The following is a 461,373-nucleotide window of genomic DNA, read 5'->3' as shown; positions in this document are numbered from 1 at the left end:
GGCGCTGCACCGGCTTCTGCCCGTCGCACACATCGGGCAGGGCGCGGCCCTTGACGACGCTCAGGGCGTATTCGAGGTAGGCCCGCTCGGCGTAGTGGGCGAGTGTGAGCTGGTCACCGCCCTGGGGGGCGGACGGGGAGAAATCGAGGGGGGATTGTGGATCCATCGGCACCTGGGCCGCCTGGGCAGCGTGCCGGGATGGCGCCACCGCCCTGCGGCGCTTGCAAGGCGCGCGATGTTATCTGACGTGGTCTGGCAGGCCGCCGATCCAGCTCGACGATCAGGCTGCTGCCGCCTCGGGCCCGCTGGCGGCGCCGCCGCGCGCCGTCCGCTCGGCCAGCAGCTGCTCGCGCAGGGTGAGGATCTCGCGCTCGGAGGCGCCCAGCGCCTGTGCCAGTTCGGCCCGGCTGGCGACCACCTGCTTGCGCAGCGCCTCCACCTCGTCACGGTCGCCCTTGCCGTCCTCGACCAGCTTGCGCCGCGCCCCCTCGGCCTTCGCCAGGTCGTGGTTGACGCGCACCAGCATCGCGCTCAGGTCCTTGATCTGCTTGTCGCGCTCCTCGATGCGCGCACGCAGGCCGTCGGTGTCGGCCTCCTGCGCTTCCAGGGCGCGGTTGGCCTCCAGGCGGGCCGCCTCCAGCGCGGCGATGGTCTCTTCGTGCTCGGCGCTCACCGAATACATCTGCTCGGTGTGACGGAACTCCGCCTCCTGCATCGAGCGCTCGGCGTGCCGGGCCCAGCGCCACAGCCCGACCGCCAGCCCGGCGACGATGCCCAGACCAAAGGCGGCCAGCAGGTAGATCCACAGTTGAGCGAGCAGGAACACGCGGGACTCCGTTCGAGGTCTGGTCAGGTCGGGGTGGGTGGTCGTCAGCCAGCTGGGGTGGTCGCCCGGCGCGTCAATCGGCCTCGGCCTGCACGAAGCGGAAGGCCACGCGCCGGCCGGCCGCCGCCGCCAGCGCATCACCCGCGCCGGCTGTCGCGGGCGTGACCTGACCGACTGTCTCCAGCTGGCCGATGGGCACGCCCTGCAGCAGCAACTCGGCGGCCACGCTCGCAGCGCGCCGGCGGGCAAGCCGCTCGTTGACGGCGGTGTCGCCCCGGCCGTCGGCATGGCCTTCCACGACGACACGCCAGGCCGGGCAGCGCACCGCCACCGAGCCCAGGCGCTTGAGCAGCGGCCGGGCTGGCGCTTCGAGCTGGCTGGATGCGGCGCGGAAATGAATGGCCTCGCCACCCAGCGCCGCGTCGAAGGCCGCAGAGCAGGCGGCGCCCAGGCCCCGGCCCGCCAAAGGATCGGCCGACGCAACCGAAGCGGCCTGCGGCAGACCCGCACTGGTGGGCGGCAGGTCCGCGTAGGTCTGCGCATGCGCCTGGCGGGCGCGCACCCGCACCCGGTTGTCCATCCCCAGGAAGACACCCGGCAGGCCCATGTACGGCGCGAGCAACTCGCGCGCCCGGCGCTCCAGCGCCGCCCGGGCGGGTTCATCGGGTGCATCACCGTGCAGCACGCCGACGCTCTCGCTGATCTTCAGCCGCGCCCAGGGGAACCCGGCATCGGCCAGGGCCTGCGTGGCCCCCACCTGCGCCCGCGCACGCAGTTCGGCCGGTCGGGCCGCACCGAAGCTCGCTGCATACCAGCCCAACGCCAACCACGCCGCCGCTGACAGCAACGCGCCCCAAACCCCTACCCGCACCAACGGGCCCATATGCCGACCTTCCTCCTGCCAAACCCGCGAAAACAGTGCCGGATGCACCAATATGTAAAAGAATGTACTCAATCCGGCAGATCTGTCCATCGCCCGATCCGGCAATTCAGTCCGGATGCGCAGGAGTTCTCGCATTGTCGGGCCGCAGCCGAAGTCGGCACCGCAGGGCAGCCCCCGCGACCCGATGGGGCCGTCGGTCCGGCGCCCCACGTCCCCGGGGGGCGCAAAGGCGGGGCAGGCCCCGCCGGGACGCGGGTCAGACGTCCACTTCGACGCTGTCGCCGTGCAGCTCCATCAGCTCGCGGCGCGCGGCGGCCTCGCCCTTGCCCATCAGCTTGCCCATCGACAGCGCGGTGGCCGCCAGGTCGAGTGCGCCGTAGTCCACCCGCAGCAGGCGGCGGGTGTCGGGGTTGAGCGTGGTGTCCCAGAGCTGCTCGGCGCTCATCTCGCCCAGGCCCTTGAAGCGGCTGATGCTCCAGCTGCCTTCACGCGCGCCTTCCTTGCGCAGCTTGTCGAGGATGGCCTGCAGTTCGCCGTCGTCCAGCGCATAGAACTTGGCCGCCGGCTTCTTGCCGCGGGCTGGCGCATCGACGCGGAACAGCGGCGGTTTGGCGACGTACACATGCCCGGCCTCGATCAGGCGTGGGAAATGGCGGAAGAACAGCGTCAGCAGCAGCACCTGGATGTGCGAGCCGTCCACGTCGGCGTCGGACAGGATGCAGACCTTGCCATAGCGCACACCGGACAGGTCCGCCGCGTCCTCCGGCCCGTGCGGGTCGACGCCGACCGCCACCGAGATGTCGTGGATCTCGGCGTTGGCGAACAGCCGGTCGCGCTCCACCTCCCAGGCGTTGAGCACCTTGCCGCGCAGCGGCAGCACCGCCTGGGTCTCCTTGTTGCGGCCCATCTTGGCGCTGCCACCGGCCGAGTCGCCCTCGACCAGGAAGACTTCATTCAGCGCGAGATCACGGCTCTCGCAGTCGGTCAGCTTGCCCGGCAGCACCGCCACGCCCGAGCCGCGCTTCTTCTCGACCTTCTGGCTGGCGCGCTGGCGGCTCTGCGCCTGGCGGATCACCAGCTCGGCAAGCTTGCGGCCGTACTCCACGTGCTGGTTCAGCCACAGCTCCAGGGCGGGGCGCACATAGGCGGTGACGAGCCGCAGCGCGTCACGGCTGTTCAGGCGCTCCTTGGTCTGGCCCTGGAACTGCGGGTCCAGCACCTTGGCCGAGAGCACGAAGCTGGCGCGCGAGAACACGTCCTCGGGCATCAGCTTGACACCCTTGGGCAGCAGCGCATGCAGCTCGATGAAGCCCTTGACCGCGGCGAACAGGCCGTCCTTCAGACCGGCCTCGTGCGTACCGCCGGCCACGGTGGGAATCAGGTTGACGTAGCTCTCGCGCAGCGGCGCGCCGTCCTCGGTGAAGGCCACGCACCAGCTCGCGCCCTCGCCCTCGGCAAAGTTCTCGGTCTCGCCGCTGCCGGCGTACTGCTCGCCCTCGAAGAGCGGGATCAGCGGCTCGCCGTTCAGGCTCTGGCTCAGGTAGTCGCGCAGGCCGCCCTTGTAGGCCCAGGTCATCACCTCGCCGGTCTTCTCGGTCTTGAGCGTGACGGTCACGCCCGGCATCAGCACCGCCTTGCTGCGCAGCAGATGCACCAGCTCGTGGCGCGGCAGCTCGTTGCTGTCGAAGTACTTCGCGTCCGGCCAGACCCGCACCGCCGTGCCCTGGCGGCGCTCGCCCGGCGTGGCGGGGCGCACCACCAGCGGCTCGATCACGTCGCCGCCGGAGAAGGCCAGGACGGCGGACTGCTTCTCGCGCCAGACCTGCACCTGCAGCCGGGTGGCCAGCGCGTTGGTCACGCTTACGCCGACGCCGTGCAGGCCGCCCGAGAAGCTGTAGGCGCCGCCCGAGCCCTTGTCGAACTTGCCGCCGGCATGCAGCCGGGTGAACACGATCTCCACCACCGGCACCTGCTCCTCGGGGTGCAGGCCGAAGGGGATGCCGCGGCCATCGTCTTCCACGCCCACCGAGCCATCGGCGTACAGCGTGACCTGGATGCGCCGGCAAAAACCCGCCAGCGCCTCGTCGGCGGCGTTGTCGATCACCTCCTGCACGATGTGCAGCGGGTTGTCGGTGCGGGTGTACATGCCCGGGCGCTGCTTGACGGGCTCCAGGCCCTTGAGCACGCGGATCGAGCCCTCGGCGTAGTTGGATGCCGCGGACGAAGAGGCTGACGAAAGCGAAGGGGACGGATGGGGCAGGGAGGTCGACATGGCGGCGGATTCTAGGCAGCCTGCCGCGGCCGCTTCGCGAGGGCGTCGCGGACGCCTGGCGGGCTACCGCACCGGTCAAACCGTTGCAATTTCACAACCAATGACCGGTCACCCTGCAAGCAGGCGCTTGCCAGAGCCGCACGCGGTGCGAGATGTGTCACCGAAGGACACACATGGCGCGCGGGAACGCCAGGCACCGACACAGGCCGGTGCTAGCCTTCGCGCCGTTCTGTCTGCCTCGTGCAAGGAAGTTGCCATGAAGACCACCGCCCCCTCCCTGCGCCTGCTCGGCGCCGCCGCCCTGCTCGTCCCCGTCCTGACCGCCCAGGCGGCCGATCTCAACAAGATCAATACGCTGACTCAGACCGACTTCCGTCTGCTCAGTGAAGACCTGGGCGCAGCGCTGTCCTACAAGGGCCTGGTGCCGGCCGAGTCGCTGGGCATCACCGGCTTCGACATCGGTGTCGCCGCCACCGGCACCTCGCTGCAGCACCGCGACATCCTGGCCAAGGCGGCCAACGGCTCGACCGTGCCGAAGACGCTGCCGGTGACCACCGTGCGCGTCGTCAAGGGCCTGCCCTTCAACATCGACATTGGCGCCGCCGTCGGCACCGTGCCGGGCACCGACCTGCGCGTCTCGGGCGCCGAGCTGCGCTGGGCCATCCTGCCCGGCAGCACCCTGATGCCGGCCATCGCCCTGCGCGGCGGCGTCAGCTACGCCAGCGGCGTCGACCAGCTCAAGCTGCGCACCACCAGCCTGGACCTGTCGATCTCCAAGGGCTTCCTGATGTTCACCCCGTACGCCGGCGTGGGCATCGTGAAGGTCGCCTCGCAGGCCAAGACGGTGGACGGTCAGGTGCCGACCGCCACCCAGAAGGAAAGCTTCGACGAGAGCAAGGTCTTCGCTGGCGTGAACCTGAACCTCGGCCTGGTCAACATCGCCGTCGAGGGCGACAAGACCGGTGACGCGTCCAGCTACGGGCTGAAGCTCGGCTTCCGCTTCTGACCTGACCGCAGGGCCTGCGCCCGAGCATCCCGAAGGGCCGGCCTTGCCGGCCCTTGTCATTTCCGGAACCGGGTGCGCCCTGGCGCAATGCTCTAAAGTGCCGGCCCATGTCTTCTTCCGCACTCCCCGCGACGGCGTCGCCGGCCCCCCTGTCCCTGCGCCAGGTGCTGCTGTGCAGCGCCCTGATCGTCACCGTCTCGATGGGCATCCGCCATGGCTTCGGCCTGTGGCTGCAGCCGGTGACGATGGAACGCGGCTGGACACGCGAGACCTTTGCCTTCGCGATGGCGCTTCAGAACCTGGCCTGGGGCCTGGCTGGCCCCTTCGCCGGCATGCTGGCCGACCGCTGGGGCGCCACCCGGGTGCTGCAGGCCGGAGGGCTGCTCTACGCGGCGGGCCTGGCGTGGATGGCCACCGCAGCCACCGGATTGGGCTTTGCCGCCAGCGCGGGGGTGCTGATCGGCGTCGCCCAGGCCGGCTGCACCTACGCGGTGGTCTATGGCGTGATTGGCCGCAACGCACCGGCCGAGCGACGCTCCTGGGCGATGGGCGTGGCCGCGGCGGCCGGCTCCTTTGGCCAGTTCCTGATGGTGCCGGTGGAGAACTGGCTGATCGGCCACCTCGGCTGGCAGCCCTCGCTGTTCGCGCTGGCCCTCCTGGCACTGGCGATCCTGCCGCTGTCGCTGTGGCTGCGTGAGCCGAAGACGGCCGCTGCGCACGGCGGCATGCACGCGCAGGGCATCGGAGCGGCGCTGCGCGAGGCCTTCGGCTACCGCAGCTTCCTGCTCATCACCGCCGGCTACTTTGTCTGCGGCTTCCAGGTGGTGTTCATCGGCGTGCACATGCCCAGCTACCTGAAGGACCACGGCCAGGCGCCCGAAGTGGCCACTGCGGCGCTGGCGCTGATCGGCCTGTTCAATGTCTTCGGCACCTATGCCGCCGGCGTGCTGGGCCAGCGCATCGCCAAGCGCCACCTGCTCGCGGCGATCTACCTGCTGCGCTCGGTGGTGATCATCGTCTTCCTGGCCGCGCCGCTGACGCCCTGGTCGGTCTACCTCTTCTCGGCGGTGATGGGCCTGCTCTGGCTGTCCACCGTGCCACCGACCAATGCGGTGATCGCGCAGATCTTCGGCGTGCGCCACCTCTCGATGCTGGGCGGCTTCGTCTTCCTGAGCCACCAGATCGGCTCCTTCCTCGGCGTCTGGCTGGGTGGCGTGCTCTACGACCGCAGCGGCAGCTACGACATCGTCTGGTGGATCTCGATCGCGCTGGGCGTCTTCGCCGCCCTGGTGAACCTGCCGGTGCGCGAGGGGGCCATCGCCCGACCGCCCGCGCTGGGCCAACCGGCCTGACCCGCCATGGCCGAAACGGCGCCCCGCTCGCGCCTGCCCTGGCGACTCTGGATCTTGCGACTGCTGGTGGTCGCGGTGCTGTTGCTGGTGTTCCTCGCCTACCTGCTGCCCGAGATGGTGGTGGACCTCGGCAATCGCCTCTGGAGCTGCTTCTGACCTCGCCCATCCCGGCTCAAGCCCCTGCCACGGCCGCGCCCCCTTCCCCCCCTTCCGACTGGATCACCCGATTCACGCACCTGCTGACGCCCGGCGCAACCGTGCTCGACCTGGCCTGCGGCAGCGGCCGGCACCTGCGCTGGCTGGCCGCGCAGGGCTGCCGGGTGACGGGCGTGGACCGCGATGCAGTGGCCATCGCGCCGCTGCACGAACTGGCAGAAATCGTCATCGCCGACCTGGAGGGCGCCGACTGGCCGCTGGCCGGACGCCGCTTCGACGCCGTCGTGGTGACGAACTACCTCTGGCGCCCTCGCCTGGCCGACGCAATGGACGCAGTCGCCCCGGGTGGGCTGCTGCTGTACGAAACCTTTGGCGCCCAACAGGGCGAGGTCGGGCGGCCATCGCGCGCCGAGTTCCTGCTCCAGCCCGGCGAGCTGCTGGCAGCGCTACCAGCGTCCAACTGGCGCGTCGTGGCCTACGAGGACGGCTGGCTCGACGCACCACGCCGACACGTGCAACGCGTGGCCGCATTGCGAAACGCCGGAGCAGTCCCTGCACTGGCCCCACCGCTGGGCGCCGCCGACACCGCCCCCAGCCCCCAGCACCCGGGTCACGTGGGCCCGGCCGAAGGGGCCGGGAGCCACAGTTAGAATTGAACGATTACAAGGACAGCATCCATGAATCCCATTGTTGGCAGCATCGTCGCGCTCGTCACGCCGATGAACGAGGACGGCAGCGTCGATTACCCGGCCCTGCGCCGACTGATCGACTGGCACATCGCCGAAGGCACCGCCTGCATCGGCGTGGTCGGCACCACAGGCGAATCGCCTACCGTGTCGGTCGAGGAGCACTGCGAGATCATCCGCGCGGCGGTCGAGCAGGTTGCCGGACGTGTACCGGTGATGGCCGGTGCCGGTGGCAACTCCACCCGCGAGGCGATCGAGCTGTCGAAGTACGCCAAGGAAGTCGGCGCCGACTGCACGCTCAGCGTGGTGCCTTACTACAACAAGCCTTCCCAGGAAGGCATGTACCAGCACTTCAAGGCCATCGCCGAAGCCGTTGACATCCCGGTGATGCTCTACAACGTGCCCGGCCGCACTGTGGCGGACATGCTGCCCGAGACCTCGCTGCGCCTGGCCCAGGTGCCGGGCGTGATCGGCATCAAGGAGGCGACGGGCAACATCGAGCGCGCCGCCTGGCTGATCAAGCACGCGCCCAAGGGCTTCTCGGTCTACTCGGGTGACGACGGCACCGCCATCGCCCTGATGCTGCTGGGTGGCCAGGGCAACGTGAGCGTCACCGCCAACATCGCCCCGCGCGCCATGGCCGATCTCTGCCGCGCCGCCGTGGCCGGTGACGCGAAGACGGCGCGCGAGATCCACTTCAAGCTCGCTTCACTGAACAAGCTGCTGTTTGCCGAGCCGAACCCCGTACCCGTCAAGTGGGCGATGCAGCGCCTGGGCCTGTGCGGCGGGGCGCTGCGCCTGCCCATGGTGCCGATGACCGACGCCCTCGTGCCCGGCCTTGAAGCCGCGATGCGCGAGGCCGGCCTGCTCTGACCCACACCCGCCGGCGCCGTGGCGCCGGCCCCCTCACCCTGCGGGCGATACCGTGTCGTCCCGCTCCACGCACCGCAGCCGCCCACGCGGCGGGCATCGCACCGGAGTCCCCATCAACGTGACGCGTCGCTCCCACGCCCGTGGCCGTATTTCCCTGGCCTGTGCCACCGCCTGCCGCTGGTCGGCCTTGAGTCTCGCGGGCAGTGCATTGCTGGCCTGCTCCTCCGTGTCGGACGGGCTCTCCCCCGCCAAGGTCGATTACCGCAGCACCGCCACCGTCAAGGCGCCCACGCTGGACGTCCCGCCTGACCTGACCCAGCTGGCCAGCGACCCGCGCTATGCCCCGCCGTCGGGCGCCCCGGTCAGTGCCACGGCCATGCAGGCGGCACCGCCCGGACTGGCCCCAGCGGTGGCGCCCGCGGCTCCCGTCGCTGGCGAGTTGCGCATCGAGCGCAGTGGAAACGCCCGCTGGCTGGTGACCCGCCAGACACCGGAACAGCTGTGGCCGCTGCTGCGTGAGTTCTGGCAGCAAAACGGTTTCGTCCTCGTCACCGATCGGCCCGAACTGGGTGTGATGGAGACCGACTGGGCAGAGAACCGCGCCAAGCTGCCGCAGAACTTTGTCACCCGCACCGTGGGCCGGGTCTTCGAGAACGCCTTCGACACGGGGGAGCGTGATCGCTACCGCACGCGCATCGAGCGCGCCCCAGGAGGTGGCAGCGAGGTCTATGTCAGCCACCGCGGCGCTACCGAGGAGATCGTCGGCGACCAGAAAGACCGCTCACGCTGGGTCATGCGCCCGAGCGAGCCGGACCTGGAAGCCGAGATGCTGGCGCGCCTGATGCTCAAGCTTGGCCCGCGTGAAGAAGCCCGGCCGACTGCCCAGGTGGCGGCCAGCACGGCTCAGGCCGTGGCCAACGTGCCGGCCGCGGCGCCTCGCGCCCGCGTGCTGGACGGCCGCAGTGCGGCGACCCTGCAGATCGACGATGGCTTCGAACGCACCTGGCGGCGCGTGGGCATGGCGCTGGACCGAGGCGGCTTCACGCTGGAAGACCGTGACCGCAACCAGGGCCTGTACTTCGTGCGCTACGTGGACCCGAAGCTCGCCGGCAAAGAAGAGCCGAACGTCTTCCAACGCCTGTTCGGCGCCAAGAAGGAAGACCTCGGTGGCAAGCGCTATCGGCTGAAGATCAGCACGACCGGTGGCACCAGTCTGCTGGAAGTCCTGAACGCGGACGGCCAACCGCTGGCCGACGACAGCGCGCGCTCCATCGTGCAATTGCTGCTGCCCGAACTGCGCTGACTGCCGCTGGCAAACCCTGAAGGCCGTCGTCGCATTGGCAGCAACGGCCTTCAAACGGCAAGCGGACCTGGAGGGCGCTGTATCGACGCAATCGATCGCAGGCCCCCCACATCCTCACCGTTTACCGTTCGGATCAACGAACGAAAAAAAGCCGCCTTAGTCAGGCGGCTTCTTAAATTTGGAGCGGGAGACGAGTCTCGAACTCGCGACCTCAACCTTGGCAAGGTTGCGCTCTACCAACTGAGCTACTCCCGCATTCAACGAATCACAACAACACCAAATCCATCAACACAACCGAAACCCCATCAGACCTGGAGGCGCGAGGCGGAGTCGAACCGCCCTGGGCGGATTTGCAATCCGCTGCATAACCGCTTTGCTATCGCGCCGCGAAATACCAGACTGCAAGCCGACGAGAAAGAAGCTTCACCAACCTCATTCCCAGGTCAACCTGGAGCGGGAGACGAGTCTCGAACTCGCGACCTCAACCTTGGCAAGGTTGCGCTCTACCAACTGAGCTACTCCCGCTTGGGATTCGATGCGTTTTCACTTGATTCAGTGTCTTGCGCGTCGAGAAAGAGATTATAGAACAAATTCTTTGAAGACCGCAAGCCCCTTTGCAGAATTTTTGGGGATGGCGAATCCTCAACTCACCTTCACAGCATCAATGCTTCGTGGCATCCGTGGCCGGAGCGGGCACCGCATCCGCAGCGATCGGCTCGACTACCACCTTCGCCTCTTCCTCGGGCAGCGGCGTCGGCTTGCCGGCCAGCGCGATCTCCAGCACCTTGTCGATCCAGCGCACAGGCACGATCTCGAGGTGATTCTTGACGTTTTCGGGGATGTCCTGCAGATCCTTGGCGTTCTCCTCCGGGATCAGCACTGTCTTGATGCCACCCCGGTGGGCGGCCAACAGCTTCTCTTTCAGGCCACCGATCTCCGTCACTTCACCGCGAAGCGTGATCTCGCCGGTCATCGCCACATCGGCACGCACCGGGATGCCAGTCAGTGCTGATACGAGGGCCGTTGTCATTGCCGCACCGGCACTCGGACCATCCTTCGGCGTTGCACCGTCCGGCACGTGGATGTGGATGTCGCGTTTCTCGAACAGCTCGTCCTTGATGCCCAGGCGCGCTGCACGGCTGCGTACCACGGTGCGCGCAGCCTCGACCGACTCCTTCATCACGTCGCCCAGCGAGCCGGTGCGGATGATGTGGCCCTTGCCAGGCATCACCGCCGCCTCGATCGTCAGCAGGTCACCGCCCACTTCAGTCCAGGCCAGCCCGTTGATCTGACCGACCTGGTCCTGCTTCTCGGCCTCGCCATAGCTGTACTTGCGCACGCCGAGATAGTCGTTGAGGTTCTCGGCCGTCACGACCACCTTCGCGTCGTACTTCTTCAGCGACAGGCCCTTGACCACCTTGCGGCAGATCTTGGAGATCTCACGCTCCAGCGAACGAACCCCCGCCTCGCGGGTGTAGTAGCGGATGATTCCGCGGATAGCGTCTTCCGCCACATCCAGTTCGTCGTCACTGACGCCGTTGTTCTTGCGCTGCTTCGGCAGCAGGTAACGCTGGGCGATCGAGACCTTTTCGTCCTCTGTGTAGCCAGAAAGACGGATCACCTCCATGCGGTCCAGCAGCGCCGGCGGGATGTTCAGCGAGTTGGAGGTCGCGATGAACATCACATCCGACAGGTCGAAGTCGACCTCGACGTAGTGGTCCGAAAAGGTGTGGTTCTGCTCGGGGTCAAGCACCTCCAGCAGCGCCGAAGACGGATCGCCACGGAAGTCCATGCCCAGCTTGTCGATCTCGTCGAGCAGGAACAGCGGGTTGCGCACACCGACCTTGCTCAGGCTCTGCAGCACCTTGCCTGGCATTGAGCCGATGTAGGTGCGGCGGTGCCCGCGGATCTCGGCCTCGTCACGCACGCCGCCCAGCGCCATGCGTACGAACTTGCGTCCGGTCGCGCGCGCCACGCTCTGGCCCAGCGAGGTTTTGCCCACGCCCGGAGGACCGACCAGGCAGAGGATCGGTGCCTTGACCTTGTCCACGCGCTGCTGCACCGCGAGGTATTCGAGGATGCGTTCCTTGACCTTCTCCAGGCCGTAGTGGTCCTCGTTGAGCACGTCCTCGGCCAGCGGCAGGTCGTGCTTGACCTTGCTCTTCTTGGCCCAGGGCAGGTTGATCAGGGTGTCGATGTAGTTGCGCACCACCGTTGCTTCGGCGGACATCGGCGACATCAGCTTGAGCTTCTTCAGCTCGGCCTCGGCCTTCTTGCGCGCCTCTTTCGACATCTTGGCGGCGACGATCTTCTTCTCGAGCTCTTCGAGGTCGGCACCTTCTTCGCCCTCGCCCAGCTCCTTCTGGATCGCCTTGACCTGCTCGTTCAGGTAGTACTCGCGCTGGCTCTTCTCCATCTGGCGCTTGACGCGGCCACGGATGCGCTTCTCCACCTGCAGGATGTCGACCTCGTGCTCCAGCAGCTCCAGCAGCTTCTCCAGGCGCCCCGACACCGGCACCAAATCAAGGATGGCCTGCTTGGCTTCGAGCTTGAGCGGCAGATGCGCCGCGATCGTGTCAGCCAGTCGGCCGGCGTCATCAATGCCGCCGATCGAGGTCAGGATCTCGGGCGGGATCTTCTTGTTGAGCTTGACGTACTGGTCGAACTGCTGGGTCACCGCGCGGCGCAGGGCCTCGATCTCGGGCGAGCCCTGGTCTGGCACCGGCACCGGCACCACGACGGTGGTGAAGTACTCGCCACTGTCATCGATGCTCTGCGTATTGGCGCGTTGCAGGCCCTCGACCAGTACCTTCACGGTGCCGTCGGGAAGCTTGAGCATCTGCAGGATCGACGAGACACAACCGGTCTCGAACATGTCGTCCGGCATGGGCTCGTCCTTGCCGGCCGCCTTCTGGGCCACCAGCATGATCTGGCGCCCCGCCTCCATCGCGGCCTCGAGCGCCTTGATGGACTTGGGCCGGCCGACAAAGAGCGGGATGACCATGTGGGGGAACACCACCACGTCGCGCAGCGGGAGCAACGGCAGCGTGATGGGCTCAGGGGGAAGAATGGGATGACCGGACATCAGAACCTCTCTTTCAGCGCTCCATCTGGGAGCGCAGCGCCGGATTGCAAGGGCACGTCATGGGGCACACGACGTGCCCAGCGGACGGGCTCCGCCGGGAAGGCGGCCACAGTACCAAGGCAGGGTGGCCGCCGGTGTAGGGATCAGGCGCTGGCCTTGGCCTGCTCGCGGTAGACCAGCAGCGGCTTGTGGTTCTCTTCGATGGTGTGCTCGTCGATCACGACCTTGGCCACGCCGTCCAGCGTCGGCAGATCGAACATCGTGTCCATCAAGGCCTGCTCCACGATCGAGCGCAGGCCGCGCGCGCCCGTCTTGCGCTTGAGCGCCTTCTCGGCAATCGCACGCAGGGCGGACTGGCGGATCTCCAGGTCCACACCGTCCATCGAGAACAGCCGCTGGTACTGCTTGACCAGCGCATTCTTGGGCTCGGTGAGGATCTGCACCAGCGCGTCCTCGGTCAACTCGCCCAGGGTCGCAATGACCGGCAGGCGACCGACCAGCTCCGGGATCAGGCCGAACTTGATCAGGTCCTCGGGCTCGATCTGCTTGAACACCTCGGAGATGCTGCGCTCCTGCTTGCTCTTGACGCTGGCGCCAAAGCCGATGCCAGACTTCTCGGAACGGTTGGCAATCACCTTCTCCAGTCCATCGAAAGCACCACCGCAGATGAACAGGATGTTGGTCGTGTCGATCTGCAGGAAATCCTGGTTCGGGTGCTTGCGCCCGCCCTGGGGCGGCACGCTGGCCAAGGTGCCCTCGACGAGCTTGAGCAGCGCCTGCTGCACACCTTCGCCGGAAACGTCGCGGGTGATCGACGGGTTGTCGGCCTTGCGCGAGATCTTGTCGATCTCGTCGATGTAGACGATGCCCCGCTGCGCCCGCTCGACCTCGTAGTTGCAGTTCTGCAGCAGCTTCTGGATGATGTTCTCGACGTCCTCGCCCACGTAGCCAGCTTCGGTCAGCGTGGTGGCATCGGCGATCACGAAGGGCACGTTCAGCAGACGCGCCAATGTCTGGGCGAGCAGCGTCTTGCCCGAGCCGGTTGGCCCGATCAGCAGGATGTTGCTCTTGGACAGCTCGACGTCATCGCCCTTGGGCTTGTCGCCCATGTGCTTGAGCCGCTTGTAGTGGTTGTACACCGCCACCGCCAGCGTGCGCTTGGCAGGGTCCTGCCCGATCACGTACTGGTCAAGAATGCCCTTGATCTCACTGGGCACCGGCAGGTCGGCCCGCCCGCCCTTGACGCCAGTTTCGGTGGCAGGCACCTCGTCGCGGATGATGTCGTTGCACAGCTCGATGCACTCATCGCAGATGAACACCGACGGCCCGGCGATCAGCTTCTTGACCTCGTGCTGGCTCTTGCCGCAAAACGAGCAGTACAGAATCTTCTCGCCGGAGGAACCTTTTTTCTCGGGCATGGGATGCGGCCTTGAGGAATCGAAAAAGATGATAAGTCAAAAAAAACGGGCCGCCACGCCGGCCAGCGACCCGGTGTCAGCCTCGCTTGGCCAGCACCTGATCGATCAGTCCGTAAGTCTGCGACTCATCGGCCGACATGAAGTAGTCACGTTCGGTGTCGTTCTGGATCTTTTCCAGGGACTGCCCGGTGCGCTCGGCCAGGATCCGGTTCAACTGCTCGCGGGTCTTGAGGATCTCGCGGGCGTGGATCTCGATGTCGGTCGCCTGACCCTGTGCTCCACCCAACGGCTGGTGGATCATGATCTTGGAGTTCGGCAGCGAGAAGCGCTTGCCCTTGGCGCCCGCCGCCAGCAGGAAGGCGCCCATGGAGGCAGCCAGACCCATGCACAGCGTCGAGACCTGCGGCTTGATGAACTGCATGGTGTCGTAGATCGACATCCCGGCGCTCACGCTGCCGCCCGGCGAGTTGATGTACAGCGAGATGTCCTTGTCGGGGTTCTCGCTCTCCAGGAACAGCAGTTGCGCCACCACGAGGTTGGCCGACTGGTCATTCACCGGACCGACCAGGAAAATCACCCGCTCGCGCAGCAGGCGCGAGTAGATGTCGTAGGCGCGCTCACCGCGGCCCGATTGTTCGATGACGATGGGCACCATGCCCAGGTTGTTGGTGTCGAGTGCGCTCATGGATTCCCTTGCGACGGCCGCAGCCGCTCAACCAACGGCTGCAGGTGCAGCGCACCATGCCGGCCGGTCCGAAATTCGGGCCCGATTATGTGCCTTGCCAGCACCCCATGCGGGCAGTGGGAGACGACCCGAATGTGACAAGGGGCGCTCGAAAGCGCCCCCGTGCAAACTGCCCACCCTCCAGGATGGGCCGGATGGGAGGAATCAGGCCCCCATCAGCTCGTCGAAAGCCAGCGCCTTGTCCACGACCTTGGCGCGGCCGAGCACGAATTCGGCCACATTGGCCTCGATCACCACCGCCTCGACCTCGGCCAGGCGCTGCTGGTCGCCGAAGTACCAGCGCACCACGTCCTCGGGCTTCTCGTAGCTCTGGGCCAGCTCGTCGACATGCGCCTTGATCTGCTCGACCGTGGCGCTCAGGTTGTTGGCACGCACCACCTCGGCCACCGTCAGGCCCAGGCGCACGCGGCGCTCGGCCTGGGGCTGGAAGACCTCGGTGGGGATCGGGGCCTTGTCGGCGTCCTTGATGCCACGCTGCTTCAGGTCCTCGCGCGCACCGGCGACCAAGCGCTCCAGCTCGTTATCGACCAGCGCCTTGGGCAGGTCGAAGCTGGTGGCCTTCTCCAGCGCGGCCATCACGGCCTGCTTGTTACGAGCGGCCACGCGGAACTTGACCTCGCGCTCCAGATTCTTCTTGATGTCGGCACGCAGGCCCTCGACCGTCGCATCGGCAATGCCCAGGGACTGCGCGAACTCGGCATCGACCGCCGGCAGCTGCTGCGCCTCGATCTTCGTCAGCGTGACCAGGAAGTCGGCTTCCTTGCCCGCCACGTCCTTGCCGTGGTAGTCCTCGGGGAAGGCCAGCGGGAAGGTCTTGGACTCGCCCGCCTTCATGCCGCGCACGGCCTTCTCGAACTGCTCCAGCATCCGGCCTTCGCCCAGGATGAACTGGAAACCTTCGGCCTTGCCGCCCGCGAAGGGCTCGCCGTCGATCTTGCCTTCGAAGTCGATCGTCACGCGGTCGTCGTCGGTGGCCACTTCATCAGCGGCACGGTCGGCAAAGCTGCGGCGCTGCTTGCGCAGGATGTCCAGGGTGCGGTCGATCGCAGCGTCGGTCACCTCGCTGGTGACGCGCTCGACCTCGACCTCGGCCAGGTCACCAACCACCACCTCGGGGTAGACCTCGAACACCGCGTCAAAGGCCACCTCGCCCTCGGCTGCGCCTTCCTTCTCGCTGATGCGCGGCATGCCGGCCACGCGCAGCTCGGCCTCGTTGGCCGCCTGGGTGAAGGCCTGGCCGACCTTGTCGTTGACGACCTCGTACTGCACCGAGTAGCCGTATCGCTGCGTGACCACGCCCATCGGCACCTTGCCGGGACGGAAGCCGTCGGCCTTGACCGTGCGGGCGAGGCGCTTGAGGCGGTTTTCGACCTCCTTGCGGATGTCTTCGGCCGACAGGGTCAGCGTGATGCGGCGCTCGAGTTTCTCGAGGGTCTCCACAGTAACAGCCATTTGCTCAGACTCTTTCGTGTTTGCTGGTTGCCTGGTGCGCGGGGCCGGACTCGAACCGGCACGCCCGTGAAGGCGTCAGGACCTAAACCTGGTGCGTCTACCAATTTCGCCACCCGCGCGGTGATCTGCAATGCCGGCGGCGCAAGCCGGCTGCAAAACGGCGAGGGGAGTCAGCGAGAACTCCCCTCGGGCGATCCTTGAATCTGCGATTCTAGCCCGCGGCGAGCCGGCCGCCCGCACCCGGCTCGCGCCGCACCCGGAACCAGGCGGCATACATCGCCGGCAGCGCCAGCAAGGTGAGCGCCGTGGCGACGATCAGCCCACCCATGATGGCCACCGCCATCGGCCCCCAGAACACGCTGCGCGACAGCGGGATCATCGCCAGCACGGCGGCCGCGGCCGTCAGCACGATGGGGCGGAAGCGCCGCACCGCCGACTCGACGATCGCCTCCCAGGTGGGCACGCCGGCCATGCGGTCCTGCTCGATCTGGTCGATCAGGATCACCGAATTGCGCATGATCATGCCCATCAGCGCGATCACCCCGAGCAGCGCGACGAAACCAAACGGCCGGTTCAGCAGCAGCAGCGCGGCGGCGACCCCGGCGATGCCCATCGGGCCGGTCAGGAAGACCAACATGGCGCGCGAAAAGCTCTGCAGCTGCAGCATCAGCAGCGTGAAGATGAGGAACAGCATGATCGGCACGCCCGCGGCGATCGAGCCCTGGCCCTTGCTGCTCTCGGCCACCGCGCCGGCCACGGTGATGGTGTAGCCCGGCGGCATGCGCTTGATCAGCTCCTGCATCGCCGGCCAGGACTGTGCGCTCACCGTGGCGCCCTGCATGCCCTCGGCCACGTCGCCCTGCACCGTGACGGCGAACTGGCGGCTCTCGCGCCACAGCACGCCCGGCTCCCAGCCGTGGCTGATGCGGGCGATCTGCGTGAGCGGCACGGGCCGGCCGCTGGCGGTGGGCACGTAGGCCGAGCCGAGGTCGGTGATCGCCGCGCGGTCGCTGGGCGGCTGGCGCAGCACGATGTCCACCAGCTTGTCGCCTTCGCGGTACTGGCCGATGGTGGTGCCCGTCAGCAGCATGCGCGTGGCCTGGGCGATGCCCTGGCTGGTCACGCCCAGCGAACGCGCCTTGTCCTGGTCGATCTCCAGCTTGAGCGCCTTGACCGATTCGTTCCAGTTGTCGTTCACCCCCCGCATGTTCGGGTTGCGCCGCAGCAGCTCCTTGGCCAGGTCGGCCCAGTGACGCACCTGCGCCGCATCCGGCCCCATGACGCGGAACTGCACCGGGTAGGCCACCGGCGGCCCGCTGGCCAGCAGCTTGACGCGCGCGCGCACCTCGGGGAACTGTTCGGCCAGCACGTGCGGCAGGCGCTGGCGCAGTGCATCGCGGTCCTTGAGGCTCTTGGTCATCACGATGAACTGGCTGACGTTCGACTGGGCGAAGACCTGGTCCAGCGGCAGGTAGAAGCGTGGCACGCCGCTGCCCACCCAGGCGGTGGCCGAGGTCACGGCCGGCTCGCGCATCAGCGTGGCCTCCAGGCGCGTCGCGACCGCCTCGCTCTCCGCCAGGGTCGAGCCCTCCGCCAGCCACAGCTCGACCAGCAGCTCGGGCCGGTTCGAGTCCGGGAAGAACTGCTGCTGTACCTTCCCCATGCCCGCCAGGCCGAGGACGAAGGTGGCGATCGTCAGCCCGATGGTGATCCAGCGGTGCTGCACGCACCAGTTCACCAGACGGCGAAAGCGCGCGTAGAACGGCGTGTCGAACAGCTCGTGCGGGTGACCGCCGTCGGCATGGGGCTTCACCCGCAGGAAGCGCGCGCCCAGCGCCGGCACGAAGTAGACCGAGACCAGCCACGAGATCACCAGCGCCGCGGTGGTCACCGCGAAGATCGCAAAGGTGTACTCGCCCACCGACGACTTGGCCATGCCGATGGGCAGGAAGCCGGCCGCGGTGATCAGCGTGCCGGTGAGCATCGGCATCGAGGTGGCGTCGTAGGCGTAGGTAGCGGCGTAGAGCTTGTCGTGCCCCTCCTCCAGCTTGCGCACCATCATCTCGACGGCAATGATCGCGTCGTCCACCAGCAGGCCCAGCGCGATGATCAGCGAGCCCAGCGAGATCTTGTGCAGCCCGACGCCCCAGTAGTACATCGTCACGAAGGTGATCGCCAGCACCAGCGGGATGGTGATGCCCACCACCACGCCGGGCCACACGTCGATGCGCAGCGGGCGGGTGTGCAGGCCCAGGCTGATGAAGCTCACGCCCAGCACCACCACCACCGCCTCGATCAGCACCTGGATGAACTCGTTCACCGAGGTCGACACCGAGGTCGGTTGATCCTGGATCTGCTGCAGCTCGATGCCCACCGGCAGGTCCGCGCGCAGCGCCCCCACCTCCTGGCGCAGGGCCTTGCCCATCTCGATGATGTCGCCCCCCTTGGCCATCGACACCCCCAGCGCCAGCACCTGGCGGCCCTGGTGGCGCACCTTGACGGTGGGCGGATCGATGGTGCCACGCCGGATCTGCGCGATGTCGGCCAGGCGCAGCTGGCTGGCCACGCCGGTGGCCGGGTTGACCGCGCGGATCGGCATGCGACCCAGCTCGTCGACCGAGTTGAACTGGCCGCCCACGCGCAGCTGCAGGTTCTGCGAGCCCGCATCCAATGCGCCAGCGCCTTCGACCGCGTTCTGCGCACCCAGCTGCGCCACCACCTGGTTCAGGTCCAGGCCGAGCTGCGCCAGCCGCTTGCCGGGGATCTCGATGAAGATCTTCTCGGCCTGCGCACCGAAGATCTCCACCTTGGCCACGTCCTTGACCCGCAGCAGGCGCGTGCGTACCTGGTCGCCGAACTCGCGCAGCTCCTCCTGGCTGAAGCCGTCGGCCGAGAGCGCGTAGATCGAGCCGTAGACGTCGCCGAACTCGTCGTTGAAGAAGGGGCCCAGCACGCCCTGCGGCAGCGTCGGGCGGATGTCGCCGATCTTCTTGCGCACCTGGTACCAGACCTGCGACACCTCCTTGGGCGGCGAACTGTCCTTGATCTGGAAGATCGTCACCGACTCGCCCGGCTTGGTGTAGCTGCGGATGACGTCGGTGTAGGGCACGTCCTGCAGCGTCTTCTCGATCTTGTCGGTGACCTGCTCGGCCATCTGCTGTGCCGTCGCGCCCGGCCAGGCGGCCTGTACCACCATGGCGCGGAAAGTGAAGGGCGGGTCCTCGTCCTGCCCGAGCTGGAAGTACGCGGCGATGCCGAGCACCATCAGCACGATCATCAGGTAGCGCGTCAGCGCCGGGTGCTCCAGCGCCCAGCGGGAGATGTTGAAGCCGCTGCGGTGCGGCCGGTCGTGGGTGTGCAGTTTCATGCCGCCGGTCCCGTGTCCACTGTCACCGCGCGCTCAGCGCGATGCGGCCAGGCTGGCCGGCAGGGCCACCGGCGCCGCGGCCTTCGGCTCGACGTAGCGGCGCACCTTCTGCCCCTGCGTGAGCGCATGCGCCCCGGCGGTGACCACCTCGGCCCCGGCCGCCAGCCCGGCGCTCACGATCACCTGGCGCGCATCGGCCCCGGCGACCTGCACGGCTCGGGTGTCCACCGTCATGGCCTGCGGGTCCAGCACCCAGACCACGCTGCGCCCGCCCTGCTCCAGCACCGCCGCCAGCGGCAGGCGCACCACGCCTTCGCGGGCCGCACCGGGCACGCGCACCGTGGCGGTCTGCCCGAGGCGGACCTCGCCGTGGCCCCCATCGACCTTCGCCGCATCGGCTTTCACCAGATCGGCCTTCACCAGGAAGGTCCGGGTCGTCGGATCGGCGGCGGCGGCCACCTCGCGCACCGTGGCCGCCAGCGGCGTCGCTGCCCCCGCGTCACCGCCCCAGAGCTGCACCTGCAGCGCCCCGGCCTTGCCGCGCAGCGCACGCAGCGCCGGCAGGCGGTCCTCCGGCACGCTGAACACCACGTCACGCGGCCCGTCTTGCGCCAGCCGCAGCACCGGCGTGCCGGCGGCCAGCACGGCGCCCGGCTCGGCCTCCACCGAGGTGATGACACCGGCCGCATCGGCCAGCAGCCGGGTGTACGCCGCCTGGTTGCCCTGCGCCGAGGACTGCGCGCGCGCCTGCTCCAGCGTGGCCTGGGCGGCCTTGAGCGCCGTCTCGCGCCGATCGACCTCCGCCACGCCGACGAACTGCTGCGCCTGCAGCTCGCGGGCGCGCTTCAGGTCCACCGCCGCCTGGTCCAGGTTCGCCTGGGCCGCGCGCAGCGCAGCCTGGGCGGCGTCCTGCGCCAGCTGCAGGTCGGCCCCATCCAGCTGGGCCAGCAGCTGGCCGGGCTTGACCACCTCGCCCAGCTCGACCGGCCGCTTCACCAGCTTGCCGCCGACCCGGAAGCCCAGGCGCGACTCGGTGCGTGCGCGCACCTCGGCTGCGTACTCGTTCAACGCGGTGGCGGAACCGGTGCCGATCGTCATCGTGCGCACCGCGCGCACCGGCTCGGCCGGTGCCTCGCTGCGGCTGCAGGCCGTGAGGACAGCGGCGACCAGCAGGGTCGGCAGGAACAGGACGGGAATGCGCATGGTGCGTGGCGCCTTGGCTGGGAAAAAATCAAACGGGGGGATGGATGCCCGCGACTGGGGTCGGCCGCTGCAATTGGCAGCGTCATCCGCTACTGACTGACTGGTCAGTAATGTACGGGTCGGCCTTTGCCCTTGTCAACGCAGGTCAGGTGCCCACCAACCGCCCGCATAATCGCGCCCGCCGACATCATGAGCGTCCAACACTACGAGAATTTCCCGGTCGCCTCCTGGCTGTGCCCGCCGGCCCTGCGTCCGGCGGTGAAGGCGATTTACTGGTTCGCCCGCACCGCCGACGACCTGGCCGACGAGGGCCACGCGAGCGCCCTGGAGCGCATCGCCGCGCTGGAGGCCTACCGCTACGACCTGCAGTCGGTGGCGCGCGGCCACGCGCCGTCGCCACGCTGGCAGGGCGTGTTCGAGCCGCTGACGGGGGTCTTCCGCCGCCACCACCTGCCGCTGCCGCTGATGGAGGACCTGCTCGACGCCTTCGAGCAGGACCTGCGCCAGCACCGCTACCACGACCGCGCCACCCTGCTGGGCTACTGCCGTCGCTCTGCCAACCCGATCGGCCGGCTGCTGCTGCACCTGTACGGCGTGCGCGACAGCCTGGCGCTGGAGCGCTCGGACGCCATCTGCAGCGCGCTGCAGCTGATCAACTTCTGGCAGGACCTCAGCGTCGACCTGCCGCGCGACCGCCTCTACCTCCCGCTGGAGGACTGCGCCCGCTACGGCCTGGGCGTCGACCAGCTCATGAACCGCCAGGACACCGGCGCCACCCGCGCCCTGATTGCCGAACAGGTGGCCTGGGCCCGCCAGCTGATGGGCGAAGGCGCCCCGCTGGTGCACCAGCTGCCCGGCCGGGCCGGCTGGGAGCTGCGCCTGGTGGTGCAAGGGGGCTTGCGCATCCTCGACAAGATCGAGGCGATGGACCACGCCACGCTGCGCCAGCGCCCCCGCCTGCGCGCCTGGGACGTGCCGGTGATGCTCTGGCGCGCGCTGCGCATGTGAGCGCCCGAAGGCCGGCGGCAGGCGGCAGGTGCCCGATCCGCTGCGACAATGCGCGCCACATGACCCCGCAGCAATACGTCCAGGACAAGGCGGCAAAGAGCGGCTCCAGCTTCTACTACGCCTTTCTCTTCCTGCCGCCGCCCCGGCGCGCCGCGATCACGGCCTTCTACGCCTTCTGCCGCGAGGTGGATGACGTGGTCGACGAGGTCAGCGACCCCAGCGTGGCCGCCAACAAGCTCGCCTGGTGGCGCGCCGAGGTGCAGCGCGCCTTTGCCGGCTCGCCCCAGCACCCGGCCATGCAGGCGCTGATGCCGCACACCGCGGACTACGGCATCACCGCGGCCCACCTGCTCGCGGTGATCGAGGGCTGCGAGATGGACCTGCAGCAAAGCCGCTACCTCGACTACATCGGCCTGCAGCGCTACTGCCACCTGGTGGCCGGCGTGGTCGGCGAGGTGGCGGCCAACATCTTCGGCCGCACGCAGGACGCCACCGTGCAATACGCGCACCGCATGGGCCTGGCCTTCCAGCTCACCAACATCATCCGCGACGTCGGCGACGACGCCCGGCGCGCTCGCATCTACCTGCCGATCAGCGAGCTGCAGCGCTTTGACGTCAAGGCGCACGAGATCCTCAACCGCGTCTACAGCGAGCGCTTCACCGCGCTGATGCGCTTCCAGATCGAGCGCGCCCACCAGACCTACGACGAGGCCCTGGCCCTGCTGCCCGAGGCCGACCGGCGCGCCCAGAAGCCCGGCCTGATGATGGCCAACATCTACCGCACCCTGCTGCGCGAGATCGAGGCCGGCGGCTGCCAGGTGCTGCACCAGCGCATCTCGCTGACGCCGCTGCGCAAGCTCTGGATCGCGATGATGACGAACTGGCGCGGCCGGTGAGCGGCGGCCTGCGGTCGGCTCCCCATGAGCCGCTGCCGATGACCTGCTGCCCATGAACCCGCGCCGCATCGCCGTCGTCGGCGCCGGCTGGGCCGGCCTGGCCGCCGCGGTGCAAGCCAGCGCCGCGGGGCACGCCGTCACCCTCTTCGAGATGGCCACGCAGGCCGGCGGGCGGGCCCGCAGCCTGGCCGCCCGGGAAGGCGGCCCCGATGGCAGCCGGCTGGACAACGGCCAGCACCTCCTGATCGGCGCCTACACCGCCACGCTGGCGCTGATGCGTCAGGTTGGCGCCGACCCGGACGCGCTGCTGCTGCGCCTGCCGCTGACCCTGGTCGATGCCGACGGCCGCGGCCTGCGCATGCCAGCGGGCGCGCCCATCCCCGCCTTCGCCCGCGCCGTCTGGGCCCTGCGCCACTGGCGGCTGGCCGAACGGCTGGCGCTGAGCCGTGCCGCACTCGGCTGGATGCTGCAGCGCTTTCGCTGCGCCGATACACCGACCGTCGCGGAGTTGACCGCTGCGCTGCCAGCGCGGGTGCGTGCCGAGCTGATCGACCCGCTCTGCGTGGCCGCGCTGAACACTCCGGCCGACGCGGCCAGCGCGCGCGTCTTCCTGCGCGTGCTGCATGACGCGCTGTTCGCCGGCCCGGGTTCCAGCGACCTGCTGATCCCGCGCCGCCCGCTGGCCGAGCTGCTGCCCGAGCCGGCGCTGGCCTGGCTCGCCGGCCGGGGTGCGCGGCTGCGCATCGGCCAGCGCGTGCAGGCGCTGGATCGGCTCGCCAACGGCGGCCCCGGCCGCTGGGCCGTGAACGGTGACGTCCGCGATGCCTTCGATGCCGTCGTGCTGGCCTGCAGCGCCACCGAGGCGGCGCGGCTCACCACCGGCATCGCGCCGGGCTGGTCACGCCAGGCTGGCGGCTTTGGCTATGAGCCGATCCTGACCGGCTACGTCCAGGCCCCGGGGGCCCGCCTCGCCGCGCCGATGGTGGCGCTGGCCGAGGGCCCCGCGGCGCCAGCCCAGTTCGCCTTCGACCATGGCCAGCTCGGCGGGCTGCCGGGGCGCTTCGCCTTCGTGGTCAGCGGAGCCGCGCCCTGGGTGGCCCGCGGTGGAGGGGCCACCGCCGCCGCGCTGCTCACCCAGGCCCGCGCGACCCTGCACCGGCCCGGCGACCCGGCCCTGGACGTGACACTGGAGCAGGTGATCACCGAGAAGCGCGCCACCTTCCGCTGCGTACCGGGGCTGCAGCGCCCGCCGGCAGGGATCGAACCGGGGCTGGTGGCGGCGGGCGACTATGTCGACGGGCCCTACCCGGCCACGATCGAGGGCGCGGTACGGGCCGGCCTGGCCGCCGCCTCGGCCGTGACCACCCAGGCCGCCGCCCTGTCAGACCGGGGCGTGCGGCCCGGCTAGCCAGGCCTCGATCTGCGGCATCGGCGCGGGCCGGTGGAAGTAGTAGCCCTGGTAGAAGTCGCAGCCGTGCTGGCGCAGGATGGCCAGCTGCTCCGCCGTCTCGACGCCCTCGGCCAGCACCTCCAGCTTGAACACACGCGCCATCGCAATGACGGTGGCGGCGATCTCGCGGTCGTTGGCGTCGTCGGCCAGCCCGCGCACGAAGCTCTGGTCGATCTTCAGCTTGTCGATCGGGAAGCGCTTCAGGTAGGCCAGCGAGGAGTAACCGGTGCCGAAGTCGTCGATCGCCAGGCGCACGCCCAGCGCCTTGAGCGCGTGCAGCGTGGCAATGGCCTGCTCGGCGTGGTCCATGAACATGCTCTCGGTGAGCTCCAGCTCCAGGCACTCGGGCGGCAGCCCGGTGTCGGCCAGCACCTGACCCACCAGCTCGACCAGGTTGCCGCTCTGGAACTGGCGCACCGACAGGTTCACCGCCATCACGCGCTTGGGCATGCCCGCGTCCAGCCAGGCTCGCCCCTGCGCACAGGCGGTGCGCAGCACCCACTCGCCCAGTGGCACGATCAGCCCGGTGTCCTCGGCGATGGGGATGAAGCGCCCGGGCAGCACCAGCGCCTCGCCCGGTGGCTGCCAGCGCACCAGGGCCTCGACGCCGGCGGGCTCGCCGCTGTAGGCATCGATGAGCGGCTGGTAGTGCAGCAGGAACTCTCCGGCCACCAGAGCTCGGCGCAGGCGGGTCTCCAGCGCCAGGCGCTCACTCGCAGCAGCACTGAGGGTGTGGTTGTGGAATCGATAGGTATTGCGCCCGCTCTGCTTGGCCAGGTACATCGCCATGTCGGAGTGCTGGATGAGCTCGGTCACGCTGTGCGCATCGGCCGGGTACAGGCTGATGCCGATGCTCACGCCCATGAACAGCTCGTGCCCGCTGGGCAGGACGAAGGCGGTGGCCAGCTCGTCGATGAGCGCCTGGGCCACGGCCGCGGCCCGGTCCGGCGAGGGCACTTCGTCGAGCACCAGCAGGAACTCGTCGCCGCCCAGCCGGGCCAGGGTGTCCTCCTCGCGCACCCGCGTCGACAAGCGCTGGGCCAGCATGGCCAGCAGCTCGTCGCCAACCGGGTGACCAAGGCTGTCATTGATGTTCTTGAAGCGGTCCAGGTCCAGGTAGAGCACCGCCACCTGGTGGCCGTGGCGATCGGCACGGTCAAGCACATGCTGCAGGCGCGACTGCATCAGCAGCCGGTTGGGCAGCGAAGTGAGCGGGTCGTGGTGCGCCAAGTGCTCCAGCTGCTCCTCGGAGCGGCGGATCTGGCTGATGTCGGTGAACACGCCCACGTAGTTGCGCGGCAGGCCGTTCTCGTCGGGCACCGCGCCGATGGACAGCCACTCGGGGTAGATCTCGCCACTCTTGCGGCGGTTCCAGACCTCGCCCTGCCAGTGGCCGGTTTCGGCCACGCTCGCCCACATCGCCTGGTAGAAGGCCTCGTCGTGGCGGCCGGATCTCAGCAGGCTCGGGTTGCGACCGATGGCCTCTTCCTCCGGGTAGCCGGTGATCTCGCTGAAGGCGCGGTTGACGGCCACGATGCGCGGCGTCAGGTCGGTGATCACCACGCCGTCGCGGGTCGCCTCGAAGAAGGCGGCCGCCTGCTGCAGGGCCTCGGCCGCACGCAGCTTCTGCACGGCCAGGGCCGCAAATCGGCTGAACTCGGTGACGGCTTCCAGCTCGTCCGGGCGCGGCTCGCGCGGCGAGCCGTGGTAGACGCCGAAGGTACCCAGCACCCGGCCCGCCTCGTCCTTGAAGGGCACGGACCAGCAGGCCCGCACACCGGCGCGCTGGCATACCGCCACGTACGGGGTCCAGTAGGGGTGCTGCTCGACATCGGTGACGAGGAACGGCTCGCCGCGGAATGCCGCCGTGCCACATGAGCCCTGCCCCTCGGCCACCTTCAGGCCCTCGACGGCGGCGTTGTAGAAGGGCGGCAGACTCGGCGCCGCTCCCACCCGCAAGCAGCCAGCCCGCTCGTCGAGCAGCAGGATGGACACGCGCAGGTCGGCATGCAGCGCCTCGAGGCGGCGGGCCACGTCGTCGAGGATCCCCGCCAGCGGACGATTCGCCACGATCTGGTCCAGCACCGCATGGCGCGCCCGGCGCACCTCCAGGCCGCGCCGCTCGGCGCTGATGTCCAGCCAGGCGCCCACCACCTCCTGCGGCAGGCCCTGTGCATCGCGGGTCAGGTGCAGTTCATCGCGGATCCAGAGCGTGCGCCCGGTGCCATCGATGAACCGGTACTCGTGCGTCAGCCGCCCGTCGGCCAGCAACCGGTCCAGGTTGCCAAAGGCAGCGTTGCGGTCGTCCGGGTGCAGGTGCCGCGCCCACCAGTCGGGCTGCATGACCTCTTCGGGCGTGAAAGCCAGCAGGCGGTGGATGTTGTCGCTCACCCAGACCGGCCGGGGCTGTCGTCCCTCGAAGCTCAGGTGGTACAGGATGGTCGGGCTCGCCAGCAGCAGGTGCGACAGGCGCCGGCTGGTGGCCTCCAGGCGGGTGCGCTCGCGGGCCAGTTCCATGCGCTGCTGCACGCGGTCCAACGTAGGTGCGATCTCGAACAGCCAGCCTTCGTGCTTGGTCAGGTAGTCGTCCACCCCCAGGCGCAGGGCGGAGGCCGCCACCTCCTCGCCACCGTGGCCGGTCACGAGCACGATGGGCAGGTCCAGGCCACGGTCCTCGCGCAGGGCCTTGGCCAGTTCCAGGCCATCCATGCCGGGCAGGCGATAGTCCACCAGCAGCAGGTCGTAGGCACAGGGCTCGCCGGCCTGCCGGGGCAGGCAGGCCAGGGCGTCGTCGGCGCTGGGCACGGTGTCCACCCGGATGTGCGGCGCGTGCTGGGCCAGGTGGCGGCACACCAGGTCGGTGTCGAAGGTGTTGTGGTCCACCTGCAGCACCCGCAGCATGCGGCTGCCCCGCTCGACCCCGGCGCGAAAGCGCACCAGCGCGGCCTCCAGCGCCCGCGGCAGGCGCTCCAGGTAGTCGCCCCGTTTGACCAGGTAGTCGTCGGCGCCGGCCTTGAGGGCCGTGATCGCCGCCTCCTGGTCACCCGAGCCGGTCAGGATCACCACCGCAATGGGCAGCCGGCGGTCGCGCACCCGCGCCAGCAGCTCCAGGCCGCTGCCGTCGGGCAGCGCGAGGTCGGTCAGCAGCAGGTCATAGCGGCCAGGTTCGTCCAGGCGCAGCAGGCCGTCGGCCAGGCAGGTGGCGAGGTCCAGTTCGACATCGGGCGCCGAGCGCGCCAACATGCGCCGCGCCAGATCGGCATCGACGGTCGAGTCCTCGATGTAGAGCACGCGCATCGGCCCAGGCATCTGCATCTGTATCGACGTCACCGGGGCCTCTCGTTGGTCACGCACCAGTAGAGCTTGATCTGCTGCGCCACGTTCATGAAGCTGTCGAAATCCACCGGCTTGACGATGTAGGAGTTGGCGCCGAGGTCGTAGGCGGTGTTGATGTCACGGTCCTCGCGCGAGGTGGTCAGCACCACCACCGGGATGCGGTTGAGGTCGGGGTGGGCCTTGAGTGCGCCCAGCACGGTCAGCCCGTCCACGCGCGGCAGGTTCAAGTCGAGCAGGATCACCGCCGGCCGCGGTTCACCCGCCTCCCAGCGGGGGATCCAGGCCATGGCCTCCTCGCCGTCGCGCGCCACGAGCATCGGGTTGGCCAGGCGGTTGCGCGCGAAGGCGCGCAGCGTCAGGTCGACATCAACGGGGCTGTCCTCGACCAGCAGGATCGGTGGGGTGGCGTTGCTCATGGGCTGGCTTGGCAGGTTCAGGTCGGCGCAGAGGCCTCGGCAGGCACCTGCAGGTGGAAGGTGGCACCCTGGCCCGGTGCACTCTCGGCCCACACCCGCCCACCCATGCGCTCAAGGGCCTTCTTCACCAGCGCCAGGCCGATGCCGGTGCCCGGGTAGTCCTCCAGGCGGTGCAGCCGCTGGAAGATCTCGAAGATGCGGTCGTGGTACTTCATGTCAAAGCCGATGCCATTGTCGCGGACGGTGAGGGTGACCTGCCCCTGCGCCACGCTGGCAGTGATGGCAATGCGCGGCGCGGCCGCCCGGGCGCTGAACTTGATCGCGTTCTCCAGCAGGTTGCGCAGCGCCAGGGCCAGCCCATCGGCATCGCCCTGCACACTCAACGCGGCCGGGAGGTCCAGCTCGACCTGGACGTTGCGCGCAGCCAGCTCCGCCTCGCGTTCGGCCAGCAGGCGGCGCAGCAGGGCGCCCAGGTCCAGCACGTCGCTGTGCAGCTTGCGGCGCTCCATGCGCGAGTAGGTCAGCAGGTCATCGATCAACTCGCCCATGCGCGCCACGCCGGAGCGGATGTTGGCGACGAACAGCTGCCCCTCCTCGCCCAGCCGCTGCGCGTGGTCTTCCTGCAGGAAGCGGCTGTAGCCCTCGACGCCGCGCAGTGGCGCCTTCAGGTCATGCGAGACCGAGTAGACGAAGCTCTCCAGCGACTGGTTCAGCGCCTCCAGCTGCGCCGTGCGCTCGGCCACCCGCGCCTCCAGCGTGGCGTTCAGGCGCTGCAGGCCCTCCTCGGCCGCCTTGCGTGCCGAGACGTCCTCGGTGAACAGCACGATGCCGCCGATCTGGCCATCATCGAAACGCCAGGGGTGCACCTCCCAGCGCAACCAGTGCACCGTGCCGTTGGAGCGCACAAAGCGATCCTCGGTCTTGCTCACCACCTCCCCGGCCAGCGCCCGGCGATGCACCTCGCGCACCTCTTCAGTGAGCTCGGGAAAGACCTCGTAGTGGCTGCGCCCGACCAGGTTCTGCGCACCCAGGCTGTAGTCATCCAGCCAGCGCCGGCTGACCGCCACGTAGTGCATCTCGCGGTCGAACATGGCCAGCGCCGCCGGGGCATGTTCGACGAACAGCGCCAGCCGGCCCTCGCTCTCGCGCAGCGCGCGCAGGGCCGACTCCGCCCGGTTGCGCGCCAGGTTGGCATCCTGCATCTGGTTGAGCGCGGCGATGCGGGCACGGGTCTGCTGCTCCAGCGCCTGCGCCTGGGCCATGGCCAGGGCCTGCTCGGCATGCCGGCGCTCGCTCAGGTCCAGTGCGTAGACCACTCGCCGGGTCGGCTCCCCGCGCTCGTCGCGCAGCACGGTGAAATCCAGCAGCACTGGAAAGCGCCGGCCATCGCGGGTGACGTGCTCGGACTCCAGCACGCCGTGACCCTGCTGGTCCAGCTCCCGCAGCTGCACCAGCACCTGGGGCAGCAATTCGGGCGGAAAGACCGTGGCCACCGACTCGCCGACCAGATCCTCCGGACGCCAGCCCCGATCCCGCGCAAATGCCGGATTGACCGCCACGAAGCGGTTGCTGCGGGCATCCCCGATGGCCAGGCCGAACTGGGCGCGATCGAAGGACTCGGCCCACAGACGCAGCCGCTCCTCGATCTCGCGGCGTTCGGTCACATCCGTCAGCGTCACAAGCACCGAACCGCCCAGGACCGTGCCGTCAAACTGGATGTTGCGCTCACGCCCATCCCGGCAGGTGACGCGGTACTCGCTCGTCTCGACCGGGGTGCCGGTGACACGCGCCCGGCCGACCTTATCGACCCATGCAGCGGAGACCTCGTCACGGTAGGCCGGATCCGGGTAGGCCTGCGGCCACCACTGTGCCAGGCTCGTCAGCTCACCGGGCTGATAGCCGAACAGCGCCAGGAAGCGCCGGTTCAGCGCCAGCACGCTCCCGTCGTCGCTGATCAGCCCCATCGCCTGCGGCGCGTCGTCGAAGAGCTGTTGCACGCGGGCCTCGCTGCGCCGCAACGCCTCGTTGGCGGCCGCCGTATGGTGCAGGTGGGCCCGGTCGCGGGCGCGCAGCCGGTGCAGGACGCCGCTGAGCACGCTCACCAGCAGGCCGTTGCTGATCAGCAGACTCCACTGGAACAGATCGACGCCATCGGGGATCCGCAGGCTGCCGGTCGGCTCGAGGACGTAGTAGTTGGTCAACAGCGCCGCCGCCACGGTGGCAAGCAGGCCCGGGCCGAGCCCGCCGACCAGGGCGGCCACCGCAATCGGCAGCGTGAACAGCACGAGCATCGGTTGGTTGCCGACCACGTTGTCCAACGCGAGCCGCAGCATCAACATGGCCCCCACCAACGCCAGGGCGACCCCGTAGGCCAGCCAGCGCGGCAGGCGCGCCGGTTCGCGGGCCGCCACCAGGTCCGCCTGGCCCGCGTCGATGGGGTCGGCCGGCACGGCCTGCAGCGCGGCATGGAACGCCAGCGCACTCACCAGGACGAAGAACACCCCCTTCGCCGTCGACACCCAGGCGACCGATTCGAGATCGCCGAACAGGCCCAGCAGCCGGTCGGAAAGGAAGATCCATGCCAGCGCGAACACCGCGTAAGCCAGCGTGACCCGCACGATGTAGCGCTGGCGCACGCCCTGCGGGCGGCGGGTGGGCGCCGTCATGGCCGCACGCCCCCACCTGCGCCTTGATCCTCCAGGAACGACAGGTTGTATTCGGGCCCGCGGCCCAGTTCACTGTTCAGCTGGTTGATGCGGCGCTTGAGCTCGACCATCTGCAACTCCCGTCCGACCGAGGCGCGGTTGAAGCGCTCCAGCTCCTCGTTGCGCCGGTGCACCTCCAGGGTCTGGCGGTGCACTTCGATCTCGGCGTTCTTGCGCTCCGTGATGTCCTGCAGGATGCCGGCCAGGCGCAGCGGCACGCCGTCCTCGCCCCCGCTGCACCGGCCCGCCGCCAAGATCCAGCGCAGCGCCCCGTCGGCACGGTGGATGCGGCACTCGAAATCCCAGTTGCTGCGCTGGGCGACTGCGGCCTGGAAGCTCTCGGCCACATGGGCGCGGTCATCGGGATGGACATGCTGCAGGAACACGTCGCCGTTCCACTGCGGCAGGGGCTGCTCGTAACCGAAGATCCGCTCGACCAGCGCCGAGTGGTGGGCCGTGCGCGCCTGGACATCGACCTCCCAGGTGCCGATCCGGCTGGTCTCGAGGGCAAACCGCACCCGCTGTTCGCGCTCGCGCAGCGCCGCCTCGGCCTGCCGGGCCTGGGTGACATCGTTGCCCACCGAGAGGATGCCCGTCACGCGGCCCTGCTCGTCGAGCAGCGCCCGGTTGGTCCAGGTCATCCACAGACGGCGGCCGTCGCGGCGGATATTCTCGTTGATGGTGCTCTCGAAACGACCCGGATGCGCAGCAATGTCCGCGACCAGCCCGCTCAGGTCGACCCCGGTGGAGTCGCGCTCGGGCACGATCATCCCGATGGGCTGGCCAACAAACTCCTCGGCGCTCCAACCAAACAGCCCCTGCGCAAACTGGTTGGCAAAGAGAATGCGACCGTCGGGCGCCCAGTGGAAGATCGCGCTGTTCACACTCTGGACCAGCTCGCGGTAGCGCCGGTCGCTGTCGGCCTGCGCCACCTCGGCCTGCCAGCGCGCGCTGAAGTCCTCGATGACGCTGATGAAGTAGTCCGGTGCGCCGTCGGGCTGGCACACGAGGTTGATCGTCAGGCGCAGCCAGCCGGTGCTGCCGTCCTTGCGCAGGAAGCGCCGGTCTCGCGTGAGGGTTGGCACGTTGCCGCTGAACATGCGCTCCCGGAACGCCTGGTCCTGCGCCACTTCATCCGGGTGGGTGATGGCCCCCGGGCCCAGCGCGAGCAGTTCCTCGCGTGAATAGCCCAGGATCTCGCAGAAACGGTCGTTGACCTGGCGCCAACGCCCATCCATCCCCAGCTCGGCAATGCCCACCGGCGCGCGCTCGAAGATGGCCTCCGCGCGCGCCGCGCGATGGTGTTGAGCCCGCCGCGCCCGTTCGAACAGGCGGGCAAACAGCAGCCCCGTCGCGATGAAGACGACGACCGACAGCGCCGAAGAAAGTGCGGGGCGCTGGCCCGACAGGCCCGGCGCAATGAACACGGACCACGCCAACACCGCCCCCACCCCGGTCCCGACCACCCCGCCACGCCAGCCCCCCAGCCAGGCGCTGCCCAGCGCCGCCGGAAAGAACAGGAACCAGGCGTAGGGCTGGATGAAGGCATCCCACAGCAGCCACTGGAGCGCACAGGCCAGCAGCGGCAACGCGAGGGCCAGCAACAGACGGGAACTCAGCCACATGCTCGGATGGATCTCGGGATCGGATCTGGCGATTCTGCATGCCCTGTCCACCGCCGGTGACGTCAAACCGCCCCGGGCTGAGGGCCTCTCGCCGGAGCGAGGGCATTTCTGGGCGGCTTCGTACCGGCTCATCGAGCGATCGATCCGCCCGGCGTCGTTCAAGAATTCGCGCGCGATGGACACCACCTTGATGACGCAGATCGCCGCCCGTGTGGTGGCGTGGCACAACCGACACCCGCTGGCGCGGCGCATCACGCTGGCGCAGGTGCGCAGCATCGGCGTGGTGTCCCTGCCCTTCGCCCGCCGCAGCGACGCCGCCGAGGCGCCCCCGCCCGGCCAGGACGCTGCCCCCGCAGGCCGGCTGGCGGCGCTGCGTGCACGCCTGCCGCGCCTGCCCGCGGCGCTGAAGTGGCTCCGGCGCCGCCCCGCCCCCGCCCAGACGCCGGCCGATGGCCTGCGGGCCGTGTTCGACGAGGATTTCATCGGCTCGCTGCCCGATGGCGAGGCGCGCCGCTGGGCCGACCAGCACGCGCGCCTCCACCGCCCCGGCGAGGACGACTGGCCGCAGCGCGACGTGCCCGTCGACGCCCGCTGGGCGGACCTGGTCCCCAGCCCCGCGACGGCCTCCGTCACGGCAGACCTGGCCGACCTGATCGTCGACCTGTCGGACCGCATCGACGCGGCTACCTCCGATGAGGCGCGTGCCGAGCCGAGGCGGGGTCCGGGTGCGGATCCGCACCCGGATTCACCTGCGGAGCTCCCCCCTTCCGAGCTTCGCTACGCCCTGACCGCCGCCGTGGAAGTGGACGGGGCCCGGCACCGCCTGCTGCTGGACAGCGCGCCCAAGTCCGCCGTGCTGGGCCGCCGCGCGTTCAGCCCGATGCGCATCGCGCTGCTCAGTGTCCTGCTCACGGGGCTGTGCGCAACGGCCCTGCTGCTGCCGCGCCTGGCACGCCACCCGGGCGGCTCGGCGGGGGCCACCGCCCATGCGGCAGCGGCATCCGCGGCGGGGTCGGCTGCGGGTGCGGCCAACGGACCGGCCACCGGAGCCGCCAGCGGCGCGCACGGCGCGGGGCAGGCTGTGGCAGCAGCCGCATCGGCCGCAGCATCCGGCGCCGCCCCGGCCATCGCCACCGCTGCGTCCGACGCCCAAGCGCCGGCCACCCAGGCCGCAGCCCACACCGGCCATACCCCCGACGGCCACGCCGCATCGGCACCCGCCCTTGCGGCCCCCCTGACAGATCAGGTCGCGGGCGCCGCGCCCGCCTCTGCAGTGCAGGGCGGCAGGCCCACCGCCCACGCCGGCACCAAACCACCGTTGCAGGCCCCCGCCGATGCTGCGCTGCCGCCCACGCCCGGCCCCGTCTTCGCGCTGGTCAGCCGCAGTTCGGCCTCGCGCGCCGAGCCGCTGGTGGCACTCGAACGGATGCAGCAGGCCGCCGTGCCGCTGGCGGACAAGCTGCCTGGCACCCGCACCGAGCTGGTCGAGAACGGTGGGCGCTGGAGCGCCATCTGGTGGCCCTTCCGCAGCCGCGAGGACGCCACCCAGGCGCGCTGGGCACTGGCGCTCAAGGGCGTGACGGTCGAAGTGGTCGAGTTCTGACGCGGCGGCGCAGCCGCCCCGCCCCGCCTACACTGGCGGGTTGCGCACCCCGCGCGCGTCTGCCCCCGCCGCCATGTTCCGCCACCAACTCGAACTGCTCTCCCCCGCCCGCAGCGCCGACATCGGCATCGAGGCGGTCAACCACGGTGCGGACGCGGTCTACATCGGCGGGCCGGACTTCGGCGCCCGCGCCAACGCCGGCAACGCGGTGGCCGACATCGCCCGGCTGGTGGCGCATGCGCACCGCTTCCACAGCCGCATCTTCGTCACGCTCAACACCATCCTGCGCGACGACGAGCTGGAGCCGGCGCGCAAGCTGATCTGGCAGCTCTACGATGCCGGCGTGGATGCGCTGATCGTGCAGGACATGGGCCTGCTGGAGCTCGACCTGCCGCCCATCCAACTGCACGCCAGCACGCAGACCGACATCCGCACGCCGGAAAAGGCGCGCTTCCTGCAGGACGTGGGCTTCTCGCAGATGGTGCTGGCGCGCGAACTCACGCTGCCGCAGATCCGCGCCATCGCCGACCAGGTGCAGGGCGCGACGCTGGAGTTCTTCGTGCACGGCGCGCTCTGCGTGGCCTACTCGGGCCAGTGCTACATCAGCCATGCCCACACGGGGCGCAGCGCCAACCGCGGCGACTGCTCGCAGGCCTGCCGCCTGCCGTACACGGTGAGCGACAGCCTCGGACGCATCGTCGCGCACGAGCAGCACGTGCTCTCGCTGAAGGACAACAACCAGAGCGCCAACCTGGCCGCGCTGGTGGATGCGGGCATCCGCAGCTTCAAGATCGAAGGCCGCTACAAGGACATGGGCTACGTCAAAAACCTGACTGCCCACTACCGCGGGCTGCTCGATGACCTGCTGGAGCAGCGCCCCGAGCTGGCGCGCGCCTCGGCGGGGCGCTGCAGCTACACCTTCACGCCCGACCCGGACCGCAACTTCAACCGCGGCAGCACCGACTACTTCGTCAACGGCCGACTGGACGACATCGGCGCCTTCGACAGCCCCAAACACGCCGGCCTGCCGCTGGGCTGGGTGACGAAGGTGACGCCCGAGCACTTCGAGGTGGTGCTCGACGAGGGCGTGGCCGAGCTCAACAACAACGACGCGCTGACCTACTACGACCTGCAGAAGGAGCTGGTGGGCCTGCCGATCAACACCGCCACGCTCATCGACGCCGGCCGGCGGCTCTGGCGCGTCGTGCCCAAGGAGGCGATGGCCAGCTACAAGGACCTGCGGCGCGACACCTACCTGCACCGCAACCGCGACATGGCCTGGGACCGCCTGCTCGACAAGAAGAGCGCCGACCGGCGCGTGGGCCTCTGGCTGCAGCTGAGCGATGCTGCCGACAGCGCGGACGGCCTGGCGCTCACCGCCACCGATGAGGCGGGCGTCGAGGTCACCGCCACGGTGCCCTGCGCCCACGAAGCCCCCAAGGACCGTGCTCGCGCCGAGGCCACCCTGCGCGAGCACCTGGGCAAGCTCGGCGGCACGGTCTACGCGTTGGAGGACCTGTCGATCACCACCGCACAGCCCTGGTTCGTGCCGGCGAGCACCTTGAACGCCCTGCGCCGCGGGGCCATCGACGCGCTGGACGCCGCCCGGCTGGCCGCCCACGAGCGTCCGGCCCGCGCCGCCCCGGTCGAGCCGCCCGTGCTCTACCCCGATGACAGCCTGAGCTACCTCGCCAACGTCTACAACCAGAAGGCGCGCGACTTCTACGCCCGCCACGGCGTCAAGGTGATCGCGGCCGCCTACGAAAGCCATGAGGCGCTGGGCGAGGTCAGCCTGATGATCACCAAGCACTGCGTGCGCTACAGCCTCAGCCTGTGCCCCAAGCAGGCCAAGGGCGTGACCGGCGTGCAGGGCACCGTCAAGGCCGAGCCGCTGACACTGGTGAACGGCAGCGAAAAGCTCACCCTGCGCTTCGACTGCAAGCCCTGCGAGATGCACGTGGTCGGCCGGATGAAGAAATCCGTGCTGAACCAGAGCCAGCGCGAGGAGCAGGCCCGGCTGGCCGCCGGGGTGCCGATGCAGTTCTACCGCACCCGGCCGGTGCCGCGCGCCGCATGACCCGTTTTCAAGCCAACTTCCTGCTGACCGTCGTCGCGCTGATCTGGGGCTCGGCCTTCGTGGCGCAGAGCACTGCAATGGCGCACGTCGGACCGATGACCTTCACTGGCGCGCGGTTCCTGATCGGTGCGCTGATCATCGCGCCCTTTGCCTGGCGCGAATGGCGTTTTCTGCGCGCGCGGCAGTTGGCGCCCAACCGGGGCGATGCCGCGCAGATCGCCGGCCTGGGCGCCCTGCTCTGGCTGGGCGCGGCGATGCAGCAGATCGGCATCATCGGCACCACGGTGACCAACGCTGGCTTCCTGACCGCGCTGTACGTGCCGCTGGTGCCGCTGCTGGCCTGGTGGTGGCTGGGCCGGCAGCCACACGCTTCGGTCTGGCCGGCGTCGATCGGCTGCCTGGTCGGCACCTGGATGCTCTCCGGCGCCGGCCAGGTCCAATTGCAGACCGGCGACCTGTGGGTGATCGCCTCGGCGCTGCCCTGGGCGGTGCATGTGCTCTTCGTCGGTCGGGTGGCGGACCGCATGGCGGCGCCCTTCCTGGTCGCCTGCGGCCAGTTCCTGGTCTGTGGCGGGGTGTCGGCAGCTTGGGCGGGCGCCGCCGAGCCGCTCGCGGCCGGTGCGCTGTGGGCCGCAGCGCGCGACATCGCCTACACCGGCATCGTGTCGGTGGGCATCGGCTTCACGGCCCAGGTGATCGGCCAGCGCAACACCGCGGCAGCGGACGCGGCCATCATCCTGTCGTCCGAAACGGTGTTCGCCGCGCTGTTCGGCTACCTGCTGATGGGCGACCGGCTGACGAGCGCCGGCTGGGCAGGCTGCACGCTGATCCTGGCCTGCATCCTGGCGGTGCAGTTGCTGCCGATGTGGCGCGAACGGGGGCGCGCAGCGGCCTGAGCCGCTGCCGCCTCAGTGCAGGATCCGGCCGAGGAAGGCGCGGATGCGCTCGTTGTCCTGCGCGCCGAAGAACTGCGCCGGCGGCGCGTCGGCGGCGATGCGGCCCTGGTCGATGAAGAGCACGCGGTCGGCCACCTCGCGGGCAAAGCCCATCTCGTGCGTGACCACCAGCATGGTCATGCCGCTGGCGGCCAGGCCCTTCATCACGTCGAGCACCTCCTTGACCATCTCGGGGTCGAGGGCCGAGGTGGGCTCATCGAAGAGCATCACCTTGGGCTGCATCGCCAGGCTGCGGGCGATCGCCACGCGCTGCTGCTGACCGCCGGAGAGCTGGAAGGGGTGCTTGTGCATGTGCGCGGCCAGCCCCACGCGATCGATCAGCTCCTTGGCCCGCGTCTCGGCCGCTGCCCGGTCGAGCTTGCGCACCCGGCGCGGCGCCAGGGCCACGTTCTCCAGCACGGTCAGGTGCGGAAAGAGGTTGAACTGCTGGAACACCATGCCCACTTCGGCGCGCAGGCGCTCCAGCTGCCTGGCGTCGTCGCTGACCTCGATGCCGTCCACCACGATGCGGCCCGAGTCATGCGTCTCCAGCCGGTTGAGCATGCGCAGCAGCGTGCTCTTGCCCGAGCCCGAGGCGCCGAGGATCACGGTCACCTCGCCGGCGTTGAACTGCGTGCTGACGTCGCGCAGGACATGGTGGCTGCCGAAGTGCTTGTTGACGCCCTCGACGGTGATGAAACCGGCCGGGGCCGCGTTGATGGTGCTCATCCGAGCTTGCCCTCCACGTCGAAGCGGCGTTCCACCGCGTCGGAAATCTGCGTCATCACCGTCGTCAGCAGCAGGTAGATCACCGCGGTGGCGATGAACACTGGCACCGCCTGGAAGGTGCTGCTCTTGACCTGCGAGCCGGCGTTGGTCAGCTCCACCACGCCGATGGTGAAGGCCAGCGACGAGTCCTTCAGCAGCGCGACGATGTTGTTGACCAGCGGCGGCAGCGAGATCTTGAAGGCCTGCGGAAAGGTGATGTCGATGAAGGTGTGCCACTTCGACAGACCCAGCGCCTTGGCGGCCTCGATCTGCCCCTTGGGCACCGCGAGCAGGCCGGAGCGGATCGCCTCGGCGTTGTAGGCGCCAACGTTGAGCGCCAGCGCCACGCAGGCCGCGCTGAACTCACCCAGGCTGAGGGCAGGGTGGATCTCCGGCAGCGCGAAGTACACCGCCAGCACCTGCACCAGCAGGGGCGTGCCGCGCATCACCCAGATGTACAGCCCGGCCAGCCAGCGCAGCGGCGGCAGGCGCGAGGTCTTGCCCAGCGCGGCCAGCAGCCCCAGCACCACGCCGGCCAGCCCGGCCACGACGGTGAGCTCCACCGTCACGCGGGTGCCCTGGGCAAACAGCTCGGCATGGTTGCCGATGGGCGCCGGCGCCCAGGACAGCGGGATCGCGATCAGCCAGAGGATGAGCAGCAGGCCCACCGTGGCGGTGAACATGGTGGCGCTGCTCTTGCGCTGGCGCGACCAGCCGGCAGGCCACAGGGAGAGGAATCGGTCCACGGCGCAGGGCCTCATTCGTCTGGGCTGGGAAGCCTGCCTTCGGGGGGCGGGCGCAAAGGATCGGTACCCGGAATCAGGCCGCCTGCGCTTCACAGCGGGGCGGCCCGGGTCAGCCAGATCGGCAGCGCGCGGCTGCCGTCAGTTCGACATCACTTGCAGCGGATGTCCTCGCCGAACCACTTGGTGGAGATCTTGGCGTAGGTGCCGTCGGCCATGATCGCGGCCAGGCCCTTGTTGAACTCGCCCGCCAGGCTGCTGTTGCCCTTGGCGACGGCGGCGGCGATGCGCTCGATGAAGAGGAAGTCACCCATCTTCATGCCGGCATCCGGGCCGCTCTTGAGCGCCTTCAGGGCAACGAACTTGTCGGTCACCCAGGCGTCCACCCGCCCGCTGGCCAGGGCGGAGCGCGCATCGGTGTCCTGCGGGAAGTTCTTGATCTCCTTGACCGCGGAGACCTTCTTGACGTTTTCCTGGTAGCTGGTGCCGGTCTGCACCGCGATCACCTTGCCACCCAGGTCCTTGGCGGTCTTGATGGCCGGGTTCTTGGCGATGATCACGCCGCCCGAGCAGTAGTGCGGCTCGGTGAAAGTCACCGCCTTGGCGCGCTCGTCGGTGATGCCGTGCGAGGCGATCACCAGGTCCCAGCGGTCCTGGCCCAGGCCGGTCAGCAGCGCGTCGAAGCTCAGCGCCTTCCACTCGGGCTTCACACCCAGCTTGGCGGCCACCGCCTCGGCCACCTCGACCTCGAAGCCGGTCAGCTTGGCGCCTTCGTAGTGGTTGAAGGGCGCGAACTGGCCTTCGGTGGCAATGACGATCTTGCCGCTCTTCTTGATGGCATCAAACGGCCGGGCCTGCACACCGGCGGCCACGCCAACCAGTGCAAGGGTGGCCACCAGGCCACGAACGAGGGACTTCAGGGGCATCATGAAACGCGGTCCTTTCCTCTTCCTAGCGGAAGCAGATGATTCGGTCGTGACATTTTGTCCGATCCGCCATGCATTCCGATTCGATCCGCAACAAGACTTCGCGCGATCTACCGCGAGATCAGCCGCGCGAACTCAGCGAACCCCCGCCTCGGACACGCCCCGGTTGGCCAGCTCGTCGGCCTTTTCGTTGCCGGGATCCCCGGCATGGCCCTTGACCCAGCGCCAGTCGATTTTGTGCAGCTGCGCCAGCGCATCGATGCGCTGCCAGAGCTCGACGTTCTTGACCGGCTTGCCATCGGCGGTCTTCCAGCCGCGCTTCTTCCAGCCGTGGATCCAGCTGGTGATGCCGTCCTTGACGTAAGAGCTGTCGGTGTAGATCACCACCTCGCAGCTGCGCTTGAGGCTCGCCAGCGCCTCGATGACGGCCGTCATCTCCATGCGGTTGTTGGTGGTGTGGCGCTCGCCGCCCCAGAGCTCCTTGGCGTGCTCGCCGCTGCGCAGCCACACCCCCCAGCCGCCCGGACCCGGGTTGCCCTTGCAGGCGCCATCGGTGTAGACGATCACCTGCGGGCGCTGGATCGGCAGGGGCGGGCGGGAGGAGGCAGGGGAAGCAGAGGAAGCAGCAGGGGTGGTCATCGGCAAGGCGCCTGGGCGAGAGCGGAGCGGACTGCGATTGTCAGGGCTGGCGGCACCCGGTTCCCCTCCCCGGCACCTGCCAAGCGCGCCAGACACCGCAGACAGTCCGCTGACAGACTTCTCCAAGCCCTCTCGGGGCAACTCAGGGCACCACAGAACGCTTCAGGGTGCCTCGTCGCCCACCAGGTAGTCGGCCTTGCCCAGGTCCACCCCGGCGTGGCGCAGCAGCGCGTAGGCCGTGGTGACATGAAAGAACACGTTGGGCAGCGCCCAGTGCTTGAGGTAGGCCTCGCCCTTCATCGTGCGCGTGGTGCCGTCGCGGCCCACCGGAAAGGTGATGTCGCGCTCCTCGCTGCCATCGATCGCCCCGTCGGGCACCGAAGCCAGCCAGTCCAGCGTGCTGGCAATGCGCGCCTTGAGCTGGTCCAGCGTGGTCTCGTTGTCCTCGTGCCGCGGCGCCTGCAGCCCGCCCAGCCGGGCCGCGCCGTACTTGGCCGCATCGCAGGCGATGCGCACCTGCGAGGCAAACGGGAGCATGTCAGGGGCCAGGCGCATCGCGACAAACACGTCGGGATCGAATCCCCGCCGGCGCGCGTTGTCGCTCGCCTTGACCAGGCAGTGGTATAGGTTGGATAGCGCCGTTCGGAAGATCGGCAGGCTGGCACTGGTCATCGTGATCGGCATGCGACCTCCTGAAAAACCCAACGGGTTGGCAGTGCAGTGGTGGGGTCACTGCGACACGACTGGTGCTCCGAGCGGGAGTTGAACCCGCAAGCCTTGCGGCGACGGATTTTAAGTCCGTTGCGTATACCGATTCCGCCATCGGAGCCAGCCAGAAATCATAGCCGAGGGGATGGCCGAAGGCCCGCCGATCCCGCTGCGGGCAGACCGAAGGGGGATCAACCTGGCTGGTGGGCCAGCAGCCGCAGCAGCAGCTCGACGCGGGCCTGCGACGGCGTGAGCGAGCCTGCATCGGCCAGCACCGAGGCACCGCCGGGCACGATGCAGCCACTGCCCTGTCGCAGCGCACGCAGGACCAGCACCCCCCGTTGCTGGGCCCGCAGCAGCTCGGCCAGCAGCGCCTGGTGGATGCTGCCGTTGCCAGTGCAGGCCACCACCAGCCCTTGCACACCGGCATCAAGCAGCAGCTCGACGATGCGCCCGTCGGCCCCGGCGTGGCTGGTGACAATCTGAACCTCGGGCCAGATGTCGGCGGCCAGCACCTGCAGGCCCAGCGCAGCCGGTCCGCCGGCCGCCGGCCAGGTCCGCAGCCGCCGCAGCGCGCCCTGCTCGATGTGCGCCAGCGGCCCGGCATCCCCGGCGTCGAAGGCATCCAGCCGGTACGGGTGCACCTTGCGAACTTCGGCGGCGGCCCAGACGCGCCCCGACATCGCCAGGAGCACGCCGCCCAGACCGGCCGAGGCGCCCTGCACTCCCACGGTGATGGCGTCCAACAGGTTCTGTGGCCCGTCGGGCATCAGCGCATCGGCCGGGCGCATCGCCGCCGTCAGCACGAGCGGCTTGTCCGGTGCCAGCACGCGGTGCAGCAGGTAGGCCGTTTCCTCCAGGGTGTCGGTGCCGTGCGTCACGACGACCCCCACCACATCCGGGCGCGCCAGGTGCCACGCGGCACGCTCGGCAAGGCGCCGCCACACCGCGTGGCTCATGTCCTTGCTGTCGATCTGCGCCACCTGCTCGGCTTCGAGCGCCAGGCTGGCCGATCGCTCGACACCCAGGGGCGGCCCCAGAGAGCCGAGCAGCTCCTCGATACCGCGCTGGGCCGCGGTGTAGCCCACGTGGTCCCCGGGCCGGGCCGAGGTGCCGGCGATGGTGCCGCCGGTGCCCAGCACCACCACCCGCCGCGGCAACCCGCTTGCGCTTGCGTCACCGCCGGTCAACGCCGCTGTCCTGGAAGTCATGCTTGTCATTCTTGTGGAACTGGACAAAAATACAGTCACTGGATGCAATCACAGACCGGCCCTACAGCAGCGATGCTGCGCCGTTCAGTCATCCTGCCATGCCACGACCGGTGTCGCGGACAAAGCTTTCACCCATTGCGCAACGGGCGCATGCGAGGTTCCGTGGAAAACAGCCCCAAGCTCACGGCCAGGCAGCAGCAGATCCTGGAACTGATCGAGAGCACCATCGAGCGCTCCGGCGTGCCGCCCACCCGGGCGGAGATCGCCGCCGAGCTGGGCTTTCGCTCCGCCAACGCCGCCGAGGAGCACCTGCAGGCGCTGGCACGCAAGGGCGTGATCGAGCTGGTGGGCGGCATCTCGCGCGGCATCCGGCTGCGCGCCGAGACGCTGCGCTCGATCGACGCTTCGCGCCGCGCCGGCCACGGCCACCAGTTCAGCCTGCCGCTGCCCTCGCTCGCCCAGCTCACCCTGCCACTGGTCGGGCGGGTGGCCGCCGGCAGCCCGATCCTGGCGCAGGAGCATGTTGACCGGAGCTATGTCGTCGAGGCGCACCTCTTCCCGCGCAAGCCCGATTACCTGCTGAAGGTGCGCGGCATGAGCATGCGCGATGCGGGCATCCTCGACGGCGACCTGCTGGCGGTCCAGCGCGCCAGCGATGCCAAGAACGGCCAGGTCGTCGTGGCCCGCCTGGGCGATGACGTGACAGTCAAGCGCTTTCGCCGCGGCAAGGGCGGCATCGAGCTGATCCCCGAGAACCCGGACTTCGAGATCATCCACGTCGGCCCCGAGACGGTGGGCTTCCAGGTCGAGGGCATTGCGGTCGGGCTCATCCGCAACACCATGCTGATGTGACCGGCGGGGGGCCGCGGCATTCGAACCGCCCGCGGACCCGTTCCAGGCTTCCACACAAGAGGAGACAGGCATGCGTGTACTGCGCAAGGCCTCGGGCAAGGCTGCCTGTGCCGCCAACTGCGCGCGGCTGGAGCAGATTCCCAACATCGGCCCGGCCATGGCCGCCGACCTGCGCCGCCTGGGTATCGGGCTGCCACAGGAACTGGCCCAGCAGGACGCCCACCAGCTGTACACGCGGCTGTGCGACGCCACCGGGCAGCGCCAGGACCCCTGCGTGCTCGACACCTTCATGGCCGCGATCGACTTCCTGCGGGGCGCCGAGTCCCGCCCGTGGTGGCGCTACACCGAAGCGCGCAAAGCCCACCCGGCGACACCCCCCGCACTTGCGTGGTTCAGCCCGCGCCGGACGGGCCGATGAATCCGTCATCCCGCTGACGCTCAGCGACTCACGGATGGAGCACCACGATGACCGACTCCCTGGCCACCCGCCTGACCCGCCAACTGGGCACGCGCCTGATCCATCGGCTGCGCCGCTTCGGTGTGGACGAGGCCGCGGCGGGCCCGGGTGCTGCACCGCCAGCGCAGCCTGCGTCGTCGGCACGATTGGCCGAGGCGGAGCCCGGCACGGCACGGGCGGCCGCCACCCTCCGTCCGGCGCTCCTGCGTCCCGCGGCCGCGCGGCCGATACCGGTGAGCGCGGCCGTCGTGCGCCGCAATGGCCGGCCACCGCAGGGCGGCGCACGCTGCACCGTCGATCCCTGCGACGGCCAGCGCACCCTGATCAGCGGGCGCATGAGCGACGTCTGCGAAGCGCTCGACCTGCTGATCGCACGCCAGGCCCTGCAGGGCCGCGCACCGGCCGCCGGCCTGCCCGCGGCCTGACCACCGACACCTGCGCCCCGTCCCGCCAGCGCCCAGGCTGCGGCACGGTGACAATCGCGGCATGTCCCTGCACCGCATTCCCGCCACCCAGGCCGCGGCCGACCTGTCCGCCTTCGACGCCATCATCGACGCCCGCTCGCCCGGGGAGTTCGCCGAGGATCACCTGCCCGGCGCAGTGAACTGGCCGGTGCTGGACGATGAGGAGCGCCGCATCGTCGGCACGCTCTACAAGCAGGTCAACGCCTTCGAGGCGCGCAAGGTGGGCGCCGCCCTCGTGGCCCGCAACGTCGCCCGGCACATCGACGACTGGGTGCGCCCGCTGCCACGCGAATGGCGCCCGCTGGTCTACTGCTGGCGCGGTGGGGACCGCTCCGGCACGCTGGCCTGGTTCCTCGAACGCATCGGCTTTCGCACCCACCTGGTCGAAGGCGGCTTCAAGGCCTTCCGCACCGGGGTGCGCGAGGACCTGCTGCAGTGGCCCGCGCGCTTCGACTGGCGCGTCGTCTGCGGCAAGACCGGCTGCGGCAAGACCCGCCTGCTGCACGCCCTGGCCGCCGAGGGCGCCCAGGTGCTCGACCTGGAGGAGCTGGCCGCCCACCGCGGCTCGGTCCTCGGCGAGCTGCCCAACCAGCCCCAGCCCAGCCAGAAGGCGCTGGACACGCGCATCTGGGACCGGCTGCGCCGCTTGGACCCCGCGCGGCCCGTCTTCGTGGAAAGCGAGAGCCTGCGCATCGGCCGCCTGTGGGTCCCCGCCGCGCTGATCGAGCGCATGCGCAAGCACGGCCACTGCCTGATGCTGCAACTGCCCGACGACGCACGCGTGCAGCTGCTGCTGGAGGACTACGCCTTCCTGCGCGACGACCCCGAGCGGCTCTGCACCCTGCTGGAGAACCTGATCGAGCTGCGCGGGCGTGAGCAGGTGCAGGCGTGGCAGGCCGCCGCCCGTGCCGGCGCGGTGGCACAGGTCTTCGCCGAACTGATGCAGCGCCACTACGACCCGGGCTACGAGCGGTCGCTGCACCAGCACTTCAGCGGCCTGGCCCAGGCCGGAACGCTGGCGCTGCCGGACGCCTCCCCTGCCAGCCTCCAGGCGGCCGCCCGCTCGCTGCTGGCCTACTGACCCCTGACAGGGGTGACGCTCACCCGCCGCAGAGCGCGCGCGGGTCGTCCGCCACCGCCGTTTCGCCCTCCAGGTGGCGCGTGCAGGCCAGCAGCCGGACGGCATGGGGCGCATGGGCGGCGAACACGGTCAGGCTGGTGTTGCCCAGGTGCGTCGGCATCGGTGCACCGGCGCGATCCAGGTGGCGCGCCAGCAGGTCCCAGATCACCAGGCCGTGGCTGACGACCACCAGCGGCCCGGCCCCGGCCAGGGCGGCATGCCCTTGCAGGATCTGCACGAAGCCCGCATCCACCCGGGCGCGGAATGCCGCGCCAGACTCACCGCCCGGCGGCGGCGCCTCGCTGCGCAGCACATCGGCCGGCAGGTCGTCGTAGGCGCGGCCGCGCCACTCGCCAAAGTGCCGCTCACGCAGCAGCTCGCTGGGCTGGACGGTCAGCCTGCAGGCCGACGCGATCGCCTCGGCAGTGCGCGCGGCGCGCGGCTGGTCGCTGCTGAGCACGGCGGCGGGCCGCAGCGCAGCCAGCCGGCGTGCCAGCGCCTCGGCCTGGACCAGGCCCCGCGGCGACAGGGGTGTGTCGGGCGGCTGCAGCACACGCGCTGCGTTGAGGGCGGTCTCGCCGTGGCGGATCAGGAAGATGGTCATGGGCGGGCGCCGGCGACGAGGCGCGGTTGACGTGGGCCAAGGGAGTTCGACAGGGCTCGACGGGGTCCGGCCGCCGGCACCGGGCCTGCGTACCATCGCCCCATGCCCACCGAACCCCTTCGAGCCGACATCGCGATTGTCGGTGCCGGCATCGCCGGTGCGAGCCTGGCCTGGCGCCTCGCCGCCCACCCGCGACGCCCGCGCGTGCTGCTGCTGGAGCGCGAGGAGCAGCCCGGCTACCACAGCACCGGCCGCTCGGCAGCCATGTTCATGGCCTCGTACGGCCCGCCCGGCGTGCGGGCGCTGACCCGCGCCAGCGAGGCCTTCTACGCCGCGCCGCCCGCCGAGCTGGCCATGGGCCGGTTGATGACGCCGCGCGGCGTGATCTACCTCGCCGCGCCTGAGCAGCTCGCAGCGCTGCAGGCGCTGCGCGCCGAGCTGGCCGCGACCTGCCCGGGCCTGCGCGAGCTGGGCGCCGCGGAGATCCTCGCGCGCGTGCCCAGCCTGCGCCCCGAACGCGTCGCCGCCGGCCTGCTCGACCCGGACTCACAGGATCTGGACGTGCACGCGCTGCACCAGGGCTTCCTGCGCGGCCTGCATGCGGCCGGCGGCGCGCTCCGGCGCCAGGCCGAGCTGATCGAGGTGACCCGCCATGCCGAACGCGCCTGGACCCTGCGGCTGGCCGACGGCCAGCGGGTGGAGGCCGGCTGCATCGTCAACGCCGCCGGCGCCTGGGCCGACGACGTGGCCCGGCTGTGCGGGGCACCGTCCGTGGGCCTGCAGCCACGCCGGCGCAGCGCCTTCACCTTCGACGCGCCGCCGGGCGTGGACGTGAGCCGCTGGCCGCTGCTGGTGGATGTGGACGAGCGGTGGTACCTCAAGCCCGACGCCGGCCGGCTGCTGGGCTCGCCCGCCAATGCCGACGACTGCGCTGCCCACGACGTGCGCCCCGAGGAGCTGGACATCGCGCTGGGCATCGACGCCATCGAGCGCGCCACCACCCTGCGGATCCGCCGCCCGGCCGCCACCTGGGCCGGCCTGCGCACCTTCGCCCCCGATGGCGAGCTGGTGATTGGCTGGGACAGCGCCTGCCCCGGCCTGTTCTGGTGCGCCGGCCAGGGCGGCTACGGCATCCAGAGCGCGGCCGCGGCGAGCGAACTGGCGGCCTCCCTGCTGATGGGCGACCCGCTGCCGGCCGCGCTGGCTGCCGAAGGCGTGCAGGCAGCCACCTGCGTCCCACGCCGGGCCCAGCCCTGAACTGTCGCCAACGACACAACTTGCTGCCGACGTGACCGGCTGCTACCCCGCGATGGCGGGATGGCAGCCGCCTTGCGCCGCACCGGCAGGCATCCACACGCCGGCACAGCGCCCGGCGCGCTGGTCAGCGCGCAGTGCCACATCACATCCGCACCGCATCTGCGTCACATCTGCGCGACATCGGATCATGTAGCCGAACGCACGATGGCCGTAAATGTGACTTAAATCACGCGCGTATCATCCAATTACGTGCGTTTTTCATTTGCAGCGAAAGGACGACGTCCGAAACGGAAATCTCAGTCGATACAATAAATGTGAAGATTTCCCATCTAATTGTTTCCTGATGTGCGTTGCCCTGTCGTGATGCCATCGCCATCCATGTCCCGGAGGGAGTGTTCAGATGAGTTCAACCGGCCGAGCCGCCAGCCGATCGCCAGCGCAAGGCAAGGAAGACAGTCCGGTGTTCCCATCGCGCCTGGAACGCGGCGCGCTGTACGCCATCGGCCTGGAGACCGCCGCCGCCCGGGGCGCGCTCTGGGTCGCGCCGATCCGCGCGGCCCTGGCCGAAGGCCGGCCCTGCGTGCTGATCACGCCGCTCAGCCCGGACCAGGGCACCTTTGCCACGGTGCTGCGCCAGGGTGGTGCGCCAACCGAGCTGTCGGCGGCCTTCGAGCAGCAGCGCCTGAAGCTGTTCACGGCCAACGCGGACCACGACACCCACCTCTTCCGCCGCGGCGCGGCAGGCTACGTGCAGGAGCTCGATCACTTCGGCATCGAGGACGGTGCGCTGATCGTCATTGACCAGTCGGACGACCTGTTCACCCCGCACGACCACCAGGCGGTGGTCCAGCAAGCCCGCATCTACGGGGAATGGGCCCGGCAGCGCGGCCACACGATGCTGCTGCTGTTCCTGCGCAGCAGCGCCAGCCGGCCGATCCTGGACGGCAACCAGGCCGCCCTGCAGCACTTCTGCGGCGTCGCCCGGGTGCAGCCCGAGGCCAACGGCCTGCTCATGCAGATGGATTTCTGGCACACGCCGGCCGGCGATCAAGTCGGGCGCAGCCTGTCGTTCGGCGCCGATACGAGCACCCATGCCCTGCCCCCCCAGGCCGCCGGCCCCGCCACCCCTGCCGATCTGCCGGCCCGAGGCCAGGCCCCAGCCACCGCCGAGGAAGGTCGCGAAGGTCGCAGCAGTCCGCGCGCACCGCGGGGCCGGCAGCGGGTGTGGTACGTCGGCCCGGCCGAGGCCGGGCTCGATGCGCTCGCCACGCAGGTCCAGTGGCTGCGTGCGCGCAGCATCAATGAGTTGCTGACCCGGGTGGCCAGCCAGAAGAAGGGCGCCAACGCGCTGGTGGCGCTGGGCGAATCGACCGACTTCGGCCTGTTCGTGCAGCAGATGCAGGACCTGCGCGCCCTGCTGGGGCCCCACGCCCGCATCGTGGTGCGCGAGTCGCGCTACCGCGTGCGCGAGCACCTGCAGCGCAAGCTGCTGCTGCGCGCCGGCGTGGACAACGTGCTGGCGGCCGTGGCGCCGCCGAGCACCTGGGCCGCCCTGCTCACAGGCGAGCGCGTGGCACCGCCCGAGGTCATCACCGTGCCGGCCAGCCTGGCGCTGGAGGACTGGCAGCCCATGCTCGTGGAACCGCCGGCCAGTGGCTGGCTGGCCAACGGGCTGTTCCTGCAGCAGGCCGATGCGGCGCTGCAGCGCAACCGCGCGCTGGAGGTGCCCTCGACCCTGGCCGAAGTCGAGGTCCGACGAGAGAGCGACGTGGACTGGGACGCCGCCGCGGCCTGCGCGGCCCGGCGGGGCGACCTGGCCACCCGCACGGCGGACACGCTGGTCTTCCTGCTGCAGGGCTGCCGGGAGCGCGACGCGGTGCAGGTCGTGAACCGCTGGCTGAGCAACCAGGGTCTGCAGCAGGGCGTCAAGCGCACCAGCCTGTTCGCCGACGAGGCGATCGCCGAGCGCCTGGACGACCTGCGCCAGGACCTGAGTGACGTCCCCGCCAGCGCACAGACGGGCAACGCGCACAACGTCGTGACGATGCCGGGCAGCCAGCGGTCGGTGCACTCGCGGGTGCTGATCGGGCCGCTGCTGGCCTCCCTGCTGGCCCTGGCACTGCTGCCCGCACCGGCGCCCGCACTGGCCCAGACGGGGGCAGGAACAGGGACGACGGCGGCCAAGGCCGGCCGGAAGGCGCGCACGCCCCTCGCCGCCCGCACGTCCTTGCCCGAGGCTGGGGCACAGCTGGCCAGCAGCGACACCGTCCCGGCGGCTGCGGCCACCACGACCGCACCGGCTTCCCCGGCGCCCCCCGCACCGGCGGACTCCGCCACCCAGGCCTACGAAGAGGCCCGCTACGCCGAGGCGGCCCGGCTGGGGCTGGCCGAGATCCAGCAGCGCCCCGGCGACCACGACCTGCGCCTGCGCCTGGCCAACAGCCTGGCCTGGACGGGCGACTACCCCCGCGCGATCGAGCACTATGGGGCGCTGGCTGGCACGCCGCTGGCACGTGAGGGCCGGCTCGGCATCGCCCACGTGCGGCTGTGGAGTGGCCGTCCCGAGCTGGCGGATCCGCTGTTTCGCAGCGTGCTGGCGCAGGAGCCTGGCCATGTGGAGGCCCGTGCCGGCCTGGCTGCGGCCGGCCGTCACCTGCGACCGCGCAGCACAGTGCAGCTTGGCCACGTCGGCGACTCCAGCGAGGCACGCCGCAGCAGCCTGACGCTGTCGCACCGCTGGTGGCACCCGGACCTGGCCCAGGTCTTCGAGCTGACGGCCGAGGGCCGGCACGAAACCGATGCGCCGGGGCAGGTCAGCCTGAACCCGCGCGAACTCGGCCTGCGCTACGAGCACCGCGGCCTGTCGTGGGCGCCGCAGCTGCAGCTCACCGCGCAGCAGCAGCCGCAGACGCGGCTGTTCGGCGAGGCCGGCGTGCGCCTGCTCGACGGCGGCCTCAGCCTGCGCGCCGGCCGGGTGAACTGGGGCCAGCTGGCCTTCAGCCCGCGCGCCCTGCAGGACGGTCTGACCGCCCGCATGGTCGAACTCGGCGCCCAGGCCGACCACCGCAGCGGCCAGTGGCAGGGCCAGTGGACCCGCTACGCCGTCTCGGACGGCAATCGCATCGACGATGCCAGCCTGCGCGTGACGCCGGCCTGGCAGCCCCTGCCCGCGAGCCTGGGCCTGAAGGCCTTCGCCGGCCTGTCGGCCCGCCGGGCCGAGCGCGCCGAGGCGCGCTACTGGTCCCCGGCCGATGGCCACTACACCGCCAACCTCGGCCTGGCCTGGGGCCGCTGGGAGGCGCAGTGGGAGCTGCAGGGCGAGCTCAAGCGCAGCCAGCGCCTGGGTGGCGAGGGCGCCAACGGCTGGGCCCTGTCTGCGGGCGGCAAGCGCTGGCTGAGCGCGGACTGGGCGCTGCGGGCCGAGGCCTCGCACGAGACCACCCGGCGCGGCCAGTCCAGCTACCGGGCGACGAGCGTGCTGGCCGCGCTCGAAAAGCTCTGGTGAACCGCGGATGAACGCGGGGAGAACGGCGGGCATGAGCCTGAGGACGCATCTGGCCACGCTGCTGGCCTGGCTGCGCCGGCGCCGGCCCGGCCAGGGCAAGGTGGTGGTGCTGCTCACCCTGCTGCTGGTGCTGCTGCCGCTGACGCTGCTGCTGCCGCTGCTCAACGAGCGCGCGGTGCTGACCTGGCACGTGATGAGCACGCTCGACGGCGTCGAGTTCGGCCACAGCGGCCCGGCGCTGACGTTGCTGAGCCTCTATGTGGCGCTGCTGATGCTGCGCTACGTCGCCTTCCTGACCGCCTCGGGCGTCGACACCGCCCTGCGCCCCGGCGAGGAGGACGAAGCGCCGCGCGCCGCCGCGATGGCCGAGGCCGGGCGGCCGCTGCCCTTCATCTCCATCGTGGTGCCCGCCTACAACGAGGGCCCGGTGATCCGCCAGTCGGTGCGTTCGCTGCTGGAGCTGGACTACCCTTGCTACGAGGTGCTGGTGATCGACGACGGTTCGTCGGACGACACCTACCTGCGCGCCCAGGAGGCGGCACGCGAGTCTTCGCGGGTGCGGGTGATCCGCAAGCCCAACGGCGGCAAGTCCTCCGCGCTCAACGTGGGCCTGGCACAGGCGCGTGGCTCGCTGGTGCTGAACATGGACGCCGACAGCCGCATCAGCCCGAACGCACTGCGCGCCTGCGTGCCGCACTTCGACGACCCCACGGTGGGCGCCGTGGCCGGCAACGTCAAGGTGGCCAACCGGGAGAACCTCGCCACCCGGCTGCAGGCCATCGAGTACATCCAGGGCCTGGCGCTGGAGCGGCGTGCGCAGAGTTCCGTGCGGGCGGTCAGCGTGATCGGCGGGCCGCTGGGCGTCTTCCGTCGCGAGGCGCTGATCGAGGCCGGTGGCTACGACAGCGACACCTTCGCCGAAGACCGCGACCTGACCCTCAAGATGCTGGCCGCCGGCTGGGCCGTGACCTACGAGCCCACCGCCCAGGCCTGGGCCGAGTCGCCCAGCCGCTGGCTGGACCTGGTCAACCAGCGCTACCGCTGGACCCGCGGCACCGTGCAGTGCGTGCTCAAGCACCGCCACCTGCTCACCCGGCTGCGCCAGCACCCGGTGGCGAGCCTGTCGCTCTGGTACATGGCGGCCGATTCACTGGTGGTGCCGGTGCTCAGCCTGTTCATGCTGGCCTTCTTCACGCACGCGACGCTGGCCTTCGGCAGCTTCGAGTACCTCTTCCTGTGGTGGCTGCTCGCCGCGCTGTTCGACGTGGCCGTCACCACCTACTGCCTCGTGCTCGACGAGGAGGACCCCCGCCTGCTGCCCGGCGTGCTGCTCTACCGCTTCTACGCCATCTTCTCGGACATCACCAAGCTCATCGCCACCCTTGAAGAACTGCTGCGCCTCGACATGACCTGGGGCAAGCTCACCAGAGAAGGAAAGATCTAGATGGAACTCGACCCGATCGTGCTGCTCGCCTACATGAGCGTGGCCATCAACCTGCTGACGCTGGCCGCCGCGGTGGTGGCCTACAGCATCTTCCGCGCCCGGCGCGAGCGCCAGCGGGCCCGGCGTGCCCAGGGCACGGCCACCGCGGCCACGCCGGAGCCCTTCGTGCCGGTCTTCCTGCGCCCCTACCTGCCCTCGGCCTCGGGCACGCCCTTCGCGGCGCTGGCGGCCCCCGGCCCGGCGGACGGCGCCCTGCGCGGATGAGGCTCGCGGCCTTCCTGCTGCCGCTCACCCTGCGGGGCTGCGCGCTGTTGGTCGCGGCGCTGGCACTGCTGTTGCCGGTTCAGGCGCGCGCCGAGGGCCAGGTGGCGCTCTACGCCTCACCCAGCACGCGCGCCTACCTGCCCGGCGTAGGCGGCAGCCACGACGCCCTGCTGGGCCCCTGGCGCCGCCTGCTGCAGGGGCGCGGGCATGTCTTCCGGGAACTGCACAGCCCGGAGGAGCTGGCCGCGCTAAAACCGCAGGACGTGCTGGTCCTGCCCTCGACGGTGGCGCTCAGTGCGGCCGAGCGGGGAGCGCTGCTGCGCTTTCGCGACATCGGCGGGCAGCTGCTGACCACCTGGTCCACCGGCGCGCGCGATGTCGGCGGGCAGTGGATGGGTCACGGCTTCCTGCGCGAATTGACCGGGGTGGACGTCACCGGCGAGATCGAGCCGACCTCGAACCGGCGCTTCCTGATCCCCTACGGCGACACCCCCGTCAACCGCGAGGTGCCCGCCGGGCGGCGGATCTGGCTGGGCGAGCTGGCCGAGCGGCCCCTGGCGCTCAAGGGCGGGGTCGAGGCCGCCGCCTACCTGGACTGGGCCCGCACCGTGCTGCAGCCGAATTCGCACAGCTCGGCGATCGTCTACGACGAGGGTGGTGCCCGGCCGGGGCGGCGCGTCGTGTTCGGCTACGCGGAAACGGCCTGGAGCTTCCAGCCCGGTGACTTCGAGGCGTTGGCCGACCAGGCGCTGCGCTGGCTGCTGCGCCGGCCCAGCGTGCACCTGGCGGCCTGGCCCAACGGCACCCGCGCGGCCCAGCTCATCGAGATGGACACCGAGGAGGGGTTTGCCAACGCGATCCACTTCGCCGAACTGCTCGAACAGATCCAGGCCAGCGGCACCTTCTACTGCCTGACCAGCGAGGTGCGCAAGCAGGCCGACCTGGTGAAGCGCCTGGCGCGCCACCACGAGATCGGTTTCCACGGCGAGGTGCACTACGGCTTCAAGGACCTGCCACGCGACAAGCAGCAGCGCCGCCTCAAGCGCATGCTCGACGAGATGCGCGGTGCCCTGGGCGCCAAGGGCGACTGGGTGGCCGGCGTGGGCCGGGGCTTCCGCGCCCCGACCGAGTCCTACGACGAGACCACCGAGGCCCTGTTGATGGCGCTGGGGCTGCAGCACCACACCGCCGATCCGAGCCGCAGTGCCGACCGGCTGCCCGTTTTCGCCGGCTCGCCGGATCCGGCCCGGGCGTTGGTCGTGCTGCCGCGCGGCCAGCTCGATGACCTGAACTACATGGACCTGAAGCTCACGCCGGCGCAGGTGGGCGCTGCGCTGGTGGGCGAGTACGAGTTCAACCTGCGCCTGGGCGGGCTGGGGCTGCTGAGCGTGCACAGCCAGAACTTTGCCGACACCGATCAGCTGCTCAACCGGCCCACCCACAGCACCCTGATGACCCAGGCGGTGGAGATCCTGACCCGGCACATCGGCCCTCGCCATCAGCAGGCCTGGATCGCCACCGGCGGAGCCATCGCCGACTGGTGGCGCCAGCGCCAACGGGCCCGCCTGGACGCGCGCATGCCCGACGCCAACACCCTGGAGCTGCAGGTCAGCGTCAGCGGCAACGCCCCGGTGAGCGGCCTGACCCTGCTGGTGGGCCACCGCAGCGCCAACCAGGCACCCCGCCTGCAGGCCAGCGCCCCGCCGGGCGGCACCGGCGCGGCGCAACTGCGGCGCATCGACCGATTCAGCTCGGCGCTGGTGTTCCCGGCGCTGCCGCCGGGCCGGCACAGCCTGCGGCTCAGCTTCCCCTGAAGCGGCGCTGCAGCAGCGCGTCGAACGCGCCGTCGTCGTAGCCCACCGGGAACACTGCGGCGCCACCCAGGCCCTCATCGCGCACGAAGTCCAGCTTGGCGGCCAGGCTGGTCTCGTCCTCGAACCAGCCCTGGCGCCAGTGACCGCCATCGTCGCGGTAGACGTAGTAGGGGGAGCCGCTGGCCGCGTCGCGCCGCAGGCCGTGCCGCTGCACCTCGGCGCGGGCATTGACGCGGATCTGCGGCAGCAGGCGCTCGTCCACCGCGCCGTAGCTGATCTGGCGGCCCTGGCCGAGCGTCGCCGCCCCGGGCGTGGCCGACTCGGTGGCCCACTCGTAGCCGTAGAAGGGCAGCCCGAACAGCAGCTTGTGCCGCGGCCAGCCCAGCGCCAGGTAGTGCCGCAGGGCGCGTTCCCAGGTGAGGGTGTAGGGCCCGCGCAGCGGTGCCACCGGGCCGGCACGCCGGCTGTCGGCATGGTGGGCGTCGTAGCCCTGCACGACGACGTGGTCGATCAGTGCCTGCACCGGGCGTTCATACAGGTCGACCGCCGCCCCCATCACACCGAAGACGGACAGCGATTTCGCCCTGGGGTGGGCGCCCGATGCCCCGCCGCGCTGGCCATGCAGGCCCGCGGCCAGCGCGGTGCAGAACGCCATGTAGCCGCGCCGCGCCGCCGCCGTCAGCGGCGTGTAGATCTCGACGTCCAGGTTCACCCCGTCCGCCGGGGACGACAGCGCCAGGACCTGCGCCAGCAGGTGTTCACGCCGCTCCGCGCTGCCAAACACCCGCTCGAAGCGCTCGGCCTGGGCCAGGAAGAGGGTGACGTCGAGGCGGCCACCGCCGGCACGCAGCGCCGCGCCCAGCGGCTGCCAGCGCACCGGCCAGCCCTGGGTGTCGAGCAGCTGGCCGTCGTCACCGATCTCGATCTCGAAGACGGACAGGCGGTCGTACAGGCCGATGCGCCGCCGCCGCCAGTCCTCGCGCATCCACCAGGGGTAGTAGCCCCAGAGCTGCAGGTCGACCCCGGCATGTGCCGGCGCGTGGCGCCGGGGGGTCGCCGCCGCGCCGGAAGACCAGCACCAGCCGCCGGACAGCGGCCACAGCCCGCAGCCGCGCTGCAGCCAGCGGCGGCGGTCGAGACGTGGACCGGCCGCGTCGGCCGTCACGGCAGGCGGGACCAGCCCAGGAGGGCGGTCGGGCTTCGGAGGGACATGGTGCGGGCGGCGTCAGGCTTCAGGTGATCGGCCGTCAGACACCTTGGCACCCAGCCGGCTCGGTTACCAATTTTATCGATACCGGCACCAGCCCGGCGGCGGGTCCTGCCCACCCGCACCGCCCGGGCTCATCCATCCGGGCTCATCCACCCGGACGCATCAATCCGGGCCCCTCCGCCCGACCACATCACCCCGCGGTGGCGGCCCCCAGGGGCCGGGCCACCTGCAACGCCTCACGCAGCACCTCGCGGTCGCCGATGTGGTTGGCCAGCGTCAGCACCAGCTTGGCGTTCATCAGCTGGGCCTGCTCGTCGCTGAGGCCGCGCTGGGCGTCGATCAGCTCCTCGTAGAAGCCGTCCGGGTCGGACAGGTTGGGGGTGTGGATCATCGGCATGTGGGGTTCTCCTCGTTCATGGGCAGGATCGATGCCGGCGTTGATGCCTGCATCAGGGCAGCAACGGTCATCACTGCGCCAGGCAGCGCCGCAGCGCCGCCTGCACCTTGGCCGCGTCAAAACTGCGCCAGCGTGCGGCCACGTGCTGGTCGGGCCGGATCAGGTAGACGCTGCCGGGCTGGGCGTCGTAGCGCTCGGTGGCCACGCCCGTGGCGTCCTGCAGCCCGCCCGGGCCGACGCGCAGCACGCGCGCCGTCACCGCCCCCGCGTTGACCGCCTCGGCAGCCACGCCGCCATCGCCCCAGACCAGCAGCACGAAGTCCCCCGCCCCACGGCTCGCCTCGGCCAGCGCGTCGAGCAGCCACACGGGCTGGCCGTCGCGCTGCAGCGGCGCATCGGCACAGTTGGTGCCCGGCTTCATGCGCCCGGCAAACTCGCTCTCGTCGGCGGTGTTGAGCGAGGAGCTCAGGTAGGGCGTCGGCGTGGACAGCCGGCCGCTGTTGACCAGCGGGCGGGCAAAGGCCTCGCTGCGCGCCAGCTCCAGCACCGCGTCGCGCATGCGCAGGCTGGCCGCGCTCTTGGGCGTGATGAAGTCGGTCGAGCGCGTCGAGTTGCGCAGGTTGTCGTCGGCGGCGTAGGCGCGCTCCTCGTGGTAGCTGTCCACCAGCGCGGGCGGTGCGGCGCCGTCGAGCACCAGCTTGAGCTTCCAGATCAGGTTGTCGATGTCCTGCACGCCGGTGTTGGCACCGCGCGCGCCGAAGGGCGAGACCTGGTGCGCCGCGTCGCCGGCAAAGATCACCCGGCCGTAGCGGAAGTTGTCCACGCGGCGGCAGGCGAACTGGTAGACCGACACCCACTCCAGCTCGAACTTGGCCTCGGGGCCGAGCATGGCCTGGATGCGCGGGATGACCTTCTCGGGCCGCTTCTCCTCCTCGGGGTCGCTGTCCCAGCCGAGCTGGAAGTCGATGCGCCAGACGTTGTCAGCCTGTTTGTGCAGCAGCACGCTGGTGGGCATGCGCTGGCCGTCCGGGCGCACGGCGCCGCGGTGAAAGGGCGGGTCGAACCAGAACCAGCGCTCGGTCGGGAAGCTGGCGTCCATCACCACGTCGGCGATCAGGAAACGGTCCTGGAAGAACTGGCCGGTGAACTGGCCATCGACCATGCGGCGCGTGTCGCTGTTGGCACCGTCGCAGGCGATCACCCAGTCGGCCTGCAGCTGGAACACGCCGTCGGGGGTCTCCACCGTCAGCGTGGCCACGTCGCCGGCCTGCGCCAGGCTCAGCAGCTTGTGCTTCCAGCGCAGGTCCACCAGCGGGCTGCGGCCACAGGCGGCCACCATGGCTTCCTCCACGTGGTACTGCTGGAGGTTGATCATCGCCGGCATCTTGTGGTGCGGCTCGGGCAGCAGGTCGAACTGGTAGACCTGCTCCTCGCGGTGGAATACGCGACCCACCTTCCAGCTCACGCCACGCTCGACGAAGCCTTCGCCCAGGCCGTGGCGGTCCCAGATCTCCAGCGGCCGCTTGGCGTAGCAGACGGCGCGCGAGCCGATGCTGACGGTGTTGTTGTCGTCCAGCACCACGGCCGGCAGGCCGCGGGCGGCACATTCCAACGCGGCGGTCAGGCCGATCGGGCCGGCACCGATGATCACCACCGGGTGGCGGGCGACGCGGCCTTCTTTCTGCTCCGCGCTCTGGCGGTAGTCGAACTGGGGGTAGGTATAGGTCTTGAGCACAGGGTCTCCTCGCAGGACTTCAGTCTGGCGCCGGGTCGGGCGCAACAGTGGGCGCATCAAAGGGCGCATGACCGGGCGGTGGCAGCGGCGGGGCCGCTTCGGCTCACTGCGTGAACTCTTTTTCGTGCATCCAGGCGGCGTGCTTGGGGGCGCGGCGCGTCTTGGACCACTCTTCCAGCATCTCCCACTTCACGTCGTCGAGCTTCTTGTACATCTCGGGCGTGCCGGTGTCGGCGGCCAGTTCCAGGCGGTGGCCGTTGGGGTCGAAGAAGTAGATCGACTTGAAGATGGTGTGGTCGGTCACGCCCACCACGGCGATGCCGCTGGCCTCCAGCCGGGCCTTGGTCTCTTCCAGTTCCTGCACGCTACCGACCTTGAAGGCGATGTGCTGGACCCAGTCCGGGGTGTTGGGGTCGCGGCCCATGGCCGGGGAGTTGGGCAGCTCGAAGAAGGCCAGCACGTTGCCGTTGCCCGCATCCATGAACAGGTGCATGTAGGGGTCGGGCGCGTGGGTGGAGGGAACCTGGTCCTCGGCGATCGCGAGCACGAACTCCATGCCTAGGTGCTTGCGGTACCACTCGACGGTTTCCTTGGCGTCGCGGCAGCGGTAGGCAACGTGGTGGATGCGCTGGATGTTCATGGGGCGGTCTCCTCGGTCAACGGGTGCGGGTGGCTCGGTTGCGCCGGCACGGTAGACCAGCGACTGGCCCATATAGTAACGCTTGTGACTAATAACGCAAGTGCTTTGTGATCCCGCGTTCGGCACTCGGGTATCGCGCCGAACCGCCTGTTTGTCATTCAAATGCTTGATCCGGCGCAGGTCCGGATGCGTTACACGCCCCAAGCCAGTTCATATCGTTTGTTACCATTCACGCCACCGACATGCGACTCCCTGCACAGCCATGACCCTCAAGCTGCAGTCCTTCTTTCCCTACCAGCTGGCGGTGCTGGCGGACACCGTGAGCCGCGCGATGGCACAGGTCTACGCCGAGCGCTTCGAGCTCAGCCGCGACGAGTGGCGCGTGGTGGCGGCGCTGTACGAGAACGGTGCGATGAAGACGGCCGACGTGATCGCGCACACCACGCTGGACAAGATGCAGGTCAGCCGCGCGGTGACCCGGCTGGAGCAGGACGGCCTGATCCAACGCAGCGAGGATCCCGGCGACCGGCGCAACCGGGTGATCGAGTTGCTGCCGCCCGGCACGGCGCTGGTGCGCAAGGTCGTGCCGCTGGTGGAAGCTCGGGTGGCCTTCCTGCTCGACGCGCTGGATCCGGCCGAGCGGTCCAGCCTGGACGCCGTCATCGCCAAGGTCGGCGAACGCGCGCAGCAACTGATCCGGCAGGGCTGAAACCACACAGGCCGCCCCCCTGTCCCGCCGGGCCAACGCCCCCCTGGATCGGTCGAAACCGGGTCACCTGGGGGGGCAAGCCTGGTCGAATGGGTCAAAATGAGAAAATCGCGCGGTTGCGTCATCGCGCAGCAATCGGCCCATGCGGCCCACGATCGACAAGGCCACACCGGTCCAGCCGGCCGCCCCAACCCGCACGGTACACCTGCCGGCCCGGGAGCGGGGCGCCGGCGGGCCGGCCATGTAGCAGGCCGAAGGAAGGACAGGAGGCGTGGCGATGGACAAGGAGGCCAGGCATTCGCTGGGCGTGTCGGCATGGATCGTCGCGGTGCTGGCCGGCATGGTCATCGGCGTGGTGATGGTGCTGGCCCCGCCGGCGTGGGTGGTTCCTGATCGCTCTGCCGATGCGCCGCAGCGCCTGCGGGTGGCCTACAGCATCGAACTGCCCTACGCCGGCGTCGGGCTGGAAGGGCGGGTGTTCGGCGAATCGCCCGACGTCCTGCGCGCCGTGCTCACCCGCGCCGGCCCGCCCGAGCCGGAGTGGGTGCACCTGGAATTCGGCCAGCTCATCCACGAGCTGCGCATGGGCCGCATCGACCTGATCGCCGCCGGCCTGTTCGCCGCGCCCGAGCGGGCCATGCTGATCACCTTCTCCCGGCCCACCGCCCGCGTGCAAATGGGCCTGCTGGTGACCGCCTTCAACCCGATGGGGCTGCATCGCCTGGAAGACCTGCGCGACCGGCCCCAGGCCTGGCTGGCGGTCATCCGCGGCAGCGTGGAGGCGTCCCTGGCCGGCGCGGCCGGGATCGACGACTCGCGCCTGCTGAAGGTGCCCGATGTGCAATCGGGCATTGCCGCAGTGCGCTCCAACCGAGCGGCGGGCTTCGCGCTGTCGGCACCATCGCTGCGCTGGGCGATGCGGGTCAGCGGCGCCCCGGGCGGCGAGCTGGCCGACCCCTTCCAGGCGCCCGCGATGGCGGGGGCGGCTGGCCTGCCCGCGTATGCAATGCGCCTGGGCGACGAGCGGCTGCCGCGCCTGGACGCGGCGCTGGCAGGCTTCCTGGGCAGCCCCGCCCACCAGAGGCTGGCGCAGGCCTACGGCTTCCAGCCGGACGAGCTGCCGATCGCCCCAGCGCGGCCCCCCGCGCCCACCGCGCAGGAGGGTCGCCCGTGAAGAACTGGCCCGCTGCCCGCCAGCGGCAATACGCGGCCACCGCCCTGTTCGCGCTGGTCTGCCTGGGGCTGATCGCCTGGGGCCACCTGAGCTGGACCGCCACGCTGGACGCCACCGTCGGACCGCGCCAGGCCATCGCGACGGCACAGCAGAGCGTGCAGCGCGCCCAGCTCTATGCCGAACGGCTGCGTGCCGGCGACAGCACCGTCAGTGCGGCCATGGTCAGCGCCGATCTGGCCACCGCCCTGTACCAGGCCCGCCTGCTGGCCGAGGACGCCCCGGCCGTGGCCGACATCGAGCTGCCGGCGCAGCTCACGCAGGCGCGCCGCGAGGCCGCCACGCGTTACCTGAGCGCGCTGCAGGCCCTGCGCAACAGCGTGCAGAGCCGCCTGGATGAGCGCCCCACCGCGCCAGCGCTGGCGCTGCGCGCCGACCAGGGCGAGCTGATGTCCGCGGCCATGGACGTCGAACTGGCCGTGCACGCCGAACACGGCGAGCGCCTGCGCGCCCAGGCCCGACGCACCACCTTCACGCTGCTGCTGGTGGGCGGCCTGGCCGCCGCGCTGATGTGGCAGATGCACCGCAGCCAGCAGCAGCGCGAGCGGGCGGTGGCCCAACTGGCCGCCAACGAGCGCCGGCTGAGCGCGCTCACCACGGCGATCCCGGAAGTCTCCTTCCTGATCGACGCCGAGGGGCGCTACCAGGGCGCCTGGGGGCCGCCCGAGAAGTTTGCCGCCCCCAGCGACAGCCTGCTGGGGCGGTCGGTGGCGGAGCACCTGCCGCCGGAGCTGGCCGAGCGCGTGATGGCCACCATCCGCCGGGCGCTGGAGACCCGCCAGCCGGCCCAGATGGAGCTGGAACTCGACACGCCTGCCGGCCGGCGCCACTTCGAGGGCCGCGCAGCCGCCCTGCCCGACCAGGACCAGGTGGTCTGGGTGAGCTGGGACATCACCGAGCGCAAGCTGGCCGAGCGGCGCGTGCAGGTGCTTTCGCGCCTGTACAGCTTCCTCAGCCAGGTCAATCAGGCCATCGTCCAGACCCACAGCGAGCCCGACCTGTTCACGCGCATCTGTGCCATGGCGATCACGCAGGGGAACTTCCGCGCCGCCTGGGTACTGAGCTTCGACGGCACCGCCGAGACGCCGGAGTCTCCGGCGCGCACGCTCGCGCAGGCCGCGGCCTCAGCCCCGGGGGGTGCCAGCCCGGCACCTGAACCGCCCGCCGTCGCGGCACGGTCGGCCTGGCAGGCCATCGCCCACGGGCAGCCCCACTGGGCGCAGGACACCTGGAACACCCCGGACGGGCAGGCCTTCGACCTGGTGGCCCTGCCGCTGCGCTGCGACACGCGCTGCGACGCCGCCCTGGTGCTCGCGCACACCCACCTGGACCCCGCCGACGCGGACGAGCAGCAGCTGTTCGAGGAGGTGGCCGCGGACATCGCCTTTGCCCGCGCACAGTACGCCCGCGAGGCCGCGCTGCGCGACTCCCAGGAGCGCATGAAGTTGCACGCCGCGGCGCTGGAGAGCACCCAGGACGGCGTGATGGTCACCGACCTGACGTCCACCATCGTCTCCGTCAACCGCGCCTTCACCGAGATCACCGGCTACAGCGAGGAGGAGGTGATCGGCCAGCGCCCCCAACTGCTGCAGTCCGGCCGGCAGGACAGCGCGTTCTACGAGCAGATGTGGCAAACGCTGGCCGCGCAGGGCCACTGGCAGGGCGAGATGTGGAACCACCGCAAGGATGGCAAGCTCTACGCCCAGTGGATCTCCATCGCCACGGTCAGGGATGGGCAGGGGCGGCCCAGCCACTACGTCGCGGTGTTCACCGACACCACCTCGCACAAGCTGACCGAGGAGCGCCTGCAGCACATGGCGCACTACGACCCGCTGACCCAGCTGCCCAACCGGCCGATGGTGCTGTCGCGCCTGGAGCATGCGCTGGCCGCCGCCCAGCGGCTGGAAACGCAGGTGGCGGTGCTGTTCATCGACCTGGACAACTTCAAGACCGTCAACGACAGCCTCGGCCACGACGCCGGCGACCACCTGCTGATGGCCGTGTCCGCCCGGCTCTCCCAGCGCACCCGACGCGAAGATACGCTGGGCCGCCTCGGCGGGGACGAGTTCGTGCTGGTGATGGAGCACCTGCGCGACCAGCAGGACGCCGGCCACGTCGCCCAGGACCTCCTCCACCTGCTGGACGAGCCCTTCCGCATCGGCGACACCTCGGTGTACGTCCAGGCCAGCATCGGCATCAGCCTCTACCCGAACGATGGCCACAGCGTGGGCGAGCTGGTGCGCGACGCCGACGCCGCGATGTACCAGGCCAAGCGCGCCGGGCGCAACACCTACCGCTACTACACCGGGTCGATGACCGAGGCGGCGCAGTACCGCCTCGCGCTGGACAACCGCCTGCGCCGCGCCCTGGAGCGCAATGAGTTCCAGCTCTGGTACCAGCCCCTGTACCGCCTGAGCGACCAGCGGCTGGTCGGCCTGGAGGCGCTGGTGCGCCTGGACCAGCCCGACCTGCCGCCCGTCGGGCCGGCCATCTTCATCCCGATGCTGGAGGAAACCGGCCAGATCATCGCGCTGGGCGACTGGGTGACGCGCGAGGCCTGCCGCCAGGGCCGCGCCTGGCTGGATGCGGGGCTGGACTTCGGCCGCATCGCGATCAACCTCTCGCCGGTCGAAGCGCGCCGCGGCGGCACCGACGAGCGCCTGCGCGCCGCCCTGGCCGCCTCCGGGCTGCCCCCCGACCGGCTGGAGCTGGAGATCACCGAGTCCGGCCTGATGGAACAGGGCGAACACGCCGAGGGCTTCCTGCGCTCGCTGCAGGCCCAGGGCGTGCAGCTGGCCATCGACGACTTCGGCACGGGCTACTCGTCGCTCGCCTACCTGAAGCGCTTCCCGGTGGGCAAGCTCAAGATCGACCGCAGCTTCATCAACGACCTGCCCGGCGATGCCAACGACGCCCAGCTGGTGAGCACCATGGTGACGCTGGGGCGCAGCCTGGGCATCTCGGTGCTGGCAGAGGGGGTGGAGTCCAGCGAGCAACTGGCCTTCCTCACCGCCCTGGGCTGCGAGGCGGCGCAGGGCTACCTCTTCAGCCCCCCCCGCCCGGCGGCCGAAGCAGCCGCCTGGCTGCCGCGCTGCGACGCCCCCCTGCCCGCCTGAACCCGGCCGGTCCCCCAGCCATTCACCCAGCCGTCCCCCGGCCGGCCCTGTTGACCCTGTGACAGCGCCGGCCGTCTCGCCTTCCTAGAATGCCGGGGTGAACAGCCCTGCCCGCGCGACTCGCCCCCCGTCCCCTGCACCCGGCCTCAACGCCGACCTGCACTGCCACTCCACGGTGTCGGACGGCACGCTCAGCCCGGAGCAGCTGGCAGCACGCGCGCAGGGCAACGGCGTGCAGCTGTGGTCGCTGACCGACCACGATGAGATCGGCGGCCAGCCGCGCGCCCGTGCCGCCGCCAATGCCTTGGGGTTGGACTACCTCACCGGCACCGAGATCTCGGTGACCTTTGCCGGCGAGACGGTGCACATCGTCGGCCTGGGCTTCGATGCCGACGACGCCCAGCTCGCCGCCGGCCTGACCGCCACGCGCGGCGGGCGCGAGCAGCGCGCCCGCGAGATGGCCGCCGACCTGGCGCGGGTGGGCATCCCCGGCGCCTACGAGGGCGCGCTGAAGTACGTCGGCAACCCGGAGCTGATCTCGCGCACCCACTTTGCGCGCTTCCTGGTCGAGACACGGGTCTGCGGCGACACCGGCGAGGTGTTCCGCCGCTTCCTCACCGAGGGCCGGCCCGGCTTCGTGCCGCACCGCTGGGCCCGCCTGGGCGACGCCGTGCGCTGGATCACCGAGGCCGGCGGCACGGCCGTGGTGGCCCACCCGGGCCGCTACCGCTTCTCGCCCACCGAGGAGTACGCCCTGTTCACCGAGTTCCAGGCCCACGGCGGCGAGGGGGTGGAGGTGGTGACCGGCAGCCACTCGGTCGCGGAGTACGCCAAGTACGCCGACCTGGCCCGCGAGCTGGGCCTGGTCGCCTCGCGCGGCAGCGATTTCCACTCGCCCGGCGAGAGCCGCATCGACCTGGGTGGCCTGCCGCCCCTGCCCGCCGGCCTCACGCCGGTGTGGGAGCGGCTGGGCGGGCGCATCCAGCGCGCGATGGCAGAACCAGTGCCCATACCGCCGGCCGCACCCGTGCCGCGCTGAACCGGCCAGGCGTTGCGTCGGCGCCGATCCTGAGCCTGGCGGCCATGCCGATCGACCCGACAGGGGCCCACGCTGGCCGGCTCGGGTGGACAATCCGGCCATGGCCCAGTACTTCGAAGTCCATCCCGTCAACCCGCAACCGCGCCTGCTCAAGCACGCCGCGGCCATCATTGATGCGGGGGGTGTCGCTGCGATCCCGACCGATTCGAGCTACGCCCTGGTCTGCCACCTCGACGACAAGGCCGCAGCCGACCAGCTGCGCCGCATCCGGGGCGTGGACGAGAAGCACCACCTGACGCTGCTGTGCCGTGACCTCTCAGAGCTCGCCAGCTACGCGCGCGTGGACAACCGCCAATACCGCCTGCTCAAGAGCGCCACCCCGGGGCCGTACACCTTCATCCTGGAAGCCACCAAGGAGGTGCCGCGGCGCGTGTCGCACCCCTCTCGACGCACCATCGGCCTGCGCGTGCCCGACCACCGCGTCACCCAGGATCTGCTGGAGTTGCTCGGCCAGCCGCTGCTGGGCACCACCCTGATCCCGCCCGGCGAGACCGAGCCGCTCAACGAGGCCAACGCCATCCTGGAGCACTACGACCGGCTGGTGCAGGCCATCGTCGATGCGGGCGCCTGCCCGGCGCAGCCCACCACCGTGGTGGACCTCACGGGCAGCGAGCCGGTGCTGGTGCGCGCCGGCCGCGGCGACCCGGCGCTGCTCGGCCTGGGCTGATCCCCGCCGACCCACGGACCGTTCCTGTTCGACCCCGACCATCCAAGATGGCCAAGAAGACCACCCACGTCAGCGAAACCCCCGCCACCCAGTTCCTGCGTGCGCAGGGGGTGAACTTCACCGAGCACCCCTACGACTACGTCGAGCACGGCGGAACCACCGAATCCGCGCGGCAGCTTGGCGTGGACGAGCACGCGGTCGTCAAGACCCTGGTGATGCAGGACCAGGACGCCCGGCCGCTGATCGTGCTGATGCACGGCGACCGCCGGGTCAGCACCAAGAACCTGGCCCGCCAGGCCGGCCTGAAGAAGATCGAGCCCTGCCGGCCCGAGGTGGCGCAGCGCCACAGCGGCTACCAGGTCGGCGGCACCTCGCCGTTCGGCTTCCGCAAGGCGGTGCCGCTGTACGTCGAGGCCAGCATCCTCGACCTGCCGCGCATCTACATCAATGGCGGTCGGCGTGGCTACCTCGTGGGCATCGAGCCCGAGGTGCTCACCCGCGTGCTGCAGGCCCGGCCGGTGCAGGCGGCCGACCCGGCAAGCGCCTGACCGCACATCGCCCCCAACGCTCCCACAAGAACACCTCCCCAAGCCCCCACCATGACCCTGCTCTGGAATGCCCTGGCCCTGCTGGCCGCCTACCTGATCGGCTCGCTCTCCTTCGCCGTCATCGTCAGCCGCTTCATGGGTCTGAACGACCCGCGCAGCTACGGCTCGGGCAACCCCGGTGCCACCAACGTGCTGCGCTCGGGCAACAAGAAGGCCGCCGTCTTCACGCTGCTGTTCGATCTGCTCAAGGGTCTGCTGCCCGTGCTGGCCGTCGTGCTCTGGGGCGAGCGCATCGGGCTGGACCAGACCAGTGCCGCCTGGGTCGGCCTGGCCGCCTTCCTGGGCCATCTCTGGCCGGTGTTCTTCCGCTTCCAGGGCGGCAAGGGCGTGGCCACCGCGGCGGGCGTGCTGCTGGGGCTCAACGTCCTGCTCGGCCTGGCGGTGCTGCTGGTCTGGCTGGCGGTGGCCTACTTCACGCGCTATTCCTCGCTGGCCGCGCTGATCGCTGCGGTGGCCGCGCCGGTCATCGAGGTGATCGGCTGGGGGCCCTCCGGCGCCACGCTGGCGGTGCTGGCGATGAGCGCCCTGCTCGTCTGGCGCCACCAGGCCAACATCGGCAAGCTGCTGGCCGGCAAGGAAAGCAAGCTCGGCCAGAAGGCCGCGCCGGCTGCCGCCGCGCCCGCCCCCGCGCCGCACCACCCCACCGTGCGCTCACATGCCCATGAGAAGAAGGGCCACGGCAAGAAGCGCCACTGAGCCCTGCGATACGCCATGCCCGCCGCACGCCCCAACCCGGCTCCACCGCCGTCACGCCGCCCCGGCTGGCGCGGCTTTGCCTCGCTGGCACTGGTGGTCGTCGTGGCCGCGGCGGTCGCCGAGGGCGCCCGCGCCTGGGTGCATCACCAGCGGGCCGAGGCGCTGCGTGCTGTCGCCCGCCCGGGCGACATCCGCATGCTCTCATCGACCACCTGCATTTTCTGCACCCAGGCGCGCGGCTGGCTGAACCGCCACGCCCTCCCGTTCCAGGAGTGCTTCGTCGACCTTGATGCCGCCTGTGCCGAGGAATACGACCGCCTCGGCCGGCCCGGCACCCCCACGGTGCTGGTGCGTGGCCAAGCCCAGCGCGGCTTCGACGCCGAGCGCATCACCCGCACGCTCGCGGGCACCGCCCCCTCACCAGCCCCCTGATCCGACCGATGCGGCTGAACGCAACCGGGTCGCTGCCCCGGAGCGCCGGGTCAGCGCGCCCGCTCAGTTGCCGTTCTGGCCGTCCGCGAAGCCGGCGTCGTCCTTGAAATGGGCCAGATCGCGCACGTTCTTCTGCACCGCCACCGCACCGAACAGCGCCAGCAGGAAGGACATCGCGTAGAAGCCCTTCTCGCTCGCGGCCAGCGTGGCGTTCCACAGCCCCACGGCCAGCAGCAGCACCGCCAGCGTCAGCGACACCCAGCACAGGCCGAAGTACAGCCCCGTCACCGGGATGCCTTCGAGCCGGTCGCGCACCGACTTCTGCAGCGACACCGCCGAGAACAGGCCGTACATCAGGATGGTGAAGTAGTAGCCCTTCTCGTTGAGCGGCATCGCGGCGTTCCACAGCCCGACCAGGAAGGTAATCGCGCCGACCAGCAGCGCCGCCCAGGACGCACCGACGAAGGCCCCGGTGGGGCGCTGGGGTTGAAGGGAGGCATTCATGGCGGGATCCGTGGTGGTTGAGGCGCACCGCAATGTACCGCGGCCCGCGGACAGTGCCGGACAGTGCGGGACGCAGCGGCATCAGGGCTCGACCGCGCCGGCCAGCTTCGGGTTGGGCCCGTAGGCGTTGTCGCCGGGATCGCTGTCCTTGACCGCGAACCACAGCAGCACCAGGCCGCCCACCAGCGGAACCAGCCCGATCAGCAGCCACCAGCCCGACCTGCCGATGTCATGCAGGCGCCGCACGCCCACGCCGATCGTCGGCAGCAGCGTCCCCAGCGCGAACAGCGCACCGAGCACCCCGCCGCCCTGGGGATCGGCGCCCAGGATGCCGTCCATCAGCGACAGCACGACGCTGATCAGCAGGTAGAACAGGAAGTAGTACCAGTACTCGCTGCGGCAGGCGCGGCCGCTGAAGGTGGCGTACTTCTTCAGGACGGTGATGAACCAGGACATGCGAATCCTCCTCGACCAGACATCGTGCGCCGGGCTGCGGGCGGCGGCGCACCTACCGCCGATGACCTCACTGCGCCGGATCGCGATGCTGCCAGCGGATCGCGTCGACCGCCTTGAGCAGCTCGGGGCTCAGCTCGGTGCCCCAGGCGTTGAGGTCCTCGTCGAGCTGGGCCACGCTGGTCACGCCGATGATGGTGCTGGCCACCGTCCAGCGGCGGTAGCAGAAGGCCAGCGCCAGCTGCGCCGGGGTCAGGCCATGCTCGCGTGCCAGGGCGTTGTAGAGCCGCGCGGCGTCCAGCGCCTCGGCGCGGCCCCAGCGCTGCGCCTTCATGCTGTCGTACAGGGCCATGCGGCCGGGGCGCTGCTCGGGGTCGTTCAGGCCGATGGCGTCGTACTTGCCCGTCAGCAGGCCGAAGCCCAGCGGCGAGTAGGCCAGCAGCGAGACCTGGTGGTGGTGCATCACCTCGTCCAGGCCGTTGTCCACCGCCCGGCTGATCAGGCAGTAGGGGTTCTGCACCGTGGCCACGCGCGGCAGGCCGGCGGACTCGGCCAGGCGGATGAACTCGCCCAGGCCGTAGGGCGTCTCGTTGGACAGGCCCACCGCGCGCACCTTGCCGGCCTGGACCAGGCGCTGCAGGGCTTCGAGCTGCTGCTCGATGGCGCTGCAGGGCTTGAGCTTCTTCGGCTCGAAGTAGATGCTGCCGAAGGCGGGCACGTGGCGCACCGGCCAGTGGATCTGGTAGAGGTCGATGACGTCGGTCTGCAGGCGGCGCAGGCTGTCGTCGCAGGCGCTGAGGATGTCCTGCACGGTCAGGTCCGGGCTGCCGCCGCGGATCCAGTCCATGCCGCGCGCGGGCCCGGCCACCTTGGTGGCCAGCACCAGCTTCTGGCGGGCGCCGGGGCGGGCGGCGAACCAGTTCCCGAGGATGGTCTCGGTGGCGCCATAGGTCTCGCGCTTGGCGGGCACGGCGTACATCTCGGCGGTGTCGATGAAGTTGACGCCGCGCTCCAGCGAGCGGTCGAGGATGGCGTGGGCGGTGGCCTGGTCGACCTGCTCGCCAAAGGTCATCGTGCCCAGGCAGATGGGGGTGACGTGCAGGTCGCTGCGTCCGAGGCGGACAAGTTCCATGGTCGGGTATCTCCGGAGGAAGCAGGGAAGATCGGGGCAGCCGTCGAGTTTGCCGCAAGCCACGCCACGCTGCATGGCACCGGGATGACAGGGCAGTGGCGCCGCCGAGACGCCCCGAGGCCAGCGGGTGCCAGCCAGATCAAGAGCCGCATGCCGCCTGCCCGGATTCGCCGGGGCCGCGTGTAAGCTTGCCGCCGAAGCGGCCGGCCCCCGCCCCTGTTTGCCGCGCTGCCCCGAGGGAGTCCCGATGAAATTGATCCACCTTCGTCTTCTCTTGCTGGCCCTGCTCACGCTCTGGCTGGGCAGCGCCCATGCCCTGGGCGCCGACCCCTGGGCGAACTGGCGCAGCGCCGACAGCACGCACTTCCGCGTGCATTACCGCGGCGAGCAGCGCGCCCAGGCGGAGAACGTCGCGCGCGCGGCCGAGCGGGCCTACGCGCGCATCAGCCCGGCGCTGCAGTGGGTGCCGAGCGGGCGCATCGAGCTGGTGGTGTACAGCGAGTTCGACGTGGCCAACGGCTTCTCCACACCGCTGCCCTACAACCTGGTGGGCGCCTTCCTGGCGCCGCCGGACGGCGAGCTGCTGGACAACAGCCCCTGGCTGGACCTGCTGCTCACGCACGAGCTGGTGCACGCCATCCACCTGGACAAGGTGCGCAGCGCCCCGGGCGTGCTGCGCATGATCTTCGGCCGCGTGGCCTGGTTCTTCCCCAACGTCTTCCAGCCGCCCTGGGCAATGGAAGGGCTGGCGACCTGGTTCGAGGGCGCGCAGGACGGCGGTGTCGCTGCCGCGGCCACGCTGGGGCGCGGCCGGCTCTACGGCCCGAACTACGAGGGCTGGCTGCGTGCCGAGCAGGCCCGCGGCTTCCTCAAGCTCAATGAGCTGAACTCGGACGGCCGCGCCCTGCCGCTGGCCAAGTCCTACCTCTACGGCGGCTACTTCTTTGACTTCCTGGCGCGCCGCTACGGGCGCGCCGCGGTGGGCCAGTTCGTGGAGAACTACAGCGGCAACATCGTGCCGCGCTTCCACTCCAACCCGCGCGAGGCCACCGGCAAGGCGATGGACGAGCTGTGGGACGAGTTCCTGGCCGACCTCGACACCCAGGTCACCCAGCGCGCCAGTGCCCTGCGCGCGCAGCCGGAGGTGCTGGGCCGGGCCCTGGACAAGGTGCACTTCGACATCCCCAGCGTCGCCAGCCTGCCCGACGGGCGCACCCTGGCCGTGCTGGACGACGGCGTGGGCGCGACCGAGCTGGTGCAGTTCGACACCTTCGGGCGCCGCCAGGTGCTGGCCACGCTGGGCGGCATGGCCGCGCGGCTGGACGCCAATGCCCGTGGCGAGCTGCTGATCACCCAGGCCGACCTCTGCAACACGCACTACCTCGGCAGTGACCTGTACCGCTGGGACGCCCAGGGCGGCTCGGTGCAGCGCCTGACCCACTGCGCCCACCTGCGCCGCGCCACCCAGGCGGGCGAGCGCATCCTCGCGCTGCAACTCGATGCCGGCCGCACCCGGCTGGTCAGCCTGGACCGCAACGGCGCCGACCTTCGCCCGGTCTACACCCCGCCCGAGGGCAGCGACCTGGTCGACCTGGCCGCCAGTGCCGACGGCCAGCGCGTGCAGCTGATCGAGCGGCAGGCCGGCGACTGGCGCATCGTCGAACTGGACCTGGCCCCGCCGGGTGCAGCAGCGCGCCGGCTGTTCGAGGGCAACACCCCGATCCACTCGCTGCGCGCGACGGCACAGGGGCTGGAGTTCATCGCTGCGCACGAGGGCGTGACCAACGTCTGGCGCCTGGCCGGCGGGCGCCTGCAGCGCCTCACGCACAGCCACACCGGCGTGGTGGCGCACGGCGGCAGCCTGGCGGACGGCTCGCTGGCCACGGTGGTGATCGCCGCCGACGGCTACCGCCTGCACCGCCAGGAACAGGCCGCCGCGCTGCAGACGCTGGCCCTGGCCGGCGGGCAGGCGCTCAGGCTCGCCAACGCCGGCTGGTCGCCGGCAGTGCCGGCTTCGTCCGCAGCGGCCGCGTCCGCTCCCGTCGCTGCGGCGGCCGCCCCGGCCCCAGCAGCGCCAGCCACGAGCCCCGCGGCAGCCCAGCCGGCCGGCACCGCCAGCGCCCCGGCGCTGGGCGAAGACCGCCGCTACCTGCCGCTGACCTCGATGTATCCGCGCTCCTGGTGGCCGCTGATCACCTCCGACCGCGGCCTGACCGCCTACGGCGCCAGCACCAACGGCTCGGACGCGCTGGGCTGGCACCAGTACGCCCTGGCCTTCCAATGGGAGACCAGCCAGCGCGAGGCCGTCGGTGCGCTGGAATACCTCTGGCTGAACAGCCAGATGCTGTCGCTGCAGCGCACCATCACCCCGCTGGCCTGGCGCGACCGTGGCAGCAGCAAGTACGACACCCTCGCCTACGAGCGCCACACCCAGGCGCAGTGGCTGAGCACGCTGCCGGTGCTGCAGCGGCTGCAGCGGCGCGTGAACCTGGGCATCGGCGCGGCCTTCGACCGCATCGAAGTGATCCAGACCGAGCCCGAGTCGCGCCGCACCGCCCGCAACGACAAGCTGGCCGCCGCGCTGATCGACTACGACAGCCGCGAGTCCAACTGGTGGAGCGAGGGCGCCAACCGCGGCCTGCGCGCCAGCCTGCTGTACGAGACCTACCAGCCCTTCCTGAGCCGCGAGGAGAAGGCGGCCGGCACCGGCTACGACGGCCACGTGATCCGTGCCGACCTGCGCGGCTACGTCCCGCTGGGGCGCAGCGTGCTCGCTCTGCGCCACACCGAGGCGCGCGCCAGCGGCCGCACCCGCCCCTACCAGCTCGGCGGCGCCACCGACCCGCAGCTGCAACTGGGCTACACGCTCAACAGCCGCGACCTCTCGCTGCGCGGCTACAGCGGCGACGACGCGGCGCTGGTCGGCCAGAGCGCGCGGGTCAGCTCAGTCGAGTGGCGCACACCGCTGGCCGACATCGACCGCCACGGCATGGTGCCGCCCTTGGGCATCAACCGCCTTTCCGGTGCGGTGTTCTTCGACATCGGCGGGGCCTGGAACGTCGGCGCCAGCAAGCCGGCCAGCTACTACCGCGGCGTGGGGGTGGAACTGCTGGGCGAGTTGAAGCTGCTCTACGCCCTGGGCCTGAACCTGCGCCTGGGCGTGGCACGCGGGCTGGACGAGCCCAAGGACACCGTCGGCTACCTGAGCTTCGGCCGGGCATTCTGACGCTACGGCAGGCATGAACCATCCCGGCACTGCGCCGCCTTGGCGCGTGCCCCGCTCGCCGCGGCGGCTGATGCTGGCGGTGCTGCTGCTGCACGGCGCGGCGCTCATCGGGCTGCAGTGGGCCAGCCGGCCGGTGCGGTCCACCGCCGTGCCGCCTCAGCGGTTGCTGCTGCGCTGGATCGCGCAGCCGCCGCCATCCCCGCCTGAAGCCGCCAGGGAGCGCGACCCCCGTCCCCGCAGCGAGCGGCCGCCGGAACGCCCACCGCTCGCGCCACCGCCGGTGCGCCGGGAACCGACCCGCCCCGACCTGACCACGCCCCTGCGGCCCCCCCAGGCCCCACAAACCCGACAGGCCATCACCGTGGCGCCGCCGCGGCCATCGGAGCCGGCGGCATCCCACCCGCCACCACTGCGGCTGGAGCTGCCACGGCCCGGCCGCGTGGCGCCGGGTCAAGCCCCCGAAGGGGCCCCCTCGCCGGCCGGCCAGGCCCTCCGCGACCCGCGCAGCAACTCGTCCATCGCTCGGGGAAACCCCGTCGAACGCGCCCTGGACGCCGGCCCGACCGCCGTGGCCGAGGAGGACCGCGGTGACGGCCGACGGCGCTACCGGATCGGGCGCGACTGCGCCGACACGCGCGAGAGCCGTGCCGCCGGGCTCGACCCGTTCTCCGCCAGCACCCGGCCGGTGCCGAGGCTGGCCGAGTCCTGCCGGTAGGCCGCCCCCTCCTGGCGCGGGCTCCAGACGATCCTCACATCGACAGCGAACCCTCGCGGAAGTCCGTCGCGTCGAGCCAGACGTTGACCAGCACCGGCCGGCCCGTGCGGGCCAGTGCACGGGCCCGCGCCAGTGCGGGCGCCACCTCGTCGGGCCGGGTCACGAGGAGGCCCTCGGCGCCGAAGCCCGCCGCCACCTCGTGGTAGGCGGTGCGCGCCAGCACGCAGCCCACGTCGTCATGCAGCATCTTGACCTGCTCGCGGGCGATCTGGGTCCAGCCCGCGTCGTTGCCGACCAGGGCGATCACCGGGATGCCATGGCGCACGAAGCTGTCGATCTCGGTCAGCCCCCAGCCGCAGGCGCCGTCGCCGTAGAGGATCCAGACCTCGCGGCCCGGGCGCGCCAGCGCGGCGCCCAGCGCAAATCCCGCACCCACGCCCAGGGTGCCGAAGGCGCCGGGATCCAGCCAGCTCAGCGGGCCGCGCGGATGCAGCACGTAGGAGGCGGTGGCCACGAAGTCGCCCCCGTCGGCCACCAGCACGGCGTCGTCGCCGGCCTCGCGCTCCAGCGCCCGCAGCAGGGCGACGGGGTTGACCTGCTCGCCCGGCACGGCGGCCTGCTGGTCGATCTGGGCCTCGCGCTCGGCATCGCGCAGGCGCAGCGACTGCAGCCAGCTCGCCCAGCGCGCGGCGCCGCCCGAAACGCTGCTGGCAAGGTCCTGCAGGAAGGCCCCGGCGTCGCCGATGGCGGCCACGTCGGGGCGGCGGTTCAGCCGCGCGTCCCGGGCGCTGCGGTTGGCGGCGATCAGCGTGGCGCTGCGCCGCACATGGCGGCCATAGTCGAGCCGGAAGTCGCAGGGCACGCCGGCCAGCAGCACGCAGTCGGCCTCGCGCAGCGCCTGGCGGCGCTGGTGGCGCAGCTGCAGCGGGTGGTCGCGCCCGAGCAGCCCACGCGCCATGCCCGAGAGGTAGACCGGCACGCCCAGGCGCGCCGCCGCGTCGGCCAGCGCCTGCACCTCGCCAGCGCGCACGACGGCCTGGCTGCCCAGCACCATCAACGGGCGCTCGGCCCGGCCCAGGGCCGCGGCGGCCCGGGCCAGGGCGGCGGCGCTGGCGCGCGGCAGCGGCACGGGGCGGACCTGGGCCGGGGCCAGCACGGCGCTGCCGTCGAACAGGCGCGCCACGTGGCGCTGCAGGTACCAGCGCAGCGCCCGGTCGGGCAGGGAGGTGCCCTTGCCACCGGCGTCCGCGTACCACTGGCGGATCGATGCCTCGTCGTAGAGCAGGTCCACCGGGCACTCGATGAACACCGGGCCGGGCACGCCGCCGGCGGCCAGCTCGAAGGCCTGCTCGACCGCGTGGCCCAGGTCGCGCACACGGCGGACCTTGAAGAAGCGCTTGACGTGCGGCGCCACCAGCGGGCGCTGGTCGATGTCCTGCAGCGCGCCGCGGCCCTGCAGTGCGGTGGGCGCGGCCCCGCCGAGCAGCACGATGGCGGACTGCGCCAGCTGCGCATTCTTGAGCGCGGTGATGGTGTTGCTGATGCCCGGCCCGGCCGTGACCGCCGCCACCCCGGGCACGCCGGTGAGGCGGGCGGTGGCATCGGCGGCGAACACGGCGGTGGCCTCGTCGCGCACGTCGACGATGCGGATGCCGCGCGCCTTGGCCGCCGCCAGGATCGGCGAGATGTGCCCGCCGCAGAGCGTGAACAGGCTGCGCACGCCGTGGGCCTGCAGCGCGGCGGCCACCCGGTCACCGCCGTGCGGCGGGGGGGTCAGCGCAGGGGCGAACGGAGTCGCGCTCACGCCCAGTGCACCTTGGCGCCGGAGGCGTACCAGCGCTCGACGTCGGCGCCCACGGCGGCCTCGATGCGGTGGCGGCGGATCTTCATGGTGGGCGTCAGCAGGCCGTTCTCGATCGACCAGGGCTCGCGCGCCACCACGATCATGTGCAGCTGCTCGTAGTCGGACACGCGGCGGTTGACGTCCTCCAGCAGCTGCGTCAACGCGGCCTGCACCTCCTGGCGCAGGGCCGCGTCGCTCGTGCGTGGACGCAGGTGCTCGGCCAGCATGACCATCGCGTAGGCCGAGGGCTGGCCCACGCCGGAGACCAGCGCCAGCTCGATCATGGGGTGGGCGTTGAGGTGGTTCTCGATCGGGGCGGGCGCCACGTACTTGCCCTTGGCGGTCTTGAACAGCTCCTTGGCGCGGCCGGTGATCTTGAGCAGCCCGTCGGGGCGGCGCTCGCCCAGGTCACCGGTGCGGAAGAAGCCGTCCTCGGTGAAGGCATCGGCATCCAGGTCCGGGCGCTTGTAGTAGCCGGTGAACTGGCCAGGCGACTTGATGAGGATCTCCCCCTCGGGGCTGAGCCTGACCTGCACGCCGGCCATCGGCACGCCCACGTAGCCGGGGGCGTTGAACTCGGCGCTCGAGGAGTGCGAGTAGGAGCTGTCCTCGGTCATGCCGTAGCCCTCGTACAGCGCCAGGCCGATGCGGCGGTACCAGGCGATCAGCTCGGCCGGGATGGGCGCCGAGCCGCTGCCGGCCATCACCACCTCGTCCAGGCCCAGGCCCCGGCGGATCTTGCGGGCAACGAGCCGGCCCAGCAGCGGGATGCGCAGCAGGCGATCGAGCCGGGCCGGCGGCATCTTGGCGAACACGCCCTGCTGGAACTTGAGCCACAGCCGCGGCACCGAGATGAACAGCGTCGGGCGGGCGCGCTGCAGGTCCTGCACGAAGGTGTCGATCGACTCGGCGAAGAACACCTGCGTGCGCCCGTCCACCAGCGTGAAGGCCTCCACCCAGGAGCGCTCGAAGCTGTGCGCCAGCGGCAGGTAGGACAGCATGCGGTTGGGCGCGTCCTGGCCGACGCGCCCGCGCAGGTCCTGGGCGATGCCCTCGCCGGCGCGGGTGATGGCCGCGAAGCTGACCATCACGCCCTTGGGCGTGCCGGTGGAGCCGGAGGTGTACATCAGCATCGCCAGGTCGTCCGGCGCGCGCCGGGGCCGCCCGGGCAGGGGCGGGGTGCGGGCGATGACCTCGTCCCAGCCCTCGAAGTCATTCTCGGGCGCCAGCGGCAGGGCGATGCGCGGCAGGCCCATGGGCACCCCCCCGGCCTGCTGGGGCCAGGCGTCGAGCTTGCCCACGAAGAGCAGGCTGGCCTCGCTGTGCTCCAGCACGAAGCGCACCGTCTCGGCCGTCTCGGTGGGGAAGATGGCCACCGTGGTGTGGCCAGCCATCCAGATCGCCAGCTCGGCGATGATGAAGTGGGCGCAGTTCTTCGACAGGATCGCGATGCGCGAGCCGGGCTCGAACCCCCGTCCCTGCAGGTGGGCGGCCATGCGCCGCGCCTCGTCCATCAACTGGGCCCAGGTGTAGTGCACCACCCGCCCGTCGCCCAGGGGCTGGGTCAGGTAGACGAACTCCGCGTGGGCAGCTTCGTGCGCCAGCGCGTGATCGAGCAGGGATGGGAGCGGCTCGCTCATCGTGCCTCCTTGCCATTGGCTTGTGACGGGGTTCACAAGGTTGCGCCAAGCGGGCGCCCTGCGCCACTGGTGGGAGTCCTAGCCCGCCCGCACCGAGCCACGGGAGGTGCCGATCCGGCGGGCCCGCCGCCAGGCCGGGCTCCACATCAGGAACCGGGCCGGGAAAACCTGGCCCGGGCCTGGGTTGCGCAGCGCGGTACAGTGCAGGGATGGATGGGCTGATCCGAACCCTGTTGGTCTGGTTGCTGGCGCTGGCGATTCCCGCTCAGGCCAGCGCAGCGGCAACCATGGCGTTCTGTGGGCCGAAGCACCATGGTGATGTGGCGGTGGCGGTGGCCGTGGCCGATGCCGTGGCGGTGGCCAAGGCCGACCACACAGCAGCACCTGCCGGCCACGACCATCATGGCGCTGAGGCGGGCATGGCCCATGAACATTCAGGCGCCCACGACGCCCTGACCGCCTCCCCCGGCCCTGGGGAGCACAGCAGTGCAGCACAGGCCAAGGCGGGTTCCGCCGACACGCACAAGTGCAACGTCTGCGGCTCATGCTGCTCGACCGGCGCGCTCATGAGCACCCTGCCGGCCCTGCCTGTCGTCGAGGCCACGGCGGCGACGTTCTCTCCTGTGGCCGCCACGGTCGACCCCTTCTCGGCCGGCGGCCCTGACCGCCCCCCTCGCACCGCCCGCGTGTAGGCGGCGGGACGCTGGCTGCGTGCAAGCACGCGCCTGCCCGCCGCATCAGGTCCGTCGGCGCTGCCCTGCCGACGCCACCCGGCGTTCACACGAGGTTTCCATGCATCCCACGATGCCGCTGCGGCGCCTTCCGCGGACGGTGCCGAGCCTGTTGCTCTCGGCGTTCCTCACAGTCCAGGCACTGACCCAGGCGCTGGCGCAGCCCATGCCCACCGTCCGCCGCCCCGACCCCTTCGATCCGCAGGCCACCGTGCCGGCCCTGCGCTATGAGTCCGCCACGGCGCCCTACCGGCGGCTGGGCGACGAGAAGACCCTGCCATGGCGTGACGCCAATGACGCGGTCGCACGCATCGGCGGCTGGCGGGTCTATGCGCGCGAAGCCCAGCAGGCCGATCCGCCGACGTCGGCACCTCCTGCGTCGGCACGTCCCGCATCGGCACCTCCCTCATCGGCACCTCCCGCGGCGAAGCCGCCCGGACAGGGCGGCCACCTGCACCACCCTCCGCAACACCTCTCGCAGCCATGAGGACCTTCGCCATGCATCCGGACCTCCGGCTTCCCGGCACCGCCCCGCGAGCGCCGCGGCGCGGGCACCTCGCCGCGCTCGTGGCCGGCGCGGTCCTGCTGGGGGGCTGTGCCGGCTTCAGCCCCGACGGAGGCTTCGGCCCTGTCGAGCAGGCTGCTCGGCAGCACCTCGGCAAGGAGCTGCGCTGGGCGCGCAGCGAAGCCGACCTCGACAGCATCGCGCAGCGCGTCTCGGAACTGCTGGCCAGGCCGCTCACGGTGGACGACGCCGTGCAGCTGGCGCTGCTCAACAACCGCGGCCTGCAGGCCCGCTTCCAGGAACTCGGCATCACCGAGGCCGAGATCGTGCAGGCCGCGCGCCTGCCCAACCCGGGATTCAGCTTCGGGCGCTCCAGCCGGGGCGACGAACGGGAAATCGAGCGCAGCCTGCACATCAACCTCGCGCGCCTGCTGGCCATGCCGATGGTCCAGCGCCTGGAGGCGCGGCGCCTGCAGGACGCGCAGGGCCGGGTGGCCCTCGACGTGCTGAGCCTGGCGGCCGATACGCGCAAGGCCTATTTCCAGGCCCTCGCGGCGGAGGAAACCCTGCGCTACATGCGGCAGGTGGCGCAGGCGGCCGATGCCGGTGCCGAGCTGGCGCGCCGCATGGAGCAGGTCGGCAACTTCAACAAGCTGCAGCGGGCGCGCGAACAGGGCTTCCATGCCGACGCGACGCTGCGGCTGGCGCAGGCACAGCAGGCGCAGCGCTCGACCCGTGAGCGCCTGACGCGCCTGCTCGGCCTGTGGGGGCCGCAGACGCAGTTCATGCTGCCGCAGCGCCTGCCCGACCTGCCCCAGGCGCCGCTGGAGTTGCCCGACATCGAACCGGTGGCACTGGCGCAGCGGCTGGACGTGCAGGGGGCGAAGCTCGCCGCCGAGCAGACGGCGCGCCATCTGGGCCTGACGCGCACGACCCGCTTCGTCAACGTGCTGGAACTCGGGCTGCTGCGCAACAGCTCGAACGAGGCCCCCACGCAGCGCGGCTGGGAGATCAGCGTCGAGCTACCGCTGTTCGACTGGGGCGACGCGCGCGTCGCGCGGGCCGAAGCCATCTACATGCAGGCACTGCACCGCGCCGCGCAGACCGCGATCAACGCCCGCTCCGAGGTCCGGGAAGCCTACACCGGCTACCGCTCGGCCTATGACATCGCCCGCCACCACCGCGACGAGATCGTGCCGCTGAGCCAGCGCATCGCCGAGGAGAACCTGCTGCGCTACAACGGCATGCTGATCGGCGTTTTCGAACTGCTGGCCGATGCCCGCACGCAGATCGCCACGGTCAACGCCTCCATCGAGGCGCTGCGCGACTTCTGGATCGCCCAGGCCGACCTCGACATGGCCCTGATCGGCAAGCCCGACCTGGCCGCCGCTGCCGGCCCCGCCGGTACGACCGCGGCGGCACAGCCCGCGGGCCATTGAACACGAGCACTGAACACGAGCACATGAAGGACTCCCCCATGCTTTCCCGACGCAAGATGCTCGGCAGGGCCGGTGCCATGACGGGCGCCATCACCGCGGCCGTGGCGGCGGCCTCCGTCAGCCGGGTGGCCATGGCGGCCCTGCCGGAGCCGGTCCTCCAGACCCGGCCCGACACCATGCCGCCGCTCGTGCCCGGTACCGGGCGGCCCTACAACCCGGTGGTCACGCTCAATGGCTGGACCCTGCCCTGGCGCATGAACAACGGCGTCAAGGAGTTCCACCTCGTCGCCGAACCGGTGGTGCGCGAGATGGCGCCGGGCTTCAAGGCCCACCTCTGGGGCTACAACGGCCAGAGCCCGGGGCCGACGATCGAGGTGGTGGAGGGCGACCGCGTGCGCATCTTCGTCACCAACAAGCTCGGCGAGCTGCACAGCGTGCACTGGCACGGCCAGCGCCTGCCCAACGGCATGGACGGCGTCACCGGCCTGACGCAGCCGGGCATCCCGCCGGGCAAGACCTTCGTCTACGAGTTCGTCGCCCGCCGCCCCGGCACCTTCATGTACCACCCACACGCCGACGAGATGGTGCAGATGGCGATGGGGATGATGGGGCTGTGGATCACCCACCCGAAGGCGAAGCACCCCCTGATCGATGAGGTGGACCGGGACTTCTGTTTCCTGCTCAATGCCTTCGACATCGACCCGGGCGCCTACACGCCCAAGATCATGACGATGCTGGACTTCAACCTCTGGGCCTGGAACAGCCGGATCTTTCCGGGCATCGATCCGCTGGTGGTGCGCAAAAACGACCGGGTGCGCATCCGCGTGGGCAACCTGACGATGACCAACCACCCGATCCACCTGCACGGGCACGAGTTCCTCGTCACGGGCACCGACGGTGGCCCCACGCCCAAGAGCACCCGGATGTACGAGGTCACGACCGACATCGCCGTCGGCCAGATGCGGCAGATCGACTTCCTGGCCGACGAGGAGGGCGACTGGGCCTTCCACTGCCACAAGAGCCACCACACGATGAACGCGATGGGCCACAACGTGCCGACGATGATCGGCGTGGACCACCGCGGCGTGGCCAAGCAGATCACCCGGCTGATCCCCGACTACATGGTGATGGGCGAACGCGGCATGAAGGACATGACTGAGATGGAAATGCCCCTGCCCGACAACACCGCGGCGATGATGACCGGCACCGGGCCGTTCGGCTCGGTGGGCATGGGTGGCATGTTCAGCGTGCTCAAGGTGCGCGCAGACCAGCCGCGCGGCGACTACCGCGACCCGGGCTGGTACCCCCACCCGCCCGGCACCCAGGCCTATGAGTGGACCGGCGCTCTGGCCGAACCGGCCCGTAGCCCCGCGGACGGCGGCGGCGCCATGCCGCCTGCGGCGAAGCCCGCCCGGGAGGTGGAAGTCCAGGCGCGCAAGCCCACCGGTGGCCACGGCGGCCATTGAACCCCCCGCTCACAGCCCCCAAAGGACATCTCATGCACTCGAACAAGCGACAGCTGCTCCTTGTCGTCAGCGCTGCCCTGCTGGGCGCCTCCGGGCTCGCGCGGGCCCATGGCGACAGGATCCACCCCGGCAAGTCCGGCCCGGTCAGGAAGGAACAGAAGGACTGGGGCATCGCCGGGGATGCCCTGGCCGTGAATCGCACGATCCGGGTGCGCATGCTCGACACGATGCGTTTCGAGCCGGATCGGATCCGCGTGCGGCTCGGCGAGACCATCCGGTTCGTCCACCGCAACGTCGGCAAGGTGATGCACGAGTTCGTCATCGGCACACGCAAGGACAACGACGAACATGCCGAGCTGATGCTGAAGTTCCCGGACATGGAGCACGACGAGCCCTACATGGCCCATGTGCCCCCCGGCAGGGGCGCGCAGATCATCTGGACCTTCAACCGCCCGGGTCGCTTCGAGTATGCCTGCCTGATCGCCGGCCACTACCAGGCCGGCATGGTCGGCACGATCCACGTCGTTGCGCCCTGACCCCCATCCACCCATCCATCCACCTTGACCAAGGAGTTCTTCATGAAAGAAGTGTTTGCCGTCTCCCTCCTGTGCTCCGCGCTGCTCGCCGGCCCCGCCGTGGCCCAGCAAAAGGCACAGGATCATTCAGCCCACCACCCAGAGAGCGCGACCCCGGCAGCCACGAACGGCGCCGACCTGACAGACGGCGAGGTTCGCAAGGTCGACAAGGAAGCGGGCAAGGTCACCCTCAAGCATGGTGAGATCAAGAACCTCGAGATGCCGGGCATGACCATGGTCTTCGTCGTCAAGGACAGGACGATGCTCGACAAGGTGAAGGCTGGCGACAAGGTCAAGTTCAAGGTCATCAACGACGCGGGCAAGTTCACCGTGACCGAGATGCAGGTGGTTCAGTAGATCGCGATGGGCCGCGCCCTCGCTCTCATGCTGGCCGCCGCCGTCCATGCCGGTTCAGCCCACGCCGCAACGCACATCGTGGACATCGCCTGGTCACCCGAAGGGCGCTTCTCGCTCCAGGCAGAGATTCCGGCCGGCCAGTTCATCGAGGCCTGCGGCAGCCTGGCGGCCGGAGACCAGATCAGCTGGCGCTTCACCACCACGGCGCCAGTGGAGTTCAACATCCACTACCACGTCGGCAAGGAGGCCGTGTACCCGGCCCGGCAGGCCGAGGTCAGCGCCGGCCGCGACCGGCTGAAGGTCTCAGCGGCGCAGGACCACTGCTGGATGTGGACCAACAAGGGCCCCGCCCCGGTGAGCCTGACGGTCGAGCTGGCGCGCTGAGGGCTGTCGTCCACGGTGGCGCCGTGCCAGCTAGGCCCCCCGGCGACGCGCTCGCCCCGGCTGGAGCCCGGCGGTCCGCCCGGGCGCGTGATGCACGGCGGCGGCCGCTGGCGCGTTCCCCTGCTGTGCCAGCGAGTCGATGATGGGGCAGTCGGGGCGGTCGTCGCCGTGGCAGCAGCGCACGAGGTGCTCAAGCGTCGCCTTCATCGACTGCAGCTCCTTGAGCTTCTCGTCGAGCTCCTCGATGTGGGCCAGCGCCAGCGCGCGCACCTGCCGGCTCGGTCGCTTGCGGTCCTGCCAGAGGCCGAGCAGCTCGCGAATCTGCTCGATGGAAAAGCCCAGGTCACGCGATTGGCGGATGAAGCGCAGCGTGCTGACCTCCTTGTCGGTGTACTGCCGGTAGCCCGACTCGGTACGTGCCGCCGCGGGAAGGAGGCCGACGCTCTCATAGTGGCGGATCATCTTCGCCGAAACGCCCGAGTCCTTGGCGGCTTCCCCGATGTTCATGCCCATCGCCGTGCTCCTCAAACCGTCATGGTTCCACGTCGCTGCTCGCCAGGCGCCGCGGCATGCCCGTCGGCGACGCCTCGCCAGCGGCGCAGCGTCAACGCATTCAGCACCACGCTGACGCTGCTGAAGGCCATCGCAGCACCGGCGATGACGGGATTGAGCAGGCCCAGCGCCGCGAGCGGGATGCCCAGCACGTTGTAGCCGAAGGCCCAGAACAGGCCCTGCTTGATCTTCGAGTAGGTGCGGCGCGACACGTCGAGCGAATCGGCCACGAGCCGCGGGTCGCCACGCATCAGCGTGATGCCGGCGGTCTCGGTCGCCACGTCGGCACCGCCGGCCATCGCGTACGACACCGAGGCGGCGGCCAGGGCCGGGCCGTCGTTGAGGCCGTCACCGACGAAGGCGACCACCTCGCCGGCGTCGCGCAATGCCTTGACCACGGCCGCCTTGTCACCGGGCAGCACCTCGGCACGCACCTCGTCGATGCCCAGTTCCCGGGCAACGGCTTCGGCCGCGCCGCGGTTGTCGCCGGTCAGCATCACGGTCCGGATGCCCAGCTGATGCAGCCGCGACACCGCGGCCAACGCAGCCGGCTTGACCGAGTCGCCGAACGCCAGGAGGCCCAGCAGGCACTGTTGGCCAGCATCCGACCGAACCAGCCACGACACCGTCCGGCCCTGCTGCCCGAGCTGCTGCGCCTCAGCCTGCAACGCGCCGGCATCGAGGCCCAGCTCGCGCAGCAGGCGCGTGCTGCCCAGGGCCAGCGTGTGGCCCCGCACCACCCCCTGCACACCGCGCCCGGGCAGGGCCTGGGCATCGCGCACCTCGGGCACCGTCAGGCGCTCGTGCCGGACCTGCTCCATCACCGCCACGGCCAGCGGATGGCTGCTCGACTTCTGCAGCGCCGCCGCCAGCCCCAGCACCTCGTCGCGCGTCGAGCCCTGCGCGGCGACCACCGCGGCGAGCGATGGCCGGCCCTCGGTGAGCGTGCCGGTCTTGTCGAACGCCACCACGGTGACCGCATGCGCGACCTCCAGCGCCTCGGCGTCCTTGATGAGGATGCCGTGGCGCGCCGCCACACCGGTGCCGGCCATGATGGCCGTCGGCGTGGCCAGGCCGAGCGCGCAGGGGCAGGCGATCACCAGCACCGCCACCGCGTTGATGAGCGAGTGCTCCCAGTCACCGCTGTAGCCCACCCAGCCCAGGAAGGTCAGCAGCGCGATGCCCAGCACGACCGGCACGAACACCGCGCTCACGCGGTCAACGATGCGCTGGATCGGCGCCTTCGCGGCCTGGGCCGACTCGACCATGCGGATGATGCGCGCCAGCGTGGTCTCGGCGCCGATGGCACGGGTGCGCACGACGAGCGCGCCTTCGGCGTTGATGGACCCGCCGGTCACCTTGTCGCCCATGCCCCGGGCCACCGGCAGGCTCTCGCCGGTGATGAGCGATTCGTCGACGTGGCTGCGACCTTCAACGACCTCGCCGTCGACGGCCACGCGGTCGCCGGGACGCACGATGACGAGGTCGCCGACCCGCACCTGTTCCACCGGGATGTCCAGCTCCGCGTCGCCACGGCGCACGCGGGCCGTGGTCGGGCGCAGCGCGTTGAGCGCGCGGATGGCGTCGGCCGTCTGCCCCTTCGCACGCTGCTCCAGCCACTTGCCCAGCAGCACCAGCGTGATGACAGCCGCCGAGGCCTCGAAGTACAGGTGTGGCATGCCATGCCCGGCATGCCTGAACAGCAGGTAGACCGAGAGCCCGTAGGCCGCCGAGGTGCCCAGCGCCACCAGCAGGTCCATGTTGCCGGCCTTGGCGAGCACCGCCTTCCAGCCGGCGCGGTAGAAGCGAGCGCCGAGCCAGAACTGCACCGGAGTCGCCAGCGCCAGCTGCAGCCAGCCGTCGGGCATCCAGATGACGCCGAAGAGCTGCAGCAGCATGGGCAGGACCAGCGGCAGCGTCAGCGCGCCGCTCACCGCGACCGGCCACCAGGCCGGCAGGCCCGCAGCCGGCAGCGCCTTGACGTCCTGAACCTCCTTGGCCACATAGCCGGCCTTCTCGATGGCCCCTTTCAGCGCCGCGGTCGGCACCGTCGCCAGCGCCTGGATGGTCGCCCGCTCGGTCGCCAGGTTGACGCTGGCGCCGCTGACGCCAGGCACCTTGCGCAGCACCTTCTCGACACGAGCCACGCACGAGGCGCAGGTCATGCCTTCGACCTGCAGTGTGGTCTCGGTCGTCACGATGTCGTGGCCGGCAGCAGTGGTGTTCATGGATGCCTCGAGAGTGGGTTCGATGTCCACGCATCGTCAAGGTTCCAACATTGGCAAGGTCAACGGCCCCCGATGATTCTGCCCAGTGCCAGAGTGGATTCCCGGCAAGGTGGCTTGACCTTCCAACAGTGGGAAAGTGGACAGTCAGTGCGTCAACCCCCTCTGGAACAAGCAATGATTGCCTTCGAAGTCAACGACATGACCTGCGGCCACTGCGTCGGTGCCATCACCAAGGCGCTGAAGGCCACCGACCAGAACGCCAAGGTACTGATCGACCAGGCCACACACCAGGTGCAGGTGGAGTCCGCCTCGGCCAGTGCCGCGGCCCTGGCACACGCCATCGAGGACGCCGGCTACACGCCGGTGCCGGTCGAGGCGCCCGACCGCGCTGCCGCCGCGCCTGCGCAGGGCTGCTGTTGCGGGCACCGCCCGTGACGGCCGCGCTGGTGCGCTGATCGTCAGGCCCGCAGCCAGGACCGGGTTCCCTTGGCCACGCGCCATCCGATGATGGAGAAGCGCATGGAGATGGCGCAGTTCATGATGCAGATGATGATGGACCGCATGGGCGCTCCGGCAACCAGGCCCTGAGTGATGGCCATCGCGGCGACGGCACGGCAACCGGCTGTGCGCACGCCCCGGCGAGCGATCGATGCCTACCGAGGCCTCAGCCTGCCGCCTTCCTGGGGTAGGACGCGAAGACCCTGGATTGCCCGTCCGTGCCGATGAGCAGCACGTCATAGGGGTCCTTGCGGCCGGGAACGTCCATGCCCGGTGCCGATGGCGGCATGCCCGGCACCGCCAGGCCGAGGGCCTGGGGCCGGGTCGCCAGCAGTCGCTTGACCTCCGCGGCCGGCACGTGGCCTTCGAGCACGTAGCCGGCAACCGTCGCGGTGTGGCAGCTGCCGTAGCGATCCGGCAGTCCCAGGCGCTTGCGCGCGGCCGTGGTGTCATCGACCTCGGTCACCTTGACCCTGAAGCCGGCGGCGCGCATGTGCTCGACCCAGGCGCCGCAGCAACCGCAGGTCGGACTCTTGAAGACCTGCACCTCGGCCGTGGCCGACGCTGCAAGTGCCGGCCAGGCGGCGGTGGCCGCGAGTGCGCCCGCGCTCAGGAGGAGGGCGTGGCAGAAGTGGCGTCGTTGCATGAATCGCTTCCTCAGGGGGTGGGGGTGGGTGGAACGGAGGTGGCCGGGGCCACGTCGGTCGGCGCCGCATCATCCGCGTTCGCGGCACGCTGCAGCTGCCATTGCTTGACCAGCGCGTACAGCGCCGGGATGACGCCCAGCGTGAGCACGGTGGAGGAGATCATGCCGCCCACCATCGGAGCGGCGATGCGGCTCATCACCTCCGAGCCGGTGCCGCTGCCCCACATGATGGGCAGCAGGCCGGCCATGATGGCCACGACGGTCATCATCTTGGGGCGCACGCGCTCGACCGCGCCTTCCATGACGGCGGCATACAGGTCGGTGGCGCCGGGGACGCGGCCCTCCTGGCGGCAGCGTTGCCGGGCCTCCTGCCAGGCGTGGTCGAGGTAGATCAGCATCACCACACCGGTCTCGGCCGCCACCCCGGCCAGGGCGATGAAGCCCACCGCCACGGCCACCGACAGGTTGTAGTCGAGCCACCACATCAGCCACACGCCCCCCACCAGCGCGAAGGGCACCGACAGCATGACGATCAGCGTCTCGGTCAGACGCCGGAAGTTCAGGTACAGCAGCAGGAAGATCGTCAGCAGGGTCACCGGGATGACGATCTTCATCTTCTCGACCGCGCGCTCCATGTACTCGAACTGGCCGCTCCAGGTGATGTAGTAGCCGGGCGGGAACTTCACCTGCTCGGCCACGACCCGGCGTGCATCGGCGACGTAGGAGCCGATGTCGCGCTCGCGGATGTCAACGAAGATGTACGCCGACAACAGGGCGTTCTCGGTGCGGATGCCTGGTGTGCCGCGCGCCACGACCACCTTGGCCACCTGGCCCAGCGGCACGGTCGTGGTCACCCCGGCCCCACCCATGATCGGCACCAGCACCTCGCGCTCGATCTGCTCGGGGTGGCTGCGCAGCTCGCGCGGATAACGCACGGTGACGCCGAAGCGCTCGCGGCCCTCGACGGTGGTGGTGACCATTTCGCCGCCCAGGGCGGTGCCGACCACGTCGAGCAGCTCACCCACCGTCAGGCCGTAGCGGGCCAGCGCCGCGCGGTCGGGCTCGACGTGGAGGTAGCTGCCGCCGGTCAGGCGCTCGGCGAAGGCCGAGGTGGTGCCAGGCACGGTCTTGACCACCGCCTCGATCTGCTTGGCCAGCTGCTCCATCTCGCCCAGGTCCTTGCCGAAGACCTTGATGCCGATGGGCGTGCGGATGCCGGTGGACAGCATGTCGATGCGCGCCTTGATCGGCATGGTCCAGGCGTTGGACACGCCCGGGAACTGCAGCGCCCGGTCCATCTCGGCGATCAGCTTGTCGGTGGTCATGCCCGGGCGCCATTGATCCTGGGGCTTCAGGTTGATGACGGTCTCGAACATCTCGGTCGGGGCCGGGTCGGTGGCGGTGTTGGCCCGGCCGGCCTTGCCGTACACCGAGGCCACTTCCGGAAAGCTCTTGATGATCTTGTCCTGCGTCTGCAGCACCTCGGCGGCCTTGGTGATGGACATGCCCGGCAGCGAGGCCGGCATGTACAGCAACGTGCCCTCGTTGAGGGTGGGCATGAACTCGCTGCCGAGCCGCGACGCCGGGACGTACGACAGCCCCAAGGTGATCAATGCCAGCGCGAGGGTCAGCTTCTTCCAGCGCATGACGGCTTCGATGATCGGGCGGTAGACCCAGATCAGGAAGCGGTTCACCGGGTTCTTCGCCTCCGGCAGGATCCGGCCGCGGATGAACAGCAGCATCAGCACCGGCACCAGCGTCACCGACAGCAGCGCCGAGCCGGCCATCGCGAAGGTCTTGGTGTAGGCCAGCGGCGAGAACAGCCGGCCCTCCTGGGATTCGAGCGTGAACACCGGCAGGAAGGACACGGTGATGATCAGCAGCGAGAAGAACAGCGCCGGCCCCACCTCCTGGCAGGCCTGGACCATCGCGTCGGCGCGGTCACGCAGGCTGTGGACGGGCCGGCTGCGGTCCAGCCGCTCCAGGTGCTTGTGGGCGTTCTCGATCATCACGATGGCCGCGTCGACCATCGCGCCGATCGCGATCGCGATGCCGCCCAGGCTCATGATGTTGGAGTTCATGCCGAGCAGGCGCATCGCGATGATCGAGATGAGCACGCCCACCGGCAGCATCAGGATGGCCACCAGCGCGGAGCGCACGTGCATCAGGAACACGACGCACACCACGGCCACGATCACGCTCTCTTCGACCAAGGTCCACGAAAGGTTCTTGATCGCGCGGTGGATCAGGTCCGAGCGGTCATAGACCGCCTGGATCGTGACGCCCTCGGGCAGGCCAGCCGAGATCTCGGCCACCTTGGCCTTGAGGTGGTGGATCACCTCCAGCGCGTTCTGCCCGAAGCGTGACATCGCGATGCCTGACACCACCTCGCCCTCGCCGTTCAGCTCGGACAGGCCGCGCCGCTCATCGGGGGCCATCTCCACGCGGGCGATGTCGCGGATCAGGACCGGCGTGCCACCTTCGCTCTTGACCACCAGCTGCTCGATGTCGGCCTTCCCGCGAAGGTAGCCCTTGCCGCGCACCATGTACTCGGTCTCGGCCATCTCGACCACGCGACCGCCGACATCGCGGTTGGAGTCTCGGATCACCTGCGACACCTTCATCAGCGGAATGCCGAAGCTGCGCAGCTTGAGCGGATCAACCGTCACCTGGTAGGTCTGCACGAAGCCGCCCAGCGACGCCACCTCGGCCACGCCCGGGGCCTTGGTCAGCTGGTAGCGCACGTACCAGTCCTGGATGGTGCGCAGCTCGGCCAGCGTCCGGTCCTTGGCCAGCAGGGCGTACTGGTAGACCCAGCCCACGCCGGTGGCGTCCGGCCCGAGCGAGGGCGCCACGCCCTTGGGCAGCCGGCTCGACGCGAAGTTCAGGTACTCCAGCACCCGGCTGCGCGCCCAGTAGATGTCGGTGCCGTCCTCGAAGATGACGTAGACGAAGGAGGCACCGAAGAACGAGAAGCCGCGCACCACCTTCGACTTCGGCACCGCGAGCATGGCGGTGGTGAGCGGATAGGTCACCTGGTCCTCGACCACCTGCGGCGCCTGGCCCGGCACCTCGGTGTAGACGATGACCTGCACGTCCGACAGGTCCGGCAGGGCATCGAGGGGCGTCTTCACCACGGCAACGACGCCGCCGAGGATGACGAACAGGGTGGCGAGCAGGACCAGGAACGGGTTCCGGCCGGACCACAGGATGAGGCTGGACAGCATGGCGCCTCCCGCTCAATGGCTGGAATGTGGCGCAGCGGCTGCGCCCGGCGTCGCCGTGATCGCCGCGATCGCCGTCACCACGTACTCGCCGGGCTGGCGCTCGACGAACTCGAAGCGCACCGCCTGCCCCGGCTTCAGTCCCTTCAGCAGGGCCACGTTCGCCGCCTTGAACTCCATCGTCATCGCCGGCCACTTCAGCGTCGGGACCGGGCCATGGTTGAGGCTGAGCGTGCCGGCCTGCGGGTCAACGCCCTCGACAGTGCCATCGGCCCGGTGGCCGACGGCGGCTGGTGCGGCTGCGGCTGCTGACGCAGGAGCCGGCAACCGGCCGGGCGCAGGGGCCGCCGCCGTGCCCGACGCGGCGGGTAGGGCCCCCGGGGCCGGGCTGCCAGGGCCGGCATGGCTGCCCAGGCCCCCCAAGACCGCCTTCAGGTTGCTCTCGGCGTCGATGAGGAAGTTGGCGGCGACGACGACCTGCTCGCCCGCTCGCACCCCCTTGAGGATCTCGACGTGGTTCTCGCCGCGTGCGCCAATCTCGACCTCCCGCGGCTCGAAGCGGCCTTCCTGGAGCTGGACGAGCACGATGCGCCGGGTGCCGCTGTCGATCAGCGCCGAGTCCGGCACGGTCAGCACCGGCGCCTTGCCACCCACTGACACCTCCACCTGCGCGAACATGGCCGGCTTGAGCTTTTGCGCCGGATTGGCCATCTCGACCCGCACGGGAACGCTGCGCGTCTCAGCCTTCATCGTGGGATAGATGTAGGTGATGCGGCCGTCGAATGCCTCGTTGGGATAGGCCGTGGTCGTGACGCGCGCCTTCGCGCCGCTCCTGATCAGGCCGATGTCCTGTTCCGACAGATCGGCCACAACCCAGACCGACGACAGGTCGGTCACCTGGTACAGCATCTCGCCGGGCATGAAGCGCATGCCCTGCAGCGCCTTCTTCTCCGAGACGATGCCGGAGACGGGCGACGGGAACGAAATCGTGCGCTGCGGCTGGCCGGACTTCATCAGGGCCGTCACCTGCGACGGCGACAGGTCCCAGTTGCGCAGCCGCGCGAGGCTGGAATCGGCGAGCTGCCGCATGCTGGCCTGCGCCTCGGGGCCGGCATCCTTCATCGCCTCGAGCCCCTGCATCGCGATGGCGTACTCGCGCTGGGCGGCGACGAGTTCAGGGCTGTAAGCCTCGAACAGCGGCTGGCCCTTGGCGACGGGCTGGCCGGTCGCGTTGACGTGCAGCCGTTCGACATAGCCTTCGAACTTGGCGGTGACGGCGAACACGCGGCGCTCGTCGGGCTCGATGCGGCCCGCGGCGCGCACCGCCCGGCCAAGCAGTCGCATCGCGGCGGCCTCGGTGCGCACCCCCAGCTTCTGGATCTTCTCCGTGCTGATGCGGACCTGGCCGGGCAGGCCGGTCGCGCCGCCCGCGGCCGACTCGTCCTCGCCCTCGTAGACCGGGATGTAGTCCATCCCCATCGGGTCCTTCTTGGGCGTCGGCGAGGTGTCGGCCAGCCCCATCGGGTTGCGGTAGTAGAGCAGCCGGCGCGGCCCACCCGATGCAGCCGTCGCGGCCGGCACGGGCCCGGCACCGGCCACCGGCGTGCCCGCAGGAGGTTGCTGCGAGCGTGCGCCCAGCCAGTAGCTGCCCGCGCCGACCGCCCCGAGCAGGGCGATCGCGATCAGGGTCGTGGTGGCGGTCTTCACAGGTCTTCTCCCAGGATGCGTTCGATCTCGGCCAGGCGCAGCTGCGCCTCGACCTGCGACTTGAGGATCTCCTGCCGCGCCCTGGCCACCTGCCGCTGGGCGTCGAGCAGCATCGAGAACTCGGCCCGGCCGTTCTCGTAGGCGGCCAGCGTGGCCTGCAGGCCCAGCGCCGACTGCGGCAGCAGCTGGGTCTTCACCAGCGCCTCGGTGCGGCGGGCGGCGTCCAGCCCGGCGAGGTTGGCCGCCAAGTCGCCCAGCAGCTGCTGCGACAGGCTCTCGGCGCGCGAGCGGGCCGCGGCCAGCATGGCGTCGGCCTCGCGCTCCTGACTGCGCCGCGTGTCCTGCTGCAGGGGCAGGTTCATCTCCACCATGACGCCCCAGGTCGTGATGCGCGAGCCCATCTGCGACGGCGCGATGCCCAGGGTGATGTCCGGGTAGCGATTGCGCTGGGTGAGCTCGCGGTTGTTCTGCGCCGCCGCCGCACGGGCCAGCTCGGCCTGGATGAGCGGATTGCGGGCGCGGGCGCGCTCGGCCAGCGACGCGGCGTCCGCGGTCGCCAGCGGCGGGACCGGCCGCAGGTCGGCCGGGTCGGCCAGCGGCGCCTCGCTGTCGCGGGCCAGCAGCGCGTTCAGCCGCACCCTGACCTGCCGCTTCTCACCCTCCAGCGCGATCAGCTCGGCGCGCATGCTGGTCTGCTCCAGCTGGGCGCGCAGCACGTCCGACGGGCCGGCGAGCCCCCCCGCATAGCGGGCCTGCGACACCTGTTCGAGCCGCGCCATCAGGCCGAGCACCTCGGACGCAAGCCGCTCGTTGCCGGCAACGCGATAGTACTCGGCGTAGGTCGCCTTGATGCGCGTGGCCAGCTCGGCCCAGGCGGCATCGCTGCGCGCCTCGGCCTGCCGCGCATCGGCGCTGGCGGCATCGCGCCTCAGTTCACGCTTGCCCCACAGTGGCAGGGGCTGCATCAGCGTGTAGCGGGTTTCACCCACCTTCGATGGCAGGAGGCTGGGCGAGGCGTCTGAGCCGTAGTTGTTGATGTTCATGAGTTCCACGCGCAGCACCGGGTCGGGCAGCGCCGCCGCTGGGCCGATGCGCTGGGCGGCCGCATCGGCCTCCTGGCGCATGGCAGTCAGCTCCGGGTTGCGCGCCCGCGCATGGGCCAGCAGCCCCGGCAGGTCGGCGCCCAGCAAGGGCTCCTGCAGCGGCTGTGGAGGGCTCTCCTGCGCCAGGGCCGGGGCCGGAGCAGCCAGCGCGACGGCGACGAACAGGGTGGAGGAAACGAGCGTACGGATCGTGCTCACGACGATGGACTCCGGGAGCCGGGATGGGATGGGGGCAGCGGTCCGTCGCGCCTTGGGCCGGTCAGGGGCGAACTGGAAGCGGAGGAGCCCCGCGCTCAACCAGGTCGCCACGTCACCACCGGGCGGCGGACGCCAGCAGAACGAGGGCTTGTGCGGGCGAGAGCCGCCGTGGTGGCGGTCTGCCCGTGTCAGGCGCCACAGCGCCAGGCGCTATAGCGCCAGACGCAGGAAGGCGATGGGAATCGGTGGCGCCTGGCCGCCATCCCGGCACGGCACCCACAGCGTCGCCGGCAGCATGGCCGACGCGGGCAGGACAGTCACGGTCGCCGCGGCGATCGCGACGTGCGACTGGACGTCATCCAGCACCGACTTCAGCGGCGCCAGGGACAGCGTGGCATTCTCACAAAAGTCCTGGCAATTCGTCTTCGCCGGGCTGTCCGGGTGCACCGCCCCGTCGACATGGTGCGAAGGCACCGCGATCCCCTCTGCCCCTGCCGGGTCGTGGGACCCCACGCTGTGGTGGGCGTCCAGCAACGCGACCACAGGGCTGCCGGCCGTGGGACCCGGCACGGCCGGGCCCGCCGTCAGACACGCATTCGCAATGCCCACCCCGACGCCGAACCACCAGAGGAGCAGCACGCATGCGGCCCATCGGCGAAGTTGTTGGCGGTGGCGGAACATGAGGGAAACGGTGATGGGCTGTGTTCTGGCGGGCCGAGTGTCGGCTCAATCCCGGCTTCGTAGATTGATTTCCGTCAACGGTCGCTGCCGCGCCCCGCCGGCGCGGCCGGATGCGACGTCCATGCAGGCCTGCGCGTCGCATGTCCCCAGGAGCGAGCGCTTCACCGTCAGCCAGCCGGCAGCGAGCCACCAACGGCCGCGTCCTCGATCGGCCCGCGCCCGCTCCAGCGGTCCAGCGCCAGGTAGATCACCGGGGTGATGTAGAGCGTCACCGCCTGCGAGACGACCAGCCCGCCCACCACCGCCAGGCCCAGCGGCTGGCGCAGCTCGGCGCCGGCACCCAGGCCGAGCGCGATGGGCAACGCGCCCATCAGCGCGGCCAGCGTGGTCATCATGATCGGGCGCAGGCGCAGCAGGCAGGCCTGGCGGATCGCCTCGGCCGGCGCCAGGCCCTGCTCGCGCTGCGCCACCAACGCGAAGTCGATCATCATGATGGCGTTCTTCTTGACGATGCCGATCAGCATCAGGATGCCGATGGTGGCGATCAGCGTCAGGTCCATGCCGAAGGCCCAGATCGTCAGCAGCGCGCCCACCGCCGCCGAGGGCAGGCCGGCCAGGATGGTCAGCGGGTGGATGTAGCTCTCGTAGAGCATGCCCAGCAGCAGGTAGATCACCAGCACCGCGACGCCCAGCAGGATGAGCTGGCCGGACTGCGAGTCCTGGAACACCGCCGCGTCACCGCCGTAGCTGCCGATCACCGTGGCGGGCATCTGCAGCTCGCGCACGTAGCCATCGAGCTTGGCAGTGGCCACGCCCAGCGACACCTCGGGCGCGAGGTTGAAGCTCAGCGTGATGGCCTGCAGCTGACCCTGGTGGTTCACCGCCGTGGGGCCCACGGTACGCTGCACGGTGGCGAAGGCCGACAGGGGCACCAGCTTGCCGTCACGGCCGCGCAGGTGGATGCGCGCGAAGGCGTCCTCGAACTGGCGGTCCGCCTCGGCCGCTTCCAGGATGACCTGGTAGGTGTTGGCCGGGTTGTAGATGGTCGAGACCTGCCGCTCGCCGAAGGCGCTGTAGAGCGCGCTGCGCAGGTCGGCCATCTGCACGCCCAGCAGCGCAGCCCGGTCGCGGTCGATGCTCAGGCTGGCCTGCAGGCCGCGCAGCTGCGAGTCGCTGGTCACGTCGCGGAAGACGCTGTCCTCACGCAGCTTGCCCTGCAGCTTGCCGGCCCAGTCGTTGAGCGCGTCGGCGCTCACGCTCTGCAGCGTGTACTGGTAGCGGCTCTTGCTCTGGCGCCCGCCCAGCTGCAGGTTCTGGATCGGCCGCATGTAGACGGCGATGCCGGGGATGGCGCGCAGCTTCTTGCGCAGGCCCTCGACCACCTGCGGCATCGCCGCGCGCTCCTTGCGGGGCTTCAGGGTGATGAACAGCCGCCCGGAGTTCTGCACCCCGGTGGGCCCGCCCGCGCCGGTGAAGGAGCCGACCATCGCCACGGCCGGGTCGGCCTGGAAGACCGCCGCCACGCGGCCCTGCAGCTGCAACATGGCGGCAAAGGAGATGTCCTCCGACGCCTCGGTGGTCACCTGGATCTGGCCCACGTCCTCCTCGGGGAAGAAGCCCTTGGGCATCTGCATGAACAGCCAGCCGGTGAGCACGAAGCTGCCCAGCGCCAGGCTGCCGATCACCCACCGGTGCGCCAGCGCCCAGTCCAGCGTGCGGCCGTAGAAGGCCTGCAGGGCCGAGAAGCCGCGCTCGAACACACGCCCCAGCGCGGTTTCCTCGTGCGCCTCGTGGTGGCGCAGGAAGCGGCTGCACAGCATCGGCACCAGCGTCAGCGACACCACCGCCGACACCCCGATGGCCAGCCCCACCACCACCGCGAACTCGTGGAACAGCAGCCCGGTGACGCCCGGCATGAAGAAGATCGGGATCAGCACCGCCACCAGCGACACCGAGATCGACAGGATGGTGAAGGCCATCTCGCGCGCACCCTTCACCGCCGCCTCGAAGGGCGGCATGCCGTCCTCGACGTGGCGCACGATGTTCTCCAGCATCACGATGGCGTCGTCCACCACCAGGCCCACTGCCAGCGTGAGGCCCAGCAGCGAGACGTTGTTCAGGCTGCCGCCCACCAGGTACATCAGCGAGAGTGCGCCGATCAGCGAGATCGGCAGCGACAGCGTCGGGATCACCGTGGCCGCGAGCCGGCGCAGGAACAGGAAGATCACCAGCACCACCAGCACCACGGTGAGCGCAAAGGCCAGTTGCACGTCATGCAGTGCCTCGCGGATCGACAACGAGCGGTCGTTGGTGACCCGCATGCTGATGGACGCCGGCATCTGCTGCTCGAAGCGCGGCAGCATGGCCTTGACGCGGTCCACCACCTGCACCGTGTTGGCGTTGGGCTGGCGCTGCACGGCCAGGGTGATCGACGGCTCGCCGTTGAAGGCAGCGCTGTTCTTGATCGTCTCGACGCTGTCCTGCACCTCCGCCACGTCACGCAGGCGCACGGGCGCGCCGTTGCGGCTGGCCACGATCAGGTTGCCGAACTCCCGGGCGGTGGCCAGCTGGCGGTTGGCCTGGATGGTCAGCGTCTGGCGCGGGCCCTCCAGCACGCCCACCGGGGTGTTGGCGTTGGCCGCGGCAATCACGCCCCGCAGGTCGTCCATCGTCAGGTTGCGCTCGGCCAGCGCCTCGGGCCGCACGCGGATGCGCACCGCGTAGCGCTTCTGGCCGAAGATGGACACCTGCGCCACACCATCGATGGTCGACAGCGAGGGGGCGATCAGGTTCTCGGCGAATTCGTTGAGCTCGTAGGGCGCCAGCGAGGGCGACTGCAGCGCCACGAAGAGCACCGGCGCATCGGCCGGGTTGACCTTGCGGTAGGACGGCGGCGTGGTCATCTCCGCCGGCAGGCTGCGCTGGGCACGGAAAAGCGCGGCCTGCACGTCCACCGCGGCGGCGTCGATGTCGCGGCTGGCCTCGAACTCCAGCACCAGCGAGCTCGACCCGAGCGTGTTGCTGGAGCTGATCGTCGCCAGGCCGGCGATGGTGGAGAACTGTTTCTCCAGCGGCAGCGCCACCGAGCTGGCCATCGTCTCCGGGCTGGCACCGGGCAGGTTGGCAAAGACCTGGATGATCGGCGTGTTGTAGCTCGGCAGCGCGGCCACCGGGATCTTGGCCAGCGCCACCAGCCCGGCCAGCACGATGGACAGGTTCAACAGCACCGTCATCACCGGACGGCGGATGAAAAGCTCGGTCCAGTTCATCAGCGCGCTCCGGACGCTGCCGCCGATGCAGCACCGGCAGCATCTGCTGCACCGGAGGCGCCCTTGCCTACCGGCGCCGCCGCGATGCGCACCGCGCCGCCGGGGCGCAGGTTCTGCTTGCCCTCGACCACCACGCGCTCGCCCTCGTCCACCCCCTCGACCGCGACCAGCTCGCCCAGCGGCTGGCGGATCTGCACGCTGCGTGCCTGCACCCGGTCATCGGCACCGACCACGTACACCGTGCGCTCGGCCCCGCGCTGGATGATGGCGGCCTGGGGCAGCACGACGGCGTCCTTGAGCGTGCGCAGCGTCAGCCGCACGCTGACGTACTGGCCCGGCCAGAGTTGCTGCTGCGCATTGGGCACCGTGCCCTTGGCGCGGATGGTGCCGCTGGTGGTGTCCACCGCGTTGTCGACAAAGGTCAGCCGCCCCGCCAGCGACGGTGCCGGCTCGCCACGGCGGCGCTCCCCCCCACTGGTCAGCAGCACGGCCAGCTCGGATGCTGGCACCGGTGCCGTGATACCAGCCGCGGCGAGCAGCCCGCCGAGCTGGGCCTCGGGCACGTTGAAGGACACGCCGATCGGGTCGATCTGGTTGATCGTCAGCAGCGCCGTCCCGCCGGGCTGCACCAGGCTGCCCGGGTTGACGTTGACCAGCCCGGCGCGGCCGGCCTGGGGGGCGCGGATCACGGTGTTGCTCAGCGCCACCTCGGCCGCCTGCAGCGCCGCCTCGTCGGACTTCAGCAGCGCCTGCTGGGCGTCGAACTGCGTCTGCGCGCTGTCCAGCGCACTCTGCGCGATGAAGTTCTGGCCGTGCAGCTCCTGCGCGCGCTTGAACTGGCGCTCCAGGTCGGCCAGCGTGGTGCGGTCGCGCAGCAGCTGGGCGCGGGCCTTCTCGACGTTGGCGCGCTCGTTGCGGTCGTCCAGCGTGAACAGCAGGTCACCGCGCCGCAGCGCCTGACCCTCCTTGACCGCCACCTCGCGCACCGTGCTGCTGAGCTGGGCACGCACCTCGACGCTCTGCAGCGGCACCACCGTGCCCGCCACCTCGACGCGCACCGGCACGTCGCGGCGTTGCACCGTGTACACATTGACCACCTGGGGTGGCGCCGCTGCTGCCGACGCCCCTGCGCCAGGCGCCTTGGCCGCTTCGGCACGGTCGCCAGCACTGCCAGTACTGCCGGCCCCACCCCGAACCGACCACCACCCGACACCGGCCGCAATGAGGAGCAGGGCGAGCACCGGCAACAGGATCTTCTTGGACATGGTGGACTTCTTGTTCGGACAAGGCGAGCGAGAGCGCGCGACGACAGGCAGGCAAACCAGCGCGGCAGGAAAACCGCCGGACCCGGTCAATCTATCATCGCCTGCCAGGTCTGTCCGACCCGGGCTTGCCGGTGTTGACGGCCGTTCGCCCCCCGGCCACGGCAACGCCACGGCCACGCCGCCCCGGAAATGAACAAGCCCGCCAGAGGCGGGCTTGTCGAGGCTGGCGCAGCGCGATCAGGCCGCCGCGCCTTGGCTGCCCCGGTTCACTTGCTGAGCCGGTTCGGGTGCCAGTAGAGGAACTTGGCGTAGATGTCCACGTCCTTGGTCTCGCGGATGAAGATCAGGCCGATCACCAGCGTCATCGCCGCCACCACGATGGGGTACCACAGGCCGTGGTAGATGTCGCCGTTGCTGGCCACCATCGCAAAGGCGATGGTGGGCATCAGGCCGCCGAACCAGCCGTTGCCGATGTGGTACGGCAGGCTCATCGAGGTGTAGCGGATGCGCGTCGGGAAGAGCTCCACCAGCGTGGCGGCGATCGGGCCGTAGACCATCGTCACGTAGATCACCAGCACGGAGAGGATCAGCACGATCTCCAGCTTGTTGAGCTTGGCCGGGTCGGCGCGCTCCGGATAGCCCGCCGCGCGCATCGCCTCGACCACCTGGCGGCGGAAGTCGGCGACCGCCTGCACGCTGGCCGGCTCGAAGCGCCCGCCCTCGGCCGCGATGCGCGCGTTGGGCGCGGCGATCACCTTCTCGCCCACCCGCACCCGTGCGCCTTCACCGGAGGGCAGGGCCTCGTTGCGGTAGCTGGCGGCGTTCTGCGCCAGCGTGCGCTTGGCAATGTCGCAGGCGGAGGTGAAGTCGATCTCGCGGGCGATCGGGCTGCCCTGGAAGGAGCAGGTCACCGGGTCGGCCTGCACCACGATCTGCGCGGTGGCCTGGGCACGCGCCAGGTCCGGGTTGGCCGCAGAAGTCAGTGCCTGGAACAGCGGGAAGTAGGTCAGGCAGGCCAGCGCCAGCCCGGACATGATGATCGGCTTGCGCCCGAACCGGTCCGACAGCGAGCCGAATACCACGAAGAAGGGCGTGCCGATCAGCAGCGCCGCGGCCACCAGCAGGTTGGCGGTGGAGGCCTCCACCTTCAGCACGCTGGTGAGGAAGAACAGCGCGTAGAACTGGCCCGTGTACCAGACCACCGCCTGCCCGGCCACCAGGCCGAACAGCGCCAGCACGATGATGCGCAGGTTCTTCCACTCGCCGAAGCATTCCGACAGCGGTGCCTTGGAGGTCTTGCCCTCCATCTGCATCTTCAGGAAGGCAGGCGACTCGCGCATCGACATGCGGATCCACACGCTCACGCCCAGCAGCACGATGGAGACGATGAAGGGCACGCGCCAGCCCCAGTCGGCAAAGGCCTGCTCGCCCAGCACCTGCCGGGTGCCCAGGATCACCAGCAGGGACAGGAACAGGCCCAGCGTCGCGGTGGTCTGGATCCAGGCGGTGTAGGCACCGCGCCGGCCCTGTGGCGCATGCTCGGCCACGTAGGTGGCGGCCCCGCCGTACTCGCCGCCCAGCGCCAGGCCCTGCAGCAGGCGCAGCACGATCAGGATCGCCGGAGCGGCCACGCCAATCGTCGCGTAGGTAGGCAGGATGCCGACGATGAAGGTCGACGCCCCCATCAGCAGGATCGTCACCATGAAGGTGTACTTGCGCCCGATCATGTCGCCCAGGCGGCCGAATACCAGCGCACCAAAGGGCCGCACCAGGAAGCCCGCCGCGAAGGCCAGCAGCGCAAAGATGAAGGCCGAGGTGGGGTCCAGCCCGGCGAAGAACTGCTGCGCGATGATGGTGGCGAGCGAGCCGTAGAGGTAGAAGTCGTACCACTCGAAAACGGTGCCCAGCGACGAGGCCAGCACGACGCGCCGCTCGGCGGCGGTCATGGGGCCGTCATCGGCGCCGTAGGGGGTGTCCGGGATGCTGGACATGGAGTCTCCTGATATCTGTGGGGATCCGTGGGATCACATCGACGCCATCAGGCGCTTGGGCGAAAACAGGCGGGCCTCGGGCACGGCCTCGGCGGCGCGCAGGCCGCGCTGCAGGATCTGCTCGGCGCCGACACGGCCGAAGGCCTCGGCCAGCGCGTGGTAGGTCACGCGCAGCAGCTCGGCCAGGTCAGCGGCACTGCCGCGCAGCTGCCAGTCGTGCTGCAGCGCCCGCGGCCAGGCCTCGCGGTAGGCGTTGCGCAGGGCCGCCGAGGCGCCCGAGCTGTCCAGCACGCCCAGGGCGTCCTTGCGCACTTCGTCCAGCGCCTCGCGGTGGTAGCGGTGGACCTCGCTGACGATGGACCGCAGCAGCGCGCCAAACACCACGGGTGGCTCCGCATCGATGGCGGGCACGGTGGCCGTTGCCGGTGGGCTGGCCTGCGCCGCTGCCAGTGCGGCGGCGACGGGGTTGATCGCGCTGGGGGATGCCACGGCCGGGGCCACCGCCGGCACCACCATCGGAGCCGCCATCACGGCCGGGGGCACCGGCATGGCGGGGGCAGGCGCCGGAGCGGGGGCTGGAGCGGCGGGCCGTTGCGCCTGCATGGCCGGCCAGGGATCCGCGGGCAGCTGGGCGTCCGGCAGGCGCAGGGCCTTGAAGAAGTCGGCGTACAGGCGCTTGCAGGTGGCCGTGTCGAAGAGGTGCCGCCGCGCCACCGCATCGACGAAGCCGATGATGTCGGACACCGCCTCGCCGCGCATGGTCTCGTGCTGGAACCACAGTTCGTCCAGCAGCGCTGCGGTATCGAGCAGGGGGCCGAGCACGGCCACCGTGGCCCGGCGCCGTTGGGATTGAGCATCGCCGGCCATCGGTCAGACTCCTTGCCCGGCCCGAGCGCAGGGGGCCGGCGCAGAGGCGATCTTGTTCTTGTCGAAAGGATGCATCGTTGGATCCTGGAAGGGCCGCGCAGCGTTGCGCGCCGGGGTTCTGGAGGGAGTTGACAGCCGCGCGACTTGACTGACATCAGATTCATCGCGATCAGCACATCTCCATGAAAGCATTCTGTACTGACGTTGAGCCATCTCATTGTCAGCATTCACCCCCCGGTCCACGGGGTTCGTGGTCACGGTTTTGCGGTCTCTTCCGCAAAGTGTCACGCCCGGCGTGACTGGCGCCGCCGACTTCGGCGTCCAAGCCCGCCCGCCAGCGAGCGTCCGGGAGCGCTGCTAGCATGCGCTGACTTCCGATGTGGCGTGTGGCTCGTCACGCCGCATGCCTCACGCATTTCGCCTGCGCCCAACCCACCGTTGCGATGAAGACCGAACTGTCCGACACCGACACCCGATCCGACGCCGCTACTGCGCTTCCCGACACCGAGGGCGTACCCATGTCGCAGCGCATCCGCGAGCGCATCCAGGCGGCGCAGCGGCGCTTCCACGCCAACGACAACATCGCCGAGTTCATCCATCCGGGCGAGCTGGGGGCCCTGCTCGACGAGGTCGAGGGCAAGATGACCGCGGTGCTCGAAAGCCTGGTGATCGACATCACCAGCGACCACAACACCCAGGAAACCGCCCGTCGGGTGGCCAAGATGTACCTGCAGGAGGTCTTCAGCGGCCGCTACGTACCAGCCCCCGCGGTGACCGAGTTCCCGAACGTGGAGCACCTCAACGAGTTGATGATCGTCGGGCCGATCACCGTGCGCAGCGCCTGCTCGCACCACCTCTGCCCCATCATCGGCAAGCTCTGGATCGGCGTGATGCCCAACGAGCACTCGGCACTGATCGGCCTGTCCAAGTACGCGCGCCTGGCTGAATGGATCATGAGCCGCCCGCAGATCCAGGAAGAGGCCGTCACCCAGGTGGCCGACCTGCTGCTCGACAAGATGCAGCCCGACGGCCTGGCCGTGGTGATGGAGGCGGATCACTTCTGCATGGGCTGGCGCGGCGTGCGCGACATGGATTCGAAGATGATCAACAGCGTGATGCGCGGCTCCTTCCTGAAGAACCCGGACCTGCGCCGCGAGTTCCTGGCGCTGGTCACCTCGCGCAAGGCCTGAGCGAGCGCCTCGAAGGCCCTGAAGGCACCCACCCCGCTCCACCTCACCGGGAGAAACGCATGCTGGTCCGTCTGTTGTACGCAAGCCGAGCCGAGGGCGTGAGCGCCGAGGCGATCGACACCATCCTGGCGCAGTCGCGCGCCAAGAACCCGCTGCTGGGCATCACCGGCATCCTCTGCCACGGCGGGGATTTCTTCATGCAGGTGCTCGAAGGCGGGCGCGAGACCGTCAACGACCTCTACAACCAGATCGTGCGCGACCCGCGCCACGACCACGTGATGCTGCTGCACTACGAGGAGATCACCGAGCGGCGCTTCGCCGGCTGGACGATGGGCCAGGTCAACCTGGGGCGCATCAACCCCTCGATCGTGCTGAAGTACAGCGAGCGGCCAGTGATCGACCCCTTCGCCGCCTCCGGGCGCGTCAGCATGGCGCTGTTGGAAGAACTGATCGCCACCGCGGCGATCATCGGCCGCACGACCTGAGGCAGCGCAAGGCCGGATCGGCCCCGGCCCCTAGAATCTTGCGGCCCTGCAACCCGGCCGCACGATGCTGAAGTCCGCTCCCCCCCCCTTCCCTGCCCCGACCCTGGCCGGCACCGCCCTGGACGACTTGCCCGGCCACTACATCCGCCGGCTGCAGCAAATCGCCGTGGCGCTGTTCATGGAAGAGACCGCTGAGTCGGGCATCACGCCGGTGCAGTTCGCCACCCTCACAGCGGCCCACGAGCAGCCCGGCCTCGACCAGCGCAGCCTGGCGGCGATGATCTGCTTCGACACCTCCACCATCGGTGGCGTGATCGACCGGCTGGAGAAGCGCGGCCTGATGCTGCGCAATGCAGCCCCCCACGACCGGCGGCTGCGCCTGCTCACCGTCACCCCGGCCGGCGAGGCCCTGCTCGCCGAGGTGACCCCGCGCGTGCAGGCCGTGCAGCAGCGCATCCTGGCGCCGCTGCCCCCTGACGAACAGGCGCACTTCCTCCACCTGCTGCGCAGCGTGGTCGATGCCCACGGCGAAACGTCCGACCAGATGCGCGGTGACGGCAGCAACGACGGCTGAGGCAGGCGCGCGACGTGCCCCATCGCGCTGAAGGCACCTCCGCCCCGGCCCTGCGTGGCATCGACTTCAGCAGCCGGCCCACATGCCGCAAGCCCATCGTCATCGCCGTCGGCCGACTGGCTGCCCCGCAGGCAGGCGAGCCGCCCGCGGTCGAATTGCTCGACCTGCGCCGGCTGCCCAGCCTGGACGACTACGCGGCCAGCCTGGCCGAGCCCGGCCCCTGGGTGGCGGGCTGCGACTTCCCCTTCGGCCTGCCACGCGAGCTGGTGCAGCAGCTGGGCTGGCCCGGCGAGTGGCCCGCGCTGATCCACCACTATGCGGCACTGGAGCGCACCACGATCCGCGCCACCTTTGCCGCCTTCTGCGCCGCGCGGCCCGCCGGTGCCAAGTTCGCCCACCGCGCCTGCGACCGACCGGCCGGGTCGTCGCCATCGATGAAGTGGGTCAACCCGCCGGTGGCCTACATGCTGCATGCCGGTGTGCCGCCGCTGCTGGCCACCGGCTGCGACCTGCCCGGGCTGCACGCCGGCGACCCGACGCGGCGCGCGCTGGAGGCCTACCCGGGCCTGCTGGCCCGCGAGCTGATTGGCCGCAGGCCCTACAAGAGCGACGAGCGCGCCCGCCAGACCGACGATCAAAGGCAGGCCCGCGAACGGCTCCTCGATGCGCTGGCCGCCGGGCGGGGCCGGCCCGGCCTGGCGCTGCGGCTCGACCCCGCGCTGCGCGAGGCCCTGCTGGCCGATGCGCGCGGTGACGCGCTGGACGCTGCCCTCTGCCTGATGCAGGTCGCCTGGGCCAGCCGGCAGCCCCGCTGGGGCTGGCCGGCCCAGGTCGACCCGCTCGAAGGCTGGATTCTGACGGCCTGACGGCATTCCGGCTTTCCCACCCGACTCCGTCCCTGCGGCCGGCGGTTACAGACAGGCCGGTCGGCGGCCGATATCGTCTCGCAGCCCGCGCCCCTGGACCGATGTGAACGCCGCCATGCCCAGCCCTTCGACGCCCCACTCCACCCCTTCCACCCCTTCCGCCCCCAGCCCGTTGCGCCACCCCGTGGCCCACGCCAACCCGCCACCGGGCGCACGCCCCGGGACACTGGCGGCCCTGCTTGCCGCCACGCTGGTGCTGCCGGCCTGCCAGATGCTTGGCGGCGAGCCGGCCCCCGCCCTGGCGGCCACGGCGGCACCGGCCCTGGCCCTGTCGGCGCCTGTACCGCCACCCGCGTTGCCCGGCAACTGCGGCCTGGCCGAAACCGCCGCGCAGGCGCTGGCCAAGCTGAACGACTACCGCGCCGCGGGGGCCCGCTGTGGCACCGCCGGCGGCTTCGCGGCGGCCGCGCCGCTGGCCTGGCAGCCCGCCCTGGCCCAGCTGGCGGCGGTGCACAGCCGCGACATGGCCGGCCGCGCCAGCCTGGCCCACAGCAGTGGCGGTCGCAACCTGACGCAACGCCTGGATGCGCTCGGCTACGCCTGGCAGGGAGCGGCCGAGAACGTCGCCGCCGGCCAGCCCCGCCTGGCGCTGGTACTGGCCGACTGGGTGTCCAGCCCGCTGCACTGCGCCAACCTGATGAACGCCAGCTACAGTGAGGCGGGTCTGGCCTGTCAGCGCGCCAGCGACGGCACGCCCTACTGGACGCTGATCCTCGCCAAGCCGCGCTGACCCCGGCGCCGTTCTGCGCCGCATGGATCGCGCGAGGCGCATCGCGTAACCTCGGGCCTCCTCCGCTCCTGCGGCGGCCCGCTGCCGCCAAGGCCGCCATGCTCGCCACCGCGACCGAACTCGACGACCACCTCGCGATGCGCCGCGCCGGGGCCGATCTGCTCTCGCTGGCGCTGATGGATGCGCGCAACCACAGCCTGCAGGTGCACGCGGCCTTTCGGGACGTCGTCCGGGCCGCCCGGGACCAGGCCAGCGAGGATCGCCCGGTGATCGACACCGCCCTGCTGCGTGCCGTCGGCTGCGCCCACCCCGACCTCTGGCTCGGCCGGCTCGGGTGGTTCCAGGAGGCCTGGATCGCCCGCAACGTGCAGCGCCGCCGCGGCCGGGGCTGCGACCCGCTGGCGGCGCGGCTGGCCTCGATCGACCCCGATGCCGACGCGCTCTGGGACCCGCGCCTGGCAGATGCCAGCGGCCGCCCCGGCGCCGACCGCCCCACCGACGAGGCGGTGCGGCGCTACCTGGTCGACACCCTGGAGGTCACGCTCGACCTGCTGCCCTCGCACCCGCAGGACGACGACGATCTCTACTTCTTCCGCCTCGCACTCTTCCACGAGGACGAGCAGGCCGAGCGGCTGCTCGACCTCGCCCATGCGCTGGGCCTGGCCCTGCCGCAGCAGCGCTGGCCGGCCCTGCAGCCGCAGGCCTTTGGCATCCCCCTGCCACAGGGCACGCAGACGCTGGGCTGGGGCGACGACGAGCCGGGCTTCACCTTCGAGGCCGACCGCGGCCGCGCCACCGTGCCGCTGGCGGGCGGCGAGATCGATGCCGCCCCGGTCTCCTGGCAGCAGTACCTGGCGTTCATCCAGGACGGCGGCTACGAGCAGCGCCGCTGGTGGAGCGACGCCGGCTGGCACTGGCGCGAGGCGCTGAACCGCCAGGCCCCCCGCCACGTGCAGTCCACCAGCGGTGCGGTCATCCTGCAACGCGGCGGCCGGCCGATGCGCGTGGCGCTGCAGCAGCCGGTGCTGCAGGTCAGCGCCCACGAGGCCCGGGCCTGGTGCCAGTGGGCCGGCCGGCGCCTGCCCAGCGAGGCCGAGTGGCAGGCCGCCGCTCAGCGCCTGGGCGCCCGCGGCTGGCGCTGGGGCACCTGCTGGGAGTGGACCGCCGACCGCCTGGCCCCCCGGCCCGCGGGCAGCTGGCTCGCCGCCGAGCCCGCCGAACCCGCCGCCGGCCACCCGCAGCACCTGGGCGATGCCTGGGGCCGGCACGTCGTGCTGCGCGGTGGTGCCCTGCACACGCGGCGGCGCCTGGTGCATGCCCGGCGGCGCTGGCATGCGGCGCCGGAAAGCGACCACCTCCTGGTGGGCTTTCGCAGCTGCGGAGTCTGAACGTCAGGTCGGTCAGGGTAGATCAGGCGTGCGCGGCGGCGCGTTTCACCGTACCGTCGGCGCTCCATCGTTGACGACCCTTCCCTCCCCCCCATGGACAACGTCGATCTGCAGGTCCTGCGCCAGGTCCAGCGCTGGCAGGCCGAAGGCCACCGCGTCGTGCTGGGCACCATCACGCGCACCTGGGGCTCGGCGCCGCGGCCGGTGGGCTCGCTGGTGGGGGTGCGTGGCGACGGGCAGATCACCGGCTCGGTCTCGGGCGGCTGCATCGAGGACGACCTGATCGCCCGCGTGCGCGAAGGTGCGCTGGCCGCCAGTCGGCCCTTTTGTGTCCGCTACGGCGTGAACGGCGACGAGGCGGCCCGCTTCGGCCTGCCCTGCGGCGGCACCATCGAGCTGGTGCTGGAGCCGGTGACGCCTGCCACCGGCATCGCCGAGCTGCTCGCCGCACTGGCGCAGGGGCAGCGCGTCACGCGCCGCCTGTCGATGGCCAGCGGCGAGGCCACACTGGAGAGCGCCGGCCGCAACGACGAGCTGAGCTTCGACGGCCAGACCCTCGTGAGCACCCATGGCCCGAGCTGGCGCCTGGTGGTGATCGGCGCCGGCCAGATGACGCAGTACCTGGCCGACATGGCGCGCGCGCTGGACTACCAGGTGATCGTCTGCGACCCGCGGGAAGAGTACGCCGACAGCTTCGCCGTGCCCGGATGCACCCTCGTTCGCACGATGCCCGACGACACGCTCGTCGAGTTGCGCCTCGACGCCCACACCGCCGTGGTCGCCCTCACCCACGACCCCAAGCTCGACGACCTGGCGCTGCTGGAGGCGCTGCGCTCGCCGGCCTTCTACGTCGGCGCGATCGGCTCGCGCGTCAACCAGGCCAAGCGCCGGGCCCGGCTGAGCGAGCACTTCGACCTGACCGAGGCCGAGCTCGACCGCCTGCACGGCCCGGTGGGCATCCGCATCGGCGCACGCACGCCGCCGGAGATCGCGGTGTCCATCCTGGCCGAGCTCACCGCGGTGCGCTACGGCTGGCACGTCCCCGAGCCCTCGCGCGTGGCCGGCACCGCGCCCGAGCCCAGCGCCGGCTGCGTGGTCTGAAAACCACGCCATCAAGTCATCCCGGCACGGCGGCCTGGTCCCTGCTCCCCCGGGAGATCCCCTAGGCGAGCCCCCTGCTCCAGGCCCGTACTGGATCCACATCAAGCCGTGGGGCGCCGGGCTGTCTCACTTCGGTGCAGCCAAGGGGGGCCGACAGGGGCCGCCACCCCGCTCCACCCATGCCCGGGAGGGTAGATCCCGACTGGCGCCGACGCCGTGCCGGCGAGAGGATTCCGCGCAATTCCGCTTCCCCCGCCGCCATGTCCCGCGTCACCCCCCTCCTCGCTCCCGTCCAACCCCGCCCGAGCCTGTGCCAGCTGCCTGTGGCCCTTGGCCGCGCCGGCTGCGGCAGCCTGCTCGCCGGCCTGGCGGCGTTGCCCCTGTGGGCCGGTGCGCAGACCGCGCCGGCCGACAACCTGGAGCCGGTGGTCATCACCGCCTCCACCCGCGCCCAGCGCGTCATCGATGCCCCCTACGCCATCGGCGTGGTCGGCAGCGAATCGCTGCGCGCCGCCGGCCCGATGATCAACCTCTCCGAGGCCATGGCCCAGGTGCCCGGCCTGGTGGTGGCCAACCGCAACAACTACGCGCAGGACCTGCAGATCAGCTCGCGCGGCTTCGGCGCCCGGGCCGGTTTCGGCGTGCGCGGCCTGCGCCTGTACACCGACGGCATCCCGGCAACGATGCCCGACGGCCAGGGCCAGGTCGGCCACTTTGACCTCGCCGGCACGGAACGCATCGAGGTGCTGCGTGGCCCCTTCTCGGCGCTGTACGGCAACAGCTCGGGCGGCGTGATCGCGGTGTTTTCCCAGCCCGTGCGCGAGACCCGGCTGGAAGCCGGCGTGGACCTGGGCAGCCACGGCCTGCACCAGCTGCGCCTGGGCGTGGCCGCCCCCATCGGCGAGGGCTTCGAGATCGCCAGCAGCCTGCAGGCGATGGAGATCGATGGCTTCCGTCCTCAGAGCGAGGCCAGCCGCGGCCTGTTCAACCTGCGCCTGGGCTGGCGCGGCGAGAGCGACCGCGTCACCGTGCTGACCAACCACCAGCGCCAGCGCGCCGACGACCCGCTGGGCCTGTCGCGCGACCAGTTCAACCAGGATCCGGACAGCACCACGCCGCAGGCCGAGAGTTTCGACACCCGCAAGACCATCGACCAGACCCAGCTGGGCGCGAGCTGGGTGCACCGCTTTGCCGACAGCGGCCTGGTGCAGAGCCAGCTGGCCGCCTACGCGGGCCAGCGCACGCCGGTGCAGTACCTGGCGATTGCCGCCGGCACGCAGGCCAACGCCCGCCACGGCGGCGGCATCATCGACTTCACGCGGCGCTATGGCGGGATCGAAGGCCGCCTGCTGTGGCGCTTTGCCGACCAGGTCGATGTGGTCACCGGCGTGAACCTGGAGAAGCAGCGCGACGACCGCCAGGGCTACGAGAACTACACCGGCCCGGCCACCGCACCGGTCTATGGCGCGCAGGGCACGCTGCGCCGCGACGAGATCAACACCGCCGAGACCCGCGAGGCCTTCGTGCAGGCGGACTGGCGCTTCGCCCCCACCTGGCAGGCCAGCCTGGGCCTGCGCAGCGGGCGGCTGTTGGTCGAGGTGGAGGACCACTACATCCGCACCGGCACCACCAACGGCGACGACTCCGGGGAGCGCACCTTCAGCTACACCAACCCGGTGGCCGGCCTGCGCTGGAGCCTGAGCCCGCAGCTCACCCTGCACGCCAGCGCGGCACAGGGCTACGAGTCGCCCACGCTGGGCGAGCTGGCCTACCCGGCCAGCACCACCACCAGCGGCTTCAACACCACCTTGCAGGCGCAGACCAGCCGCCAGTTCGAGTTGGGCGCCAAGTGGCGCAGCGCCGGCCTGGCGCTGGACTTCGCGCTGTTCGACATCCGCACCGACGACGAGATCGGCATCGCCTTCAACCAGGGCGGGCGGGCCTCGTACCAGAACGTGGGCCGCACCCAGCGCTACGGCGCGGAGCTGGCCGGCAGCTGGCGCATCAGCCCGAGCTGGCGCAGCCTGGCCAGCGTCAGCGTGCTGCACGCCACCTACGAGGACAACTTCCTCACCTGCAGCGGCATCCCCTGCACCACGCCCAACACCCCGGTGCCGGCCGGCAACCGCATCGCCGGCACCCAGCGCACGGGGGGCTATGCCGAGGTCGCCTGGACGCCGTTCTGGAGCACCGGCGCAGAAACCGCGCTGGAGTGGCGCGGCCAGGGCCGCACGGCGGTGAACGACAGCAACAGCGACTTCGCCGCCGGCTGGGGCATCGTCAACCTGCGCTATCGCCACCGCTTCGCCCTGTCCACGCAGGACCAGCTGGAGCTGCTGGCGCGCATCGACAACCTGACCGACAAGCGCTACGTCGGCAGCGTGATCGTGGGCGACGCCAACGGCCGCTACTTCGAGCCGGCGATGGGCCGCAACGCCCTCGTCTCGCTGCGCTACCAGCGCAAGTTCTGATCAACCCCTCACCCCCACGCTCTCCCACAAGGGGAGAGGGGGTGAATCCGGTTCCTGCGGCACACCTCGGACGACGAGCATGAATACCACCTCATCGCTGCGCTGGATCTGGCTCCTGGGGTTGGCGCTCGCCGCCCTGGCCGTGCAGGCAGCTCCCCCCGCCAAGCCCGCGCCGGCACCGGCCCAGGCCACCGCGGACCCCTACGAGGGCGACCCCTTCAAGTCCCTGCCCTGGGGCGACATGCGCCGCGAGTACCTGGGCGGCGAGCGGGCGGTGTTCGACGAGCGCGTCACGGTGCGCGGCCCGGCCTTTGCCGAGGACCCGATGAACGTGCCCGTCACCGTCGCGGTGCAGGGGCTGGAGGGCATCGAGCGCATCGTGGTCCTGGTGGACCGCAACCCGATCCGCCGCGTGCTGGAGTACCAGCCGATGGCGGCGCTGCCCGCCGTGTCCTTCCGCTTCAAGCTGGAGCAGGCCAGCCCGGTGCGCGCCGCGGTGCGCACACGCGACGGGCTCTGGCACGTCGGTGGCACCTGGGTCGATTCGGCCGGCGGCGGCTGCACCGTCAGCGGCGCCACGCGCAAGGACGGCAGCTGGACGCAGACGCTCGGCCTGGTCAGCGGCAAGGTCTTCGACGGTGCGCCCGCTTCGAGTGCCGCCGCCACGCCGGTGCCCGGCGCCGCGCGGCTGCGCCTGCGGGTGATGCACCCGATGGACACCGGCCTGGTCGGCGGCATCCCGGCCTTCTACGTCAACAAGCTGAGCGTGCGCGACGAGGCCGACCGCGAGCTGCTGCGCCTGGCCACCTATGAGCCGGTGAGCGAGAACCCGGTGTTCTCCTTCGACTTCCCACAGCGGCCCACGGGCAGCCTGCGCATCGTGGGCACCGACAACAATGGCAACCGCATCGACGCGCGGCTGGACTGAGGAGGCCCCACCGTGCGATCCACCCCCGTTCTGAGCGGCCTGCTGGCCGCTGCCCTCGCGCTGCCGGTCGCACTGGCCCCCGAGGCAGCCCAGGCCGCCGATGCCAGTGCCGCGGCCAGCGCACCCGTGGTCAACGTCGAGCGGCTCGACTACGGCCTGCGCGCCCGCGCCCTGGCCGCCGGCGCCTGGGTGGTCGAGGGCGCCAATGCCGACTTCACGGTGCCCAACGGCTGCAACATCATCAACACCGGCTTCTTCAGCACCGGGGCCGGCGTGGTGGTGGTCAACACCGGGACCTCCCGGAAGTACGGCGAGCAGCTGCGCGCCCTCATCGCCCGCACGACCACCGAGCCGGTGGTGCAGGTCATCCACCTCAACCTGCACCCGGACTACTTCCTGGGCAACCAGGGCTTTGCCGACGTGCCACGCCTGGCCACGCCCGCCACACGCGCCGGCATGGCCCGCGAGGCCGAGGCCTATGCGACCAACCTCTACCGCCTCTGCGGCGACTGGATGAAGGCCACCGAGCCGCTGCTGCCCGAGCGTGACCTCGACGTCCCCGCCGCCGGCCGGCGCTGGCAGGTCGGCAGCCGCGAATTCGAGCTGCACGAACTGCAGGGCCACACCGACTCCGACCTGGTGCTGATCGACCGCGCCAGCGGCGTCGCCTTCGTCGGCGGGCTGGTGTTCACCGACCGCATCCCGACCACGCCGCATGCCCGCATCGGCCCCTGGCTGGCCAGCCTGGAGCGCCTGCCCGCCCTGCTGCAGGCCGCCGGCGTGCGCACCGTGGTGCCCAGCCACGGCCCGGTGCGCGATGACCTGCAGGGCCTGGCGCAGACCCAGCGTTTCCTGCGCTGGGTGGATGGGTCCTTCACCCGCTGGGCGCGTGAGGGCTGGGACATGAACGAGGTGCTCCGCGCCCCGGTGCCGGCCGAGTTCCGCGGCTGGGCCGCGTTCCAGACCGAGTACATCCGCAACGTCGCCCACCTCTACCCGCGCTACGAGCGCGAGGTGCTGACGGCAGGTCGAACGCCAGGCCGCTGACGCATCGGCCCTCGGCCTGTGCCCTGGCGTCGGGTTTGTCACGCTGCCCCGCCCTGCCCGCGTGGATGCGTCTGCGCCCGCCCTGCGAGCGGGTACAAGGCGGGCATGAGCCTGCCCCAGATGCCCCATACGCCCCACGTACGCCACACGCCCCGCCCCCACCTGCTGGCCTTCTTGATCGGCTCGGCCTGCCTGATCGCCAGCTGCGGAGGCGGCGGGGGCGAAACGGCGCCCGCCGAGCAGCTCACCGCCAATGAGCTGGCGGTGGTGATCGCCAACGGCGACGCGCTCAGCGAGTCCATCGGCCTGGCCTACCAGCGCGCCCGCGGCGTGCCCGCCGCCAACGTGATCCGCATCGACCTGCCCACCGGGCAGGCTGCCATCAGCGCCAGCGACTTCAGCGCCGTCAAGGCCCAGCTGGACGCGCGCCTGCCCGGCCACGTGCAGGCCACGCTGCTGACGTGGACACGCCCCTCCCGCGTGCAGGGGAGCTGCGCCATGGGCATCACCAGTGCCTTCGCCTTCGGCTACGACACGGCCTACTGCGGCGGCTGCCGCGCCACCCAGGCCTCGCCCTACTACGCCAGCGGCAGCGGGCGCCCCTGGCGGGACCACCAGATCCGCCCGTCGATGATGCTGGGCGCGGCCACGCTGAGCGCCGCCCAGGCACTGATCGACCGGGGTGTGGCAGCCGACGGCAGCCGGCCGCGCGGCAGTGGCTACCTCGTGCGCACCAGCGATGTCACGCGCAGCGTGCGCTGGGAAGACTTCCAGGCCCTTGCCGCCGCGGGCTCCGGCCTGCCCGGCGTGCCGATGGTCTACCTCGACAACAGCGCCGGCACCGGGAGCAACCTCGTCACCGACCGCAGCGACGTGCTGTTCTACTTCACTGGCCTGGCCACGGTGCCCGGCATCGCCACCAACCGCTACCTGCCCGGCGCCGCGGCCGACCACCTCACCTCCCACGCCGGCCGGCTGCCCGACGCCAATGGCCAGATGCCCGTCACCGCCTGGCTGGACGCCGGTGCCACCGCCAGCTACGGCACGGTCGAGGAGCCCTGCAACCACACCGGCAAGTTCCCGCAGGCCTCCGTGCTGGTGCACCGCTACACCGCGGGCGACACCCTGCTGGAGGCCTACTGGAAGTCGGTGGCCCGGCCCGGCCAGGGCCTGTTCGTCGGCGAGCCGCTGGCGCGGCCCTGGCCGGCACGCTAGAACCCGCCGGGCCGGACGGCCGCCGCCTGTACCGGGGGCGGCAGGCGCAACGGGTGCATTCACGGGGAGAATCCGCGCCAAAGCGAGGTCCCCATGAAGATCGATTTCGATGGCATCCAGGCCCTCGTCGTGATTGCCGAGCTGGGCGGCTTCAACCGGGCGGCCGAGGCCCTGCACATCACCCAGACCGCCCTGACGCGCCGCATCCAGAAGCTGGAGCAGTACCTCGGGCTCAAGCTGCTGAACCGCACCACCCGCCGCGTCGAGCTGACCACGGTGGGACGCGAGTTCCTGCCCCAGGCGCGCAGCATCGTGCAGGACATGACCAGCGCGGTGGAGCGGCTCAAGGACATGTCGCAGCACGCCACCGGGCAGATCGTGCTGGCCTGCATCCCGTCGATGACCACACATGTGCTGCCCGGGCTGATCCGCGAGTACGCCGCACGCTACCCGGCCAACCGCATCCGCCTGCACGATGGCTCGTCCGACGAGGTGCGCCAGTCGGTGCTGGGCGGCAAGGCCGAGCTGGGCATCGCGGTGCAGGGCGAATCCCACCCGGAGCTGCAGGAGGCGGTGCTGTTTGCCGACCCGCTGGTGTTCGTCTGCCGCTCGCCGCACCCGCTGGAGGCCGAGAAGTCGGTGCGCTGGACCGACATGCGTGACAACGACCTGATCGGCGTCAGCAGCTTCATGGCCACGCGCATCTTCATGGACTACCAGCTCGCCAAGCGCGGCATCCGGCTGCAGGGCAACTACGAGGTCCAGCACCACGCCACCGCGATCAACCTGGTGGCCGCCGGTGTCGGCAGCGCGATCCTGCCGGCCAGCACGATCCGCGAGGGCGACCGCCCGGGGCTGCGCAAGATCGCGCTGACCAACCCGGTGGTCAAGCGCAAGGTGGTGCTGCTGCAGCGCCGCGAGGCCGCGCTCTCACCGGCCGCCCAGGCCTTTCGCGATCTCATCCAGCAAGCCCGGTTCGAGGTGTGAGATCGCCCTGTCCCGACGGCCCGCATTGATGCCTGAAGCGCGATAAACAGCGCCTCGATTTCATTTAACGAAACAGTCCCACCCTCCCAGAATCCGCCCGTCTGAACAAAGAGGCGGATTCATGGGCACGGATGTGCTGGTCATCGGCGGCGGCAACGCCGCCCTCTGTGCGGCCCTGATGGCGGCCGAAGCAGGCGCGAGCGTCCTGCTGCTCGAAGCGGCCCCGCGCGAGCTGCGCGGCGGCAACTCGGCCCACACCCGCAACCTGCGCTGCATGCACGACGCGCCGCAGGACGTGCTGGTCGACGCCTACCCCGAGGAGGAGTACTGGCAGGACCTGCTGAAGGTCACCGGCGGGCGCACCAGCGAGCCGCTCGCCCGGCTGGTGATCCGCGCTTCGTCCACCTGCCGCGGCTGGATGCAGCGCCACGGCGTGCGCTTCCAGCCACCGCTGTCGGGCGCCCTGCACGTGGCGCGCACCAACGCCTTCTTCATGGGCGGCGGCAAGGCGCTGGTCAACGCCTACTTCCGCAGCGCCGAGCGCCTGGGCGTGCGCATCCGCTACCAGGCGCCGGTGCAGCGCATCGAGCTGCAGGACGGCCGCTTCGTGGCCGCGTGGGTGGGCGATGAGCGCATCACCGCCAAGGCCTGCGTGCTGGCCGCGGGCGGCTTCGAGTCCAACCGCGAGTGGCTGCGCGAGGCCTGGGGCCGCAACGAGCGCGGCGAGTGGCCGGCCGACAACTTCCTGATCCGCGGCACCCGCTTCAACCAGGGCACGCTGCTGCGCCACCTGATCGAGGAGCACCGGGCCGACGCCATCGGCGACCCGACGCAGGCTCACATGGTGGCCATCGACGCGCGCGCGCCGCTCTACGACGGCGGCATCTGCACCCGCATCGACTGCGTCAGCCTGAGCGTGGTGGTCAACCGCGAGGCCCGGCGCTTCTACGACGAGGGCGAGGACTTCTGGCCCAAGCGCTACGCCATCTGGGGCCGCCTGGTGGCCCAGCAGCCCGGGCAGACCGCCTGGTCGGTGATCGACGCCAAGGCCGTCGGCCGCTTCATGCCGCCCGTGTTCCCCGGCGTGGTGGCGCACAGCCTGCCCGAGCTGGCGCGCCGGCTCGGCCTGGACGAGACCGCCTTCATGCAGACCCTGAACGACTACAACCGCGCCTGCCGCCGCGATCACGCCGGCCACTTCGACCACACCGTGCTCGACGACTGCCGCACCGAGGGCCTCGCCCCGGTGAAGAGCCACTGGGCCCGGCCCATCGACACCGCGCCGTTCTACGGCTACGCGCTGCGCCCGGGGGTGACCTTCACCTACCTCGGCCTGCGCACCGACGAGACCGCCGCCGTGCGCTTTGGCGGCCAGCCCAGCGCCAACCTCTTCGTCGCCGGCGAGATGATGGCCGGCAACGTGCTCGGCCAGGGCTACACCGCCGGGGTGGGCATGTCGATCGGCACCGCCTTCGGGCGCATCGCCGGCACTCGCGCGGCCGCTGCGGCCGCCGCGGCACGGGGTCGAGAGGTGCAGCATGCGCTCGCTTGACCCCTTGATCGAGGAAGCCCGGGCGCTGGCCGACGGGCAACCGGTCTCTTCCCCTTCAGCCCACTCGGCCGAGGGTGAAGTCGCCCGCGTGCTGCAGATCTGCAACGCCTGCCGCTACTGCGAGGGCTTCTGCGCGGTGTTCCCGGCCATGACGCGCCGGCTGGAGTTCCACCGCGCCGATGTGCACTACCTGGCCAACCTCTGCCACAACTGCGGCGCCTGCCTGCACGCCTGCCAGTACGCCCCGCCGCACGAGTTCCAGGTCAACGTGCCCCGGGCGATGGCCGAGGTGCGGGGGCGCACCTACGCCGAGTACGCCTGGCCGGCGCCGCTGGGCCGGCTCTACCAGCGCAACGGGCTGACGCTGTCGGTGGCGCTGGCCGCCGCCCTGGCGCTCTTCCTCATCCTGGCCGTGGCATTGCGTGGCTCGCTGGCGGGCACACCGGCTGGCAGCTTCTACGACATCTTCCCGCACCACCTGCTCGTGGGCCTGTTCGCGCCGGTGTTCGGCTTTGCCGCCCTGGCGCTGGCGATGGGCCTGCGGCGCTTCTGGCGCGACGTGACGCCGGTGACCAGCGGCCAGCCCGTCAGCGCCCCCGCCTCGGCCGAAGCCGCCGGCCACGTGCTGACACTGACCTACCTGGACGGCGGCCACGGCGAGGGCTGCCACAACGAGGACGATGCCTGGACGCTGGCGCGCCGGCGCTTGCACCACCTCACCTTCTACGGCTTCCTGCTCTGCTTTGCCGCCACCGGCGTGGGCACGCTGGCGCACTACCTGCTGGGCTGGGCGGCGCCCTACCCGCTGGCGTCACTGCCCAAGCTGCTGGGCGTGGCCGGCGGGGTGAGCCTGCTCATCGGCACCACCGGGCTGGGCTGGCTCAACCTGCGCCGCCACCCGCTGCACGGCGCCCCGGCGCAGCGGCCGATGGACCGCGGCTTCATCGCCCTGCTCTTCCTCACCTCGGCCAGCGGCCTGGCCCTGTGGCTGGCCGCCGGCAGCGCCGCCCTGCCGCTGTGGCTGTGCCTGCACCTGGGCTGCGTGATGGCGCTGTTCGCCACCCTGCCCTACGGCAAGTTCGCCCACGGCATCTACCGCACGGCCGCGCTGCTGCGCCATGCCGTCGAGAAGCGCCAGCCCAACCCGGTCGGACTCGGCGCCGACTGACTCAACGCCCCGCCATTCACCCGCTCGCCACACATCGGAAACCCTCATGCACCGTCGAACCACCCTGCTCAGCCTGTGCGCCGCTGCTGCCGCCGTGGCGGTCACTGCCCTGCCCTGGCAGGTCCAGGCCCAGGAACTGCCGAAGAAGACCATCAGCATGGTCGTCGGCTTTGCCGCCGGGGGCGCCGCCGACACGGCCGCACGGGTCATCGCCAGGAAGCTGGCGGAGAACACCGGGCTCACGGTCGTGATCGACAACAAGCCCGGCGCTGGCGGCAACATCGCCCACCAGTACACCGCCACCGGGCCAAGCGACGGCTCGGTGCTGCTGTTCGGCTCGGTCGGGCCGCTGGCCATCGCGCCCCACCTGATGAAGCTGCCCTATGACCCGGTGAAGGACCTGGCGCCGATCACCATGGGCGTCAACTTCCCGAACGTGCTGGTGGTGCACGCCGGCCTGAAGATCCGGACCTTCGCCGAGTTCATCGACTTCGCCAAAAAGAACCCCGGCAAGCTCGATTACGCCTCCACCGGCGCCGGCTCGGCCTCGCACCTGGCCGGCGAGCTGATGGACGACATGGCCAAGATCGACACAGTGCACGTGCCCTACAAGGGCGGCGCGCCGGCACTGCAGGACCTGCTGGGTGGACGCGTGGCGGCCTATTACTCGACCTACTCGACCGCCCAGCCCCACATCGACGCCGGCAAGCTGGTCCCCCTGGCCAGCACCGGGCCGAAGCGCCTGCCGCAGCTGCCGAACATCCCGACCATCGCCGAATCGGGCTACCCGGGCTACAGCGCCACCAACTGGTACGCCTTCGTCGCCTCGGCCAAGGTGCCCAAGCCCACGCTGGACCGCTGGAACACCGAGCTGGTCAAGGTGCTGAAGTCGCCGGACGTGGTGGCCGAGCTGAACAAGCACGGCATGCCGCCGATGCCCGGCAGCCGCGAGGACCTGGCCAAGGAAATCGCCCGCGAGTCCGCCATGTGGGGACGTGTGATCCGCGATCGCAAGATCACCATGGAGTGAGCGCCTGAGACGGCCAGAGACCCCAGAACACGACGAGGAGACAAGCCATGCACCGCACCCACTTCCTGACCTGGGGCCTGTCCCGGGGCCTGTTCCGCCTGCTGCTGGCCGCCTGCCTGACCGCCGGCGGCGCGGGCAGCGCCTGGGCCGCCGACATCCGGGTCATCACCTCGGGCGCCTTCACCGAGGCCTACAAGAAGCTCATCCCGCTCTACGAGGCCGCCACCGGCAACACCGTGATCAGCGCCTTCGGGGCCTCGATCGGCAACGCGCCGGACTCCATCCCCAGCCGCCTCGCGCGCGGCGAGGCCTTCGACCTGGTGATCCTCTCCGAGGGCGGGCTGGAGGCGCTGGTGAAGTCCGGCCAGGTGCAGCCCGGCAGCCGCATCGACCTGGCGCGCTCGAAGATCGGCGCCGCCGTGCGCAAGGGCACGCCGCGCCCGGACATCAGCAGCGTCGAGGCGCTCAAGGCCACGCTGCTGAACGCGAAGTCGGTGGCCTACTCGGCCAGCGCCAGCGGCACCTACCTGTCCACCGAACTCTTCCCGAAGCTGGGCGTGGCCGAGCGCCTGAAGGACACCGGCCGGCGCATCCTCAGCGAGCGCGTGGGCGCCGTGGTGGCGCGCGGTGACGCCGAACTCGGCTTCCAGCAGGTCAGCGAGCTGATCTACTTCACCGAGCTGGACTTCATCGGCACCCTGCCCGAGGAGGTGCAGCAGACGCTGTACTTCTCGGCCGGGCTGGTGCGCGGCGCCAAGGAGGAAGAGGCCGCCCGCCAGCTGGCGCGCTTCCTGGCCAGCGCCGCGGTGGCCGAGATCGTGCGGCCCACCGGCCTGGATCCGGTGGGCGCAAAGCGCTGAACCTCCCAGCGCAGGACGCCCGACCGCCCCGCCGCCATGACAGCGCCCGCCACCGGACCGCATCCCCGCAACGCCCGCGAGCTGTTCTGGGCCTTCTCGCACCTGGCCATGCAGGGCTTTGGCGGCGTGCTCGGCGTGGTGCAGCGGGAGCTGGTGGAGCGCCGCGGCTGGATGAGCAACGAGGAGTTCCTGGAGGAGTGGGGCCTCGCCCAGGTGCTGCCCGGCCCCAACGTGTGCAACCTGGCGCTGATGTACGGCTGGCGCCAGCACGGCCCCCGCGGTGCCCTGGCGGCCCTGGCCGGCCTGCTGGCGCTGCCCCTGCTCACGCTGCTGCTGGTGGCCAGCGTCTTCCGCCTGGGCGCGGACCAGCCGCAGGCGGTGGCTGCCCTGCGCGGCATGGGTGCCGTCACGGTGGGCATCCTCGCCGGGGCGGGCATCAAGCTGCTGCTGGCACTGCGCAGCCACCGGCTCGGCCCCCTGGCGGCCATGACGCTGGCCGGGCTCGCCACCCTGGGCATCACCTGGCTGGACCTGCCGCTGCCGGCCATCGTCGCGGGCGTGGGCGGGCTGTCCTGCGCCTGGGTGTACCGCTGCCTGCGGCCCGGTGAAAGGGCCGCGGGATGAGCCCGGCGGACTGGCTGGAGCTGCTGCGGCTGCACCTGACGCTCTCGCCCCTGGCCATCGGCGGCGCGATGACGCTGGCGCCCGAGCTGCACCGCGCCCTGGTGGTGCAGCATGCCTGGCTGAGCGAGGCGCAGTTCCAGGCCTGCCTGACGCTGGCCCAGGCCACGCCCGGCCCCAACGTGCTCTACATCGCCCTGGCCGGCTGGACCGTCGGGCTCCAGGCCACCCCCGGGCCGTTGCTGCAGCAGGCCCTGCTGGCTGTGCTGGGCCTCACGATCGCCCTGGTCGGCGTGCTGCTGCCCAGCTCACTGCTGGCCTGCGCCGCCGGACACTGGCTGCGCCAGCACCCGCAGCACCGCGGCGTGCGGGCCTTCCGCCAGGGCATGGCCCCTGTCGTCGTCGGGGTGATGCTGTCAGCGGCGTGGCTGCTGGCGCGCAGCCTGGATCTTTGTGCGGACCCGAGCCAGCCCGTGCCAGCCGCCATCGCGGTCGTCAGCACCCTGGCCGTGTGGCGCACCCGCATGAACCTGCTGTGGCTGATCGGTGCGGGCGGGTTGATCGGCGCGTTCGGCGCGTTCGGCGCGTTCGGCGCGTTCGGCGGGCTGGGCGGGCTGGGCGGGCTCTGACCGGCCCCTGCCGCCGCCTGCGCCGCCGCCCTGCGCCCGGTCAGTCGTCGCCCTCGTCGACGCCCTCATCGCCCATCGGCTCCGCCATCGCGGCACCCGCCTCGCCCTGTCCGTGCCGCGGCACGCGGAAGTGCCACCAGGGCAGCGCGCGGATCAGCGACAGCACCTCGCCGCTGTGCGAACCCTCGTAGCCAGGCAGGCTGGCCAGCTGCTCCTGCCAGGCGGGCGAGGCCAGCGCCTCGCGCAGCTTGACCACCGCGGGGTGCTCCAAGGCGTCCTTCAGGCAGACCAGGTGGTAGTCCTCGGCCATCAGCGGCACGAAGTCCAGGCCGAAGTGCCGCGCCGCCGCCTCGATGCCCATCCCCACGTCGCCCACCCCGCTGGCGATGCTGGCGGCCACCGCCATGTGGCTGTCCTCGGCGTCGGCGTGGTAGCCCGGCAGGTCACCGGGCGTCAGGCCGGCCTCGCCGAGCAGGTGGTCCAGCAGCAGCCGCGTGCCCGAGCCGGCTTGGCGGTTGATGAAGCGCAGCGGCGGGCCGCCCGCCACCGGCCGTGCCAGGTCGGCCAGCGAGCCAATGCCCAGGGGGTTGCCCTTGCGCAGCATCAGCCCCTGGCGGCGCCGCACGCAGCCGATCAGCTTGTGCCGGCCCGGCTTGAGCAGCGGCTTGAGCGCCGGGCCGAAGACCTGGGCGCTGTCCTCCAGCGGCGGCACGTGGAAGCCCGCCACCAAGCAGCGCCCCTCGGCCAGCGCGCGCAGCGCATCCACGCTGCCGGCAAAGCGCAGCTCGATGTGCAGTCGCTGCTGCTGGCTGGCCAGCTCGCGCAGCAGCGGCAGCGCCAGGTCGTGGCTGGCATAGATGGTCAGCACATGCTGGCTGCCATCCAGCGCCTCGGACAGCACCCGCTCCAGCTCGGCGCGCAGCGCCTCGATGTGCGGCGTCAGGCGCGTGCGGGCGCGCTTCTCGGCCCAGAGCAGGCGGTCGGCAAAGGGCGTGAGCCGCGAGGGCTGGCCCTGCGTCCAGGTGATCAGCGGCTCGCCCAGCACCTCCTCCCAGTGCTTGAGCTGGCCCCAGACGTGGCGGTACGACGCGCCCACCGCCTTGGCCGCATGCTGGATCGAGCCATGCTCGCGCACCGCCGACAGCAGGTCGAACAGCGGGTTGTAGACCTCGGCGCCGCGCTGGCCTTCGGTCTCGAATCGGTACTGGAGGTGGACGCCGCGGGCTTTCATCAGGGAGCAGGCAGGAGTGGACAGGGGCCGGGCCACGGCGGGTTGACGGTGCCGGCCACAGCCGACACGATAGCCTGCCCCCGCGCCCTGCGGATCGCCCGGGGGCTTGGGCCGCTCAATATCCGGCCCGATGCGCCGATACAGGCAAACGAATCACCCACCTGCCTCCTGTCCACCTGCCCCCCCTTGGAGTATGCGCATGCGTCTGCCCACCTTCTTCCGGCGCCTGGCGGCCAGCCTCGCCGGCGCCCTGGCCCTGGCTGCATCCGCCCCGAGCAGCGCACAGGAAGACCCGACGGTCTACCGCTTCTCGCCCGTCAACCAGTACGGCATCAACCTGACGGCGGCCTACTGGAACGCCATCATCAGCTACGTCTCCGAGAAGAGCGGCGTGAAGCTGCAGCTGAAGATCGGCCGCACCTCGGCCGACACCACCGCCTACGTGCTGGCGCAGGAAGTCGACTTCGTGTTCAGCAACCACCTGTTCAGCCCGGAGCGCGAGCAGCTGGGCTGGAAGGTGTTCGGCCGCCGGCTGACACCGCCCGTGCATGGCCAGATCGTCGTGCCGGCGGAGTCGCCCATCACCGAGCTCGCCCAGCTGGCCGGCAAGGAAATCGCCTTCCCGGGCCCCGAGGCCCTGGTGGCCTACAAGTTTCCCGCCGCCCAGCTGATGGCGCGCAAGGTGGACGCCAAGTTCGTCTTCGGCGGCAACATGGACGGCGCGCTGGCGCAGATGTTCAGCGGCAAGGTCGCCGCCGTGGGCGCCAACTCGCAGCTCGCCGAGGGCTACGCGCGCCGCGAGGGCAAGAAGTACCGCGTGCTGTGGTCCTCGCCACCCCTTCATGACCTGGCGCTGATGGCCGCGGCCAAGGTGCCCGACAAGGTGCGCAACGCCGTCGCCCGCGCCTTCATCGGCATGCACGCCGACCCGAAGGGCCGCGAGATCCTCCAGCAGGCCTCCGCCCAGGTCGGCCTGAGCGCCGAGGCCTACTTCATCGCCTCCGACGGCAGCGAGTACGCCGGCTACCGTGAGTTCTACCGCAGCGCGCCCGCCGCGCTGCGCTGAGCCGCACCGCGATGAGGCTGATCCGGCTGCCGCGCTCGCTGTTCGGGCGCGTCTTCGCGCTCTACACCGTCACCCTGGTCGCCTTCGTGGTGGCCGGGCTGGGGCTGTTCTACCGCTACCAGTTCACGGTCGAACTGGAGGAAGCGCAGCTGCGCGGCGAGGCGTTGAGCACGGTGATCGTCCCCACCGTGTCCGACAGCGTGGTGATCGGCGACTACGACACGATCCGCCGCACGCTTGAACGCGCGGTCTACCACTCCGCCTTCGCCTCGGCCAGCTTCATCGACCTGCAGGGCGGCGCGGTGCGCGCCCCACGCGACGATCCACCCCCGGTCACCCCGCCGACCTGGCTGCGCGACCAGGTGGCCGAGCGGCTCTACGACATCAACAACACCATCACCGTGGGCGGGCGCGACTACGGCGTGCTGCGCCTGAGTTTCTCGGCCGAACGCATCGCCGGGCGGCTCTGGGCCCAGACCCGCATCGCGCTCGGGCTGGCGCTGCTGGCCATGATCGGCGGGCTGATCCCGATCCGCTTCGTGCTGGGCCGCTGGCTGGGCAAGCTCAGCCGGGTGCAGGAATTCGACCAGGCGATGCAGAGCGGTGAGGCCACCGCCAGCCTGCTCACCGTCGGCGAGGTGCCGCTGGAGTTCCAGGCCACCTTCGAGGTCCTTGGCCGCGCCGCCGCCACACTGCAGGCCCAGCGGGCCCAGGCTGCCGTGACGCTGGGGGCCATCGCCGACGGCGTGTTCACGCTCGACGCCGACGGTCGCATCGTGCTGGCCAACCCCGCCGCCTGCGCCATGACCGGCCAGGACCTGCTCGCCATGCACGGCCAGCCAGCCGCCCAGGTGCTGCCCGAGGTGCACGCCGGGCTGCCCACGCTCTCACCCTGGGCCGGGCGGCGCGTCACCCTGACCGCGCGCGACGGCCACCCCTTGGTGGTGGACACCACCCTCTCACCCATCGCCAACAGCGACGGCGGCACGGTGGGCTACGTGCTGGCCTGCCGCGACATCAGCGTGCAGCACGACCTGGAGCAGCGCCTGCGTGCCGAACTGCGCAGCCGCGAGGCCGCACTGAACGCCCTGCGCAACGTGCTCGAAGGCCTCACCCACGGCCCGGGCGGCGCGCCGATGCAAGCGCCGGGCGATGCCTCCGGCGACGACCTGGAAGCCATCTCCACGATGATCTCCGAGCTGGTCACCCGCCTGCAGGTGCGTGGCGAGCAGCTCGATGCCATCTTTGCGCTCAGCCCCGACGGCTTCGTCTCCTTCGACGCCGGGCACCGCGTCAACTACGTCAGCCCCGCCTTTGCCGTGCTCACCGGCATCCCCACCGAGCGCGTGCTCGGCGCCAGCGAGCAGGCCGTGGAGGCGCTGCTGCGCGCACAGGCCGACGACGGCCCCCTGCCCTGGGCCGGTTTCGCGGCCATGCGGCTTGCGCTGCGCGAGCGCAGCGGCACCGGGCCCGCGCAGCGCGAGCTGATCGACCTGTCCTGCCCGGGCAAGCGCACGCTCGAAGTCCGGCTGCGCGAGGGCAGCACGGCCGCCATCTCGCAGGTGCTGTCGCTGCGCGACGTGACGCACGAGACCGAGGTGGACCAGATGAAGTCCGAGTTCGTGTCCACCGCGGCGCACGAGCTGCGCACCCCGATGACCAGCATCTTCGGCTTCACCGAACTGATGATGCACACGATGCTGCCCCCGGAGAAACAGCACAGGGCCCTGGCCGCCATCCACCGCCAGACCAAGCTCATGATCGCCATCGTCAACGAGCTGCTGGACCTGGCCCGCATCGAGTCACGGCGCGGCAAGGACTTCGTGCTCGAAACCGTGGAGCTGGGCGAGGTGACCCGCGAGCTGCTGCAGGACTTCAGCCCCCCGGCCGACCGCACGGCGCCGGAACTGACCGATGCCGTCCCGGGTGCCCTCGTGCGCGTGGACCGCGACAAGCTGCGCCAGGCAGCGGGCAACGTGCTTTCCAACGCCTACAAGTACTCCCCGCAGGGGGGCGCCGTGCAGCTGCGCATCGTGCAGGAAGACGCCGCCACGGGCGTCCTGGCGGGCGCACGCGTGGGCATCGAAGTGCGGGACCAGGGCATCGGCATGACGCCCGAGCAACTGGCCCGCGTGGGCGAGCGCTTCTACCGCGCCGACGGGTCCGGCAAAATCCCAGGCACCGGCCTGGGCATGAGCATCGTGCGGGAGATCCTGAGCCTGCTCGGCGGCGAACTCGCCATCACCAGCACGCCTGGGGCCGGTACCTGCGTCACGCTCTGGCTGCCTCGCGCAGCGGCCCAGCAGCACGCCGCCGACAAACAAGCCACCGACCTCACTGCCTGACCCCGCGGCCGGGGTTCATCCGCCGGTGTGCGTGTCTCTTGGGTCATCCAGGCTCGCCGCCTGAGTGACCCGCCCGGCCTGGTCAAAGGTCACCCGGAACACCTTGCGCTGCTGCCCCTCCTGCCAGCGCCAGTCCCAGACCTCCTCCTTCTTCAGGGCGAAGGGCGTCTTCAGCGCCGGCTGGCCCAGCAGGCGGCGCACGGCGGCCTGCTCCATGCCCGGCTGCACCTTGGCGAAGTAGGGCGGCGCCAGCACCTGCCGCAGCGCACTCATCTTGCCGTCCGGCCCGATGGTGATGAAGTAGTTCGCCACCCCCTCCGGCTGGCGCGTGTACTCGAAGGTGCGCGAGCCATCCGCCTCCCGGTGGATGTCCAGCGGCGTGCCGAACTGCTTCATCACATCCAGCTCGCTGGCCACGCCCTCCTCCAGCTTGGCCACGCGCTGCTGGTCGCAGCCGGCGAGGGCGCCCAGCGCCAGGAGTGCGGCCAGCGCCCAGGCGGACACGATCGGGAACGGTCGACGGGAAGAGCGAGTCACAAAGTGCAGGGGGATCATGGCGGGAGTGCGCCCGGAAGGCACGATGGAAAAGGCGGCTTGATCTTACGTTGCGGGCCCCGGCTGCGGGCCGCGGGGCCGCGGTGAGGCTGAAGCGGTTCGCGTGCGGGCCACATGTCGCTGGGGGGCACCTTGTCACTGGCCAGGTGCCAGCGCGACTCATTCCATCAGGCTGCGACCGCAGCCAGGCTCTTGACCGTCCGTGCGAACAAGCGGCAACTGGCTGATCGAGAGCGGGCCGCATCAAGACGGGCGCCCAAGCGACGAGCGGCATCCTGCTTCTGAAACTCATCGATGTCGCGCCCCAACTCTACTGACGGCTTCCGGCAGGCATCGGGGTCTGGAAAGCGCCTCGCGAACCGCTCCACCGCCTTGACATGAGTGGGGTAGGCCCCCCTCAGCGCCACCTCGTCGGCCAGATACCATCCCTCCAGCTCCTGACAGATCAGGCGAACGACAGCCGTTCGCCCTGTGCCTGCGATCAGTTCCAGCAATCGCTTCTTGGTGGAGATGCAGTCCGCACCATCGTTGTCACGCACGATCACGAACCGAGTCCCGGGTTCGCGCCAAGCCTTCAACTTGACCGGGACGCTGCGGTCCAGGTCTGACTTGCCCTCGTGGGGGACCAGCAGGAAGTCCGTCCCTTCCAGCCAGCCCGGGACGATGCGCGGCAACCAAGCCTGGAGAAACACCTTCATCGAGGGTTCCTCCAGCAGGAACACGACGCGCCCACTCATCGGTTCAACCCTTCGAACAGGCCTTGCTTCCACAGGTAGCCCGGCAGATCCCCGGCCTCGACCAGTGCTCGGAGATTCTCGGAATCGCTGGCATGCGTGATGGTGGTGAACCCATTCACTTTGCGCAGGCAATAGATTTCTTCCAGCTTCAGCGCATTCAGGAAATCGGGCGAGTGCGAAGACACAAACACTTGGCCGCCGCGGCGGGCATAGTCCCTGAACTCTTCTGCCAGTTCCGGCAGCAACTCGGGATAGAGCTGATTCTCCGGCTCCTCGATCGCCAGCAATGGGAAGGGCTTGGGGTCGTGAAGCAGCACAAGATAGGCAAACATCTTGATCGTGCCGTCAGAAACAAAGCGCGCAATGAACGGATCCCGAAAGCTGCCGTCCTGGAAGCGCAGCACAAGCCGCCCATCCTCAGTTGGTTTGGCTTCAACCTTGCTCACGCCAGGCACCCTGCGTTCCATGGCCTCCAGTACGGCCCTGAATCTTTCGGGGTGGTACTGGAAGAGGTATTGCGCCACTTGAGCCAGGTTGTCGCCGCGCGTGGACAGGTGCTCGGCGTAGCCTTCCTCGGCCGAAGGTCTTGCCTCTGCAATGTGGAAATCAGAAATCTGCCAGTTCTCGATCAACGCGCGAAACTCGGCCACGACACGAAAGTCCTTGAACTGCCCGAGGCCCTTGATGGCCAGCACGTCATCCTCATCCAACGCGTACTCAGCCCGCGCTTCAGTGGCACCTTCTTCGCCGTACTGCTGCTCGTTGGTGATCGCAGTCCCCTTGCCGCATGAAAAGTCGATGAAATGCCAAGGCTTGCCGCGCTGCCCTCGTCGGAACTTCAGCACCTCGCGCTCGACCGCCACACGGCCATTTGACTCGTCGATGGCCAACTCATAGGTGGCCAAACGTCCGCCCGACTCGCGAAACTTGATCTCAAAGCGCACAGGGCCGGTCTCGCCGCGACTGCGCAGTTCACGCATCCCGCCCCGCCGGGCCACGGCCTTGCCCGCATTGAACGCCAGCGCATCCTTGAGGAAGGAGAACACGTCGAACAAAGTGCTCTTACCTGTGCCATTCGCGCCGACCAGGGCTGCCATGCGCGGTAGGTTGTCCAACTTGGCGAGCCTGAATGCCCGGTAGTTTTGAATCTCGATCGATTCGATCTGCATGGTCTGTTCCTCAGTTGTCGAGCGCGCCTTGCAGCCCCACCGGCCCTGATTCTGCCTCCCCGGCCTCCACACGCCCCACTCTGCCGCCAACCGATGCAAGCCAGCGCCTCTTCGGGTCGGCACTTGGGCCAGTTCCTCCGCGCCACGCATGACGCGGAAGCGCCGCTGGGCATTCGAGTGTGCAAACGGGTCGGCGTCCGGAGCGGGCTTGGGCTTGCCCGCAGTCGCCAAATCGACCAGCGCCTCGGCCCCTTCGCCCGGCAGGTGTTCCGCGAGCGCGAGCAGACTATCCTCGTTGGCCTGCAGCACCGTAGGCACCAAGTCCGTCCCGCACACCGCAGCTCAGCAGCTCCAGCAGCGTCAGGTGGGCAAACAGCACCGGCTTCACCGTCACCGGCACGGGTGCATCCACCATCTGCAGGTCGAAGGCCGCGGTCTTGACCAGCTTCTGTTCGTCGCCTGTCAGCCACGCGAGGCGGTCGGTGCAGGTTCCGCCGCTGCGGAAGTCCGTGGGCGCACCCACCTCAGCCACCGCGCTGCTTCATGTCGCAGGCCGTCTCCACGTCGTGGGCCAGGCAGTCGGCCACGAAGCCGAACGCATCGAACATGCGTGCTCTTGCCCGCCCCGTTCTTGCCGATCACCACCGTGAACGGCGACAGGGGCTCGCCCTGCTGCTGGTGCGACAGCCGCCCGAGCGTCACGTCCCGCAGCGCGCGGTAGTTCTGGACGCGGAAACCTTCGATCAAAGCCATCTCGTCCTCGCGGGGGGCGCTCTCATTGCGGTCTTTCCGTACGGTGCGGCACCCAAAGATAACCCTGAAGCCACAGGTGCGCCTTGATGTCGTTGCCGGTGCACGGCGCCTTGTCGCCCTGCCACGGTTGCCTGGCAAGGTGGGTTGAGCGACTCCGGGGCGTACGCCGATATGGTTCGGTCCACCCGGGGCCGCCGGCTCGGACTGACCACTGCAGCGCGTTCACACCACACGGCGCGGCGCCCCACCACCGGCCCTGTCACGCAGCGCCTCCCACAGCTGCGCCGGGCCGAGCAGGATGTCGCGCAGGCCATCGCGCACGCGCTCGGAGCCCAGCGCCTGGGTGCTCATCGTCTGGTGCGCCTCGAAGGCGTCCATGATGGCGTCGAGCAGCGCGCCCTTCAGGTCCGGCGAGTTGGCAAACTGCTCCTTGCTGTTGCTGGCGGCCTGCTGCACCAGCGTCTCGTTCTCCAGCAACTTGCCCTTGAGCACGCCGTTCACGTAGACGAGCTGGTCGTCGTCGGTCAGTTCGCCCTCGAACAGGCCATTCACCTTCTGGATGATCTCGATCAGGTAGGCCTGCTGCTTCTCCTGTACCGAGCCGCTGCCCACCGCGTCCATTGGCGGCAGCTTGTAGCTGCCGTCCTGGTTCAGGCCACCCAGGCCCATGGGCTGCCTGCCCTGGTTCTTCAGCGTATGGTGGGTCAGCACCACCTTGCTGAGGTCGACCGTGTCGCGCTCCCGGCCGAAGTTCAGCAGCGGGATGAGGCGCTTGTAGAACAGGAAGCGCTTCTCGATGTCCGTATTGCCGTAGTCGAAGATCTGGCTCAGGAAGGCGTACAGCCGCACGTAGGCGCCCAAATCGTTCTTGAACAGCACCAGCGCGTCAAGCGTGTCCTTCGCCACCTTGGTGGCCTTGTCGTCGTCCAGCTCCTCGGCGTTCGATCTGGCTTGCTGCGCGGCCTTGTAGCGCTTGAGCAGGCGGTCGGCCACCGGTGCGATGGCCGCATCGAGTTGCTTCTGCGTGCCCTGCGGGTCCAGGTCGACCTTGGCGACGCGGTCGACCTCGAAGTCGTCGTAGTGGCCGGTGGCGTCGAGCTTGGCGCGCAGGTCGTAGACCAGGTGCGGGTCGGTCGCGACCTCCAACTCGGCCGTCTCGTGGTAGGTCTTGAAGGCCTTGAGGATGTCGCCGGCCTCGTTGACGAAGTCCAGGATGTAGGTCGTGTCCTTGCCGGGGTGGGCGCGGTTCAGGCGCGACAGCGTCTGCACCGCCTGGATGCCGCCCAGCATCTTGTCGACGTACATGCCGCACAGCAGCGGCTGGTCGAAGCCGGTCTGGAACTTGTTCGCGACCAGCAGCAGGTGGTGGTCGGGCTCGTTGAAGGCCTCGCGGATGTCGCGGCCCTTCAGGCCCGGGTTCAGGTCCTTGCTGGACTCGGACACGGGCTGCGGATAGCTCTCGGCGTCGTCCACCTCGCCCGAGAACGCTGTCAGCACGCCCAGCGGGTAGTTGCGCTGGGCGATGTAGGCGCGCATCGCCTTTTGCCAGCGCACCGCCTCCTTGCGGCTGGCCACCACCACCATGGCCTTCGCGCGCCCGGCCAGCAGCGGCTGCACGTTCTCGCGGTAGTGCTCGACGACGACCTGCACCTTCTGGGCGATGTTGTACGGGTGCAGCCGGACCCACTGCATGATGCCCTTCATCGCCGCGCTGCGTTCGACCTGCGTCTCGTCGCTGTAGTCGATTTCCTTGCCGTCGTGTGCCAGCTTGAAGGCCAGCTTGTAGCTCGTGTAGTTCTTCAGCACGTCGAGGATGAAGCCCTCCTCGATGGCCTGGCGCATCGAGTAGACGTGGAAGGGCTTGGGCAGCCCGTCCGCGCCGTCCTCGGGATCTCGGCGCCCGAACAGCTCCAGCGTCTTGGCCTTGGGCGTTGCGGTGAAGGCGATGTAGGTGAGGCCCCCCGAGCCTCCAGCGCCACCCGCGCCGGCCCGCGCCTCCATCTGCGCGGCCAGCAGGGCCTCGGTGTCCACCTCGCCGCCGTCCTGCAGGTCGGCCCACTCCTGGGCCGACAACAGCTGCTTGAGCTTGGCCGCGGCCTCGCCACTCTGCGAGCTGTGCGCCTCGTCGGCAATCACCGCGAAGCGCTTGCCCTCGGTGGCCGCCAGCTCCTGCACGGCAGACAGCGCGAACGGAAAGGTCTGGATGGTGCAGACGATGACCTTCTTGCCGTCCTTCAGCGCCTGGCTCAGCTGGGCACTCTTGCTGCCGTGCTCGCTGGTGATGGTCGCCGCCACGCCGGTGGTGCGCTCGAAGTCGAAGATGGCTTCCTGCAACTGCGCGTCCAGCACGTTGCGGTCCGAGACGACCAGCACGCTGTCGAACACCTTCCGATGTGCCGCGTCGTGCAGGTCAGCCAGGAAGTGCGCCGTCCAGGCGATGGAATTCGTCTTGCCCGAGCCCGCCGAGTGCTGAATCAGGTAGCGCTGGCCGGCGCCTTCCTGGTCCGCGTTCTCGAGCACGTCGGCCACCAGCCGCCGGGTGGCGTCGAGCTGGTGGTAGCGCGGGAAGATGACCGCCTTCAGTCGCTTCTTGTCGTCGCGCTTGCCGATGCAATATCGGTGCAGGATGTCCAGCCAGCTCTCGCGTGCCCAGACCTCTTCCCACAGGTAGGCAGTCGCGAAGCCGTCGGGGTTGGGCGCGTTGCCCGCCCCACCGGCGTTGCCGCGGTTGAAGGGCAGGAAGGTGGTCGCCGGCCCGGCCAGCCGGGTCGTCATCATCACCTCCGACTGGCTCACCGCGAAGTGCACCAGCGCGCCGCCCGGGAAGCCGAGCAGCGGCTCCAGGACGCCTCCCTTTGGGTTGGGGTTGCGGTCGAAGCGGTACTGGTCGACCGCGTCGTGCACGCTCTGCGTGAAATCGGACTTGAGCTCGGCCGTGGCCACCGCGATGCCGTTGACGAACAGCACCAGGTCCAGCTCCTCCTGCGGATTGTTCGGCGAGTGGCAGACCTGCCGCACCACGCGCAGCCGGTTGGCTGCGTAGTGCGCCTGCGTGGCGGGGTTGATGGCCAGCGCCGGCTTGAACTGGGCCAGCATCAGCGGCCCCTTCAGGCCGAGCATTTCCACGCCGCGCCGCAGCACCTCCAGCGTGCCGCGCTCGTTCAGGCTCTTACGCACGCGCTCGGCCAGCACCTTGGGCAGGGCAGCGCCATGTGTCTTGGTCAAGCGCTGGAAGCTCTCGGCCTGGGTGATCTGCACCCATGCCAGAAGGTCGGGAAGGAACAGCCCGTGGGCTCGATCGAACTGCGCCTTGTCGCCCTCGGCATACAGCCAGCCGTGCTCGGCCAGGTGCTGGCAGATTTCCGCCTCGAAATGGTTTTCCGTGTGCAGGCCCATCTCTCCCTCGTGTTGTTGGTCAGTGCGGTGGCGGGTTGGCCACAGATTTCTCAAGTGCCTGGGTCAGGCTGTCTCCGTTGCTGGCTCTTGGGAATGGGTTCGCACGTCGATCTGGCCGGTGACGGCGGCGGCGATGAGGGCGGCGCGGCGTGCTTTGAGGAGTCGGATGGCGCGTTCGGCTTCGATATCGAGGGCGTCGAGCTTGGTTGTTTCGGTATCCAGGAAAGTCACGATCTGACATTGCTCTTCGATGGGGGGCTTCGGAAACCGGTACTTCCGCAGCTGCTCGCCCGTGAGGTGTGCAATCGTCGACTGCCCTTCGCCACTGAAGGCCCCGACCTTGGACGCGAAGCGCAACGTGTAGTACATGAAGCGCGGCACCTCGTCCGCTGTCAGTGCTCGAAGTCTGTGCAGCGCCTTTTGATACCCCAGCGTGCCGCCAGCATCGACTACAACGGCTGCCCGACCGACTTCCCCTCCTTCGCACACCAGGAGGTCACCCTCCCGAACGGTGTAGCGCGTCAACTCGGACGACTCAATGTCCATCTGCGGGAGATCAGCCACGTTAATGGCATCCCACTGCACGTCCACGTTTCGCAGGTACGGCACCAAGTGCTGGCCAGTGATTCGACTGGTGTCAAGCATCTTGCCAAGGGCGGCCTCATATCGAAGATACAACGGCGGCAGCGACCAATGCGCCGGCACCTCCCCCAACCAATCCACCCCGGAAACCTTCATCGGCGCGTTGGGGTTCAGGCCGCGGGTGACCGCATGGGAAATCGTCGCCTGCCGCTTTTCGGCCAGCAGGGCGATGAGCTTCTCCTGCTCGGCGACCAGCGCGTCGATTTTGTTTGTTTCGCGGTCGAGGAACTCCACAATCTGGCGCTGATCGGGGACAGTGGGAACGGGCGCCGACATCTCCAGAATGGTGCTTTGCCCAATGTTGACCATCGAACTGCTCGCACCCGTGGCCGCAACCTCAATGGCACCCCGGGAAATTCCTGTACCCAAGTAATATCCGAGGAACTCCGGGACACAGGCTGCCTCTTCAACCCTCAAACGGTACAGCTTGTCGCAGAGAAGCAGGTTTGCATAGTCGCGGCGAGCCACAGCCGCGCTGCCGACAAGCTCCCGTGTATTGGCACGTGAAATCAGCAGGTCGCCAAGACGAATGCCGAGTTCCGGGATCGGCTCCATTTCTGCCGGAAGCGCTTTGTTCTCGGCCGCATTGAAAACGCCGCCATTCACGCAGCCAACCTTCAAGACGCCCCATTCGTGATCACTCTCAACCGGGAAGCCTTCGCACTGAGGGCTCCAGCCTTGCTCCAGCGAACGAACGACATGCTTGATGCGCGTCACGTTCCAATGCGCCGGCACCTCCCCCAGCCATTCCACCCCGCTGGGTTTGTAGTCCTGATAGCGCGGAAAACTCATTCCGCGACGCCTTGCAACTGGTCAGCCTGCAGCGGCACGGAATCGTCGTAGAGGGTTTCGGGTGCGATGTCGATTTCACCGGGCCAGACGGCGGTGCCATATTCCACCCGTACGCGCGCAAACACGGCCGGCGTGGCGATGCGGTTCCATGGCTTCATCGCGAGCAGCGGGCGCATGTCAAAACGGCGGCGTTCACCGTTCTCGAATTCAAGGTCGAGCTGAAAGTCAGGCTGCGGTACAACGGTCTTCAGATCAAGCAACATGGTTCACCTCATTGCAGCGGCGCGATGCGGAATGGCTCGTCGCCATTGACCGCCAGTTCCCAATCCACCATCAATTCCTCCTGATGGATTTCAATCCAGGCCAGCACCATCTTCAGCTGCTTCACCGGTATGGCACCGTCGAGAACCGCTCCGTCAGCGATGGCAATGGCAGCTTCCTGGCCTTGGTACCGCACATGGATGTGTGGCAGGTGGTGGCGCCGGTTGTCACGAAAGAACATGAGAACCAGGATGCCGTAGAACATGCTGATGGTGGGCATGGCGCGAACTCCTTTGTGCGGATCCCTGTCAGTGTGCGTCAGTCGTGTGCGGGCCCTGGGCCAACGCGCCCAGCATCTTCATGATGCGAGCGGTCACGCCCTTGAGTTCTTCGTCGATGGCGTGCAGGCTGCGCGGCGGCTCGAAGACGTAGAAGTGGCGGTTGAAAGGGATTTCGTAGCCGACCTTGCTCTTCTCGTCGTCTATCCAGGCGTCTGGCGCGTGCGGCAGCACCTCGCGGGCGAAGTAGGCGCCGATGTCCTCGGTGAGCGGCACGTTCTCGGTGTCGCGCAGCGCGCTGTCGGGCTGGGGCTTGCCCTTTTGCTTGCCCTTCAGACCGACGACCACGTTGCCGGCCTCGTCGCCGTCCTTGTGGCGTAAGGGGCGCTCGACCGTGATGGTGGTGTAGCCGAAGTCCTCGTTGCGGAAGATGCGCGCGATGGGCACGCGCTTGAGGCGGCCGCCTTCCGGTGCGGTGGGCGCAGTGTCGGTGTTGGTCACCAGCTCCGGGTCGCCCTGGGCTTGGCCGATGGCGTCGATGACCGTGACCAGCTCCGCCTCGGTGAAATCGCCGAACAGCCGCGTGACGGTGGCGATGTGCTCGTCACTCATCTCTCGGCGCTTGCTGCCCAGGCTCTTGCGCATCTTCTGCCAGAAGCCGCTGGCGTCGATGAGCTGCACGTAGCCGCGGCGATCGTCGGGCTTGCGGTTGGACAGCACCCAGATGTAGGTGCTGATGCCGGTGTTGTAGAACATGTCGGTGGGCAAGCCGACGATGGCCTCGACCAGGTCGTTCTCCAGCACGTAGCGGCGGATTTCACTCTCGCCGCTGCCGGCGCCGCCGGTGAACAGCGGTGAGCCGTTGAGCACGATGCCGAAGCGGCTGCCACCGTCCTTGGCCGGCCGCATCTTGGCCAGCAGGTGCATCAGGAACAGCATGGAGCCATCGCTGACGCGGGGCAGACCAGGGCCGAACCGGCCGTCGAAGCCCTTCTGTTCATGCTCCTGGCGGACCTGCTTCTCGACCTTCTTCCACTCCACGCCGAAGGGCGGGTTGGACAGCATGTAGTCGAACCTGCGGCCGCCGTGGCCGTCGTCGCTGAGTGTGTTGCCGGCAACGATGTTCTCCACCGGCTGGCCCTTGATGAGCATGTCGGCCTTGCAGATCGCGTAGGACTCGTCGTTGAGTTCCTGCCCGTACATCGTCAGCCGCGCCTGCGGGTTGTGCTCCAGCAGGTACTCGCCCGCCACCGACAACATGCCGCCGGTGCCCGCTGTCGGGTCGTAGATGGTGCGCACCACCGCATTGCCGGGGGTCAGCACGTCGTCGTCCTCGATGAACATCAGGTTCACCATCAGCCGGATGACCTCGCGTGGGGTGAAGTGCTCGCCGGCGGTTTCGTTGCTGATTTCTGCGAACTTGCGGATCAACTCCTCGAACACCGCGCCCATGCTGGCGTTGTCGACCACCGAGGGGTGCAGGTCGATATTCGCGAACTTCTCGGTGACGAGGTAGAGCAGGTTCGACTTCGCCAGGCGCTCGACCTGGGCGTGGAAGTCGAAACGCTCGAAGATGTCGCGCGCGGCCGGCGAGAAGGCCTGCACGTAGGCGTAGAGGTTCTGGCGGATGTGGTCCTGGTCGCCCAGCAACTTGCCCAGGTCGAGCGGCGAGGTGTTGAAGAAGCTCTGCCCGGCACGGCGCAGCAGGAAGGGCTCGGGGTTCAGGCCGGCCTGGGTCCTGGCGTCGAACTCGGCCAGCACGGCGGGCTTGGTGGCCTCCAGCACGCAGTCCAGCCGGCGCAGCACGGTGAAGGGCAGGATGACGCGGCCGTACTCGCTCTGCTTGAAGTCGCCCCGAAGCAGGTCGGCGACGGACCAGATGAAGGAGGACAGGGCCTGGTGGTTCAAATCGTCTCCCGGAGGTTCCTGGGCTGCCACAGAGGGCAGCGTGTCGACGGAATTCTCGCAGAGGGGGTTGCGCCGAGACGCCGCCCTGCCGGCCGCCCGCCCCCGCACCTGCGCGCCAGCCGCCGCCGGACAAGCCGGTTTTTGCACCGTGCAGGTCGCGCGGCACGGCGTGCAGGTCGCGCGGCACGGCGTGCAGGTCGCGCGGCACGGCGTGCAGGTCGCTGCCAGCAGGCGTGCAGCGCGCTTGGCGCGGCGTGCAGACCCCTAGCTGCAGCCGTGCAGACCGCTCGGTGCAGCGTGCAGGTCGTTGCCTGCCGCCCTGCAGATCGCCACCTGCAAGCTTGCAGGTTGCCAACTGCAAGCCTGCAGGTCGGCCTCTGAACCCTGCAGATCGGTCCCTGCAGACTGCAGATCGGTCGCTGCAGTCTGCAGCTCACCCGCTGCAAGCGCGCAGGTCGGCGCCCGCAAGCCGTACTGCGGGGGCTGCAGCTTGCCCCTCAGCCCTCGGCCGCACTGCCTGCCAGCGCCGCCAAGCGCAGCTCGACCACCGTGCCGCGCTGGCCGGGGCCGGGCCGGGCCGCCAGGCGGCCGCGGTGGCGGGCGGCCACGCGCTGCACGAACAGCAGGCCCAGGCCGACGCCGCGCACATCGCCGGCCGGCAGGCCCTGGGCCTCTTGTTCGAGCTGGCGGCACTGGGCGGGGGTGAGGCCCGGGCCTTCGTCGGTGACTGCCAGGGTCAGCGTGCCGTCGTCACCCACGCGGGCGGTGAGCGCGACGCTGCCACCCCGGGGGCTGTGCTTGATGGCGTTGGAGGCCAGGTTGCCCAGCGCGCGCCGCACCAGCGCGCGGTCCAGGCGCCAGGGCGGCAGGCCGGGGGTGATGGCCAGGGCCAGCTGCACGGCCGCGTCCAGGGCCTGGGGCTGGCAGTCCGCCAGCACCTCGGCCAGCAGCTCGGCCGGCGCCACCTCCACCAGCTGCAGTGGGCGCGATTCGGCCCGGGCCACGCGCACGAATTCGTCGGCCAGCTGCAGCGCGCGGTTGGCCTGGCGCTGCACCTCGGCCAGCAGCTCGGGCTGGGTCCATTGCAGCTTGCCCTGCAGGTGCAGGTCGGCCATGAGCATGATGGCGTGCACGGGCGAGCGCAGGTCGTGGGAGACGAAGCCCAGCGCCTCCTCGCGCCGGCGCTGCGCCAGGCGGATCGCGCTGATGTCGGCAAAGGTGACCACCCAGCGCTGGCGCCCCAGCAGCTCGACCGACGCGAAGTGCAGCAGGAAGTCGCCCAGCCGCTCCAGGTGGGCCTCGATGGCTGCCGTCTCTTGGGGAGCATCCCGGGCGGGCCAGGCGCCGGCCGCTGCGCCGGGGGAGGCGAACAGGCGGTCCCAGTCGACCGCTCGGGTGGGCTGGAATTCGACCAGCAGCCCCGGCAGGTCCATGCCCTGCATCTGCTCGGCACCGGGCGCCTCGAACAGCAGGGCCGCGGGGGCGTTGGCCAGCAGCACGCGGCCGCGCTCGTCGGTGACCACCATCGCGGTGGGCATGCCGGCCAGCGCGTCGGCCAGGAAGCGCCGGGCGCTGCGCACGGTCTCGGCGGCGCTGTGCAGGCGGGCCAGGCGCGAGGTCATCGGGTCGCCCAGCCAGCGGCGCGGCCCGGCGGCCGGAGCGGCGGCGCGGGCACCGGTGCCCTCCTCGACCAGCAGCTGGAGGATCTCGTCGTCCAAGCGGTCCACCACCCGCTTGAGCTGGCGCCAGCTCCAGAAGGGGTAGGCCAGCGAGGCGGCCACCGCAAAGGGCACGGGGCTCCACCAGAGGCCGGCACCCAGGGCCAGCAGGCTGGCGGTGGCGGCCACCGGCACGGCCGCCAGGGCGCCCACCCAGGCCCAGCGGCTGCCCAGCCGGTCGAAGGCCAGCACGAGCAACAGCGTCAGGGCGGCGGCCAGCAGCGCGCCGGGCCCCGCGTCGACGGCGCGCAGCGTGTCGCCGCTGCGCAGGGTGTAGAGGGTGTTGGCGAGCACCTCGACACCCGGCATCGCGTACTGCTGGCGGTTGACGGGGGTGGCCAGGGTGTCGCCCAGGCCGTTGGCCGTCATGCCCACCAGCACATGGCGGCCGCGCAGCTGCTCGGCAGGCACCGCGCCGGTCAGCACGTCCTCGTAGGACAGGCGCTGCACATGGCCGGGCGGGCCGGCGTAGCGGATCGCAAACCGATCCTGGCGGCTCCAGCCGGCGGTGGGCAGGGTCGAGACGTCCTCCTCCGTCGCCCGGGAGACCGGCAGGCCGGCGGCCACCGTGTCACCACCGGCTTCGAGCAGGGCCAGCGCCATGTGCGGGTAGACCTGGTCGCCCGAGCCGGTGCGCAGGAAGGCGTGGCGCAGCACGCCATCGGCATCCACGGTCGCCTCCGCGGCGCCCAGGCGCACGGCCTCGCGCAGCACCGGCACCGGCAGGAGCGAGCGCCCGGGCAGGCCGGGCCCACCCGCCTGCCAGGCCACCGGCAGCACCACCGGCGCGGCGCGGCGCAGCATGCGCGCCAGCAGCAGGTCCTGCGCCGGATCGGGGTCCGGCTCGCTGAGCACCAGGTCCAGGGCAATCGAGCGCGGCCGGGCCTCGGCCAGGCGCTCCAGCAGGGTGCTGTGCACCACCCGCGGCCAGGGCCAGCGGCCAATCGCCGCCACGCTGGCATCGTCGATCGCGACGATCACGATGTCAGGCGGCGGCGGGCGGCGCCACAGCGAGAGGCCGAGGTCGTACACCACCCGGTCGGCCCGCCAGCTCCAGCCGGTGAGCACCAACAGCGCCGCCAGCAACGCCAGCGGCAGGGCGACCACGACTGAGCGCAGGCGGCGCTTCACCGAGTGACCTGCCTGTCAGGCATCGGTCGCTGGCTCAGTCGGCCACCTGCACCGACTGGCCGTCCGCCTTGACGCAGCCGAGCTGGCCGTCGCGCAGGCAGGTGGGCAGCTGGAACTGCTGCGGCGAGCTGTACGGCCCGACGAAGCCGTCCGGGTCCAGCGCCCGCACCCGCACGAAGAACCGGCCGCCACCGGGCAGCTCGATTTCGAGGGCGGGCGTGCGGGTGCGCCGTTCGAGCAGGACCGGGGCGAAGTCCGGCGCGCGGGCGAACTGCACCTCGAAGGTCTGGCCCGGCAGCCCCTCCCAGGCCAGCCGGATCGACCGGTCCCCCACCTCGGGCGGCGCGGGCGGCTTCGGGATGGCCCGCATCTCGAAGCGCTGGGCCGCCCCGAACGGGCCCTGGTCGGTGGCGCTGCGCTCGCTGGCCAGGCGCCAGAAGTACACGCCCGGCGCCAGGCCGTCCAGGGCCAGGGCCGCCGCCTCGTGGCCGCGCAGGTCGCGCAGCAGTGGCTGGCTGAAGTCCTCGCTCTGGGCCAGCTGCAGCCGGTAGCTGCGCGCCTCGGGGTTGGCGGTCCAGGCCAGCTGCACGCCCTGGCCAGCGATGATGGTGCGCGGCTGCGGCGCACTGGGCAGGGGCGGCTCGGGCCGGGCCTTCAACCGGAACCGGTGCTCGGCGTTCAGGCCCTGCAGGCCCTGGGCGTCTTCGGCCAGCACGCGCATCACATGGTCACCATCGGGCAGGCCGGCGATGCGCAGCTCGGTGCTGTCGCTGCGCACATCGGCCGCCAGGGTGGCAAAGCCGCCCTCGGTGGCCACCTGGGCCCGGTAGGCGACCGCGCCCGCCTGCGGCGCCAGCGTGAAGCGCACCAGCGGCCGCTCCTGCAGCAGCGGCAGCGCGGAGAGATCCGGCGCGGCCAGCAGTGCCACCGGGAGCGCCACCTGGCCGCTGCGGTCGACCACCACGCCCTGGCCGGCCTGCACCCGCTGGCCGGGCTGAGCGGGCTGACCGGGCCGACCAGGCTGCCCCCCCAGCCCGTCGACGGCCACGGCGCCTTCGAGCACCTCGCCGCGGGTGGTGGCTTCCTGCTCGTCGGCCCGCACGCGGAATTCGGTCCCGCGCACGCCCAGCACGCCCTGCGGGGTGCCGACGCGGAAGCCCGGCATGCCCGCGGGCGCCTTCTGGGCCTGCACATCCACCTGGCCACGCTGCAGCGTCACGCCCGACTGCACGACGCCGGCCTTGGTCACCCGATGGGCGGTGTCCACCACCAGCTGGCTGCCGGCACGCAGGTGCAGCAGGGTGCCGTCCGCCAGCCGCACCGTGGCCTGGCCCTCGCCGGTGCGCAGCTCGGCACCGGGGGGCAGGGCCTGGCCGGCCAGCACCGGCTGCTGGCCGGTGCCTTGCACCTCGCCACTGGCAGACAGCACCTGGCCCGGCGCCGGCTGGGTGGCCATCAGCCGCAGGGGAATGGCCAGGGTCTGGCCAGTGGGAATGCGGTTCGCATTGGGCACCCGGTTCACCTTGGCCAGCTCGGGCCAGCGCGCCGGGTCGACGAGGAAGCGCTTGCCCAGGCCGATCAGCGTGTCGCCCGCCGAGGTGGTGTAGGTGAACACCGGGTCGGCCGGCACGGCCCCCTCCCCCGCCCAGGCTGGCAAGGCCGCCAGCACGAGCGCCGCACCCACGGCGAGCGGGATCGACCAGGGGTGGCCGGCCGGTTGGCGGAAGAGGAAGGCTGTCATGGCTTGACCGGATCGGAGCCGGAGGAAAGGCGCAGGTCGATGGACGGATCGGAGCAAGCCGGGCACGCCCATGTCCCTGACCGGCGCGCGGATTCTAGGAGGCCGGGCGCACTCGGCCTATGCACGAGTCGCCGGCGTGGCGGGTCATTTGCCTGCCGGGTATTGCGCCATCAATGCATGGATGGCCGTCTGCGCCCTTTGCGCCAGCTGCGCCTGCCACTCGTGTCCGGCATCTCCAGCAGCGGTGCCGTAGAGAATCACCCGCCGCGTGGCCAGGTCGATCGGGATGTCGTCGGCGTGGCGCGAGAGGATCAACACCGGCTTGGCCAGCGTATGCGCCATGCCCAGCTCGTACATCACGTTGGGGTTGCGCCCGGTGATGTCGGCGATCACGCAATGGGCACCGGCAATGCCGCGCCAGATATCGTCGAGGATGTCGGTGGGCGTGAAGAGATCATCCCCACGCACGGGTTGCAGGTGCGCACTCAGGCAGACTTGCCGCAGCACCTGATGCACGCCGTCTGACTCGGCCAGTCCGAAGGGCATCACGATGAAGCAGGTGGGCTTGGCCGGAACAGGCGTGTCCGGCTGCGGTGGATTCAGGCGTTCCGGACCGAGGAAGAGCACGTCATTGCGCAGCTGCAGGCTCGCACGCTGCAACGCGTCCAGAACCTGCCCGAGCCCCGTGGCCTCCAGGATCCAGACCAGGCGGTGGTGGGCGGCATCACGCCAGCTGCCGGCCCGCAGGTGCTGGCGCATCAGCTGGGTCGCGTAGTTCTCGGTGTAGCTCACGGCCCGGTCGAAACGGTCGGTCAGCCAGACCATCACCACCACCAGGCCGACGACGAACAGCAGGAAGAAGAACGGCTCACCCGAGGAGGGCGTGACCGCCCGGCCTTCGACGCCGCGGCGCAGGACCACGCCGATCACGGCCGACAGCAGGACCGAGCCCAGCGACAGCGATAACAGCAGCGTGGACAGGCCGGAGCGGTGCGAGCCGCCCAGGCTCGATCGGTCGGACGCCCCGACCGCCTGCCCGCGCGGATGCACCACCGCACCAGCCAGCAGCAGGCACAGGCCGAGCATCCAGACCGGATCGGCCGCTGCGAAATCGATGTGTCGCGCCGAGGCCTCGCTCATCATCATGTCGGCCGCGGCCAGCATCGTCAGGCCGAACACCTGGAGCACCATCGCGTAGGACACCCCCAGCAACATGGCCGCCAGGCCCGTGACCACGGCAGCCAGCTCCAGCACCGCCAGGGCCACGTCGAGCCGGCCAGAGAAGGTGGCCAGGCTGTTCTGGTAGAGCTGCAGGTAGAAACCGCCGAACAAGAGCACAAAGCCGCCCATGAGGATGGCGAAGACGGTGACGGTGCGACCGCTGGGCGGCCTGCGCCGGGCCAGCGCCAGCACCAGCAGCCCCCATGTGCAGATCCAGATGAACAGGAAGACGGCGTAGGCGACGTTGGTCAGTTGCAGCCCGTCGTGCTCATTGGCGCGCCAGAGCGACGGATCCTGGCCGTAGCTGACGTCGGACACCAGCAGGAACAGGGTCGCCAGGGCATTGGCCAGCAGGAACTGCCGCATCGGCGGCGCGCTGCGCCATCCGGTCCGGACCAGGACGATGCCGGTCAGTGCGATCACCACGCCGTCATCCCAATAGAAATCCTGGGCGTTGAACACCGTCGAGCCCAGAACGAAGGTGGCCAGCAGATAGGCCACATAGACCGCAACGATCGCAGCCAGGCGATAGGGCACGGGGAAAGTGGTTCCAGTGCTCATGGGTTGTAAGGGTGAGTCAAATCCTGCACTTAACGCAAGCAGAGTTGCTTGGCGACGTTTTCTTCCCCACGTACCGTGGTGACCATTTTCGCCATGAAAAACGGTTCTCGAAGGGTAGTCAGGAAGAAGCGCCATTGCCGCCCCACAAAACAGCCCTCCCCCCGCCACACCACCGCAAGCGTCACACACATCAAGGTAACTGGGTGTTAACTGACGGGGGTACATTGAGCCGGCTCAATCCTGGACAGCGTTCGAAGCCTAACGTGAGGCACAAACAACCCCAGTGAAGGAGAAAGCGATGTCCAGCGTCTTCGAATCCAGGAAAGATCCGGCGAGCAAGGCCGATGTATCCCCCGCGGGCCCTCCAATTCAAACGCCGAAGTCCGAAACCAAGGAGGCATTGGAGCAGATCGTTGACGACAAGTCCTCATCGACAGGCGAGAAGAAGGCGCTGGCAGATTACCTTGAGCGAGTGGGACTGGGCGAATACGTCGCAGCGTTTCGCGCCCATGGCGTCACGTCACTCAAGCTGCTTCGCATGATCGACTCAAGTCCTGCCGAGTCGACCCGAACGGCAATCTGCCAAACAATCGCCAAGGGCTGGAAGGTTGGGGACACCAAACACATGGGCTCCGAACTGGCAGCCAATCTGGTCAAGAGCATCACGGCCGAAGACGTCCAGACATGGATCGACAAGGAACAGGCAGTCGAAAGGTCAGTCAGCCATGCCGATCCCGATGCGGCCGAAAAGGAAGCCAAGCGCAAGCAGCTGAAGCAAGCCATCAGCGAGGTGGAGGACCTGCGCAAAGAATGCGAAAAGAAGAACTTCGCGGACAACGAGGCGGAGAAAAAGAAGGTTGCAGACAGGCTTGAAAAGATCATTGGGGAATTCCGCGCCGAAAAGGCGCTGGATGCCTTTCCCACCGGCGAGGCGCTTGGGAAAGATCTGCACACCTCCCTTGCGGAAGCGGAAAGGGCGCTGACACATGTCAGCAAGCTGACCAATGACGCTGTGAGCATCGAGAAACTCACCGCCGTCGACCTGATTTACGGTCACCAACTCCTGCGCGGGCGTTACATGGATGCCAACGGCACGACCGAAGCGCCAGGGGGCGCCGTGCTCGCAATGCCCAAGCGCTGCGCAGACGCCGACCTGTTCGGACCCAGCTTGGAAAGCCAGGATTTCAGCCGCAGCTATCACAGCGAGTCGGCGATGATGCGCGCCGAGCGGCTGATCGAGACCCATGCGTCGTCGCTCTCCGCTTCTGCGCGCGCGTCCGGTGCGGCCTTCATGGGTAGCGGTATCGGTGCGATGAGCCTCGCAGCTCAATACGCCCAAGCCAAGGACGAGCGCTACGACGCATCCTTCGCCAGCAGCGGCCGCAGTGCGGTGCAGATCCAGACGCGCTACCACTGGTCACCCACGCGGCAGATCGTCTTCGCCACGAACGAGTTCAGGCTCAGCAGCGAGGCATTGGCCAATCTGCGCGTGCTTGTGCGTGCGAGTGCCGCCGAGCGCCGCCCCGGCATCCTCAACTTCATGCGCACCTTCGGCAGCCATGTGTTTGGGCGCGTCACGCTGGGCGGCTGGTACCGCTACACGGCGAAGGCCACCGCGAAAAGCGAGGACCAGAAGAGCAAACTCGAAGAGGCAGTTGCCAATGCCATGGATTGGGGAGTGTCGGTATCGGCCTCCTACGCGGGGTTGGGCGGCGCCGCCTCGGCCGCAGCCGCCTATAACGCTTCGGAAGCCTCCGCGCGAGTCTCCGGAAAAGAACTTCGCGCCACGTTCTCCGAAAATGAAGTGACGATCTCCACCACCATGCTGGGCGGTGTCGATGGATTGCCCCGGGAAGACTGGATCGGCAGCGTGCAGTACCCCTCCCAATGGCGGGTCATCCAACGTGAAGCGCCGGTGCCGATCTGGGTGCTGGTTCGGGATACCGAACCCTTCAGGCTCGGACTCGTCCATGCGGACAGCGAAAGGGAATTGGAGGAGAAGCTCGCAACCCTTTCCAAGGATCTCGACGTCTTGGCAACCGAGTTCGAAGCTGCTTGGGTACAGGACATATTTGCCGAATCCCTGGAGCTAGAAGAGCTGTGCGAGGAGGCCAAGAAGCAAGTAACGGTGGACGCCGTCGAGCGATGCCTGCACGACCTGCTGAAACCAGTCATTGAAACCACAGGTTTGACATGGCACTTGCCAAGTCAAGGGCAAGAACTACCGGAGACCTTTATCCTCAATCCGCCGAGCGCGCTTGTTTATCACAATGAACTGTATGTATGTGCGCCATCCAAGTGGTCTCTATCGCCAAACGCGGACTCGTCCAGATTCCATGGATGGATGATGCTGGCCTTCGATGGAGCACAGTGGCGGACTGCAACGGGCGACAAATACGGCAAGCACACGTTTGGGTCAGAGAGCTACAGTTACAACAAAGTATGTGAGGCCTGGATAAATCCTGTAGTTTTGAATGCCGCACCGATCGAACTGCCGAAGTCAGGCCATCTCTTTGCCTATGGAAATAGGTACGACAAGAAAGAGGAGTTCACGTGTTTTGCGGTTTACCCGCCAAATGTCTGGTACGCACCGAGTGTGGCAGCACTCAAGGAGGAAATCGGGCAGCAAGTACAGGCAACGCGGCCCGCCTTGGTTCGATTCAATGACAGTGTACTGTTCCTGTTTGTCGGATCTGATTCAAGAATATTCCTGAGCAATATCCTTCAAGGAGATGACGTACTACAAACGCAGCACATGAGCAATGGCAAACCGCTTGGTGAGGGATTGCTGTTCAGTACTGACCGTCGCATTGCCGGTTCAGTCTTCAATCGCAAGATCTACTGCGCGTATCGGCAGAATGGATCAGCGCGACTCCTTGTGACCCACAGCGATGATGGCAACACGTGGACGCCCCCGGTACTGCTCCCAGGCGAGGGCTCTTGCGATGGTCCAGGTCTTGTTGAGTATGGTGAAAGGCTCTACTGCGCGTATGCGGGCACAGAGGGCGACAACTCCCTGTACATCGTGTCGACCTCGGACGGCGAGATGTGGACTCACCCGACCCCGATCCCCAAGGCCACCTGCAGCAGCACACCGTCGCTCGCTACCTTCCGCGGTCAATCTGGCGCAGCCAAGCTGTACTGCTTCTACATGAGCCTCACGCCTGACGGAGCTGGCCAACAACAGTTGGCCTACCGGGTGGCCAGCCTGGAGACACTGGCGCAACCCGCCAGCGCTCCCTCAGCCAGCCCGAGCCCTTCATCCCCCGCCGCGCTGCATGAACAGGTCAAAGTACCGGAGAAAGGCGGCACGCTCCCCATCGCTCAGGCCTGAGAAGCAGTAGCTCACGTGTAGCCGGGGCATGCGCATCAGCGCGATGGCGCGTGGAGGGAGGGCGTGCCAACGCAGGCCCAGATGGCCGGCGGCACCGATGGTGACGTCGGCCTCGCCGCTGCGCAGCTGCAGCGGGTGCGCACCCACCGCGCCGCGCAGGGTGGCGAGCCAGTCGGCTTCGGTGACGCCGTGTTCGCGCTCGAACTCGGGGCCGAGGGGCGTTGACCAGGCCATGTGCTGCGCCGATGCTGGCTTCAACCGCCAGCGATGGGCGGCCAGATGGCGAGCACGTCGCCTTCCTTGAGCGCACGGGTGGCGCGCTCGGCGGGCGGGACGTAGACGCCGTTGATGAGCACGAGGTGCACCATCTTCATCGGCAGGCTGAAGGGCTCGATGATCTGGGCAATGGTGGCGCCTTCGGCCACGTCGAGCTGCACTTGGTTGCTGGTGCGGCGCTCGGCCGGCAGGAACTCGGTGAGGCTGGCGTAGAGCTTGAAAGTGATCTGCATGGCGGGGAGTCTCCCACGCCGGGCCCGACGGGAGCCCGGCCCGGCGTCTGGAAGGAACCGTCTCGTCAGCCGGTCAGCCGGCCTTGACGAAGGCGGGCTCGCCCTGCGCCTGGGCGCTGGCGAGGTAGGCCTCCATCAGCAGCGTCGGGTCGTCCATCAGGCGCTCGCGCCAGGGGCCGAGCTTGACCTCGCCTTCGACGAGGCCGCGCATGACGCCGATGTGCTGGGTCCAGCCGATGGAGTTGCAGCCGACCAGCTTCTCGTGGTCGAACTGCAGGCTGAGCAGCTTGCCGGCCGCCTCGTCGAGCAGCTCCACGTGCTGGCCGCCGGGCACGCCGTCCCACTTGCCGAAGCTGGCGGAGATCATGCCGAGGGTGTCGAGCACGTTGATCTGCGTGACGCCCTTGAGCTCGGTGACCTGGCCGACCATGTTGAGCGCGGCCACGCGGGCCTGCTCGGCGGCGTTGGGCTGGATGGCGCTGACGATGGTGCGCCCGCTGACCTTGTCGAAGGCCTCGGCGCAGTCACCGGCGGCATAGATGCCGGGCACGTTGGTCTGCAGGTGCTCGTCGGTCAGCACGCCGACCAGGCAGCGCACGCCGCTGTCGGCCAGGAAGCCGATGTTGGGCCGCACGCCGGTGGCGCTGATGACGAGGTCGGCATCCAGCACCTCGCCGGTGGACAGGCGCACGTGCATCGGCGCGCTGGGGGCGGCCGGTGCCGAAACGGGTGCAGGAGCGGGTGCAGGAGCAGGGACGGGAGCCGGAGCGGGCGACAGGCCGACCGCCTGGGCCAGTTTGCTCAGCAGGCCCTGCGGCGGCGCGGCGGGGGCGTGGGCAGGGGCCTGTGCAGCGGCGGGGGCGGCATGGGCATGCGACGCACCGCGCTCGATGGCCTCCACCCGGGCGCCGGTGTAGACGCTGATCTGCTTGCCCTCGACCCAGCGCTTGATCATGCCGCCGGCGGTGGGGCCCATCATGCGGGGCACCATGCGGTCACCCATCTCGACCACGGAGAGCTTGACGCCGCGCATGGCGAGCGCTTCCATGATGATGCAGCCGATGAAGCCGGCGCCCATCTGGATCACGCGCGCACCCGGCTTGGCCAGTGCCATGATGGCGCGCGCGTCCGCCAGGGTCCAGCAGCTGTGCACGCCCGAGCCGGCAATGCCGGGCACCGGCGGCGTGGCCGGCGACGAACCGGTGGTGATCAGCAGGCGGTCGAAGGCGTGCACGCTGCCGTCCTGCATGGTCACCGTCCTGGCGGCGGCGTCGACCTTGACGGCGCGGTTGCGCTTGAGCTGGATGTTCAGGCGCTCGAAGTGGTCGGGCGTGTGGCGCAGGTGGGTGCCCTCCTCGCCGACCTTGCCGATCAGCAGGTAGGGAATGGCCATGCGCGAGTAAGGCGCCTCGGGCTCGTCCCCGACGAGGTACACCTCGTCGTTCGGCGCGTGCTTGCGGATGGTCTCGGCCGCGATGACGCCGGCCGGGCCGGCGCCGAGGATGATGTGTCGCATCGTGTCGTGTCCTGGAAAAACAGAAGGCGCGGGGTGAGCCGCGCCTTGTCAAGCAGCCACCGCGGAACCGGCTTTGCCGGGCCGCTGGCGGCGCTCCCCTTGAGGGGGGAGCGCCGTCAGGCGCAACGGGGGGTGGGAAGTCAGAGGCCCAGGCGCTCGCGGGTCTCGGGCTTGATCTGACCGTCACCGTCCCAGCCGCGAATGGCGTAGTACTCGGGCAGCATCTTGCCGAGCTCGTTGACCTTGCCCTTGGCCGGGCCGGTCTTGGCTGCCTCTTCCAGCAGACGCTTGGGCAGGCTGTCGTCCTTGGACGTGAAGCCGGCGCGGTTGTTGAAGTCGCGCTCCATGTTCCAGATGCGTTCGCCGATCAGGTTCATGTTCTCCAGCGTGAACTCGTCGCCGCAGGCTGCGGCCACCTGCGGTGCCACGTCGGCCAGGCCCCAGGCGAAGCTCGTGAAGATGCAGACGCCGGCGCTGTCGAAGGCCGCGGTGGCATCTTGAAAGGCCTTCACCAGTTCGGGCTTGCCGTTGCTTTCCAGCGGGTCGGTCTTGACCGGGATGCCCAGCACTTCGGAGGCGATGGTGTAGCCGCGCAGGTGGCAGCCGCCGCGGTTGCTGGTGGCATAGGCCAGGCCGATGCCCTGGATCGCGCGGCCGTCGTAGGCCGGGAATTCCTGGCCCTTGCTGGACATGCTCAGGTCAGGGTGGCCGTACTTGGCGGTCAGGCGCTTGGAACCCTGGCCGATCTCCTTGCCGAAGCCTTCGCCCTTGGCGGTGATCTCGGCGAAGTGCGCCAGTGCTTGCGGGCTGCCGAACTTGGCGTCGATACCGATCTGCTCCTTCGTCAGCACGCCCATTTCGTACAGCTCCATCACCGCGCCCACGGTGGCGCCGAAGCTGATGGGGTCCATGCCGTGTTCATTGCACAGCACGTTGGCGTATTGCAGGGTGTCGAGGTCGTTGACGCCGTTGGCCGCGCCCAGGGCCCAGGCCGCTTCGTATTCCAGGCCGCCGGAAGCGCCCCAGTACTGCGGCTTGGTGGACACCGTGAAGTGGCCCTGGTCGATCTTCTGGATGCGGCCGCAGGCGATGGTGCAGCCGAAGCAGGCCTGGTTGGTCACGAGCGGCTTCTTGCCGTCGGTGGCGCGCGGCGTGGCCATGGCTTCGGCGGAGATGTCCTTCGCGCCTTCGAACTGCACATCGCGGTGGTTGCGCGTGGGCAGCGCACCGACCTCGTTGATCACGTTCATCAGCACCTGGGTGCCATAGGTGGGCAGGCCCTGGCCGGTGACGCCGTTTTCCGCCAGGATCTTCTTCTTCTCGGCCGTGACCTTCATGAATTCCTTGGGGTTGGACAGATTGCCCACGCCCTGGGTGCCGCGCACGATGATGGCCTTCAGCTTCTTGCTGCCCATGACCGCGCCCACGCCGCTGCGGCCAGCGGCGCGGTGCAGGTCGTTCACCACCGCGGCGAACAGCACCTGGTTTTCACCGGCAGCGCCGATGGACGACACGCGGGCCTGCGGGTCCTGGTGCGACTTCTTCAGCGCCTCTTCGGTTTCCCAGACGCTCTTGCCCCAGATGGCGCTGGCGTCCTTCAGCTCGGCACGGTCGTTCTCGATGCTCAGGTACACCGGCTTGGCCGAAGCGCCTTCGAAGATCACCATGTCCCAGCCGGCCATCTTGAGCTCGGCGCCCCAGTAGCCGCCGGAGTTGGAGCAGGCGATGGCGCCGGTCAGCGGGCCCTTGGTGACCACCGTGTAGCGCCCGCCCGTGGAGGCCATGGTGCCGGTCAGCGGGCCGGTGGCCCAGATGATCTTGTTGTCGATCGACAGCGGGTCGACCTTGGGGTCGATTTCCTCGACCAGGTACTTGGTGGCCAGGCCACGCGAGCCGAGGTAGAGCTTGGCCCAGTCCATGCGCAGAGGCTCGGACGTGACGGTGCCAGCGGTGAGGTTGACGCGGAGGATTTTTCCAGCCCAGGACATGTTCGTTCCTCCTTAAGCAGCAGCTTGGTTGCCCAACTTGTCGGCCCAGGCTTGCATCTTGCCCAGTCCGGTCCAGTTGGCGTCGACGAAAGTGATGGCCCCGGTCGGGCAGGCCGTGGCGCAGGCAGGGTCACCGCCGCAGAGGTCGCACTTCTGCACCTTGCCGGTTTCCTGCATGTAGTTGATCGTGCCGAAGGGGCAGCTGATCGTGCAGACCTTGCAGCCCACACAGGTCGACTCGGCCACCACCTTGGCGCCGGTCATCTTGTCCACCGTGATGGCTTCCACCGGGCAGGCGTGCAGGCACCAGGCCTCGTCGCACTGTGTGCAGGTGTAGGGCACCTTGCGCCCGGTCTCATGGAAGTTGAATACCTTGATGCGCGACTTGGCCGGCGCGAACACGCCGTAGTTCTCATAGGAACAAGCCATTTCGCATTGGAGGCACCCGGTGCACTTGTCCGGGTTGATGTGGAGGCTCTTCTGCATGACGCTGGTTCTCCTCGATCGGTTCTTGATCGGTCCTTGATCTGCACCGGCCTCGCCATTGATGCGACGAATCCGGGCATGCCGAAGGGGCATATGCAATCATGTGCATAGCCCAAGCAAGCGAAAACCTAGGTCGAACCCTAGGGGCCTTCCGACGCTGCGGCGCACTGCTCCAGGGTGGGACGGCGGGACAAGAAAGCCGGCACTCAGGCCGGCTCTGCGCGGGGGCAAGGCACGCTCAGCGCGGCGCGTTCGGGAAGAACAGCGGCTCGCCGCCGATCTTGTAGGCCGCGATGCGGGCCTGGCCGGCGGGCGACACCACCCAGTCGGCGAACTGCTGCGCCAGCGCCTGCTTGACGTGCGGGTGCCTGGCCGGGTTCACGACGATGACGCCGTACTGGTTGAACAGGGCGTTGTCCCCCTCGACGAGCACGCGCAGGTCGCCACGGTTCTTGAAGGACAGCCAGGTGCCGCGGTCGGTCAGCACGTAGGCGTTGGTGGAGGAGCCCATGTTCAGCGCCGGGCCCATGCCGCAGCCGCATTCGCGGTAGCCGCTCGGCTTGGCCGCGGCCATGTCCACGCCGGCACGCTTCCAGTAGCGCAGTTCCGCCGCGTGGGTACCGCTCTTGTCGCCACGGGAGATGAACACCGCGCCGCTGGCGGCCACCTTCTGCAGGGCAGCGACGATGTCCCTGCCCGCGGCCTTGGCCGGGTCGGCTGCGGGGCCGCTCCCCGGGCCGACGAGCACGAAGTCGTTGTACATCACCGGCGTGCGCTTGAGGCCCCAGCCCTCGGCGACGAACTTCTCCTCGGCCGCCTGGTCGTGCACGAAGACGATGTCCGCATCGCCACGTCGGCCCATGTCCAGCGCCTGGCCGGTGCCCAGCGCGACCACGCGCACGTCGATGCCGCTGGCCTGCTTGAAGGCCGGCAGCAGGTGGGCGAACAGGCCGGACTGATCGGTGGAGGTGGTGGAGGCCATCACGATGGACTTGTCCTGCGCGGCGGCGGGGACGAGCGCGCCCACCACCATGCCGAGGGCCACACCCAGGCCGATCATCCAGCCACGCCGTGCGGCGATGCAAGTCAATGCCATGGCAACTCTCCTTTGAGGAACAGCGCCGCCTCGGGCGGCAGCTCGTCGTTGAAAAAACGCTCTACCGGCCAGTCCACCACCACCCGGCCGGCTTCGAGGTAGGCCACCCGGCTGGCCAGGCGCTTGACCTGGCCGAGGTTGTGCGTGCTCATCACGATGGTCATGCCCGTGCGGGCAAACTCGTCGATCAGCGCCTCCACCTCGCGCTTGCTGCCCGGGTCCAGGCTGGCGGTCGGCTCGTCGAGGAAGAGGATGTCCGGGCGCAGCATCCAGGCCCGCGCCAGCGCCAGGCGCTGCTGCTGGCCACCCGACAGCGCACGGGCATTGCGCTCGCCCATCGCCTCCAGCCCGACGCGGTGCAGTGCCTCGGCAATGCGCGCGGCGTGCTCGCCACGGGGCACCCCGGCCAGCCACAGCGCCAGGCGCAGGTTGAGGTGCACCGACAGGTGCAGCAGGAAGGGACGCTGGAACAGCATGGCCTGCACCGGCCGGCGGCCCTGCACGGCATGCAGGCGGCGCTCGCCGCTGCCCGGTGCCAGCAGGCCGTGCAGCAGGCGCAGCAGCGTGGTCTTGCCGCAGCCGTTGGCGCCGATCAGCGCCAGGCGGTCGCCTCGGCGCAGCTCCAGGTCGATGTCGCGCAGCGCCATCACGCCACCGAAGCGGACCGTCGCGGCGGCCAGCGAGATCAGGGCCGTGGTCATATCAGGCGCTCGCTCTCCAGGCCTTCGCGCGCCGGCAGCAGGCCGATCGCGCCATTGATGATCCCCACCACGCCCAGCAGCACGATGCCCAGCGCGAGCGCCAGCGGCAGGTCGCCCTTGCTGGTCTCCAGCGCGATCGCGGTGGTCATGACGCGCGTCATGCCGTCGATGTTGCCGCCCACCACCATCACCGCGCCCACCTCGGCGATGGCGCGGCAAAAGGCGGTGAGCAACACCGTCAGCACCGCAAAGCGCTCGTGCAGCAGCACCAGGCCGGCGGCGGTGAGCTCGCCCGCGCCCATCGAGCGCAGCTGGTCGCCGCCCTCGCGCAGGCCGTCCAGCACCACGCGGCGCGTCAGCGCGGCGATCAGCGGCACCACGAGGATGCTCTGCGCCACCACCATCGCGGTGGGCGTGAAGAGGATGCCCCAGGCGCCCAGCGGCCCGGAGCGCGACAGCAGCAGGTAGACCAGCAGCCCCACCACCACCGAAGGCAGCGCCAGCAGCGTATTGACGCCCCAGACCAGCAGCCGGTGGCCGGGAAAGCGCGCCACCGCGAGCCAGGCGCCCAGCCACAGCCCGGCGATGGCGCCCACCAGGCAGGCCGAGAAGCTCACCTGCAGCGACAGGCCGACGATGCGCATCAGCACGGCATCGCCCTGCGCAATCAACTGCGCAGCCAGGGTGATGCTGTCGGTGAAGGCACTCATGGCGGGCTGGAGGAGGGGGAATAGGACCTGTGCAGCCGCGAACCGATCTGCAACGGCGGGGCGCGATTCTGCGGGCAGCATGGCGATCGCGCGATATGTACGTCCGTGCATAGCGGCTCGTGCTGCGGCCCGTCAGCGACCCCCTGGCTATCATCCGCACCATGTCCCAGCCCGGCCCCTCCCCCCTCATCTCCGACGCAGACCTGAGCGTCGACGCCGCACGCGCGGCCATTGCCGCAGCGCTGCGGCCGCTCACCGACACCGAAACGGTCGGCCTGGCCGATGCGCCCGGGCGGGTGCTGGCCGCCGACGTGATCTCGCCGATCGATGTGCCGGCGCACGACAACTCGGCCATGGACGGCTACGCCTTTGCCGCCGCCGACCTGCGCGCCGATGCGCCCACCGTGCTGCGCGTGGCCGCGGGCACCGCCTTTGCGGGCACGCCCCATGCCGGGGTGGTCGGCCGTGGCGAGTGCCTGCGCATCATGACCGGCGCGGTGATGCCCGCCGGGCTGGACACCGTGGTGCCGCAGGAGCTGGCCACGCTGGCTGCGTCGGCCGATGGCGGCCTGCTCACCATCGCGCCCGGCGTGCTCAAGCCCCTTGAGAACCGCCGCCTGCGCGGCGAGGACCTGGCCAGGGGCAGGCCCGCCGTTCAGGCCGGTCGGGTACTCAAGCCGGCCGACGTGGGGCTGATCGCCTCGCTGGGCATCCCGCAGGTGGCGGTGCTGCGGCGCCTGCGCGTGGCGGTGTTCTCCACCGGCGACGAGTTGCGCAACGCCGGCGAGCCGCTCGACCCCGGCTGCATCTACGACAGCAACCGCTACACCCTGCTGAGCGCAGTGCGCCGGCTCGGCATGGAGCCGGTCGACCTCGGCCTGGTGCGCGACGACCCTGCTGCGCTGCAGGCCACGCTGGAGCGTGCCGTGGCCGAGGCCGACGTGGTGCTGACCAGCGGCGGCGTCAGCGTGGGCGACGCCGACTACACCCGCGACCTGCTGGCACGCATGGGCCAGGTGGCCTTCTGGAAGGTGGCGATGCGGCCCGGGCGGCCCTTCGCCTTCGGCGCGCTGCAGGGCCCGGCCGGGAAGACGGCCTGGCTGTTCGCCCTGCCCGGCAACCCGGTGGCCAGCCTGGTGACCTTCTACGCCTTCGCGCGCGAGGGCCTGCTGCGCCTGGCCGGCGCCCAGGCCACGCCCCCGCTGACGCTGCAGGCACGCAGCGCCGCGGCGATCCGCAAGCGCCCCGGGCGCACCGAGTTCCAGCGCGGCGTCCTGCGCCGCGCCGCCGACGGCGGCTGGGAAGTGGCCATCACCGGGGCCCAGGGCGCCGGCATCCTGCGCAGCATGAGCGAGGCCAACGCGCTGGTGGTGCTGGGCCAGGCGCAGGGCTCGGTGGCGGCCGGCGACTGGGTGGAGGTCTGGCCCTTCGACGGGCTGGTCTGAGACCCTGTGACAGCGCAGGCGTCCCTGGCACGCCTGCGCCGTCGCCGCGCTGCAACGGTGTTTGATGGTGGGACAGTGTTCAGGGTGAACCCGCACGATCCGCGGGGTCAAAGCTGCGAAAACAGCCTCTGACCTGGGTCAAACGGGCTGGATTCGACCTGGCACGGTTGTCGCTCAGGAAGATTTCCCGAGAGGCGCCTGCCCGCGCTGTTCTCTGTCACCACCCACGAGGAGACCGTTCATGCAAAAGAAGCTGTTGGGCCTGCTGATCAGCGCAGGCCTGGCGTCGATGGCCGCCCAGGCCGCCGTCACCGACCAGATGATCGAGAACGACGCCAAGTCCACCGGCGATGTGCTGAGCTGGGGCGTCGGCACCCAGGGCCAGCGTTACTCCCCCCTGAAGCAGATCAACACCGCTACCGTCGGCAAGCTGGTGCCGGCCTGGTCGTTCTCCTTCGGCGGCGAGAAGCAGCGCGGCCAGGAATCGCAGCCCGTCATCCACAACGGCAAGATGTTCGTGACGGGTTCGTACTCGCGCATCTACGCCCTGGACGTGAAGACTGGCCAGAAGCTGTGGAAGTACGAGCACCGCCTGCCCGACGGCATCATGCCCTGCTGCGACGTGATCAACCGCGGCGCTGCGCTGTATGACAACCTGGTCATCTTCATGACGCTCGACGCCCAGATCGTCGCGCTGAACCAGGACACCGGCGAGGTGGTCTGGAAGGAGAAGATCGACAACTACGCGGACGGCTACTCGGCCTCGGCTGCCCCGATCATTGCCCAGGGCCTGCTGCTGACCGGCGTGTCCGGCGGCGAATTCGGCGTGGTCGGCCGCGTCGAGGCCCGCAACCCGAAGACCGGCGCGCTGGTCTGGGTGCGCCCCACCGTCGAAGGCCACATGGGCTACAAGTACGACGAGAAGGGCAACAAGACCGAGAACGGCATCTCCGGCACCACCGGCAAGAGCTGGCCTGGCGACCTGTGGAAAACCGGCGGCGCAGCCACCTGGCTGGGCGGCACCTACAACAGCAAGACGGGCCTGGCCTACTTCGGCACCGGCAACCCGTCCCCCTGGAACAGCCACCTGCGCAAGGGTGACAACCTCTTCAGCTGCTCGACCGTCGCCATCGACGTGAAGACCGGCCAGATCAAGTGGCACTACCAGAACACGCCCAACGACGGCTGGGACTTCGACGGCGTGAACGAGTTCGTCACCTATGACGAAGGCGGCAAGATCCTCGGCGGCAAGGCCGACCGCAACGGCTTCTTCTACGTCAACGACGCGGCCACCGGCCAACTGGTCAACGCCTTCCCCTTCGTCAAGAAGGTGACCTGGGCCACCGGCATCGACCTGAAGACCGGCCGCCCGAACTACGTGCCGGAAAACCGTCCTGGTGACCCGACCGCTGGCGCCGACGGCAAGAAGGGCAGCAGCGTGTTCGCCGCACCGTCCTTCCTGGGCGGCAAGAACCAGATGCCGATGGCCTACTCGCCCGACACGAAGCTGTTCTACGTGCCGGCCAACGAATGGGGCATGGAGATCTGGAACGAGCCGATCACCTACAAGAAGGGTGCCGCCTACCTGGGCGCCGGCTTCACCATCAAGACGCTGAACGACGGCCCGATCGGTGCCCTGCGCGCCATCGACCCGAAGACCGGCAAGATCGTCTGGGAAACCACCAACAACGCTCCGCTGTGGGGCGGCGTGCTGACCACCGGCGGCAACCTGGTGTTCTGGGGCACCCCGGAAGGCTACCTGCAGGCCGCCGATGCCAAGACCGGCAAGGTGGTCTGGAAGTTCCAGACCGGCTCCGGCGTCGTGGCTCCCCCGGTGACCTGGGAAGACAAGGGCGAGCAGTACGTCGCCGTCGTCTCCGGCTGGGGCGGTGCGGTTCCCCTGTGGGGCGGCGACGTGGCCAAGAAGGTCAACTACCTGGAGCAGGGTGGCTCCGTGTGGGTGTTCAAGCTGGCCAAGTAAGCTGACCCCTCGGCCAGCGCCGGCCGCCGCCGCGCTGGCCAGACCAGCCCTCCAAGCCCCGCCTCGTGCGGGGCTTTTGCATTTGCGGGGCCTCCGGCTGGCCCGGCGCCCCAGGCCAGCGCGCTGCGGTGGCACGCACCCGGCACGGTCTCGCGCCCGGGTCATTCGCTAGGATGGCGACCCCTCGGCACGGCGCAGCGTTCCTCCTTGCGGGCCCACGGGCCCCACGGCAGGGCACCGGCCCGGCCGCTCCCTGCCCCAAGCCACCCAAGCCACCCCACGCCCCGGCCCCCACCAAATCCACCATGACCCTCGATCGACGCCAGTTCCTCGCCGGTGCGGCGGGTGCGTCGGCCAGCCTGCTGACCGCCTGCGCCACCACCACCCCTGCTGTCCCGCCCGCCACCCCTGCGGCTGCAGCGCCTGCAACCGCACCCCTGCCCTTCCTGGTCGGCAACCCCGGCAACGCGCTGGTCGCCAAGGGCCGCGCGCCGCGCGTGGTCGTCTGCGGCGGCGGCTGGGGCGGGCTGAGCGCGGCCAAGCAGATCCGCCTGCAGGCGCCGCAGGCCGAGGTCATCCTGCTGGAGCGCAACCCGGTGTTCTTCAGCTGCCCGATGAGCAACAAGTGGCTCGTCGACGTGGTGGACACGCAGTTCCTGACCTTCGAGTACCTGGCGGTCAGCGAGCGCCACGGCTACCGCTTCATCCAGAGCGAGATCACCCAGATCGACCGCGCCGCCAAGCGCGTGCACACCAGCCTGGGCTACCTCGACTACGACCTGCTCGTGATGTCGCCCGGCATCCGCTACGGCTATGAGGCCTGGTTCGGCAACGATCGCCGCGCGGCAGAGGCCACGCGGGCACGCTTCCCGGCGGCCTACATCCCCAACGCCGAGCACTTTGCGCTCAAGCGGGCGCTGCAGGGCTTCAAGGGCGGCGAGTGGGTGATGACGCTGCCGCCGCCGCCGCAGCGCTGCCCGCCCAGCCCCTACGAGCGTGCCTGCCTGGTGGCCTGGTGGTTCAAGACCCACAACATCAAGGGCCACATCACCATCCTCGACCACAAGGACGGCGTGCGCCCGATCGGCGTGGGCTTCCGCGAGGCCTTCCGCGACCTCTACGGCGACATCATCACCTACGTGCCCAACGCGCACGTCCAGGAGCTGGACCCGTTTGCCAAGCGCATCAAGACCAAGGCGGGCGACCTGAAGTTCGACCACGGCGTGTTCATGGCGCCGCACCAGGCCGGCGACCTGGCCTGGAAGGCCGGCGCCGTGGGCCTGACGCCCGAGGGCAAGCCCACCGGCTGGGCGGCGGTCGACCCGCTGATGCTCACGCTCAAGAACGACCCGGACGTCTACGTCATCGGCGACGCGGTCGGGCTGGTCTCGCCGCAGTTCCTCTTCTATCCCAAGGCCGGCCACGTGGCGAATGCCCACGGCAAGATCGTCGCGCGCTACATCGCCGAGCGGCTGGCGGGCCGGGCCCCGAAGGCCGACCTGCCGGACAACCTCTGCTACATGCTGGTCAACGGCGAGCCGCGCGAATCGATCGCGGTGCAGTTCGACTACAAGATCAACGCCCAGGGCATCATCGAACAGACCCAGATCGACGACAACGACCGGCGCCCCGAGCTGGTGACCGAGGACTTCCGCTGGTTCGCCCGCATGGTCGAGGACCTGTTCGCGTGAGCCTCCTGGCCCGACGCACCTGGCTGGCCGGCACCGCCGCTGGCCTGCTGGGGCCGGCCGGGCTCGGCGCGCTGGCGGCCGAGCCGCAGCGCCGGCCCTGGCCGATCGTGCAGGAGGCGCCGCCGCTGGTGCTCGACGAGCTGGACGGCGCACCCTGGCGCCTGGCCGACCAGCGCGGCCAGGCGGTGCTGGTCAACTTCTGGGCCAGCTGGTGCGAGCCCTGCCGCAGCGAGATGCCCACGCTGGAGCTGCTGGCCACCCGCCATGAGCGCGAGGGCCTCGTGATCGTGGCGGTCAACTTCAAGGAGGGGGCGGGCACGATCCGGCGCTTCGTCGAGCAGACCGCCTTCTCCCTGCCCGTGCTGCGCGACCCCGACGGCCTGGCCGCCAAGGCCTGGGGCGCGCGCATGTTCCCCACCACCGTCGGCATCGGCCGCGACGGGCGGCCCCGCTGGACCGTGCGCGGCGAGGCCGACTGGCTGGCCGCGCCCACCCGCGCGTGGGTGGCCGAGCTGCTGCGCTGATTCATTTCCTGGAGATCCTCCCCATGTCCCGTCCCCTGTCCCGCCCCATGCCCCACCGCACGCATGACCTGAACCGCCGCCGCCTGCTGCAATCGGGCCTCGCCCTGGGCGCCAGCGCCACCCTGCCCGGCCTGGCGCTGGCCCAGGAACGCCGCTTCGAGCCCCGCCCCGGCGCCTGGCGCCGCTTCGAGCTGGTGACCACCGTGACCGTGCCCGAGGTGAAGGGCACGACCCGCCTGTGGCTGCCGCTGCCGGACGTTGCCAGCGACTACCAGCGCCCGCTCGACCACGTCTGGGGCGGCAACGCCACGCGCGCACGCATCGCGGCCGACCCGCTGCGCGGCGTGCGCATGCTCTACGCCGAGTTCGCCCCCGAGGCCGGCACCCCCTCGCTGACGCTGACCAGCCAGCTGGAAACACGCAGCCGCGCCACCGACTGGTCCGCCCGCAACGCGCCGGCCGAGGATGCCGCCCTGCTGCGCGCCGCCCTGGCCCCCACCGAGCTGCTGCCGCTGGACGGCATCGTGCGCGAGACCGCGCTCACCGCCACGCGCGGCGCCAAGACCGACCTCGACAAGGTGCGCGGCATCTACGACTGGGTGGTCGCCAGCGCCCACCGCGAGCCCAAGACCCGCGGCTGCGGCAGCGGCGACATCAAGGCGATGCTGGAGAGCGGCAACCTCGGCGGCAAGTGCGCCGACCTGAACGCCATCTTCGTCGGCCTGTGCCGTGCGGTCGGCGTGCCCGCGCGCGACGTCTACGGCCTGCGGCTGGCACCCTCGGCCTTCGGCTACAAGGAGCTCGGCGGCAACTCCGCCAGCCTCAAGGGCGCCCAGCACTGCCGCGCCGAGGCCTGGCTCGCCGGCCACGGCTGGGTGGCGATGGACCCGGCCGACGTGCTCAAGGTCATGCGCCAGGAGACGCCCGAGTGGATCCGCGACCCGCGCCACCCCGTCGTCGCCCCGGTGGCCCGTGGCCTGTTCGGCGGCTGGGAGGGCAACTGGGCGGCCTGGAACACCGCCCACGACATCCGCCTGCCCGGCAGCAGCGCCAGGTCCACCCTGCCCTTCCTGATGTACCCGATCGGCGAAAACGCCGAGGGCCGCTTCGACGAACTCTCGCCGGACAGCTTCCGCTACACCATCGCCGCGCGTGAACTGGCGGCCTGACCTGCGCGGGGAGGCGGTGGGGGTCAATCGTCGCCGCGGCGCCCCTTGCGGTCCCGGCCGCCCTCCTTGCCGGGCTCGACGCCGGGGTCCCGGTGGCACTCCATGCAGTTCTCGAAGTTGCGGATCCCCTCCTCCGCGTGCTCGGTCCGGATCTTGGCCTGCGAGTGCTCGTGGCAGTTGTAGCAGGTGTAGCGGCTGAAATCGCTGTTGACGTGGCAGGTCTCGCAGGGCGCCTGGTGATCCCGGTCGAGCACGAAGTACTTGTCGTGGTCAAAGGTCGCCGGCTTCCAGGCCTGGGTCTGGTGGCAGGTGCCGCAGCGGCCCCGGACCTGGCGGTGCAGCCGGTCCTTCGGCCCGTTGTGGCAGCTCTCGCAGCGCTCCAGCACCGGCTTGTCCAGCAGCGCATGCTCGAAGTGCGCCGGCTTCCAGGCCCGGCTGCCGTGGCACTGCCCGCATTCGAGCTTGAGATCGCGGTGCACGGTGTCCTTGGGCGAGGCATGGCAGGAGCTGCACTGGCCCCGTATCGCCTCCTTCAGCAGCACGTGCGAGAAGGGCCGGCGGCTGCGCTGGGTCAGCTTCGGGCCCTGGTGGTCGCTGTGGCAGGCCATGCAGTCCTGCTCGATCAGCTCCTGGTGGAACGACCCCTTGACGGTCCCCGTGGCCGTGCCCGTACCCGTGAGCGTCCCCTTGGCAATCACCACCCCCTTGGTGGTCCGCAGCCCGACATCGGCCACCGCATGGCACTCGATGCACTGGTCTGACGATGCCCCGCGCCAGGCCGCATGGCAGGCAAAGCAGTCCGTCGTCAGCTCCGCGTGCCCCTTGACCAGCGCGCCGGGGCTCACCATCAGGTGCGGGTAGACGAAGGCCAGCGCCACCAGCACCACCAGGTTGAGCCCGATGACGATCCACAGGACGGGCCGTTTCTTCTTCACTTCCACCCCCAGAACAGGAAGATGGCGACGATGTGCGCCGTCGCCAGCACCGTGAACGCCATCGTGATCGGGAAGTGCACCACCCGCCACTGCTTGACCGCATCGAAGGTCAGGCTGTCCCAGTAGAGCCGGTCGGCCAGCTCCTCATCGGTGAGGCCCTGCGCACGCATGCGCTGCCGGGCCTCCTCCAGGCGCCGGCGCGAGCGGTCGAGCAGGAACTTGCCCGTCAGCCCGCTGCCCACGTTGATGAGCATCGCCCACACCGCCAGCCAGCCCAGGATCGCGTTGAAATGCACCCCCGCGTGCACCAGCACCAGCAGCGAGCCCAGCCAGGCCAGCGCCTCATGCCAGCGCAGCAGCCGGGCCGGGTGCCCGCGCTGGATCAGCTTGCGCTTGCGCAGCGAGTAGGCCGTCGAGCCGATGATCAACAGCGTGCCGGGGATGCCCAGCCAGCGGCCGATCCACAGCAGGTTGAGCAGGTGCAGCAGGCCGTCGATGGCCAGCGCCAGCAGGGCCAGGGCCACGAAGCTCGCCAGGAAGGGCAGCACCTCGCGGCGCAGGAGTCGGGCACGCAGCGCCATCAGGCCTCCAGTGCGATCGGTGACGCGGGCCGGCCGACGCACAGCAGGCAATGCCCCGCCGCCACGTCATGGTCGGGCCGGTGTTCATAGCCCACCTGGCCGCTCAGCAGCCGCGTCTCGCAACTGCCACAGCCCCCTGAGCGGCAACCGGAGTCCACCTCGATGCCGTGCCGCTCGGCAAAGTCCAGCAGCGACGCATCGCGGCCATCCCAGCTCAGGGTGCGGCCGGAGCGCTGGAACTTCACCTCGACGGCACCCGCTGCGGCCGGCTCAGGCACCGCCGCCCCCTGCAGCTTGACCGACGCCGGGCCAAAGGCCTCGTAGTGCAGGTCCCCCAGCGGCACGCCCCACTGCGCCAGCGCCGGCACCAGCGTCTGCATCAGCGCGGGCGGGCCGCAGACATAGAACTGATGCCGTCCATGCGGCAGCGTGCGGCGCAGCAGCTCGACATCCACGTGGCCCTGGTGCTGGTAGTCGCGCCCCGCCTGGTCGGCGGCGCCTGGCCGGCTGTAGACGATGTGCAGGTGCAGGGCCGGGTGCGATGCCGCGAGCGCCTCCAGCTGCGCCTTGAACGCATGCTCCTGGCCGTTGCGCAGCCCGTAGTACAGGTACAGCCTGCGCTGCGGCTGCGTGGCGATGCACCAGCCCAGCATGCTCATCATCGGCGTGATGCCGATGCCACCCCCGATCAGCACCGCGGGCACGCCCGGATCCGCGTCGATGAAGAAATGCCCCGAGGGCGCCTTCACCCGCAGGACGTCATCGACCTGCACGCGGTCGTGGAAGTGGTTGGACGACAGCCCGGGCTCGAACTCCGGGTGCTCGGCCGGCGCCGGCACGCGCTTGATCGTCACCCGGTACTGCGCCGGGTCCGGCCGGTCCGACAGCGAATAGCAGCGCGTGACCGTGCGCGCCGCCACGGCCTGCCCCGGGCCCGCCGGCGTGCCCGCCACATCGAGCGAGAAGGTCAGGAACTGCCCCGGCTTGAACGCCGGCAGCGCCGCCCCATCCACCGGCTGCAGGTAGAACGAGCACTGCGACCGCGCCGCATCCTCGTACTCGCGCCGCAGCACGCGAAACGCCCGCCAGCCGCTCCAGGCCGGCAGCTCCCGCGCGGCCCCCGTTGGCGACACGGCCGGCTGCGCCGTTGCCTCCTGCGGTACCGTGAGGCGGCGCCACAGCGTCCAGCCCACACCCGCCACCAGCTGCAGCAGCAGGGCCGCAGAGATCAGGCCGAGAAGCTCCGGCGCCGTCATGGATCCCATCCAGGTCAGGGCACCCCGTGCGGGGTGCATGGAGGGGATTCTTTCGGCGCCAGCGGCAGGAGCCACTGACCTGACTCAACCTCCGGGCCGGCGACACCGGACGTTCAGGAAGCCTTAATGAGCTGCCGGCGGAAGCAGGCGAGGCATCGTGCCACGCTCAATGGCCGCGGTCGCCCAAGCGCAGCTCCAGCAGCTCCCAGCCACCGTCGGGGCGGCCATCGCCCTGGGCGGTTTCCAGGTTCATCGGGTTGGCGCTGCCGATGTAGAGCCGGCCCTCCGACGCGATCATCGTGCGCAGCCCGTAGTTCAGGAAGTTGCCCACGCCGCTGCGGCTCACGGCCACCGCCTTGCGGTCGAGCCGGTCGAAGCGCATCAGGTCGGCCCCGTTGGCCAGGCGGTCATCGACCGGGCCGGCGGGCACGGGAGCGGCGGCGCCGGTCACCGCCGCAGCGGTGTCCAGCAGGCCCGGGTGGTCGGCGAGGAAGCCCTGCACCTCCGGCATCGCGCTCAGCCGGGCGCGCAGGTCCGTCCACTGCGTCGGCGTCAGGCTGGTCAGCCCAGGCAGCAGGCTCTCCAGGCGGCTGCGCAGCAGGTAGCTCCAGTCCATCGTGCCGACGAAGAGCGACTTCTTCGTCGTCGCCATCGTCCAGGTGTAGTTGTTGAACGGGTTGTCAAAGCCCGAGCCGCCCAGCTGCGGCGTGAGGCCGGCGGCGTTGGGCAGCAGCTGCCACTGCTTGGTCACCGCATTGAAGGCCGGCAGGCGCGCGCTGCCGTAGAGCAGCGTCGTGCGGACCGCATCCTGGCTGAACAGAGCCACGGCGCGCTGGGTCAGCAGCGCCGCCACGATCTGCCGGACCGTCCGCTCGGCCGGGTCCAGGCCGGCGTAGTAGGCCGCGTTGGCCGTCAGGTGCGCCGCGGTGGCCACCCCCGGCACATGCATCGTGCCCCACACCAGCTTGCCCTGGTAGGAGGCGATCGCGCCACCGCCATAGGTCAGCGCCACCACCGGGTCAGGTTCGTACTGGCGCACATCCCAGACCTGGGTGAAAGCCCCCGTCGACGCCGGCAGCCCGCCCTTGCGCGGCAGCAGCGCGGAACGGAACACCCCCGCCCACGCCGGGTTCAGCGGGTCCACGTTCGGCCAGGTGGCCACAAAGAGCCGGCCGTCATGCGCCGTCAGCTCCGCGCCCTCGGAGGGCAGCGTGCCCACCTCGACGAACTGGAACGGCGTCGCCACGCTGCCCGTCCAGCGGATCACCGCCCCGCTGCCATTCACGCGCCCGGCCGTGGTGTAGAGCTCGTCGCCCGCCACCGTCCACTTGCGGATGTTGCGGTAGCCCGGCAGCGTGTACGAACCCAGGAAGGCCGAGGTCTTGGCGTTGAACGCAAAGAGGTTCAGCCCCTGCTGGTTGATCGCCGGGCCGGCCAGGATCACCACGCCCCGGTGCGTGCCCGCCGAGCGCAGGCCCAGCGTGGCCGCCAGCCGCTGCCGGCCGGCCACGTCCATCGTCGCCCCCAGGTCGGCCAGGCTGCCGTCCTTGAGCGAGTGGCGGTGGATCCGCGAGGGGCGCCAGTCACCCAGCGCCGCGGGCAGCGCCGGCGCATACATGGCGCGGTAGCCACTGCTGCCGAATTCGCAGGCCCAGGAAGCGGTCTGGTACGGCGTGGTCAACGACAGGTAGGTGCCTTCGACAAGGCAGTTGACGTTCGGCGCCGTGCCGATCCACAGGTGGGTGTCCGTCTTCGCCAGGCCCCAGACGTAGGCCTGGTTCACCTTCGGCACGCGCGGTGCCGTGCAGCCCGGCGCGGCATAGGGCTCGTAGGTCGCCCCCACGCCGCCAAAGCACTCATCCGGCTGGGCCTTGGCCAGCACGCGGGCCTGGTAGGGGTTGGTCTTGTCCAGGTCACCGTCGTGGGCCGCAGCCTGACTCGCCGCCAGCCCCCCGGCCAGACCCACCATCAGGGCCCACGCGCCCTTCGACATCACTCCGCTGCTCATGATCGACATCCATGTGTGCCAGCACCCTGGGGCACAGCCGCCATGGGCACACACGGCCGACCGCGCCGACCCGGCGCCCCCTTTGCTGAAAGGCAGGACGCCGGCATCGGCAGCAGTCTATTTTTCAATTTGTTCACATTTCAGCAATATCAGCACGGACTGATGCAAGCCAAAGGTTGGGTGTGAACAAGGTCACGAATGGTGGCTGGGCGGTGACGGGGCGGCAACGGCTGTCGAGCGGAGAGCGGATGGAGAGGCAGTAGGCGAGACCTGACCCCGAATCCGCCAAATCCACGTTGACTCTGACTTGTGGGCAAAAGACAAGACCGGCCTCCGCCGCTCCATGGCGCGGTTGATCTTGGGACGAAAGGGTCACGGGGCGACGGGGCGAGGCCTGTCCGACAGCTGCCGAATCCACTGCCCGACCAGATCGACGACGACGTGGCTGTGGTCGCGCGCCGCGTCAGTGCTGCCGATGTTCACAACGCAGCGGTCGGGCGCCGCCCATTTCACCAGGCCCTGCTCGCCCTGCAGTGCAAACTGCCGTCGCGCAGCCTTGGGCTTGGCTCCCGTGTGCAAGACCAGTTGAATCTTGCCGGGAGGATGAAGCTTGAAGGTGGCGAAGTGATCGTCCAGGGCAAAGCTCGGCGCGTTCCACTTCACCTCTTCGCGAATGCGCGCGTCCAGTTCGAGAATGGCCTTGCGCAGGAGCTGAATACCCTCCTTGTTCGGGTGTTCCAGCGCAGCAAGCAGCGCATCGACTGCACCAGACCCTGCCGCGAAGTCCTGCGAAGCCTTAGGTCTTGTCATGGGTTGTTCTCGTTTAGCCGTACATTTGCAAACAGCATTCTGAGGTGTTTGAGCCGGGTACACGGCGTCAATCCCAATCAGTCTCCCGGCGTGCCAGGGACCTGCTCACCAGAACGAGAGCATCGTTGGGGTCACACATGGTCGGGGTCAGGTCTTCCATCTTGCCTACCTCCTCTTTCCATCTGGAGATCCTCTCCCCGATCTCAGCAAAAGACAAGACCTGACCCCATTGATGCCCGGTACTGCGCCGGGTCCGGCTGGTCCGACAGCGAATAGCAGCGCGTGACCGTGCGCGCCACTGCGGCCTGCCCCGGCCCCGCCGGCGTACCCGCCACATCGAGCGAGAAGCTCAGGAACTGCCCCGGCTTGAACGCCGGCAGCGCCGCACCACGCGGAACGCCCGCCAGCCGCTCCAGGCCGCATCCAGCCTGGGAAGGGGCGCCGGCACCGCCACCAGGGCCGCGTCAGCCGGGGCAGCCCCCCGCCGCCACAGCGACCAGGCAATGCCCGCCCCCAACTGCAACAGCAGCGCCGCAGAAATCAGGCCAAGAAGTCCCGGTGCCGTCATGCATGCCACCCCGGTCAGGACACCCCTCACACGAAGGGTTGACCTGATTGTTTCGAGGTGAGGTTCAGGCTGGACTGACGGGGGTCAACGTCAGGGCCGGCAACGCAGCCCCTTCAGCAACCCTTAATGGACCGCGGCGCGGGCTGGGGGTTGAACAAGCTGTGAGTTCTTGTCCAAAGGCAATATGCAAGACCTGACCCTCGACCCATGCTTCGACATCACTCCGCTGCTCATGATCTACATCCATGTGTGCCAGCACCCTGGGGCACAGCCGCCATGGGCACACACGGCCGACCGCGCCGACCCGGCGCCCCCCTTTTCTGAAAGGCAGGACGCCGGCATCGGCAGTAGTCTATTTTTCAATTTGTTCACATTTCAGCAACATCAGCACGAACTGATGCAAGCCAAAGGCTGGGTGTGAACAAGGTCACGAATGGTGGCGGGGGCGGGGGCGGTGCGGCAGCGGCTGTCGAGCTAAGAGCTGATGGAAATGCAATAGGTAAGACCTGACCCCTGGTCCATGTTGTAGTGAAATTGAGCTGCGGGCGAGCGAAGCCCGACCGTCAGATCCAATTTCTGGTTGGACAGCTTCTTTCTTTCGTGGTGCAGGCTCGTTCGTGGGGTCGGCGCCGCCGGGCTCGCCTTCGCAGACCGGCAGCGGCGCCTCGCATTCGCCTCCTACCTGGGTTGAATGCGCAGAGCGTCAAACCGCTCTCGCGCCAGCGTCTTTAGGTGCCGATTGACGCCCTGAGCAGCGATGCCTTGCAGCTTCTCTGTCAGCTTGCTCGACGCATCGTGCCCGATGGACTTGATGGTGAGCTTCCTCACCCCGATGTCCTCATCATCGATGAGCTTCTCGAGGATCTCGTTGCTGATCGCGCTGGGGACCCGGGGCGCGACAACTGCGGCTGCGACCCGCACCTCGCGGCGGGGGTAGCTGGCCGCGTCCAGGATCAGCGAATGCGCCTTGGCGGAGCCGATGCGGCTAGCGGCGAACACCGCCCTCGCCGCACGCCACCCGTCCGGATCGTGCAAGAGCCGCTGCAGGTGGGGCAGATCGTCGGCGTCAAGCTCCGAGTACATTGTCTCCGTGGGCTCGATCAGGCCGAGGATCTGCCGCACTTGATCATAGGTCTTCATCTTGGATTCTTCTCAGCTCACTGGAGTCAGGTTGCTGTCGCGCATCTTCTTGTATTCGGACGAGCTCAGGTCCGGCGGCGTGTTGGTCCAGCCGACGTTGGGCCACATGAGATAGTCGCTGTTGGTGGCCGGCGTCGAGCTGACGTGCGAGAGTCCCAGCACGTGGCCGATCTCGTGTGCGGTGAGCCAATCGGCGCCAGCGTCCTGGACGATAGCGCACGCGGGTCTATCGGACGGGTGGGAGGCGCAGCCCACGAAGTTGCCTGAGCCTCCGACGAGCGAGCTGACGAGGTACACGACCAGGTCATTGGCGCCGCAGTTGTTCCGTTGGGAGAACAGGATCCGCTGCTCGTCCGTCAGGCTGCTGCTGGTGCAGGCGCCCACGTCGAGATCGAGCAGGGTCGAGAGCGAGGAGTCGCCGCTCAGGTCCTCGATCGTGCCCATGGTGGTGTTGACCGATCCGTCGATGTAGAGATCATCCAGCGCGGCGAACTGCCGATCGATGTACGCCCGCACGGTGGGCGTCAGGCTGAGGAGCGTCTTGAAATGGACGTGCATACCGTAGGTCCCGGTGGACCACGTCGGCTGCCCGCCCGGACGATAGATGACGACGTTGCCGTCGTCCTGCGCGACGAGGTGGGAACCCGGCTTTCCCCATGTGTTCGACGCCCAGATGGCGTGGCCGTCAGGGTCGTAGATGACGAGGTTCCCGTCGCCTTGCATGATGCAGATATCCGCCAGGCGCCCGCACGTCCCGGACGACCACAACGCCTTCTGCTTTCCTCCCGCGTAGATCTTGTAGAGCACTAGATTGCCATCGCCCTGAAACACGAACAGATAGGCTTGCCCGGCCGACTTGATGGCCTGTCCGGGCGCGAGCGTCTGGCCCGGTTGCATGCTGTCCCCCGTCGCGGTCGGGCCGCTCGGCACAGGGGTCTGCACGGTGTTCGTCGCCCAGACAGCGGCGTTGTTCGGCTGGTAGATGACGACGTTGCCGTCGTCCTGCACGGTGAGGTGGCTGCCCGCGTGGTTGTAGGTGCCGGAGCTCCACATAGGGTGACCGTCCGGGTCGTAGAGGACGAGGTTGCCGTCCCCCTGCATGATGCACACGTCCGCCGTCTTCCCGTTGGTCTTCGAGGACCAGAGCGCCTTGGTGGGGTGCGTCGGATAGCTCTTGTACAGGACGAGGTTGCCGTCCCCCTGGAAGACGAAGCTGTAGCGCCCGTTCGGGGACTTGATCGGATGATCGATGGGCAAGATCTCGCCCGGGTTCATGGTGTCGCCGTGCGCGGGAGGCCCGCTCGGCACGGCAATTTGCACGGTGTTCGTCGCCCAGACAGCGGCGTTGTTTGGCTGGTAGATGACGACGTTGCCGTCGTCCTGCACGGTGAGGTGGCTGCCCGCGTGGTTGTAGGTGCCGGAACTCCACAGCGCATGAGCGTCGGAGTCGTAGATGACCAGATTCCCATCACCTTGCATGATGCAGACGACGGCGCCGCGTCCATTTGTGCCCGATGCCCAGAGCGCCCTCCGAGGGTGGGTGGAATAGATCTTGTAGAGGACGAGGTTGCCGTCGGACTGAAAGACGAACTCGTAGCGACCGTTCGCCGAATGGATGGGCTGGTCCTTGGCCAGCGTCTCTCCGGGCTGCATCTGGCTACCATGGGCGGGGGGGCCGCCCGGCACCGGATTCTGCACGGTATTCGTCGCCCATGCGGGCGAGTTGTTGGCTCGGTAGATGGCTAGGTTACCGTCGTCCTGCATCACGACCCGGCTGCCTGGGTTGCCATAGGTGCCGGCCGCCCAGATGGCGTGACTGCCGGGATCGTAGAGGACGAGGTTGCCGTCCCCCTGCATGATGCACGTGTCCGACGAATGCCCGTTCGTGCCTGACGCCCAAAGCGTGCGCGCGGACGTGCCCGGGTAGGTCTTGTACACGACCAGGTTTCCGTCGCCCTGGAATGCCAGCTGGTAGATTCCATTGTTGGAGACGATCGACTGGCCGTGTTGCAGCGATTCGTTCGCGAGAAGATGGTCTGTTCCTTGAGGCATGAATGCAAGCTCCTTTCGTGGATTCGCACCGAGTGTCCCGGCCGCCAGATCAGGATCTCCTGATGCTTTTCAAGCAGTTGGCGGCGCTCTCGAAGCGCCGACAAGGCATCTCCTGATTGGTCATGAAGCTCAGCATCCACCGGAAAAACGTACCGGCAAAGCCCCGGAAGGACACCGCCTTCCCAGGTGAGCCATGTGTTCCCGTGGCCCCGGACGGCAAGTGGCTGAGCTTCATGACTAATCAGGAGGCATCTTGTGTGAACTGCTGCGGCGGACTACAAAACACTCGACATCATTGAAACCGTTCGGAATCCATGTCCCCACACCAGAGACGTCCGTACCCCCGACTTCAAGCGCACGCTCTCCGAAGGCATTCTTCCTTGCCTAGCCAACGTAATTTGTACATCAAACCCGACGCGTAACGTCATCGGGATCGGCCGGTGCAGCATCCATATTTGACTGCAAGTCATTGATCTGAAATGATTTTCTTCGCCAAGCCATCTAGATTTCAGCGCCCAACTATTTGCAGCATATTGCACTTGCCTGTGGCGCAACCCCCTGCTTCTCGCACATCACGCTATACTCGCCAGTCACCACATTTGCATTAAGTGATTTAAGTCTCCTGTCGCCGGCGGCGCAGGCTCCACCTCCACCAGTCAGAACAGTACCCGCTGGGCATTTCGCAACGGCACAGGTGCTATCGAAGTTTCCGGCATCTTTGCAATCCTCCGAACCCATTGAGCGAATCTGTGTGCACTGGAGTTTGTGGATCTGCATGAGTGGCGGCTTCTGCACTATGCTGGTCGAATCTGATGTTGCCGCAAACGATTGTCCGCAACATACCAGCGCACAAGCCAGAAGAGTTTTATTTCTCACGATAGACTCCTTGACTACTAGACACAACCAATTATTGACGCCACACGGTTACGATGAGGTATCCGGAGTAAGGCGCAATTGTTTCATCATGATTCAAACAAAACAATTTGCATTCTTGGCACGCGGGGTTTGCAGGTCGAGCTTAAAGCCGCTCCAGATTTCACAGGGCAGACAGCGGCAGGCATTCAGCGAACTTCAAAAGACATCAGCCGGGACGACCTGCAGCCCAGTGGATCGGTTCGCGCTGGCAGCCTGAACAGGGCTGTGCCGGCCCAGTCTGCCCCTCAGCGCAACACCCAATGCGGCAGCCCCTGCGCCGCGAGCAGTGCTTCGGCGCCCTCGCCTTGCAGCATGGCCAGGGTGGAGAGGAGGCCGGCTTCGGTGCAGGTGGGGGCGGCCACGGTGACCGAGCGGGGGGCGCCCTGGACGGGCCAGCCGGTGCGGGGGTCGAGGATGTGGCTGTGGCGCACGCCGTCCCGGAGCAGGAAACGGCGGGCGTCGCCGCTGGTGGCCAGGGCGCCGGTCTTGAGGGCGATCAGGCCGGCGGGCGCGGCGGGGTGGGCGGGCTGGGTGGGGTCGGGATCGGCCTGGGGGGTCTGGCCGATCGGCTGTTCGATGCCGACGTACCAGGGCGAGCCGTCGCTGCGGGGGCCGCTGGCGACGAGGTCGCCGCCGAGGTTGATCAGCAGGGGGCGGTCGCGGCTGGTGCGCTGGCCTTCGGCGCGCAGGAGGGTGAGCACGCGGTCGGCGGCGTATTCCTTGCCCAGGCCGCCGAGGTCGAGTTCCATGCCGGGCGGCAGGGTGAGCAGCGGGCGCTGCCAGCCGATGCGCGCCCAGCCGACGCGAGCGGCGACGCGGGCCACGGCGTCAGGCGTCGGCAGGCGGTCGCTGCCGTCAAAGCGCCAGACCTCGCGGAGCACGCCGGAGCTGATGTCGAAGCGCCCGCCGCTGAGCTGGTGGCAGAGCGCGGCCAGGTCGAGCAGGCCGGCGCTCTCCTCGTCCACCTGCACGGGCTGGCCCGGTTGACCCGCGGCAGCACGGTGCCAGCGGGCGAGTTCGCTGTCGCTGCGGTAGCGGCTGTACTTGCGCTCGATGCGGCGCACCTCGTCGCAGGCAATCTGCAGCAGGCGGCGGGCAGCCTCCTCATCGTCGCTGCCCAGGCCCGGCTCCCCTGCCCGCTCCATCAGCAGCTCGCAGGGGCTGGCCATGGCCTCGAAGCTGCCGCGCCACAGGCCGCCCGGCAGCGGCTGCAGCAGCGCGGCGGCCGGCTGCGCCGCCGCCGCCATCAGAACGGTCTTGAGTAACCGACCATCAGCGTGAAGGCCTTCAGGTCCGGCGTCAGGTCGAGGCTGCCCAGCGCGCCGGGGGCGTTGGCGGGCTGGTCGATCTTCTGGCGGTAGGTCTCGACGCGCAGGGTCCACTCGCGCCCCTGGCCGGTCGGCAGGCCGAGCTTGATGCCCAGGGTCTGGCCGGTGAAGGCCGCCAGCCGGGTGTCGGCCGAGGCGTAGGCGGGGGAGCGGCCGGCGGCGCCGCTGACGTACTCGCCGCCCTCGGTGAGCCAGGTGCGGTAGAAGTCCGCCGCGCTCTGGCGGTACCAGCGCAGGTGGGGTTCGAGGTAGGCGCCGCCGCCACTCCCACCATTGCTGCCCAGCTCCCAGCGGTAGCGGCCGTCGAGCGTGTGGGCGCTGACGCCCCAGTCGTCGCGGTAGTAGCGGTAGGAGAGGTCGACCACGTCCTGCGTCAGGTGCCACTTGCTCTGCACGTTGAGGCTGTGGCGGGTGCGGCTGCGCGGGCGGGACTCGTTGATGTAGCGGTCGCCGGTGACCAGGCCGGAGCTGCCGTCGATCACGGAGAGGATCTTGTACGGGTCGCTGTGGTAGCCGCTGCCGCGGCCGAGGTTGTAGCTGACCTGGGTGATCCAGCGCCGCGACATGACCTGGGTGAAGCCGGCCAGCAGGTCGACCACGTAGCGGCTGTCGCTGCCCTTGGAGGTACCGGCAAAGGCCACGCCGCGCTCCACCGGCACGCCGCCCTCGGGGTTGATGCGGTCGAACTCGGTGGACAGGCCCAGGCTGAGGGTGCGGTTCTTGTTGTCGAAGTCGCGCGTCCAGCTGCCCGACAGGCCCACGGAGGCAAAGTCGTGCTCGGCCGAGACGTTGGCGCTGAAGGAGCCGCGCTGGTCGGTGCCCAGCGGCCGCTCGTGGCTGGCAAGCAGGGCGATGCGGGTGTCGCGGAACTCGGTGTTCAGCGGCGTTTTGCCCGCGGCCGTGGTGTAGGTGCCCTTGCCGGAGGGGCTGGTGAAGGTCTGCGCGGTGGGCTGCGCGACGGCGCCGTTGGGCGAGGCGCCGGTGAGGGTGTCCAGCGTCAGGCGCAGGCCGGTGGCGCGGTCGTTGCCGTCGTTGCGGCGCAGCGAGATCACCGGCTCCAGCGCGGTGACGCGGCCGTCGCCCTCGCGGTAGAGCAGCACGGCGGCATCGGCCTGCCAGGTGGCTGCGGTGGAGGCAGCAGTGGCGGCGGTGGCCGCGCTGGGCTTGAGGCCTTCGGCCTGGGCCCCGACGGACCCGACGCCCAGCAGGCCAGTGACGGCCGCGGCCAGGGCCAGGTGCAGGGCGCCGGTGCTGGTGCCGGTGCTGGTGCTGCCGGGCAGGCTGGACGGTTCGGCCGAAGCTGAGAGGCTCAGAGGGGAAGTCGTCATCAGTTGCACCCGCAGCCCCCGCCACCGAAGCTGCGCCCGCCGGTGGCGGCTTCCTTGGAGAAGTAGGTGTGGTCATCGGCCGCGGCTTCGAGCGGCGAGACGGTGAGCTGCATCGACGGCTTGGCGAGCAGGTCACGCTCCCAGGGCTGCACGCCCAGGGTGCCGCAGCCGCCCAGCGCCAGCAGGGCCGGCAGGGCCATCAGGCCAAGGCCCAGCCGGATGCTCGGGACGCGCCGGCGACGGCAGAGAACAGGAAGTGAGGGGCGCATGGGCGTCAGGACAAGGGTGGACACGGGGCGCACCTTAGGCAGCAAGGGTGAAGGCCAGCTTAATCGTCCTGGCTGCGAGGTGACCGGAAATGAAACGCAGTGTGCCACCTCACGAACCGCGCGCTGCGCGGGCGCGCTCCTCCTCCTGCAGGCGCAGCACGCGGCGCAGCACCTTGCCGGTGGTGGTCATGGGTAGGGCGTCGATGAACTCGATCTCCTTGGGGTACTCGTAGGGCGCCAGGCGCTCGCGCACATGGGCCTGCAGGGCATCGACCAGCGCCGCGTCGCCCACCCAGCCCGGCGCCAGCACCACGTAGGCCTTGACGACCGCGCCGCGCTCGGCGTCCGGCTTGGGCACCACGGCGGCGTTGGCCACCGCCGGGTGCTTGACGAGGCAGTTCTCCACCTCGCTGGGGCCGATGCGGTAGCCCGCGGCCTTGAAGAGGTCGTCGGCGCGGCCCTGGTACCAGAGGTAGCCGTCGGCATCCATCACCGCGGTGTCGCCGGTGCGGCACCAGCTGTCGTCCACCGCGCCGGTGTACTTGGCCTGCGTGGCTGCGTCGTTGTGCCAGTAACCGAGGAAGAAGACCGGGTCCGGCTCGCCATGCACGTCACGCCGGTGCACCGCCACCTCGCCGGGCGTGCCGCGCGGGCACTCGCGGCCCTCGTCGTCGATCACCGCCACGCGGTGGCCCGGGTAGCCACGGCCCATGCTGCCCGGCCGCGCGGGCCAGCCCGCCACCGGCCGGCCCTGGACGTCCAGCGCCCGGGCGCAGTTGCCGACCACGTAGTTGATCTCGGTCTGGCCGAACATCTCGTTGACCGGCACGCCCAGCGCGTCGCGGCACCAGGCGAACACCGCGTCGCCCACCGCCTCGCCGGCGCTCATCAACGCGCGCAAGCGCAGCGCGTAGGCAGAGCCAGGCTCCGGGCAGGCCTTCATCATCGCCTTCAGCGCCGTGGGGAAGAGGAAGCTGTGCGTCACCCGGTGGCGCTGCAGCAGCTCGAAGGCACGCTGCGGGCTGAAGCGCCCGGGGCTGCCGACCACGGTGGCGCCAAAGTACAGCGTGGGCAGCAGCACGTCCATCAGCCCGCCGGTCCAGGCCCAGTCGGCCGGGCTCCAGAACACGGGCGCGTCGGGTAGGCCATCGTCGGCGTGCGGCTCGACGTGGGGGAAGCCGTTCTGGCTGCAGACGAAACCGCTCAGGTTGCCCAGCAGCGCCCGGTGCGGGATCAGCGCACCCTTGGGCGGGCCGGTGGTGCCGCTGGTGTAGATCAGCACGGCGGGTTCGTCGGCCGCGGTTTCGACCGGCTTGAACCCACCCGTCTGGCCCGCCAGCGCTTCTGACCATGCCAGACAGGCCAGGCCCTGCTGGAGCGGCGGCACGTCCTCGCCCGGCGGGGACACGACGATCAGCTGCGCCAGCGCGGGCGCCGAGGCCCGCGCAGCCTCGATGGCCGGCAGGGCCGCCGCGGCCACGATGGCCAGCCGCACGCCGCCATCGTGCAGGCGGTAGGCCAGCGCCTCGGGCCCGAACAGCAGGGCCAGCGGCATCGCCACCGCACCGAGCTGGTAGACGGCCACGTGCGCCACCGCCGTCTCGGCGCACTGCGGCAGCACGATGGCGATGCGGTCGCCGCGCTGCACGCCCAGCTGCACCAGCCGCTGCGAGAGCCGGTTGGCGGCGGCCTGCAGGTCGGCATAGCGGTGGCGTTCGGGATCGGCCCCCTCGCGGTCGATCACCAGCGCGATGGCCTCGGGCGTGCGGCGCGCCCAGCGGCCGCAGCAGGCCTCGGCGATGTTGAAGCGCTCGGGCACCTGCCAGCGCAGGCCCTGCATCAGCGTGGCGTGGTTGTCGTCCGTGTCGGGCCGCCCGGGCGGAACGGCGAAGGGGTCACCGGGGAAGTCACAGGCAAAGTCACCGGGGAAGACAGGCAGGTCCATGCCGCCAGCTTAGGCCGGCCCGGCGGGCCTGCCATGCCGGGCTTCCCCGGGGGCGGGCCGCCGCGTCAGGCGATCAAGCTGCTCTCTGAGCAGCTCACCGCGCTGCTCACAGCGCGTCCAGCCAGTCCGCCAGCGCCAGCAGGTGCGGCACCTCCAGGTGGTGCCCGGCGGGGGGCGGCGGCGCGGCGAGCAGGCGGTGCTGACCGCCCAGGCCGCCGCTGTCATCGCGCAGCGGCAGCTCCGCGCGGCGCACCCAGGCGCTGTGCAGGCCGGCCTCGCGGGCACCGTGGATGTCCGCGCGCCAGTCGTCGCCGATGTGCATCACCTCGTCAGGCCGGCAGCCCAGCTGCGCGCAGGCGGCCGCGAAGATGCGCGCATCCGGCTTGGCCACGCCGGTACTGCGCGCGCTCACGCTGCCGGCAAACCAGGGCGCCAGCCCGGTGGGGGCCAGCTCGGCGTTGCCGTTGGAAACGGCCAGCAGCGGGCCGTGTGCGGCCAGGCGGTCCAGCGCCGGGCGCACGTCGTCGAACCAGGTGACCTGCTGGCGCGCGGCCATGAAGGCCTCGAAGGCCGGCTCGGCCAGCGCCGGGTCGTCACCCGCGGCGACGAGGGCGCGGTGGATCGTGATGAGCCGCAGCGTGCTCAGGTCGTGCGCCAGCTCCGGGTGGTCCAGCGCCACCTGTGCGCGCAGGCGCAGCATGCCCGCGTCGCCGCACCCCGCCAGCGTGGCGGGGGCGTGCTCGGCCAGCCAGCCGCGCAGCGCCGCCTCGGCGCGGCGCAGCGTGGGCTCGATCGGCCAGAGCGTGTCGTCCAGATCGAGGGTGAAGGCACGCGGGCGCACGGTAGAGGTGTTCGGCATGGCCCGAAGTGTCGCCGCCCGGGCGGCGCGGCACGCGCAGCATGGACAATCCGGCGCATGGCCTTCGCTTCCCCCTTCGCCCCCGAACCGCCCCACCGCCACGGCGTGCCCGAGCGCACCGGCGTGCTGGTCGTCAACCTGGGTACGCCCGAGTCGCCCACCGCCCCGGCGGTGCGGCACTACCTGGCTGAGTTCCTCGCCGATGCGCGCGTGGTCGAGATCCCGCGGCTGCTGTGGCTGCCCATCCTGCACGGCATCATCCTGCGCACCCGGCCGGCCAAATCGGCCGCCAAGTACGCCAGCATCTGGCTGCCCGAGGGCTCGCCGCTGGCAGTGTGGACGGCCCGCCAGGCCACGCTGCTGCAAGGCTACCTGGGTGAGCGCGGCAGCAGCGTGGTGGTGCGCCACGCCATGCGCTACGGCCAGCCCAGCGTCGCCCACGAGCTCGACGAGCTCAAGCGCGCCGGCTGCACGCGCATCCTGGTGCTGCCGATGTACCCGCAGTACTCCGGCACCACCACCGCCAGCGTGATGGACGCGGTGCACGCCTGGGCGCTGACGCAGCGCAACCTGCCCGAGCTGCGCTACGTGAAGCAGCACCACGACGAGCCGGCCTACATCGACGCGCTGGCCGAGCGGGTGCAGGACACCTGGCAGCGCGAGGGCCGCGGCGAGCACCTGCTGCTGAGCTTCCACGGCGTGCCGCAGCGCACCCTGGAGCTGGGCGACCCCTACCACTGCCAGTGCCTGAAGACCGCGCGCCTGCTGCGCGAGCGGCTCGGGCTGGCGCCGGAGCAGATGAGCGTGAGCTTCCAGAGCCGCTTCGGGCGCGCCAAGTGGCTGGAGCCCTCCACCGACGCCACGCTCAAGGCGCTGGCGAAAAAGGGCGTGAAGCACCTGCAGGTGTTCTGCCCGGGCTTCCCGGCCGACTGCCTGGAGACGCTGGAGGAGATCGCGCTGGAGGGCCGGCAGGTCTTCCTGGCCGAGGGCGGCCAGCGCTACGACCACATCCCCTGCCTGAACGACCACCCGGCCTGGATCCGCGCCATGGTCGCCGTCGTGCAGCGCCACCTGCAGGGCTGGCCGGTGACGCTGGCCGACCAGCCGCGCGCCGCCGACCTGGAAGCGCAGCGCCAGCGGGCGCTGGCGGGTGGGGCGAAGGGCTGAAGCGTTCTCCGAGCCAAGCAAGAAGGGCTCCCGTTTGGGAGCCCTTCTTGCTTGGAACAGCCAGATCAGCCGCCCCGCTGGCGCAGCCGCATCAGGCGCGGCACGATCACCACCAGCAGGCAGATCGCGAAGACCACTGCCGAGATCGGGCGCTCGAAGAACACGCCGATGTGGCCCTCGCCGATGGACATGGCGTTGCGGAACTGGGCTTCGGCCATCGGGCCCAGGATCATGCCGACGATCACCGGGGCGGTCGGGAAGTCGTAGCGGCGCATCATCAGGCCCAGCAGGCCGATGACGTAGAGCAGCACGAGGTCGAAGGCCGACTGGCGCATGCCGTACACGCCCACGGTGGCGAACACCAGGATGCCCGCATACAACCAGTGGCGCGGGATGTGCAGCAGCTTGACCCACAGGCCGACCAGCGGCAGGTTGAGCACCAGCAGCATGACGTTGCCGATGTACAGCGACGCGATCAGCGCCCACACCAGCGGTCCGCTGCTCTGGAACAGCTGCGGCCCGGTGGTGATGCCGTAGTTCTGGAAGGCCGACAGCAGGATGGCCGCGGTCGTGGAGGTGGGGATGCCCAGCGTCAGCAGCGGCACGAGCACGCCCGCGGCGGTGGCGTTGTTGGCCGCCTCGGGACCGGCCACGCCCTCGATGGCGCCGGTGGTGCCGAACTCCTCCTTGTGCTTGGAGAGCTTCTTCTCCATGCCGTAGGAGAGGAAGGTCGGGATCTCGGTGCCGCCCGCGGGCACGGTGCCGAAGGGGAAGCCGATCAGCGTGCCGCGGATCCAGGCGGGCCAGGAGCGCTTCCACTCCAGCTTGGTCATGTAGAGGCTGGACATCTTGTGCTCGCCCTCGACACGGCGGCCTTCGTAGAGGGCGAAGTACATCGCCTCGCCCACCGCGAACAGGCCCACCGCGACCAGCGTGACCTCGATGCGGTCGACCAACTCGGGGATGCCGAAGGTGTAGCGCGCCACGCCGGAGATCTCGTCCATGCCGATCAGGCCGACGGCCAGGCCGATGAACAGCGCGATCATGCCGCGCAGCGCGCTGGCGCCCAGCACCGAGGAGACGGTGACAAAGGCCAGCACCATCAGCGAGAAGTATTCCGGCGGGCCGAACTTGAGCGCCACCTCGGCCAGCCAGGGGGCGAAGAGGGTGAGCAGCACGGTGGCGATGGTGCCGGCCACGAAGGAGCCGATCGCCGAGGTGGCCAGCGCGGCACCGGCGCGGCCGTTCTTGGCCATCAGGTTGCCTTCCAGCGCGGTGACCATCGTGGCCGTTTCGCCGGGGGTGTTGAGCAGGATGGAGGTGGTGGAGCCCCCGTACATCGCGCCGTAGTAGATGCCGGCGAACAGGATCATCGAGGCGGTGGGCTCGACCTGGCCGGTCAGCGGCAGCAGCATCGCCACCGTCAGCGCCGGGCCGATGCCCGGCAGCACGCCCACTGCGGTGCCGATGGTGCAGCCCAGCAGCGCCCAGAGCAGGTTCATGGGGGTGGCCGCCGCAGCGAAGCCACCCATCAGGGAGGACCAGACGTCCATGTCAACTCCTACTTCTTCTGTCGGTCGTCAGATCCAGCCGCCCTTGACCAGCCCCGGCAGCGTCAGCCCCAGCAGCTTGGTGAAGATCCAGAACACCGGCGCGGAGATCACCAGGCCGATGACGAAGTCGGTCGCCACGCTGGCGGCGCTCGGCCGCGCAGCCGCGCCGATGCGAAAGCCGCGCGCCGACAGGGCGAACAGCAGCGCGCAGGAGGGGATGAAGCCGATGCGCTCGATCAGCAGCGCGTTGAGCAGCACACCGGCCGAGACCCAGGCCACCGCCGTCCAGGCGGACGGGAACTCCGGCGCGTCGGCCAGCGGCTCGGCATGGCGGCGTGCGGAGATGATCTGCGCCACCCCCAGGCCCACCAGGGCCAGCGCCACCACCCAGGGCAGGAAACCCGGCCCGGCACCGCCGTAGCCGGCCGCACCGCCGATCTGGGTGGCACCCAGTGCGAGCAGCCCACCCAGGGCGGCCGTGCCCACGCCGATCCAGAAGTGGCCGCGGTTGGCCGGGACGCCGCTGTGTGTGTTGCTGCTCATCGCGCCCACCGGATCAGAGCATGCCCAGCTTGTACATCAGCGCACGCAGCTCGGCGTGGCTGCCGTCGACGAACTTGTCGAAGTCCGGCCCGGTCATCACCACCGGCGTCCAGCTGTTCTTCTCCAGCAGCTCGGTCCAGCTCTTGGACTTGGTGGCCTTGACCACGGCGTCGGTGAGCGCCTTGCGCTGCTCGGGGCTGACGCCCGGGGGCGCGTAGACGCCGCGCCAGTTGCCGATCTCGACGTTGACGCCCTGCTCCTTGAGCGTGGGCACGTTCACGCCCTTCAGGCGCGCCGGCGCGGTGATGGCGATGGCGCGCAGCTTGCCGCTCTGCACGAACTCCTGCAGCTCGCCCCAGCCGCTGGTGCCCACCGTGACGTGGCCGCCCAGGATGGCCGCGGTGGCCTCGCCGCCGCCCTTGAAGGGCACGTAGTTGACCTTGGTGGGGTCGACGCCGACGTCGCGCGCGATCATCGCCACGCTGACGTGGTCCACCGAGCCCTTGGAGCCACCGCCCCACTTGACGCTGGCGGGGTCCTTTTTCATCTGCTCGACCACGTCCTTCATGGTCTTGATCGGCGAGTTGGCCGGCACCACGAAGGCGTTGTACTCGGCCATCAGGCGGGCGATCGGCGTGGCCTGCGTCAGCGTGACCGGCGGCTTGTTCTGCACGATGGCGCCGACCATCACCGCGCCGACGACGATCAGCGCGTTGGGGTCGCCCTTGCTGGCGTTGACGAACTGGGCCAGGCCGATGGTGCCGCCCGCGCCGCCCTTGTTTTCGTAGGTGACGCTGCCGGCCACGCCGGCCTCCTGCATCGCCTTGCCCAGGCCGCGCGCGGCCTGGTCGTAGCCACCGCCGGGGTTGGCCGGGGCCATGATCTTGAAGTTCTCGGCGGCCTGGGCGGCCGTGGCACCGAACAGGGCCAGCGCGATCGGCAGGGCAATCGGCAGGGCGAGGCGCTTGAGGGCGGAACGACGCATCGTCGGGTCTCCTGGGTTGGGGCAAGGGGGAGGAAAAAACGGTGAGCGGATGTTGCCCGCGCCGCCCGCAGCGCCCGTCCGGGGCAACCCGTAGGCGGGCCGCCCAAGCTGTCACTTGGCTGTCAGAGGGGCCCGGGGGGCTGTCAGCTGCCTGTCGGCCCCCTGGCCGGCCCCGCACCTGCCCTGCACCTGCCCCGCAGATCGGCGCGGCGCGGCACACTTGCGCCCCATGAGACTGCTGCTGGTGGAAGACGAGGCGGCGCTGGCCCAGGCGCTGCGCCGCGCACTGGAAAAGCGTGGCTTCGAGGTGGAGCACAGCGCCGATGGCGGCGAGGCGCTGGCCCGCCTGCGCCTGGCGCCGCCCGACGCGGTGCTGCTGGACCTGAGCCTGCCCGGCATGGACGGACTGCAGGTGCTGCACCGGGCGCGCGCCGAGGGCATCGGCGTGCCCATCCTGGTGCTGACCGCCCGCGGCGCGGTGGGTGACCGCGTGCTGGGCCTGAACGCCGGGGCGGACGACTACCTCGCCAAGCCCTTCGACCTCGACGAGCTGGAGGCCCGCGTGCGCGCCCTGCTGCGCCGCAATGCGGGGCGGGAGGAGGAGCCGCTGGCCTGCGGGCCGCTGCGGCTGGACCGGCCCTCCGGCGCCTTCCACCTCGGCAGCGAGATCCTGGAGCTGACGCCGCGCGAGCACGCCCTGCTCAGCGCGCTGATCGCCCGCCCGGGGCACGCGGTGCCCAAGGAGAAGCTGTTCCGCCTGGTGTTTCCGATGGAGGAGCACATCCAGTTCGAGGCCATCGAGGTGGTGGCCTATCGCCTGCGCAAGAAGCTCGCCGGCAGCGGCGTGCAGCTCGTCACCCTGCGCGGGCTGGGCTACCTGCTGCGCGCCGGCTCGCTGGCCGAAGGCAGCGGCGCATGAGGTTGCGCGCCCCCGCGACGCTGCGCTGGCGGCTGCTGGCGGGCATCGTGCTGCCGATCACCGCCTTCGTTGCCTTCGACGCCTGGTCCACCTACCGGCGCGTGCTGGAGTCGATCAACACCGCCTACGACCGCTCGCTGCTGGCCTCGGCCCGCTCGATCGGCGAGCTGCTGCAGCCGGTGGGACAGGAGCTGCGGGTGGAGGTGCCCTACGCAGCGTTGGAGATCTTCGAGGCGGGCAACGAGGGCCGCATGGTCTACCGCGTCAGCGGTGTGCGCGGCGAGTTCCTCTCCGGCTACGCCGACCTGCCGCCCTATAACCGCCAGCCGCCGCAGCGCCCGGCCTACGCCGCGCTGGTGGACTTCTACGACGCCGACTACGGCGGCGAGCGCGTGCGCATGGCCGCGCTCTACCAGCCGGTGGCCGGCCCCGAGCTGCGCGGCGTGGCGCTGGTGCAGGTGGCCGAGACGCTGGAGATCCGCGAGCGGCACGCCCGCGCCCTGCTGGTGGAGACGCTGCTGCGCCATGCGCTGATGGTCGCCGTGGTCGGCGCGGTGGCCGCCGTGGTGGTGGCGCGCGCGCTGCGCCCGGTGAACCAGCTGCGCGACGCTGTGTCCGAGCGCGACGAGCGCGACCTCTCCGCGCTCGTCACCCCCGGCCTGCCCACCGAGCTGCGCCCGGTCACCACGGCGATGAACGACCTGATGGCCCGGCTGGCCGGGCTGATCGCGCACCAGCGGCAGTTCGTGCGCGACGCCTCGCACCAACTGCGCACCCCGCTGGCGGTGCTGAAGACGCAGGTGCAGAACGGGCTGTCGGGCCACGTCGGCGAGCGCGAGACGCTGCAGGCCATGCACGGCACCATCGACCGCGCCATCCGCCTGGCCAACCAGATGCTGGCGCTGGCCAAGGTCGAGCAGGTGCACCAGCAGGACGCACCGCAGACGCTGGACCTCTGCGAGCCGGTGCGCGAGGTGGCGCTGGACCTGGCGCCGCTGATCGCGGACAAGGAACTGGACTTCGAGCTGGAGGCCGACCAGCCGGTGTGGATCGAAGGCCACGCCTGGATGCTGCGCGAGCTGACGCGCAACCTGCTGCACAACGCCATCCGCGCCACGCCCGCGGGGGCGCCGCTGGTGGTCTCGGTGGACAGCGTGGCCTCCAGCAGCGCTGCGCCGCTCGCCCGCCTGCGGGTGCGTGACAGCGGCCCGGGCCTCGACGCGGCCCGGCGTGCGCACCTCTACGAGCCCTTCCACACCGGCACGACCTCTGGCACCACCTCCGGCAGCGGCCTGGGCCTGGCGATCTGCCGGCAGATCTGCGAGCGCCTGGGTGGCGAGATCCAGCTGGTCAACCGCGGCAGCGACACGGCACCGGGGGGCCTGGACGCCATCGTGACCCTGCCTGCGGCGACACCAGCGACGGCGTCCACGACAGCCCCACCGCACGCGACACAATCGACCCCGTGAGCCGACGATCCCCTGCCCCACCGCCCTCGCCTTCCAGCAAGAACGACAGCGACAGCGACGACGACGACGCCCTGCCGGCCGGCAGCCACGCCAGCCTGCGGCTGGACAAGTGGCTCTGGGCGGCGCGTTTCTACAAGACCCGCAGCCTGGCGGCCGAGGAAGTCGGCCGCGGTCGGGTGATGGTCAACGGCCAGCTGGCCAAGCCGGCCCGGGAGGTGCGCCGCGGCGACCGCCTGAGCCTGCGCCAGGGGAATGCACCGGTGCCACGCGAGGTGGTGGTGCAGGGCCTGTCGGCCGCGCGCGGCCCGGCCCCGGTGGCCCGGCTGCTCTACGAGGAAACGCCGGAGAGCCTCGCCGCCCAGGCAAAGTGGGCCGCCGAGCGCCGCCTGCACACGGAGCCGGCGCTGAGCATCGAGCAGGGCCGGCCAACCAAGGCCGCCCGGCGCCAGCTGGCCGATTGGCAGCGCTGGAGCGTGTCGATCGACGACGACGAGGACGACGCCAGCCGCTGAGCAGCGGCGTTGAACGGCAGCGCCCGGCGGCGCCACCGTTCCAGACGGGTCAATCGCCTGAGCGCGGCTTGATCTTGGTGGCGACCAGCACGGAGCCTTCCATGCGGCCTTCGACCTCGATGGTCTCGTTCGTCGTCAGCAGCGAGGACAGCGAGCCCGCTGTCAACGGATACCGGAAGTAGGTGGTGGCCGTCCACTGCACCGTCAGGCTATCGCTGTGGTGCAGCAGCGTCAGTTGTTTCGACTCTGCCTTCAGCGCGGACACCGTGCCGTGCCGCTCGATCACCTTGCCGGTCGGCGCCGCGTCCTTCTCGCAGACGATCGACGTGGCCTGCAGCACCCCACGACTCATCACGCCGCGCACCTCGACGTACAGATCGTCGGCCAACGTGCGTGTCGTGCACTCACCCCAGTCGATCACCCTGGCGTCAGGCACATCCACCCAAGTGTCGCGGACACGGAAGGTCGACATGGTCGTGGTGTTGAGTTGCACGATGCTGCCGTGCAGTTCGGCACCATCGTCGGCGGTGCTGATGTGGATCTCGCTGGCCAGCAGGTTGCCGTCACTGTCGTAGCTGCCTTCCACCCGCACATACTTCCCTTCAGCCAATGATGTGCTGCTGGGCTCGACCTTTGTGGTGGTCTGGAGCTTGACCACGACGTCCTCGATCTGGAACTGGCTGCCACCGACCAGCTTCGCCACGTAGCCGCCCAGGTGGGCCTCGTCATCCGATACCGCGACCGTGGCGCGCTCACCGATGCGCACCCTGCGCGCGGTGAGGACACTGCCGCTCAGGTCGTCCTTCGTCGCGTAAACCACCACCCACTGGTCGACCGCCGGCGCCGTGTTGGCAGGCAACACCGTGGCGGCAGCGGTGTTTACCGTCAGGCTGCCCAGGCTGAATCCACCGGCAGATGCTTCCGTGATCACGCCCGAGGCCCGCAGGCGCCGCAACGCATCCAGACGCTCGACGCGCGTCGCCCACAGCTCGACCGACGTCCCCACGGTCTTGCGCACCGCGTGCACCTCGACGGGATCGCCGGCTGCCACATCGGTCAGGTCGCCCCCCACCGCCGTGCCCGTGGCGGTGTCGAATACCGTGACCGGCCCCGCCGACGCGTCGCTGTTGACCCGCACCGTCTGGCCCAGCACCACCAGGGAGGTGGTGCCCACGCTGTCCACACTGCCGATCAGGCTGGCTTCCACCCGGATGCGGCGGGCCAGGGCGCGGCTGCTGCCGGGCTCGTAGAGTACCTCGACGCGCTGGCCCATCTTGGTTTCGGTCGTCGTCGTCGAGCCATCGGCCTCCTCGACCTCGACCGTGGCATCGCTGTCCTCGTAGGCCACGCCGTCGATGTAGACACTGCCGAAGCCGGTCACCGTGCCGGTGCCCGAGCCCTGCGGCGCCGCGCCGGTGCCGTTGGAGCCCACGCCGCTGCCGCCACAGGCCACCAGTCCGATGGCCATCCCCACAGCCAGCAGGGCAGCCAGCGCAGCGCGGGCCATCCGGCCGGGCCGGGCCGTCACTCTCGAATGCAGTTCAGGGGTCATCTCGATCACTTCAGGCCACCGGGCCAGCCAGCGGCGGGGGAGGAGTCACCGCCTCGGGCGGTTCGGCCTCATGGTAATAGTAGGCACCGAAGCGCATGCGCTCGCGCGGCAGCGCTGCTGCGGTTGCAGCACGGTCGGCGTCGTCGCCGACCAGGCGGGCCGTCGTGGCCTGCACCATGGCCTCGAAGGCCGGGGCCCAGAGGTCGCGCGCCACCTCGGCCAGCGCCTCGGCGGAGGCCGGGCTCAGGCCATAGGCATAGACACTCTGTTCGAGAAAACGTTTCGTCGCGCCACCGCTGATGTTGTGCACGGCGGCGTTGAGGTGGTCGGCCACGTTCACCCCCAGCGTCTGGGCCGCTTCGAGTTCCGCCGTGGGGGCCACGTAGCGGTCGGCCACCAGCCTCACCTCGTCGCCCGCGAGGCTCACCAGCCCCAGGCGCTGCAACTCCTCCAGCAGGGTGCGCGGATGCACGTCGCTGGACACCTCCCGCGCCAGCGCCTCGAAGCTGGGCATGGGGCCGTGCCGCGGCAGGCTCGGGCGCACCACGGGGGGCGACTGACCGTCCCCGGCGCCCACGCGCAGCGCCGGGTCGGTGACCCAGCGGGTGAAGAGCATCGACGCTGGCGTCGGCACCAGCGCCGCCTGCACCTGCGGCAGGGTGGCCAGCACGCGCACGTCCTTGCGGTGCACGCCCGACAGCACGCTGAGCGCCGAGTCGGTCACCTTGGCGCCGCGCCGTTCAAGCTCCTGCCGCGCCTCGTGGATGAAGACCTGCTTGAGCCCCTGCGCCACAGCGCCGTAGTGCACCCCATGGCGCAGCAGCCAGCGCACCAGCGGTGCAAGCACCAGCATCGCTGCGTCCAGGCTGCGCTGGCCGCGGTCATCCGACGGCTGCGTAGCGGGGTTCAATTGAGTCGAGTCCATGTCTTGGTGGGCGCGCCCCGCAGGCGACCTGCCGCCATGGGACGAATTCCCACCATTTTGCCCTGCCCGGCGCCAAAGCGCGAGGCCGCCAAAGTGGAAAAACCAACCACATCGCCACGACAGGGCAACGAAGTCCGCCACCGTGACAAATTTCTCATTCCAGCCCCCTTGAATTCGAGGTCCGAACCGTCATTTCGTGGCGAGGCCGCTGAAATGCGGCGAGGAATCACTCCATGACCGACCCACGACAAGCTGCCAACCCATCCGTCCCGCTCAACGATTCGGCCGAGGCCAACGAGGCCGCCGCTGCGGCCGCCCAGGCGGAACAGGCCGATGCCACGTTGGCCCGCATCGCCGAGCTGGAAGCCAAGAACGTCGAGCTGGCCGACGCCTACCTGCGCGCCAAGGCCGAGGCCGACAACACCCGCCGCCGTGCCGACGAAGAGATCGCCAAGTCGCGCAAGTTTGCGGTGGAATCCTTCGCCGAGGCCATGCTGCCGGTGAAGGACAGCCTGGAGCTGGCGATTGCCACCCACGCCAGCAGCCAGGGCACGCCCGAGCAGCTCATCGAGGGCGTGCACGCCACGCTGCGCCAGCTCGGCCAGGCGCTGGAGCGCAACAAGGTGCTGGAGGTCAACCCGCCCGCCGGCACGAAGTTCGACCCGCACCAGCACCAGGCCATCAGCGTGGTGCCGGCCGAACAGGAGGCCAACACCGTGGTGGCCGTGCTGCAGAAGGGTTACCTGATCGCCGAGCGGGTGCTGCGCCCCGCGCTGGTGACCGTGGCCGCTGCGAAGTGACCCAAAGCAAGCTCCGGACCGACTTTGAGCACAACCTGGCTTGACAGGGCTTGAAAGTCGGACACCGGACCACAACTCGAAGACAACCGTTTCAGCATCCAGGAGCACCCACATGGGCAAGATCATCGGCATCGACCTCGGTACCACCAACAGCTGCGTGGCCATCATGGAAGGCAACAGCACCAAGGTGATCGAGAACAGCGAAGGCGCGCGCACCACGCCTTCGATCATCGCCTACCAGGAAGACGGCGAGATCCTCGTTGGTGCGTCGGCCAAGCGCCAGGCAGTCACCAACCCGAAGAACACCGTCTACGCCGCCAAGCGCCTGATCGGCCGCAAGTTCACCGAGAAGGAAGTGCAGAAGGACATCGACCTGATGCCCTTCAAGATCAGCGCGGCCGACAACGGCGACGCCTGGATCGAGGTGCGCGGCAAGAAGCTGGCCCCCCCGCAGATCAGCGCCGAGGTGCTGCGCAAGATGAAGAAGACCGCCGAGGACTACCTCGGTGAGGAAGTGACCGAGGCCGTGATCACGGTGCCGGCCTACTTCAACGACAGCCAGCGCCAGGCCACCAAGGACGCCGGGCGCATCGCGGGCCTGGACGTCAAGCGCATCATCAACGAGCCCACCGCCGCGGCCCTGGCCTTCGGCCTGGACAAGCACGGCAAGGGCGACCGCAAGATCGCGGTGTTCGACCTCGGTGGCGGCACCTTCGACATCTCGATCATCGAGATCGCCGACGTGGACGGTGAGAAGCAGTTCGAGGTGCTGTCCACCAACGGCGACACCTTCCTGGGCGGCGAGGATTTCGACCAGCGCATCATCGACTACATCGTCACCGAGTTCCGCAAGGAGCAGGGCGTCGACCTGACGAAGGACGTGCTGGCCCTGCAGCGCCTGAAGGAAGCCGCCGAGAAGGCCAAGATCGAGCTGTCCAACAGCACGCAGACCGACGTCAACCTGCCCTACATCACGGCCGATGCCTCGGGCCCGAAGCACCTGAACATCAAGCTCACCCGCGCCAAGCTGGAGTCGCTGGTGGACGAGCTGGTCGAGCGCACGATGGAGCCCTGCCGCATCGCGATCAAGGACGCCGGCATCAAGGTGTCCGACATCGACGACGTGATCCTGGTGGGCGGCCAGAGCCGCATGCCCAAGGTGCAGGACAAGGTCAAGGAGTTCTTCGGCAAGGAGCCGCGCAAGGACGTCAACCCGGATGAGGCCGTGGCCGTGGGCGCCGCGATCCAGGGCCAGGTGCTGGGCGGCGAGCGCAAGGACGTGCTGCTGCTGGACGTCACCCCGCTGAGCCTGGGCATCGAGACCCTGGGCGGCGTGATGACCAAGATGATCAAGAAGAACACCACCATCCCGACCAAGTTCGCGCAGACCTTCTCGACCGCCGACGACAACCAGCCGGCCGTGACGATCAAGGTCTACCAGGGCGAGCGCGAGATGGCCTCGGGCAACAAGAGCCTGGGCGAGTTCAACCTCGAAGGCATCCCGCCCGCACCGCGTGGCGTGCCGCAGATCGAGGTGAGCTTCGACATCGACGCCAACGGCATCCTGCACGTGGGCGCCAAGGACAAGGGCACCGGCAAGGAAAACAAGATCACCATCAAGGCGAATTCGGGCCTGAGCGAGGCCGAGATCGAGAAGATGGTCAAGGACGCAGAGCTGAACGCCGCCGAGGACCACAAGAAGTTCGAGCTGGTGCAGGCTCGCAACCAGGCCGACGCGATGATCCACTCGGTCAAGAAGAGCCTGACCGAGCACGGCGACAAGCTCGATGCTGGCGAGAAGGAGAAGATCGAGGCCGCGATCAAGGACGCCGAGGAAGCCCTGAAGGCCGACGACAAGGCGACCATCGAGGCCAAGACCGAGGCCCTGATGACCGCCAGCCAGAAGCTGGGCGAGAAGGTCTACGCCGACATGCAGGCCCAGCAGGCGGCCGCTGGCGCAGCGGGCGCGGCCGGTGGCGCAGAAGCGCCCAAGGCCGATGCGGGTGGCAAGCCGGCCGACCCGGATGTCGTGGACGCGGAATTCAAGGAAGTCAAGAAGTGATCTGCGGGCGCACCCGGGGCCAGTTCGGCCACGGGTGACACCCGGTTCCACGCCGCGTTCGGGGTGACAGGCACTGCCTGCTGCCCGACGCGGCGGTTTCGCTTCCAAGGATCAGCTTCCACGGACCAGAGAGAGAGCTCATGGCAAAGCGCGATTACTACGAAGTCCTCGGGGTGGGCAAGACCGCCAGCGACGACGAAATCAAGAAGGCCTACCGCAAGCTGGCCATGAAGTTCCACCCTGACCGCAACCAGGGTGACGGGGCCAAGGCGGCCGAGGAGAAATTCAAGGAGGCGAAGGAGGCCTACGAGATGCTCTCCGATGCGCAGAAGCGCCAGGCCTACGACCAGTTCGGCCACGCCGGCGTGGACCCCAACGCCGGTGGCGCGGGCTTCCGCCCGGGCGCGGGCGGCGAGGGCTTTGGCGGCTTCGCGGAGGCCTTCGGCGACATCTTCGGCGACATCTTCGGCGGCCAGGGCGGCGCGGGCGGTGGGCGGCGCGGTGGCGGCCAGCAGGTCTACCGCGGCGCAGACCTGTCCTACGCGATGGAGATCACGCTGGAAGAGGCCGCCCACGGCAAGGAAACGCAGATCCGCATCCCGACCTGGGAGGAATGCGACACCTGCCACGGCAGCGGCGCCAAGCCCGGCACCAGCGCCAAGACCTGCGCCACCTGCCATGGCTCAGGTACGGTGCACCTGCGCCAGGGCTTCTTCAGCATCCAGCAGACCTGCCCGCACTGCCACGGCAGCGGCAAGGTGATCTCCGACCCCTGCACCAGCTGCAACGGCGCGGGCAAGCTCAAGAAGCAGAAGACGCTGGAAGTGAAGATCCCGGCGGGCATCAACGAGGGCCAGCGCATCGCCCTGCGCGGCCACGGCGAGCCGGGCATGCACGGCGGGCCGGCGGGCGACCTGTACGTCGAGATCCGCATCAAGCAGCATGACATCTTCGAGCGCGACGGCGACGACCTGCACTGCACCGTGCCGGTCAGCGTGGTCACCGCGGCGCTGGGCGGCAGCATCCAGATCCCGACGCTGGGCGGCGAGGCGGAGATCGATCTGCCTGAGGGCACACAGCACGGCAAGACCTTCCGCCTGCGCGGCAAGGGCATCAAGGGCATCCGCTCCAACTACCCCGGCGACCTGTACTGCCACATCCAGGTCGAGGTGCCGGTCAAGCTCAGCGAGCACCAGCGCAAGCTGCTCAAGGAGCTGGACGAGTCGCTGAAGAAGGGGGGCGACAAGCACTCGCCCACGGGCAAGAGCTGGACCGACCGGATGAAGGACTTCTTCAAGTGAAGCACCCCACTTGGCCATCCGGTTGGCCCGGGTGACGACAACGGCCACCTCGGTGGCCGTTTCGTTTGTGGTGCAGCCCCGCGGGCTCTGACCGATGCCGCCGCTCGGCGTGCCGGCCAGCGCGAAAGCGCCGCCGACACGGCGGCCATCAAGCCCCCAGAGGAACCGCCGATATCAGGATGGGTTTCCCTGACAGCCGCATTCCCCCTCACCGCCCCGCATGCAACTGCTCGATCCAGAAATCGGCGACTGCCGCGCCCTCGTCATCGATGGCAACCCCACTTCGCGCAGCACCCTCGTGTCGATGCTGCGCGACTGGGGCGTCGGCACGGTGGCCCAGGCCAGCCGGCCCGAGGACGCGCGCAAGATCCTCGAAGAGCGTGTCTTCGACATCGTGCTGTGCGAGCACCATTTCGACCAGTCGATCATGGGCGGCCAGGACCTGCTGGACGACCTGCGGCGTGCCCAGCTACTGCCCTTTGCGACCGTCTTCGTGATGGTCACCGGCGAGGCCTCCTACGGCAAGGTCGCTGAAGCGGCCGAATCGGCGCTGGACAGCTACCTGCTCAAGCCCCACAACGCCGCCGCTCTGGGTGAGCGCCTCACCCAGGCGCGCCGCCGCAAGCGGGTGCTGCGCGACATCTTCGACGCCATCGAGGCCCGCCAATTCGAGCAGGCAGCCATCATGTGCGTGAAGCGCTTCACCGAGCGCGGCGAGTACTGGCTCTACGCCGCGCGCGTCGGCGCCGAGCTGCTGCTGCGCCTGGGGCGGCATGACGCGGCACGGCGCATGTTCGACGCCGTGCGTGAGGCCCGCGCCCTGCCCTGGGCCAAGCTGGGCATCGCGCGCGCGGAGATCGAGGGCGGCGGCACCGAGCAGGCCAAGCGCACACTCGAATCGCTCATCGCCGGCAACCCGGCCTACGCGGACGCCTACGACGTGATGGGGCGCGTGCAGGTGGAGCACGGCGACTTCAAGGCCGCGCTGGAAACCTACCGCAAGGCCTGCGAACTGACCCCGGCGAGCGTCATGCGGCTGCAGAAGCAGGGCATGCTGGCCTTCTACACGGGGGACTTCAAGGAAAGCGAGAAGGCGCTGGACCGCGCGGTGAGCACGGGCATGTCCAGCAAGATGTTCGACCTGGAAACGCTCGTGCTGCTGGCCCTGCTGAAGTTCGACAGCGCCGACGCGCGCGGCATGGTCCGCACCCTCGACAACCTCGCCCACGCCTGCGAGCGCCACCCGGAAAGCCGCCGCATCCAGCGCTTCATGGGCCTGGGCACCATCCTGCGCAGCGTGGCGGACCGGCAGATCGCCCGGGCCATCGTCCAGGTCAAGGGCGTCGCCAGCGAGGTCCGCGACGACGACTACGACTTCGAGGCCGCCTCCAACCTCATCGCGCTGCTGGCCCGCCTGGCGCGCACCGAGGTCCAGCTGCCTGACGCCGAGGTCTGGGTGGGCAACGTGGCGATGCGCTTCTGTGTCTCCAAGGCTGGCACGGACCTGCTCTGTGCCGCCGCCTTCGGTCATGACGTCTACCAGCAGGTGGTGCGCGACGCCCACGCCCGCGTGGGCGCGATGGCCGAGCAGGCCATGACCCACAGCATCAAGGGCTCACCCCTCGTGGCCGTGCAGACCTTGCTGCGCCAGGGCGAGGAAACGCTCAATGCCAAGCTGCTGGAACTCGCCAGCATGGTGCTGCAGCGCCACCGCGAGCGCATCGAGCTCTACGAGCCGATGATGAAGCGCGTCAATGCACTGCAGGAACGCTTCTGCACCAAGGGCACCCGCGTCAGCCTGTCCGAGGTCGGCCGCCAAGCGGGCGCGCTGGCGATGCGCGCCTGATCCGCCCGCCGGGCGAGCGCCACGCGCGCGGCGGGGTCAATCGCCCAGCCAGTCCCGCAGCACCTCGTCGGTGTGCTGCCCGAGCAGCGGCGGGGCCATGCGGTAGGCCACCGGCGAGGCGGACAGCCGGATCGGGTTAGCCACCCCCGGCACCGTCCCCGCCACGGGGTGCGGCAGGTCCACACGCAGGCCACGCGCGATCACCTGCGGGTCGGCGAACACCTCGTCGAGCCGGTTGATCGGCCCGCAGGGCACACCCGCCGCCTCCAGCCGCTCGATCCACTCGCGCGTCGTGCGCATCACCGTGGCCTGGCGCAGCAGCGGGATCAGCACGGCGCGGTTCGCCACGCGGGCCGCGTTGGTGGCAAAGCGATCGTCGCTGGCCCACTCGGCGTGGCCCGCCGACTCGGCCAGCCGGGCGAACTGCGCGTCGTTGCCCACCGCCACGATCATGTCGCCATCGGCGGTCGGGAAGTCCTGGTACGGCACGATGTTCGGGTGGGCATTGCCCATCCGCTTGGGCACCAGCCCGCCGATCAGGTGATTGGCCGTCTGGTTGGCGAGTGCGGCCACCTGCACGTCCAGCAACGCCAGGTCGATGTGCTGGCCCTCGCCGGTCGCGTGGCGGTGTTGCAGCGCGGCCAGCACGCCGATGCTGGCGTACAGCCCGGTCATGATGTCCACCAGCGCCACGCCCACCTTCTGCGGCCCCTGCCCTTCGGGCAGCGGCTCACCCTCGGCCCGCGCGGTCTCGGCCGGCCCGGTCACGCTCATCAGCCCGCCCATGCCCTGGATCAGGAAGTCGTAGCCCGGGCGCTGCGCGTAGGGCCCGTCCTGGCCGAAGCCGGTGATCGAGCAGTAGATCAGCCGCGGGTTGACGGCCTTCAGGCTTTCGAAGTCCAGCCCGTACTGCCTCAGTCCGCCGACCTTGAAGTTCTCCAGCAGCACGTCCGCCTCGGCGGCGAGGCGCCGCACCAGCGCCTGCCCATCGGGCGTGGCGATGTCGATCGCCACCGAGCGCTTGTTGCGGTTGGCGCAGAAGAAATAGGCCGCATCACGCGTGTCGCGGCCCTCGGCGTCCTTCAGCCAGGGAGGGCCCCAGGCACGGGTGTCATCGCCGGCGCCGGGGCGCTCGACCTTGATCACGTCCGCCCCCAGGTCCGCCAGCATCTGCCCCGCCCAGGGCCCGGCCAGCACGCGCGAGAGATCGAGGACCTTGATGCCCTTCAGTGCGCCGGCTTGCATCGCTCAGAACGCAGCGATGCCGGTGATGGCGCGGCCCAGGATCAGCGCGTGCACGTCGTGCGTGCCCTCGTAGGTGTTGACCACCTCCAGGTTGACGAGGTGGCGGGCCACGCCGAACTCGTCGCTGATGCCGTTGCCGCCCAGCATGTCGCGCGCGGTGCGGGCGATGTCCAGGCTCTTGCCGCAGGAGTTGCGCTTCATGATGCTGGTGATCTCCACCGCGGCGCTGCCCTCGTCCTTCATGCGGCCCAGGCGCAGGCAGCCTTGCAGGCCCAGGGTGATCTCGGTGAGCATGTCGGCCAGCTTCTTCTGCACCAGCTGGTTGGCCGCCAGGGGTTTACCGAACTGACGACGGTCCATCGTGTACTGGCGCGCGGTGTGGAAGCAGAACTCGGCCGCACCCAGCGCACCCCAGGCGATGCCGTAGCGCGCGCTGTTCAGGCAGGTGAACGGGCCCTTCAGGCCGCGCACGTCCGGGAAGGCGTTTTCCTCCGGGCAGAACACCTCGTCCATCACGATCTCGCCGGTGATCGAGGCACGCAGGCCCACCTTGCCGTGGATCGCCGGGGCGCTCAGGCCCTTCCAGCCCTTCTCCAGCACGAAGCCGCGGATCGCGCCTTCATCGTCCTTGGCCCAGACCACGAACACGTCGGCGATCGGGCTGTTGGTGATCCACATCTTGGCGCCGCTCAGGCTGTAGCCGCCCGGCACCTTCCTGGCGCGGGTGACCATGCTGCCGGGGTCGGAGCCGTGGTTCGGCTCGGTCAGGCCAAAGCAGCCAATCCACTCGCCGCTGGCCAGCTTGGGCAGGTACTTCTGCTTGGTCGCCTCGCTGCCGAACTCGTTGATCGGCACCATCACCAGCGAGGACTGCACGCTCATCATCGAGCGGTAGCCAGAATCGACGCGCTCCACCTCACGGGCGATCAGGCCGTAGCAGACGTAGTTCAGGCCGGAGCCGCCGTAGGCCTCGGGGATGGTCGGGCCGAGCAGGCCGAGGTCACCCATCTCGCGGAAGATGCCGACGTCGGTGCGCTCATGGCGGAAGGCCTCCAGCACCCGCGGCATCAGCCGGTCCTGGCAGTAGGCGCGGGCGGCATCGCGCACGGCGCGCTCGTCGTCGCTGAGCTGGCTGTCGAGCAGCAGGGCGTCGTCCCAGTGGAAGGAGGCTTTGGAGCTGGCCATCGTGAGGATCCTGAATTCGTGGACGGGATGAACGGGTTGGGACGTGATGCTAAGTGCACGAAGAGCACAGCTCAAGCGCAAAAAACGAACCTATCTGTGCAATCAACGCACTCCATCCTCCGATCCCGCGGTCCACCTCAGCCTGCATCGCACCCGCAAAGCCAGGCCCGGCCCGTCCACCGCGTCAGAACAGGCTGCCCTGCTCGGGTGCCCCCACGGCCTGCGGTGCCCGGGGTGGGCAAAAGCCCGAGGTGTCGAGTACCGGCGTCTCGCGCAGCAGGCCCACCCGCGCGGCGCCCTTCTCCACCCGCTGGCGGATCAGTTGTGCCCACGGGCCCTCGCCCTTCATGCGGTGGCGGAAATCGGCGTCGTAGGCCCGGCCGCCGCGCATCTCGCGCAGGCGCGCCATGACGCGCTCGGCCCGGTCCGGAAAGTGCTGCGCCAGCCAGTGCTGGAACAGGGGGTTCACCTCCCAGGGCAGGCGCACCACCGTCCAGTGCGCGCTGCGGGCACCGGCCTGCGCGGCGGCGGCCAGGATCTGCTCGATCTCCGGCTCGTTGACGAAGGGGATGATCGGTGCCACGTTCACCCCCACCCACACCCCCGCGTCGGCCAGCCGCCGGATCGCCGCCAGCCGGCGCTGCGGCGCAGTAGCACGCGGCTCCAGGATGCGCGACAGCGCGTTGTCCAGCGTGGTCACGCTGATGAACACCAGCACCTGGCGGCGCGCGGCCATCTCGGCCAGCAGGTCCAGGTCGCGCACGATGCCGCCCGACTTGGTGACGATGGACACCGGCTGGCCCGCCTCGTGCAACACCTCCAGCACGCCGCGGGTGAGACGCAGCCGGCGCTCGACCGGCTGGTAGGCGTCGGTGGCCGAGCCCAGGTTGATCGACTGCGGCCGCCAGGAGGGGCGGCGCAGCGCCACGCGCAGGCGCTCGGCGGCGTTGACCTTGGCGACGATCTTCGTCTCGAAGTCCAGCCCCGGCGACAGGTTCAGGTAGCCGTGTGTCGGCCGCGCGTAGCAGTAGATGCAGCCATGCTCGCAGCCGCGGTAGGGGTTGATCGAAAACTCGAAGGGCACGTCCGGCGAATCGTTGTGCGCCAGGATCTCGCCGGCGCGCTCCTCCAGCACCTCGGTGTGCGGCGCCGGCGGCTCGGCCTGCTCCTCCTGCGTCGCCTGCACCACTTGGTCCAGCGCCCCCCAGCCGTCGTCAAAGGCCTCTCGCGCGCGGCGCTCGAAGCGGTGCGCCACCTGCCAGCCGGTGCCGCGCCCGCGCAGGGCCGCGGGTGGCGGTGGCAGCCGCAGATCGCCACCTCCGTCACTGGGGGCGTCGCAAGGAGGATCAGCGCGGGGATCGACGGGTCGGGACATGGTCGGTCGGTTCGGATGGCGGCACTTAATGACTGTTTATTTATACAGTATTTGACACTCACGCAGAACCCGCTCGCCACATCCCGCCCGCCCGCAGGGTCATGCCGGCTCGGCTTCGGTCGAGACGCCCGGGCAGCAGCGGTACTCCTGGGCCTGGCCGAGCAGCTCGATCTGGCGCTCCAGCAGCTTGTTCTGCAGCGCCAGGCGCTCCAGCTCCAGCTCCTCGCGCCGCTCGACCCGCGGCTCGCAGATGCCACACTCGTCCATGCAGCTCTTCACGATCACGCCGGCCGTGGGCAGGCTGGTGGTGCGGCTGTAGTTGACCTCCTTGAGCAGGCTGCGCGACACCACGCCGCCTTCCTGCAGCAGGCCCTGCGCCATCAGCTGGGCGTCGACGAACTGCAGCGCCTTCGCGCGCAGCTCGTCGGGCAGCGGTTCGCCCTCTCCGAGGTTCGCCTGTGCCAGCGCGGCGATGGACACGCTGCCCGCGCCCAGCAGCACCTGGCCACGCGCCGCGCCCGGCAGTGGCGTGATGCCCTGCACCAGCACCTGCTGGTCGGCCGCGATGCTGCGCGAGAGCACCTCGGCGCGCTGGCCGGAGGTGGCCGGCAGCTCCTGCGGGATGGTGGCGAGCTGGCCCACCGCACGGAAGGGGTTGCCCGCCACCGGCGCGGGCGCCACGGGGTCGAGCACGCGCCGCTCGATGGCCAGCAGCTCGAACTTGATGGTCTCCAGCTTGTTGAGCCGGTAGAACATGAAGGTGACGGCGTGGCAGGTGTTCGGGTTGCGGAACTCGCGCGAGGAGGCCTCGAAGTGGTCCTCGGACTCGCCCTCCACGTGGCTGCGGCTGGACACCTCGCCGATCGACACGCTGTGCGCCTTGCGGGTGGCCTCCACCGACTGGTGGTCGCTCATCTCGGCGTGTGCGCGGTGCTCGCGCAGGTAGTCGCGTGCGCTGGAGGCGCTGTGGCTGCCGCGGGCATTGGTGTCCGCGCTGGCCGAGAAGAAGCCCAGCGAGCCGGAGGCGTCGCCGTGGAAGTCCCACTTGCCCTGCTCGCTATAGCGGTCACTGCCGCGGTCGACCGAGTTCTCGTCGGCCATGAAGGCGCGCAGCGCGCGCAGCCGGTACTGCTCCTCGCTGATCTGCTCGCTGCGCCAGCTCAGCTTGGACTCGCTGTCGAAGCTGAAGCGGCTGCGTCGGTCGGTGGTGGCCAGGCGCACCTTCTCGCCGGGCAGCAGCGTGGTGCTGTAGGCGATGTCGCCCAGCGCCAACGGGCCCGGGCAGCGGGTGAAGCGGGTGTGGAAGATCACCTCCACCTTGATGGGCTGCTCCTTCGGGCCACGCACCGGGGTCGGGAAGACCAGCCGGCGGCGCAGGTCGACGACGTCGCAGATGCGGTCGGTCTCCAGCTGCGGGCAGCAGGGCAGGTCGTTGTAGTCGACCAGCTCGCGGCTGGCGGTGGCGGCAGCGGCGGCGGAGGGGGTGTGCAGGGTGGTTTCCATGATGGGCTCCAGGGAGGGTGGCCCGCAGGGGATGCGGGCCGGGTGACGAGGTGAAGACAGGACTCGGGACTGGAAGGCGTCGCGCTGGACGACCCTCGGGTGGTACTCAGTTGGTATTCAGTTGGTACTCAGGCGGTATTCATGCGGTGCTCAGGCAACGCAGCTGCGGCAGGCGCTCCAGGGCGCCGCGGTCGCGCGCATCGATGCCGACCTGGGCGCCAGGCCGCTCGAAGCGGTAGCGCCGCCCGCTGGCCGGGCCGATGACGGTCAGGCCGGTGGCGCCGATGTACTCGAACAGCGCCCGGTCGCGCGGCGCCGCGGCAGGCGGGTGCAGCCAGGCAGTGGGAGCAACGAGGGGGCCGGTGCCAGGGTGGAAGCGTCGGCTGGAGGAGGTGCAGTTGCACATGGGCGTCTCCTGGTGAGGTGGATGAAGGTGAAGGTCAGTGCGTCGGCGCGCCCGGGTGGCGAGGCGGGTCCTCGACCGCGATCGGCCATGGCAGTGCCGCTGCCGGATCCGCGCGCACCGCGGCGATGGGCGCGCCCAGCGGGGCTGGCTCGGTCAGCCGCTGCAGCAGCACCGCCGCGCCCGACAGCGCCAGCCACAGCAGCAGGCCCCCAGGCACGCCGCCCAACGCGCCCCCCAATGAGCCAGCCGGCAGCAGCCAAGCCACCGGCGCAGCCACCCACAGGCTCAGGCAGTAGAAGCAGCCCAGCGCCTGGCCGGCCAGGCCGGTGCCGGCCAGATCGCGCAGCCGGGCGAAGACCCCGCCGGGGCCGGCCTCGGCATGCAGCAAGTGGGTCAGGCGCCAGACCGCCAGCGCCGCGGCGGACCAGGCCAGCGCCAGATCGGCCGCGCCCGGTGGGACGGGGGATGTGTCCATGACGAACTCCTTCGAGGAAAGGACAGTGAGGGGCTCAAACCGCCAAACTCAACCGGGCAGGCTCAGCCCGATCAGGTCCTGCCAGAACACCACCTGCGGGTAGGCGCTGCGGCCGTCGGTGACCCGGTCGTGGGCGCGCAGCGTGAACGCGAAGGCGCAGAAGCCGTGCCCCGGCGGCAGCCAGCTGGTCACCGCCGCACCGGAGCCGCCCGGCTGCAGCGTGGTGGCGACGTAGTCGTCCAGGTCGGCGGTGGGCTCGTCGCGGCTGCCGGTGAAGTCGCAGGGCGTGGCCGGCAGCACCGCCGCGGTATAGGCCTTGGGCGTCACCCCGCCGGCCACGAAGGTGGCCACCGGCACGTTGTTGCCCCGCGTGACGGCCAGGCTCCAGCTGTGCAGGAAGCCCTCCGGGTCCACGGCGCGGTGGCGCACGGTCAGCGGCGCGGCGGGGTGGGTCAGCTCGAACAGCCCGCAGTCGCCCAGCTCGGTCGTCCCCATGCGGATGCCGGCGATGTCGCCCTTGCTGCCGTTGCCCGGCCGCCCGGCGATCGCCGTGCGGTTGTGGATGTAGAGCGTGAACTGGTCGACGCTGCCTGCCACCAACTGCCCGGCCGCGTCATAGGCCTCGATGCGCCACTGCACCGGCCCCGGCTCGTCCCACGGCCGGTAGAGGCTGCTGTCGAGGATGAGCTTGAGGTCGTTCTCGATCCAGTTCAGGTCACGGTCGTGGTTGTCGTAGGTGGGCACGTCCACCGCACTGCCCAGGGCCGGCCCGCCGACCAGCGGCACGCCCGGCACCACCTGGCGCAGGAAGGGCCCCACCGTCTTGCCGCCGGCGATCAGGTCGGGCACGTAGTTCAGCGCATGTGCCTGGTTGACCGCCTGCCAGCGCAGCGCCTCGGGCCGCTTGAAGTACACGGCGTAGCGCAGCGCGGCATCGGAGGCGAAGCAGCCGTACAGCCGCAGCGCACCGCGCCAGCCGGCGCAGTCCACCTGCGGCGCGTTGGCGTTGCGGCAGGTGATGCGTCCCTCGGCGTCAAGCGTGTTGACGTGCCCGGGCGCATCCAGCGCGCTGTGCAGCATCAGGATGTCGCCCACGCGCTGGATCACCCGGTCGCCGCCGCAGCCCTGGCTCGGGTGCACCCGCTCGCGCGGCACACACAGGTCGATGCGCTGCAGGTTGGTGATGTTGTAGTACGGCGCCGACTCCCAGCTCATCGTCAGCCCGGTGCCCAGCACCTGCACGATCACGTCCGGGCGCAGCTGGGTGGCCAGGGCCTCGCCGGCAGCCACGTCGGCGGTTTCCTCGGCCAGGTCGGTCAGCGTCGGGCTGAAGCGGAAGAGGTAGTTGCCCTGCTCGTCGGTGACCGCCAGGCCCAGGTCCTGCCGGGCGCCGCTGCCGGTGTAGGGCGCACCGGCGCGCTCGCTGGCGGTGCGGTCGTACTCCTGGAAGCGCAGCAGCAGGCCGGGTGCCGGCGCCACGCTGCAGCGCAGGCGCAGCGCCGCATCGCGGATGGCGGCAATGCCCTGCAGTTGAGCCGCGTTCAGGCGGCCGGCCCCGGCACGCACCGGGGCAGCGTCGAAGGCCACCTGGCGGGTCGTGGTCTTGAGCGCGGCAACGGCCTGCGCCTCGATGGCATCCAGCGACGCCTGGCTCTGCGCCTTGCCGCTGGCGGCCAGGTGGGTGAGCACGGGTTGCTGCGTAGGTGGCTGCGTGGATGGCGGCGCCGTCGTGAATGCGGAGCGGAACACCATGCCGGTGGCACGCTGCGGCAGCCCGGTCGGGATCACCAGTGGCGTGAGGTCGCGCAGCGCATCGGGCGCCGGGTCGGGCAGCGGCAGGCGCGGGCCACGGATGCGCTCCGGGTAGAGCTGGGTGAGCACCTCGCAGAGCAGCGGGTAGCGCTCGCACAGCGTGGGCAGGTGGAAGGGCGGGTCGATCACCACGAAGTCGGGCCGGCAGGGATTGAACAGGCACAGGCCCTGGTAGCTGCGCACGCGGCCATGCACCACGTAGTCCGACCCGCTGGCCGGCATCGAGGCGGTGATGACCAGGTCGTCGTAGTCGGCATCGCCGCCGTTGCCGTTGCCCCCGTCATCGCTGCGGATGTCGAAGCTCAGCAGCCCGCCAGCGACGCCGGGCGTGCCGATGCGCTGCGCCGAATCGCGCCAGAGGTCGCCCGGCGCCTGGTGCTGCAGCTTGACCGACCACTGCGTGCCGGTGACGAACACCGCCGTGCCAGCCGTGCCGGCGAAGACGCCATTGCCGGTGGCCGCGCCGCTGACGACGAAGCGCTGCGCCCAGGCAGCCGCCTTGCTCTTGAAACGCAGCGTCCAGCTGCCTTGCATCGTGATCGCCATGATGTTCTCCGGTCGGTGTGGCCGCGGGGGGTTGCGGACGGCGCCTCGCAGCCGCTGGGGGCGCTGCCGTCGGGCGGGGCCGCCGGGGGATTTCGCCTGGAGGCCCCGGGGCCGCTGCCTTGGAACGCATTGCAGCGCTGCCCCCTTCCCGTTCCGATGCGCCGCGTCAGCCCCCACAGCCCGTGGGAATGGACGACCACGAGACGATCGGCCCGGACGCCGTGAAGCGCCCAAAAAAAGAAACCCCCGGCTGCGCGAACAGCCGGGGGCATGGCGTGGGGATGGAAGCGTTCGAAACGGCGGGCGTCGGACGCGGGCCGGAGGGCGTCAGCGCCGGGACGAGGGCGGCTTGCCGTGATCGCAGCCGCCGTCATCGCCGCCCTGCGTCGGCCGCGGCGGCTCGGGCGGCTGGTAGCGCTCGTTGAACACCGGGAACTCGGGGATGGCCGCGGCGCGCAGCGACTTGAACTGGGTGCCCTTGTGGTATTCGATCAGGAAGTCCACCCAGTCGGTGGTCTTGACGAAGTCGATGATGTGCGGCTGCACGCGCGGCAGGGTGGGGTCGGGATTGACGTCGAGGTAGAAGGGCGAGCGCCAGTCCCAGTGGCCCTGCAGCAGCGGGTCGGGCAGGAAGATGTTCATCGCCAGCGTCTTCTCGGAGAAGTCCCAGTGCACCCCGGGGGCCAGCCAGGGGGTGTCGCTGTCGCCGTAGCGCTTGATGCCCTGCAGCGCGTGGCGCAGCCGGGCCGCGGCCTCGTGCACGCGGTAGGGGCCGAAGTCCTGGTCCATCAGCGTGCGCGCCAGGCTGTACAGGTCGGTCAGCTCGTCGGGGGTGTCCAGCGCGGGTCCGGCCTCGGTGTCGTACTGCTGCGCCTGCACGATGGCGCGGCGGATGTGCTGCACCACCGCCTGGCGCGAAAGCATGCCGCCGGGCGTGCGCAGCGCCGCCAGCAGCGCATCGGCCAGGTCATCGAGCCGCTCGGTGATCTCGTGCAGGCGCGTGAGCTCGATCACGCAGCCGGCGGTCGGGTGATTTCCCTTGGCGGCCAGCACCGCCCGGTTGCCGTCGGCCAGCCAGTGCCCCACCTGCAGCGCCGAGGCGCTGCCCGCCTGCTGCCACTGCCGGAACACCGCGGGGTAGGCCGCCCCGGCGGTGAAGAAGTTGTAGTTGGGGTAGCCCGTGGCCACCTGCGCATAGGGCGCCACGGTGTGCAGCAGCTCCACGGCCATGTTGAAGCAGTTGTTGAAGTGGATCGCCGCCAGCCGCGGCACCCCGGCGGCCTGGGCCCGGCGCAGCCCCTCGCCCAGCGCCCAGGTGGACAGCGGCATGTGGTTGGCCGGCAGGATCGGCGAGCCCTGCGGCAGGATCGGTGACCCCTGGGGCAGGATGGGCGAGCCCTGCGGCAGGATCGGTGAGCCCTGCGGCAGCGTGGGGGCGCCGCCCTCGCCCGTCAGGCGCCACTCGATCTGCCCGCCGCGTGTCAGGTTGGCGGCGCTGAGCTGGCGGCGGTCGATCTCCGGCAGGAAGCCGGCCCCGTGGCCTTCCAGCGCCAGCACGATGGCCGCCTCCGGGTGGGCGCGGTGGGCATGGCGCAGGAAGCCGGCCAGGGTGTGGACATCGGCCATGTCCTGCTTCCAGCGCGCGGTGATGCGCACCCTGGCCGGGGCGTAGGCATCGATCTCGATGAGCTGGGTGTCGTCGTCCAACCGGTCCAGCAGCGCCACCACGTGGGTGCCGGCCGCCGCCACTTCCGCCAGGTGGCGCAGCAGCGGGTGCTGCGCCAGCGTGGTCGATTCGCCGTCCGGGTAGGTGCTGAGCACCGCGTCGCTGCCAAACGGTGCGTACACCGCCAACACCACCCCGCGGGTGGCGGGATCGCCCGGGCGTGCACCCTGCAAGCCGGGCAGCTGCGCCGTGGTCGTGTTCGTGATCGTCGCCGTGGTTGTCGTCGCGCTCATGATCGGGTTCCTCCAAGGTTGGCAGGGGCACCCAGCCCTGCGCTCACGAGCGCCGCCGGGTGCTCGATACACTAGCCGCGCTTGGTTCGCATGCCAAAGCACGACCGGCAGGCTCCGCGGCCCCCGCCTCAGACGATCACCAGACGATGAGGACCTCCCCATGACCCGCGCCGCTCACAGCTCGTTACCAACTGGCCCGGCCAGCGGACCGGCCCACGCCGGCGCCGGCTCGGCCTGGCCCAGCGCGGCCCTGGTCGAGTCCCTCGTCGACGCTGCCCTGGCGGCGCACCGGGCCGGCGCGCTGGAAGAGCTGCTGCACCGCCGCCCGCGCCTGACCCGCTGGGTGGAGCGCCATTGGCTGCAGCCGCTGCTCGGTGCCGGCGGCGATGCCCTGCGCGGCGACAGCGGGCGCGCCCGGGCGGTGACCTGGCTGCTGCGCTGGGGCCTCGCGCAACTGCGGCCGGACCGCCTGCCTGGGCTCACCGGCATCGACCACGCCAGCTGGCTGGAACGCACCAGCTGGCGTCCGCTGCTGGCGTTGATGTGCCAGCACGGCTTCGAAGCGGTACCCGACTTCCCGCAGCGATACCGGCGCCGCGCCGACGAGCCGGTGGTGGACAACCTCTGCGGCCTGTGGGCGATCGGCCCGAGCACGCTGTACCGCGCCCTCGACAAGGGCCGGCGCCAGCTCGCCGCGGTGCTGCGCGAGCTGCCGTGCCAGGGCGCTGACCGGCTGAGCCTGCGTGCGGTGGTCGACCAGGCCCTGGCCGCGCAGTGGGCACAGCAGCCGGCGCAGGCCCGCCAGGACTGGCACCAGCGCCAGGCCACGCAGGCGCTGGTCGATGGCGACCCGGCCTCGGCCTGGTGGCACCACCTGCAGGCCCACGACGTGGGCGCCTGCCTGCGGGTGCTGCAGCGCGCACGCATCGAGCTGGCCAGCCACCCGGAGACCCCGGCGTTGATCGCTGCGCTGGCGGCCGAGCCGCTGACCACCCGCGAGCGATTCGACCTGTGCCTGGCCCAGGCCGCACTCTGGCGCATCCACGATGCCCCGGAGCGCGAGCGCCAGGCCTACGAACAGGCACTGCGCCTGGCCGACGAGGCCAGCGACGACCTGCTGCTGGGCGCCGCCTACGGTGCGCTGGGCAAGTTCCACGAGGCCCGCGATGCCGACCGCGCCTTTGCCTGCTACCAGGACAGCGCCGACTTCCTGCGCCGCGCCCTGGAAGCCGGCGGCGAGCCGGTCGACACGCGCATCGCCGAGGAAACCCTGCAGACGCTGACCCGGCTGGCCTGGGTGTTCGTGCTGCGCAACGATCCGCGTTCGCGCGCCGTGCTCGACAACGCCCAGGCGCTGCGCGACACCGCCGGCATCGCGCCCGAGGTGCTCGCCGCGCTGGAACAGACCTGGGGCGAGTACTGGCGCCGTGCCGGCGAGATCCGCCGCGCCCTGGAGCACAAGCACCGCGCGTTGAACCTGTACGAGCGCATCGGCGACCAGCAGTCCGTGCTCAAGACCTACGGCAACCTGGCGCTGCTGTACGGCGATGCGAAGGACTTTCCGCGGGCGATCGAGGCCTCGCAGCGGGTGCTGGCGCTGGCCGAGCGCATCGCCGTCGAGCCCGAAACCGTGGCCAGCACCCACCTGAACCTGGGCGCCACCTGGTTCTGGCAGGGGCGCTACGAGCAGGCCATCCAGTCCTACACCCAGGCGCTGCAACTGGCCGAGCGCGCCGGCCTGGCGCTGGTGGTGCGGCGTGCGCACTACAACCTGGCCGAGGCGCATTTCAAGCGCTTCCAGGCCAGCGACGACCCGGCCGACGAGCAGCGCGGCGACACCCACGTGGCCGCGGCGCTGGCCGCCTGGCCGCACGAGAGCGATCCGGCCCACCTGGAAGCCGCTCGCAACCTCAAGGCCGAGATCCTCGGCCCACGCGACGATCTGGCCTACGACCGGCTGCTGCCGCAGGAGTCGGTGGCCCACGCCGAGGAAATCGCCGAGGTGCACCGCCAGCGCGCCTTGCTGGCGGTGCCCGGCGCACCGGCCGAGCAGGTGCACGCCACGCTGCGCATCGCCCGCGCCTACCTGAGCATCGCTGCCAAGGAACGCGAGGCCGCCCAGGCGCTGATCGAGCGCCACGGCCTGGGCGACGCCTTTGCGGCCGACTTCGCCGAGTTGCAGCAGCTCTTCAGCCGGGCCCTGACCCGCGCCCAGCAACTGGCCGACCCCTGGCAGGCCCGTGCCGGCGACATGCTCGACCGCCCCCGCCAGGCCGCGCTGCTGCAGCACCTGCTGGCGCACGGCCACATCCACAAGAGCGCCTACGCACAGCTGTGCAGCGTCGGCCCGGCCACCGCCTCCAAGCACCTGGCCGCGCTGACCGAACGTGGCCTGCTGCGCCAGACCGGCCGGGGCCCGGCCACCCGGTACAGCCTGCCGGAATGAGCAGCCCGGCGGCTTTCCCGCCCGCCCATGCCGCGGCCCGTATCCCACGGGAACCGGACATGAGGGTAAGTCCTAGGCACAAAACCATGAACTAGGTCAGCTTTTGGTCAGAGAGCATTCCTAGACTCGTAACGAAAGATTTTGCAATGGTCCGTACGGGACGATTGCAGACCTTTGGTATTTGCCCACAACCCATTGAGGAGAGAGGCATGACAGACCCTGTCGTCGCACGCATTCAGAAAAATCCGAAGTATCAGGAACTCAAGCAGAAGCGCAATTCATTTGGCTGGTTTCTCGCCATCCTCATGTTGATCGTGTATTACGGCTATATCGCCCTGATCGCATTCAACAAGGGATTCCTGGCCCAGCCGATCGGCGCCGGAGTCACTTCGCTCGGCGTGCCGATCGGCATGGGTGTGATCATTTTCACGATCGTGATCACCGGCATCTACGTGCGTCGTGCCAATAACGAGTACGACGCCCTGACGGCACAAATCCTGGCCGAGGAAACCAAGTGATGAAGCGTAGCTCCCGCATTTCCCTCGCACTGCTCGCCCTGGCGGGCAGCAGCGCGGCGCTGGCCGCAGGTGCAGACCTGGGTCAGACCACCAAGCAGGCCACCAACTGGACTGCGATCGTCATGTTCGGCATTTTCGTGCTCGCCACACTGTGGATCACGAAATGGGCGGCTGCCAAAACCAAGAGTGCGGCCGATTTCTATACCGCCGGCGGCGGCATCACGGGTTTCCAGAACGGTCTGGCGATTGCCGGCGACTACATGTCGGCCGCCTCCTTCCTGGGTATTTCCGCTGCGGTCATGGCCTCTGGCTATGACGGCCTGATCTACTCCATCGGCTTCCTGGTCGGCTGGCCGGTCATCACCTTCCTGATGGCCGAAAAGCTGCGCAACCTCGGCAAGTTCACCTTCGCCGACGTGGCGGGCTACCGCTTCAAGCAGACCCCGATCCGCGCCTTCGCCGCGTCGGGCACGCTGGTCGTGGTGGCGTTCTACCTGATCGCCCAGATGGTCGGTGCCGGCTCGCTGATCAAGCTGCTGTTCGGCCTCGACTACTGGATGGCGGTGGTGATCGTCGGTGCGCTGATGATGGTCTACGTGCTGTTCGGCGGCATGACGGCCACCACCTGGGTGCAGATCATCAAGGCCATCATGCTGCTGTCGGGCGTGACCTTCATGGCCTTCATGGTGCTGTCGCAGTTCGGCTTCTCGCCGGAAGCGCTGTTCGCCAAGGGCGTGCTGGTCAAGGCAGCGATCGCGCAGAACGGCAAGGATGCGGCCATCGCCGCCGCCATGGCCGCGAGCGCGGCAGCGTCTTCGCCTGAAGCCGCCGCCAGCGCCGCAGGTGCCCTGGCCAAGGCCAACGCGATCGATCCGGCCAAGGTGGGCCTGTCCATCATGGGCCCGGGCGGCTTCATCAAGGACCCGATCTCCGCGATCAGCTTCGGCATGGCGCTGATGTTCGGTACCGCCGGCCTCCCGCACATCCTGATGCGCTTCTTCACGGTGCCCAACGCCAAGGAAGCCCGCAAGAGCGTGTTCTGGGCCACCACCTGGATCGGCTACTTCTACATCCTGATCTTCATCATCGGCTTCGGCGCGATCACCCTGGTGCTGACGAACCCCGAGTTCGCCGACACCGCCAAGGGCACGATCAAGGCCGGTGGCGCCAACATGGCGGCGGTGCTGGTGGCCAAGGTGGTCGGTGGCGACATCTTCTTCGGCTTCATCTCGGCAGTGGCCTTCGCGACCATCCTGGCGGTGGTGGCTGGCCTGACCCTGTCGGGCGCCTCGGCGGTGTCGCATGACCTGTACGCCACGGTGTTCAAGAAGGGCAACGCCGACAGCGCCTCCGAGCTGAAGGTCTCGCGCATCACCACCCTGGCGCTGGGTGTGGTCGCGGTGGTCCTGGGCATCGCCTTCGAGAAGCAGAACATCGCCTTCATGGTGGCGCTGGCCTTCGCGATCGCCGCATCGGCCAACTTCCCGGTGCTGTTCCTGTCCATGCTGTGGAAGGGTTGCACCACCAAGGGCGCGGTGATCGGCGGCTTCCTGGGCCTGATCTCGTCGGTGGGCCTGACCATCGTGTCGCCGTCGGTGTGGGAAGCCACGCTGGGCTACCCGAAGGGCTCGGCCTGGTTCCAGTACAGCTCCCCGGCGCTGTTCTCGATGACCATCGGCTTCGTCGGCGTGTGGCTGTTCTCCATCCTGGACAACAGCGCCCAAGCCCAGAAGGAACGTGCCGACTTCGATGCGCAGCAAGTGCGCTCCGAGACCGGCCTGGGTGCCGCTGGCGCCTCCGGCCACTGACCTGCGCGGGCCTTGAGCCCGCCCCCTCGACGGGCGCCACGCGGCGCCCCTCCCACAGCCCGGGCCCCGCCCGGGCTGTTGCATTTGGGGGTGGCATTCGCATCGGCCGCCCACGCGTCCAAAGCGGGAAGTGGACGGTTCCCATGCCGCAGAACCGGCCTTCCCCCCTGTTCAGAGGGGGATATCTTCTCCAAGTCATCCACCCCGAGTAGGCAAGCCACGGCAACCAGGCCGGGTCAAGCCGCCATCGCTACCGAGCGACCGGGATGGACAGCCTCAGGAGACTTCCCTCATGCTGCAGTGGTTCACCCACCTCCGCCTCGCGACCAAGCTGGTCGTGTCCTTTTGTGCCGTACTGGCGCTGAGCCTGCTGATTGGCGGCTTCTCGATCCTGAGGCTGCAGACGATCGAGCGGGACCTGCATGAGATCACCGACAACTGGCTGCCCAGCGTACAGTTGGTGAAGGAGATGGACGCGCAGATCGCCGCCTTCCGCATCGCCGAACTGCAGCACGTGCTGTCCAAGGACGAAGCGAGCATGGCGCAGCGCGAAGCCGAGATGAAGCAGCTCACGGACGACCTCGCCAAGCTGGAAGCCGCCTACGTGCCACTGATAGCCAGCCCCGAAGAGCAGCAGCTGTGGAACACCAACAAGCAGGCCTGGCAGGGCTTCCTGGCTGAACACGGCAAGCTGTTGGACCTGTCGCGCGCCAACCGCACCGAGGAGGCCCATGCCCTCCTGAACGGCGCGTCCCAGAAGCTCTATGCCAATGCGGAGGACGCGCTCGCCCAGTTGGTCAAGCTCAATGAAAAGGGCGCGAAGACCTCCAGTGCCACGGCCGAGGCGACCGTCGACAGCGCCCGTGTGGCCATCATCGCGGCGCTGGCCCTGACCATCGTGATCGGGCTGCTGCTGGCCTGGCGGATCTCGGCGTCGCTCGCCCGGCCGATCCACGAGGCCATGCGGTTCGCCGACAAGGTGGCCTCGGGCGACCTGACCACGCGTGTCGAAGTGCGCTCGCGTGACGAGGTCGGCCAGCTGCTGGAGTCCCTGCAGGGCATGAACGACAACCTGGCGCGCATCGTCACCCAGGTGCGCGGCGCCAGCGACTCGATCGCCACCGGTTCCTCACAGATCGCCTCAGGCAACGCCGATCTGAGCCAGCGCACCGAAGAGCAGGCCGCCAACCTGGAAGAGACCGCTGCCTCGATGGAGCAGCTCAGCGCCACCGTGCGCAACAACGCCGACACGGCCCGCATGGCCGCACAGCTGGCCGCGTCGGCTGCCACGGCAGCCACCCGCGGCGGCAACGTGGTTGGCCAGGTGGTGGACACGATGGATGCGATCAGCAACAGCAGCCGACGCGTGGTGGACATCATCGGCACGATCGACGGCATCGCCTTCCAGACCAACATCCTGGCGTTGAACGCCGCCGTCGAGGCGGCCCGGGCTGGCGAACAGGGCCGCGGCTTCGCGGTGGTGGCCGGCGAGGTGCGCACACTGGCACAGCGCTCGGCCGATGCGGCCAAGGAAATCAAGAGCCTGATCAGCGCCAGCGTCGAGAAGGTCGAGGCCGGCGCCCACCTGGTCACCGAAGCGGGCAGCGCAATGAACGACATCGTCGCCCAGGTCAAGCGTGTCAACGACCTGATCGGCGAGATCAGCTCGGCCACGCAGGAGCAGACCTCCGGCATCGGCCAAGTCAGCGACGCCGTGGCGCAGCTCGACCAGGTCACCCAGCAGAACGCCGCCCTGGTCGAGGAAAGCGCTGCGGCCGCCACCAGCCTGAACCACCAGGCACAGTCGCTGGTGCAGGCGGTGGGCTCGTTCCGGATCCATGCGGGTGCCGCAACGACGCAGGCCGGCCATCGCAGCGCGCCGAGCCTGCCGCCCGCACGCGTGGCAGCGGCGCCGCGCCCCGTGGCGACGACCTCACCGTCCACCCCGTCATCGACCCCGGCCGCGGCCTCCGCGCCTGCCCCGGCGCGCGCCACCCCCGCGCCCTCGCCCGCCCCCGTGGCGGCAGGCAACGACGACTGGGAAACGTTCTGATCCGTCGGCCCGCGCCGCCTCTCCCTCAGGCCGAGCTCAGGCCAGACGGTTCAGGTGGCGCAGTTTGGTGAAGGCCATCGCGGCCATCACCGCGTCGTTGACGGCATCGTGCGCATCTCGCAGCGGCAGGCCCAGGTCGTCCATCAGCGTGGCGAAGCGCAGGTCGATGTTCGTGACGCTCTGCATGTGCGGCGCCAGCCGGCGGTTCTTGTATTCGAAGTACATCGCCGAGATCTCGAACTTCGGCTGCGGCAGGCCCATGCCAAGGATCGGGAAGATCACCTTGTTGAGCATCGCGACGTCGAATTCGAGGTAGTAGCCCACCAGCGGGCGGCTGCCGATGAAGTGCAGCAACTGCTTGATCGCCTCGTCGGGGTCCAGCCCCTGCGCCACGTCCTGCTCACGTAGGCGGTGCACCCGGATGCTGTCGGCCGAGACGCCCTTGCTCGGCTTGACGATCAGCTCCAGCCGCTGGCTGGTCAGGATGCGGTCGCCGACGATGCGCACGGCACCGATCGAGATGATCTCGTCGCGCCCCACGTTCAGGCCGGTGGTCTCGCAGTCCACCGACACCCACTCGTTCTCCGGCGGTGCGTCGAACATGAAGCGAAAGCGCTGGTCGCCCATGTGGTAGAGCATCCACTCGCGCCGCAGTGCCTGCCAGGCAGGCTTCAGACCCCATTTCATGTTGGCCGCCCCCTCACAGCACGTCGAGGCGGTAATGCGTGCGCAGCATCGCCTTGAAGCGCTTGACCACGCCCAGCGCGTCCTTCAACAGGTCGCGGTCCAGGCTGGAGAGCTTGTCGACCCGGATGCCGCCCGGCTGCTTGCCCAGCACGATGGCCTGCAAGCCGGTCTTGAGCTTGAGCGCCATGAAGAAGCGCAGGCACTCGACCAGGTCGGCTCCCATCTGCGCCGGCAGCTTCTCGGCCGTCACCAGCGCCTCGATGCGCGCCGCGGTGCTGGTCTGGCTCAAGCGCGCCTCCAGGGCCAGCGCCCGCACGCCGTGCACCAGCGGGAAGGTGCCGGCCTTCTTCAGGTCCAGCTGGTTGGCTTCATCGCCGCCCAGCGACAGCAGCTTGTTCCACCAGCCCTGCCCCTCCTCGAAGGACTCGATCGCCGCGGCAAAGCGCGCCAGCAGCATGCCGTTGTCGGTGGCCAGCTTGAAGAGCTCCCCGCGGACCTGCTCCAGCAGCGTGGCATCGCCGCACACCGCGTGGGCGTCGAGGAAGATCGCCAGCGCCATCATGTTGTCGCCCGAGGGATGCAGCAGCCAGCCCTTGGCCCGCTGCGCAAAGGCGGTGGCCGGGTGGCGCCATTCGGCGTTCGACACCATGATCTTCCCGGGGCACTCCGGGTAGCCGAAGCTGGCCAGCGCGTCCGAGAAGCGCTGGCAGACCGCGCCGAGGTCGTGCTCGCAGACATAGCCGTCGCGCAGGATCAGGCCGTTGTCCTGGTCGGTCTTGAGGATCTGCTCACCGCGGCCCTCGCTGCCCATCACGAAGAGGCAGGAGTTGGCCACCAGGTCGGGCGGGGCGATCAGCTGCCAGGCGCGCTCGAAGAGCTTGGCGTTGAGTTCCTGCACCAGCCGGGCGATCTGCTCGACCTTGGTGCCGGCACGGTGCAGCATCGTGACCGAGCGGGTGATCTGCTCCGCGGTGGTCTGCAGCGTTGCCAGGTCCTGGGCCTCCAGGATCTGCAACATGATCAGGTAGGAGTGGTTGGACAGGAAGCTCAGCAGGTCCAGCTGCTGCAGGAAGCCGATGATGTGCTCCCCATCCATCACCACCAGGCGGTGGATCTTGTGGCGGATCATCAGCGCCAGCGCCTCGAACAGCGGATCCTTCGGCTTCACCGTGATCAGCTTGAAGGTTGCCAGTTCGCGCACCTTCAACTCGTTGAGCGGCGTGCCGTGCAGCACCGCCCGCTCCAGCCCGGTGATCGTGAACACGCCCTGGCGCGGCGGGTCGGTCTGGTTGTCGCGCACCATCACGTTGGTGGTGCGCTTGTCACGGAACACCCGCACGACGCTGACGATGTCGTCGTCCGCGTCCACCCAGGCGGCCGGGCGGATGAAGACCTCTTCCACACGCGCCATCGTCAGGGACTGCAGCTCGTGCTCGCCCTCACGCTCGGCCAGCGCACTGAGCTTCTTCGACAGGTCGGAGAACAGCAGCGCACCGAAGGTGGCGTTGCTGGCGATCAGCTCGCTGACCGCCTCCTTGGCCAGCTGGTAGGCCACCACCTCCTCGGCCGCCACGAAGCGGCTGGAGGCCTTGCCCGACACGAGCGCCCGGCCGTCGAAGCTGTCGTCCGGCCCGTAGGTGGCCACCAGCTCGTCGCCGTCCCACTGCTGCACGTAGCCCTTGATCAGCACGAACAGGTGTTCGGGATGGGCCCCGGGGGTGAGGATTTCCGCACCCTCGCGGAAGTAGGCGATGTCCAGGCTGTTGCGCACCAGGGTGCGCTCTTCGCTGTTCAGGCAGTCAAAGGGTGAGATCGAGAAGTGAAAAGCGCTCGGCACGTTGGCTCTCAGGTCGGGAGGCGGTCGACACAAGTCGCAGCGACAACTCACGGCGTCCCCCGGGTGGGGGTACGTCCGATTCCATCTGCGGGTTTGTGCGGATTCTCCGCCTCGACCTGACACCAGGCCTTGCGCCTGCGCACACTGTGTCGCCGCGGGCGGTTCAGGGCTTGACAGCGCTGCCCCGCCGCGCCGGCATCAGGCCGTCACAGCACCGAAGCGCCGCTGCGCTTGACGCCCAGCACCGCGCCGGTGGTGTTGGTCTTCATGCAGGTGGTGCTGTTCTGCAACGCGCCGGTGGCCTCTTCCTTGACCTTGAAGTCCAGGCAGAGCCAGGCGGTACCGGCCACGTCGCCCGCGGCCAGGAAGTAGTCCACCGTGGTGCGCTGCTTGACGGTCGTGCGGTCGCGGCTGGTGTAGTCGACCGAGGTGAACCAGTTCGAGCGGGTGCCCACCACTGCCCGTGCCGGCAGGGCATTGACCGGCTCGTGAACGCTGTAGGTGCCCTCGTCATCGATCTGGCCGTGCCAGACCAGCGGCGAGGTCGTGTACAGAAGGGTCGCCTTGCTGTCCCAGACCTTCGCCCCGTTGCGCGACAGGGTGCTCGTCATGTACGACACCCTGACCAGGATGTCGCCCTTGCCGCCGAACTGGACGATGTGATCCTCGGCCGCCGGTGTGATGTGGGTGGCGAAACCGTAGTCCTCCCGGTTGGCGGGGTCCACATAGGCCGAGTAGAGCAGGTCGTTCTCGGTGGTGAACAGCGTCGCCAGCGTCGCCTCGACCGGGTAGGTCACGGGCGGCTCAGTGGTCGTCTCGCTGCTGCTGGTGGTGCTGGCGTTGTCGCCACCGCCACAGCCGGCCAGACCCACGGCCCCCAAGGCCAGCGCGCCCACCGTCAACGCGGCCATCACCTGGCGTCCAAACCCATTGCCTCTTGTGCTCATTTGCGGATCCCGTGGTCGATTCGTGAGAAATTATGCAACTCAATCGAAACCCTATGTAACTTTCGATGCATATTGCACACCCTGTCCGAGTGTGTCGCGGGCCGGAACGGGCCCTGGCGTCGACAGCAAGCGACACCGTCGTTGGCCGGGCGCGCTGGTGGCTCGCCTCCCCTGGGCCGGCGCGGGGCGGTGCGAGCCGGCGCGGGGGGCCCCGATTACCTCTGCACACACCCGCCGCAGGCCAGGCGTCGCCGTGCGCCAGCCGTTTCCCGTTAGGCTTTGCATGATGAAGATGACCCCGAACCTTCTCCGCTCGAACCCCGGCGCACAGGCATGGTCCCTGCGCCAGGCCCTCGCCCTGGTTGCGGCGGGTCTGCTGCTGCACGGCGCCGCCGGGGCCCAGCCGGCCGCACAGCCAGCGGCCCCTGCTGCTGCAGACTCGGCCACCAGCGGCCCCAACCGGAGCATCGTCGGCGGCGTGGCGGATCAGGCCCGTGAAGCCGGGCGCACCATCGGCAGCGAGGCCCGCAAGATCGGCGGCAGCGTGGCGCAGGGTGCGCGCGAGGCCGCATCGGCCGCGTCGGCCGCGGCCAAGCAGGCCTGGGGTGGCGCCAAGGAGGGCGCCCAGCGCGTGGGCTCGGCCGCCAGCGCCGCCGCACGCGAGCTCAAGGGCAGCGGCCCGGCCGCCAGCCAGGCACCGGCACCGGTGGAAAGCCGCTCCACAACCCGCTGAAAAGCCCATCCCACCGGCCTGGCCGCCACCCAAAATGCAAAACGGCCCGGCCGCTTGAAGCGTGCCGGGCCGCTGGGCCGTTGAAACAGCGGGAACTGGATCAGCCGCGCTTGGCCACCAGCGTCAGGATGTCGTAGCTGGCCACCAGCTCGCCGAGCTGGTTGGTGACTTCCACGTCCCAGGCCACCACGCCCTGGCCACGGCCCTGGGCGTCGACCTTCTGGCGGTCGATCTTGCGCTTGGCGGTCAGGCGCGCCTGGATGGTGTCGCCAATGCCCACCGGCTTGACGAAGCGCAGCGTGTCCAGCCCGTAGTTGGCCAGCACCGGCCCCGGTGCTGGACTGACGAACAGCCCCGCCGCCGCCGACAGCACGAAGTAGCCGTGCGCGATGCGCTTGCCGAAGGGCGAGTCCTTGGCCGCCACTTCGTCGAAGTGCATGTAGAAGTAGTCGCCTGAGATGCCACCGAAGGCGACGATGTCCGCCTCGCCCACCGTGCGGCGGTGCGTCAGCAGGCTCTCGCCGATCTGCAGGTCCTCGAAGTGGCGGCGGAAGGGGTGAATCTCGGTCTCGATGCGCTTCGCACCGCGCACGTATTCGCCGGTGACCGCCGCCAGCATCGTCGGCGAGCCCTGGACCGCGCAGCGCTGCAGGTAGTGGTGCACGGCGCGGATGCCGCCCAGCTCCTCGCCCCCGCCCGCGCGGCCCGGGCCACCGTGCTTGAGCAGCGGCAATGGCGAGCCGTGGCCGGTGGACTCGGGCGCGGCCTCGGCATCCAGGATGTGCAGGCGGCCGTGCAGCGCGGCGGCGACCGGGATGACCTTTGCCGCCACCGCCGGATCCTTGGTCACCAGCGTGCCAACCAGGCTGCCCTGCCCCTTCGCGGCCAGCGTCAGCGCTTCGTCCAGGTCCTCGTAGGCCATCAGTGTGCTGACCGGGCCGAAGGCCTCGACCGCGTGCACCGTGTCGTCGCCCAGCGGGTTGCGCGCGCGCAGCAGCATCGGCGCAAGGAAGGCGCCCTCGCCCACCCCCTCGCCCAGCGGCGCGAAGCCGGCGCTGCCGTCGTGCACCACCTCGGCCGCCTCGCGCAGGCGGGCGATCTTTTCGGCCACGTCGGCCACCTGGGCGTGCGAGGCCAGCGCGCCCATGCGCACGCCCTCCACCGCCGGGTCGCCGATCACCGTCTTGGCGAGTCGCGCGCGCAGCGCCTCGGCCACCGCGTCCAGGTGGCGGCGCGGCACGATGGCGCGGCGGATCGCGGTGCACTTCTGGCCGGCCTTGACCGTCATCTCGCGCGCCACCTCCTTGACGAAGAGGTCGAACTCGGCGTCGTCGGGCGTGACCTCCGGCGCCAGGATGGCGCAGTTCAGCGAGTCCGCCTCGGCGTTGAACGGGATGCTGTGGCGCACCACATTCGGGTGCACGCGCAGCTTCGCGGCGGTGTCGGCCGAGCCGGTGAAAGTGACCACGTCACGGCCGTCGAGCCGGTCGAGCAGGTCACCAGTGCCACCGATCACCAACTGCAGCGCGCCGGCGGGCAGGATCCCGCTGGTCTCGATCAGCCGCGCCAGCGCCTCGGTCAGGTAGCTGGTGGCGGTGGCGGGCTTGCCGATGCAGGGCATGCCCGCCAGGAAGCTGGGGGCGAACTTCTCCAGCAGCCCCCAGACGGGGAAGTTGAAGGCGTTGATGTGCACCGCCAGGCCGCCGCGCGGCACCAGGATGTGCGTGCCGCCGAAGCGCCCCGTCTTGCCCAGGTTCAGTGCCGGACCCTCGTGCACCAAGTTGCCGCTGGGCAGCTCGTTGCTGCCGGCGCTGGCGTAGGCGAAGAGCGTGCCGGTACCGCCCTCGATGTCGATCCAGCTGTCCGCACGGGTCGCGCCGGTGTGGGCCGACACGGCGTAGAGCTGCTCCTTGCGCTCGACCAGGTACTTGGCCAGCGCCTTCAGCCGCGCCGCGCGCTGCTGAAAGTCCAGCGCCAGCAGCCCGGGCAGGCCGACCGTGCGGGCGAAGTGCACCGCCTCGCCGAAGTCGATGGCTTCCGCGTGCGTGGCCGCCACCGGCCGGCCGTTCACGGCGCTGCGCAGCGTCTGCGCGGGAGTCGCGCCAAGCCAGCGGCCGGCGATGTGGCTTTGGAGAAGGGTCGTCATGGCGGTGGTGGGTGTGGGGAAATCCCCCCTGCCCCCCTTTTTCAAAGGGGGGAGGAACACGGAGCAAGGGACTGTGTGATTCCCCCTTTTGAAAAAGGGGGGTGAGGGGGGATTTGTTTCTGCCCCCGCAAGGAAACAGAAACAAGAGGGGCAGCCCTTACGGCTGGTACTTCCAGGCCCCACCCTCGATCTTCACCATCACCCGTGCCCGCTGGTCCAGCCCCAGGTGGTCACCGGCGGACATGTTGAAGATGCCGTGCGCGCCGGGCAGCTCCTTGACCTGCTCCAGCGCGTCGCGCAGCGCAGCGCGGAAGGCCGGCGTACCGGGCTGGGCCTTCTTCAGCGCCACCGGCACCGCGGCGGTCATCAGCAGGCCGGCGTCCCAGGCGTGGGCGCCAAAGGTGCTGACGCTGCCCTTGCCGTAGGCGGCCTCGTACTTCTGGACGTAGTTCTGCGCACTCTTCTTCAGCGGGTGGTTGGCCGGCAGCTGGTCGGCCACCAGCACCGGGCCGGCGGGCAGGTAAGTGCCCTCCACGGCCTTGCCGCCCACGCGCAGGAAGTCGTTGTTCGCCACGCCATGGGTCTGGTACATCTTGCCCTTGTAGCCCCGTTCGGACAGCGCGTTGGCCGGCAGCGCCGCCGGCGTGCCGGATCCGGCCACCAGCACCGCGTCCGGCTGCGCGCCGACCAGCTTGAGCACCTGCGCGGTCACGGAGGTGTCGTTGCGCGCGTAGCGCTCGTTGGCGACGATCTGGATGCCCTTGAGCGCCGCGGCCTTGCTGAACTCGCCGTACCAGCCCTCGCCATAGGCGTCGGCAAAGCCGATGAAGCCGACCTTCTTGACGCCGTTGTCGGCCATGTGGCTGACGATGGCCAGCGACATCATGATGTCGTTCTGCGGCGTCTTGAAGACCCAGCGCTTCTTGGCATCCTGCGGCTCGACGATGCGCGCCGACGCAGCCATCGAGATCATCGGCACCTGCGCTTCGGAGACGGCGTCGATCATCGCCAGCGAGTTCGGCGTGGTGGTGGAGCCCAGGATCACGTCGACCTTGTCCTCGGTGATGAGGCGGCGGGTGTTGCCCACCGCCTTGGTGGTGTCCGACGCATCGTCCAGCACGACGTAGTTCACCTTCTGCCCGCCGATGGTGGTGGGCATCAGCGCGATGGTGTTCTTCTCCGGGATGCCCAGCGAGGCGGCCGGGCCGGTGGCCGAGACGGTCACGCCCACGGTGATGTCGGCCAGGGCGGCGCCGCTGGCGGCAATCAGAGCGGCGCCGGCGATCAGGGTGCGGGTCCAGTTGGTAAAGGTCTTGGTCTTCATTGGGTTGTCTCCTTCAGGGGGTCGTCTCAGGGGTCGGAAAGATGGCAGGGGTCGCGGGGGAAAAACTCGGCGTCGGGTGCGGCACGCGGACGGCCTGCAGGCCGCCGAAGAACAGGTCGGCCACCACCGGTGCCATGTCGGCGTGGCTGAGCGCGCCCTCGGGCTTGAGCCAGGTGAACATCCAGTTGATCATCCCGAACAGCAGCATCGTCAGCGGCTTGTGCAGGGTGGCGAAGTCCTCGCCGGGCCGCACGGCGGCCAGCGCACGGGCGAAGGCGGCCACCACGCGACGCTCGCCCTCGCGCACGCGTTCACGGTCGGCCTCGGGCAGGAACTTCTCGTCCTCGGTCAGCACGCGGTGCTGATTCTGCGAGTCGGCGTAGGCCTCGACGAAGCGCAGGATCAGCGCGCGCAGCCGCGGCTCGGGCGGCAGGCCCTCGGCCTCCACGCTGTCGACCAGGCGCTGCAGCCGCTCGATGTGCGCCAGGCAGATCTGCACCAGCAGCGCCTGCTTGTCGCGCACGTAGTGGTACAGCGCCGGCTTGCTGACGCCACAGGCCGCGGCCACCTCGTTCATCGAGGTACCGGTGTAGCTGCGCTGGGCGAACAGCGCCGCCGCCTGCGCGAGGATGGCCTCGCGCTGGTCGTCGTAGCCGGCCGAACGTCCGCGTGCCATGGCGTCGGAATCCCGGTCAGCGGTCGTCGAAGCTGAGCAAGACCCGCTCGGTGAGCGGATGCGCCTGGCAGGTCAGCACGAAGCCGGCCGCCAGGTCCGCTGCTTCGAGCGAGAAGTTGCGGTCCATGCGCACCTGGCCTTCCAGCACGCGGCAGCGGCAGGTGGCGCACACGCCACTCTTGCAGGAATACGGCGCCTCCAGCCCCGCGGCGGCGATCGCGTCGAGGATGCTCGCATCGCCGTTGCGGTAGGGCACTTCGCGCTGCAGGCCGTCGCGCATCACCACGATGGTGGCCTGCGGCGCGTCGCCTGGCTTGGCCTCGTGCTTGAGCGCATCGGTGGCGTTGGGCAGCGGTGCACCGAAGCGCTCGATGTGGATGCGCTCGGCCGGCACACCGGCGGTGCGCAGCGCGGCCTCGGCCTCGTCGTTCATCTGGTAGGGGCCGCAGACGAAGGCGTGGTCGATTGACGCCGCATCGATCAGGCCGCCCAGGAACTCACCAATCTTCTCCCGGTTCATCACGCCGGACTGCAGCGGCACGTCGGTGAACTCGTCGGAGAAGACGTGGTGCAAGGTCAACCGCGTCATGTAGCGGTTCTTCAGGTCCTCCAGCTCCTCCTTGAACATCGTGGAGGCCTGGCGGCGGTTGCCGTAGATCAGCGTGAAGCGGCTGCCGGGCTCACGCGCCAGCACCGTCTTCATGATCGAGAGGATCGGCGTGATGCCGCTGCCGCCCGCCAGCCCCAGGTAGTGGCGGCGGCTGTCGGCCTCGACGGGCACGAAGAAGCGGCCCTGCGGCGGCATCACCTCGATCGTGTCGCCGGCCTTCAGCTCGCGCTGCACCCAGTTGGAGAAGCGCCCACCGGCCACGCGGCGCACGCCCACGCGCAGCGTGGCGTCGTCCACGCCGGCGCAGATCGAGTAGCTGCGGCGCAGCTCCTCGCCGCCCAGCGTCTGGCGCAGCGTCAGGTACTGGCCCTGGGTGTAGGCAAAGGTCTCGCGCAGCTCGCTCGGGCAGTTGAAGGTCACGATCACCGCCTCGTCGGTGTCGGGCTGCACCGAGGCCACACGCAGCGGATGGAAACTCAGGCGGGTCATCTGGAAAGTCCGTTGGCGTCGACCGGTCAGATCGGCTTGAAGTGTTCAAAAGGCTCGCGGCAGGCGCGGCAGCGGTACAGGGCCTTGCAGGCGGTGGAGCCGAAGGCGGAGAGGCGCTCGGTGTCCGGGCTGTCGCATCGCGGGCAGGTCACCGAAGCGGCCCGGGGCATGAAGCGGATCACGGACTCACCACCGCCGTGCACTTCGGCAGGTCCCGGTGGGGCGATGCCGTACTCGCGCAGCTTGCGCCGGCCCTCGGCGCTGATCCAGTCGGTGGTCCAGGCCGGGGCGCGCTGCGTCAGCACCCGCACCGGGCCGGGCACGGCGGCCTCGACCGCGGCGCGCGCCTGCTGCTCGATCAGCTCGGTGGCCGGGCAGCCGGAGTAGGTCGGCGTGAGGACGATTTCCACCGCGCCGTCGGGGGCCAGCCGGGCCTCGCGGGCGATGCCCAGCTCGACCAGCGAGACCACCGGCACCTCCGGATCCATCACCGTGGCGAGCGCAGCCCAGGCCAGCGCGGCGCGGTCGGCATCAGTCTCAGCGGGTGCGGCAGCGATGCGCTGGCTCACCACACGCCCCCGGGATAGGCGCGCTGCAGCGACTGCATCTCGGCCAGCAGGAAGCCCATGTGCTCGCTGTGCACACCCTGACGGCCGGTGCTGCGGAAGGGGGTCGCCTTGGGCGTCGTCAGCCCGGCGGTGGTGAAGACCTGGTTGATCTCCGCGTCCCAGGCCGCACGCAGATCGGCCATGCGCGGGCCGAGGCCGGCTGCCGCCGCAGCGGCGTCGACCGCGTCGGACTCAAACAGCTCGGCCACGTAGGGCCACTGGCGCTGCAGCGCGTCGCGCAGGCGGCGGGCGGATTCCTCGGTGCCGTCGCCCAGGCGGACCACCCAGTCGGCCGAGTGCTGCTGGTGGTAGCGCGCCTCCTTGAGCGACTTGGCGGCGATGGCGGCCAGCTCGGCGTCGGCCGTGCCGCCGGGCGCGCTCAGCGCCTCCCACACCTGCTTGAGCAGCGTGGCCACCAGCAGGTTGCGCAGCACGGTGCCGGCAAAGTCCTCCGCCGGGCCGCTGATGCCGCGGCGCAGCGGCAACTCGACCAGGGTCGGGTTGCGGTAGTCACGCTCCTCGCGCAGGAAGGCGTAGGTGTCCTCGTCGCGCGTCACGCCGGTCAGCCGCTGCTCGACCGTGGCGGCGTGGCTGTAGAGCGCGCGGGACTGGCCGATCAGGTCCAGCGAGAGGTTGGTCAGCGCGATGTCCTCTTCCAGGATCGGCGCGTGGCCGCACCACTCGGCCAGGCGCTGGGCGTGGATCAGGCAGGTGTCGGCCAGGCGCAGCAAGTACTGCAGCTGCGGGTCGGGGCTGACGGTGATGGACGGTGTGGTCATGCTGATCGACCGGTCACATGTGATCGACAGAGTCCGGCAGCTTGTAGAAGCTCGGGTGCCGGTAGACCTTGTCCTCCGCCGGGTCGAAGTACATGTCCTTGTCGCCCGGGTCGCTGGCAACGATGTGCTCGGAGCGCACCACCCAGACGCTGGTGCCTTCCTGGCGGCGGGTGTAGACGTCGCGCGCCAGCTGGACGGCCATGGCCGAGTCGGGGGCGTGCAGGCTGCCGCAGTGCTTGTGGTCCAGGCCGGCCTTGCTGCGCACGAAGACTTCCCAGAGGGGCCATTCGTTGCGGGGCGGTGTGGTGTCGCGGTGGGTGCTGTCGTTGCTCATGGAGATTCGTCTCGTCTTGCGTTTCAGGCGGCGGCCTGCCGGGCGCGCTGCGCCTGTTTTTCAGCATGGGCCAGCGCGGCCTCGCGCACCCAGGCGCCATCGTCCCAGGCCTTCACGCGCATGCCCAGGCGCTCGCGATTGCAGGGGCCTTCGCCGCCCACCACGCGCCAGAACTCGTCCCAGTCGATGCTGCCGAAGTCGAAGTGCTGGCGCTCTTCGTTCCACTTCAGGTCCGGATCGGGCATCGTCACGCCCAGCACCTTGGCCTGCTCGACCGTGGCGTCGACGAACTTCTGCCGCAGGTCGTCGTTGCTGATGCGCTTGATGCCCCAGCGCATGCTCTGCGCGCTGTGGGTGGATTCGCCATCCGGCGGGCCGAACATCATCAGGCTGGGCCACCACCAGCGGTTCACCGCGTCCTGCACCATCGCGCGCTGGGCGTCGGTGCCGTTCTGCATCATCACCAGCAGGCTGTCGTAGCCCTGGCGCTGGTGGAAACTCTCCTCGCGGCAGATGCGGATCATCGCCCGCGCGTAGGGCGCGTAGCTGCAGCGGCACAGCGGCACCTGGTTCATGATGGCCGCGCCGTCCACCAGCCAGCCGATCACGCCCACGTCGGCCCAGGTCAGGGTCGGGTAGTTGAAGATCGAGCTGTACTTGGCCTTGCCGCTGTGCAGCGCGCCGAGCAGCTCGTCGCGGCTGGTGCCCAGCGTCTCGGCGGCGGCGTAGAGGTACAGGCCGTGGCCACCCTCGTCCTGGATCTTGGCCAGCAGGATCGCCTTGCGCTTGAGCGTGGGTGCGCGCGACACCCAGTTGCCCTCGGGCAGCATGCCGACGATCTCCGAGTGCGCGTGCTGGCTGATCTGCCGCACCAGCGTCCGGCGGTAGTCATCGGGCATCCAGTCCTTGGCCTCGATGAAGCCGCCGTCGTCGATGCGCGCGTCGAAGCGCTGTTGCAGGGGCTCTTCCAGCCGCAGCTCCTCGGCAGAGCGCAGCGGCTTCGCGGCCGGAGCGCCCTCCTTGGCCATCACATCCAGGGCTTGCGTGTACATGGTCTTGCTTTCCTCTCGAAGGGTCGCCCGTGCTGTCAGCGGCGGTCGATGACGCGGCGGGCCTTGCCGGTCAGGGTGCGCTCGATCGCCTCGGGCGCGCACACCTCGACCTTGCTGCTGACGCCGCACAGCGTCTTGATGCGGTGTTCCAGCGTGCCGGCGATCTCGGCCAGATCGGCGTGCACGTGCTGGGGCAGCAGCTCGCAGCGCACCTTCAGCTTGTCGAGGTGGCCGTTGCGGGTGACCACCAGCTGGTACTGGCCCGACAGCTGGCCGTGGCCGAGCACGATCTCCTCGATCTGCGTCGGGAAGAGGTTCACGCCGCGGATGATCAGCATGTCGTCGCTGCGGCCGACGATCTTGCCCATGCGGCGCATGCTGCGTGCCGTCGGCGGCAGCAGGCGCGTGAGGTCGCGGGTGCGGTAGCGGATCACCGGCAGCGCCTCCTTGGTCAGCGTGGTGAAGACCAGTTCGCCCTCGCTGCCCTCGGGCAGCACCTCGCCGGTCAGCGGGTCGATGATCTCGGGGTAGAAGTGGTCCTCCCAGATCACCGGGCCGTCCTTGGTCTCGATGCACTCATTGGCCACGCCCGGGCCCATCACCTCGGACAGGCCGTAGATGTCCACCGCATCGATGCCGGCGTCGCGCTCGATCTCGCGGCGCATGGCCTCGGTCCAGGGCTCGGCACCGAAGATGCCGACCTTCAGCGAACAGGCCGCCGGGTCCATCCCCTGCCGCCGCATCTCCTCGATGATCACCTGCATGTAGCTGGGGGTGACCATGATGATGTCCGGCTTGAAGTCGGTGATCAGCTGCACCTGCTTCTCGGTCTGGCCGCCCGACATCGGGATCACGGTGCAACCCAGCCGCTCGGCGCCGTAGTGCGCGCCCAGGCCACCGGTGAACAGGCCGTAGCCATAGGCCACATGCACGATGTCGCCCGGCCGGCCGCCCGCCGCACGGATCGAGCGCGCCACCAGGTCGGCCCAGTGGTCGATGTCGTTGCGGGTGTAGCCCACCACCGTAGGCTTGCCCGTGGTGCCCGACGAGGCATGGACTCGCGCCACCCGCTCGCGCGGCACCGCGAACAGGCCGAAGGGGTAGTTGTCGCGCAGCGTCGCCTTGCTGGTGAAGGGAAACTTGGCCAGGTCCGCCAGCGTCTTCAGGTCGCTGGGGTGCACGCCCTTCTCGTCGAAGGAGCTGCGGTAGTGCGGCACGTTGTCGTAGGCGTGCTGCAGCGACCATTTCAAGCGCTGCAATTGCAGCGCCTGCAGCTCGTCGCGGCTGGCGGTTTCGATGGGCTCCAGGTCTCCGGGCGCGGGGCGCTTGACGGGCATGGGCTTGTCTCCTCGATGCGGTGGATGGTCTGCGCGTCGGGCTGCCGGCTTCGGCCGGTCGGTGCGGGCGCGTGAAAAGTCGATGGCGGCGTCAGCTGGCGCTCTGGGGCGCCACGGTCGGCCGCCCCTTCATGCGGTAGGAGCGGCCGCGGAACACCGCGATGCGCTCACCGCGCTGATTGGTGACGCGGATGTCGTAGACACCGGTGCGGCCGGCCTGATGCACCTCCTCGGCCACCGCGGTGAGCACGTCGCCCTCGCGGGAGGCGGCAAAGAGGTCGACGTCGAAGCCCGAGGCCACCGTCATCTCGTTGTACGAGTTGCAGCTGTAGGCAAAGGCCGTGTCCGCCAGCGTGGCCACCAAGCCGCCGTGGCAGATCGCAAAGCCGTTGACCATGTCGCGGCGCACCGTCATCACCGCCATGGCCCGGCCGGGGCCGATGTCGGTGATCTGGATGCCGAGCGCGCGCACCGCGTGGTCCTGGGCGTACATGCCATCGCGGACGAATTCCGCGGTCTGCTGGGGGGTCATCGTCATGGTGAGTGATGAGATCGGATCAACGATCGGTGAAGGTTGGCACGCGCTTGGCAAAGAAGGCGGTCACCCCCTCCGCATAGTCGCCCGCATGGCCCAGCTCGGACTGCAGCCGACCCTCGTTGACCAGCGCCTCGTCGTAGCCCATGCCTGCGGCGGCGTCGAAGGCGCGGCGGGTCTCGACCAGCGCCCGCGCCGGCATGGCGGCCAGCCGCGCGGCCAGCGCCGCCACCGTGGCGCCCAGTTCAGCGTCGTCGACGCACTGCCAGATCAGACCCCAGGCCGCCGCCTGCTCGGCGCCCAGCTTGTCGCCGAGCATCGCCAGGCCCATGGCCCGTTGGCGGCCGACCAGGCGCGGCAGCCACCAGGTGCCGCCGCAGTCGGGCACCAGCGCGATCTTCGAGAAGGCCTGGATGAAGCTGGCCGAGCGCGCCGCCACCGTCAGGTCGCAGCCCAGCGCGAAGTTGGCGCCCGCCCCGGCCGCCACGCCGTTGACCGCCGCGATCACGGGCACCGGCATCGTCTGCACGCGCAGCGCCAGCGGGCGGTAGCAGGCCTCGATCAGGTCGCCGATGTCCGGCTGCTCGGCGGGCGGCAGCATCTGCCCGTCGACCATCTTCGGCGCGATGGCCGGGTCGCTCAGGTCCTGCCCGGCGCAAAAGCCCCGGCCCGCGCCGGTGATGACCACGCAGCGCACGCTGGCGTCATCGGCCGCCGCGTTCAGCGCTGCCAGCAGCTCGGCGTGCATCGAGGTGGTGAAGCTGTTGAGCGCCTTGGGGCGGTTCAGCGTCAGCGTGCGCACCGCAGCGTCTTGCTGGATCAGGACCTGGGGCTCTGGCTGGCTCATCGTCACACTGTCTCCTGGGTTCAAAACATTCTTGACCGACCGGTAAGTAAATCGTAGCCTCCAACTTGATCCACCGCAATCCGATTGGCCTCGGGATTGACCCTGAGAACCCCTCAGCGCGGAAGACTGATCCAACGCAAAGACATCACGGCCAGAGTTTGCTAAGGCCACCCACCAAGGAGACCCCATGCCCTGCTACGCCATCGACGGCGTGATCCCCGTCGTCGACCCCACGGCCTACGTTCACCCCAGCGCAGTGCTGATCGGCGACGTCATCGTCGGCCCCGGCGCCTACATCGGCCCGCTGGCCAGCCTGCGCGGTGACTTCGGCCGCATCGTCATCGAGGAAGGTGCCAATCTGCAGGACACCTGCGTGATGCACGGCTTCCCGGGCACCGACACCGTCGTCGAGGTCAACGGCCACATCGGCCACGGCGCGGTGCTGCACGGCTGCGTGGTGCGGCGCGACGCGCTGGTGGGCATGAACGCGGTGGTGATGGACGAGGCCGAGATCGGCGAGAAGAGCATCGTCGCCGCCTGCGCCTTCGTGCGCGCAGGACTGAAGATCCCGCCGGCCAAGCTGGTGGCCGGTGTGCCCGCCAAGGTGGTGCGCGACCTAAGCGACGACGAGATCGCCTGGAAGCGCGCCGGCACCGGCACCTACCAGGAGCTGACGCGGCGCAGCCTGGCCTCGCTGGTCGAGGTGGCACCGCTGGCAGCGGTCGAGGCCGACCGCCCACGCATCCCGGCCTCGGACGTCAAGCCGCTGATCGCCGCCAAGCGCGGCGACTGACGCGGCCAGCCGGCACGTCAGCGCGCCGACGCTTCTTCTTCGAGCGCCAGCGCCACCCCGCGGTCCGTCACCCGGATCGCGCCGGGGTGCAGGCCGCGGCTGCGCACCTGCCTGAGCTCGTCGTCGGACACCTTGCGCACCACCGCCCCTTCAAGCAGCTGCTCGGCCAGCCAGCCGCCCCATTGGTTGACCGTGCCCGCCAGCACACGGGGCAGCCCATCGATGGACGCACTGTCGGCCCGCACGCCGGTCAGCACCACGCTCTGCCGGCCGGCGTCGTAGCGCAGCCCGGTGGTGAAGCCCAGGCCGCCGTCCATCTGCCGGCGCAGCACGGTGTCCTGCAGCCCCAGGTCCAGCGCGATGGCGACGCGGTTGTCCGCCGGCAGCAGCTTCAGCCGCGGGCGCGCCAGCTTCAGGTCGAAGATCTGCATCACCCGCTGCTCGGCCGGAAAGCGCGAGGCCAGCGCACTGAGCAACTCCGCCTCGCTGAGGCCAATCTCGCGCGGGTAGAGCGCCGCGCAACCGGCCAGCGGCGCGAGCACGAGCAAGCCAGCCCGGCCGAGCCATTGCCGGCGGCCAACACCTCCGCCTGCAACGGACCTGCTGGGATGGGCGGACTTCGGACTGTCGAACATGAGGGCTCCGGTGGGCAACGGGAGGCGGATTCTTGCATCAGGGACTTAATCTCACATCATTAGGCAATACTCAAGACCTGACCCCGTACCCAGAGACCTAACCCCCAGGACCCTTGACCTCCAGCTCCCCTCTGTATCAAACGACTGGGCGGTCTACGGCCAGTCGAATCCACGGCATTGGAATACGAGACAGAAAAGTAGCGGCATGGCAATGACCAAGAAAGGGATTGCAACACCAACTGCGAGCGCCACCGCTGCCAATGAAGCACGACTCTTAAAACTCTTCGCCCCAAAGGCAGCAAAGACGAGCGCAGCAAGGACGCAGATGCTCATGAAGACCAGCAGTTCATAGCCGGCCAGCGGGGCACCGTTCGAAGTAAATCTGCTGTTGAACAGCACGAACCAAACAGCGACTGCACTGAAGGCAAGGCTGGCTGCGCTAGCGATAAGACGGCTCTGAATTTCCATGGCAAGAAGGGTCACAAGAAGGGTCAGGTCTTGTCTTTTGCCAACATCATCCACCCGAACCGACAGAAGTGTCAAGCGCCGATGCCTTGACCACCCGATCAGCTCACCACTACATTACTGACCAGTCAGTCACTTATTTTCTGCCAGATCGGGGCGGTTCGCCGCAGCGGTACTGGCCTTGCTGCCGTGTCCCCCGTTCTCGACGACCCCACCCCACCCGGCAGCACTGCCGCGCCCGCACACCAACGCCGCAAGGCCGAACGTCCGCAGGAGCTGCTCGATGCGGCGCTGGCGCTGTTCGTCGAGAAGGGCTTCGCTGCCACCCGGGCCGAGGAGGTTGCGCGGCGCGCCGGTGTGTCCAAGGGCACGCTCTATCTCTACTTCGAGAGCAAGGAAGAGCTGCTCAAGGCGGTGATCCGCGAGCGCCTGTCCAGCCGCATCGCCGCCGCGGCCGACTTCGTGGCCAGCCACGAGGGCTCCTGCGCCGACCTGCTGCGCAACGTGCTGACGCTGTGGTGGAGCGATGTGCTGCGCAGCGACGCCTCCGGGGTGTTCAAGCTGGTCATCGCCGAGGTGCGCAACTTCCCGGAGATCGCGGAGTTCTATTTCCGCGAGGTGGTCGACCCGGGGCAGCGGCTGCTGGGCGCGATCATTGAGCGTGGCATCGCCATGGGCGAATTTCGCCCGCTGCCGGTGGAGATGGTGGTGCATTCGCTGGTGCTGCCGATGGTGATGCTGTGCGTGCACAAGCACTCGCTCGGCGTGTGCCACCCCTCCGAGGCCCTCGGCGATCCGCAGCACTTCATCCAGCAGCACATGGAACTGCTGCTGCATGGCCTGACGCTGCCGGGTGGCGACCCAGGCAGCTCGGGCAGCCCCGGCACCGGCACGACTTCCGTTGCACCTGAAAGCCGCCCCACATGACGCGACGCACCGGCCTGCTCCTCTTCGCCGTCCTGGTGGCCTTGCTCGCGGGCGCCTTCGCCTGGCGCCAGGTGCCCTCGCGCCGGGCCGCCACGGTGGCGGCGAGCGCGCCCGCCGCCTCGGCAGGCTCGGCCGCCGCGGTGCTGGAGCTGGCACCGGGCGATCTGGTCGAGGTGCGTGGGCGACCGCTCACGCGCGCGGTCACGTTCACCGGCAGCCTGAAGCCGGTGCAGAGCGCCGTCCTGAAGGCCAAGGTGGCCGGCGAGCTGTTGGCGCTGACGCCGCGCGAGGGCGACAGCGTGCGCGCCGGGGAGCTGGTCGGCCGCATCGACCCCACCGAGTTCGACTGGCGGCTCAAGCAGGCCGAGCAGCAGGTGGCCGCCGCGCGGGCCCAGCGGGACATCACGCTGCGCCAGTTGCAGAACAACCGGGCGCTGGTGGAACAGGGCTTCATCTCGCCCACCGCGCTGGACACCGCGCTGGCCAATGACAACGCCGCGCAGGCCAACCTCGCGGCGGTGCAGGCCGCGGTGGAACTGGCCCGCAAGGCGCAGGCCGATGCCCTGCTGCGTGCCCCGATCAGCGGCCAGGTGGCCCAGCGCCTGGCGCAGCCGGGCGAGCGCGTGGCGGTGGATGCGCGCCTGCTGGAGATCGTCGACCTCTCGCGCCTCGAACTGGAAGCCGCCCTGCCGCCCGACGAGGCCGCCGTGCTGGCACCGGGCGCCAGCGCACGCCTGTGGGTGGAGGGCCGCGCCGAGCCCGTCGCCGCCACCGTGGTCCGGATCAACCCCAGCGCCCAGGCGGGCACGCGCGCCGTGCTGGCCTACCTGGGGCTGCGCGGGGCGCCGGGCCTGCGCGCCGGCCTGTTCGCGCGCGGGGAGATTGCACTCGCCCGCGCCGCGGCAGCCTCCGTGCCCAGCGTGCCGGTGTCGGCGGTGCGGGTGGATGCCTCGCGGCCCTACGTGATCGCCTTCGAGAACGGCCGGGTGCAGCATCGGCGGGTGCTGCTGGGTGCGCGTGGCACGGCCGACGAGCCCGGCGCCACCGAGCCCTACGTCGAGTTGCGCGAGGGCATTGCAGCCGGCACGCCGGTGCTGCGCGGCAGCCTCGGGCTGGTGGCCGATGGGGCGGCAGCCCGGCTGGCGGCGATGGCTGTGCCCAGAGCACTGGCGGCATCGGCCGCGTCACGCTGACCCCGGCAGCACAGCGCCATGTGGTTCACCCGCCTCTCGATCGCCAACCCGGTGCTGGCCACGATGGTCATGGCCGCGCTGCTGGTGCTGGGCCTGTTCTCCTACCAGGGGCTGAAGGTCGACCAGTTCCCGGACATCGAATTCCCGATCGTGGTGGTGTCGGTGGAGTACCCCGGCGCCTCGGCCGAGGTGGTGGAGACCGAGGTCACCCGCAAGGTCGAGGAGGCCGTCAACGCCATCGACGGCATCAACCAGCTCTATTCGCGCAGCTACTCGGGCACCTCGGTGGTGATCGTGCAGTTCGAACTGTCGATCGACGGGCGGCGTGCCGCCGAGGACGTGCGCGAGAAGGTCGCCATCCTGGAAGCGAGCCTGCGCGAGGAGGTCAAGAAGCCCAAGGTGCAGCGCTTCGACCCCGCTTCGCGGCCGATCTGGTCGGTGGCGCTGAGCTCGCCGGATGGCCGCATCGACGCGGTGCAGCTCTCCACCTGGGCCGACCAGGTGCTGCGCAAGCGGCTGGAGAACGTGCGCGGCGTCGGCTCGGTGGCGCTGGTCGGGGCGATCAAGCGCGAGATCAACCTCTACCTCAACCCGGCGGCGATGGAGGCGCTGGGCGTCAGTGCCGAGCAGGTGATGGCCGCCGTGCGAACGGAGAACCAGGAGCTGCCCGCCGGCGCGCTCCGCTCGCTGGAGCGTGAACGCGTCGTCCAGGTGCAGGGCCGCGTCGGGCGGCCGGAGGACTTCGAGCGCCTCGTGGTCGCAAAGCGCAACGGCACGCTGATCCGCCTCGGCGAGGTCGCCCGCGTGGCCGACGGGCCGGAGGAGGCGGAGTCGCTGGCGCTCTACAACGGCCAGCGCACGCTGGCGCTGGACGTGCTGAAGGCGCAGGGCGAGAACACCATCGCGGTGGTGGACAGCCTGAACGCCGCGGTGGCACAGCTGCGCGAGAAGGGCGAGCTGCCTGCCGGCGCCACGCTGGAGCTGGTGCGCGACAACGCGCGGCCGATCCGCGTGGCGGTCACCAACGTGCGCCAGACGCTCTTCGAGGGCGCGTTGCTCACCATCGGCATCGTCTTCCTCTTCCTCAACTCCTGGCGCTCCACCGTCATCACCGGGCTGACGCTGCCGATCGCGCTGATCGGCACCTTCTTCGTGATGCAGCTCTACGGCTTCTCGATCAACATGATCACGCTGATGGCGCTGAGCCTGTGCGTGGGGCTGCTGATCGACGACGCCATTGTGGTGCGCGAGAACATCGTGCGCCACGTCCAGATGGGCAAGGACGCGCGCCGCGCTGCGCTGGACGGCACCGCGGAGATCGGCCTGGCGGTGCTGGCCACCACGCTGTCGATCGTCGCGGTGTTCCTGCCCATCGGCTTCATGGGCGGCATCATCGGGCGTTTCTTCCACCAGTTCGGCATCACCATCGTCGCGGCGGTGCTGATCTCGATGTTCGTCAGCTTCACCCTGGACCCGATGCTCAGCTCGGTCTGGCACGACCCGGCGATACACGCCGATGGGGCGACCTTCGAGCCCAAGACGCTGTACGACCGCACGCTGGGGCGCGTCACCCACGCGGTGGACCGCTTCTCGCACGCGCTGGGGCGGCTGTACGAGCGGGCGCTCGCCTGGTCACTGCGCCACAAGCTGGCCACCGTGGCGATCGCCGGCCTGACCTTCGTGGCGTCGATCGGCCTGCTGCGCGTGCTGGGCAGCGAGTTCGTGCCCAAGGCGGACTTCTCCGAGACGACCATCGCCTTCCACACGCCAGTCGGTTCGTCGCTGGAAGTCACCGAGGCCAAGGTGCGCCAGGTGGATGCCATCGTGCGCGAGCGGCCGGAGGTGCGCTACACGCTCACGACCATCAACACCGGCCAGGCGCAGGGCAAGATCTACGCGGTGATGTACGTGCGGCTGGTGGACCGCAAGGACCGCGCCCTCAATCAGGATCAGCTCACCGGCCCGCTGCGTGAGCGGCTGGCGCGCATCCCGGGCATCACGGTGACGCATGTCGGCCAGCTCGACCCGGTAGGGGGCAACAAGCCGCTGCAGTTTTCCATCCAGGGCAGCAACCTGCAGGAACTCCGCCAGCAGTCCGAGCATCTGCGCAGCCAGCTGCTGGCCATCCCCGGGCTGGTGGACCTGGACAGCAGCGCCAAACCGGACCAACCCACCGTCGCGGTGGACGTGAAACGCGATGCCGCCGCCGACCTGGGCCTGTCGGTGGGCGCGGTCACGAACAGCCTGCGCGCGCTGGTGGCCGGCCAGACGATCGGCAACTGGCGCGCCAGCGACGACCTGAACGTCGACGTGAAGGTGCGCCTGGCCCCCGAAGCGCGCGACGACCCCGCCGACCTGGCCCGGCTCAGCCTGGCGGTGGGCACCGCGGCCGACGGCACGCCCCGGCTGGTGCGCCTGGGCCAAGTGGCCGAGCTGCGCGAGGCCACCACCGCCAACCAGATCAACCGCCGCGACCTGGCGCGCGAGGTGGAATTCACCGCCAACGTGTATGGCCGCTCGCTGGGCGAGGTGTCGGCGGACATCCGCCGCGTGCTGGACCAGCACGCCTTCCCGACCGGCATGCGCTGGCGCTTTGGCGGCTCGACCAAGGACATGGCGGAGAGCTTCGCCTACGCCATTTCGGCGCTGGCGATGGGGGTGATCTTCATCTACATGATCCTGGCGTCGCAGTTCCGCAGCTTCATCCAGCCCATCGCGCTGATGAGCTCGCTGCCGCTCACGCTGATCGGCGTGGTGGTCATGCTGCTGGCCTTCGGCTCGACGATGAACCTGTTCTCCATCATCGGCATCGTGATGCTGATGGGCCTGGTGACGAAGAACGCCATCTTGCTGATCGACTTTGCCATCCGTGCGCGCGCCGGCGAGGTGCACACCGAGGCGCATCCATGCGGTCTGCCCGGCACGCCCGGGCGCCCGCTGGAGCGCGACGAAGCGCTGCTGCTGGCCGCCCGGGTGCGGCTGCGCCCGATCCTGATGACCACGCTGGCGATGATCTTCGGCATGCTGCCGCTGGCGCTGGCGATCTCCGAGGGCTCCGAGCAGCGCGCCCCGATGGGCCAGGCGGTGATCGGCGGCGTGATCACCTCCTCGGTGCTGACGCTGGTGGTGGTGCCCGTGATCTACTGCTGGCTCGATGACCTGTCGCAATGGCTGAGGCGCCGCCGCGGCGCCAGCGCAAGCCCAACGCAGGGTTTGCCCTCCTAGAATGGAGGGTTTGGCAAGCTCTCTGTCCTGCCCGCCCCAGGAAACCAAGGAATCCAAGGAACCGCGATGAACGTCGAACAGGCCCGCTTCAACATGATCGAGCAGCAGATCCGCCCGTGGAACGTGCTGGATCCCGCCGTGCTGTCTCTGCTGGGCGCCGTCAAGCGCGAGGACTTCGTGCCGGTGGCCCACCGCTCGCTGGCCTTCATGGACATCGAGATCCCGCTGGCCGATGGCCAGGTGATGCTCGCCCCGCGCCTGGAGGCCCGCCTGCTGCAGGAACTGGCCCTGCACCGCAACGAGAAGGTGCTGGAGATCGGCACCGGTTCGGGCTTCATGGCCGCGCTGCTGGCGCACAAGTCCCAGCAGGTGCTGAGCTACGAGATCCGCCCGGCCCTGGCCGCGATGGCGCGCGAGAACCTGCGCCACGCCATGGTGATGAACGCCGAGGTGCGCCAGGGTGACGGTATTGCGGGCGATGCCGGCCGCGGCCCGTGGGACGCCATCGTCCTGTCCGGCTCGGTGGCCCAGGTGCCGCAGGCCCTGCTCGACCAGCTCAAGGTGGGCGGCCGTCTGGTCGCCGTCGTCGGCAGCGAACCGATGATGCTGGCCCAGCGCATCACCCGCACGGGCGAACGCGACTTCCGCACCGAGGTGCTGTTCGACACCGTCGCGCCGCGCCTGGATGGCTTCGGCGAGCCCTCCACCTTTTCCTTCTGACCCGGGCCGGGCATGCAGCGACTGTCCGTGCAGGATCTCCCGGCCGAGCTGGCGCGGCTTGCCACCACGGGGCCGGCGCCGCTGCTGCTCGACGTGCGCGAGCCCTGGGAAACGGCGCTCGCCCGCCTGGAACTGCCGCACGCAGCGCTGAAGTGCCTGCCCATGCGGGAGATCCCGTCGCGGCTGGCGGAACTCGATCCGCAGCGGCCCATCCTGTGCCTGTGTCACCACGGCATGCGCAGCCTGCAGGTCGCCATGTTCCTCGAATCGCATGGATACCCCCATGCGTATAACATCGAAGGCGGTATCGACGCTTGGTCGCGCGATGTCGATCCCGCGGTGCCGCGCTACTGAGCGCGCCGCCCGGTCCCCTTTTCCGTCCCTGGTCCTGGAAGGATGCGTTGCACATGAAGCCCCACCAATCGACCCACCGACCCACGAAGGTCGCCCTGACGGCCCTCGCCCTGGCCGTTACCGGGCTGTGCGGCTTGGCCGCGCCCGCCCAGGCGCAGAGCCTCAAGGACCTGTTCGAGGCGGCCCGCGGCTATGACGCCACCTTCCTGGCCGCACGCGCCCAGGCCGAATCCGCCCAGTACAAGGCCGCCCAGGCCGATGCCCTGAACCTGCCCTCGGTCGGCCTGCAGGCCGACCTCAAGCGCAATGGCTACGACACCCCGCTGGGCGGCAACAAGAGCGCCCGCGTGGCCTCGCTGGGCGTGAGCGCCACCCAGCCGCTCTACAACGCCACCAATGGCGCCAACATCGACAAGGCAAGGCGCAGCCTCGACGTGGCCGCTGCCGATCTCCAGGCCGCCGAGCAGGATCTGATCGTGCGCCTCGCCCAGGCCTATTTCGACGTGCTGGCGGCCCAGGACACGCTCGCCACCGCGCAGGCCAACAAGAAGGGCATCAGCGAACAGCTGGCTTCGGCCAAGCGCAACTTCGAGGTCGGCACCGCCACCATCACCGACACCCGCGAAGCGCAGGCCAAGTTCGACCTGTCCACCGCCCAGGTGCTGGCCGCCGAGAACGACCTGCGCAGCAAGCGCGTCGCGCTCGACCAGCTCGTCGGTGGCAGCGGTGTCACGCCCTTCAGCCTGAAGAAGGTGTCGCCACTGCCCATCGCGGCGGGCGGGGGGATGGACGACTGGGTGACCAAGGTCGACAGCTCCCCGACCGTACGCAAGGCCCAGGCCGGTCTGGACATCGCCAAGATGGAGGTGCGCCGTGCTGAAGCCGGGCACCGGCCCACGGTCGACCTGACTGGCAGCCTCGGCATGGCCAACAACCGGGGCTCATACGCCCCGTCGATGGGTGGCGAAGGCACCGCCAATACCAACTCGATCGGCGTGACGTTGAAGATGCCGCTGTACGCCGGTGGCGCGATCCAGAACCAGGTGCGCGAAGCCCTGAAGCTGGAAGACAAGGCCCGCAACGACCTCGAAGGCGCAAGGCGCAGCCTGTCACAGGCGACCCGCCAGGCCTTCCTGGGGGTCGAGTCCGGGCGCTCCCGCGTCGCAGCGCTGGAAGCGGCCGAGTCCTCCAGCAAGCTCGCACTGGAGGCCACGCAGCTGGGCTACAAGGTCGGTGTGCGCGTGAACCTGGACGTGCTCAATGCCCAGACCCAGCTGTTCTCGACCCAGGCCGACCTGGCCAAGGCCCGCTACGACCTGCTGGTGACCAGCCTGAAGCTGCGCCAGGCGGCAGGCACCCTGGGTGCGGCCGACATCGACCCGGTCAACGTGCTGCTGCAGCCCTGATCTGATCGCCCGGGCCAGCAGCTCCCGCCTGGCGCGGGAGCCTTGGCGCGCTCAGTGGCGTGACTGCCAGACCGCGCGCAGCGCCGCCGCCGTGCGCATCGCCGCACCCTGGTGCGCCCGCGAGAAGTGCAGGCAGGCAGCGGCGCGCTCGGCCAGCGCCGTGTCGTCGCCGGCCATCTGCCCGGCCATCGCCACCGCCTCAGCCAGGTCGGCAGCGCGCAGGGCGGCGCCCTGCTCGGCCGCCAGCTCGGCCGCCTGGGCGAAGTTGAAGGTGTGCGGCCCCATCACCAGGGGGCAGCCGCAGGCCGCCGCCTCGATGAGGTTCTGGCCGCCCAGCGGGGCAAAACTGCCGCCCAGCAGCGCCACGTCGGCCAGCGCGTAATACGCCGGCATCTCGCGCAGCGAATCACCCAGCCAGACATCGGCATGCAAAGCGCCAGCGGGTGGCAGGTCGTCCACCCACTGGCTGCGGCGCGACAGCTCCAGGCCGGTCCGCAGGACCAGTTGCGCCACCTCGTCGAAACGCTGCGGGTGCCGCGGCACGATCAGCAGCAGCGGCCAGGCGGTCGTGTCACGCTGGGGCAGCGACAGCAGCCAGCGCCGCCAGGCATCGAGCAGCCACTCGTCCTCGCCTTCGCGCCACACCGCCGCCAGCACCACCCGGCGGGACCGGCTGCCACCCTGGACCAGGGGCAGCGCATCGCGCCAACGCCGCCCGCGCTCCAGCAGGGCCGGGTCGGGCAGCAGGTCGAACTTCAGGTTGCCGCAGACCTGCACCGGCCGGGCGCCGGCCGCGACCAGGCGGTGGGCATCCTCGGGCGTCTGCGCCAACGTGAGCGAGAGGCTGCGCGCCGCCGGCCGCAGCAGCCGGTCGAAGCGCAGCGACTTGGCCAGGCTGCGCTCGGACAGGCGGGCATTGGCCAGCACCACCGGCACGCCCGCATCGGCGGCGGCGTGCAGCAGGTTCGGCCAGACCTCGGTTTCCAGCAGCACCCCGAGCGCCGGCTGGTGCCGGCGCACGAAGCGCCGCGTCGCACCTGGCAGGTCCAGCGGCAGCCAGCGCTGCACATCCCCCTCGCGCAGCAACGCCGCGCCAGTCTCCCGGCCCGTGGCGGTGCCGTGGGTCAACAGCAGCCGCACGTCCGGCCAAGTCAGCCGCAGCGCCTGGATCAGAGGCTCCGCGGCGCGGGTTTCGCCCAGCGAGACCGCATGGATCCACACCGCGCCAGGCCGAGCCGGCGCGCCGAACCCGAAACGCTCGCCCAGCCACCGACCGTAGAGTGGCTCGCGCCGTGCGCGCCAGAGGTAGCGCAGCAGCAGCAGCGGTGTCAGCAGCTGCATCAGCACGCCGTACAGGCGCAGCACCACCGCTTCCCGCCAGCGTGTCATGCCCGCCCCCTCATCTGGCCGAGCCTGCCTGCGGGCCGATCCAGCACCACGCGCACCACCTGGCTGACGCCGTCAATGCGCCGCCGCCTGCACCTGCGCACCAGGCATCACCTCACGCAGCGCCGCCATGAAGTCGCGCTCGATGCGCTCCAGCGCCTCGGGCGTGTGCCCCTCGAAACGCAGCACCAGCACCGGCGTGGTGTTGGAGGCGCGGATCAGGCCGAAGCCATCGGGATAGTCGCCACGCAGGCCATCGATCGTGCCGATCTCGGCGCCCGGGAAACGCGCCCGAGCAATCAGCTGTTCAACGATGGCGTGCTGGTTGCCCTCGGGCACCGCCACGTTCAGCTCCGGGGTGGAATAACTGGTCGGCAGGGCGTTGAGCACCGCGCTCGGGTCGGCCTCGCGCGAGAGGATTTCCAGCAGCCGGCCCGCGGTGTACATCGCATCGTCAAAGCCATACCAGCGCTCGCCGAAGAAGATGTGGCCGCTCATCTCCCCAGCGATCGGCGCGCCGGTTTCCTTGAGCTTGGCCTTGACCAGCGAGTGCCCCGTTTTCCACATCAGCGGCACGCCACCCGCTTCACGGATGCCGGCGGACAGGCGCTGGGAGCACTTGACGTCGAAGATGATGGTGCCGCCCGGATGCCGACCGAGGATGTCGCGTGCGAACAGGAGCATCTGCCGGTCCGGGAAGATGATCTGCCCGTCGCGGGTCACCAGCCCTAGGCGGTCGCCGTCGCCGTCGAAGGCCAGGCCCAGCTCGGCCTCAGTGGCCTTCACGACCTTGATCAGGTCGGCCAGGTTCTCCAGCTTGGAAGGGTCGGGGTGGTGGTTGGGGAAGTCGCCATCAACGCGGCTGTACAGGTCGATCACCTCGCAGCCCAGGGCACGCAGGATGCCCGGCGCCGAGGCGCCCGGGATGCCATTGCCCGAATCGATCACGATCTTCATCGGCCGGCTGAGCCTGCAATCGCCGGTGACGCGCAGGCTGTACTCCGGCAGGACGTCCAATGCCGTGATGCCACCGTCCGCAGCACTCACATAGTCTTCGGCCTCCATGCGCTGGCGCAACCGCTGGATCGCCTCACCATGGATGGCCACGCCGGCCAGCACCATCTTGAAGCCGTTGTAGTCCTTCGGGTTGTGGCTGCCGGTGACCTGGATGCCGCTGCGGCAGCCCTGCTCGCCCCGCGTGGCAGCGACGTAATACAGCATCGGCGTGGTCACGGCGCCCAGGTCGATCACGTCCAGCCCGGTGGACGCCAGGCCGCGCATCAGGGCCTGAACCAGGCCAGGCCCGGAGAGGCGCCCGTCACGGCCGACGGCCACGGCGCGCTCGCCGCAGGCCACGGCCTCGCTGCCAAAGGCACGGCCGAGGTGCTCGGCGAAAACCTCATCGATGGCCTGGCCGACGATGCCGCGGATGTCATAGGCCTTGAAGGCGGACGCTTGAACTTGCATGGTGTATGGGCAACCCTGGGTGGCAAAACCGGCAGCATTGTAGGGAGTCTCGCCCCCGTTTCAGCCTGGCCTCTCAGCCGCCCCACCCAACCCGGTGAAGTTCACGGTGGACGGCAAATCGCGCCAGCCCGCCCCGTCGACCGAGGCGCACCATATGACGCCGCCACATCGTGGCCGGCAGCGATCGCTGCCATGCCAATCCTGGCTGGCAAGGCGCGAAACACGGCCTGACCTGTGCCAGGAGCCTCGCAGGCCGACGGATCGAACCCGGAAAACAAAATGGGCTGCAACGTAAGTTGCAACCCATTTGAAAATTGGCGGAGTGGACGGGACTCGAACCCGCGACCCCCGGCGTGACAGGCCGGTATTCTAACCAACTGAACTACCACTCCACGTTGGTGATGAATCTGCAGCAGCGCTCTTGCACTGCCCGCCAAGTCTCATCCAAACTTGGCGACCCCTAGGGGATTCGAACCCCTGTTACAACCGTGAAAGGGTCGTGTCCTAGGCCTCTAGACGAAGGGGTCAGGAACTTTTCAATGCCGCAACAGACGCTTCGCTGGTGGAGGTAAGCGGGATCGAACCGCTGACCTCTTGCATGCCATGCAAGCGCTCTCCCAGCTGAGCTATACCCCCAAGAGCAGTCGCCGACTTCATCGACACCTGCCGCCTTAGGCGAAACGCCCGTTGCTCAAACTCTCAAACAAAATGGGCTGCAACATCGAAATCGCAGCCCACCATATTGTGGCGGAGTGGACGGGACTCGAACCCGCGACCCCCGGCGTGACAGGCCGGTATTCTAACCAACTGAACTACCACTCCGCGTTGGTGATGAATCTGCAACAGCGCTCTTGCACTGCCCGCCAAGTCTCATCCAAACTTGGCGACCCCTAGGGGATTCGAACCCCTGTTACAACCGTGAAAGGGTCGTGTCCTAGGCCTCTAGACGAAGGGGTCAGGAACTTGTTGACTTGAATGCCGAAACGCTTCGATGGTGGAGGTAAGCGGGATCGAACCGCTGACCTCTTGCATGCCATGCAAGCGCTCTCCCAGCTGAGCTATACCCCCTTGCGGACCACATTCACGACACAAGGCCGCGTCAGCAATCTGCTTGGCGTCGATTTGCTTCGTCGTTCAAGCGAGAAAGAGATTATGGCTTAGCTTCCTGCACTATGCAAGCGTTGCTCGACGATTTTTTTATCGAACAACGCGAGCACCGCGTCCACCGACGGCGTCTGAGCGCGGCCGCACACAAGCAGCCGCACCGGGATCGCCAATTGGGGCATCTTCAGGCCATGGGCCGCGATGGTCTCCTTGATCGCACCCTGGATCGCCGATGCCGTCCATTCGGACAAGGCTGCCAGCTTGGCGCGCAGGGTCGGCAGCGCCGCCTTCACCGCCTCCGTCAGGTGTGTGGCCAGATCCGCCTCGGCCGGCGCCACCGGGGTGAAGTACATGGACAGCCAGTCGGCCAGTTCGACCGTGGTGCTGCAGCGGTCCTTGAACAGGGCGCACATCGCCGCCAGGCGCGGGTCGGCCGCCACTGCGAGTCCCCGCCGAGCGAACTGCTCAGCCACCAGGCCCGCCAGCCGATCGTTGTCACAGAGCTTCATATGCTGGGCGTTCACCCAGCGCAGCTTGGTCTCGTCGAACTGGCCCGCGCTGCGGCCCAGGTGGTCGAGGTCGAACCAGGCAATGAGCTGCTCGCGGCTGAAAATCTCGTCGTCGCCATGGCTCCAGCCCAGCCGTGCGAGGTAGTTCACCACCGCATCGGCCAGGAAGCCCTCGTCGCGATACTGCGTCACCGGCTTGGCGCCGTGGCGCTTGCTCATCTTCTCGCCCTGCTCGTTCAGCACGGTCGGCAGGTGGGCATAGACCGGCGGCTCATGCCCCAGCGCGCGGAAGACGTGGATCTGCCGCGGCGTGTTGTTGACGTGGTCATCGCCACGGATCACGTGCGTGATCGCCATGTCGATGTCGTCGACCACGACGCAGAAGTTGTAGGTTGGCGTGCCATCCGGGCGGGCGATCACCAGGTCGTCCAGCTCGTCGTTGCTGATCTCGATGCGCCCCTTGACCTTGTCCTCCCAGACCACCGAGCCACCCTGCGGCGTCTTGAAGCGCAGCACCGGCTGCACCCCCTCGGGCACCGGCGGCAGCACCTTGCCGGGCTCGGGGCGCCAGGTGCCGTCGTAGCGCGGCTTCTCCTTGTTGGCCATCTGGCGCTCACGCAGGGCGTCCAGCTCGGTGGTGCTCATGTAGCAGCGGTAGACCAGGCCCTGCTCCAGCATCTGCGCCAGCACCGCCTTGTAGCGGTCCATGCGCTGCATCTGGTAGAACGGCCCTTCATCGTGGCCCAGGCCGAGCCACTGCATGCTCTCCAGGATCACATCCACCGCCGCCTGCGAGGAGCGCTCCAGGTCGGTGTCCTCGATGCGCAGCACGAAGGTGCCCCCCTGCGAGCGCGCGAAGGCCCAGGGGTACAGCGCCGAGCGGATGTTGCCCAGGTGGATGAAGCCCGTCGGCGACGGGGCGAAGCGGGTGCGGACGGCGCGCGCAGCGGCGCCGCTCGGAACGGTGGTGCTCATGGGTCGGACAGGGATGTGTCGGTTCGGTGATCAGGACTCACTGGCGTTCGGCAGCGCCAGGCGGCCGCGCTCGGCAGCGTCCTCGTCCTGGGGCTGGGCCAGGCGCTGCGCCTGCATCGCGTCGAAGTCCGCGGCCGACACGTCGCCGGTGATGTAGCGACCGTCGAAGCAGGAGGCCTCGAAGCCCTGCAGCGCCGGGTTCAGCGCAGCCACCGCCCGCTTCATCGCGTCGACGTCCTGGTAGATCAGCGCGTCGCAGCCGATGTAGGCGCGGATCTCCTCCATCGTGCGGCCGTGGGCGATCAGCTCCTCCTTGGTCGGCATGTCGATGCCATAGACGTTCGGGAAGCGCACTGGCGGCGCGGCCGAGGCCATGTAGACCTTGCGCGCCCCCGCTTCACGGGCCATCTGCACGATCTCGCGGCTGGTGGTGCCGCGCACGATCGAGTCATCCACCAGCAGCACATTGCGGCCCTTGAACTCCATGCCGATGGCGTTGAGCTTTTGACGCACGCTCTTCTTGCGCACCGCCTGGCCCGGCATGATGAAGGTGCGCCCAACGTAGCGGTTCTTCACGAAGCCTTCACGGTAGGGCTTGCCCAGCTTCTGCGCCAGTTGCATCGCCGAGGGCCGGCTGGATTCGGGAATGGGGATCACCACATCGATTTCCGACGGCGGCATGGCGTTGATGACGCGCTGCGCCAGCGTCTCGCCCATGTTCAGGCGGGCGTGGTAGACCGACACGCCGTCGATCACCGAGTCCGGCCGCGCCAGGTAGACGAACTCGAACACACAGGGGTTCAGCGCCGGATGGGCGGCACACTGGCGCGCGTGCAGCTCGCCGCGCATGTCGATGAAGACCGCCTCGCCCGGCGCTACATCGCGCACGAGCTGGTGGCCGGTGCCTTCGAGTGCCACCGACTCGCTGGCCACCATCCACTCGGCGCCCTGGGCCCCGCCCATCGCGCCCACGCACAGCGGCCGGATGCCGTAGGGGTCGCGGAAGGCCAGCAGGCCGTAGCCGGCGATCAGCGCGATCACGGCATAGGAGCCCTTGACCCGCCGATGCACCGCCGCCACCGCCTTGAAGACCTCCTCGGGCGTGAGGGGCTGGTCGCGTGCGGCCGTTTCCAGCTCGTGCGCCAGGATGTTGATCAGCACCTCGGTGTCGCTCTCGGTGTTGATGTGGCGCCGGTCGATGTCGAAGAGCTCCTCCTTCAGCGCGTGCGCGTTGGTGAGGTTGCCGTTGTGCACCAGCACGATGCCGAAGGGGGCATTGACGTAGAAGGGCTGCGCCTCTTCCTCGCTGTAGGCGTTGCCGGCGGTCGGGTAGCGGACCTGGCCCAGGCCGATCGTGCCGGGCAGCGCACGCATGTTGCGGGTGCGGAACACGTCGCGCACCATGCCACGCGCCTTGTGCATGAAGAACTTCGTCCCCATGGCCGTGACGATGCCGGCGGCATCCTGGCCGCGGTGCTGCAAGAGCAGCAGCGCGTCATAGATCAGCTGGTTCACGGGCGACGCTGAAATCACCCCCACGATGCCACACATCGCCTACTCCAAAGATTGCCAATGGTTGGGTGCGCTCACCCGGCCCTGACGGCCCAGCGCACCCGCTGCACGGTGCGCCAGCCACCGGCCAGGCCGGTGGCGTCGCACGCTCGATTCATGTTTTCCCGCTGCTCGAAGCAGGCGTTCCCGGCCCCGGCATGACCGGCGCCAACACACCCAGCAGCACCTGTGCCCAGCGCACGCCCGCGGCCGCCTGCCAGGGGGCCGATCGGGCCCAGGGTGTCAGCCCCACCAGCGTCACGGCCACCAGCACGATCACCCCGCCGCGCAGCAGACCGAAGGCCGCACCCAGCGTGCGGTCGATCGGCGCCAGCGGGGTCGCCTGGATGACCTGCTGCACCAGCCAGCTCAGCAGCTTCCAACCCAGCAGCACCGCCACGAAGCACAGCGCAAAGCCCACGCCGCGCTCCAGCAGCGAACCGGGCGTACCGACATGCAGCGCCTGGGCCACGCGGATGCCCCAGGCCTGCGCGCACAGCCAGGCCACCAGCCAGCCCAGCAGCGACAGCACCTCGAAGGCCAGGCCCCTCAGCACGCCGACCAGCACCGAGCCCCCGAGGACCACGAGGATCAGCACGTCGATCCATCCCAGTGCACCGGAGGCCATCTGCCGCGGGCCTCAAGGCGACACCACCGAGGCGCCCAGGCCGTTGGCACGCAGCTTGGCCGCGGCCCGGTCGGCTTCCTCGCGAGAGGCAAAGGGTCCCAGCCGCACGCGGGTGCGCTGGCCCGCCGAGGTCTGCACCGCCTGCTCCTGGGATTTCAGCCCCAGCTTGTCGACGCGCTGGCGCACCGTCTTGACGGTCCCGGGCTCCGCATAGGCGCCCACCTGCACCCACACCCGGGCATCGGCCGGCTTCTTGGTGGCGGCAGTTGCCTTGTCTGGCGCCTTGTCCGGCGCCTCCTTGCGCTCGCTGCGGGCAGGCCTGTCGGCCTTGTCGGCGCGCGCCGTCTTGTCCTCTTTCACCACGACCGGTGGCTTGGCAGGCTTTGCCGCCGCGGCCGATCGGTCCGCAGGTTCACCCCGGGCGACCTTGTCGGCACGCTCGGACTTCTCCGTCCGATCGATCCTGGTGGCCGCCTTGCCGTCGGTCGCTGGCGCCCGGGCCGGGGTTGGCCGCGCAGCGACTGCCGCCGATGCCAACCGTGCTGGCGGCGATGGGGCCAATGCCAGGGCACGGGAAGCGGCTGGCGCCGGTTCGCGCATGGCAGCACTCGAGCTTGGCGAAACGACACGGGGCACCGGCAGAGCCGGCACGGCCGCGGGTGTGGGCAAGGGCAGCAGGGCAGGCGCCGTGGCGCCGGCACTGCCAGGGCGCGGCCCGGCCATCTCGATCGTGGTTGCCGCCGTTTCGCGCGGCGGCATCTGGATCGCCACCTGGTCGGACACCGGGCGCGGGGCACTCTCGAACACCACCGGCAGCAGCAGCACCGCCAGCGCCACCAGCACCGCCGCACCGATCAGCCGCCTGCGCGTACGTGCACGCAGCCCCTCGACGCTCACCGGGTCCTGCACCGGCCCGCCACGCCGGGCCGGCGGCTGCGCGTCAGGAGAACGCCTCAGGAACGACAGGAAACGCATCAGGATCGGCCTGCTGCCGCGCTGCGAAAAAGGGAGGAAGCCGGGTAGAGCAAGCTGCAGTGCCGATGGCCGGCGTCAGCATCAGCCAAGATGAGCGGCCCCCAGACGGGGCAGGCCCTGCTGCAACACATCACCCACGGTGAAGAAGGATCCAAAGACCACGATTCTATCAGCGGGGTCGCAGTGACCCAGGATATGCTGCAGCGCAGCAGAGGGGCTTGCGTGCGTGGACACCGCGGCCTCGGGAACGGCCTGGCCAGCCGCAAGCGCGGCTTGGCGCTGGGCACTGACCAGCTCTGCCAACCGGCCCGCCGAGGCCGCCCGCGCCGTGGGCAGGTCGCACAGTTGCCAGCTGTCCACCAATGGCAGGAGCGGAGCGATCACGCCGGCGAGGTCCTTGTCCGCCATGGCTCCCAACACGACGTGCGTGCGCGGGTAGAAGCCCATCTGATCGAGATTCACCGCCAGCACCGCAGCGGCCTGCGGGTTGTGGGCCACGTCCAGCACCAGCGTCGGCTGGCCAGGCTGCACCTGGAAACGCCCGGGCAGCTGCACCATCGCCAGGCCATTGCGCACCGCCTGGGCCGGCACCGGCAGCCGGTCGCGCAGGGCCTCGAGCGCCGCCAGCACGCCCGAGGCATTGAGCAACTGGTTGGCCCCCCGCAGTGCCGGGTAGCCCAGCGCATTGCGCCGCCGCCCGCGGCCACTCCAGGACCACTGCTGGCGGTCGCCCTCGTGCCGGAAATCGACCCCCGCCTGCCAGACATCGGCACCCACGTCACGCGCATGCGCCTGCAAGCTCGCCGGCGGCTGCGGATCACCGATCACCACCGGCCGACCGGCACGCATGATGCCGGCCTTCTCGCGCCCGATCGCCTCGCGGTCGCCACCGAGGTAGTCCATATGGTCGAGCGCGATGGAGGTGATCACGGCGCAGTCCGTGTCGATCACATTGACCGCGTCGAGCCGACCACCCAGACCGACCTCCAGCACCACCGCGTCCAGCGGCTCGGCCGCCAGGCAGCGCAGGATCGCCAGCGTGGTGAACTCGAAGTAGGTCAGCGCCACGTCACCGCGCGCCGCCTCGACCGCCTCGAAGTGCGGCAGCAGCCGCTCGGCGACCACCACCTCGCCGTTCAGGCGCAGGCGCTCCTCGAAGTGCACCAGGTGCGGCGAGGTGTAGAGGCCGACCCGGTAGCCCGCCTGCAGCAGGATGGCCTCCAGCATCGCGCAGGTGGAGCCCTTGCCGTTGGTGCCGGCAACGGTGAACACAGGGATGTCGAAGTGCAGGCCGAGCCGCTCACGCACCGTGGTGACGCGATCGAGCGTCAGGTCGATGGTGACCGGGTGCAGTCGCTCGCAGTGCGCAAGCCAGTCGGCCAGGCTTCGGTTCATGGTCGGAGCAGAAACGGGGGAAAACGAGGCAGAAAGCTGCCGGTGGGGAGCCGCACACGCGCCGTGCGCTGGGGCCTGTCAACGACGAGGGGCGTCCGAGGACGCCCCTGGCGAAACCGATGCAGCGGGCGTCAGGCCACCGCGTCGGCGCTCTGGCGCTGCAGCATGGCCAGCGCACGGGCGATGGTTTGGCGCAGTTCACGCCGGTCCACGATCATGTCCAGCGCACCCTTTTCCATCAGGAACTCGGAGCGTTGGAAGCCCTCGGGCAGCTTCTCGCGCACGGTGTTCTCGATCACGCGCGGGCCGGCAAAGCCGATCAGTGCCTTCGGCTCGGCGATCACCACGTCACCGACGAAGGCGAAGCCGGCCGACACGCCGCCCATGGTCGGATCGGTCAGCACGCTGATGAAGGGCAGTTTGGCCTTGGACAGGCGGGTCAGCGACGCGTTGGTCTTGGCCATCTGCATCAGCGACAGCAGGCCCTCCTGCATGCGCGCACCGCCGGTGGCGGTGAAGCACACGAAGGGCACCTTCTGCTCCAGCGCCGACTCGACGCCGCGCACGAAGCGCTCACCCACCACCGAGCCCATCGAGCCGCCCATGAAGTCGAACTCGAAGCAGGCCGCCACCACCGGCATGCTCATCACCGAGCCGCCCAGCACGATCAGCGCATCGGTCTCGCCGGTGGCCTCCATGGCCTCCTTGATGCGCTCGGGGTACTTCTTGCTGTCCTTGAACTTCAGCGCGTCGACCGGCACCACTTCCTGGCCGATCTCGTAGCGGCCCTCGGCATCGAGGAAGGCGTCCAGGCGGGCCCGTGCACCGATGCGGTGGTGATGCGAGCACTTCGGGCAGACGTTGAGGTTCTGCTCCAGGTCGGTCTTGTACAGCACCGTCTCGCAGGCCGGGCACTTGACCCACAGGCCCTCGGGCACCGAGCGGCGCTCACTCTGATCGGTCTTCTGCTGGATCTTGGGGGGCAGCAGCTTGTCGAGCCAACTCATGCGCGCAACTCCTTACTTACTTCGTCGAGGCCGGGGCCAGGGTATCCAGGGCCGTGCGGATTTCGCGGATGAAACCGGCTGCCACCGGCACCACCGCCTCGCGCGGTTCCTGTTCAATCAGCTGGATGATACGGGAGCCGATGACTACCGCGTCCGACACACGCGCCACCGCCACCGCGGTGGCCGCATCGCGGATGCCGAAGCCAACACCCACCGGCACGCGCACGTGCTGGCGGATGCGGGGCACCATGCGCGCCACCGCGTCGGTGTCGAGGTGGCCGGCGCCGGTCACACCCTTGAGCGACACGTAGTAAACGTAGCCGGTGGCGATGCGGCCCACCTCGTCCATGCGGGTGTCGGTGGAGGTCGGCGCCAGCAGGAAGATCGGGTCCATCTGCCGCTCCCGCAAGCGCGCCGCAAAGGCCTCGCACTCCTGCGGCGGATAGTCGACGATCAGCACGCCGTCCACACCGGCGGCATGGGCATCGTCGACGAAGCGATCCGGCCCGTAGCGCTCCACCGGGTTGGCGTAGCCCATCAGCACCACCGGGGTGGTGGCATCGGACTCGCGAAAGCGCCGCACCATGGCCAGCACGTCGACAAGCCCGATGCCGCGCTCAAGGGCCCGCTCGCTGGCGCGCTGGATCACCGGGCCGTCGGCCATCGGATCGGAGAAGGGCACACCCAGCTCGATCACGTCGGCCCCGGCCGCGGCCATGCCGTGCATCAACTCGACGGTCACGTCCGCATAGGGGTCGCCGGCCGTGACGTAGGGGATCAGCGCCTTGCGACCTTCGGCGGCCAGGCGGGCAAAGGTGGCGGCAATGCGGTTCGTCGTACTCATTGGGCAGCTCCCGCGTTGCGCACCACTTCGACAGCCTGGGCACCGCTCTTGACGGTCTGCCCGCGGCAGGAGGGCCGGCAGAAGAACTCGGCGCCGGACAGGTCGGCCACGGTGCCGATGTCCTTGTCGCCACGTCCGGACAGGTTGACGAGGATGTGCTGGTCAGGTCGCATGGTCTTGGCCAGCTTCATCGCGTAGGCGACGGCGTGGCTGGACTCCAGGGCCGGGATGATGCCCTCGGTGCGGCACAGGTAGTGGAAGGCCGCGAGCGCCTCGTCGTCGGTGATGCCGACGTACTCGGCCCGGCCGATGTCCTTCAGGTAGGCATGCTCGGGGCCGACGCCGGGGTAGTCCAGCCCGGCCGATACCGAGTGCGTCTCGGTGATCTGGCCGTTGGCATCCTGCAGCACGTAGGTGCGGTTGCCGTGCAGCACGCCGGGCGCGCCGCGCTGCAGCGAAGCCGAGTGCTTGCCGCTGTCCATGCCGTGACCGGCCGCCTCGACGCCGATCAACCGCGTGCCCTCGTGCGGGATGTAGGGGTAGAAGATGCCCATCGCGTTGCTGCCGCCGCCCACGCAGGCGACCACCGCGTCGGGTTGCCGATCGTCACGACCATCGGCGCGGCCGATCATCCCCGGCATCTGCACCAGGCATTCATCGCCGATGACGCGCTGGAAGTCGCGCACCATCGCGGGGTACGGGTGCGGGCCGGCCACTGTGCCGATGATGTAGAAGGTGTTCTCGACGTTGGTGACCCAGTCGCGCATGGCCTCGTTCAGCGCGTCCTTGAGCGTTTTGCTGCCGGACTCCACCGGCACCACCCGGGCGCCCAGCAGGTCCATGCGGTAGACGTTCGGCGACTGGCGCTTGACATCCTCGCTGCCCATGTAGACCACGCACTCCAGGCCGTAGCGCGCGCAGATGGTGGCGGTGGCCACGCCGTGCTGGCCGGCACCGGTTTCGGCGATCACGCGCGGCTTGCCCATGCGCCGGGCCAGCAGCGCCTGGCCGATCACGTTGTTGATCTTGTGCGCGCCGGTGTGGTTGAGGTCTTCGCGCTTGAGGTAGATCTGCGCGCCGCCCATCTCGCGGCTGGTGCGTGCGGCGTGGTAGACCGGGCTGGGCCGGCCGACGAAGTGGGCCAGCTCGCGGCGGTATTCGGCCTGGAAGTCGGCATCGTGGCGGTAGTGCTCATAGGCCTCGCGCAACTCATCGAGGGCGTGGCTGAGCGTTTCGGCAACGAAGCTGCCGCCGTAGATCCCGAAGTGCCCACGGGCATCGGGTTGCTGATAGTCGAACATGGAGGAATCCTGTCGCAGGCCACCCGGCCTCCGCCCGTACACGATCACACGGGGGACGAAGCCGGTCGGCAGATACTCAGTAGGCGCTGTCGAGGTCGGCCAGGCGGGCATCGGCCTCGCGCACCGCATCGCAGAACTGGCGCATCAGCACCACGTCCTTGACCCCCTTGGCAGCCTCGACGCCCGAACTGACGTCAACGGCCCAGGGGCGCAGGCGCAGCACCCCATCGGTCACGTTGGCAGCATTCAACCCACCAGACAAAACGACCGGACAGGGAACGCTGGGGGGGACGAGCGACCAATCGAAGACCTTTCCTGCACCGCCGTACGCCTCGACATGGGCATCGAGCAACATCGCCCGGGCGTGCGGCAGCCCGGCGTACTGGCGTGCGAAGTTTAACAAATCGAAACCCGGCGCCATCCGCGCCGCCCGCAGGTAGGGGCGCGCGGCCTGCTCGCACTGCGCGGGGGTCTCGTCCCCGTGAAACTGCAGCAGCAGGTTGGGGATCGCCGCACAGGCCGCAGCGACGTCGTCCAGCGCGGCGTTGACGAACAACCCCACCGGCGTCACGAAGGGCGGCAGACGCGAGGCCAGCTGCGCCGCCCGCTCGACGCCCACATGCCGAGGACTGGGCGGGTAGAAGACAAAACCGATCGCGTCGGCACCGGCTTCGACGGCCGCGTCCAGATCGGCCTCGCGGGTCAGGCCGCAGATCTTGATGCGCGTGCGTGCGTGAACAGCAATCATGGGAAGGTAGCAGCAGAATCCCCGGCAGTGACGGAGCCGGGCAACCAATCGTGCGCCGCTGCCCCGTCCGGCAGGCCGTGGCAAGCATCGTAGCGTGGGCCGAGAAAGTACAGGCCGTCCGGTGCAAAGGTGGGCGCAGCAACATCGCGGTCGCGCGCAGTCAGCACCTCGCGCATCCAACCGGGCTCGCGAGCGCCGCTGCCCACCGCAACGAGACAGCCCATCAGATTGCGCACCATGTGGTGCAGGAAAGCGCTGGCCTCGAAGTCGAAGCGCCAGAAGGCCCCGTGCCGCTCGATGCGGATCTCGTGCATCTGCTTGACCGGGCTGCGCGCCTGGCAGTCGGCGGAGCGAAAGGAGGAAAAGTCGTGCTCGCCGATGAGGTGCGCGGCCGCCTCGCGCATGCCTGAGGCCTCCAGGGGCCGGAACACCCAGCCGACGAAGCCCGATTCCAGCGCTGGCCGCACCGGCGACTCGCGCAGCACGTAGGCATAGCGGCGCGCACGCGCAGAAAAGCGGGCGTGGAACCCATCATCGACACGCCGGCACCACTGCACCCCGACATCCTGCGGGAGGAAGCGGTTGGTGCCCCGCACCCAGGAAAAATCCGCCCGGTCGAGCGATGTGTCCAGGTGCACCACCTGGTTGATCCCGTGCACGCCGGTATCGGTGCGCCCGGCGCAGGTCACACGCACCGGCATCGCCGCAAACTGCGCCAGTGCCTCTTCCAGGACCTGTTGGACCGAGGCCACGCCCGCCTGGCTCTGCCAGCCGTGATAGGCCGTGCCGCGGTAGGTGATGCCCAAGGCAAGACGCACGTCGAGTCGACTCCAGTGGTTTGAAGCACAAAGACAAAGGGCGCGAGGGACACCGCCTTGGCGGCTCGCCCATCGCGCCCTGAAGGGGTTGGCGAGATCAGTTCAGGCTGTTGAGCATCGCCTGGGCCCTGGCCTTCAGCGCGCCGTCGGCCTTCTCGATCACTTCCTGCAGCAGGTCACGCGCGCCCTCGTGGTCGCCGATCTGGTGGAACTCCTCCGCCAGTTCGATCTTGCGGGCCAGCGGGTCGCCGTCGTCATCGTCCAGCCCCATCTCCAGCGAAGCACCCATGTCCAGCGGCGTCGCAGCCACCGTCGGGGCCGGCGCGTCGAGGTCGAGCGACAGGTCCGAGAGGTCCAGGCGTGGAGCAGGCGAGGGGGCAACGGGCAGATCCTGCAGTTCAAACTCCAGGCTGCGGCTGCTGCCGGAGTTCGACGTACCGGTCGGCGGCACGCTCGGGGAGAACGGCGGCACACTGGGCGAGAACACCGGGGGCACGCTCGGTGAGAAGGCCGCGGGCATGCTGCTGTGGTAGCCACTCATGCGCGCCGTGGGCGCCTCATCCATGTCGCCCGGCACGGAAATGTCCAGATCGACCACGGCGGTGCTTCCTGAGGGGATGTCGCCATCCAGGTTCAGGTCAGGCACGCTGTGCTCGAAGCGCGAAGGCGACGGCACCACGGACTGCGGCATGGTGCTGGCGCCGAGCATCTCACCGCCGCCGGCTTCTGCCGTCGAACCGGCACTGGGCTGCCCACCCGGCTCGTAGAGCGGGTTCTCGGGGTCGATCGAGCGGCCGAGCTCCTGGGCCCGCTGCCAGTCGTCTCCCTGCCCACCCGTCAGCCCATAGAGCTCACCGGCGAGCAACTCGTAGCCCTTGATGTCGCGGCGCTTGGCGTAGACCTCCAGCAGCTTGGTGCGGATGGCCAGACGCTCCGGATTGGTGCGCATGGCCTCCTTCAGGATCTCCTCGGCCTGCAGGTCCCGACCATAGGCCAGGTAGACATCCGCTTCGGCGACGGGGTCGACGTCACCGATGGCGTCGATCTGGCTGAGCGAATAGCTCATCGACGATGGCGCACCGGACGCGTCGCGCGTGTCGATGCGCTGACCACCGCTGGCGCCGAAGAAGGAGTCTGGCTGCAGCCGGCTTTCCAGGAACGACGTGACTCCGGCCTCGTCCTTGTTCTTGTTGCGGAAGCGGTAGAAGCCAAACCCGGCCAGCAGCGCCGCCAGCAGGCCCGCCCCTGGCAACAGCAGCGGGTTCTCCATCAGGGAGTCGACCAGCGACGGTTCCTCGGCCTGGATCGGCGGCACGACGACCGGCGACCTGGACGCAGCCACGGCGGGCTTCGACGCGGCTGCGACCAGCGGGGCACTGGCGGCCACGATCGGCATCGCCGCGCTGGCCGAAGCAGAGGCTGCCGATGCAGCCGCCATCACCATCGGAGCGGCGCTGGCCGCCACTGCAGGCGACGACACGGGTGCAAGTGCAGGTGCAGGCTTTGCGGCCACTGCGGCAGACGAGGCTGCAGAGGCCACACCCGTCGCAGCCGGTGCGGCAATCGTCGGCAGCAACGGTGCCTTGGCGCCCGCCACCGCGTTGCTGGCAGCCGCGCCGGCCGCCTTGGCAGCCGATGCGGGCGAGGCAGCAGCGGACGCCGCCTGGAGCTTCTTCAAGTCTTCCAGGTTGCGAGCCAACTCACCCACACGGTGGGCTGCGTCCTTCTGGGCGCGATCCTTGGCGATCTTGTCCTCGGAGGTCAGCGCCCCCGCCGACGAAGCGGCCTTGCCCTTGTCCAGTTGCAACCGGTCCGGCGTTGGCGCGGCCGCCTGCTTGCGGTCCTGCACTTCGGCCTGCACCTTGCCTGCCGACTTGCGGGCCGGTTCGGCCTCGTGGGTCTGCGCGGGCACCGCCCCCGCCAGACGCTGGCGGTAGGCGTTGAAGTCGGCGCTCTGCACCTGGATCACGCGGCGCGCCTCGCTCGCGTCGATGGCGGCAGCCTGCTCGCTCGACGGCACGCTGAGCACCACGCCCGCCTTCAGGCGGTTCATGTTGCTGCCGGAGAAGGCATGGGCATTGCCCCGGAACAGGCCGACCAGCATCTGCTCCAGCGACACGCCCGAACCCACGTTGCGCCCAGCAATGCCACCCAGCGTGTCGCCCGGCTTGACGCGGTATTCAAGCTGCTCGCCGTCGGACGCCTTTGACGCTGCGCGGACAGGCGCAGCCGCCTTCGGTTCTGCGGCAACCCGGGCCGGCGCTGGCGGCGCCACGGGCACCGGGGCAGGCTCGGCCGCCACGGCAGGCGGTGCTGCAGGCACAGGCGCCGTCGCGACAGGAGGCGCCGCCACCGCCACCGGCGTGGCCGGGGCGGGCACGGCCGCGGGCGCACGGGCCACGGCAGGCGGATCGAACAGCAGGGTGTACTCGCGCAGCAGGCGGCCGCTCGACCACGACAGCTCAAGGATCACGTCGACGAAGGGCTCCTGTACGGCGCGATCGCTGACGATGCGCAGGAAGGCACTGCCATCGGCCCTCCGCTGCACCACCACCGTGGTGGCCGGCAGCACCGGGTTGTAGTCGACCCCGGCGATGCGGTAGGCGTCCGGCGGCGCGATGCGCACGCGCAGGTTGGCCGCCTCATCCGGCGTCAGGCTGGTGACGTCGATCTCCGCCTTGAGCGACTCGCCCAATGCCGACTGCACCGTCAGGCGACCGAGGCTGAGCGCCCATGCCGATGGCGCGGCACACAGGGCCGCGGTGACGGCGGCCACGGCCGCCACTTCTTTCAGAGCCATGCGCCCCGTGCGCTTCGTCTGGATTTTCAAGGCGTCTCCCACGCTGCAGGAGCCGGAATAGATCCGGCGGCCCGCGTCAGTCAGGTCGGGCGAAGAGGATACAGAATATCTGAAAAGACAATAACATCAATAAGATACAAAGACAAGCTCATGCAGTCTCTGATGTTCCTGCCAAATCGACCCGGTGTGCGCAAGCGGACGGCGGTCGTTGCCCGAGGACAACGAGCCGCCGCCGCGCTCGGGCGGCTGTCTTATTGGCCGAGCAGGATACGCAGCATGCGGCGCAGCGGCTCGGCGGCGCCCCATAGCAACTGGTCGCCGATGGTGAACGCGCCGAGGTATTCCGGCCCCATCGCCATCTTGCGCAGGCGACCCACCGGAATCGTCAACGTACCGGTGACAGCCACGGGCGTCAGGTCACGGATCGTGGCTTCGCGGGTATTGGGCACCACCTTCACCCAGGCGTTGTCGGCCGCAATCATCGCCTCGATATCGGCGAGGGGCACGTCCTTGCGCAGTTTGAAGGTCAGGGCCTGGCTGTGGCAGCGCATGGCGCCGATGCGCACGCAGAAACCATCCACCGGCACGGCCGGCGCCGCAAAACCTTCGCCCTGACCGAGGATCTTGTTGGTCTCGGCCATGCCCTTCCACTCTTCGCGTGACACGCCGTTGCCCAGATCCTTGTCGATCCAGGGAATCAGCGAACCGCCCAGCGGGACGCCGAAATTCGCGGTTTCCGCTTCGCCCAACGAACGCTGCTTCGCGATGATCTTGCGGTCGATTTCCAGGATGGCGCTCTTCGGGTCATCCAGCAGCGCCTTGACTTCGGCATTGAGCGTGCCGAACTGGGTCAGCAATTCGCGCATGTGCTGGGCACCACCGCCGGACGCAGCCTGGTAGGTCTGCGTGCTCATCCACTCGACCAGGCCAGCCTTGTACAGCGCCCCCACGCCCATCAGCATGCAGCTGACGGTGCAGTTGCCGCCCACCCAGTTCCTGCCGCCCTTGGCCAGCGCATCCTTGATGACCGGCATGTTGACCGGGTCGAGGATGATGACCGCATCGTCCTTCATCCGCAGCGTCGAGGCGGCATCGATCCAGTGGCCGCTCCAGCCCGCCGCACGCAGTTTCGGGAACACCTCGGTGGTGTAGTCGCCACCCTGCGCGGTGATGATGACTTCGCAGCGCTTGAGCGCGTCGATGTCGAACGCGTCCTGCAGCTGGGTTTCGTTCTTCGCCATCGACGGCGCAGCGCCGCCGGCATTGCTGGTCGAGAAGAACAGCGGCTCGAAGTGGGCGAAATCACCTTCGGACACCATGCGGTCCATCAGGACCGAGCCCACCATGCCGCGCCAACCAACCAGGCCAACGAGGGGGTTCTTGGACAATGCCATTTTCAGATCACCTTTACTCAACAAGACTCCGGACCCTGGTTCTCCCGGCTCGTTCGCCGGGTCCAGAGGGGGTAGGGGCGAAACGATCCGAGAGCGTCAGCTCTTGATAATGGTTTTGCCAATGGTCTTGCCGGTCAGGGCAGCAACAACTGCATCGCCCATCTCGCGGGTGCCCACCTTGGTCGTGCCCTCGCTCCAGATGTCGCCGGTGCGCAGACCGGCCGACAGCACCGCCTTCACCGCGGATTCGATCCGGTCGGCGGCTTCGGGCTGGTTGAGGGAGTAGCGGAGCATCATGGCAGCGGACAGGATTGTAGCCAGCGGGTTTGCAATACCCTGACCGGCGATGTCCGGTGCGCTGCCATGGCTGGGTTCGTACAGGCCCTGGTTGGCAGCGTTCAGCGACGCGGAAGGCAGCATGCCGATCGAGCCGGTGAGCATCGCCGCCTCGTCGGACAGGATGTCGCCGAACATGTTGCCGGTCACCACCACGTCGAACTTCTTGGGCGCCTTGACCAGTTGCATCGCGGCGTTGTCGACGTACATGTGGTCGAGTTCCACGTCGGGGTACTGGGCGTGCACCTCGATGACCACGTCCTTCCAGAACTGGAAGGTTTCCAGCACGTTGGCCTTGTCGACGCTGGTGACCTTCTTGCCGCGCTTGCGCGCTGCCTGGAAGGCCACGTGGGCGATGCGCTCGATTTCCGGGCGGCTGTAACGCATCGTGTCGAAGGCCTCCTCGGCCCCCGGGAAATGCCCGTCGACGGCCACGCGCCGGCCACGCGGCTGGCCGAAATAGATGTCGCCGGTGAGCTCGCGGATGATGAGAATGTCCAGCCCTGCCACCAATTCGGGCTTCAAGCTCGATGCATGGGTCAACTGCTCGTAGCAGATCGCAGGCCGGAAATTCGCAAACAACCCCAGGTGCTTGCGCAATCCCAGAATCGCCTGCTCCGGGCGCAGCGAGCGCTCCAATTTGTCGAATTTCCAATCGCCCACGGCGCCGAACAGGATGGCATCGGCCTCGCGAGCGAGTTTCAGCGTGGACTCGGGCAGCGGATGGCCGTGCGCCTCGTAGGCCGCACCACCCACCAGGGCGGTTTCGGTTTCAAAGGACAGGTCCAGCACCTGCAGCACCTTGACGGCTTCGGCGACGATCTCGGTGCCGATGCCGTCGCCCGGAAGGATGGCGATTTTCATGACGATGAATGAAAGTATCGAAATGGGGTGGAGCGACCAAGTCGCTCAGAGCGTGCGCTGACCCAGCCAGGGCATGCGCACCAGCCGCTCGGCCTCGAACGCCCGGATCTTGTCGGCGTGGCGCAGCGTCAGGCCGATGTCGTCAAAGCCGTTGACCAGGCAGTACTTGCGGAAGGCCTGCACATCGAAGGGGATCGCCTGGCCGTCGGGGGTGAGCACCACCTGCTGGGGCAGGTCGATGGTCAACTGGTAGCCGACATGGGCGAAGACCTCGTCGAACAGCCGTGCCACCACGTTCTCCGGCAGCACGATCGGCAACAGGCCGTTCTTGAAGCAGTTGTTGAAGAAGATGTCGGCGAAGCTTGGCGCGATGATGGCGCGAAAGCCGTACTGATCCAGCGCCCAGGGCGCGTGCTCGCGGCTGGATCCGCAGCCGAAGTTCTCGCGCGCCAGCAGGATCGAGGCCCCCTGGTAGCGCGGCTGGTTCAGCACGAAGTCGGGATTGGGCTTGCGAACCGCAGGATCCTGGCCGGGTTCGCCCGGATCGAGGTAGCGCCACTCATCGAACAGGTTCGGCCCGAAGCCGGTGCGCTGGATCGACTTCAGGAACTGCTTGGGGATGATCGCGTCGGTGTCGACGTTGGCGCGATCCATCGGGGCCACGAGCCCCTTGTGCACGGTGAAGGCTTGCATGTTGGACTCCGGGCGGCTCAGGCGATGCGACGCACGTCGACGAAGTGGCCGTTCATCGCTGCGGCCGCAGCCATCGCGGGGCTGACCAGGTGAGTGCGCCCACCGGCACCCTGGCGGCCTTCGAAGTTGCGGTTGCTGGTCGAGGCGCAGCGTTCGCCCGGCTCCAGCCGGTCGGCGTTCATCGCCAGGCACATCGAGCAGCCGGGCTCGCGCCACTCGAAGCCAGCGGCCTTGAAGACCTCGTGCAGACCCTCGGCCTCGGCCTGGGCCTTCACCAGGCCGGAGCCCGGCACGACCAGCGCCTGCTTCACATTGGCGGCCACGCGCCCTCCAATGCGTCGCACCACAGCGGCCGCTTCGCGGATGTCCTCGATGCGGCTGTTGGTACACGAGCCGATGAAAACCTTGTCGATCAGGATGTCGGCGATCGCCTTGTTCGGCTGCAGGCCCATGTAGGTCAAAGCACGCTCGATCGCACCGCGCTTGACGTCGTCGCGCTCCTTGTCGGGATCCGGCACACGCGCATCGATGCCGAGCACCATCTCGGGCGAGGTGCCCCAGGTGACCTGTGGCGGGATCTGGCTGGCATCGAGTTCGACCACCGCGTCGAAATGCGCGCCGGCGTCGCTATGAAGGGTGCGCCAGTGGACCGTTGCCTGGTCCCACTCGACGCCGGTCGGCGCAAAGGGCCGGCCTTTGACGTAGGCCAGTGTGGTGTCGTCCACCGCCACCAGGCCGGCACGGGCGCCCGCCTCGATGGCCATGTTGCACACCGTCATGCGGCCTTCCATGCTCAGCGCGCGGATGGCACTGCCACCGAACTCGATCGTGTAGCCGGTGCCACCGGCGGTGCCGATGCGGCCGATGATCGCCAGCACGATGTCCTTGGCGCCGCAGCCGCGGGGCAACTGCCCCTCGACCTTGACGAGCATGTTCTTTGCCTTCTTGGCCAGCAGGGTCTGCGTGGCCATGACGTGCTCCACCTCACTGGTGCCGATGCCGTGCGCCAACGCCCCGAAGGCCCCGTGCGTGCTGGTGTGGCTGTCGCCGCAGACCACGGTCATGCCAGGCAGCGTCGCACCCTGCTCGGGGCCGATCACGTGCACGATGCCCTGCCGCCGGTCCATGAAGGGGAAATAGGCCGCCGCACCGAAGGCCGCGATGTTGGCGTCCAGCGTGGTGATCTGCTGGCGCGAGATCGGGTCGGCAATGCCGTCATAGCCACGCTCCCAGCCAGTGGTGGGCGTGTTGTGGTCGGCGGTCGCCACAATCGAACTGACACGCCACAGCTTGCGGCCAGCCAGACGCAGCCCCTCGAAGGCCTGCGGGCTGGTCACCTCGTGCACCAGGTGGCGGTCGATGTAGAGGACGGCGGTTCCGTCCTCTTCGGTGTGGACGACATGGTCATCCCACAGCTTGTCGTAGAGCGTGCGTGCGGTCATGGCAGCCTTTGCGTCGATGACGACAGAAATGACAAAGCCCTCATGACCCGGAAAGGACCGGAATCAGAGGGCTTGCATGCTTTACAGCGTCGGGCCTTGGCGGAGACGGAGGGATTCGAACCCTCGATGCGCTTTTGGCGCATACTCCCTTAGCAGGGGAGCACCTTCGGCCACTCGGTCACGTCTCCGCAGAAGAAAAATTATAGCGTGAATTCGCGTCGATCAGGCAGATGCCTGATCAAGATCGAAGGCCTTGTGCAACGCACGAACGGCCAGTTCCATGTACTTTTCATCGATCACGACCGAGGTCTTGATCTCGCTGGTGGTGATCATCTGGATGTTGATGCCCTCTTCGCTCAGGCAACGGAACATCTTGCTGGCCACGCCAACGTGCGAGCGCATGCCGATGCCGACAATCGACACCTTGCAGATCTTGGGGTCACCCGCCACATCGGCGGCACCCAGCGCCGGCACGACCTGCGAGCGCAGCAGATCGAGCGTGCGCTGGTAGTCGTTGCGGTGCACGGTGAACGAGAAGTCGGTGCGACCGCCGTGCGAGACGTTCTGCAGGATCACGTCCACATCGATGTTGGCCTCGGCCACGGGGCCCAGGATCTGGAAGGCGATGCCCGGCTTGTCGGGCACGCCCACCACGGTCACCTTTGCTTCGTCGCGGTTGAAGGCGATGCCCGAGACAACGGCTTGTTCCATCTTTTCGTCTTCCTCGAAAGTGATCAGGGTGCCCGAGTTGGCTTCTTCCTCGATGTCGATATCCCACGCGGTGAAGCTCGACAGCACCCGCAGCGGCACACGGTACTTGCCGGCGAACTCCACCGAGCGGATCTGCAGGACCTTGGAGCCCAGGCTGGCCATCTCCAGCATCTCTTCAAAGCTGATGGTCTCCAGCCGCTTGGCTTCCGGGACGATGCGCGGATCGGTGGTGTAGACGCCGTCGACGTCGGTATAGATCAGGCACTCGTCGGCCTTCATCGCCGCGGCCACCGCCACCGCCGAGGTGTCCGAACCACCACGACCCAGGGTGGTGATGTGCCCCTCGTCGTCGATGCCCTGGAAGCCGGTGATGATGACCACCCGGCCAGCGGCCAGGTCGGCGCGCACGCGGGCGTCGTCGATGCTCTGGATGCGCGCCTTGGTATAGGACGAATCGGTGCGCACCGGCACCTGCCAGCCCGAATAGCTGACCGCCTCCATGCCCTCGGACTGCAGCGCCAGCGCCAGCAGGCCCACCGACACCTGCTCGCCCGTGCTGGCGATCATGTCGAGCTCACGCAGCATCGCCGGCGTCTGCACGGCAGGCGACAGGTCCTTGGCCAGCCCGAGCAGGCGGTTGGTTTCACCGCTCATCGCGGAGGGCACCACCACCATCTGGTGGCCCGCACGTGCCCATTTGGCAACGCGCTTGGCGACGTTGCGGATGCGCTCGGTAGAGCCCATCGACGTGCCGCCGTATTTGTGAACGATCAGAGCCATGACTGTGGCAATCCGTGTGGCATCTCGAGGAAGGCACCGCAGACAGCATTGGGCCTTGCGGTACAAAAGCTTTTGATTCTAGCTAATCGGCAGCACATCCCGACCAAACCGCCCATGCGCCCGCATCAGGAAGCGGGCTCGGGGCGCCACGTGAGGCCCACCCGGAGCCCACCATCCACCGCCTCGGGGGCGGCGCCGCCTTCACAGTCACCCACCGCCCGGGCATCCAGCCCCAGCCCCGGCACATAGAGCAGCTGCCCCCGGGCGTCATAGACCAGCGGCCCGTCACGCGCCCAGGCGGGCACCCCTGCCAACTGGAACTGCTTCTTCAGCGCCCGGGGCGGTGTGCCCGCGGCACGCTGGAACTGCTCGCCACCCAGGCGCGGCCTCAGCTCGACCCACCCCAGCGTCGACAGCGGCACCCCGCCGCACGCCACCACATCGACCTGCAAGCCGCCCGACCAGGCGGGCGCGGGAAACCACCCTGCCCCATCGATGCGCAGTCTCAATGGCGCGGCGACGGAATCCGGCACAGCGCCCCGCCCCAGCGCCGCCCCTTGCAAGCGCAACTGCAACTCACCACGGCGGCAACGCAGCTGCCAGCCGGTAACGACCTGCCATGTGCCCGGACGATCCTCGCTCAACTGCGCAGACAGCCGCTCCAGCAGCGCCGCCGTCGCGGGATGGCCGCTGCCTTCGTGCAGCCACAGCCGCAGGACGTTGCGCAAGCGAGGCTCACCCAGTGCGCGCAGCGCGCCGATGTCGAGGCCGCCGCCGGGTCGCGCAACGGTCTGGAGATCGGCACGCGCCAGCGCATCAAGGCAGGCCGCCGCGTCCTGCGCATGGCGGGCCGCCCGGCCCAGCACCTTGGCCGCCTGCGGGAACGCCACCGACAACGCCGGCCACACCTCCAGGCGCAGCCGGTTGCGGGCAAACACCGGGCTGGCGTTGCTCTCGTCCTCGACATGGCCCAGGCGGTACCGCTGCACGTAGGCCTCGACCGCCTCGCGCGGCAGCGCCAGCCAGGGTCGACACCAGAGGATGCCACCGCGCTCGATCTGCGCCGGCATCGCGGCCAGCCCGGCGGCGCCCGCGCCACGCAGGGCTTGCAGCAGGAAGGTTTCCGCCTGGTCCTGCGCATGGTGGGCCAACAGGACCAGCCGGCAACCGACGGCATGCGCCATGTCGGCCAGCGCCGCGTAGCGGGCCTCACGGGCGATCGCCTCGATGCTGGCGCCCGGCGGCGGCGCCAGCCCGAGCCGGCTCGCCTGGAAGTGGATGGGCGCCCCGCGCCGCGACCAGCGCCGACACTGCGCACGACAACGCGATTCCCAGGCGTCTGCATTCGGGCTCAGGCCATGGTGCACATGCAGCGCATGCACCTCCACCCCCTGCGCGCCGGCCAGCCGCCACACCGCGTGCAGCAGTGCGGTCGAGTCCCGCCCACCGCTGAATGCCACCGCCACGCGGGGCGGCAGTGCTTCCCCACCGAACGAAGGCAATGATCCGGCCATCACACCACCTCGAAACCTGCCGCAGAAATGCAAACGGCGCCCTGCCGGCGCCGCCTTGAATCTGCGTGCAGAAACTGCCGACCGCCGGTCAGGCCTTGGTGTCCGTGAATCGGCCGTAGCGGCGCAGCCGCTCGTAGCGCTGGTTCACCAGCTCGCGCGGCTTGAGATCGGCCACCTGGCGCAGCGCATCGTTCAGGCCACGTTTCAGGAAGGCGGCCATCTGCTTCGGATCGCGATGCGCACCCCCCACCGGTTCGCTGATGATCTTGTCGACCAGGCCCAGCGCCTTGAGGCGGTGTGCCGTGATGCCCAGGGCCTCGGCCGCCTCGGCGGCACGGTCGGCGGTCTTCCACAGGATCGACGCACAGCCCTCCGGTGAGATCACCGAGTACACCGCGTGCTGCAGCATCAGCATCTGGTCGCCGACGCTGATGGCGAGCGCTCCGCCGGAGCCCCCCTCGCCGATGATGGTGGCGATGATCGGCACCTCCAGCTGGGCCATCTCGAAGATGTTGCGGCCGATCGCCTCGGACTGGCCGCGCTCCTCGGCACCGATACCCGGATAGGCTCCGGGCGTGTCGACGAAGGTGAACACCGGCAGGCCGAACTTCTCGGCCACCTTCATCAGCCGCAACGCCTTGCGGTAGCCCTCGGGGCGCGCCATGCCGAAGTTGCGTGCCGCGCGCTCCTTGGTGTCGCGGCCCTTCTGGTGCCCCAGCACCATGCAGGCCTGGCCGTTGAAGCGTGCCAGCCCGCCAACGATCGACTGGTCGTCCGCGAAGGCACGGTCGCCGTGCAACTCCTGGAAGTCCGTGAAGATCTCGTTGATGTAGTCCAGCGTGTAGGGGCGCTGGGGGTGGCGCGCGATCTGCGTCACCTGCCAGGGGTTCAGCCGGCCGTAGATGTCCTTGGCTAGCTGCTGGCTCTTCTTCGAGAGGCGGTCGATCTCGTCGGAGATGTCGACAGCCGATTCGTTCTGCACATAGCGCAGTTCGTCGATCTTGGTTTCCAGCTCGGCGATCGGCTGTTCGAACTCGAGGAAGTGGCGTTTGCTCATGCTTGATGACCTTGCACGCACAGGGGCGCAACCGGGCGGAGTGTACTAGTACTCGACCGGCAAGGGGTCGAGGCTGCGCCACATGTACCAGGTGGCCACTGAGCGGTACGGCGCCCACGCGTCGCCCAGCTCGCGGACCTCGGCCCGCGAGACCGGCTCACCGCTGAAGTAGTTCAGGCTGATGCCCTTGACCAGGCCGAGGTCATCGAGCGGCAGCACGTTGGGCCGCATCAGGTGGAAGATCAGGAACATCTCGGCCGTCCAGCGGCCGATGCCACGGATCGCCACCAGCTCCTCAATGATCGCCTCGTCGCCCATTGCCGACCAGTCGGTCTCGTGCACCGAGCCCTCGGCGAAATGCTTGGCCAGGTCGCGCAGGTACTCGGCCTTGCGCGCAGACAGGCCGGCACCGCGCAGCGTCTCGGTGGTCAAGGCCAGCACCTGCAGCGGCGCCACGGGCGGCGCCGCTGCTGGCAGCAACAGGACGAACCGATCCCAGACCGACTGGGCGGCCTTCACCGAGATCTGCTGCCCGACGATGGAACGCGCCAGCGTCGTGAAGGCGTCACCCCGGCTCTGCAGCCGGGCTTCGCCAAAGCGCGGGATGAGCTTGTTCAGGACCCGGTCTCGGCGCGTCAGGTGCCGGCAGGCCTCGTCCCAGTAGTCGGGCGTGACGAAACCGGCCGGTTCCTGGCCCGGCGTTTCAACCGCCGCTGCCACCGTAGACGCGCCCGACTTCAGGCCCGTACCCACGTGGTCCCCTGCGGCGAGTCCTTCAGCACGATGCCCTGCCCGGCCAGCTCATCGCGGAGGCGGTCGGCCAGCGCAAAGTCACGCGCCTTCTTGGCTTGCGCACGCGCCTCGATGCTCGCCAGGATCGCCGCCTCGTCCAGCCCGCCCTGCTGCGCCGCAGCGCCCCCTTGCAGGTACTGCCGCGGCGGCTGCTGCAGCACGCCCAGCACCGCGCCGAGCGAGCGCAGCAGCGTGGCAGCGGCCGCGCTGCGGCTGCGGTTCACCTCGGCCGCCAGGTCGAACAGGACCGCCACCGCGATGGCGGTGTTGAAGTCGTCATCCATCGCCGCCTTGAAGCGGGCAGCCTGCGGCTCGGCCCAATCGATCGCATGGATCGCATCGATCGGCGCCGCCTCGCCAGGCACCGACTCCAGTGCGGTGTAGAGCCGCCGCAGGCCGTTGCGGGCGTCGTCCAGCCCGGCATCGCTGTAGTTGAACGGGCTGCGGTAGTGCACACGCAGGATGAAGAAGCGCACCGTCTCGCCGTCGTAGTGCTGCAGCACGTCGCGGATGGTGAAGAAGTTGCCCAGCGACTTGGACATCTTCTCGTTGTCCACGTTCAGGAAGCCGTTGTGCATCCAGTAGCGCGCCAGCGGCCGCCCGGTCGCCCCCTCGCTCTGGGCGATCTCGTTCTCGTGGTGCGGAAACTGCAAGTCCAGGCCGCCGCCGTGGATGTCGAAGGTCTCGCCCAGCAGCGCGCAGCTCATCGCCGAGCACTCGATGTGCCAGCCCGGGCGCCCCGGCCCGTAGGCAGACGGGTACTTCACGTCCTCGGGCTCCTCGGCCTTGGCGGACTTCCAAAGCACGAAATCGAGCGGATCGTCCTTGCCGTCGGCCACCGCCACGCGCTCGCCGGCGCGCAACTGGTCGATCGACTTGCCCGAGAGCTTGCCGTAGCCCGCAAAGCGCCGCACCGCGTAGTTCACATCGCCGCTGCCGCTGCGGTAGGCCAAGCCACGCTGCTCCAACCGGCCGATGATGTCCAGCATCTGCGACAGGTAGTCGGTGGCGCGCGGCTCGTGCGTCGGCGCTTCGATGCCCAGCGCGCCCAGGTCCTGGTGCATCGCGGCGATCATCTCCTCGGTGAGCACCCGGATGGTGATGCCGCGCTCCACCGCGCGGCGGATGATCTTGTCGTCGATGTCGGTGATGTTGCGCACGAAGGTGACGCGATAGCCGCTGGCGCGCAGCCAGCGCGCCGCCACGTCGAAGGCCACCACGTTGCGGGCATGGCCGACGTGGCAGAGGTCGTACACCGTCATGCCGCAGACGTACATGCGCACATGGCCGGGTTCGATCGGAGCAAAGGGCTCCAGGGCGCGCGTCAGGCTGTTGTGGATCTGCAGGGACATCGGGGAGAGAGCGGGAGGAGGCAACTGTCGTGCCGGCCCTGGGGAGCCCGGGCGGCTGTTGTGGCGGGACCGGCGGACGGCCGAGCGTGACGCACCGTCAGGGGCTAGCCCCTACAATCGAATCAGTATACGGCCGGCCGGGTGCAGCACAGCAGGGGGCTGCCCCCCTGCCCGGCATCGTCGGGACGCACCGAGCCCGGGGGACCGTTGCCCGATGCCTGCATGACCTTCTTCCCTGCTTCCCGCCACCGTGCCGTCCCGCGACGGGCCTCCCGGTCACGGCCGCCCTGGGGTTTCATCACGGGCATCGTCTTTGGCTTGTGGGCCACAGTCTGCGCTGCGGCGCCGGACATGCTCGCTGCGCAGGCGCCGGCCGCGTCGCCTTCGGTGGCGAAGGCTGGGCAGGTGGATCTGCCGCCAGCGGTCCGGTTCGAACAGGCGCTGCGCTGGGCGCAGGAAGGCCGCGAACGTGAGGCCCAGGCCCTGCTCGAAGCGCTGGTGCGGGAGCATCCGCAGCGTCCCGAGCCACGCATCAACCTGGCCGTGCTGCTGGCACGGCAGGGCCAGCTGACCAAGGCCCGCCAGCAACTCGACACCGCCCTGCGCAGCCAGAGCGCGGCCGCCCACGCCTACGATCAACTCCTGACCCTGCATGCCCACATGGCCCGAGATGCCTACGCCCGCGCCGCGCTCGCCACAGCCGCCTCCGGCGCGAGTGGCATCGCCCTCGCGCCGCTGACCCGCTGGGAGGGCTCGACCACTGCGGCGAGCGGACCGGCAGCGGTCTCCGGGGTGCCGGCACCCGCCACGCCGCCACAGCCGGACGCCACCACGGCGGCCACACAGGCCGCAACCGGACCGTCGGTGCCGGCGTCTGGCAGCCCGGGCAGCCCAGGCAGCGCGGACAACCCGGGCAGCGGGAGCCGCATGGTCATTGGCGCCCTGTTGCTGGCCTTGCTGCTTCTGCTGGGGGCCGGCACGGCCTGGGCGGCACGCCAGCGCAGCCGTGCGGCTGCAGCGTCCGACAACCCGCCCACCCAGCCTGCCGCCGCGCTGGCCGGCGAGGTGGCGCCCGAGGAGCGCCTGATCGGGATCTACCGGCTGATCGGGGAGGCCCGCCTGCCCGAGGCACTGGCTGCCGCCGAGGCGCTCACACACGACGAGCCCCAGTTCCAGCTCGGCCAGCTCGTGCGCGGCGACCTGCTGCTGGCCCTGGACGGGCGGCTGGCCGAGGTGGCCCAGCCGGGCGCCACCACCGGGGTGGCCGCGCCGGCCAATGCCACCGCGCTGCGCGAGGAGGCCCGGCGGCGCCTGCAGGCGCTGCGCGACGAGCCGCCGCCCGGCCTGGTGCCGCGCCAGCTGATCCAGCTGCCCAGCTCGGTGCAGCATGCCGTGGCGATCGACGCCTCGCGCTCGCGCCTGCACATCTTCGAGAACCGCGATGGCCGCCTGCAGCGCCGCTCCTCCCACTACGTCGCGCTGGGCAGCCAGGGCGTCGGCAAGCGTGAAGAGGGCGACCAGCGCACACCGCTGGGCGTCTATCACATCACCAGCCGGCTGGACGGGCACCAGCTCGGCGACTTCTACGGCCCCGGCGCCCTGCCACTGAACTACCCCAACGAACATGATCGGCGCCAGGGCCGCACCGGCGCCAACATCTGGCTACACGGCACGCCGTCGGCGCAGTACGCCCGTGCGCCCCGTTCGACCAACGGCTGCGTCGTGCTGGCCAACGACGACATGCGCCGCCTGCTGCGCGAGCTCAAGCCGCGCCACACCCCGGTGGTCATCGCCCAGCAGCTGGAGTGGCTATCACCCCAGGCGCTGCAGGCCGAGCGCCAGGCCGCCCGCACCCTGGTCGACACCTGGCGCCAGGCCCGCGCGCAGGCCGACCTGCGCCGCCTGGGCGCGCTGTATGCCCGGCACTTCGACAACGGCGAGGCGGGCGTGGACGGCTGGCGCCAGCGCCTGGGCGCGGAGCTGATGCGCTTCGGCCCGCGCGAGCGCGAAGTCATCGACCTGACCGTGCTGGGCTGGAACGAGAAGGGCGAGCACCTGATCGTCGACTTCACCGAGGTGACGCCCGGCAGCGGCCTGCGGCCCCAGCGCCGCCGCCAGTACTGGGCGCGCGAGAGTGGACAATGGAAGATCTTTTCGGAAGGAGTGTTCGAATGAATCCAGCCTGGATGCGGCGTACCGTGCTCACGCTCTGCGCCGGCGCGCTGCTCAGTGGTGCGGCTTGGGCCCAGCAGAAGGTGCGCCTGGCCACCTCGATGGGCGACATCGTCGTCGAGCTCGATGCGGCCAAGGCCCCCAAGACGGTGGCCAACTTCGTCGAGTACGTGAAGGCCGGCCACTACGACGGCACCGTGTTCCACCGCGTCATCCCCGGTTTCATGATCCAGGGCGGCGGCATGGACGCAGCGATGGTGGAGAAGCCCACGCGCACACCGATCGCGCTGGAGAACCGCGGCGGCCTGTCCAACCTGCGCGGCAGCATCGCCATGGCGCGCACGGCCAATCCCGACTCGGCCACGGCCCAGTTCTTCATCAACGTCGTCGACAATCAGCGGTTGGACAGTTACGGCGGCGGCTATGCCGTGTTCGGCAAGGTCGTCACCGGCATGGACGTGGTCGACAAGATCAAGACCGTTCCCACTGGCAACCGGGGTCCGCACCAGAACGTGCCGACCGAGCCCGTGACCATCAAGAAAGCCTCCCTGGAGAAATGACATGGCAGCCCCTCAAGTTGATCTGCACACCAACCTCGGCGTGATCCGCATCGAACTCGACGACGAGCGCGCCCCCCTGTCGGCCGCCAATTTCATCGAGTACGTCAAGAGCGGCCACTACGACGGCACCGTGTTCCACCGCGTCATCCCTGGTTTCATGATCCAGGGCGGCGGCATGGAGCCGGGCATGAAGCAGAAGCCCACCCGCGGCGAGATCAAGAACGAGGCCAACAACGGCCTGAAGAACGACAAGTACACCCTGGCGATGGCGCGCACCAATGCACCGCATTCGGCCACGGCGCAGTTCTTCATCAACGCCACCAACAACGAGTTCCTGAACTTCAAGTCCGAGTCGCCCTCGGGCTGGGGCTATGCCGTGTTTGGCAAGGTCGTCTCGGGCGCCGAAGTGGTCGACCAGATCGAGAAGGTGCGCACCGGCCGTCGCGGCTTCCATGACGACGTCCCGGTCGAGGACGTGGTCATCGAACGCGCCGTCATGGTGGAGTGAGGTGAGTTGCGACGGGGCCCACCCATGACGGCAACGCCCCGATGGGCCCTGCGCCCCGGGGCCAACGGCTCCAACGGCCCCGAACTGACGCTGCCCGACACCTGGCGCAGCGTCGACCTCGTCTCCGACCTGCACCTGGGCCCGCTCCTGCCGAGCACGACGCAGGCCTTCCTCGCCTACCTGCAGCGCACGCGCGCCGATGCCGTGCTGCTGCTGGGCGACATCTTCGAGGTCTGGATCGGCGACGACGCCCTGGACGAGGCCGGCAGCTTCGAGGTCCGCCTGCGCGATGCGCTGCGCGAAGCGTCCAAGCGCCTCTCGCTCGCCTTCCTGCCTGGCAACCGCGACTTCCTGGTCGGCGAGCGTTTTGCCGCCGAATCCGGCTGCCTGCTGCTGCCCGACCCGACGCTCCTGCGCGGCTGGGGCCGGCGCGTGCTGCTGATGCACGGCGACGCACTCTGCTTCGACGATGCCGGGTACCAGGCCTTCCGCAGCGAGGTGCGCAGCCCGGCGTGGCAGGCCGCCTTCCTGGCACGGCCGCTCGCGCAGCGCCAGGCGATCGCCGCGCAGATGCGCACCGCCAGCGAAGCACGCAAGCGCGACGCCGGCCCCGAAGGCTATGGCGACCTCGACCAGGCCGCGATGCTCGCGGCGCTGGACCTTGCCGCAGCCACCGAGCTCGTGCACGGCCACACCCACCGGCCCGCCACGGAGCAGCTCGCCCCGGGCCGCCAGCGCTGGGTACTGTCCGACTGGGACCTGGAACCCGCCGCCACCGCCCCGCGCGCGGACCTGATCCGCTTCAGCGCGAGCGGGCTGCAGCGTCTGTCGCCCGCCGGGGCCTGACCTCCGGCAGCTCGCAAACATCGCAATGGGCCTGCTCGATTGGTGGCGACAGCGCCGGCAGGCGCAGGCCCTGGAGCGCCGTGCCATCCCGGACGAGCTCTGGCTGGACACGCTGCGCGACTACCCCTTCCTGAAGCACCGCCCGCTGGCCGACCTGCAGCAGCTGCGCGAGCTGACCGCCCTCTTCCTCGACCGCAAGGAATTCGCCGCAGCCCGCGGCCTGCAGCTCAGCGACGCAATGGCGGTGGCCATTGCTGCGCAGGCCTGCGTGCCGGTGCTGCACCTCGGGCTGGCGTGCTACGACGGCTTCGTCGGCATCGTGGTCCACCCCGACGAGGTCACGGTCGACCGCGCGTGGACCGACGAGGACGGTGTCGTCCACGAGGCCCAGGAGGTGCTGGCCGGCGAAGCGATGCCCGGTGGGCCGGTGATGCTGTCCTGGCACGACGTGACGCTCGGCGGCGGTGCCGGACACGACGGCTACAACGTCGTGATCCACGAGTTCATGCACGTCATCGACCTGCTCGATGGCCAGGCCAATGGCGTACCGCCGCAGCCCACGGCCGCCGCAGCCCGGCACTGGCATGGCGTGCTCAGCCAGGCCCACGAGGCGCTGTGCGACGCGGTCGAGCGCGACCAGGCCACCTTTCTCGATCCCTACGCAACGCACGGCCTGGAGGAGTTCTTCCCGGTCGCGGCCGAGGCCTTCTTCACCTCGCCGCTGGGGCTGAAGCAGTACCACCCCGAGGTGTACGCCCTCTTCGCCGACTACTTCCGCCAAGACCCGGCCCGTCACGCACGGTGAAACGGGGCTGCATCCGCGCTCCGGAAATGACAAAGGGCCCGCAGGCCCCTTGTCCGGTTCGTCAAGAACGCTTCACACCGTCGCCGATTCGGCCTTGGGCTTGTCGCTCTTGTTGCGCGGCTCGATGTCGAGCTGCACCTGGCCTTCGCCATCGATGTCCACCGTCAGCCGGCCGCCGTCGATCAGGCGGCCGAACAGCAGTTCGTCGGCCAGCGCTCGGCGGATGGTGTCCTGGATCAGGCGCTGCATCGGGCGCGCGCCCATCAGCGGATCGAACCCCTTCTTGCCCAGGTGCTTGCGCAGCGCGTCGGTGAAGGTGACCTCGACCTTCTTCTCGGTGAGCTGGCTTTCCAGCTGCAGCAGGAACTTGTCGACCACACGCAGGATGATCTCCTCGTCCAGCGCACGGAAGCTGACGATGGCGTCCAGCCGGTTGCGGAACTCGGGCGTGAACATGCGCTTGAGGTCGGCCATCTCGTCGCCCTGCTCGCGCTGCGTCGTGAAGCCGATGGTGGCCTTCTGCATGGTCTCGGCACCCGCGTTGGTCGTCATCACGATGATGACGTTGCGGAAGTCGGCCTTGCGCCCGTTGTTGTCCGTCAGCGTGCCGTGGTCCATCACCTGCAGCAGCACGTTGAAGACGTCCGGGTGCGCCTTCTCGATCTCGTCGAGCAGCAGCACGCAGTGCGGCTTCTTGGTCACCGCCTCGGTGAGCAGCCCGCCCTGGTCGAAACCGACATAGCCCGGGGGCGCACCGATCAGCCGGCTGACCGCGTGGCGCTCCATGTACTCCGACATGTCGAAGCGGATCAGGTCGATGCCCAGGATGTAGGCCAGTTGCTTGGCCACTTCCGTCTTGCCCACGCCGGTGGGGCCGCTGAACAGGAAGGCGCCGATCGGCTTCTCGGGCTTGCCCAGGCCGGAACGCGCCATCTTGATCGCGCTGGACAGCGCGTCGATGGCGGGATCCTGGCCGAACACCACGCTCTTGAGGTCGCGATCCAGGCTCTTGAGCTTGCTGCGATCGTCGCTGGACACGCTGGCCGGCGGGATGCGCGCGATCTTCGCGACGATGTCCTCGACCTCGTTGCGGGTGATCTTCTTCTTCTGCTTGCTCTTGGGCAGCACGCGCTGGGCCGCACCAGCCTCGTCGATCACGTCGATCGCCTTGTCGGGCAGGTGGCGATCGTTGATGAACTTGGCCGACAGCTCGGCGGCAGCCTGCAGCGAGCCGAGATCGTACTTGACGCCGTGGTGCTCCTCGAAGCGCGACTTCAGCCCCTTCAGGATCTCCACCGTCTGCTCCACCGACGGCTCCACCACGTCCACCTTCTGGAAGCGCCGCGACAGCGCCGCATCCTTCTCGAAGATGCCGCGGTACTCGGTGAAGGTGGTTGCGCCGATGCACTTGATCTGGCCCGAACTCAGCGCCGGCTTGAGCAGGTTGCTCGCGTCCAGCGTGCCGCCCGAGGCGGCGCCCGCGCCGATCAGCGTGTGGATCTCGTCGATGAAGAGCACCGCATGCGGGTGCTCCTTGAGCTGCTTGAGCACGCCCTTCAGGCGCTGCTCGAAGTCGCCGCGGTACTTGGTGCCCGCCAGCAGCGCGCCCATGTCCAGCGCGTACACCGTGGCGTCGGCCAGCACCTCGGGCACGTCGCCCTCGGTGATGCGCCAAGCCAGGCCCTCGGCGATCGCGGTCTTGCCCACGCCGGCCTCACCGACCAGCAGCGGGTTGTTCTTGCGGCGGCGGCACAGCACCTGGATCACGCGCTCGACCTCGTGCTCGCGCCCGATCAGCGGGTCGATGCGGCCATCGCGCGCCTGTTGGTTCAGGTTCTGCGTGTACTGGTCCAACGGCGAACCCTTGCTCTCGCCCTCTTCCTTCTCTCCCTCGCCGGAAGAGGATTCGTTGGGCTTGGTCGGCTCGGGCGGCTCGCTCTTCTTGATACCGTGGGCGATGAAGTTCACCACATCGAGGCGCGTCACCCCCTGCTGGTGCAGGTAGTACACCGCGTGCGAATCCTTCTCGCCGAAGATCGCCACCAGCACGTTGGCGCCGGTGACTTCCTTCTTGCCGTTGCCGGTGGACTGCACATGCATGATGGCGCGCTGGATCACGCGCTGGAAACCCAGCGTGGGCTGCGTGTCCACCTCATCGCTGCCGCCCACCGTGGGCGTGTTTTCCTTGATGAACTGCGCCAGGCTCTTGCGCAGGTCATCGATGTTGGCGGCGCAGGCCTTCAGGACCTCCGAGGCCGACGGGTTGTCCAGCAGTGCCAGCAACAGGTGCTCGACCGTGATGAACTCGTGCCGCTGCTGGCGCGCCTCGACGAACGCCATGTGCAGACTGACTTCCAACTCTTGCGCGATCATGCGACCTCCATAATGCACTGCAGCGGGTGCCCCGCCCTGCGTGCGGCTGCCAGAACCATTTCCACTTTCGTTGCCGCGACATCGCGCGTGAACACACCGCACACGCCCCGCCCCTCGTGGTGAATCTTCAGCATGATCTGCGTGGCCGCTTCCAGGTCGTGCCTGAAGAAGTGCTGCAGCACCATGACGACAAATTCCATCGGGGTGTAATCGTCGTTGAGCAGGACAACTTGATACACCGGAGGTGGTTCCACCCGTTGCAGTTGACGCTCCGCGACGACCGAGCCCTGCCCGTCGTCCGGGACGACAGGCTGCTTCGGTGTTTCGGGAGGAAGACTTGCCATGGACACATTCTATAGAGCACGGTATCGGCGCGCTGCGGACACGGACGTTGTCGACAACCGACTCAGGATCCGCGCCATGTTGTGCCGCAGCACGTTCGTTTGTAATGATTTTGCAATTTCTTGACAGCCTGAAATGCCCTCAAGAAAATTCTGACAAATTTGTCCAGACGAGCGAGGGGTACAACGTGGCGATTGGCGTGGTGAAGTGGTTCAACGATGTGAAGGGCTTCGGATTCATCGAGCCCGAGGGCGGCGGCGAGGATGTGTTCGCCCATTTCTCAGCCATCCAGATGGAAGGCTTCCGCACCCTCAAGCAGGGCTCCACAGTGAGCTTCGAGCTGGTGGACGGGCCCAAGGGCAAGCTGGCGCAGAACATCTGCCAGGCCGAGGTGCAACCCAGCGCCGCCTGACCGGCACGCACGCGGCAGCCCGCGTGCGGCAGCGACAGCCATCCACGGTGGCAGGGGCCCGCAGACGCGGGCCTTTTTCGTTGCAGCCCGGCCGCTTGTACCAAGCTTGTACCAGGGAACCAGCCGGTGAATTTTCCAGTGAGCAGCCCCCGCAGCTCGGTGTATCTGTTACCCGCCGGACAGCGCTCCCGCGCCTTGCCCGTCCCCGAAAGCTCCCCTCCAATGCCACCCATTCCCACGCTGCCCCCCATGGACCCCGAGGCCGCGCGCCAGGCCCTGTCCGACCTCGGCGCCCAGGCCGTCGAGTGCGTGCTGGGCGACTTCACCTCGGTTGCACGCGGCAAGCGGGTGCACCGGGACGACTTCCTGGCGCTGGGCGGCTGCCGCCTGCCCTCCGTCGTGCTGGGGCTGACGCTGACCGGTGGCGAGCCCGAGCCGGTCTTCGGCCCGATGCTGCCGCGCCAGTACAGCGACCTGACGCTGCAACCCGACCTGGCCACGCTGGCGCCCCGCCCGGGCCGCCCGGCTGAGGCCAGCGTGCTCTGCGAGCCAGGGGGACGCTGGTGGTCCGAGCACCACGCCCGGGAAGTGGACGCCAGTGAGCTCTGCCCGCGCAGTGCCCTGCGCCGCGTACTGGCACGCTTCGAGGCCGAAGGGCTCACCGCCCGGGTGGCGCCGGAACTGGAGTTCTTCCTGCTGCAGCGCGATGAAGCCGGCGGGCGCATCACGCTCGACAGCGCCCGTGCCCACCCTGGCGCGATGGCACGCGAGTCGGCCTGCGAGGCCTACTCGCTGGAGCGCGCCAGCCACTTCGACGCCTACTTCGACGCGCTCTACGCCGCCTGCGCCACCATGGGCATCCCGCTGAGCGGGCACGCCCACGAAGCCGCGCTATCGCAGTTCGAGGTCAACTTCCACCCGGGCCCACCGTTGGCTCAGGCCGATGCGGTGCACCGCTTCAAGCGCCTGGCACGCGAGATCGCCGCACAGCATGGCTTCCTGGCCAGCTTCGCGCCCAAGCCCTTCCTCGACCAGCCGGGCACCGGCATGCACTGGCACTTCAGCGTGCAGCGCCACGACGCCGCCTGGCCGCACCTGTTCGCCGAGCCGGACGGTGCCGACAGCGCCGAGCTCGGCCACTTCGTCGCCGGCCTGCAGGACCAAGCCCCGGCAGCGATGGCCTTCCTCGCACCGCACGACATGGCCTACGACCGCATCACCCGCAGCGACGCCTCGCCCTCGCACGCGAGCTGGGGCGGGGAAGACCGCTCACTGGCGTTCCGCATACCCACTTCCGGTCCAGCTTCACGCCGCATCGAGAACCGCCTGCCCGGCGGCGACGCCAACCCCTACCTGACCGTGGCCGTCACGCTCGGCCTCGGCCTGGCCGGCCTGCAGGCTGCCAAGGCGCCGCTGCCCACGTGCAACGAGCGCCATGCGCTGGCACGCAGCCTGCCGGACGCGCTCAACGCCCTGGACGCCAGCAGCACGCTGCGCGACCTGCTTGGCGCCCCGCTGATCGACCTCTACGTCGCCATCAAGCGCCACGAGCAGGCCGAGCGGGCCGCCCTCGATGACCCGCGCCAGCACTGGGACCTGCGCCACTTGATCGAGCTGGCCTGACGCAGCAGCAGCGCGCTCAGCCCCTCAGGATCTTCCCCGGGTTCATCAGCCCCGCCGGGTCGAAGGCCTGCTTGACGCGCCGCATCATCTCCAGGTCCAGCGCAGGCTTGAAGCGCTCCAGCCTCTCGACGTGCATGCGGCCAATGCCGTGTTCGGCGCTGATGCTGCCGCCCAGCTCGACGCTGGCCTCGTGCACGATCAGGTTCACCTGCGCGGCAGCGGCCTCGCACTGCGCTGGCTTCGGATGCGCCTCGCGCGACAGCACCGCGATGACGTGGATGTTGCCGTCGCCGATGTGGCCGGCGTGGCAGACCGTGGCGCCGAGCACCTCCAGCTCGATGCGCGCGGTGACCCGGTCGATGAAGCGCGGCAGCTTCGACACCGGCACCGAGGTGTCGTTCGAGACGGTGAAGCCGGCACGCCGGTTCGCCTCGGAGATGTGGTGGCGCAGCGCCCAGATGCGCTCGGCCTTGGCGAGGTCGGTGGCCACCACCGCGTCGCGGATGAGGCCACGCTCGAAGGCGGCAGCCAGCGCTGCTTCCAGCTCGGCCACCAGCGCGGCCACCTCCTGCGTGCTGCCCGGCAGCAGCACCGCCAGTGCCGCGCCCTGGTAGCGGGCGCGCCAGTCCTGCTGGTAGGCAGCGGTGCTGGCCTCGCCAGTGAGCACGCGCGCCGGGCCGACGATGGCGGCCAGTTCAGCCAAGGTGTCGGTGAGCCGCGCGTCCGGCTCACTCACGCTTGAGCCCCCCGATCGACTTGATCAGCGCGCCCATCTTGTCCAGGTCGGACTTCCCCAGCGCGGCCAGCACTTTGGGCGTCGAGCCCACCGGCGTGGCACTCAGCTCCTTCAGCTTGGCCTGCACCTCGGGCAGCGCGACCACGGCGACCAGCTCGCGGCTGAGCGTGTCCACCACCGGCCGCGGCACGCCGGCCGGGCCGAAGATCGCGTTCCAGGTGTAGGTCTCGTAGCGGGGCAGCCCCGCCTCCGCCATCGTGGGGATGTCGGGGAAGGACGGCAGGTGGGCGATGTCCAGCCCGGCCATGGCCTTGAACAGCTCGCCCGACAGGTGCGGCGGCGTGCCAATGCCCGACGAGCCGTAGCTGAACTTGCCGGGCTGCGACTTGATCAGCGCGATCAGCTCGCGCAGGTTCTGCGCCTTGACGGCGTTGCCCACCAGCAGCACGTTGGGCACCTTGGCGAGCAGCGAAATCGGGCTGAAGTCGCGCTGCGGGTCGTAGAGTGACTGGGTGGCAGAAAGCGGGTTGATCACGTGCGTGGCGATGGTGCCCATCAGCAGCACGCTGCCGTCCGCCGCGGTCTGGGCCTGAGCGAACACGCCGGCGTCGGCAGCCCCGCGCCGAGAGCGGCGCCCCAGGCCAGCAGGTGGCGGCGGGAAAGCCTGGGGCGGTTGCCCCTTGGCGCCTTGTCAAACCCCGCAGCGTGAGCGTGGCTGTGCTGTAATGATTGCGCGGCCCAGCTGCAATCGCCCGGATCAGACACCGGGGCCCTCTCTTCCGTCCCACGTGCGCCCCCGGTGCACACAGCCGGAGTTGCCGATGAGCGCCACTGCGGTCTTCCCTTGCGACGTGACGCCGGCCAGCGCACCGGTTCCGCAGGCTCTGCATGATCGCTACTGCGCCGTGCGGGCCGAGTCGCTGGCACGGGCGGCGCCTCTGTCGGTCGAGGATCAGGGCGTGCAGTCCATGCCCGACGCCAGCCCGACCAAGTGGCACCTCGCGCACAGCACCTGGTTCTTCGAGGCGCTCGTGCTGCTGCCGCACCTGGGCGGCTACCGCTGCTTCGACGAGCGCCTGCTGCCGCTGTTCAACAGCTACTACGAGACCCTGGGCAGCCGGCACCCGCGACCGCAGCGCGGCCTGCTCACCCGGCCCGCGCTGGCCGAGGTGATGGCCTACCGCGCCCATGTCGATGCAGCCATGCTGGCGCTGCTGGCCCGGCCGCTGCCGGCCGAGCTGGCTGACCTGGTGGTGCTGGGCCTGCACCACGAGCAGCAGCACCAGGAGCTGGTGCTCACCGACATCCTGCATGCCTTCGCCTGCAACCCGCTGGCGCCGGCCTACCGCCCACCGGCGGGCCCGGTCGATACCGGCCTGGCAGGCCGGGCCGAGTGGCTGGCGCACCCGGGGGGACAGGTGGAGATCGGCCACGCCGGGCCGGGCTTCGCCTTCGACAACGAGGGGCCGCGCCATGCGGTGCTGCTGCAGCCCTTTGCGATCGCCGACCGCCTGGTGCGCTGTGCCGACTTCGCCGACTTCGTGGCCGACGGCGGCTATCGCCAGCCGCTGCTCTGGCTCTCGGACGGGTGGGCGCTGGTGCAGGGCCAGGGCTGGCAGGCGCCGGCCTATTGGCGCCGCTCGGCAGACGACCCCGACGGCCGGAGCGTGGACGGCTGGCAGGTCTTCGGCCTGGACGGGCTGCGGCCGCTGGACCCAGGCGCTGCGGTGCAGCAGCTCAGCTTCCACGAAGCCTGCGCCTACGCGCAATGGGCCGGGGCGCGCCTGCCCACCGAGTTCGAGTGGGAGGCGGCCTGCGGCGGACCGGGGCTGCCCGCTGTGCCCGGTCGGCCCGATTTGCCTGGTCCGCCCACGTTGGCTGGCCTGCAGGAAGCCTTCGGCGTGGCCTGGCAATGGACGCGCTCCGCCTACGACCCCTACCCCCGCTACCGCGCCGCCGCCGGCGCACTGGGCGAGTACAACGGCAAGTTCATGGTCGGCCAACTGGTGCTGCGCGGCTCCAGCCTGGCCACGCCGCCCGGGCATGCCCGGGCCACCTACCGCAACTTCTTTCCTCCCGCGGCGCGCTGGCAGTTCAGCGGTCTGCGCCTGGCAAAGGATCTGCCGTGACGCCGCGCCCTGACTCGGAAGTCGCCCACGGGATGACCGACCCCGGCCTCGACGCCGTGATCGGCTCCGAATCCACCCTGCCCGTTGCGCAGGCCAGCCGTTTCGCCCGGGAACTGCGCGCGGCGCTGGCATCGAGGCCGCGGCGCCTCTCGCCCAAGTGGTTCTACGACGCGGAAGGCTCGGCGCTGTTCGAGCGCATCTGCACGCTGCCCGAGTACTACCCCACGCGCACGGAGCGCGCCATCCTGGCTCGCCATGCGGGCGAGATCGCCGCGCTCATCGGAGCGCGCGCGGAGATCGTCGAGTTCGGTGCCGGATCCTGCGACAAGGTCAGGCTGCTGCTCGATGCACTGGACATGCCTTGCGCCTACATCCCGGTCGACATCTCGGCCCAGCATCTGGACGCGAGTGCACAGCGCCTGCGGCAGCACTACCCCTGCCTGGAGGTGTTGCCGCAGGCGGCGGACTACACCCAGCGCCTGCACTTGCCGGCACCCTGCCCGGGCGCGGGCCGGCGGGTGGGCTTCTTCCCCGGTTCGACGATCGGCAACTTCGATCCGCCCGATGCGCTGCGCTTCCTGATCCTGGCGGCCCGGGCGCTGCGCGGCGGCGCCCTGCTGCTCGGGGCCGACCGGGTGAAATCACCTGCGCTGCTGCACGCCGCCTACAACGACGCCGCTGGCGTGACCGCAGCGTTCAACCGCCATGTACTGCGGCGCGCGCAGCGTGAGCTGGGCGCGCAAGTCGACCCCGACGGCTTCGACCATGCCGCCTTCTACAACGCACCACTGCAGCGCATCGAGATGCACCTGCTCAGCTGCGGCCGCCAGACCATCGGCCTGGGCGGGGAGGAGTTCGTGTTCGAGGAAGGCGAGACCCTGCACACCGAGAACTCCTACAAGTACACCCCTGAGGGCCTGCGTGCACTGGTCCGCCAGGCTGGCTGGCGGCCCGGGCCGATGTGGACCGATCCCGAACGCCTTTTCAGCCTGCACTGGCTGGAAGCACCGGCCTGAGCCAGGCTGGGACTAGGCCGATGGGAGGTCCTCGTGCAGGCAGAGGTAGTTGCCCTCGGGGTCCTTGAACCATGCGGCCTTCTCCGAGCCCAGCACGCAGACGTGGTTGACCGTCTTCAGGTCCGGGAAGTCATAGTCCTCGAACACCACGCCCGCACGCTCCAGCTGCGCGATGCTGGCCCCGATGTCGGCCACGCGAAAGCTGATCGCCGTGTGGTCGGCCCGGGTGCCCTCGGGCTTCGGGAACAGGGCGAGCGTGCTGCCGCCCACGGCGTAGACGAACTTTCCGTCGGGCCGAAATCCGCCGGGTTGCAGGCCCAGGCTCCCCTCGTAGAACCGGCGCGCACGCGCCATGTCCTTGACGGGCAGCATCGTGGTGACGGTGGCAGCGGACAACATGGGACGTCCTTTCGCTCACTCCGACCCGTGCACAGGCACTTGGCACCTGCCAAGCCCGCCGGCCGGCATTTCAAGATTTCAAGGCACTTCAGCTTACGCCGGTCGAAACCGCCTCTCCGGCCAGGGGCATTGCCTGCTGCGCCGACCCGGGCGACAGGTTCACATCAGCCATGTCGCCGAGCCCGCGCCACCGTGGCCCGGGCCTGCAGCACCACGGGCAGGTCGACCATGCGGCCGTCGAGCTGCACGGCCGCGCCCTGGGCCCAGGCCAGCTCCTCCACGCTGGGGGCCAGGGCGGCGTGGATGCCGGCCACCTGGCGCGGGTGGATGCAGAGCTTGGCGCCAAAGCCGAAGTGCAGCGCGCGCCGGGTGTCGCTGCGCAGGCGGGCCTCGTCATCGATGGCCACCGTCACGCCGTCCACGGCCGGGGCCAGGCGGTTCAGCCGCGTCTGGATGGCCACCGCGAAGCGCAGCGGATCCAACTCGCGCTCGTCCTCCGAGCTGCGGATGCCGGTGTCGGCCATGAAGTCGATGTGGCCCAGCACCAGCCGGCACACGCCGGGTGCCGCCGCGATGGCCGGCAGCGCCTGGTAGCCGGCGGCGCTCTCGATCAGGGGCAGCAGCGGCACGCTGGGCAGCCGCCGGTGGACCGCCTCGACCTGCCCAGCTGACTCGGCCTTGGCCAGCATCACGCCACCCAGCGCCGTGGCGGGCTGCTCGCCCAGCCAGGCCAGGTCCGCCACGCCCGCCTCGCTGGCCAGCGTGTGGATGCGCAGCACCACCGGCACGCCCCGCACGCCCGACACGCCCGCGGCGGCCAGCTGCGGCAGGGCCTGCGCGATGGCGGCGCGGGCCGCGGCCTTCTCGCCGGGCGGCACGGCGTCCTCCAGGTCAAGCACGATGGCATCGGCACCGCTGGCAAGGGCCTTGGCGAAACGTTCGGGGCGGTGGCCCGGCACGAACAGCAGGGTGCGGGCCTGGGCCAGCGCAGACGAGGAGGCAGGAGGCGTCATGGTGAACGGACGGCGGCTGTCAGCCGCGCAGATGGGCCAGCAGCAGCGTGCGCAGCAGCGGCAGCCGGCCGGTGAAGAAGTGGTCGGCGTCGGGCAGCACCGTCACCGGGTGGGAGGTCGGCCGGGCCCTGCTGCGCCAGCGCATGGGCGACGCGGGCCTGGACGAAGGCGCCGAAGGAGAAGCCGACCAGCACCAGCCGCTGCGCCGAGGCATCGGCGCGCAGTGCGTGGCACAGCGCCAGCAGGTCATCGGCCTCGCCCAGCCCATCGGCATGCCCCCCCCGCGCTGGCGCCGACGCTGCGGGAGAGGTCGGGCATATCAGCTCGTCCGGTTCAGATCGCCCCGTCGCGGCGCAGGGCGCCGATCGCTGAGTCGTTCCAGCCCAGTTCGGCCAGGATGGCATCGCTGTGCTGGCCCAGCGCGGGCACGGCATCCATGCGCGGGTCCCAGGCGTCCACCCGGCCGGGTGGCAGCAGGGCGGGCAACGGGCCGGCGGGGCTGCCGACCTCGGCCCAGCGCCCGCGGGCCTGCAGCTGCGGGTGGGCCCAGACGTCGTGCATGTCGTTGATGTGCGCGTTGGCGATCTGGGCCTGGTCCAGCCGGTCGATCAGCTGCTCGGCCGTCAGCGCGCCGAACACCTCGCCGATCACCTCGCGCAGCGCCTGGCGGTTGGCCACCCGGCGGGAGTTGGAGGCGAAGCGCTCGTCGCTGGCCAGCTCCGGGCGCTGCAGCACGCCGCTGCAGAAGGCCAGCCACTCGCGCTCGTTCTGCAGGCCGAGCATCACGTGCTTGCCGTCCCCAGCCGGGAAGGGCCCGTAGGGGAAGATGGTGGCGTGCGCCGCCCCGGCGCGCGGCGGCGGCGCGGCGCCGTCGAAGGCGTAGTACAGCGGGAAGTTCATCCACTCGACCATGCTCTCCAGCATCGACACGTCGATGTGGCTGCCCTGCCCGGTCCGGCCGCGCTGGATCAGCGCGGCCAGGATGTTCGAGTAGGCGTACATGCCCGCGGCGATGTCGGCGATCGAGCAGCCCGCCTTGGCCGGGTCATCAGGCGTGCCGGTGATCGACAGAAAGCCCGACTCGCTCTGGATCAGCAGGTCGTAGGCCTTCTTGTCGCGGTAGGGCCCGGGGTTGGCAGGGTCATCGCCATAGCCCGAGATGTCGCAGACGATCAGCCGCGGGTGCCGGGCGTGCAGCGCCTCGAAGGACAGGCCCAGCCGTGCGGCCGCGCCCGGCGCCAGGTTCTGCACCAGCACGTCGGCGCGCTCCAGCAGGGCATCCAGCACCAACCGCGCCTGGGCGTGCTTGACGTCCAGCGTCAGGCTCTCCTTGGAGCGGTTGGTCCAGACGAAGTGCGAGGCCAGGCCCTTGACCCGCTCGTCGTAGGCGCGGGCGAAGTCGCCGCTGCCCGGGCGCTCAATCTTGATGACCCGCGCGCCCAGGTCGGCCAGCTGGCGGGTGCAGAACGGCGCGGCGATCGCGTGTTCCAAGGTCACAACGGTGATCCCGTCGAGCGGTCGCGTCATGGCCCTGCTCCCGTTCAATAGGACCTCGGCAATCCCAGCACGTGCTCTGCGACGTAGCTGAAGATCATGTTGGTCGAGATCGGCGCCACCTGGTACAGCCGGGTCTCGCGGAACTTGCGCTCGATGTCGTATTCGCAGGCGAAGCCGAAGCCGCCGTGCGTCTGCAGGCAGACGTTGGCGGCCTCCCAGCTGGCCTTGGCGGCCAGGTGCTTGGCCATGTTGGCCTGCGCGCCCGCGTTCTGGTGTGCGTCGATCTTCCTGCAGGCCTCCCAGCGCATCAGGTTGGCGGCCTCCAGCTCGATGTAGGCCTCGGCGATGGGGAACTGCACGCCCTGGTTCTGTCCGATCTTGCGGCTGAAGACCACGCGCTCGTTGGCGTACTTCACCGCCCGGTCGATGAACCAGTAGCCGTCGCCGATGCACTCGGCGGCGATCAGCGTGCGCTCGGCGTTCAGGCCGTCGAGCAGCGTCTTGAAGCCCTTGCCCTCGGGGCCGAGCAGGTTCTCCTCCGGGATCTCGAGGTGGTCGAAGAAGAGCTCGTTGGTCTCGTGGTTGACCATGTTCAGGATCGGCCGCACGGTGAGGCCGTGGCCTACCGCCTGTTTCAGGTCGATCAGGAAGCAGCTCAGCCCCTCGGACTTCTTCTGGACGTCCGCCAGCGGCGTGGTGCGCGCCAGCAGGATCATCATGTCGCTGTGCTGCACGCGGGAGATCCAGACCTTCTGGCCGTTGATGACCCAGCGCCCGTCCTTCCGTACCGCCTGGGTCTTGAGCTTGGTGGTGTCGCTGCCGGTGGTCGGCTCGGTCACGCCCATGGCCTGGATGCGCAGCTCGCCCGCGGCGATCTTCGGCAGGTACTGGCGCTTCTGCGCCTCGCTGCCGCTGCGCACGATGGCGTTCATCACGTACATCTGGCCGTGGCAGGCGCCGGAGTTGCCGCCTGAGCGGTTGATCTCTTCCATGATGACCGAGGCCTCGGCCATGCTCAGGCCCGAGCCGCCGTAGTCCTGCGGGATCAGCGCGGCCATCCAGCCGGCCTTCGTCAGCGCATCGACGAATTCCTCGGGGTAGCCGCGCTGCTCGTCGATCCGGCGGAAGTACTCGTCCGGATACTGGGCACAGAGGTCGCGCACCGCGTCGCGGATCTCCTGGTAGGCGTCGGGTTCGTGCTGCATGGAGTTCCCATGGATGGGGTCAGGTCTTGAGTTTTGACAAGGCCATTCAAGCCATTCAGGCCAGCGTCGCCGTGGCCTGCATCGCCAGCTGGCCCTCGGGCGTGCGGGCCCAGAGCGAGACGTGTTGCGCGTCGTCGGGGCGGCCGCATACCTCGAAGGGCGCGATGTCGAAGATCGGCTGCATCGCCTTGAAGGCGAAGTGCGTGACGCGCGCCTGCGGCCGCTCGCGGCGCAGCAGATCGAGCAGCAACGTGGCGATCAGCGGGCCGTGCACGATCAGGCCGGGGTAGCCCTCCACCTCGGTGACGTACTTGCGGTCGTAGTGGATGCGGTGGCCGTTGAAGGTCAGCGCCGAGTAGCGGAACAGCAGCACGTCGTCGGGCACGATGCGGCGCGTCCAGGCGGCATCCGCGGGCGCCGGCACGCCCGGCGGCGGGGCCTCGCCGGGCTGGGCCAGGTCGCGGTAGACGATGTCGTGGAACTCCAGGATCGCCGGTGTGCCGTCGGCGCTGACCTCGTGGCGCACCTTCACGAAGACCAGTGGCCCGCTGCGGCCTTCCTTCAGGCGCACGTCGGCGATGGTCGAGGTGCGCGAGATCGCCTGGCCGACGTGGATCGGCGCCAGGAACTCCAGCTGGCTGCCGGCCCACATGCGCCGCGGCAGCGGCACCGGCGGCAGGAAGCCGCCGCGCTTCGGGTGGCCGTCCGGCCCGATCTCGGACTGGCGGTGCACCGGCAGGAAGTACAGCCAGTGCCACAGCGGTGGCAGCGCGTCAGCCGGGCCGACCGGCGCATCGTCGCGGTCCAGCGTGGCGGTCAGGGCCTGGATCGGCACGGCGGTGACGAGGTCATCCAGCGTCGTCGAGCGGCCGATCCAGCTGCGAAGGTGGTCGATGTCGAGAGGGACGGTGTCGAGGGTCATGGGATTCTCCTGGCGGGATTGTGGGGAGGTCATTGCTAGCTGTGAAATACTTGTTCGAGCTACTTTGTATACCCAAACCATATAGCCAACCATGGAACTGCGCCAGCTCCGCTACTTCATCGGCGTCAGCGAGGCGGGCAGCCTGCTGAAGGCCTCCACGCGGCTGCACGTGGCGCAGCCTGCGCTGGGCCAGCAGATCGCGGCGCTGGAGGCGGAGGTGGGCGCGGCGCTGTTCGAGCGCTCCAGCCGCGGCATGGCGCTGACCGAGGCCGGCCGCACCTTCCTGGACCACGCGCGGGTGGTGCTGGCCGACGTGGAGCGCGCCCGCCAGGCGGTGCGGCAGTCGACCGAGCTGCCCAGCGGCGAGGTGGTGATCGGCCTGCCCACCACCACCGCGCTGGCCGCCACCGTGCCGATCGTGCAGGCCTGCCGCACGCGCCTGCCGCAGGTGCGGCTGAAGGTGATCGAGGCCTACAGCGGCTTCCTGCGCGAGTGGCTGCAGGCCGGGCGGCTGGACTGGGCCATCCTCTTCGGCAGCCAGCCGGACGCCACGCTGGTCAAGCGCCCCCTGCTGGAAGAACGCCTGGCGCTGATCACCCCACCCGGCGGCGAGCCGCTGCCCGGCACCTTGCCGCTGGCGCGCGTGGCCGACTGGCCGCTGGTGCTGCCGGGGCGCGAACACGGCCTGCGCCGCATCATCGACGAGGCCTGTGCGCCGCTGGGCGTGCGGCTGCAGGTGGTGGCGGAGATCGACTCGCTGCCCAGCGTCAAGAAGGCGGTGGAGTGCGGCATCGGCAGCACCATCCTGCCCATGGTGTCGGTGGCCGAGGAAGTGGCCGCACAGCGCCTGCAGGCCGCCACCATCGAGGACGCCGGCATGCTGCGCCGCGTCGTGCTGGCCACCAGCGTCACCCGCCCGACCACGCTGGCCTGTCACGCGGTGATGGCCCTGGCCACCGAGCTGATCCACCAGCGGGTGGAGTCCGGGGTGTGGCCGGGCCGGTGGATCGGGCAGGATGGCGGGATCTGAACGGAGCGCCCCATGATCGATCACCTCGACCACCTCGTCCTCACCACCGCGCGGCCGCAGGCCTGCATCGACTTCTACACCCGCGTGCTGGGCATGGCGCTGGAAACCTTCGTCGGCGGCACGCCGCCGGTCGAACGCCAGGCACTGACCTTCGGCCAGCAAAAGATCAACCTGCACGTGCAGGGCGCCGAGTTCGAGCCCAAGGCGCACCTGCCGGTGCCCGGCGCGCTGGACCTGTGCTTCATCGCCGCGATCCCGCTGGACGCGGTGATCGCGCGGCTGGCTGCGGCCAACTGGCCGATCGTCGAAGGCCCGGTGCTGCGCACCGGCGCGACCGGGAAGATCCGCTCGGTCTATGTACGCGATCCGGATTTCAACCTGATCGAGCTGTCCGAGCTCGCCTGAGGCCAACCGAGGCGAGGACGATGCCGGGCCGACGACCGTCAGACCCGGCCCAGCCAGCGCCCCACCACCGGCGCCGCGAGTGGTGACCTCGACCTTGCCGATCCAGCGCGCGGGGTAGGCGCCGTCCACCTCCGGGTCCGTTCCATGCGCACACGCTGGCGGAAGGCGGCCAGGTCGGCGTCGGCAAAGTGGCGGTCGAACTCGGTCAGCCCGGCACGGCCATGCAGCGCGATCAGGCCCAGCACCGTGCCCATCGAGAACTTGGACTGGTGCACCGTGTGCGGCGCCACCACCGGGCCGAGCACGTCGATGGCGCCCTGGTGCACCCGGGCGGTGACGGCCTCGGTGTCGCCCGCGGTGAGGCCCTCCTCCCGAATCAGCCGCTGCAGCGCATCGGCCGCCGGGTGGGTGTGGCGGCAGGAGGCGCGGAACTTGAAGGAGGTCTCGGCCAGCGCCCAGCGGCAGCCCAGGCCGTCGGTGAGGCGGCTCGGTTCGGCGTCGGTCGACATGCCGGCGGCCAGCCCCTGCGGGCCTTCCAGGATGCGCTGCGCGCCGGTGAAGCCCTCGGCCGCCAGGTACGCGGCCAGCAGGCCGTTGCAGGCAGCTTGGGCGGTGTGCAGCTGCTTGGAGTCGGCCGCATCGCGCAGGAACTCCCACAGGCCCGCGGTGGTGGTGCCGGCCGAGCCCAGCGCGTGGGTCATCTGCGCCGCATCCAGCCGCAGCAGCCGGCCCACCGCGGCGGCCGCGGCCAGCGTGCCCGCCGTGCTCGACTCGCTGCTGGCGCGCATCTCCCAGGACCAATACGCCGCGCTGATCCGCGCGCTGCGCCGCGCCCGGCGCGACGAGCTCTGGGGCCTGCTCGACCGCCCTCTCCAGCCCGGCAGCTCTGGCCGCTGCATGCGCCGGCTGGTGCACTGCGCCACGCTGGGCGAGGCGCTGCGCGAGGGCTTTGCGTACTACCACCTGCTGATCGACGACTTCGTGCCCCGCCTGGCCGTGCAGGGCGGCCAGGCGCAGCTGCGCTTCGTGCCGCGCCGCGCGCCCGATGGCCGGCTCGACTACGCCATCAAGGCCTTCATGCTGCTGAGCTTTGGCGCCGCCTCCTGGCTGGTGGCCCGGCGCATCCCGCTGCAGGGCGTGGACTACACCAGCGGCCACGGCACCGCCGACAGCTCGCGCGTCTACCAGGTGCCCGTGCGCGGCGGCCAGAGCAGCGTCGGCCTGAGCTTCGAGGCGCACTGGCTGGAGTTGCCGGTGGTGCAGTCCCCGCAGAGCCTGCGCGAGTTCCTGGCCGGCGCGCCCGCCAACCTGATCGTCAAGTACCGCGACAGCAGCAACCTCACCGACCGCATCCGCCGCCTGCTGCGCAAGAGCCTGGGCGGCGACATGCCCTCACTGGAAGACGTGGGCGCCAGCCTGGCCGTCACCCCCCAGACCCTGCGCCGCCGCCTGCGCGAGGAGGGCCGCGGCTTCCAGCAACTCAAGGACGAAACCCGCCGCGACGCCGCCATCGACTACCTGCTGCACACCCCCTGGCCCCTGCCCGACATCGCCGAACGCGTGGGCTTCTCCGAAGCCAGCACCTTTCACCGGGCGTTCAAGCAGTGGACGGGGGTGGCGCCTGGGGAGTATCGGTTGGAGCATCGGGTGGAGTGAGGGGGGCGCGTTTGCGAGGGATGTCTGGTCTCGGCCAGGTGCCGTCATTCACGAATGACCGGTTTACCGCAAGGCGCGCAGTCCGATTCAAATGCTCGGCTCAATAGCCATGGAACAGGAAAATCCGCCGCCTTGCATTGCCCCATGCCCTTGTGGGCGTGGAAGGCGCATTAGAGAATACTGCGGGCGCTTGGTATAGCTTTCCGTTGTAGTGGAGGCTCGTTCACTCGCCCTTGTAGAAATAGGGGATCAAGAACGACCAGAGGAGCACAGCAAGCGATCCGATGTATGGAATCTGAACGTGATAGCTGGCGAAGGGGCCACCAAGGTTGTAGAGCCAGATGACGAAAGCTACCGCCGACACAAAGACCGGAAAACGCTGTGGCCCTTGCCCGTTCTCCGGGTCTGCAGTACCGAAAGTTCGAACAACAATAACCAGCACCAAGCAGATTGCCGCCCAGATGGCTTCGGACAATCGTTCACCTTTGGGAATGAACCCGGCACCGATCGTGTAGACGCCCAGAACCTCAGCGGGAATCATCTTTAGCAGCCGACCAAGGTACTGTCTGAACTCGTCGCCTGGCTGAGGGTTGCCGTCTCCGGCACGGAAAACCAATGGCTTCTGAATGCGAAATGGAGCTGTCATTGTGTTGCCTATGTTGGCTGCTTATGCACGCAGGCGCAGGTCCGAATAAGCTTCCCAAAGCGCATATGCCAGTGCGCCGATGTTCTGCTTCTCGTAGACCACGCGTTGGATCGATTGATGGAGTGCTTCGAGCACGCTTGCCCCTCCAGCCAGATATCTATAGAAGTATTGCGCCACATCAGCCGCAAGCCCATCCGAAACTTGGCAGGTCGTTGCCACGAAGCCGGAGGCCACTCGAGGAAACAGCGCGAACACAAAGTTATAGGACTTACGCAAACGTTTAAATCAAACTAGATTATTTAATATATCGGCGCCGATTTCGTGGTATTTGTGATAATATATTCACCATGAAACCCACGAGCCGAGACTACTGCCAATTTCTGATATCCACACAAATCAACTACACGCAGACCTATTTTGCGGATCACCATCAGAGGTTTTCTCATGACGCCATAAATCGCTACTTGCAGGCTGCCAATATCAGCCCGGCCGATGTCTGGAATCTGGCCCGACGAAACATCGAATTTGACGACGATGCCTGCCTGGTTTTCGATGACAGCGTTCTGGACAAGAACCACTCGCACAAAATCGAGCTGGTGCGCAAACAGTACAGCGGCAACGCCCACGGCCTGATCAAGGGCATTGGGGTGGTCAACTGCCTGTACGTGAACATCAAGACCGGCCACTACTGGATCATCGACTGGCGCATCTATGCGCCTGACGAAGACGGCAAGTCCAAGCTGGATCATGTCCAGGAGATGTTCGACAATGCCATGGCGCACAAGAAGCTGCCCTTTCGCACCGTGCTGATGGACTCCTGGTACGCCACCATGGATCTGATGAAGCACATCCACCGGGCGGGCAAGCACTTCTACTGCCCGCTCAAGAGCAATCGCAAGGTTGACGACAGCCAAGGCCAGCAGCCCTACAAGGCGGTCAGTACGCTGCAGTGGAGTGCCCAAGAACATGTGCATGGCAAACACGTCAAACTGTTCAAGTTTCCCAGTGACATCAAGCTGAAACTGTTCCGGGTTGTGGTTGATACCAATCGCACGGACTGGGTTGTGACAAACGACCTATCTCAAGATTCGACGGACGATACGCATGAGATGTGTGCCGTGCGCTGGAAGATTGAGCAGTACCACAGGGAGATCAAGCAGGTTCTTGGCATCGAAAAATGTCAGTGCAGAATGGCCCGGTCACAGAAGAATCACATCGCCTGCGCGATATTGGCCTGGGTCCACCTCTGCGAGACGGCCAAAGCGCTGAAGACAAACATCTACAGCCTGAAGAAGGGAATCCTCTCGGAATTCCTCAAGAAGGAACTTCGGTCACCAACCATTCGCATGGCACCCATCTGACATATTGAGTCGAAATGGCGAATCATTGCGCTAGCTGAAGTGACCCTGCGTAAGTCCTAAGTTATCTCGGTCACCGGCGGCGATAGCACCGCCACCGCATGCATTCAGGAATACGAACGGCGGGTATTCCAATCGAACGTCGTCAAGGTCTTCGACGTAGATCTTGTCTTTCCTCCCGCACGTGAGGTATTTGAGACCTGTCTCGTCTTGACCGAGGTGGCACGAGCAGTGCACCAGGTGCGGCGTACTGTCATTGTCGACCCACCCCTTTACTACTTCCTTCTTTGTGGGTGGGGAGTTGACAGAACCTTTCAACTGCGCCCAATTGTCCATTTCGCGCTTGACTGTGTGTAGCCTTGTGTCGATCGAATGCAGAATCCGAGGCGATTCACTGGCTTCGCACAACTCTTGGATTGAGTGAGGCAGTCGCGCGCGGCGTCGGTAGAGCTTGTTCAGCGGGAAATGAACTCCGATGAACCCATCGACTACCGAAGAGTAGTCGCGCCAATTTTCCACGTTGTCTGGATCAGCGAAGTAATAGAGACCAAACGGGATCGTCAATACGTCGATCACTGTGATTTCGAGGATCGGCGGAGCGACCGAATTGTGTTTTGCGACAACATCGCGCCACCATCTCTTGGCTCCGTCAACCTCAAAGCCTCGAAGAAAAGACTTGTAGGCTCTGTGTCCCTCCCGCGCAAGAGCCTCCAGAGTGTCGGCACCAGGACTGCGCTGATAGGCCTCCAAGCGGTGGGCAAGACTGTGCTGAAAGGCCTCCATATCAGCAACTCGATAGCGGGCTACGTCGTCCTGGCTGTAGCCACCTGGTCCGGCGAGTTGAATCAGAACGAGCTCGTCGCCAACCTTTTGGAATCGCAAGTAGATCGTGCGCCTGTAGGTCCAGTTGCTAGACATCTTCACTCCCTTCCCCAATTAGTGTTGCGTGAAAGACCTCTCCGGTTGGCCCGTCGACGGCAATCGAGCAGTAGCGCTTGTGCTGCTCAACCTTGGCGAGCGAGACATATCCTTCAATGGTTGAGGCTCGGCCATCCCTATTCGGGACTAGTTGGAAAGTGATTCGCTTCGAATGGTCGACTGGATCCTTCAAACTCGAATTCGATAGTCTTGTCTCGGTACCGACGCGTGGGGCAGAAATGGACAGCGTAAGCTCCATCGGAATTGGCTTCTTGTTCATCGTGGGCCATCGAACGTCGGGCAACTTCCCTTGCAGCGATGCATTGAGTGCGAAGTGGACTTGGCCAGCGCTCTGATCTGCAGTCCGCACTTCAAAGTCGATTCGCGGTTTGGCGAGCAATCGCCAAGCATTCAGGAACCGAGCACCACCGGGCGCGTAGGCGGATAGAGCCGCTACGAGCTGTGCATGTGACTCGCCCGCCGTGCTCAGAACGAATTCAATGATGGCCATCTCGGCGTTGTCGCCAACCCGAAAGCCATTTCGCATGATGCGCGTGTAGCCTCCCGGGCGATGCAGGAAGTACGGCCCCCATACGCGTGTCGCGATAGCCGTCGCATGATTGTCATGAAGCTGGCTTCGAACCATCCTGTACTCGTGGTCGCGGGTGGCGTAGTCCACTGCGGAAGCGCATCGCCGACTCTGAGTGACGATCTTTTCAATGAACGGACGAAGCACCTTCGCTCGCTTAACCGTCGTTTCAATCCGCCCATGAGTCAGGAGTGAGATCGCAAGGTTGCGAAGTACAGCTCTGGCATGGTCGGACGGACCAGCTAGGCGCAGTCGAGATTTTCGATGTCTCATACGCTACTCCAAGACGCCGGGACGAGACCCGTGTCCGTGTCTGGCCACTCTTCGACGAGGTGCGCGTCTAAGGTCTCTCGATCGATTGAGCTGGCGCCAGCAAGGGACTCCAGCAGGATGATCTGAAAGCGCCCCCCCATCTGGTCGCACGCATCCTTGAGAGTGAACAGTGCCCGACTCATTGGAGACCCTTCCGAGTCATCGCTTGTGCCCCCGTTTGAAGGAAATGCTTGCGACATCTCATCGATGAACAGAAAGCGACCAACGCCAAGGCCACCTTGTCGATCAATTGCTTCGTGCAGCGCCAGCAGCAGCGCAATCGCATAGCCCGCGTAGTTTCGGACCCCGCCCATGTTTGCGAGGTACATCGTCTTGCCGTTACGCAAATTGAACTTCAGGTTCAGACTACGTTCCTCCAAGACGATTTCTTCGTCGGCGTAGTCCAACTGCATGTGCAGGGCATAGCGCTGAATCGCAGCCGACAAGCCGATGTAGTCAGCAGCGCCGCTCCTCTCAAGATCCTTGACCCTGGAGTTGATCGACGACCACGTGAACTTGAGCTCAGTAAGTCGCTCCAGGAGAACCTCTGTCGGCCCTATCAATTCACGCATCGCGCCAAGCACGTAGATCCTTGCGACGTACAGAGCCTGATCACGGGCTGGATCCGAGTCAGCAGCATCTACATTCGCCACAGCGATCGCCTGCGATGTCGTCGCTGATTCCAGTGGCGCGGAGGCGCTCGACTGCGCCTCGATGAGGCTAATGAGTGCTTCGTTCTCTTTGAGGGCGATCTTCAATTGGAAGATCGCCGAGTGAACAAACTTGCTCGGCGGCCGCATGTCGCTTTCGCCCCTCTTGGGCACGAGGTCAAGGCGTTGAGCACTCTCGTGGACTCTCAAGACTGCATCACGCAATGGCTCGAAGGCTCTGCTTGCCTGGTGTCCCCGATCCTCCGCCTGCGCTAGTGCAGTGTTCCATTCTGTTTCCCACTTAACCGGGAGTTGGCGCGAATGACCTTCTGCAAGATGTCGCGAGCGCTCTTGGTCCAGATGAACGGCTTGGGACTGGTGTTGTGATGCGCGACGTACGCCTTGATCGCCGCCTCCAGCTCGCCCACGCTGGTAAACACGCCGCGCCGCAGGCGTTCGGTGGTGATGTCGCGGAAGAAGCGCTCCACCATGTTCAGCCAAGACGCCGAGGTCGGCGTGAAGTGCATGTGGAACCTGGGGTGCTTGGCCAGCCACGCCTGCACCGCCGCGTGCTTGTGGGTGGCATAGTTGTCGGCAATCAGGTGCAGGGTCTTGCCCTTGGGCGTCTCGCGGTCGATCTGGCGCAGGAACTTCAACCACTCGGCGTGCGTGTGCCGCTGCTGGCACTGGCCAATGACCGTGCCGTCAAGCACGTTGAGCGCAGCGAACAGCGTGGTCGTGCCGTGGCGCTTGTAGTCGTGCGTCATCGTCTGCGCACGACCCTTCTTCATCGGCAGGCCCGGCTGCGTGCGGTCCAGTGCCTGCACCTGGCTCTTCTCGTCGCAGCACAGCACCAGGGCGTGCTCGGGCGGGGACATGTACAGCCCCACGATGTCTTCGAGCTTCTCGACGAACTTCGGGTCGCGCGAGACCTTGAAGCCACGCACCAGGTGCGGCTTGAGCCCATTGGCCTGCCAGTGACGCATCACCGTGCTGGGGCTGACCTGCAGCACCGCAGCCATCTTGCGCGTGCTCCAGTGCGTGGCGGCCTCGGGCTGGCTTTGCGTGGTCAGCTCCACCAGCTTGGCCACGTCCACCTTGACCGGCGGTGCCCCGCGCGGCAGGTCCCGCTCGATGCCCGCCAGTCCGGACTTGATGTAGCGCTGGCGCCAGCGACCCGCCGTGATCCGGTCGATGCCCAGCTCCTGGGCGATCTGCAGGTTCTGCAGGCCTTGCGCGGCCAGCAAAACAATGCGCGCACGCTCGGCCAGTCGAACGCTGGTCGCCTTCGAATGCGCCAGCCGGATCAACTCAGCCTCCTCCTCTTGACTCAACTCGATCGCAGGGGCAACTCGCACTTCCTGGCTCCAACTCTGTCCGTAGTAGACCATTGGAGTCGTGTTGTTCAATTAAGTTGCTTCAACAATCAAACACTACACTAGTGCTGAGCGATTCGCTGAGAGCTCGGCTGGCCGATCCTCTTGAGTAAGACGAGGCAGCGCCGCTCTGATCTTGTGGATCGATGACGTCTTCCGCTCATCGAATAGAACGGCCGACGGGTTGGAGAGCAGATACTGCGCACGGATGTTGAGCGCTGTAACGTCCCTGCATGAGACCCGACCCCACCCCTTCTTCTTCGGGATCTGGAACGCCGTCAATCGACTATTCAGGAAGGCCTTGAGCGCCTTGACGTCACAGTTGCTGCTCGGCGAGTCCGGTGGCTCAAGCTCCGGGCCTTCGATCACGAAGGCCTCGGTCTCAGATGCGAAGTCGGGATTGGGCCGCGCAAGCAGCATCTGATTCGTATTGCCAACAAACCTTGCACCAAACCAAGAGGCGTGTGCGCGCGTTGCACCCACGGGCACGCGAAGCGCCGAACTCCCTAGGCAGAAGTCTAGGATCGACCACACGCTCGACTTACCGGTGCTAGGCGCGCCCGCGATCAGATTGATCTTTCCAGGGGTAAACCGGAGGCGGCGCAGGCGGTGCACGGGGTCGCGAGGCCAGATGATGAGCTCTAGCAACTGCATCAACGCGCCTCTGAACGGTGCGGCCGCATGTTTGGCGACTCGATTTCCATGTGCCCTCCCCCTGTGGCTAGGCGTATTTCCCGCTCTGTTTTGTTGAACAATTGAACGTGTACCGCGCCGGAGTTCAACCACATGTTCGTGGGGTGTTCGATGCGGAAGCCGTACAAAGTTGCGCTCGAGCCACTGTGAATCGCCCCGGGTTCTGCGGAAGCCCGTTGGCGTGAGTGAATGACCGCTCCCGGGTAGGCTACCACAGCGGGGTGAGCGTCGGCTCCGGGTCGATAGCTGTTGGGTCCCATGTGATCATTGGCCCCGTCGCAGCTGGCCTCTGCTTCGAGCCAGAGAGGCCATGCGCGATGTGTTGAGCAACGTTGCAGTGAAGCCTGTGTCATGACCGACATCCATCCCCAAGCCCGTACGACGCCTCGGGTACGAGCAGAGATCCAGGCGTCCAAGGAAAGTCCTGCGGCACTGGCGCGCAGGTACAACATCTCCGAGCCGACCGCGGCGAAGTGGCAGGGCCGTGACAGCGTGGAGGATCGCAGTCACCGACCCCACAAGCTCAGCACCACGCTCACGCCTGCGCAGGAGGTCATCGTCGTCGAGCTGCGCCGCCTGCTGCTGCTGCCCCTGGACGATCTGCTGGTCATCACCCGGGAATTCGTCAACGCCGAAGCATCTCGCTCGGCGCTGGACCGCTGCCTGCGCCGCCATGGCGTGAACAACCTGCGCGAGTTGCAGGCCGCCCTCAGCGGGGAACCCGCCGAGGCGACCCAGCCCAAGCGCTTCAAGGACTACGAACCCGGCTTCGTGCACGTGGACATCAAGTACCTGCCGCAGATGCCCGACGAGGCGGCGCGGCGCTACCTGTACGTGGGCATCGACCGGGCCACGCGCTGGGTGTTCGTGCGCATCTACCCCGACATGGAAACCACCAGCGCGGTGGACTTCGTCAAGCGCCTGCACGAGGCCGCCCCGATGCGCATCGTCAAGCTGCTCACCGACAACGGTGCGTGTTTCACTGACCGTTTCCAGCGCAAGGCACGCACACCCAGCGGCAAGCACCACTTCGATGTGCGTTGCCGCGCGCTGGGCATCGAACATCGCCTGTGCCCGCCACGCCACCCTCAGACCAACGGGCTCGTCGAGCGTTTCAACGGTCGTATCACCGACGTCATCGCCCAGACTCGTTTCCACAGCGCCGCCGAGTTGGAGCAGACCCTGCTCAACTATGTCAAGGTCTACAACTGCCGAATCCCTCAGCGCGCCCTGGGCCATCTCACGCCACTCGACTCCCTCAAGACCTGGCGGTCCAAGAACCCTCAGCTCTTCAAGAAGCGCCCGAAGGATGTCCCGGGTCTTGACAGATAGCCGCCTCAGGCAACCTGCAGGCCCAGCGACTGTCGCTCCAGCCCGGCGCGCAACTCAGCGCCGCAGATCACCAGCACCTTCACGCCCCACGTCTTCCATCGGCTCGCGCCCCTTGGACAGGAAGTGCGGGCTGAACATCGCCAGCAGTTCCCCCAGGTCAGCCAGCGTGCGCGGCTGCGCAGGCCGCAGCACCAGCGTGTTGCCGACGCGATCGATCTCGACCTCCTGCACGTCGTCGGCAAAGGCCAGCTCGCGCGGGATGCGCACGGCCAGCGAGTGGCCACTCTTGAAGATGCGGGTGCGCATGGGCGATTCCTGGGTTCAACGCCTGAACAGGCCATACTTTCTCGCACTATGGCCCCTGACGCATCCCCCTCTCCCACCCTCATCCCCACCACCGCCCGCCCCCTGCGCGTCGGCCTGGTCGGCTGGGGCGCCTCCAGCCAGGTGTTCCACGCGCCGCTGATCACCACGACGCCGGGGCTGGAGCTGGTGGGCGTGGTGTGCCGGCGTCCGGAAGTGGGGCTGGCGGCGCGCTCGGTGCTCGGGGAGGCGGTGCAGGTGCACGCCGAGCCGCAGGCGCTGTTCGAGCGGGGCGATGTCGACCTGGTCGTCATACCGACGCCCAACGACAGCCACCACCCGCTGGCGCTGGCGGCGCTGCGCGCGGGCAAGGCGGTGGTGGTGGACAAGCCCTTCACGCTGGACGCCGCGCAGGCGCGGGAGCTGATCGACGAAGCCGAGCGGCGCCAGTGCCTGCTCAGCGTGTTCCACAACCGCCGCTGGGACGGTGACCTGCTCACCGCGCGGGCGCTGCTGCGCAGCGGGCGGCTGGGGCGCCTCGTGCACGCCAGCCTGCACTTCGACCGCTACCGGCCGGTGGTGCCCGCGCGCTGGCGGGAGGCGGGCGGGCCCGGCAGCGGCCTGTGGATGGACCTGGGGCCGCACCTGCTGGACCAAGCGCTGCAGCTCTTCGGTGCGCCGGTGGCGATCGCCGCCGATCTGGCCTGCATGCGCGACGGCGCGGTGGCCGACGACGGCTTCCACGCCCGCCTGCGCTGGGCCGATGGCCTGCGGGCCGACCTGCATGCCAGCACGCTGGCCGCCGTGCCCGGGCCGCGCTTTGCGCTGCACGGCACGCTGGGCAGCTGGGTGAAGCAGGGCCTGGACCGCCAGGAGGACGACCTGAAAGCCGGCCAGCGCCCTGACCCGGCCCGGCCGGCGGACTGGGGCCAGGACCCCAGCGCCGGCCGGCTGGTGACGGCGGCCGATCCCCAGGCCCCCAGCCCGGCCACGGTGGAGCAGCCCTGGCCCAACGAGCCGGGCCGCTACCCGGCCTACTACGCCGGCATCCGCGACGCCCTGCTCGGCCTCGCCCCCAACCCGGTGCCGGCCACCGAGGCGCTGGCGGTGATGCAGCTGCTGGACCTGGGGCGGCTCAGCGCGGCCGAGCGGCGGGAGCTGCCGTGTGATGGGATCGGGCTGCAGGGCCCGGCGGGCATGGGGATGGTGCCTCCGAACCGCCGCTGAAGGCGCGGCGCAGGCTACGCGCCGCCCGTCTTCGGTGCCCCCTGCGCCGCCTTCGACACCGCCTCCCAGGCCCGCCAGGTCGCCAGGCGCTGCTCGTAGTCGCGGGTGGCCACGACCAGCGGGCCGTCGCCGAAGAAGATGCGCAGCGGCGGCTCGGCCGCATCGACCACCGCGAGGATGGCCGCGCGGGTGGCCAACGGGTCGCCGCGGCTGGCTTTGCGGGCCTCGCGCACCTTGGCGGCGGCGGCACGCGAGCCCTCGTAGGCCGGCAGCGGCGCGGCGTGGCGGGAGGACACGTCGCCCCAGTCGGTGGAGTAGCTGCCCGGCTCGACCAGCGTGACCTTGATGCCCAGCGGCGCCACCTCCAGCGCCAGCGCCTGGCTCAGCCCCTCCAGCCCCCACTTGGAGGCGTGGTAGATGCCGATGCCGCCGAAGGCCGAGATGCCGCCGATGGACGACACCTGGATCAGGTGGCCGCTGCCCTGCGCGCGCAGATGCGGCAGCGCCGCCTGGGTGACCCAGAGCGCGCCGAACAAGTTGGTCTCGATCTGCGCGCGCGCCTCGGCCTCGCTCAGCTCCTCGACCATGCCGAACTGGCCGTAGCCGGCGTTGTTGACGACCACGTCCAGCCGGCCAAAGCGGGCCACGGTGGCGTTGATGGCCTCGAAGCAGGCGGCACGGTCGGTGACGTCCAGCCGCAGCGGCAGGACACGGTCGCCAAACTGCGCGACGAAATCGCTCAGCGCGTCGGTGTTCCGGGCGGTGGCGGCGACCGAGTCACCGCGCTCCAGGGCGGCCAGGGCCCACTCGCGGCCGAAGCCGCGGGAGGCGCCGGTGATGAACCAGACTTTGGACATGGGGACCTTTCTTGAAGAGAGTCATGAGAACCGTGGAGCTTCCTGAGGGGGAGGGAGGACATGCGGCGAACAAGCGGGGCTCGGTGGCTGCTGCTCGCGCAGCGGAGCCGGCTGTCAAGGCAACCCGTTGCGTCCCTTGCCGAAGGCCGTGCGCAACTCCCTGGTGCTGAGCACATAGTCCGGCTCGCCGCCCAGCCGAGCCACCGCCAGGTCGATGAAGGCCCGTGCCCGCGCGGTCAGCGAGGCGCGGCTGCCGTAGTAGACGAAGTAGCTGTAGGCATCGGCCACGTGGTCGACCAGCAGGGGCACGAGCGCGCCGCTGCGGATGTGCGGCCCCGCTGTCACGCCGGCCAGCTGGCCCAGCACGTGGCCGGCGAGCACGGCGTTGAGCTCCAGGATCTCGTCGTTGGTACAGAGCGCCGGCGCCACCGTCTGCTCCACCTCCGCGCCGTCGACCTTGAAGCGCCAGGGCACGACCTTGCCGGTGCCGCTGTGGCGAAAACCGCTGCAGCGGTGGGCCTGCAGCGCGGCGATGCTCTCGGGCACGCCGTGGCGGCGCAGATAGGCCGGCGCGGCGCAGGTGATGAGCTGCACCGGGAACAGGCGCCGGGCGATCACGCCCTCCTGCGGCGATGGGCCAAGCCGAAAGCCCACCTCCACGCGGTCTTCCAGCTGCACCTCGGGCACGATGCCCGGGTGCGCGTTGCAGAACTCGTCGAGCAGGCGCCACAGCACGCCCTGGAAGGTGGAGCGAGGCCCGACGATGCGCAGCGGCCCGCTGATGGCCTCGCGCGCCTGGCGCACTGCCCGCAGCGCGCGCTGCAGCCCTAGCAGCGAAGGCTGGGCCTCTTCCAGGAAGCGCCGGCCCTCGTCGGTCAGCGCCATCACCCGCGTGGTGCGGTGGAACAGGCGCACGTCCAGGTGCTGCTCCAGTTGCGCCAGCGCCTGGCTGGCCGCCTGCGGGGTGATGCCCAGCGCGCCCGCGGTCCGGCGCAGGCTGCCCAGCTCGGCGGCCTTGACGAAGACGGTGATGGCGCGCAACTCGTTGATGGCGATGGCGCATTCTGCCGGGGCGGATTGTCCGCAGTAGCTTGCCTATCCATCAAGCAATCCGGCGCTAGCGGCATGCGAATGTCTTCCCTAGAGTGGGCTCAGGCGAGGCGCCCATGTCTCGTTCCCGCACTGCCCGACTGGACCAACCCCATGCCCGCCCACCACCGCCCCGCGTCGTCCGACCCTCACTCAACTGCCCTGCCGCGCCGCCAGTGGCTGGCCGCAGCCGCCACGCTGGGCATCGCACCCTGGCTGCTGTCGGCCTGCGCCAGCCAAGCCCCCGCGGGTTCGGCCCCGGCCGCGACGCCTGCCACGGATGCCAACCCAGCCCGGCGCCGCCTCGGCCCGCTGGAGGTCTTCCCAGTCGGGCTGGGCTGCCAGTGGCGGCCCTCGGCCGCGCCTGGCATCCTCATCGACTCCTACAGCAGCCGCTTCGACCGGCCGGCCGCCATCGCGCTGATCCGCCGCGCGGTGGAGCGCGGTGTGACGCTGATCGACACGGCCGAGGCCTACGGCCCCTTCCTGTCCGAGGACATCGTGGGCGAAGCCCTGCAAGGCGGCCGGCGCGAGCGGGTGACGCTGGCCACCAAGTTCGGCTTCGACATCGACCCCGCCACCGGCCAGCGCCTGCCCGGCGGCCTGAACAGCCGGCCCGCCCACATCCGCGAGGTGGTGCAAGCCCAGCTCCGGCGCCTGCGCACCGACCACATCGACCTGCTCTACCAGCACCGCGTCGACCCGCAGGTGCCCATCGAGGACGTGGCCGGCGCCGTCAAGGACCTGATCGCGCAGGGCAAGGTGCGCCAGTTCGGCCTGTCCGAGCCCGGCGTGCAGGCCATCCGCCGCGCCCATGCGGTGCAGCCGCTGGCGGCCATCCAGAACGAATACAACCTGTACTGGCGTGGCCCCGAGGCGCAGGTGCTGCCGCTGTGCGAGGAGCTGGGCATCGGCTTCGTCTGCTGGAGCCCGCTGGCCATGGGTGTGCTCACCGGCAGCGTGCCGGCCACGCGCCGCTTCGACACCGCGCCCGACCTGGACTTCCGCGCCCTGGTGCCGCGCTACGCGCCTGATGCCCTGGCCGCCAACATGGCCCTGGTCGACCTGGTGCGCACCTGGGCCCGGCGCAAGAACGCCACGCCCGCGCAACTCTCGCTGGCCTGGCTGATGGCCCAGAAGCCCTTCATCGTGCCCATCCCCGGCACGACCAACGTGGCGCACATGGAAGAGAACCTGGGCGCCGCCACGCTGCGCTTCAGTGCCGACGAACTGCGCAAGCTGAACACCGCGGTGGCGGCGATTCCCGTGCGTGGGGCGCGGCTGCCGGAGATGGTGATGCGGATGTCGGGGGTGGAGGCGCCGGTGCGGCGCTGACCCCCGAACGCCGCCATCCTGACGAGAACGGTGCATCCCAGGTCGGTGAACAGGCTGGCTGGGCACAAAGGCTCCGCGCGTGCCCTTCCCCTCCTACCGGAAAGGCCATGTCGATCCGGTTTACTGTCGTTCGTCGATGGGATACGAGGCGCCCTCAGACAGAACGCGCCGACCGGTCGACCCCAACGGAGTGAAGACATGACCTACATCGATGGTTTCGTGATCGCGGTACCCACCGCCAACAAGCAGAAGTTCATTGAGCACGCGCGCCACTTCGACTCGCTGTTCATCGAGCTGGGCGCCCTTCGTGTGATCGAGGGTTGGGGCGACGACGTCCCCGACGGCAAGGTCACCGACTTCCGCCGTGCAGTCCAGGCCACGGCCGAGGAGACAGTGGCCTTCTCGTGGGTCGAATGGCCGGACAAGGCCACACGTGACGCCGGCATGAAGAAGATGATGGAAGACCCGCGCATGGATCCGTCCACACCCGGCAACCCGCCCATGCCCTTCGACGGCAAGCGCATGATCTTCGGCGGCTTCGAACCGGTGGTCGAAGTGAAGGCTTGAGCGGTCGGGGCGACGCCGCCCCTGGACGTGCCACGCGTCACGAGGCGCCGCAGGCGGCGCAGTTCTCCGGCGGCGCGGGGCTGGACTACATGGCGCAGTACGGCATCCGGGCGGACACCTTCGGGCGCATCTCGGTCGAGGTACGCCTGCACCCCGCGCGCAACCCGCTGGCGGTGTTCCGCCAGACGTTGACGCTCGAGGAGGTGATGGCCAGCCCGCCCGTCTTCGGCCCGCTGACGCGATTCCAGTGCTGCCCGAGTCCGCCCAGCAGGGAGGAGTGAAACAGCATCACCCAGACGATGGCGATGCTGCGCAGCAGGTTCAGCCCGGGCAGTCGATCGGCGCGGTTCATGAGGCACCCGATGCGGATCGCCGTCGATGGCTCGTGGCCCGAGCGGTGGCCGAGGGCGATTCACCGGGCCCCACCGTCGCCGCCCGACAGATGCCATGCCATCGTGGATCTGCGATCCATGCGGTGACAGGGCGGCGGGGCCGTGCGCCTCAGGTCAGCGAGGTATCCACCTCCCGCCGCTCCAGCGCCAGGTACTCGGCGCTGCGCATCTCGTTCAGACGCGAGACGGTGCGGGGGAATTCGTGGGCCAGCGGGCCTTCAGTGTAGAGCTCCTCGGCCGGGACGGCCGCGGAGACAATGAGCTTGACGCGGCGGTCGTAGAACACGTCCACCAGCCAAGTGAAGCGGCGCGCCTCGGAAGCGAGCTTGGGCGGCATCTGTGGAACGCTGGAGAGCAGCACGGTCTCGAACTGGGTGGCGATTTCCAGGTAGTCGTTCTGCGAGCGGGGGCCGCCGCAAAGCTCCTTGAAATCGAACCAGACCGTGCTGCCGGCCTTGCGGCGCGCCCGGATCTCGCGGTGCTCGATGCGCATCAGCGGCTCTTCGTCCTGCACCGCAGCCAGCTCCTCGAAGGCGCGCTGCATCGCGGCGTCGGCCTGCGCGCCGAGCGGACAGTGGTAGAGCTCGACCTGCTCCAGCGTGCGGCGGCGGTAGTCGGTTCCGTTGTCGACGTTGGCGACTTCCAGCTTGGCCTTGAGCAGCTCGATGGCCGGCAGGATCCGGTCGCGGTGCAGGCCGTTGGGGTAGAGACCGTCGGGGTGGAAGTTGGAGGTGGTGACGATGGAGACGCGGTTGGCAAACAGCGCATCCAGCAACCGGTGCAGGATCATCGCGTCGGTCACGTCGGCCACGTGGAATTCGTCGAAGCAGATCAGCCGGTAGCGGCGGGCGATGCGCTTGCCGAGCTCATCCAGTGGGTTGGCCATGCCCTTGAGCTCCTGCAGCTCACGGTGCACCTCGCGCATGAACTCGTGGAAGTGCAGGCGGGTCTTGCGCTGCAGCGGCACGGCCTGGAAGAAGCAGTCCATCAGGAAGCTCTTGCCGCGCCCCACCCCGCCGAACATGTACACGCCACGCGGGATCGGCGGGCGCACCAGCGCCTTGGTCAGCGCGTTGCTGCGGCGCGCCTTGTAGGCGGCCCATTCGTCCTGGCAGCGCTGCAGCATGGCCACCGCGCGCAGCTGGGCCGGGTCGGCGGTGAAGCCTTTTTCGGCCAGGATCTGGTGATAGAGCTCGGTGACGGATGGCATGACCAGAGTGCAGAGGGCAGAAGACAGTCCTGTCTGCCGAAGGATACGAACGAAAAGGGGCGACTCGCGCCGCCCCTGGGGAAGTTCCTGAGCGTCGACGCCGACGATCAGAAATTCAACGTGCGCTTGTCCACGGCCAACGCGGCTTCCTTGGTGCTTTCGCTCAGGGAGGGGTGCGCGTGGCAGATGCGGGCGATGTCCTCGGCGCTGGCCTTGAAGGCCATGGCGACGCAGGCTTCGGCCACCAGCTCGCTGGCGGACGGGCCGATGATGTGCACGCCCAGGATCTCGTCGGTCTTGGCATCGGCCAGGAACTTGACGAAGCCGGTGGTGTCGCCCAGTGCCCGCGCGCGGCCGTTGGCCAGGAAGGGGAACTGGCCGGCCTTGTAGGCCACGCCGTCGGCCTTGAGCTGCTGCTCGGTGCGGCCCACCCAGGCGATCTCGGGCGAGGTGTAGATCACGTAGGGCACCAGCGCCAGGTCCACGTGACCATGCTGGCCAGCGATGCGCTCGGCCACCGCCACGCCTTCTTCCTCGGCCTTGTGCGCCAGCATCGGGCCGCGCACCACGTCACCCACCGCCCAGACGCCGGGCAGGTTGGTGCGGCACTCGTCGTCGACGACGATGGCGCCGCGCTCGTCGAGCTTCAGGCCGACGGCCTCGGGGTTCAGGCCGATGGTGTTGGCGGTGCGGCCGATCGAGACGATCAGCTTGTCCACCGCCAGCTTCTGCTCGCCGCCCTTGGCGTCGGTGTAGCTGACGACCACGCCGTCACCCGACGCGTCCACGCCAGCGATCTTGACGCCGAACTCGAACTTCAGGCCCTGCTTGGTGAAGACCTTGAGCGCCTCCTTGGCCACGCCTTCGTCGGCGGCCATCAGGAAGGCGGGCATGGCTTCCAGCACGGTGACTTCCGCACCCAGGCGGCGCCAGACCGAGCCCATCTCCAGGCCGATCACGCCGGAGCCGATCACACCCAGCTTGGTGGGCACGGCGCCGATGCGCAGGGCGCCGTCGTTGGACAGCACCTTCTCTTCGTCGAAGGCCACGCCCGGCAGCGCGCGGGCATTGGAGCCGGTGGCGATGATGACCTGCTTGGCCGTCAGCGTCTCGTTGGCAGCGCCAGTGACGTTGATCTCGTAGCCACCTTCGACGGCCTTGGCGAAGCTGCCGCGGCCGTGGAAGAAGCTGACCTTGTTCTTCTTGAACAGGTAGAGGATGCCGTCGTTGTTCTGCTTCACGACGCCGTTCTTGCGGGCGACCATCTTCGCCACGTCCATCTGCAGGTTGTCCAGCGAGATGCCGTGCTCGCCGAAGTGCTTGGCGGCGTGCTCGTAGTGCTCGGAGGATTGCAGCAGCGCCTTGGAGGGGATGCAGCCGACGTTGGTGCAGGTGCCGCCGGGCGCGGGGCCGCCCTTGTCGTTCTTCCACTCGTCGACGCAGGCGACGTTGAAGCCGAGTTGCGCGGCACGGATCGCGCCGATGTAGCCGCCGGGGCCGCCGCCGATGACGACGACGTCGAATTGCTTGGACATGGTGTTTCCTGGGATCTTGGAAGAACGCCCCCGGGGCGGGGGCGTTCGTCAGGGGCTGGTGCCGGAGGGCAGGCTCAGCCGGTTCAGATGTTGAACAGCAAACGCGCGGGATCTTCCAGCGCTTCCTTCATCGCCACCAGGCCCAGCACGGCTTCGCGGCCGTCGATGATGCGGTGGTCGTAGGACATCGCGAGGTAGTTGATCGGGCGCACCACGACCTGGCCGTTCTCGACCATCGCGCGGTCCTTGGTGGCGTGCACGCCCAGGATCGCGGACTGCGGCGGGTTGATGATCGGGGTCGAGAGCATCGAGCCGAAGGTGCCGCCGTTGGAGATGGAGAAAGTACCGCCGGTGAGGTCTTCCAGGCCCAGCTTGCCGTCCTTGGCCTTCTGGCCGAACTCGGCGATCTTCTTCTCGATGTCGGCAAAGGACATCTGGTCGGCGTTGCGCAGGATGGGCACCACCAGGCCACGCGGCGAGCCCACCGCGATGCCGATGTCGAAGTAGCCGTGGTAGACGATGTCGTTGCCGTCCACCGAGGCATTCAGGATCGGGAACTTCTTCAGGGCATGCACAGCCGCCTTGACGAAGAAGCTCATGAAGCCGATCTTGACGCCGTGCTCCTTCTCGAACTTGTCCTGGAAGCGCTTGCGCATGTCCATCACCGGGGCCATGTTCACCTCGTTGAAGGTGGTCAGGATGGCGTTGGTGGACTGCGACTGCACCAGGCGCTCGGCGATGCGGGCACGCAGGCGCGACATCGGCACGCGCTGCTCGGGGCGGTCGCTCAGCTTCTGCACGACCGGAGCCGCCACGGCGGGCAGAGGCTTGGCAACCGCTGCGTTCACCGGTGCGGCGACCGGCGCGGCCACGGCAGCGGCAGGCTTGGCACCTGCGGCCAGGGCGTCGCCCTTGGTGACGCGGCCATCCTTGCCGGAGCCGGCCACGTCGGAGGCCTGCAGACCCTTCTCGGCCAGGATCTTGGCAGCGGCGGGCATGGCCACGTCGCCCTTGGAGCCACCGGTGGCCGCCGGTGCGGCAGCGGCCGCCGCGGGAGCGGCAGCAGCCGGGGCGGCGGCGGGCACGGCGGCAGCGCCAGCCTTGCCTTCGGTGTCGATGCGGGCGATCACCTGGTCGCTGACCACGGTGCCGCCGTCAGCGACGACGTGCTCGGCCATCACGCCGGCAGCCGGCGCGGGCACTTCGAGGACAACCTTGTCGGTCTCGATCTCGATCAGGATCTCGTCCATCGCCACGGCTTCGCCGGGCTTCTTCTTCCACTGCAGCAGGGTCGCTTCGGCGACCGATTCGGACAGCTGGGGGACCTTGACTTCTACGATAGCCATGTTGCTTCTCTTGTCTGTTCAGTGCGTCGGTTGGTCGACGCGCCGCGCGTAGCGGCCGCCCACGGGTTCATCCTGGACAAGCCGCACGAGAGCCGGGCCGACGGCGCGCAGCGAGCGCCGGCCCAACCTGGGCGCATCACTTGCTCAGGACAAATCCCTTGAGCTTGCCGTAGGCCTGGTCCAGCAGCGCCTTCTGCTGCTCCTGGTGCAGGTGCGCGTAACCCACCGCCGGCGAGGCCGACGACGGACGGCCGGCGTAACCGAGCTTCTGGCCTTCGACCATGTTCTCGTGGATGTAGTGCTGCACGAAGAACCAGGAACCCTGGTTCTGCGGCTCGTCCTGGCACCACACGATCTCGGTCGCGTTGGGGTACTTCTTCAGCTCGGCGGCGAAGGCCTTGTGCGGGAAGGGATAGAGCTGCTCGACGCGAATCACGGCCACGTCGTTGGACTTCTTCTCCTCGCGCTTCTTGACCAGGTCGTAGTAGACCTTGCCCGAGCAGGCGATCACGCGCTTGACCTTGGCGGCGTCGATCTCCGCCTTCTGCTCGCCGATCACGGTGCGGAACTCGCCCTTGGTGAAGTCGGTCACCGGAGAGGTCGCGTCCTTGTTGCGCAGCAGGGACTTGGGCGTGAAGATCACCAGCGGCTTGCGCAGCGGGCGCACCATCTGGCGGCGCAGCACATGGAAGATCTGGCTGGCCGAGGTCGGCTGCACAATCTGCATGTTGGTGTCGGCGGCCAGCTGCATGAAGCGCTCCAGGCGGGCCGAGCTGTGCTCGGGGCCCTGGCCTTCGTAGCCGTGCGGCAGCATCAGCGTCAGGCCGTTGACGCGGCCCCACTTCACTTCACCCGAAGCGATGAACTGGTCGATCACGACCTGCGCGCCGTTGGCGAAGTCACCGAACTGGGCTTCCCAGATGGTCAGCGTGTTCGGCTCGGCCGAGGCGTAGCCGTACTCGAAGCCCAGCACCGCCTCTTCGGACAGGATGGAGTCGATGACGGTGAACTGCGCCTGGCCGTCGGCCACGTGCTGCAGCGGGATGTAGGTGCCCTCGTCCCACTTCTCGCGCTTCTGGTCATGGATGACCGCATGGCGGTGCGTGAAGGTGCCGCGGCCGCAGTCCTCGCCGGACAGGCGCACCGGGTAACCGGCCGCCACCAGCGAGGCGAAGGCCATGTGCTCGCCCATGCCCCAATCGACGTTGATCTCGCCACGGCCCATCGCAGCGCGATCGTCGTAGACCTTCTTGACCAGCGGGTGCGGATTGACGCTGGCGGGGATCGTGGTCATGTGCTCGGCCAGGCGCTTCCACTCGGTGAGCGGGATTGCGGTGTCGGCGGAGTCGGTCCACTTCTTGCCGAGGAAGGGCTGCCAGTCGACCGCGAACTTGCTCTTGAAGTTGCTCAGCACCGGGTCGACGGTGTGGCGGCCGGCGTCCATGGCGGCACGGAAGGCCTTGACCATGTCGTCACCCAGCGTCTCGCCCATGCCCTGGGCGGACAGCCGGTCGGCGTAGAGCCTGCGCGTGCCAGGGTGCGCGCCGATCTTCTTGTACATCAGCGGCTGGGTCAGCGCGGGGGTGTCCTGCTCGTTGTGGCCCAGCTTGCGGAAGCAGATGATGTCGACCACGACATCCTTCTGGAAGGTCAGGCGGAATTCCAGCGCCAGCTGGGTGGCCAGCACGACGGCCTCCGGGTCGTCGCCGTTCACGTGCAGCACCGGCGACTCGATCATCTTGACGATGTCGGTGCAGTACAGCGTGGAGCGCAGGTCGCGCGGGTCGGAGGTGGTGAAGCCGATCTGGTTGTTGATGATCAGGTGCACCGTGCCGCCGGTGGAGTACCCGCGGGTCTCCGACAGCATCAGCGTTTCCTGGTTCACGCCCTGGCCGCCGAAGGCCGAGTCGCCGTGCACCAGCACCGGCAGCACCTGCAGGCCCTTGGTGTCGCCACGGCGGTCCATGCGCGCACGCACCGAGCCTTCGACCACCGGGTTGACGATTTCCAGGTGCGAGGGGTTGAACGCCAGGCTCAGGTGGACCGGGCCGCCCGCAGTGGCGATGTCGGAGCTGAAGCCCTGGTGGTACTTCACGTCACCGGCAGGCAGGTCTTCCGGCGCGGTGTGGTCGAACTCGGCAAACAGGTCCGCGGGCATCTTGCCCAGGGTGTTGACCAGCACGTTCAGGCGGCCACGGTGGGCCATGCCGATGACGATTTCCTGCACGCCCTTCTCGCCGGCGCGCTGGACCAGCTCGTCCATCGCGGCGATGAAGCTCTCGCCGCCTTCGAGCGAGAAGCGCTTCTGGCCGACGTACTTGGTATGCAGGAAGCGTTCCAGGCCCTCGGCAGCCGTCAGGCGGTCGAGGATGTGCTTCTTCTGTTCGGCGTTGAAGCTCGGCTTGGAGCGGATGCTTTCGAGTTTCTGCTGCCACCAGCGCTTTTGCGTCTGGTCGGTGATGTGCATGAACTCGGCGCCGATCGTGCTGCAGTAGGTCTCCCGCAGCGCCTGCACGATCTCGCGCAGGGTCATGTTCTCGGCCTTGGTGAAGTAGGTGTTCGCCGCCGAGAAGGTGATGTCCATGTCCGACTCGGACAGGTCGTAGAACGCCGGTTCGAGTTCGGGGATCTTGGGACGTTCGGTGCGCTTGAGCGGATCGAGGTCGGCCCAGCGCTGACCGACGTTGCGGTAGGCCGCGATCAGGGACTGAACGTGGACCTGCTTGCGTGCGACCGCCAGATCGGCCGAACTGGCCTTGTTGGCAAAGGCGTTGGCCTTGGCACGCTGCGCAAAGGACTCGATGACCGGCGCGTGCGCGACGTCGCGGGAATCGCTCCCATCGACGGCGGGAACGTTCTGCAGCGCATCGAAGTAGTCGCGCCAGTTGTCGGGCACGGAGCCCGGGTTGTCGAGGTACGCCTCGTACATCTCTTCGACATAAGGCGCATTGCCGCCGAAGAGGTGCGAGTTCGACCTGTGTTGCTGCATCATCTTTCGCTCACCTTGCGTCCCGGTATCCAGGACTCCGATGGGTTGAACAACCTTCCGCGACACGGCTGGACCGGCTAGCGGATTGCGACCCGGCTTGACTGTTGCCAGAGAAGGGGACGGGAAGGACCTACAGAATCAAGACCATGAATTTAGCATTGCCAGGCTTTCACAGGCCTGTCACCGGTCTTTGGCGCGCCGCAAAGGCGACCTGGGAGAAACCCGCAGCAGCGCCAGCCTCGGCGGCGGAAATCCCGCCAAGGAGCCTCAGCGCTGGGCAAACGGGGCGGCCAGCGGCTCGCCGATGAAGACCCCCTGCTGCGGCCACTTCACGCTCTTCCAGTAGGCCTCCAGCACCGTGCTGCCCTGCAGGTAGTGCAGCAGCGCGAGCTGGGGGTGGGGAAACTTCTGCGTGTGGTTGCAGGGCTCGCTGACGCTGCCATAGCTGGCGGTGGCGCCTGCATCGATCCAGGCCAGCGCGCTGGTCTGGCCGCTGCCTCCGCCCAGTTGCCCACCAAAGGAGGTCAGGTGGTCGGCCATGGCGCCCGGCGCCCAGTTCAGGCGATCCAGGCCCGCGAGCGTGGGCAGGCCGGTCTGCACCAGCAACAGGCGGTCCTCGCCCGCCGGCAGGTCCCCTTGCTGTACATGGGTGGCCACTGCGACACCGCGCAGCAGGCTTGGCGGCGGGTACTGGGGCAGCCGGACGCTGCGCGCCGCGTCGCGCGTGACCATGTAATACGCATGCACAGGCGGCGAGCCGCGCAGGCCTAGGCTGCCGTCGGCCGCCATGCCACGCTCGATCAGCGCGTGGGCCGCGTCCACGCTGCCGGCGGCCAGCAACATCGACGGACGCAGGCCCAGGTCCCGCCAGGGCGCACCGCTGGGTGAGTTGAAGTAGCGCGATCCCGTGGCCTTGGCACAGGTGTTCGAGCACAGCCCGGGCTCCAACCCCAGCGACACCGCGGCGGTGATGGACTGGCACTCCACCGCGTAGGGCTGCGCCCACACCAGCGCCAGGCCCTGGACGTCGTCGCCGAAGTGCGCCTCGATGGCCGCGCGCAACTGCGCGCCATCCCCTGCAGACAGGCTCGCCTGGCGCGGCAGCTTCACGCGCAGCACATGCCCGGGCGGGATCTGGCGCCGCTGGACGTAGCGCTCACCCACCTCGACCGAATACGGATCGTCCTGGTTGATCACCACGCCCAAGGTCTTCGAGGTGATGCGCCCGATCGCCCGGGGCACCCTCGTCCACCGCAACACCAGGGGTGCTGCCGAGGCCGCTGCAGCGGAGGCCGCAGGTGCCCGCTCCGTGGCGGGCGGCTCGGTGGCCTCGCCCGCATGAGCGGCCTGCCAGGCCGGCAGCAGCCCACTCGCCAGCGCAGCCAGAGCCGCCAGAGCCACCCGCCCCACCGGCCGGCACAGATATCCACACAGCCAGCTCGACCATCTTCTTTTCGCCATGCGAAAATCCATCATCGACTCAACATCCCCGACATGACGAAAAAGGAAGGCAGCACCCCGACCATCCAGGTCCTGGAGCGCATGTTCACCCTGCTGGATGTGCTGGCGGCACACCAGGACCCGGTGTCCCTGAAGCAGATCAGCGAGCATACCGGCCTGCACCCCTCGACTGCGCACCGGATCCTGAATGACTTGGCGGTGGGCCGCTTCGTGGATCGCCCCGAGGCGGGCAGCTACCGGCTGGGCATGCGCCTGCTGGAGCTGGGCAACCTGGTGAAGGCGCGGCTGGATGTGCGTGACGCCGCGCTCGGGCCGATGCGCGAGCTGCACAAGCTCACCCACCAGCCGGTGAACCTGTCGGTACGGCAGGGCGACGAGATCGTCTACATCGAGCGCACCTACTCCGAGCGCTCAGGCATGCAGGTCGTGCGCGCCGTGGGTGGCCGCGCACCACTGCACCTGACGTCGGTGGGCAAGCTCTTCCTGGCGCACGACGACCCGCAGCGCGTGCGCGCCTACGCCACCCGCACCGGCCTGGCCGGGCACACCCGCAACAGCATCACCGACCCGGCCTTGCTGGATCGCGAACTGGCCCGGGTGCGCCAGACCGACATCGCACGCGACAACGAGGAATTGGAACTCGGCGTGCGCTGCATGGCCGCCGCCATCTACGACGACCAGTCGCGCCTCATCGCCGGCCTGTCCATCTCCGCTCCCGCGGATCGCCTCGAAGAAGGCTGGATGGACCGCCTGCGCGAAACCGCCCGGCAGATCTCCGCCTCACTCGGCTACCGGGCGGAGTAACCCACCCGCTCGGTCAACACCCGTCTTTTCTTTTGCAAGCAGCGACCGCGGATCCGGTTCCGCCGGTCCGGTGGTTGCGCCCCCTTGAGGGGGAGCGGCGTGAGCCGCTGCGGGGGTGGGTCAACTCAAGCGCTGGTGCCGTTCACCACGCGCTGCAGCGCAGACTGCTCGATGATGCGGATGTCGCGCTGCTTCACCTCCAGGATGCCTTCCTCCTGGAATTTCGAGAAGGTTCGGCTGACCGTCTCCAGCTTCAGGCCGAGGTAGCTGCCGATCTCCTCGCGGGTCATGCGCAGCACCAGCGCCGAGGCGGAGAAGCCGCGCGCCTGCAGGCGCTGCGTCAGGTTCAGCAGGAAGGCCGCCAGGCGCTCCTCCGCGCGCATGCTGCCCAGCAGCAGCATCACGCCGTGGTCGCGCACGATCTCGCGGCTCATGATCTTGTGGAACTGGTGCTGCAGCAGCGTGAACTCGCGCGAGAGCGACTCCAGCTGGCCGTAGGGGATCATGCAGACCTGCGAGTCCTCCAGCGCCACGGCGTCACAGGAATGCCGGTCGGTGCTGATGCCATCCAGGCCGATCAACTCACCCGCCATCTGGAAGCCAGTGACCTGCTCGCGGCCGTCGGAGGCCGACACCACGGTCTTGAAGAAGCCGGTGCGCACCGCATAGAGCGCGGCAAAGGGGTCGCCGGCATGGAAGATACTTTCGCCCCGCTTCACGCTGCGCCGCGTGCTGACCATGTCATCGAGCGACAACATCTCGTCGTCTGTCAGCCCCACAGGCAGACACAGTTCGCGGAGGTTGCAGGCGGAACAGGCAACCTTCAGGGCTTCGAGCCGTGACGGCGGTGCGGTTTCTTGCGTCATGTCAGAGATTATCGCACCGAGGCTCGTGCGTAACGCACGCAGCGGACCCCGCGAGGCGGGACCGAGACAGATCAAATCGGGGTCTACCCCGACCCGTCGGCACGATGGTAGATTGAGTTATGTCAATATGGACGCCAGCCATCGGGGCACAGTGCACGAATGGAAGAAATGACCACGGTTGATATGGTGGAGGGCCAGAGTGCGCTCTCACGCCAAGAGGGCATGCCCGTACTCAGCGAAGACCTGCTGCGCCGCATGGACGTGCCCGGGCCGCGCTACACCTCCTACCCCACGGCGGACCGCTTCGTCGAGGCCTTCGGGCCCGACCAGTACGTGCAGGCGCTGACGCAGCGCGCCACCGGCGGCGTGGCTGGCGCGGGCGGCCCGCTGTCGCTCTACCTCCACATCCCCTTTTGCGAGTCGGTCTGCTACTACTGCGCCTGCAACAAGATCGTCACCCGTGACCACGGCCGCGCCGAGGCCTACCTGGCGGCGCTGACGCACGAGCTTGATCTGGTCACCAACGTGATCGGCCGCGAGCAGCCGGTGTCGCAATTGCACTTCGGCGGCGGCACGCCGACCTTCCTCAGCGACGCGGAGCTCTCCGGCCTGATGGCCACCCTGCGCAGCCGGGTGCAGTTGCTGCCCAAGGGCGAGTACTCGATCGAGATCGACCCGCGCACCGTCACGCACGACCGGCTGGCCCACCTCGCCGAACTGGGGTTCAACCGGTTGTCCTTCGGCGTACAGGACTTCGATGCTGACGTTCAGAAGGCCGTGCACCGCATCCAGCCGGCCGAGCAGGTGCATGCGCTGATGGCCTCGGCACGCTCACTGGGCTTCGACTCGATCAACGTCGACCTCATCTACGGCCTGCCAAAACAGACCCCCGAGAGCTTCCAGCGCACGGTGAGCGAAGTGGCTCGGCTGCGCCCGGACCGCATCGCCTTGTACGGCTACGCCCACCTGCCAGCACGCTTCAAGCCGCAGCGGCGCATCCCGATCGAGATCCTGCCCACCGGCGGCGACCGCATCGGCATGCTGTCGCAGGCCATCGCCGGCTTCATCGCCCACGGCTACCAGTACATCGGGATGGACCACTTCGCACTGCCGGAGGATCCGCTCGCGCAGGCCAAGCGCCAGGGCCGCCTGCACCGCAACTTCCAGGGCTACAGCACGCAGCCGGACTGCGATCTGGTGGCGCTGGGCGTGTCGGCGATCAGCCGGGTCGGCCCGACCTACAGCCAGAACGCCAAGACCCTGGACGACTACTACGACGCGCTGCGCCGTGGCGGCCTGCCGGTGGTGCGCGGCCTCGCGCTCAGCCGCGATGACCTGGTGCGCCGCGCGGTGATCATGTCCATCATGTGCCACGGCCGCCTGAGCTACGAGTCGGTGGCGCTGGCGCACCTGATCGACGTGCGCAGCTACTTCGCCGCCGAGATCGAGTCGCTGCAGGAGCACGCCGACGCCGGCCTGCTGAAGCTCGACCAGGACGGCTTCGAGCTGACCTCGCTGGGCTGGTACTTCGTGCGCTACATCGCGATGGTGTTCGACAAGTACGTGCGCGTGGACCGCGCCCGCGAGCGCTTCTCCCGCGTGATCTGAGTTGACCCGATGAGTGCTGCCCTGGTGGTCACGGCCGCCCTGATGGGGGTGGCCGGGGTGCCGCACTGTGCCGGCATGTGCGGCGCCGGCTGTGCCGCTGCCGCCCGGCTGTGCCACCCCGCCAGGCCATCGCGCGCCGTGGCGGGGCTGCTGGTCGGCCGGCTGGTCGCCTACATGGTGGCCGGGATGCTCGCTGCCACGGTGGTGACCGGGCTGCAGACGCTGTCGGAGGGCACCGGTTGGCTGCGCCCCGTCTGGGTCGGCCTGCAGGCCTTCCTGCTGCTGCTGGGGCTGTGGTTGATGCTGCGCGGTCGCCTGCCGCCGAGCATCGAGGCCTGGGCCGAGCAGGTCGGGCGCGGGCGGCGGCCGCAGGACAGCGACCTGCCCCGCAAGGTGCACCTGCCCGGCGAGCTGAAGGCCACGGCGATCGGCCTGCTCTGGCCCGTGCTGCCCTGCGGCCTGCTGCATGCCGCGCTGCTGGTGGCCGCGGTGGCCTCCGGGCCGCTCGACGGCGCACTGGTGATGCTGGCCTTCGGTGCCACGAGCACGCTGGGCCTGCTGCTCGGCCCGGCGATCTGGCTGCGCTGGCTGCCCGCCGCCCTGCGCCGGCACGCCACCGACGCGCAGGGCAACCGCCTGGCCGTGCGACTCGCCGGCGCGATGATCAGCGGCTTTGCCGGCTGGGGACTGGCGCACGCGGTGATCGAGCCGATCGCCGCGTGGTGTGCCTGACCCCTCCCCTAGAATCTTTGGCGCTCGCCCGAGCGATCCCGCTCCACAGAACCCAAGATCAAGTACCCAGGACCCGGCCCATGTATCAACACATCCAGGTGCCCGCGGACGGCCAGAAGATCACCGTCAACGCGGATGGCTCGCTCAACGTGCCGAACCACCCCATCATCCCCTTCATCGAAGGAGACGGCACCGGCGTGGACATCACCCCGGTGATGATCAAGGTGGTCGACGCCGCGGTGGCCAAGACCTACGGCGGCGAGCGCCAGATCCGCTGGATGGAGATCTACGCCGGCGAGAAGGCCACCCGCGTGTACGGGCCGGACGTCTGGCTGCCTGACGAGACCGTGCAGGCGATCCGCGAGTACGTCGTCTCCATCAAGGGCCCGCTGACCACGCCGGTGGGCGGCGGCATCCGCTCGCTGAACGTGGCCCTGCGCCAGGAGCTCGACCTCTACGTCTGCCTGCGCCCGGTGCGCTACTTCAAGGGCGTGCCCTCGCCACTGAAGGAGCCGGAGAAGACCGACATGGTCGTCTTCCGCGAGAACTCGGAAGACATCTACGCCGGCATCGAGTGGGAGGCCGGCGGCGAGCAGGTCCAGAAGGTGATCCGCTTCCTGACCGAGGAGATGGGCATCCGCAAGATCCGCTTCCCGGAAACCTCGGCGCTGGGCGTCAAGCCAGTGTCGCGCGAAGGCACCGAGCGCCTGATGCGCAAGGCCATCCAGTACGCCATCGACAACGACCGGCCCAGCGTGACCATCGTCCACAAGGGCAACATCATGAAGTTCACCGAGGGTGGCTTCCGTGACTGGGCCTACGCGCTGGCGCAGCGCGAATTCGCGGCTGAGCCGATCGACGGCGGCCCGTGGTGCCGGGTCATCAACCCGAAGACCGGGCGCGAGATCGTCATCAAGGACTCGATCACCGACGCCTTCCTGCAGCAGGTGCTGATGCGCCCGGCCGAATACTCGGTCATCGCGACGCTGAACCTCAACGGCGACTACATCTCCGACGCGGTGGCCGCCCAGGTCGGCGGCATCGGCATTGCGCCGGGGGCGAACCTGTCCGACTCGGTGGCCTGCTTCGAGGCCACCCACGGCACCGCGCCGCGCTACGCTGGCAAGAACTACGTCAACCCCGGCTCCGAGATCCTGTCGGCCGAGATGATGCTGCGCCACATGGGCTGGACCGAGGCGGCCGACCTGATCATCCGCGCGATGGAGGCCGCCGTCGAAAGCAAGAAGGTGACCTACGACTTCGCCCGCCTGATGGAGGGCGCCACGCAGGTGTCCTGCTCCGGGTTCGGGCAGGTCATGATCGACCAGATGTGAGCTGAGCGAAGCCCCGGGCGGCACAGCACCGGCGCGGTGCCTGTGCCCGGGCCCGATCAGTGAATCAACCCGGCCGCTTTCGGAATGCGCCCGGGCCCAGCACGTCCACCTGGGCACCGAGGTCCGCCCTGCCCTCGGCCATGCCGATGAAGAACAGACCGCCGGGCCGCAGCCGGTCCAGCACCCGAGCGATCACCTCGCGGCGGGTGCGGGCGTCGAAGTAGATCAGCACGTTGCGCAGGAAGATCGCGTCGAAGGGCCCGAGCGGCTCGATCTCCTCGCAGAGGTTGAGCTGGCCGAAGCGCACCCGCTCGCGCAGCTCCGGGCGCACCTGCACCAGCCCCTCGCTGTCCCCCTCGCCGCGCAGGCAGTGACGCCGCAGCAGCGGCTGCGGCACATGGCGCAGCCGCTCGGCCGGGTAGATCGCGGCCTGCGCGGCGCGCAGCACCCGGTCGCTGATGTCGGTCCCCAGCACCGACCAGCCGGCGGCCAGCCGCTCCTGCGCCTGCAGGTCGGCCAGCACCATCGCGATGCTGTAGGCCTCATCGCCGCAAGAGGCGGCCGCACTCCAGACCTCCACCGGCGCCGCCCCGGGACGCCGCCGCGCCGACCCCAGCTGTTCCTTCAGGATCTCGAAGTGCTTCGGCTCGCGGAAAAAGTAGGTCTCATTGGTGGTCAGGAGGTCGATCGCCACCTGCAGCTCGCCATCGCCGCGCTCCTCGTTGATCAGCGCCAGGTAGTCGTCATAGCCCCCCAGCCCGAGGCGGTGGATGCGCGGCGCCAGCCGCGAGGCCACCAGCGCCTTCTTGGTCGGCGGCAGGTTCAGGCCGATGGTCGCGTGCATCAGCCCGGCGATGTCCCGGAAGGTGTGATCGCTCAGCACGGCGAGGCCTCGCTCATGCCAGCGCGCGTTCCTGGGCCTGCTCGCACAGCTGCGCCATCTCGCGCACATCCAGCGCCCGGTCGGGTTCCAGCAGCACCACGAAGCGCTGCCCCACCTTGCCGATGCCCTGGATGAAGTCGCGCCGCAGCACGCTGCCGAAGTCCGGCGGCGCCTCGATGTCGGCCGGCGCGATCTTGATCACCTCGCTGACCGCGTCCACCAGCAGGCCCAGCTCCACACGCTCACCCTGGCGCAGCGTGTCGAACACCACCACGCAGCTCTTCTTGCCGAGCGTCGAGGCCGGCCGGCCGAAGCGGGCGTTCAGGTCCACCACCGGCACCACCGAGCCACGCAGGTTGATCACCCCGCGCACGAACTGCGGCATCAGCGGCAGCGCGGTCATCGGCCCCGCCTGGATGATCTCCCGCACGGTGCGGATGTCCATGCCGAACACCTCGCTGCCGAGCCAGAACGTCAGGTACTGCAGCGGCCGCTCGGTGGCCGATACCGGGGGTGCGCCCGCGGCCCGGCCGTGCACGGTGCTCAGGGTCTGGTTGCTCATGGGACGCCTCCGTCAGTACGGGCGGAAGTTGCCGCGGCCGCCATTGACCGCGATCTTCGGTGACAGCGACGGTGCAGAGGCCATGGAGCCCATGGCCGGCCGGCCGGGCTTACGCATTGGCGAGTGGGGCGCACGGCGCTCCATGAAGCCCTCCTGGCCGAAGGCCCCCGAGCGTGCACCGCCACCCTCCCCTTCGCCCTGCGTGAAGAACGCGATCGAGCGCTGCAGCTGCTCGGCCTGGCCGGTGAGCTCCTCGGCGGTGGCCGCCAGTTCCTCCGACGCGGAGGCGTTCTGCTGCGTCGCCGTGCTGAGCTGCCCCATCGCCCCGCCGATCTGGCCGACCGCCTGGCTCTGCTCCTCGGAGGCCGCGGCGATCTCCTGCACCAGCTCGGAGGTCTTCTTGATCGACGGCACGATCTCGTCGAGCAGCCGCCCGGCGCGCTCCGCGGTGGACACGCTGGTGGTGGCCAGGTCACCGATTTCCTTGGCGGCCTCCTGGCTGCGCTCGGCCAGCTTGCGCACCTCGTCGGCCACCACCGCGAAGCCGCGGCCATGCTCACCGGCACGGGCGGCCTCGATCGCCGCGTTCAGCGCCAGCAGGTTGGTCTGGTAGGCGATGTCGTCCACGATGCTGATCTTGGAGGCGATCTGCTTCATCGCCGCCACCGTCTGCGTCACCGCCACCCCGCCATCGGCAGCCTCCTGGTTGGCCTTGGTGGCCATGCCGTCGGTCATCTTGGCGCTGTCGCTGTTCTGCGAGATCGAGGCGGACATCTGCTCGATCGACGCGGTGGTCTCCTCCACCGAACTGGCCTGCTCGGTGGCGGCCTGCGACAGGGCCTGCGCGGTGGCGTTGACCTGGTTGGCCGCGCTGTTGAGTGCCTCGCCGGCGCTGCGCACCTCATCGATCACCTCGGCCAGCTTGGCACCGGTGGCGTTGGCATCGTCCTTCACCCGCTGGAACACCCCCGCGCAGTCGCGCTCGATGCGCTTCGTCAGGTCCCCGTTGGACAGCGCGCTGAGCACGCGGCCAACGTCACCGAAGATCTCGCTGGTGGTCTCCAGCAGCGAGTTGATGCCCTCGCACAGCACCTTGGGCGCGCCGGTCTTGCCGTCGAGCGGGATGCGCTGCTCCAGGTCACCGTCCTTGGCTGCGGCAGCCACCGCCTGGGCCTGCTCCACCGTGAGCGCCAGCATGTCGGCCGCGCGCACCTGCTCGGTGATGTCGGTGGCGTACTTCACCACCTTGAAGGGCTTGCCGCTGATGTCCAGGATGGGGTTGTAGGAGGCCTGGATCCAGACCTCCTTGCCGCCCTTGCCGATGCGGCGGTAGCGCCCGGCGTCATACTCGCCGCGGCCGAGCCGCTCCCAGAACTGCCGGTAGGCCGCGCTGCCGCGCTCCACCGGGTCGACGAACTGGCCATGGTGCTGGCCACGGATCTCCTGCAGCGAGTAGCCCAAGGTGTTCAGGAAATTGTCGTTGGCGTTCAGCACCTTGCCGTCCAGATCGAACTCGATCACCGCCTGCGACTTGCCGATGGCCGCCAGCTGGCCGCTGAAATCGGCCGCCTGCTGCCGGGACGCCGTCACGTCCGAGCCGATCATCACGATCTTCACGACGCGCCCCATCTCGTCCGAAACCGGGGCGTAGATCGCCTGGATCCACACCTCCTGCCCGGACTTGGTCATGCGGCGGTAGACGTCCTTCTGGGGCTTGCCCGCCTTCAGCTCGGCCCAATGCCGCTCATAGGCGGCACCCACCGCGTCCACCCCATCCAGCAGGACCTTGTGGTTGCGGCCCACCACCTCATCGGCCCGGTAGCCCAGCAGGTCCAGCAGGATGTCGTTGGCAGTCAGGACGTGTCCGCTCACGTCCATCTCCAGGTAGGCGCTCGACGCATTGATGGCCGCCAGGATGCCCCGGGCGTTCTGACGCTCGACCTCCGCCTCGGTAATGTCGTAGCGCACGCCGAGGTAGCGGATCGGCTTGCCGTTGTCGCCCAGGATCGGGGCGATCACGGCATCGACATAGTACGGCGAGCCGTCCTTGGCGCGGTTCTTGATCACCCCGCGGAAGAGCTCGCCACGGCCGATGGTCTGCCACAGCTTCTTGAAGGTCTCCTTCGGCATGTCCGGATGCCGGGTCGTGCTGTGCGGATGGCCGATCAGCTCGTCACGCGAGTACTTCGACACCTCGATGAACTTCTCGTTCACGTTGAGGATGTCGCCCTTCTTGTCCGACTCCGAGACGATGCTCGTCAGGTTCATGACCTGCGTGCGGACCTTCAGCTCGCTTTCGACCTGGGCCAGGTGCGCCTGCACCGCAGCCAGGCTCGACTCGGCCTGCGCCCGGGCCGCGTCGGCCGCCTCGCGCGCAGCGGCCTCGGACCGCAGAGAGTCCTCCGCAGCGCGGCGGGCAGCCTCGGCGGCGCCTCGTGCCTGTTCCGTTCGTTCGGCTTCCAGGCGGTAGCGTTCGATCTCGCTGCCGGCCAGCAAACGGGCTAGCACTCCGGGTGCGGGGTGATTCATTGGGCGTGTCCTTGGGCGGTGGGGGCGTTGTGGGAGGGGGCGGGGTTGCCGGTGGGGCTGGGGGTTCTGGACGGGGGTCCGCTTTCCGGGCGGCCGGGCGGCGGCATCGTGGCCGGATCGGCCACCACACGCGTGGCCGGGCCGCGGGTGGCAGAAGCGGCGATCTGGCCGAGGGCATCGGCATCGACGATCAGTGCCACCTCGCCGGAGCCGAGGATCGACGAGCCGGCAATGCCGCGCAGGCTGCGCAGCAGCCGCCCGAGCGGCTTGATGACGGTCTGGTGCTGGCCGAGCAGGTTGTCGACCAGCACGCCAAGCTGGCGGGTGCCGCTGCGCACCACGACGATGCTGTGGCGCTCGACCGCGTCCGGCTCCAGCTCGTAGAGCCGCCGCAGGTCAACCACCGGCAGCAGGCGGCCGCGCAGGTCGACGCAGCCACGGCCGTGGGCGTCCACCGCCATCGCGTCCGGGCGGCTGGAGATCACTTCGACCACCGACTCCAGCGGGAAGATGAAGCGCGAAGAGCCCACCCCCACCAGGAAGCCATCGATGATCGCCAGCGTCAGCGGCAGGCGGATCTCCATGCAGCTGCCCTGGCCGGGTTCGCTGGTGATGTGGATGGAGCCGCGCAGCGCCTCGATGTTGCTGCGCACCACGTCCATGCCCACGCCGCGGCCGCTGAGGTTGGTGACCTGCTCGGCGGTGGAGAAGCCCGGCTCGAAGATCAGCCGCAGCACGTCCTCCTCCGGCGGCTGCACCCCCTGCGGCACCAGGCCGCGCTGCCAGGCGCGCTGCAGCACCTTGTCGCGCTGGATGCCGCGGCCGTCGTCGATGATGCGGATCAGCACGCTGCCGCTCTCGTGGCAGGCCGACAGCGTCAGCCGGCCCTGCGCCGGCTTGCCGGCGGCCAGCCGGTCGTCGGGTTTCTCCAGGCCATGATCCAGGGCGTTGCGCACCAGGTGCATGAGCGGATCGGCGATGCGCTCGACCACCGCCTTGTCCAGCTCGGTGTCCGCGCCGACGATCTCCAGCGCCACGTCCTTGCCCAGCTCGGCCGCGGTGTCGCGCACCACGCGGCGAAAGCGCGCGAAGGTGTCGCCGATGGGCACCATGCGCAGCTTCAGCGTGCTGTTGCGGATGCCTTCGATCAGGCGGGAGATGCGCTGGTTGGCCTCGATCAGGCCGCGCTGGCGCGTCTGGCGCGCCAGCTGGGAGGCGCCGGCGCCAGCGATCACGAGCTCGCCGAGCAGGTTGATCACGTCGTCGAGGCGGTGGGCATGCACACGGATGAAACCGCCTTCTTCGCCGCCACCGGGGCCAGCGCCCTCACGCGGCCGCGGCGACGCGGCTGCGGTTGCTGCGGTTGTGGAAGATGCCGCTGCCGCGGGCGCCGCCAGCTGGCGCAATTCGGCCACCGCGGCCTGGAGCCGCTCGTGCGCACTGTCCGCGGGGTGCTCATCGAGTTCCGCCGTCAGGTCTTCGATTTCCAGCTCGCAGTCGTCCCGCACGAACTCGAAGGCGTGCTCGATCTGGCTGCGCTCGACCGCCCCTTCCAGCTCGCACTGCAGCCAGAGGTGGCAGCTCTCCGGATCCATCGCCTCCAGCTCCGGGATCCGTGCCCGATCGCAGGCCACCGGCTCCAGGCGGCCGAGATCGGCCAGGTAGTGCAGGATGGCGAGCGGGTCCATGCCGTTGCGGAATACCTCCGTGCCAAAGCGTGCCGACAGCCGCCAGCGCCGGTGGCCGGGCGGCAGCACGGCCGCGGCGGGGCCGGGGGGTTGGCAAGCCTGCGCGGCCCCCCCCACGCGGTGCCCGGCGGCCTCCTGCAGGCGCTGCACCAGGGCTTGGCGGACGTTCTGGCTGGCCTCGTCGTCGGGCAGCTGGGCGGTGGCCACCAGCTCACGGATGGTGTCATTGCTCTGCAGCAACAGGGTACTCAGGGCTGGCGTGAGCTGCAGCAGTCCGTCACGCACCTGGTCGAGCAGCGTCTCCACATGGTGGGTGAACTCCACCACCCGATGCAGGCCGAACAGGCCAGCCGACCCCTTGACGGTGTGGGCGCAGCGAAACAGTGCATCCAGCCGGTCGTGGTCGTGCGGCAGGTCCTCCAGCTCCAGCAGCAGCTGCTCGAAGGCGGCCACCTGCTCGTTGGCCTCCTCGATGAAGGCCGGCAGCAGCTCAGCGACGAGGTCGTCGTCGGACGTGTCCATGTTCATGCCCCCACCTCCCGTGCGACCTGCTGCGTGGCGAGGTCGCCAGCGCCCAGCCGCTGCAGCGCCTTCAGCAGCACGGGCGAGGGCCGCAGGAGCGCCAGGCGACGCCCCCGTTGCTCCAGGCTGCGAGACAGCGCCAGCAGCAGCTGCACGCCGGCGCCGTCCACCTCTTCAACCTGGTCGGCCTGCACCTGCAGCGGCAGGTCGCCCGTGGCACCGTCCGAGTCCCTCACCCACAACCGGCAGCGTTCAGCCCATTGCGCCACGCTGTAGATCGTCAAATCTGCCCCAAGCACGTGTTCGTCCGTCATGCGCGTGCCCTCAGTTCGGCCACACCCGCGGCGCCGCATCCAGCAGCATCGGCGGGTTGAAGGGCTTGGTCAGCCAGGCCTTGGCACCAGCAGACCTGGCCTGGGCCATGCGGCTGCCGGAGTCCTCGGTGGTCAGCATGACCACGGGCGTGAAGCGGTGGCGCGGGTGCTGCTTCACCTCCTGCAGGCAGGTGATCCCGTCCATCGTGGGCATGTTCACGTCGCTGACCACCAGGTGCACCTTGGCGGCCTGATCCAGCTCCGACAGGGCCTGGCGGCCATCGGGCGCCTCCAGCAGATCGAAGCCGGCACGGTTGAGCGACATCTTCACCAGCGCCTGCAGGGAACTGGAATCGTCGACGACGAGGATGGTTGTGTTCATGGCATGAACCGTTCAGAAGAACACGGCCCGGGCAGCGGACGCCGCCCCGGTCTGAGGGGGCTGGCCGGGGCCGCCGCGATGCTGTTCGCGCTGGTCGCGCATCGTGTAGCCCTGCTGCAGCCGCGCCAGCCACTGCGGCGGTGGCGGCAGCGCCTGGCCCGACTCGACCGAGCCGAGCAGCCGACCCATGCCCTGCTCGATGACGCCAACGATCTGGCTGACCCGGTCCTGGAACTGCAGCCCCACCACCAGGTTCTCGATCGAGCCGCGGATGGCCTGGCCGTGGGCGATCAGCACCTCCGAGCCCTGCCAGAGCTCGCGCATGTGGCCGAGCACCGGCTTGAGCTGCTGCTTGCACTCGGCCAGCAGCGCCAGGGTGCGGCCCCGCGTCCCGGCACCGTCACCGAAGCCGGCGGCATCAAACCGGGCGGCCAGGCCGTGGAGCTCGCCCACCAGCGTGCCTGCGGCCTCCTCGGTGTGCTCCCGGACCAGGGCACGGGGCGGCAGACCGGCCGGGGCCGGGGGCTGTGACCGCCGATGGGAGGGGTTCATCACGGATTGCGGAGGCTCTGTCGCAGGCAATTGACACCCCTCAATCGGGGGGTGGACAGGTTTTCGGCAAGCCGTCTGGCAACTTGAATGAGAAGGGTTCAACAAGAAGCAGGCGCTCGGCCTGCTCCGTGGCGGGCTCCTGCAGCGCGATCTGGGGTGGGCGGCCGGGCAGCCTGCGCCCGTCGTGCCCTGCCGGGCATGCGGGCCTCGGGCCTCGCGCCGCCCGCGCCGCTCACCGGAGGTGGTGCACCTCGGCCTGGCCGTAGACCGGCGTCGGGATGCCCGCCAGCCGCGCCTTCAGCTGCAGCGACAGGAACTGCGAGTAATGCCGGCTCTGGTGCAGGTTGCCGCCGTGGATCCACAGGTGCGGCACCTGGGTGGGCTTCCACATGTTGCGCAGCTCGCCTTCCCAGGGGCCCGGGTCCTTGGGGGTGTCACTGCCCAGGCCCCAGACCTTGCCGATGCGGTCGGCCACCTCGGGCGAGATCAGGTCGTCCAGCCACTGGTTCATCGAGCCGAAGCCGGTGGCAAAGACCAGCACGTCGCAGGGCAGCTCGCTGCCGTCGGTCAGCGTCACGCTCTTCGGGTTGATGCGCTCGATGTTGACGCGGCTCTTGAGCTTGATGCTGCCGTTGGCCACCAGCTCGGAAGCGCCCACGTCGATGTAGTAGCCCGAGCCGCGGCGCAGGTACTTCATGAACAGGCCCGAACCGTCGGCGCCGAAGTCCAGCATGAAGCCGGCCTGCTCCAGCCGGCCGTAGAGGTCGGCCTCGCGCCGCTTCATCTCCTCGTACACGGGGATGTGGAAGGTGTGCATGATCTTGTACGGCACGCTGGCGAAGATGAGGTCGGCCTTGTGGTGGTCGATGCCGTTCTTCATCGCCTGCTCGCTGTACAGCCCGCCGAGCGCCAGCTCCATCAGCGCGGCGCTGGGTGCGATGTGGGTGGAGCTGCGCTGCACCATGGTCACGTCGACATCGTTCTCCCAGAGCGCAGCGCAGATGTCGTGGGCCGAGTTGTTGCTGCCCAGCACCACCACCTTCTTGCCCTGGCAGGCCTCGGGGCCGGGGTGCCGGCTGCTGTGGTGCTGGTCGCCCTCAAAGGTCTCGGCACCCGGGATCTTCGGCACGTTGGCATAGCCCGACACGCCCAGTGCGATCACCAGCTCCCTGGGGTGCAGCACCACGGTCTGGCCATCGCGCTCCACGCTCACGTCCCAGCGCTGGGCGGCCTCGTCGTAGCGGCAGCCCCGGGCCAGGGTCGAGCCCCAGTAGTTGACCTCCATGATCTTGACGTAGGCCTCGAGCCAGTCGCCGATCTTGTCCTTGGGCGCGAAGACCGGCCAGTCGTTCGGGAACGGCAGGTACGGCAGGTGGTCATACCAGACCGGGTCGTGCAGGCACAGGCTCTTGTAGCGGTTGCGCCAGCTGTCGCCGGGCCGGGCGTTCTTCTCGATCACCAGGTGCGAGACGCCCAGGCGGCGCAGCCGCGCCGCCAGCGCGATGCCACCCTGGCCGCCACCGATGATCACCACCTCGGGCTGCACGCTGCGGCCCAGGTGGGCGGCTTCCTCGGCCTTCAGTTCCGACCAGCTCTTGCGGTGCTTGTGCACGCCATGCTCCGCACCGGCCACGCGGTGCTCACCGGTCTTCTCTTCGTGCCCCTTCAATTCCACCATCGAGGTCAGCAGCGTCCAGGCCCTGGGCTGCCCGTTCTCGTCCTTCAGCCGCAGCAGGCCCCGGCCGCGCGACACCCGGGTCTCGAATGTGAACCACGCTTCGGTGACGCCGCCGGCCTCGCTGGCGTCGCCTTCGAGCTGCCAGTTCGAAGGCGCCACGTCGTCCAGCCGCGCGGCCAGCATCGCGCGCACCTGCGCCGGACTCTCCTGGGTGCAGATGTTCCAGGTGAAGCTGATCAGGTCGCGCCAGTAGCACTCGGCACCGAACAGGGCCGCGGCAGCGTCGAGGTTGCGCGCGGTGAGGGCGGCGTCGAAGGCTGCGAGCCAATCGCGCGCAACGGTGTTGGCAGGGGATTCACTCATCGTCTTGTCTCCATCAAGGGTGGCTGGACCGCGGCGCTGCCTTTGTCTTGGCGCGACGGGCCTTGACATAGCGCAAGCTGCGTGCCGCCCGGCCGAGCCGCCTGCGGAGACCGGTCTTGCTGCACTGCCACACCACACCTTCCCCCGCTGCGACAGGGGGTTGCGGCAGGTGCATGGCGCTGGCTGCTGCGTTGCAGCAGCGGCGGACGGCGGTGCGAGGGGCCTGCGCCGCCTGTCACAGCGAGACAGCTGTCACAGCTCGGGTGTGACAGGTGGATCGCCGTCCCCGCCCCCATCCTGGGCGTTGGGCGAGCGCACGCCCAGCCGCGCCATGCGGCGGTACAGCGTCATGCGGGCGCAGCCCCATTGCCGGGCCAGGGCCGAGACGTTCCAGTGCACGGCGCGCAGGGCCTGGCGCAGGGCTTCTGCGTCGTCACCACCTTGAAGGGTGGCGGCGGCAGCGGCAGCGTCGGGGGCGGAGTCGGGGGCCGCTGTGGGTGCCCCGGCCAGCAGCGCGTCGGGCAGATCGGCGCTCTGGATCACGCCGTCGCTGCACACGCTGCGGGCATAGGCCAGGGCGTTGGCCAGCTCGCGCAGGTTGCCGGGCCAGCGGTGGGCGCGCAGCAGGGCTCGGGCCTCGGGCTCCAGCGCCCGCCCGTCCAGCAGGCGGTCGATCATCGTGTCCAGGTCGCTGCGCTCGCGCAGCGGCGGCAGCTGGAAGTGCGCGCCGTTGAGCCGGTAGTACAGGTCGTCTCGGAAGCGGCCCTCGCGCACCAGGGCCTCCAGCGGGCAGTGGGTGGCGGCGATGACGCGGATGTCTACCGCCACCGGCTGGCTGGCGCCGATGGGCAGCACCTCGCGCTCGGCCAGCACGCGCAGCAGCCGCGCCTGCAGCGCGCGGGGCATGTCGCCGATCTCGTCGAGGAACAGCGTGCCGCCGTGCGCGGCCTGGATCAGCCCGCGCTTGGCGCGCGGCCCGGCGCCGGTGAAGCTGCCCGGCAGGTGGCCGAACAGCTCGCTCTCGATCAGGCCCTCGGGGATGGCGGCGCAGTTCACCGCCACGAAGGGCCGCGCACTGCGGGCGCTGGCGGCATGCACGGCCTTGGCGAAGTACTCCTTGCCGCTGCCGGTCTCGCCGGTGACCAGCAGGCTCACGGGGCTGTTGACCAGGCGCGCGGCACGCTCGATCTGGCGGTCCAGCCGCGCATCACCGCCCGACAGCGCGGCCAGTGGCGCCGGCAGGCTGCGCCGGTCGGGCTCGCTACCGGAGAGGCCGCGCGCCGCCGCGGGGGCCCGCACCGCCACCGGGGGCGGCGAGGCCAGCATGAACAGCAGCCGCTCGCCGCCGGCGAGCATCACCGCGCGCTGGTCGGCCGGCCGGGCGGCGACGAAGCGGCCCAGGTCCTCCGGCCGCGCCTCCAGCAACGCGCTCAGCGGCTGGCCGATCAGTGGCCGGCCGCGCAGCGCGGGCAGCTCCTGCAGCAGCAGCTGGGCACGGCGGTTGTGGCCGATCAGCCGGCCACCGGCATCCAGCGCCAGCAGGAAGTCGGGGTTCACGTCCAGGAACTGCGGCGCCGGGCTCAGCCGCAGCACCCAGTCCTGGCGGAAGCGCTGCAGGAACTGGGCGTTCTCCACATGCTGCGCATACACCTTGACCAGCTGCAGCGCCAGGTGCTGGCTGCTCTTGGGCTGGTCGGAGCTCAGCATCGAGATGTCGAGCACCGCGCTGAGCTGGCCGGTGGCGTCGAACACCGGCGCGGCGGTACAGGTCAGCGGGATGTGGGTGGCGTCGAAGTGGTCATCCAGGTGCACGGTCAGCGCCTGGCCGGTGCGGATGCAGGTGCCCACGCCGCAGGTGCCGGCGCGGTGCTCGCTCCAGTCGGCGCCCAGGTACAGGCCGGCGCGCCGCAGGCTGGGCTCGACCACCAGGTCACCGAGGAAGTCCACCGTGATGCCGCGTGCGTCGGTCAGCAGCACGACGTAGCCCATGCCGGCCACCTGCTGGTACAGCGACTCCAGGCCATGGCGGGCGATCTGCAGGAAGGCCTCCATCTGGTCCTGGTGCTCGCGCAGCCGGGCCTGCGGCAGGATCACGGCCTCCTGCATGCGCGTGGGATCGAGCCGGTGCTCCTGCACGCAGCGCAGCCAGGAGTCGCGGATCACCTGCTCGTGCCGCGCCGCGGCGACGGCGCCCACGCCGTCGGCAGCCACCCGCATCACGGTGGCGATGTGCTGGTGCTGGGCTGCGTGCATGGCGGGCGCTCAGGAAGGCCACAGGGCCGGGCCCGCCACCTTCGTGGCAGCGCGGCGCACTGTCAACCGGGGGGAAGCCCCGGGGTGGCGACCCTGGTGAGGCACCATGCAAGCGCCCTCTCCCACGCCGACAGGCTGACGTGGGCGAAGGGGTCTGATCCGCCGCGATCCCCCGGGCGCGGGACCCGGCGTGCTCTCAACCCTCCGGCCCGAGCATGCGCCGCAGGTCCACCCAGGCGTCGAACTCGGCGGCGCTCAGGCCCCCCACCGCCACCGCGGCGTCGCGCAGGCCCAGCCCCTGGCGGTGGGCGTGGTGGGCGATGGCGGCGGCGCGTTGGTAGCCGATGTGCGGCGTCAGCGCCGTCACTGGCATCAGGCTGCGGTCGAGCTGCGCACCCAGCTGCGCGCGCACGGGCTCCAGGCCGACCACGCAGTGGCGGGTGAAGCTGTCCATCGCGTCGGTCAGCAGGCGCAGGCTGTCGAGCAGGTTGGCGGCGATCAGCGGCTTGCAGGTGTTCAGCTCGAACTGGCCCTGGCTGGCTGCGAAGCCGATCGCCACGTCGTGCCCCAGCACCTGGTAGCCCACCATCAGCAGCGCCTCCACCTGGGTGGGGTTGACCTTGCCGGGCATGATCGAGCTGCCGGGCTCGTTCTCCGGCAGGTGGAGCTCGCCCAGGCCGGCGCGCGGGCCACTGCCCATCAGGCGGATGTCGCTGGCAATCTTGATCAGCGCCACCGCCAGCGTCTTGAGCGCGCCGTGCAGGCCCACGAGCGGCTCGTGCCCGGCCAGGGCGGCAAAGGGGTTGCCCGCCACGGTGAAGGGCTCGCCCAGCTGCTGCGCCAGCAGCGCCGCCACGCGCGGGCCGAACGCGCGGTGCGTGTTCAGCCCGGTGCCCACCGCCGTGCCGCCAATGGCCAGGGCCTGCACCGCCGGCAGCGTGTGCGCGAGGGCCGCAGCCGCCAGGCCAAGCTGGGCGTCGTAGCCGCCGAACTCCTGCCCCAGCGTCACCGGCGTGGCGTCCTGCAGGTGGGTGCGGCCGACCTTGATCAGGTCCGCCCAGGCCACGGCCTTCTCCTGTAGCGCATGGCGCAGGCCGGCCAGGGCCGCCTCCAGCCCGCGCACGCCCTGCAGGGCGGCGATGTGCATCGCACTGGGAAACACGTCGTTGGACGACTGGCCGAGGTTGACGTGGTCGTTCGGGTGCACCGTCAGCGGCTGGGTGCTGTCCTGATCCGCCAGTGCCTGCGACGCCAGCCGCGCGATCACCTCGTTGACGTTCATGTGGCTCTGCGTGCCTGAGCCGGTCTGCCAGATCGACAGCACAAAGGCGTCGTCGAACTCGCCGGCGGCCACCCGCGCCGCGGCCTCGGCGATCGCGCTGGCCCGCGGCGCATCGAGCCGGCCGAGCCCGGCGTTGACCTGCGCCGCGGCGCCCTTGATCCGCGCCATGGCATGGATCAGCGCCAGCGGCATGCGCTGCTGCCCTGCCCCGCCGATGGTGAACAGCCGCCGGCTGCGCTCGGTCTGGGCACCCCAGAGCGCCTCGGCAGGCACCTCGACCGGGCCCAGGCTGTCGCGCTCGGTGCGGGTGTTCATGCCGGCTCCAGCTCGCGGGCCAGGCGCTCGCGCAGGACGAAGGGCAGGATGCCGCCATGGCGGTGGTAGTCCGCCTCGACGGCGGTATCGATGCGCAGGCGCAGCAGGCAATGGCTGCGGCGGCCGTCGGCATGCTCGATATACAGCGTCAGCAGCTGGCCGGGCTGCAGGGCGCCGTCGGCCCCGGGCAGGTCGAAGCGCTCGTCGCCCCGCAGGTGCAGCGAGTCGACGTTTTCACCGTCGATGAACTGCAGCGGCAGCACCCCCATGCCGATCAGGTTGGCGCGGTGGATGCGCTCGAAGCTGCGCGCCACCACCGCCCGCACCCCCAGCAGCCGGGTGCCCTTGGCCGCCCAGTCGCGGCTGGAGCCGCTGCCGTACTCCTCGCCGGCAAACAGCAGCGTGGGCGTGCCCTCGCGCTGGTAGGCCATGGCCACGTTGAACAGCGTGTCCACGGCGCCGTCGGGCTGGTGCAGCGCGAAGCCGCCTTCCACCGCCAGCCCCTCGGGCCCCGGCGGCAGCGCGCGGTTGCGCAGGCGCACGTTGGCCAGGGTGCCGCGCAGCATCACTTCGTGCTGGCCGCGGCGCGAGCCGTAGCTGTTGAAGTCGGCCGGCGCCACGCCATGCTGCTGCAGCCAGACACCCGCGGGCGAGCCGGGCAGGATCGAGCCGGCCGGGCTGATGTGGTCGGTGGTGATGGAGTCGCCGAAGATCGCCAGCGCCCGCGCCCCGACGATGGGCCGCAGTGCGGCCGGCGCCAACGTCAGCCCGTCGAGGAAGGGCGGCCTGGCGATGTAGGTGGAGGGCTCCCAGGTGTAGCGCTCGCCCGTGGGAGCGGTGATGCGTGACCACAGCGGGTGGCTGAGGGGCCCCTGGGTGGCCCCCGCGGCATAGAGATCACGGTAGGCGGCCCGGTCCATGGACTTGGTCTGCGTGGTGGCGATCTCCTTGGGTGTCGGCCAGATCTCGTGCAGCCAGACCGGCCGGCCCTGGCCGTCCACCCCCAGCGGCTCACGGGTGAGGTCGATGTCCACCCGCCCGGCCAGCGCAAAGGCCACCACCAGCGGCGGGCTCATCAGGAAGTTGGCCCGCAGCGCGGGGTGGATGCGCGCCTCGAAGTTGCGATTGCCCGACAGCACCGCCGCACACACCAGGTCGTGGCGCGTCACCGCCAGCTCGACCGCCGCGGCCAGCGGCCCGGCGTTGCCGATGCAGGTGGTGCAGCCGTAGGCCACCACCCGGAAGCCCAGGGCCTCCAGCGGTTCGATCAGCCCGGCGCGGCCGAGGTAGTGGGTCACCACGCGTGAGCCCGGCGCCAGCGAGGTCTTGATGTGGGTGGCAACCCGCATCCCGCGCGCCACCGCCTTGCGCGCCAGCAGGCCGGCGGCCAGCATCACGCCGGGGTTGGAGGTGTTGGTGCAGGAGGTGATGGCGGCGATCAGCACGTCGCCATCGCCCAGGTCCTGCCCGCTGCCCACCGGGACGCGCGGCGGGGCCGGCTCATCGGCACGGCCGTAGCCGCCCTCGCCCACCGGCACGCTCAGCAGCTGCGCGAAACGCGCCTTCAGGTCCGGCAGCGCGATGCGGTCCTGCGGGCGCTTGGGGCCGGCCACGCAGGCCGTCACCTCGTCCAGGTCGATCAGCAGCTCGCGGCTGTAGTCGATGTCGCCCGCAGCGGGCATGCCGAACAGCCCCTGGGCCTGGAAGTAGCGCCGGTAGGCGTCCACCTCCGCAGGGCTGCGGCCGGTGGCGGCCAGGTAGCCGGCGGCCACCTCGTCGGGCGGGAAGAAGCCCATCGTCGCGCCGTACTCGGGCGCCATGTTGGCGATGGTGGCACGGTCGGGCAGCGACAGCGAGGCGGCCCCCGCGCCGAAGAACTCCACGAACTGGCCGACCACGCCAAAGCGCCGCAGCCGCTCGGTGACCACCAGCACCAGGTCGGTGGCGGTGACGCCCGGGCGCAGCTTGCCGCGCAGGTGCACGCCCACCACATCGGGTGTCAGGAAGGACACCGGCTGGCCGAGCATGCCGGCCTCGGCCTCGATGCCGCCCACACCCCAGCCGACCACGCCCAGCGCGTTGATCATGGTGGTGTGCGAATCGGTGCCCACCAGCGTGTCGGGCAACAGCAGGTCGCCGCGGCGGATCACCCCGCGCGCCAGGTGCTCCAGGTTGACCTGGTGCACGATGCCGATGCCCGGCGGGATCACCCGCACGTTGTGGAAGGCCTGCTGGCCCCACTTGATGAAGCGATAGCGCTCCACGTTGCGGCGGAACTCCAGGCGCATGTTCAGGTCCAGCGCATCCACCTCGCGGAAGTGGTCCACCTGCACCGAGTGATCCACCACCAGGTCCACCGGCACCTGCGGCTCGATCACCCCAGCCTCGTGGCCGAAGCGCACCGCGGCATCGCGCATGGCCGCCAGGTCGCACAGCAGCGGCACGCCGGTGAAGTCCTGCAGGACGATGCGGGCGACGATGAACGGGATCTCATCCTGCCGGGGCGCTTTGGGCTGCCAGCGGGCCAGCTGGCGCACCTGCTCCGCGGTGACCCGGCGGCCGTCCACGTGGCGCAGCAGCGACTCCAGCACGATGCGCAACGACACCGGCAGGCGTGCCAGCGCCGCGGCACTCACACCGAGGTTCAGGTCAGGGAGGGCCCCCAGGGCATGGAACTGGGCGGTACGACCCTCACCGAGGGTGAGGCTGCGCAGGCTGTCTGCGGGGCGGAGGGTCAGGGACATGAGCGTCTCCCGTGGCAACTGCCGGGGCACATGCGCAGGACAGGGCACCGGCAGGAGGAGAACGCGAGGCAGCGCGTTCCGGGGCTGGTCGGCCCAGTCGGCGAGCGATAGCGGGTCAGCCGGGCCATTCTGAACCGTTTGGCGTGGCCGTGCTGCCGGCCCAGTGGGAATGGCGCGTGGTTCGGGCGCTTGAACGGGCATGGCGGATCGGCGGGAGGTCATGCCGACTCTCCAGCCGCGGTATCGAGCAGCGGCAGCACGAAGCAGGCGTGGCGGCCCAGGTGCGTCCAAGCCACCCCCTGTCCGGACAGGAGCAGGCGCGCGCCCTGCACCGCGGTGGCGGCCAGGGCAGTGGCTGCGTTGGCCCGCAGCACGATGAAGTGCAGCCGGCGCCCTTCCCGCGTGAGCGTCAGCTCCGCCCGTGGCCAGTGCGAGGGCAGGCAGGGCCGCAGGCAGAGCTGCTGGGCCTCCAGTTGCAGCCCGAACAGGCTCTCGATGGCCGCCCGGTGCAGCCAGGCGGCCGCACCGGTGTACCAGCTCCAGCCACCGCGCCCCACGTACGGGGGCTGGCTGCAAACGTCGCCGGCCATCACGTAGGGCTCCAGGCCGTAGGCCGCCCCCCAGACGGGGTGCTCACTGCGGTGCGCCGGGCTGAGCAGGGTGAAGGCGCGGTAGACCTCGTCCCCGGCGGCATCGCAGGCCGCCGCCGATCCACCTCGGGCGAGTTTGGCCAGGGCCATCAGCGCCCACACGCCGGCGTGCGAGTACTGGCCGCCGTTCTCGCGCACCCCCGGCGGGTAGGCCTGGATGTAGCCGGCGCTGGGCTGTGCATCGGTCAGCGGCGGATCCAGCAGGCGGATCAGCCCGGCCCGGTCGTCGATCAGCCACTGCCGCACTGCAGCCATCGCGGCCATCTGCAGGTCCGGCTCGCCCGCGTGCGACAGCACGCTCCAGGCCTGGGCGATCAGGTCGATGCGGGCCTGCGCGTTACGCTGTGAGCCTAGCGGCTGGCCGTCGTCGAAAAAGGCGCGGGTGAACCAGCCGCCGTCCCAGGCCGTGGTGTTGAGCGCCTGGCGCCAGCCAGCGGCGGCGGCCTCCCAGCGGTCGGCGCGTTCGGCCTCGCCGCGCGTGCGTGCCAACGGAGCAAAGCCCGCCACCACCGCGCAGAGAAACCAGCCCAGCCACACGGACTCGCCCTGCCCGCCGCTGCCGACCCGGTTCATGCCGTCGTTCCAGTCACCACTGCCCATCAGCGGCAGGCCGTGGGCGCCCACGGCCAGGCTGCGGTCGATGCTGCGGGCGGCGTGTTCGAACACGGTCGCCTCTTCCTGGCTGGCCGTCGGGGTGTCGTAGACATCCTCGGCGCCAGCGGGGATGGCCGCGCCGACCAGGAAGGGCACGCGCAGCTCCAGCAGCGCGGCGTCCCCGGTGGCCCGCAGGTAGTGCGCGCAGGCCAGCGGCAGCCACAGCAGGTCATCGGAGAAATGGGTGCGCACGCCCGCGCCGGAGGGGGCGTGCCACCAGTGCTGCACGTCACCGGGGGCGAACTGGCGGGCCGCGCAGCGCAGGATCTGCTCGCGCAGCATCGCCGGTGCGGCCCAGGCCAGCGCCAGGGCGTCCTGCAGCTGGTCGCGGAAGCCCGTGGCGCCGCCGGCCTGGTAGAAGCCGGCCTTGGCCCACATCCGGCACGACACGGTCTGGTAGAGCAGCCAGCGGTTGACCAGCACGTCCAGCAGCGGGTCGGGGGTGACCACGGTGACGGCGCCCAGCAGGTCGTCCCAGTGCGCGCGGCTGCGTGCCAGGCGCTGGCCGGCCGGCTGGGCGGCCGCCTCGGCGGCAAGCCGGCGTGCGCCGGCGGCATCGTCGGCGTGGCCGAGCAGGAAGACACGCTCCGCGTGCCCCCCCGGCGCCAGCGTGAGGGAGGTGGACAGGGCCGCGCAGGGGTCCAGCCCACCGCCGGCGCGCTGGCCGAAGTGGTCGGGCAGGGTCAGGCAGCCGCGCGCGTCGAAGCACTCGCGCCGGTCGCAGGTCCAGTCCGGCATCGCGCCGGGAGGGTCCGCCGCGTCGGCCAGCGCCAGGAAGGCCGTGCGGCCGCCGAAGCCCGCCGAGTGGTCCTGCTGCGTGGCCAACAGGGCCGTGAGCCGCTTGCCCGAGGAGGCCCCGTCCGTCAGAAGCTCGCGGTGCAGGGCAGTGTGCACCGTGAGGCGGTCGGCCAGTGAGGCGCCCATCTGCCATTCGACCAGGCCGACCAGGCGCAGTGCGAGGCTGCGCCTGCCGTGGTTGACCAACCGCAGGCTCACCTGCTTGACGCGGGTCTGCGGGTCCACGCACCAGGTGGTGGTGACCTCCAGCGCGTCGCGGCGGTGGCGGATCACCGTGCTGCCCGCCTCGTGGGTGACCTGGTAGGTGGCCAGGGGATCGCCCCAGGCCGACGGCGCCACGTGCCAGACGGCCAGCGTGCGGGTGTCCTGCAACAGGAACCACTCGCGCGGCGGGTCGGCCACCGGGTCGTTGGACCAGGCGGTCAGCTGGTGGAGCCGGCTGTTGACCGCCCAGGTGCAGCCGGCACCGGTCTCCGAGACCTGGGTGCCGAACCCGGGGTTGGACAGGACGTTGATCCAGGGCCGTGCCGGGCGCTGGGCGGCGCTCACGTCGAACTGGTAGGCGCCCCGCTCGGGCAGGAACCGCCCCGCGGGGGCCCGCGTCGGGGTGGCGGGCAGCGGGTCCGGGTCGGCCTCGGCGTTGGGGGTGGGACCGGCCACGGTGCAGCCCGCCTCGCGCAGCCGCGCCGCGCCGGCCTGCTCGTGCTGGTCGGCCCAGGCCTGCACGTGGTGGTGCAGCGGCCGGCCGTCGGCGTGCAGCTGCAGGCGCGCCAGGTGCCGCAGCGTGCTGAGCACCTCGTTGCCCACCTCGTCGGCGCGCAGCACCTGCAGGCTGGATGTGGCCGGCCAGCCGGGCAGGTTGTCGTCGCTGAGCGAGCGCTGCTGCAGCGCCGCCAGGGCATGCGCCAGCGCCATCTCGTAGGACACCGGTTCCATGTTGAGCACCACCACGTCGCAGGCGATGCCGCCCCAGGACCACAGCCGCAGCGCCTGCGCCAGCACGCGCAGCAGGCCCAGTCCCTGCGGCGTGCCCACCGTGACGAGCAGGATCGGCCGGTCCCCGGAAATGCCGTGGGCCCAGAGCAGGCGGCGGTCACACCCGCCGGTGTGCTCGGGCGGCAGGCAGGCGGCCTCGTGGCGTACGCGGGTCAGCCCCGACACCAGCGCGGTGGTCAGCCGCTGGATGGCGGCAAAGTCCTCGGCTCGGGTCTGCAGGGCGCGCAGGCGCACGCCTGCGAGCGTGGTCGACATCAGCGAGGCACGTTCCACCTGGCTGCTCTGGCGATACTTGTCGATCACCGCCTGAAGCGTGCCGGCCTGGTCGCTGGCCGCGGTGGCAAAGGTCAGCCGGGCCAGGCCGGATGGAGGCAGGCGCAGCCGTACCGACAGCGCGCAGACCGGGTCCAGCCCGGTGGCCAGCGCCACCCCGGGCTCGACCCCGCGGGCGGCCTCGCAGGGGCCGTCGGGCATCGTGGCGCCGTGCAGGGGGGGCGCGACGAGCTGCGCCGCGGGGCGGTCGACGGCGCGGTTGCGTCCGGCCCAGAGCTGGCGGTCGGTCTGGATCTGCAGCTCCAGCAGTTGCGGGTCGGTCTCGGCCAGGAAGTGCGCCATCTTCAGCGCCGGCTCGCTGGGCAGGCGGGGCGTGCGTTCGAACAGCAGCGCCTGCTGCGCCGCCTGCCAGCGCGAACTCACGAACAGGTTGGCAAAGGCGGGGTGGGCCTCGTCGGCCAGCGGCGGCGACAGGCTGACCTCGAAGGCCGAGATCAGCTCGATCTCGATGGGCCGGTCGCCAAGGTTGTGGAGTTCGACCCGGCGCAGCTCGACGTCGTCCTCCGGGCTGACCCAGACTGTGGTGCGTGCCGTCAGGTGGGGCCAGTCGGCGTCGAAGCAGACCCGGTCGGCGTGGAAGACGCTGCGGTAGCGCGCCGCGTCGTCCGGCGCCGGGTGGCTGGTCAACGAGACCACCGGCGCATGGCGCTGGTGCCGCAGGTACAGGAAGCTGCCCAGCGCGTCGCGCAGGGCATCGTCGCGCGAGCGCGTCAGCCCCACCGGGCCGCAGCGGCTCCAGCCGGCGCCGTTGGGGCGCACCGTGACGCTGTAGTGCCCGTTGGACAGCAGCTGGGTGGGCGGCACCGCCTCGGCGTCGGGCCGCACTTCACGCACCAGGCTGGCAGACGGGCCTGCTCGGACCGGCACCGGAGGGATCGGCGGCGGGGCGGTGATCACCGGCACCTCCCGCGGTGCGCGTTCGTGCAGGAGCGGGGCCACCGCCTGGAGGTAGGCGTTGCCCATGCCCCAGCGCCGCGCTGCGCCGTCCAGCAGCAGGTTGGCCAGCGCGACGATGGTCATGCCCTGGTGGTGGGCCATGAAGGTCTGCACCGGCGTGTGGCCGCCGCCCGCGATCTGGCGGGCGGGGGTGAAGTCCAGCGCCTCGATGAAGCCGTAGGTCGAGCGCGCCCCCAGCGTCTCCAGCGTGGCCAGGTTCTGGCAGGCCCGGTGGGGGGCCAGGCCGGCGGCCAGCACCGTGGCATAGGGCGCGACCACCCACTCGTCGGGCGGCGTGCGGCGCAGCGCCAGGCGCGGTACGCCCTGCGGCGCGTACTGGTAGGCCAGCGTGTGGTCGTTGGCCGCGTAGGCCGACTCGGAAACGCCCCAGGGCAGCCCGTGGGCCTGCGCCCAGGCGACCTGCTCCTGCAGCGCCGCGCGGCAGGCCTCGTGCAGGACGCTGCCCTCGGGCTCGTCGAGCACCAGCCCGGGCATGAAGTACTCGAACATCGAGCCCGACCAGGAGCGCAGCCCCGCCGTGCTGCCCACGGCACAGGCCGGCCGGCCCAGCGCCGTCCAGTGGCGCAGCGGCACGTCGCCCTTGGCAATGGCCAGCAGGCTGGCCAGGCGCGACTCGGAGGCCAGCAGGTCGTAGCAGGCCGGGTCCGGCAGACCGTCGGCCACCCGGTGGCCGATGTGCAGCAGGTGGCGGCGGCGGTCGTACAGGAAGCTGAAATCCGCCTCCCAGGCCAGCGGCTCGAAGGCCTCGGCCAGCGCCAGCAGGCGAGCGGACTCGGCCGGGCGCTCTGTGGCCAGCGCCCACTCCCGGCAGGCCTGAGCCACGGCCAGCAGGTGGCCGCTGAGGTTGCCGCTGTCCACCGTGGAGACGTACATCGGCAGCAGCGGCGCCAGGGTGCGCGTGTCGTACCAGTTCAGGAAATGGCCACGGTGGCGCTGCATCTGCCGCAGCGTGCCCAGCGTGGCCTCCAGGCGGACCAGCAGGTCGGCGGTGTCGATCCAGCCGAAGCGCCGCGCGCAGGCCGCACTCAGCAGGTACAGGCCGATGTTGGTGGGCGAGGTGCGGTGCGCCAGGATGGGGTGCGGTGCGGTCTGCAGGTTGTCGGGTGGCAGGTGGTGGTCCTGCGCACTCACGCAGCGCTCGAAGAAGCGCCAGGTGTCGCGCGCCAGCGCGGCCAGCATGCGCCGCTCGGCCACGCTCGGGGGCTGGGTGTCATCCGCCAGCCCGGTGCGCAGCCGCGCCATCGGGCCCATGAGGCTCGCGGTGGGCCGGCTGCCCCACCAAGTCCACAGGGGCGCGCAACCCCACAGCAGGCCCAGGGCAAAGCTCAACCCTGGGTACGGCGTGTCCAGGGCCCAGGCCGCAGCCAGCAGGACGGCGGCAGCCATGGGCTCCGCGGCATGGCGGCGCAGCGTGCCGCGCAGGCTCGCGGCGGCCGCCGTGGCGGTAGCGGCCTGCGCCGCTTCGGCCGTGGTCCACTGCAGCAGGTGGCGGCGGCTGATGCCCAGGCGGTACAGGGCCCGCACGATGGCGTCGGCCGCCCCCAACGCATCCTGCAGCAGCATGGCGAACTGCCACAGCGCAACGCCCAGGGCACGCAGCCAGTCGGTGACGACCTGGCGGTAGAAGTGCCGGCGCGCCACCTTGCGGCGCGACGGCGTGCTGCCCGCCAGCGCCCCCATCACCGGCCCGGCGCCGAAGGCCAGCAGCACCAGCAGCAGTGCGCGCCAGGGCGACACGCCCGAGCCCGCCAGCGCCAGGCACAGCCCGGCCAGCGCGGCCGGCGACACCAGCGAGCGGCGCAGGTTGTCCAGCATCTTCCAGCGGTTGACGGCCCCCAGCGGCCAGCGCCGCGGCTGCAGCAGGAAGGGCAGCAACTGCCAGTCGCCACGCATCCAGCGGTGGCGGCGCGAGGCCGCCACGTCGGCGTGCGACGGCGGCACCTCGACCACCGCGATGTCGCTCAGCGCGGCACAGCGGGCCAGCGCCCCTTCGAGCAGGTCGTGGCTCAGCACCTGGTCCTCGGGCAGCCGGCCACCCAGCAGCGCATGCACAGCCTGCACGTTCAGTAGGCCCTTGCCGGCAAAGCTGCCCTCGTCGAACAGGTCCTGGTAGAGCTCCGAGGTGGCGCTGCTGTACGGGTCGATGCCGCAGGGCCCGGCGAACAGCCAGTGGTAGGGCGTGACCTCGCGGGCCGCCGGCAGGGGCGCCGCCACGTGCGGCTGCAGGATGGCAAAGCCGCTGCGAACGCGGCGCCCGTCGGCCTCCAGCCGGGGCAGGTTGTGCGGGTGGGCGGCCACGCCCACCAGCTCGCGCAGCCGCCCGGGCGGCAGCCGGGTATCGCTGTCGAGCGTGACGAGGTGGCGCACCCCCGGGGCGATGCGCGAGGTCCGGCCCAGATCGAGGAAGGCGCCTGGCGCCCCGGTTGCCAGCTGGCTCACCAGCCGTTCCAGCTTGCCGCGCTTGCGTTCCCAGCCGATCCAGCGCTGCTCGGTCGCACTGAACTCGCGGGTGCGGTGCAGCAGGATGAAACGAGGTGCATCGGCCTGCGCATCAGCTTCAGCGTCAATGTCAGCCCGTTCACTGCGACAGTGCCGGTCCAGCGCCTCGACCTGCGCCACCGCATCGGCCAGCAGGGCCTCGTCTCCAGGGGCCTGCGGCGCATCGGCGTCGGCCCAGTCGGTCAGCAGTGCGAACTGGGCGCAGGGTTCCGGGTTGGCCAGGTGGTGCAGGTGAAGCTGGTGCACCAGGGCGCGGGTGGAGGCCGGACTGGACAGCATCGCCGGGATCACCACCATCACGCGGTGCGCCGGCGGGATGCCGCCGGCCAGCGCCAGGCGCGGTAGCCGCCGCGGCAACACCGACTCGCCGATCAACCGGTTGATGAGCGCCACCACCGCCTGCGAGGCCGGCAGCGCCAGCAGCCCGACGGTAAGCACCGTCCACCCCGTCCAAGCCACCGTCCCGCTGCCGTCGCGCAGCAACCAACCGGCGGCGGCCAGCGTGCCCAGCAGCAGGGCCCCCAGATAGGCCGGCAACACGACGCGCTGCCGGGCGCGGCGCCACGCCGGGGCCACGCCCACCGGCAGACCCAGCGCCTGGGCCAGCGCGGGCCAGCCCTCGCCGTTCAACCAGTGGGCAGGCCCCAGCTCGTGGGCGGCCGCGTTGCCCTGCTCATCGGCGTCGGCCGTGGTCATCAGCCCCAGCAGCGCCCGCGCCACCATGATCTCGCTGCATCGGCTGCGGCGAGCGATTCGTTCGATGGCATGCAGGGTCTGATCCCGGGTGCGGGTGTGCTCGGCCTCGAACAGCGGCGAGCCCAGCATCACCTGCATGAGCTGGCTGGCACGGGCCACCAGCTGGGTCCAGTCGACTTCGCCGATCAGGCGCAGCGATGTCACGGCGTTGCCCACGCTCAGGTTGTCGGCAGCCAGGTCGGCGTTGTGCTGCGCCAGGGCGGCGGGCGGGTCGGGCAGTGCCTGGTGCAGCCAGGCGCGCAACGGCGCGGCCGGGTCCCCGCCATGCTCGCGCAGCCGCAGGGCCAGCTGGGCGAGGAACACGGCGCCCACGCCGCGGCGGTTCATGGCCGCCAGCAACTCGTCCAGCGGGACGGGATGGCAGGCGTCGAGCCGGTCGCAGCAGAGATTGGCCGCCTCGCGTGCGGCCTTGTGGGTGGCCACGCGCTCGGCCAGGCGGCGCAGGTTCTCCATCAGCACCACCCGCAGCGTGGTCGGCAGGGCCCAGATCTCGCCGAGCGTGAGTTCGCAGCTCTCCTGGTAGGCCGACAGGAAGTGCAGCAGCAGCTCCTCGTCAAAGGCGCCATCGCTGTGGGCCACAAACGCCCAGGCAATCCCGTAGACGCGCGGCAGGCCCGCCAGCGGCTCGTCCAGCAGCACCGGCAGGGCGCGGTAGTAGTTGCGCGGCAGGCCCTCGTGCACCGCCTCGAACTGCGCCTCGATGAGGTGGAAGTTGTCCAGCAGCCATTCGGCAGCCGGGCTGATCTCATGGCCGGCGCGGGCCTGCGCGCTGATGAAGCGGTGGGCCTCGCGCAGCACCCGGATGTTGCTGCGCAGGCGCGGGAAGAAGCTCGCGGCATGCCACGACGGCGTGGCCGCCCGGTGCGTGGCACCCAGGCTGCGACCATGGGCGGCCAGGCGCTGCGGCCCGAAGATCTCCGCGCGCAGCGGCGGCAGCAGCGCGCCGCGCGAGGCCTCCAGCAGGGTCTGCAGGTCGGTCCCGGCCTGGGGGATCAGGTGTTTCAGCCGTGGGAACGCCATGCCTCAGGAGACGGCGATGACCACGGCCAGCAACAGGCCCGCCACCAGCCAGGCGGTCATCGCGCGTGCCGCAACGATGCCGCGCAACGCCTGCATGGCGCAGGACAGGGCCGACCAGCGGCCGTGGCGCCCACGGCACAGGCTCAGGTGCTCGCCGAGCGCACACAGCTCCTGGGGCGTGGTGTCAGGTGCCCGTCCGAAGGAGGAGGTGCTCCAGCAGGGGCTGCGCGCAGGGGTCGTCGTCATGGGGTCCTTGATGGCAGGGGCAACGTACCTCGAGGCCTCTGCTGGGATGGCGGCAGCGCCACCATCAACTCTTGAACATAGGCGGTCGCGCCGCGCAGGTCGGTGCGGCGGCCCACATAGGGCCACGGTGCACCACCGCACATACGAGGGACTGCAGGACGTTGGGTGGCTGATCGGCCGCCGTCGGGCTGCTCCAGTGGCTGGGCCCGGGCTTCCTCCCAGTCTTCGCCACCGCACCAGCGCTGCAGCGGGTCAGGGAACGACCATTGCACGACAGCCACCCCGGACCGCATCAACGGATGCAGTCGGGCACATGCACGATAGGTATCTTGCAAGAAGCTCTCGCAGGGGCAAGGTCATGTCCAGGCATTCCCTGGCCCCGGCTGCGGACTCGGCTCGACAACGTGGTCATGACCGGGATTGAGTGCCCTCAATCGGTACACGGTCGAAAGCGTCGAGCATCTGGGCCGGGAAATGGTCCAGGAGACTGCTGTGAAGAAAAACTGGCTGGTGGTGGCGAACAGCGCACGTGCGCGGGTCCTCGAGGTCGAGGCCGGCCTGGGGCAGTTCACGAGCGTGGCCGATCTCGTGCACCCGCAGAGTCGCATAAAGGGCGTGGATCTCGGTGACGACCGACCGGGGCACGTCGAAGGACAGGGGCACGGCCTGGGCAGCGCCGCCTACGTTGCGCGCACCGATCCACACACCCGCGAGCAGGACCGCTTCGCCCGCGAAGTGGCCGCCTGCGTGAACGACGGAGTGGCGAACGGGCGCTGCGTCGGCGTCACGCTGGTGGCCTCGGATCCCTTCATGGGGCGCCTGAAGTCGCACCTGAGCCAGCAAGCGCGCAAGCTCGTGCTGCGCACCTTCGAGGCCGACTACACCACGCTGCACGACGCGGAGCTGGCGCAGCGGCTGCTGACACACGGTTGAGGCCTGCCCAGGATCCACCTCGCTTTGGTGGGATCGGGGCGGGTCGGCCACATTCAACGGATTGGCAGCGGGCGTGAGGTTCTCTTTGCCTTCGCAACCTGTCCGCTCGGCAGCGCTGGTACTGCCCTGGCTGGTTTGGGGAGCGCTGCGGGTATGCCCGGCACCGGAGGGCTTGGCGGTATCTGCATGGCATTACTTCGCCGTGTTTGCTGCGGCGATCACCGCCTTGGTGGTTACCGGGTTGCCGGGCGGAGCGATCGGCTTGATGGCGCTGTCCTTCCTCACCGCGACGGGCGCGGTGCACGACGACCCGGCCGAGTCGATCGCCTGGGCGTTGGCGGGCTTTTCGGACCCGACGGTCTGGCTGACCTTCGGCGCCTTCCTTTTCGCCATCGGTTACCGCCGCAGCGGCCTTGGGCGGCGCATCGCGCTGATGCTGGTGCGCCGGCTGGGCCGCCGCACGCTGGGCCTGGGCTACGCAATCGCGCTGGCGGATCTGGCGCTCGCGCCGGGAACCCCTTCGAACACCGCGCGCAGCGGCGGCACGATCTACCCGATCGTCAGCCAGATCCCGCCCTTGTACGGCAGCACGCCCGGGGCCGGCGAGGGGCGCATCGGCAGCTACGTGATGTGGACCGCGTTCGCCTCGACCGCAGTGACCAGTTCGATGTTCATCACTGCCCTGGTGCCCAATGCCGCGGCGGTGGCGATGGCGCACAAGGCCACCGGCGTGTCGGTGGGCTGGCTGCAGTTCGCGCTGGGTTTTGCCCCGGCGGGCATCCTGCTGCTGCTGCTCGTGCCAGCGCTGTCGTACGCCCTGCTGCGCCCCAAGGTGGGAGACTCCAGCGCCACCGTCGAGTGGGCCCACGGTGAGCTGGAGGCAATGGGGCCGGTGACGCGCGCCGAGTGGACGATGGCCGCGCTGGTGCTCTTGGCGATCTGGCTGTGGGTCACCGGCAGCCAGCCATACCTCGGCCTGCCGTGGCCGGGAGCGGGCTCGCTGCATCCGGTGACCGTGGTACTGGTGGCCGCTTCGGCCATGCTGCTGCTCGGCGTGATCACCTGGGACGACCTGACTGGCGACCGCGAGGCCTGGGGGGTGTTCCTCTACTTCGCGACGGTGCTCACGCTGGCCGACGGCTTGAGCCGCACCGGTTTCATCGGCTGGTTCGCGCAGCGTGCCTCCGCACCGCTGCACGAACTCGATCCCCGGCTCACGCTGGTCGCCATGCTGGCGCTGTTCTTCTGGAGCCACTACCTGTTCGCCAGCGTGACCTCGCACGCGCTGGCGGTGCTGCCGGTCGTTCTGGCACTCGCGCAGGGCGTGCCGGGGCTGGACGCGCCGATGCTGGCGATGCTGTGCGTCCATGCACTGGGGCTGATGGGCGTGATTTCGCCCTATGCCACCGGCTGCGCCCCGATCTATGCGGCCAGCGGCTACCTGGGTCGCAGCATGTTCTGGGCACTTGGGGCCGGCTTCGGGATGCTGTACTTCGCCGCACTGCTGGGGGTAGTCTGGCCGTGGCTCACCTGGGGGCCGGTGTGGCGCTGACTGCGCCCGCCTCCGCCTTGGACCCGCCAGCCCGCTCGCCCGCTCGCTGGCGCAGCCCACGACCTCGATGCCGGACTGAGCCACCTGCAGAGCACCCAGGGCGTGCTGGATGGCAGGGGAATCGTCGATGATCAGGACGCGCAGGGACGTGGCGAGCTCGGGGACTTGAGCCATCCATCATGGCCAGGAATGTCCGTTCCGGCTTGCACGCACCCCATCGGCCGAGGGACCGGCGCAAGCGCGCGCCCGGCCCGACATCGCAGCAGTTGAGTGCTCTCAACGCATTGCGCCGTCGTGCGGCCAAGATTGTTGGCATGAATGCCAAGATCCTCCTGTTCGACGATGCCGCCCACCGCAAGATCGCTGACGGCGTCGACATCCTGGCCGATGCCGTGATGCTCACCCTGGGCCCGCGTGGACGCACGGTGTTGCTACAGCAGCCGTTCGGCGCGCCGACGGTGGTGAACTCGGGCGTGATCGTTGCGAAGGCGATCGAGCTGGAGGATCCGTTCGAGGACATGGGCGCGCAGATGGTGCGGGAGGTGGCCCTGCGCACCAGCGAGATGGCCGGCGACGGAACCACCACGGCAACGCTGCTGGCGCGCGCCATGGTGCGCGAGGGCATGAAAGTGGTGGCCGCGGGCATGAACCCCATGGACGTGCGCCGCGGCATCGAGCAGGCCACACAGCGGGTGGTCGAGGCGCTGCGGCAGCTGGCGCAGCCCTGCCGGACATCGGCGGAGATCGCCCACGTGGCGGCGATCTCGGGCAACAACGACCGCTCGATCGGCACGCTGATCGCCCAGGCGATGGACAAGGTCGGGCGCGAGGGCGCCATCACGATCGAGGACGGCACCGGTGTGGCCAGCGAGTTGCTGGTCGTCGAGGGCCTGCAGTTCGACCGCGGTTTCCTGTCGGCCTATTTCATCACGCAGGCGGACAAGCAGCAGGCGGTGCTCGAGGATCCGGTGATCCTGCTGGCCGACCGCAAGATTGCGACGGTCAAGGACGTGCTGCCCGCGCTCGAACTGGTGGCCAAGGAGGGCCGCCCCCTACTGATGGTCTGCGACGAGCTCGAAGGCGAGGCCCTGGCCACGCTGGTGGTCAATCACCTGCGTGGTGTCGTCAAGTGCTGCGCTGTGCGCGCGCCCGGATTTGGCGACCGGCGGCGCGACATGCTGGAGGACCTGGCGATCCTCTCGGGCGGCCAGGTCGTCAGCGAGCAACTCGGCCTGTCGATGGAGCAGGTGACCCCCGAGCGGCTGGGACGCGCCCGGCGTGTCGAAGTCAGCAAGGATCACACCACGGTAGTCGGTGGTGGCGGCGATCCGCAGGTGATCGCAGAGCGCGTGGCGCAGTTGCGGCGCGCGATCGAGGACAAGGCCACCACGAAATACGATCGTGAGCAGCTCGAGCAGCGCGTCGCCAAGCTCACCGGCGGGGTGGCCGTCCTGAAGGTTGGGGCAGCCACGGAGGCCGAAATGAAGGAGCGCCGCATCCGCCTGGAGGATGCCTTGCACGCCACGCGTGCCGCGGTCGACGAAGGCATCGTGCCCGGCGGCGGGGTGGCGCTGCTGCGCTGCCGACGGGCGCTGGATCAGGCGCAGGGGGCGAACAGCGACATCGCTGCCGGCATGCAGATCGTGCAACGGGCGCTCGAGGCGCCGCTTCGCCAGATCGTGCGCAACGCCGCCGAGGAGGATTCGGTGGTGCTGGGGCGTGTCGCCGCCGCCGAAGGAGCCTACGGCTACAACGCCAGCAGCCGTGAATACGGCGACCTGCTGGAGATGGGCGTGATCGACCCGGCGAAGGTCACGCGCCTGGCGTTGCAGAACGCGGCCTCGATCGCCAGCCTGCTGCTCACCACCGGCTGCATGATTGCCGCCAAGCCGGCACCGTCAGGCGCTGCGACGCCGCCTGCCGCCGATCTGTACTGATCTGATCCTGCGCCAGGGCAGACTTCAGGACCTGGAGATCCGCTCAAGCCACCAGCAGCAGCGGGCAGGTCGCCTGCGCCAACCGGGCGGGCGTCGCCAGCATGCGCGGCAGCACGCAGACGGTGGCATTGCGCAGGCGCTGCCGAATTGCGGCATCGCTGTCGGCGTCCAAGCGCCACACCTGCAGCGGGGCGTGGAGCGTGCGGGACAGTTCGCTCGCGAACGGCTGTGCGCGTTCGGCAGCCTCGCTCCCGTCATCCAGCAGGACCACGCTGCGCAGGTCCGCCGCGGAGGGTCGGCGCGACCCACTGGCTGCGCTCATGCGCAGGCCTGGCGCCCCATTGCTGCCCATCACGCCGGGCAGGGCACCCACGAACAGCAAGTCGACGTCCTCCGTCAGCTCCATCGCGGTGCGTGGCCAGCGCCCGCGCACGGAGCGCAGCGACCAGGTCACCGCATGGCGCGGCGCGATGTCCCCGGCCAGCGCCCGCAGCCGTGCGGCCTGCGCCCGCCAGCCCCGCTCCACGTCCTCGGGGGCGAACGCCTCCCAGTTCGCACCGGCGTGGGCCAGCGCCCGCGTGCGGGGGAGTGCGGCCGCGTGCAGCGCCACCAGGTTCTCGACGTGGACGAGTTCGAGCGAGCGCCGCAGCGCGTGGGCCAGCGCCGCCGCGCACTCGATCAGCGTGGCGCCGCCCGCGGCGTCGTCCAGCACCGCGTGCAGCACCTCGGTGGTCGTCGGTTTGATCATGGCCGCTGCCGGCGCGGCGAGCTGGTGCGCATGCTGGCCGCGCCGCCCTGGCGCCGCGTCCAGCGCGGCTCGCCACTCTGCAGCTGCGCGATGCGGCGCAGCCGCGTGCCGATGCGGCCGTTGATGCTGTCGGGCTGGGGCGCCAGCGCGGCGCCGGCCGCCAGGCCGGTCAGCACCTCGATCGCATCGTCGACGTGGCCCACCGCGTGGACCGAGAAACGTCCTGCCGCCACCGCCTCGGCCACGTCCTCACGCAACATCAGGTGCGCCACGTTGCTCTGCGGGATGACGACGCCGTGGCTGCCGTCCAGACCGCGCGCGGCGCACAGGTCGAAGAAGCCCTCGATCTTCTCGTTGACGCCGCCGATGGCCTGCACGTCGCCGAACTGGTTGACCGAGCCGGTGACCGCCAGGCCCTGCCGGATCGGCACCTCGGCGATCGAGCTGAGCAGCGCCAGCAGCTCGGCCAGCGAGGCGCTGTCGCCCTCGACGAAGCCGTAGGTCTGCTCGAACACCAGGCTGGCGTGGAGCGCGAGCGGGTGCAGGCGCGCGTAGCGCGCGGCGAGGAAGGCCGACAGGATCAGCACGCCCTTGGCGTGGATCGGCCCGCCCAGCCGAGTCTCGCGCTGGATGTCGATGACTTCGCCACTGCCCAGTCGGGTCGTCGCGGTGATGCGAACCGGTTCGCCGAAGGTCTCACCCGCGCTCTCGTAGACCATCAGGCCGTTGACCTGGCCGACGCGCTCGCCGTGGGTGTCGATCATCAGCGTGCCGCGGGCCAGTTCCCCACGCAAGCGCTCGTCGATGCGGCTGGCGCGGCGCCGGCGCGCGGCCAGGGCCGCGGCGATGTCACCCGCCTCGATGCCGGTGTGCTGCGCCGCCCGCGCCAGGTGGTCGGCCTCGGTCAGCACGTCCACCAGCCGCTGCACCCGCGCGCCGATGCGCGTGGCGTCACCCGCCTCCCGGGCGCCATGGTCGATCAGGCGTCCCAGCGCCGCAGCGCTGGGTTCGAGCAGCGCCTGCGCCCGGGCCTTTGACAGCAAGGAACGCGCCAGCGCCTGCTGCGTCGCCGGCGTGCGCGGCAGATCGTCGTCGACATCGGCGATCACCCGGAACAGGCGCGGGAAGTCGACGTCCCAGGTCTGCAGCAGCTCGGCAATGCGGCGGTGTCCGAACAGCACCACCTTCACCGCCAGCGGGACCGGCATCGGTTCGAGCTGCACCGTCGACACCAGGCTCAGGTGCTCGGCGATCGACTCGATGCGGACCTCGCCGTTGAGCAGGGCCCGCTTGAGCGCGTCCCAGGCGAAGGGCTGCACCAGCAGCTTCTCAGCGTCGATCAGCAGGTAGCCGCCGTTGGCGCGGTGCAACGCGCCGGGCTTGATCAGGCGGTAGTCGGTCAGCAGCGTGCCCATGCGGGCGAGGTGGTCGATGCGCCCGATCAGCCGCGGATGCGTCGGGTGATCCAGCTCGACGACCGGGGCGCCGTCACCGTCACCGTCCACCAGCACGTTGACTTCATAGGGCGACAGGTCGATCTCGATGCTGGTCGTCTCGGTGCCGCTGCCGTCTTCGGTCGGCGCGTGGTGGAAGCGTGTGGCCTTGTCGGTGACATCCTCACGCACCGCGTCGAGCCAGGCCAGGACCTCGGGCAGGTCCCGGTAGTGCGCCTGGATCTCCGCCACAGCGTGCTCGACCACCACCAGCATCATCGACCGGGTCAGCTCGCGCAGCCGGTCGGCGTGCTCCTTGCGCAGCCGCACCGTGCTGCGCAGGGCGCGCACCAGCTGCTCCTGCGCCGCCTGCATTGCCTGCTGCAACTGTTCGCGCTCGGCCTGGGGCAGGGCCTCGAATTCCTTCGGGTCCAGCACCTCGTCCTCGCCCTGCTCGTTGTGCTTGCGTGGCACGAAGCTCAGGCCCACCGGCGTGCGCACCATCACCAGTCCGTGGCGCTGGGCCTCGGCGCCCACGGCGAGCACGGCCTGCTCGGCGCGCTCCTTGAATTCGGTGTGGAGCCGTTCGACCGCCGCGGCGTGCTCCTCGGACTCGAAGGTGGCCGGGATGGTCGTGCGCAGGTCGTCGCACAACTCGCGCAGGTGTTGGCGCAGCGGCGCCGCGCGCCCGCGGGGCAGGCGCAACGCCAGGGGACGGTGGGGCTGGTCGAAGTGGTTCACGTAAACCCAGTCCCAGCGTGTCACCCCGTCTCGCACCAGACGGGCGGCGATGGCCTGTCGAGCCAGCGTGCGTCGGCCCGAACCCGTCGGCCCCGTGACAAACAGGTGGTGCCCCGCCTGCTGCACGGCCAGACCAAAGGCAACGGCCTCCCTGGCACGCTCCTGGCCGACGATCTCCGGCGCGCCGACGGACGCTTCCGCCGGCCCGCCGGCAGAGTCATCCTGCAGCAGCCCGGACGGATCGCAGCGTCGGGCCAGTTCGTGGGGCAAAAGCAAATGAGCACCCATCGACATTCCCGTTCGTGACGAAATCACGCGATCGTCAGTGCGATCGGGCGCGACGGCTTTGCGCCAGCGCAACGGCGGTGGGACTCCCTGCCGGGCAGGCGGGTCAGCCGATCGGCAACGTGGTGCTCTTCACCCCGGCGCGTTTGGGTATCGTCAAGGTGAGGATGCCGTTCTCGAACTTCGCGTTGGCCTGCTGGTCGTCGACGTCGTGGCGCAGTGTGAAGGCGCGCGACATCGAGCCGCGGTAGATCTCGCGCATCAGCACGCGTTCACCGTCGCCCTTGGTTTCCTTGTCCTCCTTGATCTCGGCATCGATCGAAACGAGGTTGCCCTCGATTTTCACGGCGATGTCCTCCTTCTTGGCCCCCGGGATCTCGGCACGCACCGTGTAGGCCGTGTCGTTCTCGGTCACGTCGACGCGCATGTCGTCGGGCGCGCGCAGCGCAGGCCAATGGCTGCGCGTCAGGCGTCGGAACATGTCACGCCAGGGATCACGTGCCGGGTCGCGCAAGGTGTCCATCAGCCAGTCGTCGATCGGTTCGTAGCGGGTGAGTGCGGCCATGTTTCTCTCCTGAAACGGCACATTCAACGAGTGCCCTGCGCCGCACTCTAGGGTGCAGCATCGGGGCCGCATTGCGTGCACTCAATGAACGCCCTGTGCGTCGCCTCCGAGGCGTGGCAGTGGGGAACAAAGAGGCCGGCCCAGGCAGGGTGAGTGAGCCTGCTCAATGACCTGGCCAGGGGACGGCCGCAGTCTGGGTGGATGTGATCCACCCTTGTGTGTTCCAGAGGACCGCCCCGAACTCCAGTGGAGAACCTCCATGAGCGATGTGCCCACCATGGCCCCCACCCCATCCGGCATCCCATTCCTCAAGCCGTTCCCCGGCACGCCCGACGAGGTGGCCGGCGGCGAGCCGGCGGCGAGGGCCTGCGCGGCTCACGATCTGGCAGGCCCGCTGGCGGCCCAGGCCCTCGCGACGCTGCCTGCCCACGTGCCCGCTCAGGGCCTGTTGCGCACCCTGCCCGCGCCATCGCCGGTGGCTGGCCAGCCGTTGATGCGGGCACTGTCCCTGCGCCACTCCACACGCGAGTACCTTCCCACCCCGCTGAGCATGCGGCAGCTTGCCGATGTTCTCTGGTCCGCCGGTGGCGTCAACCGGCCTGGCGACGGCCGCACGGTGCCGTATTGGCGCCACCCGACAGGGGTCAGCGTCTACGCGGTGATGACCGACGGGGTGTGGCTCTATGAACCCGGGCTGCACGCACTGCGCCAGCACCTCGGCATCGATCTACGCGCCCAGACCGGCATCCAGGACTTCGTAGGTACCGCGCCGTTGAACCTGGTCTATGTCGTCCATGGGGAGCGCATGGAGGAACTGCCGGCCGATGAGCGCCGGCTGCGCGGCTCGGTCGACGCCGCGTTTGCCGGCCAGAACGTCTACCTCTACTGCGCCTCGGAAGGGCTCGGTTGCGTGTTCCGCGACGCGCTCGACGCGGACCTCCTTGCCCATGCCATGCGCTTGAGTGCCGGGCAATTCGTCGTTTTTGCCCAGACCGTCGGCTACCCGGCGGCCTGATGCGCCGATGCACGGGTCTGCGCAAGGGCGGATCGTTTCCCTGCGCTCGGTCAATTCCTGCGATGCGCGGCCGACCCATCATGCGGGGAGAGCGGCGTTGCATCCAGACGGGTACAGCGGTGGGCGTCTGGCAGGCAGGGCCGGTCCGGGCGCGCCGGCAAGGGGGTTGAGCAAGTCCAAAGGCTGCAACACCCGACGATCCCTTTCGAAATGTCCGGAGTGCCATTGCTCACCGTGGTCCAGGTCGGCATTGCCGAAGGGATGAACTGGACCTCTGAACGGGAGCCACGATGAAGAGCCCTCGCAGCGGCAAGGAACCCAGGAGGGTGGTCCGCACCCGTCTGGCGCGGCGCCGCATGGAGCATGACGCGCTGATGCTTCGGTTAGGGCAGCTGCGCGGCATCCTGGAGACCGCCAGTGAGGGCATCATCACCGCTGATGGATCGCAGACCATCGTGATGGCCAACCGGGCCGCGGCGGAGATCTTTCGCTGCCGGGTCGAGGACCTGGTGGGTGCGCCCCTGGCCACGCTGCTGCCTGAGCGCCTGCGCACGCAGCACCGGGCGGATGTGGCGGCCTTCGGCGCGGAGGAGTCGGCTGCGCGTCGCATGGGGCGCCGCGAAAACCTGGTCGGCCTGCGCGCCGACGGCGAGGAGTTCCCCCTCGAAGCGGGCATCTCTCAGGTGCATGTGGACGGCAAGCGGCTGTACACCGTGATCCTGCGCGACCTCGGTGAGGCGCAACGCATCGCGGCCGCGCTCTACAGCTCAGAGCAGCTGTTTGCCGCCACCTTCAGTCACAGCAGCGTCGCGATGGCGCACATCGACCCGGCCAACCGGCGCTTCCTGGCGGTCAACGCGGCCATGTGCGCGCTGACCGGCTACGAGTCGGCTGAGCTGCTGCAGATGGGTCCCGACCGATTGAACCACCCCGAGGAACCGGTCGATCCATCGAAGTTCGCCGCCTTGCTGGACGGCACGGCGGACTACCGGGTGGAAAAGCGGCTGGTGCGCAAGGATGGCTCCGTGGTGTGGGTGGAAGTCAGCGGCAGCGTGGTGCGCACGCCAGACGGCCGCCCAGTGCGCGTGGTGGGGCTGCTCCAGGACATCAGCTTGCGCCGCGCGGCCGAGGCGGCGCTGCGCGAGCGCGAGGCGCGCCAGAGCTTTCTGGTGCGGTTGAACGACCGGCTGCGCTCGCTCGATGATCCCCTGGCGATTGCCCGCGAGGCGAGTTGCCTGCTCGGTGAATTCGTCGACGCGGCCCGCGTGGGCTACGCGGAGGACGATGGCAACGGCGAGACGATCACCCTGCGCCACGGCTTCAATCGCGGGGTGCCGGGGATCGAGGGGCGGTACCGCTACACCGACTACGGCGATCACCTGCTGCTCGCCTTCCGCGTCGGGCGCACGGTGGTGCGTCCGGACATCGCCGGCGACCCCACGCTCTCGCCGGCCGAAAAGGCCGCCCATGCGCGGCTGCAGCTGGCTGCCACGGTGAACGTCCCGGTGCGCAAGGGGGGGCAGTTGCAGGCGGTGTTCTTCGTACACGCCGCGACCCCGCGGGCGTGGTTGCCCGAGGAGGTGGCCCTGTTCGAGGACGTGGCCGAACGCATCCGGGCCGACATCGAGCGCGCTCGCGCCGAGGCGGAAGTGCGCGCCACCAAGACCAAGCTCGAGGCGGCGCTGGAGAGCATCGCCGATGCGGTGTTCATTTCGGACGCCCAGGGCAACTTCCTGGAGTTCAACAGCGCGTTTGCAGGTTTCCACGGCTTCGCGAGCAAGGCCGTTTGTCCGCGCCGGCAGGCGGAGTACCCCGCCCTCTTCGACGTGTGCCTGGCCGATGGCAGCCCTGCGCCGCTGGACCAGTGGGCGGTGTCGCGGGCGTTGCGCGGCGAGGTCGGCCGCAGCGTCGAGTACGGGCTGCGGCGCAAGGACACCGGCGAGTACTTGACCGGCAGCTACAGCTACGCGCCGATCCGTGACGAGCAGGGGCAAATCGTCGGCGCAGTGATCACCGCGCGTGACATCAGCGACATGAAGCGCCTCCAGGCGCAGTTGCAGGCCTCGCATGCGGAACTGCAGCAACTGATCGACGCGCAGGACCGGGTGCAGGAGGCCGAGCGGTTGCGCATCGCACGTGAGTTGCACGATGACCTGCAACAGGGCTTGGCAGCCATCCTGATGGAGGCGGCTGCGGTGGGGCAGTACCTGGGTGATGACGACTCGCCTGCACGGCGCGCGCTGGCCGGTATCAAGCACCTGGGCGAGCAGCTGATCGCGTCGACGCGACGCATCGTGTCTGACTTGCGCCCGCAGATCCTCGAAGACCTGGGCCTGGCGGCGGCGATCGAGAACCTGGCCTCGCAGTTCACACAGCGCAGCGGCATCTCCTGCGAGGTCGACAGCGCCGAGCTGCGGCCGGCCGACGAAGCCTGTGCGGCACCGACCTGGGCCTGTCTCTACCGCGTTGCCCAGGAGGCGCTGAACAACGTAGGCAAACATGCGGGGGCGGGCCGAGTCCGGATCCGCCTGGCCAGCATGGTCGGGCAGTCACTGCAGCTGTCGATAGGCGACGACGGTATGGGCATCCCCGCCGACCGTCGGCGCTCAGCGACGTCGTTCGGCCTGCTCGGCATGCGCGAGCGGGTGCGCGCCGCTGGTGGCCGCCTGCTCATACGCAGCGAGCCCGGCCAGGGCACAACGATCGAGGTCGAATTGCCGCTGCCGCCGTGTCCAGCGTCGCTTTCGCTGGGCAGCAGGAGCCGCCGTGGCCGGGGCTGACCGACCCTGACCGGCATACCCGCAGCATCGCACCGGATCTACTCAGCGGGGAGCGTCCCCCGCGCCGCGGGTGTGTTCGCGACCGCGCGCAACGGGTCGCCCCCCAGCCCCTGCTCGAGGCCGTAGCGGATCAGCGCCGCCGTGGAGGGAAGCTGCAGCTTGTCCTGGATGCGCGCCTTGTGGGCACTGATCGTCTTGATCGACAGGTCCAGGGCCCGGGCGATCTCCTTGGGCCGCTCGCCACAGACGAGGCGGCGCAGCACGTCCAACTCCCGGTCGCTGAGCTCGGCGCGGGTGCGCGCGGCAGGCCCCGGCGCCAGCCGTCGCACCGCATACTCGGCTTGGCCAGGCGTCACGTAGACACCCCCGGCGACGACCTTGCGGATCGCCGCCACCAGTTCCGAGCCCGCGCTGCTCTTGGTCAGGTAGCCGTCGGCTCCGGCCTGGAATGCGCGCATTGCGTACTGTTCCTCGGCATGCATGCTCAGCATCAACACGCCAACGCCGGGGAACTCGCTCTTGATGTGCTGCGTGAGTTCCAGTCCGCCCATGCCCGGCATGGACAGGTCGACGGTCGCGATATTCACTGGATGCTGGCGCAGAATCTTCAGGGCTTGCGCGGCGTTGTCGGCCTCGACGACTTCGAAGGTAGGCGGCGTGGATTCGAGGATCCGGCGCAGTCCTTCTCGTACGAGGGCGTGGTCATCGACAACGAGGACACACTGCCGCAGGGTGGGAAGGGGCGTTGCACTCGAGCAGGTTTCCAAGGCAGGTACTCCTCATTCGCCGGGGCCTGATGGTCGGGAACATCCTCCTGCACATCGTAACGGGGTGTGCCCGCCTGTGCTCGAACCGCCCAGGTCGTCCGCCCGGGACGGGGCTGGCATTTGACGCGCCTCAATTTGGAGGCACCGCTGCCTCAGAAAAGTCCGAACGCAGGGGAGAAATCGGTTCCTCCAGGGGCGGCGCAGTCCTCGCCATCGACACGGCGAGCGCCGATTGCCGTGCCTCGCACGGCGGGCGATGCTGACGGACAGCCTGCCAATGCCTGCGCCTTGTCGCCAGAACGCCATGATTGCCCTCCTGCCGAGTCCGGTCGCCGATGTCGGGTGTGATCCGCCCATCGATTCCCCGTCGCCGTCGCTCACCTGTCCAGGCGAGTTGCTGCAGCGCCTGCGGGCGGCCGAAAGCGGTCGCTTGGGCGAACTGAGCGTGCCGCCGCTGGTACTGCGGGTGGCCATGGGGTCCGTGGTGCACCTGGAGGGCGCGCGGGTCAGCTCGATCCATGTCGTCCGTTCAGGCGCATTCAAGTGCGTGCGCATGCTCGAGGACGGCTACGAACAGGTCGTCAGCTTTGCCGAGCGCGCCGACGTGCTGGGCTTCGACGGCCTGTGTCGGGGCGTCCACCAGACCACGGCGGTGGCGCTGGAGGATTCGACGGTCTACGGGCTGTCGGTGCATGAGGTGAATGGGCTGCTACAGACGTCACCCGAACTGGCCCGGGCCCTGCACAGCGCGGTCAGCCGCGCACTCGTCGACGCGGCGCGCATCGCGGACATGATGGCCGCCGTCGCCTCCGAGACGCGCCTGGCTCGCTTCCTGGTCTGGTGCTCGGACCGGGCGCTGGAGCGCGGCGAATCCCCGCGCCGCCTGCATCTGCGCATGGGCCGGCGCGACATCGCCAGCCTGCTCGGCGTGGCACACGAGACGGTGAGCCGCTGCTTCTCGTTGCTGGCCCGCGACGGGGTGCTGCAGGTGGAGAACCGCGACGTCGAAATCCTCGACCGCGCGGCGCTGGTGGCCAACTCGCGTGGCACGCGGCGCAACAGCGATCTGGCCATCCGGCATCGGGCCGCAGCGGCCTGAAGCAGTGACGATGACTTCGCGCCATTGGGACCGAGCCCGGTTAGCGTGCGCTCGAGGACCGGGTGCACGTGTCGCCAACAATGGCGAATTCGCCCCACCCTCGGGGCGCAGAGTGTGCCGCGCAGCGCAGGCAGGGGCGCCGGGGTGAGTGCGCTCAATCGGGCCGCACCTCACCGCGCTAGGCTGGGGTCTTGAGTGAGTGGTGATCGAACGGAGGATGTTGCCATGCCGCGCACGCTGTTCCACGACCGCCAGCATGCGGCTGCCATGCTGGCCGAGCGGGTTGCCGAGGCCCGCCTGCCGCAGCCGCGGGTGGTGCTGGCGCTGCCGCGCGGCGGGGCACCCATCGGTGCGGCGGTGGCGCAACGGCTGGGCGCTGTGCTGGACCTGTTGCTGGTGCGCAAGATCGGCGCCCCCTGGCAGTCCGAGCTGGCCGTGGGCGCGCTGGTCGAAGGTGCCGAGCCGCTGCTGGTCGTCGATGAGGATCTGGCGCGGCGCTCCGGCGCCGACTCGGGGTACATCGAGCAGTGCAAGGCACAGGCGTGGCAGGAGATCGTGCGCCGACGGTCACTCTATCTGGCCGGGCGCGAGCCGGTGCCGGTACAGGGCGCCACGGTGGTGGTCTGCGATGACGGCATGGCCACGGGTGTCACGATGCGTGCCGCATTGATGGCGTTGAAACAGCGCGGCGCCGCCGGGCTCGTGGTGGCGGTCCCCGTGGCATCGCACGAGGCCATCGCGGCGCTGCGGCACGAGGCCGACCGCGTCATCTGCCTGGCCGAGCCAATCCCTTTCCACGCAGTGGGCGAACACTACGCCGATTTCCACCAGCTGAGCGACCAGGAGGTGATCGACGCCTTGCAGAGCACGACGCGCGAGAAGAGCGCCATGGACGACCAGCGCGCCTGATCGCCCGCCGAGCTGCCGGCCCGCCGGCGATCAACGCGCCAGCAGCACGGTACGCGTGGCCTCAAGGCCGCATTGACCCGAGGAGGGTGAGTGCCGGGCATGTGCCCACATGGAAGCCGATGGACACATGCCGGTGTGGAGCGGTCAGCGCATCGAGCGCACGCATGCGCGCGGTCGCGACACCTACTGCACGCCCTTCAAGGTCTGGGTCGTCGAGCAGGCGATGCAGCCGGGCATCTCGGTGTCGGCCCTGGGCGCGGAGCAATCCGGTCAATGCCAATCGGTTGCGGCGTTGGATGCAACTGCACGGCCATCACGGCGCAGCCCCGAACGAAGGGCCCTGGCTGTTGCCGGTGACCGTCGTTGCGCAGCAGGCGCGGATTCGATCCGCAGTGGGCACGGGCAGCCCGACGGTGCAGATCGAGTCGGCCGGCGCACACGCGGGTGTGGATCGTGGCGGGCCACACCGACATGAGGAAGGGCTTCGACGGCCTGGCTGCGATCGTGCAGACCACCCTGGCGGCCAACCCGTTTGGCGGTCACGTCTTTGCTTTGCCGTCCGCGATCGGCGCGGCGACATCGTGAAGGTGTTGTGGTTCGACGGCCAGGGCATGGTGTTGCTGAGCAAGCGCCAGCAACGCGGCCGAGCGGGCGCTGCGTGGCGTGGCCCTGGGGCGCGGCAGGTCCCTGTTCATGGGCTCGAACACCGGCGGGCAGCGCGCGGCGGCGATCTACAGTCTGGTGGAGACAGCCAAGTTCAACGGGCTCGATCGACCCCGAGGTGTACCTGCGCGAGGTGCTGGGCCGCATCGCAGACCATCCCGTCAACCCATGGCGGTCACTGCGACCGCCGGAGCGGTCTTCGGTGCCATGGCTTGATCCCCGCCGTGGCCTGCAGCCAATGCGCCTGCAGCAGCAGGTTGGCGGCGTAGCAGCTGCAGGCGGCTGCTTCCAGCCCGGGGCGGTCGAGCACCGACAACTCGCCCCGGTGGTAGGTGATCAGGCCGCTCCGATGCAGATCGCCAGCGGCCATGGTGATGCCCACGCGGCGCACGCCGAGCAGGAGGGCCAGTGATTCGTGGGTCACATGCAACGACCCCGTCCCCGTGCGGTCGCAGAGCATCAGCAGCAGGCGCGCCAGGCGCGGGCCGATGGTGTGCAGGCGCTGGCAGGCCACCGAGGTGGCCAGCTGGCACATCGCCAGGTGCAGGTAACGCCAGCAACAGCGCTCCACGGCGGCGTTGCGCTTCAACGCCATGCGGAACGCCGCACTGCTCAAGCGCCACGCCAAACCGGAGCAACTGACGACGGCGCGCAGCGGCGCCTCGCGAATGCCCAGCGCACAGTGGGCGCCCAGCATGCCTTCGCGGCCCACCATGGCGACCTCCACATCGGCCTCGCCCGGCAGGCATGTGAGCAGCGAGATCGCACCGTCGGTCGGGAAGTAGACCGCCTGCAGGCGGGCTCCTTGTTGGCACAGCAGCTGGTCAGAGGCCAGGGGCACGAGTTCGCACACGGCCAGCAAGTCCGTGCGCACCTTGCGTGGGAGGGAGGCGATCAGCAGGTTTTCAGCGGCGGTCACGGGGAGTTGGCAGGCAGAGCGTGTGGCACTGTGCGCCCCTGCACGCCTGCGCACCGTCTTCCAGCGCACACAGCACGCCAGCAAGGCCGGCCGCTGTGATCTAGGTGGCCGTCCCTCGGGGCAGCAACCGGTCGTATTCACGCCGGACCACCGCATAGCACTCGCAGGTGCGTTCTTCCAGGCCATGGCGGTCGAGCACCGAGATGTGGCCGCGCGTATAGCGGATCAGTCCGGCGCCCTGCAGCTTGAGGGCCGCCTCGGTGACGCCTTCGCGCCGCACCCCGAGCATGTTGGCGATCAGCTCCTGCGTCATCTTCAGCTCGCTACCGTGCAGGCGGTCCAGGCTCAGCAGCAACCAGCGGCACAGCTGCTGGTCCAGCGAGTGGTGGCGGTTGCACACCGCCGTCTGCGCCATCTGGGTGATCAGGGCCTGGGTGTAGCGCAGCATCAGGTGCATGACGGGGCTGGAGTTGTTGAACTCCTCCTTGATCACCTGCGCCCTGAGGCGAAAGCCATCGCCCGCACTCTGCACCACGGCGCGACTGGGTGTGGTCTCGCCGCCCATGAACAGGGCGATGCCCACCAGCCCTTCGTTGCCGACCACCGCGATCTCGGCCGAGGCCCCGCTCTCCATGACGTACAGCAGCGAGACGATCGCCGTGGTCGGGAAGTAGACGTGCGACATCGGCCGGCCGGATTCGTACAGCACCTGGCCCAGCGGCAATTCCACCCACTCGAGCAGTGGCAGCCAGCGCTGCCACTCCGCAGCCGGAAGGGACGCGAGGAGCTGGTTGTCCTTTGGAACAGATGCAACTGGATGGGTGTTCATGGCAGGCCTCCCGTTCGGTTTGTGCCCACTCGCCAGAACACGGTGGAAGCAAGGAGGGTTTACCACAATAAGCACCCGCAGGATGCCCGGTGCGTTCGAAGGCGCACAGACGGAGCGGATTGACCGTGCCCAGCACCGGGGCATCGGCGCTGGCCGAGCTGTCCCGGGTCGAGTGCGTCGCCTGCCGAGGATGCGCACGCTGTGGGTCTGACTTGAACACGGCAAGACGGCCCACTGGGCCGACATCCTGCTGTAGCTGGTTGCCGTGCTGCTGCTGGCGCACCTGCTGGCCACCCGCACGCCGCCCGAGCGGCTGCTCCTGCTGCCCGGGGTTGCCGCGGCCGGCCGCATTGATCGGCACGCCCACGGTGCTGAGCGCCCTGCTGATGGCCCTGCTGTTCTTGCTGCCACCGCTGTGCCTGGGTGACGTCCGGCGGGCCTGCGCGCTGAGCCAGGGCGTGCTCGCGGGCGACGTGGGCGACGTGGGCGACGTGGGTGACAGCCTCATCCACCACGCCATCCACCGCTGGCGCCCGATCGGTCTGGTTGCTGTGGCAATCCACCCGCGCACAGTCGATGAAACCGCGCTCCACGTTCACCGACATCCGCTGCACCCGCAGCGGGCAACCGACCGCCAGGTCGTCGCTGCCGCCTGACGCCAGGCGGCTATTTCTTGGGGCGCGGCCCGTTGAGCAGGCGATGCGGGCCAGGTCGCTGCGCTGGCAGGCGCGGTGCGGGTGCCGTGGATGGGGTTCTCGGGGTGGAACAGGGATCGTCAGGCTCCCGGCCAGCTCACTGCCAGCCGTAGCGGCGGATGTACCAGCGCTTCATCGCCGTGGCCAGCAGGGCATAGCCGAGCAGAATGACCGCCAGCCAGGGGAAGAACGCCGCCGGCAGCGCCTGCAGCTTGAAATAGTCGGCCCAGGGGCCCATCGGCAGCCACAGGCCCAGCAGCATGATGGCCACGGTCAGGGCGGTCAGCACCGGGGAGGCACGGCTTTCCAGCAGCGGCAGCCGGGGCGTGCGAATCAGGTGGACGATCAGCGTCTGCGTCAGCAGCCCGACCACGAACCAGCCGGACTGGAACAGCCCTTGCTCAGCCGGTGTGTCGGCCGAGAACACCCACCACAGCACCGCGAAGGTGGTGAGGTCGAACAGCGAGCTGATCGGCCCGAAGAACAGCATGAAGCGGCCGATGTCGCCCGGGTTCCACTGCAGCGGCTGGCGCACCAGTTCCTCATCGACATGGTCGAAGGGGATGCCGGTCTGCGAGAAGTCGTACAGCAGGTTCTGCACCAGCAGGTGCATCGGCAACATCGGCAGGAAGGGCAGGAAGGCGCTGGCCACCAGCACCGAGAACACGTTGCCGAAGTTGGAGCTGGCCGTCATGCGGATGTACTTCAGCATGTTGCAGAAGGTGGCCCGGCCCTCGACCACCCCCTCGTCCAACACCATCAGGCTCTTTTCGAGCAGGATGACGTCGGCCGCCTCCTTGGCGATGTCCACCGCCGAGTCCACCGAGATGCCGATGTCGGCCGCGCGCAGCGCCGGCGCGTCGTTGATGCCGTCGCCCATGAAGCCCACCACGTGGCCCTGGGCGCGCAAGCTGCGCACGATGCGCTCCTTGTGCAGCGGCGCCAGCTTGGCGAACAGGTCGTACACCTGCACCGCCTGCGCCAGCGCGGCGTCGTCCATGCGCTCGATCGCCGCGCCGGTCAGGATCGGCCCCACCGGCAGGCCGACCTGGGCGCAGACATGCGCAGTGACCGGCTCGCCGTCGCCGGTCAGCACCTTGACGCGCACGCCATGCGCCGCCAGCGCCTGCAGCGCCGGTGCGGCCGACTCCTTGGGCGGGTCGAGGAAGGCCACGAAGCCGATGAGCACCAGCTGCGCCTCGTCGGCCACGCCGTAGACCGTCTGGCTGGGCGGCAGCGTCTTCATCGCCACCGCCACCACCCGCAGGCCGGTCTGCGCCAACTGCGCGGCGGTCTGCTGGGCGCGCGCCAGCTGCTCGGCGTCGAGGGCGGCGTCAAGGGCAACATCCTGCGCGCCGGTACCGGCGTTGCCATCAAGCGTGTCACCGGCCCCTTCTCCACGTACCCGCGTGCAGGCGGCCAGCACCTCCTCCACCGCCCCCTTGCAGATCAGCAGGTGCTGCTCGTCGCGCCGGGACACCACCACCGACATGCGGCGGCGCTGGAAGTCGAAGGGGACTTCGTCGATCTTGCGGAAGGCCTGGTCCAGCGCCAGCTCGGCCTTCAGCTCCACGCGCGCCAGCACCGCGTGGTCCAGCAGGTTCTTCAACCCGGTCTGGTAGTGGCTGTTCAGGTAGGCGAGCTGCAGCACGGCCTGCGACGGGCGGCCGAAGGCATCCACCTGCTGCACCAGCGCGATGCGGTCCTGCGTGAGCGTGCCGGTCTTGTCGGTGCACAGGATGTCCATCGCGCCCAGGTTCTGGATCGCGTCCAGCCGCTTGACCACCACCTTGCGGCGCGACAGCGCCACCGCGCCCTTGGCCAGCGTCGAGGTGACGATCATCGGCAGCATCTCCGGCGTCAGCCCCACCGCCACCGACAGCGCGAACAGAAAGGCCTCCAGCCAGTTGCCCTTGGTGAAGCCGTTGACCAGCAGCACGATCGGCACCATCACCGCGGCGAAGCGGATCAGCAGCCAGCTCACGCGGTTGATACCGGCCTGGAAGGCGTTGGGCACCGTGCCGGCCTGCGCGTCGCCATCGCTCACCCGCTGCGCCAGCGCGCCGAAGACCGTGCGCGCCCCGGTATTGACCACCAGCGCCGTGGCCGCGCCGGACACCACGTTGGTGCCCATGAACAGCAGGTTGGCCTGGTCGAGCACCGCTTCACCCGCCTCACGCGCTTCACCAGGGCGGCCGGCATGCCGGGTGGCGAACTTCTCCACCGGCATCGCCTCGCCAGTCAGCGCTGACTGGGCAACGAAGAGGTCCCGCGCCGAAAGCACCCTGCAATCCGCCGGGATCATGTCCCCGGCCGACAGCCGCAGCACGTCGCCCGGCACCAACTGGCGGATCGGCAACGCCCGCAGTGTCCCGCGCAGCACGCTGGCCCGGTTGCCCACCAGCGCCCGCAGCGCCTCCGCGGCCCGGCTGGAGCGCTGCTCCTGCACGAAGCGGATGGCGGTGCTCAGCAGCACCATCGCGCCGATCACCAGCGTGGCCTTGGCGTCTTCCGTCAGCCAGGAGACCAGCGCCAGCGCGGTGAGCAGCAGGTTGAATGGGTCCCGGTAGCAGTGCCACAGGTGCCGCCAGGCCGACAGCGCCACCTCGTGTTCCACCCCATTGGGCCCCTGCCGGACCAGTCGGGCCGCGGCTTCACGGGGCTGCAGGCCTTCGGCGCGAGAGTGCATCCGCTCCAGCGCGGCGGCGGGCTCGTCCGCCGCCACCCGCAGCAGGTCCTGCGCCATCGGGTGCGGCACCACCGATCGCGGCCCGCGCCCAGCCAGCAGATCCTGCAGCGGATGCCGGCCAAAGTGCCTGCGCCGGTGCCGCCGGTGCAGGAAGCGGCTGAAAAAGGTCTGCAGGCGGGTCAGCATGACGACCCATCCCGGCCGCTGCCCTGCCGGGCGGCCGCCTGCGGGAACTGCGCTGCGCCGAGGTGCATGGTGGGCTCCTTTCCAAGCCTCACCAGCCAGTATGCGCCGCCCGGCGGCATGGCTTGCACGGACACGACAGGACGGGGATCACAGCGGCGCAGCACCCAGGCTCATCGCTCCGCAGCGTCCTTGTAGACGGCGTCGCGTTCCCGCTGCCGACGGCCACTGGTTGATCGCCTCGGTGTCGTGCGGTTCGATGACGTGGGGGCGGGCCTTCTCGGTGAGGTCTTGGGGGGGGGCATGGGCTCCGGGATGCCTGCATGGTCCTGTTGAATGGCGAAGTTTGAAAGGAGCACAGGGGGTGTCACTCCTGCCGAGAGATGAAGCAACTATCTGCCGGCCTCAGACAGGGAACAGCCAGATGCAGACAGGTCCACACGGTGTGCCCGCCTAGATTCGTTCTGGCCGGCGGCTCACAGGTTGCGAGGCGGCGGGCACCACAACCGGAGACAACGATGTCACATTCGACAACTCGGCTCGCGCTCGACGCCGTGCTGACACAGACCACCGGTCGCCATGGCGGCGCACCGGGCGTGGTGGCCATGGCCACCGACCGCCAGGGCAACTTCTACGAGGGCGCCGCTGGCACGCGTGAGCTCGGGCAGGACCGGCCCATGACCACCGACTCCGTGTTCGCGATCTTCTCGACCACCAAGGCCCTCACCGGCGTCTGCGCGATGCAGTTGGTCGAGGAAGGCCGGCTCCGGCTGGACGATCCCGCCGGCAAGTACCTGCCCGAGATCGACGAGCTGCAGGTGCTGGAGGGCTTCGACGACGCGGGCCAGCCCCGCACCCGGCCACCGAAGCGGCCGATCACGATCAACGACCTGATGCTGCACACCTCCGGGCTGTGCTACGAATTCTTCAGTGCCGACGACCTGAAGTACCGCACCGCCCGCGGCATCCCGACGGTGGTGGCCTGCAACTTCGACTCGATCCGCACCGTGCTGCTGCACGAGCCGGGCGCCGCCTGGACCTACGGCGTCAACATCGACTGGCTGGGCCGCATCGTGGAGCAGCTACGCGGCCAACGCCTCGGCGCCGTGATGGCCGAGCGCATCTTCGGACCACTGGACATGAAGGACATCGGCTTCGGTCTGACGGAATCCATGCGCCAGCGCCGGGTGACGATCCACGACCGCGCCGCCGACGGCAAGCTCACGCCGCTGCCCGAGTTGGCGCTGCCCGATCCGCCATCGATGGACATGGGTGGCCACGGCTTGTATGCCACCGTGGGCGAGTACATGAAGTTCATCCGCATGATCCTCAACGACGGCGCCGGGCCGCACGGCCGCGTCCTGCAGACGGAAACGGTCGAGGCCATGAGCCGCGACGGGTTGGCGGCCATGGGCCTGTCGGCGGGGGCCTGGACCACCTCGATCCCCTCGCTCAGCAACAGCGGCGAGTTCTTCGCCGGCACGCCCAAGGGCTGGGCCTACACCTGGATGACCAATCGGGAGCGCACGCCGTCCGGTCGCCCCGCGAACGCCCTCATGTGGGCCGGCCTGGCCAATTGCTTCTACTGGATCGACCGCGCCAGCGGCATCGGCGGCTACTGGGCCACGCAGATCCTGCCCTTCCAGGATGCGGCGGCGTACCCGGGCTTTGTGGAGTTCGAGACGGCGATCTACCATCACCGCTGAGCGAGCTTGAGCCAGCGCCCCTCGGGGCAACCGCCCAGTGCAGGAGGCCCCGAGATGGAAGCGATCCGAAACGTGCTGGTCACCGATGCTGCCGGAGCACCCAGCACGCGCCACCGCCTGGTGGCCTCGACCGACTGGGACCAGGTGCAGCACTGGTGCCGCCAGGTCTACATGCCCTACGACGCAGCGCCGGTGGGCTCGTTCCGGCAGCCCGACTCGGTGCTTGACGCCATCCGCATCGGGCACCTCACCCTCAGCCGTTTCAGCTATGGCATCCCCGTGCACCTGACCGGCTTCTCGGCCGAGGCCGGAACCGGCATGGTGCTGACGACACTGCGCGGCGCGATCCGGCATTGGTCGGGCGGGCGCGGGTACAGCGACACCGGCATCGGCGAGGCCTTCCTGGTTGACAACTCGCGCGCGCACTACGGGCTCGATGCCGACCCCGACCACCTGCAGGTGAACCTGACCTTCCACCACGACGCCATGGCCGCGCTTCACGAGCGCTGGTTCGGCCAGCCGGCCGACGAGCGCATGTGGGCGCAGCCCTTCCGCTTCGGCGGTGCGCAGTCGAGCTGGATCAGCCTGCTGACCTACGTCTGCCGGTGCATCACCGAAATGCCCGAGGCCGTCGAGCACGGCCCGTTCGGACGCCATCTGGAGGAGATGATCGGCCTGCACCTGCTGACGCTCTGGCGGCAGCAGCTGGAGCATCCGCAGCCACCGACACTGCACCGCCTGGCACCCCGCCATGTGCTGGCCGCCGAGCACTACATGCGCGAACATGGGTGGGAGGTCCCGACCTTGAGCGAGCTGGCGCGCAGCGCCGGGGTGAGCGTGCGCACGCTCAGTGCCGCCTTTCGCGAGTATCGGGACTGCACGCCGATGCAGGCCCTGCGCGAGGCCCGCTTCAACGGCGTGCGGGCCGAGCTCTTGGTCGCGCCGCCGGGCACGGCCGTGCGTGAGGTCGCCGAGGCCTGGGGCTATGTCAACCTTGGATTGTTCGCGGCAAGCTATCGGCAGCGCTTCGGCGAGTTGCCCTCCGCGACGCTGGCGCGACGGTGAGGCCGATGTGCACCCACTCCCCAGGCCGGAAAGAGACCAGAAGCAAAAAAGACGGCCTAGGCGCCTGCGCGGCTAAGCCGTTGTTTTGCTTGGAGTTTTGGCTCCCCGACCTGGGTTCGAACCAGGGGCCTACGGATTAACAGTCCTGAGCGCAGACGGCCGGCGGGAACGGTTGATCACGCCTAAGTGCTTGAAAACGAAGGCAACAGACACCGCGCCGACACGTCGGCATGGGCCGCCAAAGCGGGCCGGATGGTGACCATGCAGCGCTGAAAGGACCGGGCAAAGACCGGAGCCCCTCACCTAGGACACGGTCGCGCAGCACTGGTGCCTGAGATCAGTCGGCCAGCACGAACCGCGCATCGGTCCGGCTGAGCAGTTCGAACGTGTCGATCCACAGCACGCCGAAATGCTGGCAGACGTTGGGGATGCTGTACTTCCGCCGCATCTGCAGGTTGAACTGCTCGTGCGTGATGACTACCGCGTCCTTCAGCGCCATCGCCTTGGCGATCAGCCAGGGGTCGGCGCCGGCCAGGAACTCTTCCAGGGCGCCCGCCTTCATCTCGCCTGCTTGAGCCGCCACGTGTGCGGCGACAGCGCCGAAGGCTTGCTGAGTGTCATCTTCAGAGACAGACAGGAACAGGCCGTCTTGATCCTTGGCCCACTCGGCGAGTTCGTCATGGCCGCGCCTGAGTTCATCGCCCACAGGCTCGATGCTCGCCACGACCCCGGCACCCTGGCTGCGCTGAATCCAGCTCCAGTACGCCGGACAGACGGTCATGCGGTAGTAGCGGTTCTTCGCCTCGATCAGCGTGTTCGCGTCCAGCAGATAGATCATGCGCCGAGCTGCCCTGCAAAGTCGCGGATCTTGGAGGGCTGGACGCCCAGCAGCCGGCCAGCATCGCGCAGCAGCAGGCGACCGCTGAAGGCCTCGGCGATGACGGCACGTGCGAAGCGGGCGCTGTTCTTGGCCCCAGCGTTGCGATAGAAGCTGCCACCGCCACCACCTGCCGCCTGAAAGGCATCCAGCTCGGCGCGGTAGAAGGCTGCGTAGACCTCCCGATCAACCAGGCCCAGGTCCAGGGCACGGCGGATGACCACAAAGCGGCTGACGTGGAAGCGGTGGGCCAGCTCAGCCACACGCGCACTCAGGTCCTGAGGTCCCGAGGCCCACAGCTGGGCGAACAACTGGGACGGCGCCAGGAACTCGCCCGCCACGGCGTTGCAGGCGACCTCCTCGCGGCGCGTGTTGCCCGGTGCCGCGTTGGAGATCCCGCTGCTGCCCAGCCAGATGTGGGCGAGCTCATGCAACAGCGTGAACAGCCGGGCCGACGGCGCGTCCGAGGAGTTGATGAACACGACCGGCGCCAGCGGGTGGCTGATGGCGAAGCCGCGGAACTCGCCGACGTCCAGCTTGCGGTGGGTGTTGTTGCCGACGATCCCGCTGCGCATCACTAGCACGCCGACGCGCTCGGCCGCCTCGATCAGCTCCCGGTAGTAGGTTTCCCAGCTGCGCTGGCCGTGCTCGACATCCACGCCCAGCACGTCGCGGATGTCCTGGGCCACCTGCACCGGATGGCTGGCCATGGTGAAGCGGCCAACGAAGGGCAACGGCTCTGCACCCTGCTCCTGGAGGTAGTCGACGAACCAGGCCTGCCGCTGCAGCGCGTGGCGCACGGTCTCGGCGAGGTTGACGCTGGGCTTGCCGACCGGGGTGCCACCGACGGTGCGCAGGTCTGGCAGCAGCGGGACTTCCGCCGGAGCCTCTTTCAGGAAGAAGAAGCCGAACGGGGTGTGCAGTGCCTGGGCCAGCAGCTGGGCTTGCCTGAAGGTCGGTTGGGTGTCGCCTTCTTCCCAGCGCTGGAACTGCTCCGGCTTCACGCCGGCAGCGGCCGCTGCCTCGCTCGCGTCCAGGCCGACGCGATCACGCGCCCAGCGGATCATCGCTGGGTTGATGTGGGCGTGAGCGTGAGCCATCCAGTCATCTTAAGGGCAAGGTGGGCGGCATAAGCCCTCCGCTCCTGTGCGTCACAGGTCGTCGAGCGACACCTTCACAGGATGCTCACCGGCGGCCAGGCGGACATCGGCGAGGGCGTTCGATTCGAGATCGTCCACTCGCTCCAGCAAGGCATCCCATACTGCAGCCGGCACGCAATAGAAGATCGGCTCGTTGCGGTGGAGGATGGCCACCGGCAACCCGCCCCCGGCTGCGACCGTGGACATCGGGTCGCGCTGGAACTCGCAGAGGCTGGCCGAGGGGGTGAACATGGTGCTGTGGGTCAAGTGGTTGCAGATCCCGTGCAATCGTGTCGCATCACAACGCAACGCTACCGCTGATGTCGGCATCGAGGTCCACGATCCCGTTCAACTGCGCCACCATCGACTCAGCCAGTTCTTTCGGCAGGGAGCCGATGTGGCGCCCCTGCCGGATGTCCTCGGCTAGCTCAGCCAACAGACTGCCCGTGAGCGGGTGTTCGTCAACATCGGATGCCACCCGATGCACAATCACCTGCGGGTCCAGCAGTTCAATGGCGACCTTGTTCCCGGGAACCTGGCCATTCGAGGTCAGTGTCGCGACGACATGGATGTGAGGCATGTGCACCTCCTTGCGGATGCCTGGACTGTACGGAAGATCCCTCACTCGCTGCAGGCAACTGAGCGGCATGCCGCCGAAGAACGCCTCAGCCACGCAGCGCCTCCCGGCCGATGGCCACGGCCATCCACGTCGGCAGGCTGGCCTGTTGGCTGGCCAAGGCCTGCCACTCCTCGGCCGGCAGGCTGCGGTGCAGCTTCTCGATCGATGCCTGCACATGGTCCCTACCCAGCCAGGCCAATGCACGGACCGCCGCACCCGCCGGCCGGGCACCCAGCGTGAACATCCAGCGCGGCGCCTGGCGGACGATGACTTCCGATCGACCGACCTGGAGCTTGCGGGTGCGACCGGTGGTCAGGTAGACCTCACGGATCGGCACCTGCTGGGTCAGGCCCAGTGCGTTGGCCGATGCAGCGCCATGCGCCACCACAGCCTCGCCCGTGCGCGCGGCCAGCGCCTCGACCACGCTTCGAGGGGCCGGGGCACGGCTGCCGAAGCGGCTGGACACGGGGGCCGTGTAGCTGCCCCGCGCGACACGCAGCAGCTTGCCAGCCTTGACCAGCCGCGACAGGGCCTGATCCACCGCGGCCCGGCTGCCCAGGTGCAGGAACTCCCGGGGCGACAGCACACCGCCCTCAGGGAGGGACTGGGCGTGCTGGAGGATGTGTTCGGGCAGCGTCATGACGAGGTGCCAAGGATGAAGTCTGGATTTGTCAGAAATATACTGAAGTTTCTGACATCGTGCGCAGCTTCGTGACCAGGAATGGGTACTGTGACGGCAAGAAAAAGAGCAGCCGCCGGGGCCCGGCGGGGCCACGGCGGCTGGAGGGTGCACAGGGTGCAAGGTGCGACGCTGACGATTTATCGAGCCCAACAACGTAGCCAAAGACTCTTGTGCTCCCGGCCGGGGGAGGCCCTGTTCCTGGCGTGGCCAGGCTGGGTCAGGGTGATGACATGCGGTTGAGGGGGCGGGCTGTGGCGCCCAGGCGGTCGGTCAGGCCGGGGCGTGGGCGGATCCGTGGGCCGCGGCACGGGCGTGCGCCTTGCCGGGCCCGCCGCGCATGAGCATGACCAGCCAGGGTGAGCCCAGGCTCTGCCACATGGCCAGCAGGCCGCGGCGGTAGAGGTCGGCCAGGTCTTCTTCCCACTCGGCAGGGTCGCGCCCGAGCTGGCGGCGGATCTCCGCGGTCAGGGAGATCGCGGGCGACTTCTGCGCGGCCAGCACCTGCGCCAGCCGGAAGGCGGTGGGCTGGGTCAATGCCGCGTCCAGACGCACGGCCGCCAGCCACTGGTTGATCGCCTCGGTGTCGTGCGGTTCGATGACGTGCGGGCGAGCCTTGTCGGTGAGGTCTTGGGCGGTCATGGGCATGGGCTCCGGGGGTGGGGGGCTCATGGGCATGTTCGGCAGAGAGGGAAGGAAGACTGTGCAGCGGTTGTCGCCATTCTTCTATTGCTCGCTAACAACTGCTCGATGACGCATGTGGCGCTACGCTAGGATTTCAAACAACCATGACCACACTGAACGAAGCCGAGGTCACGCCGCAGCGCGCCATCACGGTTGGAACACTGGCACTGCAGCTGCTGACAGCAGACCGGGGCGGGCTTGAGATCGAGATCCCGGCCGACACGCAGTTGGATACCTCGATCGCACTAGGTGCGTCGGTCAAAGGTGGCGTGTTGCGTTTCGCTAGCTTGGAAGATCGTAATGCGGCGGCGGCCGCCGATGCCTTGGCCAGACTGGGAGATCCTCCTTTCGACGAGCAGGCACTGTGGACCATGGCCAGGGACCTTTGGCGCCGCGAGATCGGCAACGCCGACATGGCCAGCGGCAGGTTTTTGGCAGCCGTTCACTCGTCGGCGAGTGTTCTGCGGATCGCGACGTCACGGATCACTAGCCCGAGGGATGTTTTCGAAGCCCTCCATTTGGTCGAGGCGACCCTGCCATACCTTGAGACCGTCGACCTCATCGACGTGATCACGCTTTGCGACGCCGAGAGACCGCACACGACGAACGATCTGGCCGGCGGCGCCTTCTACCATGCCCTGTCTAGTTGGTTCGGTAGCAAGCCTGCCTCCGCACGACACATGGTCGAGATGCTGCTGGACGAGCCGCACCATACGCGTGGTGACCTGCTGGGTGCGGCCTGGATGGCGTGGTTCTCCGCGGACCAGCACGCCTCTGTCACCCGTCTACTCGAAGCAGACACACAATCCGGTCTCGCGGCGGTGCACGCGGTCACCTGTTGGATTGCTGGTCGGATGCTCGCGGAGCCCAGCCTCTTAGCGGACCTCGCGCCTGCGCTGGAAGCGCCCATCCTGCGCCGGATCAACGGTGAGGACGCAGTACAACGCCGCGCTGGCCTGCGCGCAGCCAGTGCAGTTCTCCATCTGCGACGCGCTTTTGACGAGGGCCTGCGGGGACGCATTACCTCCGGCGACCAAGAGGCAGCCGGCTACGTAGCGCAAGCCCTTTGGCACAACGACGACGCCTTGCTGCAGGCGGGCATCTTCTTCGAATGGCTCCAGCTGTGCGTCGGGCTGGGTGAAGGGTCCGAGCGTGCGATCGACGACCTGGACTTCAGCCTCTCGAGGCTCTTGCGCCCTGACTCGGCGCACGTCGAGTCCGTGCTTGAGTTCCTCGAAGCCTGGGTCCGCGCCCACCTCGGCTCGACAAAAGGCAAGTGCGAATTCGCGGACCGTTTCGATGCCTGCACGCGGGCGATGCTGTCGCATCAGCTACTGCTGTCCCGTGTGTTTACTCGTTGGATGCTTGCCGATGGCCAGGCGACGGCAAATGCCGCGGCCGGCATGGTTTCGAACGCCCGAGTCGACGGCGACATAGCGATCGAGTTCGATCCGGCGGTGCTCGACACTGCCACGGAGGCGGACCTCCTGTACCTGGTCAAGCGGATGCTCGGCTTCCTGATTGAGGCCAAGCAGATGCTCTCGCTCTCACTGTCGTTGCTGAAGTTGCGCAACGCCAACGCCCGCGTGTTCCCCCTGCTGCGCTGGCTGCTGTACGAGCAACTCGGCTACGACCACCCTAGAACCACCAGCGACGTGTTGCGGAAGCGGGCCGGGCAGGAAACGGACGCCGACATCAAGGAACTGCTTGGTGGCATCGCGGCGCGACTGGAGGCCGACATGGCGGCGCTGCAGGCGCTACCGCGCCTGCGCGAGCTCGAAGTGCCCATGACCCTGCGCCGCGACTTCGCGAAGGCCCGCTCCAAGGTGATGCAACGTTCGATGCGCGAGGCACAGAAGCAGTCAGTCATTGCGCAACTCGCGACTCAGATACACATCAAGGCCGGCGAGACCAGCTTCCAGCACATGGGCGAGGCCTGGTCCGAACCCATGCACTTCGCCTCGCACTCGGTGTCGTTCGAGATGCCCCGGCGCGAGGTACTCGATCCCTTGGGCAATGCATACCGGCGGCTCCAACTTCGCACGACCAAGCGGGGCTCAACATGAACGCTGGCAATCCGATGCGCCTGGCGTTGTCGCATTACCTGCGTACGCTGCGTGAGCGCGACGAGTTCGACCGACTGTTGCCCGAGTTGTTGGCGCAGATGGGATACGTGCCCCTGGTCAAGCCCAAGGCCGGCGTGCGCCAGTTCGGTGTGGACTTCCCGGCGGCGGGCCGGTCCGCTACAGACAGCGTCGATGAGTTGCTTCTCTTCGTCATCAAACAGGGCGACATCGGCAGGCGCACATGGACCGGGGATCCCAACGCCGTCCGCGAGAGCATGGACGAGATCATCGATGTCTGGCTCGCCAGCCACGTTCCGCCCGAGTACAAGGACCACCGCAAGGTCATCGTGGTGGCGACCACGGGTGACCTCGGCCAAGAAGTGCAGCCCAACTGGGCCGGCTTCGCCACTCGCCATCCCCAACTCCGATTCGAGTTTTGGGGCGCCGACAAGGTGGCCGACCTTGTCGAGGCCCACCTGCTGAACGAACACCTATTCGACGGCCAGGACCGCGCCGACCTTCGCAAGGCGTTGGTGATGGGCGCCGACAGCGACTACCGGTTCGACCACCTCTGCCGACTGATGCTTCGCCAGTTGGGCATCGCGCCCGATGGCCAACTAACCGAGTCAGGCGGCCAGCAAGCGGTCCCGGCGCTTCTCAAGGCGCTGCGCCGGGTGCACCTGGCCGCGCTTGTGTGCTCGCACTGGGTCGACGGCGAGGGCGAGCGGCGCCAGGCCCTGTGGGTGATGGAGCGCACCTTGCTATGGTGCTTCCACCGTGCAGTCCTGCAATCTCTGCAAGAGCGGCAGGAAATCCAGGAGGTGATCCGGGAGATCTGGCGCTCATACCTGCAAGCGGCCAGCCGCTACTACGACGCGGTGGCTGCGCACCTTCGCGTCAAGGATGGCCTGTCGGGATACACGAGGGAAGGTGCCGAGTACTCGGTGCTGCTGCTCGAGCAGGTCGGCCTCCTGGCTTCGATCGGACTGTCGGCCGCCTTGATGGAGCCGGGGCAGGACGACGCGTGGAGGGCACGTGCCGGCGAATTCTCCAATGCGCTTGCCGCTCTGCTGCGCAACCACGAGGCGGCCGCTTCCCCGCGCCTTGATTCGCAGGTCATCGATATCTGCCTAGCCCTGGTGCTATTCCTCCAAACGGGGCAACATGACCTCGCGCGCTGGTGGACCACCGACATCACCGGACGCCTGAAATTCGCCTTCATCTACGGCCGAATGTTCCCGGTGGGCACGGATTCATTCGACGATCTTGTCGAACTGGACGTCCGTGGCAGCGACGAGTTCAAGGGCCTCATGCGCCTCCATTCCTGGTTGTTGGCAACCATGGGGTCATGGTGCGTGATGCTGGGCCAGGATGAGGCGTACGAGGAACTCGCCGAATGCCACGCCACGGCTTTTCCCGACGTCGGCAGCCAGCTCTGGCATCCCACGGCCGGCTGGGCCACGAAGTGGTACTTCGAACCGGCGCACCAGGGCAGCGGCAGCACCGAGGCGCCCTATGCACTGGCAGCGTCTGCGCAGGCCCTCCGCGACCGCATTGCGCAGTTCAACGCGACCGGGCGCCTGCGATGGGAAGAGGACTCGCCGGCCTTGGCAGTAGGTTTGTGGCCGCTAGACTTCATCGCGTGCAGGCACTTCCGCACGCCAGTGCCCGCATCGATGTGGTACCACCTCAGTGACGCGCCAACACCTACGGAAGCAGATGCCAGCGAGGAAGCCCCGACTTCCCCTTAGGTCCTCATGCTAGTGAGATCCGCGTCACGGAACCAAAGGGTTGCCACCTCGGGATGAGCGAGACCAATTGGCCCTCGTCGTCGAGCCGATGATGAGCAGCTCCAGGCAACATCTCCGGATCTAGCGGGTGCAGGGCGTGAGGATTGTGGAAGACGTCCATGCCCTCGATCCAAGTCTCGCTGTAGTCCGGCGAGTTGACGTCGTGGACAAAGACTTGTGGAGCCACGGAATTCGGATCCGGATTGGCCGCCGTCCCCTCCCTAACCATGCGGACGCGATTGGAGCCAAAGCCTGCAAGCAGCCCCATGCGATTGAACTTCGAGATCGTGGCGCTCGCGTTCGCGATCACCGCGCTGACGTTCTCTGCTCCGGGCAGCGAGAAGAACCCGGACTGAACGCGCTTGGTCTGACCCCAGACGTGCTCTTCAATCCTTTGTGGGACGATAACAAGCTTGCCTTGTGCGTCCCTGCGCCAATCCCAAACCCTGCCGTAGAGGTAGATGGGCAGCGCGGTCCGGCTCAAGACCATGGAGTTCGGCGCGTGGAAGTCTTGAATGGCAAACGCTAGAGGGCGCCCCTTTACGTGGTCCCTCTCCCAGTACTTCTTGCCGAGCTTCGTCGTCAGCGGGCCGGCGTAGCGTGTCGGCATGTAGTGCCGCAGGAACGCTTCCATCTGCTTGGGCGTGTCCAGCGGCGGAGGCGGGACGAGATCGCCCGTCGGCGTGCGGGTCGGATTGACGGTCGTGGCCTCGATGCACAGCTCACCGAACGCATTGCGACTGCAGAAGTCAGGCATTGCAATCTTCCGATCGAGGACGTAGCCCGTCTCCACCAGCGCAGCGAACATATAGAGTTCCCACAGGCGAGTGTCGAAGCCCGTCGTCTGAAACTGCTCGACGAAGTTTCCATCGGCGTCTTCATACCAGCGCATCATCGGCTTGATCAGTTCGACGGCCGGCGAGTAGCCCTCGGAAGATGTCACAGTTGCAAAGTCACGGTTGAGTCTAGCCTCGGGGACTACCGGCGTGAAAAAGTCAACCGGCCCCCCCTTCTCATCTCCCTGAGCGCGCTGCTTTCCGAAGTCGGCGTAGATCTTCTCGATGCGATCGGGGGCCGCAGCAAGCGTCTCCTCGACGCTGTCGAAGAACCCGGTCATCTCGACCCATCTATATCGCTCCTTCAGATCACGAGCCAGAAGCATGGCCGAGAAGTCACCGTCGGCGATGTCGCGAATGACGACGATCAGGATGGACTCCTCGTAGGCCTGCAGCCATCGAACCTCCTGGGCAGCGAGGAGCGCAGCCGGCTGTCGGCAATAGGCTGCAAGCGCTTCGAAGCGCGTACGTTTGATGTCCTGCACTTTGGAGCTCACTCAACGGATGGTCCGTGGGTAGTCCGCGACGCTGAAAGCGTCGTGGTGTGTTGCCAAGTGACCGCGCCTCAATCAAGCGGTCAGTCAGTCTACAGATCGTGACCTGTCAGTCAGGCCAAAGCCAACGTCCGGTGCCAACGAAAGTGGCTACCCAGGGCCTTGCGCTTGAGTGGGTGCTTTCAGTCCGCAGGCGACACAGCGAGTCTGGGTCGAAAGGGTCCACACCACTGCCGCCGCGGCCGAAGAAGTGTGCAGGGAGCAGTGACGACTGCTGGGTACGAGCCCCAGTCTTCCGGTCTGCCACCGGTCCAGACTGCCCGCATCGCAAGCGCCTGGAAGGCGATGTGGCCGCTGGCAGTCGCCAGCTTGCTGGTGACGAAGGCGTCGATCTCGCCGCCCCAGTTGCCTTCGAGCGACACCCCACAGCCCATCATCACCACCGTCAATCCGCGAGCGCCATCACCCGCACTCCGTAGGCCGCCCGACCCACGCCGCCGATTTCCCAAGCGCGACAACCACTTCCGCATGCCCCACAGCCACCCGCCAACCACCGTCCGGCCCGCTCCGCAGGCCGGAAAGGGACCAGAAGCAAAAACGGCCTAGACGCCTGCGCGTCTAAGCCGTTGTTTTGCTTGGAGTTTTGGCTCCCCGACCTGGGCTCGAACCAGGGACCTACGGATTAACAGTCCGGCGCTCTACCGACTGAGCTATCGGGGAACAGCTGTGTGCTGATCGGTACTTCTGGGTTGAAGCCGCGCCGGCGGGCGCTGGGCTTCAGGAAAGAGAAGACCCAGTTGCTTGCGCTTCTGGGCCTTCTTCGATTTTTGAATCTGGCTCCCCGACCTGGGCTCGAACCAGGGACCTACGGATTAACAGTCCGGCGCTCTACCGACTGAGCTATCGGGGATCAGCTGTTTGCTTAGACAGCGATTCTAGTGGAGTTTTCCGGGGCCTCGCAAGTGCTGCGTGGCCGGATGGTCACAGGTCGATCTGCAGGCCCAGGCGCAGGCTGCGTTCGGGCAGGGGGAAGAGGTAGATGTGTTCGAACTGGTAGGGCGCGTCGCGCCAGGCGCGGCGGTTGGCGAGGTTGGTGATGCCGGCGCTCCAGGTCAGGCGGCGCTGGTCGGCCAGGGCTTGCTGCCATTGGGCGTTGGCGTCCAGGCGGGTCCAGGCGGGGATGCGCAGTTGGCCGTCGGTGGGCAGCAGGGTGCGGCCGCCTTCGTGCACGGCAGCGGCGCCCAGGGTCAGGCCGGGCAGGCTGGCGACGGTGTAGCTGGCGCCGGCCTTGGCGGTGTATTCCGGTACGTTGGGCGGGCGCTGGCCGTTGACGGCGGCGTTGGCGCTGCCTTCGCGGCGGGCGCGCAGCAGCAGGGCGCTGCCTTCCAGGCGCAGGGGGCCGAACTGCTGGCTGAGTTCACCTTCCAGGCCGCGGTGGTGGGCCACGCCGTCGAAGGTGAAGGTGCAGGAATCGGCCGTCGAGGATGAGCAGGCCGATCCCAGGTTGGCGGTCTGGGCGCGCTGGATGTCGAAGTAGGTGAGGCTCCAGTTGCGCTGGCGCTGGGTGCCCTTGGCACCGATCTCCCACTGGCGGCTGCGTGCGAGCACGGCTTCCCCGCGGTTGACGACGTAGGTGCGGTTGGGTGCGACATCCGATTCCGCGCCCCGGCCCCAGCTGGCGAAGACGATGTGCTGCGGCGCCCACTCGTGGCTCAGGGCCAGCCAGGGGGTGGTGAAGCTGTCGCTGTAGTCGCTGGCGCGGCTGCCGTCGGTACGCACGCTTTCGCGCTGCAGCCGGGTGAGGCGCAGGCCCAGCCAGGCCTGCCACTGCGGGGCCAGGCGGATGGCGTCGCGCAGGTAGAACTCGCTGCTGCGCTCGTCGCGGTTCGTGTTCTGGTCGTTGACGGTGGCGGTGGTGGTGACCTGGATGGCGCCACTTGCGTTGCCGGTGCCTGCGATGTCGTAGACCTGCGGCTGCATGCGCTGCTGGTACCGGGTCAGGAGCAGCCCGCCGGCCAGTTGGTGCGGCAGGCCGGCCAGCTGGGCCTTGCCTTGCACGCCCAGGTCCAGCGCGTCGCTGCGGCGGCGTTCGTTCTCGCTGCGGAAGTCCCACAGGGTCAGGTCACCGTTGGCGGCGTAGCGGTCGCAGGGGTTGCAGTTGTAGTTGGCGTCGAAGAGGCCGTAGGGGAAGGCGATGCGGTCGTCGTTTTTCAGCCGCTGGGTCATGCCGTGAGCGACGAACTTCCAGCCCGCCTCCAGCGGCTGGGTCCAGCGCAGCGAGGCGGTGTCGCCCTGCAGCAGCACCGGCTGCGACCAGGCCTGGTTGTTGAGGTTGATGCGCGGATCGGCCGGGGAGGGGATGCTGTTCCCGAGCATGCTGAAGCCCGGCACGCTGGGCTGGCGCTGGCGGCTGTGTTCGACTTCGGCCTCCAGCAGGCTGCCGCCCGGGCCGCGCCAGTCGGCCGCCAGGGCGGCGACGTGGCGCTGGCCGCGGGTGTTTTGTGTGGGGGTGTCCAGGCGTTCGACCAGCAGGTTGCCGCGCAGGCCGAATTCGCCGGCCTCGCCCAGCCGGCGCGAGACGTCCGCCTGGGCGCCGACGCGACCGCCCTCGGCCCAGCCGAGGTGGAAGCGGGTGAGGTCGCGGTCCGGCCGCTTGACCAGCAGGTTGACCAGGCCGCCCGGTGCGCTGGTGCCGGCCTGGATGCCGCTGCTGCCGCGCAGCAGTTCGACGCCGGACTTGTTGGCCAGCGGCAGGCTGGTTTCGGCGTTGACCGGCAGGCCGTCGCGGCGGTAGTTGAAGCGGTTGTCGAGCAGGAAGCCGCGCACCGTGAGGTAGTCCCAGTAGCCGGTGGTGTTGTAGGCGTCGCTGACCGAGGCGTTCAGCCCGGTGAGGCCGGACAGGCGGGTGACGCCTTGCTCCGCCAGTTCGGCTTCGCCGTAGCGGCTGGCCGAGATCGGCGTGGTGGCCAGCGGCTGGTCACCAAAGCCGGAGACGGCCGGTGCGCTGTTGCGGCCGGTGATGGTGACGGTGTCAAGGGCGGCCTGCGGCACTGGCGCTGCAGTTGAGGCCTGGGGAGCCAGTGTGGCCTGTGTGGCCGGTGAAGTCGTCTGGGCCATGGCCGGGCCGGCGCAGGCCAGCAGCGCGGCGTACGCCATGGCGCGAAGCGGGCAAGGGAGATCGCCCGGGTGGGAAGGATGGGAAAAAAGGTTCAGGAGCGGATGTGCCATCGTGAATGCAGCGTGCGATGGCAGGTCGGCGGTCCGTGGACCGCGCAGGCCCGAGGGAGGGGCTGCGGCGTCGACAGATGCTTCCCTGCGCGAGGATTACCTCAATCAGGTTCAAAGGGACTTTCTCAGTCGCAGCAACCGGTGGTCGCCGCAACACCCCTAGCGGATGGCCTGCACGAGAGGGATCTCTGCAGGCCGGGCGTGATTATGACGCGTTTGTTACGGAATCCCGTACACCCAGGCGACCCTGAAGGGTCTTGCTGCTGGTGGTGTATTCCAGCGGCACCGGGCCGCCGCGGTCGCGCTCGGCGGCGGCGAAGGCGGCCAGGATGGCTTCGTGGAAGCCGCAGGCGATGAGCTTGCGTTTGCCGGGGTAGGTGACCACGTCGCCCACCGCATGGATGCCGGGCACCGAGGTCTCGAAGCGGGCGGTGTCCACCGTCAGCTGTTTGCGCTCCATCACCAGGCCCCAGTCGGCGATGGGGCCCAGCCGCGGGCTGAGGCCGAGGCAGACGATCAGCCGGTCCAGCGGCAAGGTGAACTCGTCGCCTTCCGGCGGTGCGATGCGCAGGCCCGCCAGCACGGGGCCGCCAGGCCCATCCGATTCAACCGGCTCCACCGGTTGACCGATGCAGACCTGCAGCAAGCCGCTGCGCCGCAGCAGGTCGAAGCGGGCAAGCAGGATGCCGTCGTCGCTGCTGAACTGGTCGCGGCGGTGCAGCAGCGTGACCGAGGCGGGGCGGTCGTTGTCGCTGCGGCCGTCGCTGCCGGAGGCCAGGTCCACCGCCATCTGCAGGGCGGCGTCTTCACCCCCGACGATCACGACGTGGCGGCCGCTCACACCGTCGGTGGGCAGCTGGTGGTAGGTGACCGACGCAGGCGCGTACCGGTCCAGCCCGGCCAGGGTCAGCTTGCGCGGCAGGAAGGCGCCGACCCCTGCGGCAATGAACACATGCCGGCAGCGCAGCACCTGGCTGCAGCCGCTGGTGGAGAGGTCGAAGCGGCCGTCGGCCTGCCGGGTGAGTGCGGTGACCTGGCAACCCAGGTGGAACACCGGCTCGAAGGGCTGCACCTGCTGCTGCAGCTGGGCGGCAAAGTCGCGGCCGCAGGTGGGCGGCAGGCCGGGGATGTCGTAGAGCAGCTTGTCGGCGTAGAGCTCGATGCACTGGCCGCCCACTTCCGGCAGCACGTCCACGACATGGCAGCGCAGGCCGAGCAGGCCGCACTGGAACACCTGCCACAGCCCCACCGGACCGGCGCCGATGACCACCGCGTCGGTTTCGACCACGGTGGCGTCGCTGGACGGGTCCACGGGCGCCAAGGCTGCCAGAGGCTGGGGGATCAGTGCTTCAACGCTTGAGTTCGCCGAGTTTGCCGGTGCGGTCCTTCCACTCGGCGTGGTCGGGCAGCGGGTCCTTGCGTTTGGTGATGCTCGGCCAGCCCTTGGCCAGTTCGGCGTTGAGCGCGATGTAGTTCTGCTGGTCGGCCGGCACATCCTCCTCCGGCAGGATGGCGCCCACCGGGCATTCGGGGATGCAGACGGCGCAGTCGATGCACTCGTCCGGATCGATGGCGAGGAAGTTGGGGCCTTCGCGGAAGCAGTCGACGGGGCAGACGTCCACACAGTCGGTGTACTTGCAGCGGATGCAGGCTTCGAGGACGACGTGAGTCATGGGAATGAGCGTGAAAGTGAAAGTGAAACCGACTGCCTGCCGCGCCACGCCGGTTGCGGGCCGCTGCGGACAAAACTTGTGAATTTTAAAGGTCCGGAAGGGACGTGACGGTCAAAGGGCAAGGCGACGGGACGGACTCTGCGCCGGTGTTCACATGACAGGGATCAAGCTGCCGCACCACTGGGAGGCAGCAGGTTGCCGACCACGGCATCGCGGGCCAGCACCGGCCGCGCACCGGCCCCCACGATCACCACCGTCGGTCGGCCCGCGTGCCGTTCTCCCGCAGACGCCAGGCGGCCCACCGAGGTCTCGCTGGCCTGCTCCTGGCGAGTGCCGGCGTCGGACACCAGCAGCACCGCCGTGTCGACCGGCCAGCCGACCTGCAGCAGCTGCTCGGCCAGGATCGCCAGCTTCTGGCCGGCCATGTAGAACACCTCGGTGTCGGCACTGCGGCAGCCCTGGACCTCGCCGGAGCGGGTCATGGCGGTGGCGAAGCTCACGCTGCGGCCCACCCCCCGGCGCGTCAGCGGCCGGTGGGTCCCCGCCGCTGCGGCGATGGCAGAGGTCACGCCGGGCACCACCTCGCAGGAGATGCCGGCCTGGTCGAGGGCGATCAGCTCCTCCTCCAGTCGGCCGAACAGGTTGGGGTCGCCGCCCTTGAGGCGGGCGACCACCGCGATGTCGCTGCGGCTGCCATGCTCCACCAGGAGGGCATTGATGCGCTCCTGTGCCATCGCATGGGCATAACCGCGTTTGCCGACATCGATCCATTCGGCGTGGGGCGCCATGTCGCGCAGTTCCGGGTCAGTGAGGGCATCGAACAGCACCACATCGGCTTTGCCGAGCCAGCGGGCGCCGCGCAGGGTGATGAGATCGGTGGCGCCGGGTCCGGCGCCGATGAAGATGACGGTGGCCATCGCGTGATCATGCCCTGAGGAGGGCCGATTTCCGACAGCGCCAGTCAACCATCTTGATCGATCTCAAGCTTGGTCTCAGGCCGCGCGCCGCGTCGTCCCGCCCGCCGCATCGCCCACCAACAGGGCGCCGCTGGTGCGGTTGGTGGTGGGGTCGACCACGATCAGCGCCCCGGCAGCGCGGTTGGCGGCGTAGTTCTCCACCGGCAGCGGCTGCTGGGTCTGCAGTTGCACCCGGCCGATCTCGTTGACGCCGAGCTGGTGGGCATCGACTTCTTCCAGCGAGTGGATGTCCAGCCGGTGGTCGATCGAGGTGATGCGCGCCTGCACCCAACGGTTGCCGTGGCGCAGCCAGTACTTGCGGCCGATCACGGCGGGCTCGGTGTCCAGCCAGGCCAGGGTGGCCGCGAACTCCTGCTTCACGCTGGCGCTGCCGGGGGTGAAGATCCAGTCGCCGCGCGACACGTCCACCTGGCGGTCCAGCACGATGCCGGCGGACTGGCCGGCGGTGCAGCGGTCCACGTCGGAGCCCGCGTGGCGCACGGCGGCCACGATGGCGGTCTCGCCGCTGGGGAAGATCTGCACCGTGTCACCGGCCTGGACGCTGCCGTGGGCGATGCGGCCCCACATCACGCGGTGCTGGTGGCCGGTGCCCATGCCTTCATCCCGCGCCACGTACTGGACAGGGACGAGCAGGTTGCCGTCGTGCGCCTCGTCGGTGACGGGCAGGCCTTCCAGGATCTGCAGCAGCGTCGGGCCGCTGTACCAGGTCCAGTTGGCCGAGGGCGTCGCCACGTTGTCGCCGCGCAGGGCGGACACCGGGACGATGCCCTTGACGACGATGCCCGCCTCGTCGGCGAACTTGGTCAACGCGCGGGCCACGTTCTCGAACGCAGCCTGGGTGTTCTCGGTGATCGCGTCCAGCTTGTTGACGGCAAACACGAGGGTGGGCACGCGCAGCAGGCGCGCCAGCAGGCTGTGGCGTCGCGTCTGCGGCAGCAGCGGCACGTCGGCGGCGGACACGTCCAGCTTGGTGATGTCCACCAGCACCACGGCGGCGTCGCTGCCGGCGGCAGCGGTCACCATGTTGCGGGTGTACTGCTCGTGGCCCGGGGCGTCGGCGATGATGAACTTGCGCTTCTTGGTCGCGAAGTACTGGTAGGCCACGTCGATGGTGATGCCCTGCTCGCGCTCGGCCTCCAGACCGTCGGTCAGCAGCGACAGGTCGATCGGGGCACCCGCGGCGCGCTTCTCCAGCGCATCGAGCTTGTCGGCCAGGATGCCGCGGCTGTCGAACAGCAGGCGGCCGATCAGCGTGCTCTTGCCGTCGTCGACGCTGCCGGCGGTCAGGAAGCGCAGCGCCTTGTGGGCCAGCTCTTCGCCGGCGTCGAGGTGTTCAATGGTCATGGCTGAAATCCGTATTCATCGAGGTCATGCGTGGATCCGGCTTTGCCGGTCCGCTGCATGCGCCCCCTCGGGGGGCAGCGAGCGCCAGTGAGCGTGGGGGCTCAGAAATAGCCTTCTTTCTTGCGGCGCTCCATCGAGGCCTCGGAGGTGCGGTCGTCCATGCGGGTGGCACCGCGCTCGCTCACGGTGACCTGCAGCGTCTCGGCGACGATGTCGGCGGTGGTGCTGGCTAGGCTTTCCACCGGGCAGGTGCAGGTCATGTCGCCCACGGTGCGGAAGCGCACGTCCACCGTCTCGATCAGGTCGTCGGCCTCCGGCGGCGTCACCTCGGTCACCGGCACCAGCAGACCCTTCTTGCGGTAGATCTCGCGCTTGTGGGTGTAGTAGATGCTGGGCAGCGGGATGTTCTCGCGGGCGATGTACAGCCACACGTCCAGCTCTGTCCAGTTGCTGATCGGGAAGGCGCGGAAGTGTTCGCCCGGCTTGATGCGGGTGTTGAACAGTGTCCACAGCTCGGGGCGTTGCTCCTTGGGCTGCCACTGGCCGAAGGCGTCGCGGTGGCTGAAGATGCGCTCCTTGGCACGCGCCTTCTCCTCGTCACGCCGGGCGCCGCCGATCATGCAGTCGAAGCGGTGCTCTTCGATGGTCTCCAGCAGCGTCACCGTCTGGTGGCCGTTGCGCGACTCCAGCGGGTGGGCCAGGCGGATCGTGCCATTGCGGATCGAATCCTCCAGGTGGCCGACGATCAGGCGCTCGCCCATCTCGGCGACGCGCTCGTCACGGAAGCGGGTGACCTCCGGAAAGTTGTGGCCGGTGTCCACGTGCACCAGCGGGAAGGGCAGCTTGCCGGCAAAGCGCGGGCGTTCACCCTCCTGGCTGATCTTGCGCTTGAAGGCCTTCTCGGCCAGGTGCAGGACGACGCAGGAGTCCTTGCCGCTGGAGAACAGCAGGCCAGGGCGCTCGAAGGCGCCGGCGACTTCACGCAGGATGAAGATGGCCTCTTCTTCCAGGGCATCGAGGTGGCGGTGGTCCACCTCGGGGAGCAGGTTCGTCAGGGACATGGGGGCGTTCATGGCGAGGGTGAGATGGGTTGGGCTCGGCTCAGCGAGGGGGCAGGGCGGAGACAGCGGGCAGGTCAGCGGAAGCACCGGCGGCAGGGGCCTGGGACACATGCAGTCCGCACTCCTTGGCCTTCTCGTCCTCCCACCACCAGCGCCCGGCGCGGAAGGGTTCGCCCACCGCGATGGCGCGGGTGCAGGGCGCGCAGCCGATGCTGGGCATGAATTCGTCGTGCAGCGGGTTGTAGGGCACTTCGAAAGTGCTGATGTAGTGCCACACGTCGGCCCAGGTCCAGTCCACCAGGGCGTTCACCTTGACACGGCCCTGGTCGTCGGTGCCCAGGGCGGCGACCACGCCGCGCGCGTCGCTCTGCTCGCGGCGCAGGCCGGTCACCCAGGCGCTGCGCTCGGCCAGCATGCGCGCCAGCGGCTCCAGCTTGCGGATGCCGCAGCAGGCCTTGCGCAGGTCGATGCTCTCGTACATCGCCCGCTCGCCGTTGTTCCGTACAAATTCGATCACGGCCTCGGTTTTCGGCCGATAGACCTCGATCTTCAGGCCCTGGTCGGCATACCGGGCTTCGGTGCGGCCGATCAGCTCGGCGGTCTGCGGGTGCAGGGCGCCGGTTTCCAGCGTGCCGATGGCGATCGGCAGTCCGTGGCGCACGATCAGGTCGGTCAGCACCTGGTCTTCAGCCCCCAGACTGGTGGCCAGCACGATGCGGCCGGGGTGGGCTGCGGCAGCGTCGCGCAGGATCTGCAACGTCGTGGCCAGGCGATCGTCGAAGCCGGCGGTGGCACGGGCGTACAACCCGATGGCGCTCATATGGAGGCTCCTTCCTGCAGGAACTCGGCTTCGCGCATGGCCTCCTCGGCCGGGCGGGCGAACAGCGGGCGGCGCTCCAGCGCATCGCGCTGGTAATGCCCGGCAAAGAACCCCAGTGCCCTCTCGGCCGCGTCCACCGACTGGTCGCGTCGCAGCTGCACCGCGTCGAAGCCGGTGCGCTGCAGCAGCGGCAGCATGTCCACCAGCACGTCGCCGGTGGCGCGGACCTCGCCGCGGTAGCCCAGGCGCACGCGCAGCACATGGGCCTGGCTGTAGGCGCGGCCGTCGATCCACTTCGGAAACTGCAGGGCCACCAGCGACAGGCGCGGCAGGTCCGCCTCCAGGGTCTCGATGTCCACGGTGTTGGCCAGCGTGACACCGGTGCGCAGCCCGGCAGGCCAGGTCTCGCGCACGGCATGCCACTGCTCCAGCGTCAACAGCAGGCCTTCCTTCGCCGCGGGGTGCGGGATCGGGCCGTCTTCGCCCCCGGCGGTGTGCCAGGCGTCGTGGTGGGTGTCGATGAACTTCATGATGGGGTCAGGTCTTGTCTTCTTGTCTTTTGGCCTGGTCGATCAGGCTGCAGCGGCTTCAGCGGTCTCGCCGTGGCGGGCGGTGGTGGTGCGGCAGGCGTTGGCCGCGGCCTTGAAGGGTTCCAGCCCCAGGCGTTTGACGGCGTCGATGAACTTCTCGCCGCCGTGGCGCTGCGCACGGTAGGTGTCGAGGATGGCCTCCACCGCATCGGCGATCTCGCTGGCGGCAAAGGAGGGGCCGATCACCTTGCCAGCCACCGCGGTGGGCGCGTGGCTGGAGCCATCGGATCCGCCGAGGGTGACCTGGTACCACTCGGTGCCGTCCTTGTCGACGCCGAGGATGCCGATGTGGCCGCTGTGGTGGTGGCCGCAGGAGTTGATGCAGCCGCTGATGTGCAGGTCGATGTCGCCGAGGTCGAACACCTCGTCCAGGTCGGCCAGGCGCTCGGTCAGCTCCTGGGCCACCGGGATGGAGCGGGCGTTGGCCAGCGCGCAGAAGTCACCGCCCGGGCAGGCGATCATGTCGGTGACCAGGCCGATGTTGGGCGTGGCATAGCCGGCGGCCTTGGCGGCCTCGTACAGCGCAGCCAGGTCGTCGCTCTTCACCCAGGGCAGCAGCAGGTTCTGGTCGTGGGTGACGCGCAACTCACCCAGGCTGAAACGGTCGGCCAGATCGGCGGCAGCGTCCATCTGGGCATCGCTGACGTCCCCCGGCGGCTGGCCGGCGCGCTTGACCGACAGGGTCACGGCCCGGTAGCCGGCCACCTGGTGGGCATGCACGTTGCGCTCCGCCCAGCGGCGCAGCGCCAGCGGGGCGTCGGCGGCCAGCGGCACGTCGGCACGCGGCTGGACACCGGCCGGGCGGGCGAAGCTGGCGGCGACGCGGTCCAGCTCGGCCTGCGGGATGAGCTGCGAGGCGCCGTGAACGTCGCGGCTGAGGATCTTGTCGAACTCCGCGTTGACCGCGTCGAAGTACTTCTGCCCCTCGGCCTTCACCAGGATCTTGATGCGCGCCTTGTAGAGGTTGTCGCGCCGGCCGAAGCGGTTGTAGACGCGCACCACGGCCTCCAGGTACAGCAGGATCTGCTGCCAGGGCACGAAGGCACGGATCTCGCTGCCCACGATGGGGGTGCGGCCCATGCCGCCGCCCACCAGCACGCGGAAGCCCACCTCGCCGGCGGCGTTGCGCTGCAGCTCCAGGCCCACGTCATGCCAGGCGATGGCGGCCCGGTCCTCGCGCGCGCCGGAGATGGCGATCTTGAACTTGCGCGGCAGGAAGGCGAACTCGGGGTGCAGCGTGCTCCACTGACGCAGCACTTCGGCGTAGGGGCGCGGGTCGACCACCTCGTCGGCGGCCACGCCGGCCAGCGCGTCGCTGGTGATGTTGCGGATGCAGGCGCCGCTGGTCTGGATGCCGTGCATGTCCACCGCGGCCAGGCGGTCCATCGCGTCGGCCGACTTCACCAGCGGGATCCAGTTGAACTGAACGTTCTGGCGCGTGGTGAAGTGGGTGTAGCCGCGGTCGAGGTCGCGGGCGATGGCGGCCAGCGCGCGCACCTGGTCGCTGGAGATCGCACCGTAGGGCACGGCCACGCGCAGCATCGGTGCGTGGCGCTGGATGTACCAGCCGTTCTGCAGACGCAGCGGGCGGAACTCGTCGTCGGTCAGGCTGCCGGCGAGGTTGCGCTCCAGCTGGTCACGGTACTGGGCCGCCCGGGCGTGGACGAACTGGCGATCGAAGTCGGTGTAGCGGTACATGTCGTCAGGGTCAGGAAATCAGGGATGGCGCGGCCATCAGGCCAGCAGCAGCACCTTCTTGGCGGCCAGCAGGAGCGAGGTCGACAGCGCCAGGCGGGTCCAGAAGTCGGGCAGCAGCCTGGTCAGCCTGGCGCCCAGCCAGATCGCGGGCACCGAGCCGATCAGCAGCTGCAGCAGCAGCAGCCACTCGACGTTGCCCAGCGTGGCGTGGCCGATGCCCGCCACCAGCGTCAGCGGCACCGCGTGGGCGATGTCGGTGCCGACCAGCCGGGCCATCGGCAGGCGCGGGTACATCAGCAGGATCAGCGTGGCGCCCAGCGCGCCGGCACCGATGGAACTGAGCGACACCATCACGCCCAGCAGCGCGCCGCAGGCCACGGTCAGCCAGGGGCGGCGGGCGTCGGTGATCCAGCGCTCCAGCCACAGGCCGACGCGGTGCCACACCGGGCGCAGGATGATGGTGATCGCGGTCAGCACCAGTGCGATGCCCAGCGCGAAGCTCAATGCGCTGTCGGCCTGCTTGCTCATGCCGACCATGTGCATCCAGGCGGTGGTGCCGATCGACGCGGGGATGCTGCCGGCCAGCAGCAGCGTGGTGATCTTGTAGTCGACGTGGCCGTGGCGGTGGTGCGCGATCGAGCCGGACACCTTGGTCAGCCCGGCGAACCAGAGGTCCGTGCCGATGGCCACGGCCTTCTCGAGGTGGAACACCGAGATCAGCAGCGGCGTCATGAGCGAGCCACCGCCCACGCCGGTGATGCCGACGATCAGGCCGATGCCGAAGCCGGCCAGCGTGGCAGTCCAGTCGAAGGGGAACCAGGTCATGTCGAGGCGAAGTCCAGGAATGGCAACGAAGGTCGCCACTCTAGGGATCCGCCTCTTATAAGCAAACTACATATAAATAGAATGCTTATGTCGAATCGGAATATGTAGCCCTCAACGCCCCACTGAAGCAGCCGGACCGAAACCTTCGCCACCGATGCGGCTGCCCGCCTTCAGGCCCCGCTTGGCGAACCAGCCCTGGTTCATCTCCAGCGCCAGCCGCACCGGCTTGGTCGGGCAGTGGGAGGCCTCGCTGCGCGGCGGCATGTCCGCGATGTTGACGATGCTGCCGTCATCGGCCAGGAAGGCGATGGACAGCGGCAGCAGCGTGTTCTTCATCCAGAAACAGTGCACGCCGGGCTGCTCGAAGACGAACAGCATGCCGTGGTTGGCCGGCATGCTGGGCCGGTGCATCAGGCCGATGCCGCGCTCCTCGGGGCTGTCGGCCACCTCGGCGGTGATCAGGTGCATGCCGGCCGTCAGGCGGGTGACGGGCAGTTGCTGGGCGGCGTCCTGGGCATGCACCGCCGCCCCCACGCCCGCCAACGCCAGGGTGACCGCGGCGCGCCTGATCAACGGGCGCAGAGGCCAGCGGCGCCCGGGCCGGCGACCGCCTCCGTCGGGCGGGTTGGAATGATGCTGCATTGCAACATGAGCGGCGGCCATGTGAGACTTGATCGGTATCATGCTGGGCTGTTCGAGTCCCGTGAAGAATAGCGCACTGCTGCGGTGGTTTCTGCGGTCAGCGTCTGTCTTGCTGGTGGGTTTGCCTCCCATCAGGGGTGCCGTCATGCCCTGACCCGTGGGCGTGGTTGGTCGATTTCCGGGTCCATCCATGAGTTTGCCGTCCTCCACCGAAACCCCTCCCGAGTTGCGTGCGCCACCGGAAGCCGTGCGGGCGCTGTCGCCCACGCAGGTGGTTGCGGTGGACGACGATCGCTCGCTGGCCGCGCACACGCAGTGGATCGAGGGGTCGAAGGGCGAGCGCCTCGGGCAGTCCCGCCTGCTGCTCAGCGGGCTGCACTGCGCGGCCTGCGCCGGCCTGATCGAGGAGGCCCTGGGCCGCGTCGACGGGGTGCGCGTCGCCGAGGTGAACGGTGCCGCGCAACGGGCCGTGGTGACCTGGGACCCAGCACGCACCCGCATGTCGGCACTGATCGCCGCCGTGCGGCGCGCCGGCTACGGCGCCTTCCCGGACACCGGCGCCCAAGCGGTGGTGCAGGCGGCCCGCGAGTCGCGCCAGGCGGTCTGGCGGCTGTTCGTGGCGGCCTTCTGCATGATGCAGGTGATGATGTACGCGACGCCGGCCTACATGGCCGAGGCGGGCGACCTCAGTGCCGACATGGCGCAGCTGCTGCGCTGGGCCAGCTGGGTGCTGAGCATCCCGGTGCTGCTCTTTGCGGCCGGCCCCTTCCTGCAGGGCGCCTGGCGCTCGCTGCGGGAGCGGCGTATCGGCATGGATGTGCCGGTGACGCTGGGCATCGTGGTCACCTTCGTGGCCAGCTCGGCGGCCACCTTCAGTGCGGACGGCCCCTTCGGCTCCGAGGTCTATTTCGATTCGCTGACGATGTTCGTCAGCTTCCTGCTGGCGGCCCGCTGGCTGGAAAGCCGTGCGCGCCAGCGCGCGGCGCAGTCCCTCGATGCCGTGATGCGGCGCCTGCCCGATGCGGTGGAGCGGCTCGACGCCAGTGGCCAGGCCCAATGGGTCACGCCGGGGGAGCTGGGCATCGGAGACCGCATCCGGGTTCACGTCGGCCAGGCCTTCGCGGCCGACGGGGTGATCGAGCAGGGCAGCACGCAGGTCGACGAGGCCGTGCTGACCGGCGAATCGCGCCCGGTGGAGCGCGGGCCCGGTCAGGAGGTGGCCGCTGGCTGCCTCAACCTGGGCGCGCCCGTGCAGGTGCGGGTCACCCAACTGGGGGCGCAGACGCGCTACCAGCGCATCGTTTCCCTGGTGGAGCGGGCCCTGACGCAGCGGCCCGGCTTCATGCTCAGCGCCGATCGCATCGCCGGGCCCTTCCTCTGGGTGGTGCTGGGCCTGGCCGTGGCTGCGTATGCGGCCTGGTCATGGATCGACCCGTCCCGGGCGCTGTGGATCGCGGTGTCGGTGCTGATCGTCACCTGCCCCTGCGCCCTCTCGCTCGGTGCCCCGGTGGCGCTGATCGCCGCGGCCGGTGAGTTGGCACGGCGCGGCGTGCTGCTGCAGCGCCTCGATGCACTCGAAGTGCTCACACGCGCGCAGCACCTGGTGTTCGACAAGACGGGCACGCTGACCGAGGACCGCCTCAGCCCGGCGCAGACAGTGTGGCTGAGGACACTCTCGCCGGCCGAACAATCCAGCGCGGCACGCTTGGCAGCCGACCTGGCGAGGCAGTCGGCCCACCCGCTGTCGCGCGCGCTGGTGCATGCGGACCTAGTGGCCCGTGAGAGGGCCCGCGAGGGGGCCCTTGAGGGGGCCTCGCCGCTCTCCTGTGACTGGCAGGACGCTGCCGAGCAGGCCGGCCAGGGGCTGCAGGCCCGACTGGCCTCGGGGAGCGAAGCGGGGGTCTGGCGCCTGGGCAGCGCGGTCTGGTGCCACGCCGAGGGTGATGCCCCTGAGCGGCCGGCCGTGTGGCTCGCCCGGGACGTTCAAGGCCAGTGGCTGCCCTGGGCCCGCTTCGAATTCGACGAGGTACTTCGGCCAGACGCCGCCTCGTCCGTTGCCGTGATGCAACGCTCGGGCTGGTCGGTCCACCTGCTCTCAGGGGACCAGGCGGCCAGCGTACAGGGCATGGCGCGGCGGCTTGGCCTGCCCGCCGAGCAGGCCCGTGCGCAGTGCTCGCCGCAGGACAAGCTGGCGGCGGTGGAAGCGCTGCAGGCACGCGGCGACGTTGTGGTGATGGTGGGCGACGGCATCAACGATGCGCCCGTGCTCGCGCGCTCCGACGTCTCGGTGGCGATGGGCAGCGCAGCCGCGCTGGCCCAGGCACGCGCCGATGTGATCGTGCTGTCCAACCGCATCGGCGACCTGCTGGTGCTGCGCGAGACGGCGCAACGCACCCTCGCCATCGTGCGGCAGAACCTGCGCTGGGCCTTCTTCTACAACCTCGCCTGCGTGCCGCTGGCCCTGGTCGGTTGGCTGCCCCCGTGGGCAGCGGGGCTGGGCATGGCCGCCAGCTCGCTGCTCGTGGTGGTCAATGCCCTGCGCCTGACGCGCCACTCCGCTGCGTTTCCCACCGCCGAAGGTGTTGCGGCCGAACCACGAGCTGCCTGAGGACTGCGATGGAGATTCTGTATCTGCTGGTCCCCCTGTCGGTGGTCCTCGTCTTCGCGATCATCGTGATGTTTGCCTGGGCACTGAGGTCCGGGCAGCTGGACGACATCGAGCGGGAGGGGGAGCGCATTCTCAGGAATGACCCTGATGAGGTTGATGCCGATCAAGCGGCAAGGTAACAGGTTGACAAAGAATCCCGCCCGCAAGGACGGAGAAGTTTCCTAAGGAGCACACCGATGGCAATCAGTACAAGATCCGGCGCAGCTGCACCGGTTTACACAGATGGCGTCGTCAGGGCATTCGCCCTGGCTTCGGTCATCTACGGCATCGTGGGCATGCTGGTGGGCGTGATCGTCGCGTCCCAGTTGGCATGGCCCGAGCTGATCAACGGCATCCCCTGGCTGAGCTACGGGCGCCTGCGCCCGCTGCACACCAACGCGGTGATCTTCGCGTTCGGTGGTTGCGCCCTGTTCGCAACCAGCTACCACGTGGTCCAGCGCACCTGCCAGACCCAGTTGTTCATGCCCGGCCTGGCCTGGTTCACCTTCCTCGGGTGGAACCTGGTGATCGTGCTGGCCGTCATCACCCTGCCGCTGGGCCTGACCTCCGGCAAGGAATACGCCGAACTCGAATGGCCGATCGACATCCTGATCGCCGTGACCTGGGTGGCGTATGCGGTGGTGTTCTTCGGCACGGTCGGTATCCGAAAGATCCGTCACATCTACGTGGCGAACTGGTTCTTCGGTGCCTTCATCATCGCCGTGGCCCTGCTGCACATCGTCAACAGCGCTGCCATTCCGGTGAGCCTGACGAAGTCCTACTCGGCCTACGCGGGCGTGCAGGACGCGATGGTGCAATGGTGGTATGGCCACAATGCGGTGGGCTTCTTCCTGACCGCCGGCTTCCTGGGGATGATGTATTACTACATCCCGAAGCAGGCCGAGCGTCCGGTCTACTCCTATCGCCTGTCGATCGTGCACTTCTGGGCGCTGATCTTCACGTACATGTGGGCGGGTCCTCACCACCTGCACTACACCGCGCTGCCGGACTGGACCCAGTCGGTGGGCATGATCTTTTCGCTGATCCTCCTGGCCCCCTCCTGGGGCGGCATGATCAACGGCATCATGACCCTGTCGGGCGCCTGGCATAAGCTGCGTGACGACCCGATCCTGAAGTTCCTGATCGTGTCCCTGTCGTTCTATGGCATGTCGACCTTCGAAGGTCCGATGATGTCCATCAAGACCGTGAACGCACTGTCCCACTACACCGACTGGACCGTCGGCCACGTGCACTCCGGTGCGCTGGGCTGGGTGGGCCTGGTGTCGATCGGCTCGCTGTACCACCTGATCCCGCGCATGTTCGGTCGCAAGCAGATGTTCAGCATGCGCGCTGTCGAGCTGCACTTCTGGGTGGCCACCATCGGCATCGTGCTCTACATCGCCGCAATGTGGATCGCCGGTGTGATGCAGGGCCTGATGTGGCGCGCCACGAACCCCGACGGCACGCTGGTCTACAGCTTCGTCGAGAGCGTGAAGGCAACCTATCCGTTCTACGTGATCCGTGTCCTGGGTGGCCTGCTGTACCTGTCCGGCATGGTGATCATGGGCTGGAACGTCCTGAAGACCGTGGCCGCCGGCAAGGCCGAGCCGATCGCGATCCCCGCCCCGGCGCACGCCTGAGAAATAGGAGAACAACATGGCAAGCCATAACCAAGCCGTGTCGGGTCACGAGAAGATCGAGACCAGCAACTTCCTGATGATCGTGCTGATCCTGCTGACCGTCTCGGTCGGCGGTCTGCTCGAAATCGTGCCGCTGTTCTTCCAGCGCTCGACCACGCAACCGGTGGAAGGCCTCAAGCCCTACACCGCCCTGCAGTTGGCCGGCCGGGACGTCTATCTGCGCGAGGGCTGCTACAACTGCCACTCGCAGATGGTGCGCCCCTTCCGCGCCGAGACCCTGCGCTACGGCCCGATCTCGGTGGCCGGCGAGTTCGTCTACGACCACCCCTTCCAGTGGGGCTCCAAGCGCACCGGCCCGGACCTGCACCGCGTGGGCGGCAAGTACTCGGACGAATGGCATCGCGTGCACTTGAACAACCCGCGTGACGTGGTGCCCGAGTCGAACATGCCCTCGTACCCGTGGCTTTCCAATGCCCCGGCCAACGCCGGCATCGGCGCCAACATGGCGGCTCTGCGCAAGGTGGGCGTGCCCTACACCGACGCCGAGATCGCCAAGGCGGCCGAGGACGTCAAGGGCAAGACCGAGATGGAAGCAGTGATCGCTTACCTGCAGGTGCTCGGCACCGCGGGCAAGTGAACAGGGGCGGACCATGGATCTCAATGATTGGCGCAGTCTGGTCACGGTGATCTCGTTCGCCAGCTTCCTCGGCATCCTCGCGTGGGCCTGGTCCCGCAAACAGCAGCAAGGTTTCAACGACGCGGCGCAATTGCCCTTCATGGGCGAGGACGCTGGTCAATCCAACATCGGAGGCACGAATGAGTGACTTCATTTCGAGCGGATGGGCGCTCTACGTCTCGGGCATCGTCATTGCCTCGATCGCGTTTTGCGTTCTCGTCCTGATTGGGGCTGCCAAGCGGCGGCCAATGGCAGACGACAACACCACCGGACACGTCTGGGATGAGTCGCTGCAGGAGCTGAACAACCCGCTGCCGCGCTGGTGGATGGGCCTGTTCTGGATCACCATCGTGTTCGCTGCGCTGTACCTGTTCCTGTATCCGGGCCTGGGCAGCAACGAGGGCTCGCTGAAGTGGACCAGCCGCAACCAGTGGCAGGCCGAGCAGGCCAAGGCCGCCGAGACGATGAAGCCGGTCTACGCCAAGTTCGCCAGCATGCCAGTCGAGGCACTTGCCGCCGACGCCCAGGCCATGGGCATTGGTGAGCGGGTTTTCGTCAACAACTGCGCCGGCTGCCATGGCTCGGATGGCAAGGGCAGCAAGAGCTTCCCCAACCTGACCGACAAGGACTGGCTGGGTGGCGACGGCAGCCATGACTACATCGTCAAGACCATTGCAGAAGGTCGCCAGGGCAACATGCCCCCGATGGCCGCCGCGGTGGGTACGCCTGAAGATGTCAAGAACGTGGCCAACTACGTCCTGAGCCTCTCCGGCGCCCCGCACAACGCCGTGGCTGCCCAGCTTGGCAAGGCCAAGTTCGGCGCCTGCGCGGCCTGCCACGGTGCTGACGGCAAGGGCCAGACCGCCATGGGCGCCCCCAACCTGACCGACAAGGTCTGGTTGCACGGCTGGGGCTCCGAAGCCATGGTCAGCGAGATGATCAACAAGGGCAAGGTCAACGTGATGCCGCAGCACGCCACCCGCCTGACCCCCGAGCAGATCCGCGTGCTGGCCGCCTACGTCTGGAGCCTGTCCAACAAGCAAGGCGCCAAGACCGCACTGAACGCGGTGCAGTGATGATGCGCTGACACCGGATGGTTACAGTGGCTTGCAGTGCGCAAGCCACCTGTGACACTCCGGTCAGCACCACTGCTGGCTCAGTTCCCCCGCTGGTCGGGGGATTTTTGTTTTTGTTTTCCGCAGAAGTCGCAGACAGAGAGAATCACGGAACGGCGAGTGATGGCACACCGTTGATCCGAGTGATCGATCCGATTCTGTCCGCGCCGCCCACGACCAGCTGTCTGGCGCTGTCTGGAACACCCCTACAGGAGTCATGCATGTCGAATCCCCCCTCATCCCCCGCCTCCAATGAGCCGTGGTGGAAGATCAAGATGCTGTGGCTGGTGATTGGTGGCCCACTGGCCGTCGTGATCGCCGGCTTCGTCACACTTGGGCTGGCGCTCAAGCACCCTGATGAAGTGCTGAAGCCCTCGACGTCAACGGCAGGTGCCAGCGAGGCCGCCGGGAAGGTCGATCCGGACGCAGCAGCACGCATGCCGGCGCTGCAAGCTCGCAACCACGCAGCCACTGGCGGCAAGTGAACAGTGCCGAGCGAGCGCGTATGCGGCGCTCAGCAGGTCATGGCGCTGGGGTAGGCGCCCTACCCACCGAGGCGGACAAACAAAAGCCCACCCAGCCAACCCCATTGGCTTACTGGGGCGGTTGAGCCGGAGCCTTTCAGGCCGGCGTGCGGGGTCGCAAAGGACCCTTGCCGTCCGCCTCCAGCCAGTGGCGCACCCGCTCGGCATCCCCCAGGCGAGAGTACTTCCCGGCCGAGTCGAGGAACACGAGGATCAGCTTGCGCCCGGCCAGTTGGGCTTGCATCACCAGGCAACGCCCGGCTTCGGCGATGTAGCCCGTCTTCTGCAGGCCGATGTCCCAGGTGGGATTGCGCACCAGCCCGTTCGTGTTGCGGAACTGCACGGTGCGGCGCCCCAGATCGACCGCATGCTCTGGTGACGTCGACAACTCTCGGATGAGCGGGAAGTTGTAAGCGGCCTTGACCAGCCGCGCCAGGTCGGGCGCACTGGAGCGATTGTTGCTAGACAACCCCGTGGGCTCAACATAGCGGGTGTCAGCCATCCCAAGTGCCGTCGCCTTGCGGTTCATCGCCTCGACAAAGGCGGGCAAGCCCCCTGGATAATGCCGGCCCAGCGCATTGGCGGCCCGGTTCTCCGAGGCCATCAACGCCAGGTGCAGCATCTCCATGCGGGTCAGGCGGGTGCCCACAGCGAGGCGAGAACGACTGCCCTTCTCGGTGTCAATGTCTTCCTCCGTGACCTCCAGCACCTCGTCCAGCGCCAGTTTCGCCTCGACGACGACCAGTGAAGTCATCAACTTGGTGAGCGACGCAATCGGGAGCACGGCTTCCGGGTTCTTGGAAAACAGCACCTCGGAAGTATCCTGGTCCATCACATAGGCCACGCTGGACTTCAGCGCCAGCGTGTCATGAGTCTGGTGCAGGCCAGCGATCTGCCCTACCGAGGGCTTCGCCGCCTCGACGACTTTGGCAGGTGCATTGCGCATCGAGACGCGGACCACCTTGCTCGACTTGGTCGCTTTGGCAGGTACGGCGGCGCGCTTGCGCGGCGCGGCCTCCGCCGGAGAAACCAAGCCAGCGCAACCCATGGCGAGAGCGACCATCAGCGCCGACAGGCGCAACAGCGGCAGCGGGCGGCTGCGCGGGAAACAGCGGATCATCTGTACTGCCTGGAACAAGGATGCGGCTGAGTCTAAGTGAAACAACAGTCACGCACAACGTCTTGATTTCACAAGCTTTTTCAGTTTTTCGCCGCTGTTCCACAGATCGACGCTCTTGACCTGCCTCAACCCTGTGCCGCCACGCGCTCGGCCTTGCTGTGGAGCTTGTTCAGGGCGGCCAGGTAGGCCTTGGCCGAAGCCACCACGATGTCGGGGTCGGCACCGACACCGTTGACCACCCGCCCGCCCAGCTGCAGCCGCACCGTCACCTCGCCCTGCGACTCGGTGCTGCCCGAGGTGATGGCGTTCACGGAGTACAGCAGCAACTCCGCACCGCTTTGCAGGCGTGACTCGATGGCCTTCAGGCTGGCGTCCACCGGCCCGTTGCCATCGGCCTCGGCACGGTACTCCTCGTGGCCAGCCGAGAAGGTCACCTGCGCGTGGGGCCGCTCACCCATTTCCGAATGCTGCGACAGCGCCAACAGCCGGTAGTGCTCCTGCTCCTGGGTGACACTCTCATCCGCGACCAGCGCCAGGATGTCCTCGTCGAAGATCTCGCTCTTGCGGTCAGCCAAGTCCTTGAAGCGCATGAAGGCGGCGTTGACCTCGGCCTCCGACTCCAGCGCAATGCCCAGGTCCTGCAGCCGCTGCTTGAAGGCGTTGCGGCCGGAGAGCTTGCCCAGCACGATCTTGTTGGCACTCCAGCCCACGTCCTCGGCACGCATGATCTCGTAGGTGTCGCGCGCCTTGAGCACGCCATCCTGATGGATGCCGGATGCGTGGGCGAAGGCATTGGCCCCCACCACCGCCTTGTTCGGCTGCACCACGAAGCCGGTGGTCTGCGCCACCATGCGCGAGGCCGGCACGATCTGCGAGGCATCGATGCCCAGTTCCAGGCCGAAGTAGTCGCGGCGGGTCTTCACCGCCATCACGACCTCTTCGAGAGAACAGTTGCCGGCACGCTCGCCCAGGCCGTTGATGGTGCATTCCACCTGGCGCGCGCCACCGATCTTCACCCCAGCCAGCGAGTTGGCCACCGCCATGCCCAGGTCGTTGTGGCAGTGCACCGACCAGATCGCCTTGTCGGAGTTCGGCACCCGCTCGCGCAGGGTCCTGATGAAGTTGCCATACAGCTCAGGAATCGCGTAGCCGACGGTGTCGGGGATGTTCAGCGTGGTGGCCCCCTCATCGATCACGGCCTCCAGCACACGGCACAGGAAGTCCGGGTCGGAGCGGTAGCCATCTTCGGGCGAGAACTCGATGTCTGCACAGAGGTTGCGGGCGAAACGCACCGCCAGCCGGGCCTGCTCCAGCACCTGCTCGCGCGTCATGCGCAGCTTCTTCTCCATGTGGAGTTCGCTGGTGGCGATGAAGGTGTGGATGCGCGCGCGGCGGGCACCCTTGAGGGCCTCGGCGGCACGGCTGATGTCACGGTCGTTGGCGCGAGCGAGCGAGCACACCGTCGAGTCCTTGATGACGTCGGCAATCGCCTTGACCGCCTCGAAATCCCCGTTGGACGACGCGGCGAAACCGGCTTCGATCACGTCTACCTTCAGCCGCTCCAGTTGGCGGGCGATGCGCAGCTTTTCCTCGCGTGTCATCGACGCGCCGGGCGATTGTTCCCCGTCACGCAAGGTGGTATCGAAAATGATCAGCTTGTCGCTCATGGCGGCTCTCTCGGGTGGGTTGATGGCAACGCCGCGTCAGGAATGCAAACGGCCCGCTGCGTTGCGCTGAAGCGGGCCGTGATCCTGCGGAAAGTACAGATGTGATCAGTCAGCGCGCTCGAGGCACTCCTAGCAGGGATAGCAGCAGGGGCAGACGCAGATGGGACATCACGCAAAAACTATAGCACGGCTGTGGTGGCGCACCGGGAATGCAGCCATGAGGGCCTTCACCGATGCAGGCCTTCTTCGTCGGGTTCGTCGGTCGATGTGGCGATCACGCTCACCGGCGACCCCTTCGACTTCTTGACCGCATAGACCACATACCCCGACAGGCCGTAGACCACAAAAAGCGCGAACAGCACCATCGGCGGATGGACGTTGATCAGCGCAATGCCCAGCGCGATCAGCACGATGACGATGAAGGGCACGGTGCGCTTGAAACTCACGTCCTTGAAGCTGTAGAAGGGCACGTTGGTGACCATCGTCAGCCCGGCGTAGAGCGTGAAGCCCAGGGCCAGCCAGGCCAGCCAGTCGATCTGCGACACCCCCTTGAAGCCCGCATCGTCCATCACCCAGACGAAGCCGATCACCAGCGCAGCGGCAGCCGGACTGGGCAGCCCCTGGAAGTAGCGCTTGTCGACGATGCCGATGTTGGTATTGAAGCGCGCCAAACGCAACGCAGCGCAGGCGCAGTACACGAACGCGGCGATCCAGCCGGCCTTGCCCAGACCCTTGAGCGCCCACTCGTAGACGATCAGCGCTGGCGCAGCGCCAAAGCTGACCATGTCGGAGAGGCTGTCCATCTGCTCGCCAAAGGCGCTCTGGGTGTTTGTCATGCGCGCCACGCGGCCATCCAGGCTGTCGAGCACGGCCGCGCAGAAGATGCCGATGCAGGCGTTCTCGAAGCGGCCGTTCATCGCCATCACGATGGCGTAAAAGCCCCCAAACAGGGCGCCCAGCGTGAACAGGTTGGGCAGGATGTAGATGCCCTTGCGGCGCGGGCGCACGGGCTCGGCCGATTCATCGTCGAGGTCGTCGATCACGGGTTCAGTGGTCATGGCGAGAGGATAACTCAGCGCCCACAACGGAAAACTGGAATGAAAAAGGGCCGCCCGGCGGGCGACCCTCGTTGGCAGCAGGCACCCGGCGCCGTTGGCGCCATGGCGTCAGTTGCGGCTCTTGTCGACCAGCTTGTTGGCTTTGATCCAGGGCATCATGGCGCGCAGCTTCTCGCCCACCACCTCGATCTGATGCTCGGCGGTCAGGCGGCGGCGGCTCAGCAGCGTCGGTGCGCCTGCCTTGTTTTCCAGGATGAAGGACTTGGCGTATTCGCCCGTCTGGATGTCCTTCAGGCACTGGCGCATCGCGTCCTTGGTCGCCTCGGTCACCACGCGCGGGCCGGTGACGTACTCACCGTACTCGGCGTTGTTGGAGATCGAGTAGTTCATGTTGGCGATACCGCCTTCGTAGATCAGGTCCACGATGAGCTTGAGCTCGTGCAGGCACTCGAAGTAGGCCATCTCGGGCGCGTAGCCGGCCTCCACCAGCGTCTCGAAGCCGGCCTTGATCAGCTCGACAGTGCCGCCACAGAGCACGGCCTGCTCGCCGAACAGGTCGGTTTCGGTTTCTTCGCGGAAGTTGGTCTCGATGATGCCGGCCTTGCCGCCGCCGTTGGCAGCAGCGTAGCTCAGCGCCAGGTCACGCGCCTTGCCGGACTTGTCCTGGTGCACCGCGATCAGGTGCGGCACGCCGCCGCCCTGGGTGTAGGTGCCGCGCACAGTGTGGCCCGGGGCCTTCGGGGCCACCATCCACACGTCGATGTCGTCACGCGGCACGACCTGGCCGTAGTGGACGTTGAAGCCGTGGGCGAAGGCCAACGAAGCACCTTCCTTCATGTTCGGGCCGACCTCGGCGTTGTACACGCCGGCGATCTGCTCGTCGGGCAACAGGATCATGACCACGTCGGCGGTCTTCACCGCGTCGGCGATCTCGGCCACCTTCAGGCCGGCCTTCTCGGCCTTGGCCCAGGAGGCGCCACCCTTGCGCAGACCGACGGTGACCTTGACGCCCGAGTCGTTCAAGTTCTGGGCGTGGGCGTGGCCCTGCGAGCCGTAGCCGATGATGGTGACGTTCTTGCCCTTGATCAGGCTGAGATCGGCGTCCTTGTCGTAGTAGACCTTCATGGGGTGTCTCTTTTCAGAAATCAGGGTTCAGGCGGGAGGATGAAGAAAGCGATCCTGGGAGGATCTTCAGACGCGCAGGATGCGCTCGCCGCGACCGATCCCGCTGGTGCCGGTGCGCACGGTTTCGAGGATGGCGGTGCGGTCCACCGCCTCGATGAAGGCATCGAGCTTGGACGAATCGCCCGTCAACTCGATCGTGTAGGTCTTGTCGGTCACGTCGATGATGTGGCCACGGAAGATCTGCGCCATGCGCATCATCTCCTCACGCTCCTTGCCGACTGCGCGCAGCTTGATGAGCATCAATTCACGCGCCGTGAAGTTGCCCTCGGTCAGGTCCACGACCTTGACGACCTCGATCAGCCGGTTCAGGTGCTTGGTGATCTGCTCGATCACCTCTTCCGAGCCGGTGGTCACGATGGTCATGCGCGACAGCGAGGGGTCTTCGGTGGGCGCCACCGTCAGGCTCTCGATGTTGTAGCCACGCGCCGAGAACAGCGCCACCACGCGGGACAGCGCGCCGGCCTCGTTCTCGAGCAGCAGCGCAATGATGTGTTTCATGTGTCGTCTCCCGGCGTTCGCCTCGGCCCCGGGCGGTAACCCAGGGCTCTGCGAACCGCCGTCAACAGGTTTCGGGGAAGCGGATCCGAACTCAGGAACCTTGGCCGCAGCGCCTGCGCAGAAGGCGGTGACCCGCTGCGCCTTGCCGCCGCCAACCGGCCTCAGAGGTCTTCGGATCCCAGCAGCATCTCCGTGATGCCCATGCCGGCCTGCACCATCGGCCAGACGTTCTCGGTCGGGTCGGTACGCACGTCCAGGAACACGGTGCGGTCCTTCAGGCGGATCATCTCCTTGAGCGCCGGCTCGACCTCGGAGGGCTTCTCGATCTTGATGCCGACGTGACCGTAGGCCTCGGCCAGCTTCACGAAGTCCGGCAGCGCGTCCATGTAGCTGTGTGCGTAGCGGCCTTCGTAGATCAGCTCCTGCCACTGCCGCACCATGCCCAGGTAGCGGTTGTTCAGGCTGATGATCTTCACCGGCGTGTTGTACTGCTGGCAGGTCGAAAGCTCCTGGATGCACATCTGGATGGAGCCTTCGCCGGTGATGCAGAACACATCCGACTCCGGCTTCGCCAGCTTGATGCCCATCGCATACGGCAAGCCCACGCCCATCGTGCCCAGGCCACCCGAGTTGATCCAGCGGCGCGGCTCGGCGAAGCGGTAGAACTGCGCCGCCCACATCTGGTGCTGGCCCACATCGGAGGTGATGTAGGCGTCTGTGCCACGCGTCAGCTCCCACAGGGTCTCGACCACATGCTGCGGCTTGATGACGTCGTCGGAACGCTTGTAGTTCAGGCAGTCACGCTTGCGCCACTCGTTGATCTGGCTCCACCAGGCGTTGATCGCCGCGCCGTCGGCACGCTGCTGCGTCTCGCGGATCTGGACGATCAGCTCCTGCAGCACTTCCTTCACGTCACCGACGATGGGGATGTCCACCTTGACGCGCTTGGAGATCGACGAGGGGTCGATGTCGACGTGGATGATCTTGCGCTCGACCGAGGCGAAGTGCTTCGGGTTGCCGATCACGCGGTCGTCGAATCGGGCACCAACTGCCAGCAGGACGTCGCAGCTCTGCATCGTCATGTTGGCTTCATAGGTGCCGTGCATGCCCAGCATGCCGAGGAACTTGGGATCGGTGGCGGGCACCGCGCCCAGGCCCATCAGCGTGTGGGTGACCGGGTAGCCCAGCAGGTCGCAGAGCTCGCGCAGTTCGGCTGAGGCATTGCCCAGCACCACACCGCCACCGGTGTAGATGTAGGGGCGCTTGGCCGACAGCAGCAGCTGCACGGCCTTGCGGATCTGCCCACCATGGCCCTTGCGCACCGGGTTGTACGACCGCATCTCGATCGTCTCCGGGTACGAGAAGGCGGTGGTGTTGAGCGAGACGTCCTTCGGGATGTCCACCACCACCGGGCCGGGGCGGCCGGTGCGGGCGATGTGGAAGGCCTTCTTGAGCGTTACCGCCAGATCGCGCACATCCTTGACCAGGAAGTTGTGCTTGACCACCGGACGGGTGATGCCGACGGTGTCGCACTCCTGGAAGGCGTCCAGGCCGATCGCGGCCGTGGGCACCTGCCCGGTGATGATGACCATCGGGATCGAATCCATGTACGCGGTGGCGATGCCGGTGACCGCATTGGTCACGCCCGGACCAGAGGTCACCAGGGCCACACCGACGTTGCCGGTCGCGCGCGAGTAGCCATCAGCGGCATGCACGGCGGCCTGCTCGTGGCGTACCAGCACGTGCTGGATGGATTGCTGCTTGTACAGCGCGTCGTAGATGTAGAGCACCGAGCCGCCGGGATAGCCCCAGATGAACTCGACGTTCTCGGCCTGCAGACAGCGCACGAGGATCTCCGAGCCATTCAGCTCGGGGGTGGAAGATGTATCGCGGGAGGCTTGTGCCGATGCGGCACGCTGGTGTTCCGCGGCAGACATGTCCATGTTGAACCTTTCGGGTTTTCTCTGACGAAAATCGAACGGTGCTCCTCCTCGTGCCTGCCTATCAGGTGGCAGACTCGCCCTTGTGGGGCGGAATCGGAGCCTGCGCGGTCAAAAACGGCGGCGCCCGTGGTCGGGCGTCCGAGAGTGACCCATGCCCGCACGGTGTGCGGGAGCGGGATTATCGCACTGTTGCAGCGCCCTTACTGCACTGCAGCAGCGCCCCGCCGGTGCAGACAACCCCGATGACATAATCAAGCCTGCCTTCGCGACCCTTCTTGCGCCGCAGCGTCGACGCTCCCTACCCCACCTTGGCCGCCGACAAAGAGCTCTCCAATTTTCTGCAAGGCGTCGAGAAACGCGCCTTCAAGCGCACGGTGTACGCGGTGCGTGATGACGATGCCGCACTGGACATCGTGCAGGACGCCATGATTCGCCTTGCTGAACGCTATGCCGATCGGCCTGCGGCGGAGTGGCCCATGCTGTTCCAGCGCATCTTGTCCAACGCCACAATGGACTGGTTCCGCCACCAGAAGGTTCGACGGGGCGTGATGAACCTTTTCTCGGAGTTCGAGTCTCCAGATGGGGATCCGGACTTCGACCTGCTGGAGATGCTGGAGGACCAGAGCGGATCCCTTGGCACCGAGAGTTCTGCCGACACCGTGCAGCGCCTGCAAACCCTGAAATCGATCGAGGACGAAGTGGCCAAACTGCCAACGCGTCAACGGGAAGCCTTCCTGATGCGTTACTGGGAGGAAATGGATGTGGCCGAAACGGCCGCCGCCATGGGATGCTCGGAGGGCAGTGTCAAGACCCACTGCTCCCGTGCCGTCCATGCACTGGCCCAGGCTCTGACACTCAAGGGAATCTCGCTGTGAACACCGTATCGCCCAACCGCCCCTGGCCGCCCGCCGAAGCGCAGGCCCTGGAGGCGCGGTTCGGCCTGCGAGTGGCCGCCCACCTGCAGACCGGAGCCGAGGTGGTTCCCCACGACGTCAGTGAGCGCCTGCGGGTGGCACGCCTCCAGGCCGTCGCACGCGCGCAGCAGGCCGCCCGCCAGAAGGTGGCTGTGCCAGCGTCGCGCACGGCCAGCGAAGTTCAGATCGCCCACATCGACCCCCACAACGGCACGATCGCCCTGATGAGCAGTGGCGACGACCGCGACGAGGCTTGGTGGATGCGTGCCGGCATCATCGCCTTGCTGCTGGTGCTGGCCGCCGGGCTCGTCGGCATCGACCAATGGCACACCCACGAGCAGATCCAGGCTGCGGCCGAGATCGACACGGCGCTGCTGGGCGACGACCTGCCGCCCGCCGCTTACGTGGACCCCGGGTTCACCGAGTTCGTGACCTCGACTCCGGTGGCCGACGGCAGTGGGGCTGCCCAGTGAACCTTGCGCGCCGGACCTTCCGACTGCGTCCGATCCTGCAAGGGATCTGCCTGGGCTTGGCCTTGTCGGCCGCCGGCTGGGTTCATGCCGCCGCGGGAGGGCCAGCATGGGCTGAACTGACGCCCGCCGAGCGGTTGGCCCTGCACCCGCTGCAATCGCAGTGGCAGTCGATCGACGCGACGCGCAAGCAAAAGTGGCGCGAGGTCGCTGCGCGTCTGCCGAACCTGCCCAGGGATCAGCAGATCCGCATGCAGGCACGCATGGCGGAGTGGGTCAGCATGACGCCAGCCCAGCGCAATACCGCCCGACTGCACTTCGAGACCACGCGCCAGGTGCCCATGTCCGAGCGCCAGGCGCTGTGGGACGCCTACCAAGCCCTACCGGAAGCCCAACGCAAGGCGCTCGCCGACAAGGCCAGTCAGCGCGCGGTGGCCAGTGCGGTGGCACCGGTCGCTGCTGCCCCGTCTGCCACGGGGTTTGATCGCACCCAGGCCAAATCCAATGTGATCGCCGCCGCCAAGCCGCGCGAGGCGCTGCCCCGCTCGATCGGCCCGGGCACGGTGCAGGCGAGCGTGGGGGCCAGCACACGGCCCCTGACTCAACGCCCCGCTCCACCAAGGCATCAGCAGGCCGGAATGCCGAAGATCGCCGCCACAGGCGACTTCGTGAACAGCGCGACGCTGCTACCCCAGCGAGGCCCACAGGGAGCCGCCGCGGAACAGATCGTTGCGCCGCAGTGAGTTCGACAGCCAGCGCCGACAGTGGCGCAGAGGACCACGCACAGGTGAGCACGGTTGCTCCTGGCTTCTGGCGCCGCTTGGCCGCCATGCTGTACGAGGGCGTGGTTCTCTTCGGCGTGATCTCGGTGGCCGGCTTCCTGTACTCCAGCCTCACCCAGCAGCGGCATGCACTCGATGGTCGGGCCGGCCTGCAGGCCGTCCTCTTCGTGATCCTGGGTCTTTACTTCGTGTGGTTCTGGTCGCGCGGCGGGCAGACCGTGGCGATGAAGACCTGGCATCTTCGCTTGGTCGACGCACACGGCGCCCCGGTGACACAGCGCCGCGCCGTGGCACGCTACTTGAGCAGCTGGCTCTGGTTCCTGCCTGGGCTGGGCTTGGGCGCACTGGCGGGGTGGCATTCCGGCACCGCCCTGAGCCTCGCGGCTCTGGCCTGGGGGCTGGCCTATGCCACCCTCTCGCATGTCCTGCCCGGGCGCCAGACACCGCATGACCTGCTCTGCGGCACCCGCCTGATCGTCTCGAAGCCGGCATCGAAGCGCTGAAGGCCAAGCGGTGAAGGCCGCGACGCCTGTGGCTGGCACAATCTTGCCGGTGATGACCAATCCCCACAAAGGCCGAACCGGCCTGGATCGCATCCTGCACGCCGCCGGCTATTCCGCCCAGGGACTGCGAACCGCCTACCGCACCGAGAGCGCCTTCCGCCAGGAGGTCTGGCTCGCTGCAATCCTGCTGCCGCTGGCCTTCTGGGTCGGGCGCAGCCCGATCGAGATCATCCTGCTGGTCGGCAGCGTGCTGCTGCTGATGATCGTCGAGCTGCTCAACTCGGCCATTGAAGCCACGGTCGACCGCATCTCCTTCGACCTGCACGAACTGGCCAAGCGCGCCAAGGACTACGGTAGTGCGGCGGTCGCGCTGGCCCTGGCACTCTGTGCCCTGGTCTGGCTGCCCCTGCTCTGGAACCGGCTGCAAGGAGCCTGATTCATGTTCGCCCAACGACCCGCCCTGTGCGTCTACTGTGGTTCACGCCACGGCCAGCACCCCGCGTATACGCAGGCCGCGCGCGAGCTGGGCCGGCGCATCGGCGAAGTGGGCTGGAGCCTCGTCTACGGCGGTGGCTGCGTTGGCCTGATGGGGGAGGTGGCGGATGCCGCCCTGGCCGCGGGCGCCCCGGTGCTCGGCGTCATCCCGGACTCGCTGGTACGCCGCGAGGTGAGCCACACCGGTCTGACCGAACTCCAGGTGGTCGAGACGATGCACCAGCGCAAGCAGGCCATGGCCGAGGCGGCCGATGCCTTCGTGGCGCTGCCGGGTGGCATCGGCACTTTCGAGGAGCTGTATGAGGTCTGGTCCTGGCAGCACCTCGGCTACCACCGCAAGCCAGTGGCGCTGCTCGATGTGGAGGGCTACTACGAGCCGCTGCTCACCTTCATGAAGCACACCGAGGCGCAGGGCTTCGTGAGTACCGAACAGGCCCGCGGCCTGCAGGTGCATCGCAGCGTCGACGCGCTGTTCAAGGCCCTGGGGGATCTGCAGTCGCCAGCCCCGGGGGACTTCAGCCGCATCTGATGGACGCCGCCCCAGCCGAGCCCCCAGGCAATGCGGGGCGACCCACGCCGGGACGTGACAAGGGCCAGCGTTGCCGCCGGCCCTTGACTCAGGACGCTACGCCGCGTGCACCCTCAAGGGGGCTGCGGCGCGGATTGCCCTCCGGATCAGACCATCAGACTGCTTGATCGTTGGTTTCGCCGGTACGGATGCGGATGACCTGCTCCACCGGCGTCACGAAGATCTTGCCGTCGCCGATCTTGCCGGTCTTGGCCGCCTTGACGATGGCCTCGACGCAGCGGTCCACGTCCTCGGTCTTCACCACGACTTCGAGCTTGACCTTGGGCAGGAAGTCCACCACGTACTCCGCACCCCGGTACAGCTCGGTGTGGCCCTTCTGGCGGCCGAAGCCCTTCACTTCGGTCACCGTCAGGCCGGTAACGCCCACGTCTGCCAGCGCTTCACGCACTTCCTCAAGCTTGAACGGTTTGATGACGGCGGTGATTTGTTTCATGGTGGTGATGCTCCAGGCGGTTTTCAGCTCAATTTAACCGAATTCGGCGATCCGGGCCGCGGCGCAGCCGCAACGGGGGCGGATCACTTCAAGGCTTTGTAGCGCACGCGCTTCGGGCGCGCACCTTCCTCGCCCAGGCGTTTCTTCTTGTCTTCCTCGTACTCGTGGAAGTTGCCGTTGTAGAAGAACCATTGCGAGTCACCCTCGCAGGCCAGGATGTGCGTGCAGATGCGGTCCAGGAACCAGCGGTCGTGGCTGATGACCATCGCCGAGCCGGCGAACTCCAGCAGCGCCTCTTCCAGCGCGCGCAGGGTTTCGACGTCCAGATCGTTGGACGGCTCGTCAAGCATCAGCACGTTGCCGCCCAGGGCCAGCGTCTTGGCCAGGTGCAGGCGGCCGCGCTCACCCCCGGAGAGGTTGCCCACCAGCTTCTGCTGGTCGTTGCCCTTGAAGTTGAAGCGGCCCAGGTAGGCGCGCGAGGGCATCACGAAGGGGCCTACGACGATGTTGTCCAGCCCGCCCGAGACGTCTTCCCACACCGTCTTGTCACCCGCCAGCGAGTCGCGGCTCTGGTCGACGAAGGTCGGCTTGGCCGTCTTGCCGATCACCACCTCGCCCGCATCGGGCTGCTCGGCGCCCTGGATCATGCGGAACAGCGTGGACTTGCCCGCGCCGTTCGGCCCAATGATGCCGACGATCGCACCCGGGGGCACCTTGAAGCTCAGGTTGTCGATCAGCACGCGGTCGCCGAAGCTCTTGGAGACGCCCTTGAACTCGATCACCTCGTTGCCCAGGCGCTCGGCCACCGGGATGAAGATCTCGTTGGTCTCGTTGCGGCGCTGGTAGTCGACGTCGCTCAACTCTTCGAAGCGGGCCAGGCGCGCCTTGCTCTTGGCCTGGCGGCCCTTGGCGTTGGAGCGCACCCACTTGAGCTCCTCCTTCATCGCCTTGATGCGCGCATCTTCCTTCTTCTGCTCGACCTCCAGGCGGCGCTCCTTCTGGTCCAGCCAGTCGGAGTAGTTGCCCTTGTAGGGATGGCCGAAGCCGCGGTCGAGTTCCAGGATCCACTCGGCGGCGTTGTCCAGGAAGTAGCGATCGTGGGTGATCGCCACCACGGTGCCACCAAAGCGCTGCAGGAACTGCTCCAACCACTCCACCGACTCGGCGTCCAAGTGGTTGGTCGGCTCATCGAGCAGCAGCATGTCCGGCTTGCTCAGCAGCAGGCGGCACAGCGCGACACGGCGCTTTTCACCGCCGGAGAGCACCCCGATCACCGCATCCCAGGGCGGCAGGCGCAGCGCATCGGCGGCCAGCTCCAGCTGCAGGTCGGTGTTCTCGGAACCCGCCGCGGCGATGATCGCCTCCAGCTCGGCCTGCTCGGCGGCCAGTGCGTCGAAGTCGGCATCTTCTTCGGCGTAGGCGGCATAGACCTCATCCAGCCGTTTCTTGGCGGCCAGCACGCCGCCGATGCCCTGCTCCACCGCCTCACGCACAGTCTGCTCGGGCTGGAGCTGCGGCTCCTGCGGGAGGTAACCGATTTTCAGGCCCGGCATCGGGTAGGCCTCGCCCTCGATGTCCTTGTCCAGGCCAGCCATGATCTTGAGCAGCGTGGACTTGCCCGAGCCGTTCAGGCCGAGCACGCCGATCTTGGCGCCGGGGAAGAAGGACAGCGAGATGTCCTTCAGGATCTGCCGCTTCGGCGGCACGATCTTGCCGACGCGGTTCATGGTGAAGACGTATTGAGCCATGGAGCAGATGGTACCGGGTGAGAACGCGCGCCCAGCCAACCGAACCGACTCGGTCGCCAGGCAGCAGCAATAAGCGGAAGCAGACAGGCGCGGAGGACTGGAAACCCGCGCACCCAGGCACCTATTGTCGCCGCTAGGTGAATCCCCTGCCCTTCAGGACACCCCGAAGCCGCCGATATCTGCGCCGCACAGTTCGGTGCCGTGTCAAGTGTGCGCCGCATCCACCCCCTTGATCGAAGGATCGGCCAAACCGGCACTCCATAGCATCACCACAGACAGAGCCCCACTGCCGACACGGTGCAGGGGCGCATGCACAGGTTTCATTTTTTCGTTTCAAGACCGCACCACGCAGGTGAGCCCCTGCGCAGGGCGGCCGCCGCAGGCGGCCCGGCGGACCACGGAGGCTCCGGCAATCGAATGCCGTTGGAGAACACACATGGCGCACCGTACCACCCGCACCCTCCTCGCCCTGGCCGCCGCAGCGATTGCCGCAGGTTGCTCGCAACTGCCGCTGAAGGACATCAGCAAGGAAGAACACCAGCAGCGGGTGCACAGCGACCGGACCCGCGTGCAGCAGGACGTCCCGCCACTGGGCACCGAGCTCAGCCTGGACGAGGCCATCGCCCGCGCCCTGAAGTTCAACCTGGACCGCCGGGCCCGCCAGATGGAAGAGGCGCTGGCCCTGCAGCAGTGGGATGCCGCCGGCTACGACGCCCTGCCCAAGCTGGTTGCGGCCGCCGGCTACAACGCGCGTGACCGCGACCGCGTCTCCCGCAGCACCGACTCGGTCACCGGTGCCCCCTCGCTGGCCAACCCCTCGATCTCCCAGTCACGCGAGCACACCCTCGTGTCGCTGGACATGAGCTGGAGCCTGCTCGACTTCGGCCTGGCCTACTACAACCAGCAGCAGGCGGGCGACCGCGTGCTGGCCGCTGCCGAGCGCCGCCGCAAGGCCACCCACCTGCTGGTGCAGGACGTGCGCGTCGCCTACTGGCGCGCCGCCTCCGCCCAGCGCCTGCGCGGCGAAGTCCAGCAGGCCATCGCCCTGGCCAACGAGGCCATGGTCGATGCCCGCAAGGCCGAGGACGAGAAGCTGCGCTCGCCACTCGATTCGCTGCGCTACCAGCGCCAGCTGACCGAGAACATGCGCCTGCTCGAGTCCATCGAGAGCGAGCTGGCCACCGCCCGCTTCGAACTGGCCGCGCTGATGAACGCGCCGGTCATCCAGCAACTCAGCTACAGCAGCGACCCCAGCCTGGGCTCGCTGGACCTGCTGTCCACCTCCGCCGAGGCCATGGAAGAGCAGGCCCTGGCCCAGAACGCCGACCTGCGTGAGCACGCCTACCAGCGCCGCATCGCCGCCACCGAGGCCCGCAAAGTGCTGGTGCGCCAGTTCCCCAGCCTCAGCATCAATTTCGGCGCCCGCTACGACACCGACCGCTACCTGGTCGAGAAGAACTGGGCCGAGGCCGGCGTGCAGACCTCCTTCAACTTCTTCAACCTGCTGGCCCTGCCCGCCCAGCAGCGCGCCGCCGAGGCCGGCATCGCCCTGGCCGACCAGCGCCGCCTCGCAGCCCACGTCGCCGTCGTGACCCAGGTGCACGTCGCCCGCGAGCAGCTCGCCTCGTCGCGCAAACAGCTGGAGCGCGCCAACGCCCTCTGGGTCCTCGACGAAAAGATCATGCAGCAGATGCTGCGCCGCGAGCAGGCCCAGGCCGGCTCCAAGCTCGAACGCGTCGCCGCCCAGACCACCATGATCATCAGCCTGCTGCGCCGCTACCAGGCCCTGGCCCAGGTCCACGCCGCCACGAGCCGGCTGCAGGCCACCCTCGGCGTCGATCCGCTGCCCGACAGCACCGACGACCAGACGCTGGAGCAACTGCGCTCCCACGTGTCCAGCCGCCTGCTCGGGTCCTGAGGAGTCGCGCATGAGCCGCCCCGCTCCGATCACACCGATCGCGCCGGCCGCGCTGATCGCCGCTGCACTGCTGGCCGGCCTCGGCGCCCTCGGTGCCCATGGCACCGCCTTCGCCCAGGCGCCGGCACCAACGCCCAAGCCGGTGGCCGCCCCACCGGCCCCCCAGGCCACGCCGGCCGTGCTGCGCTCCGCACCGGCCACGCCAGCGCCAGCAGGCGCCGCAGCGCCCGCACCGGAGCTGCGTGCCCAGCTTTCCCCGCGCCGATTCACCACCCTGGCCGCCGAAATCGGCGCGCGCATCCAGCGCCTGACCGTCACCGACGGGGCCGTCGTGCGAGCGGGCCAGCCGCTGGTCGCCTTCGACTGCAGCCTGCAGCAGGCCCAGCAGGCCCGCGCCCAGGCCACCCTGGGCGCCGCCGAAAAGCAGCTCGAAGTCCAGCAGCGCCTGGTCGAGCTCAACGCCACCGGGCGACAGGAAGCCGAGCAAGCCCAGGCCGAGGTCGCCAAGACCCGCGCCGAACTGGCCCAGATGCACGCCCAGCTCGGCAAGTGCCAGATCAACGCGCCCTTCTCGGGCCGGGTCGCCGAGCTGAAGGTGCGTGAGCAGCAGTTCGCGCAACCGGGCCAGGCGCTCATCGAGCTGATCGACGACAGCGTGCTTGAGGTCGAATTCATCATGCCCTCGCGCTGGCTGCATGGCGTACGGGCCGGCAGCGCGGTGCGCATCGCCGTGGATGAGACCGGCAAGACCTACCCCGCCAAGGTGCTGCGCCTGGGTGCGCGGGTCGACCCCGTGAGCCAGTCCATCAAGGTCGTGGCCGCCATCGATGGCCGCCACGCCGAGCTGATTGCCGGCATGAGCGGCAAGGTGCTGGTGAACGTCCAGCCCTGACCCGGCGCCGCGCGCCACCCGCCCCGCCTCTGCCCGGGCCGCCCCTCGGCCCGCATCGAACGACGAACCGGCCCCCACAAGGCCCGCCGCCATGAACGCACCCACCCGCCGCCGCCACCTGTTCGCCCAAGCCCCCCGCTCGCTCGCGCTGGAAGCCCGATTGATGTTCGATGCGGCGGCTGTGGCCGACGCGGTGCAGCAACTCACCACACCCGCAGAGGCGCCGGCAGCGGCCCACGCCGCCACCGACACCGACCATGCGACGCACGAAGCCACCTCCGCACTGGACGTGGGCATCGCCACGACCGCTGCCCCCCAGGCGGTGGCCAGCGCGACCACGCAGGTGGTCTTCGTGCTCGACGACGTGCAGGACTACCAGCGGCTGGTCGATGGCGTGGCACCGGGCGCGCAGGTCTACGTGCTGGACGCCAGCCGCGACGGCCTGACGCAGATGGCCGAACTGCTACAGGGCCGCAGCGACATCGCCGCCATCCACGTGCTCAGCCACGGCAGCGCCGGCCAGCTGGACCTGGGCACCAATCACCTCAACCAGGGCAACCTGGGGCAGAACAGCGCCCTGCTGTCGCAGATCGGCAGCAGCCTGAGCGCGGATGGGGACCTGCTGCTGTATGGCTGCCGGATCGGTGAAGGCAGCACTGGCATCGGCTTCGTGGCCCAACTGGCCCAGGCCACCCAGGCGGATGTCGCGGCCTCGGACGATGCCACCGGCGCGGCGTCTGCGGGTGGTGACTGGAACCTGGAAGTCCGGGCAGGCGCGGTGGCAACCGCCTCCGCGCTGTCTGCCGACACCATGGCGAGCTACGGCACGGTCCTGTCCGTCACGGACGAGAACTTCGACAGTGCCGGGTCCGTCGATCAGACCGGCACGACCAGCGTCGCTGTTGGCAGTTGGACCTTCACCTCGTCCACCTCGAACCACATCAAGGTAGCCGGTCAGGGTGACCTCCCCGTTCAGTTGAACTCCGACGGGGGCGGCGGTGACCTCGCCCTGGTGTGGAACTACGACGGCGATCCAGTGGCCGACTTCGCGTTCAAGTCGACGGATACGACGAACTTCGACCTCAACTCGTTCCGCCTGGAGTCCGCCTACGGTGGATCGACCACCGTCACGGTCACTGGCTATCGAGATGGCTCAGCGGTCACCGGCGGCGAAGTGGTCAACCTGAACGCTTCGGACAGCGCGGACTCCATCACCTATACGGTGGAAGGAAGTGGCGGTGCTGGCCTGCTGACGCTCGGATCGGCCTTCGACAACGTGGACGAGATCCGCCTGTCGTTCAGCGGATGGGCGACAGCCGCCATCGACGACATCACCATCTCGCCAGCCGTTGTTCCGTCCCCCACGCTCACCAGCGCCACCTACAACGCCAGCACCGGCGTCCTGAGCGTCACCGGCGCCGACATGACAACCGGTGACAGCATCGACCCGAGCAAGCTCACCCTCACCGGCCAGGGTGGCAGCACCTACACGCTCACCAGCGGCAGCGTCACCGCGGCCAGCGCCACCAGCTTTTCGGTCACGCTCAACGCGGCCGACAAGCTGGCCATCAACGGCCTGCTGAACAAGAACGGCACCAGCTCGGTGGGGGGCACCACCTTCAACATCGCCGGCGCGGCCAGTTGGGACAGCACCGCCTCCGCCAGTGCGGACACCACGGGCAACGGCGTGACAGTCAGCAATGTCACAGCGCCCACGATCACCAGCGCCACGTACGACAGCGCCACCAACGTCCTGACGGTCTCCGGCAGCGACCTGGTCGGCAGCGTGGGCGCGAACAACGACATCACGGTGTCGAAACTGACCCTCACCGGCGAAGGCGGCGCCACCTACACGCTGACCAGCAGTGACATCGAGGTCACCAGCGCCACCGGCTTCTCGGTCACGCTCAACGGCACCGACCAGGCGCAGATCGAGCGGCTCCTGAACCGCAACGGCACCTCGTCCACGGGCGGTACCACCTTCAACCTGGCCGCGGCCGATGACTGGAACAGCGTCATCGGCAACACCGACACATCCGACTCGACCAACGGCGTCACCGTGTCGAACGTGCCCGCGCCGACCATCACCAGCGCCACCTACAACGCCGCCACCGGGGCGCTGGTGGTCACCGGCACGGGCTTCGTGTCGGCAAGCGGCGCCGCCAACGACATCGTCGCCAACAAGTTCACCCTCACCGGCGAGGGCGGCAGCACCTACACGCTGACCGACACGGCCAACGTCGAGATCACCAGCGGCACCTCGTTCACGCTGACCCTGAGCGCCACGGACAAGGCCGCGATCGGCCAGATCGTCAACAAGAACGGCACCTCCTCCACAGGCGCGACCACCTACAACCTCGCGGCGGCCGAGGACTGGGCCGCAGGCGCCGACCCCGCCGTCACCGTCGCGGACCTCACCGGCAACGGCATCACGACCAGCAACGTCGCCGTGCCCACGATCACCAGCGCCACCTACAACGGCGGCACGGGCGTGCTGGCAGTCACCGGCACCGGCTTCCTGTCGGTTGCCGGCAGCACGAACGACATCGTCGCCAACAAACTGACGATCACCGGTCAGGGTGGTGCCACCTACACGCTCACCGACACGGCCAACGTCGAGATCACCAGCGGCACGGCCTTCACCGTGACGCTCAGCGCGACCGACAAGGCCGGCGTTGACGCCCTGCTGAACAAGGCGGGCACCTCCTCGAACGGCGGCACCACCTACAACCTGGCCGCCGCCGAGGATTGGTCCGCTGGCGCGGATGCCGCCGTCGTGGTGGCCGACACCACCGGCAACGGCATCACGGTCAGCAATCCGGCGGACACGACACCGCCCGTATTCGTGAGTGCGGCGACAAGCGTGATTGGCGACACCATCACCCTGACCTACGACAGCGCACTCAGCGCCACGACTGCGGCCACCAATCGGTTCACGGTGACCCGGGCAGGCGCTACGGACACCGTGACCGCCGTGTCGGTCTCCGGCTCGACCGTGCAGTTGACCCTTGCAGCGGCGGTCCGGACAGGACAGGCGGTCACCGTTGCCTACAGTGACCTGACGGCTGGCAATGATGCCGCCGCGGTTCAGGACGCGGCAGGTAACGACGCGGCCAGCTTTGCCGCCACATCCGTCACCAACAACGCCCGGGCCAACATCAACTTCGACCTGGCCTACCGCCTCTATGACAACGGGGCGAACACCGGCAGCGGTGGTAGCTACAGCCCACGTGACATCGCCATCAACGACGGCTCGACACCTCTTCAGGCAGGCACACCGATCACGGGCGCGCTCTACTTCGTTGCGTCAGCCAACAGCAGCACAGGCACTGGCACGTTCCAGCTCTCCGCACAGGGCAATGCCATCGAAGGCACCCTCTACCTGCCTGACGGGACCCCCGTGGTCGGGGTCATCGACTTCCAGGACAAGAACGCGGGAGGATCCGGGGACAGTGGTTCGGGTGATGCCGAGATGTTCATCTTCACCGGTCCCAGCGGAGCCAATTACGCGCTGATCACCGACGGCAACAGCGTCGGCTCCACCGCCAATGACGCCTACTCCCCGGTCGAGGTCAACATCAATGTCTCGGCCGACAAGAACTCCCTGCTCGCCAACCTGAATTCCTATCTGACCGAGCAGATCGCGGCGGCCAATGTCGCCCCCTCGATCGATCTCGACTCCAGCGGCGCAGGCACCGGCTGGAGCAACAGCTTCACCGAGGGCGGCAGCGCCGTCACGGTGGTCGACAGCGACGTCCTGGTGTCTGACGCCGACAGCGCCAGCCTGGCGTCGGCAACGGTGGTGCTGACCAACGCCAAGACCGGTGACCAACTCAGTGCCGGCTCGCTGCCCTCAGGTATCACTGCGGTCGTCAATACCGGAGTTGCCGGGCAGATCACGGTCACCCTGACCGGCAGCGCCAGTGCCGCCGACTACCAGACCGCGCTGCAGGCCATCACCTTCTCGAACAGCAGCGCCACGCCAGACACCACGACCCGTTCGATCACAGTGAAGGTCAACGACGGTTCGGCCGACTCGAACCTGGCCACCACCTCGATCACGGTCACCTCGGTCAACAGCGCGCCTGCGTTGAGCAACCTCAACGGCGACTCGGTGACCTTCACCGAAGGCGGCTCCGCCGTGCTGCTGGACGCCAGCGGCAATGCCACCCTCACGGACGCGGACTCCACCGATTTCAATGGCGGCACCCTCACCGCCTCCATCGTCACCAACCGCGTGAGCGGCGAGGACGTGCTGTCCCTGGTGAACCAGGGCAGCGGCGCCGGCCAGTTCGGCCTGTCCGGCAGCAACGTCACCTATGGCGGCACGGTGATCGGCACCATCGCAGGTGGCACCGGCAGCAGCGATCTGGTGGTCACCTTCAACGCCAACGCCACACCGGCAGCGGTTCAGGCCCTGGTGCGTGACCTGACCTACGCCAACAGCAACAGCACCGACCCGACCACGAGCAACCGGACCGTGCGCGTCACCGTCAGCGACGGAGATGGCGGCACGAGCAGCCAGGCCGACATCACCGTCCAGGTCACTCCGGTCAACGACGCCCCGACGCTCGCTGCCACTGGCGCCACGCCCACCTTCACGGAAGGTGGCAGCGCGGTCGACCTGTTCTCCGGCGTCTCCATCGGCACGGTGGAAAGCGGCCAGACCATCCCTTCCCTCACGCTCACCGTCTCGAACCTATCCGACGGCGCCAACGAGCGGTTGAGCATCGATGGCAGCACGATCAACCTGACCAACGGCAACGCCGCCACCACGACCACGAACGGTCTGAGCGTGTCGGTGGCGGTGAGTGCCGGCGCGGCCTCCGTCACCATCACCAAGGCCGGCGGCATCTCCACCGCCACCGCCCAGTCGGTGGTGGATGGCCTGACCTACCAGAACGCCAGCGAGCACCCCACCACCGGCAACCGAACCGTCACCCTGACGTCGGTGTCCGACAACGGGGGCACCGCCAACGGCGGCGTGGACACCACCGCACTGTCGGTAGCCTCGACGGTGACCGTCGGCGCCGTCAATGACACCCCCACCATCACCGCGCCAGCCAGTGTGAGCATCGCGGAGGATGTCGCCACCGCAGTCACCGGCATCAGCTTCAGCGACGTGGACGCCGGCAGCAGCAGCGTCACGGCCACGTTCACGGTCCCCACCGGCAGCCTGTCGGCGACTTCCAGCGGCGGCGTGACGGTGGCGGGCAGCGGCACGGGCTCGATGAGCCTGAGCGGCTCGATCAGCAACATCAACGCCTTCATCGCCGGCAGCAACCTCAGCTTCACGACCGCGAGCAACGCGGCCAGCAACGTCACGCTGACCGTCAGCATCGACGACGGCGGCAACACCGGCGCCGACCCGGGCCTGAGCGGCACGGGCAGTTCAGAGGCGGCCACCACCACCGTCACCCTGGCGGTGAGCGCGGTGAACGACGCCCCGACCAACACGGTACCCGCCGCGCAGAACACGCTGATGGACACCGCGGTGACCTTCAGCAGCGGCAATGGCAATGCCATCAGCGTTGCCGATGTCGACGCAAGTGGCGCCGCCATCCAGGTGACGCTCACCGCCTCGCACGGCACGCTCAACCTGTCCGGCACCACCGGCCTGAGCTTCATCACGGGCGACGGCAGCGCCGATGCCACCATGACTTTCCAGGGCAGCGTGGCCGACATCAACGCTGCGCTGGCTGGCCTGCTCTTCAACCCGACCAGCGGCTACACCGGAGCGGCGGGCCTGTCCATCACCACCAACGACCTGGGCAACACCGGCTCCGGTGGCGCGCTGGACGACACCGATTCGGTCACGATCAATGTCACCGCCAGCAACGTTGCCCCCTCTGCAGCGGACGACAGCGACAGCGTGACGGAAGGCCTGACGCGGGCGGCCACCGGCACCACCGTGCTGGCCAATGACAGCGACGCCGATGTCGGCAACACCCTCACCGTGTCCGGCGTCATTGCTGGCGCAGGCGCCCCGGTGTCCGGCAGCGTCGGCAACAGCATCGCCGGCACCTACGGTCACCTCACGCTCAACAGCGACGGCAGTTGGTCCTACGCCGCGGACAACGCGGAGTCCCTGGCCGCGGGGACCAGCGTCATCGACGCCTTCACCTATGAAGTCTCCGACGGCCATGGCGGCACCGACACCGCCACGCTGACGGTCACCGTCAACGGCGCCAACGATGCGGCGGCCTTCGGCTCAGGTGCGGGTGTGGATGCCGGCTCGGTCACCGAGGACCTGAACGTCTCCGGCGGCCTGATCTCCACCTCCGGCACGCTCACCGTCACCGATGGCGATACGGGCCAGGCCACCTTCACCGCGGGCACCTTTGCCGGCACCCGTGGCAACCTGACCATCGACGCCGCCGGCGCCTGGACCTACTCGGCCCTCAACAGCCAGGCCGCCATCCAGGCCCTGGGCGCAGGCGATCACCTCACCGACACGATCACCGTCACCTCCGCCGACGGCACCCCGCACACCATCACCATCACGATCAACGGCGCCAACGACGCGGCCGCCTTCGGCTCGGGTACCGGGGTGGACAGCGGCTCGGTCACCGAGGACCTCAACGTCTCGGGCGGGCTGATCTCCGACTCGGGCACCCTCACCGTCACCGACGGCGACACCAACCAGGCGACGATCACGGCCGGCACGCTCACCGGCACCTACGGCTCGCTCACCATCGACGCCGCCGGCGCCTGGACCTACAGCGCCACCAACAGCCAGACCGCCATCCAGGCCCTGGGCGCCGGTCAGTCCCTGACCGACACGATCACCGTCACCTCCGCCGACGGCTCCTCGCACACCATCACCATCACGATCAATGGCGCCAACGACGCGGCCGCCTTCGGCTCGGGTACGGGTGTGGATGCCGGCTCGGTCACCGAGGACCTCAACGTCTCGGGCGGGCTGATCTCCGACTCGGGCACCCTCACCGTCACCGACGGCGACACCAACCAGGCGACGATCACAGCCGGCACGCTCACCGGCACCTACGGCTCGCTCACCATCGACGCCGCCGGCGCCTGGACCTACTCGGCCCTCAACAGCCAGGCCGCCATCCAGGCCCTGGGCGCAGGCGATCACCTCACCGACACGATCACCGTCACCTCCGCCGACGGCACCCTGCACACCATCACCATCACGATCAACGGCGCCAACGACGCGGCCGCCTTTGGCTCGGGTGCAGGGGTGGACAGCGGCTCGGTCACCGAGGACCTCAACGTCTCGGGCGGGCTGATCTCCGACTCGGGCACCCTCACCGTCACCGACGGCGACACCAACCAGGCGACGATCACGGCCGGCACGCTCACCGGCACCTACGGCTCGCTCACCATCGACGCCGCCGGCGCCTGGACCTACAGCGCCACCAACAGCCAGACCGCCATCCAGGCCCTGGGCGCCGGTCAGTCCCTGACCGACACGATCACCGTCACCTCCGCCGACGGCTCCTCGCACACCATCACCATCACGATCAATGGCGCCAACGACGCGGCCGCCTTCGGCTCGGGTACGGGTGTGGATGCCGGCTCGGTCACCGAGGACCTCAACGTCTCGGGCGGGCTGATCTCCGACTCGGGCACCCTCACCGTCACCGACGGCGACACCAACCAGGCGACGATCACAGCCGGCACGCTCACCGGCACCTACGGCTCGCTCACCATCGACGCCGCCGGCGCCTGGACCTACTCGGCCCTCAACAGCCAGGCCGCCATCCAGGCCCTGGGCGCAGGCGATCACCTCACCGACACGATCACCGTCACCTCCGCCGACGGCACCCCGCACACCATCACCATCACGATCAACGGCGCCAACGACGCGGCCGCCTTCGGCTCGGGTACCGGGGTGGACAGCGGCTCGGTCACCGAGGACCTCAACGTCTCGGGCGGGCTGATCTCCGACTCGGGCACCCTCACCGTCACCGACGGCGACACCAACCAGGCGACGATCACGGCCGGCACGCTCACCGGCACCTACGGCTCGCTCACCATCGACGCCGCCGGCGCCTGGACCTACAGCGCCACCAACAGCCAGACCGCCATCCAGGCCCTGGGCGCCGGTCAGTCCCTGACCGACACGATCACCGTCACCTCCGCCGACGGCTCCTCGCACACCATCACCATCACGATCAATGGCGCCAACGACGCGGCCGCCTTCGGCTCGGGTACGGGTGTGGATGCCGGCTCGGTCACCGAGGACCTCAACGTCTCGGGCGGGCTGATCTCCGACTCGGGCACCCTCACCGTCACCGACGGCGACACCAACCAGGCGACGATCACAGCCGGCACGCTCACCGGCACCTACGGCTCGCTCACCATCGACGCCGCCGGCGCCTGGACCTACTCGGCCCTCAACAGCCAGGCCGCCATCCAGGCCCTGGGCGCAGGCGATCACCTCACCGACACGATCACCGTCACCTCCGCCGACGGCACCCCGCACACCATCACCATCACGATCAACGGCGCCAACGACGCGGCCGCCTTCGGCTCGGGTACCGGGGTGGACAGCGGCTCGGTCACCGAGGACCTCAACGTCTCGGGCGGGCTGATCTCCGACTCGGGCACCCTCACCGTCACCGACGGCGACACCAACCAGGCGACGATCACGGCCGGCACGCTCACCGGCACCTACGGCTCGCTCACCATCGACGCCGCCGGCGCCTGGACCTACAGCGCCACCAACAGCCAGACCGCCATCCAGGCCCTGGGCGCCGGTCAGTCCCTGACCGACACGATCACCGTCACCTCCGCCGACGGCTCCTCGCACACCATCACCATCACGATCAATGGCGCCAATGACGCCCCCACCGCCGGCAATGCGTCCAACCCGGACTGGAGTGCCTCTGCTGGCAAGTACGTCGTCTCCACCCCCGAGGACACGCCTCGCTCCGGGTCGATCGACACTGGCGATGTCGATGGCAATGCGCTGAGCTTTGCAGCCTCCACCGCGCCGGCCCATGGTTCGGTCACGCTCAATGCGGCCACCGGCGCCTGGGTCTACACGCCCGCGGCCAACTTCCACGGCAGCGATTCGTTCGTCGTCACGGTCTCCGACGCCAACGGCGGCTCCACGCTGGTCACGGTCGACGTGACGGTCACGCCGGTCAACGATGCACCCACCGCCGGCAATGCGTCCAACCCGGACTGGAGTGCCGCCGCTGGCAAGTACGTCGTCTCCACCCCCGAGGACACGCCTCGCTCCGGGTCGATCGACACTGGTGATGTCGATGGCAATGCGCTGAGCTTTGCTGCCTCCACCGCGCCCACCCACGGCACGGTGGCCATCGATGCGACCACCGGCGCCTGGGTCTACACGCCCGCGGCCAACTTCCACGGCAGCGATTCGTTCGTCGTCGCCGTCTCCGACGGCAACGGCGGCTCCACGCTGGTCACCGTCGAGGTCACGGTCACGCCGGTCAATGACCTGCCCACCGCCGGCAATGCGTCCAACCCGGACTGGAGTGCTGCCGCTGGCAAGTACGTCGTTTCCACCCCCGAGGACACGCCTCGCTCCGGGTCGATCGACACTGGCGATGTCGATGGCAATGCCCTGAGCTTTGCTGCCTCCACCGCGCCCACCCACGGCACGGTGGCCATCGATGCGACCACCGGCGCCTGGGTCTACACGCCCGCGGCCAACTTCCACGGCAGCGATTCGTTCGTCGTCGCCGTCTCCGACGGCAACGGCGGCTCCACGCTGGTCACCGTCGAGGTCACGGTCACGCCGGTCAATGACCTGCCCACCGCCGGCAATGCGTCCAACCCGGACTGGAGTGCCGCCGACGGCAAGTACGTCGTCTCTACCCCCGAGGACACGCCTCGCTCCGGGTCGATCGACACTGGTGATGTCGATGGCAATGCCCTGAGCTTCGCCACTTCCACCGCGCCGGCCCACGGTTCGGTCACGCTCAATGCGGCCACCGGCGCCTGGGTCTACACACCCGCGGCCAACTTCCACGGCAGCGATTCGTTCGTCGTCGCCGTCTCCGACGGCAACGGCGGCTCCACGCTGGTCACCGTCGAGGTCACGGTCACGCCGGTCAACGACCTGCCCACCGCCGGCAATGCGTCCAACCCGGACTGGAGTGCCGCCGACGGCAAGTACGTCGTCGCTACCCCCGAGGACACGCCTCGCTCCGGGTCGATCGACACTGGCGATGTCGATGGCAATGCCCTGAGCTTCGCCACTTCCACCGCGCCGGCCCACGGTTCGGTCACGCTCAATGCGGCCACCGGCGCATGGGTCTACACGCCCGCGGCCAACTTCCACGGCAGCGATTCGTTCGTCGTCACGGTCTCCGACGCCAACGGCGGCTCCACGCTGGTCACGGTCGAGGTCACGGTCACGCCGGTCAATGACCTGCCCACCGCCGGCAATGCGTCCAACCCGGACTGGAGTGCCTCTGCCGGCAAGTACGTCGTCGCCACCCCCGAGGACACGCCTCGCTCCGGGTCGATCGACACTGGCGATGTCGATGGCAATGCCCTGAGCTTCGCTGCCTCCACCGCGCCGGCTCATGGTTTGGTCACGCTCAATGCGGCCACCGGCGCCTGGGTCTACACGCCCACCGCCAACTTCCACGGCAGCGATTCGTTCGTCGTCACGGTCTCCGACGGCAACGGCGGCTCCACGCTGGTCACCGTCGAGGTCACGGTCACGCCGGTCAACGACCTGCCCACCGCCGGCAATGCGTCCAACCCGGACTGGAGTGCCGCCGACGGCAAGTACGTCGTCTCTACCCCCGAGGACACGCCTCGCTCCGGGTCGATCGACACTGGTGATGTCGATGGCAATGCCCTGAGCTTCGCCACTTCCACCGCGCCGGCTCATGGTTTGGTCACGCTCAATGCGGCCACCGGCGCCTGGGTCTACACGCCAGCCGCCAACTTCCACGGCAGCGACAGCTTCGTCGTCGCCGTCTCCGACGGCAACGGCGGCTCCACGCTGGTCACCGTCGAGGTCACGGTCACGCCGGTCAATGACGCGCCGGCCTTCGGCGCGCTCGATCCGGCCGACACCCAATTCACGACCTACCAGGACAGCACCTGGTCCGGCCGCCTACCCGGCGCCAGCGATGCAGATGGCGACACGCTCACCTACGGCAAGGCCGGGGAGGCCGCACACGGCACGGTGGAAATCGCCGCCGATGGCAGCTACCGCTACACACCGGCCGAGGGCTTCCACGGCAGCGACAGCTTCCTCGTGCGCATCAGCGATGGCGCGGGTGGCACGGCCACCGTGCGCGTCGACGTCGAGGTGCTGGCCGCACCGACGATGGATCTGCCTGCGGCATCGGACCTGGGCCGCTCCGACAGCGACCGGGTCACGAGCGCCGACGTGATCGACCTCGCTGGCAGCGCGCCGCCCAACCAGACGCTGCGGCTGTACGCTCCCGACGGCCAGCTGCTGGCCACGGTGCGCAGCGATGCGAATGGCGTGTGGCGTGCGAGCGGGCTGCCGATCGCGACGCTGCGGGGCGACCTGGCCGGTGCCGACGTGGGCGCACCAGGTGTGTACACCTTCAGCCTGCGCCCGGTGAGGGCCGACGGCAGCAACGGCGCAGCGGTGGCGCTGGCGGTGACCCGTGAGTTGCCGCCCCTGCCTGCGGCAGACACCCCGGCACCGCCCCCGGCGCCGGAAGCCGCGCCCGCGCCCATGCCCGAACCGCCGGCTCCGCCACCCGCGCCCCGCGCGGCGTTCGACTCCGCCCTGCGCAGCGCCGACACACCGCCCGCACCAACTCCGGGCGTGCTGCAGCGCGGCAGCACGGACGGCGACATCTACACCCGCGCCAGCGGCTTCCGCGTCATGGTGAGCCCGTCCAACGAGCCCAGCCTGAAGCCCTACCGCGGCGTGGACGACCAGGTGGTGCCCGCGGGGCGGACGTTGATCGTGCAGGTGCCGGCCGATGCCTTCGTCCACACCCAGATCAACGAAACCATCGACCTGACGGCCACGCTGGCCAACGGCCAACCGCTGCCGTCCTGGCTGATCTTCGACGGCAAGTCGGGCAAGTTCATCGGCCAGCCGCCGGTCGGGCTGTTACAGGATCTGGCAATCAAGGTCACTGCGCGCGATAGCCAGGGGCGGCAGGCCACCACAATGTTCCGCATCAAGGCCAGCGACGTCAGCTCGACCTCGCGGGCCCCCTTGAGCCTGCAGCTGATGCGCCGCGAGGCCCTGGCCCTCGACAAGGCCGGTGGCCCGGGACGCGCTGATGCCCCGGCAGGATGGAAGGCGGTGAGTCGCGCGCCGGTGGCCCGCGGCTGATCGCCCGATCGACCGGTCTCCCGGGCGATCCCGGGGGACCCGATGAAGGCTGATGGCGCCGGCCGCACGGCCCCTCCCTGGGGCCGCGCAAACGACACCTGACCATGAAGCCTTCGTCTGACCAGCTCCTCGAACTGCTGCGCGCCGCCGCAGCCGCGACCACGCCGGCCGAGCGGCGCTTCGTGCTGCTCAACCGCACCCGCGAGTGGCTGCCCTACGAGACCGCCCTGCTGTGGCATCCGCGCCAGGGCATCGTGGCGCATTCGGGCGTCGCCGACGTTGACCGGCTCGGCCCCTACGCACAGTGGATCGACCGGCTGGCGCGCCACCTGGCGGATCACCCGGCCGATCGCCCGGCCGGCCCGGTGCATGCCGGGCAGGTCGACGCCGCCCTGGGTGGAGACTGGGCGCAGTGGTGGCCCTCGCAGCTGCTGTGGTTGCCCGGCGACGGCGCCGCCACAGCCGACGGTGAACCCGACGCCCAGGCCACGTGGCTGCTGCTGCGTGACCTGCCTTGGATGCCCGATGAGCAGGCCGCCCTGCAGGATTGGCAGCGCCTGTGGCGCCAGAGCGTGCGCGCCGCGGCTGCCCACACCCGGCGACCGCGGCTCATCAACCTGGCGGCATGGCGTGCACCACGCGATGCAGGCAGCGCCAGGGCGCCGGCCTGGCAACGCCACCGTGGCTGGATCGCCGCCGCGGCGCTGCTGCTCGCCGCCTGCCTGCCCGTGCGCCTGACCCTGCGTGCACCGGGCGAGCTGGTGCCGCGCGAACCCACCGTGCTGCGCGTGGCGCTGGAAGGCACCGTGCAGCGCCTGCGGGTGGAGCCCAACCAGGTGGTGCAGGCCGGCCAGGTGGTGGCCGAACTCGACGATGCCACCCAGGCCAGCCGGCTGCAGGTGGCTCGCCAGGCGCTGGCCACCGCCGAGGCCGAGTGGCGCCAGACCAGCCAGCTCGCGCTCAGCGACGCCCGCGCCAAGGTGCAGCTGGCCGCGGCCCAGGGCAAGCATGAGGAAAAGACCACCGAAGTGGCCTATCTGGAGCAGCAGGTGCAGCGCACCGCGCTGCTGGCACCGCACGCCGGCGTGGTGCTGGTGGACGACCCGGGCAGCTGGAGCGGGCGCACCGTCAGCGCGGGCGAGGCGGTGATGCGCCTGGCCCAGCCGCAGGACCAGGAGCTGGAAGCCTGGCTGCCGGTGGGCGACGCGATCGACCTGGCGCCGGGCTCGTCGATGCAGTTGCACCTGGCCAGCCGCCCCGGCGAGCCGGTGGCCGCCACGCTGCGCCTGTACGCCTACGAGGCCGAGCGCCGCCCCGACGGCAGCTACGCCTACCGCCTGCGCGGCCAGCTGACCGGGCCGGCCCGCGAGCGCCTGGGCGCACGCGGCACGGTGCGCATCGACGGCCCGCGCGTGCCACTGATCTACTGGGTGCTGCGCCGGCCGCTGGCTGCGCTGCGCGAGGTGACCGGGCTGTGAATGCCATCTCTGTCCCTGCCCTGACGCTGCCGGCCCGGTCGGCACCACAGCCTGCCCTGCCCTGGCCCGCCCTGCGCGAGGACCTGCAGCTGCACCATGGCGCCGCACTGCCCGACGGCCAGCCCAGCTGGACCCTGCACGACCCGGTGCGCCACCGCTTCCACCGCATCGACTGGCTGACCTACGAGGTGCTGTGCCGCTGGTGGCTGGCCGACGCGGCCCTGATCGCCCAGCAGATCTGCGACCAGACCACGCTGGTGGTCGACGACGCCCACGTCCAGCAGGTGCTCGACCTCGCACGGCGCCACCAGTGGGTGCAGCTGCAGCAGCCGCCCTCAGCGCCCCACGCACCGGTTGGCGACCTGCGCTCGGCACTGACCTGGTTGCTGCACCACTACCTGTTTTTCCGCATCCCGCTGCTTGACCCGGACCGGCTGCTCCAGCGCCTGCTGCCTCGCCTGGCCTGGCTGGGCGGCGCGGCCTTCACCCGCCTGAGCGTGGCGGTGCTGGCCGTCGGGCTGGCCGGCCTGGCCCGCCAGTGGGACCAGGCCGCCCACCAGTGGCTGGACCTGCTCTCCTGGCGCGGCGCGCTGCTCTACGGCCTGACGCTGGTGAGCGTGAAACTGGCCCACGAGTTCGGCCACGCGCTGGTGGCCAAGCACCACGGCCTGCGCGTGCCGACCATGGGCGTGGCCTTCATGGTGCTCTGGCCGGTGGCCTACACCGACACCAGCGAGGCCTGGCGGCTGGCCGATACCCGCTCGCGCATGCACATCGCCGCAGCCGGGGTGCGCACCGAACTCACGCTGGCCGCCTGGGCGACCCTCGCCTGGGTGCTGCTGCCCGACGGTGCGCTGCGCACCGCCGCCTTCATCGTCGCAACGATGACCTGGGTGAGCACGGTGCTGGTCAACCTCAGCCCCTTCATGCGCTTCGACGGCTACTTCCTGCTCAGCGATGCGCTGGACCTGCCCAACCTGCACGAGCGCGCCTTCGCGCTGGCGCGCTGGCAGCTGCGCCGCGTGCTGCTGGGCTGGCAGGCCGAGGCGCCGGAGGCCTGCACCAGCGCCCGGCGGCGCGGGCTGATCGCCTTCGCCTGGGCCACCTGGGGCTACCGGCTGATGCTCTACCTCGGCATCGCCTGGATGGTCTACACCTACGCCTTCAAGGCCCTGGGCATCGTGCTGCTGGCGGTGGAGCTGGGCTGGTTCATCGCCGCGCCGCTGTGGCGCGAGCTGCGCGACTGGGCCCGCGCCCGCAGTGTCTGGCAGCGCCAGCCGCGCGCACGCCTGACGCTGATCGGCCTGCTCGGGCTGGCGGCGCTGGCGGCACTGCCCTGGCCGGTGCGCGAAACCGCCGGCGCCCTGCTCGCCCCGGCGCGCGAGCTGGTGCTGCACTTGCCGGCCAGCGCCACGCTGCGCAGCCTGCCGCTGCGCCTGGGCCAGCCGGTGCGCCAGGGCGAACTGCTGCTGAGTGCCGACGCCCCGGCGCTGACGGCCCGGCTGGCCATGAACGCCGCGCGGGTGCAGCAGCTGGAACAGCAGGTGAGCGCCGCCTCGCTGGGCGGTGAGCAGCAGGCGCAATGGAACTCCCTGCAGGCCGCACTGGCCACCGCGCGCGACGAAGCCCGCGCCATCACCGAGGAACTGGGCCGCTACCAGCCCCAGGCCCCGTTCGACGCGGTGGTGGTCGACCTCGACCCCAGCCTGCGCGTCGGCGCCCCGGTGAGCGCACGCCAGCCGCTGCTCAAGCTGGCGAGCCCGGCGCCCTGGCGGGTGGTGGCCTACGTGTCCGAAGCCGCCGCGCGGCAGCTGCGCAACGGGGAGGCCGCCCACTTCATCGCCGACGCCCAGCCGCTGCAGCGCCACGGCGCCCGCATCGTCAGCATCGCCCCCCACGCCAGCGCGGTGATGCCCGAGGCCGTGCTGGCCCAGGCCCAGGGCGGCCTGATCGAGGCGCGCGAGCACAGCGGCCAGTGGCTGCCGGTGCAGCCGCTCTACCGCGTCGAGCTGACCCTGGACAGCGCCCCGGCACTGACCCTGCGCCACTGGCGCGGCCACATCGTGCTCGACCTGCCGGCGCGCAGCCTCTGGCAACGCGGCTGGACGGCGGTGGCCGAGGTGTGGGTGCGCGAAGGCGGGTTCTGATCAGGCCCCTCAGGTCCTCAAGGTCCTTCAGGCCGTCGTGCTCACCGCCGCGGCATCGGCGGTCACCCCATTGGCGGCCACCTGCGCATAGTGCTGCGCCTGCATGGCCTGCATCTGCTCCTGGAAGCTCTTGAGCTCCTCGGTGCTCAGCGAGCCATCCTCGTCGCCGTCGATGGCCTTGAAGAGCTGCTGCATCTGTGCGGTGGCGTCCTCCAGGCCGAACTCCTCGGCGCTCACCGAACCGTCCTCGTCGGCGTCCAGCGTCGCCAGCGGGTCGCCGCCGCCCGGGCCCTGGGTGCGCTGCTCGGCCATCATCGATTCGAAGGCCTCCACCTCCTCGCTGCTCAGCTCGCCGCTGCCGTCGCTGTCGATCCGGCTGAACAGCTCGGTGGCCTTGGCATCCTGGGTCGCGGTGCTGTCGCTGCCGATGCCGAACTCCTCGGCGCTGATGCTGCCGTCGTCATCGCTGTCCCTTTCCGACAGCGAAGGCGGCGGCCCGCCGGCACCGTGCGTGCCGCGCCCACCGTGCCCGCCACCCCCCATCTGCGCAGCGAACTGGGAGGTCGACATCTCGACGTTGAACGACGACGCGGTCGAGGCCGCCGCCGAGTCGGACGATTCGGTCGGCTTGAACGCCTCGAACTCACCCTGGGTGACATTGCCGTCGCCATCGCTGTCGATCTGGGCGAACAGCTCCTCCATGCCCTGGGCGCCTTCGGTGCGCTGGGCACCCTGGCCGCGCTGCATCTGCGTGGCCCAGGCGCTGCCCGCCGAGCCCACACTGCCGATGTTCATGGTGAAGTCCTTTCTGGCTGGTTGATCAAAACCCCAGCTTAGGCAGCCGCCGCCCCGGCGCATGCGACGAACAGGCCGCCCGCGGCGGCCGCCTTCACCTGCGGGATACAGGGGCGCAACAGAGTGCGCATGCGCTTCACGCTCAGACAGAAAGCCACCCAGAAAACCGCCCGATGACGGCCGGTGGAGGCTGTCCATGGCGATCAAAATACTGTATAAAAATACAGTTTACTGGACACCCCTATCGCCCATGCCCGCCACCGCCCTCGACCCCATCGACGCCCTGCAAGGCCAACCCTGGCCGGCAGCGCTGTGGCGTGCCGACCAGCTGGCGCAGCTGGCCACCCCCACCTGCCCGAGCGGGTTCGCCGCGCTGGATGCCGAACTGCCGGGCGGCGGCTGGCCGCAGGGCAACCTGTGCGAGCTGCTGCTGGCCGGCCCCGGCCAGGGCGAGTGGCGGCTGCTGGCCCCTGCGCTGGCCCGGCTGACCCGCGGCGAGGCCGCCTCCCCGGGGCAGACCGTGGTGTGCATCGGCGCACCTCCGGCCGGTGCGGGAAGCTGGCGGTCTCACGGCCCCGGCCTGGCCACGCTGGGGCTGGCCCTGCCGCAGCTGCTGTGGGTGGCGGTGGCCAGCCCCGCCGATGGGGCCTGGGCCGCCGAGCAGGCCCTGCGCGCGGGTGGGGTCGGCGCGGTGATCTGGTGGGCCTGGCCGGCCGCGGGCCAGCACCACGGACCGCACGACAGCCCACAACACCGCACGCAGCAGGGCACGCAGCACAGCCCGGGGATCGGCCTGGACCTGCGCCGCCTGCACCTGGCCGCCCAGGCCGGCCGCGCCCTGCTGTGGGTGCTGCGCCCGCAGGCCACGGCCGCCCAGTCCTCCCCGGCCTCGCTGCGGCTGGCCTGCCGCATCGAGGCGCAGGCCCCCGGCCGGCTGCAGGTGCATCTGCTCAAGCGCCGCGGCCCGCCGCGGGAGGAGCCGCTCAGCCTGGACAGCACCGCGGCCCTGGGCGCCGTGCTGGCGCATCGCCTGGGTCAACCGCTGCCCCAACCCCGCCCGGCCAGCCTGCCGATCCCGACGATTCCGGCGATCCCGCCGGCCCCCACCCTGCCGAAAGAGCCCCCCCATGCACGCCCTGTGGTTGTGCCTGCACCTGCCGCAACTCCCGCTGGACGCCCTCGGGCCCTGGCCTGAGCCGCTGGCGGCCCTGCCGGTGCTGGTCTGGGAGGCCGACGGCCGCGGCGCGCGCCTGGTCTGCAGCGCCAACCCCGCCGCCCGCGGCCTGGGGGCGGTGCCCGGGCAACGGCTCGGCAGCGCCCAGGCGCTGGCCCCGCAGGCCCTGCTGCTGGCGCGCGACCCGGTGCGCGAGGCGGCCGCCCTGCAGCGCCTGGCGCTGGCGCTGGGTAGCCTGACGCCCAGCATCGAGATCGCTCCGCCGGCCCAGCTGCTGCTGGACATCCACGCCAGCCTGCGCCTGTTCGGTGGCCTGCGCGCCCTGCTGCGCCGGGCCCTGGCGCTGGCACGCGGCAGCGGCTTCACCCTGCGCTGCGGCCTGGCGGCCACGCCGCTGGCGGCGCAGTGGCTGGCCGCGCAGGCCGACCCGCCGGATCGCAGGGGCCGCCGGCCGCCAGGGCCGCGCCGCCGCTGCATCCAGCTGGCCAGCACCCGGCGGGCCCTGCAGCCCCTGCCGCTGGCGCTGGTGGCCGGCTTCCTCGCCAATCCGGTGGACAAGGCGATCGACACCACGGCCGACAGCCTGCAGATGCTGCAGGCCCTCGGTGCCCGCCGCGTGGCCGACCTGCGCCGGCTGCCCCGCAGCGGCCTGGCCCGGCGCGGGGCCGCGGCCTGGCTGGACGCGCTGGACCGCGCCGAAGGCCGGCGCCCCGACCCGCGCCGCTGGTTCGAGCCGCCCGAGGCCTGCCGGCTCGGCCTCGAACTGCCTCATCCGGCCGAAGCGGTGCCGGCGCTCGAAGCCGCCCTGGCCCCGCTGGTGCAGGCCCTGTGCGGCTGGCTGGCGCTGCGCTGGCGGGCAGCGCAGGGCATCGAGCTGCGCCTGCAGCATGAATACGGCGCACGCCGCCGGCTGGCCGACGATGTGCTGACGCTCGACCTGGCCACCCCCAGCCGCGACGCGGCGCACCTGCTGACGCTGCTGCGCGAACGCCTGCAACGCATTGAGCTGCGCGCCCCGGTGGACCGCCTGACGCTCGATCTCACCCGCCACCTGCCCGACGCCGGCCGGCCCCGGGCGCTGCTGCCCGACGCCCTGGACGACCAGACCCACGCCGATGCCCGGGCCGGCCTGATCGACCGCCTGCGCGCCCGGCTCGGCGCCGACCAAGTGCAATGCATCCAGCTGCAGGCCGATGCCCGCCCCGAACACGCGGAGCGCCGCCTGCCGGCCGAGGTGGGGATCAGGACGGGGGCGGCTGGCACCCCTGCCCGCCGCCCGCCGAGCGCCGACCACGGCCTGCCCCGCCCCACCTGGCTGCTGGCCACGCCGCAGCCGCTGCCCCTGAGCCGGAACGGCGAGCTGCCCGTCCACCTCGGCCAGCCACTGCGCCTGCTCACCCGCGCCGAGCGCATCGAGACCGGCTGGCACGACGGCGCCCTGGTGCGGCGCGACTACCACGTGGCGCTGGCCGACGACGGCACGCTGTGCTGGGTCTACCGTGACCGCAGCCCGGCAACCGCAGCAGACGCGGGTGAACTGGCCACGCCGCGCTGGTTCCTGCACGGCCTGTTCGGCTGACTGCCCCGCTGACTGCCCAGCCGACTGCGGCCAACCGCCCCATGCCCGAACCCGCCCAGCCCGCCAAGGAGCCGCCGCCCGTGCCGCCGCTGGCCGGCCCGCGCGACAGCGGCTCCATCGGCCCGCTCGGCCTGCCGGGCCCGCTCGGCACCTTCGGCGCGCTGCCGGCCTATGCCGAGCTGTGCTGCCGCAGCAACTTCAGCTTCCTGGACGGCGCCTCGCACGCCGAGGAGCTGGTGGCCCGTGCGGCCCAGCTGGGCTACGCCGCGCTGGCCATCACCGACGAGTGCTCGCTGGCCGGCGTGGTGCGCGCCCACGAGGAGGCCAAGCGCCAACGCCAGGCCGGCAACCCGCTGCGGCTGCTGGTCGGCGCCTCGTTTCGCCTCGCCGCCGGCCGCAGCGGCCCGGGCGGCCGGCTGCTGCTGATCGCCCGCCACCGCGAGGGCTACGGCAACCTGGCCGAGCTGATCACCCTGGCGCGCAGCCGACGGCCCAAGGGCGAGTACGCGCTGGGCGTGGACGATCTGGCGCAGGGCCCCGACAGCGCCAGCCACCTTCGCGGCGCACCAGGCTGCTGGGCCATCGTGCTGCCACGCTGTGCCGCGGACGACCCGGAGGTCCCCATCGACCCGGCTGATCCCGCCGAAGCCGCCGATGCCGCCGATGCCGCCACCCCCATCGACGGTGCCGAGCGCACCCTCGCCCAGGCCCGCTGGGCCGCGGCCGCTTTCGGCGAGCGCGCCCGCCTCGGCCTGGCACTGCTGCAGCACGCCGACGACAGCCTGCGCAGCGCCTGGGCCCAGGCCGCCAGCGAGGCCACCGGGGTGCCCATCGTCGCGCTGGGCGACGTGCGCATGCACGTGCGCTCCCGCAAGCCGCTGGCCGACACGCTGACCGCCGTGCGCCACCGCGCCGCGCTCAGCGACTGCGGCGCGCTGCTGGCACGCAACGCCGAGCAGCACCTGCGCCCCCGCCTGGCGCTGGCGCAGATCTACCGCCGCGCCTGGCTGGACGAAACGCTGCGCCTCGCCGACGGCTGCGACTTCAGCCTGGACGAGCTGCGCTACGAATACCCGCAGGAGATCGTGCCGCCCGGCCACAGCACCACCAGCTGGCTGCGCCACGAGACGCTGGCCGGCGCCGCGCGACGCTACCCGCCGCACAGCCACCCCGAGGGCGTGCCCCAGGCCGTGAGCGCGCAGATCGAGCGCGAGCTGGCGCTGGTCGCCGAGCTGCACTACGAGGCCTTCTTCCTGACGGTCTACGACGTCGTCAACTTTGCCCGCGGCCAGGGCATCCTCTGCCAGGGCCGCGGCTCGGCGGCCAACTCGGCGGTCTGCTACTGCCTGGGCATCACCGAGGTGGACCCGACGCAGACGACGTTGCTGTTCGAGCGCTTCGTCAGCCGCGAGCGGGGCGAGCCGCCGGACATCGACGTGGACTTCGAGCATGAGCGGCGCGAGGAGGTCATCCAGTACATCTACGCCAAGTACGGGCGCGACCGCACCGCGCTGGCCGCCGCCGTGTCCACCTACCACGTGCGCGGCGCCCTGCGCGACGTGGGCCGCGCACTCGGCCTGGACGCGCGGCTGATCGACGCGGTGGCCAAGTCGCACCAGTGGTTCGACCGCCGCGAGGAGTCGCTTGCCCGGCTGGCCGAACATGGGCTGGACCCCGCCGCGCCGGTCACGCAGCAGTGGCTGGAGCTGACCACCACGCTGCTGAGCTTCCCGCGCCACCTCTCGCAGCACAGCGGCGGCTTCGTGATCTCGCGCGACAAGCTCTCGCGGCTGGTGCCCATCGAGCCGGCCGCCATGGCCGGGCGCCACGTCATCCAGTGGGACAAGGACGACCTGGAGTCGCTCGGCCTGCTCAAGGTCGACGTGCTCGCCCTGGGCATGCTCACCGTGCTGCGCAAGACGCTGCAGCTGACCAACGCCTGGCATGGCCGCACCGCCGAGGCCTGGGCTGCCACGCAGGACCCGGCACGCGAGCCCTGGACGCCGCAGCACATCCCGCGCGAGGATGGCGCCACCTACGCGATGATCCGGCGCGCCGACACCGTGGGCACCTTCCAGATCGAGAGCCGCGCGCAGATGAGCATGCTGCCGCGGCTGCGGCCCGACAAGTTCTACGACCTGGTGATCGAGGTGGCCATCGTGCGCCCCGGCCCGATCCAGGGCGGCATGGTGCACCCCTACCTGAAGCGCAAGCAGGGCCGCGAGCGCGCCGACTCGCCCTACCCGGCGCTGGATGCGGCGCTCAAGCGCACCCTGGGCGTGCCCATCTTCCAGGAGCAGGTCATGCAGGTGTGCATGATCGCCGCCGGCTTCTCTGCCGGCGAGGCCGACGAGATGCGCCGCGCGATGGCCGCCTGGCGGCGCAAGGGCGGCGTGCACCGCTTCCAGGACCGGGTGGTCGAGGGCATGGTGGCCAACGGCTATGCGCGCGAGTTCGCCGAGGGCATCTTCCGGCAGATCCTGGGCTTTGGTGATTACGGCTTTCCGGAGAGCCACGCCTTCGGCTTCGCGCTGATCGCCTACCTGAGCGCCTGGCTGAAGTGCCACGAGCCGGCCGCCTTCCTGGCCGCGCTGCTGAACTCGCAGCCGATGGGCTTCTACGGCCCCTCGCAGCTGGTGCAGGACGCCCGCCGGCATGGCGTCGAGGTGCGGCCGGTGGATGTGACGGCCAGTGAGTGGGACTGCACGCTGGAGGCTGCTGGGGAAATCCCCCCCGGCCCCCCTTTTTCAAAGGGGGGAGGAGAGAGGCCGGCCGTGCGGCTGGGGCTGCGGCTGGTGAAGGGCGCCTCCGATGCGGCCATCGCCCGGCTGCTGGCCGCGCGGGCCGAGCGGCCGTTCGCCGACGTGGCCGACCTGGCGCGGCGTGCCGACCTCACCCCGGCCGAGCTGCAGGTGCTGGCCCGTGCCGACGCACTGGGCCACTTGGCCGGCCACCGCCGCGAGCAGGTCTGGGCCGCGGCCGCCCCACGCTCCGGCGGGCGCGGCAGCCTGCTGCACGGCGCGCCGGTGGATGAATCCGGCGAGCACGCCCAGCTCGCGCTGCTCGAAGCGCCCGAGGGCGAGGCCATCACGCTGGACTACGCTGCCACCGGCCTGACGCTGCGCCGCCACCCGCTGGCACTGCTGCGCGAGCGGCTGGCCGCACGCGGCGTGCGCAGCGCCGCCGAGCTGGCGCGCCTCCCCAACGGCCGCAGCGTGCGCGCCTGCGGCCTGGTCACCACCCGCCAGCAGCCCGGCACCGCCAAGGGCACCGTCTTCGTCACGCTGGAGGACGAGACCGGCCCCATCAACGTCATCGTCTGGAAGGACCTGCGCCTGGCCCAGCGCCAGGCGCTGATCGGTTCGCGCCTGCTGGTGGTGTTCGGCACCTGGCAGCGTCGCGACGGCGTGAGCCACCTGGTGGCACGCCGGCTGATCGACGTCAGCGCCTGGCTCGGTGGGCTGGCAACCAGCTCGCGGGACTTTCATTGAGGCGTGCGAGCCTGACATCAATCGCTTGCGCCTTCGCATGGATCCGGCTGAGTAGCCCGGCAGATCTTCATCACCGCGCTCAGGCCGGGCCCATCGAGTACAGGCCCTTCGTGCAAACCAGTGGTTATAGTGTTGATTACCACATCAAGGTGGATACAATAACCACCGTGAACAGCAAGCAGGTCATCAAGCAACTGGAAGCCGACGGCTGGTTCCTGGCGCGGGTCAAGGGCTCGCACCACCAGTTCAAGCACCCCAGCAAGCCGGGGTTGGTGACGGTGAAGCATCCGGATGGCGACATCCCGACGCCCACGCTGTACAGCATCCAGCGCCAGGCCGGCTGGCGCAAGTGACCCGAAAGACTGGAGCGACGCACATGAAATTCACCGTGGTCCTGCACACCGACGATGGCACGCGCTACGGCGTGATCGTGCCCGACCTGCCCGGCTGCTTCTCAGGCGGGGACACGCTCGACGCCGCGCTGGAAAGCGCGCAGGAGGCGATCGACCTGCACGCCGAGACCCTGATCGAAGACGGCGCTGACCTGCCCGAACGCCGGCCCATTGCCGAGCACCAGGCCAATCCGGACTATGCGGGGGGCGTCTGGGCGGTGGTGGAGGTGCCGGTGGAGAAGTACTTCGGCCCGGCGGAGAAAATCAACATCACCCTACCGCGCGTGCTGCTGGCACGCATCGACGACTACGCCCGGGCGCACGGCGCCTCGCGCAGCGGCTTCCTAGCCCAGGCGGCACGGCAAGCCATGCGCTGATCCCCTCGGCGGCAGCATGGATCAAGCCCGCCGAGTGCGGGCTTTTTGCCAGCGTGGCCTCAAGGCCCGCGTGAGGATCAAGTCTGCAGGCCAATTCGGTCGCAGCGGTCAATCGGCAGGACCTGCACCTCAATCCGGCGGGATAACCTGCGATGACCCCGGCAACGTCCAAGTCACCGCCCCGACTTGATACTTGCCTGACACTTTCCACACTGAAGATCTGCCAGGTTCCCACTGAGCCTGCTTTGCTGACCTTGCCATCAAGGCCCGCTCCGCCCGATCCAGCATGTGAGCGAACAGTGTCTGATGCTTAGGCAACGAACTGCCCGTCAGATGCTCCAGCCCGTCCCGACACACCTCGACGGCTTGCTGCAACCGCACTTCGCTCGCTTCGCGCTCATCCCACTCGATCAGTGCCGATGCCAACCCAAGCCGTGCAGGAAGACGACAGCTGGGAGGATCTCTCATTTTTTCGACGCATACCAGCTTGGCCTCGATGCGCTCCGGCGTCCCAGGCAGTGCAGCTCGACTCTCAACAGACGGAAACCGTCGAGAGTCACTCGACTTTCGGAGTCTGGCCGGCCGCCCGCAACCCGGACGAACGGCCACCCCAGGCAGATGAGCGGCAGCCCGGCGGGCTGACGGGCAGTGGTTCAGCGCCTACGATCGCCTCAGTCCTGAATTGAAAAGATCGCCATGCCCGTCCCACCTTCCTGCTCCCCGATCCGCCGGCCGACACGGTGGCCGCTGCGGCGGTCGTCCCACGGCTTCACGCTGCTGGAGTTGATGGTGGCGGTGGCGGTGGTCGGCATCCTGGCTGCCGTGGCGCTGCCCTCCTACACCGACTACCTGCGCCGCGGGCGGGTGCCCGAGGCCTTCACCTTCCTCAGCCAGTACCAGGTGACGATGGAGCAGCACTTCCAGGACAACCGGGCCTACGGCAGCGGCAGCACCTGTGCACCGGATGCCGCCAGCGCCACCAAGGTCATCGCCAGTCCGTCAGGGGTCAAGTACTTCACCTTCGGTTGCAGCCTGACCGACTCGGGCCAGGGCTACCTGCTCACCGCCACCAGCACCACCGCGCTGGGCAGCGCGCACATCTACACGGTGACCCATGGCAACGTGAAGGCCACCACGAAGTTCAAGGGGGCCGACATGACCGGCAAGGCCTGCTGGCTGGTGAAGGGTTCCGAATGCTGAGCCCCGTCGACACCCGCCCGATGGCTCGGCAGGCCGTGCGCGGCCTGACCCTGATCGAGATGCTGGTGACCGTTACCGTGCTGGGCCTGCTGCTGCTGGCCGTGGCGCCCAGCGCGGCCGAGTGGATGCGCAGCACCCAGGTGCGCAACGCGGCCGAATCGATCACCAACGGCCTGCAGAAGGCGCGGGCCGAGGCCGTGCGGCGCAACCAGAACGTGCTGTTCTCGCTGGTCAGCCACGCATCGGGCAACCCGGGTCTGCTGGACGGCAACTGCGCCCTGTCGGCCACCTCGGCCTCCTGGGTGGTCAGCCTGGCCAGCCCGCAGGGCCTCTGCAACGCCGCGCCGAGCGAGTCCACCGCCCCGCAGATCATCGAGAAGCACGCCCAGGGCGACGGGTCCGCCCAGGTCCAGGTGGCCGTAAAGGTCCTGGACACCAGCACCACCCCCCCCACCTGCACCACCGCCACCAGCCAGACGCAGGTGAAGTTCGACAGCCTCGGACGCCCCACCAGTGACGTGACGCCGCTGCGCTGCCTGGAAATCACCCACGGCGGGGGAACGGCCACCCGGATGCAACTGCGGATCGACGGGGCCGGCAGCGTGCGCAGCTGCCTGCCGGACCTGCCAACCGGCATCGACGACCCGCGCAGGTGCTGAGCACCGCCCCAACACGACGCCCGCCCTGACAACTCTCCTGCCCACCCCCGCCATGCGCCGCCGCTCCTCCGCCCGCACCTGCCTGCCCCGCCGCCAGCGCGGCTTCGCGTTGATCGAGGCGCTGATCGCGCTGCTCATCTTCATGCTCGGCACGCTCGGCCTGGTGGGGTTGCAGGCGTCGATGACCCGGGCCAACAGCAGCGCCAAGTTCCGTGCCGACGCGGCCAACCTGGCCAGCGACCTGGTGGGCACGATGTGGACCGATGCCCCCAACCTGGCCTCGTACGCCACCGCCTCGTGCAACGCCTACGCCCGCTGTGCCGCCTGGGAGAGCCGGCTGCAGGCCCGCCTGCCCGGTGCCAGCTACGAGATCAGCCCGAACGGCACCAGCGGGCAGGTGGCGATCCAGATCCTCTGGACGGTACCGGCCGAAGGGAGCCACCGCTTCAGCACCGCCACGGCCATCAACTTGAACCCGAGCCTGTGATGACCATGGCCCGCCCACCGAGCCCCCCCAGCCGCCAGCCGCAGTGGCTGCGACAGGCCGGCGTGAGCCTGATCGAGCTGATGGTCGGCCTGACGATCGGCCTGCTGGCGGTCCTGGTGATCACCCAGGTGGTGCGTCTGTATGAGAGCCAGAAGCGCAACACCACCGGCGGCGCCGACGCCCAGATCAACGGCGCCGTGGCCCTGCACAGCCTGCAGCGCGACTTGCAGATGTCCGGCTGGGGCCTGACCAATACCAACAGCGCCGGCTGCAGGATGCGCTACAAGCTCCTGGCCGAGCCGACCGCAGAGCTCGTGCTCGCGTCGGTGGTGATCGAGGATGGCGCATCCGGCGCGCCCGACATCCTCACCCTGATGCGCGGCAACGGCAAGGGCTTTGCCGTGCCGCTGAAGATCAAGGGCCATTTCCGAAACGCTGCTGCCTTCGACCTGGACGGCGCCACCAACGTCGACATCCAGCTCGGCGACCTCCTGCTGGCCGTGCCCAAGACCTACACCGAGGGCAGCAACTGGTGCGCGCTCTTCAACGTCAGCGCCGCCCCGGACCCGGCCAACCTGCTGGTGGTGCCGCACGCGACCGGCAGCACCGGCGCGTGGAACCATGATGGCGCCACCAACCCGGACGCCGGCTCGGGCCTGGCGATCTACCCCGGTGCCACCGCGGGTGCAGTGGCCTTCGAAGCCGGCAGCTACATCGTCGACCTGGGCCAGCTGGTGATGACCCGCTATCGCCTCGCCGGCAAGGGCCTGCAGACGATGCAGCGGCGCTTTGGCGCAGCGAGCACCACGACCCAGTGGCCCAGCGACACCAGCTGGACCGACCTGCAACCGCAGATCGTCGACCTGCAGGCCGTCTACGGCAAGGACACGACCACGCCGCCCGACAACGTGGCCGACGTCTGGGACGCCACCGCCCCCACCACCGCCCAGGGCTGGGCACGCATCGTCGCGCTGCGCGTCGTGGTGGTGGCACGCAGCACCCACTACGAGAAGGAGGTGGTCACGGTGGCCAGGCCGAGCACCGCCAACTGCGCCCTGGGCCCCACCGCAACGGGCAACTACCCGGTGTGGAGCCCGGCCGGCGACGGCACCTGGGCCTGCCTGGGCGTGGACCGCCTGACCGACTGGCAGCACTTCCACTACAAGACCTTCGAGACCGTGGTGCCGCTGCGCAACATGCTCTGGCAATCCTGAGGTCCGCCATGCACCGCCCGATCCCCGGCCCTGTGGCCCACCGCCTGCCCGCCTGGCCCCGCGCCCAGCGCGGCGTCTCGCTGATGTTCTCGCTCATCGCGCTGGTCGGCCTGTCGCTGGCGGCGGTGGCGCTGATCCGTGCGGTCAACACCGGCAGCGGCATCCTCGGCAACCTCGGTTTCAAGCAGGACAGCCTGCTGGCCGCCGACGACGCCACCCGCCGGGCGATCGACTGGCTCTCGCCGCGCATCGGCACCGCCGCGCTGCACGACACCCTCTCCACCGGCGGCTACTACGCCGCCAACGTCGCCTCGCTCGACCCCACCGGCAACGGCACGGCCGCCACCCGCACGCTGATCGACTGGGACGACAACAACTGCGGCGGCCACAGCCCCTGCCTGAAGCCCTTTGCCACGCAGACCCTGGCCAACGGCGTGCAGGCGCGCTACCTGATCCTGCGGCTGTGCAGCGGCACCGGCGATCCGTCGGCCGCCACCAGCACGCTGCACTGCGCCCGCCCGATGACCGCCAGCCTGGCCACCACCGGTGACAGCGGCTCGCTGGACTACACCAATCCCAAGCACCTGAGCACCCCGGTGCAGACCCAGTACTACCGCATCCTGGTGCGAGCCAAGGGCGCGCGCAACACGCTGAGCTTCACCGACACGGTGGTGCATTACTGAACCGGATGACTGAATCCACTGCCGGCATGGACACCTCCACACCCCACCGCATGACTGGTGCGGTCCTGCGCCGCCGCGGGGACCATTGCAGCCACCCCTTGCCCGTCAAGCCCCTGCTCGCCCTGCTGGCCACCCTGGGCTGCAGCGCCGTGCTGGGCGCCACCACACCCGTGTCGCAGCTGCCCCTGGGCCAGGGCGTCAGCCCCAAGCCGAACGTGATGTTCGTGCTGGACGACTCCAACTCGATGCTCAGCGAGTACATGCCCGACGAGATGTACTCCACCAGCGCGGTGGGCTACTACTCGTCACAGTGCAACGGCGTGGCCTACAACCCCAAGGTGACCTATCTACTGCCCAAGAAAGCCGATGGCAGCGAATACCTGAACGCGACCTTCAAAGAAGCCTGGGTCAATGGCTACAACACCTCGGCAGGCAAGACCGATCTCAGCAACCGCTTCTACTACACGTACACCGGTAGCACTGCTACCAAAGCCGCCATGTCCTGGTCGTACTCGGAATGGGGGGGAGTGACCGTCGATGGGTTCTACGACGAATGCATGACGCAGTACGCCTCGATCACCGACACCGACACGAAATGGAAACGGCATGTCGTGACCGCCGATTCGACCGAGGCGCAGAACTACGCCAACTGGTACGCCTACTACCGCACGCGCCAGCTGATGACGCGCACGGCGGCGGGCCGGGCGATGGCGGGAGTCAGCGACAGCTTCCGGGTCGGCTTCACCGTCATCAGCGACTCGGGCGCCGCCGAGACGGTGACGGGATCGAAGTTCCTCGACGTGGCCGACTTTGCCGGCGGCACGGGCACCACGCAGCGCAGCCGCTTCTTCGACCTGCTCTACGGCGTGCCCACGGTGGGCTACACGCCGCTGCGCGACACGATTTCCAAGGTGGGCCGCTACTACGGCAAGAAGGTCTCTGGCCAGAGCTACGACCCGATCCAGTACTCCTGCCAGCGCAACTACACGCTGCTGTCCACCGATGGCTACTGGAACAGCGACGTCAAGGTGGTCAAGCTCGACGGCACGGCGATCGGCAACGAGGACGGGAGCGAAGCCCTGCCGATGCGCGATGCCCTCGGCGCGGTCGCCTCCCTGGCCGACGTGGCCCAGTACTACTACGCCACCGACCTGCGCACCGAAGACAGCATGCCCAACAACGTCTTCACCACCGACAAGGACAGGGCCACGCACCAGCACATGAACCTATTCACGCTCGGCCTGGGCGTGAAAGGCTACCTGAAGCCGAGCGACCTGGCCGCCCTGACGGCGGGCACGCTCAACTGGCCGGTCCCCAGCGGCACGCTGGCGCCCACCTCGCCCGGGTACAGCACCTGGGGCAACGCCACCCACGTCGACGACCTCTGGCACGCCGCGGTGAACGGACGGGGCGAGTACTTTGCGGCCACCGATCCGACCTCGCTGGCCGCGGCCATCACCGACACCTTCCGCTCGATTGCCGAGGACTCCGGCACCGGCGCTGCCGCGGCCTCCAGCAGCCAGACACCGGTGAGCGGCGACGACTGGTTCTTCATGCCCAGCTACACCACCGCCCACTGGAGCGGCGATGTGCGGGCCTACAAGTACAACGTGGCGACGGATGGCACGGTGACCCTGCCCGACACCAGCGGCACGCCCCTGTGGAGCGCCGCCCAGCGGCTGACCGCCCAGGGCACCGCGCGCACGATCTACTTCAACGGCAACGGCAGCCTGGCCGCGTTCAATTACGCCAACCTCGGCATGGCCGGGCTGGCGACGCCCTTCGACAACCGCTGCAGCAGCGCGACGATCCTGCTGTCGCAGTGCAGCGGCACCGGCGCCATCTCCACGGCCGCCGTGGCGCAGGCCACCGGCAGCAACCTGGTGGACTACCTCCGGGGCAGCCGCACGCTGGAGCTGTCGGCCGCCTCGGCGGACAACCGGGTCTTCCGCACGCGCACGCAGCTGCTGGGTGACCTCGTCAACGCCGCTCCGGTCTACGCCGGCAAGCCGCCGTTCGGCTACGCCGATGCCGGCTATGCCAGTTACGCGACCGCCCAGGCCAGCCGCACCAAGGTGCTCTACGTGGCGGCCAACGACGGCATGCTGCATGCCTTCAAGGTGGACACCGCCGCCAATGGCGGAGGCACCGAGCTCTGGGCCTACGTCCCCACCGCCGTGATCCCCGAACTCTGGCGCCTGGCCGACCGGAACTACGCCAACAACCACCGCTACTTCGTCGATGCCACCCCGGTGGTGGCCGACGTCTACGATGCGACGACCTCGCAGTGGCGGACCATCCTGGTCGGTGGCCTCGGCGCCGGTGGGCGAACCTACTACGCGCTGGACGTGACCAACCCCACCAGCCCGACCCTGCTCTGGGAGTTCGGCCAGACGGCGGCCGTGGGCAGCAGCTTCGGGCGCTTCGTGACCGACAGCAACCTGGGCCTCAGCCTGGGCAACCCGATCATCACCAAGAATGCCTCCGGCACCTGGGTGGTGGCCTTCAGCTCCGGGGTGAACAACGTCTCACCGGGCGACGGCAATGGCCGCCTCTTCGTCGTCAACGCCCTCACGGGCGCCAAGGTGGCAGAGCTGGAGACCAAGATCGGCACCGCCCCGGCCGGCGACAGCAGCACCCCGAGCAACCTGATGCGCATCAACGCCTGGATCGCCAACGACAGCGACAACACCGCGCTGCGCTTCTATGGCGGTGACCTGCGGGGCAACCTGTGGCGCTTCGACCCCGACAACCGCGTGCCACCCGCCGGCACCGAGGCCCGGCTGCTGGGGCAGGCACGTGCGGCGGACAAGACGACGATCCAGCCCATCACCACCAAGCCCGTGCTCACCGAGATCCGCGCCGGCACGGGCAAGGTGGCGGTGGTGGCCGTCGGCACCGGCCGCTTCCTGGACGAGTCCGACCTCAGCGATGCCACCCTGCAGAGCATCTACGCCGTCAAGGACAGCCTGACCGACCTGGGCGACACCGGCCTGGGCGTGCTGCGCAGCGATGAGGCCAACCTGGTCAAGCAGACCCTGGGCAGCAACCGCCGCATCACCACGCCGGCGTCGGTGGACTGGACGGCCAAGAACGGCTGGTATGTCGATCTGGATCAGTCGGCACGTGAACGCGTGGTGGTCGACGGCCTGCCACTGGCCAACGGGGTACTGGCCTTTGCCTCCAGCATCCCGGTGACCGCCATGTGCACCGCCGGTGGCACGGCCTACCTCTACCAGTTCGACCTCGGCCTGGGCACCGTCCTCGACGGGAAGGGCTACGACTCGCTGATCAGCGGCCTGGGCCGCATCACCGCGCCGGACCTGAAGGTGCTGGTGACGCTCAAGAAAGGTCCCCCGGAGACCACCACGGTCAGCACCCTCGGCGGTTCCCCGCCCCTGCCCGCCAAGCGCAGTTCGTGGCGCGAACTGGTGGATTGACCAGGGCGGTTGCGCCCGGGCCGGCACGCCGCGGGCTCCTCGCCGGCTTGGCCGCTGCGTCGCTGCTGGCTCACCTGGGCCTGCTGGGCCTGCTCACTGGCGAGCCACCATCGGCCGGGCGGCGGCCCGCCGATGGCGCGGCCAGCAGCCGGCCCCGCAGCGTGCTGGTCCGCAGCACACCGGTGCCCGACGACGCGAGCGCGCCGGTACCGCCCCCGGCGATCGAACGGGCCGCGGAGCCGCCCCCCCATGCAGCACCGCACGACGAAGCGCCATCGGCAGAAACGGCTGCGTCGAGTCCGCATCAGACCCCGTCCCAAACCCCGGCCCTGGCCGGCCCGGCGCTGGCAGGGCCGGATGATGGCGCCGAGTACCTGCCCCGCAGTGCGCTGAGCGTCGTGCCGCAGCCCCTGGGCGAGGTGCTGCTCACCTACCCACCGGGGGCGCCACCCGGCCGCCACCGCGGTGAGCTGACGCTGTTCATCGACGAGCAGGGCAGCGTGCAGCGGGTGCGCATCGACAGCGGCGAGGCCGAACTGCCGGTGGTGTTCCAGGAGGCGGCGCGGCAGGCCTTCCTGGCGGCGCGCTTCACCCCGGGCGAGTTGCAGGGCCGCGCCGTGAAGGCGCGCATGCGCATCGCCGTGGAGTTCGAGGCCACCGAGGCCCCCGAAGGTGCCGAGGACCGCGGGCCGCGCTGACGCTGAAGTTGAAGCTGAAGTTGACGTTGATGCGATTGCGGCACCGGCCCGCGCGGGTCAGACCCCCGCCAGCACGCGCAGGTGCGCGGCCACGCTGCGCGCCAGCGAGCTGAGCACGTAGCCGCCCTCCAGGCAGGAGACGATGCGGTTCTTGCAGTGGCGTTCGGCCAGGTCCACCAGGCGCTGGGTGATCCAGGCGTAGTCGGCCTCGACCAAGCCGAGCTGGCCCAGGTCGTCCTCGCGGTGGGCGTCGAAGCCGGCGGAGATGAAGATCATCTCGGGCTTGAAGCGCTCCAGCGCGGGCATCCAGTTGGCGTCGATCAGCTCGCGGATCTCCATGCCGCGCGTGTAGGCCGGCACCGCCACGTTGACCATGTTGTCGCCCAGCGGCACGCCACCGCTGTAGGGGTAGAGCTGGTCCTGGAAGAAGCTGACCATCAGGATGCGGTCGTCACCGGCCACGATGTCCTCGGTGCCATTGCCGTGGTGCACGTCGAAGTCGATGATCGCCACGCGCTTGAGGCCGCGCACGTCCAGCGCATGGCGCGCCGCGATCGCAACGTTGTTGTAGAAGCAGAACCCCATCGCCTCCGAGCGCGTGGCGTGGTGGCCGGGCGGGCGGATGGCGCAGAACGCGTTGATGGCACGGCCGTCGATCACCGCATCGGTGGCCGCCACGGCCGCACCGGCCGAGCGCAGCATCGCCTGGCGGGTGCCGGGACACACGGTGGTGTCCGGGTCCAGCGCCTTGTGCTCACCCGTCTCGACCGCCTGGCGCAGGAACTCGTCGAGCTCAAGCAGGTAGCGCTCCGAGTGCGCCAGCATCAGGTCCTCGTGGCGCGCCAGCGGCGGGTCCATGCGGGTGAGTGCAATGTCCAGGCCGGTGGCCAGCAGGTGGTCCTCGATCGCATCCAGGCGTTGCGGGCACTCCGGGTGGCCCGCGCCCATGTCGTGGCCGCGGCAATCCGGGTGCGTGAAGTAGGCAGTCGTCATGGCGTTCTTCGGCTGTGGCGGGCGAGCACCGGCAGCCAGCTCCTCTTTTGTTCGGGTATGGTCGACAGGATGCAGGACCAAGTTCACAAGCACCTGACACAGCAAACCAGCCAGCAGCTTAACCGGCTGCTGGAGCAGGTCGGCAGCATCGTCGTCGGCAAGCCAACGCAGATCCGCCATGGCGTGGCCTGCCTGCTCGCCGGGGGCCATCTTCTCATCGAAGACCTGCCCGGCGTCGGCAAGACCACCCTGGCGCATGCGCTCGCGCAATCCTTCGGACTGGCGTTCGCCCGCGTCCAGTTCACCGCGGACCTGATGCCCAGTGACTTGATCGGCGTCAGTATTTACGAGCGCGCGCGCGAGGGCTTTGTCTTTCATCAGGGTCCGGTGTTCACGCAGGTGCTGCTGGCCGATGAGATCAACCGCGCCGGCCCGCGCACGCAGAGCGCGTTGCTCGAGGCCATGGAGGAGCACCAGGTCAGCTGCGACGGGCAGACCCGCGCACTGCCGGAACCCTTCTTCGTCATCGCCACGCAGAATCCCGGTGACCAGCTCGGCACCTACCCGCTGCCCGAGAGCCAGCTCGACCGCTTCCTGATGCGCATCCAGCTGGGCTACCCCGACCGCGTCGCCGAGCGCAGCCTGCTGGCCGGCGAGGACCGGCGCGGGTGGCTGGCGCGCCTGCAGCCGGTGATGACCCCCGCCGAGCTGCGCAGCGTCCAGGACAGCGTGCGCGCGGTGCACGTGGCCGAGCCGCTGCTGGACTATGTGCAGGCCCTGCTGGCCGAGACGCGCTCGGGCCGCTGGTTCCGCCAGGGCCTGTCGCCGCGCGCCGGCCTGGCATTGCTGCGGGTGGCGCGTGCGCACGCGCTGCTGCAGGGCCAGGGCCACGTCAGCCCGGACGACGTGCAGGCCGTCGCGGTGCCAGCGCTGGCGCATCGCCTGGTGCCGGTGCCCGGCGCTGGCCGCGGTGCCGGCGAGCAGGTCACGGCCATGATCGAGGCGCTGGGGTTGGTGTGATGGCGGTCTGGCCGGCCCTGCGCCGCCGCTGGCAGACCTGGTGGGACACCCGGCACCCGCGCAGCGACCGCCTGCTGCTCACGCAGCGCAACGTCTACATCCTGCCCACCGGCGCGGGCTGGCTCTTCGCCGTGCTGCTGCTGACGCTGCTGCTGGCCTCGATCAACTACCAGCTCAACCTCGGCTACCTGCTCACCTTCGCGCTGGCCGGCATCGGCCTGAGCTCGATGCACAGCACCCACGCCAACCTGCGCGGCTTGCAGCTGCTGGCCCAGGCGGGTGAGCCGGTGTTCGTGGGCGAGGCGGCCAGCCTGCGCATCACGCTCAGTGAGGCGGCCCCGTCGGCCCGCAGCCGATGGTCGGTTCGCCGGGCCCGTCGGCCGCGCCACGGCATCGGCCTGCGCCTGAGCCCCAGCGGCACGCACAGCGGCTTCGCCACCCGCGGCAGCGAGGGCTGGACCTGGGCCGACCTGAGCGCCGGCGGCGAGGGCCGCGTGCTGCTGGCCCAGGTGCTGCCGCGGCGCGGCTGGCAGGGCTGCGGCAGCGTGGCGCTGGAAACGCGCTTTCCCTTCGGCCTGTTCCGCGCTTGGGCGGTGTGGCACCCGGCGGGCCGCTGGCTGGCCTGGCCGGCGCCCGAAGCCCCGGTGCCGCCGCTGCCCTGGCAGGCGGCGCACCCAGGCGAACAGGCCAACGTGGGCAACAGCCCGGCACTGGCCGCCGACGAGCCCCTCGGCCTGCGCGCCTGGCGGCGGGGCGACCCGATGAGCCAGGTGCACTGGAAGCGCAGCGCCCAGGCCCTGGCCGGCGACGGCAGCCTGGTCAGCCGCGAGACCGGCGGGCACCCGCCCGATGACCTGCAGCTGGACTGGTCCGCCCTCACCGGGCTGGACGCCGAGCGGCGCCTGGCGCGCCTGACCGCCTGGGTGCTGGCGGCCGAGCAGGCCGGCGTGCCCTACACCCTGCACCTGCCAGGCAGCCGGCTGGAGGCGGGCCTCGGCCCCGGCCAGCGCCGCGAGGCCCTGCAACGGCTGGCCTGCTGGGGCCAGCCTGGGGAGACCTCGCCATGACGGGCTGGCTTTCGCGAGCCGGCCGGGGCGGCCTGCATTCGCACCGCCCCGGTGGTGCCGGCCTGGGCCGGGAGGCGCGCGACACGCTCTTCCTGCTCGGCGTGATCGGCTGGACCCTGCTGCCGCAGCTCGCCCACGTGCCGCTGTGGTGTGCGCTCTACGCGGCGGCGGCCTTGCTGTGGCGCGGCTGGATCGCCCTGCGCGCTCGCACCCTGCCCGGCCGCCGCTGGCTGCTGCTGGCACTGGCCGTGGCGGCAGCCGGCACCGTCTGGAGCCACAGCAGCCTGCTCGGCAAGGAGGCCGGCCTGACGCTGCTGGTGCTGCTGGCCGCGCTGAAGACGCTGGAGCTGCGCGCCCGGCGCGATGCGGTGGTGGTGTTCTTCCTCGGCTTCGTGCTGGTGCTGGCGGCCTTCCTGCGCTCGCAGTCGCTCGCGGTGGCGCTGGCGATGGGCCCCGCGGTGCTCGGCCTGCTGATGGCCCTGGCGCTGGCGCACATGCCGGGCGGGCACCCCAGCCTGCGCTCGGTGCTGGGCCTGACGCTGCGCAGCGCCGCGCTGGGCACGCCGGTGATCGTGCTGCTGTTCCTGTTCTTCCCACGCCTGCCGCCGCTGTGGGGCCTGCCGGGCGCGGGGGCCGGCCAGACCGGTCTGTCCGACGAGCTACAGCTCGGCCAGGTGGCCGAGCTGGCCAGCGACGAACGCCTGGCGATGCGGGTCGAATTCCTCGGCGCCCCGGTGCCCCCGCGCGAGCTGCTCTACTTCCGCGGCCCCGTGCTGCGCCGCTACGACGGGCAGCGCTGGCGGGCCGACGATGGCGGCATCAGCCTGGCCCCCCTGCCCGGCCAGCTGGCCGGATTGACGCTGGCCGCGCCGCCGCTGCAGGTCGAGCTCGACAGCCCGCTGCGCTACATCGCCACGCTGGAACCCAGCCGGCTGACCAGCCTGCCGTTGCTGGAATTCACGCCAGAAGTACCGCCGATCGCCGGGCTGGAGGAGCGCCCCGCGCTGCGCGACGACCTGCACTGGCAGACCCGCCAGCCACTGACCGAGCGGGTGCGCGTGCAGGCGCAGGCCTTCCTGACGCTGCGCCACGTGGGAGCCAAGGCGGCCGATGCGGACAGCCGGGTCAAGGACGACGAACGCACGCTGCCCGCTGGCGCGCACCCACGCACCCGCGCCTGGGCCGCGGCCCTGCGCGCCCAGCCGGGCCTGGCCGACGCGCCGCCGCAGCGCTTCCCCGTCCAGGCCAGCGAGGCGGTGCTGGCGCACATCCGCCGCGCCGGCTATGCCTATACCCTCGCCCCCGGCCTGCCGGGCGACACCGATGCGGTCGACAGCTTCTGGCTCGACCAACGCGAAGGCTTCTGCGAGCACTACGCCGCCGCCTACGTGGTGGTGATGCGCGCGCTCGGCGTGCCCGCGCGCATCGTCACCGGCTACCAGGGCGGGCGCCTCAACCCGGTCGACGGCCTGCTGGAGATCCGGCAAAGCGACGCCCATGCCTGGGCCGAGATCTGGCTGCCCGACACCGGCTGGACGCGGGTGGACCCGACGGCCGCCGTCGCGCCCGAGCGCATCCGGCTCGGCCAGCGCCTGCGAGCGCCACCCGGCCTCATTGCCGGCACGCTGGCCCAGGTCGACCCGGCACTGATCGAACACCTGCGCCAGCTCTGGAGCGCCGCCGACCACCGCTGGAACGACTGGGTGCTGCAATACGGCCGTCAGCGCCAGCAGGACCTGCTGCGCGACATCGGCTGGGACGCACCCGACCTCTACAGCGCGGCGCGCACCCTGCTGACCGCCCTGGCGACGCTGGGCCTGGCCGGCGCCGCGTGGGCGGCCTGGGACGGCTGGCGCAGCCGGCGCCGCGCGCCCTGGCTGCGCGCCCTCGCGGCCGTGCAGGCCGAGCTGGCCCGGCGGGGCCTCACCGAGGCGCCGCGTCTGCCTGCCCGTGGCCTGGCCGACGCGGTGCAGCGCCACTGGGGAACGGACGGCGAGGCACTCGCTGGCGCGCTGCGGCAGCTCGACGCCTGCCGCTATGGTCCGGCCGACCAGCCCGCCTCCCACCCCCCGCTCTGGCGTCTCAACCGGGACCTGCGCCAGGCGCTGCGCAGCCTGCCCCGCTGAGCCCCCCGTTACACTGCCGCCGCTCGAACCACCGCCAACGCTCGCATGACCCTCGAAGCCCTGGCCATCTCCACCGGCGTGGTCGCGCTCGGGGAGATCGGCGACAAGACCCAGCTGCTCGCCCTGCTGCTCGCGGCACGCTTTCGCAAGCCCGTGCCCATCATCCTGGGCATCCTGGTGGCCACGCTGGCCAACCACGCCGGCGCCGCCGCGCTGGGTGACTGGCTCACCCAGCTGATCGATCCGCAGTGGATGCGCTGGATCCTCGGCGCCTCCTTCCTGGCCGTCGCCGCCTGGATGCTGATCCCCGACGAAGCCGACGAGGTGGAGGGCGGCGGCAGCGGCCGCTGGGGCGTGTTCGGGCTGACGGTGGTGGCCTTCTTCCTCGCCGAAATGGGCGACAAGACCCAGATCGCCACCGTGATGCTCGCCGCCAAGTACCACAGCCTGGTCACCGTGACCGCCGGCACCACGCTGGGCATGATGATCGCCAACGTCCCCGCGGTGATGCTCGGCGAACGCGCCACGAAGTTCGTGCCGATGCACGTGGTGCACCGCATCGCAGCCGTGGTGTTCGCCGTGCTGGGTGTGCTGGTGCTGCTTGGCGTGGGCACCTGAGCCCGCGACACGAACCTCCGTTTGCCGAGCGCCTTCCGATCCGCCGCCGTGTCCACCATGCCCGAGAACACACCTGCCCCGACGGCCAGCGCCGAAGCGATCAATGCCCTGCTGCCGCAGACCCAGTGCACCCGCTGCGGCTATGACGACTGCCGGGCCTACGCCCAGGCCGTCGCGGTGGGCGACGCCGCCATCAACCGCTGCCCCCCAGGGGGCGCAGAGGGCATTGCACGCCTCGCATCACTCACCGGTCAGGCCGCTGCAGCCCTTGATCCGTCGTGTGGCACAGAGACCGAACGCACCGTCGTCTGGATCGACGAGGCCTGGTGCATCGGCTGCACCCTGTGCATCCTGGCCTGCCCGATGGACTGCATCGTCGGCGCCAACAAGCGCATGCACACCGTCGTCGAGCCGGACTGCACGGGCTGCGAACTCTGCCTGCCCGTCTGCCCGGTGGACTGCATCCAGGTCGAATCCGCCACGCCAAGCCGCACCGGCTGGCAGGCCTGGAGCCCAGCGCAGGCCAGCGCCGCGAAACAGCGCTACGACGCGCGCCAAGCCCGCCAGCAACGCCTCTCGGCCAGCCATGCCGAGGCCCTGGCGGCCAAGGCACAGCACAAGCTTGCCCACCTGGCCGAACTCACCAAGGCCAACTCACCCGCTGAGCTCGATCGCAAGCGCAGCATCATCGAAGCCGCCCTGGCCCGCGCACGCCAGCGCCGCGCCCCCACCTGATCTGCGACGACCCGGCGGCGCGCCAACAACGCGCAGCCCGCCAACCGACCCCTGCCCCTTGCGCCAGCCTGAGTAGGCTCTGCTATAATTTTTCTTCTTTCTGTGGGGGGGTAGCTCAGCTGGGAGAGCGTCGCGTTCGCAATGCGAAGGTCGGGAGTTCGATCCTCCTCCTCTCCACCACGGATCCAGGGGCCTGTTGTCTGCAAAGACCACAGGCCCTTTTCTTTGTGCGTCCCACAAATCTGCCGTGACCCGGTTTCGCATCGATCCTCACCTTGGGTTGCAGGTTTCCGACCTCCGGGGACGTGTCCCGTGGCGAACATCGGGCCCCAGAGTGCCGAGGGTAAACCCTGACCAAGGGCATAATCCCAATGCTGACAGTGCGCTTGCGGGCTGTTGGTTCTGGCGAACCGAGCCGGCCGGCGTATACGGTGCAGGGGGTTCGTTCACGTCCACCTCATTTCCATCCATGATGTCCCCCATCCGAATCGCCGCGATGCTGGCGCTGGCCGGCGCTGCCGGCAGCACCTTTGCCCAACAAACCCTGGTGGTCAAGATCGGCCACGTGGCCGCCCTCAGCGGGGGGGCCGCCCACCTGGGGCGTGACAACGAGAACGGCGCCCGCATGGCCATCGACGAGCTGAACGCCAAGGGCGTCCTGATCGGTGGCAAGAAGGCCCGCTTCGAGCTGATGGCCGAAGACGATGCCGGCGACCCGAAGCAGGGCACGGCCGCGGCCCAGAAGCTGGTCGACTCCAAGGTCAACGGCGTGGTCGGCCACCTGAACTCGGGCACCGCGATCCCTGCGGCGAAGATCTACTCGGACGCCGGCATCCCGCAGATCGCGCCGTCGGTGACGAACCCGAAGTACACCCGCCAGGGCTTCAAGACCACCTTCCGCATGGTGGCCGATGACGCGCAGCTGGGCGGCACGCTGGGCCGCTACGCAGTGCAGCAGCTCAAGGCAAAGCAAGTGGCGGTGATCGACGACCGCACCGCCTACGGCCAGGGCGTGGCCAGCGAGTTCGAGAAGGCGGCCAAGGCGGCCGGCGCGACCATCGTCAAGCACGAGTTCACCACCGACAAGGCCACTGACTTCACCGGCATCCTCACGTCGATCAAGGGCGCCCGCCCGGACGTGGTGTTCTACGGCGGCATGGACGCTGTGGCCGGCCCGATGATCCGCCAGATGAAGCAGCTGGGCATCAAGACCAAGTTCATGGGCGGTGATGGCGTGTGCACCGGCGAGCTGCCCAAGCTGGCCAGCGGTGCACTGGCCGACGGCGAGGTGATCTGCGCGATCGCCGGCGGCGTCGAGACGGCCCAGAAACCGGGGTTCGACAAGTTCAAGGCCGACTTCAAGAAGAAGTTTGGCGCTGAGGTGCAAATCTACTCGCCCTACACCTACGATGCCACGATGGCGATGGCCGCCGCGATGGTGAAGGCGGGCTCGGCCGATCCGGCCAAGTACCTGCCGGTGCTGGCGTCGATCAGCCACCCGGGCGTGACGGGCACGATCGCCTTCGACGAGAAGGGTGACATCCGCAACGGCGCCCTGACGCTGTACACCTACAAAGGCAGCGAGCGCGCCGAGCTGGCCGTGGTCCGCTGAGGGGTTGCGCCCGCCTGGGTCGACGCCGCTCTCTGGCGGGCGGGCCGGGGCGCGGTCCACCCAGATGAAGAAAAGCCCCCGGGGATGTCCCACGGGGGCTTTTTTTGGGCGCGTCGGCAGCCGGCCATGCAAGGCCAGCTGCGATGGCCCGACGATCAGCGCTCGTTCAGCGGCTTGACGTTGCGGGTGGCCGCGCCGACGAAGAGCTGGCGCGGACGGCCGATCTTGTACTCGGGGTCGGCGATCATCTCGTTGAGCTGGGCGATCCAGCCGACCGTGCGGGCCAGCGCGAAGATCGCGGTGAACAGCTGCACCGGGATGCCGATGGCGCGCTGCACGATGCCGGAGTAGAAGTCGACGTTCGGGTAGAGCTTGCGGGCAACGAAGTAGTCGTCTTCCAGCGCGATCTTTTCCAGCGACATCGCCAGCTTGAACAGCGGGTCGTCGTGCAGGCCGAGCTCGTTGAGCACCTCGTGGCAGGTCTCACGCATCAGCTTGGCGCGCGGGTCATAGTTCTTGTACACGCGGTGACCGAAGCCCATCAGCTTGACGCCGGAGTTCTTGTCCTTCACCTGCTCCATGAACTCGCCGACCTTGGCCACGCCGCCCATGGCCTGGATCTCTTCCAGCATGTTCAGGCAGGCTTCGTTGGCGCCACCGTGCGAGGGACCCCACAGGCAGGCCACGCCAGCCGCGATGGCGGCAAACGGGTTGGTGCCCGACGAGCCGCACAGGCGCACCGTCGAGGTGGAGGCGTTCTGCTCGTGGTCGGCGTGCAGGATGAAGATGCGGTCCAGCGCACGCTCGATGACCGGGTTGACCTTGTAGTCCTCGCAGGGAGTGGCGAACATCATGCGCATGAAGTTGCCGGCGTACGACAGCTCGTTGCGCGGGTACATGTAGGGCTGGCCGACGCTGTACTTGTAGGCCATCGCCACGAGCGTGGGCATCTTGGCGATCAGGCGGATCGCCGCGATCTCGCGGTGCTCGGGATTGTTGATGTCCGTGCTGTCGTGATAGAAGGCCGACAGGGCGCCCACCAAGCCGGTCATGACCGCCATCGGGTGCGCGTCACGGCGGAAACCGCGCAGGAAGAACTGCATCTGCTCGTTCACCATCGTGTGGTTGAGCACACGCTTGTGGAACGTGCCACGCTGGTCACCGTTGGGCAGATCGCCGTACAGCAGCAGGTAGCAGGTGTCGAGGTAGTCGCACTGCTCGGCCAGCTGCTCGATGGGGTAGCCGCGGTACAGCAGCTCGCCCTTGTCACCGTCGATGTAGGTGATGGTGGAGTTGCACGACGCGGTGGACAGGAAACCGGGGTCGTAGGTGAACTTGCCGGTCTGGCCGTAGAGCTTGCGGATGTCGATCACGTCCGGGCCGACGGTGCCCTTGTAGATCGGCAGATCCATCGGCGCCGAGCCGTCGGAGAACGAGAGGGTGGCCTTCACGTCGGAGGGGGTCATCATTCGTGTTTCCTCGTAGTCAAATCAGCGAATCGGCTTGAAGCCAGGGGCGGGAGACACCCGGCGCGCATCGCGCATCACCTCTGCGGGCGCTGTCGCAGCTGTGCCAGTACTTCCAGGACATCGTCCCGCGCGAGCTCCCCCTCGGGTTCGCGGCGCGCGAGCAGGAGATCGAGCAGATCGTTGTCGGCCAGGTCCATCAGGACTTCCAGGGCGCCCGCCTGCCGCACCGTCAGGCTCTGCTCATGGATCGCGAAGAAGCGCTCGATGAACAGGTCATTCTCCAGCAGGCCGCGGCGGCAGCGCCACCGCAACTTGCTGAGGGAGCCGGCGTCAAGCAGAGTGTCCATGCGGGGTCTTGCGAGGGGCTGACCAATGGGATCCGGAAGCGGGCCGATGGCGGTCATACCGCCCGGCGCACCATCAGTTCCTTGATCTTGCCGATGGCCTTGGTGGGGTTCAGCCCCTTCGGGCAGACGTCCACGCAGTTCATGATGGTGTGGCAGCGGAACAGGCGGTACGGATCCTCGAGGTTGTCGAGGCGCGCGCCGGTGTCTTCGTCACGGCTGTCGGCGATGAAGCGGTAGGCCTGCAGCAGGCCGGCCGGGCCGACGAACTTGTCCGGGTTCCACCAGAAGCTCGGGCAGCTCGTCGTGCAGCTCGCGCACAGGATGCACTCGTACAGGCCGTTCAGCTCATCGCGCTCCTCGGGCGACTGCAGGCGCTCGGTCTCTGGCGGCGGCGTGTCGTTGACGAGGTAGGGCTTGATGCTGTGGTACTGCTTGAAGAACTGCGTCATGTCCACGATCAGGTCGCGGATGACCGGCAGCCCCGGCAGCGGCTTGAGGACCACGGTGCCCGGCAGGTCGCGCATGTTGGTCAGGCAGGCCAGGCCGTTCTTGCCGTTGATGTTCATCGCGTCCGAGCCGCACACGCCTTCACGGCAAGAGCGGCGGAACGACAGCGTCGGGTCCTTGGCCTTGAGCTTGATCAGGGCGTCCAGCAGCATGCGCTCGTGACCGTCGAGTTCGATCTCGATGGTCTGCATGTAGGGCTTGGCGTCCTTGTCCGGGTCGTAGCGGTAGATCTGGAAGGTGCGAATGGCCATCTTGATTGCTCCTGCGGCGCCTTAGAAGGTACGGACCTTCGGGGGCACGCTGTCCACCGTCAGCGGCTTGAGGTTCACGGGCTTGTACGACAGGCTGTTGGTGGCACTGTCCCACAGGGTGTGCTTGAGCCACTCCTTGTCGTTGCGGCCCAGCGGGAACTCGGCGTCGTCCGCACCACGCTCGTAGTCCTTGACGGTGTGCGCACCGCGGCATTCCTTGCGGGCGGCTGCCGAGGTCATCGTGGCCTGCGCCACTTCCATCAGGTTCTCGACTTCCAGCGCCTCGATGCGGGCGGTGTTGAAGACCTTCGACTTATCCTTGAGCGTGATGTTTTTCACGCGCTCGCGGATGGCGTTGATCTTGACCGTGCCCTCGTCCATCGTCTGCTGGGTGCGGAACACGCCGGCGTGCTGCTGCATCGCGCTGCGGATGTCGTTGGCAACGTCCTGGGCGTACTCGCCGCTGCTGCTGCCGTCCAGCTTGGCCAGGCGGGCCAGCGACAGGTCGGCGGCGTCCTTCGGCAGGTCCTTGTGGGACTTGGGCGAACTGCGCAGCGACTCGATGATGTGGTTGCCCGCCGACTTGCCGAACACCAGCAGGTCCAGCAGCGAGTTGGTGCCCAGGCGATTGGCACCGTGCACCGACACGCAGGAGCACTCGCCCACCGCGTACAGGCCATTGACCACGCTCTTGTAGTCGTCGCCCTTCGGGACCACGACCTGGCCGCTGATGCCCGTCGGGATGCCGCCCATCTGGTAGTGGATGGTCGGCACCACGGGGATCGGCTCCTTGGTGATATCGACGTTGGCGAAGTTGTGGCCGATCTCGAACACCGAGGGCAGGCGCTTGAGGATGGTGTCGCCGCCCAGGTGGGTCATGTCGAGCTGGATGTAGTCCTTGTTCGGACCGCAGCCACGCCCTTCCTTGATCTCCTGGTCCATGCAGCGCGAGACGAAGTCACGCGGCGCCAGGTCCTTCAGCGTCGGGGCATAGCGCTCCATGAAGCGCTCGCCGTTGACGTTGCGCAGGATCGCGCCCTCGCCACGGCAGCCTTCGGTCAGCAGCACGCCCGCGTTGTGCACGCCAGTGGGGTGGAACTGCCAGAACTCCATGTCCTGCAGCGGGATGCCCGAACGCGCAGCCATGCCCAGGCCGTCGCCGGTGTTGATGAAGGCGTTGGTCGAGGCCGCGAAGATGCGCCCGGCACCGCCGGTGGCCAGCAGCACCGACTTGGCTTCGAGGATGTAGACGTCACCGGTCTCCATCTCCAGCGCCGTCACGCCCACCACGTCGCCCTCGGCGTCGCGGATCAGGTCCAGCGCCATCCACTCGACGAAGAACTGGGTGCGCGAGGCCACGTTGCGCTGGTACAGCGTGTGCAGCATCGCGTGGCCGGTGCGGTCGGCCGCAGCGCAGGCGCGCTGAACCGGCTTCTCGCCGTAGTTGGCAGTGTGGCCGCCGAAGGGACGCTGGTAGATGGTGCCGTCCGGGTTGCGGTCGAACGGCATGCCGAAGTGTTCCAGCTCGTAGACGACCTTGGTCGCCTCGCGGCACATGAACTCGATGGCGTCCTGGTCACCCAGCCAGTCCGACCCCTTGATGGTGTCGTAGAAGTGGTAGTGCCAGTTGTCTTCCGACATGTTGCCCAGCGAGGCCCCGATGCCGCCCTGCGCCGCCACGGTGTGCGAGCGGGTCGGGAACACCTTGGTCAGCACCGCGACGTTCAGGCCCGCCTGCGCCAGTTGCAGCGAGGCACGCATGCCGGAGCCGCCTGCGCCGACGATGACCACGTCGAACTTGCGGCGCGGCAGGGAGCCAGAGTAGCTGGCGGATGTAGCGATGGACGCCATCAGAGTCTCCAGAGAACTTGCACGGCCCAGCCAGCGCAGCCGACCAGCCAGACGATCGTCGCCACCTGCAGGGTCAGGCGCATGCCAACCGACTTGGTGACGTAATCCATGAAGATGTCGCGCATGCCGATCCAGGCATGCCAGGCCAGCGAGAGGATGACCGTGAAGGTCAGGAACTTCATCCACTGGGCTGAGAAGATCGCCGCCCAGCGGTCATAGCCCAGCGGGCCGCCGAAGAGCACCTGCAGGAGCAGCACGACCGTGAACAGTGCCATCAGCACCGCCGTCACCCGCTGCGCGAGCCAATCGCGCAGACCGTAGCGCGCACCAACGACGATGCGCTTCGATCCATAGTTGTTGGACATGGTGGGAACCGTGTGGTCGAGAAAGGGATCAGAACAGGCCGAACAGCTTGGCCGCCAGCGCGACCGTCAGCAACAGGCTGACGGCAAAGCTCACCACGGCCGACGAACGCCCCTGCTCCTTGGACACGCTGTGGGTGGCATCCATCCACAGGTGGCGCACACCAGCGCAGAAGTGATGCAGATAGGCCCAAATCAGGCCCAGGACGACCAGTTTCGCGAGCGGGCTGGACAGCACCGAGGTGAAGGCCTCGAAGGAAACCTCCGAGCTCACGCTGGTGTCGAACATCCAGATCACGAAGGGCAGCAGCACGAACATCAGCACGCCGCTGACGCGGTGCAGGATGGACAGCTTCGCTGGGAGGGGGAGCGGGTACTGGGTGGCGTCGATCAGACGCATCGGGCCCGGCCGCTGCTTGAGGGTATCTGCCATGACGTGCCTTGTGACAAAGTGAACCAATGGATTTTATTGCAATGCAGCAGCAAGAAAGCTGACAAGCGCTCGCATCACGCCCTTGACACGCGCTCGTGTCAGCTCAGTTCGTTGCGATAGTGGTGCGTCGCGGTCTGGTACAGGCCACGCCGCCACTCGACTGGCTTGTCACCATAGGTGCGTGACAGGCGCTCCACGCTGAGCAGCGGCGCACCGATCGCCACGCCCAGCAGCTCGGCCACCGCGGCGTCGGCCGCGACGGCGCGGATCTTTTCTTCCGCACGGATCATCCGCACCCCGAATTCAGTCTCAAAGAGGCCATACAGCGGCCCCTTGTATTCGCTCAGCCGCTCGGCGGTCAGGCCCTTGAAGAGATGACCCGGCAACCAGATGTCGTCCAGCACCACCGGCCGCCCCTGGCTGGACAGCGTGCGCCGCACCTGCACCGCCATGTCTCCGGGCTTGAGGTCCAGCGCGCGCACCACGTCGGCCGGCGCGCGTGTGCGCCGGCAGTCCAGGAAGTGCCGCTGCATCGGCGGCGGCGGCCCGCCATCCTCGGTCTGCAGCCGCAGGAAGCGGTACTGGACGTGCTCTTCACTGTGTGTGGCGACGAAGGTGCCCTTGCCCTGACGGCGCACCAGCAGGTTTTCTGCGGCCAGCTCGTCGATGGCCTTGCGCACCGTGCCCTGGCTGACGCGGAACCGCGCCGCCAGGTCCAGCTCGCTGGGGATCGCCTCGCCCGGCTTCCACTCCCCCCCCTGCAGGCCACGCATGATCAGCGCCTTGATCTGCTGGTACAGCGGGCTGAACGCCGGTGCAGCCTCACCCGCACCCTCTACCGGCACACCGGTGACGGAGCTGGGAGTGATGGGCGCGCTCGAAGCGCTGGACGCAGACAGGGCCATGACCGTCATTGCAGCACAACCGCGGCGTGGCAGGCAACGATGTGCAACTGATGTCTTATATAAGACATAAGATGATTGACACCCCCAGGGTCAACCCCTAGACTGCGCGATACTTGCGATCCGACGCCCTCGCTGGTGCACAGGGGATGACTCCACCGCACCCGGCCTGCCAGGCAGGCTGCCGACGCCGCGCCGTCCGCTTTTCGACGATTCCGACGATTTCCCCACCCACTCCCAGGAGCCTCGCCCATGAGCAAGAAGCCCGTTCGTGTCGCCGTTACCGGTGCCGCTGGTCAGATCGGTTACGCCCTGCTGTTCCGCATCGCCTCCGGCGAAATGCTGGGCAAGGATCAGCCCGTGATCCTGCAACTGCTGGAAATCCCCGACGAAAAGGCCCAGAACGCGCTCAAGGGCGTGATCATGGAGCTGGAAGACTGCGCCTTCCCGCTGCTGGCCGGCATCGAGGCCCACAGTGACCCAATGACCGCCTTCAAGGACACCGACTACGCCCTGCTGGTCGGCTCGCGTCCCCGCGGCCCGGGCATGGAGCGTGCCGAGCTGCTGTCGATCAACGGCGCGATCTTCACCGCCCAGGGCAAGGCCCTGAACGCCGTCGCCTCGCGCGACGTGAAGGTCCTGGTCGTGGGCAACCCGGCCAACACCAACGCCTACATCGCCATGAAGGCCGCCCCGGACCTGAAGCCGGGCAACTTCACCGCCATGCTGCGCCTGGACCACAACCGTGCCGCCTCGCAGATCGCCGCCAAGATCGGCTGCGCTGTGGGCAACATCGAGAAGCTGGCCGTGTGGGGCAACCACTCGCCGACCATGTACGCCGACTATCGCTTCGCGACCGTCGATGGCAAGTCGGTGAAGGACACCATCAACGACCACGACTGGAATGCCAACGTGTTCCTGCCGACCGTCGGCAAGCGTGGCGCGGCCATCATCGCCGCACGCGGCCTGTCGTCGGCCGCCTCGGCCGCCAACGCCGCCATCGACCACATGCGCGACTGGGCCCTGGGCACCAACGGCAAGTGGGTCACGATGGGCATCCCGTCCAACGGCGAATACGGCATCCCCAAGGAAGTCATGTTCGGCTTCCCCGTCACCTGCGAAGGCGGCGAGTACAAGATCGTCGAAGGCCTGCCGATCGACGCGTTCTCGCAAGAGTGCATCAACAAGACCCTGGCCGAGCTGCAGGGCGAGCAGGACGGCGTCAAGCACCTGCTGTGATCTGAGCAGCGCGCTGCGCTGACGATCCACCTCACCAAGACCCGGCTGCCGCGAGGCGCCGGGTTTTTTCATGCCCTCACGGCATCAGGCCATCACGGCCCTGCCCTTGCCGCCACGCTTGGCAGCGTACATGGCCCGGTCGGCCAGCTCGATCAGGTCGGTGTCCGCTGCGGCGGCCGGCTCGCCGACGGCCCAGCAGTAGATGCCGGCACTCGCGGACACCTCCGCCACAGGCACCAGCTCGTCGGCGGTGGCCTGCACCACCGCCACCACCTTGTCGGCGATCGCCTGCGCACGCTGGCGCCCCGCGGCGGGCGGCAGCCCCTCCACCAGCAGCACGAATTCGTCACCGCCGATGCGGGCCAGGAAGTCGCCCGAGCGGCAACAGCGCTGGATCGCCGCCGCCACCCGCTCCAGCAGCTGGTCACCGATCGCATGGCCCAGCGTGTCGTTGACCACCTTGAAGTTGTCCAGGTCGAACAACATCACCGCCAGCAGCGTGCCTTCGCGCTCGCAGCGCTCCCGCGCCAGGCGGATGTGCTCGGTCAGCGTGCGCCGGTTGCTCAGCCCCGTCAGCGGGTCCGAGCCTGCCGCCACCCTCAGCTCCGACGTCACCCGATGCAGGGTGCGGATGAGCGGCCCGAAGAGGACCGGGATCACGACCATCATGATCAGGAACGAGCGCAGCAGTTGCTCCTGTGCCAGCCAGAAGTCGCTCAGCGGCAGCAGCGCCGCCGCGGCCAGCGCACCCGCAGCCCAGGAGAGCCACATCGTGCGCAGGCCGTAACGCATGCCGCAGCGCACGATCTGCACCATCAGTACCGGGTAGAAGGCCGCCAGCACGGCCGGTGCGCCGACGCAGGCCACGACGGTCAGCGCCGAATCGAGCACGATGAAGACGTACTGCGAAGTCACCCCCGCGCGACGGCGCGACAGCACGAACTTCAGGTGCAGCACAGCCACCAGCGTGTAGCACAGCGACAGCACCGGCACCACCGCATCGAGCAGCGACGGCATCGGCGCGCGCCAGGCACCCCAGGCCGTCACGGCAGCGAAGGCCGCCGAGATGAACGCCCGCTGGCGCGCCCGATCCCGCTCGTGCGCGTCGCGCTGCTGGGCGTTGTGGGCGCCGATGTAGCTGATGAATCGTTGGAGTGGGCGGCGCATGACCGGGCGGAGCGGGAGAGTTCTCCCGGCCTGTATCGGCAGTCCGGCAAGCCGCCTGAAGCCCGGCCATGCCGACGGAGTCACATACACACTCGGTGCATGCCTACGCCGGCCGACCGCATCGTGCCCGGCGTTCTGATCTAGCATTCGCCCGTCCCCTCCCGTCCCGCCAGTCCCCCTGTTCCCCGTTCGCCAGAGCGTTGGCCGCCCACACCATGAACACCCCCGCTGCCCTGCACCCCCGCGAAGCCCTGTTCGAGTCCGGTGAAATCGCCCCCGAGTTGCCGGTGTGCGACCACTACTGCGGTGTCGACCTGCGCATGCGCAAGAGCCTGGAGCTGCAGGCCGAGATGGGCCCTGTGTTCGACGTGACGCTCGACGGTGAGGACGGTGCCCCGGTGGGCGGCGAGGTCGAGCACGCCCACCTGATCGCCGAGCTGGTCAACTCTCCGGCCAACCGCTTCGGCCGCGTCGGTGCGCGGGTGCAGGCCATCGACCACCCGGCCTTCGAGCGCATGGTCGATGTCATCGTCGGCCAGGCCGGCGCGCGGGTGGCCTACATCACCGTGCCGAAGCCGCGTCATTTGGCGGACCTGCAGCAGGCCGTCGCTGCGATCGACGACGCCATCGAGCGCCACGGCATCGGCCGCGCCATCCCGGTGCATGCGCTGGTGGAGACCCACGGCGCGCTGCACGATGCCCATGCGATGGCGGCCCATCCGCGCATCGAGTGCCTGTCCTTCGGGTTGATGGATTTCGTCTCCGCGCACCGCGGCGCCATCCCGCACAGTGCGATGGGCGCCAAGGGCCAGTTCGAGCACCCGCTCGTGTTGCGCGCCAAGCTCGACATCGCTGCGGCCTGCCACGCCCACGGCAAGACGCCCTCGCACTGCGTGGTCACCGAGTTCAAGCACCTCTCGGCGCTGGAGGAGGCCGCCACCACGGCCTGCCGCCAGCTCGGCTACACGCGCATGTGGAGCATCCACCCCGACCAGATCCGGCCGATCGTCGACGCCTTCTCGCCCACCACCGCCGAGGTGGACCTGGCCATCGAGATCCTGCTGGCCGCCCGGGCTGCCCAGTGGGCCCCCATCCGCCACCGCCACCGCGGCCAGGACCAGCTGCACGACCGTGCCAGCTACCGCTACTTCTGGCACATCCTGGAGCGCGCCCACCGCACCTCCTTCGCCCACCGCACCCAACTGCCGGCACAGGCCCGTGCTGCGTTCTTTCCGGAAGACCACGTGCCGGGCTGAGCCCTGACGGCGCCAACTCGGCGCCGGCGGCGCAGTTCAGCGTCGCTCATTCACCACAGCGGCCCCGTCGCCGACCAAGGGGCGATGCCCGCCGAGTTGTGTCAAGGTGCCGCCATGCGGGCGCAACGGATGCATTTTGCTACGCGGCAAAGGGTCTTCGGGCCAACAATCGCGGCCGGTTTTCCACCTGCCCCGAGAGGATTTTCATGACCCGAGTGTCCCTGTCTGCCCTGATCGCCGCCACCCTGGCTGCCGCTGTGTTCGCCGGCCCAGCCCTGGCCGCCGCACCCAAGGCAGCCAAGGCAGCCCCAGCGCTGCCCGATCTGAGCGCCGAGCAGATCGCCACCAGCGAGCGCGTGCTGACCGGCACGATCGGCTGCGAGTTCAACCAGTCGGTGGACGTCAAGGCCGGCGACAAGCCCGGGTACGTCAAGCTCACCTTCAAGGGCAAGACCTATGCCCTGGTACCCGAGGCCACGACCTCCGGCGCCGTGCGCCTGGAAGACAAGAAGGCGGGCGTCGTCTGGCTGCAGATCGCCAACAAGTCGATGCTGATGAACGCCAAGATCGGCCAGCGCATGGTCGACGGCTGCGTGCACGACAAGCAGAAGACCTGATCGCGCCGCCCGGGTGACCGAGCGCACCCAGCTGACACCATGCCGACAGGGCCGCCACTGCAGCGGCCCTGTCGCTTTTTGAGACGCCAGTTCGGCAGATCGCCTCCACCCTCTTGGCAAGTCTTATATAAGACATAAAATATGGGGCTAACCCGAGTGCGGCATATTCCGCACTCGCAGGGCGAGCGCCCTGGCCAACGGTTCCCGGTTTCTTCCTCCACCCCGCACGGAGCTCCCTCATGCTGCAAGCCTATCGCCAACACGCTGCCGAGCGTGCCGCCCTCGGTATCCCGCCCCTCGCGCTGGACGCCAAGCAGGTCGCCGAGCTGATCGAGCTGATCAAGAACCCGCCGGCTGGCGAAGAGGCCTTCCTGCTGGACCTGCTGACCCACCGCGTGCCCCCGGGCGTGGACGACGCCGCCAAGGTCAAGGCCAGCTTCCTGGCCGCCGTGGCGCACGGTGAAGTCCAGGTCGCGCTGATCTCCAAGGCCAAGGCCACCGAGCTGCTGGGCACCATGGTCGGCGGCTACAACGTGCACCCGCTGATCGAGCTGCTCGACGACGCCGAGGTCGCCGGCGTGGCCGCCGAGGGCCTGAAGAAGACCCTGCTGATGTTCGACTACTTCAACGACGTCGCTGCCAAGGCCAAGGCCGGCAACGCCAAGGCGAAGGAAGTGATGCAGTCCTGGGCCGACGCCGAGTGGTTCACCTCGCGCCCCGAAGTGCCGAAGTCGATCACCGTCACCGTTTTCAAGGTGCCCGGCGAGACCAACACCGACGACCTGTCGCCGGCCCCGGACGCCACCACGCGCCCGGACATCCCGATGCACTACCTGGCGATGTTGAAGAACACCCGCCCGGACGCGGCCTTCAAGCCCGAGGAAGACGGCAAGCGCGGCCCGATGCAGTTCATCGAGGACCTGAAGAAGAAGGGCCACCTGGTCGCCTACGTCGGCGACGTGGTCGGCACCGGCTCCTCGCGCAAGTCCGCCACCAACTCGGTGGTCTGGGCCACCGGCCAGGACATCCCCTTCGTGCCGAACAAGCGCTTCGGCGGCGTCACGCTGGGCGGCAAGATCGCGCCGATCTTCTTCAACACCCAGGAAGACTCCGGCTCGCTGCCGATCGAAGTGGACGTGTCGAAGCTGGAAATGGGCGACGTCATCGACGTGCAGCCCTACGACGGCAAGATCGTCAAGAACGGTGAAACCGTCGCCGAGTTCGCGCTCAAGAGCGACGTGCTGTTCGACGAAGTGCGCGCCGGCGGCCGCATCAACCTGATCATCGGCCGCTCACTGACCGCCAAGGCGCGCGAATTCCTGGGCCTGCCGGCTTCCACGCTGTTCCGCCTGCCGACCGCGCCGGCCGCCAGCAACGCCGGCTTCACCCTGGCGCAGAAGATGGTCGGCCGCGCCTGCGGCCTGCCGGAAGGCCAGGGCATCCGCCCGGGCACCTACTGCGAGCCGCGCATGACCACGGTCGGCAGCCAGGACACCACCGGCCCGATGACCCGTGACGAGCTGAAGGACCTGGCCTGCCTGGGCTTCTCGGCCGACCTGGTGATGCAGTCCTTCTGCCACACCGCCGCCTACCCGAAGCCGGTGGACGTGAAGATGCACCGCGAGCTGCCCAAGTTCATCAGCAGTCGCGGCGGCGTCGCGCTGCGCCCGGGCGACGGCGTGATCCACAGCTGGCTGAACCGCCTGCTGCTGCCTGACACGGTCGGCACCGGCGGCGACTCACACACCCGCTTCCCGATCGGCATCTCCTTCCCGGCCGGTTCCGGCCTGGTGGCCTTCGGCGCCGCCACCGGCGTGATGCCGCTGGACATGCCCGAGTCGGTGCTGGTGCGCTTCAAGGGCGAGATGCAGCCCGGCATCACGCTGCGCGATCTGGTCCACGCGATCCCGCTGTACGCGATCAAGGCCGGCCTGCTGACCGTCGAGAAGAAGGGCAAGAAGAACGTCTTCTCGGGCCGCGTGCTGGAAATCGAAGGTCTGCCGAACCTGAAGGTCGAACAGGCCTTCGAGCTGTCCGACGCCGCCGCCGAGCGTTCCGCTGCCGCCTGCTCGGTGCAGCTGAACCCCGAGCCGATCGCCGAGTACCTGCGCTCGAACATCGTTCTGATGAAGAACATGATCGCCGACGGTTATGCCGACGCCAAGACCCTGCAGCGCCGCATCGAGAAGGTCGAAGCCTGGCTGGCTGACCCGCAGCTGCTCAAGGCCGACGCCAACGCCGAGTACGCCGCGGTCATCGAGATCGACCTGGCCGACATCAAGGAGCCGATCGTCTGCTGCCCGAACGACCCGGACGACGCCAAGTTCATGTCCGAAGTCACCGGCACCAAGATTGACGAAGTGTTCGTCGGTTCGTGCATGACCAACATCGGTCACTTCCGCGCTGCCGGCGAAATTCTGAAGGGCAAGAAGGACATCCCGGTGCGCCTGTGGATGGCCCCGCCGACCAAGATGGACGCCTCCGAGCTGACCAAGGAAGGCTACTACGCCACCCTCGGCGGCGCCGGCGCCCGCATGGAAATGCCGGGCTGCTCGCTGTGCATGGGCAACCAGGCGCAGATCAAGGAAGGCTCGACCGCGATGTCCACGTCGACCCGCAACTTCCCGAACCGTCTGGGCAAGAACACGCAAGTGTTCCTGGGTTCCGCCGAGCTGGCCGCTGTCTGCTCGAAGCTGGGCCGCATCCCGACGGTCGAGGAGTACATGGCCGAAGTGGCAGTCGTCGCCAAGAGCGCCGACAAGATCTACAAGTACATGAACTTCGACCAGATCGAGGAGTACGCGGAGACGGCCAAGACGGTGGCCTAAGAGCACCGCATCACCCATCCGGTGAACCCAAGGCCCGCCACTGGCGGGCCTTTTAGTTTTCTCCACACGTTATGAATACCTGCCTTTCAAAAGACCTGATAAAAAATTCCGCCAACAAATTTGCAGCGCAGGTCACCAGTCCATAAACTCTTCCGAGTTCGCATCATGATGGAGAACCATTCCACAGCATCTTGCGAACATTTCGGGAGAGAACATGATCAGCAACAAAATTCAGTCACTCCTGCAATCCCTCAATCAAGGGCTTGTCGATCGAGAAAATACACTGAAGTTAGCACTCCTCGCTGCGCTGGCCGGAGAAAATATTGTTCTGGTGGGACCTCCAGGGACCGGCAAAAGCTTGGTCGCACGGCGCATCGCACGGAGCCTCTCTGACGAAGGCGTCGATTACTTCGAGTATCTGCTGACCAAATTTTCTACGCCCGAGGAGCTGTTCGGGCCGCTGTCGATCGCTGCGCTCAAGGCCGACCGGTTCCAGCGCAACACTGAAGGATATTTGCCGACGGTGCGGGTGGCCTTTCTTGACGAGATCTTCAAAGCCAGCTCGTCGATCCTGAACGCCCTGCTGACGATCCTGAACGAGCGCGTTTATCACAATGGCCCCCAGGTTCAGAATGTGCCGCTGCAGGCGCTGATTGCCGCCTCCAACGAATTGCCCACCGATCAGGAGGAACTCGGTGCGCTGTACGACCGATTCCTGGTGCGCGTGTTCGTCGACTATGTGGGCGCGCACAGCCTGTCGAAATTGTTCGCGCCCACCACTGAGCCCGACCTCCATCCCGCCGACCGCATCACACCCGCCGAGCTGGAGCAGATCCGCCGCACAGCCCCTGAAGTCGCCTTCCCACCCGAACTGATTCAGGCCGTGCAGGACATCTGGGCCGCCCACCGGGAGGCCTTCAAGGAAGACCGCCGTGAAAGCTTGTCCGACCGCCGGCTGAAGAAGGTCATCCACCTGCTGCGCGTCTCAGCGGCCACCAATGGACGGCAGGCGGTCGATCTGTCCGACCTGATGCTGCTCAAGGATTGCCTGTGGAACCACGCCGACAACGCCATCAAGGTTCGGGAACTGGTGCTCGGCACGCTGCAGCGCCACAGCCGGCAGGTGCCAGCGGATCAGGTGGAGGTGCCCAGCCCGTTGGCCGAGCAGGCGCCACAGATCACCTATGTGCTGGACAGTGACGGTCGCACCTTGGTGCCCATCTCGGCAACGTCGGCGCAGACAACCCAGCCCACGGCTCCAGCCCGTTCCTCCGCCCCGATGGGCGCCGTAGTCAAGGGCTACGCGGGCAGCGGCACGGCCGATGACCCGCTGCTGATCCAGTCAATCGATGACCTGATGGATCTGACCCGCCTCGAGGTCGGCCAGCAGGGTTACCACTTTCGGCAAACGGTGGATCTGGACATCAGCGGCATCAGCACCTGGCCTGCGATCAATTTCAAGGGCACGTATGACGGCTGCGGGCACAGCGTGATGGACAAGAACGTCAGCGATCACTCTCACCGGTGGCTGTTCAAAATACTGCTCGCCAGCCGTGTATCGGGCATCGCACTGAAGAACTGCGGGTTATCGGAGGTGACAGCAGACAAGTCAAAGCTAACATCATGCAGTACGTCGGTGAACCTGACCGGAACTGCCAGCGATTCCAAGATCTCCTTCTGCACATCAATAAAAAATATCGTCGCCACTCGCGCAAATAAATGTGAAATTAAATCATGCACAAGCGGAAGATCGATTGCAGACGGAATCGAACAGTCAAGAATACACAGCTGCAAATCAAATTGGCCACTCATATTAAGTGGAGCAAAAGACTCCTCCATAGAAAACTGTATGGCAACGATAAACCATAGGTTCAACAGATCCAATCTTTGGGGTTGCATTGCGGACTACACAGACTCAACATCGATTAACAAATGCTTCACCAATGGAGGTTTATATACCACCGGATCCCTTTGCGGCATTGTGCGAAGAGCCAACTCCGGAACTATTAGCCGATGTGCTGTTGGCGCAACACCCATCACTCTTCGCGGCACCATTGCGAATGATTCATCCGCCAAACTCGAAAGAAATGTGGCCCTTGACAGCGTGAAAAGTAGTGACGGCATTAATGGCGAGGCCATTGCTGCCGAACGATTCACTCAGAGATTCTTTGAACACTCCCTGGAATGGGATTTTCAGAATATATGGATCTGGGATGACCAGAACCAGCAGCCGACTCTGCGCCATGTGGGGGCGGATGCAACGCATCTCGAAGGGCTCAACGGAGTTGAGCCCGCATCCACGAAGGGAAAAACAATCGACCTGCTGACCCACCAGGCTCAAGCCAACATCTGGCTCTGAGGCTGCAGACATCATGCTGAACCGCTTTTCGGTCCTGCCGGCGCTGGCGGCGCTGCTGTTCAAGCCGATCAAGTACTTCATCGACAGCACCTTCCGCGAGAAGGTCACGCCCGTGCCGGGCAGCGTCGTGTATTGCGATCTGTGGCTGGCGGTGGAGCACTCCGGGATTCATGTCGATGACGGCCGCATTTCAAACATCGTGGTCGATGGGCTGGCGGAAAGTAGCGTGCAACTCAGCAACGCCGGAGATTTCACCAGCAAGAGCACACTGGGCCGCAAGATCTACGTGTCCTGCGACAAGCACGGCCCCGTTGGACACGCCGCAGCGGCTGAGCACGCAGCCAGCCAATTGGGCGAGCGCGCGTTCTACGGGCTGGTGATCAAGAACTGCCACCAGTTTTCGACGCGCTGCGTCAACCAAGTGGAAAAGCGGGCGGAGGAGGACTCGCTGCTGGAGCGCATGGTCAGCGGCGCATTGAACAGGTTGACCGGGATCCTCGATGAAACCTGGGAGCCGACAATGGCGGCGCTCAAAAAGTCCGCCCGCCAGCAGCTTGGCGCCACCAAATGGCGCCTGTGGGATTGGCAACAGGACAGCGGAGCCGCTCACGAGGAAGCCCCCGCCGTTGAACCGGACTGGGAAGAAATCCATCGCCAACTCAGACATCTGCCGCTGACGCCCGAGCACATCGCCCACCTGCGCCTGCAACTCGATGAGGTGAAAGCCTATGAAGTGGAAATTAACGACGAATCTCTGCCCACCCCGATCCTGCAGCGCCTGACCACCTATCGGCAGACCCTCGGCGACATCAGCGACATGTATACGAGGGCCGAGGCATTTCTGAACGCCTGCCGGGGCGCGAATTTCTCCTATGCCGACCTGAAGGCGGGTGGCGAAGATTTCACAAAACTCGCGCAGCAGATCAGCAGCAATCCGAGGATTCAGGAGCTGGTGCGCAAGCTGGGGCGCCAGCATGTGGCCGAGGAAGTGAAACGCCAGACGCGCATTCCGCAGGCCAGCCGCAGCGAAGTCCACGGCACGCACCGCAGCAACGACCTGATGCGGCTGCTCCCCAGCGAGCTGATCAATCTGGAAGACGACGCGCTCGAAACCCTGTTCTACGCCCGCCTGCTGGAAAACAGTCTACTGACCTATGAACTGAGTGGCAGCACGTTCGCCCACGGCGAAACCACCGAGGCGCGCCAGAAACGCACAGGCCCGGTGGTGGCCTGCCTCGACACCTCAGCCAGCATGCAGGGCGAGCCGCTGCTGAAGGCCAAAGCGCTGTTGCTGGCGGTGGCCGGCATCCTGAAAGCAGAAGACCGCTCACTGCACGTGATCCTGTTCGGTGCCAGTGGGCAGATCAACACGTTCGCGACGGACGGGCACAACGACGCAGCAGGACTGCTCGCCTTCCTGCGGCAAGGCTTCGGCGGCGGCACGGATTTCGAAACCCCCCTGCAGCACGCCCTGAAGATCATCGAAACACACCCTGACTATTTGAAGGCCGACGTGCTGATGATCTCGGACGGTGATTGCCAGCTCGGACCCGAATTCACGACCCAGCTGCAGGCACAGAAACGGCAACTGAACTGCAGGGTGTACTCGGTGCTATGCGCCGGTCAGCGGGTGGCCGATTCGTTCAGCGACGAAGTGCTGCTGATCTAAGCGTCCACCGAGGCAGGAACTTCCGTCAACCGGCCACCGACCCGCACCAGCCAAGCCCGCGCGGCCTGGTCGATGTGGCGGCGCAGGGGGGCGTAGGTCAGGCAATCGTAGCTCTTGACGTCGACGGAAAAGGGCAACGCGCTGTCCTGAAACAGCGTGCCCAACCGATCGCAGTCGCGCTCGTCGACCGGGCCAAAGAGCACGAGATCCAAGTCGGAGTTGGGACGTTGCCGGCCTTCCGCCCGAGAGCCGAACACCGCCACCCGATCGATGCGCTCCACGACCGTCTGCAGGACTGCGACGGCGGCCTGGCGCTGTGATGCGGTCAGGCCGAAACGCAGGTCCGCCAGCAGAGCACCCGCCATCGTCAGACCGCGCCTGCGTCGAGCCGACGCTCGAACAGGAACTCGTAGAGCTCCGCGAAGGCGGAGAGGTAGCTGACGCGAATGTCCACGATCACCCGCTCGAACACCGCGAAGTTGTAGGTGTGCGACATGCTGTTGCGCGCATCGAGGGCCGCCTGCCAGACCTCGCCCTGGCGGATCACGCCGGCTTCGAAGGCCCGGCGAATCACGTTGCGCGGAGTGACCGGCTCCAGAACGACCCCCTCGTAGTCGAGGTAGTCCTTCATTGTCTTCCAGGCCAGCTCCATCGTGTACTCGAAGCGCTGGATCACCCCTTCCTTCTCCAGCTGGGACAGAGGTTGTTCCTGTTCGATGGCTTCGCGCAGCAAGCCGAAGGCACGGCGATAGTTGTCGAAGCGGTAGCACCAGCGCGGGGTCGGGTCATTCATGGTGGTTATGGCACGAGAGGCCAAGTCAGGCAGCAGAGTATGCTGGCAGGCCCATGGGGGCTCCCGGGGTTATCGCCGGAGATGGGGCAACGGTTCCTGACTCAGCCCCACCGTGCCACCGCGAATGACGAGGAGCTTCGGATTGGGCCGGGTGCTTCCTGACGTAGGTCAGCTGCGCGAACCCAGTCTGCGCCTGCAGGAGCAGCAATCCAAACAACAGGGCTCTGAGCCAAGAATTCATTCCCCCTCCTAACTGTCATGGCCCGGGCGGGTCACCCTGGATGATGGAAGACACTGAGGGTGTGCGGGCCTGAGCGGGTAGAGGTCGGTCAATATTTTGATGGCACTCGACCGCGATCGCTAACTTGACCCGCTGCCGACCACTCGTACCCAGGATTGCCTGCGGGCGCTGCTGAGTTCCTTGCGGAGCCCGGGCGCCCGACAGCCCACATTAAAGAGAGCCGCCAGGCTTTGTCCCGGCAGGCCGTTGGTCGGCGGCACCTGCGCGGGCCCGCACGCTTGTGATTGTTGTTCAAGCTGCAGGAGCCCGGCAATGGATCTGACCCCGATGCACAAACGCGTGATCGCGCTGGACGTACACCAGGCCAAGATCACCGCCTGTGCGGTGGTCGAGCATGACGATGGCCGAGTGGAGGTCACCAAGCGCGACTTCGGAGCCTTCAGACGCGACCGCCGTGCCTTGGCGCAATGGTCGCTGGAGATTCGGCCCGAGGTGGTGGTGATGGAGAGCACGGGGGTGTACTGGAAGAGCCCGTTTGCGGCGCTGGAGGCGGTGGGCATCATCGCGTGGGTGGTCAACGCGCGCCATGTCAAAGCTGTGCCCGGGCGCAAGACCGACATGGCCGATGCGCAGTGGCTGGCCACGCTGGCGCGTGCGGGCCTGTTGCGCGCCTCGTTCATTCCACCGGTGGACTTGCGCCAGCTTCGTCTGGTGGCGCGTCAGCGGCAGAAGCTCGTGGGCATGTGCAGCGCCGAGAAGAACCGGCTGCACAAGGTGCTGGTAGATGCGGGCATGCGCATCAACGTGGTGGTCAGCGACATCCACGGTGCCAGTGCACGCGCCATGGTCAAGGCGCTCATTGCGGGCCAAGCCATGTACGAGGTGCTGGATCAAAAGGGGCGCCTTCGGGCCAGCCGGGACGAGTTGTTCGAGGCCCTGAGCACCGAGCAGTTCAGCGCCGCGCACCGCTTCGTGGCCCAGGAGATCATGCAGCACATCGAGCACATCGAGACCCGCATCGCCCGCATGGACCAATACCTGCTGGACGGACTGCGCGCCTGGCAGCCGCAGCTCAAGCTGCTGCAGACCTTGCCGGGTATCGACATCCAGGGCGCGGCGATGCTGCTGGTGGAGATCGGCGCGGACATGGACGTCTTCGGCAGTGCCGAGCGGCTGGCCAGCTGGGTGGGCATCTGCCCGGGCAACAACGAGAGCGCGGGCAAGCGCAAGACCGGGCGCATCCGCAAGGGCAACGCCTGGGTCAGAAGGCTGCTGTGCGAGTTCGCCCAGGCTGCAGCGCGTACCCGCTGCGCGCTCAAGGCCAAGTTCGACGCGCTGGCCATTCGCAAGGGACACAAGAAGTCCATCGTGGCGCTGGCCCACAAGATGCTGCGTACCGTCTACGCCATGTTGGCCAACGGCACCCACTACCAAGACAAGGAGGTCGACTACGAGGCCCTGAACGTCCAGCGCAACG

374 protein-coding genes, 15 tRNA genes, 3 pseudogenes and 1 riboswitch (2 of these 393 cut by a window edge) are annotated in these 461,373 nt (G+C 69.2%); of the genes and pseudogenes, 167 read left to right on the top strand and 225 right to left on the bottom strand.

The features are described from left to right. The 4 genes from parC to NGK70_RS12065 form a co-directional block, all read right to left on the bottom strand. Nucleotides 1-166, bottom strand: the 5' end (the start) of a protein-coding gene (gene parC, locus NGK70_RS12080; RefSeq protein ID WP_251973450.1) for a DNA topoisomerase IV subunit A. 2,195 nt of this gene lie to the left of the window's left edge; 166 of the gene's 2,361 nt are visible here — the first part of the coding sequence; it begins with the start codon at nucleotides 164-166; the stop codon falls past the left edge of the window. 114 nt (nucleotides 167-280) lie between these two features. Continuing rightward, a complete protein-coding gene (locus NGK70_RS12075) occupies nucleotides 281-826 on the bottom strand; it encodes a hypothetical protein (protein ID WP_251973449.1) in 546 nt (181 codons plus the stop codon). 73 nt (nucleotides 827-899) lie between these two features. Next, nucleotides 900-1,646 (bottom strand): OmpA family protein, encoded by a 747-nt coding sequence (locus NGK70_RS12070; protein WP_251973448.1) that lies wholly within the window; start codon nucleotides 1,644-1,646, stop codon nucleotides 900-902. A gap of 319 nt (nucleotides 1,647-1,965) precedes the next feature. Continuing rightward, nucleotides 1,966-3,981 (bottom strand): DNA topoisomerase IV subunit B, encoded by a 2,016-nt coding sequence (locus NGK70_RS12065; RefSeq protein ID WP_251973447.1) that lies wholly within the window; start codon nucleotides 3,979-3,981, stop codon nucleotides 1,966-1,968. 256 nt (nucleotides 3,982-4,237) lie between these two features. Here NGK70_RS12065 and NGK70_RS12060 point away from each other — a divergent pair, with 256 nt between their 5' ends. The 6 genes from NGK70_RS12060 to bamC all read left to right on the top strand — a co-directional run bounded on the left by NGK70_RS12060 (nucleotide 4,238) and on the right by bamC (nucleotide 9,357). Further along, nucleotides 4,238-4,987, top strand: a complete 750-nt coding sequence (locus NGK70_RS12060; protein WP_251973446.1) for a hypothetical protein — start codon at nucleotides 4,238-4,240, stop codon at nucleotides 4,985-4,987. Between the two features lie 107 nt (nucleotides 4,988-5,094). After that, nucleotides 5,095-6,339: an MFS transporter gene (locus tag NGK70_RS12055; RefSeq protein WP_251973445.1), complete on the top strand. Its 1,245-nt coding sequence runs from the start codon at nucleotides 5,095-5,097 to the stop codon at nucleotides 6,337-6,339. Between the two features lie 6 nt (nucleotides 6,340-6,345). Continuing rightward, a complete protein-coding gene (locus NGK70_RS12050) occupies nucleotides 6,346-6,495 on the top strand; it encodes a hypothetical protein (protein WP_251973444.1) in 150 nt (49 codons plus the stop codon). An 8-nt stretch (nucleotides 6,496-6,503) separates the two neighbouring features. Further along, nucleotides 6,504-7,145, top strand: a complete 642-nt coding sequence (locus NGK70_RS12045) for a class I SAM-dependent methyltransferase (protein WP_256490853.1) — start codon at nucleotides 6,504-6,506, stop codon at nucleotides 7,143-7,145. Nucleotides 7,146-7,172: 27 nt separating this feature from the next. Further along, complete coding sequence (gene dapA / locus NGK70_RS12040) at nucleotides 7,173-8,054, top strand: 4-hydroxy-tetrahydrodipicolinate synthase (protein ID WP_251973442.1); 882 nt, start codon at nucleotides 7,173-7,175, stop codon at nucleotides 8,052-8,054. Nucleotides 8,055-8,172: 118 nt separating this feature from the next. After that, nucleotides 8,173-9,357: an NlpB/DapX family lipoprotein gene (gene bamC / locus NGK70_RS12035; RefSeq protein WP_251973441.1), complete on the top strand. Its 1,185-nt coding sequence runs from the start codon at nucleotides 8,173-8,175 to the stop codon at nucleotides 9,355-9,357. A gap of 179 nt (nucleotides 9,358-9,536) precedes the next feature. Here the strand turns inward: bamC and NGK70_RS12030 are convergent. The 10 genes from NGK70_RS12030 to NGK70_RS11985 all read right to left on the bottom strand — a co-directional run bounded on the left by NGK70_RS12030 (nucleotide 9,537) and on the right by NGK70_RS11985 (nucleotide 20,627). Continuing rightward, nucleotides 9,537-9,612 (bottom strand) — tRNA-Gly (locus NGK70_RS12030). A gap of 57 nt (nucleotides 9,613-9,669) precedes the next feature. After that, nucleotides 9,670-9,743, bottom strand: a tRNA-Cys gene (locus NGK70_RS12025). A gap of 63 nt (nucleotides 9,744-9,806) precedes the next feature. Beyond that, nucleotides 9,807-9,882 (bottom strand) — tRNA-Gly (locus tag NGK70_RS12020). Nucleotides 9,883-10,018: 136 nt separating this feature from the next. Further along, nucleotides 10,019-12,442 (bottom strand): endopeptidase La, encoded by a 2,424-nt coding sequence (lon, locus tag NGK70_RS12015; RefSeq protein WP_251973440.1) that lies wholly within the window; start codon nucleotides 12,440-12,442, stop codon nucleotides 10,019-10,021. A 143-nt stretch (nucleotides 12,443-12,585) separates the two neighbouring features. Next, a complete protein-coding gene (clpX, locus tag NGK70_RS12010) occupies nucleotides 12,586-13,860 on the bottom strand; it encodes an ATP-dependent Clp protease ATP-binding subunit ClpX (RefSeq protein WP_251973439.1) in 1,275 nt (424 codons plus the stop codon). A gap of 76 nt (nucleotides 13,861-13,936) precedes the next feature. Next, complete coding sequence (gene clpP / locus NGK70_RS12005; protein WP_310742601.1) at nucleotides 13,937-14,545, bottom strand: ATP-dependent Clp endopeptidase proteolytic subunit ClpP; 609 nt, start codon at nucleotides 14,543-14,545, stop codon at nucleotides 13,937-13,939. A 204-nt stretch (nucleotides 14,546-14,749) separates the two neighbouring features. Next, nucleotides 14,750-16,057, bottom strand: coding sequence for a trigger factor (gene tig / locus NGK70_RS12000; protein ID WP_251973438.1), 1,308 nt, complete (start codon nucleotides 16,055-16,057; stop codon nucleotides 14,750-14,752). Between the two features lie 32 nt (nucleotides 16,058-16,089). Beyond that, nucleotides 16,090-16,176 (bottom strand) — tRNA-Leu (locus NGK70_RS11995). Nucleotides 16,177-16,268: 92 nt separating this feature from the next. Then, nucleotides 16,269-19,424, bottom strand: coding sequence for an efflux RND transporter permease subunit (locus tag NGK70_RS11990; protein ID WP_251973437.1), 3,156 nt, complete (start codon nucleotides 19,422-19,424; stop codon nucleotides 16,269-16,271). Nucleotides 19,425-19,457: 33 nt separating this feature from the next. Next, nucleotides 19,458-20,627, bottom strand: a complete 1,170-nt coding sequence (locus tag NGK70_RS11985) for an efflux RND transporter periplasmic adaptor subunit (RefSeq protein WP_251973436.1) — start codon at nucleotides 20,625-20,627, stop codon at nucleotides 19,458-19,460. A 189-nt stretch (nucleotides 20,628-20,816) separates the two neighbouring features. Here NGK70_RS11985 and hpnC point away from each other — a divergent pair, with 189 nt between their 5' ends. The 3 genes from hpnC to hpnE are packed head-to-tail and all read left to right on the top strand — an operon-like array spanning nucleotide 20,817 to nucleotide 23,939. Beyond that, nucleotides 20,817-21,635: a squalene synthase HpnC gene (gene hpnC, locus NGK70_RS11980; protein ID WP_251973435.1), complete on the top strand. Its 819-nt coding sequence runs from the start codon at nucleotides 20,817-20,819 to the stop codon at nucleotides 21,633-21,635. A gap of 59 nt (nucleotides 21,636-21,694) precedes the next feature. Continuing rightward, nucleotides 21,695-22,531 (top strand): presqualene diphosphate synthase HpnD, encoded by an 837-nt coding sequence (gene hpnD, locus NGK70_RS11975; RefSeq protein ID WP_251973434.1) that lies wholly within the window; start codon nucleotides 21,695-21,697, stop codon nucleotides 22,529-22,531. A gap of 52 nt (nucleotides 22,532-22,583) precedes the next feature. Beyond that, on the top strand, nucleotides 22,584-23,939 hold the full coding sequence (gene hpnE / locus NGK70_RS11970; RefSeq protein WP_251973433.1) for a hydroxysqualene dehydroxylase HpnE: 1,356 nt from the start codon (nucleotides 22,584-22,586) through the stop codon (nucleotides 23,937-23,939). On the opposite strand, the gene NGK70_RS11965 is transcribed toward hpnE, so the two are convergent. From NGK70_RS11965 to NGK70_RS11950, 4 genes are read right to left on the bottom strand one after another with little or no spacing between them, the layout of a single operon-like run. Beyond that, a complete protein-coding gene (locus tag NGK70_RS11965) occupies nucleotides 23,913-27,311 on the bottom strand; it encodes an EAL domain-containing protein (protein WP_251973432.1) in 3,399 nt (1,132 codons plus the stop codon). The genes hpnE and NGK70_RS11965 overlap by 27 nt on opposite strands. Then, nucleotides 27,308-27,733 (bottom strand): response regulator, encoded by a 426-nt coding sequence (locus NGK70_RS11960; RefSeq protein ID WP_251973431.1) that lies wholly within the window; start codon nucleotides 27,731-27,733, stop codon nucleotides 27,308-27,310. Before NGK70_RS11960 ends, NGK70_RS11965 begins: the two co-directional genes overlap by 4 nt. 17 nt (nucleotides 27,734-27,750) lie before the next feature. Beyond that, the gene (locus tag NGK70_RS11955) at nucleotides 27,751-30,399 is read right to left on the bottom strand and encodes a PAS domain S-box protein (RefSeq protein ID WP_251973430.1); all 2,649 of its coding nucleotides are present in this window, start codon (nucleotides 30,397-30,399) and stop codon (nucleotides 27,751-27,753) included. After that, on the bottom strand, nucleotides 30,396-32,063 hold the full coding sequence (locus NGK70_RS11950; protein ID WP_251973429.1) for a PAS domain-containing protein: 1,668 nt from the start codon (nucleotides 32,061-32,063) through the stop codon (nucleotides 30,396-30,398). The genes NGK70_RS11955 and NGK70_RS11950 overlap by 4 nt, the downstream gene beginning before the upstream one ends. Nucleotides 32,064-32,238: 175 nt before the next feature. Here NGK70_RS11950 and NGK70_RS11945 point away from each other — a divergent pair, with 175 nt between their 5' ends. The 3 genes from NGK70_RS11945 to NGK70_RS11935 all read left to right on the top strand — a co-directional run bounded on the left by NGK70_RS11945 (nucleotide 32,239) and on the right by NGK70_RS11935 (nucleotide 36,639). Next, nucleotides 32,239-33,666: a hypothetical protein gene (locus NGK70_RS11945; protein WP_251973428.1), complete on the top strand. Its 1,428-nt coding sequence runs from the start codon at nucleotides 32,239-32,241 to the stop codon at nucleotides 33,664-33,666. 73 nt (nucleotides 33,667-33,739) lie between these two features. Next, nucleotides 33,740-35,743 carry a peptidase U32 family protein gene (locus NGK70_RS11940; RefSeq protein WP_251973427.1) on the top strand — a complete coding sequence of 668 codons (2,004 nt, stop codon included), beginning with the start codon at nucleotides 33,740-33,742 and terminating at the stop codon, nucleotides 35,741-35,743. Further along, nucleotides 35,740-36,639 carry a DMT family transporter gene (locus tag NGK70_RS11935; RefSeq protein ID WP_251973426.1) on the top strand — a complete coding sequence of 300 codons (900 nt, stop codon included), beginning with the start codon at nucleotides 35,740-35,742 and terminating at the stop codon, nucleotides 36,637-36,639. Before NGK70_RS11940 ends, NGK70_RS11935 begins: the two co-directional genes overlap by 4 nt. Nucleotides 36,640-36,651: 12 nt before the next feature. Here the strand turns inward: NGK70_RS11935 and NGK70_RS11930 are convergent, their stop codons facing one another. The 7 genes from NGK70_RS11930 to NGK70_RS11900 form a co-directional block, all read right to left on the bottom strand. Next, the gene (locus tag NGK70_RS11930; protein WP_251973425.1) at nucleotides 36,652-37,407 is read right to left on the bottom strand and encodes an amino acid ABC transporter ATP-binding protein; all 756 of its coding nucleotides are present in this window, start codon (nucleotides 37,405-37,407) and stop codon (nucleotides 36,652-36,654) included. After that, nucleotides 37,404-38,207: an amino acid ABC transporter permease gene (locus NGK70_RS11925; RefSeq protein ID WP_428985590.1), complete on the bottom strand. Its 804-nt coding sequence runs from the start codon at nucleotides 38,205-38,207 to the stop codon at nucleotides 37,404-37,406. The genes NGK70_RS11930 and NGK70_RS11925 overlap by 4 nt, the downstream gene beginning before the upstream one ends. A gap of 134 nt (nucleotides 38,208-38,341) precedes the next feature. Next, nucleotides 38,342-39,118: an ABC transporter substrate-binding protein gene (locus NGK70_RS11920; RefSeq protein WP_251973424.1), complete on the bottom strand. Its 777-nt coding sequence runs from the start codon at nucleotides 39,116-39,118 to the stop codon at nucleotides 38,342-38,344. Nucleotides 39,119-39,250: 132 nt separating this feature from the next. Continuing rightward, on the bottom strand, nucleotides 39,251-39,754 hold the full coding sequence (gene rnhA, locus NGK70_RS11915; protein ID WP_251973423.1) for a ribonuclease HI: 504 nt from the start codon (nucleotides 39,752-39,754) through the stop codon (nucleotides 39,251-39,253). Nucleotides 39,755-39,916: 162 nt separating this feature from the next. Next, a complete protein-coding gene (locus NGK70_RS11910; RefSeq protein ID WP_251973422.1) occupies nucleotides 39,917-40,438 on the bottom strand; it encodes a DUF1993 domain-containing protein in 522 nt (173 codons plus the stop codon). A gap of 60 nt (nucleotides 40,439-40,498) precedes the next feature. Next, nucleotides 40,499-40,583, bottom strand: a tRNA-Leu gene (locus NGK70_RS11905). 70 nt (nucleotides 40,584-40,653) lie between these two features. Continuing rightward, nucleotides 40,654-41,673: an asparaginase gene (locus NGK70_RS11900; protein WP_251973421.1), complete on the bottom strand. Its 1,020-nt coding sequence runs from the start codon at nucleotides 41,671-41,673 to the stop codon at nucleotides 40,654-40,656. A gap of 162 nt (nucleotides 41,674-41,835) precedes the next feature. Between NGK70_RS11900 and lexA the strand changes: the two genes are divergently transcribed. The 4 genes from lexA to mnmH all read left to right on the top strand — a co-directional run bounded on the left by lexA (nucleotide 41,836) and on the right by mnmH (nucleotide 44,527). After that, nucleotides 41,836-42,525, top strand: a complete 690-nt coding sequence (gene lexA, locus NGK70_RS11895; protein ID WP_251973420.1) for a transcriptional repressor LexA — start codon at nucleotides 41,836-41,838, stop codon at nucleotides 42,523-42,525. Between the two features lie 70 nt (nucleotides 42,526-42,595). After that, a complete protein-coding gene (locus NGK70_RS11890) occupies nucleotides 42,596-42,943 on the top strand; it encodes a helix-hairpin-helix domain-containing protein (RefSeq protein WP_251973419.1) in 348 nt (115 codons plus the stop codon). Between the two features lie 47 nt (nucleotides 42,944-42,990). Further along, nucleotides 42,991-43,407 carry a hypothetical protein gene (locus NGK70_RS11885; protein ID WP_251973418.1) on the top strand — a complete coding sequence of 139 codons (417 nt, stop codon included), beginning with the start codon at nucleotides 42,991-42,993 and terminating at the stop codon, nucleotides 43,405-43,407. 61 nt (nucleotides 43,408-43,468) lie between these two features. Next, nucleotides 43,469-44,527, top strand: a complete 1,059-nt coding sequence (gene mnmH, locus NGK70_RS11880) for a tRNA 2-selenouridine(34) synthase MnmH (RefSeq protein ID WP_251973417.1) — start codon at nucleotides 43,469-43,471, stop codon at nucleotides 44,525-44,527. A 19-nt stretch (nucleotides 44,528-44,546) separates the two neighbouring features. Here the strand turns inward: mnmH and NGK70_RS11875 are convergent, their stop codons facing one another. After that, on the bottom strand, nucleotides 44,547-45,170 hold the full coding sequence (locus NGK70_RS11875; protein ID WP_251973416.1) for a histidine phosphatase family protein: 624 nt from the start codon (nucleotides 45,168-45,170) through the stop codon (nucleotides 44,547-44,549). Nucleotides 45,171-45,272: 102 nt separating this feature from the next. Between NGK70_RS11875 and NGK70_RS11870 the strand changes: the two genes are divergently transcribed. From NGK70_RS11870 to NGK70_RS11850, 5 genes are all read left to right on the top strand, one after another. Continuing rightward, nucleotides 45,273-46,427, top strand: a complete 1,155-nt coding sequence (locus NGK70_RS11870; RefSeq protein ID WP_251973415.1) for an NAD(P)/FAD-dependent oxidoreductase — start codon at nucleotides 45,273-45,275, stop codon at nucleotides 46,425-46,427. 400 nt (nucleotides 46,428-46,827) lie between these two features. Continuing rightward, nucleotides 46,828-49,932 carry a BcsE family c-di-GMP-binding protein gene (locus tag NGK70_RS11865; RefSeq protein WP_251973414.1) on the top strand — a complete coding sequence of 1,035 codons (3,105 nt, stop codon included), beginning with the start codon at nucleotides 46,828-46,830 and terminating at the stop codon, nucleotides 49,930-49,932. Between the two features lie 31 nt (nucleotides 49,933-49,963). Further along, the gene (locus NGK70_RS11860) at nucleotides 49,964-51,376 is read left to right on the top strand and encodes a glycosyltransferase family 2 protein (protein WP_251973413.1); all 1,413 of its coding nucleotides are present in this window, start codon (nucleotides 49,964-49,966) and stop codon (nucleotides 51,374-51,376) included. Further along, nucleotides 51,377-51,640 carry a hypothetical protein gene (locus tag NGK70_RS11855; RefSeq protein ID WP_251973412.1) on the top strand — a complete coding sequence of 88 codons (264 nt, stop codon included), beginning with the start codon at nucleotides 51,377-51,379 and terminating at the stop codon, nucleotides 51,638-51,640. Further along, nucleotides 51,637-53,454, top strand: a complete 1,818-nt coding sequence (locus NGK70_RS11850) for a polysaccharide deacetylase family protein (protein ID WP_251973411.1) — start codon at nucleotides 51,637-51,639, stop codon at nucleotides 53,452-53,454. The genes NGK70_RS11855 and NGK70_RS11850 overlap by 4 nt, the downstream gene beginning before the upstream one ends. On the opposite strand, the gene NGK70_RS11845 is transcribed toward NGK70_RS11850, so the two are convergent. The 4 genes from NGK70_RS11845 to NGK70_RS11830 form a co-directional block, all read right to left on the bottom strand. Then, complete coding sequence (locus NGK70_RS11845; RefSeq protein ID WP_251973410.1) at nucleotides 53,441-54,619, bottom strand: glycosyl hydrolase family 18 protein; 1,179 nt, start codon at nucleotides 54,617-54,619, stop codon at nucleotides 53,441-53,443. The two genes, NGK70_RS11850 and NGK70_RS11845, sit on opposite strands and share 14 nt — an antisense overlap. Before the next feature lie 235 nt (nucleotides 54,620-54,854). Then, entirely contained in the window at nucleotides 54,855-55,061 is a 207-nt protein-coding gene (locus NGK70_RS11840; protein WP_251973409.1) for a DUF2783 domain-containing protein, read from the bottom strand. A gap of 70 nt (nucleotides 55,062-55,131) precedes the next feature. Then, nucleotides 55,132-56,796, bottom strand: a complete 1,665-nt coding sequence (locus NGK70_RS11835; protein WP_251973408.1) for an FAD-dependent oxidoreductase — start codon at nucleotides 56,794-56,796, stop codon at nucleotides 55,132-55,134. A 103-nt stretch (nucleotides 56,797-56,899) separates the two neighbouring features. Continuing rightward, nucleotides 56,900-57,436 carry a VOC family protein gene (locus tag NGK70_RS11830; RefSeq protein WP_251973407.1) on the bottom strand — a complete coding sequence of 179 codons (537 nt, stop codon included), beginning with the start codon at nucleotides 57,434-57,436 and terminating at the stop codon, nucleotides 56,900-56,902. Between the two features lie 262 nt (nucleotides 57,437-57,698). On the opposite strand from NGK70_RS11830, the gene NGK70_RS11825 reads away from it, so the two are divergent. The 8 genes from NGK70_RS11825 to NGK70_RS11790 all read left to right on the top strand — a co-directional run bounded on the left by NGK70_RS11825 (nucleotide 57,699) and on the right by NGK70_RS11790 (nucleotide 65,994). Beyond that, complete coding sequence (locus NGK70_RS11825; protein ID WP_251973406.1) at nucleotides 57,699-58,145, top strand: MarR family winged helix-turn-helix transcriptional regulator; 447 nt, start codon at nucleotides 57,699-57,701, stop codon at nucleotides 58,143-58,145. A 277-nt stretch (nucleotides 58,146-58,422) separates the two neighbouring features. Further along, nucleotides 58,423-59,319 carry a transporter substrate-binding domain-containing protein gene (locus tag NGK70_RS11820; protein WP_251973757.1) on the top strand — a complete coding sequence of 299 codons (897 nt, stop codon included), beginning with the start codon at nucleotides 58,423-58,425 and terminating at the stop codon, nucleotides 59,317-59,319. After that, a complete protein-coding gene (locus NGK70_RS11815) occupies nucleotides 59,316-62,492 on the top strand; it encodes a sensor domain-containing protein (RefSeq protein ID WP_251973405.1) in 3,177 nt (1,058 codons plus the stop codon). The genes NGK70_RS11820 and NGK70_RS11815 overlap by 4 nt, the downstream gene beginning before the upstream one ends. Before the next feature lie 97 nt (nucleotides 62,493-62,589). Next, complete coding sequence (locus NGK70_RS11810; RefSeq protein WP_251973404.1) at nucleotides 62,590-63,531, top strand: 3',5'-nucleoside bisphosphate phosphatase; 942 nt, start codon at nucleotides 62,590-62,592, stop codon at nucleotides 63,529-63,531. Between the two features lie 100 nt (nucleotides 63,532-63,631). Then, nucleotides 63,632-64,258 carry an L-threonylcarbamoyladenylate synthase gene (locus NGK70_RS11805; RefSeq protein WP_251973403.1) on the top strand — a complete coding sequence of 209 codons (627 nt, stop codon included), beginning with the start codon at nucleotides 63,632-63,634 and terminating at the stop codon, nucleotides 64,256-64,258. Nucleotides 64,259-64,305: 47 nt separating this feature from the next. Continuing rightward, complete coding sequence (ybaK, locus tag NGK70_RS11800) at nucleotides 64,306-64,806, top strand: Cys-tRNA(Pro) deacylase (RefSeq protein WP_251973402.1); 501 nt, start codon at nucleotides 64,306-64,308, stop codon at nucleotides 64,804-64,806. Nucleotides 64,807-64,857: 51 nt separating this feature from the next. Then, a complete protein-coding gene (gene plsY / locus NGK70_RS11795) occupies nucleotides 64,858-65,562 on the top strand; it encodes a glycerol-3-phosphate 1-O-acyltransferase PlsY (RefSeq protein ID WP_251973401.1) in 705 nt (234 codons plus the stop codon). Nucleotides 65,563-65,577: 15 nt separating this feature from the next. Next, the gene (locus NGK70_RS11790; protein WP_251973400.1) at nucleotides 65,578-65,994 is read left to right on the top strand and encodes a glutaredoxin family protein; all 417 of its coding nucleotides are present in this window, start codon (nucleotides 65,578-65,580) and stop codon (nucleotides 65,992-65,994) included. A gap of 63 nt (nucleotides 65,995-66,057) precedes the next feature. On the opposite strand, the gene yiaA is transcribed toward NGK70_RS11790, so the two are convergent. The 3 genes from yiaA to NGK70_RS11775 form a co-directional block, all read right to left on the bottom strand. Further along, nucleotides 66,058-66,498 (bottom strand): inner membrane protein YiaA, encoded by a 441-nt coding sequence (gene yiaA, locus NGK70_RS11785; RefSeq protein ID WP_251973399.1) that lies wholly within the window; start codon nucleotides 66,496-66,498, stop codon nucleotides 66,058-66,060. A gap of 81 nt (nucleotides 66,499-66,579) precedes the next feature. Next, nucleotides 66,580-66,954: a DUF805 domain-containing protein gene (locus NGK70_RS11780; RefSeq protein ID WP_251973398.1), complete on the bottom strand. Its 375-nt coding sequence runs from the start codon at nucleotides 66,952-66,954 to the stop codon at nucleotides 66,580-66,582. A 67-nt stretch (nucleotides 66,955-67,021) separates the two neighbouring features. Further along, nucleotides 67,022-68,083, bottom strand: coding sequence for an aldo/keto reductase (locus tag NGK70_RS11775; protein ID WP_251973397.1), 1,062 nt, complete (start codon nucleotides 68,081-68,083; stop codon nucleotides 67,022-67,024). A 247-nt stretch (nucleotides 68,084-68,330) separates the two neighbouring features. Here NGK70_RS11775 and NGK70_RS11770 point away from each other — a divergent pair, with 247 nt between their 5' ends. Then, complete coding sequence (locus NGK70_RS11770) at nucleotides 68,331-71,309, top strand: BamA/TamA family outer membrane protein (RefSeq protein WP_251973396.1); 2,979 nt, start codon at nucleotides 68,331-68,333, stop codon at nucleotides 71,307-71,309. A 13-nt stretch (nucleotides 71,310-71,322) separates the two neighbouring features. After that, entirely contained in the window at nucleotides 71,323-72,024 is a 702-nt protein-coding gene (locus tag NGK70_RS11765; protein ID WP_251973395.1) for a hypothetical protein, read from the top strand. A 34-nt stretch (nucleotides 72,025-72,058) separates the two neighbouring features. On the opposite strand, the gene NGK70_RS11760 is transcribed toward NGK70_RS11765, so the two are convergent. Then, complete coding sequence (locus NGK70_RS11760; RefSeq protein WP_251973394.1) at nucleotides 72,059-73,828, bottom strand: thiamine pyrophosphate-binding protein; 1,770 nt, start codon at nucleotides 73,826-73,828, stop codon at nucleotides 72,059-72,061. Beyond that, entirely contained in the window at nucleotides 73,825-75,507 is a 1,683-nt protein-coding gene (locus NGK70_RS11755) for an AMP-binding protein (RefSeq protein WP_251973393.1), read from the bottom strand. Before NGK70_RS11755 ends, NGK70_RS11760 begins: the two co-directional genes overlap by 4 nt. 209 nt (nucleotides 75,508-75,716) lie before the next feature. Here NGK70_RS11755 and NGK70_RS11750 point away from each other — a divergent pair, with 209 nt between their 5' ends. The 7 genes from NGK70_RS11750 (at nucleotide 75,717) to NGK70_RS11720 (ending at nucleotide 80,964) form a co-directional block, all read left to right on the top strand. Then, entirely contained in the window at nucleotides 75,717-76,199 is a 483-nt protein-coding gene (locus NGK70_RS11750; protein WP_251973392.1) for a hypothetical protein, read from the top strand. 100 nt (nucleotides 76,200-76,299) lie between these two features. After that, nucleotides 76,300-76,725: a hypothetical protein gene (locus NGK70_RS11745; protein WP_251973391.1), complete on the top strand. Its 426-nt coding sequence runs from the start codon at nucleotides 76,300-76,302 to the stop codon at nucleotides 76,723-76,725. 11 nt (nucleotides 76,726-76,736) lie between these two features. Then, nucleotides 76,737-78,182: a TolC family protein gene (locus NGK70_RS11740; protein ID WP_251973390.1), complete on the top strand. Its 1,446-nt coding sequence runs from the start codon at nucleotides 76,737-76,739 to the stop codon at nucleotides 78,180-78,182. A gap of 38 nt (nucleotides 78,183-78,220) precedes the next feature. Beyond that, nucleotides 78,221-79,648 carry a multicopper oxidase family protein gene (locus NGK70_RS11735; RefSeq protein ID WP_251973389.1) on the top strand — a complete coding sequence of 476 codons (1,428 nt, stop codon included), beginning with the start codon at nucleotides 78,221-78,223 and terminating at the stop codon, nucleotides 79,646-79,648. Between the two features lie 32 nt (nucleotides 79,649-79,680). Beyond that, a complete protein-coding gene (locus NGK70_RS11730) occupies nucleotides 79,681-80,184 on the top strand; it encodes a cupredoxin domain-containing protein (RefSeq protein ID WP_251973388.1) in 504 nt (167 codons plus the stop codon). A gap of 42 nt (nucleotides 80,185-80,226) precedes the next feature. Then, on the top strand, nucleotides 80,227-80,580 hold the full coding sequence (locus NGK70_RS11725) for a copper-binding protein (protein WP_251973387.1): 354 nt from the start codon (nucleotides 80,227-80,229) through the stop codon (nucleotides 80,578-80,580). Between the two features lie 6 nt (nucleotides 80,581-80,586). Continuing rightward, a complete protein-coding gene (locus tag NGK70_RS11720; protein ID WP_251973386.1) occupies nucleotides 80,587-80,964 on the top strand; it encodes a hypothetical protein in 378 nt (125 codons plus the stop codon). Nucleotides 80,965-80,994: 30 nt separating this feature from the next. Here the strand turns inward: NGK70_RS11720 and cueR are convergent, their stop codons facing one another. Together cueR and NGK70_RS11710 are read right to left on the bottom strand one after the other, a co-directional pair. Further along, nucleotides 80,995-81,471 (bottom strand): Cu(I)-responsive transcriptional regulator, encoded by a 477-nt coding sequence (gene cueR / locus NGK70_RS11715; RefSeq protein ID WP_251973756.1) that lies wholly within the window; start codon nucleotides 81,469-81,471, stop codon nucleotides 80,995-80,997. A gap of 17 nt (nucleotides 81,472-81,488) precedes the next feature. After that, nucleotides 81,489-83,744, bottom strand: a complete 2,256-nt coding sequence (locus NGK70_RS11710; protein WP_310742600.1) for a heavy metal translocating P-type ATPase — start codon at nucleotides 83,742-83,744, stop codon at nucleotides 81,489-81,491. A gap of 174 nt (nucleotides 83,745-83,918) precedes the next feature. On the opposite strand from NGK70_RS11710, the gene NGK70_RS11705 reads away from it, so the two are divergent. Then, on the top strand, nucleotides 83,919-84,179 hold the full coding sequence (locus NGK70_RS11705; protein ID WP_310742599.1) for a heavy-metal-associated domain-containing protein: 261 nt from the start codon (nucleotides 83,919-83,921) through the stop codon (nucleotides 84,177-84,179). Nucleotides 84,180-84,408: 229 nt separating this feature from the next. On the opposite strand, the gene NGK70_RS11700 is transcribed toward NGK70_RS11705, so the two are convergent. The 9 genes from NGK70_RS11700 to NGK70_RS11660 all read right to left on the bottom strand — a co-directional run bounded on the left by NGK70_RS11700 (nucleotide 84,409) and on the right by NGK70_RS11660 (nucleotide 99,193). After that, nucleotides 84,409-84,888, bottom strand: a complete 480-nt coding sequence (locus NGK70_RS11700; protein WP_251973385.1) for a DUF411 domain-containing protein — start codon at nucleotides 84,886-84,888, stop codon at nucleotides 84,409-84,411. Between the two features lie 11 nt (nucleotides 84,889-84,899). Next, nucleotides 84,900-88,115, bottom strand: coding sequence for an efflux RND transporter permease subunit (locus NGK70_RS11695; protein WP_251973384.1), 3,216 nt, complete (start codon nucleotides 88,113-88,115; stop codon nucleotides 84,900-84,902). A 12-nt stretch (nucleotides 88,116-88,127) separates the two neighbouring features. After that, nucleotides 88,128-89,819 (bottom strand): efflux RND transporter periplasmic adaptor subunit, encoded by a 1,692-nt coding sequence (locus NGK70_RS11690; RefSeq protein ID WP_251973383.1) that lies wholly within the window; start codon nucleotides 89,817-89,819, stop codon nucleotides 88,128-88,130. Further along, nucleotides 89,816-91,120, bottom strand: a complete 1,305-nt coding sequence (locus tag NGK70_RS11685; RefSeq protein ID WP_251973382.1) for a TolC family protein — start codon at nucleotides 91,118-91,120, stop codon at nucleotides 89,816-89,818. The genes NGK70_RS11690 and NGK70_RS11685 overlap by 4 nt, the downstream gene beginning before the upstream one ends. A 210-nt stretch (nucleotides 91,121-91,330) precedes the next feature. After that, nucleotides 91,331-91,801 carry a hypothetical protein gene (locus NGK70_RS11680; RefSeq protein ID WP_251973381.1) on the bottom strand — a complete coding sequence of 157 codons (471 nt, stop codon included), beginning with the start codon at nucleotides 91,799-91,801 and terminating at the stop codon, nucleotides 91,331-91,333. Nucleotides 91,802-91,968: 167 nt separating this feature from the next. Further along, nucleotides 91,969-95,070 (bottom strand): efflux RND transporter permease subunit, encoded by a 3,102-nt coding sequence (locus NGK70_RS11675; RefSeq protein WP_251973380.1) that lies wholly within the window; start codon nucleotides 95,068-95,070, stop codon nucleotides 91,969-91,971. Continuing rightward, entirely contained in the window at nucleotides 95,070-96,335 is a 1,266-nt protein-coding gene (locus tag NGK70_RS11670; protein ID WP_251973379.1) for an efflux RND transporter periplasmic adaptor subunit, read from the bottom strand. Before NGK70_RS11670 ends, NGK70_RS11675 begins: the two co-directional genes overlap by 1 nt. 266 nt (nucleotides 96,336-96,601) lie before the next feature. Beyond that, on the bottom strand, nucleotides 96,602-98,326 hold the full coding sequence (locus tag NGK70_RS11665) for an MFS transporter (RefSeq protein ID WP_251973378.1): 1,725 nt from the start codon (nucleotides 98,324-98,326) through the stop codon (nucleotides 96,602-96,604). 33 nt (nucleotides 98,327-98,359) lie between these two features. Then, nucleotides 98,360-99,193, bottom strand: a complete 834-nt coding sequence (locus NGK70_RS11660; RefSeq protein WP_251973377.1) for a hypothetical protein — start codon at nucleotides 99,191-99,193, stop codon at nucleotides 98,360-98,362. Between the two features lie 443 nt (nucleotides 99,194-99,636). On the opposite strand from NGK70_RS11660, the gene folE reads away from it, so the two are divergent. From folE to NGK70_RS11570, 18 genes are all read left to right on the top strand, one after another. Next, entirely contained in the window at nucleotides 99,637-100,383 is a 747-nt protein-coding gene (folE, locus tag NGK70_RS11655) for a GTP cyclohydrolase I (protein ID WP_251973376.1), read from the top strand. Between the two features lie 59 nt (nucleotides 100,384-100,442). Continuing rightward, a complete protein-coding gene (locus tag NGK70_RS11650; protein ID WP_251973375.1) occupies nucleotides 100,443-100,868 on the top strand; it encodes a BLUF domain-containing protein in 426 nt (141 codons plus the stop codon). Nucleotides 100,869-100,932: 64 nt separating this feature from the next. Further along, complete coding sequence (locus tag NGK70_RS11645; RefSeq protein ID WP_251973374.1) at nucleotides 100,933-101,442, top strand: MarR family winged helix-turn-helix transcriptional regulator; 510 nt, start codon at nucleotides 100,933-100,935, stop codon at nucleotides 101,440-101,442. A 14-nt stretch (nucleotides 101,443-101,456) separates the two neighbouring features. Beyond that, a complete protein-coding gene (locus tag NGK70_RS11640) occupies nucleotides 101,457-102,308 on the top strand; it encodes a DUF429 domain-containing protein (RefSeq protein ID WP_251973373.1) in 852 nt (283 codons plus the stop codon). Between the two features lie 115 nt (nucleotides 102,309-102,423). Beyond that, nucleotides 102,424-103,098: a CAP domain-containing protein gene (locus tag NGK70_RS11635; protein ID WP_251973372.1), complete on the top strand. Its 675-nt coding sequence runs from the start codon at nucleotides 102,424-102,426 to the stop codon at nucleotides 103,096-103,098. Between the two features lie 98 nt (nucleotides 103,099-103,196). After that, entirely contained in the window at nucleotides 103,197-104,486 is a 1,290-nt protein-coding gene (locus NGK70_RS11630) for an SUMF1/EgtB/PvdO family nonheme iron enzyme (RefSeq protein WP_251973371.1), read from the top strand. A gap of 93 nt (nucleotides 104,487-104,579) precedes the next feature. Further along, a complete protein-coding gene (locus tag NGK70_RS11625; RefSeq protein ID WP_251973370.1) occupies nucleotides 104,580-105,587 on the top strand; it encodes an XdhC family protein in 1,008 nt (335 codons plus the stop codon). 260 nt (nucleotides 105,588-105,847) lie between these two features. Then, complete coding sequence (locus NGK70_RS11620) at nucleotides 105,848-108,058, top strand: TonB-dependent receptor family protein (RefSeq protein ID WP_251973369.1); 2,211 nt, start codon at nucleotides 105,848-105,850, stop codon at nucleotides 108,056-108,058. A 79-nt stretch (nucleotides 108,059-108,137) separates the two neighbouring features. Then, entirely contained in the window at nucleotides 108,138-108,986 is an 849-nt protein-coding gene (locus NGK70_RS11615) for a quinoprotein dehydrogenase-associated SoxYZ-like carrier (RefSeq protein WP_251973368.1), read from the top strand. Between the two features lie 12 nt (nucleotides 108,987-108,998). Next, the gene (locus tag NGK70_RS11610; protein ID WP_251973367.1) at nucleotides 108,999-110,033 is read left to right on the top strand and encodes a quinoprotein relay system zinc metallohydrolase 1; all 1,035 of its coding nucleotides are present in this window, start codon (nucleotides 108,999-109,001) and stop codon (nucleotides 110,031-110,033) included. A gap of 105 nt (nucleotides 110,034-110,138) precedes the next feature. Continuing rightward, nucleotides 110,139-111,248: a TIGR03790 family protein gene (locus tag NGK70_RS11605; RefSeq protein WP_251973366.1), complete on the top strand. Its 1,110-nt coding sequence runs from the start codon at nucleotides 110,139-110,141 to the stop codon at nucleotides 111,246-111,248. A gap of 93 nt (nucleotides 111,249-111,341) precedes the next feature. Beyond that, nucleotides 111,342-112,235, top strand: a complete 894-nt coding sequence (locus NGK70_RS11600) for a LysR family transcriptional regulator (protein ID WP_251973365.1) — start codon at nucleotides 111,342-111,344, stop codon at nucleotides 112,233-112,235. Between the two features lie 121 nt (nucleotides 112,236-112,356). Then, entirely contained in the window at nucleotides 112,357-113,787 is a 1,431-nt protein-coding gene (gene tcuA / locus NGK70_RS11595) for an FAD-dependent tricarballylate dehydrogenase TcuA (RefSeq protein ID WP_251973364.1), read from the top strand. After that, the gene (gene tcuB / locus NGK70_RS11590; protein ID WP_251973363.1) at nucleotides 113,774-114,955 is read left to right on the top strand and encodes a tricarballylate utilization 4Fe-4S protein TcuB; all 1,182 of its coding nucleotides are present in this window, start codon (nucleotides 113,774-113,776) and stop codon (nucleotides 114,953-114,955) included. Before tcuA ends, tcuB begins: the two co-directional genes overlap by 14 nt. A 46-nt stretch (nucleotides 114,956-115,001) precedes the next feature. Next, on the top strand, nucleotides 115,002-115,985 hold the full coding sequence (locus NGK70_RS11585; RefSeq protein WP_251973362.1) for a Bug family tripartite tricarboxylate transporter substrate binding protein: 984 nt from the start codon (nucleotides 115,002-115,004) through the stop codon (nucleotides 115,983-115,985). Between the two features lie 47 nt (nucleotides 115,986-116,032). Next, nucleotides 116,033-116,845 (top strand): substrate-binding domain-containing protein, encoded by an 813-nt coding sequence (locus NGK70_RS11580; protein WP_251973361.1) that lies wholly within the window; start codon nucleotides 116,033-116,035, stop codon nucleotides 116,843-116,845. Nucleotides 116,846-116,881: 36 nt separating this feature from the next. Further along, nucleotides 116,882-117,469, top strand: a complete 588-nt coding sequence (locus tag NGK70_RS11575; protein WP_251973360.1) for a chromate transporter — start codon at nucleotides 116,882-116,884, stop codon at nucleotides 117,467-117,469. Further along, a complete protein-coding gene (locus tag NGK70_RS11570; RefSeq protein ID WP_251973359.1) occupies nucleotides 117,466-118,095 on the top strand; it encodes a chromate transporter in 630 nt (209 codons plus the stop codon). The genes NGK70_RS11575 and NGK70_RS11570 overlap by 4 nt, the downstream gene beginning before the upstream one ends. 40 nt (nucleotides 118,096-118,135) lie before the next feature. Here NGK70_RS11570 and NGK70_RS11565 read toward each other — a convergent pair whose 3' ends face one another. Beyond that, nucleotides 118,136-119,326, bottom strand: coding sequence for a substrate-binding domain-containing protein (locus NGK70_RS11565; RefSeq protein WP_251973358.1), 1,191 nt, complete (start codon nucleotides 119,324-119,326; stop codon nucleotides 118,136-118,138). Between the two features lie 199 nt (nucleotides 119,327-119,525). Here NGK70_RS11565 and NGK70_RS11560 point away from each other — a divergent pair, with 199 nt between their 5' ends. Together NGK70_RS11560 and NGK70_RS11555 are read left to right on the top strand one after the other, a co-directional pair. Further along, nucleotides 119,526-120,392, top strand: a complete 867-nt coding sequence (locus tag NGK70_RS11560; protein ID WP_251973357.1) for a phosphate/phosphite/phosphonate ABC transporter substrate-binding protein — start codon at nucleotides 119,526-119,528, stop codon at nucleotides 120,390-120,392. Nucleotides 120,393-120,403: 11 nt separating this feature from the next. Beyond that, nucleotides 120,404-122,737, top strand: coding sequence for an ATP-binding protein (locus tag NGK70_RS11555; protein WP_251973356.1), 2,334 nt, complete (start codon nucleotides 120,404-120,406; stop codon nucleotides 122,735-122,737). 15 nt (nucleotides 122,738-122,752) lie between these two features. Here the strand turns inward: NGK70_RS11555 and bamE are convergent, their stop codons facing one another. From bamE to NGK70_RS11535, 4 genes are all read right to left on the bottom strand, one after another. After that, entirely contained in the window at nucleotides 122,753-123,241 is a 489-nt protein-coding gene (gene bamE / locus NGK70_RS11550; protein WP_251973355.1) for an outer membrane protein assembly factor BamE domain-containing protein, read from the bottom strand. Nucleotides 123,242-123,459: 218 nt separating this feature from the next. Next, entirely contained in the window at nucleotides 123,460-124,014 is a 555-nt protein-coding gene (locus tag NGK70_RS11545) for a DUF4276 family protein (protein ID WP_251973354.1), read from the bottom strand. 11 nt (nucleotides 124,015-124,025) lie between these two features. Next, nucleotides 124,026-125,198: an AAA family ATPase gene (locus tag NGK70_RS11540; RefSeq protein ID WP_251973755.1), complete on the bottom strand. Its 1,173-nt coding sequence runs from the start codon at nucleotides 125,196-125,198 to the stop codon at nucleotides 124,026-124,028. 286 nt (nucleotides 125,199-125,484) lie between these two features. Next, nucleotides 125,485-125,721: a hypothetical protein gene (locus tag NGK70_RS11535; RefSeq protein WP_251973353.1), complete on the bottom strand. Its 237-nt coding sequence runs from the start codon at nucleotides 125,719-125,721 to the stop codon at nucleotides 125,485-125,487. Nucleotides 125,722-125,741: 20 nt separating this feature from the next. Between NGK70_RS11535 and NGK70_RS11530 the strand changes: the two genes are divergently transcribed. After that, the gene (locus tag NGK70_RS11530; protein ID WP_251973352.1) at nucleotides 125,742-126,038 is read left to right on the top strand and encodes a hypothetical protein; all 297 of its coding nucleotides are present in this window, start codon (nucleotides 125,742-125,744) and stop codon (nucleotides 126,036-126,038) included. A 135-nt stretch (nucleotides 126,039-126,173) separates the two neighbouring features. Here NGK70_RS11530 and NGK70_RS11525 read toward each other — a convergent pair whose 3' ends face one another. The 8 genes from NGK70_RS11525 to NGK70_RS11490 form a co-directional block, all read right to left on the bottom strand. Beyond that, complete coding sequence (locus NGK70_RS11525) at nucleotides 126,174-129,347, bottom strand: type I restriction endonuclease subunit R (protein WP_251973351.1); 3,174 nt, start codon at nucleotides 129,345-129,347, stop codon at nucleotides 126,174-126,176. Between the two features lie 63 nt (nucleotides 129,348-129,410). Next, complete coding sequence (locus tag NGK70_RS11520; protein WP_251973350.1) at nucleotides 129,411-130,781, bottom strand: restriction endonuclease subunit S; 1,371 nt, start codon at nucleotides 130,779-130,781, stop codon at nucleotides 129,411-129,413. After that, on the bottom strand, nucleotides 130,778-131,044 hold the full coding sequence (locus tag NGK70_RS11515; RefSeq protein ID WP_251973349.1) for a DUF2442 domain-containing protein: 267 nt from the start codon (nucleotides 131,042-131,044) through the stop codon (nucleotides 130,778-130,780). The genes NGK70_RS11520 and NGK70_RS11515 overlap by 4 nt, the downstream gene beginning before the upstream one ends. A gap of 8 nt (nucleotides 131,045-131,052) precedes the next feature. Continuing rightward, nucleotides 131,053-131,322 carry a DUF4160 domain-containing protein gene (locus tag NGK70_RS11510; RefSeq protein WP_251973348.1) on the bottom strand — a complete coding sequence of 90 codons (270 nt, stop codon included), beginning with the start codon at nucleotides 131,320-131,322 and terminating at the stop codon, nucleotides 131,053-131,055. A 28-nt stretch (nucleotides 131,323-131,350) separates the two neighbouring features. After that, nucleotides 131,351-133,228, bottom strand: a complete 1,878-nt coding sequence (locus NGK70_RS11505; RefSeq protein WP_251973347.1) for a type I restriction-modification system subunit M — start codon at nucleotides 133,226-133,228, stop codon at nucleotides 131,351-131,353. Between the two features lie 497 nt (nucleotides 133,229-133,725). After that, on the bottom strand, nucleotides 133,726-136,077 hold the full coding sequence (locus NGK70_RS11500) for a CHASE2 and HATPase_c domain-containing protein (protein ID WP_251973346.1): 2,352 nt from the start codon (nucleotides 136,075-136,077) through the stop codon (nucleotides 133,726-133,728). A gap of 34 nt (nucleotides 136,078-136,111) precedes the next feature. Continuing rightward, nucleotides 136,112-137,818, bottom strand: a complete 1,707-nt coding sequence (locus NGK70_RS11495) for a FecR family protein (RefSeq protein WP_251973345.1) — start codon at nucleotides 137,816-137,818, stop codon at nucleotides 136,112-136,114. A gap of 144 nt (nucleotides 137,819-137,962) precedes the next feature. Then, nucleotides 137,963-139,600 (bottom strand): hypothetical protein, encoded by a 1,638-nt coding sequence (locus tag NGK70_RS11490; RefSeq protein WP_251973344.1) that lies wholly within the window; start codon nucleotides 139,598-139,600, stop codon nucleotides 137,963-137,965. 298 nt (nucleotides 139,601-139,898) lie between these two features. On the opposite strand from NGK70_RS11490, the gene NGK70_RS11485 reads away from it, so the two are divergent. Then, nucleotides 139,899-142,934, top strand: a complete 3,036-nt coding sequence (locus tag NGK70_RS11485) for an MAC/perforin domain-containing protein (RefSeq protein ID WP_251973343.1) — start codon at nucleotides 139,899-139,901, stop codon at nucleotides 142,932-142,934. On the opposite strand, the gene NGK70_RS11480 is transcribed toward NGK70_RS11485, so the two are convergent. From NGK70_RS11480 to NGK70_RS11445, 8 genes are all read right to left on the bottom strand, one after another. Then, nucleotides 142,860-143,168, bottom strand: coding sequence for a hypothetical protein (locus NGK70_RS11480; RefSeq protein ID WP_251973342.1), 309 nt, complete (start codon nucleotides 143,166-143,168; stop codon nucleotides 142,860-142,862). The two genes, NGK70_RS11485 and NGK70_RS11480, sit on opposite strands and share 75 nt — an antisense overlap. A gap of 20 nt (nucleotides 143,169-143,188) precedes the next feature. Continuing rightward, entirely contained in the window at nucleotides 143,189-143,443 is a 255-nt protein-coding gene (gene thiS, locus NGK70_RS11475) for a sulfur carrier protein ThiS (protein WP_251973341.1), read from the bottom strand. A 73-nt stretch (nucleotides 143,444-143,516) separates the two neighbouring features. Next, entirely contained in the window at nucleotides 143,517-144,959 is a 1,443-nt protein-coding gene (locus tag NGK70_RS11470; protein ID WP_251973340.1) for an NAD(P)/FAD-dependent oxidoreductase, read from the bottom strand. 140 nt (nucleotides 144,960-145,099) lie between these two features. Beyond that, complete coding sequence (locus NGK70_RS11465) at nucleotides 145,100-146,947, bottom strand: aldehyde ferredoxin oxidoreductase family protein (protein ID WP_251973339.1); 1,848 nt, start codon at nucleotides 146,945-146,947, stop codon at nucleotides 145,100-145,102. Between the two features lie 12 nt (nucleotides 146,948-146,959). Further along, on the bottom strand, nucleotides 146,960-147,433 hold the full coding sequence (locus NGK70_RS11460) for a 4Fe-4S dicluster domain-containing protein (protein ID WP_251973338.1): 474 nt from the start codon (nucleotides 147,431-147,433) through the stop codon (nucleotides 146,960-146,962). A 238-nt stretch (nucleotides 147,434-147,671) separates the two neighbouring features. Beyond that, a complete protein-coding gene (locus tag NGK70_RS11455; protein ID WP_251973754.1) occupies nucleotides 147,672-148,466 on the bottom strand; it encodes an ABC transporter substrate-binding protein in 795 nt (264 codons plus the stop codon). 53 nt (nucleotides 148,467-148,519) lie between these two features. Next, nucleotides 148,520-149,230 (bottom strand): ATP-binding cassette domain-containing protein, encoded by a 711-nt coding sequence (locus NGK70_RS11450; protein WP_251973337.1) that lies wholly within the window; start codon nucleotides 149,228-149,230, stop codon nucleotides 148,520-148,522. Further along, nucleotides 149,227-149,940 carry an ABC transporter permease gene (locus tag NGK70_RS11445; RefSeq protein ID WP_251973336.1) on the bottom strand — a complete coding sequence of 238 codons (714 nt, stop codon included), beginning with the start codon at nucleotides 149,938-149,940 and terminating at the stop codon, nucleotides 149,227-149,229. Before NGK70_RS11445 ends, NGK70_RS11450 begins: the two co-directional genes overlap by 4 nt. A 161-nt stretch (nucleotides 149,941-150,101) precedes the next feature. Between NGK70_RS11445 and moeA the strand changes: the two genes are divergently transcribed. From moeA to NGK70_RS11420, 5 genes are all read left to right on the top strand, one after another. Continuing rightward, the gene (gene moeA, locus NGK70_RS11440; RefSeq protein ID WP_251973335.1) at nucleotides 150,102-151,385 is read left to right on the top strand and encodes a molybdopterin molybdotransferase MoeA; all 1,284 of its coding nucleotides are present in this window, start codon (nucleotides 150,102-150,104) and stop codon (nucleotides 151,383-151,385) included. Nucleotides 151,386-151,626: 241 nt separating this feature from the next. Next, nucleotides 151,627-153,366, top strand: coding sequence for a PQQ-dependent methanol/ethanol family dehydrogenase (locus NGK70_RS11435; protein ID WP_251973334.1), 1,740 nt, complete (start codon nucleotides 151,627-151,629; stop codon nucleotides 153,364-153,366). A 305-nt stretch (nucleotides 153,367-153,671) separates the two neighbouring features. Further along, the gene (locus tag NGK70_RS11430; protein ID WP_251973333.1) at nucleotides 153,672-155,057 is read left to right on the top strand and encodes an NAD(P)/FAD-dependent oxidoreductase; all 1,386 of its coding nucleotides are present in this window, start codon (nucleotides 153,672-153,674) and stop codon (nucleotides 155,055-155,057) included. After that, on the top strand, nucleotides 155,054-155,581 hold the full coding sequence (locus NGK70_RS11425) for a TlpA family protein disulfide reductase (protein ID WP_251973332.1): 528 nt from the start codon (nucleotides 155,054-155,056) through the stop codon (nucleotides 155,579-155,581). Before NGK70_RS11430 ends, NGK70_RS11425 begins: the two co-directional genes overlap by 4 nt. 23 nt (nucleotides 155,582-155,604) lie before the next feature. Further along, nucleotides 155,605-156,750: a transglutaminase-like domain-containing protein gene (locus tag NGK70_RS11420; RefSeq protein WP_251973331.1), complete on the top strand. Its 1,146-nt coding sequence runs from the start codon at nucleotides 155,605-155,607 to the stop codon at nucleotides 156,748-156,750. A gap of 23 nt (nucleotides 156,751-156,773) precedes the next feature. Here the strand turns inward: NGK70_RS11420 and NGK70_RS11415 are convergent, their stop codons facing one another. From NGK70_RS11415 to NGK70_RS11395, 5 genes are all read right to left on the bottom strand, one after another. Beyond that, complete coding sequence (locus NGK70_RS11415) at nucleotides 156,774-157,685, bottom strand: class III cytochrome C family protein (RefSeq protein ID WP_251973330.1); 912 nt, start codon at nucleotides 157,683-157,685, stop codon at nucleotides 156,774-156,776. Then, nucleotides 157,682-158,266, bottom strand: coding sequence for a hypothetical protein (locus NGK70_RS11410; protein WP_251973329.1), 585 nt, complete (start codon nucleotides 158,264-158,266; stop codon nucleotides 157,682-157,684). The genes NGK70_RS11415 and NGK70_RS11410 overlap by 4 nt, the downstream gene beginning before the upstream one ends. Continuing rightward, nucleotides 158,266-159,522, bottom strand: coding sequence for a 2Fe-2S iron-sulfur cluster-binding protein (locus NGK70_RS11405; protein ID WP_251973328.1), 1,257 nt, complete (start codon nucleotides 159,520-159,522; stop codon nucleotides 158,266-158,268). The genes NGK70_RS11410 and NGK70_RS11405 overlap by 1 nt, the downstream gene beginning before the upstream one ends. 166 nt (nucleotides 159,523-159,688) lie before the next feature. Further along, nucleotides 159,689-161,530, bottom strand: a complete 1,842-nt coding sequence (locus NGK70_RS11400) for a hypothetical protein (protein WP_251973914.1) — start codon at nucleotides 161,528-161,530, stop codon at nucleotides 159,689-159,691. A 372-nt stretch (nucleotides 161,531-161,902) separates the two neighbouring features. After that, entirely contained in the window at nucleotides 161,903-162,340 is a 438-nt protein-coding gene (locus NGK70_RS11395) for a DUF1801 domain-containing protein (RefSeq protein WP_251973327.1), read from the bottom strand. Nucleotides 162,341-163,077: 737 nt separating this feature from the next. On the opposite strand from NGK70_RS11395, the gene NGK70_RS11390 reads away from it, so the two are divergent. Continuing rightward, a complete protein-coding gene (locus tag NGK70_RS11390) occupies nucleotides 163,078-163,329 on the top strand; it encodes a hypothetical protein (protein WP_251973326.1) in 252 nt (83 codons plus the stop codon). A gap of 257 nt (nucleotides 163,330-163,586) precedes the next feature. Here NGK70_RS11390 and NGK70_RS11385 read toward each other — a convergent pair whose 3' ends face one another. The 7 genes from NGK70_RS11385 to NGK70_RS11355 form a co-directional block, all read right to left on the bottom strand. Beyond that, a complete protein-coding gene (locus tag NGK70_RS11385; protein ID WP_251973325.1) occupies nucleotides 163,587-164,048 on the bottom strand; it encodes a HEAT repeat domain-containing protein in 462 nt (153 codons plus the stop codon). 12 nt (nucleotides 164,049-164,060) lie between these two features. Continuing rightward, nucleotides 164,061-166,100 carry a hypothetical protein gene (locus tag NGK70_RS11380; protein ID WP_251973324.1) on the bottom strand — a complete coding sequence of 680 codons (2,040 nt, stop codon included), beginning with the start codon at nucleotides 166,098-166,100 and terminating at the stop codon, nucleotides 164,061-164,063. Between the two features lie 1,160 nt (nucleotides 166,101-167,260). Further along, on the bottom strand, nucleotides 167,261-168,262 hold the full coding sequence (locus tag NGK70_RS11375; protein ID WP_251973323.1) for an FAD:protein FMN transferase: 1,002 nt from the start codon (nucleotides 168,260-168,262) through the stop codon (nucleotides 167,261-167,263). Then, entirely contained in the window at nucleotides 168,262-169,671 is a 1,410-nt protein-coding gene (locus NGK70_RS11370; protein WP_251973322.1) for a DUF3570 domain-containing protein, read from the bottom strand. The genes NGK70_RS11375 and NGK70_RS11370 overlap by 1 nt, the downstream gene beginning before the upstream one ends. Next, nucleotides 169,671-169,964, bottom strand: coding sequence for a DUF4266 domain-containing protein (locus tag NGK70_RS11365; protein ID WP_251973321.1), 294 nt, complete (start codon nucleotides 169,962-169,964; stop codon nucleotides 169,671-169,673). Before NGK70_RS11365 ends, NGK70_RS11370 begins: the two co-directional genes overlap by 1 nt. 85 nt (nucleotides 169,965-170,049) lie before the next feature. After that, nucleotides 170,050-171,780 carry an acetate--CoA ligase gene (locus NGK70_RS11360; RefSeq protein WP_251973753.1) on the bottom strand — a complete coding sequence of 577 codons (1,731 nt, stop codon included), beginning with the start codon at nucleotides 171,778-171,780 and terminating at the stop codon, nucleotides 170,050-170,052. A 211-nt stretch (nucleotides 171,781-171,991) separates the two neighbouring features. Then, nucleotides 171,992-172,744 (bottom strand): HAD family hydrolase, encoded by a 753-nt coding sequence (locus NGK70_RS11355; protein WP_251973320.1) that lies wholly within the window; start codon nucleotides 172,742-172,744, stop codon nucleotides 171,992-171,994. A 57-nt stretch (nucleotides 172,745-172,801) separates the two neighbouring features. On the opposite strand from NGK70_RS11355, the gene hemH reads away from it, so the two are divergent. Next, a complete protein-coding gene (gene hemH, locus NGK70_RS11350; RefSeq protein WP_251973319.1) occupies nucleotides 172,802-173,911 on the top strand; it encodes a ferrochelatase in 1,110 nt (369 codons plus the stop codon). 65 nt (nucleotides 173,912-173,976) lie between these two features. Here the strand turns inward: hemH and NGK70_RS11345 are convergent, their stop codons facing one another. The 3 genes from NGK70_RS11345 to NGK70_RS11335 are packed head-to-tail and all read right to left on the bottom strand — an operon-like array spanning nucleotide 173,977 to nucleotide 176,992. Then, nucleotides 173,977-175,464 carry a tripartite tricarboxylate transporter permease gene (locus NGK70_RS11345; RefSeq protein WP_251973318.1) on the bottom strand — a complete coding sequence of 496 codons (1,488 nt, stop codon included), beginning with the start codon at nucleotides 175,462-175,464 and terminating at the stop codon, nucleotides 173,977-173,979. A 27-nt stretch (nucleotides 175,465-175,491) separates the two neighbouring features. After that, the gene (locus tag NGK70_RS11340) at nucleotides 175,492-176,007 is read right to left on the bottom strand and encodes a tripartite tricarboxylate transporter TctB family protein (RefSeq protein WP_251973317.1); all 516 of its coding nucleotides are present in this window, start codon (nucleotides 176,005-176,007) and stop codon (nucleotides 175,492-175,494) included. Between the two features lie 13 nt (nucleotides 176,008-176,020). After that, complete coding sequence (locus NGK70_RS11335) at nucleotides 176,021-176,992, bottom strand: Bug family tripartite tricarboxylate transporter substrate binding protein (protein ID WP_251973316.1); 972 nt, start codon at nucleotides 176,990-176,992, stop codon at nucleotides 176,021-176,023. A 229-nt stretch (nucleotides 176,993-177,221) separates the two neighbouring features. On the opposite strand from NGK70_RS11335, the gene NGK70_RS11330 reads away from it, so the two are divergent. From NGK70_RS11330 to NGK70_RS11320, 3 genes are all read left to right on the top strand, one after another. Continuing rightward, a complete protein-coding gene (locus NGK70_RS11330; RefSeq protein WP_251973315.1) occupies nucleotides 177,222-177,911 on the top strand; it encodes a response regulator transcription factor in 690 nt (229 codons plus the stop codon). Then, nucleotides 177,908-179,380, top strand: a complete 1,473-nt coding sequence (locus NGK70_RS11325; protein WP_251973314.1) for a sensor histidine kinase — start codon at nucleotides 177,908-177,910, stop codon at nucleotides 179,378-179,380. Before NGK70_RS11330 ends, NGK70_RS11325 begins: the two co-directional genes overlap by 4 nt. Before the next feature lie 71 nt (nucleotides 179,381-179,451). Next, on the top strand, nucleotides 179,452-179,892 hold the full coding sequence (locus NGK70_RS11320) for an RNA-binding S4 domain-containing protein (RefSeq protein WP_428985612.1): 441 nt from the start codon (nucleotides 179,452-179,454) through the stop codon (nucleotides 179,890-179,892). A gap of 49 nt (nucleotides 179,893-179,941) precedes the next feature. Here NGK70_RS11320 and NGK70_RS11315 read toward each other — a convergent pair whose 3' ends face one another. After that, the gene (locus NGK70_RS11315; protein ID WP_251973313.1) at nucleotides 179,942-181,444 is read right to left on the bottom strand and encodes a DUF5666 domain-containing protein; all 1,503 of its coding nucleotides are present in this window, start codon (nucleotides 181,442-181,444) and stop codon (nucleotides 179,942-179,944) included. Between the two features lie 10 nt (nucleotides 181,445-181,454). Further along, complete coding sequence (locus tag NGK70_RS11310; RefSeq protein WP_251973312.1) at nucleotides 181,455-182,369, bottom strand: DUF6502 family protein; 915 nt, start codon at nucleotides 182,367-182,369, stop codon at nucleotides 181,455-181,457. 233 nt (nucleotides 182,370-182,602) lie between these two features. On the opposite strand from NGK70_RS11310, the gene grpE reads away from it, so the two are divergent. The 4 genes from grpE (at nucleotide 182,603) to NGK70_RS11290 (ending at nucleotide 188,378) form a co-directional block, all read left to right on the top strand. After that, nucleotides 182,603-183,169: a nucleotide exchange factor GrpE gene (gene grpE, locus NGK70_RS11305; protein WP_251973311.1), complete on the top strand. Its 567-nt coding sequence runs from the start codon at nucleotides 182,603-182,605 to the stop codon at nucleotides 183,167-183,169. Nucleotides 183,170-183,281: 112 nt separating this feature from the next. After that, the gene (dnaK, locus tag NGK70_RS11300) at nucleotides 183,282-185,231 is read left to right on the top strand and encodes a molecular chaperone DnaK (RefSeq protein ID WP_251973310.1); all 1,950 of its coding nucleotides are present in this window, start codon (nucleotides 183,282-183,284) and stop codon (nucleotides 185,229-185,231) included. Between the two features lie 140 nt (nucleotides 185,232-185,371). Then, nucleotides 185,372-186,532 carry a molecular chaperone DnaJ gene (dnaJ, locus tag NGK70_RS11295; protein ID WP_251973309.1) on the top strand — a complete coding sequence of 387 codons (1,161 nt, stop codon included), beginning with the start codon at nucleotides 185,372-185,374 and terminating at the stop codon, nucleotides 186,530-186,532. Between the two features lie 220 nt (nucleotides 186,533-186,752). Then, nucleotides 186,753-188,378: a response regulator gene (locus NGK70_RS11290; protein ID WP_251973308.1), complete on the top strand. Its 1,626-nt coding sequence runs from the start codon at nucleotides 186,753-186,755 to the stop codon at nucleotides 188,376-188,378. 36 nt (nucleotides 188,379-188,414) lie between these two features. On the opposite strand, the gene NGK70_RS11285 is transcribed toward NGK70_RS11290, so the two are convergent. The 8 genes from NGK70_RS11285 to NGK70_RS11250 all read right to left on the bottom strand — a co-directional run bounded on the left by NGK70_RS11285 (nucleotide 188,415) and on the right by NGK70_RS11250 (nucleotide 198,884). Then, nucleotides 188,415-189,623, bottom strand: coding sequence for a CaiB/BaiF CoA transferase family protein (locus NGK70_RS11285; protein WP_251973307.1), 1,209 nt, complete (start codon nucleotides 189,621-189,623; stop codon nucleotides 188,415-188,417). Nucleotides 189,624-189,626: 3 nt separating this feature from the next. Next, nucleotides 189,627-190,808: an acyl-CoA dehydrogenase gene (locus NGK70_RS11280; protein WP_251973306.1), complete on the bottom strand. Its 1,182-nt coding sequence runs from the start codon at nucleotides 190,806-190,808 to the stop codon at nucleotides 189,627-189,629. Between the two features lie 184 nt (nucleotides 190,809-190,992). Further along, nucleotides 190,993-192,183 carry a PA0069 family radical SAM protein gene (locus tag NGK70_RS11275; RefSeq protein ID WP_251973305.1) on the bottom strand — a complete coding sequence of 397 codons (1,191 nt, stop codon included), beginning with the start codon at nucleotides 192,181-192,183 and terminating at the stop codon, nucleotides 190,993-190,995. A 99-nt stretch (nucleotides 192,184-192,282) separates the two neighbouring features. Continuing rightward, nucleotides 192,283-193,686 (bottom strand): hypothetical protein, encoded by a 1,404-nt coding sequence (locus tag NGK70_RS11270; protein ID WP_251973304.1) that lies wholly within the window; start codon nucleotides 193,684-193,686, stop codon nucleotides 192,283-192,285. Between the two features lie 139 nt (nucleotides 193,687-193,825). Further along, nucleotides 193,826-194,092, bottom strand: coding sequence for a hypothetical protein (locus tag NGK70_RS11265; RefSeq protein ID WP_251973303.1), 267 nt, complete (start codon nucleotides 194,090-194,092; stop codon nucleotides 193,826-193,828). A 34-nt stretch (nucleotides 194,093-194,126) separates the two neighbouring features. Next, nucleotides 194,127-194,567, bottom strand: coding sequence for a hypothetical protein (locus tag NGK70_RS11260; RefSeq protein ID WP_251973302.1), 441 nt, complete (start codon nucleotides 194,565-194,567; stop codon nucleotides 194,127-194,129). Nucleotides 194,568-194,615: 48 nt separating this feature from the next. Next, complete coding sequence (locus NGK70_RS11255; RefSeq protein ID WP_251973301.1) at nucleotides 194,616-196,925, bottom strand: hypothetical protein; 2,310 nt, start codon at nucleotides 196,923-196,925, stop codon at nucleotides 194,616-194,618. A 327-nt stretch (nucleotides 196,926-197,252) separates the two neighbouring features. Beyond that, the gene (locus NGK70_RS11250) at nucleotides 197,253-198,884 is read right to left on the bottom strand and encodes a clostripain-related cysteine peptidase (protein WP_251973300.1); all 1,632 of its coding nucleotides are present in this window, start codon (nucleotides 198,882-198,884) and stop codon (nucleotides 197,253-197,255) included. A gap of 160 nt (nucleotides 198,885-199,044) precedes the next feature. Between NGK70_RS11250 and NGK70_RS11245 the strand changes: the two genes are divergently transcribed. From NGK70_RS11245 to NGK70_RS26470, 4 genes are all read left to right on the top strand, one after another. Continuing rightward, on the top strand, nucleotides 199,045-201,330 hold the full coding sequence (locus tag NGK70_RS11245) for a tetratricopeptide repeat protein (RefSeq protein WP_251973299.1): 2,286 nt from the start codon (nucleotides 199,045-199,047) through the stop codon (nucleotides 201,328-201,330). Between the two features lie 209 nt (nucleotides 201,331-201,539). Then, nucleotides 201,540-201,848 carry a DUF485 domain-containing protein gene (locus NGK70_RS11240; RefSeq protein ID WP_251973298.1) on the top strand — a complete coding sequence of 103 codons (309 nt, stop codon included), beginning with the start codon at nucleotides 201,540-201,542 and terminating at the stop codon, nucleotides 201,846-201,848. Then, nucleotides 201,848-203,656, top strand: coding sequence for a cation acetate symporter (locus NGK70_RS11235; protein ID WP_251973297.1), 1,809 nt, complete (start codon nucleotides 201,848-201,850; stop codon nucleotides 203,654-203,656). The genes NGK70_RS11240 and NGK70_RS11235 overlap by 1 nt, the downstream gene beginning before the upstream one ends. Before the next feature lie 292 nt (nucleotides 203,657-203,948). Further along, nucleotides 203,949-205,709 (top strand): methyl-accepting chemotaxis protein, encoded by a 1,761-nt coding sequence (locus tag NGK70_RS26470; RefSeq protein ID WP_310742597.1) that lies wholly within the window; start codon nucleotides 203,949-203,951, stop codon nucleotides 205,707-205,709. 36 nt (nucleotides 205,710-205,745) lie between these two features. On the opposite strand, the gene NGK70_RS11220 is transcribed toward NGK70_RS26470, so the two are convergent. The 3 genes from NGK70_RS11220 to NGK70_RS11210 form a co-directional block, all read right to left on the bottom strand. Next, nucleotides 205,746-206,396: a 3'-5' exonuclease gene (locus tag NGK70_RS11220; protein WP_251973296.1), complete on the bottom strand. Its 651-nt coding sequence runs from the start codon at nucleotides 206,394-206,396 to the stop codon at nucleotides 205,746-205,748. Nucleotides 206,397-206,409: 13 nt separating this feature from the next. After that, nucleotides 206,410-208,233, bottom strand: a complete 1,824-nt coding sequence (locus tag NGK70_RS11215; protein WP_251973295.1) for a DUF294 nucleotidyltransferase-like domain-containing protein — start codon at nucleotides 208,231-208,233, stop codon at nucleotides 206,410-206,412. Between the two features lie 206 nt (nucleotides 208,234-208,439). Next, the gene (locus NGK70_RS11210; RefSeq protein WP_251973294.1) at nucleotides 208,440-209,180 is read right to left on the bottom strand and encodes a hypothetical protein; all 741 of its coding nucleotides are present in this window, start codon (nucleotides 209,178-209,180) and stop codon (nucleotides 208,440-208,442) included. A 292-nt stretch (nucleotides 209,181-209,472) separates the two neighbouring features. On the opposite strand from NGK70_RS11210, the gene NGK70_RS11205 reads away from it, so the two are divergent. After that, on the top strand, nucleotides 209,473-209,913 hold the full coding sequence (locus NGK70_RS11205; RefSeq protein WP_251973293.1) for a hypothetical protein: 441 nt from the start codon (nucleotides 209,473-209,475) through the stop codon (nucleotides 209,911-209,913). 100 nt (nucleotides 209,914-210,013) lie between these two features. Here NGK70_RS11205 and paaZ read toward each other — a convergent pair whose 3' ends face one another. The 11 genes from paaZ to NGK70_RS11150 form a co-directional block, all read right to left on the bottom strand. Further along, nucleotides 210,014-212,059, bottom strand: coding sequence for a phenylacetic acid degradation bifunctional protein PaaZ (gene paaZ, locus NGK70_RS11200; protein ID WP_251973292.1), 2,046 nt, complete (start codon nucleotides 212,057-212,059; stop codon nucleotides 210,014-210,016). Nucleotides 212,060-212,216: 157 nt separating this feature from the next. Then, nucleotides 212,217-213,383 carry an ABC transporter substrate-binding protein gene (locus tag NGK70_RS11195; RefSeq protein ID WP_251973291.1) on the bottom strand — a complete coding sequence of 389 codons (1,167 nt, stop codon included), beginning with the start codon at nucleotides 213,381-213,383 and terminating at the stop codon, nucleotides 212,217-212,219. 13 nt (nucleotides 213,384-213,396) lie between these two features. Continuing rightward, nucleotides 213,397-214,059: a TetR/AcrR family transcriptional regulator gene (locus tag NGK70_RS11190; protein ID WP_251973290.1), complete on the bottom strand. Its 663-nt coding sequence runs from the start codon at nucleotides 214,057-214,059 to the stop codon at nucleotides 213,397-213,399. 16 nt (nucleotides 214,060-214,075) lie between these two features. Further along, nucleotides 214,076-215,158 (bottom strand): 1,2-phenylacetyl-CoA epoxidase subunit PaaE, encoded by a 1,083-nt coding sequence (paaE, locus tag NGK70_RS11185; RefSeq protein WP_251973289.1) that lies wholly within the window; start codon nucleotides 215,156-215,158, stop codon nucleotides 214,076-214,078. Nucleotides 215,159-215,184: 26 nt separating this feature from the next. Continuing rightward, entirely contained in the window at nucleotides 215,185-215,730 is a 546-nt protein-coding gene (gene paaD / locus NGK70_RS11180) for a 1,2-phenylacetyl-CoA epoxidase subunit PaaD (protein WP_428985589.1), read from the bottom strand. Next, nucleotides 215,724-216,545, bottom strand: coding sequence for a 1,2-phenylacetyl-CoA epoxidase subunit PaaC (paaC, locus tag NGK70_RS11175; RefSeq protein ID WP_251973288.1), 822 nt, complete (start codon nucleotides 216,543-216,545; stop codon nucleotides 215,724-215,726). Before paaC ends, paaD begins: the two co-directional genes overlap by 7 nt. Nucleotides 216,546-216,558: 13 nt before the next feature. Further along, entirely contained in the window at nucleotides 216,559-216,879 is a 321-nt protein-coding gene (paaB, locus tag NGK70_RS11170; RefSeq protein WP_251973287.1) for a 1,2-phenylacetyl-CoA epoxidase subunit PaaB, read from the bottom strand. Nucleotides 216,880-216,902: 23 nt separating this feature from the next. Next, nucleotides 216,903-217,931, bottom strand: coding sequence for a 1,2-phenylacetyl-CoA epoxidase subunit PaaA (gene paaA / locus NGK70_RS11165; RefSeq protein WP_251973286.1), 1,029 nt, complete (start codon nucleotides 217,929-217,931; stop codon nucleotides 216,903-216,905). 35 nt (nucleotides 217,932-217,966) lie between these two features. Next, nucleotides 217,967-219,268 (bottom strand): phenylacetate--CoA ligase PaaK, encoded by a 1,302-nt coding sequence (paaK, locus tag NGK70_RS11160; RefSeq protein ID WP_251973285.1) that lies wholly within the window; start codon nucleotides 219,266-219,268, stop codon nucleotides 217,967-217,969. Nucleotides 219,269-219,359: 91 nt separating this feature from the next. Further along, nucleotides 219,360-219,806 carry a hydroxyphenylacetyl-CoA thioesterase PaaI gene (gene paaI, locus NGK70_RS11155; protein WP_428985588.1) on the bottom strand — a complete coding sequence of 149 codons (447 nt, stop codon included), beginning with the start codon at nucleotides 219,804-219,806 and terminating at the stop codon, nucleotides 219,360-219,362. A 19-nt stretch (nucleotides 219,807-219,825) separates the two neighbouring features. After that, on the bottom strand, nucleotides 219,826-220,650 hold the full coding sequence (locus tag NGK70_RS11150) for an enoyl-CoA hydratase-related protein (RefSeq protein WP_251973284.1): 825 nt from the start codon (nucleotides 220,648-220,650) through the stop codon (nucleotides 219,826-219,828). Between the two features lie 187 nt (nucleotides 220,651-220,837). On the opposite strand from NGK70_RS11150, the gene paaY reads away from it, so the two are divergent. Next, nucleotides 220,838-221,443, top strand: a complete 606-nt coding sequence (gene paaY, locus NGK70_RS11145) for a phenylacetic acid degradation protein PaaY (RefSeq protein ID WP_251973283.1) — start codon at nucleotides 220,838-220,840, stop codon at nucleotides 221,441-221,443. 17 nt (nucleotides 221,444-221,460) lie between these two features. Here paaY and NGK70_RS11140 read toward each other — a convergent pair whose 3' ends face one another. Then, complete coding sequence (locus tag NGK70_RS11140) at nucleotides 221,461-221,985, bottom strand: DUF1439 domain-containing protein (RefSeq protein WP_251973282.1); 525 nt, start codon at nucleotides 221,983-221,985, stop codon at nucleotides 221,461-221,463. Nucleotides 221,986-222,231: 246 nt separating this feature from the next. Continuing rightward, complete coding sequence (locus NGK70_RS11135; RefSeq protein ID WP_251973281.1) at nucleotides 222,232-222,621, bottom strand: hypothetical protein; 390 nt, start codon at nucleotides 222,619-222,621, stop codon at nucleotides 222,232-222,234. A gap of 111 nt (nucleotides 222,622-222,732) precedes the next feature. On the opposite strand from NGK70_RS11135, the gene NGK70_RS11130 reads away from it, so the two are divergent. From NGK70_RS11130 to NGK70_RS11105, 6 genes are all read left to right on the top strand, one after another. After that, a complete protein-coding gene (locus NGK70_RS11130) occupies nucleotides 222,733-223,470 on the top strand; it encodes a TetR/AcrR family transcriptional regulator (RefSeq protein ID WP_251973280.1) in 738 nt (245 codons plus the stop codon). After that, complete coding sequence (locus NGK70_RS11125) at nucleotides 223,467-224,663, top strand: efflux RND transporter periplasmic adaptor subunit (RefSeq protein WP_251973279.1); 1,197 nt, start codon at nucleotides 223,467-223,469, stop codon at nucleotides 224,661-224,663. The genes NGK70_RS11130 and NGK70_RS11125 overlap by 4 nt, the downstream gene beginning before the upstream one ends. 18 nt (nucleotides 224,664-224,681) lie before the next feature. After that, nucleotides 224,682-227,888: an efflux RND transporter permease subunit gene (locus NGK70_RS11120; RefSeq protein ID WP_251973278.1), complete on the top strand. Its 3,207-nt coding sequence runs from the start codon at nucleotides 224,682-224,684 to the stop codon at nucleotides 227,886-227,888. A 66-nt stretch (nucleotides 227,889-227,954) separates the two neighbouring features. Then, entirely contained in the window at nucleotides 227,955-228,608 is a 654-nt protein-coding gene (locus NGK70_RS11115) for a protein-L-isoaspartate O-methyltransferase family protein (protein WP_251973277.1), read from the top strand. A 12-nt stretch (nucleotides 228,609-228,620) separates the two neighbouring features. Beyond that, nucleotides 228,621-228,962 (top strand): rhodanese-like domain-containing protein, encoded by a 342-nt coding sequence (locus tag NGK70_RS11110; RefSeq protein ID WP_251973276.1) that lies wholly within the window; start codon nucleotides 228,621-228,623, stop codon nucleotides 228,960-228,962. A gap of 53 nt (nucleotides 228,963-229,015) precedes the next feature. Continuing rightward, on the top strand, nucleotides 229,016-230,368 hold the full coding sequence (locus tag NGK70_RS11105; RefSeq protein ID WP_251973275.1) for a TolC family outer membrane protein: 1,353 nt from the start codon (nucleotides 229,016-229,018) through the stop codon (nucleotides 230,366-230,368). Between the two features lie 51 nt (nucleotides 230,369-230,419). On the opposite strand, the gene NGK70_RS11100 is transcribed toward NGK70_RS11105, so the two are convergent. From NGK70_RS11100 to cysS, 29 genes are all read right to left on the bottom strand, one after another. Then, the gene (locus NGK70_RS11100; RefSeq protein WP_251973274.1) at nucleotides 230,420-231,757 is read right to left on the bottom strand and encodes a 3-deoxy-D-manno-octulosonic acid transferase; all 1,338 of its coding nucleotides are present in this window, start codon (nucleotides 231,755-231,757) and stop codon (nucleotides 230,420-230,422) included. 72 nt (nucleotides 231,758-231,829) lie between these two features. Continuing rightward, on the bottom strand, nucleotides 231,830-233,221 hold the full coding sequence (locus NGK70_RS11095) for a phosphomannomutase/phosphoglucomutase (protein WP_251973273.1): 1,392 nt from the start codon (nucleotides 233,219-233,221) through the stop codon (nucleotides 231,830-231,832). Between the two features lie 315 nt (nucleotides 233,222-233,536). Further along, nucleotides 233,537-233,613 (bottom strand) — tRNA-Asp (locus NGK70_RS11090). Between the two features lie 59 nt (nucleotides 233,614-233,672). Continuing rightward, nucleotides 233,673-233,748: transfer RNA gene (locus NGK70_RS11085), tRNA-Glu, on the bottom strand. 33 nt (nucleotides 233,749-233,781) lie between these two features. Beyond that, a tRNA-Ala gene (locus tag NGK70_RS11080) sits at nucleotides 233,782-233,857 on the bottom strand. Between the two features lie 109 nt (nucleotides 233,858-233,966). Further along, nucleotides 233,967-234,043 (bottom strand) — tRNA-Asp (locus tag NGK70_RS11075). Nucleotides 234,044-234,102: 59 nt separating this feature from the next. Beyond that, nucleotides 234,103-234,178 (bottom strand) — tRNA-Glu (locus tag NGK70_RS11070). A 35-nt stretch (nucleotides 234,179-234,213) separates the two neighbouring features. Continuing rightward, nucleotides 234,214-234,289: transfer RNA gene (locus tag NGK70_RS11065), tRNA-Ala, on the bottom strand. Nucleotides 234,290-234,378: 89 nt separating this feature from the next. Further along, nucleotides 234,379-235,809: a glutamate--tRNA ligase gene (gene gltX / locus NGK70_RS11060; RefSeq protein WP_251973272.1), complete on the bottom strand. Its 1,431-nt coding sequence runs from the start codon at nucleotides 235,807-235,809 to the stop codon at nucleotides 234,379-234,381. Between the two features lie 30 nt (nucleotides 235,810-235,839). Beyond that, nucleotides 235,840-237,360, bottom strand: coding sequence for an amidophosphoribosyltransferase (gene purF / locus NGK70_RS11055; RefSeq protein WP_251973271.1), 1,521 nt, complete (start codon nucleotides 237,358-237,360; stop codon nucleotides 235,840-235,842). A gap of 115 nt (nucleotides 237,361-237,475) precedes the next feature. After that, the gene (locus NGK70_RS11050) at nucleotides 237,476-237,988 is read right to left on the bottom strand and encodes a CvpA family protein (protein WP_251973270.1); all 513 of its coding nucleotides are present in this window, start codon (nucleotides 237,986-237,988) and stop codon (nucleotides 237,476-237,478) included. A gap of 12 nt (nucleotides 237,989-238,000) precedes the next feature. After that, nucleotides 238,001-238,963: an SPOR domain-containing protein gene (locus NGK70_RS11045; RefSeq protein WP_251973269.1), complete on the bottom strand. Its 963-nt coding sequence runs from the start codon at nucleotides 238,961-238,963 to the stop codon at nucleotides 238,001-238,003. Nucleotides 238,964-239,044: 81 nt separating this feature from the next. Then, a complete protein-coding gene (folC, locus tag NGK70_RS11040) occupies nucleotides 239,045-240,358 on the bottom strand; it encodes a bifunctional tetrahydrofolate synthase/dihydrofolate synthase (RefSeq protein ID WP_251973268.1) in 1,314 nt (437 codons plus the stop codon). Between the two features lie 131 nt (nucleotides 240,359-240,489). Next, the gene (gene accD, locus NGK70_RS11035) at nucleotides 240,490-241,365 is read right to left on the bottom strand and encodes an acetyl-CoA carboxylase, carboxyltransferase subunit beta (RefSeq protein WP_251973267.1); all 876 of its coding nucleotides are present in this window, start codon (nucleotides 241,363-241,365) and stop codon (nucleotides 240,490-240,492) included. A gap of 16 nt (nucleotides 241,366-241,381) precedes the next feature. Continuing rightward, the gene (gene trpA, locus NGK70_RS11030) at nucleotides 241,382-242,209 is read right to left on the bottom strand and encodes a tryptophan synthase subunit alpha (protein WP_251973266.1); all 828 of its coding nucleotides are present in this window, start codon (nucleotides 242,207-242,209) and stop codon (nucleotides 241,382-241,384) included. After that, nucleotides 242,206-243,510 (bottom strand): tryptophan synthase subunit beta, encoded by a 1,305-nt coding sequence (trpB, locus tag NGK70_RS11025; protein ID WP_251973265.1) that lies wholly within the window; start codon nucleotides 243,508-243,510, stop codon nucleotides 242,206-242,208. The genes trpA and trpB overlap by 4 nt, the downstream gene beginning before the upstream one ends. 76 nt (nucleotides 243,511-243,586) lie before the next feature. Then, nucleotides 243,587-244,258, bottom strand: a complete 672-nt coding sequence (locus NGK70_RS11020) for a phosphoribosylanthranilate isomerase (protein ID WP_251973264.1) — start codon at nucleotides 244,256-244,258, stop codon at nucleotides 243,587-243,589. After that, entirely contained in the window at nucleotides 244,255-245,076 is an 822-nt protein-coding gene (truA, locus tag NGK70_RS11015; RefSeq protein ID WP_251973263.1) for a tRNA pseudouridine(38-40) synthase TruA, read from the bottom strand. The genes NGK70_RS11020 and truA overlap by 4 nt, the downstream gene beginning before the upstream one ends. A gap of 97 nt (nucleotides 245,077-245,173) precedes the next feature. Further along, complete coding sequence (locus tag NGK70_RS11010) at nucleotides 245,174-247,876, bottom strand: motility hub landmark protein FimV (protein WP_251973262.1); 2,703 nt, start codon at nucleotides 247,874-247,876, stop codon at nucleotides 245,174-245,176. Between the two features lie 251 nt (nucleotides 247,877-248,127). After that, nucleotides 248,128-249,270, bottom strand: a complete 1,143-nt coding sequence (gene asd, locus NGK70_RS11005; RefSeq protein ID WP_251973261.1) for an aspartate-semialdehyde dehydrogenase — start codon at nucleotides 249,268-249,270, stop codon at nucleotides 248,128-248,130. A gap of 96 nt (nucleotides 249,271-249,366) precedes the next feature. Next, nucleotides 249,367-250,470, bottom strand: coding sequence for a 3-isopropylmalate dehydrogenase (leuB, locus tag NGK70_RS11000; protein WP_251973260.1), 1,104 nt, complete (start codon nucleotides 250,468-250,470; stop codon nucleotides 249,367-249,369). A gap of 45 nt (nucleotides 250,471-250,515) precedes the next feature. Beyond that, nucleotides 250,516-251,163, bottom strand: coding sequence for a 3-isopropylmalate dehydratase small subunit (gene leuD, locus NGK70_RS10995; RefSeq protein WP_251973259.1), 648 nt, complete (start codon nucleotides 251,161-251,163; stop codon nucleotides 250,516-250,518). A gap of 17 nt (nucleotides 251,164-251,180) precedes the next feature. Further along, a complete protein-coding gene (gene leuC / locus NGK70_RS10990; protein WP_251973258.1) occupies nucleotides 251,181-252,605 on the bottom strand; it encodes a 3-isopropylmalate dehydratase large subunit in 1,425 nt (474 codons plus the stop codon). 97 nt (nucleotides 252,606-252,702) lie between these two features. Continuing rightward, a tRNA-Ser gene (locus NGK70_RS10985) sits at nucleotides 252,703-252,793 on the bottom strand. A gap of 34 nt (nucleotides 252,794-252,827) precedes the next feature. After that, nucleotides 252,828-254,096 (bottom strand): aspartate kinase, encoded by a 1,269-nt coding sequence (locus NGK70_RS10980; protein ID WP_251973257.1) that lies wholly within the window; start codon nucleotides 254,094-254,096, stop codon nucleotides 252,828-252,830. A gap of 125 nt (nucleotides 254,097-254,221) precedes the next feature. Further along, nucleotides 254,222-255,610 carry a tRNA lysidine(34) synthetase TilS gene (gene tilS / locus NGK70_RS10975; protein ID WP_251973256.1) on the bottom strand — a complete coding sequence of 463 codons (1,389 nt, stop codon included), beginning with the start codon at nucleotides 255,608-255,610 and terminating at the stop codon, nucleotides 254,222-254,224. An 88-nt stretch (nucleotides 255,611-255,698) separates the two neighbouring features. Next, the gene (locus NGK70_RS10970; RefSeq protein ID WP_251973255.1) at nucleotides 255,699-256,667 is read right to left on the bottom strand and encodes an acetyl-CoA carboxylase carboxyltransferase subunit alpha; all 969 of its coding nucleotides are present in this window, start codon (nucleotides 256,665-256,667) and stop codon (nucleotides 255,699-255,701) included. A gap of 45 nt (nucleotides 256,668-256,712) precedes the next feature. Continuing rightward, complete coding sequence (locus NGK70_RS10965) at nucleotides 256,713-257,387, bottom strand: DNA-3-methyladenine glycosylase family protein (RefSeq protein WP_251973749.1); 675 nt, start codon at nucleotides 257,385-257,387, stop codon at nucleotides 256,713-256,715. A gap of 17 nt (nucleotides 257,388-257,404) precedes the next feature. Further along, nucleotides 257,405-258,811 carry a cysteine--tRNA ligase gene (cysS, locus tag NGK70_RS10960; protein WP_251973254.1) on the bottom strand — a complete coding sequence of 469 codons (1,407 nt, stop codon included), beginning with the start codon at nucleotides 258,809-258,811 and terminating at the stop codon, nucleotides 257,405-257,407. A 351-nt stretch (nucleotides 258,812-259,162) separates the two neighbouring features. Here cysS and NGK70_RS10955 point away from each other — a divergent pair, with 351 nt between their 5' ends. From NGK70_RS10955 to NGK70_RS10935, 5 genes are read left to right on the top strand one after another with little or no spacing between them, the layout of a single operon-like run. After that, complete coding sequence (locus NGK70_RS10955; RefSeq protein ID WP_251973253.1) at nucleotides 259,163-260,986, top strand: L,D-transpeptidase family protein; 1,824 nt, start codon at nucleotides 259,163-259,165, stop codon at nucleotides 260,984-260,986. Continuing rightward, nucleotides 260,983-261,543, top strand: coding sequence for a peptidylprolyl isomerase (locus NGK70_RS10950; RefSeq protein WP_251973252.1), 561 nt, complete (start codon nucleotides 260,983-260,985; stop codon nucleotides 261,541-261,543). Before NGK70_RS10955 ends, NGK70_RS10950 begins: the two co-directional genes overlap by 4 nt. Nucleotide 261,544: 1 nt before the next feature. Continuing rightward, entirely contained in the window at nucleotides 261,545-262,051 is a 507-nt protein-coding gene (locus NGK70_RS10945; RefSeq protein WP_251973251.1) for a peptidylprolyl isomerase, read from the top strand. A 24-nt stretch (nucleotides 262,052-262,075) separates the two neighbouring features. After that, entirely contained in the window at nucleotides 262,076-262,897 is an 822-nt protein-coding gene (locus NGK70_RS10940) for a UDP-2,3-diacylglucosamine diphosphatase (RefSeq protein WP_251973250.1), read from the top strand. A 25-nt stretch (nucleotides 262,898-262,922) separates the two neighbouring features. After that, complete coding sequence (locus NGK70_RS10935; protein ID WP_251973249.1) at nucleotides 262,923-263,702, top strand: M90 family metallopeptidase; 780 nt, start codon at nucleotides 262,923-262,925, stop codon at nucleotides 263,700-263,702. A 72-nt stretch (nucleotides 263,703-263,774) separates the two neighbouring features. Here NGK70_RS10935 and clpA read toward each other — a convergent pair whose 3' ends face one another. Then, the gene (clpA, locus tag NGK70_RS10930; RefSeq protein ID WP_251973248.1) at nucleotides 263,775-266,075 is read right to left on the bottom strand and encodes an ATP-dependent Clp protease ATP-binding subunit ClpA; all 2,301 of its coding nucleotides are present in this window, start codon (nucleotides 266,073-266,075) and stop codon (nucleotides 263,775-263,777) included. Continuing rightward, on the bottom strand, nucleotides 266,072-266,419 hold the full coding sequence (gene clpS, locus NGK70_RS10925) for an ATP-dependent Clp protease adapter ClpS (RefSeq protein WP_251973247.1): 348 nt from the start codon (nucleotides 266,417-266,419) through the stop codon (nucleotides 266,072-266,074). Before clpS ends, clpA begins: the two co-directional genes overlap by 4 nt. A gap of 185 nt (nucleotides 266,420-266,604) precedes the next feature. On the opposite strand from clpS, the gene NGK70_RS10920 reads away from it, so the two are divergent. Together NGK70_RS10920 and NGK70_RS10915 are read left to right on the top strand one after the other, a co-directional pair. Beyond that, nucleotides 266,605-266,829 carry a cold-shock protein gene (locus tag NGK70_RS10920; protein WP_251973246.1) on the top strand — a complete coding sequence of 75 codons (225 nt, stop codon included), beginning with the start codon at nucleotides 266,605-266,607 and terminating at the stop codon, nucleotides 266,827-266,829. Nucleotides 266,830-267,051: 222 nt separating this feature from the next. Continuing rightward, nucleotides 267,052-268,452 carry a glutamine synthetase family protein gene (locus NGK70_RS10915; RefSeq protein ID WP_251973245.1) on the top strand — a complete coding sequence of 467 codons (1,401 nt, stop codon included), beginning with the start codon at nucleotides 267,052-267,054 and terminating at the stop codon, nucleotides 268,450-268,452. Between the two features lie 16 nt (nucleotides 268,453-268,468). On the opposite strand, the gene NGK70_RS10910 is transcribed toward NGK70_RS10915, so the two are convergent. Then, nucleotides 268,469-269,188: an FAD-binding oxidoreductase gene (locus NGK70_RS10910; protein ID WP_251973244.1), complete on the bottom strand. Its 720-nt coding sequence runs from the start codon at nucleotides 269,186-269,188 to the stop codon at nucleotides 268,469-268,471. Further along, on the bottom strand, nucleotides 269,181-269,789 hold the full coding sequence (locus NGK70_RS10905) for a Bug family tripartite tricarboxylate transporter substrate binding protein (RefSeq protein WP_251973243.1): 609 nt from the start codon (nucleotides 269,787-269,789) through the stop codon (nucleotides 269,181-269,183). Before NGK70_RS10905 ends, NGK70_RS10910 begins: the two co-directional genes overlap by 8 nt. Nucleotides 269,790-270,009: 220 nt before the next feature. Here NGK70_RS10905 and egtB point away from each other — a divergent pair, with 220 nt between their 5' ends. Further along, on the top strand, nucleotides 270,010-271,317 hold the full coding sequence (gene egtB / locus NGK70_RS10900; RefSeq protein WP_251973242.1) for an ergothioneine biosynthesis protein EgtB: 1,308 nt from the start codon (nucleotides 270,010-270,012) through the stop codon (nucleotides 271,315-271,317). Between the two features lie 32 nt (nucleotides 271,318-271,349). Further along, the gene (gene egtD, locus NGK70_RS10895) at nucleotides 271,350-272,333 is read left to right on the top strand and encodes an L-histidine N(alpha)-methyltransferase (protein WP_251973748.1); all 984 of its coding nucleotides are present in this window, start codon (nucleotides 271,350-271,352) and stop codon (nucleotides 272,331-272,333) included. A 12-nt stretch (nucleotides 272,334-272,345) separates the two neighbouring features. On the opposite strand, the gene NGK70_RS10890 is transcribed toward egtD, so the two are convergent. The 6 genes from NGK70_RS10890 to NGK70_RS10865 form a co-directional block, all read right to left on the bottom strand. Continuing rightward, on the bottom strand, nucleotides 272,346-272,732 hold the full coding sequence (locus tag NGK70_RS10890) for a VOC family protein (RefSeq protein ID WP_251973241.1): 387 nt from the start codon (nucleotides 272,730-272,732) through the stop codon (nucleotides 272,346-272,348). 164 nt (nucleotides 272,733-272,896) lie between these two features. Further along, complete coding sequence (locus NGK70_RS10885) at nucleotides 272,897-273,745, bottom strand: HpcH/HpaI aldolase/citrate lyase family protein (protein WP_251973240.1); 849 nt, start codon at nucleotides 273,743-273,745, stop codon at nucleotides 272,897-272,899. Between the two features lie 19 nt (nucleotides 273,746-273,764). Beyond that, on the bottom strand, nucleotides 273,765-273,890 hold the full coding sequence (locus NGK70_RS10880; protein WP_310742596.1) for a hypothetical protein: 126 nt from the start codon (nucleotides 273,888-273,890) through the stop codon (nucleotides 273,765-273,767). Between the two features lie 188 nt (nucleotides 273,891-274,078). Beyond that, on the bottom strand, nucleotides 274,079-275,272 hold the full coding sequence (locus tag NGK70_RS10875) for a CaiB/BaiF CoA transferase family protein (RefSeq protein ID WP_251973239.1): 1,194 nt from the start codon (nucleotides 275,270-275,272) through the stop codon (nucleotides 274,079-274,081). Nucleotides 275,273-275,286: 14 nt separating this feature from the next. After that, on the bottom strand, nucleotides 275,287-276,447 hold the full coding sequence (locus NGK70_RS10870) for an acyl-CoA dehydrogenase family protein (RefSeq protein WP_251973238.1): 1,161 nt from the start codon (nucleotides 276,445-276,447) through the stop codon (nucleotides 275,287-275,289). Nucleotides 276,448-276,502: 55 nt separating this feature from the next. Next, complete coding sequence (locus NGK70_RS10865; RefSeq protein ID WP_251973237.1) at nucleotides 276,503-277,369, bottom strand: HTD2 family dehydratase; 867 nt, start codon at nucleotides 277,367-277,369, stop codon at nucleotides 276,503-276,505. Nucleotides 277,370-277,460: 91 nt separating this feature from the next. Between NGK70_RS10865 and NGK70_RS10860 the strand changes: the two genes are divergently transcribed. Both NGK70_RS10860 and NGK70_RS10855 read left to right on the top strand, forming a co-directional pair. After that, on the top strand, nucleotides 277,461-278,399 hold the full coding sequence (locus tag NGK70_RS10860; RefSeq protein WP_251973236.1) for a LysR family transcriptional regulator: 939 nt from the start codon (nucleotides 277,461-277,463) through the stop codon (nucleotides 278,397-278,399). 12 nt (nucleotides 278,400-278,411) lie between these two features. Continuing rightward, complete coding sequence (locus NGK70_RS10855) at nucleotides 278,412-278,804, top strand: VOC family protein (RefSeq protein ID WP_251973235.1); 393 nt, start codon at nucleotides 278,412-278,414, stop codon at nucleotides 278,802-278,804. A gap of 78 nt (nucleotides 278,805-278,882) precedes the next feature. On the opposite strand, the pseudogene NGK70_RS10850 reads toward NGK70_RS10855, so the two are convergent. Next, nucleotides 278,883-279,568: pseudogene (locus NGK70_RS10850) on the bottom strand (MmgE/PrpD family protein); the annotation flags it as partial. On the opposite strand from NGK70_RS10850, the gene NGK70_RS10845 reads away from it, so the two are divergent. Then, complete coding sequence (locus NGK70_RS10845; protein ID WP_251973747.1) at nucleotides 279,558-280,460, top strand: AraC family transcriptional regulator; 903 nt, start codon at nucleotides 279,558-279,560, stop codon at nucleotides 280,458-280,460. The pseudogene NGK70_RS10850 and the gene NGK70_RS10845 sit on opposite strands and share 11 nt — an antisense overlap. 223 nt (nucleotides 280,461-280,683) lie before the next feature. Here the strand turns inward: NGK70_RS10845 and NGK70_RS10840 are convergent, their stop codons facing one another. Further along, nucleotides 280,684-281,001, bottom strand: coding sequence for a hypothetical protein (locus NGK70_RS10840; protein WP_251973234.1), 318 nt, complete (start codon nucleotides 280,999-281,001; stop codon nucleotides 280,684-280,686). A gap of 126 nt (nucleotides 281,002-281,127) precedes the next feature. Continuing rightward, on the bottom strand, nucleotides 281,128-281,382 hold the full coding sequence (locus tag NGK70_RS10835; RefSeq protein ID WP_251973233.1) for a CHAT domain-containing protein: 255 nt from the start codon (nucleotides 281,380-281,382) through the stop codon (nucleotides 281,128-281,130). Between the two features lie 71 nt (nucleotides 281,383-281,453). Between NGK70_RS10835 and NGK70_RS10830 the strand changes: the two genes are divergently transcribed. Continuing rightward, nucleotides 281,454-282,467: an IS701 family transposase gene (locus NGK70_RS10830; RefSeq protein ID WP_251969112.1), complete on the top strand. Its 1,014-nt coding sequence runs from the start codon at nucleotides 281,454-281,456 to the stop codon at nucleotides 282,465-282,467. 30 nt (nucleotides 282,468-282,497) lie between these two features. Here the strand turns inward: NGK70_RS10830 and NGK70_RS10825 are convergent, their stop codons facing one another. The 5 genes from NGK70_RS10825 to NGK70_RS10805 all read right to left on the bottom strand — a co-directional run bounded on the left by NGK70_RS10825 (nucleotide 282,498) and on the right by NGK70_RS10805 (nucleotide 286,963). Then, complete coding sequence (locus NGK70_RS10825; protein WP_251973232.1) at nucleotides 282,498-283,382, bottom strand: hypothetical protein; 885 nt, start codon at nucleotides 283,380-283,382, stop codon at nucleotides 282,498-282,500. Beyond that, nucleotides 283,375-284,244 carry a 50S ribosomal protein L17 gene (gene rplQ, locus NGK70_RS10820; RefSeq protein ID WP_251973231.1) on the bottom strand — a complete coding sequence of 290 codons (870 nt, stop codon included), beginning with the start codon at nucleotides 284,242-284,244 and terminating at the stop codon, nucleotides 283,375-283,377. The genes NGK70_RS10825 and rplQ overlap by 8 nt, the downstream gene beginning before the upstream one ends. Beyond that, a complete protein-coding gene (locus NGK70_RS10815) occupies nucleotides 284,241-285,041 on the bottom strand; it encodes a DUF3732 domain-containing protein (RefSeq protein WP_251973230.1) in 801 nt (266 codons plus the stop codon). Before NGK70_RS10815 ends, rplQ begins: the two co-directional genes overlap by 4 nt. Before the next feature lie 164 nt (nucleotides 285,042-285,205). Next, nucleotides 285,206-286,291 (bottom strand): IS630 family transposase, encoded by a 1,086-nt coding sequence (locus NGK70_RS10810; protein ID WP_428985603.1) that lies wholly within the window; start codon nucleotides 286,289-286,291, stop codon nucleotides 285,206-285,208. Between the two features lie 75 nt (nucleotides 286,292-286,366). Next, the gene (locus tag NGK70_RS10805) at nucleotides 286,367-286,963 is read right to left on the bottom strand and encodes a hypothetical protein (protein ID WP_251973229.1); all 597 of its coding nucleotides are present in this window, start codon (nucleotides 286,961-286,963) and stop codon (nucleotides 286,367-286,369) included. 390 nt (nucleotides 286,964-287,353) lie between these two features. Between NGK70_RS10805 and NGK70_RS10800 the strand changes: the two genes are divergently transcribed. Continuing rightward, nucleotides 287,354-288,334: an IS481 family transposase gene (locus tag NGK70_RS10800; RefSeq protein WP_251973228.1), complete on the top strand. Its 981-nt coding sequence runs from the start codon at nucleotides 287,354-287,356 to the stop codon at nucleotides 288,332-288,334. 54 nt (nucleotides 288,335-288,388) lie between these two features. On the opposite strand, the gene vapB is transcribed toward NGK70_RS10800, so the two are convergent. Beyond that, nucleotides 288,389-288,640, bottom strand: a complete 252-nt coding sequence (vapB, locus tag NGK70_RS10795; protein WP_251973227.1) for a type II toxin-antitoxin system VapB family antitoxin — start codon at nucleotides 288,638-288,640, stop codon at nucleotides 288,389-288,391. A 48-nt stretch (nucleotides 288,641-288,688) separates the two neighbouring features. On the opposite strand from vapB, the gene NGK70_RS10790 reads away from it, so the two are divergent. Further along, nucleotides 288,689-289,864 (top strand): oxidoreductase, encoded by a 1,176-nt coding sequence (locus NGK70_RS10790; protein WP_251973226.1) that lies wholly within the window; start codon nucleotides 288,689-288,691, stop codon nucleotides 289,862-289,864. Nucleotides 289,865-289,878: 14 nt separating this feature from the next. Here the strand turns inward: NGK70_RS10790 and NGK70_RS10785 are convergent, their stop codons facing one another. Further along, on the bottom strand, nucleotides 289,879-290,721 hold the full coding sequence (locus NGK70_RS10785; RefSeq protein WP_251973225.1) for an SDR family oxidoreductase: 843 nt from the start codon (nucleotides 290,719-290,721) through the stop codon (nucleotides 289,879-289,881). A gap of 114 nt (nucleotides 290,722-290,835) precedes the next feature. After that, nucleotides 290,836-291,777, bottom strand: a complete 942-nt coding sequence (locus tag NGK70_RS10780) for a LysR family transcriptional regulator (protein WP_251973746.1) — start codon at nucleotides 291,775-291,777, stop codon at nucleotides 290,836-290,838. A 147-nt stretch (nucleotides 291,778-291,924) separates the two neighbouring features. Between NGK70_RS10780 and NGK70_RS10775 the strand changes: the two genes are divergently transcribed. The 3 genes from NGK70_RS10775 to NGK70_RS10765 all read left to right on the top strand — a co-directional run bounded on the left by NGK70_RS10775 (nucleotide 291,925) and on the right by NGK70_RS10765 (nucleotide 293,993). After that, nucleotides 291,925-293,145 (top strand): aldo/keto reductase, encoded by a 1,221-nt coding sequence (locus NGK70_RS10775; RefSeq protein ID WP_251973224.1) that lies wholly within the window; start codon nucleotides 291,925-291,927, stop codon nucleotides 293,143-293,145. A 198-nt stretch (nucleotides 293,146-293,343) separates the two neighbouring features. Beyond that, nucleotides 293,344-293,712, top strand: a complete 369-nt coding sequence (locus NGK70_RS10770) for a DUF1428 domain-containing protein (protein ID WP_251973223.1) — start codon at nucleotides 293,344-293,346, stop codon at nucleotides 293,710-293,712. Continuing rightward, a complete protein-coding gene (locus NGK70_RS10765) occupies nucleotides 293,709-293,993 on the top strand; it encodes a hypothetical protein (protein ID WP_251973222.1) in 285 nt (94 codons plus the stop codon). Before NGK70_RS10770 ends, NGK70_RS10765 begins: the two co-directional genes overlap by 4 nt. Nucleotides 293,994-294,213: 220 nt before the next feature. Here NGK70_RS10765 and zapE read toward each other — a convergent pair whose 3' ends face one another. The 5 genes from zapE to NGK70_RS10740 all read right to left on the bottom strand — a co-directional run bounded on the left by zapE (nucleotide 294,214) and on the right by NGK70_RS10740 (nucleotide 302,645). Further along, the gene (zapE, locus tag NGK70_RS10760) at nucleotides 294,214-295,314 is read right to left on the bottom strand and encodes a cell division protein ZapE (protein WP_251973221.1); all 1,101 of its coding nucleotides are present in this window, start codon (nucleotides 295,312-295,314) and stop codon (nucleotides 294,214-294,216) included. 107 nt (nucleotides 295,315-295,421) lie between these two features. Beyond that, on the bottom strand, nucleotides 295,422-296,849 hold the full coding sequence (lpdA, locus tag NGK70_RS10755; protein WP_251973220.1) for a dihydrolipoyl dehydrogenase: 1,428 nt from the start codon (nucleotides 296,847-296,849) through the stop codon (nucleotides 295,422-295,424). 83 nt (nucleotides 296,850-296,932) lie between these two features. Next, nucleotides 296,933-298,195: a 2-oxoglutarate dehydrogenase complex dihydrolipoyllysine-residue succinyltransferase gene (odhB, locus tag NGK70_RS10750; RefSeq protein ID WP_251973219.1), complete on the bottom strand. Its 1,263-nt coding sequence runs from the start codon at nucleotides 298,193-298,195 to the stop codon at nucleotides 296,933-296,935. Nucleotides 298,196-298,331: 136 nt separating this feature from the next. Further along, entirely contained in the window at nucleotides 298,332-301,187 is a 2,856-nt protein-coding gene (locus NGK70_RS10745) for a 2-oxoglutarate dehydrogenase E1 component (RefSeq protein WP_251973218.1), read from the bottom strand. Between the two features lie 264 nt (nucleotides 301,188-301,451). Then, entirely contained in the window at nucleotides 301,452-302,645 is a 1,194-nt protein-coding gene (locus NGK70_RS10740) for a TIGR03790 family protein (protein ID WP_251973217.1), read from the bottom strand. Between the two features lie 33 nt (nucleotides 302,646-302,678). On the opposite strand from NGK70_RS10740, the gene NGK70_RS10735 reads away from it, so the two are divergent. Further along, a complete protein-coding gene (locus tag NGK70_RS10735; RefSeq protein WP_251973216.1) occupies nucleotides 302,679-303,449 on the top strand; it encodes an IclR family transcriptional regulator in 771 nt (256 codons plus the stop codon). 125 nt (nucleotides 303,450-303,574) lie between these two features. Here NGK70_RS10735 and fnr read toward each other — a convergent pair whose 3' ends face one another. Further along, nucleotides 303,575-304,315, bottom strand: a complete 741-nt coding sequence (fnr, locus tag NGK70_RS10730; protein WP_251973215.1) for a fumarate/nitrate reduction transcriptional regulator Fnr — start codon at nucleotides 304,313-304,315, stop codon at nucleotides 303,575-303,577. A 222-nt stretch (nucleotides 304,316-304,537) separates the two neighbouring features. On the opposite strand from fnr, the gene hemN reads away from it, so the two are divergent. The 3 genes from hemN (at nucleotide 304,538) to icd (ending at nucleotide 307,989) form a co-directional block, all read left to right on the top strand. Next, a complete protein-coding gene (gene hemN / locus NGK70_RS10725) occupies nucleotides 304,538-305,923 on the top strand; it encodes an oxygen-independent coproporphyrinogen III oxidase (RefSeq protein WP_251973745.1) in 1,386 nt (461 codons plus the stop codon). A 9-nt stretch (nucleotides 305,924-305,932) separates the two neighbouring features. Continuing rightward, nucleotides 305,933-306,655 (top strand): urease accessory protein UreH domain-containing protein, encoded by a 723-nt coding sequence (locus NGK70_RS10720; RefSeq protein WP_251973214.1) that lies wholly within the window; start codon nucleotides 305,933-305,935, stop codon nucleotides 306,653-306,655. Nucleotides 306,656-306,735: 80 nt separating this feature from the next. Next, nucleotides 306,736-307,989 carry an NADP-dependent isocitrate dehydrogenase gene (gene icd, locus NGK70_RS10715; protein WP_251973213.1) on the top strand — a complete coding sequence of 418 codons (1,254 nt, stop codon included), beginning with the start codon at nucleotides 306,736-306,738 and terminating at the stop codon, nucleotides 307,987-307,989. A gap of 64 nt (nucleotides 307,990-308,053) precedes the next feature. Here icd and NGK70_RS10710 read toward each other — a convergent pair whose 3' ends face one another. The 14 genes and pseudogenes from NGK70_RS10710 to NGK70_RS10650 all read right to left on the bottom strand — a co-directional run bounded on the left by NGK70_RS10710 (nucleotide 308,054) and on the right by NGK70_RS10650 (nucleotide 332,965). After that, nucleotides 308,054-308,872 carry a CheR family methyltransferase gene (locus tag NGK70_RS10710; RefSeq protein WP_251973212.1) on the bottom strand — a complete coding sequence of 273 codons (819 nt, stop codon included), beginning with the start codon at nucleotides 308,870-308,872 and terminating at the stop codon, nucleotides 308,054-308,056. Between the two features lie 13 nt (nucleotides 308,873-308,885). Continuing rightward, nucleotides 308,886-309,434, bottom strand: coding sequence for a chemotaxis protein CheW (locus NGK70_RS10705; RefSeq protein ID WP_251973211.1), 549 nt, complete (start codon nucleotides 309,432-309,434; stop codon nucleotides 308,886-308,888). A gap of 12 nt (nucleotides 309,435-309,446) precedes the next feature. Continuing rightward, nucleotides 309,447-310,631, bottom strand: coding sequence for a methyl-accepting chemotaxis protein (locus NGK70_RS26630; protein ID WP_428985611.1), 1,185 nt, complete (start codon nucleotides 310,629-310,631; stop codon nucleotides 309,447-309,449). 12 nt (nucleotides 310,632-310,643) lie between these two features. Next, nucleotides 310,644-311,963 (bottom strand): annotated as a pseudogene (locus NGK70_RS26625) (PAS domain-containing protein); the annotation flags it as partial. After that, a complete protein-coding gene (locus tag NGK70_RS10695; protein WP_251973209.1) occupies nucleotides 311,960-314,179 on the bottom strand; it encodes a chemotaxis protein CheA in 2,220 nt (739 codons plus the stop codon). The gene NGK70_RS10695 and the pseudogene NGK70_RS26625, both read right to left, overlap by 4 nt. Beyond that, nucleotides 314,176-314,487, bottom strand: a complete 312-nt coding sequence (locus NGK70_RS10690) for an STAS domain-containing protein (protein ID WP_251973208.1) — start codon at nucleotides 314,485-314,487, stop codon at nucleotides 314,176-314,178. The genes NGK70_RS10695 and NGK70_RS10690 overlap by 4 nt, the downstream gene beginning before the upstream one ends. A 10-nt stretch (nucleotides 314,488-314,497) precedes the next feature. Then, nucleotides 314,498-314,869 (bottom strand): response regulator, encoded by a 372-nt coding sequence (locus tag NGK70_RS10685; RefSeq protein WP_251973207.1) that lies wholly within the window; start codon nucleotides 314,867-314,869, stop codon nucleotides 314,498-314,500. 12 nt (nucleotides 314,870-314,881) lie between these two features. Continuing rightward, entirely contained in the window at nucleotides 314,882-315,421 is a 540-nt protein-coding gene (locus NGK70_RS10680) for a hypothetical protein (RefSeq protein ID WP_251973206.1), read from the bottom strand. A 232-nt stretch (nucleotides 315,422-315,653) separates the two neighbouring features. After that, the gene (locus tag NGK70_RS10675; RefSeq protein ID WP_251973205.1) at nucleotides 315,654-317,462 is read right to left on the bottom strand and encodes a flavin-containing monooxygenase; all 1,809 of its coding nucleotides are present in this window, start codon (nucleotides 317,460-317,462) and stop codon (nucleotides 315,654-315,656) included. 252 nt (nucleotides 317,463-317,714) lie between these two features. After that, complete coding sequence (locus NGK70_RS10670) at nucleotides 317,715-319,715, bottom strand: sigma-54-dependent Fis family transcriptional regulator (RefSeq protein ID WP_251973204.1); 2,001 nt, start codon at nucleotides 319,713-319,715, stop codon at nucleotides 317,715-317,717. Nucleotides 319,716-319,911: 196 nt separating this feature from the next. Continuing rightward, the gene (locus NGK70_RS10665) at nucleotides 319,912-321,312 is read right to left on the bottom strand and encodes a class II fumarate hydratase (RefSeq protein ID WP_251973203.1); all 1,401 of its coding nucleotides are present in this window, start codon (nucleotides 321,310-321,312) and stop codon (nucleotides 319,912-319,914) included. Continuing rightward, a complete protein-coding gene (acnA, locus tag NGK70_RS10660; RefSeq protein WP_251973202.1) occupies nucleotides 321,309-324,056 on the bottom strand; it encodes an aconitate hydratase AcnA in 2,748 nt (915 codons plus the stop codon). Before acnA ends, NGK70_RS10665 begins: the two co-directional genes overlap by 4 nt. Nucleotides 324,057-324,274: 218 nt before the next feature. Continuing rightward, nucleotides 324,275-332,719 (bottom strand): glycoside hydrolase family 94 protein, encoded by an 8,445-nt coding sequence (locus NGK70_RS10655; protein WP_251973201.1) that lies wholly within the window; start codon nucleotides 332,717-332,719, stop codon nucleotides 324,275-324,277. 3 nt (nucleotides 332,720-332,722) lie between these two features. Continuing rightward, complete coding sequence (locus tag NGK70_RS10650; protein ID WP_251973200.1) at nucleotides 332,723-332,965, bottom strand: hypothetical protein; 243 nt, start codon at nucleotides 332,963-332,965, stop codon at nucleotides 332,723-332,725. Nucleotides 332,966-333,385: 420 nt separating this feature from the next. Here NGK70_RS10650 and NGK70_RS10645 point away from each other — a divergent pair, with 420 nt between their 5' ends. From NGK70_RS10645 to groL, 3 genes are all read left to right on the top strand, one after another. Beyond that, nucleotides 333,386-333,898 (top strand): host attachment protein, encoded by a 513-nt coding sequence (locus NGK70_RS10645; RefSeq protein WP_251973199.1) that lies wholly within the window; start codon nucleotides 333,386-333,388, stop codon nucleotides 333,896-333,898. A gap of 73 nt (nucleotides 333,899-333,971) precedes the next feature. Further along, on the top strand, nucleotides 333,972-335,450 hold the full coding sequence (locus tag NGK70_RS10640; RefSeq protein ID WP_251973198.1) for a DASS family sodium-coupled anion symporter: 1,479 nt from the start codon (nucleotides 333,972-333,974) through the stop codon (nucleotides 335,448-335,450). Between the two features lie 314 nt (nucleotides 335,451-335,764). Continuing rightward, nucleotides 335,765-337,387, top strand: a complete 1,623-nt coding sequence (gene groL / locus NGK70_RS10635) for a chaperonin GroEL (RefSeq protein WP_251973197.1) — start codon at nucleotides 335,765-335,767, stop codon at nucleotides 337,385-337,387. A 43-nt stretch (nucleotides 337,388-337,430) separates the two neighbouring features. On the opposite strand, the gene NGK70_RS10630 is transcribed toward groL, so the two are convergent. The 3 genes from NGK70_RS10630 to NGK70_RS10620 form a co-directional block, all read right to left on the bottom strand. Beyond that, nucleotides 337,431-338,135: a hypothetical protein gene (locus tag NGK70_RS10630; protein ID WP_251973196.1), complete on the bottom strand. Its 705-nt coding sequence runs from the start codon at nucleotides 338,133-338,135 to the stop codon at nucleotides 337,431-337,433. After that, the gene (locus NGK70_RS10625) at nucleotides 338,132-340,579 is read right to left on the bottom strand and encodes a Lon protease family protein (protein WP_251973195.1); all 2,448 of its coding nucleotides are present in this window, start codon (nucleotides 340,577-340,579) and stop codon (nucleotides 338,132-338,134) included. The genes NGK70_RS10630 and NGK70_RS10625 overlap by 4 nt, the downstream gene beginning before the upstream one ends. Before the next feature lie 121 nt (nucleotides 340,580-340,700). Continuing rightward, on the bottom strand, nucleotides 340,701-341,159 hold the full coding sequence (locus NGK70_RS10620; protein WP_251973194.1) for an Hsp20/alpha crystallin family protein: 459 nt from the start codon (nucleotides 341,157-341,159) through the stop codon (nucleotides 340,701-340,703). 259 nt (nucleotides 341,160-341,418) lie between these two features. On the opposite strand from NGK70_RS10620, the gene NGK70_RS10615 reads away from it, so the two are divergent. Together NGK70_RS10615 and NGK70_RS10610 are read left to right on the top strand one after the other, a co-directional pair. Next, nucleotides 341,419-342,174 carry a nitroreductase family protein gene (locus tag NGK70_RS10615; RefSeq protein ID WP_251973193.1) on the top strand — a complete coding sequence of 252 codons (756 nt, stop codon included), beginning with the start codon at nucleotides 341,419-341,421 and terminating at the stop codon, nucleotides 342,172-342,174. A 290-nt stretch (nucleotides 342,175-342,464) separates the two neighbouring features. After that, nucleotides 342,465-344,954 carry a PAS domain S-box protein gene (locus tag NGK70_RS10610; RefSeq protein WP_251973192.1) on the top strand — a complete coding sequence of 830 codons (2,490 nt, stop codon included), beginning with the start codon at nucleotides 342,465-342,467 and terminating at the stop codon, nucleotides 344,952-344,954. Between the two features lie 38 nt (nucleotides 344,955-344,992). Here NGK70_RS10610 and NGK70_RS10605 read toward each other — a convergent pair whose 3' ends face one another. Beyond that, on the bottom strand, nucleotides 344,993-345,721 hold the full coding sequence (locus tag NGK70_RS10605; RefSeq protein ID WP_251973191.1) for a response regulator: 729 nt from the start codon (nucleotides 345,719-345,721) through the stop codon (nucleotides 344,993-344,995). A gap of 430 nt (nucleotides 345,722-346,151) precedes the next feature. Here NGK70_RS10605 and NGK70_RS10600 point away from each other — a divergent pair, with 430 nt between their 5' ends. From NGK70_RS10600 to NGK70_RS10585, 4 genes and pseudogenes are all read left to right on the top strand, one after another. Then, nucleotides 346,152-346,820, top strand: coding sequence for a Crp/Fnr family transcriptional regulator (locus tag NGK70_RS10600; protein ID WP_251973190.1), 669 nt, complete (start codon nucleotides 346,152-346,154; stop codon nucleotides 346,818-346,820). A gap of 225 nt (nucleotides 346,821-347,045) precedes the next feature. Beyond that, nucleotides 347,046-347,729, top strand: coding sequence for a phosphoribosyltransferase (locus NGK70_RS10595; RefSeq protein ID WP_251973189.1), 684 nt, complete (start codon nucleotides 347,046-347,048; stop codon nucleotides 347,727-347,729). Between the two features lie 453 nt (nucleotides 347,730-348,182). After that, nucleotides 348,183-348,314: a transposase gene (gene tnpB, locus NGK70_RS10590; RefSeq protein WP_251973188.1), complete on the top strand. Its 132-nt coding sequence runs from the start codon at nucleotides 348,183-348,185 to the stop codon at nucleotides 348,312-348,314. A gap of 48 nt (nucleotides 348,315-348,362) precedes the next feature. Next, nucleotides 348,363-348,579: pseudogene (locus NGK70_RS10585) on the top strand (transposase domain-containing protein); the annotation flags it as partial. Here the strand turns inward: NGK70_RS10585 and NGK70_RS10580 are convergent. Further along, nucleotides 348,568-349,311 (bottom strand): Crp/Fnr family transcriptional regulator, encoded by a 744-nt coding sequence (locus NGK70_RS10580; RefSeq protein ID WP_251973187.1) that lies wholly within the window; start codon nucleotides 349,309-349,311, stop codon nucleotides 348,568-348,570. The pseudogene NGK70_RS10585 and the gene NGK70_RS10580 overlap by 12 nt on opposite strands. Before the next feature lie 100 nt (nucleotides 349,312-349,411). Next, nucleotides 349,412-350,140 carry a Crp/Fnr family transcriptional regulator gene (locus NGK70_RS10575; RefSeq protein WP_251973186.1) on the bottom strand — a complete coding sequence of 243 codons (729 nt, stop codon included), beginning with the start codon at nucleotides 350,138-350,140 and terminating at the stop codon, nucleotides 349,412-349,414. 386 nt (nucleotides 350,141-350,526) lie between these two features. On the opposite strand from NGK70_RS10575, the gene NGK70_RS10570 reads away from it, so the two are divergent. Then, nucleotides 350,527-350,796: a hypothetical protein gene (locus NGK70_RS10570; protein WP_251973185.1), complete on the top strand. Its 270-nt coding sequence runs from the start codon at nucleotides 350,527-350,529 to the stop codon at nucleotides 350,794-350,796. Nucleotides 350,797-350,932: 136 nt separating this feature from the next. Here NGK70_RS10570 and mgtA read toward each other — a convergent pair whose 3' ends face one another. Next, complete coding sequence (gene mgtA, locus NGK70_RS10565; RefSeq protein ID WP_251973184.1) at nucleotides 350,933-353,710, bottom strand: magnesium-translocating P-type ATPase; 2,778 nt, start codon at nucleotides 353,708-353,710, stop codon at nucleotides 350,933-350,935. Nucleotides 353,711-354,225: 515 nt separating this feature from the next. On the opposite strand from mgtA, the gene NGK70_RS10560 reads away from it, so the two are divergent. Continuing rightward, nucleotides 354,226-355,413 carry a serine hydrolase domain-containing protein gene (locus NGK70_RS10560; protein ID WP_251973183.1) on the top strand — a complete coding sequence of 396 codons (1,188 nt, stop codon included), beginning with the start codon at nucleotides 354,226-354,228 and terminating at the stop codon, nucleotides 355,411-355,413. A gap of 54 nt (nucleotides 355,414-355,467) precedes the next feature. After that, on the top strand, nucleotides 355,468-356,478 hold the full coding sequence (locus NGK70_RS10555) for an AraC family transcriptional regulator (RefSeq protein ID WP_251973182.1): 1,011 nt from the start codon (nucleotides 355,468-355,470) through the stop codon (nucleotides 356,476-356,478). Nucleotides 356,479-356,815: 337 nt separating this feature from the next. On the opposite strand, the gene NGK70_RS10550 is transcribed toward NGK70_RS10555, so the two are convergent. The 6 genes from NGK70_RS10550 to NGK70_RS10525 all read right to left on the bottom strand — a co-directional run bounded on the left by NGK70_RS10550 (nucleotide 356,816) and on the right by NGK70_RS10525 (nucleotide 360,434). Next, a complete protein-coding gene (locus NGK70_RS10550) occupies nucleotides 356,816-357,316 on the bottom strand; it encodes a DUF4411 family protein (RefSeq protein ID WP_251973181.1) in 501 nt (166 codons plus the stop codon). Beyond that, nucleotides 357,313-358,455 carry an XRE family transcriptional regulator gene (locus NGK70_RS10545; RefSeq protein ID WP_251973180.1) on the bottom strand — a complete coding sequence of 381 codons (1,143 nt, stop codon included), beginning with the start codon at nucleotides 358,453-358,455 and terminating at the stop codon, nucleotides 357,313-357,315. Before NGK70_RS10545 ends, NGK70_RS10550 begins: the two co-directional genes overlap by 4 nt. Before the next feature lie 51 nt (nucleotides 358,456-358,506). Continuing rightward, nucleotides 358,507-358,746 carry a plasmid stabilization protein gene (locus NGK70_RS10540; protein ID WP_251973179.1) on the bottom strand — a complete coding sequence of 80 codons (240 nt, stop codon included), beginning with the start codon at nucleotides 358,744-358,746 and terminating at the stop codon, nucleotides 358,507-358,509. Between the two features lie 46 nt (nucleotides 358,747-358,792). Next, nucleotides 358,793-359,167, bottom strand: coding sequence for an AbrB family transcriptional regulator (locus NGK70_RS10535; protein ID WP_251973178.1), 375 nt, complete (start codon nucleotides 359,165-359,167; stop codon nucleotides 358,793-358,795). Next, nucleotides 359,160-359,753, bottom strand: a complete 594-nt coding sequence (locus NGK70_RS10530; RefSeq protein ID WP_251973177.1) for a DUF6088 family protein — start codon at nucleotides 359,751-359,753, stop codon at nucleotides 359,160-359,162. Before NGK70_RS10530 ends, NGK70_RS10535 begins: the two co-directional genes overlap by 8 nt. 312 nt (nucleotides 359,754-360,065) lie before the next feature. Next, nucleotides 360,066-360,434, bottom strand: a complete 369-nt coding sequence (locus tag NGK70_RS10525) for a hypothetical protein (RefSeq protein WP_251973176.1) — start codon at nucleotides 360,432-360,434, stop codon at nucleotides 360,066-360,068. A 146-nt stretch (nucleotides 360,435-360,580) separates the two neighbouring features. On the opposite strand from NGK70_RS10525, the gene NGK70_RS10520 reads away from it, so the two are divergent. Together NGK70_RS10520 and NGK70_RS10515 are read left to right on the top strand one after the other, a co-directional pair. Next, complete coding sequence (locus NGK70_RS10520; protein ID WP_251973175.1) at nucleotides 360,581-362,542, top strand: hypothetical protein; 1,962 nt, start codon at nucleotides 360,581-360,583, stop codon at nucleotides 362,540-362,542. Beyond that, nucleotides 362,539-364,293 carry a hypothetical protein gene (locus tag NGK70_RS10515; RefSeq protein WP_251973174.1) on the top strand — a complete coding sequence of 585 codons (1,755 nt, stop codon included), beginning with the start codon at nucleotides 362,539-362,541 and terminating at the stop codon, nucleotides 364,291-364,293. Before NGK70_RS10520 ends, NGK70_RS10515 begins: the two co-directional genes overlap by 4 nt. A gap of 4 nt (nucleotides 364,294-364,297) precedes the next feature. Here NGK70_RS10515 and NGK70_RS10510 read toward each other — a convergent pair whose 3' ends face one another. The 14 genes from NGK70_RS10510 to NGK70_RS10445 form a co-directional block, all read right to left on the bottom strand. Further along, the gene (locus NGK70_RS10510) at nucleotides 364,298-365,665 is read right to left on the bottom strand and encodes a hypothetical protein (RefSeq protein WP_251973173.1); all 1,368 of its coding nucleotides are present in this window, start codon (nucleotides 365,663-365,665) and stop codon (nucleotides 364,298-364,300) included. Between the two features lie 641 nt (nucleotides 365,666-366,306). After that, nucleotides 366,307-366,382, bottom strand: a tRNA-Asn gene (locus tag NGK70_RS10505). A gap of 114 nt (nucleotides 366,383-366,496) precedes the next feature. Next, a tRNA-Asn gene (locus NGK70_RS10500) sits at nucleotides 366,497-366,572 on the bottom strand. Nucleotides 366,573-366,643: 71 nt separating this feature from the next. Next, the gene (locus NGK70_RS10495) at nucleotides 366,644-368,818 is read right to left on the bottom strand and encodes a TonB-dependent siderophore receptor (protein ID WP_251973172.1); all 2,175 of its coding nucleotides are present in this window, start codon (nucleotides 368,816-368,818) and stop codon (nucleotides 366,644-366,646) included. Between the two features lie 137 nt (nucleotides 368,819-368,955). Next, nucleotides 368,956-369,061: riboswitch (TPP riboswitch) on the bottom strand. Nucleotides 369,062-369,095: 34 nt separating this feature from the next. Then, nucleotides 369,096-370,202 (bottom strand): NAD(P)/FAD-dependent oxidoreductase, encoded by a 1,107-nt coding sequence (locus NGK70_RS10490; protein WP_251973171.1) that lies wholly within the window; start codon nucleotides 370,200-370,202, stop codon nucleotides 369,096-369,098. A gap of 37 nt (nucleotides 370,203-370,239) precedes the next feature. Then, nucleotides 370,240-370,563 (bottom strand): ferredoxin FdxA, encoded by a 324-nt coding sequence (gene fdxA, locus NGK70_RS10485; protein WP_251973170.1) that lies wholly within the window; start codon nucleotides 370,561-370,563, stop codon nucleotides 370,240-370,242. A gap of 164 nt (nucleotides 370,564-370,727) precedes the next feature. Then, nucleotides 370,728-371,480 carry a uroporphyrinogen-III C-methyltransferase gene (gene cobA / locus NGK70_RS10480; protein WP_251973169.1) on the bottom strand — a complete coding sequence of 251 codons (753 nt, stop codon included), beginning with the start codon at nucleotides 371,478-371,480 and terminating at the stop codon, nucleotides 370,728-370,730. Nucleotides 371,481-371,555: 75 nt separating this feature from the next. Further along, on the bottom strand, nucleotides 371,556-372,884 hold the full coding sequence (locus NGK70_RS10475) for a sulfate adenylyltransferase subunit 1 (RefSeq protein WP_251973168.1): 1,329 nt from the start codon (nucleotides 372,882-372,884) through the stop codon (nucleotides 371,556-371,558). 101 nt (nucleotides 372,885-372,985) lie between these two features. Continuing rightward, the gene (gene cysD, locus NGK70_RS10470) at nucleotides 372,986-373,957 is read right to left on the bottom strand and encodes a sulfate adenylyltransferase subunit CysD (RefSeq protein ID WP_251973167.1); all 972 of its coding nucleotides are present in this window, start codon (nucleotides 373,955-373,957) and stop codon (nucleotides 372,986-372,988) included. Between the two features lie 28 nt (nucleotides 373,958-373,985). Beyond that, on the bottom strand, nucleotides 373,986-374,765 hold the full coding sequence (locus NGK70_RS10465; RefSeq protein WP_251973166.1) for a phosphoadenylyl-sulfate reductase: 780 nt from the start codon (nucleotides 374,763-374,765) through the stop codon (nucleotides 373,986-373,988). Further along, entirely contained in the window at nucleotides 374,762-375,295 is a 534-nt protein-coding gene (locus NGK70_RS10460) for a DUF934 domain-containing protein (RefSeq protein ID WP_251973165.1), read from the bottom strand. The genes NGK70_RS10465 and NGK70_RS10460 overlap by 4 nt, the downstream gene beginning before the upstream one ends. A gap of 42 nt (nucleotides 375,296-375,337) precedes the next feature. Then, on the bottom strand, nucleotides 375,338-377,053 hold the full coding sequence (locus tag NGK70_RS10455; protein WP_251973164.1) for a nitrite/sulfite reductase: 1,716 nt from the start codon (nucleotides 377,051-377,053) through the stop codon (nucleotides 375,338-375,340). Between the two features lie 36 nt (nucleotides 377,054-377,089). Next, entirely contained in the window at nucleotides 377,090-377,878 is a 789-nt protein-coding gene (locus NGK70_RS10450) for a sulfite exporter TauE/SafE family protein (protein WP_251973163.1), read from the bottom strand. A gap of 111 nt (nucleotides 377,879-377,989) precedes the next feature. Beyond that, entirely contained in the window at nucleotides 377,990-378,520 is a 531-nt protein-coding gene (locus NGK70_RS10445) for a DUF192 domain-containing protein (protein WP_428985587.1), read from the bottom strand. Between the two features lie 190 nt (nucleotides 378,521-378,710). On the opposite strand from NGK70_RS10445, the gene NGK70_RS10440 reads away from it, so the two are divergent. From NGK70_RS10440 to NGK70_RS10410, 7 genes are all read left to right on the top strand, one after another. After that, complete coding sequence (locus NGK70_RS10440; protein WP_251973162.1) at nucleotides 378,711-381,128, top strand: heavy metal translocating P-type ATPase; 2,418 nt, start codon at nucleotides 378,711-378,713, stop codon at nucleotides 381,126-381,128. Between the two features lie 8 nt (nucleotides 381,129-381,136). After that, entirely contained in the window at nucleotides 381,137-381,307 is a 171-nt protein-coding gene (gene ccoS, locus NGK70_RS10435; protein ID WP_251973161.1) for a cbb3-type cytochrome oxidase assembly protein CcoS, read from the top strand. A gap of 57 nt (nucleotides 381,308-381,364) precedes the next feature. Continuing rightward, nucleotides 381,365-382,807: a cytochrome-c oxidase, cbb3-type subunit I gene (gene ccoN, locus NGK70_RS10430; protein ID WP_251973160.1), complete on the top strand. Its 1,443-nt coding sequence runs from the start codon at nucleotides 381,365-381,367 to the stop codon at nucleotides 382,805-382,807. A 16-nt stretch (nucleotides 382,808-382,823) separates the two neighbouring features. Then, nucleotides 382,824-383,444, top strand: a complete 621-nt coding sequence (ccoO, locus tag NGK70_RS10425) for a cytochrome-c oxidase, cbb3-type subunit II (RefSeq protein ID WP_251973159.1) — start codon at nucleotides 382,824-382,826, stop codon at nucleotides 383,442-383,444. A 13-nt stretch (nucleotides 383,445-383,457) separates the two neighbouring features. Then, nucleotides 383,458-383,631, top strand: a complete 174-nt coding sequence (locus NGK70_RS10420) for a cbb3-type cytochrome oxidase subunit 3 (RefSeq protein WP_251973158.1) — start codon at nucleotides 383,458-383,460, stop codon at nucleotides 383,629-383,631. Next, nucleotides 383,624-384,559 (top strand): cytochrome-c oxidase, cbb3-type subunit III, encoded by a 936-nt coding sequence (gene ccoP / locus NGK70_RS10415; RefSeq protein ID WP_251973157.1) that lies wholly within the window; start codon nucleotides 383,624-383,626, stop codon nucleotides 384,557-384,559. Before NGK70_RS10420 ends, ccoP begins: the two co-directional genes overlap by 8 nt. A gap of 260 nt (nucleotides 384,560-384,819) precedes the next feature. After that, nucleotides 384,820-385,083 (top strand): hypothetical protein, encoded by a 264-nt coding sequence (locus NGK70_RS10410; protein ID WP_251973156.1) that lies wholly within the window; start codon nucleotides 384,820-384,822, stop codon nucleotides 385,081-385,083. 136 nt (nucleotides 385,084-385,219) lie between these two features. Here the strand turns inward: NGK70_RS10410 and pbpG are convergent, their stop codons facing one another. The 6 genes from pbpG to NGK70_RS10380 all read right to left on the bottom strand — a co-directional run bounded on the left by pbpG (nucleotide 385,220) and on the right by NGK70_RS10380 (nucleotide 392,593). Further along, a complete protein-coding gene (pbpG, locus tag NGK70_RS10405; protein ID WP_251973155.1) occupies nucleotides 385,220-386,242 on the bottom strand; it encodes a D-alanyl-D-alanine endopeptidase in 1,023 nt (340 codons plus the stop codon). Nucleotides 386,243-386,367: 125 nt separating this feature from the next. Further along, nucleotides 386,368-387,909: a 2-isopropylmalate synthase gene (locus tag NGK70_RS10400; RefSeq protein WP_251973154.1), complete on the bottom strand. Its 1,542-nt coding sequence runs from the start codon at nucleotides 387,907-387,909 to the stop codon at nucleotides 386,368-386,370. A gap of 227 nt (nucleotides 387,910-388,136) precedes the next feature. Next, the gene (pssA, locus tag NGK70_RS10395; protein ID WP_251973153.1) at nucleotides 388,137-388,967 is read right to left on the bottom strand and encodes a CDP-diacylglycerol--serine O-phosphatidyltransferase; all 831 of its coding nucleotides are present in this window, start codon (nucleotides 388,965-388,967) and stop codon (nucleotides 388,137-388,139) included. 108 nt (nucleotides 388,968-389,075) lie between these two features. Further along, complete coding sequence (gene ilvC / locus NGK70_RS10390) at nucleotides 389,076-390,092, bottom strand: ketol-acid reductoisomerase (protein ID WP_251973152.1); 1,017 nt, start codon at nucleotides 390,090-390,092, stop codon at nucleotides 389,076-389,078. A 66-nt stretch (nucleotides 390,093-390,158) separates the two neighbouring features. Next, nucleotides 390,159-390,650 carry an acetolactate synthase small subunit gene (ilvN, locus tag NGK70_RS10385; protein ID WP_251973151.1) on the bottom strand — a complete coding sequence of 164 codons (492 nt, stop codon included), beginning with the start codon at nucleotides 390,648-390,650 and terminating at the stop codon, nucleotides 390,159-390,161. 161 nt (nucleotides 390,651-390,811) lie between these two features. Beyond that, the gene (locus tag NGK70_RS10380; protein ID WP_251973150.1) at nucleotides 390,812-392,593 is read right to left on the bottom strand and encodes an acetolactate synthase 3 catalytic subunit; all 1,782 of its coding nucleotides are present in this window, start codon (nucleotides 392,591-392,593) and stop codon (nucleotides 390,812-390,814) included. 308 nt (nucleotides 392,594-392,901) lie between these two features. Here NGK70_RS10380 and NGK70_RS10375 point away from each other — a divergent pair, with 308 nt between their 5' ends. From NGK70_RS10375 to NGK70_RS10350, 6 genes are read left to right on the top strand one after another with little or no spacing between them, the layout of a single operon-like run. Further along, complete coding sequence (locus NGK70_RS10375) at nucleotides 392,902-393,468, top strand: RNA polymerase sigma factor (RefSeq protein WP_251973743.1); 567 nt, start codon at nucleotides 392,902-392,904, stop codon at nucleotides 393,466-393,468. Next, a complete protein-coding gene (locus tag NGK70_RS10370; RefSeq protein WP_251973149.1) occupies nucleotides 393,465-393,980 on the top strand; it encodes a DUF3619 family protein in 516 nt (171 codons plus the stop codon). Before NGK70_RS10375 ends, NGK70_RS10370 begins: the two co-directional genes overlap by 4 nt. Next, the gene (locus tag NGK70_RS10365; RefSeq protein WP_251973148.1) at nucleotides 393,977-394,720 is read left to right on the top strand and encodes a DUF3106 domain-containing protein; all 744 of its coding nucleotides are present in this window, start codon (nucleotides 393,977-393,979) and stop codon (nucleotides 394,718-394,720) included. The genes NGK70_RS10370 and NGK70_RS10365 overlap by 4 nt, the downstream gene beginning before the upstream one ends. Nucleotides 394,721-394,764: 44 nt before the next feature. Beyond that, a complete protein-coding gene (locus NGK70_RS10360) occupies nucleotides 394,765-395,262 on the top strand; it encodes an RDD family protein (protein ID WP_256490797.1) in 498 nt (165 codons plus the stop codon). Between the two features lie 52 nt (nucleotides 395,263-395,314). Beyond that, the gene (locus NGK70_RS10355) at nucleotides 395,315-395,698 is read left to right on the top strand and encodes a diacylglycerol kinase (RefSeq protein WP_251973147.1); all 384 of its coding nucleotides are present in this window, start codon (nucleotides 395,315-395,317) and stop codon (nucleotides 395,696-395,698) included. Nucleotides 395,699-395,701: 3 nt separating this feature from the next. Then, nucleotides 395,702-396,286: an LOG family protein gene (locus tag NGK70_RS10350; RefSeq protein ID WP_251973146.1), complete on the top strand. Its 585-nt coding sequence runs from the start codon at nucleotides 395,702-395,704 to the stop codon at nucleotides 396,284-396,286. Nucleotides 396,287-396,440: 154 nt separating this feature from the next. Here the strand turns inward: NGK70_RS10350 and NGK70_RS10345 are convergent, their stop codons facing one another. Both NGK70_RS10345 and ettA read right to left on the bottom strand, forming a co-directional pair. After that, complete coding sequence (locus tag NGK70_RS10345; protein ID WP_251973145.1) at nucleotides 396,441-396,779, bottom strand: P-II family nitrogen regulator; 339 nt, start codon at nucleotides 396,777-396,779, stop codon at nucleotides 396,441-396,443. Nucleotides 396,780-396,862: 83 nt separating this feature from the next. Beyond that, the gene (ettA, locus tag NGK70_RS10340; protein ID WP_251973144.1) at nucleotides 396,863-398,527 is read right to left on the bottom strand and encodes an energy-dependent translational throttle protein EttA; all 1,665 of its coding nucleotides are present in this window, start codon (nucleotides 398,525-398,527) and stop codon (nucleotides 396,863-396,865) included. 436 nt (nucleotides 398,528-398,963) lie between these two features. Here ettA and NGK70_RS10335 point away from each other — a divergent pair, with 436 nt between their 5' ends. The 5 genes from NGK70_RS10335 to NGK70_RS10310 all read left to right on the top strand — a co-directional run bounded on the left by NGK70_RS10335 (nucleotide 398,964) and on the right by NGK70_RS10310 (nucleotide 417,245). Then, nucleotides 398,964-400,445 (top strand): TolC family protein, encoded by a 1,482-nt coding sequence (locus tag NGK70_RS10335; protein WP_251973143.1) that lies wholly within the window; start codon nucleotides 398,964-398,966, stop codon nucleotides 400,443-400,445. A gap of 10 nt (nucleotides 400,446-400,455) precedes the next feature. Further along, nucleotides 400,456-401,337 carry an efflux RND transporter periplasmic adaptor subunit gene (locus tag NGK70_RS10330; RefSeq protein WP_251973142.1) on the top strand — a complete coding sequence of 294 codons (882 nt, stop codon included), beginning with the start codon at nucleotides 400,456-400,458 and terminating at the stop codon, nucleotides 401,335-401,337. 91 nt (nucleotides 401,338-401,428) lie between these two features. Further along, complete coding sequence (locus NGK70_RS10325; RefSeq protein ID WP_251973141.1) at nucleotides 401,429-413,620, top strand: VCBS domain-containing protein; 12,192 nt, start codon at nucleotides 401,429-401,431, stop codon at nucleotides 413,618-413,620. A gap of 104 nt (nucleotides 413,621-413,724) precedes the next feature. Further along, on the top strand, nucleotides 413,725-415,098 hold the full coding sequence (locus tag NGK70_RS26465) for an efflux RND transporter periplasmic adaptor subunit (protein ID WP_310742595.1): 1,374 nt from the start codon (nucleotides 413,725-413,727) through the stop codon (nucleotides 415,096-415,098). Beyond that, nucleotides 415,095-417,245 carry a site-2 protease family protein gene (locus tag NGK70_RS10310; RefSeq protein ID WP_251973140.1) on the top strand — a complete coding sequence of 717 codons (2,151 nt, stop codon included), beginning with the start codon at nucleotides 415,095-415,097 and terminating at the stop codon, nucleotides 417,243-417,245. The genes NGK70_RS26465 and NGK70_RS10310 overlap by 4 nt, the downstream gene beginning before the upstream one ends. Nucleotides 417,246-417,272: 27 nt before the next feature. Here NGK70_RS10310 and NGK70_RS10305 read toward each other — a convergent pair whose 3' ends face one another. Continuing rightward, nucleotides 417,273-418,040, bottom strand: coding sequence for an EF-hand domain-containing protein (locus NGK70_RS10305; protein WP_251973139.1), 768 nt, complete (start codon nucleotides 418,038-418,040; stop codon nucleotides 417,273-417,275). 250 nt (nucleotides 418,041-418,290) lie between these two features. Here NGK70_RS10305 and NGK70_RS10300 point away from each other — a divergent pair, with 250 nt between their 5' ends. The 12 genes from NGK70_RS10300 (at nucleotide 418,291) to NGK70_RS10240 (ending at nucleotide 433,434) form a co-directional block, all read left to right on the top strand. Further along, the gene (locus tag NGK70_RS10300; protein ID WP_251973138.1) at nucleotides 418,291-419,235 is read left to right on the top strand and encodes a hypothetical protein; all 945 of its coding nucleotides are present in this window, start codon (nucleotides 418,291-418,293) and stop codon (nucleotides 419,233-419,235) included. Beyond that, a complete protein-coding gene (locus tag NGK70_RS10295; RefSeq protein ID WP_251973137.1) occupies nucleotides 419,168-420,793 on the top strand; it encodes a Y-family DNA polymerase in 1,626 nt (541 codons plus the stop codon). The genes NGK70_RS10300 and NGK70_RS10295 overlap by 68 nt, the downstream gene beginning before the upstream one ends. A 41-nt stretch (nucleotides 420,794-420,834) precedes the next feature. Next, nucleotides 420,835-424,284 carry an error-prone DNA polymerase gene (locus tag NGK70_RS10290; RefSeq protein WP_251973136.1) on the top strand — a complete coding sequence of 1,150 codons (3,450 nt, stop codon included), beginning with the start codon at nucleotides 420,835-420,837 and terminating at the stop codon, nucleotides 424,282-424,284. A gap of 167 nt (nucleotides 424,285-424,451) precedes the next feature. After that, nucleotides 424,452-424,637 carry a type II toxin-antitoxin system HicA family toxin gene (locus NGK70_RS10285; RefSeq protein WP_251973135.1) on the top strand — a complete coding sequence of 62 codons (186 nt, stop codon included), beginning with the start codon at nucleotides 424,452-424,454 and terminating at the stop codon, nucleotides 424,635-424,637. A gap of 23 nt (nucleotides 424,638-424,660) precedes the next feature. Beyond that, nucleotides 424,661-425,053 carry a type II toxin-antitoxin system HicB family antitoxin gene (locus NGK70_RS10280; RefSeq protein ID WP_251973134.1) on the top strand — a complete coding sequence of 131 codons (393 nt, stop codon included), beginning with the start codon at nucleotides 424,661-424,663 and terminating at the stop codon, nucleotides 425,051-425,053. A 696-nt stretch (nucleotides 425,054-425,749) separates the two neighbouring features. Beyond that, entirely contained in the window at nucleotides 425,750-426,253 is a 504-nt protein-coding gene (locus NGK70_RS10270; protein WP_256490796.1) for a type IV pilin protein, read from the top strand. Continuing rightward, nucleotides 426,247-426,912: a GspH/FimT family pseudopilin gene (locus NGK70_RS10265; RefSeq protein ID WP_251973133.1), complete on the top strand. Its 666-nt coding sequence runs from the start codon at nucleotides 426,247-426,249 to the stop codon at nucleotides 426,910-426,912. The genes NGK70_RS10270 and NGK70_RS10265 overlap by 7 nt, the downstream gene beginning before the upstream one ends. 52 nt (nucleotides 426,913-426,964) lie before the next feature. Continuing rightward, the gene (locus NGK70_RS26460; protein ID WP_310742594.1) at nucleotides 426,965-427,399 is read left to right on the top strand and encodes a type IV pilus modification PilV family protein; all 435 of its coding nucleotides are present in this window, start codon (nucleotides 426,965-426,967) and stop codon (nucleotides 427,397-427,399) included. Next, nucleotides 427,399-428,613: a PilW family protein gene (locus NGK70_RS10255; protein ID WP_251973132.1), complete on the top strand. Its 1,215-nt coding sequence runs from the start codon at nucleotides 427,399-427,401 to the stop codon at nucleotides 428,611-428,613. Before NGK70_RS26460 ends, NGK70_RS10255 begins: the two co-directional genes overlap by 1 nt. 8 nt (nucleotides 428,614-428,621) lie before the next feature. Beyond that, complete coding sequence (locus tag NGK70_RS10250) at nucleotides 428,622-429,296, top strand: pilus assembly PilX family protein (RefSeq protein WP_251973131.1); 675 nt, start codon at nucleotides 428,622-428,624, stop codon at nucleotides 429,294-429,296. 98 nt (nucleotides 429,297-429,394) lie between these two features. After that, nucleotides 429,395-432,736, top strand: coding sequence for a pilus assembly protein (locus tag NGK70_RS10245; protein WP_251973130.1), 3,342 nt, complete (start codon nucleotides 429,395-429,397; stop codon nucleotides 432,734-432,736). A 47-nt stretch (nucleotides 432,737-432,783) separates the two neighbouring features. Next, a complete protein-coding gene (locus NGK70_RS10240; RefSeq protein WP_251973129.1) occupies nucleotides 432,784-433,434 on the top strand; it encodes an energy transducer TonB in 651 nt (216 codons plus the stop codon). 57 nt (nucleotides 433,435-433,491) lie between these two features. Here the strand turns inward: NGK70_RS10240 and NGK70_RS10235 are convergent, their stop codons facing one another. Then, entirely contained in the window at nucleotides 433,492-434,427 is a 936-nt protein-coding gene (locus NGK70_RS10235; protein WP_251973128.1) for a histone deacetylase family protein, read from the bottom strand. Nucleotides 434,428-434,496: 69 nt separating this feature from the next. On the opposite strand from NGK70_RS10235, the gene NGK70_RS10230 reads away from it, so the two are divergent. The 7 genes from NGK70_RS10230 (at nucleotide 434,497) to NGK70_RS10200 (ending at nucleotide 441,605) form a co-directional block, all read left to right on the top strand. Then, nucleotides 434,497-435,447, top strand: coding sequence for an AAA family ATPase (locus NGK70_RS10230; RefSeq protein WP_251973127.1), 951 nt, complete (start codon nucleotides 434,497-434,499; stop codon nucleotides 435,445-435,447). Continuing rightward, entirely contained in the window at nucleotides 435,447-436,514 is a 1,068-nt protein-coding gene (locus NGK70_RS10225) for a DUF58 domain-containing protein (RefSeq protein WP_251973126.1), read from the top strand. Before NGK70_RS10230 ends, NGK70_RS10225 begins: the two co-directional genes overlap by 1 nt. Further along, a complete protein-coding gene (locus tag NGK70_RS10220) occupies nucleotides 436,511-438,640 on the top strand; it encodes a transglutaminase TgpA family protein (protein ID WP_251973125.1) in 2,130 nt (709 codons plus the stop codon). Before NGK70_RS10225 ends, NGK70_RS10220 begins: the two co-directional genes overlap by 4 nt. Before the next feature lie 45 nt (nucleotides 438,641-438,685). Next, on the top strand, nucleotides 438,686-439,258 hold the full coding sequence (locus tag NGK70_RS10215) for a TMEM165/GDT1 family protein (protein ID WP_251973124.1): 573 nt from the start codon (nucleotides 438,686-438,688) through the stop codon (nucleotides 439,256-439,258). A 57-nt stretch (nucleotides 439,259-439,315) separates the two neighbouring features. Continuing rightward, entirely contained in the window at nucleotides 439,316-439,993 is a 678-nt protein-coding gene (gene rsxB, locus NGK70_RS10210; RefSeq protein ID WP_251973738.1) for an electron transport complex subunit RsxB, read from the top strand. Nucleotides 439,994-440,097: 104 nt separating this feature from the next. Then, nucleotides 440,098-440,173 (top strand) — tRNA-Ala (locus NGK70_RS10205). Between the two features lie 289 nt (nucleotides 440,174-440,462). After that, nucleotides 440,463-441,605, top strand: a complete 1,143-nt coding sequence (locus tag NGK70_RS10200; protein WP_428985586.1) for a branched-chain amino acid ABC transporter substrate-binding protein — start codon at nucleotides 440,463-440,465, stop codon at nucleotides 441,603-441,605. 155 nt (nucleotides 441,606-441,760) lie between these two features. Here the strand turns inward: NGK70_RS10200 and gltA are convergent, their stop codons facing one another. From gltA to NGK70_RS10165, 7 genes are all read right to left on the bottom strand, one after another. Next, entirely contained in the window at nucleotides 441,761-443,071 is a 1,311-nt protein-coding gene (gene gltA / locus NGK70_RS10195) for a citrate synthase (protein WP_251973736.1), read from the bottom strand. Between the two features lie 77 nt (nucleotides 443,072-443,148). Then, nucleotides 443,149-443,421, bottom strand: a complete 273-nt coding sequence (locus tag NGK70_RS10190; protein WP_251973123.1) for an FAD assembly factor SdhE — start codon at nucleotides 443,419-443,421, stop codon at nucleotides 443,149-443,151. 53 nt (nucleotides 443,422-443,474) lie between these two features. Continuing rightward, nucleotides 443,475-444,179, bottom strand: coding sequence for a succinate dehydrogenase iron-sulfur subunit (locus NGK70_RS10185; RefSeq protein WP_251973122.1), 705 nt, complete (start codon nucleotides 444,177-444,179; stop codon nucleotides 443,475-443,477). 21 nt (nucleotides 444,180-444,200) lie between these two features. Continuing rightward, the gene (gene sdhA, locus NGK70_RS10180; RefSeq protein ID WP_251973121.1) at nucleotides 444,201-446,030 is read right to left on the bottom strand and encodes a succinate dehydrogenase flavoprotein subunit; all 1,830 of its coding nucleotides are present in this window, start codon (nucleotides 446,028-446,030) and stop codon (nucleotides 444,201-444,203) included. After that, a complete protein-coding gene (sdhD, locus tag NGK70_RS10175) occupies nucleotides 446,030-446,395 on the bottom strand; it encodes a succinate dehydrogenase, hydrophobic membrane anchor protein (protein ID WP_251973120.1) in 366 nt (121 codons plus the stop codon). Before sdhD ends, sdhA begins: the two co-directional genes overlap by 1 nt. A gap of 28 nt (nucleotides 446,396-446,423) precedes the next feature. Then, a complete protein-coding gene (gene sdhC / locus NGK70_RS10170; RefSeq protein ID WP_251973119.1) occupies nucleotides 446,424-446,825 on the bottom strand; it encodes a succinate dehydrogenase, cytochrome b556 subunit in 402 nt (133 codons plus the stop codon). 98 nt (nucleotides 446,826-446,923) lie between these two features. Next, nucleotides 446,924-447,730, bottom strand: coding sequence for a GntR family transcriptional regulator (locus NGK70_RS10165; protein ID WP_251973118.1), 807 nt, complete (start codon nucleotides 447,728-447,730; stop codon nucleotides 446,924-446,926). Between the two features lie 249 nt (nucleotides 447,731-447,979). Between NGK70_RS10165 and NGK70_RS10160 the strand changes: the two genes are divergently transcribed. Continuing rightward, nucleotides 447,980-448,966, top strand: coding sequence for a malate dehydrogenase (locus tag NGK70_RS10160; RefSeq protein ID WP_251973117.1), 987 nt, complete (start codon nucleotides 447,980-447,982; stop codon nucleotides 448,964-448,966). Between the two features lie 84 nt (nucleotides 448,967-449,050). Here the strand turns inward: NGK70_RS10160 and NGK70_RS10155 are convergent, their stop codons facing one another. Further along, nucleotides 449,051-450,133, bottom strand: a complete 1,083-nt coding sequence (locus tag NGK70_RS10155) for a GGDEF domain-containing protein (protein ID WP_251973116.1) — start codon at nucleotides 450,131-450,133, stop codon at nucleotides 449,051-449,053. A 215-nt stretch (nucleotides 450,134-450,348) separates the two neighbouring features. Here NGK70_RS10155 and NGK70_RS10150 point away from each other — a divergent pair, with 215 nt between their 5' ends. The 5 genes from NGK70_RS10150 to NGK70_RS10130 all read left to right on the top strand — a co-directional run bounded on the left by NGK70_RS10150 (nucleotide 450,349) and on the right by NGK70_RS10130 (nucleotide 458,862). Further along, nucleotides 450,349-451,389, top strand: a complete 1,041-nt coding sequence (locus tag NGK70_RS10150; RefSeq protein WP_251973115.1) for an HpcH/HpaI aldolase/citrate lyase family protein — start codon at nucleotides 450,349-450,351, stop codon at nucleotides 451,387-451,389. A gap of 206 nt (nucleotides 451,390-451,595) precedes the next feature. Beyond that, nucleotides 451,596-452,006, top strand: a complete 411-nt coding sequence (locus NGK70_RS10145; protein WP_251973114.1) for a hypothetical protein — start codon at nucleotides 451,596-451,598, stop codon at nucleotides 452,004-452,006. Between the two features lie 239 nt (nucleotides 452,007-452,245). Next, a complete protein-coding gene (gene acnB, locus NGK70_RS10140) occupies nucleotides 452,246-454,834 on the top strand; it encodes a bifunctional aconitate hydratase 2/2-methylisocitrate dehydratase (protein ID WP_251973113.1) in 2,589 nt (862 codons plus the stop codon). Nucleotides 454,835-455,048: 214 nt separating this feature from the next. Further along, a complete protein-coding gene (locus NGK70_RS10135) occupies nucleotides 455,049-457,193 on the top strand; it encodes an AAA family ATPase (protein WP_251973112.1) in 2,145 nt (714 codons plus the stop codon). Nucleotides 457,194-457,206: 13 nt separating this feature from the next. Further along, nucleotides 457,207-458,862 (top strand): VWA domain-containing protein, encoded by a 1,656-nt coding sequence (locus NGK70_RS10130; protein ID WP_251973111.1) that lies wholly within the window; start codon nucleotides 457,207-457,209, stop codon nucleotides 458,860-458,862. Here the strand turns inward: NGK70_RS10130 and NGK70_RS10125 are convergent. Then, entirely contained in the window at nucleotides 458,859-459,227 is a 369-nt protein-coding gene (locus tag NGK70_RS10125) for a nucleotidyltransferase domain-containing protein (protein WP_251973110.1), read from the bottom strand. The two genes, NGK70_RS10130 and NGK70_RS10125, sit on opposite strands and share 4 nt — an antisense overlap. Nucleotides 459,228-459,229: 2 nt before the next feature. Continuing rightward, nucleotides 459,230-459,655 (bottom strand): nucleotidyltransferase substrate binding protein, encoded by a 426-nt coding sequence (locus NGK70_RS10120; protein ID WP_251973109.1) that lies wholly within the window; start codon nucleotides 459,653-459,655, stop codon nucleotides 459,230-459,232. 553 nt (nucleotides 459,656-460,208) lie between these two features. Here NGK70_RS10120 and NGK70_RS10115 point away from each other — a divergent pair. Further along, nucleotides 460,209-461,373 carry the 5' portion of an IS110 family RNA-guided transposase gene (locus NGK70_RS10115; protein ID WP_251969229.1) on the top strand. 62 nt of this gene lie beyond the right edge of the window, so only the first 1,165 of its 1,227 coding nucleotides appear in the window; it begins with the start codon at nucleotides 460,209-460,211; its stop codon lies beyond the right edge, outside the window.

Origin of the sequence: Sphaerotilus microaerophilus, assembly GCF_023734135.1 — a bacterium.
Taxonomy (GTDB): domain Bacteria; phylum Pseudomonadota; class Gammaproteobacteria; order Burkholderiales; family Burkholderiaceae_C; genus Sphaerotilus; species Sphaerotilus microaerophilus.
Note: the sequence above shows the minus strand (reverse complement) of the source record. Positions and strands in the feature narration are given on the sequence as shown.

Bases quoted from the DNA above. Each gene is read 5' to 3' on its own strand.
- NGK70_RS12065 (WP_251973447.1), bottom strand. From the start codon at position 3,981: ATGTCGACCTCCCTGCCCCATCCGTCCCCTTCGCTTTCGTCAGCCTCT.
- NGK70_RS12060 (WP_251973446.1), top strand. From the start codon at position 4,238: ATGAAGACCACCGCCCCCTCCCTGCGCCTGCTCGGCGCCGCCGCCCTG.
- NGK70_RS12055 (WP_251973445.1), top strand. From the start codon at position 5,095: ATGTCTTCTTCCGCACTCCCCGCGACGGCGTCGCCGGCCCCCCTGTCC.
- NGK70_RS12050 (WP_251973444.1), top strand. From the start codon at position 6,346: ATGGCCGAAACGGCGCCCCGCTCGCGCCTGCCCTGGCGACTCTGGATC.
- dapA (WP_251973442.1), top strand. From the start codon at position 7,173: ATGAATCCCATTGTTGGCAGCATCGTCGCGCTCGTCACGCCGATGAAC.
- lon (WP_251973440.1), bottom strand. From the start codon at position 12,442: ATGTCCGGTCATCCCATTCTTCCCCCTGAGCCCATCACGCTGCCGTTG.
- clpX (WP_251973439.1), bottom strand. From the start codon at position 13,860: ATGCCCGAGAAAAAAGGTTCCTCCGGCGAGAAGATTCTGTACTGCTCG.
- clpP (WP_310742601.1), bottom strand. From the start codon at position 14,545: ATGAGCGCACTCGACACCAACAACCTGGGCATGGTGCCCATCGTCATC.
- tig (WP_251973438.1), bottom strand. From the start codon at position 16,057: ATGGCTGTTACTGTGGAGACCCTCGAGAAACTCGAGCGCCGCATCACG.
- NGK70_RS11990 (WP_251973437.1), bottom strand. From the start codon at position 19,424: ATGAAACTGCACACCCACGACCGGCCGCACCGCAGCGGCTTCAACATC.
- NGK70_RS11985 (WP_251973436.1), bottom strand. From the start codon at position 20,627: ATGCGCATTCCCGTCCTGTTCCTGCCGACCCTGCTGGTCGCCGCTGTC.
- hpnC (WP_251973435.1), top strand. From the start codon at position 20,817: ATGAGCGTCCAACACTACGAGAATTTCCCGGTCGCCTCCTGGCTGTGC.
- hpnD (WP_251973434.1), top strand. From the start codon at position 21,695: ATGACCCCGCAGCAATACGTCCAGGACAAGGCGGCAAAGAGCGGCTCC.
- hpnE (WP_251973433.1), top strand. From the start codon at position 22,584: ATGAACCCGCGCCGCATCGCCGTCGTCGGCGCCGGCTGGGCCGGCCTG.
- NGK70_RS11960 (WP_251973431.1), bottom strand. From the start codon at position 27,733: ATGAGCAACGCCACCCCACCGATCCTGCTGGTCGAGGACAGCCCCGTT.
- NGK70_RS11955 (WP_251973430.1), bottom strand. From the start codon at position 30,399: ATGACGGCGCCCACCCGCCGCCCGCAGGGCGTGCGCCAGCGCTACATC.
- NGK70_RS11950 (WP_251973429.1), bottom strand. From the start codon at position 32,063: ATGTGGCTGAGTTCCCGTCTGTTGCTGGCCCTCGCGTTGCCGCTGCTG.
- NGK70_RS11945 (WP_251973428.1), top strand. From the start codon at position 32,239: ATGGACACCACCTTGATGACGCAGATCGCCGCCCGTGTGGTGGCGTGG.
- NGK70_RS11940 (WP_251973427.1), top strand. From the start codon at position 33,740: ATGTTCCGCCACCAACTCGAACTGCTCTCCCCCGCCCGCAGCGCCGAC.
- NGK70_RS11935 (WP_251973426.1), top strand. From the start codon at position 35,740: ATGACCCGTTTTCAAGCCAACTTCCTGCTGACCGTCGTCGCGCTGATC.
- NGK70_RS11930 (WP_251973425.1), bottom strand. From the start codon at position 37,407: ATGAGCACCATCAACGCGGCCCCGGCCGGTTTCATCACCGTCGAGGGC.
- NGK70_RS11925 (WP_428985590.1), bottom strand. From the start codon at position 38,207: ATGAGGCCCTGCGCCGTGGACCGATTCCTCTCCCTGTGGCCTGCCGGC.
- NGK70_RS11920 (WP_251973424.1), bottom strand. From the start codon at position 39,118: ATGATGCCCCTGAAGTCCCTCGTTCGTGGCCTGGTGGCCACCCTTGCA.
- rnhA (WP_251973423.1), bottom strand. From the start codon at position 39,754: ATGACCACCCCTGCTGCTTCCTCTGCTTCCCCTGCCTCCTCCCGCCCG.
- NGK70_RS11910 (WP_251973422.1), bottom strand. From the start codon at position 40,438: ATGCCGATCACGATGACCAGTGCCAGCCTGCCGATCTTCCGAACGGCG.
- NGK70_RS11900 (WP_251973421.1), bottom strand. From the start codon at position 41,673: ATGACTTCCAGGACAGCGGCGTTGACCGGCGGTGACGCAAGCGCAAGC.
- NGK70_RS11890 (WP_251973419.1), top strand. From the start codon at position 42,596: ATGCGTGTACTGCGCAAGGCCTCGGGCAAGGCTGCCTGTGCCGCCAAC.
- NGK70_RS11885 (WP_251973418.1), top strand. From the start codon at position 42,991: ATGACCGACTCCCTGGCCACCCGCCTGACCCGCCAACTGGGCACGCGC.
- mnmH (WP_251973417.1), top strand. From the start codon at position 43,469: ATGTCCCTGCACCGCATTCCCGCCACCCAGGCCGCGGCCGACCTGTCC.
- NGK70_RS11875 (WP_251973416.1), bottom strand. From the start codon at position 45,170: ATGACCATCTTCCTGATCCGCCACGGCGAGACCGCCCTCAACGCAGCG.
- NGK70_RS11870 (WP_251973415.1), top strand. From the start codon at position 45,273: ATGCCCACCGAACCCCTTCGAGCCGACATCGCGATTGTCGGTGCCGGC.
- NGK70_RS11865 (WP_251973414.1), top strand. From the start codon at position 46,828: ATGAGTTCAACCGGCCGAGCCGCCAGCCGATCGCCAGCGCAAGGCAAG.
- NGK70_RS11860 (WP_251973413.1), top strand. From the start codon at position 49,964: ATGAGCCTGAGGACGCATCTGGCCACGCTGCTGGCCTGGCTGCGCCGG.
- NGK70_RS11855 (WP_251973412.1), top strand. From the start codon at position 51,377: ATGGAACTCGACCCGATCGTGCTGCTCGCCTACATGAGCGTGGCCATC.
- NGK70_RS11850 (WP_251973411.1), top strand. From the start codon at position 51,637: ATGAGGCTCGCGGCCTTCCTGCTGCCGCTCACCCTGCGGGGCTGCGCG.
- NGK70_RS11840 (WP_251973409.1), bottom strand. From the start codon at position 55,061: ATGCCGATGATCCACACCCCCAACCTGTCCGACCCGGACGGCTTCTAC.
- NGK70_RS11830 (WP_251973407.1), bottom strand. From the start codon at position 57,436: ATGAACATCCAGCGCATCCACCACGTTGCCTACCGCTGCCGCGACGCC.
- NGK70_RS11825 (WP_251973406.1), top strand. From the start codon at position 57,699: ATGACCCTCAAGCTGCAGTCCTTCTTTCCCTACCAGCTGGCGGTGCTG.
- NGK70_RS11820 (WP_251973757.1), top strand. From the start codon at position 58,423: ATGGACAAGGAGGCCAGGCATTCGCTGGGCGTGTCGGCATGGATCGTC.
- NGK70_RS11805 (WP_251973403.1), top strand. From the start codon at position 63,632: ATGGCCCAGTACTTCGAAGTCCATCCCGTCAACCCGCAACCGCGCCTG.
- ybaK (WP_251973402.1), top strand. From the start codon at position 64,306: ATGGCCAAGAAGACCACCCACGTCAGCGAAACCCCCGCCACCCAGTTC.
- plsY (WP_251973401.1), top strand. From the start codon at position 64,858: ATGACCCTGCTCTGGAATGCCCTGGCCCTGCTGGCCGCCTACCTGATC.
- NGK70_RS11790 (WP_251973400.1), top strand. From the start codon at position 65,578: ATGCCCGCCGCACGCCCCAACCCGGCTCCACCGCCGTCACGCCGCCCC.
- yiaA (WP_251973399.1), bottom strand. From the start codon at position 66,498: ATGAATGCCTCCCTTCAACCCCAGCGCCCCACCGGGGCCTTCGTCGGT.
- NGK70_RS11780 (WP_251973398.1), bottom strand. From the start codon at position 66,954: ATGTCCTGGTTCATCACCGTCCTGAAGAAGTACGCCACCTTCAGCGGC.
- NGK70_RS11775 (WP_251973397.1), bottom strand. From the start codon at position 68,083: ATGGAACTTGTCCGCCTCGGACGCAGCGACCTGCACGTCACCCCCATC.
- NGK70_RS11770 (WP_251973396.1), top strand. From the start codon at position 68,331: ATGAAATTGATCCACCTTCGTCTTCTCTTGCTGGCCCTGCTCACGCTC.
- NGK70_RS11765 (WP_251973395.1), top strand. From the start codon at position 71,323: ATGAACCATCCCGGCACTGCGCCGCCTTGGCGCGTGCCCCGCTCGCCG.
- NGK70_RS11755 (WP_251973393.1), bottom strand. From the start codon at position 75,507: ATGAGCGAGCCGCTCCCATCCCTGCTCGATCACGCGCTGGCGCACGAA.
- NGK70_RS11750 (WP_251973392.1), top strand. From the start codon at position 75,717: ATGGATGGGCTGATCCGAACCCTGTTGGTCTGGTTGCTGGCGCTGGCG.
- NGK70_RS11745 (WP_251973391.1), top strand. From the start codon at position 76,300: ATGCATCCCACGATGCCGCTGCGGCGCCTTCCGCGGACGGTGCCGAGC.
- NGK70_RS11740 (WP_251973390.1), top strand. From the start codon at position 76,737: ATGCATCCGGACCTCCGGCTTCCCGGCACCGCCCCGCGAGCGCCGCGG.
- NGK70_RS11735 (WP_251973389.1), top strand. From the start codon at position 78,221: ATGCTTTCCCGACGCAAGATGCTCGGCAGGGCCGGTGCCATGACGGGC.
- NGK70_RS11730 (WP_251973388.1), top strand. From the start codon at position 79,681: ATGCACTCGAACAAGCGACAGCTGCTCCTTGTCGTCAGCGCTGCCCTG.
- NGK70_RS11725 (WP_251973387.1), top strand. From the start codon at position 80,227: ATGAAAGAAGTGTTTGCCGTCTCCCTCCTGTGCTCCGCGCTGCTCGCC.
- NGK70_RS11720 (WP_251973386.1), top strand. From the start codon at position 80,587: ATGGGCCGCGCCCTCGCTCTCATGCTGGCCGCCGCCGTCCATGCCGGT.
- cueR (WP_251973756.1), bottom strand. From the start codon at position 81,471: ATGAACATCGGGGAAGCCGCCAAGGACTCGGGCGTTTCGGCGAAGATG.
- NGK70_RS11710 (WP_310742600.1), bottom strand. From the start codon at position 83,744: ATGAACACCACTGCTGCCGGCCACGACATCGTGACGACCGAGACCACA.
- NGK70_RS11705 (WP_310742599.1), top strand. From the start codon at position 83,919: ATGATTGCCTTCGAAGTCAACGACATGACCTGCGGCCACTGCGTCGGT.
- NGK70_RS11700 (WP_251973385.1), bottom strand. From the start codon at position 84,888: ATGCAACGACGCCACTTCTGCCACGCCCTCCTCCTGAGCGCGGGCGCA.
- NGK70_RS11695 (WP_251973384.1), bottom strand. From the start codon at position 88,115: ATGCTGTCCAGCCTCATCCTGTGGTCCGGCCGGAACCCGTTCCTGGTC.
- NGK70_RS11680 (WP_251973381.1), bottom strand. From the start codon at position 91,801: ATGTTCCGCCACCGCCAACAACTTCGCCGATGGGCCGCATGCGTGCTG.
- NGK70_RS11675 (WP_251973380.1), bottom strand. From the start codon at position 95,070: ATGAACTGGACCGAGCTTTTCATCCGCCGTCCGGTGATGACGGTGCTG.
- NGK70_RS11670 (WP_251973379.1), bottom strand. From the start codon at position 96,335: ATGTCCAAGAAGATCCTGTTGCCGGTGCTCGCCCTGCTCCTCATTGCG.
- NGK70_RS11665 (WP_251973378.1), bottom strand. From the start codon at position 98,326: ATGTCCAGCATCCCGGACACCCCCTACGGCGCCGATGACGGCCCCATG.
- NGK70_RS11660 (WP_251973377.1), bottom strand. From the start codon at position 99,193: ATGGCCGGCGATGCTCAATCCCAACGGCGCCGGGCCACGGTGGCCGTG.
- folE (WP_251973376.1), top strand. From the start codon at position 99,637: ATGAAGACCGAACTGTCCGACACCGACACCCGATCCGACGCCGCTACT.
- NGK70_RS11650 (WP_251973375.1), top strand. From the start codon at position 100,443: ATGCTGGTCCGTCTGTTGTACGCAAGCCGAGCCGAGGGCGTGAGCGCC.
- NGK70_RS11645 (WP_251973374.1), top strand. From the start codon at position 100,933: ATGCTGAAGTCCGCTCCCCCCCCCTTCCCTGCCCCGACCCTGGCCGGC.
- NGK70_RS11635 (WP_251973372.1), top strand. From the start codon at position 102,424: ATGCCCAGCCCTTCGACGCCCCACTCCACCCCTTCCACCCCTTCCGCC.
- NGK70_RS11630 (WP_251973371.1), top strand. From the start codon at position 103,197: ATGCTCGCCACCGCGACCGAACTCGACGACCACCTCGCGATGCGCCGC.
- NGK70_RS11625 (WP_251973370.1), top strand. From the start codon at position 104,580: ATGGACAACGTCGATCTGCAGGTCCTGCGCCAGGTCCAGCGCTGGCAG.
- NGK70_RS11620 (WP_251973369.1), top strand. From the start codon at position 105,848: ATGTCCCGCGTCACCCCCCTCCTCGCTCCCGTCCAACCCCGCCCGAGC.
- NGK70_RS11615 (WP_251973368.1), top strand. From the start codon at position 108,138: ATGAATACCACCTCATCGCTGCGCTGGATCTGGCTCCTGGGGTTGGCG.
- NGK70_RS11605 (WP_251973366.1), top strand. From the start codon at position 110,139: ATGAGCCTGCCCCAGATGCCCCATACGCCCCACGTACGCCACACGCCC.
- NGK70_RS11600 (WP_251973365.1), top strand. From the start codon at position 111,342: ATGAAGATCGATTTCGATGGCATCCAGGCCCTCGTCGTGATTGCCGAG.
- tcuA (WP_251973364.1), top strand. From the start codon at position 112,357: ATGGGCACGGATGTGCTGGTCATCGGCGGCGGCAACGCCGCCCTCTGT.
- tcuB (WP_251973363.1), top strand. From the start codon at position 113,774: ATGCGCTCGCTTGACCCCTTGATCGAGGAAGCCCGGGCGCTGGCCGAC.
- NGK70_RS11585 (WP_251973362.1), top strand. From the start codon at position 115,002: ATGCACCGTCGAACCACCCTGCTCAGCCTGTGCGCCGCTGCTGCCGCC.
- NGK70_RS11580 (WP_251973361.1), top strand. From the start codon at position 116,033: ATGCACCGCACCCACTTCCTGACCTGGGGCCTGTCCCGGGGCCTGTTC.
- NGK70_RS11575 (WP_251973360.1), top strand. From the start codon at position 116,882: ATGACAGCGCCCGCCACCGGACCGCATCCCCGCAACGCCCGCGAGCTG.
- NGK70_RS11570 (WP_251973359.1), top strand. From the start codon at position 117,466: ATGAGCCCGGCGGACTGGCTGGAGCTGCTGCGGCTGCACCTGACGCTC.
- NGK70_RS11565 (WP_251973358.1), bottom strand. From the start codon at position 119,326: ATGAAAGCCCGCGGCGTCCACCTCCAGTACCGATTCGAGACCGAAGGC.
- NGK70_RS11560 (WP_251973357.1), top strand. From the start codon at position 119,526: ATGCGTCTGCCCACCTTCTTCCGGCGCCTGGCGGCCAGCCTCGCCGGC.
- NGK70_RS11555 (WP_251973356.1), top strand. From the start codon at position 120,404: ATGAGGCTGATCCGGCTGCCGCGCTCGCTGTTCGGGCGCGTCTTCGCG.
- NGK70_RS11540 (WP_251973755.1), bottom strand. From the start codon at position 125,198: ATGCAGATCGAATCGATCGAGATTCAAAACTACCGGGCATTCAGGCTC.
- NGK70_RS11530 (WP_251973352.1), top strand. From the start codon at position 125,742: ATGTCGCAGGCCGTCTCCACGTCGTGGGCCAGGCAGTCGGCCACGAAG.
- NGK70_RS11525 (WP_251973351.1), bottom strand. From the start codon at position 129,347: ATGGGCCTGCACACGGAAAACCATTTCGAGGCGGAAATCTGCCAGCAC.
- NGK70_RS11520 (WP_251973350.1), bottom strand. From the start codon at position 130,781: ATGAGTTTTCCGCGCTATCAGGACTACAAACCCAGCGGGGTGGAATGG.
- NGK70_RS11515 (WP_251973349.1), bottom strand. From the start codon at position 131,044: ATGTTGCTTGATCTGAAGACCGTTGTACCGCAGCCTGACTTTCAGCTC.
- NGK70_RS11510 (WP_251973348.1), bottom strand. From the start codon at position 131,322: ATGCCCACCATCAGCATGTTCTACGGCATCCTGGTTCTCATGTTCTTT.
- NGK70_RS11495 (WP_251973345.1), bottom strand. From the start codon at position 137,818: ATGACAGCCTTCCTCTTCCGCCAACCGGCCGGCCACCCCTGGTCGATC.
- NGK70_RS11490 (WP_251973344.1), bottom strand. From the start codon at position 139,600: ATGAGCACTGGAACCACTTTCCCCGTGCCCTATCGCCTGGCTGCGATC.
- NGK70_RS11485 (WP_251973343.1), top strand. From the start codon at position 139,899: ATGTCCAGCGTCTTCGAATCCAGGAAAGATCCGGCGAGCAAGGCCGAT.
- NGK70_RS11480 (WP_251973342.1), bottom strand. From the start codon at position 143,168: ATGGCCTGGTCAACGCCCCTCGGCCCCGAGTTCGAGCGCGAACACGGC.
- thiS (WP_251973341.1), bottom strand. From the start codon at position 143,443: ATGCAGATCACTTTCAAGCTCTACGCCAGCCTCACCGAGTTCCTGCCG.
- NGK70_RS11470 (WP_251973340.1), bottom strand. From the start codon at position 144,959: ATGCGACACATCATCCTCGGCGCCGGCCCGGCCGGCGTCATCGCGGCC.
- NGK70_RS11465 (WP_251973339.1), bottom strand. From the start codon at position 146,947: ATGTCCTGGGCTGGAAAAATCCTCCGCGTCAACCTCACCGCTGGCACC.
- NGK70_RS11460 (WP_251973338.1), bottom strand. From the start codon at position 147,433: ATGCAGAAGAGCCTCCACATCAACCCGGACAAGTGCACCGGGTGCCTC.
- NGK70_RS11455 (WP_251973754.1), bottom strand. From the start codon at position 148,466: ATGGTGGTGGGCGCGCTCGTCCCCGCCGCCGCGCAGGACAAGTCCATC.
- NGK70_RS11450 (WP_251973337.1), bottom strand. From the start codon at position 149,230: ATGACCACGGCCCTGATCTCGCTGGCCGCCGCGACGGTCCGCTTCGGT.
- NGK70_RS11445 (WP_251973336.1), bottom strand. From the start codon at position 149,940: ATGAGTGCCTTCACCGACAGCATCACCCTGGCTGCGCAGTTGATTGCG.
- moeA (WP_251973335.1), top strand. From the start codon at position 150,102: ATGTCCCAGCCCGGCCCCTCCCCCCTCATCTCCGACGCAGACCTGAGC.
- NGK70_RS11435 (WP_251973334.1), top strand. From the start codon at position 151,627: ATGCAAAAGAAGCTGTTGGGCCTGCTGATCAGCGCAGGCCTGGCGTCG.
- NGK70_RS11430 (WP_251973333.1), top strand. From the start codon at position 153,672: ATGACCCTCGATCGACGCCAGTTCCTCGCCGGTGCGGCGGGTGCGTCG.
- NGK70_RS11420 (WP_251973331.1), top strand. From the start codon at position 155,605: ATGTCCCGTCCCCTGTCCCGCCCCATGCCCCACCGCACGCATGACCTG.
- NGK70_RS11410 (WP_251973329.1), bottom strand. From the start codon at position 158,266: ATGGCGCTGCGTGCCCGACTCCTGCGCCGCGAGGTGCTGCCCTTCCTG.
- NGK70_RS11405 (WP_251973328.1), bottom strand. From the start codon at position 159,522: ATGACGGCGCCGGAGCTTCTCGGCCTGATCTCTGCGGCCCTGCTGCTG.
- NGK70_RS11400 (WP_251973914.1), bottom strand. From the start codon at position 161,530: ATGAGCAGCGGAGTGATGTCGAAGGGCGCGTGGGCCCTGATGGTGGGT.
- NGK70_RS11395 (WP_251973327.1), bottom strand. From the start codon at position 162,340: ATGACAAGACCTAAGGCTTCGCAGGACTTCGCGGCAGGGTCTGGTGCA.
- NGK70_RS11385 (WP_251973325.1), bottom strand. From the start codon at position 164,048: ATGAAGACCTATGATCAAGTGCGGCAGATCCTCGGCCTGATCGAGCCC.
- NGK70_RS11380 (WP_251973324.1), bottom strand. From the start codon at position 166,100: ATGCCTCAAGGAACAGACCATCTTCTCGCGAACGAATCGCTGCAACAC.
- NGK70_RS11375 (WP_251973323.1), bottom strand. From the start codon at position 168,262: ATGGCGGCGGCGGCGCAGCCGGCCGCCGCGCTGCTGCAGCCGCTGCCG.
- NGK70_RS11370 (WP_251973322.1), bottom strand. From the start codon at position 169,671: ATGACGACTTCCCCTCTGAGCCTCTCAGCTTCGGCCGAACCGTCCAGC.
- NGK70_RS11360 (WP_251973753.1), bottom strand. From the start codon at position 171,780: ATGCAGGGCCTGCGCTGGCAGGTGCCCGAGCGCTTCAACATCGCCGAG.
- NGK70_RS11355 (WP_251973320.1), bottom strand. From the start codon at position 172,744: ATGCCGAACACCTCTACCGTGCGCCCGCGTGCCTTCACCCTCGATCTG.
- hemH (WP_251973319.1), top strand. From the start codon at position 172,802: ATGGCCTTCGCTTCCCCCTTCGCCCCCGAACCGCCCCACCGCCACGGC.
- NGK70_RS11345 (WP_251973318.1), bottom strand. From the start codon at position 175,464: ATGGACGTCTGGTCCTCCCTGATGGGTGGCTTCGCTGCGGCGGCCACC.
- NGK70_RS11340 (WP_251973317.1), bottom strand. From the start codon at position 176,007: ATGAGCAGCAACACACACAGCGGCGTCCCGGCCAACCGCGGCCACTTC.
- NGK70_RS11335 (WP_251973316.1), bottom strand. From the start codon at position 176,992: ATGCGTCGTTCCGCCCTCAAGCGCCTCGCCCTGCCGATTGCCCTGCCG.
- NGK70_RS11330 (WP_251973315.1), top strand. From the start codon at position 177,222: ATGAGACTGCTGCTGGTGGAAGACGAGGCGGCGCTGGCCCAGGCGCTG.
- NGK70_RS11325 (WP_251973314.1), top strand. From the start codon at position 177,908: ATGAGGTTGCGCGCCCCCGCGACGCTGCGCTGGCGGCTGCTGGCGGGC.
- NGK70_RS11315 (WP_251973313.1), bottom strand. From the start codon at position 181,444: ATGACCCCTGAACTGCATTCGAGAGTGACGGCCCGGCCCGGCCGGATG.
- NGK70_RS11310 (WP_251973312.1), bottom strand. From the start codon at position 182,369: ATGGACTCGACTCAATTGAACCCCGCTACGCAGCCGTCGGATGACCGC.
- grpE (WP_251973311.1), top strand. From the start codon at position 182,603: ATGACCGACCCACGACAAGCTGCCAACCCATCCGTCCCGCTCAACGAT.
- dnaK (WP_251973310.1), top strand. From the start codon at position 183,282: ATGGGCAAGATCATCGGCATCGACCTCGGTACCACCAACAGCTGCGTG.
- dnaJ (WP_251973309.1), top strand. From the start codon at position 185,372: ATGGCAAAGCGCGATTACTACGAAGTCCTCGGGGTGGGCAAGACCGCC.
- NGK70_RS11290 (WP_251973308.1), top strand. From the start codon at position 186,753: ATGCAACTGCTCGATCCAGAAATCGGCGACTGCCGCGCCCTCGTCATC.
- NGK70_RS11285 (WP_251973307.1), bottom strand. From the start codon at position 189,623: ATGCAAGCCGGCGCACTGAAGGGCATCAAGGTCCTCGATCTCTCGCGC.
- NGK70_RS11280 (WP_251973306.1), bottom strand. From the start codon at position 190,808: ATGGCCAGCTCCAAAGCCTCCTTCCACTGGGACGACGCCCTGCTGCTC.
- NGK70_RS11275 (WP_251973305.1), bottom strand. From the start codon at position 192,183: ATGTCCCGACCCGTCGATCCCCGCGCTGATCCTCCTTGCGACGCCCCC.
- NGK70_RS11270 (WP_251973304.1), bottom strand. From the start codon at position 193,686: ATGGAAACCACCCTGCACACCCCCTCCGCCGCCGCTGCCGCCACCGCC.
- NGK70_RS11265 (WP_251973303.1), bottom strand. From the start codon at position 194,092: ATGTGCAACTGCACCTCCTCCAGCCGACGCTTCCACCCTGGCACCGGC.
- NGK70_RS11260 (WP_251973302.1), bottom strand. From the start codon at position 194,567: ATGGACACATCCCCCGTCCCACCGGGCGCGGCCGATCTGGCGCTGGCC.
- NGK70_RS11255 (WP_251973301.1), bottom strand. From the start codon at position 196,925: ATGGCGATCACGATGCAAGGCAGCTGGACGCTGCGTTTCAAGAGCAAG.
- NGK70_RS11250 (WP_251973300.1), bottom strand. From the start codon at position 198,884: ATGAGCGCGACGACAACCACGGCGACGATCACGAACACGACCACGGCG.
- NGK70_RS11245 (WP_251973299.1), top strand. From the start codon at position 199,045: ATGACCCGCGCCGCTCACAGCTCGTTACCAACTGGCCCGGCCAGCGGA.
- NGK70_RS11240 (WP_251973298.1), top strand. From the start codon at position 201,540: ATGACAGACCCTGTCGTCGCACGCATTCAGAAAAATCCGAAGTATCAG.
- NGK70_RS11235 (WP_251973297.1), top strand. From the start codon at position 201,848: ATGAAGCGTAGCTCCCGCATTTCCCTCGCACTGCTCGCCCTGGCGGGC.
- NGK70_RS26470 (WP_310742597.1), top strand. From the start codon at position 203,949: ATGCTGCAGTGGTTCACCCACCTCCGCCTCGCGACCAAGCTGGTCGTG.
- NGK70_RS11220 (WP_251973296.1), bottom strand. From the start codon at position 206,396: ATGAAATGGGGTCTGAAGCCTGCCTGGCAGGCACTGCGGCGCGAGTGG.
- NGK70_RS11210 (WP_251973294.1), bottom strand. From the start codon at position 209,180: ATGAGCACAAGAGGCAATGGGTTTGGACGCCAGGTGATGGCCGCGTTG.
- NGK70_RS11205 (WP_251973293.1), top strand. From the start codon at position 209,473: ATGACCCCGAACCTTCTCCGCTCGAACCCCGGCGCACAGGCATGGTCC.
- paaZ (WP_251973292.1), bottom strand. From the start codon at position 212,059: ATGACGACCCTTCTCCAAAGCCACATCGCCGGCCGCTGGCTTGGCGCG.
- NGK70_RS11195 (WP_251973291.1), bottom strand. From the start codon at position 213,383: ATGAAGACCAAGACCTTTACCAACTGGACCCGCACCCTGATCGCCGGC.
- NGK70_RS11190 (WP_251973290.1), bottom strand. From the start codon at position 214,059: ATGGCACGCGGACGTTCGGCCGGCTACGACGACCAGCGCGAGGCCATC.
- paaE (WP_251973289.1), bottom strand. From the start codon at position 215,158: ATGACCCGCCTGAGTTTCCATCCGCTGCGTGTGGCCTCGGTGCAGCCC.
- paaC (WP_251973288.1), bottom strand. From the start codon at position 216,545: ATGACCACACCGTCCATCACCGTCAGCCCCGACCCGCAGCTGCAGTAC.
- paaB (WP_251973287.1), bottom strand. From the start codon at position 216,879: ATGAGCAACGACAGCACCCACCGCGACACCACACCGCCCCGCAACGAA.
- paaA (WP_251973286.1), bottom strand. From the start codon at position 217,931: ATGTACACGCAAGCCCTGGATGTGATGGCCAAGGAGGGCGCTCCGGCC.
- paaK (WP_251973285.1), bottom strand. From the start codon at position 219,268: ATGCCCGTCAAGCGCCCCGCGCCCGGAGACCTGGAGCCCATCGAAACC.
- paaI (WP_428985588.1), bottom strand. From the start codon at position 219,806: ATGACGATGACCCCCCAGCAGACCGCGGAATTCGTCCGCGATGGCATG.
- NGK70_RS11150 (WP_251973284.1), bottom strand. From the start codon at position 220,650: ATGAGCCAGCCAGAGCCCCAGGTCCTGATCCAGCAAGACGCTGCGGTG.
- paaY (WP_251973283.1), top strand. From the start codon at position 220,838: ATGCCCTGCTACGCCATCGACGGCGTGATCCCCGTCGTCGACCCCACG.
- NGK70_RS11125 (WP_251973279.1), top strand. From the start codon at position 223,467: ATGACGCGACGCACCGGCCTGCTCCTCTTCGCCGTCCTGGTGGCCTTG.
- NGK70_RS11120 (WP_251973278.1), top strand. From the start codon at position 224,682: ATGTGGTTCACCCGCCTCTCGATCGCCAACCCGGTGCTGGCCACGATG.
- NGK70_RS11115 (WP_251973277.1), top strand. From the start codon at position 227,955: ATGAACGTCGAACAGGCCCGCTTCAACATGATCGAGCAGCAGATCCGC.
- NGK70_RS11110 (WP_251973276.1), top strand. From the start codon at position 228,621: ATGCAGCGACTGTCCGTGCAGGATCTCCCGGCCGAGCTGGCGCGGCTT.
- NGK70_RS11105 (WP_251973275.1), top strand. From the start codon at position 229,016: ATGAAGCCCCACCAATCGACCCACCGACCCACGAAGGTCGCCCTGACG.
- NGK70_RS11100 (WP_251973274.1), bottom strand. From the start codon at position 231,757: ATGACACGCTGGCGGGAAGCGGTGGTGCTGCGCCTGTACGGCGTGCTG.
- NGK70_RS11095 (WP_251973273.1), bottom strand. From the start codon at position 233,221: ATGCAAGTTCAAGCGTCCGCCTTCAAGGCCTATGACATCCGCGGCATC.
- gltX (WP_251973272.1), bottom strand. From the start codon at position 235,809: ATGAGCACCACCGTTCCGAGCGGCGCCGCTGCGCGCGCCGTCCGCACC.
- purF (WP_251973271.1), bottom strand. From the start codon at position 237,360: ATGTGTGGCATCGTGGGGGTGATTTCAGCGTCGCCCGTGAACCAGCTG.
- NGK70_RS11050 (WP_251973270.1), bottom strand. From the start codon at position 237,988: ATGGCCTCCGGTGCACTGGGATGGATCGACGTGCTGATCCTCGTGGTC.
- NGK70_RS11045 (WP_251973269.1), bottom strand. From the start codon at position 238,963: ATGCGTTTCCTGTCGTTCCTGAGGCGTTCTCCTGACGCGCAGCCGCCG.
- folC (WP_251973268.1), bottom strand. From the start codon at position 240,358: ATGAACCGAAGCCTGGCCGACTGGCTTGCGCACTGCGAGCGACTGCAC.
- accD (WP_251973267.1), bottom strand. From the start codon at position 241,365: ATGAGTTGGCTCGACAAGCTGCTGCCCCCCAAGATCCAGCAGAAGACC.
- trpA (WP_251973266.1), bottom strand. From the start codon at position 242,209: ATGAGTACGACGAACCGCATTGCCGCCACCTTTGCCCGCCTGGCCGCC.
- trpB (WP_251973265.1), bottom strand. From the start codon at position 243,510: ATGTTCGACTATCAGCAACCCGATGCCCGTGGGCACTTCGGGATCTAC.
- NGK70_RS11020 (WP_251973264.1), bottom strand. From the start codon at position 244,258: ATGATTGCTGTTCACGCACGCACGCGCATCAAGATCTGCGGCCTGACC.
- NGK70_RS11010 (WP_251973262.1), bottom strand. From the start codon at position 247,876: ATGGCTCTGAAAGAAGTGGCGGCCGTGGCCGCCGTCACCGCGGCCCTG.
- asd (WP_251973261.1), bottom strand. From the start codon at position 249,270: ATGGCATTGTCCAAGAACCCCCTCGTTGGCCTGGTTGGTTGGCGCGGC.
- leuB (WP_251973260.1), bottom strand. From the start codon at position 250,470: ATGAAAATCGCCATCCTTCCGGGCGACGGCATCGGCACCGAGATCGTC.
- leuD (WP_251973259.1), bottom strand. From the start codon at position 251,163: ATGCAAGCCTTCACCGTGCACAAGGGGCTCGTGGCCCCGATGGATCGC.
- leuC (WP_251973258.1), bottom strand. From the start codon at position 252,605: ATGACCGCACGCACGCTCTACGACAAGCTGTGGGATGACCATGTCGTC.
- NGK70_RS10980 (WP_251973257.1), bottom strand. From the start codon at position 254,096: ATGGCTCTGATCGTTCACAAATACGGCGGCACGTCGATGGGCTCTACC.
- tilS (WP_251973256.1), bottom strand. From the start codon at position 255,610: ATGGCCGGATCATTGCCTTCGTTCGGTGGGGAAGCACTGCCGCCCCGC.
- NGK70_RS10970 (WP_251973255.1), bottom strand. From the start codon at position 256,667: ATGAGCAAACGCCACTTCCTCGAGTTCGAACAGCCGATCGCCGAGCTG.
- cysS (WP_251973254.1), bottom strand. From the start codon at position 258,811: ATGTCCCTGCAGATCCACAACAGCCTGACGCGCGCCCTGGAGCCCTTT.
- NGK70_RS10955 (WP_251973253.1), top strand. From the start codon at position 259,163: ATGCTCGCTGCGCAGGCGCCGGCCGCGTCGCCTTCGGTGGCGAAGGCT.
- NGK70_RS10950 (WP_251973252.1), top strand. From the start codon at position 260,983: ATGAATCCAGCCTGGATGCGGCGTACCGTGCTCACGCTCTGCGCCGGC.
- NGK70_RS10945 (WP_251973251.1), top strand. From the start codon at position 261,545: ATGGCAGCCCCTCAAGTTGATCTGCACACCAACCTCGGCGTGATCCGC.
- NGK70_RS10940 (WP_251973250.1), top strand. From the start codon at position 262,076: ATGACGGCAACGCCCCGATGGGCCCTGCGCCCCGGGGCCAACGGCTCC.
- NGK70_RS10935 (WP_251973249.1), top strand. From the start codon at position 262,923: ATGGGCCTGCTCGATTGGTGGCGACAGCGCCGGCAGGCGCAGGCCCTG.
- clpA (WP_251973248.1), bottom strand. From the start codon at position 266,075: ATGATCGCGCAAGAGTTGGAAGTCAGTCTGCACATGGCGTTCGTCGAG.
- clpS (WP_251973247.1), bottom strand. From the start codon at position 266,419: ATGGCAAGTCTTCCTCCCGAAACACCGAAGCAGCCTGTCGTCCCGGAC.
- NGK70_RS10915 (WP_251973245.1), top strand. From the start codon at position 267,052: ATGCCACCCATTCCCACGCTGCCCCCCATGGACCCCGAGGCCGCGCGC.
- egtB (WP_251973242.1), top strand. From the start codon at position 270,010: ATGAGCGCCACTGCGGTCTTCCCTTGCGACGTGACGCCGGCCAGCGCA.
- egtD (WP_251973748.1), top strand. From the start codon at position 271,350: ATGACCGACCCCGGCCTCGACGCCGTGATCGGCTCCGAATCCACCCTG.
- NGK70_RS10890 (WP_251973241.1), bottom strand. From the start codon at position 272,732: ATGTTGTCCGCTGCCACCGTCACCACGATGCTGCCCGTCAAGGACATG.
- NGK70_RS10885 (WP_251973240.1), bottom strand. From the start codon at position 273,745: ATGACGCCTCCTGCCTCCTCGTCTGCGCTGGCCCAGGCCCGCACCCTG.
- NGK70_RS10880 (WP_310742596.1), bottom strand. From the start codon at position 273,890: ATGCGCTGGCGCAGCAGGGCCCGGCCGACCTCCCACCCGGTGACGGTG.
- NGK70_RS10875 (WP_251973239.1), bottom strand. From the start codon at position 275,272: ATGACGCGACCGCTCGACGGGATCACCGTTGTGACCTTGGAACACGCG.
- NGK70_RS10870 (WP_251973238.1), bottom strand. From the start codon at position 276,447: ATGCAGCACGAACCCGACGCCTACCAGGAGATCCGCGACGCGGTGCGC.
- NGK70_RS10865 (WP_251973237.1), bottom strand. From the start codon at position 277,369: ATGACCCTCGACACCGTCCCTCTCGACATCGACCACCTTCGCAGCTGG.
- NGK70_RS10860 (WP_251973236.1), top strand. From the start codon at position 277,461: ATGGAACTGCGCCAGCTCCGCTACTTCATCGGCGTCAGCGAGGCGGGC.
- NGK70_RS10855 (WP_251973235.1), top strand. From the start codon at position 278,412: ATGATCGATCACCTCGACCACCTCGTCCTCACCACCGCGCGGCCGCAG.
- NGK70_RS10840 (WP_251973234.1), bottom strand. From the start codon at position 281,001: ATGATTCCCGCTGAGGTTCTGGGCGTCTACACGATCGGTGCCGGGTTC.
- NGK70_RS10830 (WP_251969112.1), top strand. From the start codon at position 281,454: ATGAAACCCACGAGCCGAGACTACTGCCAATTTCTGATATCCACACAA.
- NGK70_RS10825 (WP_251973232.1), bottom strand. From the start codon at position 283,382: ATGTCTAGCAACTGGACCTACAGGCGCACGATCTACTTGCGATTCCAA.
- rplQ (WP_251973231.1), bottom strand. From the start codon at position 284,244: ATGAGACATCGAAAATCTCGACTGCGCCTAGCTGGTCCGTCCGACCAT.
- NGK70_RS10805 (WP_251973229.1), bottom strand. From the start codon at position 286,963: ATGCAGTTGCTAGAGCTCATCATCTGGCCTCGCGACCCCGTGCACCGC.
- NGK70_RS10800 (WP_251973228.1), top strand. From the start codon at position 287,354: ATGACCGACATCCATCCCCAAGCCCGTACGACGCCTCGGGTACGAGCA.
- vapB (WP_251973227.1), bottom strand. From the start codon at position 288,640: ATGCGCACCCGCATCTTCAAGAGTGGCCACTCGCTGGCCGTGCGCATC.
- NGK70_RS10790 (WP_251973226.1), top strand. From the start codon at position 288,689: ATGGCCCCTGACGCATCCCCCTCTCCCACCCTCATCCCCACCACCGCC.
- NGK70_RS10785 (WP_251973225.1), bottom strand. From the start codon at position 290,721: ATGTCCAAAGTCTGGTTCATCACCGGCGCCTCCCGCGGCTTCGGCCGC.
- NGK70_RS10775 (WP_251973224.1), top strand. From the start codon at position 291,925: ATGCCCGCCCACCACCGCCCCGCGTCGTCCGACCCTCACTCAACTGCC.
- NGK70_RS10770 (WP_251973223.1), top strand. From the start codon at position 293,344: ATGACCTACATCGATGGTTTCGTGATCGCGGTACCCACCGCCAACAAG.
- zapE (WP_251973221.1), bottom strand. From the start codon at position 295,314: ATGCCATCCGTCACCGAGCTCTATCACCAGATCCTGGCCGAAAAAGGC.
- lpdA (WP_251973220.1), bottom strand. From the start codon at position 296,849: ATGTCCAAGCAATTCGACGTCGTCGTCATCGGCGGCGGCCCCGGCGGC.
- odhB (WP_251973219.1), bottom strand. From the start codon at position 298,195: ATGGCTATCGTAGAAGTCAAGGTCCCCCAGCTGTCCGAATCGGTCGCC.
- NGK70_RS10745 (WP_251973218.1), bottom strand. From the start codon at position 301,187: ATGATGCAGCAACACAGGTCGAACTCGCACCTCTTCGGCGGCAATGCG.
- NGK70_RS10740 (WP_251973217.1), bottom strand. From the start codon at position 302,645: ATGGCGAAAAGAAGATGGTCGAGCTGGCTGTGTGGATATCTGTGCCGG.
- NGK70_RS10735 (WP_251973216.1), top strand. From the start codon at position 302,679: ATGACGAAAAAGGAAGGCAGCACCCCGACCATCCAGGTCCTGGAGCGC.
- fnr (WP_251973215.1), bottom strand. From the start codon at position 304,315: ATGACGCAAGAAACCGCACCGCCGTCACGGCTCGAAGCCCTGAAGGTT.
- hemN (WP_251973745.1), top strand. From the start codon at position 304,538: ATGCCCGTACTCAGCGAAGACCTGCTGCGCCGCATGGACGTGCCCGGG.
- NGK70_RS10720 (WP_251973214.1), top strand. From the start codon at position 305,933: ATGAGTGCTGCCCTGGTGGTCACGGCCGCCCTGATGGGGGTGGCCGGG.
- icd (WP_251973213.1), top strand. From the start codon at position 306,736: ATGTATCAACACATCCAGGTGCCCGCGGACGGCCAGAAGATCACCGTC.
- NGK70_RS10705 (WP_251973211.1), bottom strand. From the start codon at position 309,434: ATGAGCAACCAGACCCTGAGCACCGTGCACGGCCGGGCCGCGGGCGCA.
- NGK70_RS26630 (WP_428985611.1), bottom strand. From the start codon at position 310,631: ATGCTGGCGCTCACGGTGGAGCAGGCCCAGGCGGTGGCTGCCGCAGCC.
- NGK70_RS10695 (WP_251973209.1), bottom strand. From the start codon at position 314,179: ATGAACATGGACACGTCCGACGACGACCTCGTCGCTGAGCTGCTGCCG.
- NGK70_RS10690 (WP_251973208.1), bottom strand. From the start codon at position 314,487: ATGACGGACGAACACGTGCTTGGGGCAGATTTGACGATCTACAGCGTG.
- NGK70_RS10685 (WP_251973207.1), bottom strand. From the start codon at position 314,869: ATGAACACAACCATCCTCGTCGTCGACGATTCCAGTTCCCTGCAGGCG.
- NGK70_RS10680 (WP_251973206.1), bottom strand. From the start codon at position 315,421: ATGAACCCCTCCCATCGGCGGTCACAGCCCCCGGCCCCGGCCGGTCTG.
- NGK70_RS10675 (WP_251973205.1), bottom strand. From the start codon at position 317,462: ATGAGTGAATCCCCTGCCAACACCGTTGCGCGCGATTGGCTCGCAGCC.
- NGK70_RS10670 (WP_251973204.1), bottom strand. From the start codon at position 319,715: ATGCACGCAGCCCAGCACCAGCACATCGCCACCGTGATGCGGGTGGCT.
- NGK70_RS10665 (WP_251973203.1), bottom strand. From the start codon at position 321,312: ATGAACACCCGCACCGAGCGCGACAGCCTGGGCCCGGTCGAGGTGCCT.
- acnA (WP_251973202.1), bottom strand. From the start codon at position 324,056: ATGTCCCTGACCCTCCGCCCCGCAGACAGCCTGCGCAGCCTCACCCTC.
- NGK70_RS10655 (WP_251973201.1), bottom strand. From the start codon at position 332,719: ATGGCGTTCCCACGGCTGAAACACCTGATCCCCCAGGCCGGGACCGAC.
- NGK70_RS10650 (WP_251973200.1), bottom strand. From the start codon at position 332,965: ATGACGACGACCCCTGCGCGCAGCCCCTGCTGGAGCACCTCCTCCTTC.
- groL (WP_251973197.1), top strand. From the start codon at position 335,765: ATGAATGCCAAGATCCTCCTGTTCGACGATGCCGCCCACCGCAAGATC.
- NGK70_RS10630 (WP_251973196.1), bottom strand. From the start codon at position 338,135: ATGATCAAACCGACGACCACCGAGGTGCTGCACGCGGTGCTGGACGAC.
- NGK70_RS10620 (WP_251973194.1), bottom strand. From the start codon at position 341,159: ATGGCCGCACTCACCCGCTACGAACCGATCGACGACTGGCTGATGGAC.
- NGK70_RS10615 (WP_251973193.1), top strand. From the start codon at position 341,419: ATGAGCGATGTGCCCACCATGGCCCCCACCCCATCCGGCATCCCATTC.
- NGK70_RS10610 (WP_251973192.1), top strand. From the start codon at position 342,465: ATGAAGAGCCCTCGCAGCGGCAAGGAACCCAGGAGGGTGGTCCGCACC.
- NGK70_RS10595 (WP_251973189.1), top strand. From the start codon at position 347,046: ATGCCGCGCACGCTGTTCCACGACCGCCAGCATGCGGCTGCCATGCTG.
- NGK70_RS10575 (WP_251973186.1), bottom strand. From the start codon at position 350,140: ATGAACACCCATCCAGTTGCATCTGTTCCAAAGGACAACCAGCTCCTC.
- NGK70_RS10570 (WP_251973185.1), top strand. From the start codon at position 350,527: ATGGCCCTGCTGTTCTTGCTGCCACCGCTGTGCCTGGGTGACGTCCGG.
- mgtA (WP_251973184.1), bottom strand. From the start codon at position 353,710: ATGCTGACCCGCCTGCAGACCTTTTTCAGCCGCTTCCTGCACCGGCGG.
- NGK70_RS10560 (WP_251973183.1), top strand. From the start codon at position 354,226: ATGTCACATTCGACAACTCGGCTCGCGCTCGACGCCGTGCTGACACAG.
- NGK70_RS10555 (WP_251973182.1), top strand. From the start codon at position 355,468: ATGGAAGCGATCCGAAACGTGCTGGTCACCGATGCTGCCGGAGCACCC.
- NGK70_RS10550 (WP_251973181.1), bottom strand. From the start codon at position 357,316: ATGATCTATCTGCTGGACGCGAACACGCTGATCGAGGCGAAGAACCGC.
- NGK70_RS10545 (WP_251973180.1), bottom strand. From the start codon at position 358,455: ATGGCTCACGCTCACGCCCACATCAACCCAGCGATGATCCGCTGGGCG.
- NGK70_RS10540 (WP_251973179.1), bottom strand. From the start codon at position 358,746: ATGTTCACCCCCTCGGCCAGCCTCTGCGAGTTCCAGCGCGACCCGATG.
- NGK70_RS10530 (WP_251973177.1), bottom strand. From the start codon at position 359,753: ATGACGCTGCCCGAACACATCCTCCAGCACGCCCAGTCCCTCCCTGAG.
- NGK70_RS10525 (WP_251973176.1), bottom strand. From the start codon at position 360,434: ATGACCGCCCAAGACCTCACCGACAAGGCTCGCCCGCACGTCATCGAA.
- NGK70_RS10520 (WP_251973175.1), top strand. From the start codon at position 360,581: ATGACCACACTGAACGAAGCCGAGGTCACGCCGCAGCGCGCCATCACG.
- NGK70_RS10515 (WP_251973174.1), top strand. From the start codon at position 362,539: ATGAACGCTGGCAATCCGATGCGCCTGGCGTTGTCGCATTACCTGCGT.
- NGK70_RS10495 (WP_251973172.1), bottom strand. From the start codon at position 368,818: ATGGCGTACGCCGCGCTGCTGGCCTGCGCCGGCCCGGCCATGGCCCAG.
- fdxA (WP_251973170.1), bottom strand. From the start codon at position 370,563: ATGACTCACGTCGTCCTCGAAGCCTGCATCCGCTGCAAGTACACCGAC.
- cobA (WP_251973169.1), bottom strand. From the start codon at position 371,480: ATGGCCACCGTCATCTTCATCGGCGCCGGACCCGGCGCCACCGATCTC.
- NGK70_RS10475 (WP_251973168.1), bottom strand. From the start codon at position 372,884: ATGACCATTGAACACCTCGACGCCGGCGAAGAGCTGGCCCACAAGGCG.
- cysD (WP_251973167.1), bottom strand. From the start codon at position 373,957: ATGAACGCCCCCATGTCCCTGACGAACCTGCTCCCCGAGGTGGACCAC.
- NGK70_RS10465 (WP_251973166.1), bottom strand. From the start codon at position 374,765: ATGAGCGCCATCGGGTTGTACGCCCGTGCCACCGCCGGCTTCGACGAT.
- NGK70_RS10460 (WP_251973165.1), bottom strand. From the start codon at position 375,295: ATGAAGTTCATCGACACCCACCACGACGCCTGGCACACCGCCGGGGGC.
- NGK70_RS10455 (WP_251973164.1), bottom strand. From the start codon at position 377,053: ATGTACCGCTACACCGACTTCGATCGCCAGTTCGTCCACGCCCGGGCG.
- NGK70_RS10450 (WP_251973163.1), bottom strand. From the start codon at position 377,878: ATGACCTGGTTCCCCTTCGACTGGACTGCCACGCTGGCCGGCTTCGGC.
- NGK70_RS10445 (WP_428985587.1), bottom strand. From the start codon at position 378,520: ATGCAGCATCATTCCAACCCGCCCGACGGAGGCGGTCGCCGGCCCGGG.
- NGK70_RS10440 (WP_251973162.1), top strand. From the start codon at position 378,711: ATGAGTTTGCCGTCCTCCACCGAAACCCCTCCCGAGTTGCGTGCGCCA.
- ccoS (WP_251973161.1), top strand. From the start codon at position 381,137: ATGGAGATTCTGTATCTGCTGGTCCCCCTGTCGGTGGTCCTCGTCTTC.
- ccoN (WP_251973160.1), top strand. From the start codon at position 381,365: ATGGCAATCAGTACAAGATCCGGCGCAGCTGCACCGGTTTACACAGAT.
- ccoO (WP_251973159.1), top strand. From the start codon at position 382,824: ATGGCAAGCCATAACCAAGCCGTGTCGGGTCACGAGAAGATCGAGACC.
- NGK70_RS10420 (WP_251973158.1), top strand. From the start codon at position 383,458: ATGGATCTCAATGATTGGCGCAGTCTGGTCACGGTGATCTCGTTCGCC.
- ccoP (WP_251973157.1), top strand. From the start codon at position 383,624: ATGAGTGACTTCATTTCGAGCGGATGGGCGCTCTACGTCTCGGGCATC.
- NGK70_RS10410 (WP_251973156.1), top strand. From the start codon at position 384,820: ATGTCGAATCCCCCCTCATCCCCCGCCTCCAATGAGCCGTGGTGGAAG.
- pbpG (WP_251973155.1), bottom strand. From the start codon at position 386,242: ATGATCCGCTGTTTCCCGCGCAGCCGCCCGCTGCCGCTGTTGCGCCTG.
- NGK70_RS10400 (WP_251973154.1), bottom strand. From the start codon at position 387,909: ATGAGCGACAAGCTGATCATTTTCGATACCACCTTGCGTGACGGGGAA.
- pssA (WP_251973153.1), bottom strand. From the start codon at position 388,967: ATGACCACTGAACCCGTGATCGACGACCTCGACGATGAATCGGCCGAG.
- ilvC (WP_251973152.1), bottom strand. From the start codon at position 390,092: ATGAAGGTCTACTACGACAAGGACGCCGATCTCAGCCTGATCAAGGGC.
- ilvN (WP_251973151.1), bottom strand. From the start codon at position 390,650: ATGAAACACATCATTGCGCTGCTGCTCGAGAACGAGGCCGGCGCGCTG.
- NGK70_RS10380 (WP_251973150.1), bottom strand. From the start codon at position 392,593: ATGGACATGTCTGCCGCGGAACACCAGCGTGCCGCATCGGCACAAGCC.
- NGK70_RS10355 (WP_251973147.1), top strand. From the start codon at position 395,315: ATGACCAATCCCCACAAAGGCCGAACCGGCCTGGATCGCATCCTGCAC.
- NGK70_RS10350 (WP_251973146.1), top strand. From the start codon at position 395,702: ATGTTCGCCCAACGACCCGCCCTGTGCGTCTACTGTGGTTCACGCCAC.
- NGK70_RS10345 (WP_251973145.1), bottom strand. From the start codon at position 396,779: ATGAAACAAATCACCGCCGTCATCAAACCGTTCAAGCTTGAGGAAGTG.
- ettA (WP_251973144.1), bottom strand. From the start codon at position 398,527: ATGGCTCAATACGTCTTCACCATGAACCGCGTCGGCAAGATCGTGCCG.
- NGK70_RS10335 (WP_251973143.1), top strand. From the start codon at position 398,964: ATGGCGCACCGTACCACCCGCACCCTCCTCGCCCTGGCCGCCGCAGCG.
- NGK70_RS10330 (WP_251973142.1), top strand. From the start codon at position 400,456: ATGAGCCGCCCCGCTCCGATCACACCGATCGCGCCGGCCGCGCTGATC.
- NGK70_RS10325 (WP_251973141.1), top strand. From the start codon at position 401,429: ATGAACGCACCCACCCGCCGCCGCCACCTGTTCGCCCAAGCCCCCCGC.
- NGK70_RS26465 (WP_310742595.1), top strand. From the start codon at position 413,725: ATGAAGCCTTCGTCTGACCAGCTCCTCGAACTGCTGCGCGCCGCCGCA.
- NGK70_RS10305 (WP_251973139.1), bottom strand. From the start codon at position 418,040: ATGAACATCGGCAGTGTGGGCTCGGCGGGCAGCGCCTGGGCCACGCAG.
- NGK70_RS10300 (WP_251973138.1), top strand. From the start codon at position 418,291: ATGCCCGCCACCGCCCTCGACCCCATCGACGCCCTGCAAGGCCAACCC.
- NGK70_RS10295 (WP_251973137.1), top strand. From the start codon at position 419,168: ATGCACGCCCTGTGGTTGTGCCTGCACCTGCCGCAACTCCCGCTGGAC.
- NGK70_RS10290 (WP_251973136.1), top strand. From the start codon at position 420,835: ATGCCCGAACCCGCCCAGCCCGCCAAGGAGCCGCCGCCCGTGCCGCCG.
- NGK70_RS10280 (WP_251973134.1), top strand. From the start codon at position 424,661: ATGAAATTCACCGTGGTCCTGCACACCGACGATGGCACGCGCTACGGC.
- NGK70_RS10270 (WP_256490796.1), top strand. From the start codon at position 425,750: ATGCCCGTCCCACCTTCCTGCTCCCCGATCCGCCGGCCGACACGGTGG.
- NGK70_RS10265 (WP_251973133.1), top strand. From the start codon at position 426,247: ATGCTGAGCCCCGTCGACACCCGCCCGATGGCTCGGCAGGCCGTGCGC.
- NGK70_RS26460 (WP_310742594.1), top strand. From the start codon at position 426,965: ATGCGCCGCCGCTCCTCCGCCCGCACCTGCCTGCCCCGCCGCCAGCGC.
- NGK70_RS10255 (WP_251973132.1), top strand. From the start codon at position 427,399: ATGACCATGGCCCGCCCACCGAGCCCCCCCAGCCGCCAGCCGCAGTGG.
- NGK70_RS10250 (WP_251973131.1), top strand. From the start codon at position 428,622: ATGCACCGCCCGATCCCCGGCCCTGTGGCCCACCGCCTGCCCGCCTGG.
- NGK70_RS10235 (WP_251973128.1), bottom strand. From the start codon at position 434,427: ATGACGACTGCCTACTTCACGCACCCGGATTGCCGCGGCCACGACATG.
- NGK70_RS10230 (WP_251973127.1), top strand. From the start codon at position 434,497: ATGCAGGACCAAGTTCACAAGCACCTGACACAGCAAACCAGCCAGCAG.
- NGK70_RS10225 (WP_251973126.1), top strand. From the start codon at position 435,447: ATGGCGGTCTGGCCGGCCCTGCGCCGCCGCTGGCAGACCTGGTGGGAC.
- NGK70_RS10220 (WP_251973125.1), top strand. From the start codon at position 436,511: ATGACGGGCTGGCTTTCGCGAGCCGGCCGGGGCGGCCTGCATTCGCAC.
- NGK70_RS10215 (WP_251973124.1), top strand. From the start codon at position 438,686: ATGACCCTCGAAGCCCTGGCCATCTCCACCGGCGTGGTCGCGCTCGGG.
- rsxB (WP_251973738.1), top strand. From the start codon at position 439,316: ATGCCCGAGAACACACCTGCCCCGACGGCCAGCGCCGAAGCGATCAAT.
- NGK70_RS10200 (WP_428985586.1), top strand. From the start codon at position 440,463: ATGATGTCCCCCATCCGAATCGCCGCGATGCTGGCGCTGGCCGGCGCT.
- gltA (WP_251973736.1), bottom strand. From the start codon at position 443,071: ATGACCCCCTCCGACGTGAAGGCCACCCTCTCGTTCTCCGACGGCTCG.
- NGK70_RS10190 (WP_251973123.1), bottom strand. From the start codon at position 443,421: ATGGACACTCTGCTTGACGCCGGCTCCCTCAGCAAGTTGCGGTGGCGC.
- NGK70_RS10185 (WP_251973122.1), bottom strand. From the start codon at position 444,179: ATGGCCATTCGCACCTTCCAGATCTACCGCTACGACCCGGACAAGGAC.
- sdhA (WP_251973121.1), bottom strand. From the start codon at position 446,030: ATGGCGTCCATCGCTACATCCGCCAGCTACTCTGGCTCCCTGCCGCGC.
- sdhD (WP_251973120.1), bottom strand. From the start codon at position 446,395: ATGTCCAACAACTATGGATCGAAGCGCATCGTCGTTGGTGCGCGCTAC.
- sdhC (WP_251973119.1), bottom strand. From the start codon at position 446,825: ATGGCAGATACCCTCAAGCAGCGGCCGGGCCCGATGCGTCTGATCGAC.
- NGK70_RS10165 (WP_251973118.1), bottom strand. From the start codon at position 447,730: ATGGCCCTGTCTGCGTCCAGCGCTTCGAGCGCGCCCATCACTCCCAGC.
- NGK70_RS10160 (WP_251973117.1), top strand. From the start codon at position 447,980: ATGAGCAAGAAGCCCGTTCGTGTCGCCGTTACCGGTGCCGCTGGTCAG.
- NGK70_RS10155 (WP_251973116.1), bottom strand. From the start codon at position 450,133: ATGCGCCGCCCACTCCAACGATTCATCAGCTACATCGGCGCCCACAAC.
- NGK70_RS10150 (WP_251973115.1), top strand. From the start codon at position 450,349: ATGAACACCCCCGCTGCCCTGCACCCCCGCGAAGCCCTGTTCGAGTCC.
- NGK70_RS10145 (WP_251973114.1), top strand. From the start codon at position 451,596: ATGACCCGAGTGTCCCTGTCTGCCCTGATCGCCGCCACCCTGGCTGCC.
- acnB (WP_251973113.1), top strand. From the start codon at position 452,246: ATGCTGCAAGCCTATCGCCAACACGCTGCCGAGCGTGCCGCCCTCGGT.
- NGK70_RS10135 (WP_251973112.1), top strand. From the start codon at position 455,049: ATGATCAGCAACAAAATTCAGTCACTCCTGCAATCCCTCAATCAAGGG.
- NGK70_RS10130 (WP_251973111.1), top strand. From the start codon at position 457,207: ATGCTGAACCGCTTTTCGGTCCTGCCGGCGCTGGCGGCGCTGCTGTTC.
- NGK70_RS10125 (WP_251973110.1), bottom strand. From the start codon at position 459,227: ATGGCGGGTGCTCTGCTGGCGGACCTGCGTTTCGGCCTGACCGCATCA.
- NGK70_RS10120 (WP_251973109.1), bottom strand. From the start codon at position 459,655: ATGAATGACCCGACCCCGCGCTGGTGCTACCGCTTCGACAACTATCGC.